This window comes from Frigoribacterium sp. PhB160 (genome assembly GCF_003751785.1).
GTDB lineage: Bacteria > Actinomycetota > Actinomycetes > Actinomycetales > Microbacteriaceae > Frigoribacterium.
Window position 1 is genome coordinate 167,309 of sequence record NZ_RKIE01000003.1, and the last position, 404,995, is coordinate 572,303.

General features: G+C 72.4%; 370 protein-coding genes, 7 tRNA genes, 1 pseudogene and 1 riboswitch (1 of these 379 only partly in view). Of the genes and pseudogenes, 182 read left to right on the plus strand and 196 right to left on the minus strand.

What is annotated here, in order from left to right:
• The 4 genes from EDF38_RS13795 to EDF38_RS13810 form a co-directional block, all read right to left on the minus strand.
• Positions 1–152, minus strand: partial view of a PfkB family carbohydrate kinase gene (locus tag EDF38_RS13795; protein WP_123356366.1) — the 5' portion only. Its footprint begins 802 nt before the window's first position; 152 of the gene's 954 nt are visible here — the first part of the coding sequence; the start codon lies at positions 150–152; its stop codon lies beyond the left edge, outside the window.
• On the minus strand, positions 152–1,651 hold the full coding sequence (locus tag EDF38_RS13800) for a cytosine permease (protein WP_123356368.1): 1,500 nt from the start codon (positions 1,649–1,651) through the stop codon (positions 152–154). Before EDF38_RS13800 ends, EDF38_RS13795 begins: the two co-directional genes overlap by 1 nt.
• Positions 1,652–1,797: 146 nt before the next feature.
• Positions 1,798–2,829, minus strand: a complete 1,032-nt coding sequence (locus EDF38_RS13805; RefSeq protein ID WP_123356370.1) for an ADP-ribosylglycohydrolase family protein — start codon at positions 2,827–2,829, stop codon at positions 1,798–1,800.
• On the minus strand, positions 2,826–3,536 hold the full coding sequence (locus EDF38_RS13810) for a GntR family transcriptional regulator (RefSeq protein WP_123356372.1): 711 nt from the start codon (positions 3,534–3,536) through the stop codon (positions 2,826–2,828). The genes EDF38_RS13805 and EDF38_RS13810 overlap by 4 nt, the downstream gene beginning before the upstream one ends.
• Before the next feature lie 433 nt (positions 3,537–3,969).
• Here EDF38_RS13810 and EDF38_RS13815 point away from each other — a divergent pair, with 433 nt between their 5' ends.
• Positions 3,970–4,278 (plus strand): hypothetical protein, encoded by a 309-nt coding sequence (locus EDF38_RS13815; RefSeq protein ID WP_123356374.1) that lies wholly within the window; start codon positions 3,970–3,972, stop codon positions 4,276–4,278.
• Between the two features lie 398 nt (positions 4,279–4,676).
• Entirely contained in the window at positions 4,677–5,216 is a 540-nt protein-coding gene (locus tag EDF38_RS13820; RefSeq protein WP_123356376.1) for a hypothetical protein, read from the plus strand.
• 220 nt (positions 5,217–5,436) lie between these two features.
• Here the strand turns inward: EDF38_RS13820 and EDF38_RS13825 are convergent, their stop codons facing one another.
• Positions 5,437–6,576, minus strand: coding sequence for an aromatic acid exporter family protein (locus tag EDF38_RS13825; RefSeq protein ID WP_233572471.1), 1,140 nt, complete (start codon positions 6,574–6,576; stop codon positions 5,437–5,439).
• A gap of 119 nt (positions 6,577–6,695) precedes the next feature.
• On the opposite strand from EDF38_RS13825, the gene EDF38_RS13830 reads away from it, so the two are divergent.
• A complete protein-coding gene (locus EDF38_RS13830) occupies positions 6,696–7,421 on the plus strand; it encodes a GAF and ANTAR domain-containing protein (protein WP_123356378.1) in 726 nt (241 codons plus the stop codon).
• Positions 7,414–8,127 carry a GAF and ANTAR domain-containing protein gene (locus EDF38_RS13835; RefSeq protein ID WP_123356380.1) on the plus strand — a complete coding sequence of 238 codons (714 nt, stop codon included), beginning with the start codon at positions 7,414–7,416 and terminating at the stop codon, positions 8,125–8,127. Before EDF38_RS13830 ends, EDF38_RS13835 begins: the two co-directional genes overlap by 8 nt.
• A 48-nt stretch (positions 8,128–8,175) precedes the next feature.
• On the opposite strand, the gene EDF38_RS13840 is transcribed toward EDF38_RS13835, so the two are convergent.
• Positions 8,176–9,084: a PhzF family phenazine biosynthesis protein gene (locus EDF38_RS13840; RefSeq protein ID WP_123356382.1), complete on the minus strand. Its 909-nt coding sequence runs from the start codon at positions 9,082–9,084 to the stop codon at positions 8,176–8,178.
• Between the two features lie 69 nt (positions 9,085–9,153).
• On the opposite strand from EDF38_RS13840, the gene EDF38_RS13845 reads away from it, so the two are divergent.
• Together EDF38_RS13845 and EDF38_RS13850 are read left to right on the plus strand one after the other, a co-directional pair.
• Positions 9,154–9,333: a hypothetical protein gene (locus tag EDF38_RS13845; RefSeq protein ID WP_123356384.1), complete on the plus strand. Its 180-nt coding sequence runs from the start codon at positions 9,154–9,156 to the stop codon at positions 9,331–9,333.
• Between the two features lie 23 nt (positions 9,334–9,356).
• Positions 9,357–9,857 (plus strand): AAA family ATPase, encoded by a 501-nt coding sequence (locus EDF38_RS13850; RefSeq protein WP_304984682.1) that lies wholly within the window; start codon positions 9,357–9,359, stop codon positions 9,855–9,857.
• A 49-nt stretch (positions 9,858–9,906) separates the two neighbouring features.
• Here EDF38_RS13850 and EDF38_RS13855 read toward each other — a convergent pair whose 3' ends face one another.
• From EDF38_RS13855 to EDF38_RS13875, 5 genes are all read right to left on the minus strand, one after another.
• Complete coding sequence (locus tag EDF38_RS13855) at positions 9,907–10,938, minus strand: medium chain dehydrogenase/reductase family protein (RefSeq protein ID WP_123356388.1); 1,032 nt, start codon at positions 10,936–10,938, stop codon at positions 9,907–9,909.
• 76 nt (positions 10,939–11,014) lie between these two features.
• Complete coding sequence (locus EDF38_RS13860; RefSeq protein ID WP_123356390.1) at positions 11,015–11,572, minus strand: TetR/AcrR family transcriptional regulator; 558 nt, start codon at positions 11,570–11,572, stop codon at positions 11,015–11,017.
• Positions 11,573–11,655: 83 nt separating this feature from the next.
• Entirely contained in the window at positions 11,656–12,063 is a 408-nt protein-coding gene (locus tag EDF38_RS13865) for a hypothetical protein (protein ID WP_123356392.1), read from the minus strand.
• Complete coding sequence (locus EDF38_RS13870) at positions 12,060–12,704, minus strand: Asp23/Gls24 family envelope stress response protein (RefSeq protein WP_123356394.1); 645 nt, start codon at positions 12,702–12,704, stop codon at positions 12,060–12,062. Before EDF38_RS13870 ends, EDF38_RS13865 begins: the two co-directional genes overlap by 4 nt.
• On the minus strand, positions 12,701–13,258 hold the full coding sequence (locus EDF38_RS13875; RefSeq protein ID WP_123356396.1) for an RNA polymerase sigma factor: 558 nt from the start codon (positions 13,256–13,258) through the stop codon (positions 12,701–12,703). The genes EDF38_RS13870 and EDF38_RS13875 overlap by 4 nt, the downstream gene beginning before the upstream one ends.
• 241 nt (positions 13,259–13,499) lie before the next feature.
• On the opposite strand from EDF38_RS13875, the gene EDF38_RS13880 reads away from it, so the two are divergent.
• Positions 13,500–13,955, plus strand: coding sequence for an Asp23/Gls24 family envelope stress response protein (locus EDF38_RS13880; RefSeq protein WP_123356398.1), 456 nt, complete (start codon positions 13,500–13,502; stop codon positions 13,953–13,955).
• A 319-nt stretch (positions 13,956–14,274) separates the two neighbouring features.
• On the opposite strand, the gene EDF38_RS13885 is transcribed toward EDF38_RS13880, so the two are convergent.
• Positions 14,275–15,255 (minus strand): NAD(P)H-quinone oxidoreductase, encoded by a 981-nt coding sequence (locus EDF38_RS13885; RefSeq protein ID WP_123356400.1) that lies wholly within the window; start codon positions 15,253–15,255, stop codon positions 14,275–14,277.
• Positions 15,256–15,319: 64 nt separating this feature from the next.
• Between EDF38_RS13885 and dcd the strand changes: the two genes are divergently transcribed.
• On the plus strand, positions 15,320–15,907 hold the full coding sequence (gene dcd, locus EDF38_RS13890) for a dCTP deaminase (protein ID WP_123356402.1): 588 nt from the start codon (positions 15,320–15,322) through the stop codon (positions 15,905–15,907).
• Positions 15,908–16,210: 303 nt separating this feature from the next.
• Here the strand turns inward: dcd and EDF38_RS13895 are convergent, their stop codons facing one another.
• Positions 16,211–17,182: a helix-turn-helix domain-containing protein gene (locus EDF38_RS13895; protein ID WP_158613386.1), complete on the minus strand. Its 972-nt coding sequence runs from the start codon at positions 17,180–17,182 to the stop codon at positions 16,211–16,213.
• A gap of 250 nt (positions 17,183–17,432) precedes the next feature.
• On the opposite strand from EDF38_RS13895, the gene EDF38_RS13900 reads away from it, so the two are divergent.
• On the plus strand, positions 17,433–18,464 hold the full coding sequence (locus EDF38_RS13900; protein WP_123356406.1) for an aldo/keto reductase: 1,032 nt from the start codon (positions 17,433–17,435) through the stop codon (positions 18,462–18,464).
• A 218-nt stretch (positions 18,465–18,682) separates the two neighbouring features.
• Here EDF38_RS13900 and EDF38_RS13905 read toward each other — a convergent pair whose 3' ends face one another.
• From EDF38_RS13905 to EDF38_RS13930, 6 genes are all read right to left on the minus strand, one after another.
• Entirely contained in the window at positions 18,683–19,534 is an 852-nt protein-coding gene (locus tag EDF38_RS13905; RefSeq protein ID WP_123356408.1) for a tryptophan-rich sensory protein, read from the minus strand.
• Between the two features lie 141 nt (positions 19,535–19,675).
• Positions 19,676–21,901 carry a heavy metal translocating P-type ATPase gene (locus tag EDF38_RS13910; RefSeq protein WP_123356410.1) on the minus strand — a complete coding sequence of 742 codons (2,226 nt, stop codon included), beginning with the start codon at positions 21,899–21,901 and terminating at the stop codon, positions 19,676–19,678.
• Between the two features lie 67 nt (positions 21,902–21,968).
• Positions 21,969–22,427, minus strand: coding sequence for a DUF3817 domain-containing protein (locus EDF38_RS13915; RefSeq protein WP_123356412.1), 459 nt, complete (start codon positions 22,425–22,427; stop codon positions 21,969–21,971).
• A gap of 181 nt (positions 22,428–22,608) precedes the next feature.
• The gene (locus EDF38_RS13920) at positions 22,609–23,520 is read right to left on the minus strand and encodes an oxidoreductase (RefSeq protein ID WP_233572472.1); all 912 of its coding nucleotides are present in this window, start codon (positions 23,518–23,520) and stop codon (positions 22,609–22,611) included.
• Positions 23,517–24,095 carry a molybdopterin-dependent oxidoreductase gene (locus EDF38_RS13925; protein ID WP_123356414.1) on the minus strand — a complete coding sequence of 193 codons (579 nt, stop codon included), beginning with the start codon at positions 24,093–24,095 and terminating at the stop codon, positions 23,517–23,519. Before EDF38_RS13925 ends, EDF38_RS13920 begins: the two co-directional genes overlap by 4 nt.
• An 81-nt stretch (positions 24,096–24,176) precedes the next feature.
• A complete protein-coding gene (locus EDF38_RS13930; RefSeq protein WP_123356416.1) occupies positions 24,177–24,671 on the minus strand; it encodes a hypothetical protein in 495 nt (164 codons plus the stop codon).
• A 208-nt stretch (positions 24,672–24,879) separates the two neighbouring features.
• Here EDF38_RS13930 and EDF38_RS13935 point away from each other — a divergent pair, with 208 nt between their 5' ends.
• The 4 genes from EDF38_RS13935 (at position 24,880) to EDF38_RS13955 (ending at position 28,712) form a co-directional block, all read left to right on the plus strand.
• Positions 24,880–25,500, plus strand: coding sequence for a superoxide dismutase (locus tag EDF38_RS13935; RefSeq protein ID WP_123356418.1), 621 nt, complete (start codon positions 24,880–24,882; stop codon positions 25,498–25,500).
• 241 nt (positions 25,501–25,741) lie between these two features.
• Positions 25,742–27,013 carry a sensor histidine kinase gene (locus EDF38_RS15970; RefSeq protein ID WP_158613387.1) on the plus strand — a complete coding sequence of 424 codons (1,272 nt, stop codon included), beginning with the start codon at positions 25,742–25,744 and terminating at the stop codon, positions 27,011–27,013.
• Positions 27,010–27,684 carry a response regulator transcription factor gene (locus tag EDF38_RS13945; RefSeq protein WP_123356420.1) on the plus strand — a complete coding sequence of 225 codons (675 nt, stop codon included), beginning with the start codon at positions 27,010–27,012 and terminating at the stop codon, positions 27,682–27,684. Before EDF38_RS15970 ends, EDF38_RS13945 begins: the two co-directional genes overlap by 4 nt.
• A gap of 173 nt (positions 27,685–27,857) precedes the next feature.
• Positions 27,858–28,712 carry a hypothetical protein gene (locus tag EDF38_RS13955; protein ID WP_148061504.1) on the plus strand — a complete coding sequence of 285 codons (855 nt, stop codon included), beginning with the start codon at positions 27,858–27,860 and terminating at the stop codon, positions 28,710–28,712.
• Positions 28,713–28,770: 58 nt separating this feature from the next.
• On the opposite strand, the gene EDF38_RS13960 is transcribed toward EDF38_RS13955, so the two are convergent.
• The gene (locus tag EDF38_RS13960) at positions 28,771–29,424 is read right to left on the minus strand and encodes a ScbR family autoregulator-binding transcription factor (protein ID WP_123356424.1); all 654 of its coding nucleotides are present in this window, start codon (positions 29,422–29,424) and stop codon (positions 28,771–28,773) included.
• 95 nt (positions 29,425–29,519) lie between these two features.
• The gene (locus EDF38_RS13965) at positions 29,520–30,515 is read right to left on the minus strand and encodes an EamA family transporter (RefSeq protein WP_123356426.1); all 996 of its coding nucleotides are present in this window, start codon (positions 30,513–30,515) and stop codon (positions 29,520–29,522) included.
• Positions 30,516–30,586: 71 nt separating this feature from the next.
• Between EDF38_RS13965 and EDF38_RS13970 the strand changes: the two genes are divergently transcribed.
• Positions 30,587–31,516 carry a LysR family transcriptional regulator gene (locus EDF38_RS13970; RefSeq protein ID WP_123356428.1) on the plus strand — a complete coding sequence of 310 codons (930 nt, stop codon included), beginning with the start codon at positions 30,587–30,589 and terminating at the stop codon, positions 31,514–31,516.
• Between the two features lie 69 nt (positions 31,517–31,585).
• Here EDF38_RS13970 and EDF38_RS13975 read toward each other — a convergent pair whose 3' ends face one another.
• Together EDF38_RS13975 and EDF38_RS13980 are read right to left on the minus strand one after the other, a co-directional pair.
• Positions 31,586–32,953 (minus strand): M23 family metallopeptidase, encoded by a 1,368-nt coding sequence (locus EDF38_RS13975; RefSeq protein WP_123356429.1) that lies wholly within the window; start codon positions 32,951–32,953, stop codon positions 31,586–31,588.
• Positions 32,954–33,209: 256 nt separating this feature from the next.
• On the minus strand, positions 33,210–33,593 hold the full coding sequence (locus tag EDF38_RS13980; protein WP_123356431.1) for a MerR family transcriptional regulator: 384 nt from the start codon (positions 33,591–33,593) through the stop codon (positions 33,210–33,212).
• Between the two features lie 139 nt (positions 33,594–33,732).
• On the opposite strand from EDF38_RS13980, the gene EDF38_RS13985 reads away from it, so the two are divergent.
• Entirely contained in the window at positions 33,733–35,301 is a 1,569-nt protein-coding gene (locus EDF38_RS13985) for a SulP family inorganic anion transporter (protein WP_233572473.1), read from the plus strand.
• Positions 35,302–35,563: 262 nt separating this feature from the next.
• Here EDF38_RS13985 and EDF38_RS13990 read toward each other — a convergent pair whose 3' ends face one another.
• The 4 genes from EDF38_RS13990 to EDF38_RS14005 all read right to left on the minus strand — a co-directional run bounded on the left by EDF38_RS13990 (position 35,564) and on the right by EDF38_RS14005 (position 39,520).
• Positions 35,564–36,592 carry a C40 family peptidase gene (locus EDF38_RS13990; protein ID WP_148061505.1) on the minus strand — a complete coding sequence of 343 codons (1,029 nt, stop codon included), beginning with the start codon at positions 36,590–36,592 and terminating at the stop codon, positions 35,564–35,566.
• A gap of 303 nt (positions 36,593–36,895) precedes the next feature.
• Positions 36,896–37,480 carry a DUF1992 domain-containing protein gene (locus tag EDF38_RS13995; protein WP_123356435.1) on the minus strand — a complete coding sequence of 195 codons (585 nt, stop codon included), beginning with the start codon at positions 37,478–37,480 and terminating at the stop codon, positions 36,896–36,898.
• Between the two features lie 112 nt (positions 37,481–37,592).
• Positions 37,593–38,708, minus strand: coding sequence for a Gfo/Idh/MocA family protein (locus EDF38_RS14000; RefSeq protein WP_123356437.1), 1,116 nt, complete (start codon positions 38,706–38,708; stop codon positions 37,593–37,595).
• Positions 38,705–39,520, minus strand: a complete 816-nt coding sequence (locus tag EDF38_RS14005) for a sugar phosphate isomerase/epimerase (RefSeq protein ID WP_123356439.1) — start codon at positions 39,518–39,520, stop codon at positions 38,705–38,707. The genes EDF38_RS14000 and EDF38_RS14005 overlap by 4 nt, the downstream gene beginning before the upstream one ends.
• Positions 39,521–39,705: 185 nt before the next feature.
• On the opposite strand from EDF38_RS14005, the gene EDF38_RS14010 reads away from it, so the two are divergent.
• The gene (locus tag EDF38_RS14010; protein ID WP_123356441.1) at positions 39,706–40,224 is read left to right on the plus strand and encodes an SRPBCC family protein; all 519 of its coding nucleotides are present in this window, start codon (positions 39,706–39,708) and stop codon (positions 40,222–40,224) included.
• 113 nt (positions 40,225–40,337) lie between these two features.
• On the opposite strand, the gene EDF38_RS14015 is transcribed toward EDF38_RS14010, so the two are convergent.
• The 3 genes from EDF38_RS14015 to EDF38_RS14025 all read right to left on the minus strand — a co-directional run bounded on the left by EDF38_RS14015 (position 40,338) and on the right by EDF38_RS14025 (position 44,114).
• On the minus strand, positions 40,338–42,863 hold the full coding sequence (locus tag EDF38_RS14015) for a glycoside hydrolase family 3 protein (protein ID WP_123356443.1): 2,526 nt from the start codon (positions 42,861–42,863) through the stop codon (positions 40,338–40,340).
• Positions 42,864–43,038: 175 nt separating this feature from the next.
• Entirely contained in the window at positions 43,039–43,650 is a 612-nt protein-coding gene (locus EDF38_RS14020; RefSeq protein ID WP_123356445.1) for a TetR/AcrR family transcriptional regulator, read from the minus strand.
• Entirely contained in the window at positions 43,647–44,114 is a 468-nt protein-coding gene (locus EDF38_RS14025; protein ID WP_123356447.1) for a helix-turn-helix domain-containing protein, read from the minus strand. Before EDF38_RS14025 ends, EDF38_RS14020 begins: the two co-directional genes overlap by 4 nt.
• Positions 44,115–44,206: 92 nt before the next feature.
• Here EDF38_RS14025 and EDF38_RS14030 point away from each other — a divergent pair, with 92 nt between their 5' ends.
• Both EDF38_RS14030 and EDF38_RS14035 read left to right on the plus strand, forming a co-directional pair.
• Entirely contained in the window at positions 44,207–44,857 is a 651-nt protein-coding gene (locus EDF38_RS14030) for an NAD(P)-dependent oxidoreductase (protein ID WP_123356448.1), read from the plus strand.
• A 120-nt stretch (positions 44,858–44,977) separates the two neighbouring features.
• Complete coding sequence (locus tag EDF38_RS14035; protein WP_123356450.1) at positions 44,978–45,433, plus strand: SRPBCC family protein; 456 nt, start codon at positions 44,978–44,980, stop codon at positions 45,431–45,433.
• A gap of 156 nt (positions 45,434–45,589) precedes the next feature.
• On the opposite strand, the gene EDF38_RS14040 is transcribed toward EDF38_RS14035, so the two are convergent.
• The 4 genes from EDF38_RS14040 to EDF38_RS14055 form a co-directional block, all read right to left on the minus strand.
• Positions 45,590–46,252, minus strand: a complete 663-nt coding sequence (locus tag EDF38_RS14040; protein WP_123356452.1) for an SDR family oxidoreductase — start codon at positions 46,250–46,252, stop codon at positions 45,590–45,592.
• A 208-nt stretch (positions 46,253–46,460) separates the two neighbouring features.
• A complete protein-coding gene (locus tag EDF38_RS14045) occupies positions 46,461–46,907 on the minus strand; it encodes a hypothetical protein (protein ID WP_148061506.1) in 447 nt (148 codons plus the stop codon).
• A 9-nt stretch (positions 46,908–46,916) separates the two neighbouring features.
• A complete protein-coding gene (locus EDF38_RS14050) occupies positions 46,917–47,426 on the minus strand; it encodes a hypothetical protein (protein WP_123356456.1) in 510 nt (169 codons plus the stop codon).
• Positions 47,408–48,715 (minus strand): MFS transporter, encoded by a 1,308-nt coding sequence (locus EDF38_RS14055; protein WP_123356458.1) that lies wholly within the window; start codon positions 48,713–48,715, stop codon positions 47,408–47,410. The genes EDF38_RS14050 and EDF38_RS14055 overlap by 19 nt, the downstream gene beginning before the upstream one ends.
• 23 nt (positions 48,716–48,738) lie before the next feature.
• Between EDF38_RS14055 and EDF38_RS14060 the strand changes: the two genes are divergently transcribed.
• Positions 48,739–49,317, plus strand: a complete 579-nt coding sequence (locus EDF38_RS14060) for a TetR/AcrR family transcriptional regulator (RefSeq protein ID WP_123356460.1) — start codon at positions 48,739–48,741, stop codon at positions 49,315–49,317.
• 198 nt (positions 49,318–49,515) lie between these two features.
• Here the strand turns inward: EDF38_RS14060 and EDF38_RS14065 are convergent, their stop codons facing one another.
• The 4 genes from EDF38_RS14065 to EDF38_RS14080 all read right to left on the minus strand — a co-directional run bounded on the left by EDF38_RS14065 (position 49,516) and on the right by EDF38_RS14080 (position 53,653).
• Positions 49,516–51,444 (minus strand): PTS mannitol transporter subunit IICBA, encoded by a 1,929-nt coding sequence (locus tag EDF38_RS14065; RefSeq protein ID WP_123356462.1) that lies wholly within the window; start codon positions 51,442–51,444, stop codon positions 49,516–49,518.
• Positions 51,445–51,511: 67 nt separating this feature from the next.
• Positions 51,512–52,306 (minus strand): sorbitol-6-phosphate dehydrogenase subunit, encoded by a 795-nt coding sequence (locus EDF38_RS14070; protein WP_123356464.1) that lies wholly within the window; start codon positions 52,304–52,306, stop codon positions 51,512–51,514.
• 58 nt (positions 52,307–52,364) lie between these two features.
• Entirely contained in the window at positions 52,365–52,922 is a 558-nt protein-coding gene (hxlB, locus tag EDF38_RS14075) for a 6-phospho-3-hexuloisomerase (protein WP_123356465.1), read from the minus strand.
• Complete coding sequence (locus tag EDF38_RS14080; protein ID WP_123356468.1) at positions 52,919–53,653, minus strand: ribulose-phosphate 3-epimerase; 735 nt, start codon at positions 53,651–53,653, stop codon at positions 52,919–52,921. Before EDF38_RS14080 ends, hxlB begins: the two co-directional genes overlap by 4 nt.
• A 140-nt stretch (positions 53,654–53,793) precedes the next feature.
• Here EDF38_RS14080 and EDF38_RS14085 point away from each other — a divergent pair, with 140 nt between their 5' ends.
• Complete coding sequence (locus EDF38_RS14085) at positions 53,794–55,080, plus strand: ROK family protein (protein WP_123356470.1); 1,287 nt, start codon at positions 53,794–53,796, stop codon at positions 55,078–55,080.
• A 66-nt stretch (positions 55,081–55,146) separates the two neighbouring features.
• On the opposite strand, the gene EDF38_RS14090 is transcribed toward EDF38_RS14085, so the two are convergent.
• Complete coding sequence (locus EDF38_RS14090; RefSeq protein WP_123356472.1) at positions 55,147–56,022, minus strand: Rieske (2Fe-2S) protein; 876 nt, start codon at positions 56,020–56,022, stop codon at positions 55,147–55,149.
• Positions 56,023–56,155: 133 nt separating this feature from the next.
• On the opposite strand from EDF38_RS14090, the gene EDF38_RS14095 reads away from it, so the two are divergent.
• Genes EDF38_RS14095 through EDF38_RS14110 form a run of 4 tightly spaced genes read left to right on the plus strand, consistent with a single transcriptional unit; the run spans position 56,156 to position 60,190 of the window.
• The gene (locus EDF38_RS14095) at positions 56,156–57,517 is read left to right on the plus strand and encodes a nuclease-related domain-containing protein (protein ID WP_123356474.1); all 1,362 of its coding nucleotides are present in this window, start codon (positions 56,156–56,158) and stop codon (positions 57,515–57,517) included.
• Positions 57,518–57,570: 53 nt separating this feature from the next.
• Positions 57,571–58,590: a helix-turn-helix transcriptional regulator gene (locus EDF38_RS14100; protein ID WP_123356476.1), complete on the plus strand. Its 1,020-nt coding sequence runs from the start codon at positions 57,571–57,573 to the stop codon at positions 58,588–58,590.
• The gene (locus tag EDF38_RS14105) at positions 58,587–58,994 is read left to right on the plus strand and encodes a cupin domain-containing protein (protein ID WP_123356478.1); all 408 of its coding nucleotides are present in this window, start codon (positions 58,587–58,589) and stop codon (positions 58,992–58,994) included. Before EDF38_RS14100 ends, EDF38_RS14105 begins: the two co-directional genes overlap by 4 nt.
• Entirely contained in the window at positions 58,991–60,190 is a 1,200-nt protein-coding gene (locus EDF38_RS14110; RefSeq protein WP_233572474.1) for an MFS transporter, read from the plus strand. The genes EDF38_RS14105 and EDF38_RS14110 overlap by 4 nt, the downstream gene beginning before the upstream one ends.
• Positions 60,191–60,194: 4 nt before the next feature.
• On the opposite strand, the gene EDF38_RS14115 is transcribed toward EDF38_RS14110, so the two are convergent.
• The 14 genes from EDF38_RS14115 to EDF38_RS14175 all read right to left on the minus strand — a co-directional run bounded on the left by EDF38_RS14115 (position 60,195) and on the right by EDF38_RS14175 (position 73,389).
• Positions 60,195–60,899: a histidine phosphatase family protein gene (locus EDF38_RS14115; RefSeq protein ID WP_123356482.1), complete on the minus strand. Its 705-nt coding sequence runs from the start codon at positions 60,897–60,899 to the stop codon at positions 60,195–60,197.
• Positions 60,896–61,162, minus strand: a complete 267-nt coding sequence (locus EDF38_RS14120; protein WP_123356484.1) for an HPr family phosphocarrier protein — start codon at positions 61,160–61,162, stop codon at positions 60,896–60,898. Before EDF38_RS14120 ends, EDF38_RS14115 begins: the two co-directional genes overlap by 4 nt.
• Positions 61,163–61,253: 91 nt before the next feature.
• Positions 61,254–62,084 carry a PRD domain-containing protein gene (locus tag EDF38_RS14125; protein ID WP_123356486.1) on the minus strand — a complete coding sequence of 277 codons (831 nt, stop codon included), beginning with the start codon at positions 62,082–62,084 and terminating at the stop codon, positions 61,254–61,256.
• Positions 62,085–62,122: 38 nt separating this feature from the next.
• A complete protein-coding gene (locus EDF38_RS14130; protein ID WP_123356488.1) occupies positions 62,123–63,574 on the minus strand; it encodes a family 1 glycosylhydrolase in 1,452 nt (483 codons plus the stop codon).
• Entirely contained in the window at positions 63,561–65,537 is a 1,977-nt protein-coding gene (locus tag EDF38_RS14135; RefSeq protein WP_123356490.1) for a beta-glucoside-specific PTS transporter subunit IIABC, read from the minus strand. Before EDF38_RS14135 ends, EDF38_RS14130 begins: the two co-directional genes overlap by 14 nt.
• Positions 65,538–65,748: 211 nt before the next feature.
• On the minus strand, positions 65,749–66,051 hold the full coding sequence (locus EDF38_RS14140; RefSeq protein WP_123356492.1) for a hypothetical protein: 303 nt from the start codon (positions 66,049–66,051) through the stop codon (positions 65,749–65,751).
• Positions 66,052–66,278: 227 nt separating this feature from the next.
• Positions 66,279–66,449: a hypothetical protein gene (locus EDF38_RS15975; RefSeq protein ID WP_158613388.1), complete on the minus strand. Its 171-nt coding sequence runs from the start codon at positions 66,447–66,449 to the stop codon at positions 66,279–66,281.
• A gap of 33 nt (positions 66,450–66,482) precedes the next feature.
• Positions 66,483–67,883, minus strand: coding sequence for a replicative DNA helicase (gene dnaB, locus EDF38_RS14145; protein WP_123356494.1), 1,401 nt, complete (start codon positions 67,881–67,883; stop codon positions 66,483–66,485).
• Between the two features lie 605 nt (positions 67,884–68,488).
• A complete protein-coding gene (rplI, locus tag EDF38_RS14150) occupies positions 68,489–68,941 on the minus strand; it encodes a 50S ribosomal protein L9 (protein ID WP_123356496.1) in 453 nt (150 codons plus the stop codon).
• Positions 68,942–68,967: 26 nt separating this feature from the next.
• Positions 68,968–69,228, minus strand: a complete 261-nt coding sequence (gene rpsR / locus EDF38_RS14155; RefSeq protein ID WP_043595327.1) for a 30S ribosomal protein S18 — start codon at positions 69,226–69,228, stop codon at positions 68,968–68,970.
• A gap of 53 nt (positions 69,229–69,281) precedes the next feature.
• On the minus strand, positions 69,282–69,845 hold the full coding sequence (locus EDF38_RS14160; protein WP_123356498.1) for a single-stranded DNA-binding protein: 564 nt from the start codon (positions 69,843–69,845) through the stop codon (positions 69,282–69,284).
• Between the two features lie 3 nt (positions 69,846–69,848).
• On the minus strand, positions 69,849–70,271 hold the full coding sequence (rpsF, locus tag EDF38_RS14165; RefSeq protein WP_123356500.1) for a 30S ribosomal protein S6: 423 nt from the start codon (positions 70,269–70,271) through the stop codon (positions 69,849–69,851).
• A 117-nt stretch (positions 70,272–70,388) separates the two neighbouring features.
• Positions 70,389–71,813: a sugar ABC transporter substrate-binding protein gene (locus tag EDF38_RS14170; RefSeq protein WP_123356501.1), complete on the minus strand. Its 1,425-nt coding sequence runs from the start codon at positions 71,811–71,813 to the stop codon at positions 70,389–70,391.
• Positions 71,814–71,955: 142 nt separating this feature from the next.
• Entirely contained in the window at positions 71,956–73,389 is a 1,434-nt protein-coding gene (locus tag EDF38_RS14175) for a CCA tRNA nucleotidyltransferase (RefSeq protein ID WP_123356503.1), read from the minus strand.
• A 174-nt stretch (positions 73,390–73,563) separates the two neighbouring features.
• Between EDF38_RS14175 and EDF38_RS14180 the strand changes: the two genes are divergently transcribed.
• The 6 genes from EDF38_RS14180 to EDF38_RS14205 all read left to right on the plus strand — a co-directional run bounded on the left by EDF38_RS14180 (position 73,564) and on the right by EDF38_RS14205 (position 81,655).
• Entirely contained in the window at positions 73,564–75,990 is a 2,427-nt protein-coding gene (locus EDF38_RS14180) for a DUF6049 family protein (protein WP_123356505.1), read from the plus strand.
• The gene (gene murJ, locus EDF38_RS14185) at positions 75,987–77,660 is read left to right on the plus strand and encodes a murein biosynthesis integral membrane protein MurJ (RefSeq protein WP_123356507.1); all 1,674 of its coding nucleotides are present in this window, start codon (positions 75,987–75,989) and stop codon (positions 77,658–77,660) included. The genes EDF38_RS14180 and murJ overlap by 4 nt, the downstream gene beginning before the upstream one ends.
• Positions 77,661–77,811: 151 nt before the next feature.
• The gene (trxB, locus tag EDF38_RS14190; RefSeq protein WP_123357029.1) at positions 77,812–78,819 is read left to right on the plus strand and encodes a thioredoxin-disulfide reductase; all 1,008 of its coding nucleotides are present in this window, start codon (positions 77,812–77,814) and stop codon (positions 78,817–78,819) included.
• Between the two features lie 44 nt (positions 78,820–78,863).
• Positions 78,864–79,190 (plus strand): thioredoxin, encoded by a 327-nt coding sequence (trxA, locus tag EDF38_RS14195; RefSeq protein WP_123356509.1) that lies wholly within the window; start codon positions 78,864–78,866, stop codon positions 79,188–79,190.
• A gap of 115 nt (positions 79,191–79,305) precedes the next feature.
• Complete coding sequence (locus tag EDF38_RS14200) at positions 79,306–80,613, plus strand: PLP-dependent aminotransferase family protein (protein WP_123357031.1); 1,308 nt, start codon at positions 79,306–79,308, stop codon at positions 80,611–80,613.
• Positions 80,614–80,695: 82 nt separating this feature from the next.
• The gene (locus EDF38_RS14205; protein WP_123356511.1) at positions 80,696–81,655 is read left to right on the plus strand and encodes a D-alanine--D-alanine ligase; all 960 of its coding nucleotides are present in this window, start codon (positions 80,696–80,698) and stop codon (positions 81,653–81,655) included.
• A gap of 609 nt (positions 81,656–82,264) precedes the next feature.
• On the opposite strand, the gene EDF38_RS14210 is transcribed toward EDF38_RS14205, so the two are convergent.
• From EDF38_RS14210 to rpmH, 8 genes are all read right to left on the minus strand, one after another.
• Entirely contained in the window at positions 82,265–83,248 is a 984-nt protein-coding gene (locus tag EDF38_RS14210) for a ParB/RepB/Spo0J family partition protein (RefSeq protein WP_123356513.1), read from the minus strand.
• The gene (locus tag EDF38_RS14215) at positions 83,248–84,150 is read right to left on the minus strand and encodes a ParA family protein (protein ID WP_123356515.1); all 903 of its coding nucleotides are present in this window, start codon (positions 84,148–84,150) and stop codon (positions 83,248–83,250) included. Before EDF38_RS14215 ends, EDF38_RS14210 begins: the two co-directional genes overlap by 1 nt.
• 471 nt (positions 84,151–84,621) lie before the next feature.
• Entirely contained in the window at positions 84,622–85,266 is a 645-nt protein-coding gene (gene rsmG / locus EDF38_RS14220; protein WP_123356517.1) for a 16S rRNA (guanine(527)-N(7))-methyltransferase RsmG, read from the minus strand.
• 17 nt (positions 85,267–85,283) lie between these two features.
• Positions 85,284–85,883, minus strand: coding sequence for a R3H domain-containing nucleic acid-binding protein (locus EDF38_RS14225; RefSeq protein WP_123356519.1), 600 nt, complete (start codon positions 85,881–85,883; stop codon positions 85,284–85,286).
• Between the two features lie 83 nt (positions 85,884–85,966).
• Positions 85,967–86,929: a membrane protein insertase YidC gene (gene yidC, locus EDF38_RS14230; RefSeq protein WP_123356521.1), complete on the minus strand. Its 963-nt coding sequence runs from the start codon at positions 86,927–86,929 to the stop codon at positions 85,967–85,969.
• Positions 86,930–86,939: 10 nt separating this feature from the next.
• Positions 86,940–87,302 (minus strand): membrane protein insertion efficiency factor YidD, encoded by a 363-nt coding sequence (gene yidD / locus EDF38_RS14235; RefSeq protein WP_123356523.1) that lies wholly within the window; start codon positions 87,300–87,302, stop codon positions 86,940–86,942.
• Positions 87,299–87,634, minus strand: coding sequence for a ribonuclease P protein component (gene rnpA / locus EDF38_RS14240; protein ID WP_123356525.1), 336 nt, complete (start codon positions 87,632–87,634; stop codon positions 87,299–87,301). The genes yidD and rnpA overlap by 4 nt, the downstream gene beginning before the upstream one ends.
• An 8-nt stretch (positions 87,635–87,642) precedes the next feature.
• A complete protein-coding gene (gene rpmH / locus EDF38_RS14245) occupies positions 87,643–87,780 on the minus strand; it encodes a 50S ribosomal protein L34 (RefSeq protein ID WP_123356527.1) in 138 nt (45 codons plus the stop codon).
• Between the two features lie 382 nt (positions 87,781–88,162).
• On the opposite strand from rpmH, the gene dnaA reads away from it, so the two are divergent.
• The 10 genes from dnaA (at position 88,163) to EDF38_RS14295 (ending at position 99,588) form a co-directional block, all read left to right on the plus strand.
• On the plus strand, positions 88,163–89,578 hold the full coding sequence (gene dnaA / locus EDF38_RS14250; protein ID WP_123356528.1) for a chromosomal replication initiator protein DnaA: 1,416 nt from the start codon (positions 88,163–88,165) through the stop codon (positions 89,576–89,578).
• 490 nt (positions 89,579–90,068) lie between these two features.
• Positions 90,069–91,217 carry a DNA polymerase III subunit beta gene (gene dnaN / locus EDF38_RS14255; protein WP_123356530.1) on the plus strand — a complete coding sequence of 383 codons (1,149 nt, stop codon included), beginning with the start codon at positions 90,069–90,071 and terminating at the stop codon, positions 91,215–91,217.
• 55 nt (positions 91,218–91,272) lie between these two features.
• Positions 91,273–92,157 (plus strand): phosphogluconate dehydrogenase (NAD(+)-dependent, decarboxylating), encoded by an 885-nt coding sequence (gene gnd, locus EDF38_RS14260; RefSeq protein ID WP_123356532.1) that lies wholly within the window; start codon positions 91,273–91,275, stop codon positions 92,155–92,157.
• 17 nt (positions 92,158–92,174) lie between these two features.
• Positions 92,175–93,422 (plus strand): DNA replication/repair protein RecF, encoded by a 1,248-nt coding sequence (recF, locus tag EDF38_RS14265; RefSeq protein ID WP_123356535.1) that lies wholly within the window; start codon positions 92,175–92,177, stop codon positions 93,420–93,422.
• Positions 93,419–94,030 carry a DUF721 domain-containing protein gene (locus EDF38_RS14270; RefSeq protein WP_123356536.1) on the plus strand — a complete coding sequence of 204 codons (612 nt, stop codon included), beginning with the start codon at positions 93,419–93,421 and terminating at the stop codon, positions 94,028–94,030. Before recF ends, EDF38_RS14270 begins: the two co-directional genes overlap by 4 nt.
• 166 nt (positions 94,031–94,196) lie before the next feature.
• Entirely contained in the window at positions 94,197–96,179 is a 1,983-nt protein-coding gene (gyrB, locus tag EDF38_RS14275; RefSeq protein WP_123356538.1) for a DNA topoisomerase (ATP-hydrolyzing) subunit B, read from the plus strand.
• 77 nt (positions 96,180–96,256) lie between these two features.
• On the plus strand, positions 96,257–98,923 hold the full coding sequence (gene gyrA, locus EDF38_RS14280; protein WP_123356540.1) for a DNA gyrase subunit A: 2,667 nt from the start codon (positions 96,257–96,259) through the stop codon (positions 98,921–98,923).
• Entirely contained in the window at positions 98,916–99,323 is a 408-nt protein-coding gene (locus EDF38_RS14285) for a DUF3566 domain-containing protein (RefSeq protein ID WP_123356542.1), read from the plus strand. Before gyrA ends, EDF38_RS14285 begins: the two co-directional genes overlap by 8 nt.
• A gap of 82 nt (positions 99,324–99,405) precedes the next feature.
• A tRNA-Ile gene (locus EDF38_RS14290) sits at positions 99,406–99,479 on the plus strand.
• Positions 99,480–99,515: 36 nt separating this feature from the next.
• Positions 99,516–99,588: transfer RNA gene (locus EDF38_RS14295), tRNA-Ala, on the plus strand.
• Between the two features lie 344 nt (positions 99,589–99,932).
• Here EDF38_RS14295 and EDF38_RS14300 read toward each other — a convergent pair.
• Positions 99,933–100,466 carry a hypothetical protein gene (locus EDF38_RS14300; protein WP_123356544.1) on the minus strand — a complete coding sequence of 178 codons (534 nt, stop codon included), beginning with the start codon at positions 100,464–100,466 and terminating at the stop codon, positions 99,933–99,935.
• A 137-nt stretch (positions 100,467–100,603) separates the two neighbouring features.
• On the opposite strand from EDF38_RS14300, the gene EDF38_RS14305 reads away from it, so the two are divergent.
• Entirely contained in the window at positions 100,604–101,143 is a 540-nt protein-coding gene (locus EDF38_RS14305) for a peptidylprolyl isomerase (protein WP_123356546.1), read from the plus strand.
• The gene (locus tag EDF38_RS14310; protein ID WP_123356548.1) at positions 101,144–101,989 is read left to right on the plus strand and encodes a rhomboid family intramembrane serine protease; all 846 of its coding nucleotides are present in this window, start codon (positions 101,144–101,146) and stop codon (positions 101,987–101,989) included.
• A gap of 181 nt (positions 101,990–102,170) precedes the next feature.
• On the opposite strand, the gene EDF38_RS14315 is transcribed toward EDF38_RS14310, so the two are convergent.
• Complete coding sequence (locus EDF38_RS14315) at positions 102,171–102,434, minus strand: cell division protein CrgA (RefSeq protein WP_123356550.1); 264 nt, start codon at positions 102,432–102,434, stop codon at positions 102,171–102,173.
• Between the two features lie 94 nt (positions 102,435–102,528).
• On the opposite strand from EDF38_RS14315, the gene EDF38_RS14320 reads away from it, so the two are divergent.
• Together EDF38_RS14320 and EDF38_RS14325 are read left to right on the plus strand one after the other, a co-directional pair.
• Positions 102,529–103,296: a class E sortase gene (locus EDF38_RS14320; protein WP_123356552.1), complete on the plus strand. Its 768-nt coding sequence runs from the start codon at positions 102,529–102,531 to the stop codon at positions 103,294–103,296.
• Positions 103,297–103,456: 160 nt separating this feature from the next.
• Positions 103,457–104,095 carry an aminodeoxychorismate/anthranilate synthase component II gene (locus EDF38_RS14325; RefSeq protein WP_123356554.1) on the plus strand — a complete coding sequence of 213 codons (639 nt, stop codon included), beginning with the start codon at positions 103,457–103,459 and terminating at the stop codon, positions 104,093–104,095.
• A 24-nt stretch (positions 104,096–104,119) separates the two neighbouring features.
• Here EDF38_RS14325 and pknB read toward each other — a convergent pair whose 3' ends face one another.
• The 7 genes from pknB to EDF38_RS14360 all read right to left on the minus strand — a co-directional run bounded on the left by pknB (position 104,120) and on the right by EDF38_RS14360 (position 113,266).
• Positions 104,120–105,820 (minus strand): Stk1 family PASTA domain-containing Ser/Thr kinase, encoded by a 1,701-nt coding sequence (pknB, locus tag EDF38_RS14330; protein WP_199734753.1) that lies wholly within the window; start codon positions 105,818–105,820, stop codon positions 104,120–104,122.
• Between the two features lie 197 nt (positions 105,821–106,017).
• A complete protein-coding gene (locus tag EDF38_RS14335; protein WP_123356556.1) occupies positions 106,018–107,844 on the minus strand; it encodes a serine/threonine-protein kinase in 1,827 nt (608 codons plus the stop codon).
• Positions 107,841–109,316 (minus strand): penicillin-binding protein 2, encoded by a 1,476-nt coding sequence (locus tag EDF38_RS14340; protein WP_123356558.1) that lies wholly within the window; start codon positions 109,314–109,316, stop codon positions 107,841–107,843. The genes EDF38_RS14335 and EDF38_RS14340 overlap by 4 nt, the downstream gene beginning before the upstream one ends.
• Positions 109,316–110,797, minus strand: coding sequence for an FtsW/RodA/SpoVE family cell cycle protein (locus EDF38_RS14345; protein ID WP_123356560.1), 1,482 nt, complete (start codon positions 110,795–110,797; stop codon positions 109,316–109,318). Before EDF38_RS14345 ends, EDF38_RS14340 begins: the two co-directional genes overlap by 1 nt.
• On the minus strand, positions 110,784–112,025 hold the full coding sequence (locus EDF38_RS14350; protein WP_123356562.1) for a PP2C family serine/threonine-protein phosphatase: 1,242 nt from the start codon (positions 112,023–112,025) through the stop codon (positions 110,784–110,786). The genes EDF38_RS14345 and EDF38_RS14350 overlap by 14 nt, the downstream gene beginning before the upstream one ends.
• A gap of 6 nt (positions 112,026–112,031) precedes the next feature.
• On the minus strand, positions 112,032–112,568 hold the full coding sequence (locus tag EDF38_RS14355) for an FHA domain-containing protein (protein WP_123356564.1): 537 nt from the start codon (positions 112,566–112,568) through the stop codon (positions 112,032–112,034).
• On the minus strand, positions 112,565–113,266 hold the full coding sequence (locus EDF38_RS14360) for a DUF3662 and FHA domain-containing protein (protein WP_123356566.1): 702 nt from the start codon (positions 113,264–113,266) through the stop codon (positions 112,565–112,567). The genes EDF38_RS14355 and EDF38_RS14360 overlap by 4 nt, the downstream gene beginning before the upstream one ends.
• Positions 113,267–113,396: 130 nt before the next feature.
• On the opposite strand from EDF38_RS14360, the gene EDF38_RS14365 reads away from it, so the two are divergent.
• Positions 113,397–113,480 (plus strand) — tRNA-Leu (locus EDF38_RS14365).
• A gap of 87 nt (positions 113,481–113,567) precedes the next feature.
• Here the strand turns inward: EDF38_RS14365 and EDF38_RS14370 are convergent.
• On the minus strand, positions 113,568–114,251 hold the full coding sequence (locus EDF38_RS14370) for an SOS response-associated peptidase (protein ID WP_123356568.1): 684 nt from the start codon (positions 114,249–114,251) through the stop codon (positions 113,568–113,570).
• Between the two features lie 89 nt (positions 114,252–114,340).
• On the opposite strand from EDF38_RS14370, the gene EDF38_RS14375 reads away from it, so the two are divergent.
• Entirely contained in the window at positions 114,341–114,859 is a 519-nt protein-coding gene (locus EDF38_RS14375) for a universal stress protein (protein ID WP_123356570.1), read from the plus strand.
• A gap of 60 nt (positions 114,860–114,919) precedes the next feature.
• On the opposite strand, the gene EDF38_RS14380 is transcribed toward EDF38_RS14375, so the two are convergent.
• Positions 114,920–115,834: a cation diffusion facilitator family transporter gene (locus EDF38_RS14380; protein ID WP_123356572.1), complete on the minus strand. Its 915-nt coding sequence runs from the start codon at positions 115,832–115,834 to the stop codon at positions 114,920–114,922.
• Positions 115,835–116,072: 238 nt separating this feature from the next.
• On the opposite strand from EDF38_RS14380, the gene EDF38_RS14385 reads away from it, so the two are divergent.
• Positions 116,073–116,951, plus strand: coding sequence for an SDR family oxidoreductase (locus tag EDF38_RS14385; protein ID WP_123356573.1), 879 nt, complete (start codon positions 116,073–116,075; stop codon positions 116,949–116,951).
• A 49-nt stretch (positions 116,952–117,000) separates the two neighbouring features.
• Here the strand turns inward: EDF38_RS14385 and EDF38_RS14390 are convergent, their stop codons facing one another.
• The 5 genes from EDF38_RS14390 to EDF38_RS14415 form a co-directional block, all read right to left on the minus strand.
• Positions 117,001–118,287 carry a CynX/NimT family MFS transporter gene (locus EDF38_RS14390; RefSeq protein WP_233572477.1) on the minus strand — a complete coding sequence of 429 codons (1,287 nt, stop codon included), beginning with the start codon at positions 118,285–118,287 and terminating at the stop codon, positions 117,001–117,003.
• Positions 118,284–118,973, minus strand: a complete 690-nt coding sequence (locus EDF38_RS14395) for an HAD hydrolase-like protein (protein WP_123356574.1) — start codon at positions 118,971–118,973, stop codon at positions 118,284–118,286. Before EDF38_RS14395 ends, EDF38_RS14390 begins: the two co-directional genes overlap by 4 nt.
• 10 nt (positions 118,974–118,983) lie before the next feature.
• Complete coding sequence (locus EDF38_RS14400; protein WP_123356576.1) at positions 118,984–119,187, minus strand: hypothetical protein; 204 nt, start codon at positions 119,185–119,187, stop codon at positions 118,984–118,986.
• 166 nt (positions 119,188–119,353) lie between these two features.
• Entirely contained in the window at positions 119,354–120,049 is a 696-nt protein-coding gene (nucS, locus tag EDF38_RS14405) for an endonuclease NucS (RefSeq protein WP_123356578.1), read from the minus strand.
• Between the two features lie 182 nt (positions 120,050–120,231).
• Complete coding sequence (locus tag EDF38_RS14415) at positions 120,232–121,503, minus strand: MFS transporter (protein ID WP_123356582.1); 1,272 nt, start codon at positions 121,501–121,503, stop codon at positions 120,232–120,234.
• Positions 121,504–121,702: 199 nt separating this feature from the next.
• Between EDF38_RS14415 and EDF38_RS14420 the strand changes: the two genes are divergently transcribed.
• Together EDF38_RS14420 and EDF38_RS14425 are read left to right on the plus strand one after the other, a co-directional pair.
• On the plus strand, positions 121,703–122,770 hold the full coding sequence (locus EDF38_RS14420) for a LacI family DNA-binding transcriptional regulator (protein ID WP_123356585.1): 1,068 nt from the start codon (positions 121,703–121,705) through the stop codon (positions 122,768–122,770).
• 37 nt (positions 122,771–122,807) lie between these two features.
• Positions 122,808–123,413 (plus strand): hypothetical protein, encoded by a 606-nt coding sequence (locus EDF38_RS14425; protein WP_123356587.1) that lies wholly within the window; start codon positions 122,808–122,810, stop codon positions 123,411–123,413.
• Between the two features lie 18 nt (positions 123,414–123,431).
• Here the strand turns inward: EDF38_RS14425 and EDF38_RS14430 are convergent, their stop codons facing one another.
• Both EDF38_RS14430 and EDF38_RS14435 read right to left on the minus strand, forming a co-directional pair.
• Entirely contained in the window at positions 123,432–124,718 is a 1,287-nt protein-coding gene (locus tag EDF38_RS14430) for an MATE family efflux transporter (RefSeq protein WP_123357037.1), read from the minus strand.
• Between the two features lie 59 nt (positions 124,719–124,777).
• Positions 124,778–126,043: a uracil-xanthine permease family protein gene (locus tag EDF38_RS14435; RefSeq protein WP_123356589.1), complete on the minus strand. Its 1,266-nt coding sequence runs from the start codon at positions 126,041–126,043 to the stop codon at positions 124,778–124,780.
• A gap of 104 nt (positions 126,044–126,147) precedes the next feature.
• Between EDF38_RS14435 and EDF38_RS14440 the strand changes: the two genes are divergently transcribed.
• Positions 126,148–128,112: a M13 family metallopeptidase gene (locus tag EDF38_RS14440; protein ID WP_123356591.1), complete on the plus strand. Its 1,965-nt coding sequence runs from the start codon at positions 126,148–126,150 to the stop codon at positions 128,110–128,112.
• 10 nt (positions 128,113–128,122) lie between these two features.
• A complete protein-coding gene (locus EDF38_RS14445; RefSeq protein WP_123356594.1) occupies positions 128,123–129,022 on the plus strand; it encodes a serine hydrolase in 900 nt (299 codons plus the stop codon).
• Positions 129,023–129,053: 31 nt separating this feature from the next.
• On the opposite strand, the gene EDF38_RS14450 is transcribed toward EDF38_RS14445, so the two are convergent.
• Positions 129,054–129,461, minus strand: coding sequence for an NUDIX domain-containing protein (locus tag EDF38_RS14450; RefSeq protein ID WP_123356596.1), 408 nt, complete (start codon positions 129,459–129,461; stop codon positions 129,054–129,056).
• A gap of 119 nt (positions 129,462–129,580) precedes the next feature.
• On the opposite strand from EDF38_RS14450, the gene EDF38_RS14455 reads away from it, so the two are divergent.
• Entirely contained in the window at positions 129,581–131,164 is a 1,584-nt protein-coding gene (locus EDF38_RS14455; RefSeq protein WP_123356598.1) for an AMP-binding protein, read from the plus strand.
• On the plus strand, positions 131,161–132,393 hold the full coding sequence (locus EDF38_RS14460) for a GAF domain-containing SpoIIE family protein phosphatase (RefSeq protein ID WP_123356600.1): 1,233 nt from the start codon (positions 131,161–131,163) through the stop codon (positions 132,391–132,393). Before EDF38_RS14455 ends, EDF38_RS14460 begins: the two co-directional genes overlap by 4 nt.
• 33 nt (positions 132,394–132,426) lie before the next feature.
• Here EDF38_RS14460 and opgC read toward each other — a convergent pair whose 3' ends face one another.
• From opgC to EDF38_RS14490, 6 genes are all read right to left on the minus strand, one after another.
• Complete coding sequence (gene opgC / locus EDF38_RS14465; protein WP_233572479.1) at positions 132,427–134,985, minus strand: OpgC domain-containing protein; 2,559 nt, start codon at positions 134,983–134,985, stop codon at positions 132,427–132,429.
• On the minus strand, positions 134,970–135,392 hold the full coding sequence (locus EDF38_RS14470; RefSeq protein ID WP_123356602.1) for an ATP-binding protein: 423 nt from the start codon (positions 135,390–135,392) through the stop codon (positions 134,970–134,972). The genes opgC and EDF38_RS14470 overlap by 16 nt, the downstream gene beginning before the upstream one ends.
• Positions 135,385–135,717 carry an STAS domain-containing protein gene (locus EDF38_RS14475; protein ID WP_123356604.1) on the minus strand — a complete coding sequence of 111 codons (333 nt, stop codon included), beginning with the start codon at positions 135,715–135,717 and terminating at the stop codon, positions 135,385–135,387. The genes EDF38_RS14470 and EDF38_RS14475 overlap by 8 nt, the downstream gene beginning before the upstream one ends.
• Positions 135,714–137,921 (minus strand): glycosyltransferase family 2 protein, encoded by a 2,208-nt coding sequence (locus EDF38_RS14480; RefSeq protein WP_199734754.1) that lies wholly within the window; start codon positions 137,919–137,921, stop codon positions 135,714–135,716. Before EDF38_RS14480 ends, EDF38_RS14475 begins: the two co-directional genes overlap by 4 nt.
• A 194-nt stretch (positions 137,922–138,115) precedes the next feature.
• Positions 138,116–139,477, minus strand: coding sequence for a glycoside hydrolase family 6 protein (locus tag EDF38_RS14485; RefSeq protein WP_123356606.1), 1,362 nt, complete (start codon positions 139,475–139,477; stop codon positions 138,116–138,118).
• Positions 139,478–139,673: 196 nt separating this feature from the next.
• The gene (locus EDF38_RS14490; protein ID WP_123356608.1) at positions 139,674–140,954 is read right to left on the minus strand and encodes a glutamyl-tRNA reductase; all 1,281 of its coding nucleotides are present in this window, start codon (positions 140,952–140,954) and stop codon (positions 139,674–139,676) included.
• A 152-nt stretch (positions 140,955–141,106) separates the two neighbouring features.
• On the opposite strand from EDF38_RS14490, the gene EDF38_RS14495 reads away from it, so the two are divergent.
• From EDF38_RS14495 to hemL, 12 genes are all read left to right on the plus strand, one after another.
• A complete protein-coding gene (locus EDF38_RS14495) occupies positions 141,107–142,120 on the plus strand; it encodes an NADP-dependent oxidoreductase (RefSeq protein WP_123356610.1) in 1,014 nt (337 codons plus the stop codon).
• 52 nt (positions 142,121–142,172) lie between these two features.
• Entirely contained in the window at positions 142,173–143,237 is a 1,065-nt protein-coding gene (gene hemE, locus EDF38_RS14500; RefSeq protein WP_123356612.1) for a uroporphyrinogen decarboxylase, read from the plus strand.
• A gap of 13 nt (positions 143,238–143,250) precedes the next feature.
• Positions 143,251–144,651 carry an NAD(P)/FAD-dependent oxidoreductase gene (locus EDF38_RS14505; RefSeq protein ID WP_304984675.1) on the plus strand — a complete coding sequence of 467 codons (1,401 nt, stop codon included), beginning with the start codon at positions 143,251–143,253 and terminating at the stop codon, positions 144,649–144,651.
• A gap of 148 nt (positions 144,652–144,799) precedes the next feature.
• A complete protein-coding gene (locus EDF38_RS14510; protein ID WP_123356614.1) occupies positions 144,800–145,054 on the plus strand; it encodes a hypothetical protein in 255 nt (84 codons plus the stop codon).
• On the plus strand, positions 145,051–145,500 hold the full coding sequence (locus EDF38_RS14515) for a phage holin family protein (protein ID WP_123356616.1): 450 nt from the start codon (positions 145,051–145,053) through the stop codon (positions 145,498–145,500). Before EDF38_RS14510 ends, EDF38_RS14515 begins: the two co-directional genes overlap by 4 nt.
• 44 nt (positions 145,501–145,544) lie before the next feature.
• A complete protein-coding gene (locus tag EDF38_RS14520) occupies positions 145,545–145,772 on the plus strand; it encodes a DUF3618 domain-containing protein (RefSeq protein WP_123356618.1) in 228 nt (75 codons plus the stop codon).
• Between the two features lie 109 nt (positions 145,773–145,881).
• Positions 145,882–146,676, plus strand: a complete 795-nt coding sequence (gene hemQ / locus EDF38_RS14525) for a hydrogen peroxide-dependent heme synthase (RefSeq protein ID WP_123356620.1) — start codon at positions 145,882–145,884, stop codon at positions 146,674–146,676.
• Positions 146,673–147,896 carry a ferrochelatase gene (locus EDF38_RS14530; RefSeq protein WP_123356622.1) on the plus strand — a complete coding sequence of 408 codons (1,224 nt, stop codon included), beginning with the start codon at positions 146,673–146,675 and terminating at the stop codon, positions 147,894–147,896. The genes hemQ and EDF38_RS14530 overlap by 4 nt, the downstream gene beginning before the upstream one ends.
• Positions 147,897–147,900: 4 nt before the next feature.
• Entirely contained in the window at positions 147,901–148,884 is a 984-nt protein-coding gene (gene hemC, locus EDF38_RS14535; RefSeq protein ID WP_123356624.1) for a hydroxymethylbilane synthase, read from the plus strand.
• A complete protein-coding gene (locus EDF38_RS14540) occupies positions 148,881–149,687 on the plus strand; it encodes a uroporphyrinogen-III synthase (protein ID WP_123356626.1) in 807 nt (268 codons plus the stop codon). The genes hemC and EDF38_RS14540 overlap by 4 nt, the downstream gene beginning before the upstream one ends.
• Positions 149,688–149,779: 92 nt before the next feature.
• On the plus strand, positions 149,780–150,769 hold the full coding sequence (hemB, locus tag EDF38_RS14545) for a porphobilinogen synthase (protein WP_123356628.1): 990 nt from the start codon (positions 149,780–149,782) through the stop codon (positions 150,767–150,769).
• Entirely contained in the window at positions 150,769–152,106 is a 1,338-nt protein-coding gene (hemL, locus tag EDF38_RS14550) for a glutamate-1-semialdehyde 2,1-aminomutase (RefSeq protein ID WP_123356630.1), read from the plus strand. The genes hemB and hemL overlap by 1 nt, the downstream gene beginning before the upstream one ends.
• 122 nt (positions 152,107–152,228) lie before the next feature.
• Here hemL and EDF38_RS14555 read toward each other — a convergent pair whose 3' ends face one another.
• The 6 genes from EDF38_RS14555 to EDF38_RS14580 form a co-directional block, all read right to left on the minus strand.
• Complete coding sequence (locus tag EDF38_RS14555; protein ID WP_123356632.1) at positions 152,229–153,050, minus strand: ABC transporter ATP-binding protein; 822 nt, start codon at positions 153,048–153,050, stop codon at positions 152,229–152,231.
• 11 nt (positions 153,051–153,061) lie between these two features.
• On the minus strand, positions 153,062–153,751 hold the full coding sequence (locus EDF38_RS14560; RefSeq protein ID WP_123356634.1) for a GntR family transcriptional regulator: 690 nt from the start codon (positions 153,749–153,751) through the stop codon (positions 153,062–153,064).
• A gap of 153 nt (positions 153,752–153,904) precedes the next feature.
• Positions 153,905–154,945, minus strand: a complete 1,041-nt coding sequence (locus EDF38_RS14565; protein ID WP_123357045.1) for an MDR family oxidoreductase — start codon at positions 154,943–154,945, stop codon at positions 153,905–153,907.
• 10 nt (positions 154,946–154,955) lie between these two features.
• A complete protein-coding gene (locus EDF38_RS14570; protein WP_123356636.1) occupies positions 154,956–156,365 on the minus strand; it encodes an SPFH domain-containing protein in 1,410 nt (469 codons plus the stop codon).
• A gap of 66 nt (positions 156,366–156,431) precedes the next feature.
• Positions 156,432–156,959: a hypothetical protein gene (locus EDF38_RS14575; protein ID WP_123356638.1), complete on the minus strand. Its 528-nt coding sequence runs from the start codon at positions 156,957–156,959 to the stop codon at positions 156,432–156,434.
• A 129-nt stretch (positions 156,960–157,088) separates the two neighbouring features.
• Positions 157,089–158,114, minus strand: coding sequence for a 6-phosphofructokinase (locus EDF38_RS14580; protein ID WP_123356640.1), 1,026 nt, complete (start codon positions 158,112–158,114; stop codon positions 157,089–157,091).
• A 127-nt stretch (positions 158,115–158,241) separates the two neighbouring features.
• Between EDF38_RS14580 and EDF38_RS14585 the strand changes: the two genes are divergently transcribed.
• Positions 158,242–158,907, plus strand: a complete 666-nt coding sequence (locus EDF38_RS14585; RefSeq protein ID WP_123356642.1) for a DUF4190 domain-containing protein — start codon at positions 158,242–158,244, stop codon at positions 158,905–158,907.
• Between the two features lie 114 nt (positions 158,908–159,021).
• Here EDF38_RS14585 and EDF38_RS14590 read toward each other — a convergent pair whose 3' ends face one another.
• Both EDF38_RS14590 and EDF38_RS14595 read right to left on the minus strand, forming a co-directional pair.
• Positions 159,022–159,516, minus strand: coding sequence for a pyridoxamine 5'-phosphate oxidase family protein (locus tag EDF38_RS14590; RefSeq protein WP_123356644.1), 495 nt, complete (start codon positions 159,514–159,516; stop codon positions 159,022–159,024).
• Complete coding sequence (locus EDF38_RS14595) at positions 159,513–160,406, minus strand: rhodanese-related sulfurtransferase (protein WP_123356646.1); 894 nt, start codon at positions 160,404–160,406, stop codon at positions 159,513–159,515. Before EDF38_RS14595 ends, EDF38_RS14590 begins: the two co-directional genes overlap by 4 nt.
• Positions 160,407–160,491: 85 nt before the next feature.
• Here EDF38_RS14595 and EDF38_RS16120 point away from each other — a divergent pair, with 85 nt between their 5' ends.
• Positions 160,492–161,202, plus strand: a complete 711-nt coding sequence (locus tag EDF38_RS16120; protein WP_199734755.1) for a GntR family transcriptional regulator — start codon at positions 160,492–160,494, stop codon at positions 161,200–161,202.
• A gap of 35 nt (positions 161,203–161,237) precedes the next feature.
• On the opposite strand, the gene EDF38_RS14605 is transcribed toward EDF38_RS16120, so the two are convergent.
• Complete coding sequence (locus EDF38_RS14605) at positions 161,238–161,888, minus strand: GntR family transcriptional regulator (RefSeq protein ID WP_123356648.1); 651 nt, start codon at positions 161,886–161,888, stop codon at positions 161,238–161,240.
• Between the two features lie 98 nt (positions 161,889–161,986).
• Between EDF38_RS14605 and EDF38_RS14610 the strand changes: the two genes are divergently transcribed.
• Positions 161,987–162,967, plus strand: a complete 981-nt coding sequence (locus tag EDF38_RS14610; protein ID WP_233572480.1) for a DNA-3-methyladenine glycosylase — start codon at positions 161,987–161,989, stop codon at positions 162,965–162,967.
• A gap of 55 nt (positions 162,968–163,022) precedes the next feature.
• Here the strand turns inward: EDF38_RS14610 and EDF38_RS14615 are convergent, their stop codons facing one another.
• Positions 163,023–163,505, minus strand: a complete 483-nt coding sequence (locus EDF38_RS14615) for a MarR family winged helix-turn-helix transcriptional regulator (protein WP_158613389.1) — start codon at positions 163,503–163,505, stop codon at positions 163,023–163,025.
• A 41-nt stretch (positions 163,506–163,546) separates the two neighbouring features.
• Here EDF38_RS14615 and EDF38_RS14620 point away from each other — a divergent pair, with 41 nt between their 5' ends.
• The gene (locus EDF38_RS14620) at positions 163,547–167,245 is read left to right on the plus strand and encodes a proline dehydrogenase family protein (protein WP_123356651.1); all 3,699 of its coding nucleotides are present in this window, start codon (positions 163,547–163,549) and stop codon (positions 167,243–167,245) included.
• Between the two features lie 21 nt (positions 167,246–167,266).
• Here EDF38_RS14620 and EDF38_RS14625 read toward each other — a convergent pair whose 3' ends face one another.
• Positions 167,267–167,704 (minus strand): Lrp/AsnC family transcriptional regulator, encoded by a 438-nt coding sequence (locus EDF38_RS14625; protein WP_056057962.1) that lies wholly within the window; start codon positions 167,702–167,704, stop codon positions 167,267–167,269.
• Positions 167,705–167,814: 110 nt separating this feature from the next.
• Here EDF38_RS14625 and ddaH point away from each other — a divergent pair, with 110 nt between their 5' ends.
• Positions 167,815–168,675 carry a dimethylargininase gene (ddaH, locus tag EDF38_RS14630; protein ID WP_370275643.1) on the plus strand — a complete coding sequence of 287 codons (861 nt, stop codon included), beginning with the start codon at positions 167,815–167,817 and terminating at the stop codon, positions 168,673–168,675.
• Positions 168,676–168,682: 7 nt separating this feature from the next.
• On the opposite strand, the gene EDF38_RS14635 is transcribed toward ddaH, so the two are convergent.
• The 4 genes from EDF38_RS14635 to EDF38_RS14650 form a co-directional block, all read right to left on the minus strand.
• Entirely contained in the window at positions 168,683–170,206 is a 1,524-nt protein-coding gene (locus EDF38_RS14635; RefSeq protein WP_123356653.1) for a glycosyltransferase family 39 protein, read from the minus strand.
• 70 nt (positions 170,207–170,276) lie between these two features.
• Positions 170,277–170,349, minus strand: a tRNA-Phe gene (locus tag EDF38_RS14640).
• A gap of 85 nt (positions 170,350–170,434) precedes the next feature.
• A tRNA-Asp gene (locus tag EDF38_RS14645) sits at positions 170,435–170,508 on the minus strand.
• Positions 170,509–170,557: 49 nt separating this feature from the next.
• Positions 170,558–170,630, minus strand: a tRNA-Glu gene (locus tag EDF38_RS14650).
• 253 nt (positions 170,631–170,883) lie between these two features.
• On the opposite strand from EDF38_RS14650, the gene EDF38_RS14655 reads away from it, so the two are divergent.
• Positions 170,884–172,182 (plus strand): M23 family metallopeptidase, encoded by a 1,299-nt coding sequence (locus tag EDF38_RS14655; protein WP_123356655.1) that lies wholly within the window; start codon positions 170,884–170,886, stop codon positions 172,180–172,182.
• Between the two features lie 72 nt (positions 172,183–172,254).
• Here EDF38_RS14655 and ppa read toward each other — a convergent pair whose 3' ends face one another.
• Positions 172,255–172,746 carry an inorganic diphosphatase gene (ppa, locus tag EDF38_RS14660; protein ID WP_123356657.1) on the minus strand — a complete coding sequence of 164 codons (492 nt, stop codon included), beginning with the start codon at positions 172,744–172,746 and terminating at the stop codon, positions 172,255–172,257.
• Between the two features lie 69 nt (positions 172,747–172,815).
• Between ppa and tilS the strand changes: the two genes are divergently transcribed.
• The 13 genes from tilS to EDF38_RS14725 all read left to right on the plus strand — a co-directional run bounded on the left by tilS (position 172,816) and on the right by EDF38_RS14725 (position 186,311).
• Complete coding sequence (gene tilS / locus EDF38_RS14665) at positions 172,816–173,808, plus strand: tRNA lysidine(34) synthetase TilS (RefSeq protein WP_123356659.1); 993 nt, start codon at positions 172,816–172,818, stop codon at positions 173,806–173,808.
• A 47-nt stretch (positions 173,809–173,855) separates the two neighbouring features.
• Positions 173,856–174,407, plus strand: a complete 552-nt coding sequence (gene hpt, locus EDF38_RS14670; RefSeq protein WP_123356661.1) for a hypoxanthine phosphoribosyltransferase — start codon at positions 173,856–173,858, stop codon at positions 174,405–174,407.
• A gap of 134 nt (positions 174,408–174,541) precedes the next feature.
• Entirely contained in the window at positions 174,542–176,533 is a 1,992-nt protein-coding gene (gene ftsH, locus EDF38_RS14675) for an ATP-dependent zinc metalloprotease FtsH (RefSeq protein ID WP_123356663.1), read from the plus strand.
• A 906-nt stretch (positions 176,534–177,439) separates the two neighbouring features.
• Positions 177,440–178,327 (plus strand): dihydropteroate synthase, encoded by an 888-nt coding sequence (gene folP / locus EDF38_RS14680; protein WP_123357051.1) that lies wholly within the window; start codon positions 177,440–177,442, stop codon positions 178,325–178,327.
• The gene (folB, locus tag EDF38_RS14685; RefSeq protein ID WP_123357053.1) at positions 178,324–178,728 is read left to right on the plus strand and encodes a dihydroneopterin aldolase; all 405 of its coding nucleotides are present in this window, start codon (positions 178,324–178,326) and stop codon (positions 178,726–178,728) included. Before folP ends, folB begins: the two co-directional genes overlap by 4 nt.
• Complete coding sequence (gene folK / locus EDF38_RS14690) at positions 178,725–179,372, plus strand: 2-amino-4-hydroxy-6-hydroxymethyldihydropteridine diphosphokinase (RefSeq protein WP_123356665.1); 648 nt, start codon at positions 178,725–178,727, stop codon at positions 179,370–179,372. The genes folB and folK overlap by 4 nt, the downstream gene beginning before the upstream one ends.
• A complete protein-coding gene (locus tag EDF38_RS14695; RefSeq protein WP_123356667.1) occupies positions 179,369–179,842 on the plus strand; it encodes a DUF3180 domain-containing protein in 474 nt (157 codons plus the stop codon). Before folK ends, EDF38_RS14695 begins: the two co-directional genes overlap by 4 nt.
• 44 nt (positions 179,843–179,886) lie before the next feature.
• Positions 179,887–180,366 (plus strand): PH domain-containing protein, encoded by a 480-nt coding sequence (locus EDF38_RS14700; protein ID WP_123356669.1) that lies wholly within the window; start codon positions 179,887–179,889, stop codon positions 180,364–180,366.
• The gene (locus EDF38_RS14705; RefSeq protein WP_123356671.1) at positions 180,363–182,231 is read left to right on the plus strand and encodes a PH domain-containing protein; all 1,869 of its coding nucleotides are present in this window, start codon (positions 180,363–180,365) and stop codon (positions 182,229–182,231) included. Before EDF38_RS14700 ends, EDF38_RS14705 begins: the two co-directional genes overlap by 4 nt.
• Entirely contained in the window at positions 182,228–182,989 is a 762-nt protein-coding gene (locus tag EDF38_RS14710) for a Rossmann-like and DUF2520 domain-containing protein (protein ID WP_123356673.1), read from the plus strand. The genes EDF38_RS14705 and EDF38_RS14710 overlap by 4 nt, the downstream gene beginning before the upstream one ends.
• A 67-nt stretch (positions 182,990–183,056) precedes the next feature.
• A complete protein-coding gene (gene lysS, locus EDF38_RS14715; RefSeq protein ID WP_123356675.1) occupies positions 183,057–184,634 on the plus strand; it encodes a lysine--tRNA ligase in 1,578 nt (525 codons plus the stop codon).
• A gap of 108 nt (positions 184,635–184,742) precedes the next feature.
• Positions 184,743–184,946: a hypothetical protein gene (locus EDF38_RS14720; RefSeq protein WP_123356677.1), complete on the plus strand. Its 204-nt coding sequence runs from the start codon at positions 184,743–184,745 to the stop codon at positions 184,944–184,946.
• A 336-nt stretch (positions 184,947–185,282) separates the two neighbouring features.
• Positions 185,283–186,311, plus strand: coding sequence for a sigma-70 family RNA polymerase sigma factor (locus EDF38_RS14725; RefSeq protein WP_123356679.1), 1,029 nt, complete (start codon positions 185,283–185,285; stop codon positions 186,309–186,311).
• A gap of 137 nt (positions 186,312–186,448) precedes the next feature.
• Here the strand turns inward: EDF38_RS14725 and EDF38_RS14730 are convergent, their stop codons facing one another.
• Positions 186,449–187,768, minus strand: a complete 1,320-nt coding sequence (locus tag EDF38_RS14730; protein WP_199734756.1) for an NAD(+)/NADH kinase — start codon at positions 187,766–187,768, stop codon at positions 186,449–186,451.
• Positions 187,769–187,949: 181 nt separating this feature from the next.
• On the opposite strand from EDF38_RS14730, the gene EDF38_RS14735 reads away from it, so the two are divergent.
• The 4 genes from EDF38_RS14735 (at position 187,950) to EDF38_RS14750 (ending at position 192,250) form a co-directional block, all read left to right on the plus strand.
• On the plus strand, positions 187,950–190,433 hold the full coding sequence (locus EDF38_RS14735; RefSeq protein ID WP_123356681.1) for an ATP-dependent Clp protease ATP-binding subunit: 2,484 nt from the start codon (positions 187,950–187,952) through the stop codon (positions 190,431–190,433).
• 114 nt (positions 190,434–190,547) lie between these two features.
• Positions 190,548–191,081 carry an amino-acid N-acetyltransferase gene (locus tag EDF38_RS14740; protein WP_123356683.1) on the plus strand — a complete coding sequence of 178 codons (534 nt, stop codon included), beginning with the start codon at positions 190,548–190,550 and terminating at the stop codon, positions 191,079–191,081.
• A gap of 62 nt (positions 191,082–191,143) precedes the next feature.
• Positions 191,144–191,812 carry a hypothetical protein gene (locus EDF38_RS14745; RefSeq protein ID WP_123356685.1) on the plus strand — a complete coding sequence of 223 codons (669 nt, stop codon included), beginning with the start codon at positions 191,144–191,146 and terminating at the stop codon, positions 191,810–191,812.
• A gap of 3 nt (positions 191,813–191,815) precedes the next feature.
• A complete protein-coding gene (locus EDF38_RS14750; protein WP_123356687.1) occupies positions 191,816–192,250 on the plus strand; it encodes a dehydrogenase in 435 nt (144 codons plus the stop codon).
• A 138-nt stretch (positions 192,251–192,388) separates the two neighbouring features.
• On the opposite strand, the gene radA is transcribed toward EDF38_RS14750, so the two are convergent.
• Positions 192,389–193,753, minus strand: coding sequence for a DNA repair protein RadA (gene radA, locus EDF38_RS14755; RefSeq protein ID WP_123356689.1), 1,365 nt, complete (start codon positions 193,751–193,753; stop codon positions 192,389–192,391).
• 55 nt (positions 193,754–193,808) lie between these two features.
• Complete coding sequence (locus EDF38_RS14760) at positions 193,809–194,684, minus strand: SGNH/GDSL hydrolase family protein (protein ID WP_148061507.1); 876 nt, start codon at positions 194,682–194,684, stop codon at positions 193,809–193,811.
• A 142-nt stretch (positions 194,685–194,826) separates the two neighbouring features.
• Between EDF38_RS14760 and EDF38_RS14765 the strand changes: the two genes are divergently transcribed.
• Positions 194,827–194,916: transfer RNA gene (locus EDF38_RS14765), tRNA-Ser, on the plus strand.
• Positions 194,917–195,186: 270 nt separating this feature from the next.
• On the opposite strand, the gene EDF38_RS14770 is transcribed toward EDF38_RS14765, so the two are convergent.
• The 3 genes from EDF38_RS14770 to EDF38_RS14780 all read right to left on the minus strand — a co-directional run bounded on the left by EDF38_RS14770 (position 195,187) and on the right by EDF38_RS14780 (position 199,450).
• A complete protein-coding gene (locus EDF38_RS14770) occupies positions 195,187–197,091 on the minus strand; it encodes a hypothetical protein (RefSeq protein WP_123356693.1) in 1,905 nt (634 codons plus the stop codon).
• On the minus strand, positions 197,088–197,957 hold the full coding sequence (locus tag EDF38_RS14775; protein ID WP_148061508.1) for a hypothetical protein: 870 nt from the start codon (positions 197,955–197,957) through the stop codon (positions 197,088–197,090). Before EDF38_RS14775 ends, EDF38_RS14770 begins: the two co-directional genes overlap by 4 nt.
• 578 nt (positions 197,958–198,535) lie before the next feature.
• Positions 198,536–199,450 (minus strand): hypothetical protein, encoded by a 915-nt coding sequence (locus EDF38_RS14780; RefSeq protein WP_148061509.1) that lies wholly within the window; start codon positions 199,448–199,450, stop codon positions 198,536–198,538.
• A gap of 157 nt (positions 199,451–199,607) precedes the next feature.
• Between EDF38_RS14780 and EDF38_RS16125 the strand changes: the two genes are divergently transcribed.
• Positions 199,608–199,883 carry a helix-turn-helix transcriptional regulator gene (locus EDF38_RS16125; RefSeq protein WP_123356699.1) on the plus strand — a complete coding sequence of 92 codons (276 nt, stop codon included), beginning with the start codon at positions 199,608–199,610 and terminating at the stop codon, positions 199,881–199,883.
• A 13-nt stretch (positions 199,884–199,896) separates the two neighbouring features.
• Here EDF38_RS16125 and EDF38_RS14790 read toward each other — a convergent pair whose 3' ends face one another.
• From EDF38_RS14790 to EDF38_RS14800, 3 genes are all read right to left on the minus strand, one after another.
• Positions 199,897–200,445 carry a hypothetical protein gene (locus tag EDF38_RS14790; RefSeq protein WP_148061510.1) on the minus strand — a complete coding sequence of 183 codons (549 nt, stop codon included), beginning with the start codon at positions 200,443–200,445 and terminating at the stop codon, positions 199,897–199,899.
• Between the two features lie 11 nt (positions 200,446–200,456).
• Positions 200,457–200,921 (minus strand): hypothetical protein, encoded by a 465-nt coding sequence (locus EDF38_RS15745; RefSeq protein ID WP_148061511.1) that lies wholly within the window; start codon positions 200,919–200,921, stop codon positions 200,457–200,459.
• Positions 200,922–201,183: 262 nt separating this feature from the next.
• Positions 201,184–202,740, minus strand: a complete 1,557-nt coding sequence (locus EDF38_RS14800) for a hypothetical protein (RefSeq protein ID WP_123356705.1) — start codon at positions 202,738–202,740, stop codon at positions 201,184–201,186.
• Positions 202,741–203,970: 1,230 nt separating this feature from the next.
• Here EDF38_RS14800 and EDF38_RS14805 point away from each other — a divergent pair.
• Together EDF38_RS14805 and EDF38_RS14810 are read left to right on the plus strand one after the other, a co-directional pair.
• Positions 203,971–205,158 carry an AAA family ATPase gene (locus EDF38_RS14805; RefSeq protein ID WP_123356707.1) on the plus strand — a complete coding sequence of 396 codons (1,188 nt, stop codon included), beginning with the start codon at positions 203,971–203,973 and terminating at the stop codon, positions 205,156–205,158.
• A 166-nt stretch (positions 205,159–205,324) separates the two neighbouring features.
• Positions 205,325–207,679, plus strand: coding sequence for a S8 family peptidase (locus EDF38_RS14810; RefSeq protein ID WP_158613391.1), 2,355 nt, complete (start codon positions 205,325–205,327; stop codon positions 207,677–207,679).
• Positions 207,680–207,933: 254 nt separating this feature from the next.
• Here EDF38_RS14810 and EDF38_RS14815 read toward each other — a convergent pair whose 3' ends face one another.
• Positions 207,934–209,334: an SIR2 family protein gene (locus tag EDF38_RS14815; RefSeq protein WP_233572481.1), complete on the minus strand. Its 1,401-nt coding sequence runs from the start codon at positions 209,332–209,334 to the stop codon at positions 207,934–207,936.
• An 80-nt stretch (positions 209,335–209,414) separates the two neighbouring features.
• The gene (locus tag EDF38_RS14820; protein WP_123356713.1) at positions 209,415–210,509 is read right to left on the minus strand and encodes a CHAT domain-containing protein; all 1,095 of its coding nucleotides are present in this window, start codon (positions 210,507–210,509) and stop codon (positions 209,415–209,417) included.
• Between the two features lie 505 nt (positions 210,510–211,014).
• Between EDF38_RS14820 and EDF38_RS16400 the strand changes: the two genes are divergently transcribed.
• Entirely contained in the window at positions 211,015–211,143 is a 129-nt protein-coding gene (locus EDF38_RS16400; protein WP_158613392.1) for a helix-turn-helix transcriptional regulator, read from the plus strand.
• Between the two features lie 459 nt (positions 211,144–211,602).
• Here EDF38_RS16400 and EDF38_RS15750 read toward each other — a convergent pair whose 3' ends face one another.
• Both EDF38_RS15750 and EDF38_RS14835 read right to left on the minus strand, forming a co-directional pair.
• A complete protein-coding gene (locus EDF38_RS15750) occupies positions 211,603–212,121 on the minus strand; it encodes a hypothetical protein (protein WP_148061512.1) in 519 nt (172 codons plus the stop codon).
• 255 nt (positions 212,122–212,376) lie between these two features.
• Positions 212,377–213,111: a DUF3800 domain-containing protein gene (locus EDF38_RS14835; protein WP_158613393.1), complete on the minus strand. Its 735-nt coding sequence runs from the start codon at positions 213,109–213,111 to the stop codon at positions 212,377–212,379.
• 363 nt (positions 213,112–213,474) lie between these two features.
• A riboswitch (TPP riboswitch) is annotated at positions 213,475–213,572 on the plus strand.
• Between EDF38_RS14835 and thiM the strand changes: the two genes are divergently transcribed.
• The 9 genes from thiM (at position 213,563) to yicI (ending at position 225,601) form a co-directional block, all read left to right on the plus strand.
• Positions 213,563–214,420 carry a hydroxyethylthiazole kinase gene (thiM, locus tag EDF38_RS14840; protein WP_123357055.1) on the plus strand — a complete coding sequence of 286 codons (858 nt, stop codon included), beginning with the start codon at positions 213,563–213,565 and terminating at the stop codon, positions 214,418–214,420. (Overlaps the previous riboswitch by 10 nt.)
• A complete protein-coding gene (gene thiE / locus EDF38_RS14845) occupies positions 214,417–215,097 on the plus strand; it encodes a thiamine phosphate synthase (RefSeq protein ID WP_123356721.1) in 681 nt (226 codons plus the stop codon). Before thiM ends, thiE begins: the two co-directional genes overlap by 4 nt.
• Positions 215,094–216,653 (plus strand): bifunctional hydroxymethylpyrimidine kinase/phosphomethylpyrimidine kinase, encoded by a 1,560-nt coding sequence (locus EDF38_RS14850; RefSeq protein ID WP_233572482.1) that lies wholly within the window; start codon positions 215,094–215,096, stop codon positions 216,651–216,653. Before thiE ends, EDF38_RS14850 begins: the two co-directional genes overlap by 4 nt.
• Positions 216,654–216,777: 124 nt before the next feature.
• Positions 216,778–217,791: a LacI family DNA-binding transcriptional regulator gene (locus EDF38_RS14855; protein WP_148061513.1), complete on the plus strand. Its 1,014-nt coding sequence runs from the start codon at positions 216,778–216,780 to the stop codon at positions 217,789–217,791.
• A gap of 203 nt (positions 217,792–217,994) precedes the next feature.
• Positions 217,995–219,278 (plus strand): ABC transporter substrate-binding protein, encoded by a 1,284-nt coding sequence (locus EDF38_RS14860; RefSeq protein WP_158613394.1) that lies wholly within the window; start codon positions 217,995–217,997, stop codon positions 219,276–219,278.
• Between the two features lie 56 nt (positions 219,279–219,334).
• A complete protein-coding gene (locus EDF38_RS14865; protein ID WP_123356728.1) occupies positions 219,335–220,363 on the plus strand; it encodes a carbohydrate ABC transporter permease in 1,029 nt (342 codons plus the stop codon).
• A gap of 5 nt (positions 220,364–220,368) precedes the next feature.
• Positions 220,369–221,250, plus strand: a complete 882-nt coding sequence (locus EDF38_RS14870) for a carbohydrate ABC transporter permease (RefSeq protein WP_123357059.1) — start codon at positions 220,369–220,371, stop codon at positions 221,248–221,250.
• A 74-nt stretch (positions 221,251–221,324) separates the two neighbouring features.
• Entirely contained in the window at positions 221,325–223,385 is a 2,061-nt protein-coding gene (locus EDF38_RS14875) for a beta-galactosidase (protein ID WP_233572484.1), read from the plus strand.
• Positions 223,382–225,601 (plus strand): alpha-xylosidase, encoded by a 2,220-nt coding sequence (yicI, locus tag EDF38_RS14880; RefSeq protein WP_123356729.1) that lies wholly within the window; start codon positions 223,382–223,384, stop codon positions 225,599–225,601. The genes EDF38_RS14875 and yicI overlap by 4 nt, the downstream gene beginning before the upstream one ends.
• Positions 225,602–225,741: 140 nt before the next feature.
• Here yicI and EDF38_RS14885 read toward each other — a convergent pair whose 3' ends face one another.
• The 7 genes from EDF38_RS14885 to arsB form a co-directional block, all read right to left on the minus strand.
• Entirely contained in the window at positions 225,742–227,025 is a 1,284-nt protein-coding gene (locus EDF38_RS14885; RefSeq protein ID WP_123356731.1) for a helix-turn-helix domain-containing protein, read from the minus strand.
• A gap of 162 nt (positions 227,026–227,187) precedes the next feature.
• Positions 227,188–228,525: a HEPN domain-containing protein gene (locus EDF38_RS14890; RefSeq protein ID WP_123356733.1), complete on the minus strand. Its 1,338-nt coding sequence runs from the start codon at positions 228,523–228,525 to the stop codon at positions 227,188–227,190.
• Between the two features lie 496 nt (positions 228,526–229,021).
• Complete coding sequence (locus EDF38_RS14895) at positions 229,022–229,537, minus strand: GNAT family N-acetyltransferase (protein ID WP_123357063.1); 516 nt, start codon at positions 229,535–229,537, stop codon at positions 229,022–229,024.
• Positions 229,534–230,877: an FAD-dependent oxidoreductase gene (locus EDF38_RS14900; protein ID WP_123356735.1), complete on the minus strand. Its 1,344-nt coding sequence runs from the start codon at positions 230,875–230,877 to the stop codon at positions 229,534–229,536. Before EDF38_RS14900 ends, EDF38_RS14895 begins: the two co-directional genes overlap by 4 nt.
• A 41-nt stretch (positions 230,878–230,918) precedes the next feature.
• Positions 230,919–231,545: an arsenate reductase ArsC gene (locus EDF38_RS14905; protein ID WP_123356737.1), complete on the minus strand. Its 627-nt coding sequence runs from the start codon at positions 231,543–231,545 to the stop codon at positions 230,919–230,921.
• Between the two features lie 23 nt (positions 231,546–231,568).
• Positions 231,569–231,979 (minus strand): arsenate reductase ArsC, encoded by a 411-nt coding sequence (locus EDF38_RS14910; protein WP_055811500.1) that lies wholly within the window; start codon positions 231,977–231,979, stop codon positions 231,569–231,571.
• A gap of 22 nt (positions 231,980–232,001) precedes the next feature.
• Positions 232,002–233,087: an ACR3 family arsenite efflux transporter gene (gene arsB / locus EDF38_RS14915; protein ID WP_123356739.1), complete on the minus strand. Its 1,086-nt coding sequence runs from the start codon at positions 233,085–233,087 to the stop codon at positions 232,002–232,004.
• 85 nt (positions 233,088–233,172) lie between these two features.
• On the opposite strand from arsB, the gene EDF38_RS14920 reads away from it, so the two are divergent.
• Together EDF38_RS14920 and EDF38_RS15755 are read left to right on the plus strand one after the other, a co-directional pair.
• Complete coding sequence (locus tag EDF38_RS14920) at positions 233,173–233,523, plus strand: metalloregulator ArsR/SmtB family transcription factor (RefSeq protein WP_123356741.1); 351 nt, start codon at positions 233,173–233,175, stop codon at positions 233,521–233,523.
• A 134-nt stretch (positions 233,524–233,657) separates the two neighbouring features.
• Positions 233,658–233,981 (plus strand): hypothetical protein, encoded by a 324-nt coding sequence (locus EDF38_RS15755; protein ID WP_148061515.1) that lies wholly within the window; start codon positions 233,658–233,660, stop codon positions 233,979–233,981.
• A 100-nt stretch (positions 233,982–234,081) separates the two neighbouring features.
• Here EDF38_RS15755 and EDF38_RS14925 read toward each other — a convergent pair whose 3' ends face one another.
• From EDF38_RS14925 to EDF38_RS14940, 4 genes are all read right to left on the minus strand, one after another.
• Positions 234,082–234,798 carry a DCL family protein gene (locus EDF38_RS14925; protein ID WP_158613395.1) on the minus strand — a complete coding sequence of 239 codons (717 nt, stop codon included), beginning with the start codon at positions 234,796–234,798 and terminating at the stop codon, positions 234,082–234,084.
• A gap of 139 nt (positions 234,799–234,937) precedes the next feature.
• Positions 234,938–235,648, minus strand: a complete 711-nt coding sequence (locus EDF38_RS14930; RefSeq protein WP_123356745.1) for a zf-HC2 domain-containing protein — start codon at positions 235,646–235,648, stop codon at positions 234,938–234,940.
• Entirely contained in the window at positions 235,645–236,151 is a 507-nt protein-coding gene (locus EDF38_RS14935) for a sigma-70 family RNA polymerase sigma factor (RefSeq protein WP_123357065.1), read from the minus strand. The genes EDF38_RS14930 and EDF38_RS14935 overlap by 4 nt, the downstream gene beginning before the upstream one ends.
• A gap of 298 nt (positions 236,152–236,449) precedes the next feature.
• On the minus strand, positions 236,450–236,956 hold the full coding sequence (locus EDF38_RS14940) for a hypothetical protein (protein WP_158613396.1): 507 nt from the start codon (positions 236,954–236,956) through the stop codon (positions 236,450–236,452).
• A 267-nt stretch (positions 236,957–237,223) separates the two neighbouring features.
• Between EDF38_RS14940 and EDF38_RS14945 the strand changes: the two genes are divergently transcribed.
• Positions 237,224–237,448, plus strand: coding sequence for a hypothetical protein (locus EDF38_RS14945; protein ID WP_123356749.1), 225 nt, complete (start codon positions 237,224–237,226; stop codon positions 237,446–237,448).
• Between the two features lie 436 nt (positions 237,449–237,884).
• On the opposite strand, the gene EDF38_RS14950 is transcribed toward EDF38_RS14945, so the two are convergent.
• Complete coding sequence (locus EDF38_RS14950) at positions 237,885–238,952, minus strand: sodium:calcium antiporter (protein WP_123356751.1); 1,068 nt, start codon at positions 238,950–238,952, stop codon at positions 237,885–237,887.
• 7 nt (positions 238,953–238,959) lie between these two features.
• Here EDF38_RS14950 and EDF38_RS16265 point away from each other — a divergent pair, with 7 nt between their 5' ends.
• The 4 genes and pseudogenes from EDF38_RS16265 to EDF38_RS16320 all read left to right on the plus strand — a co-directional run bounded on the left by EDF38_RS16265 (position 238,960) and on the right by EDF38_RS16320 (position 241,959).
• Positions 238,960–239,304 (plus strand): cation transporter, encoded by a 345-nt coding sequence (locus EDF38_RS16265; protein ID WP_233572485.1) that lies wholly within the window; start codon positions 238,960–238,962, stop codon positions 239,302–239,304.
• 251 nt (positions 239,305–239,555) lie between these two features.
• Positions 239,556–240,137 carry a DUF305 domain-containing protein gene (locus tag EDF38_RS14960; protein WP_123356753.1) on the plus strand — a complete coding sequence of 194 codons (582 nt, stop codon included), beginning with the start codon at positions 239,556–239,558 and terminating at the stop codon, positions 240,135–240,137.
• A gap of 188 nt (positions 240,138–240,325) precedes the next feature.
• Positions 240,326–240,883, plus strand: a pseudogene (locus EDF38_RS16315) (family 78 glycoside hydrolase catalytic domain); the annotation flags it as partial.
• Between the two features lie 134 nt (positions 240,884–241,017).
• Positions 241,018–241,959, plus strand: coding sequence for an alpha-L-rhamnosidase C-terminal domain-containing protein (locus EDF38_RS16320; protein WP_255409880.1), 942 nt, complete (start codon positions 241,018–241,020; stop codon positions 241,957–241,959).
• 188 nt (positions 241,960–242,147) lie between these two features.
• Here EDF38_RS16320 and EDF38_RS14970 read toward each other — a convergent pair whose 3' ends face one another.
• Entirely contained in the window at positions 242,148–243,260 is a 1,113-nt protein-coding gene (locus EDF38_RS14970) for a Fic family protein (RefSeq protein ID WP_233572486.1), read from the minus strand.
• Between the two features lie 227 nt (positions 243,261–243,487).
• Between EDF38_RS14970 and EDF38_RS14975 the strand changes: the two genes are divergently transcribed.
• Positions 243,488–244,132, plus strand: coding sequence for a nuclease-related domain-containing protein (locus tag EDF38_RS14975; protein WP_123356757.1), 645 nt, complete (start codon positions 243,488–243,490; stop codon positions 244,130–244,132).
• A gap of 124 nt (positions 244,133–244,256) precedes the next feature.
• Here EDF38_RS14975 and EDF38_RS14980 read toward each other — a convergent pair whose 3' ends face one another.
• Positions 244,257–245,951 (minus strand): ribonuclease J, encoded by a 1,695-nt coding sequence (locus tag EDF38_RS14980; protein ID WP_123356759.1) that lies wholly within the window; start codon positions 245,949–245,951, stop codon positions 244,257–244,259.
• A gap of 308 nt (positions 245,952–246,259) precedes the next feature.
• Complete coding sequence (locus tag EDF38_RS14985; protein ID WP_158613397.1) at positions 246,260–247,048, minus strand: GntR family transcriptional regulator; 789 nt, start codon at positions 247,046–247,048, stop codon at positions 246,260–246,262.
• Positions 247,049–247,226: 178 nt separating this feature from the next.
• Between EDF38_RS14985 and EDF38_RS14995 the strand changes: the two genes are divergently transcribed.
• The 8 genes from EDF38_RS14995 to EDF38_RS15030 all read left to right on the plus strand — a co-directional run bounded on the left by EDF38_RS14995 (position 247,227) and on the right by EDF38_RS15030 (position 262,905).
• Complete coding sequence (locus EDF38_RS14995) at positions 247,227–248,144, plus strand: ABC transporter permease (protein ID WP_158613398.1); 918 nt, start codon at positions 247,227–247,229, stop codon at positions 248,142–248,144.
• Entirely contained in the window at positions 248,141–249,019 is an 879-nt protein-coding gene (locus tag EDF38_RS15000) for an ABC transporter permease (protein ID WP_123356763.1), read from the plus strand. Before EDF38_RS14995 ends, EDF38_RS15000 begins: the two co-directional genes overlap by 4 nt.
• Positions 249,016–250,635: an ABC transporter ATP-binding protein gene (locus tag EDF38_RS15005; protein WP_123356765.1), complete on the plus strand. Its 1,620-nt coding sequence runs from the start codon at positions 249,016–249,018 to the stop codon at positions 250,633–250,635. Before EDF38_RS15000 ends, EDF38_RS15005 begins: the two co-directional genes overlap by 4 nt.
• 62 nt (positions 250,636–250,697) lie before the next feature.
• Complete coding sequence (locus EDF38_RS15010; RefSeq protein WP_123356767.1) at positions 250,698–252,239, plus strand: ABC transporter substrate-binding protein; 1,542 nt, start codon at positions 250,698–250,700, stop codon at positions 252,237–252,239.
• The gene (locus EDF38_RS15015; protein WP_233572487.1) at positions 252,236–253,465 is read left to right on the plus strand and encodes an amidohydrolase family protein; all 1,230 of its coding nucleotides are present in this window, start codon (positions 252,236–252,238) and stop codon (positions 253,463–253,465) included. The genes EDF38_RS15010 and EDF38_RS15015 overlap by 4 nt, the downstream gene beginning before the upstream one ends.
• Positions 253,462–254,442, plus strand: a complete 981-nt coding sequence (locus EDF38_RS15020) for an ornithine cyclodeaminase family protein (RefSeq protein WP_123356769.1) — start codon at positions 253,462–253,464, stop codon at positions 254,440–254,442. Before EDF38_RS15015 ends, EDF38_RS15020 begins: the two co-directional genes overlap by 4 nt.
• A 372-nt stretch (positions 254,443–254,814) precedes the next feature.
• Entirely contained in the window at positions 254,815–260,472 is a 5,658-nt protein-coding gene (locus EDF38_RS15025; RefSeq protein ID WP_158613399.1) for an S-layer family protein, read from the plus strand.
• A 222-nt stretch (positions 260,473–260,694) separates the two neighbouring features.
• The gene (locus EDF38_RS15030) at positions 260,695–262,905 is read left to right on the plus strand and encodes an NADP-dependent isocitrate dehydrogenase (RefSeq protein ID WP_123356773.1); all 2,211 of its coding nucleotides are present in this window, start codon (positions 260,695–260,697) and stop codon (positions 262,903–262,905) included.
• Positions 262,906–263,048: 143 nt separating this feature from the next.
• On the opposite strand, the gene EDF38_RS15035 is transcribed toward EDF38_RS15030, so the two are convergent.
• From EDF38_RS15035 to EDF38_RS15045, 3 genes are read right to left on the minus strand one after another with little or no spacing between them, the layout of a single operon-like run.
• Complete coding sequence (locus EDF38_RS15035) at positions 263,049–264,035, minus strand: alpha/beta hydrolase fold domain-containing protein (protein WP_233572488.1); 987 nt, start codon at positions 264,033–264,035, stop codon at positions 263,049–263,051.
• Between the two features lie 10 nt (positions 264,036–264,045).
• Positions 264,046–265,014 (minus strand): 3-hydroxyacyl-CoA dehydrogenase, encoded by a 969-nt coding sequence (locus EDF38_RS15040; protein WP_123356775.1) that lies wholly within the window; start codon positions 265,012–265,014, stop codon positions 264,046–264,048.
• Positions 265,011–266,702 (minus strand): NAD(P)/FAD-dependent oxidoreductase, encoded by a 1,692-nt coding sequence (locus tag EDF38_RS15045; RefSeq protein WP_123356777.1) that lies wholly within the window; start codon positions 266,700–266,702, stop codon positions 265,011–265,013. Before EDF38_RS15045 ends, EDF38_RS15040 begins: the two co-directional genes overlap by 4 nt.
• A 77-nt stretch (positions 266,703–266,779) precedes the next feature.
• Between EDF38_RS15045 and EDF38_RS15050 the strand changes: the two genes are divergently transcribed.
• Positions 266,780–267,508 (plus strand): TetR/AcrR family transcriptional regulator, encoded by a 729-nt coding sequence (locus EDF38_RS15050; RefSeq protein WP_123356779.1) that lies wholly within the window; start codon positions 266,780–266,782, stop codon positions 267,506–267,508.
• A gap of 283 nt (positions 267,509–267,791) precedes the next feature.
• On the opposite strand, the gene phoA is transcribed toward EDF38_RS15050, so the two are convergent.
• Together phoA and cls are read right to left on the minus strand one after the other, a co-directional pair.
• Positions 267,792–269,747, minus strand: coding sequence for an alkaline phosphatase (gene phoA, locus EDF38_RS15055; protein WP_123356780.1), 1,956 nt, complete (start codon positions 269,745–269,747; stop codon positions 267,792–267,794).
• A gap of 202 nt (positions 269,748–269,949) precedes the next feature.
• Positions 269,950–271,422, minus strand: a complete 1,473-nt coding sequence (gene cls / locus EDF38_RS15060; RefSeq protein ID WP_123356782.1) for a cardiolipin synthase — start codon at positions 271,420–271,422, stop codon at positions 269,950–269,952.
• 396 nt (positions 271,423–271,818) lie between these two features.
• On the opposite strand from cls, the gene EDF38_RS15065 reads away from it, so the two are divergent.
• Positions 271,819–272,310: an FBP domain-containing protein gene (locus tag EDF38_RS15065; RefSeq protein WP_123357072.1), complete on the plus strand. Its 492-nt coding sequence runs from the start codon at positions 271,819–271,821 to the stop codon at positions 272,308–272,310.
• A 97-nt stretch (positions 272,311–272,407) separates the two neighbouring features.
• On the opposite strand, the gene EDF38_RS15990 is transcribed toward EDF38_RS15065, so the two are convergent.
• On the minus strand, positions 272,408–272,935 hold the full coding sequence (locus EDF38_RS15990) for a hypothetical protein (RefSeq protein ID WP_158613400.1): 528 nt from the start codon (positions 272,933–272,935) through the stop codon (positions 272,408–272,410).
• A gap of 199 nt (positions 272,936–273,134) precedes the next feature.
• Between EDF38_RS15990 and EDF38_RS15080 the strand changes: the two genes are divergently transcribed.
• Positions 273,135–273,974 carry a hypothetical protein gene (locus EDF38_RS15080; RefSeq protein ID WP_123356786.1) on the plus strand — a complete coding sequence of 280 codons (840 nt, stop codon included), beginning with the start codon at positions 273,135–273,137 and terminating at the stop codon, positions 273,972–273,974.
• A 30-nt stretch (positions 273,975–274,004) separates the two neighbouring features.
• Here EDF38_RS15080 and EDF38_RS15085 read toward each other — a convergent pair whose 3' ends face one another.
• Both EDF38_RS15085 and EDF38_RS15090 read right to left on the minus strand, forming a co-directional pair.
• The gene (locus EDF38_RS15085) at positions 274,005–274,607 is read right to left on the minus strand and encodes a GIY-YIG nuclease family protein (RefSeq protein ID WP_123356788.1); all 603 of its coding nucleotides are present in this window, start codon (positions 274,605–274,607) and stop codon (positions 274,005–274,007) included.
• A gap of 51 nt (positions 274,608–274,658) precedes the next feature.
• The gene (locus EDF38_RS15090; RefSeq protein ID WP_123356789.1) at positions 274,659–275,282 is read right to left on the minus strand and encodes a TetR/AcrR family transcriptional regulator; all 624 of its coding nucleotides are present in this window, start codon (positions 275,280–275,282) and stop codon (positions 274,659–274,661) included.
• A gap of 125 nt (positions 275,283–275,407) precedes the next feature.
• Between EDF38_RS15090 and EDF38_RS15095 the strand changes: the two genes are divergently transcribed.
• Entirely contained in the window at positions 275,408–276,868 is a 1,461-nt protein-coding gene (locus EDF38_RS15095) for an MFS transporter (RefSeq protein ID WP_199734757.1), read from the plus strand.
• Between the two features lie 416 nt (positions 276,869–277,284).
• Here the strand turns inward: EDF38_RS15095 and EDF38_RS15100 are convergent, their stop codons facing one another.
• Both EDF38_RS15100 and EDF38_RS15105 read right to left on the minus strand, forming a co-directional pair.
• The gene (locus tag EDF38_RS15100) at positions 277,285–278,598 is read right to left on the minus strand and encodes an NAD(P)/FAD-dependent oxidoreductase (RefSeq protein WP_123356793.1); all 1,314 of its coding nucleotides are present in this window, start codon (positions 278,596–278,598) and stop codon (positions 277,285–277,287) included.
• Between the two features lie 111 nt (positions 278,599–278,709).
• Complete coding sequence (locus EDF38_RS15105; RefSeq protein ID WP_123356795.1) at positions 278,710–279,024, minus strand: hypothetical protein; 315 nt, start codon at positions 279,022–279,024, stop codon at positions 278,710–278,712.
• Positions 279,025–279,247: 223 nt separating this feature from the next.
• Here EDF38_RS15105 and EDF38_RS15110 point away from each other — a divergent pair, with 223 nt between their 5' ends.
• Positions 279,248–279,526 (plus strand): hypothetical protein, encoded by a 279-nt coding sequence (locus EDF38_RS15110; protein ID WP_123356797.1) that lies wholly within the window; start codon positions 279,248–279,250, stop codon positions 279,524–279,526.
• Positions 279,527–279,601: 75 nt separating this feature from the next.
• Positions 279,602–280,309, plus strand: coding sequence for a hypothetical protein (locus EDF38_RS15115; RefSeq protein WP_123353819.1), 708 nt, complete (start codon positions 279,602–279,604; stop codon positions 280,307–280,309).
• A gap of 208 nt (positions 280,310–280,517) precedes the next feature.
• Here EDF38_RS15115 and EDF38_RS15120 read toward each other — a convergent pair whose 3' ends face one another.
• Positions 280,518–280,778: a hypothetical protein gene (locus EDF38_RS15120; RefSeq protein WP_123356799.1), complete on the minus strand. Its 261-nt coding sequence runs from the start codon at positions 280,776–280,778 to the stop codon at positions 280,518–280,520.
• A 175-nt stretch (positions 280,779–280,953) separates the two neighbouring features.
• Here EDF38_RS15120 and EDF38_RS15125 point away from each other — a divergent pair, with 175 nt between their 5' ends.
• Entirely contained in the window at positions 280,954–281,703 is a 750-nt protein-coding gene (locus tag EDF38_RS15125; RefSeq protein ID WP_123356801.1) for an ABC transporter permease, read from the plus strand.
• A gap of 22 nt (positions 281,704–281,725) precedes the next feature.
• Here EDF38_RS15125 and EDF38_RS15130 read toward each other — a convergent pair whose 3' ends face one another.
• Complete coding sequence (locus EDF38_RS15130) at positions 281,726–282,451, minus strand: LysE/ArgO family amino acid transporter (protein WP_233572489.1); 726 nt, start codon at positions 282,449–282,451, stop codon at positions 281,726–281,728.
• A gap of 68 nt (positions 282,452–282,519) precedes the next feature.
• On the opposite strand from EDF38_RS15130, the gene EDF38_RS15135 reads away from it, so the two are divergent.
• Both EDF38_RS15135 and EDF38_RS15140 read left to right on the plus strand, forming a co-directional pair.
• On the plus strand, positions 282,520–283,527 hold the full coding sequence (locus EDF38_RS15135; RefSeq protein ID WP_123357076.1) for a LysR family transcriptional regulator ArgP: 1,008 nt from the start codon (positions 282,520–282,522) through the stop codon (positions 283,525–283,527).
• On the plus strand, positions 283,524–284,981 hold the full coding sequence (locus tag EDF38_RS15140) for a carboxylesterase family protein (RefSeq protein WP_233572490.1): 1,458 nt from the start codon (positions 283,524–283,526) through the stop codon (positions 284,979–284,981). The genes EDF38_RS15135 and EDF38_RS15140 overlap by 4 nt, the downstream gene beginning before the upstream one ends.
• Positions 284,982–285,021: 40 nt before the next feature.
• Here the strand turns inward: EDF38_RS15140 and EDF38_RS15145 are convergent, their stop codons facing one another.
• The 3 genes from EDF38_RS15145 to EDF38_RS15155 all read right to left on the minus strand — a co-directional run bounded on the left by EDF38_RS15145 (position 285,022) and on the right by EDF38_RS15155 (position 287,671).
• Entirely contained in the window at positions 285,022–286,284 is a 1,263-nt protein-coding gene (locus tag EDF38_RS15145) for a hypothetical protein (protein WP_123356803.1), read from the minus strand.
• Positions 286,274–286,819, minus strand: coding sequence for an RNA polymerase sigma factor (locus EDF38_RS15150; RefSeq protein WP_123356805.1), 546 nt, complete (start codon positions 286,817–286,819; stop codon positions 286,274–286,276). Before EDF38_RS15150 ends, EDF38_RS15145 begins: the two co-directional genes overlap by 11 nt.
• A gap of 183 nt (positions 286,820–287,002) precedes the next feature.
• On the minus strand, positions 287,003–287,671 hold the full coding sequence (locus EDF38_RS15155) for a hypothetical protein (protein ID WP_123356807.1): 669 nt from the start codon (positions 287,669–287,671) through the stop codon (positions 287,003–287,005).
• A gap of 57 nt (positions 287,672–287,728) precedes the next feature.
• Between EDF38_RS15155 and EDF38_RS15160 the strand changes: the two genes are divergently transcribed.
• Both EDF38_RS15160 and EDF38_RS15165 read left to right on the plus strand, forming a co-directional pair.
• Entirely contained in the window at positions 287,729–287,974 is a 246-nt protein-coding gene (locus tag EDF38_RS15160; protein ID WP_123356809.1) for a DUF1653 domain-containing protein, read from the plus strand.
• Positions 287,975–288,622: 648 nt separating this feature from the next.
• Positions 288,623–289,537 (plus strand): phospholipase, encoded by a 915-nt coding sequence (locus tag EDF38_RS15165; RefSeq protein ID WP_233572491.1) that lies wholly within the window; start codon positions 288,623–288,625, stop codon positions 289,535–289,537.
• On the opposite strand, the gene EDF38_RS15170 is transcribed toward EDF38_RS15165, so the two are convergent.
• The 4 genes from EDF38_RS15170 to EDF38_RS15185 all read right to left on the minus strand — a co-directional run bounded on the left by EDF38_RS15170 (position 289,524) and on the right by EDF38_RS15185 (position 292,362).
• Complete coding sequence (locus EDF38_RS15170; protein WP_123356811.1) at positions 289,524–290,333, minus strand: Fpg/Nei family DNA glycosylase; 810 nt, start codon at positions 290,331–290,333, stop codon at positions 289,524–289,526. The two genes, EDF38_RS15165 and EDF38_RS15170, sit on opposite strands and share 14 nt — an antisense overlap.
• 17 nt (positions 290,334–290,350) lie before the next feature.
• Positions 290,351–291,625, minus strand: a complete 1,275-nt coding sequence (locus EDF38_RS15175; RefSeq protein ID WP_123356813.1) for a DUF2254 domain-containing protein — start codon at positions 291,623–291,625, stop codon at positions 290,351–290,353.
• A gap of 70 nt (positions 291,626–291,695) precedes the next feature.
• Complete coding sequence (locus EDF38_RS15180; RefSeq protein WP_148061516.1) at positions 291,696–291,962, minus strand: hypothetical protein; 267 nt, start codon at positions 291,960–291,962, stop codon at positions 291,696–291,698.
• A gap of 103 nt (positions 291,963–292,065) precedes the next feature.
• On the minus strand, positions 292,066–292,362 hold the full coding sequence (locus EDF38_RS15185; RefSeq protein WP_123356818.1) for a hypothetical protein: 297 nt from the start codon (positions 292,360–292,362) through the stop codon (positions 292,066–292,068).
• 96 nt (positions 292,363–292,458) lie between these two features.
• On the opposite strand from EDF38_RS15185, the gene EDF38_RS15190 reads away from it, so the two are divergent.
• On the plus strand, positions 292,459–293,256 hold the full coding sequence (locus EDF38_RS15190) for a transglutaminase family protein (protein WP_123356820.1): 798 nt from the start codon (positions 292,459–292,461) through the stop codon (positions 293,254–293,256).
• Positions 293,257–293,380: 124 nt separating this feature from the next.
• Here the strand turns inward: EDF38_RS15190 and EDF38_RS15195 are convergent, their stop codons facing one another.
• Positions 293,381–294,817, minus strand: coding sequence for a glucose-6-phosphate dehydrogenase (locus EDF38_RS15195; RefSeq protein ID WP_123356822.1), 1,437 nt, complete (start codon positions 294,815–294,817; stop codon positions 293,381–293,383).
• A 310-nt stretch (positions 294,818–295,127) separates the two neighbouring features.
• Here EDF38_RS15195 and EDF38_RS15200 point away from each other — a divergent pair, with 310 nt between their 5' ends.
• Entirely contained in the window at positions 295,128–296,168 is a 1,041-nt protein-coding gene (locus EDF38_RS15200) for a hypothetical protein (RefSeq protein WP_123356825.1), read from the plus strand.
• Positions 296,169–296,178: 10 nt separating this feature from the next.
• Here the strand turns inward: EDF38_RS15200 and EDF38_RS15205 are convergent, their stop codons facing one another.
• Genes EDF38_RS15205 through EDF38_RS15215 form a run of 3 tightly spaced genes read right to left on the minus strand, consistent with a single transcriptional unit; the run spans position 296,179 to position 297,781 of the window.
• A complete protein-coding gene (locus EDF38_RS15205; RefSeq protein ID WP_123357083.1) occupies positions 296,179–296,913 on the minus strand; it encodes an SDR family oxidoreductase in 735 nt (244 codons plus the stop codon).
• Between the two features lie 32 nt (positions 296,914–296,945).
• Positions 296,946–297,305, minus strand: a complete 360-nt coding sequence (locus EDF38_RS15210) for a DUF3140 domain-containing protein (protein WP_123356826.1) — start codon at positions 297,303–297,305, stop codon at positions 296,946–296,948.
• Between the two features lie 35 nt (positions 297,306–297,340).
• Positions 297,341–297,781 (minus strand): hypothetical protein, encoded by a 441-nt coding sequence (locus EDF38_RS15215; protein WP_123356828.1) that lies wholly within the window; start codon positions 297,779–297,781, stop codon positions 297,341–297,343.
• A 145-nt stretch (positions 297,782–297,926) separates the two neighbouring features.
• On the opposite strand from EDF38_RS15215, the gene EDF38_RS15220 reads away from it, so the two are divergent.
• From EDF38_RS15220 to EDF38_RS15240, 5 genes are all read left to right on the plus strand, one after another.
• On the plus strand, positions 297,927–298,820 hold the full coding sequence (locus EDF38_RS15220; protein ID WP_123356830.1) for a hypothetical protein: 894 nt from the start codon (positions 297,927–297,929) through the stop codon (positions 298,818–298,820).
• A 501-nt stretch (positions 298,821–299,321) separates the two neighbouring features.
• Positions 299,322–301,541, plus strand: a complete 2,220-nt coding sequence (locus EDF38_RS15225; RefSeq protein ID WP_233572492.1) for a glycosyltransferase — start codon at positions 299,322–299,324, stop codon at positions 301,539–301,541.
• Complete coding sequence (locus tag EDF38_RS15230; protein ID WP_123356832.1) at positions 301,538–302,269, plus strand: HlyD family efflux transporter periplasmic adaptor subunit; 732 nt, start codon at positions 301,538–301,540, stop codon at positions 302,267–302,269. The genes EDF38_RS15225 and EDF38_RS15230 overlap by 4 nt, the downstream gene beginning before the upstream one ends.
• Before the next feature lie 35 nt (positions 302,270–302,304).
• A complete protein-coding gene (locus EDF38_RS15235; protein WP_123356834.1) occupies positions 302,305–304,377 on the plus strand; it encodes a glycosyl hydrolase in 2,073 nt (690 codons plus the stop codon).
• Positions 304,378–304,479: 102 nt separating this feature from the next.
• Positions 304,480–304,665: a hypothetical protein gene (locus tag EDF38_RS15240; RefSeq protein WP_123356836.1), complete on the plus strand. Its 186-nt coding sequence runs from the start codon at positions 304,480–304,482 to the stop codon at positions 304,663–304,665.
• 61 nt (positions 304,666–304,726) lie between these two features.
• Here EDF38_RS15240 and EDF38_RS15245 read toward each other — a convergent pair whose 3' ends face one another.
• Positions 304,727–306,793, minus strand: coding sequence for a PQQ-binding-like beta-propeller repeat protein (locus EDF38_RS15245; RefSeq protein WP_123356839.1), 2,067 nt, complete (start codon positions 306,791–306,793; stop codon positions 304,727–304,729).
• Positions 306,794–306,908: 115 nt separating this feature from the next.
• Here EDF38_RS15245 and EDF38_RS15250 point away from each other — a divergent pair, with 115 nt between their 5' ends.
• Positions 306,909–308,411, plus strand: a complete 1,503-nt coding sequence (locus EDF38_RS15250; RefSeq protein ID WP_123356841.1) for an APC family permease — start codon at positions 306,909–306,911, stop codon at positions 308,409–308,411.
• 151 nt (positions 308,412–308,562) lie between these two features.
• Here the strand turns inward: EDF38_RS15250 and EDF38_RS15255 are convergent, their stop codons facing one another.
• The 3 genes from EDF38_RS15255 to EDF38_RS15265 all read right to left on the minus strand — a co-directional run bounded on the left by EDF38_RS15255 (position 308,563) and on the right by EDF38_RS15265 (position 315,082).
• Positions 308,563–309,222 (minus strand): peroxiredoxin-like family protein, encoded by a 660-nt coding sequence (locus EDF38_RS15255; RefSeq protein ID WP_123356842.1) that lies wholly within the window; start codon positions 309,220–309,222, stop codon positions 308,563–308,565.
• A 165-nt stretch (positions 309,223–309,387) separates the two neighbouring features.
• The gene (locus EDF38_RS15260) at positions 309,388–310,164 is read right to left on the minus strand and encodes an Fpg/Nei family DNA glycosylase (RefSeq protein WP_123356844.1); all 777 of its coding nucleotides are present in this window, start codon (positions 310,162–310,164) and stop codon (positions 309,388–309,390) included.
• Positions 310,165–310,174: 10 nt separating this feature from the next.
• Positions 310,175–315,082, minus strand: coding sequence for a DEAD/DEAH box helicase (locus EDF38_RS15265; RefSeq protein WP_123357085.1), 4,908 nt, complete (start codon positions 315,080–315,082; stop codon positions 310,175–310,177).
• An 88-nt stretch (positions 315,083–315,170) separates the two neighbouring features.
• Between EDF38_RS15265 and EDF38_RS15270 the strand changes: the two genes are divergently transcribed.
• The 3 genes from EDF38_RS15270 (at position 315,171) to EDF38_RS15280 (ending at position 317,158) form a co-directional block, all read left to right on the plus strand.
• On the plus strand, positions 315,171–315,815 hold the full coding sequence (locus EDF38_RS15270; protein WP_123357087.1) for an FMN-dependent NADH-azoreductase: 645 nt from the start codon (positions 315,171–315,173) through the stop codon (positions 315,813–315,815).
• Positions 315,816–315,852: 37 nt separating this feature from the next.
• A complete protein-coding gene (locus EDF38_RS15275; protein WP_123356847.1) occupies positions 315,853–316,047 on the plus strand; it encodes a hypothetical protein in 195 nt (64 codons plus the stop codon).
• A 130-nt stretch (positions 316,048–316,177) separates the two neighbouring features.
• A complete protein-coding gene (locus EDF38_RS15280; protein ID WP_123356849.1) occupies positions 316,178–317,158 on the plus strand; it encodes an aldo/keto reductase in 981 nt (326 codons plus the stop codon).
• An 85-nt stretch (positions 317,159–317,243) separates the two neighbouring features.
• Here EDF38_RS15280 and EDF38_RS15285 read toward each other — a convergent pair whose 3' ends face one another.
• On the minus strand, positions 317,244–318,101 hold the full coding sequence (locus tag EDF38_RS15285; protein ID WP_123356851.1) for an SDR family NAD(P)-dependent oxidoreductase: 858 nt from the start codon (positions 318,099–318,101) through the stop codon (positions 317,244–317,246).
• 122 nt (positions 318,102–318,223) lie between these two features.
• Entirely contained in the window at positions 318,224–318,721 is a 498-nt protein-coding gene (locus EDF38_RS15290; protein ID WP_123356852.1) for a DUF1810 domain-containing protein, read from the minus strand.
• Positions 318,722–318,824: 103 nt separating this feature from the next.
• Between EDF38_RS15290 and EDF38_RS15295 the strand changes: the two genes are divergently transcribed.
• Complete coding sequence (locus tag EDF38_RS15295; protein ID WP_158613401.1) at positions 318,825–319,946, plus strand: GNAT family N-acetyltransferase; 1,122 nt, start codon at positions 318,825–318,827, stop codon at positions 319,944–319,946.
• A gap of 75 nt (positions 319,947–320,021) precedes the next feature.
• Here the strand turns inward: EDF38_RS15295 and EDF38_RS15300 are convergent, their stop codons facing one another.
• Positions 320,022–320,711: an SIMPL domain-containing protein gene (locus tag EDF38_RS15300; RefSeq protein WP_158613402.1), complete on the minus strand. Its 690-nt coding sequence runs from the start codon at positions 320,709–320,711 to the stop codon at positions 320,022–320,024.
• Positions 320,712–320,767: 56 nt separating this feature from the next.
• A complete protein-coding gene (locus tag EDF38_RS15305; RefSeq protein ID WP_123356858.1) occupies positions 320,768–321,454 on the minus strand; it encodes an alpha/beta hydrolase in 687 nt (228 codons plus the stop codon).
• Between the two features lie 102 nt (positions 321,455–321,556).
• Between EDF38_RS15305 and EDF38_RS15310 the strand changes: the two genes are divergently transcribed.
• Together EDF38_RS15310 and EDF38_RS15315 are read left to right on the plus strand one after the other, a co-directional pair.
• Positions 321,557–322,099 (plus strand): NUDIX hydrolase family protein, encoded by a 543-nt coding sequence (locus EDF38_RS15310; protein ID WP_123356860.1) that lies wholly within the window; start codon positions 321,557–321,559, stop codon positions 322,097–322,099.
• 187 nt (positions 322,100–322,286) lie between these two features.
• On the plus strand, positions 322,287–323,210 hold the full coding sequence (locus EDF38_RS15315) for a hypothetical protein (RefSeq protein ID WP_123356862.1): 924 nt from the start codon (positions 322,287–322,289) through the stop codon (positions 323,208–323,210).
• A 217-nt stretch (positions 323,211–323,427) separates the two neighbouring features.
• Here the strand turns inward: EDF38_RS15315 and EDF38_RS15320 are convergent, their stop codons facing one another.
• From EDF38_RS15320 to EDF38_RS15330, 3 genes are all read right to left on the minus strand, one after another.
• Positions 323,428–325,266: a DEAD/DEAH box helicase gene (locus EDF38_RS15320; protein WP_123356864.1), complete on the minus strand. Its 1,839-nt coding sequence runs from the start codon at positions 325,264–325,266 to the stop codon at positions 323,428–323,430.
• Positions 325,267–325,647: 381 nt separating this feature from the next.
• Complete coding sequence (locus tag EDF38_RS15325) at positions 325,648–326,226, minus strand: DUF1684 domain-containing protein (RefSeq protein WP_233572504.1); 579 nt, start codon at positions 326,224–326,226, stop codon at positions 325,648–325,650.
• Positions 326,227–326,416: 190 nt separating this feature from the next.
• Positions 326,417–326,908, minus strand: coding sequence for a hypothetical protein (locus tag EDF38_RS15330; RefSeq protein ID WP_123356868.1), 492 nt, complete (start codon positions 326,906–326,908; stop codon positions 326,417–326,419).
• Between the two features lie 162 nt (positions 326,909–327,070).
• Here EDF38_RS15330 and EDF38_RS15335 point away from each other — a divergent pair, with 162 nt between their 5' ends.
• Together EDF38_RS15335 and EDF38_RS15340 are read left to right on the plus strand one after the other, a co-directional pair.
• A complete protein-coding gene (locus tag EDF38_RS15335) occupies positions 327,071–327,625 on the plus strand; it encodes a hypothetical protein (protein ID WP_123356871.1) in 555 nt (184 codons plus the stop codon).
• Positions 327,626–327,814: 189 nt separating this feature from the next.
• The gene (locus EDF38_RS15340) at positions 327,815–328,120 is read left to right on the plus strand and encodes a DUF427 domain-containing protein (RefSeq protein ID WP_123356873.1); all 306 of its coding nucleotides are present in this window, start codon (positions 327,815–327,817) and stop codon (positions 328,118–328,120) included.
• Positions 328,121–328,211: 91 nt separating this feature from the next.
• On the opposite strand, the gene EDF38_RS15345 is transcribed toward EDF38_RS15340, so the two are convergent.
• The 8 genes from EDF38_RS15345 to EDF38_RS15380 all read right to left on the minus strand — a co-directional run bounded on the left by EDF38_RS15345 (position 328,212) and on the right by EDF38_RS15380 (position 335,337).
• Positions 328,212–328,850 (minus strand): CGNR zinc finger domain-containing protein, encoded by a 639-nt coding sequence (locus tag EDF38_RS15345; RefSeq protein WP_123356875.1) that lies wholly within the window; start codon positions 328,848–328,850, stop codon positions 328,212–328,214.
• 101 nt (positions 328,851–328,951) lie between these two features.
• A complete protein-coding gene (locus EDF38_RS15350; protein WP_123356877.1) occupies positions 328,952–329,407 on the minus strand; it encodes a SprT-like domain-containing protein in 456 nt (151 codons plus the stop codon).
• A gap of 158 nt (positions 329,408–329,565) precedes the next feature.
• Positions 329,566–330,576, minus strand: a complete 1,011-nt coding sequence (locus EDF38_RS15355; protein ID WP_123356879.1) for a M48 family metallopeptidase — start codon at positions 330,574–330,576, stop codon at positions 329,566–329,568.
• A 198-nt stretch (positions 330,577–330,774) separates the two neighbouring features.
• The gene (locus tag EDF38_RS15360) at positions 330,775–331,977 is read right to left on the minus strand and encodes a sorbosone dehydrogenase family protein (RefSeq protein WP_199734758.1); all 1,203 of its coding nucleotides are present in this window, start codon (positions 331,975–331,977) and stop codon (positions 330,775–330,777) included.
• 118 nt (positions 331,978–332,095) lie between these two features.
• Positions 332,096–332,479 (minus strand): flagellar assembly protein FliW, encoded by a 384-nt coding sequence (locus EDF38_RS15365; RefSeq protein ID WP_123356882.1) that lies wholly within the window; start codon positions 332,477–332,479, stop codon positions 332,096–332,098.
• Entirely contained in the window at positions 332,476–333,351 is an 876-nt protein-coding gene (gene flgL, locus EDF38_RS15370) for a flagellar hook-associated protein FlgL (protein WP_233572493.1), read from the minus strand. Before flgL ends, EDF38_RS15365 begins: the two co-directional genes overlap by 4 nt.
• Before the next feature lie 17 nt (positions 333,352–333,368).
• Positions 333,369–334,805, minus strand: a complete 1,437-nt coding sequence (gene flgK / locus EDF38_RS15375) for a flagellar hook-associated protein FlgK (RefSeq protein ID WP_123356884.1) — start codon at positions 334,803–334,805, stop codon at positions 333,369–333,371.
• 1 nt (position 334,806) lies between these two features.
• Positions 334,807–335,337, minus strand: a complete 531-nt coding sequence (locus tag EDF38_RS15380; protein ID WP_123356886.1) for a flagellar protein FlgN — start codon at positions 335,335–335,337, stop codon at positions 334,807–334,809.
• Between the two features lie 475 nt (positions 335,338–335,812).
• On the opposite strand from EDF38_RS15380, the gene EDF38_RS15385 reads away from it, so the two are divergent.
• The 5 genes from EDF38_RS15385 to EDF38_RS15995 all read left to right on the plus strand — a co-directional run bounded on the left by EDF38_RS15385 (position 335,813) and on the right by EDF38_RS15995 (position 340,083).
• Complete coding sequence (locus EDF38_RS15385) at positions 335,813–336,634, plus strand: sigma-70 family RNA polymerase sigma factor (RefSeq protein WP_123356888.1); 822 nt, start codon at positions 335,813–335,815, stop codon at positions 336,632–336,634.
• 115 nt (positions 336,635–336,749) lie between these two features.
• Positions 336,750–337,574 carry a flagellin gene (locus EDF38_RS15390; protein WP_123356890.1) on the plus strand — a complete coding sequence of 275 codons (825 nt, stop codon included), beginning with the start codon at positions 336,750–336,752 and terminating at the stop codon, positions 337,572–337,574.
• 170 nt (positions 337,575–337,744) lie between these two features.
• On the plus strand, positions 337,745–339,136 hold the full coding sequence (gene fliD, locus EDF38_RS15395) for a flagellar filament capping protein FliD (RefSeq protein ID WP_123356892.1): 1,392 nt from the start codon (positions 337,745–337,747) through the stop codon (positions 339,134–339,136).
• Positions 339,137–339,140: 4 nt separating this feature from the next.
• Positions 339,141–339,734 (plus strand): flagellar export chaperone FliS, encoded by a 594-nt coding sequence (gene fliS, locus EDF38_RS15400; protein WP_123356894.1) that lies wholly within the window; start codon positions 339,141–339,143, stop codon positions 339,732–339,734.
• Positions 339,724–340,083, plus strand: coding sequence for a hypothetical protein (locus EDF38_RS15995; RefSeq protein WP_158613403.1), 360 nt, complete (start codon positions 339,724–339,726; stop codon positions 340,081–340,083). The genes fliS and EDF38_RS15995 overlap by 11 nt, the downstream gene beginning before the upstream one ends.
• Positions 340,084–340,368: 285 nt before the next feature.
• On the opposite strand, the gene EDF38_RS15405 is transcribed toward EDF38_RS15995, so the two are convergent.
• A complete protein-coding gene (locus tag EDF38_RS15405) occupies positions 340,369–341,898 on the minus strand; it encodes a CitMHS family transporter (RefSeq protein ID WP_123356896.1) in 1,530 nt (509 codons plus the stop codon).
• Positions 341,899–342,209: 311 nt separating this feature from the next.
• On the opposite strand from EDF38_RS15405, the gene EDF38_RS15410 reads away from it, so the two are divergent.
• Positions 342,210–344,114: a sensor histidine kinase gene (locus tag EDF38_RS15410; RefSeq protein ID WP_233572494.1), complete on the plus strand. Its 1,905-nt coding sequence runs from the start codon at positions 342,210–342,212 to the stop codon at positions 344,112–344,114.
• On the plus strand, positions 344,111–344,830 hold the full coding sequence (locus tag EDF38_RS15415; RefSeq protein ID WP_123356898.1) for a response regulator: 720 nt from the start codon (positions 344,111–344,113) through the stop codon (positions 344,828–344,830). Before EDF38_RS15410 ends, EDF38_RS15415 begins: the two co-directional genes overlap by 4 nt.
• A 25-nt stretch (positions 344,831–344,855) precedes the next feature.
• On the opposite strand, the gene EDF38_RS15420 is transcribed toward EDF38_RS15415, so the two are convergent.
• Positions 344,856–345,131 (minus strand): hypothetical protein, encoded by a 276-nt coding sequence (locus EDF38_RS15420; RefSeq protein ID WP_123356900.1) that lies wholly within the window; start codon positions 345,129–345,131, stop codon positions 344,856–344,858.
• A 158-nt stretch (positions 345,132–345,289) separates the two neighbouring features.
• Between EDF38_RS15420 and EDF38_RS15425 the strand changes: the two genes are divergently transcribed.
• Both EDF38_RS15425 and EDF38_RS15430 read left to right on the plus strand, forming a co-directional pair.
• Positions 345,290–345,538 carry a hypothetical protein gene (locus EDF38_RS15425; RefSeq protein WP_148061517.1) on the plus strand — a complete coding sequence of 83 codons (249 nt, stop codon included), beginning with the start codon at positions 345,290–345,292 and terminating at the stop codon, positions 345,536–345,538.
• A gap of 19 nt (positions 345,539–345,557) precedes the next feature.
• Positions 345,558–346,796 (plus strand): ATP-binding protein, encoded by a 1,239-nt coding sequence (locus EDF38_RS15430; protein ID WP_123356903.1) that lies wholly within the window; start codon positions 345,558–345,560, stop codon positions 346,794–346,796.
• A gap of 34 nt (positions 346,797–346,830) precedes the next feature.
• Here the strand turns inward: EDF38_RS15430 and EDF38_RS15435 are convergent, their stop codons facing one another.
• The 3 genes from EDF38_RS15435 to EDF38_RS15445 all read right to left on the minus strand — a co-directional run bounded on the left by EDF38_RS15435 (position 346,831) and on the right by EDF38_RS15445 (position 351,133).
• A complete protein-coding gene (locus EDF38_RS15435; RefSeq protein ID WP_123356905.1) occupies positions 346,831–347,532 on the minus strand; it encodes a response regulator transcription factor in 702 nt (233 codons plus the stop codon).
• Positions 347,529–348,902 (minus strand): histidine kinase, encoded by a 1,374-nt coding sequence (locus EDF38_RS15440; protein ID WP_233572495.1) that lies wholly within the window; start codon positions 348,900–348,902, stop codon positions 347,529–347,531. The genes EDF38_RS15435 and EDF38_RS15440 overlap by 4 nt, the downstream gene beginning before the upstream one ends.
• Positions 348,903–349,003: 101 nt before the next feature.
• On the minus strand, positions 349,004–351,133 hold the full coding sequence (locus EDF38_RS15445) for a serine hydrolase (RefSeq protein ID WP_123356909.1): 2,130 nt from the start codon (positions 351,131–351,133) through the stop codon (positions 349,004–349,006).
• Positions 351,134–351,368: 235 nt separating this feature from the next.
• Between EDF38_RS15445 and EDF38_RS15450 the strand changes: the two genes are divergently transcribed.
• Positions 351,369–352,754, plus strand: a complete 1,386-nt coding sequence (locus EDF38_RS15450; protein ID WP_123356911.1) for a PP2C family protein-serine/threonine phosphatase — start codon at positions 351,369–351,371, stop codon at positions 352,752–352,754.
• Positions 352,755–353,029: 275 nt separating this feature from the next.
• Here EDF38_RS15450 and EDF38_RS15455 read toward each other — a convergent pair whose 3' ends face one another.
• Positions 353,030–355,660, minus strand: coding sequence for an excinuclease ABC subunit UvrA (locus EDF38_RS15455; RefSeq protein WP_158613404.1), 2,631 nt, complete (start codon positions 355,658–355,660; stop codon positions 353,030–353,032).
• 188 nt (positions 355,661–355,848) lie between these two features.
• Between EDF38_RS15455 and EDF38_RS15460 the strand changes: the two genes are divergently transcribed.
• Both EDF38_RS15460 and EDF38_RS15465 read left to right on the plus strand, forming a co-directional pair.
• A complete protein-coding gene (locus EDF38_RS15460; protein WP_148061518.1) occupies positions 355,849–356,148 on the plus strand; it encodes a hypothetical protein in 300 nt (99 codons plus the stop codon).
• Between the two features lie 191 nt (positions 356,149–356,339).
• Positions 356,340–356,516, plus strand: coding sequence for a hypothetical protein (locus EDF38_RS15465; RefSeq protein WP_158613405.1), 177 nt, complete (start codon positions 356,340–356,342; stop codon positions 356,514–356,516).
• 693 nt (positions 356,517–357,209) lie between these two features.
• Here the strand turns inward: EDF38_RS15465 and EDF38_RS15470 are convergent.
• The 3 genes from EDF38_RS15470 to EDF38_RS15480 all read right to left on the minus strand — a co-directional run bounded on the left by EDF38_RS15470 (position 357,210) and on the right by EDF38_RS15480 (position 361,054).
• Positions 357,210–358,907, minus strand: a complete 1,698-nt coding sequence (locus tag EDF38_RS15470) for a hypothetical protein (RefSeq protein ID WP_148061519.1) — start codon at positions 358,905–358,907, stop codon at positions 357,210–357,212.
• 118 nt (positions 358,908–359,025) lie between these two features.
• Positions 359,026–359,787, minus strand: a complete 762-nt coding sequence (locus tag EDF38_RS15475) for a DUF4238 domain-containing protein (RefSeq protein ID WP_123356919.1) — start codon at positions 359,785–359,787, stop codon at positions 359,026–359,028.
• A gap of 547 nt (positions 359,788–360,334) precedes the next feature.
• Complete coding sequence (locus EDF38_RS15480) at positions 360,335–361,054, minus strand: RusA family crossover junction endodeoxyribonuclease (RefSeq protein WP_148061520.1); 720 nt, start codon at positions 361,052–361,054, stop codon at positions 360,335–360,337.
• A gap of 63 nt (positions 361,055–361,117) precedes the next feature.
• Here EDF38_RS15480 and EDF38_RS15760 point away from each other — a divergent pair, with 63 nt between their 5' ends.
• A complete protein-coding gene (locus EDF38_RS15760; RefSeq protein ID WP_148061521.1) occupies positions 361,118–361,639 on the plus strand; it encodes a hypothetical protein in 522 nt (173 codons plus the stop codon).
• Positions 361,640–362,670: 1,031 nt separating this feature from the next.
• Here the strand turns inward: EDF38_RS15760 and EDF38_RS15765 are convergent.
• From EDF38_RS15765 to EDF38_RS15485, 3 genes are all read right to left on the minus strand, one after another.
• Entirely contained in the window at positions 362,671–362,937 is a 267-nt protein-coding gene (locus EDF38_RS15765) for a hypothetical protein (protein ID WP_148061522.1), read from the minus strand.
• A 441-nt stretch (positions 362,938–363,378) separates the two neighbouring features.
• Positions 363,379–363,966, minus strand: a complete 588-nt coding sequence (locus EDF38_RS15770) for a hypothetical protein (RefSeq protein WP_148061523.1) — start codon at positions 363,964–363,966, stop codon at positions 363,379–363,381.
• Between the two features lie 114 nt (positions 363,967–364,080).
• Positions 364,081–364,608, minus strand: coding sequence for a hypothetical protein (locus EDF38_RS15485; protein ID WP_123356923.1), 528 nt, complete (start codon positions 364,606–364,608; stop codon positions 364,081–364,083).
• A 443-nt stretch (positions 364,609–365,051) separates the two neighbouring features.
• Between EDF38_RS15485 and EDF38_RS15490 the strand changes: the two genes are divergently transcribed.
• The 3 genes from EDF38_RS15490 to EDF38_RS16005 all read left to right on the plus strand — a co-directional run bounded on the left by EDF38_RS15490 (position 365,052) and on the right by EDF38_RS16005 (position 368,261).
• Positions 365,052–366,704, plus strand: coding sequence for a hypothetical protein (locus tag EDF38_RS15490; RefSeq protein ID WP_123356924.1), 1,653 nt, complete (start codon positions 365,052–365,054; stop codon positions 366,702–366,704).
• 727 nt (positions 366,705–367,431) lie between these two features.
• Positions 367,432–367,584, plus strand: a complete 153-nt coding sequence (locus EDF38_RS16000) for a hypothetical protein (protein ID WP_158613406.1) — start codon at positions 367,432–367,434, stop codon at positions 367,582–367,584.
• A gap of 506 nt (positions 367,585–368,090) precedes the next feature.
• On the plus strand, positions 368,091–368,261 hold the full coding sequence (locus tag EDF38_RS16005; protein ID WP_158613407.1) for a hypothetical protein: 171 nt from the start codon (positions 368,091–368,093) through the stop codon (positions 368,259–368,261).
• Between the two features lie 97 nt (positions 368,262–368,358).
• Here EDF38_RS16005 and EDF38_RS15495 read toward each other — a convergent pair whose 3' ends face one another.
• Entirely contained in the window at positions 368,359–368,859 is a 501-nt protein-coding gene (locus tag EDF38_RS15495) for a GNAT family N-acetyltransferase (protein WP_123356926.1), read from the minus strand.
• Positions 368,860–369,034: 175 nt separating this feature from the next.
• On the opposite strand from EDF38_RS15495, the gene EDF38_RS15500 reads away from it, so the two are divergent.
• Complete coding sequence (locus tag EDF38_RS15500) at positions 369,035–369,574, plus strand: putative immunity protein (RefSeq protein WP_123356928.1); 540 nt, start codon at positions 369,035–369,037, stop codon at positions 369,572–369,574.
• On the opposite strand, the gene EDF38_RS15505 is transcribed toward EDF38_RS15500, so the two are convergent.
• Together EDF38_RS15505 and EDF38_RS15510 are read right to left on the minus strand one after the other, a co-directional pair.
• Positions 369,575–370,099, minus strand: a complete 525-nt coding sequence (locus EDF38_RS15505; RefSeq protein WP_123356930.1) for a hypothetical protein — start codon at positions 370,097–370,099, stop codon at positions 369,575–369,577.
• A 52-nt stretch (positions 370,100–370,151) separates the two neighbouring features.
• Complete coding sequence (locus EDF38_RS15510; protein ID WP_123356932.1) at positions 370,152–371,882, minus strand: endo-1,4-beta-xylanase; 1,731 nt, start codon at positions 371,880–371,882, stop codon at positions 370,152–370,154.
• Positions 371,883–372,043: 161 nt separating this feature from the next.
• Between EDF38_RS15510 and EDF38_RS15515 the strand changes: the two genes are divergently transcribed.
• Together EDF38_RS15515 and EDF38_RS15520 are read left to right on the plus strand one after the other, a co-directional pair.
• Positions 372,044–372,676, plus strand: coding sequence for a hypothetical protein (locus tag EDF38_RS15515; RefSeq protein WP_123356934.1), 633 nt, complete (start codon positions 372,044–372,046; stop codon positions 372,674–372,676).
• Between the two features lie 125 nt (positions 372,677–372,801).
• A complete protein-coding gene (locus EDF38_RS15520; protein ID WP_123356936.1) occupies positions 372,802–373,689 on the plus strand; it encodes an NAD(P)-dependent oxidoreductase in 888 nt (295 codons plus the stop codon).
• A 38-nt stretch (positions 373,690–373,727) separates the two neighbouring features.
• On the opposite strand, the gene EDF38_RS15525 is transcribed toward EDF38_RS15520, so the two are convergent.
• Complete coding sequence (locus tag EDF38_RS15525; protein ID WP_233572496.1) at positions 373,728–374,441, minus strand: TetR/AcrR family transcriptional regulator; 714 nt, start codon at positions 374,439–374,441, stop codon at positions 373,728–373,730.
• 93 nt (positions 374,442–374,534) lie between these two features.
• Here EDF38_RS15525 and EDF38_RS15530 point away from each other — a divergent pair, with 93 nt between their 5' ends.
• Entirely contained in the window at positions 374,535–376,067 is a 1,533-nt protein-coding gene (locus EDF38_RS15530) for an MFS transporter (protein WP_123356938.1), read from the plus strand.
• 107 nt (positions 376,068–376,174) lie between these two features.
• Here EDF38_RS15530 and EDF38_RS15535 read toward each other — a convergent pair whose 3' ends face one another.
• A complete protein-coding gene (locus EDF38_RS15535) occupies positions 376,175–378,694 on the minus strand; it encodes a beta-glucosidase (RefSeq protein ID WP_123356940.1) in 2,520 nt (839 codons plus the stop codon).
• A gap of 187 nt (positions 378,695–378,881) precedes the next feature.
• Here EDF38_RS15535 and EDF38_RS15540 point away from each other — a divergent pair, with 187 nt between their 5' ends.
• The gene (locus EDF38_RS15540) at positions 378,882–379,472 is read left to right on the plus strand and encodes a TetR/AcrR family transcriptional regulator (RefSeq protein WP_123356942.1); all 591 of its coding nucleotides are present in this window, start codon (positions 378,882–378,884) and stop codon (positions 379,470–379,472) included.
• Here EDF38_RS15540 and EDF38_RS15545 read toward each other — a convergent pair.
• The 6 genes from EDF38_RS15545 to EDF38_RS15570 all read right to left on the minus strand — a co-directional run bounded on the left by EDF38_RS15545 (position 379,456) and on the right by EDF38_RS15570 (position 387,688).
• On the minus strand, positions 379,456–380,733 hold the full coding sequence (locus EDF38_RS15545; protein ID WP_123356944.1) for an MFS transporter: 1,278 nt from the start codon (positions 380,731–380,733) through the stop codon (positions 379,456–379,458). The genes EDF38_RS15540 and EDF38_RS15545 overlap by 17 nt on opposite strands.
• Before the next feature lie 152 nt (positions 380,734–380,885).
• The gene (locus tag EDF38_RS15550) at positions 380,886–381,851 is read right to left on the minus strand and encodes a carbohydrate ABC transporter permease (protein ID WP_370275641.1); all 966 of its coding nucleotides are present in this window, start codon (positions 381,849–381,851) and stop codon (positions 380,886–380,888) included.
• Positions 381,848–382,810 carry a carbohydrate ABC transporter permease gene (locus EDF38_RS15555; protein ID WP_123356946.1) on the minus strand — a complete coding sequence of 321 codons (963 nt, stop codon included), beginning with the start codon at positions 382,808–382,810 and terminating at the stop codon, positions 381,848–381,850. The genes EDF38_RS15550 and EDF38_RS15555 overlap by 4 nt, the downstream gene beginning before the upstream one ends.
• Positions 382,811–382,896: 86 nt before the next feature.
• Positions 382,897–384,252, minus strand: coding sequence for an ABC transporter substrate-binding protein (locus EDF38_RS15560; protein ID WP_123356948.1), 1,356 nt, complete (start codon positions 384,250–384,252; stop codon positions 382,897–382,899).
• Positions 384,253–384,305: 53 nt separating this feature from the next.
• On the minus strand, positions 384,306–386,456 hold the full coding sequence (locus tag EDF38_RS15565; protein WP_123356950.1) for a beta-galactosidase: 2,151 nt from the start codon (positions 386,454–386,456) through the stop codon (positions 384,306–384,308).
• Between the two features lie 215 nt (positions 386,457–386,671).
• Positions 386,672–387,688, minus strand: coding sequence for a LacI family DNA-binding transcriptional regulator (locus EDF38_RS15570; protein WP_158613408.1), 1,017 nt, complete (start codon positions 387,686–387,688; stop codon positions 386,672–386,674).
• Positions 387,689–387,740: 52 nt separating this feature from the next.
• Here EDF38_RS15570 and EDF38_RS15575 point away from each other — a divergent pair, with 52 nt between their 5' ends.
• Entirely contained in the window at positions 387,741–388,838 is a 1,098-nt protein-coding gene (locus EDF38_RS15575) for a hypothetical protein (RefSeq protein ID WP_123356954.1), read from the plus strand.
• 19 nt (positions 388,839–388,857) lie between these two features.
• On the opposite strand, the gene EDF38_RS15580 is transcribed toward EDF38_RS15575, so the two are convergent.
• Positions 388,858–389,241, minus strand: coding sequence for a cupin domain-containing protein (locus EDF38_RS15580; RefSeq protein WP_123356956.1), 384 nt, complete (start codon positions 389,239–389,241; stop codon positions 388,858–388,860).
• A 69-nt stretch (positions 389,242–389,310) separates the two neighbouring features.
• Between EDF38_RS15580 and EDF38_RS15585 the strand changes: the two genes are divergently transcribed.
• From EDF38_RS15585 to EDF38_RS15655, 15 genes are all read left to right on the plus strand, one after another.
• Complete coding sequence (locus tag EDF38_RS15585; RefSeq protein WP_123356958.1) at positions 389,311–390,813, plus strand: hypothetical protein; 1,503 nt, start codon at positions 389,311–389,313, stop codon at positions 390,811–390,813.
• Between the two features lie 72 nt (positions 390,814–390,885).
• Complete coding sequence (locus tag EDF38_RS15590) at positions 390,886–392,232, plus strand: LCP family protein (RefSeq protein WP_123357099.1); 1,347 nt, start codon at positions 390,886–390,888, stop codon at positions 392,230–392,232.
• Between the two features lie 374 nt (positions 392,233–392,606).
• On the plus strand, positions 392,607–392,843 hold the full coding sequence (locus tag EDF38_RS15595; RefSeq protein WP_123356960.1) for a hypothetical protein: 237 nt from the start codon (positions 392,607–392,609) through the stop codon (positions 392,841–392,843).
• 260 nt (positions 392,844–393,103) lie between these two features.
• Positions 393,104–393,448 (plus strand): flagellar basal body rod protein FlgB, encoded by a 345-nt coding sequence (gene flgB / locus EDF38_RS15600; RefSeq protein ID WP_123356962.1) that lies wholly within the window; start codon positions 393,104–393,106, stop codon positions 393,446–393,448.
• Positions 393,448–393,843, plus strand: a complete 396-nt coding sequence (locus EDF38_RS15605) for a flagellar basal body rod protein FlgC (RefSeq protein WP_123356964.1) — start codon at positions 393,448–393,450, stop codon at positions 393,841–393,843. Before flgB ends, EDF38_RS15605 begins: the two co-directional genes overlap by 1 nt.
• Entirely contained in the window at positions 393,843–394,190 is a 348-nt protein-coding gene (gene fliE, locus EDF38_RS15610) for a flagellar hook-basal body complex protein FliE (protein WP_123356966.1), read from the plus strand. Before EDF38_RS15605 ends, fliE begins: the two co-directional genes overlap by 1 nt.
• Positions 394,190–395,869: a flagellar basal-body MS-ring/collar protein FliF gene (fliF, locus tag EDF38_RS15615; RefSeq protein WP_123356968.1), complete on the plus strand. Its 1,680-nt coding sequence runs from the start codon at positions 394,190–394,192 to the stop codon at positions 395,867–395,869. The genes fliE and fliF overlap by 1 nt, the downstream gene beginning before the upstream one ends.
• A gap of 68 nt (positions 395,870–395,937) precedes the next feature.
• Positions 395,938–396,963 carry a flagellar motor switch protein FliG gene (gene fliG / locus EDF38_RS15620; protein WP_255409881.1) on the plus strand — a complete coding sequence of 342 codons (1,026 nt, stop codon included), beginning with the start codon at positions 395,938–395,940 and terminating at the stop codon, positions 396,961–396,963.
• A 144-nt stretch (positions 396,964–397,107) separates the two neighbouring features.
• On the plus strand, positions 397,108–397,980 hold the full coding sequence (locus EDF38_RS15625; RefSeq protein ID WP_148061525.1) for a FliH/SctL family protein: 873 nt from the start codon (positions 397,108–397,110) through the stop codon (positions 397,978–397,980).
• On the plus strand, positions 397,977–399,338 hold the full coding sequence (locus tag EDF38_RS15630; RefSeq protein ID WP_123356972.1) for a FliI/YscN family ATPase: 1,362 nt from the start codon (positions 397,977–397,979) through the stop codon (positions 399,336–399,338). The genes EDF38_RS15625 and EDF38_RS15630 overlap by 4 nt, the downstream gene beginning before the upstream one ends.
• Positions 399,338–399,871, plus strand: coding sequence for a flagellar export protein FliJ (locus EDF38_RS15635; protein WP_199734759.1), 534 nt, complete (start codon positions 399,338–399,340; stop codon positions 399,869–399,871). Before EDF38_RS15630 ends, EDF38_RS15635 begins: the two co-directional genes overlap by 1 nt.
• Entirely contained in the window at positions 399,868–400,638 is a 771-nt protein-coding gene (locus tag EDF38_RS16355) for a C40 family peptidase (protein ID WP_123356974.1), read from the plus strand. The genes EDF38_RS15635 and EDF38_RS16355 overlap by 4 nt, the downstream gene beginning before the upstream one ends.
• Positions 400,635–402,992, plus strand: coding sequence for a flagellar hook-length control protein FliK (locus EDF38_RS16325; RefSeq protein ID WP_123356977.1), 2,358 nt, complete (start codon positions 400,635–400,637; stop codon positions 402,990–402,992). The genes EDF38_RS16355 and EDF38_RS16325 overlap by 4 nt, the downstream gene beginning before the upstream one ends.
• Before the next feature lie 55 nt (positions 402,993–403,047).
• Positions 403,048–403,491, plus strand: a complete 444-nt coding sequence (locus EDF38_RS15650; RefSeq protein WP_123356979.1) for a flagellar hook assembly protein FlgD — start codon at positions 403,048–403,050, stop codon at positions 403,489–403,491.
• Between the two features lie 176 nt (positions 403,492–403,667).
• Positions 403,668–404,840 (plus strand): flagellar hook protein FlgE, encoded by a 1,173-nt coding sequence (locus EDF38_RS15655; protein ID WP_123356981.1) that lies wholly within the window; start codon positions 403,668–403,670, stop codon positions 404,838–404,840.
• Positions 404,841–404,995 lie beyond the last annotated feature (155 nt).

Sequence of the window (404,995 nt, forward strand, 5' to 3'; positions counted from 1 at the left end):
CCGTCGCGACGCGCGGCCACGAGGGTGTTCAGGCCTCCCCCGGCGGTCACCGCCGAGCCCGAGGCGACCACGTCGCCGCCGAGCTCGGGCAGCTGGTCGATCTCGAGCACGAGGTCGACGACGACGTTGCCGACCGAGACGAGCCTGCCCATCAGCGCACCTCGCGGGCGGCCGGCCGCGACGCGCCCACGGGGCCGTGCAGCGCGCCGCGCGGGCCGCCGAGCAGGAGGTACGCGCCGACCGCGACGACGAAGGTCACGACCCAGCCGAGGCCGTTGGCGCCGACCCACGTGTCGGAGAGCGGGCCGACGAACACCGGTGCGGCGTCGCCGACCTGCACCGCGGTGAACAGCGTGCCGACGACGATCGCGACGCCCCAGGCGCCGAGGGCGGGCAGCGAGACGCCGCCGGTGTACCAGTAGCGACCGCCGCGACGGAGGTCGAGGAGGGCATCGGAGTCGTACCAGGTGCGCCGGGCCATGTCGGCGATGAAGACGCCGAGCCACGCCGTGATCGGCACCGCGAGGATCGAGATGAACGTGATGAACGGCGCGTAGAAGCCGTCGGCGACGAGCATGAAGTAGATCGCGCCGACGAACGTGATGACGACGTCGACCGCGACCGCCCAGACGCGGGGCACCTTGACCCCGAGCGTCAGTGTCGTGAGGCTCGCAGAGTAGACCGAGAGGTGGTTCGAGAGCAGCAGCCCGCCGAACGCGGCGACGAGGTAGGGCACGGCCATCCACGACGGCAGCAGGTCGCGGATCGCCGCGACGGGGTCGCCTGCCTGCGCCAGCGTCGGGTCGCCCGCCGAGAGGAGGGCGCCGAGGCCGATCAGCAGCACGAGCGGCACGCCCGCGCCGACCGCGCTCGCGAGCACGAGCTTGCCGGCCTTGACGCTGGTCTTCGAGTAGCGGGCGATGTCGGCGCCCGCCGTGGCCCAGCCGATGCCGGTGCCGGCCGCGATCGTCCCGATGCCGATGACCATGGCGCTGACCGGGCCGGCGGGGGCCGACGAGACGGTGTCCCAGTCGACCCGCGCGACGAGGAAGACCGCGACGAACACGTTGAGCGCGCCGAAGATCCAGGTAGCCCATCGCTGGATGACGACGATGGCCGCGTGGCCGAGACCCGAGACGAGCACCGTGCAGACGATGAAGACGAGGATCGCGGCGAGCGTGACGAGCGGCTGCTCCTTCGCGCGGCCGTCGGCGCCGAAGAGGATCGCGAAGAGCGAGAGCAGCACGAAGGCGGCCGTCGTCGTGTTGACGGTCTCCCAGCCGAGGCGGGACAGCAGCGAGATCGCGGTCGGCCCGATGTTGCCGCGCACCCCGAAGACCGCGCGCGACAGGGTGAGCCCCGGCGCGCCTCCCCGTCGTCCGGCGATCGAGATGACGCCGACGAGGGCGAACGAGCCCGCGGCGCCGACCACGGCGACGACGAGCGCCTGCCAGATCGTGAGGCCCTGGAAGGCGACGAGGGTCGCACCGAGCGGCAGCCCCAGGATCGAGATGTTCGCGGCGAACCAGACCCAGAAGAGGGCTCCGGCCTGGCCGGTCCGCTCGTCGTCGGGCACGGGCTCGATGCCCCGCTGCTCGATGGTGGTCAGCGTGCCCTGGGTGCGGGCGATGTCGTCGGTGGGTGCGGTCATGTCCTCTTGCGTCCTCGGAAGTGGGTGTGCGGTCGAGCGGGGTCGGGTGGGTGCAGCGGGGTCGGGTGGGTGCAGCGGGGTCAGGTGGGTCGAGGTGGTCGGGGCGCGGCGGGTCGTGGGCGGTGCGCCGCCGCGGGTGGGGCGAGCTAGCGGAGGCGCAGGTCGAGCAGCGAGTCGACCAGCGGCTCGAGGGCCAGCCCGTTTACCGCCGTGACCGTGCGGACGGCCTCGTCGGGCCACGCGGAGGACCCGTGGACGGCGCCGAGCACCGCGCCCGCCATCGCCGCGATGGTGTCGGTGTCGCCGCCCAGGCTGGCCGCGGTGCCGAGGATCTCCCACGGCTCGGCGTCCAGGGCGACGAGGGCGAGCGCGGCGACGACCGACTCCTGCGAGGCCACCGAGGTGCCGACGAGCTGCGACACGGCGTCGATGCGCTCGGCGGCGGGCACGCCGCGGAGGTGCCGACGGGCCCAGTCGGACTTCGCGGCGATGTCGGCGCCGGCGACCCAGTGGCCGCGCGTCGCGCCGATCGCGGCGGCCTCGATCGCGACGTCGACGGCCTGCTCGCGGTCGGCGCCGTCGACGCCGGCGCTGACGGCCGCGGCGATCGCGCTGGCCCCGGCGATGCCGAGGCCCGTGTCGTGGGTGACGCGCGAGGCGTCGCGCACGGCGTCGACGAGGTCGTCGAGCGGGCGGAGCGGCGTGCTGATGCCGACCGGGGCGATGCGCATCGCCGCGCCGTTCGTCGTGCCCGTCGAGCCGGCCTGGTCGGCGGGCACGCCCTGCATGATGCGCTCGACGGCGGTCTTCGTGCTGGGCCCGAGCAGGTCGAGGGATCCCTTGGCCCGCATCCCACGCTCCCACTCGATGAGGGCCTCGGCGAAGCGGACCGGGTCGAGGCGGCCCTCGCCAGCGATCAGCAGCTCGGCGACGAGCATCGCTTGCTCGGTGTCGTCGGTCACGTGCCCGGCGGTCATGCCCGCGGCGATGCGCTGGGACGGCCCGGCGTCGACGAAGTCGGTGACCACGCCGTGGTCGGCGCGGATCTGGGCCAGCGACATCGACTGCGTCGGCATGCCGAGGGCGTCGCCGAGCGCGAGGCCGCGGAAGGCGGCGAGGGCGCGGTCGCGGAGCGCGGGGTCGTGGCGCGCGGCGGGGACGATCAGGTGGTCGGTCATGAGTGGCTCCCGAACTTCATGTGGAGCCGGAACCTGTCCGGCGCGAGGAGGCTGTCGACGCACTCGACGAAGTCGCCGGTGCGGGTGCGGGTGACGCGACGGCTATGGAGGAACGGCGTGCCGACCGGCCGACCGAGCAGGGCAGCGTCGCGGTCGTCGAGGGGCACGACGTCGACCCACTGCTCGGCGTGGGCGGGCACGAGGCCCGACTCGGCGATGGTCGAGGTGAGGGAGCCCCCGACGAGGCCCTGCTCGACGGCGCGGTCGAGCGCGCCGAGGCGGGGCAGGCGGCTGCGTTCGAGCGAGACGGGCGGGCCGTCGGCGACCCGGCGCAGGCGGTCGACGGCGACGAAGGCCGGACCGTCGGCGCCGACCTCGGCCGCGAGGGCCGCGTCGTCGAGCCGCTCGAGCCGGAGCAGCACCGTCTCGACGTCGCTGCCGGTGGCGGCGATCGATCGCGCCCAGCCCGCCCGGGGGTCGAGCGCCGCGCCGTCGAAGGTGACGAGGGAGCCGACGCCGCCGTGGGTGGCGATGTACTCCTCGTCGGCGAGGTCGGACAGCGCGGCACGCACGGTGCCGCGGCTCACCGAGAACCGCTCGGCGAGGTCGTGCTCGCCGGGCAGGCGCGACCCGGCGACGAACCGCCCGGTGGCGATGTCGTGGCGGAGGGCGTCCGCGATGAGGCGTCGCTTCGACGAGACAGGCATGCCGTGACCATACATGTACAAGACCTGTCCAGCAAGATCGGCGGGCGGCCGCGCGACGGCGGAGCGGGTGACGGCCGTCTGGGGCTTCGACCGTCAGCGGCGTCGGAGGCGCACCGGTCGTGCGGAAAGCGCCAGCGCCCTCGGCGCCGTTGTCCGTTTAACGCGCATCCCCGCCCCCGGCTCGACCCGCCCCCCGGCCACCCGGCATCGTGGAGCCCACGCGAACAGCGCGACCGCCCGCCAGCCCCCTGGCGGACGACCGCCTGCAGATGTGCCGATCCACGGCGGCACAGGCTCGATTAACGGCGAGCCGCCCGACACACCCCGGTACGCGGCGACGCAGGGTCGCCAGAGACGAGCAGACGATGAGTCTCCTCCGCACCTCCCGCACGGCCGGGACCCGCCGCGCCCTCGGCACGACGGGAGCCTCCGCATGAGCGAGCTCAGCCACCTCAGCCGCGAGCGCCTGGCCGCCGCCGTCGCCCTCCGCGTCGGCGCGCTGCCCGCCGCCCCCGCCTCCAGCACCTACCTCCGCGAGCCGGGCGTCCCCCGCGTGCGCATCGAGCCGTACCCGAAGCGTCGGCGTGCCGAGCGCCCGCTGACGCCGGTCATCCCGGGGTCCGCCGTGGCCTCGGTCGCGGGGGAGCCGTCGTACGCCGACTTCTTCCTGCCGACCTCCGCCGGCGTCGCCCGGCCGCGCACCGCGGCGACCTCCCTCGCGGGCCGGTCGCGCGCCTCCTGACGGCCGTCGGCACCGCCGCGCACCGGCCCCCGGGCGACCAGGAGGCGCGGCCCGGTCGCCCCTCCCCGGTCGCCCCGCCGGCCCCCCGCGTCGTCGCCGCTCCCGCTCGGCCGCGCCCCCGATCCGGGAATGTCGGTGGTCGCCCCTAGCGTCGAGCCCGATGCTCTCGCCCCCCGTGGGGCGCGGAGCAACACCGGTGTCGGCGTCGTGAAACGGCCGACACGCGGGGCGGGGCAGGCAGGCAGCCTGGTCCGCCCCACCCTCGTGCCCGCGCGCGTCCTGCCGGTGTCCGCCGTACCGGTGCCCGCCGTGCCGGTGTCCGCCGTGCCGGTGTCCGGCGACGCCGCTCGAGTCCGTCGCCCGTGACACGGTGGGGGTAGACCCGTCACGATGGGGCCGTGCCCCACGAGACCGATCCCCCGCCGAGCCGCGCGCCCGCTCGCACGAGCCGATCCGTCGGCCCCGACGCCGGGGCCGTGGCGCGCCTCCTCGGCGAGGCCCTGCTGACCGGCGCCGTGCTGGGGCTCGCCTCGTGGACCGTCCCGCTGCTCGTGGCGGCCGTCGCGTCCGGCGCCGCGTCGCCGCCGAGCGCCGAGGACGCCTCGGCCGTCGGCGCCCCGCTCTCCGTCAGCGTCCTCGTCGCGCTCGTCACCGCGGTCGTCGGCGCGGTGGTCGCGCTGGCGGCGGCGTCGGTCGGGCTCGCGGTGGTCCGCGTGGTCGACCCCCGTCGGGACCGGCCGCGGGCCCGGCTCGTGGCCGGCGCGGTCGCGAGCGGCGTCGTCACCGGGGCGCTCGCCCTGGCGGTCCTCACGCCGACGACCCTGGTGCCGGGCTGGTTCGCCGTCGTGGCCGCGCTCGCCGGCACCGTCGCGGGCGCCGTGCTGCTGGCCCGCTACGAGCGTCGCCGGGACGCCCGCGCCGGCGCCCGGCCCGGCTGACACCCCCGGACCCGCACCGCACCCCCCGTCCCGACGGTGCACCGCAGGTTCGACGGTGCACCGCAGGTCCGACACGACCCGACACGGCGCGACCCGGGTCACACCCCCGGACCCGCACCGCACCCCCTGTCCCGACGGTGCACCGCGGGTTCGACGGTGCGACGCGAGCGCGGCGACGACGACGACGCCGCCGACGACGCCGCACGAGCCCGCGGGCGGGTCAGCTCGGCGAGTCGCCCGCCGACCCGACCGAGTCCTCGTCGTCGGCCGCGTCCGCGGGCCGTCCGTCGGCGCGCAGGTGCATGATGATCCGCCGCAGGTGGATGGACGACAGCACGCCCGGCCCGAGGGTGCTGTGCGCCGCCTCCGACCGCTCGTCGACGACGAGCACGAGCTGCCGCACGGCCCGCGCCGCCGCGCCCAGCGCCCGGTGCGCGCGCGGCAGGGTCGGGTCGGTCTCGTCGAGGGCGTCGCCGACGCGGTCGCACGCGTCGGCGAGCGGGGAGGCGAGGGCGGGGTCGAAAGTCATGGCTCCCGGACGCGACCAGATCGAGTCGGCCAGCGCCTCCGACAGGTCCCTGACGTGGAAGACGACGCGGTCGAGCGTCTCGACGCGTCGGTGGTCGGCCCCCGTGTCGCGCCGGTTGAACAGCGCCCGCGGGTTGCCCTTGCGGCTCTCGTCGCCCTCGGCGAGCGCGTCGCGCACCGACTCGACGGTGTGGGTGAGGGCGTCGGCGTCGCGGGCCCAGGCCTCGTGCTCGGGCGGCCAGGTCTCGCGCAGGGCCGTGCCCATGTCGTGCAGGTGGGCGGCGACCTGGTGCTGCAGCTCGTCGATGCGGCGACCGGCCGCGACGCTCGAGATGCGCGGGGCGACGAGCAGGTTGACGACGAGGCCGACCACGACGCCGACGGCCATCTGCACCAGGTAGCCGAGCGAGTAGTCGTCGGCGTCCTGCCCGCCGATGATCAGCACGAAGAGGGCCGCCATGGGCACGTACTCGCGGCCGGCGCCGAACCAGCCGGTGCCCGAGACGACGATGCCGACGCCGACGATGATCGGGATCGTCCACCAGCTCGGCCCCGTCGTGACGATGACGAGGGTCGCGAGGCCGATGCCCGCGGCGAGCCCGAGCAGCGTCTGCAGGCCGGTGCGCACCGAGCTCATCAGCGTCGGGTACATGCTCACGAGCGCGCCGAGCGGCGCGTAGTAGGGGTACTGGTCGGCGACGCCCGGCACGTACGGCGCGAGGCGCCAGGCGATGCCGACCGCGAGCGCGGTCTTCAGGGCGAGCAGGAGGCGCGGCGCACCGAACGCGAGCCGCAGGCGGCCGGCGACGTGGGAGGACAGGGCGGTGGGCACGCGGCCCACCCTACGGACGGGACGCCCGCGCGGCCGGGGACATCGGCCGAGTCGTCGGCCGGTGACACCGGTGGACGGACGCCGCGCGCGCCGACCCGGCGGGTGCGTACCCTGTCCCCATGACCGGCGACGCGACCCCGCACGACTTCGAGGCGACCCTGCGGTCGCTCGCGGGCGCCGGGCGGGAAGACCTGGCCCAGCCGTTCCTCCGCCTCTTCCCGGTCACGGGCGCCTCGGTCGCGACTCTCGGCCCCGTGCTCGGCAGCGAGACGATCTCGGCCAGCGACGACGTCTCGGCACGCCTCGACGAGCTGCAGTTCGACCTCGGCGAGGGGCCCTGCTGGGAGGCGATGCGCACCGGCGCCGCCGTGGTCGACACCGACGTGCCGGGCAACGCCGACGCCCGGTGGCCGACGCTCGCGCCCGCCGTCGGCGCCCTCGGCGTCTGCGCCGTCTACGCGTTCCCCATCCGCGTGGGGCCGCTGCAGCTGGGCGCCGTCGACCTCTGGTCCGACCGTCCCGCCGATCTCTCCGACGTGCACCGGCGGCGAGCGGGCGAGCTCGCGCGCTCCGTCAGCAGGATCGTCCTCCGCACCGCCTTGGAGGACGTCGCCGACGACGAGGACATGCGCCCGGTGGGCGCTCGCTCGCGACGGCTCGTGCACCAGGCCACCGGCAAGGTGCTCGTGCAGGCCGGCGTCACCCCCGACGACGCGCACCTGCTGATCCAGGGGCTCGCCTTCTCGTCGGGACGGCGCGTCATCGACGTGTCGGAGGACATCGTCTCGGGACGGCTCTCGTTCGCCGCCACCGACGGAGGGATCGAGGAGAACGACCATGAGTGACAGCACCCGAGAGGGCCAGCTGGTCGAGGTCTTCACGAGCCTGGCCGACACGCTGGTCGCCGACTACGACGTCGTCGACCTGCTGCAGACGCTCGTCGACGCCTGCGCCGACCTGTTCGACGTGACCGCGGCCGGCATCATCCTCCCCGACCGCGACAGCGCGTTCGAGGTCGTGGTCTCGACGAGCGAGGCCAGCCACCTCATCGAGGTCATGCAGCTCGACGCCGAGCAGGGGCCGTGCATGGAGTGCTTCCGCACGGGCGCGGTCGTGGCGGTGCCGGACATCGAGGCCGACGCCGACCGGTGGGACGACTTCGGCCGCGTCGCCGTCGAGCAGGGGTTCCGGGCGGTCGTCGCGCTCCCGCTCCGCCTGCGCGACCGGGTGATCGGCACCCTCAACCTCTTCCGCGACGTCGTCGGCGACCTGAACCCGCGCGACGTGCGGGCAGCACAGGCCCTGGCCGACGTGGCGACGATCGGGGTGATCCACGAGCGCACCTACCGCGAGACGACCGTCGTGCAGCAGCAGCTGCAGCACGCCCTCGACTCGCGCGTCGTCATCGAGCAGGCGAAGGGCGTGCTCTCCGAGGTGAAGCGCATCAGCACCGACGACGCGTTCGCGGTCATGCGGCGCTGGTCGCGCGACCACAACCGGTCGCTCTCGCAGGTCGCCCGGGAAGTCGTCGCCCGCGAGCTGCACCTGTAGCGACGGCGCCGCGGCGCGTCCGACGGGCGTCGACGATCCGCCGGGGCGTCACGGCAGCAGCGGCACGGCCGTCCCGCTCACCGTGACGCCGCCCGCCGCCGGCACCGACACCCCGATCACGCTCGGACGTCCGACGTGCGAGCCCTGCCGCACCACCAGCCGGGCGGGCGCCGAGACCACGCCCGCGGCCCGCAGCCAGGCCCCGATCGCGGCGGCCGCCGAGCCGGTGGCCGGGTCCTCGGTGACCGACCCCACGGGGAAGAGGTTGCGCGCCTCGACGACGAGGTCGACCCCGTCGAGCCGCTCCCCCGAGGCCTGGACGACGGCGACGGTGCCCGCCCAGCCGCGCTCGTCCATGAGCGTCCGCATCGCCGCCGGCTCGAAGCGGAACCCGTCGAACGTCGCCCGCTCGCGCACCGCGACCATCGGGTGCCAGTTGCCGGCGAACGCCTCCTGCAGCGGCCACGCCGGGTCGAGGTCGTCGACCGTCAGCCCCAGGAGGCCGAGGAGGCGCGCCGCCGCCCCCGCGTCGAGCTCCCGCACCGCAGGCTCCACGCTCGTGAACATCGCCTCGACGCGTCCCGCGGCGTCGAGCACGGTCTCGACGACGATCGTGCCGGCCGCGGTCTCGACCACGAACGGGCCCGCGCCGTCGCGTTCCGCCAGCGAGACCGCCGTCGCGATGGTGGCGTGCCCGCAGAACGGGATCTCGGCGCCCGGCGAGAAGTAGCGCACGGCGACGTGTCGAGGGTCGCCCCCGACGGCCGGGTCGACGACGAACGCCGTCTCGGGGTGCCCGAGCTCGGCCGCCAGCCGCAGCATCGCGTCGTCGGCCAGGGCCGAGGCGTCGAGCACCACGCCGGCCGGGTTGCCTCCGCCGGGGGAGGCGGCGAACGCGGCGAGCTCCAGCACCGCGGGGGTCGCGGCGGCGGGCGTGGTCGGCGGGGTGCTGGTCATCCCCCGATCCTCCCGCGGGCGTGCGGCGCCGTCCAGCAGGACCGGAGCAGGTCGGCGTAGCTTCCGGCCATGACGAACGAGAAGCAGACGGGCCCCGCCATGGCCGGCGCCGACGAGGCCACGGCCGACGAGAAGGCCAGCGGGCTGGCCGAGCAGGTCCGCCACGACCACGGGGGCGAGGACGACGAGGCCGCCGCCGACGACCTCCGTGAGCGGACCGCTCAGACCGACGAGGCCGACCGGAGCTGACGATCGACACGGCGGCGTGCCTCCTGCTCACCGGCACGGTGGGCTCGGGCAAGACCGCGACCGCCCAGGCCGTCGGCGACGAGCTTCGCCGCCGGGGCGAGCCGAACGCGGTGATCGACCTCGACCAGCTGAGGCGCCGCTGGCCCGCCCCGGACGACGACCCGTTCGACTCCGCCCTCGAGCTCGCGAACCTGGCGGCGGTCGCGGGCGTCTACCGCCGGGCAGGCGCTGCGACGCTCGTCCTCGCCGGGGTCGTGGAGGGCCCGGAGGCCCGACGCCGGTACGCCGAGGTCGTCGGCGAGCCGCTCGTCGTCGTCCGCCTGCGCGTCGACCTCGACCTGGTGCGTCGCCGCCTGGCGCAACGGCACGGGCCCGGAGAGGCCCTCGACTGGCACCTCGCGCGGAGCGGTGAGCTCGACGCGATCCTCGATCGGGAGGACGCTGCCGACCTCGCCGTCGACGTCGGCGACGACCCCGTCGAGACCGTCGCCCGCCGGGTGCTGGTCTCGGCCGGCTGGGTCTGAGCCGTCTGCACCCGAGGCACGGCCGGACGACCCTCGTGGCCGCACCGCCTCACGGCAGCAGGATCACCTTCCCGTCGAGCGTACGCGACTCGGCCAGCTCGAGGGCCTCGACGACGCTCGTGAGCGGGAACCGCGCGGCGATGTTCGCGGTGACGACCCCGCCGCGCACCAGCTCGAGCACGCGCCCGAGGTCCTGCTCGAGTCGGCTGCGGAAGCGCCGCGGCCGGGCCGAGTGCCCGCTCCACAGGTCGTAGAACGTCGCCCGTCGGCGGTTCGGCAGGGCGGCCTTCGCGACGATCCAGCCGAGGTGCCTCAGGAAGGGCGGCCACGCGCTGCCCGTCCCGCGCAGGGCCGAGATGGCCGCGTACGAGACCAGCGTCCCGCCCGGCGCGAGCAGCGACCAGGCCGTCCGGGCGACCTCGCCGCCGATGTTGTCGAAGACCGCGTCGACCCCGGCCGGCACCAGTGCGCGGACCGTCGCGGCGAGCGCCGGGTCGGCGTAGTCGACCGGGTCGGCCCCGGCCCGCCGCAGGGCGTCGTGGTGACGGGGCGACGCGGCCGCGACGACGTGCACGCCGTGGTGCCGGGCGAGCTGCACGACCAGGCCGCCGACGCCGCCGTTCGCCCCGAAGACGAGGATCGTCTGCCCCGGCCGCACCCGCGCCGACCGGTGCAGCATCTGCCACGCGGTGACGCCGTTGACCGTGACGGCCTCGGCGTCCTCGGCCGCGACCCCGTCCGGCACGACGACGGTGTCCCGGGCCGGGACGACGGCGTGGCCGGTCCAGGCGCCGGTCTTGGTCATGCTGGCGACGCGGTTCCCGATCAGCGTGGCGTCGCCTCCTGGTCCCACCGCCGTGACCGTGCCGACGAGGTCGTAGCCGGGCGTGAACGGGAACGCCGGCTGCATCGGGTAGCGGCCGCGGCGCATCGACTGCTCGGCGAACGAGATGCCGGTGGCCTCGACCGCGACGAGCAGCTCGCCGCGGCCCGGCGAGGCGACGGCGACCTGCTCGAGCAGCAGTCCGGACGGCTCGACGACGCCGGGCAGGACGACGCGGGTGGTGGTGGTGACGATCATGATGATCTCGATCCATTGGTTAGTGTTCAGTCAGTCACAACTGCGGGCAAGGAAAAAACGGTGGAGGCACGGGCGGTCAGTGCCGGATGCCCGCGGTCACCGAGGCGGCCCACGAGGCCGGCACGGCACCGAGGTCGGTCTGCACGACGAGGTGGCACAGCTGCCCGTAGGCGATGAAGCGCTGCACCTCGGCCGGGGCCGCGCCCGACACGCGCTCGACCGCGCGGACGACCGAGCCGAGGCCCGCCCGGACCGCGTCGCGGATCTCGGCCACGCTGCTGGCGCTCTGGGCCTGCGCCTGCATCATGATGAGGTCGCGGTCCGCCACGAGGGCGACGTAGGCCGTGGTCATCGCCTCGAGCCGCTGCGACACGTCGGTCGAGGGGCAGGCCTCCCCCGCGGCGACCAGGGCGTCGGCGACGCGCGCGTAGGTGTCGTCGACCGCGGCGACGAAGACGCCGAGCTTGCCGGGGAAGAGCCGGAACACGTAGGCGGGCGAGACGCCCGCGGCCGCGGCCACGTCGGCCACGGGCGTCGCGTGGTAGCCCTTCTCGGCGAACACGTGCACCGCGGCCGTCGTGATGCGGGCGCGCTGCGCCTCGGCGGTGGAGCGGAGCGAGGTCCTGGGAAACATGTGACTGATCAAACACTCACCCCGCGACGAAGTCAAGGATCGGGCCCGATCGTGACGACGGAGGAGGCGTGGCGGGCGGCTGCCTACGCCTCCACCCCCACGATCCGCAGGTCGAGCGACGCCGCGGGCAGCGGCTCCGACGCGAGACGGTCGAGGAGGCGCGTGGCCACCTCGCGCGCCACGAGCGGCCCCGAGGCGGCCTCCGCCACGACGAGGTCGAGCGTGACCCGGGTCTCGTCGCGCGTCACGGCCAGCCCGACGACCGGCACCGGCCGGCCCGAGGCGGTCGCCGCGGCCGACGAGCCCGCGTCGGCTCCCCCGCCGGCCCCGCCGCCGACGACGGCGCTGAGCCCGTCGAGGGCCTCGCGCACGAGGCGGCCGAAGCCGGGTCGGGCGCGCACGTGACGCACGCCGGGCAGCTCGGAGACGAGCGCCCCGAGCTCCGCGGCGAGCAGGCTCAGCCGGGCGTCGTCGAGGGGTGCGTCGCTCATCGGGGGGCCTCCGCCTCGCCGTCGTCGTCGAGCAGGTGGACGTCGCGCACGGTCACGTCGACCGCCTCGACGACGAGCTCGGTCTGCTGGGCGACCAGCGCCGCGACCGCGGCCTTGACCGTCTCGGCGAGCTCGGGCACCGGCGCCCCGTAGAGGGTGCTGACCTGCACGTCGACGCTCACGACCGAGCCGGGCACGGTGACGTCGCCGACGATGCCGCACGACACGACGACCACGCCGGGAACGGAGTCGCCCGCCTCGCGGATCAGCGAGCGGACGGCGCCCTCGGTGATGTGCAGCGACGAGCGCCGGTCGGCCGACAGCAGCGGGATCTCCCGCCCCGAGCGCGACTCGAGGCGCACGCGGCTCATGATGCCGTCGAACCAGGAGGGGTCGGGGGTCGGCTCGGCCGCGGCGTCGTCGGCGAGGAGGTCGGCCGTGATGCGGCGGAGGCGGGCGAGGGCGGCCAGCTGGGCCCGCGCCTCCGGGTCGTCCTCGATGAGGGGGTCGTAGGGCCGGCGGCCGTCGTCGAGGTACTCGGAGAGCCGCGCGGTCGTGACCGAGCCCTCGTCGTCGGTGCCGCCCCGGGCACCCGTCGGTTCGTCCGTCGCCGGAGCGGAGCGCGTCGGGTCGTCGCTCATCGCCAGGCCTCCATCTCTCGGGTCAGGGTCTCGCGAGCCCGGGCCAGGAGGCCTCGGACGACGGTCGGGGTCGTGCCCGTCCGCTCGGCGATGTCAGCGTACGACTCGCCGCCGACCTCGCGCAGGGTCCACACCTGTCGCTGACCGGCGGGCAGCCGGGCCAGCGCGGCCCGGAGGGCGCCCATGGCGTCCTGCGACGCGGCCACGCGCTCGGGGTCGTCGTGCGCGCCCGACTCGGACGGCACCTCGAGGTCGTCGACGTCGGACGTCGGGCGCCTCGAGCGGATGAGGTCGAAGGCCTTGCGGGAGACGATCTTCATCATCCAGCCGCGCACCGCCTCGGGCACCTGCAGCGACGGCAGCTCGCGCCAGATGACGACCGAGGCCTCCTGCACGACGTCGGCCGCGTCGGCGCGCGAGCTCGTGAGGCGGGTCGCGTAGGCGGTCATCAGGCCGAGGTGGCGGCGCAGCAGCACCTCGAAGGCCCGCTCGTCGCCCTCGGCCGCACGGGTGGCGAGGGTGGCGTCGGCCGCGCCCGACAAGTCGACCGGCATGGGCTCTCCCTCACTCCGTCGGCCCGGGGGCCGTCCTCGATGACAGGCCACGACGGCCTCGGGTGAAAATATCAGGTCGACGACCGTGACGTCGGAGGCGCGGGGTGCGTCCCATCAGAGGACCTCGTCGAGCCGCTCCCCGCGGACACGGCGAGGGCCCCCCGCCGAGCCCCAGCCCGGACGGGTAGACCGATACTCGCGCCGCCCTCCGGGGCGACGCCCCGACGAGAAGGAGCAGCCCATGGCCGCCACCGACCAGCCCACCCCCGCCACCGTCGCGAGCACGACCGTGTCGAGCCCGACCGCGCCGAGCACCGGCACCGACCTCGCCGCCGGCGCCGTCGGCGGCAAGACCGTCGTCGCCGACTCGGTCGTGTCGAAGGTCGCGGGCATCGCCGCCCGTGAGGTCCCCGGCGTGTTCGCCCTCGGCGGCGGCGCCGCCCGGGCCTTCGGCGCGGTGCGCGACGTGATCGGCTCGACGGACCTCGGCCAGGGCGTCCGCGTCGAGGTCGGCGAGACCGAGGTCGCCGCCGACGTCACGATCGTCGTCGACTACCCGGTCGCCATGACGCAGGTCGCCGACCAGGTGCGGACCGCCGTCGCCGGCGCCGTCGAGCAGCTCGTCGGCCTGCAGGTCTCCGAGGTGAACGTGTCGATCGTCGACGTGCACATCCCCGGCGACGACGACGAGGACTGACCCCGCCCGGCGCCGGCTGGCGCCTGCCGGCACCGCCCGGGTACGCCTGCCCGGGAAGGTTCCCAGGCACCCGGAGTTGTGTGTGAGACTGCCTCGGCCGCGCGACACCCAGCGCGACGGGGGCCCGTGGCCTCGATGACGACGCCTCCCGCCGTGACGGGCGGCGCTCGGACCGAGCCCGAAACGGGCCGATCCCGCCCGTCTCGGCTGCTCCGACCCGCGTCGCGGTCGCCTCGCCGTCTCGGTTGCCTCGCCTCCGCGGCTGCCGCGCCTTCGCAGCTGCTTCGCCCTAGGGTCGGCCGCCTCGCCTCAGTTCGCCTCAGCGGACGGCGAGCACGATCTTCCCCGAGTGCTTCCCCGACTCCATGCGCTCGTGCGCCGTGGCCGCGAACTCGAGCGGGTACACGCTGTCGAGCACCGGTCGCACCGTGCCGGCGGCGACGAGCGGCCAGACCTCCTCGCGCACGGCGGCCATGATCGCGCGGCGCTCCTCCAGCGGACGGGCCCGCAGCGTCGTGCCCCAGATGCGGCCGCGCTTGCCCATGAGGGCGCCCACGTCGATCGTCGACTCGGTTCCCTGCTGCGTCGCGATCACCATGATGCGGCCGCCCACGGCGAGCGCCTCGACGTCGCGGGCGAGGTAGTCGCCGCCGACGAGCTCGAGCACGACGTCGACGCCGCGTCCGTCGGTCAGGTCGCGCACGACCTCGACGAAGTCTTCACGCTTGTAGTCGATGCCCCGGTCGGCGCCGAGCTGCTCGCAGAACTCGACCTTGTCGGGCGTCCCCGCGGTCGCGTAGACGGTCGCCCCGAACGCCTTGCCGAGCTGGATGGCGATCGAGCCGACCCCGCTCGTGCCGCCGTGCACGAGCAGGGTCTCTCCGGCCTGCAGGCCCGCCGACATGAACACGTTCGACCACACGGTCGCGAGCGCCTCGGGCAGGCCGGCCGCCTCGACGAGGTCGAGTCCCTTGACGTAGGGCAGCAGCAGGCCCTCGTCGACGGCGACGCGGTCGGCGTAGCCGCCGCCGCTCAGCAGCGCCACGACGTAGTCGCCGAGGGTCGTGTCGACGACCTCGCTGCCGAGGGCCACGACGGTGCCGCTCACCTCGAGGCCGGGCCAGTCGGGGGCGCCGGCGGGCGAGGGGTAGCGGCCCTCGCGCTGGGCGACGTCGGCGCGGTTGACGCCGGCCGCGGCGACGTCGATCACGACCTCGCGGGGACCCGGGACGGGCTCGGGCACCTCGCTGACGATCAGGGCACGGGGCCCTCCGGGCACGGGGACGGTGACGGCACGCATGCCTCCATCCTCCACCCGGCGTCGGCCGGGCGGCCCGGCGCCGCCGCGTGGCTAGGCTGACCGGGTGCTGCTCTCCGACCACGACATCAAGCTCGAGCTCGACGCCGGACGCATCGGCCTCGACCCGTACGAGCCCGCGCTGATCCAGCCGTCGAGCATCGACGTGCGGCTCGACCGCCTCTTCCGGCTGTTCGACAACCACAAGTACCCCTTCATCGACCCTGCGGCGGACCAGCCCGAGCTCACCCGCCTGGTCGAGACCCCGGCCGACGAGCCGTTCATCCTGCACCCGGGCGAGTTCGTGCTCGGCAGCACCTACGAGCTCGTCTCCCTGCCGGGCGACGTCGCGGCACGCCTCGAGGGCAAGAGCTCGCTCGGCCGCCTGGGGCTCCTGACCCACTCGACCGCCGGCTTCATCGACCCGGGCTTCAGCGGTCACGTCACGCTCGAGCTGTCGAACGTCGCGACCCTGCCGATCAAGCTCTGGCCGGGCATGAAGATCGGGCAGCTCTGCTTCTTCCGCCTCAGCTCGCCCGCCGACCACCCGTACGGCTCGAGCGAGTACGGCTCGCGCTACCAAGGGCAGCGCGGCCCGACCGCGAGCCGGTCGTCGACGAACTTCGTGCACACGGACGTGTCGGACCGCGACTGAGCGACGACCACCCGCCAGGAGGCGCGCCGGGGGCTCGTCTCGCGCGCCCTCGCCCGGGGACGAGAAAGGGGTGCGGGGGAGACCCGACATCACCCCCGCACCCCTGGACTCGCGTTCCTGAACCGGGACAACGCGAGGCAGGCCCATCCTGCGACGGATCACGCGCCTCCGCATGTCGTGGTGGACAACAAACGAAGCGCCTGGTCCGCGGGCGAAGCGTTTCGGAGAAGTCCCCCCGCGCGGGGGAGCGCCCCGGGCCGCCGTGTGCGTTCACGGGCCCCGGCGGACGTGGTCGAGCCGCGGTCAGGCCTCGAGGGTCTCCCGCGGCGAGCGCCCGAAGCGGGCCGCGTAGGCGGCCGTGAACCGGCCGGCGTTCGCGAAGCCCCAGCTGAGCGCGACCCCCGCCACCGTGTGGCCCTGGGTCGGGTCGGCGACCAGCAGGTCGGCGTGGGCCCCGCGGAGGCGCGCGGCGCGCAGCGCGGTCATCGGCGTCGTCTCGAGGTGGCGGCGGAAGGCGAGCTGGAGCCCGCGCGGGGTGAGGCGGGCGGCCGTGGCGATCTCGACGACGCCGATGTCGTCGTGGGCGTGCTCCTCGATGTAGGCGAGCGCCCGGCGGACCGTCGACGGCAGGGGCCGCGTGTCGCCCAGCCCGGTCAGCCCGACGACGGTCGTCTCGAAGGTCTCGACGAAGGCGGCCACGAGCGAGCGGAAGGCCGCTCCCCTGATCAGCGGGCTCGCCATCGCGGCGTCGTTGCGGACGACGTCCTCGAAGACGTGGCCGACCGCGCCCTGCCAGTGCGAGGCGTGGGCCTCCGACACGGGCCGGAACGACAGCACGTCGAGCCCGGTCGGCGCCGCCAGCGACAGGCCGACGATCTCGCGCTCGACGGCCTCGCGGTCGAGCATGACCTGCGAGAGGTGGATGTCGTGCCAGTCGCTCTGCTTCTCGCCGTCGGTCGGGAAGACGAACCGGTCGCCGACGGCGGCGCGGATCTCGTCGCGGTCGCTCGCCAGCCCGAAGCGACCCTGCCGGACGACCGTGACGCAGAAGTACGGCAGGGGCTGGCTGGTCGCCCGCAGGTCGCCCGTGTAGACGACGTCGCCGAAGGCGAAGCGCTCGTCCCCGACGACGGTGCGCCGGAAGCGGAAGGGGTCCGCGCCTCCCACGTCCATGTCGGTCACGCGGTAGGTGCGGCGGATGAGCTCGTGGGCCACGTCGGGGTCGTCGGTGTCGATGCCGCGCACTCGCGGGTCGTCGATCGGAGCTGCCGACACGATGTCGTCCCTCGTCGAGGTGGGCACGCCGGCCGCGGGTGAGGAACGCCGGGTACGTCGGCCTGATCCGCCGACGAGGGCGAGCCTAGCGCGGGCCCCCGGTCTGTGGACACGGTGCGTACCCCGGTGGCTCGGGAGGCATCGGCGGGCCGCCCCGGCACCGTCGGCGAGACCCGGCGGGACTGTCCCCCGGAGCGACCTCGGGCGCCTCCCCCGGCCGGGTCCGCCCGGGCGGCGTAGCGTCGACGACATGGACTACAGGACCCTCGGGAACAGCGGTGCCTCCGTGTCGGAGCTGACACTGGGCACCATGACGTTCGGCGCCGAAGCCGACGAGACCACCTCTCACCAGATCCTCGACGCGTTCGTCGCGGCCGGCGGCACGCTCGTCGACACCGCCGACGTGTACAGCGCGGGGGTCTCCGAACAGATCATCGGGCGCTGGCTCGCGGCGCACCCGACGGAGGCGCGGCAGGTCGTGCTCGCGACGAAGGGCCGCTTCCCCATGGGGGAGGGACCGAACGACGTCGGGCTCTCTCGCCGGCACCTCGCCCGTGCCCTCGACGACTCGCTCGGGCGGCTCGGCGTGGAGCACGTCGACCTGTACCAGATGCACGCCTGGGACGCCTTCACGCCGATCGACGAGACGCTGCGGTTCCTCGACGACGCCGTCACCGCGGGCAAGATCGGCTACTACGGCTTCTCGAACTACCTCGGCTGGCAGGTCGCCAAGGCCGTCGGCCGGGCCTCGGCGCTCGGCTACGCGCCGCCCGTCACGCTGCAGCCGCAGTACAACCTGCTCGTGCGCGACATCGAGCACGAGGTCGTGCCGGCCTCGCTCGACGCCGGCATCGGCCTGCTGCCCTGGTCGCCGCTCGCCGGCGGCTGGCTGAGCGGCAAGTACCGACGCGACGAGTCGCCGACCGGCGCGACCCGCCTCGGTGAGGACCCGGCGCGGGGCATGGAGGCGTGGGAGGCGCGCAACGCCGACGAGCGCACCTGGACCGTCATCGACGCCGTCACCGCCGTCGCCGACGCGCACGGCGTCTCGGCGTCGCAGGTCTCGCTCGCGTGGCTGCTGTCGCGGCCGGCGGTCACCTCCGTGATCCTCGGAGCGCGGACCGTCGAGCAGCTCGACGACAACCTCGGCGCGTCGGGCCTCGTGCTCGGCGACGACGAGCTCGCCCGCCTCACCGACGCGAGCGCTCCCCGCGTCGACGACTACCCGTACGGCACCGCGGGCGTCGCGCAGCGCGACCGCCGCCTCGACGGCGGTCGCTGAGCGGCGCGGCGCGGCGGCCTGCGTCGCGTCCCGTCCTGCGCGTTGCGTCACGCTTTTTTTTCTTGACGCGATGCGCCGTGCGTGATGCGTGACGCGTGACGCGTGACCGGACCATCCTGCCGAGGGCGGGTACGCGACGACCCGCCCTCGACCTGACCGCGAGCGGCTGACGCCCGGACGAGCGCTGGCTCGCGCCAGCTCGGGGCTGCGCTCGCGCGCTACGCGGAGCGGTGCAGGTCGCGGGTCGCGCCGACCCGGCCCGAGCGGGCCCGCAGCGCGATCGTCGCCACGAGCACGACGACCGCCGCGACCACCGCGGTGACGCCGGCGGTCGTGTCGAGCAGCGTCCCCGTGAAGCGTCCGACCGCGACCCAGGCCAGGCCCCAGACGAGCGAGAGCATCGGCGCGAGGCGTCCTCGCCCGGCCGCCGCGACGGCGACGCCCGACAGCCCGGCGACGCCGAGGACGATCGCCGACCACAGCCCCGTCGACAGGTCGAACCCGTCGAAGCCCGAGTCGACCAGAGCGGCCGCGATGTTCGCCGCCGTGGCGACCGACACCCAGCCGAGGTAGAGGCCCATGGTGCCGTCGGTGACGACGGCGTCGACCCAGCCGCTCGTCGGCGTCCGGAAGAGGATGACGAAGATCCGCGCGAGCACGAGCAGCAGGGCGACGATGACGACGACGCTGAGCCAGACGTCGCCGAGCTGCACCGCCGCGAAGAGCCAGCCCGCGTTGAGCAGCATCGACGCCGCGACCCAGTAGCCGAGGCGGCGGTGCCGGTCGACGGCCCGCTGACGCGGCAGCGCCTGGAAGACCGCGTAGGCGATCAGGCCGAGGTAGATGACCGACCAGATCGAGAACGCCGTGGTGGCGGGGGCGATCGTCGTGGCGTCGGCGCTCAGCGCTCCGCCCGAGGCGTTCGACACCGACGTGCCGCCGAACGCGCCGCTGCCCACGGCGGCGAGGACGACGGCCAGCACCGCCGACACGACGACGACGATCTGGCGGACGACGTCGGACGAGGCGGCGGGGCGGACGGCGGCGGAGGCGGGGGCGGAGGTGCTCATGCGGGCGACGGTAGTCCGCGGATATCTCTTAGTTGCTGAATGATCAGCGGACTGTCAGGAGGCGCGGCCCGGCCCCCACGGACCGCCGCCGGTGCCCCGCCCCGCCGCTGCCGCTGCCCGCACCCCGCGCCCGCGCCCCGCTCAGGCCGCGGGCCGCCAGCGGCGCAGCAGCTGCGCGTTCAGCGCGACGACCACGGTCGACAGGCTCATGAGCACGGCGCCGGCCGCCGGCGAGAGCACGAACCCGACCGGTGCGAGCACCCCCGCGGCCAGCGGCACGGACAGCACGTTGTAGCCCGCGCCCCACACGAGGTTCTGGATCATCTTGCGGTAGCCGACCCGCGACAGCGAGATCACCGAGAGCACCGACCGCGGGTCGTTCGAGGCGAGGACGACGCCCGCCGACTCCACCGCGACGTCCGTGCCCGCCCCGATCGCGATGCCCACGTCGGCCCGGGCGAGCGCGGGAGCGTCGTTGACGCCGTCGCCGACCATGGCGACGCGCTGGCCTCGCTGCTGCAGCTCGGCGACGCGGGCGTCCTTCTCGCCGGGCCGCACCTCGGCGAAGACCTCGTCGATGCCGAGCTCGCGTCCGACCGCCTCGGCCACCTGCCGCGCGTCGCCGGTCACCATCGCCACCCGCACGCCCGCGTCGTGCAGGCGCCGCACGGCCTCCGCCGACTCCGGCCGCACCTCGTCGCGCAGCGCGAACGCCGCCTCGACCGATCCGTCGCGCACGAGGTAGAGCACCGCGGCGCCCTCGGAGCGCCACGGCTCGGTCGCGCGCTCGACCTCGGTCGGCACCGTCAGGGCGCGGTCGCGGAGCAGGCCCGGACCCCCCACCGCGACCTCGACCCCGGCGACGGAGGCCTGGACGCCGCTGCCGGTGAGGGAGCGGAACTGCTCGACCTGCGCCTCCCCGGCGTCGTCGTGACCGGCCGCGGCCCGGACGATCGCGCGACCGAGCGGGTGCTCGCTGTCGCGCTCGACCGCCGCGGCGAGGCGCAGCGCCTCGGCGTCCGACCCCAGGGACGACGAGGAGGCGCGGGCCACGTCCGTCACCGCGGGCTCGCCCTTCGTCAGGGTGCCGGTCTTGTCGAAGAGCACGGTGTCGACCGTCCGCATGCGCTCGAGGGCCAGGCGGTCCTTGACGAGGATGCCCGCGCGGGCGGCGCGCTCGGTGGAGATCGCGATGACGAGCGGGATCGCGAGGCCCAGGGCGTGCGGGCAGGCGATGACGAGCACCGTGACCGTGCGGGTGATCGCCTGGTCGAGGTCGCCGAGGAGGAGCCAGACGACGAAGGTGACGACTCCGGCGCCCGAGGCGAACCAGAAGAGGAGGGCCGCGGCGCGGTCGGCGAGGGCCTGCGCCCGCGAGGACGAGGCCTGCGCCTCGGCGACGAGCCGCTGGATGCCGGCGAGCGCCGTGTCGTCGCCGACGGCCGTGACGCGGACGCGGAGGGACCCGTCGGTCGCGACCGTGCCCGCGACGACGCGGTCGCCGGGGCCACGCGCGACGGTGCGCGACTCCCCCGTGATCATCGACTCGTCCATCTCGGCCTCGCCCGACGCGATCTCGCCGTCGGCGGGCACGCGGGCGCCGCTGCGGACCAGGACGACGTCGCCGGCGACGAGGTCGGCGACGGAGACCTGTTCGGTGGCGGCGGCGTCGTCGGTGCCGGTGGAGCCGTCGCCGGTCGGGTTGTCGCCGGCCGGGCCGTCGCCGGCCGGGCGGACGCGGTCGGCCGTGTCGGGGAGGAGGGCCGCGAGCGCGTCGAGGGCCCCGGAGGCGGCGCCGAGGGCGCGCATCTCGATCCAGTGGCCGAGCAGCATGATGACGACGAGGAGCGCGAGCTCCCACCAGAAGTCGAGGTCGAGGCCGCCGATGCCGAGCGTGGTCGCCCAGCTCGCGACGAACGCGACGGTGATCGCCATCGCGATGAGCAGCATCATGCCGGGCTGCCTGGCGCGGGCCTCGGCCACTCCCCCGCTGAGGAACGGCCAGCCGCCCCAGGCGAAGAGGAACGTGCCGAGCACCGGCGAGATCCACTCGGCACCGGGGAACGACGGCACGTCGTAGCCGAGCAGGCCCGCGAACATCGAGCTGAACGCGACGACGGGGATCGCGACCACGAGGCTCACCCAGAACTTGTCGCGGAACTGCGCGGCGTGGTCGCCGTGGCCTCCGTGACCGTGGTGGCCCGCGTGCGCGTCGTAGCCGGCATGCCCGGCGTGCGCGTCGTGGCCCGCGTGCGCGTCGCCCGCGGCCGACGCGGCCTGCCCGTGCCGCGCCGTCGCGAGCGACGAGTGGTCGGCCCCGGGGCGCTCGTCGGGGCCGGGGGCAGGGTGCTCGTGCGGGTCGGTCATGGTGGATACCCTAGGGGGGTATCGACGGCGCGGTCCAGGTCGAGCCGGATCGCGCCTCCTGGGCGGTTCAGCCGCCGACGGGCGGACCGATGATCAGCAGCACGACGAAGACGACCACGACGGCCGCGACCAGGAGCATCACCGCGAGGGCGAGGTGGCCGAGGATCCAGCGCAGCAGCCGGTCGGTGAGGCGCTGGTCGCGGGGGTCGTCGGTCGCGGTCAGGCGCCAGCGGCCCTCGAGCCCGCCGCGGCGGTCGATGGCCCGTTCCACCGGCAGCGACGCGAAGGGCACGACGGCGCTCGCGAGGGCGACGACGGTCGTGCCGGCTCCCCAGCGCTGGTTGACCGCGACGACGACGCCCGCGACGAGGTACGCGAGGAAGACGAAGCCGTGGATCGGCCCCGCGATGCTCACCGGCCAGTCGCCGACGCGCACCCCGTACTTGAGGATCATGCCGACGATCAGCAGCGACCAGGTCACGATCTCGGCGAGGGCGAACGAGCGGAAGAAGGCACGAGGCGACACGGGTGCTCCTGGAGGGACGCGGACGGGGTCGGTCCCATCGTCGCAGGGCCGTGCTGGGCGGCGGCTCCCGACGTGCACGGCGTGCAGCCGGAGCGGGCGGCGCGGCGTGCAGCCGGAGCGGGCGGCGCGGCGTGCAGCCGGAGCGGGCGGCGCGGCATGCAGCCGCGGCGCGCAGCGCGGCTCAGACCCCGCCGAACCGCTCCGTGCGCACCCGGGTCGGGTCGTGGCCCGCGTCGACGAGCCAGCCGGCGATCGCCTCGACGAACGAGTTCGTGCCGCACACGTAGACGAGCGGGTGCTGCTCGGCCGGCACGACGAGCGCGTCGAGGCGAGCCCGCGTGAGCCGCCCCGCGGGCTCGACCGCGTCGGCCGGGGCCTCGCGCGTGTAGGCCCAGCGGACCGAGACGGCGTCGCCCGGCTGCGCGTCGGCGGCGTCGAGCTCGTCGACGAACCAGCGGTCGGCCGGCGTCCGGACCGAGCACAGGAGTCGCATCTCCGGCCCCGCGGGCAGCAGCCCTCGTGCCCGCACCATCGCCACGAGCGGGGCGATGCCGGACCCGCCGCCGATCAGCTGCACGGGCGACTCCGTCGGCCGCGGCGCCCCGGCCGGCTCGGGCAGGACGGCGTGGACGGCCGAGTCGGGGTCGAACTCCGTCGGCGGCCAGACGAACCAGCCGCCGATCGGGCCGCGCACCTCGATCGGGTCGCCGGGCTCGGCGTGGTCGACGAGGTACGGCGAGACCTCGCCGTCGTCGAGTCGCTCGACCGTGATCTCGAACCGGGGCGGAGCGGCGGGCCCCGGCACGGCCGCGGGCCCGGCCGCGGCGGCGGGCCCCGCGCCCGAGCGTGACGTCCCCCGCACGTCCGACAGCGAGTACGAGCGGGTCGCCTGGTACCCGTCGTCGGCGGTCAGGCGCAGGTCGACGTGCTGACCGGCCCGCGCCGTGCGCAGCCCGGGCACCTCGACGACGAGCGAGCGGCCCCGGGCACCCTGCGGCGAGGCCGACACGACGGTGCCGGGCAGCCAGTCGAACGAGCCCCCGCCCGCGTCGGCCCCCGGCTCGGCTCCGGTACCGGCACCGGCACCGCTCACGCGTACCGCTCTTCGCGCCAGGGGTCGCCGTGGCCGTGGTAGCCCATGCTCTCCCAGAAGCCGCGGCGGTCGACCGCCATCGTCTGGATGCCCTGCAGCCACTTCGCGCTCTTCCAGAAGTAGAGGCCGGGCACGAACAGCCGCGCCGGGCCGCCGTGCTCCGAGCCGAGGGGCGCGCCCTCGTAGGTGTCGACGACCCACGCCTTGCCGCCGAGCAGCTCGCTGAGCGGCAGGTTCGTCGTGTAGCCGCCGTAGCTCGTCGCCATGGCGAACTCGTGGTCGGTCTCGAGGCCGTCGAAGAGGGTGTCGAGCGAGACCCCCGACCAGTGCGTGCCGAGTTTCGACCAGCTCGTGACGCAGTGGATGTCGGTCTCGACCTGCTCGTGCGGCAGCGCCTGGAAGTCGGCCCAGCTCAGCGAACGCTGCCCCTGCTCGGTGCCGACCTGCAGCTCCCACCGCTTGATGTTCGGGGTCGGGCCGGCCGACAGCACCGGGAAGCCCGACTCGAGGTGCTGACCCGGCGGGAGGCGCGGGTCGACCTCGCGACGTCGGCCGAAGCCCGTGAAACCTGCCATGGTGCGCCTGCCTTCTCGTCGGGGGTGGTCACGCTGGGTCGAGTCTGGCCGTCGCACGTGCCCGGCGGCCAGCGCGGACGCTCACTCGAGGGTCGCCGTGCCGACCTCGTCGCCGTCCGCGGAGACGATCGACACCGCGACGGGCCGGTCGGCCACGTCCTCCGGCAGGTCGACGACGGTCGTCGAGGGCACGTAGTCCATCGTGCACGGCCCGGGGTCGGCCGCGCCGAGCGTCACCACGAGGCCGTCGGTGCCGTCGGCCACGAGCGAGCCGACGGGCACCGGACAGGTCGAGCTGCCCCAGGTCGTGACGGCGACCGTGCGGCCCTCGTGGGTCCAGGCCACCGACGGCGCCCCGTCGCCCTCGACCAGGTCGCCCGAGGCGGGCGTCGGCGTCGAGCTCGGCACCGTCGTCCGCCGCGCGGCGGGGTCTCCCCCGGCGCCGGCCGACGCGTCGCCCGGCGAGGCGCAGGCCCCGAGCACGACGGCGAGGCCGAGCGCGCCGGCGGCGAGCAGCAGCACGGCGGGGGCGCGGCGGGGACGGAGGCGGGACGTGTCGGCGAGGGGACCAGGCATGGGTCCATGGTGCCGCAGGCCTCCGACGAGAGCGACCCGCGCCTCCTCGTGGGCCCTGGCCGGGGTCGGGCCGAGCCCCGGCGGAGACGAGCCGGGCCCCGGCAGGCGTCGGCGACCCCGACGGACGCCGCCGGCCTGGGAGCGAGCCGGACCGCGGCTGGACAAGGGTCATAGGCTCGGGGGGCACGACTCCCTCGAAAGGACCGACATGGCTGAGTACACCCTCCCGGATCTCCCGTACGACTACAGCGCCCTCGCGCCGCACATCAGCGCGCAGATCATGGAGCTGCACCACTCGAAGCACCACAACACCTACGTCACCGGCGCGAACACCGCGAACGCGGCCCTCGCCGAGGCCCGCGAGAGCGGGAACCTGGCGAACGTGAACAAGTTCGAGAAGGACCTCGCGTTCAACCTCGGCGGCCACGTGAACCACTCGATCTTCTGGACCAACCTCACCCCCGAGACCGGCGAGCCCACCGGCGACCTGCTCGAGGCGATCGGCCGCGACTTCGGCGACCTCGAGAAGTTCAAGGCGCACTTCACCGCCACGGCGCTCGGCGTCCAGGGCTCCGGCTGGTCGGTGCTCGCGTACGACGTCATCGGTCAGCGCCTCAGCGTCTTCCAGCTCTTCGACCAGCAGGGCAACGTGCCGTTCGGCCTCGTCCCGCTGCTGATGCTCGACGTCTGGGAGCACGCCTACTACCTCGACTACCAGAACGTGCGCGCCGACTACGTCAAGGCGTTCTGGAACATCGTCGACTGGGACAACGTCGGCCAGCGCCTCGCCGCCGCGACGACCAAGACCCAGGGCCTGCTGACCTTCTAGCAGCCGCCCCCCGACGCACCGCGTCCCGGGTCCCGCACCGCGTCTCGTCGCTGTGGGCGGCCGGGGCGCGGTGCGTCGTCGCGTGCGGGCCGCGATGCGTCCGTCGCCCCCGGGGTCGTGCCGACGGCTCTCCCCAGCCCCCGACCGACGGTCCCTCCCGCCTCGGCGGCGCCTGCGACCACGGGATGAAAACCCCGGCCGGAGGCGCGGGTCGGCGACGCCCTCACCTAACCTGTCGACCATGATCGACGCACGACGGTGGGGCCGGCACGCCGTCGCGCCCGCCGTCGCGGTCGTCTACTTCGCGTTCTGGGTCGCGACCGCCTGGGGGCTCGGCGGCGTCGCCGACAACAGCGTCGTCTTCGGGCTCTTCGCCCTGGCGATCGGCCTCTCGTTCTGGATGCCCGCGACCTCGCTCGCGCTCGTGCTCGTCGTGCCCGTGCTGCAGCTGGCCGGCCTGGCCGAGGCCCCGTCGCAGCACACGTGGGCGGCGTACGTCGCGATCGCGCTGGTCATGGCCTTCGTCGCCGTGAAGCCGTCGCCGTGGCTGCGCCTCGCCGCGCTCGTCGTGGCCGCCGTCGCGGCGGGCCTCGCGGCGTGGCTGCTCGCCGTGCCGACCCTGACCCGGCCGCAGAGCTGGAGCACCTGGGTCGGGGCGGGCACGACCGGGCTCCGCATCGAGTTCTCGCTGCTGATGGCGGCCCTGTTCGGCGTGTTCGCGGGAGCGTGGGCGATCGGCGTGGCCTTCGCGAGCCTCCGGCGGGTGCTCATCATCCGCGAGGCGCTCGAGGCCACCGAGACCCGGTTCGAGGCGACCGACCTCGAGCTGCGCCTCGCGCAGGACCGGGCGCGCATCTCGCGCGACGTCCACGACGCGCTCGCGCACTCCCTCGCGGTCGTCGTCTCGCAGGCCCAGGGCGCGATGGCCCTCCGCGCGACGCGGCCGGAGGTCGCCGACGAGTCGCTCCGCACCATCGCCGAGGTCGGACGCACCGCCCTGGTCGACGTGCGGCGCCTGGTGGAGCGCATCACGCAGGACGACGACGTGACCGCCCCTCGCGAGACCCTCGACGACGTCGACAGCCTCGTGACGGCCATGCGCGAGGTCGGCATGGAGGTCGACGTCGTCGTGGAGGGCGCCCCGGGCGACCTCGCCCCCTCGCAGGAGCTCGCCGTCTACCGCATCGTGCAGGAGAGCCTCACGAACGCCCTCAAGCACGCCGGCAGCACGAGCCGCGTCTCGGTCGTGCTCGACTGGCGCGGGCGCGGCCTGTCGCTGCTCGTGACCTCGCGGGGCCGCGGCGCGCCGCTCGTCGCCGCGCGCACCGGGGCCGACCGCGGCGCAGGGGTGCGCGGCATGACCGAGCGCGCACGCCTGGCGGGAGGCTGGCTGACCGCCGAGCCCTCGCTCGACGGGTCGGAGTTCGCCGTCACCGCCTTCGTCCCGACCCGCGGCGTGCCCGACCACCGGCCCGCCCCCGCCGCCCTGCACCACGAGAGAGAGACCTCATGATCCGAGTCGCCGTCGTCGACGACCAGCCCCTGTTCGCCTCGGGGCTGCAGATGCTCATCGAGGCGCAGCCCGACCTCACGTGCGTCGGCACCGCCGTCGACGGTCGCGAGGCGCTCGCCCTCGTCGAGCGCGAGCAGCCCGACGTCGTGCTGATGGACCTGCGCATGCCGGTGATGAACGGGCTCGAGGCGACCGCGCGCATCCTCGAGGGGGTCTCCTCCGACGACCTGCCACGCGTCGTCGCGCTGACGACGATCCAGCGCGACGAGGCCGTGTTCGGGGCGCTCAAGGCCGGCGCCTACGCCTTCCTCACGAAGGACGCGACGCCCGACGACGTCATCACGACGATCCGGGCCGCCTACGCCGGCGACCCGGTGCCCACGGCCGCCGCCGCCCTCGACGTGGTGCACGAGTTCGCCGTGCCGCCGACGGCGCCGCCGCGGGTCGACCCGCTCGAGCCGCTGTCGCCCCGCGAGCGCGAGATGTTCACGCTCGTCGCGCGCGGCCTCAGCAACACCGAGATCGCGACCGAGGCCTACCTCAGCGAGGCGACCGTGAAGAGCCACGTGCGCGCCGTGCTGCAGAAGCTCGGCATGCGCAACCGCGTGCAGATCGTCGTCTTCGCCTACGAGAACGGACTCGTCGACGGCACCGGCCGGAGGCGCGGGTGACGTCGCCCGAGCCCGTCACGCCCCGGCCCGGTGCCCGTCCGCCACGGGCGCCGCGTCCCCCTCGGGCGGCGCGTCCTCCCCGTGCGCCGCGTCCGCCGCGTGCGCCCGGTTCGCGGGAGCGCCTCGCGAAGCGCCTGACCCTCGGGGCCGTCGTCGCCGTGGTCGGGGCGGTCGTGGCCGTCGGCATCCCGGCCAACGCGGCCTGGACCCTGCCGACCCTGCCCGACCGCGACCGCGAGGCGTGGACGATGCCGCTCGACCAGTACGTCTCGGTCGGCCAGATCGAGCTCGCCTACGCGCAGGAGCTGATGCTCGAGCCCTGCATGGCCGAGACCACGGGCGCCGACGCGACGGTGCCGTGGCGCGACGTCGACGCCGCCGCCTACGCCGCCGAGCGTCAGCCGATCCGCGCGTTCGACCTCGCCGACGCGCGGGAGCGCGGCTACCACGTGCCCGAGACGACCGACCCGGGCGAGGCCGCGTGGCGGGAGTTCCAGCTGCGGCAGACCTCGGCCGCCGAGACGACCGCCCGTGACGCGTGCCTCGACGAGCTCTACTCGCAGCACCCCGAGCTGCTCTCGGGCGCGCTCGGGTCGTTCACGGGGTCGGTGAGCGACGTGGCGATCAGGCTGAGCAACGCGGCGTTCCTCGCCGCGCGGGAGGACGACGCGGTGCTCGCGACCGTGCCCGCCTGGACCGAGTGCATGGCCGGGGCCGCCGCCGTGACCGGGTTCCCGCTGGCGGCCACGCCGGCGGGCATGCCGACGCCCGAGATGGCGGCGGCCTTCGCCTCGTCCGACCCGACGACGCGGGTCTCCGACGAGGAGATCGCCCTCGCCGGGTCCGACGCCCTCTGCCGCGAGTCGTCCGGCTACCTCGACGCGCTCTACGACGCCGAGTGGCGGCGGCAGCTCACCGTGCCCCACGACTACGGGGAGCGTCTCGCCCAGGTCGACACCGGTGCCGTGGCCGCCGCGAAGGAGACCGTGGCCCGGGCCCTGACGCGCCTCACGCCCGAGCGCCCCTGACGGCCGCCGTCCCCGGGCGGCAGGCGAGCGGCCTCGAACCGCGCCTCCGGCGCCGGGGTCAGGGGGCGGCGCGACGACCCGTCTCGAGCAGGAGCGCGGGCAACGACTCGACGAGCAGCTCGCGACCCGGCGCGACGAACGACGGCAGCACGTAGCGGAGCAAGTCGGCGAGGCGCTCGACCACGTCCGCCCGGCCGGTGATCGCGCCCGAGAGGGTCTGCACGCCGACGTAGGCGCCGACGAAGAAGGTCGAGGCGCGGTCGACGTCGAGGTCGGCGCGGAAGTCTCCCTCGCCGACGGCGGTGCGGACCAGCCCGCCGATCTCGTCCAGCCACTCGACGTAGGGCTCGGCGACGACGAGCTCGGGGTCGCCGCCCTCGGTGGTGAGCCGGAGGCCGGCCGAGACCATGACGTCGGTCGTGAGCTGGACCGCGAGCGACGCGCTGAGCACCGTGAGGGCCTCGGCCGCCGACGACGCGGCCGTGGTGACCGACTCGCCGAGCTCCCGCGACGACCGGTGCTGCTCGGCGATGACCGCGTTGGCGAGGGCGGCCTTCGAGCGGAAGTGGAAGTAGAGCGCACCCTTGGTCACGCCCGCGATCTCGGCGACGCCGTCGAGCGACGTGCCGGCGTACCCGCGCGCGACGAACGCGCCCGCCGCGGCCTGCAGGATGGCCGCTCGGGTCGCCACGGCTCGCTGTTGCTGGGCCATCTGAGCACCCTCCGGTGGGGCTCTCGACGCGCCGTCCGGATCGGTCGGGAGTCCGGCGCAGACCGGACCGCTCTCGGACGACGGGAGAGCTGCGCTCAGGCTAGCGGGGTCTCCCTGGTCCGCGTCGGGTCGTCGGCCCGGGGCCCTTCCGTCGGCACCGGCCCGTCGACCAGCACCGGCGCCGCGACCGGCTCGCCCCCGACCGGCGGAGGCGCGGTGCGGCTCCCCCGCGGAGCCCGGCTCGCGACGAGCACGCCCGCCACCACGACGACCCCCGCGCCGAGCTCGACCAGGTCGGGCACCTCGTCGAACGCCGCCCACGACGCGAGCACGCCGACGACCGGCACGAGCATTGAGAACGGCGCGACCGTGCTCGAGGGGTAGGTCGCCAGCAGGCGCGTCCACAGCCCGTAACCGAGCACCGTGGCGACGAGCACGACGTAGAGCAGACCGACCACGCTCGGCAGCGCCTCGGCCGTCGCGACGGTCGCGAGGCTCTCGCCGATCCGCCCTGGACCCTCGATCGCGAGCGACAACGCGAGCATCGGCACCGGCGGCACGACCGACATCCACAGCGTGAGGTGCAACGGGTCCGGCGCGGCCGCTCGGCGCACCGCGACGTTGCCGAGGCCCCAGCCGAGCGCCGCGCAGAGCGTCAGAACGACGGGCAGCAGCGCCGCGACCTGCGACCGGTGGGCGGCGATGACGGCGAGCGCCAGCACGGCGACGCCGATGCCGATCGCCTGGCGACGCGTGATGCGCTCGCGCAGCCAGACGGCGGCGATGACGACGGTGAACGGGGCGCTGGCCTGCAGCACGAGCGACGCGAGACCCGACGGCATGCCGGCCGCCATCCCGAGGTACAGGAAGCCGAACTGCAGGATGCCCAGCCCGAGACCCACCATCAGGAGGCGCGCGACCGGGATCGCCGGACGCGGCACGAACAGCAGGGTCGGCACCGCCAGCAACGCGAAGCGCAGCGCCACGAGGAAGATCGGCGGGAAGTGGTCGAGCGCCAGTGCCGTCATCGGGAAGTTGACGCCCCAGCACACGACGACGACGAGGGCGAGGAGGCGGTCGCGAGGAGTCACCCCCTCAGACTGCCGGAGGCGCGGATGCAGGACCAGCGCGACTCTCGCCACCGTCCTTGTAGCCTCCCTTCATGGACGTCCGCCACCTCGACCTGCTGCGCGAGCTCGCCGAGCGCGGCAGCGTGACCGCCGTCGCCGCTGCCACGCACCGGTCGCCGAGCGCGGTGTCGCAGCAGCTGCGGACCATGCAGCGGCAGCTCGGCCTCGAGCTCGTGCGGCGGGTGGGACGCGGGGTGCAGCTGACGGAGGCGGGGACGGCCCTGGCCCGCGCCTCCTCGGCGGTGTCGACGGCGGTCGCCGAGGCGGAGGCGACCGTCGACGCCTGGCGGGCGGGGTCGGTCGGGGTGGTGAGCCTGGCGATCTTCCCGTCGGCCGCGGAGCTGCTGCTGCCCGGGCTCGTCCACCGCATGCGCGCCCACGAGCGCATCGAGCTGCAGGTCGCCGACCGCGACGTCTCCGAGGACGAGTTCGCGCGGCTCACCGCCGACGTCGACGTCGTCGTCGGGCACCGCTCCGACGGCGCCGCCCGGCCCGACCACCGGGGGCTGCGCGTCGTCCCGTTGCTGCGGGAACCTCTCGAGGTCGCGATGCCGCTCGACCACCGGCTGGCCGGGCGCAGCCGGGTCACGATGGCCGACGTCATCGGGGAGCCGTGGATCGGCGTGCCCGACGGGTACCCGATCGACCGGGTGCTGACCGCGATGGCGCTGCAGTCGGGCGTCGCTCCGCGGTTCGTGCACCGCACCGTCCACCTGCCGCTGATCGAGAACCTCGTGGCGGCGGGGCTCGGCGTCGCCCTCGTGCCGCGGCACACGTCGGCGCGGCGGGCCGCCGGGCGCTTCCACCTTGCGACGCTCGAGGACGTGCGGGCCGGCCGGTGGGTCGAGGCGCTCCTGCGACCGGAGCGGGCAGCACGCCCGGCCGTGCAGCGGGTGCTCGACGAGATCCGGGCCGAGGCGGCGGCGGCCGAGGCCGCGTCCGAGGAGGCGCGGCGCGGCTGACGCCGACCGGGCAGGTCCGCCGGGCGGCCCGGCCGGCGACCACGGGAACCTCTGCCGCGTGACCGGGCCTCAGCGCACGCCCTTGCCCGCCAGGAACACGACCGGGTCGGTCGCGACCCCGCCGAGCCGCACCTCGAGGTGCAGGTGGCAGCCGGTCGAGCCGCCGGCCGTGCCGACGCTCGCGATGTGCGCGCCCGCACCGACCGCCTGGCCGGTCGACACGTGGATGCCCGAGCGCTCCATGTGGGCGTAGGCGCTCGTGACGCCGCCGCCGTGGTCGACGACGACGAGGTTGCCGTAGCCGCTCGACGGCCCGGCGTAGGTGACCCTGCCGGCCGACACGGCGTAGATCGGGGTGCCGCAGCTCGCGCCGAAGTCGGCGCCGGCGTGCAGCTTGTACTCGCCCGTGATCGGGTGCACCCGGTAGCCGTAGGCCTGGTACGAGCTGAACGACCGGATCGCCGCGACCCAGCCGGTGCCCGGGTCGGGCTGCGTCGTGCCCGGGCCGGGGGCGCCGGGGCCCACGCCCGGGCCGGGCGCGATCGGACCCGTGCCCGGCCGCGCGCCGGCGGGCGGCGGGGTGGCCGCAGCGGCCGCCGCGGCGGCGGCGCGGTCGGCCTCGGCCTTCGCGTACGCCTGCTCGAGGGTGAGGCGGTCGTCGTGCAGGAGGGCGACCTGCGCCGCGAGGGTCGCCTTCTCGGCCTCGGCCTGCTCGACGCCCTCCCGGGCCGCCGTGCTCGTCGCCGCCGCCGCGTCGAGGGCCGCCCGCGCCTCGTCGACGAGCCGGTCGCGCTCGGCGAGGGCGACGGCGGCCTGGTCGGCGAGCGACGTCGCCAGCCGGTCGGCGGTGGTCGCCCGGTCGCGCAGGGCGGCGAGGTTCTCGCCGAGCTTCGTCGACATGCTGAGGCCCCGCAGGACCTGCTCGGCGTCGCCGCCGGAGGCCATCAGCTCGGAGGTGAGCCCGCCCCCGCCGCCGGGACGGGCCAGCAGCGCGGCCGCGTGGCCCACGACGAGCCGGGCGTCGTCGGCGTCGGCACGGGCCGCCTGGGCCTCGGCCTGCAGCGCCTCGTGCGCCGCGGAGGCCTCGTCGACGGCGGCCTGCGCGTCGCCGAGCACCTGTCCGGCGGCCTCGGCCGCCCCCTCGGCGGCGGCCGCTCGGGCGGACGCTGCCTCGACCGCGACGGCGATCTCGGCCAGCGCGTCCTGCTTCGCCTCCTCCGACCCGCGCGCCTCGAGCACCTGCTGCCACGTCGGGGCGGCGGCGGAGGCGCTCAGCGGTGCCCCGAGCACGGCGGTGAGGGCGATGCCGAGGGCCGTGGCGCTGCCGGCCAGCGAGCGCCGGGCGCGACCGGGGACTGAGCGGGGAGTCGGGCGGGAGGGACGCGGCGAGCGCCCCTGCGGGCGCACGGGGACGGACGGATCGACGGAGTGGTGCATGGTTCTCGGTCTCTGCAGGAGGGAGTCGGACGGTGGCCGGTGATCAGGCGGCCGGGGCCCGCGTCTCGGGTGACTGCGGTGGGACGAGCGTACCGGGGGGTCGCGGCGGGACGGCACCCCCGCGGTGCGGAGGAGGACGGGCAGGGACCGGGCCGGGCTGGGGAGGGACCGGCGCCTCCTCGTCTCCGCCGTCGGGGCGCCGACGCGACCTGGGGCGCCCCGCGACGCCGGTCGGCGGGCGCGGCGGCGACGCGGGTCAGCGGCTGCGCAGGAGCTCGAGGAACTCGTCGGCCATGGCGAGCTGCCGCTCGAGCCGGGCCCGCCGCTCGACGGTCTGCTCGATGAACGCCGCGAGCCGCTCTCGGGTGGCGTCGGGAGCCGCCTCCGAGCCCCCGCCCGCGACCGACCCGTCGCCGGTGTCGAGCGCGTCGACGACCCGCAGCAGCTCGGCCATCTCGTCGAGGCTGAACCCCAGCGGCTTCATGCGCCGGATCACCATGAGGCGCACGAAGTCGTCGTGCGTGTAGAGGCGGAAGCCGCCCTCGGTGCGCCCGGTCGGCTTGAGCAGCCCGACCTCGTCGTAGTGGCGGATGGTGCGCAGCGACATCTCGGTGCGCTCCGCGAGCTCGCCGATGTGCATCGTCGGCACGTCCGAGGTCGTCACGAGGCGTCGCCGGTCATCGATCGTGGCCCATCTCTACCCTCACGTGAGGGTAGGGTCGAGTGCGTCGGCAGAGTCGCCGGACTCCCTCATTCTCCCTCACCACCCCCGGAGCACCGTGACCCTCTCCTCCTCGACCGCTCCGCCGCGCGCCGACGACACCGTCCGCGGCGTGCTGCGCTCGCCCCGCCTGCTCACCCGCGAGGCCCTCGCCGGCATCGTGACGACCCTCGCGCTCGTGCCCGAGGTCATCTCGTTCTCGGTCATCGCGGGCGTCGACCCCATGGTCAGCCTCGTCTCGTCGGTCGTGCTGGCCGTCGTCATGTCGCTGCTCGGCGGGCGGCCCGCGATGGTGACGGCGGCGGCCGGGTCCGTCGCCCTCGTCGTCGCGCCGCTCGTCCGGGCCCACGGCGTCGAGTACGTGCTGCCGGCGGTGCTGCTCGCGGGCGTCATCCAGATCGCCTTCGGGACGGCGGGGCTGGCCCGCCTCATGCGCTTCATCCCCCGCTCGGTGATGATCGGCTTCGTCAACGCGCTCGGCATCCTCATCTTCGTGGCGCAGGTGCCGCACGTGATCGACGTGCCGTGGGTCGTGTACCCGCTCTTCGCGCTGACGATCGCGATCGTGCTGTTCCTGCCGCGCCTCACGAAGGCCGTGCCCGCCCCGCTGGTCGCCATCGTCGTCGTGACGGTGATCGTCGTCGCGTCGGGCCTCGACCAGGTGCGCACCGTCGGCGACGAGGGGCCGATGGGCGGCGGCCTGCCCGGGCTGACCCCGTGGCTCGTGCCGTTCTCGATCGACACGCTGATGATCGTGCTGCCGACCGCGCTGAGCATCGCCTTCGTCGGCCTCATGGAGACCCTCCTCACCGCGAAGCTCGTCGACGACATCACCGAGACCCCCTCGCACAAGGGCAAGGAGTCGTGGGCCCTCGGCGTCGCCAACATCGCCGCGGGCGCCTACGGCGGCATCGCGGGCTGCGCGATGATCGGGCAGACCGTCGTCAACGTCAAGATCGGCCGGGCCCGCACTCGGGTGTCGACGATCGCGGCGGGACTCTTCCTCCTGCTGCTCGTGACCGGGCTCAGCACGGTGATGGCACGCATCCCGATGGTCGCCCTCGCCGCGGTGATGATGATCGTCGCGATCAGCACCGTCGACTGGCACAGCGTCCGTCCGTCGACGCTCCGTCGCATGCCCCTGCCGGAGACACTGGTCATGGTGGTCACGGTCGTCGTCGTGGTCGCGACGGGCAACCTGGCGGTCGGGGTCGCCGTCGGCGTCGTGCTGGCGATGGTGCTCTTCGCCCGTCGCGTCGCGCACGTCCTCGTCGTGCATCGCACGATCGAGAGCGCCGGAGGCGCGGATCGCCTCCCCGGCACCGCCCCGGCCCCCGACGCCGGTCGCGTCCGCTACGACGTGGTCGGGCCGCTCTTCTTCGGCAGCAGCAACGACCTCGTCGAGCACTTCGCCTACGCCGACGACGCGGCGCGGGCGGCGGAGACCGGGGAGGCGACCGTCGTGGTCGACCTGACCCGCGCCTCCGTGTGGGACGCGTCGAGCGTGGCGGCCCTCGACTCGGTCGGGACGAAGTTCGCGGCGCACGGTCTCGGGGTCGAGTTCGTGGGGCTCGACGAGCGGAGCGGGGCGTTCCACGGCAGGCTCACCGGCCAGTTCGGGGAGTGACGCGACCCGCGTGCGCGCGGCGGCCGATGCGCGCGGCGGCCGGGCTCCGGGCGGGGCTCGGGCGGCCGAGGCCGGTGTCGCGTCACGTCCTGGTCGACGCGTCGCGGCAGAACGTGACGTGACGCCCAGGACGAGACGCGAGACGGCGCACGGCTTCGGGCCGCCACCGGCAGGCGCGGCGTACGGCGCACAGCGCGCGGCACCGGCGTGCAGCACCGGCGTGCAGCACCGGCGCCCGGCACCGGCGCCGGCGCCCGGCGCGCTACGCGCCGATGCGGACGAAGTGGTGCGGGCTGTCCCAGATGGGGCGCACCGAGACGAAGCCGCCGGGCTTCGGTGCGTCGAGGATCATGCCGTTGCCGGCGTAGATGCCGTCGTGCGCGAGGTTGTCGAAGACGACGAGGTCGCCGGGCACGGCGTCGGCCGCGGAGACCCGGGTGCCCTCCGAGTCCTGCGTGGGCACGTAGTGCGTCAGCTTGATCCCGAACTGCGCGTAGACGAACGTGATGAGGCCCGAGCAGTCGAACTTCGTGGGGTCCTCGCCCCCGTGCACGTAGGGCGTGCCGATGTACTGCGTCGCCACGGCCAGCACGAGGTCGCGGTCGAGGGTGTCGTAGAGGGGGTCGGCGAGGTAGCTCGCCGTGGTGCGACCGTCCCACTCGGAGTCGGCGGCGGCCGCCGTGTTGAGCACCTTCTGCGTCTGCAGGTCGACGATCGACGTCGCCGAGTACTCGTCGCGACTGACCGAGTCGGCGACGACGGACGGGTCGACCGCGAACTGCTGGCTGCCGACGCGGGCGTCGGGGTGCTGGCCGGAGGCGGCCGCGACCGCCTCGTCGCCCGCCGACGCGAACAGGGGCAGCGTGCCGCTGGCGGCGAAGCCGATGAGCGCCGCCACGACCGACACCTTCTTGACGACGCCGCCGAGGCGACGCGCGACCCCCAGGCGTGCGGCGGGCGTGCGGTCGGCCGCGGGCGTGCGGCCCGCGACGGCCGGGCGAGCAGCACGTGCGAGGCGAGCAGCCGCGACGGGACGACCCGCAGGCCGGGCTGCAGCGGCCGCCGCGGCACGAGCCGCGCGACGCGTGGGCAGCCCCGAGGAGGCGCGCCCCACCAGCACCCCGGAGGTCGCCACCGCGGCGCGGCCCTGGGCCATGCGGTGGGTCAGCGTGTTCTCGGCGGCGGCCTGCGTGGACGCCGCCACGAGCGCCTCGCAGGGCACGAACGACGAACGGCTGCCGTGCGGCAGCACGGCGGCGGTGGCCCGGCGGCGACCGCGGGGCCGGAGCATCGGAGCCTCGACCGAGACGGACGCCGGCGCCGACGGCGGCACCGAGACCGACGCCGCAGGAGAGGCGGAAGAGGCCGACGAGGAGCCCTGCGAGACGCCCGTGGACCAGCCGCCGGGAGCCGACTCACCCTGTGCCGAGCGGCGGGGAGAGGCGGGGTTCGTCACGCGGTTGTTCCTCACGGTCGATCGGACGGGGACGTTCGACCCTATCGCTCGAGCCGCTCCGGCACGACCCCACGTCCGGGCTCGCAGCCCGTTCATGGCTCCGGTCCACGTCCGGGCAGGGACGACGTGCCCGCCGGGTCAGCCCTGCTCGAGCCGCCGACGCCGCACCTCGCGCCTCAGCGCCCGGCGCTCACGCCAGGTCGGCGGAGGCGGCGGCACGGCCGCGCGGGCCGCGGCGCGGCGGGCGTCGCGGCGCTCGTGCCACCGCCGCACCTCGTCGTCGACCTCGCGCACCGGCGTGACGACGGGCGGGCCCCCGGTGAGCTGCCGGCGGGCCTCGACGATGCGTCGGTTGTAGTCGTCGACGTGGGCCCGCACGGCCGTCTCGGTGCCGAGGGCGTCGAGCGTGTCGTCGAACTCGGCGTGCTCGGTGCGGAGCGCCAGGGCGGGGGGCGCGAGCCCGGTGAGCCCCTCGCGCTCGATGAGCCCGCGGATCCACCAGTCGGGGTCGACGGTGTCGCCCGCGAGCCCGGGCAGCGGCTTGCCCGCGAGCGGAAGGTCGTCGAAGTCGCCCCGGGCCACGGCGACGTCGATCGCCGTGCGCGCCCAGGCGCGCATCTCGGCGGCGGTGCGGGTGTCACGGGGAGCGTCGTCCGCGGGCTTCGACCTCTCGGTGCGGTAGCGCGCCGCGTCGACCCGCGGGTCGCGTCTCTCGCTGGCCATGCCGAGAGGGTACGCCGCGCCCCCGACACCCGACCCAGCCCGCCCGGCCCCCGCCGACGAGGAGGCGCGGTGCAGATGATCCCTGCACCGCGCCTCCCCGGACTTGCAGGGCCTACAGCGTCGCGGCCGCCGGGTCGAAGTCCTCGGGCAGCGCCTCGGGCTTCGTGATCGACGACGCGACGTCGACGACGGTGCCGCTCTCGGCCGCTCCGCGGATGGCGAGCAGCACGTCGAGCACGTGGGCCGCGACCGCGCCGCTGGCCCGCTCGGGCACGCCCGCGCGGATCGAGCGGGCGAGGTCGACGACGCCCGTGCCGCGGCCCCAGAACGAGCCCTTGGCGGTGAGCGTCTCGGGCTCCTCCTTGCCGAAGGTCCACAGCGTGCTGTCGCCGTCGAACAGGTTCGGGTCGGGCAGCACGATGGTGCCCTCGGTGCCGCTGATCTCGACGAAGCCGTTGCGGGGCAGCGCGTTCTGGAAGCTCAGCGTCGTCTGGGCCGACTGGCCGGCCTCGAAGCTGATCAGCGCGGCGTGGTGCGTCGGCACCTCGACCGGGAACACGGTGCCGGCGCGGGGGCCGCTGCCGATCTCGCGGGTCTGGTGCGAGGTCGACGACACCGCGGCGACCTTCGACGCCGAGCCGAACGCGTGCACGAGGGTCGTGACGTAGTACGGGCCGATGTCGAACAGCGGGCCGGCGCCGTACGCGAAGAGGAACTCGGGGTCGGGGTGCCACGAGTTCGGGCCGGGCACGTGGAAGAGCGTCGTCGCGGTGAGCGGCGTGCCGATCTTGCCCGCGGCGATCGCGCGGAGCGCCGACTGGATGCCGCCGCCCAGCACGGTGTCGGGGGCGCAGGCGACGCGCACGCCCGCGGCGTCGGCCGCGGCGAGGAGGTCGGCGCCCTGGTCGTGCTCGAGCGCGAGGGGCTTCTCGCTCCAGACGTTCTTGCCGGCGGCGATGATCTGGCGGCCGACCTCGGCGTGCACGGCGGGCAGCGTGAGGTTGACGACGATCTCGATGTCGTCGCGCTCGAGCAGCTGCTCGAGGGTGCCGTGGGCGGCGACGCCGTACTTGGTGGCCTGGCCCTCGGCCCGCTCGGGGATGAGGTCGGCGATGAAGCGCAGCTCGACGTCCTTCACCTGCGACAGGGTGTCGAGGTACTGGCCGCTGATGTTGCCGGCGCCGACGAGGCCGACCCCGACGACGCCCGACCCGATGCCGCCGCTCACGCGCGGGCCTCGGTGTCGTTCTCGGCGAGCCAGGCGTACGACTCGGCGATGCCCTCGAAGACGTCGCCGGCGTAGGCGTCGAACTCGACGACGCGCAGCGCGGCGGGTGCCGCGGCGAGGATCGCCGCCACGTCGACGTCGCCCTGGCCAGCGGGGGTCTGCTGCTCGAAGGCGGCCTTCAGCGCGTCGGGCACCACGAGGGCGCTCTCGCTGCTCGGCAGGGCGGTGGCGATGTCGCCGCTGACCTTGCCGTCCTTGATGTGCAGCGCGACGACGCGGTCGCCGAGCGAGCGCAGCAACGCGGGGGCGTCAGCGCCGCCGACGGTGGCCCAGAAGGTGTCGACCTCGAGCACGGTCGCGGCCGAGAGCTGCTCGACGAAGAGGTCGTAGACGCTGCGGCCGTCGACCTTGTTCACGAACTCCCACTGGTGGTTGTGGTACCCGAAGCGGAGGCCGTAGCCGGCCGCCTGCTCGGTCAGCACGTTCACGCGCTCGGCGATGGCGGCGACGTCGTCCGCGGTCTGCCAGCGGTCGCTCGGGATGAACGGGTCGATGACCGTCTCGAGGCCGATGGTCTTGGCGGCCTCGAAGAAGCGCTCGGCGTCGTCGGCGTCGATGACGGCGGCGTGGCCCGTCGGGGCGGTGACCCCGGCGGCCGTCAGCGCGGCGGCGGTGGCGTCGGGGGCGTCGGCGAACCCGTAGGGCTCGACCTTCGTGAAGCCGATCTCGGCCAGGCGGGCGACGGTGCCCGAGAGGTCGTCGGCCACGGCGTCGCGGACGCTGTAGAGCTGTACGGAGGGGGGCGTGCTCATGAGGTACTCCTTCGTTCCTGAGGTCTGCAGGCGCGTCTCGATGCGGCGGCCTGGTCCATTCTGCTACTTCTGTCGACGCCCGTGCAAAAGTCGACCGACGATCGGCGTCACGAGCTGCTCGGAAATCGGGAGAACGACCTGTCCTGAGGACCCGTCGCCTCGGCCGACGCCTCCGAATGGGGGACATGACGACGACAGTCAGCGCGACCCGCGAGGGCGTGACCACGGCCCCGGTCGAGCGGGCCTTCCGGATCGGCACGCCCCTCACCCCCGTGGGGTTCTACCCGAGGTCGGGTCCCCTCCCGGCGGTCGTCGCGGTGCACGACCAGACCGGTGCGTGGGACGCCCCCGGGCAGACCCGCCGGCTCGAGCTCTCCGGCGGGGGCGCCGTGGTCGAGACCCTGGTGCGCGTCGAGCCGCCCGGTCCAATCGACCACACGGGCACCTTCGTCTACGAGCTCACCGACTTCCGCGGCCCGCTGCGCCTCCTCGTCCGCGGCGGCATCGCCGAGTGGTGGTACAGCGCCGGCGGGGCGAGCGACGGCTCCACGCAGGGCCGCGGCACCCGCATCTCGTGGCGGTACACCTTCCACGCGAGGGCCGGCGCCGGGGTCGCGGTGCACGCCATCGTGGTCGTCTTCTGGGGCCCGTACATGAACCGCGTGCTGCGCGGCATCGTGGCCGAGCTCGACCGCCGCGCCTGACCCGGGCCACGACGGGCGGGTCGTCCGGCGACGCCCGGGCCCCGCGGCGTCGCGACGCGACCGCACGAGGAGGCGCGGGGCGCTGATGCGCACCCAACGCCTCCCCGGGGCGGTCAGTCCCCGGCGCCCGCGGCCCGGCGGCGGCGCAGCAGCACCAGCCCCGTGCCGAGGAGCAGGAGCAGCACGCCAGTGCCGACGATCGGCCAGGCGGTCTCGCTGCCGGTGTAGGCCAGCGGGTCGCCCGAGGCGGCCGCCGCGGCGGTCACGACGCGGAGGTCGTCCCAGCCGTACAGCGAGCCGTCGGCCGCCTGCACCACGACGCGGTGGGCGCCGAGCGCGGCGTCGGCCGGCACCGTGACGCGGATCGTGCCCGCGGTCGAGGCCTCGGCCGTGGTCAGCGCGACCGGGTCGGAGTGCAGCCAGACCGAGAAGGTCGAGCCGGCCGCGGCGTCGCCGAGGTCGACCGTGATCGTCTCGGAGCGCTGGGCGCTCGAGGGCACCGTGACCGGCCCGCGGGTCGCGTCGGTGAGCAGCGCGTCGTCGATCGGCGTGACGCCGGCGGTCGGCGTCGTGCCCGGCTCGGTCGGCACCGGGGTCGGCTCGGTCGAGGGACCGGGCGACGGCTCGGGCGACGGGCCGGGGGTCGGCTCGGTCCCGGTCTCGTCGTACGCCAGGCCGAAGCCGTAGGCGAACAGCGGGGTCGCCGTGTCGTTCGGCACGTCGGGCAGCTGCGCGGCGACCTCGTCCATCGACGACGGCAGCTCGAAGGGCAGGCGCCCCTCGGGGGCCGACTCGCCGGTCACGACGTCGAGCAGCGCCTCGTCCGAGACGCCGTACGCGCCGATGACCGCGTCGCTCTGCTCCACGACGTTCCCGAGCACGAGCGGACGCGACAGCTGCGGCACGGCGATGGTCACCGCGCCCGCGGCGTGGGCCGCGGCGAGCGCCGAGAAGTCGGCCTCCTCGCCCGTGAAACCGAGGTCGGTGAGGTCGTCGCCGCCTCGGGGGTCGGTCAGGCGCACGATGGCGACGTCCGCCTCCTCGGGGGTGTCGACCGGCGTCATGCCCGCGGCGACCGCGGCGTCGGCCGCGACCCCGTACAGGTAGACGGTGGGCGACTCGCCCTCGACCGGCGTCAGCGGCAGCACCGCGTCGTCGTTCGAGAGCAGGGTCAGCGAGCGGGCCTGGTCGGCGAGCGCGACGGCGCGGGAGGCGTCGCTGCCGACGATCTCGGCGGCGGCGGCCGGGTCGACGTACGGGTCCTCGAAGAGACCGAGCTCGAACTTCTGCTCGAGCACGCGCTGGGCGGCCTCGACGACGCGGCCCTCGGTGAGGAAGCCCTCCTCGACGGCCTGCACGATGTACTGCGGCTGGTCGCTGCCGCCGATGATGTCGACGCCGGCGTTGATCGCGCTGGCGTAGCGCTCGGGCAGCGTGAGGTCCTCGACGCCCCAGGGCATGCCCGCGCCCCACGGGCCGACGAACGAGGCCGGGGGCTGGTTGTCGAGGCACTCCTGCGGGCAGTCGTTGGCGATGCCCCAGTCGGAGGTGATGACGCCGTCGAAGCCGTACTGGCCGCGCAGCAGGTCCTGCAGGAGGAACTCGTTGTGCCCCGCGCCGACCTGCTCGATGACGCCGTCGCCGAGGTCGAGGTCCTGCAGGATCGAGTACGTCGGCATGATGCCCGCGGCGTCGACGTCGAACGCGCCCTCGTAGGGCACGACGTGCTCGTCGAAGTTCCCGCCGGGGAAGGCCGCGTAGCGCCCGTAGTAGTAGTGGCTGTCGTAGCCGTTCACCTGGGCGCCGTAGCCGACCCAGTGCTTGACGACGGTCGCGACGCCCTCGTCGGTGATGCCGTCGGTGCCGCCCTGCAGGCCCTCGACGTAGGCGCGCACCTGCTCTTTGACGGTCTCGCCGACCGAGCCGAAGGTGCCGTTCTGGCGGGTCCAGCGCGGCTCGGTGCTGAGGTCGGCCTGGGGCGAGAGCGCCTCGGTGATGCCGACGGCGCGGTACTCGTCCGAGATGATGCGGCCCATCTCGAGGGTCGCCTCGGGGTCGCCGACGGCGCCCATGCCGATCGCGTCGGGGAAGGGCGTGAAGTCGGCGTTCGACACCGTCTGCCCCTCGGTGACGCTGAACCCGTTGCGCGGGTCGGTGCTGATCTTGAGCGGGATGCCGAAGGGCTCCGCCTCGGCGGCCTCCTGCAACTGATTGTGCTGGTCGGCCAGCACGTCGGCGCCGACGCTGAGGCGCGAGATGTACGTGCTGATGTGGCCGTCCTGCAGCAGCGGGTCGAACGCCGCGCGGTCGTACGCACCGCGGCCCGTGAGGCTCGCGTGCATGAGCAGGCCCGCGCGCTGCTCGAGGTCGAGCCGCGACACGAGGTCGGCGGCGCGCTCGTCGGCGGTGAGCCGCCAGTCCTCGTAGGGCGTGAGGTCGCCGCTGCGGTCGAGGTCGCGGAACTGCAGCCCGTCGACGCTGATGATCTCGGTCGACCTCGACTCGAGCTCGGGCTGGTCGGCGGCGACGGCGGCCGGTGCCGGTGTCGCCGCGAGGGCGAACGAGGCGACGAGCGCCCCTCCCGCCGTCACGCCGAGCGCCCGGCCCCTGCGGCCGGTCGCGTGCGTCAGTGATCGCATCTCTACTCCTTCGTAGGTGTCCCGCCCCCATCGGAGGGACACAGCAGAGCTAAAGGCAGCGTTCGGTGAAAGTCAAGGGGACTTCAGGAACTGCGCGACCGCCCGGGCGCGACCGGGCCTCCCCCGGCGACCAGGAGGCGCGGGTCGGCTCCCCCGCCCCGCTCGCGCCACGCGATCAGAGCGACCGCCGCACCGCCTCGACCACGAGGGCGAAGTCGGCGCTCATCGCCGACCGCGCCCCCGTCAGCTGCTGGAACTGCAGCCCGTCCATGACGGCCATGAGCACGCGCGCGACGCCGGCGACCTCGTCGTCGGACCACGCGCCTCCCTCGGTGCGGAGCGTGCGGAGGTGCCCGGCGAGGCTCTCGCCGATCGAGTCGTACCGCTCGGCCATGCGCTCGCGCAGCGGGTGGTCGAGGGCCACGCTCTCGCCGAGCAGCACCGAGAAGAGGCGCGACCAGGCGGGGTCGCCGGCGTTCTGCGCCACGAGGTGCTCGAGCGCGTCGAGGTGGTCGGCCCCGGGGCGCTCGTCGGCGGCGATGATCGACCGGCCGCGGTCGCGCGCGTCGGTGAGCACCGCCTCCAGCACGTCCTCCTTCGAGGCGAAGTGGTAGAGCAGGCCGGCGTGGGTGACGCCGGCGCGGCCGGCGATCGCGGCCATCGTCGCGCCGCGGAAGCCGGTCTCGGTGAACAGGGCGCGCGCCGCGTCGAGGATGTCGAGGCGCCGCTGCACGCCGCGGCTGTTGGGCACGGGGGCCGGGGCCGGGGCGGGGGCGGGGGCGCTCATGCGGCGTCGGGGGTCGGCTCGTGCTGCTCGTCGTAGCCGCGCTGCGCGTCGGCGACCCCGCCGAAGTGCTCGACGGCCCAGCGCTCGAGGGCGCGGAGCGGCTCCTGCAGGGTGCGGCCGGCGGGCGTCAGGTCGTACTCGACGCGCGGCGGCACCTCGGCGTAGACCGTGCGGGTGACGAGCCCGTCGCGCTCGAGGCCCCGGAGCGTCTGGGTCAGCATCTTCTGCGAGACGCCGTCGACCGCGCGGCGGATCTCGGAGAACCGCCGCGGCCCGCCGCCGAGGGTGCCGACGACCAGCACCGTCCAGCGGTCGCCGATGCGGTCGAGCAGGCGACGGCTCGGGCAGCCGGCGGCGTAGGGGTCGAGGTCGTCGAGGGTCCAGGTCCGGTCGGCGGGCGCGGCCTGGCCGGTCGCTGCGGCCGGGCCGGCCGGGGGCGCCTGGTCGGTCGCTGCGGCGTTCATGGTTACCACGAGGTGCCTACTTCCCATCGGTGACTGTCGCGCTTAGCGTAGCCGTGCAGCACCGTCCCCACCATCATCAGAAGGAGAACGCCATGAGCACCATCACCGTCGTCGGAGGGACCGGCTACGCCGGCAGCGCCATCGTCCGGGAGGCCGCCCGCCGCGGTCACGACGTGGTCTCGTTCAGCCGCACCCTGCCCGCCGACGACGCGCGGGTCGAGGGCGTCCGCTACGAGACGGGCTCGATGCTCGAGGCCGAGGCGCGCCTCCGTGCGGTCTCCGGGTCGGACGTCGTCGTGTCGTCGCTGTCGCCCCGCGGCGAGCTCGACGGCAAGATCCTCGAGGCCGACCTCGCGCTGGCGGCCCTCGCGGCCGAGCACGGCGTGCGCCTCGGCGTCGTCGGCGGCTTCAGCTCGCTCCGCCTCGAGGAGGGCGCGCCCCGCATCGCCGAGACCGACGCGATCCCGGCCGAGTACGCCGGCGAGGCCCGTCAGATGAACGCCGTGCTCGGCGAGCTGCTGGCGCAGCCCGAGCCGCTCGACTGGTTCTTCGTCTCGCCCGCCGAGCAGTTCGGCGCCTACGCCCCCGGGGAGGCGCGGGGCGAGTACCGCACCGGGGCCGACGTCGCCTTCTACGACGCCGACGGCACCTCGGCGGTCAGCGGCGCCGATTTCGCCCTCGCGATCGTCGACGAGGTCGAGACGCCGACCCACCGCCGCGCCCAGTTCAGCGTCGCGTACTGACCCGAGCGGTGCCGGCCGGCGCCGTCCCCCTCCTCCACCGCACCTGGGAGCCGCCCGGCGTCCCCGGCCTACCGTCGACCTCACCGCACACCTGAGAACGACAGCAAAGAGGAGCACCCCATGGCACAGGCCATCGAAGCCATCGACGTCGACGTCCCCGTCTCGACCGCGTACAACCAGTGGACCCAGTTCGAGTCCTTCCCGAAGTTCCTCGACGAGGTCGAGAGCATCACGCAGACCACCCCCACCCTGACGGTGTGGAAGGTCAAGGTCGGTCCGGTCGAGAAGACGTTCGAGGCCGAGATCACCGAGCAGCACCCCGACGAGCGCGTCGCCTGGACCAGCACCGGCGGCGAGGTCGACCACGCGGGCGTCGTGACGTTCCACAAGCTCTCCGACACGACGACGCGCGTCACCGTGCAGATCGACTGGACCCCCGAGGGCTTCCTCGAGAAGGTCGGCGGATCGCTCGGCGCCGACAACCACGCCATCAAGAAGGACCTGAAGAACTTCAAGGAGTTCATCGAGTCGCAGGGCACCGAGACCGGTGCCTGGCGCGGAGACGTGCAGGCGTAGCCAGCCGCACCTCGCAGCACCCGACGCCCCGGCGTCGGACCGCGACCCCACGAGGAGGCGCGGTGCCGGTCGTCCCGGCACCGCGCCTCCTCGTCCGCGTCCGGCCGCGCACCGCGGGGCCCGGGCCCGCGCGTCGGCCCCGAGTCCGCGTCCGGCTCAGGCGAGCGGCTCGGCGTAGACGCGGAAGTCGCCGCGCTCGTCGTGCATCGTCCAGATGAGGTCGGCCAGGGCCTCGGGCGAGTGCGACTCCTCGCCGTCGCCGATGCCGAACGGGATGATGAGCTGGCCCACGTGGATGTCCTCGGGGGCGAGCGCGTCGTGCAGCAGCTGGCCGTAGGCGCTGAGCCCCGCGAACGCGACCGAGGTGCCCGTCACGGTCGGCCCGGGGCGCACCGCGCTGCCGCCGTTGATGAGCAGGATCGAGCCGTGCCCGACCGAGCGCATGCCCGGGATCACCTGGTGCGCCGCGGTCACGGCGCCGTAGACCGAGAACTCGATCGGGCCGACGAGGTCGGCGGCGACGGTCTCGAGCACGGGTCGCATGTACTCCTTGGCGGGCAGCGGGCTGTACTGCAGCACCTCGACGCGGCCGAGGCGCTCGTCGGCGCGCTCGAGCGCGGTCGTCAGCGAGGCGGCGTCACGGACGTCGGCGGCGAAGCCCTCGGCCGTGACCCCGTCGGCGCGGAGCTCGTCCGCGAGCGCGTCGAGCCTCTCCTGGCTGCGGGAGATGAGCGCGACGGAGAACCCCTCGCGGCCGAAGCGGCGGGCGACGGCGGCGCCGAGGCCGGAGCCGGCTCCGATGATGGCGATGGTGGTCATGGGTGTCCTCCTCGGTCGGGGCCCGCTCGCGATGAACCGTGTTCCGATCGATGAACCGCGAAGCTTCGCGGTTCATCGATCGGAACGCGGCTCGAGGCGGGAACGGCGCCCGGGCAGTGAGGGTCAGACGGTATGCCCGGGCCCCGGGGCGCGATCCAGCCGGTGCGCGCGGCGGACGCGTGCGGGCGTGCAGCGGACACGTGCGGGCTCACCAGCCGAGGTGCTCGACCCCGTCGAACGGCGTGAGCGTCGACCACCCCGGGCCGGCCGGTCCGAGGTAGAGGCGCACGGGACGGTCGACGTCGAGGGGGTCGCCGTCGGCGTAGGGAGAGCTCGGGCCGCAGGTGTCCGGGGTCGAGATCACCCGGATCGTCTCGCCCGGCGTCGCGTCGCCCTGCTCGACCGTCTCGACGACGACCTCGTAGGCGTGGGCGTCGACGCCGAGCAGCACCTCGGTGCCGTCCCGCGTCACCGACTCCGACGTGATGACGATGTCGGCGGCGTCGCTCATCTCCTGCGCGCCGGTGAAGTCGACCCAGTCGGCGCACGAGGCGGCGGTGCTCGGCGAGCTGCACGAGCTCACGGCGACGACGAGCGCCGAGGCGACCACCGCGCCGAGCACGGTGCGCCTCGTCCTCCGGTCACCTGCGTCCATCCCCGCAGCCTAGGAGCCGGAGGCCCGGCCGCGCCCGCGCGCCCGCAGCACGTCGACCACCACCGCGCCGACGAGCGCGGCCCCGCCGACGACGGCCAGCACCGTGCTCGAGCGCGCGAAGTCCGAGCCGAGCGGCCAGGGCCGTCCGCCCACCCGGCGCGCCGCGAGGTCGTGGACGAGCTGCACCATCGAGCCGAGGCACGCCGTCTCGTCGCCCTCGCCGTGCAACGCCCACTCGGGGGCGACGACGCCGCCGCCGAGCACCGACACGTCGCCGTCGTGGGCGTCGAACCACACGTCGACCGCGGCGCGACGCGGCCAGCGCAGCACCAGCACCCGGGTCTGCCAGCCGGCCCGGCTGACGAGGCCGTCCTCCGACTCGTCGCCCACCCAGGAGTGGACCAGCCGCACGGCCCCGTCCTCCTCGGCCGCCGCCGCGTCGAGGCCGCGTCGCAGCCGGTCGACGAAGGGCGGGCGCGTGGGCTCGGGGATCGGGACGGTCACGGCGCCGGTGTGCATGCAGCCAGTCTGCGCCCGGCCGCCCGCCCTCCGCCCTGCGCCGCCCGCCCCCACGGCACCGCTGCCCCGGCGAGCGCGACCCCCGCGGCCACGACGAGCGCCGCGAGGTACCCCGCCGGCCCGACGATCGCGCCGACGACCACGACCCCCGCGGCCTGGCCGAGCACGAGCACGACGAAGAGCAGCGACGTCCCGGAGGGGGCCCGCTCGGGGTCGATCGCGGTCGTGCCCGCGATGAGTGCCCCGGTCGCCGCGGTGTAGCCCCAGCCGAAGAGGGCGCAGGCGGCGAGCGCCGCGACGGTGCTGCCCGGTGCCGTCGCCAGCACCCCCGTGCCGAGGGCGACCCCGGTCGTGGTGAGCAGCCAGGCCGTCCGTGGCCCCCGTCGGCCGAGCAGCGGAGCCGTCGCGATCACCGCCGCGCCGCCGAGCCCCAGCGCGATCCACGCCCCGACCGACACCGTGTCGCCCGCGCCGGCGTCGACGAGCAGCGCGCGCCCGTAGTTCCAGACGCCCGCCGACCCCGCCCCGAGCAGGAACGCCGCGATCACGAGGCCGGCGTGCCGCCCGAGCCACGACCGCGAGGCCCCCGCCGGAGGCGCGGCGCCCGCACCCGGGACCGCCGGCACCCCGGCCCGGTCGCCTCGTGCCCCGGCCTGCACGTCGGCCGCGCGCTCGGCGACCGCAGCGGGTGCGGGGGACGGCACCGCGCCTCCGGCGCTCGCTCCCGGGTCGAGCACGAGCACGGCCGTCGCGGCGGCGATCGTCACGACGGCGACGACGGCCCAGGCGAGTCGCCAGTCGGGCAGCAGCACGAGGGCGAGCACGCCGGCGCCGACGAGGCCCGGGCCCGTCCCGGCGTTGACGATCGCCTGGCTTCGGGCGACGGCGGGCTCGGCGACCGTGCGGCGGACGATGCTGACCAGCGCGGGCGAGGCGAGCCCGGCCCCGGTCGACCCGACGACGGCCGCGACGGCGAAGACGGCCACCGAGGCGGACGATGCCATGCCGGCCGCTCCCCCGGCGGCGGTGAGGCCGGCCGCGACGACGAGGGTGCGCGGGCGGCCCGCCGCGAGGAAGAAGCCCGCGACCGCGCCGGCGACGTAGGCGAGCGAGGCGCCCGAGCTGACCACGCCGGCGGTCGCGGCGTCGAGGTCGAGGTCGCGCTGCACGTCGGGCAGGAACAGCCCGAACGCGAGCCGCACGAGCCCGTACGTGGCGGCGACGAGCGACGTGGCGGAGGCGAGCAGGGCCGTCGTGCGGCCCGGCCAGAACGAAAACGTGCGTTTCATGTTCGTCAGCCTAGGCTCGTGTCATGGCCATCCGCGCGTCCTCCGAGCAGAAGCTCCTCGACGCGGCCGACGAGCTGTTCTTCACGCGGGGCATCGCGGCCACCCCGGTCGACGCCGTGCTCGAGCGCGCCGGCGTCTCGTCCGCGACCCTCTACCGCGCCTACGACAGCAAGGAGGCGCTGGTCGCCGCCGCCCTCGACCGTCGCCACGCCGCCTGGCTGGGCGTGTGGGACGACGCGGTCGCGGCCGCGCGCACCCCTCGCGCGCGGCTCCTCGCCGTGTTCGACGCGCTCGACGCCTTCCGGGAGAGAGCGGACGGGGCGCGGTGGTGCGCCTTCCTCGGGTCGGCGGCGGAGTACGTCGAGCCCCCCGCGGAGCTGCGGCGGGCCGTCGACGTCGACACCGAGTCGCTGCGGTCGCGGCTGCGCGAGGCCGCGGTGCCGGTCGTCGGCGCGGGTCGCGCCGGGACGCTCGCCGACGAGCTGCTGCTCGTCGTCACCGGCTACCTCGCGATGCGCCTGCGCGACCCGGGGCACCGGTCGGCGACGGCCCGGGCGGTCGCGGCGGCGCTCGTCGACGCGGCGGCGGGGCCGACGACGTAGTCGTCCGGGGCCCGGCGCGCCGTGTCGCGTCACGTTCCGCGCACCACGTCGCGGAAGAACGTGACGCGACGCGCAGACCGTGACGCGACGCCGGCACCCCCGCGACACCCGCACCACGCGGCACGACGCGACGACCGCGGGAGGCGCGGTGCCGGCCTCCCGCGCACCGCGCCTCCCCCGAGCACCTCCGTCGTCTCGCTAGGCGTCGACCGTGGTCGCGGTGAGGATCGCGACGATCTCGTCGGGGGTCGTGGCGCGGCGCATGCGCTCCACTTGGTCTTCGTCGGAGCAGACCTGGGCGATCCGGCTGATGATGTCGAGGTGCGAGCCGTCCTTGCCGGCGATGCCGATCAGCACGTACGCGACCTCGTCGCCGAAGGCGACCCCGTCGGGCACCTGCACGACCGAGATGCCCGACCTGAGGATCTCGTCGGCCGAGCCGTCGTCCCCGTGGGGGATGGCGACGTGGTTGCCGACGTAGACCGTCACCAGCGACTCGCGGCGGTGCATGGCGTCGACGTAGGCGGACGTCGCGTAGCCCTGCCGGACGAGGATCTCCCCGGCCGCCGTGATGGCCGCCTCCTTGTCGACGAACGAGCGTCCGAGCTCGACGTTCTCGCGCGAGAGGACGTCGGGGTCGACGGCGACGGGTGCCACCGGTGCCACCGGTGCCGCCGGCGCCGCCGAGGCCGCCGCTGCTCCGTTCGCCGTCCTGAGCACGTCGACGATCGCGTCGAACTGGGTGGCCTCGACGAAGTTCGTGATCGCCATGAAGCGCACCGTGCCGTCGTCGTGCCGCTGCTTCGTGCGGTCCATGAGGTTCGTGTGGGTGACGATGAGGTCGACCCCCTTCGGGATCTCCTCGATCTTCGAGTTCGTCACGGTCACGTCGAGCATGGCTTTCCTGACCTTCGTGGCGAGGATGGACGCCCCCATGGCGCTCGACCCCATGCCGGCGTCGCAGGCGACGACGACGGTCCGGATCGGCTGGCCGGCGGTGCCGGCCGAGGCCAGGCCCGCGTTGATGCGGTCACGCTCGAGGGCGTCGCCCTCGGCTATCTCGTCGTCGTCGCCGCGGCGCTTGCCCGTCTTCAGCAGCAGGGCCGCCAGGAGGAAGGCGACCGCCATCCCGGCGAAGAAGCCGATCAGGTTGCCCGCCAACGCCCCCTTCGGCGTCAGGGCCAGCATGGCGAAGATGCTCCCGGGAGAGGGCGTGGCCACCGTCCCGCCGTCGAACAGCACGAACATCGACAGCGACGTGGCGATGCCGCCCATGGTCGCGAGGACGAGCTTCGGGTTCATGAGGACGAACGGGAAGTACACCTCGCCGATGCCGCCGACGCCGGCGATGAGCGCCGCCATCGGGGCCGTGCGCTTGGCGAGCCCCCGGCCGAACACGGTGATGGCGAGCAGGGTGCCCACCGACGGTCCCGGGTTCGCGTCGACCAGGAAGAGGATCGAGCGTCCCTGCTCCGCCACCTGCTGGATGCCGAGCGGCGCCATGATGCCGTGGTTGATGGCGTTGTTGAGGAACAGCACCTGACCCGGGGCCACCGGGATGGCCAGGAGCGGCAGCAGGTCGTTCGCCAGGATGAAGTTCACGCCCGCCGACAGGACCGCGAGCACGACGGCGAAGGCAGGGCCGATGGCGAGGTATCCGGCGACGACGATGACGAGCCCGAGGATGCCCATCGAGAAGTTGCTCACGAGCATCTCGAAGCCGGCCTTGACGCGGCTGGCGAAGAAGCGGTCGACCTGCTTGAGCAGGAAGGCCGCCAGCGGGCCCATGACCATGGCTCCGGCCAGCATCGTCACATCGGAGCCGACGATGACGCCCATGGTGGCGAGCGCTCCGATGGCCCCGCCGCGGGCGCCGTGCACGATGTGTCCGCCCGTGTAGCCGATCAGCAGGGGCAGGGCGTACGTGATGATGGGCGACACGAGGTTCGCGAGGTCGGCGTTCGGGAAGTATCCCGTCGGGATGAACAGGGCGGTCAGCAGCCCCCACGCGACGAAGACGCCGAGGTTGGGCATCACCATCCCGCTCAGGAAATTGCCGAATCGTTGGACGCGCTGCAGGATGCGGCGGTCTCGTCGGGGATGAACGTGCGTCGTTGCGATGTCCATGAGCTGCCCTCCAAGGCGGGTGGTCTGTCGGAGTGGTGCAGGGCCCGTCGACGGCGACGGGCGGGGGTCAGCGGGACTTGCCGCCCGTGACGTTCAGCGTCGTGCCGGTGATGTAGCTGGCGTGGTCGGAGACCAGGTACGAGACGAGGTCGGCGATCTCGCCCAGCTCGCCGACGCGGCGCAGCGGGATCGAGGAGGCGTAGTCGTCGTCGATGAGGTCGGGGTCGAGACCGCGCGTGTAGGCCAGGGCGGCGTAGTTCGCGTCGCTGTTCATGGCGGTGCGCTTGTTGATGCCGGGCGCGACGCCGACGACGCGGATCCCGTGCTGGCCGAGCTCCTTGGCCCACGACCGGGTGAAGCCGTTCAGCGCGGCCTTGGTGGCGGCGTAGAGGCTCTGCCCTGCCGAGCCCTCGGCCCCGGCCTCCGACGAGATGTTGACGATGACGCCCGACTGCCGTTCGACGAAGTGGCGCGTCACGGCCTGGGCGCAGAGGAAGGGGCCCTTCTGGTTGACCCCGGTGATGAAGTCGAAGTCGGCCTCGGTCGCCTCGTACTCCGGCTTCTCGCCGTAGAAGTCGACCAGGAGGCGGGGGCGGTTGACGCCGGCGTTGTTGACCAGGGCGTCCACGTGGCCGTAGGTCTCGACGACGTCGGCGACGAGCGCCTCCACGCTGGCCTTGTCCGTCGTGTCGCAGGTGACGAACCGGTCGCTCCAGCCGGGCACGTCGTCGTTCGTCCGGAGGTCGGCGACGACCACGATCGCGCCGTTGGCGCGGAGGGTGGCCGAGATGCTCGCGCCGACGCCCGAGGCGCCGCCCGTGACGATGACGACCCTGCGGTCGAGGTCGATCCAGTTCTTCATGCTGTGGTCCTTCGGTGCTGGTAGCCGGAGCGGGTGGGGGTGGGGATCGGTGCGGCGATCACTCGAGGTTGGCGTGGTGCTGCCACAGGCTCGCGAGGTCGATGCCCTGCGAGTCGATGAGGGCGAGCGCGACCGAGTCGCCGAGGAGCAGCAGGCACTGCTCGAACAGGCTCGTCATCGGCTGCACCGAGCTGACCTCGGAACCCGACGAGAACTTCGTCTGGACGGGGATGCGGACGAAGACGTCGGCGTGCGCGGCCATCGAGCTCGACGGGTTCGCGCCGATGTGCGCGACCCGCGCGCCGATCGACTTGGCCTTCGCGGCGATGGCCAGGGGGATGGCGCTCTCGCCGCTCCCGGAGCCGACGACGAGCAGGTCGGCGGGCGTGATGGCCGGCTCGGTGACCTGGCCCACGACGACGGTGTCGACGCCGAGATGCCCCAGGCGCTTGGCCACGGACTCGAGGGCGAGGAGGACGCGTCCGACGCCGACGAAGAAGACGCGGTCGGCCTCGGCGATGCTGCGGCTGAGCGCGGCGACCTCGTCGTCGGACACGGCGTCGAGCGTCGCGGAGACCTCGGAGACGACGAGCGACTGTGCCTCGGAGAACTTCATCGGGCCACCGCCCCGACGACCTCGGTGGCGCTGACGGACGTCGCCGGCTCGGCCGCGGACGCCACGACCTCGTCGAGGCGCCGCTTGTTCTCGGCCAGGGTCGCCCCCGGGATGAAGAGGCCGGTGCTTCCGAGGACCAGGTTCGAGGCGCCGGCCCGGACGAGGTCGGGGATGGTGTCGAGCGACACCCGGCCGTCGACCTGGAGGTCGACCTGGGGCGCCTCGGAGTCGATCAGAGCACGCAGGCGATGCACCTTCTCGGCGGCGTACGGCACCTGGGTCTCGCTGCTCGAGGTGGCGTAGCCGGGGTTGATCAACATGGCGCAGACCATGTCGACCTGGGGCAGCACGTACTCGAGCACCGACAGCGACGTCGCCGGGTTGAGGGCGATGCCCGCGCGGGCTCCGGCGCGGCGGATGAGCGTGACGAGCCGGTCGACGTGGAGGGTGGGTTCGTGGTGGAACGTCACGCTCTCGAAGCCCATGTCGAGCACGGCGCTGACGAAGTACTCGTTGTTGGTCGACATGACGTGCGCGTCCATCGGCAACGACGTGACCTGGCGGAGCCGGGCGGCCGTGTCGAGCCCCATCGGCATGCTCGGGCTGAAGCTCCCGTCGATGATGTCGACGTGCAACGTGTCGATGCCGACGGCCTCGAGCTCCTCGACGGTCGCCTGGAGGTTGACCAGGTCGCCCGTCATGATCGACGCCGAGTAGGTGACTGGTCGCATGGCGGCCTGCCTTCCGTGTTCGTGGGGGTGCGGGAGGGACGGCCTGGTCGCCTGGGCGGCGACGCTGGACGGCCCGTGTGTCACAGTAGGAAAGAGAATTGAGCCGTTCAACGACGGATTAATGACGGATCGGGGCATTAATGACGGAACACGTCGGCGCGGGGCAGGCGTTGCCGCGGCTGGTCGCCCCGGCGAGGCCGAAGAACATCTCCGTGCTCACCGAGGACGTCCTGAGCGCCGTCGCACAGGCAGTCGCCGACCTGGGGGCTCCCAGCAAGGCCGACCTGGTGAGACACACGGGGCTGCCACGGTCCACGGTCAGCTCGCACGTCGACTGGCTGCTCAACCGGAACGTGCTGGTCCGCGTCGAGGGCGAGAAACGCATCGCCCGAGGACGGCCGGCGGAGGCCGTGGCCCTGAACGGCCATGCAGGCTGGGTCCTCGCCGTCGAGATGGGCGCGCTCAAGACGACGGCGGCCGTCGTCGACCTCGCCGGCGAGGTCCTCGCTCGTCGGCAGATCGAGCTGCCGGTCTCGCAGGACCCCGACTCGTACCTCGGCTCATTGACCGACCTGCTCCACGAGCTGACCGAGGAGGCCGCCGTCACGGCCGGACGCGCCGTGCCTCCGGCCAACTGGGTCGCGGCCATGGCCCTCCCCGCTCGCATCGACACGGAGACGCGCACCCCCCTGCGTCCCACGATCATGCCGACGTGGGACGGCTACCCGGTCGGGGCCGCCGTGGAGGAGCGGCTCGGCTGCCCCGCGCTGCTCGAGAACGACTGCAGCGTGCGGGCCCTGGGCGAGGCCGGCTTCCTCGGCCCGGAATACCTGCCGCTGATCTCGGTCCAGATCGGCACCGGCGTGGGCGCGGGGATCGTCGACAGCTCGGGCCTCATCATCCGCGGCGCGAACGGGGCGGCGGGCGACGTGGGCCACATCCCCTACTCCCGGGGAGGCGACGCCCTGTGCAGCTGCGGCTCCCGGGGCTGCGTCGAGGCCGTCGCGTCCGTCCCCGCGATGCTCGCCAAGATCGAGGCGGCCGGAGTCACCTGCAGCGACCCGACGCTGCGCGGCTCCGACCTGCTCCTGCGCCTCCTGCTCGAGGGAGACCCGGCGGTGACGCAGGCCATCGACGAGAGCGCCGAGGCCATCGGCGAGGTCGTCGCCTCGCTCTGCAACGTCATCAACCCCCGACGCGTGGTCATCACGAGCGCGCTGGCGAGCGTCGGCCACGAGCTCCTCGCCGGGGTCAGGAGCGCGGTCTACTCGCGCGCCCGCCCCCTGGCCACGAAGGACCTCGTCATCGACTACAGCCGCCTCGGCGCCGACGTGGGCATCGCGGGCGGCTATCTCATGGGTCGAGAGCACCTGCTGCAGCCGAGCTCGATCAAGGCCCTGCGCGTGGCCGATCCCGTCACCGGCTGAGGCCGGACGACCGCGGGAGGCGCGGTGCCGGCCTCCCGCGCACCGCGCCTCCCCCAGGTCCCGTCGTCAGCCCGCGTGCGGCAGCCGCGCCTCCAGCACGCCGTCGACGACGCGGGTCTCGAAGACGGGCTGCGGCGAGGTCGCCGGACCGTGCACCACCTCGCCCGTGCGGAGCGAGAAGACGCTGTCGTGCCAGGGGCAGGTGATGCAGGCCTCGCCTCCCTCGGTCGTGACCTCGCCCTGCGACAGGGGCGCCGAGAGGTGGCTGCAGACGTCGGAGAGCACGTCGACCCCGTCGCCGCGACGGAAGGCCGTGACCCGCTCGCCGTCGACCTCGTACTGCGTCAGCCGGCCCTCGGGCACGTCGTCGATCGGGGCGACCGGGTGCCAGCCGGGGCCGACGAGGTGCGGCAGCTCCTCCGCGTGGTTGGCGCCGACGGCCTGGCGGTAGGCGAGGTGGCCGCCGATGAAGCCGCCGAGACCGACGGCGCCGAGGCCCGCCCAGCCGAGCAGCTTCGCGCTGGTCTGCCTGCCGCGCAGCCGCTGCACGTACGACGCCCCGTAGAGGCCCGTCGCGACGAGGTTCGCGGCGGAGTGCACGAGGCCGACCCGCTTCTGCTGCTCGTGCGTGGCCGCCCAGTCGGCGAACCCGGCGAGCGCCGACGGCGTCACCGCGAGCAGCCCGACGGCGACGAGCCGGCGGGCGGCCACCTCCTGGCCGGGCATGGCGTCGAGGACGGCGGCGCTGATCCACGAGCCGGTGGGCACGAGCACGAGCACGGGGTGGAGCGGGTGCCCGGCGGGCACGCCGTGCAGCAGGTCGCGGAGCGCCCGCGGCTGCAGGGCGGCGTCGACGACGGCCTGCACCGTCGCGACGAGCGGGTCGAGCACCGTGGCGTTCTCGACGGCGGACAGGGCCTTGACGATCGGCAGTTCTCGCATGGGACGACTCCTTCGACGTGGGCGTGCGTGACCTGACCCAACTCCCGTCGGGCGGGCGCGGTCCGACCCCCGACCTCGCCCGCCCCCGGCGAGGGACGCCCGCCCGCGCCCTCGCGCGTGCTCTGCTGGTCGCATGACCCTCGACCAGCTCGTCCCGTGGATCGTCGCCGCCGCCCTCCTGGTCGTCGTGATCGTGCTCGCCCTCGTGTCCCGCCGTCGCCTGGGCGCCGCCCGGGCCGCCGCGCGGGCCGAGTCCGACGAGCAGTCGCGCCGGGCCCGCGAGCAGCAGGCCGCGCTCGAGGCCAGCCACGACCAGGCCCTCGCCCGCACCGGCGCCGAGGCCGCCCGCGAGAAGGAGGCCCTGGCCGCCGAGCGCGCCGCCGCCCTCGAGGAGGCGAAGCAGGCGCGCGCCCTCGTCGCCCACGGCCTCAAGTGGGAGGCGACGTCGCGCGAGCTCATCGCCGACGCGTGTCGTGAGGCCGGGGCGGACGTCGTCCTCCTCACCAACGTGGTGTTCGTGCCCGTGGTGAGCGGCGCCTCCGGACGGTTCGTCGCCCAGGTCGACCACGTGATCGTGGGCGAGACCGGCGCGCTCGTGGTCGAGAACAAGAACTGGCGCGGCATCGTCTTCGACGGCACGCTGCCGAGCACGGTCTTCCCGGCGTTCGGCGGCGTCGTGGACGAGGCCGAGCTGACGCCGCCGTTCGCGCTGCAGCTGGTCGACGACTCGCCGACCGTGCTGACGGTGCGGACGCACCAGGGCCGGAAGGCGCCCGCCGCGCAGGTCCGTCGCCAGGCGCAGCACCTCTCCGACAGGGTGCACGCCGAGCTCGGCGCCCGCTGCTGGTTCGACACGGCCGTGCTCTACTCGCACCCCCGTGCGACGGTCTACGCGACCGACCGCGACACCGCCGAGGGAGGCGCGTCCACCCCGATCGTCGCCACCCGCGCCCAGCTCGTGGCCCTGGTCCGCGAGCTGGCCGGACGCTCGACGAAGCGCCTCTCGCAGGCCCGCGTCGAGGACGTCACCGCGCTGCTCGCCTCGTACGGAGCCGACGTGCTGCGCTTCGGCTCCTTCGCCCAGGAGTCGCGCCCCGGCTCGTCCGTGCCGGTCGCCGCCGCCGAGCTGGTCGCCTCCGCCGAGCCCGTCGCGGCGGGCGAGCCCGAGCCCGAGCCCGACTCCGAGCCCCGGCGTGGGGACGACGAGCCCGCGGAGCCCGAGTCGGCCCCGACGGCCGCGGCCGCCCCCGGGTCAGCGTCGACCCCCGGGTCAGCGCCGGCCCCCGGTTCGGCACCGGCCCCGACGTCGACGCCCGGACCCGCGGAGGCACCCCCCGCCTCCCCCGCCCAGCCCGCGGAGGCGCGTCCCGCCCTCCCCAGGCCCCTGCCCGACCTGCGCACCGCGGCGACCCCCGGCCGCCCCCTCCTCCGCCCGGCCTCCGCCCCCGCCCCGGCCGCGCCCCCCGCCACCCCGGACGCCCCCGCCGCCCCCTGAGGTGTCCCACCAGGGCCACCCACCAGGGCACCCCTGCGTCGTAGCGTGAGGGCATGGCCATCCGAGACGACGTCCGCGAGTTCCTCATGTCGCGCCGTGCCCGCGTCACCCCCGAGGCCGTCGGCCTGCCCGGCGGCGGCAACCGGCGCGTGACGGGGCTGCGCCGCAGCGAGGTCGCCGCGGTCGCCGGCATGAGCGTCGAGTACTACTCGCGCATCGAGCGCGGCGCCATCGGCGGCGCCTCGGCCGCGGTGCTCGACGCGATCGCGCGGGCCCTGATGCTGACCGAGCCGGAACGCGACCACCTGATCGACCTGGCCCGCGCCTCCGACGGGTCCCCGGTCACCGGGCCGGGTCGCGCCCGCCGCGCGTCGAGGCCGGTCGAGCAGCGCCCGGCCCTGCGCTGGGCGATCGAGGCGATCACCGAGGGCGTCGCCGTCGTCCGCAACGCCCGCCAGGAGATCCTCGCCGCGAACGCCCTCGGCCGCGCCTTCTACGCTCCGGTGTTCGAGGGCGCCGAGCGCGCGGGGACGTCGCCGAACTTCGCGCGGTTCCAGTTCCTCGACCCGGCGTCGCACGACTTCTACCCCGACTGGCAGCGCTTCGCCGAGATGTGCGTGGCGAACATGCGGGCCGAGGCCGGGCGCGACCCGTTCGACCGCGGCATGCACGACCTGGTCGGCGAGCTGTCGACGCGGTCGGACACGTTCCGCAGCCTGTGGGGCGCCCACGACGTCCGCCGCCACGGCGCCGGCACGAAGCGGTTCTGCCACCCGCTCGTCGGCGAGCTGACGCTGGCGTACGAAGACCTCGGCGTCACGGCCGAGCCCGGCGTCACCGTGCTCGTCTACACCGCCGAGCCCGGCTCGCCGAGCGCCGACCGGCTGCGGCTGCTGGCGTCGTGGGCCGCGACCGACGAGGCCGAGGCACCGGCGATCGCGGGCAGCACCACCGCCCCGGGCACCACGACCACCGTGGGCACCGCCCGCACCCCGGTCCTCCGCGACCGGACCGAGTACCACCACGAACCCGATCACGATCACGAGCGCGACCACGGACAGGAGCAGTCATGAACATCGAGCCCATCGCCCCCAGCGTGAAGAACCCGCCCGAGATGTTCGTCGGCGACGTCTGGTTCGACCCGATCGTCGCGCCGCACGACGCCGACCAGCGCACGACCGTCGGGCTGGTGCGCTTCGCCCCCGGCGCCCGCACGGCCTGGCACTCGCACGCCCGCGGGCAGTACCTGCGCGTGACGCAGGGCACGGGCCGCTTCGGCACGCGCGACGGGCAGGTGCTCGAGGCGCACGCCGGGCAGACGGTCTACACGCCTCCCGGCCAGGAGCACTGGCACGCCGCCGGCCCCGACTCGTACATGGAGCACCTCGCGATCCTCGAGTCCGCCGACGACCCCGCGACGACGACCACCTGGCTCGAGCACGTCAGCGACGACGACCTGCAGGCGCCGCCCGCATGACGGAGGCGACAGCGCAGGAGGCGCGTCCCGCCTCCCCGGGGATGTCCCGCGGTCTCACCCTCCTCTTCGCCGTCGCCGGCGGAGCCGCGGTCGGCAACCTCTATTGGGCGCAGCCCCTGCTCGGCGTCATCGCCGACGACTTCGGCATGTCGACGAGCTCGGCCGGGCTCGCGGTCACGCTGACGCAGGTCGGGTACGCGCTGGGGGTGTTCTTCCTCGTGCCGCTCGGGGACGTGGTGGACCGCAAGAAGGCGATCCCCGTGCTGATGGGCGGGGCCGCCGTGGCGCTGCTCGCGACGGCCGCGGCACCGTCGTTCTCGGTGCTGCTGGCGACCCTGGCGCTGATCGGCGTGACGACGGTCGCAGGTCAGCTGATCACGCCCCTGGCCGGCGACCTGTCGACGGACGAGCAGCGCGGCCGGGTGCTCGGCACGGTCGCGTCGGGCCTCGTGCTCGGGCTGCTCGTGTCGCGGGCGATCAGCGGCATCGTGGCCGACCTGCTCGGCTGGCGCGCGGTCTACGTGGCGGCGGCGGTGATCATGGTGGTGCTGACGCTCGTCATGGCGCGGCGACTGCCGACCCTGCCCGCCCGGGGATCGGTGCCCTACGGGGCGCTGCTGCTGTCGGTGCTGAGGACCGTGCGCAGCCGCACGGTCGTCACGGTCATGCTGATCGGCTCGCTGACGATGTGCGTCTTCACGATGTTCTGGACCGGTCTCACGTACCTGCTCTCGGCCGACCCGTTCGGGTTCTCGGCGACGCAGATCGGGCTCGTCAGCCTGATCGGGGTGGTCGGGGCGGTCGCCGGGATGCAGGTCGGCAAGCTGTTCGACCGCGGCCTCGGGGTGCCGGCGATCGGGGTCGCGCTGTCGGTGATCCTCGTCGGTCTCGTGGTGTCGGGGCTGGGCTCGCGGCTCGCGCTGGTGATCTTCGCCTCGGTGGCCCTGTTCTCGGTCGGGGCGCAGGCGGTGCAGGTGCTGGCTCAGACGCGGATGCTGTCGATCGACCCCGCGGCCCGCAGCCGCCACAACACCGTGTTCATCGTCGGCAACTTCATCGGCGGCGCCGTCGGCTCCGCCCTCGCCGGCACCCTGTGGCAGGCGGGCGGCTGGCCGTTCGTCATGGTCGTCGCGGCGTGCCTGCCGGGCGCGGCCCTGACGGTCTGGGCCGTGCAGCGGCGGCGGGCGCTGGCCTAGCCGCCTACGCCCCCGCGCACGACGCGTCGACGCCCAAGAACTGCGTCTCGCCGTCCGGCCCCAGCCACACGCTCGCGATCCCGCAGTTCGGGAACCCCGGCGGCAGCAGCGTCCCCGGCACGAGCAGCGGCAGCAGCGTCTGGATGTACGCGCCGTGGGTCACGACCAGAACGTCGCCCGAGGCCCGGGCCCCGGCGTCCGGGCCGGCCCCGTCGGGGACGGTGGTGATCGACGCGACGGCGCCGCGCATCCGGGTCCAGAGCTGGTCGGCGTCCTCGGCCATGTCGAGGTCGTCGGTCTCGGCGATGGCGTCGACGAGCTGCTCGAACCCCGCGGCGGCGACGGTGCCCCACGCGCCCTCGGCGCCGTAGGCGACGCCGTGCCGGGCGAAGAGCGGCTCCCACAGCGCCGGGTTGGGCTGTCCCTCCCAGCCGCCGAACGACCACTCGCGCAGGTCGGTGAGCGGCGTCGCCGTCAGCTCGGGGTGCCCGGCGAGCGCGCCCGCGGCGGTCTCGCGCGTGCGCAGCAGGTCGCTCGTGAACGCCGCCGTCAGCGGCACCCCGCGCATCCGCTCGCCGAGGGCCGCGATCTGCCGACGCCCGCGCGGCGTCAGCGGCGAGTCGCACCAGCCCTGCAGCTGCTTGCGGACGTTGAAGAGGGTCTCGCCGTGACGGACCAGGTGGAGGCGCAGGCCGGCTCCCGAGGTCACGCCGCGTCGAGGTCCGACTCGAGCATCGCGGCCAGCTCGTCGGCGACGCGCTCCTCGTCGGTGCCGGTCACGTCGAGCACGAGCTCGGCGCCGCTGCCGGCGCCGAGGCTCATCACGGCGAGGAGGCTGCGGGCGTCGACGGTCTTGTCGGCGAGGGTGATCGTGACGGCGTGGCCGGTGGCGGCCGCGGCCTTGACGAAGAGGGCGGCGGGGCGGGCGTGGAGGCCGACGGACGAGCCGACGGAGACGGTGCGCTGGGTCATGGGGTGGTGCCTTTCGTGCGGTGGTGGTGGTCGGTGGGGGTGAACGGCCGGGGCGACACCGGCGAGGCAGGTGTCGCGCCGGCAGCCCGGGTCATGCGGGCGCGGCCCGGGCGATGTGCAGCGCGAGGTACGCGATCTCCTCGTTGGGCAGCTCGACGTCGTGCTCGGCGCGGAGGAAGGCCCGCACGCGCTCGGCCGACGCGACGGCCCGCGGGTAGCGCGTGCTGAGGCTGGTGAAGAGGAAGTCGTCCTCGCTCGTGACGAAGCGGCCGGAGAAGAAGCGCTCGGCGAAGTACTGCAGGTGCGCGACGAAGCGGGCGGCGTGGAGGTCGCCGCCGTGCAGGCGGGCGCCGGTCGAGTGCTCGACGATCGTGGTCAGCTGGCCGATCAGCTGGACGACGCGCACCGAGTCGACGCCCTCGTGCCCGACGTCGGCGTTGACGAGGTGGAACGCGACGTTCGCCGCCTCCTCGTCGGGCAGCTGCACGCCCAGGCGCTCGTGCGTCAGGGCGACGGCCCGTACGCCCACCGCGTACTGCGTCGGGTAGACGGTGCGCACCTCCCACACCAGCTTGTTGACGATGACGAGGCCCTGCCGGTGCCGCTCGACGGCGAAGTGCAGGTGGTCGGCGAGCGCGAGGTAGACGTGCGGGTCGAGCTGCAGCCCGCTCTCCTCGCCGGCCGCGACGATCGCGCGCGTGAGGTCGACGAACTCCCCCGGGATGCGCGCCATCAGCTCGACGAGGTCGCGCCGGTCGGCCGCGGGCAGCTCGACGAACGTCTGGTCGACGGCGTCGGCGCGCACCGGGTCGCCGGGCCGGGCGCCGTAGCCGATGCCCTTGCCCAGCACGACCCGCTCGACGTCGTGCTCGTCGACGACGAGCACGACGCTCGAGTTGAGCACCTTCTTGATCTTCTGCATGGGGTCTCCGTCGACCGGGCAGCCCGCGGGGCGAGCGCCTAGGACAGGTCGGCGCCGTTCGTGGCGATGACCTTCTGGTACCAGGTGAACGAGTCCTTGCGGCGACGCTCGAGCGTGCCGCCGCCCATGTCGTCCTGGTCGACGTGGATGAAACCGTACCGCTTCGACATCTGCGAGCTGGAGGCGCTGATGAAGTCGATGGGAGCCCAGCTCGTGTAGCCCAGCAGCTCCACCCCCTCGTCGACGGCCCGGATCATCTCGCGGAAGTGCGCCCGGAAGTAGTCGATGCGGTAGTCGTCGTGGATGCGGCCGTCCTCGGTGACCTCGTCGCGCATCCCCAGTCCGTTCTCGACGATGAAGAGGGGCTTGCCGTAGCGGTCGTAGAGGTCGATCAGCGAGACGCGCAGGCCGACGGGGTCGATCTGCCAGCCCCACTCGCTCGACTCGAGGTACGGGTTCTTGACGCCGAGCACGGTGTTGCCGGGCACGCGCTCGACGTCGGGCTGCACCGACTCGGTCATCGTCATGTAGTAGCTGAACGAGATGTAGTCGACGGTGTGGTCGCGCAGCACCTCGACGTCGTCCTCGGCGAACGGCACGGTGACGCCCTTGCGCTCGAGCAGCGCCGTGGCCAGGCGCGGGTAGGCGCCGCCGGCCTGCACGTCGGTGCAGAGCCAGAGCAGGCGCTCCTTCTCCTGGGTGGCGACGACGTCGTCGGGGTGGCAGGTGCGCGGGTAGGTGGTCAGCATCGTCAGCATGCAGCCCATCTGCGACTCGGGCCACAGCTCGTGCAGGGTGCGCGTGACGCGGGCCGACGCGACGAACTGGTGGTGCAGGGCCGTGTAGCAGGCCTGCTCGAGGCTGCCCTCGACGGTCTCGTCGATGATGCCGCCCGAGGTGAACGGGTGGCGGAGGATGCCGTCGATCTCGTTGAAGCTGAGCCAGCGCGAGACGAGGTGGCCGAAGCGCTCGAAGCAGGTGCGCGAGAAGCGCTCGAACAGCTCGATCGTGCTGCGGTCGACCCAGCAGTTGTTCTTGAGCGCGAGGGCGAGCGGCGGGTCGTAGTGCGACAGCGTCACGAGCGGCTCGATGCCGAGGCGGCGCATCTCCTCGAAGAGGGCGAGGTAGTAGGCGACGCCCTCCTCGTTGGGCTCGAGCTCCTCGCCGGTCGGGTAGAGGCGGGTCCAGGCGATCGAGACGCGCAGCACGCCGAAGCCGAGCTCGGCGAAGAGCGCGAGGTCCTCCGGGTAGCGGTGGTAGAAGTCGATGCCGCGGCGCTTCGGGTAGTACGTGTCGTCGGGGTCGCTGATGGCGGCCTCGATCGAGGCGAGCGTGTTGGTGTGGTGCAGCGCGTACTCGCGGGGGTCGACGTTCGGCTTGTACGTGTTGACGTCGGTGACGGCGGGGCCGCGGCCTCCGACGTTCCACGCGCCCTCGGCCTGGTTGGCGGCGATCGCGCCGCCCCAGAGGAATGTGTCAGGCAATGCCATCGGTGAGTTCCTTCTCTGTCGTGGTGATCAACGGTCGCCCGGCGGAGGCGTGCCCCGCGGCGTCGACGACCACGTCGTAGCGGTCGGTGTTGGTGACGACGACCGGGGTGGTCGTGTCGTAGCCCGCGGCCTCGAGGGAGGCGAGGTCGACGTCGAGCAGGGCCTGGCCGACCTCGACGCGGTCGCCCTGGGCGACGTGGGCCGTGAAGCCGCGGCCCTCGAGCTTCACGGTGTCGAGGCCGACGTGCACGAGCACCTCGACGCCGTCGTCGGCGGTGATGCCGACCGCGTGGCGGGAGTCGAGCAGGGTCGTGACGACCCCGGCGAGCGGGGCGACGACGGCGCCGCTGCTCGGGCGGACGGCGACGCCCTCGCCGAGCACGCCCGACGAGAAGACGGCGTCGTCGACGTCGGCCAGGGGCACGAGCTCGCCGTCGACGGGGCTGACGATCTGCAGGCGGCGACGGGTGTCGGCGGCGCTGGACGCGCCTCCGGCGGGGGTCAGCGGGTCGGGGGCGACCGCGTCGTCGGCCTCGCGGCCGAGCTTCTCGCCCGCGGTCGCGTCGGCGTCGCCGGTGCGCTGCAGCGTCGCGGAGGCGGAGTCGCGCCAGATGATGATCGACACGACGAACGAGACGGCGACCGCGACGGCGCCGCCGATCGCGGCGTGGAAGATGTTCCACGGGTTCGCGGCGTCGACGAACATCGTGAAGCTGGCGAGGCCGGGGCCGACGACGGCGAAGGTGCTGACGAGCCAGAGGCCGAGGTAGGCGCCGCCGGCGAGGGCTCCGGCGATGACGGCGACGAGGGCGCGGCGGTTCTGCAGCGTGATGCCGTAGAGGGCGGGCTCGGTGATGCCGAAGAGTGCCGAGATGCCCGCCGAGATCGCGGTGGCGCGGAGGCGCGGGTCGCGGGTGCGGATCGCGATCGCGAAGCAGGCGCCCGCCTCCCCGAAGTTGTGGGCGAGCGAGGCGACGAGGTAGAAGCTCTCGCGGCCCGTGGCCGACATGGTGGCGATGGTCGGCGGGACGAAGGCCTTGTGCATGCCCACCGAGATGATGAAGGGCAGCAGGGCGGCGAGCAGGGCGACGGCGACCCAGCCGAGGGTGTCGTAGAGGCCGACCATGGCGCCGGTGAGCAGCGAGCCGGCGCGGAACCCGAGGGGGCCAAGCACGAGCATCGTGATCGGGCCGACGACGAGGTAGCAGACGAAGGGCACGAAGAAGACGCGGATCGGGCCGGGAGAGATGCGGGTGACGAACTTCTCGACGGGCCAGAGCAGCAGCACGGCGAGGATCGCGGGGAAGACCTGCGCGCTGTACGCGATGGCGGGCACGTCGAGGCCGAGGAGCGACACTCCCCCGTCCTGCGCGACGAGCGTCGAGAAGTTGACGAAGAGCATGAACGCGACGACGCCGATGGCGAGGGGCACGTTGACGCCGAGCTTCTTGGCGGCCGTGTAGGCGACGAGCACGGGCAGGAAGGCGAAGACCGCGTCGGGGATCGTCGAGAGCACGAGGTAGGTCTCGCTGGTGGCGGGCAGCCAGCCGACGGCGGCGAGGGCGACGAGCAGCGACTTGAGGATGCCCGCGCCGGCGATGGCCGGCACGATCGGCGTGAACACGCTGATGACGAAGTCCATGGCGGTGGCGCCGGCGCGGCGCCACGTGAGGGCCTGACGAGGAGGCGCGGTGGGCGTGGACGTGCCGCCTCCGCCACCGCCCCGGGCGCGCTCCACCGCGCGGTGCACGTCGGCGACCTTGCTGCCCACGACCACCTGCGTCTGGCTGCCCGAGTGGAGGGCGCCCATGACGACCGGCACGGCCTTGAGGGCGTCGAGGTCGGCCTTCGCGTCGTCGTGGAGGGTGAAGCGCAGGCGGGTGCTGCAGTGGTGCAGGTCGGCGATGTTCTGGGCGCCGCCGACGCCGGCGATGATGGCTTCGGCTTCGTCGTCTCGACTCATCAGGGTGGGTCCTTCCTCGGACTCGGGGACGTCGCTCCGTCGCGGGCGACCGCCGTTAAACGAGAAAAGGACCCGAGCGCTCGTCGTCGACGAAACGTCCGGATCCTGCCTGCACGACCAGTCACATGTCCTCGTCCATGAGAACACGTGTCGCGCAGATCGGCAACTCGGGTGGTGCTGTGGTGGTGGCGCGGTGGGCCTCTCGGTCTGGTCAGTCGCCCCAGGGGCCGAGGTCGCCGCCGCCGATGCCGTAGAGAGCGATGCCGATGACGGCGGCGATGGCCAGGATGCCGACGGCCAGCGGCGCCCAGTCCATGAGGAGCTCGGAGCGGGAGCGCGGGGGCTTGGCCGAGGAAGCTGTGGTGGTGCTTGCGCGCCGCGGCTTCTGGGCGGGTGCGGCAGGCGCGGCGGCGCCGGTGGTCTCGTCGCGCTCGGCTTCTTCGAGGGCCTTCCGCAGGTCCGCGCGGAAGCGCCGGTCCACCTCGGAACCGCCGGCGTCGACGGGATCGGTCATGCTGCTCCTCCTGCGGTCCCGCGCACAACGCGGTGGTCGGACGACGAGCCGAGCCACGCGGCCCCATCGCTCGATCAGGCTAGGCCATCCCCGTCGCCGACCCGTCGGACTGACCCGAGGTCGGGTGGAGGTCTGAGCCCGCGTCTCGGCGGACGACCGCCAGGTGAGAGTGAACGTTGTCCCCAGTGGGTCCAGCAGACCTCTCAGTGCGAAGGGCTCATTGCAGCTCAGCCGTTGCTTTCGTCGTACGCCTCATACGGAAGTGCGCGGAGATACCAGAAGAGCTTCATCAGGATGAAAACGGCGAACCCACCGGTGAGTGTTCCGATCCAGAAGAACCACAGACCTGTGAAGAGCGCCACGAAGGTCCCCAACCCCGTCGCCATGCCGCTGGACATCGCTCCGTAGTAGGCGATCTCCCGGGGACAGGCTCAGCTCCCCATCGGCATGTCGACGAAGCGGGAGAACATGCCGTGGAACGCCACGGTGATCGTGTCTGTCGGGCCGTTGCGGTGCTTGGCGACGATGAAGTCGGCCTCGCCCTGGCGCGGGTTGTCCTTCTCGTAGGCCGACTCGCGGTGCAGCAGGATGACCATGTCGGCGTCCTGCTCGAGCGAGCCCGACTCACGCAGGTCGCTGATCGCGGGCTTCTTGTCGGCACGCTGCTCAGGGCCACGGTTCAGCTGCGACAGCGCGATGACCGGCACCTGCAGCTCCTTCGCCATGAGCTTCAGCGCACGCGAGAACTCCGAGACCTCCTGCTGACGGCTCTCGACGCGCTTACCCGACGTCATCAGCTGCAGGTAGTCGATGACCACGAGCTTGAGGTTGTGCTGCTGCTTCAGCCGGCGGCACTTCGCCCGGATCTCGACGAGCGTCATGTTGGGGGAGTCGTCGATGAACAACGGAGCGTCGTTGATGCGCCCGCGCACCTGCGCGATGTTCGTCCAGTCACGCGCATCCACCGTTCCCTTGCGCATGTTCTGCAGCGGCACGCTCGACTCGGCCGACATCAGGCGCATCGCGATCTCGCTGCGCCCCATCTCGAGCGAGAAGAACACCGACGCCTGGCCGTGCTTGATCGACGCGGCGCGCGCCAGGTCGAGCGCGAGCGTCGACTTTCCGAGCGCGGGTCGCGCCGCGACGATGATCAGCTGACCGGGGTGGAACCCGTTCGTCAGCGCGTCGAGCTGTGCGAAGCCGGTCGGCACGCCGGTCATCTGACCGTCACGGCCCTTGGCCGCCTCGATCTCGTCGATCGCGACCGTCACCGCCTCGTTCAGCGGGACGTAGTCCTCCGTCTGCACGCCGCCGGCCACGTTGTAGACCTCGGCCTGCGCGTTGTTGACGAGGTCGACGACCTCGCCCTCGCTCGCGTAGCCCATCTGCACGATGCGGGTGCCCGCCTCCACGAGACGGCGCAGCACCGCCTTCTCGGCGACGATCGACGCGTAGTACCCCGCGTTGGCCGCGGTGGGGACGACGCCGGTGAGGGTGTGGAGGTACTCCGCGCCTCCGGCCCTCGACAGGTCGCCCGACTTCATCAGCTCGTCGCTGACCGTGATGACGTCGGTGGGCTCACCGTGCGAGTACAGGCCGAGGATCGCGTCGTAGATGACCTCGTGCTTCGGCACGTAGAAGTCCATGCCGCGCACCGTCTCGATGACGTCGGCGACGGCGTCCTTGCTCAGCAGCATGCCGCCGATGGTGCTCTGCTCGGCGAGCAGGTCGTGCGGGGGGACGCGGTCCATGCCCATGCCGCCGCCGCTGCGCCGGTCGCCGTCACGGTCGTTCGACGTGTCGCTGGCGAGACCGAGGTGGGCGATCGACATGCAGGCCTCCGGGACGGTGGTGGGGAGCGGGTGGGGTGCCGACGAGCAGCACGCGCGACGTCCAGGACCGTTCTACGTCGGACCCCCGACATCCCCGTGTCGACCCGCCGTGACCCACCCCTGACGAGCGCTGGTACACCTTATGGACACCTAGTTGTCCACAGCAAACAACCCTGTGGATAACTCTGGGGAGAACCGGTGAGCAACGCCGGGGTCTGTTGGGGAGAACTGTGGATCAACCTGTGGAGAAAAAGTTACTTCACCGGTTTTCGATGCATCTGACCTGGCCTTTTGTTTTCCCCATCCTGTGTGGGAAAACTTGTCTAAACCCGCGGTTGAGACTCCCGATTTGACATCCGGCTGTGGACGGAGAACTTGACACAGCGACATCCCAACCGGTACGTATCGGCTCACGCTCAGGTCGGTGTTCAGCCGCCCGTAACCGCCTGTCCGGCGTACGCGGGGCCGTCGTCGCACGGCTGAGAACCCCGTTCCGTTCGAAGAACCACCCCACCCCACCCCCGAGACACGAAGAACCCCGCCCCACCCACGCACCCCCGAAGAACGGGGGCGGCAGGCAGGACGGGGTCCCGAGCCGGTGAGGACTACTTCGCGGAGACCACCGTGAGGGTGATCGTGGCGATGACGTCCTCGCGCAGGCGCAGCGTGGCCTCGTGCTCGCCGGTCACCTTGATGGCGGCGGGGATCTCGACCTTGCGCTTGTCGATCGTCGCGACGCCCTGGGCGTTCACGGCGTCGGCCACGTCGCCGGGACGGACGGAGCCGAACAGGCGGCCGTCGGCACCGGTCTTGACGGTGAGGCGGATCTTCTGGGCCTCGAGGCGCTGCTTGAGGTCGTGGGCCTCTTCGATCGTCTTGAGCTCGCGGGTCTCGCGGGCCGTGCGGATCTGCGCGACCTGCTTCTCGCCACCGCGGCTCCACGCCACGGCGAAGCCCTGGGGGACGAGGTAGTTGCGCGCGTAGCCGTTCTTGACGTCGACGACGTCACCGGCCGAGCCGAGGCCGGAGACCTCGTGCGTGAGGATTACTTTCGACATGGTGCTTCTCCTTCAGTCGGCGCTGATCAGCGGCCGGAGCCGGCGTAGGGGAGGAGCGCCATCTCGCGGGCGTTCTTCACGGCACGGGCGATGAGGCGCTGCTCCTGGACGGAGACGCCGGTGATGCGGCGGGCGCGGATCTTTCCACGCTCCGAGATGAACTTGCGGAGGGTGGCGACGTCCTTGTAGTCGATGACGCCGACGCGGATCGACTTCGCGGGAGCGGCGTTCTTGCCGCCCTTGCCGCGGAGGGGCTTGCGGCGGTCGCCGCTGCTCTTTCCAGCCATGGGATTTCTACTTTCGAGTCAGATGAAGAAGTGAGGGACGACGAGCTCGAGGCCTAGAAAGGCGTCTCGTCGTTGTAGGTGCCGCCGCCGCCGGGGGTGTTCCAGACGTCGCCGCCCTGGGCGTTGCCGCCCTGGGCCGGCGCGGGCTGACCCCACGGCTCGGACTGCTGACCGCCGCCGACCTGGCCCTGCTGGCCGCCGCCGCGGTTGCCCCCGAAAGAGCCACCGCCGCCGCCACCACCTTCGCGGGACGAGGAGGCGCGGGTCACCTGAGCGGTCGCGTAGCGCAGCGAGGGGCCGATCTCATCGACGTCGAGCTCGAAGCTGGTGCGCTTCTCGCCCTCCTTCGTCTCGTACGAGCGCTGCTTGAGCCGCCCCTGCACGATGACCCGGCTGCCCTTGGTGAGGCTGCTGGCCACGTGCTCGGCGAACTCGCGCCACACGCTGGCACGGAGGAAGAGCGCCTCGCCGTCCTTCCACTCGTTGGACGCGCGGTCCAACGTGCGGGGGGTCGACGCGATGGTGAAGTTCGCGACCGCGAGCCCGTTCTGCGTGTAACGCAGCTCGGGGTCGCCGGTCAGGTTGCCCACCACGGTGATGACGGTCTCGCCGGCCATCGGCTACTCGGCAGCCTTGGGCGCAGCGGGAGCCGCAGCGGGCGCGGCCGGGGCCGCAGCAGGAGCCGCGGCGGCGTTGGCGGCCTTGCGGGCGGCCTTCTCGTCGGAGAGCTTCTTCGCGGCGGCGACCATCGCGATGGCCTCCTCGGCGCGGAGGACCTTCGTGCGCAGCACGGCCTCGGAGAGACCCAGCTGGCGGTCGAGCTCGACCGTGGCCGAGGCGTTCGCCGTGAGGTTGACGACGGCGTAGATGCCCTCGGTCTTCTTGTTGATCTCGTAGGCGAGGCGACGACGGCCCCAGATGTCGACGTTGTCGACGGTGCCGCCATCGGTGCGGATGACGTTGAGGAACTTGTCCAAGCTCGGGGCGACTGTGCGCTCATCGATCTCGGGGTCCAGGATGACCATCAGTTCGTACTGGTGCATGACTAACCCACCTCCTTCGGACTTGACGGCCACAGACGGTCTGTGACAGGAGGGTGTTCATGTCGTGCGCCCGCCGAGAAGCAGACGCAACCTTCCCAGCGTACCGGGTCGCGCCTCCTACTTCAATGCCGGGTCGTCGGTGGCCTGGCCGGTCGGGCCGCCGCGCGCCTCGGCCACCGCGGCCTCGCCCGCCGCGTCGGCGGCCGCGAGCGCGTCGTCGACCGACAGCGCCCCGGCGAACATCTGGTCGAGCAGGGGAGTGATGGCGTCCTGCGCCTCGCCGTAGATCGCGGTCGGCGCCGGCACCGTGTCGCCCGACGCGATGACGTCGAAGAAGGGCGAGACGTCGACCCCGCGCTTCGCCCAGTACGAGTAGTAGGGCTGCTGCGCGCTGGTCACGGCGGGCACGGCGGCGCCGTCGCGGCCGATGTACTCGGCGCCGTCCGACGAGCCGAGCCACGCCATCACCTTGGCGGTGTCGTCGAGGTGGCCGGTGTGCGCGTTGCCCGCGGCGACCACGCCGTTCGTCACGCTGACCCGGCCGGCGGGCCCGGCGGGCATCATCGCGACGCCCCAGTCGAACCCGGCCGCCGCGTCGACCTTCGACAGGCTGTAGAGCCCCGACTGGAAGAGCGCCATGCGGCCCGACGTGAAGGCGTCGAGGCTGAGGTCGGGGTCGGCGCTGGTCTCCGCGGCCGGGGGAGCGACGCGGTGCACGGCGACGAGGTCGACCAGGTACTGGAAGGCGTCGCGCGCCTCCGGCGTGTCGAGGGTGAAGGAGGCGCCCGTCGCGTCTTCGAGGCCGCCCCCGGCCGACCCCAGGTAGTCGAGCCAGATCGCCTGCAGGTCCTGCCCGGCGTTGTAGCCGTACTGCGTGACCTGGCCGTCGAAGGCCGGGTCGGCGGCGGTGCGGCCCTGGTCGTCGAGGGTCAGCTGCTCGAGCGCCGGCAGGAGCGTGTCGCCCTCGCCGCCGCCCGGCGCCCAGGTGAGGTCGTCGAGCGCCGCGGGGTCGATGCCGGCCGCCTGCAGCATCGTCGCGTTGTAGTAGAGCGCGATGCCGCCGTCGCTGAGCTGGGGCACGCCCCACAGCTCGCCGTCGCTCGTGAACTGGTCGACGACCGCGGGCGACCAGGCGCGGCGGGCGGTGTCGCCGAGCACCTCGTCGACGTCGACGAGGTCGCCGCCGTCGACGTACTGCCGGTAGTTCGCGCTGTTGAGCCAGTAGACGTCGGGGGCGTCGTCCGCCGCGACGTCCTCCTCCAGGTCGTCGAAGTAGTCGACGTAGGGGACGACCTCGACCTCGACGTGGATGTCGGGGTTGTCGCGCTCGAACGCCGCGAACGACTTCTCGTAACCGGCTGCGACGGTGTCGTCCCAGAGCCTCACGGTGACGGTAGTCTCCCCGTGCTCGGACGGGGTCAGGCGGCTGCCCGCGACCGGGGCCGTCGAGGCGCCGAAGGCGGTGATGCCGACGGCGGAGGCCACGACGATGAGGGCGCAGACGGTCGTCGCGCCCACGGCTGCGGAGGGTCGGGTGAACACGGAGGCAGGCTACCCGGAGGGAGCGCGGGCGACGGCCTCGTGACCGACGGTCGTGCGCCCAGCGGCCTGGCGCCTCCTACGCTCGTGCCTCCCGAGTCTCGGCCGTGAAACCGGTCGAGCAGGTGTCGGCTCAGGCGCCCGGTCAGCCCTCGGCCCGGTCGGCCCACCAGGCGAGCAGCCGCTGCTCGGCGACCTCGGCGCCCAGCGGCCCCTCCTCGGTGCGCAGCTCGAGCAGGAAGCGGTACGCCTCGCCCACCTCGCGCCCCGGCGCGATGCCGAGCACGCGCTGGATGTCGTCGCCGTTCAGGTCGGGCCGCAGCGAGTCGATCTCCTCCCGCTCGCGCAGCTCGGCGATGCGGGTCTCGAGGTCGTCGTAGGCGAAGCCGAGCCGGTCGGCCTTGCGGCGGTTGCGGGTCGTGACGTCGGCACGGGTCAGCATGTGCAGCCGCTCGAGCTGGTCGCCGGCGTCGCGGACGTAGCGCCGCACGGCCGAGTCCGTCCAGGCGCCGTCGGTGTAGCCGAAGAACCGCAGGTGCAGCTCGATCAGCCGCGACACGGCCGAGATCGTGTCGTTGTCGAGCCGCAGCGCCTTGAGCCGCTTCTTCGCGAGCTTCGACCCGACGACGTCGTGGTGGTGGAAGGTGACGACGCCGCCCGGCTCGAGCCGCCGCGTGGCCGGCTTGCCGCAGTCGTGCAGCAGCGCCGCGAGCCGCAGGGTCAGGTCGGGCGCCTCGCCCGGGTGCCGCTCTCTCTCGTAGCCGATGGCCTGGTCGAGCACGGTGAGGCTGTGCTCGTAGACGTCCTTGTGGTGGTGGTGCTCGTCGACCTCGAGGCGCATGGCCGCGAGCTCGGGCAGCACGTGGTCGGCGAGGCCCGTGTCGACCATGAGGCGGATGCCCTCGCGCGGGGCGTCGGTGCGCAGCAGCTTGCCGAGCTCGTCGGCGACGCGCTCGACCGACACGATCGACAACGTGGAGGCGCGGGTCGCCATCGCGTCGCGCACCTCGGCCGCGACCTCGAAGCCGAGCTGGGCCGTGAACCGTGCCGCCCGCATCATGCGCAGCGGGTCGTCACGGAACGAGTCGACCGCCGTGCCGGGCGTGGCGAGCCGCCGGGCGAGGAGGTCGTCGACGCCGCCGGACGGGTCGACGAGCACCTTCTGCGGCAGGCGGAGCGCCATCGCGTTGACCGTGAAGTCGCGGCGGACCAGGTCGCCCTCGAGGGTGTCGCCGAACTCGACGACGGGCTTGCGGGTCTCGCCGTCGTAGACGTCGCTGCGGTAGGTCGTGATCTCGACCACCTCGCCGTCGACGCGGGCGGCGATCGTGCCGAACTGGCGGCCGACGTCCCAGTGCGCCTCGGCGATCGGCACGACGATCGCGAGGATCTGGTCGGGGTCGGCGTCGGTCGTGAAGTCGAAGTCGTTGACCGGGCGGCCGAGGAAGGCGTCGCGGACGGGGCCGCCGACGAGCGCGAGCTCGTGGCCGGCCGCGGCGAACGCCTCGGCGAGGGCCGCGACGCGGGGCGTGGCGGCCAGCTCGTCCAGGCGCTGGACGGCGGAGGCGACGGTCTGCATGACGGACCACTTTGCCACAGTGCGTTCCCCGAGAGCCCGGCCCGCGCCTCCTCCCCAGGGCTGAGAGAGGAGGCGCGGGCCGGGGACAGAGGAGCGTCCCGCCCCGCCTCCGAGACGAGGTTGCCTAGACTCGGCATGCCCCGACGACCCCGTGGTCGAGGGGGCACCACGCCTATGAGACTCCTCCACGCCCTGATCGCCGTCCTCACGGCGGTGTTCGTCGTGGTCGTCGGGCTCCCCCTCGCCGGGCCCGTCGCGCCCGCGTCGGCGGCGTCGGGCGGGTCGGCCTCCTCCACCGCCGCGGGCGACGTGACGCTCGCCGTCTCCCCCGCCGACGACGGCGTCCTCGTCCCCGGCCGCGACCTCGTGCTCGACCTCACCGTGACCAACACGACCGAGACCGACGTGGCGGAGGGCGTGGGGCGCGTCTACCTCGACCGCGCCGCGTTCACGACGCGGGCGAAGCTCGCGAGCTGGCTCTCGCCCGACGCGACGAGCGTCAGCGACTACCTCGGCTCGTACCTGGCCCGCGTCGACGTGCCCGCGGTGGCGGCGGGGTCGACCCAGGTCGTCACCCTCACCGTCCCCGCCGCGCAGGTGGCCCTCGACGGCTACGCCTGGGGCGCCCGGGCCCTCGGCGCGCGCGTGGTCGACGCCGACGGCGCCGAGGTCGCGCAAGACCGCACGAGCGTCGTCTGGCACCCCGGCGACAGCGTGCCGCCGACCCGGCTGGCCGTGGCGGTGCCGATCACGACGCCCGAGACCGAGACGGGCGTGCTCGACGCCGGCGCCCTCGCCGCCTACACGTCGTCGGACGGCACCCTCACCCGCCAGCTGCGCGCGGTGCAGGGCACGCAGGCCGCCGTGGGCGTCGACCCGATGATCATCGCGTCGATCCGCCTGCTCGGCACGGCCGCGCCGGCGTCCGCCCTCGACTGGCTCTCGCAGCTGCAGGCCTCCGGGCTCGAGACGTTCCCCCTCGCGTACGCCGACGCCGACGTCGCGGCCCTCAGCCAGGCCGGAGCCGGCACGATCCCCGCACCCACCTCGTTCGACCCGCTCGTCGACGAGTCGCTCTTCGCCGAGCCCGACGAGACCGAGCCGACGCCGAGCGACGACGCGACGCCGACCGACGAGGCCACGCCCTCGGGCGGGGCCACGACGTCCGGCTCCGACGCGCAGGCACCCGGCTCGGACGGCACCGGAGGCGCGGACCCCGTCGACCCCTCCGCCACCGACCCGGCCGGGCAGGCCCCCGGTCCCGGCTCCGAGCCCGGCGACGACCCCGCCGCGCCGCCCCTCCCCACCACGGAGTCGCTGCTCGACTGGCCGTACGACGTGACCGGCGTCGCCTGGCCGACCCGCGCCTCCGTCGTCTCGTCCGACCTCGACGCGTTCACGGCCGGCGGGTACACGACGACCGTCCTGTCGAGCTCGAACGTCGACGGCTCGACCGACGCCACCGAGAACGCGGCCGTCGACCTCGGCGACGCCGCCGGGGTCGTCAGCGACGACACCCTCTCGACCCTGGTGCGCCGGGCCGCAGGCGCCCAGGACGACGCCGCGTGGGCCGCGGCCATGGCCGAGCTGTCGGCGAGCGTGGCGACCGCGACGCGCGAGCGGCCGAGCGACGCCCGCACCCTGCTGACGACGCTCGACCGCGGCTGGTCGGCCGAGGGCGGCTACCTGCACGAGACGCTCGTCGCCCTCGCGGCCCTGCCCTGGGCGACGACCGCGAGCCTCGCCGACGCCGTCGACAGCACCCCCACCGCGGCGACGGTCGTCGACCAGCCCGAGGACGACGAGCGGGTCGCGCAGGTGCGCAGCCTCGTCGAGGCCGACCGCCGCGTGCTCGACCTGGCCTCGGCGCTCGAGCAGCCGCAGGTCGTCACGGCGGCGGCCCGCCTGCGCACCCTCGCGCTCGCCTCCCACGCCTGGCGCGACAACGCCGAGGGCTTCGCCAGCGAGGTGGCGGCCGCGACCGCCGAGTCGACCGCGACGGCCGGCCTCGTGTCGGTGGTGCGCGGCAGCGACCAGCTCATCCTCGGCGACCGGTCGTCGCTGCCGCTCTACGTGCAGAACGCGACCGACTCGACGGCGACCGTCTACCTGACCGTGCAGCCGTCGAACCCGATCCTCGCCGTCGAGGAGAACCGCATCGAGGTGACGGTGCAGGGCCAGTCGCAGTCGCGCGTCCGCGTGCCGGTGCAGTCGGTCGCCAACGGCACGGTGCTCGTCTCGATGACCCTGACCAGCCCGACCGGCGTCGCCATCGGCAGCCCGAGCAGCGTCTCCATCAACGTGCAGGCCGGCTGGGAGACCGCGATCACGTGGGTCTTCGCCGTCGGCTTCGTGCTGCTGTTCGGCGGCGGCATCTACCGCACCTTCCGCAAGCGCCGCCGTGCGCCAGACGGCGGCGACGGTGACGACGATCCCCGAGACCACACCCCCGGCGACGGCGACGGGCCCACCAGCACGACGACCGATCGCAGCAGCAGCAGCCCGGAGGCTCCCATCCACCCGAGACACCCGTCGACCTCGACGACCCCCTCCACCTCGACGCCCTCGACCTCGACGCCCGGCCCGGGCGAGACCGCGTGAGCGCCTCCCCCGCCGGGCTCGGCCGGGCGAGCGTCCTGCTCGCCTCGGGCTCGATGGTCTCCCGCGTCCTCGGCTTCGTGAAGACCGCGGTGCTCGCGGCCGCCATTGGGCAGAGCGCCAGCCGGGCCGCCGACTCGTTCGCCCTCGCGAACCAGCTGCCGAACAACATCTACGCGCTGATCGCGGGCGGCCTGCTCAGCGCCGTGCTCGTGCCCCAGATCGTCCGTGCGGCCACGAACGACGACGACGGCGGCCAGCGCTTCATCAACAAGATCGTCACGCTCGGCACGATCGTCTTCGCGGCGGTCGGGCTGATCGGCACCCTGCTCGCGCCGATGCTCGTGCGCCTCTACGCGCAGCAGGCGAACAGCACCGGGCAGGGTGGTTACACCTCTGACTCCATCGCCCTGGCGACGGCCTTCGCCTACTGGTGCCTGCCGCAGATCTTCTTCTACGCCATGTACTCCCTGCTCAGCGAGGTGCTCAACGCACGGCAGGTCTTCGGCCCGTTCACGTGGGCGCCGGTCATCAACAACGTCGTCGCCATCGCCGGGCTCGTCGTCTTCATGGTGCTGTTCGGCGGCTCGGCGTCGAACTCGGTCGTCGACGTCTGGACGCCGGGGCGCATCACCGTCCTCGCCGGCACGGCGTCGCTCGGCGTGCTCGCCCAGGCCGGCTTCCTGCTCTTCTTCTGGCGTCGGGCCGGCCTCCGTTTCCGCCCCGACTTCCGCTGGCGCGGCGTCGGCCTCGGCGCCACGGGCAAGGCGGCCGGCTGGCTCTTCGGCATGGTGCTCGTCACCCAGCTCGCCGGCCTCGTGCAGAGCCGCGTGGCCTCCGAGGGCAGCGGCGCGGGCGCCTCGAACGCCGTGCTGGCCAACAGCTGGCTGCTCTTCATGCTGCCGCACGGCATCGTCGCGGTCTCGATCGCGACGGCGTACTTCACGCGCATGAGCGGGCACGCCTCGCGCGGCGACCTGCGCGCCGTCCGCACCGACCTGTCGCAGTCGCTCCGCACGATCGGCATGTTCATGGTCTTCGCGGCCGTCGCCATGATCGTCGTCGCGCTGCCCTTCGCGAGCTTCTTCGAGAGCACCTTCCGGGGCGCCACCCAGATGTCGCAGGTCATCGTCGGCTTCATGCCGGGGCTCGTGCTCTTCAGCGTGCTGTTCGTCGTGCAGCGCGTCTTCTACGCCCTGCACGACCAGCGCACGCCGTTCCTCATGCAGCTCATCCAGTCGAGCGTCTTCGTCGTCGGGACGCTGCTCTGCTCGGCGGTCGTCCCCGACGACCGCATCGCCGCCGCCATCGCCTGGACCACCTCGATCGCGGGCTCGGCCCAGACCGTCGTCGCCCTGGTGCTCGTCAAGCGTCGCCTCGGCGGCATCGACGGCCGCTGGGTGCTGCGCCGCTACGTGCAGTACTCGGTCGTCGCGGCCGTCGCCGGCGTGGTCGGCCTCGTCGTCGTGTTCGGCCTCGGCAGCTTCGACCCGAACGGCTTCGCGCACTCCAGCCGCATCGCCGGCCTCTTCTCCGTCCTCGTCGCGGTGGCGTTCATGGCCGTCGTCTACTTCGGCCTGCTGCGCCTCGTGCGCCTGCCCGAGCTCGTCGAGCTGCTCGACCCCGTGCTGCGCCGCGCGCGCCCGCTGGTGAGCCGGCTGCTGCGTCGCTGAGCCGCTCCGCGCCTCCTCGACGTCCCTCTGGGAGGCGCGGAATAGCCCGCCGCTAGGATCTGTTCGATCAGGCGGTGCGGGAGACCGCAGGGCCCGACGAGGGCCCGCCCGGTCCCCTGCCCGTCCACACACGTCCCTGAGGAAGGTGCTCATGCGCCAGATCATCATCATCGGCTCCGGCCCCGCCGGCTACACCGCGGGCATCTACGCGGCCCGCGCCGGTCTCGAGCCGCTCATCGTCGCCAGCTCCGTCGAGGCGGGCGGTGAGCTCATGAAGACCACCGAGGTCGAGAACTTCCCCGGGTTCCCCGACGGCATCCAGGGCCCCGAGCTGATGTTCAAGCTGCAGGAGCAGGCCGAGAAGTTCGGCGCCGAGGTGCTGCTCGACGACGTCACCAGCGTCGACCTGACCGGCGACGTCAAGACCGTCACGCTCGGCAGCGGCGCCGTCGAGGAGGCGCTGACGGTGATCTTCGCGACGGGCAGCGCCTACCGCAAGCTCGGCCTGGCCGACGAGGAGCGCCTCAGCGGCCGCGGCGTCAGCTGGTGCGCCACGTGCGACGGCTTCTTCTTCAAGCAGAAGGAGATCGCGGTCGTCGGCGGCGGCGACTCGGCCATGGAGGAGGCGACCTTCCTCACGCGCTTCGCGAGCAAGGTCTACGTCATCCACCGCTCCGAGAGCCTCCGCGCCTCGAAGATCATGCAGGAGCGAGCGTTCTCGAACGACAAGATCGAGTTCCTCTACAACAAGCAGGTCTCGGCCATCCTCGGCGGCGAGAAGGCGACGGGCGTGCAGCTCACCGACACGGCCGACGGCAGCGTCAGCGAGCTCGAGCTCGACGGCCTCTTCATCGCGATCGGCAACGACCCGCGCGTGCACCTCGTCCACGGCCAGCTCGACCTCACCACGGACGGCACGATCGCGGTCGAGGGCCGCAGCTCCAAGACCAACCTCCGCGGCGTGTTCGCGGCGGGCGACGTCATCGACCCGACCTACCGCCAGGCGGCCACCGCGGCCGGATCCGGCGTGGTCGCGGCGCTCGACGCCGAGCACTTCCTCGCCAGCCTCGACCAGACGTTTCTAGCCGAGCACACCCCCGGCGCCGCCGAGGGCATCGACACCGCCGAGTCGGTCGCCCCCGAGACCGTCTCCGCGTAGCGGTCCCCCGAGCCACACCAGCCACCACGACGAAAGGAACCACCATGAGCAGCGCCAAGGCAGTCACCGACGCCTCCTTCGAGGCCGACGTCCTCACCTCCGACAAGACGATCCTCGTCGACTTCTGGGCCGAGTGGTGCGGTCCGTGCCGCGCGGTCTCGCCGATCCTCGACCAGATCGCCGCCGAGCACAGCGACAAGATCGAGATCGTCAAGCTCAACGTCGACGACAACCCCCAGACCGCCATGCAGTACCAGATCACGTCGATCCCGGCGATGAAGGTCTACAAGGGCGGCCAGGTCGTCAAGACCGTCATCGGCGCCAAGCCGAAGCAGGCCCTCGAGGCCGACCTGGCGGAGTTCCTGGCGTAGTCGACACCGACGCACCGAGAGCCCGCCCAGCGCACCTGCTGGGCGGGCTCTTCCCGTCTCACCGCGCCTCCGGGCATATCCTGAACCGCATCACCCTCGACCGACAGGCATGCAGATGACGAACAAGGGCACCAACCTCGACCCGTGGTACGACTCCTACGCCGACCGCACCGCCGGCCTGAGCGCCTCCGAGGTCCGAGCCCTGTTCGCCGTCGCCAGCCGCCCCGAGGTGGCGTCCCTGGCAGGCGGCATGCCCTTCGTGTCCGCCCTGCCGCGTGAGCTCGTCACGGGCGCGATCGACCGCGTCATGTCGGCCGGCGGCGGCGCCATGGCGCTGCAGTACGGCTCGGGCCAGGGCACGCCCGCGATCCGCGAGCACATCATGCAGATCATGGCGATGGAGGGCATCCGCGGCAGCGCCGACGACGTCGTCGTCACCACGGGCTCGCAGCAGGCCCTCGACCTCGTCACGCGGCTCTTCGTCAACCCCGGCGACGTCGTGCTCGCCGAGTCGCCGAGCTACGTCGGCGCCCTCGGCGTCTTCAAGGCCTACCAGGCCGACGTCGCGCACGTGGCGATGGACGACGAAGGCCTCGTCCCGGAGGCGCTGCGACAGACGATCGCCCGCCTCGCCTCCGAGGGCCGCACGATCAAGTTCCTGTACACGATCCCCAACTTCCACAACCCCGCGGGCGTCACGCTCACCTGGGCACGCCGCCTCGAGATCCTCGAGATCTGCCGCTCGGCGGGCATCCTCGTGCTCGAGGACAACCCCTACGGCCTGCTGTACTTCGACCAGCCGGCCCCCCAGGCGATGCGGTCGGTCGACGACGAGGGCGTCATCTACCTCGGCTCGTTCTCCAAGACGCTCGCTCCCGGCTTCCGCGTGGGCTGGGCCCTCGCCCCCCACGCCATCCGCGAGAAGCTCATCCTCGCCAACGAGTCGGCGACGCTGTCACCCAACTCGTTCGGGCAGTTCGTCATCACCGAGTACCTCGACCAGGCCGACTGGCGTGGGCAGATCGACACCTTCCGCGGGCTCTACCGCGAACGTCGCGACGCCATGCTCGGGGCCCTCGGCGAGTACCTGCCCTCGCTGTCGTGGACCGTGCCCGACGGCGGCTTCTTCGTGTGGGTCACGCTGCCCGACGAGCTCGACTCGAAGGCCATGCTGCCCCGGGCCGTCAAGGAGCTCGTCGCCTACACGCCCGGCACCGCGTTCTTCTCGGACGGCGGCGGTCGCCAGAACATCCGGCTCTCGTTCTGCTACCCGACGCCCGAGTTCATCCGCACCGGAGTGGCCCGCCTGGCCTCGGTCGTCAACGGCGAGCTCGACCTGCTGCGCACCTTCTCGTCCGCGCGTCTCGGAGCACCCACCATCCTCCGCGAGGGCGTCACCATGCCCCCGCCGAACATGTCCTGACCAGCAAATACCGGCTCGTCTGCCCGATCGGACGAGCCTCGGCCGACCACGCACCTCCCGACCGGAAAGCGATCCCGATCCCATGAACGCCAGCGCCCTCACGTCGGTCACCGTCCTCGCCGGAGGCATCTCGCACGAGCGCGACGTCTCCCTCCGATCGGGGAGGCGCGTGGCCGACAGCCTGCACGCCAACGGCATCGCCGTGCAGCTCCGCGACCCCGACGCGACGTTGCTCGCACACCTCGCCGCCGAACGCCCCGACGTCGTGTGGCCCGTGCTGCACGGAGCGAGCGGCGAGGACGGCGCGCTCCGGGGACTGCTCGAGGCGCTGGACATCCCGTTCGTCGGCAGCACGTCCGCCGCGGCTCGCCTCGCGTGGGACAAGCCGACCGCCAAGGAGCTCGTGAGCCGGGCCGGCGTCCACACGCCCCGCGGCATCACCCTCTCGCACGACGCGTTCCGCGAACTTGGCGCCGTCGGCGTGCTCCAGGCGATCACGGAGGAACACCCGGTCCCGGTCGTGGTCAAGCCCGCTCGGGGCGGCTCGGCGCAGGGCGTGACAGTCGTGGATGACGCCTCGCAGCTCCCCCGCGCGATGGTGGACGCATACACGTACTGCGACGACGTCATCGTCGAGCAGAAGATCACCGGGACGGAGATCGCCGTCGGCGTCATCGACACGGGCGACGGCCCCACCGCCCTGCCCGCCGTCGAGATCGTGCCTCGCGGTGGTGTCTACGGTTTCGAGGCACGGTACAACGCAGGCGAGACGACGTTCTTCACGCCGGCCCGCCTCGAGGCCGACGCCAGCTCTGCTGCGGCAGTCGCCGCCGTCGCCGCGCACGAGGCCCTCGGCCTGCGGCACCTGTCCCGCGTCGATCTCATCGTCGACGCGGCGGGGACCCCGTGGTTCCTCGAGGTGAACGTCCTGCCCGGGCTGACCGAGACCTCGCTGGTGCCCATGGCCCTGGAGTCGGCCGGCTACGAGCTCGGCCTGTTCTACGCGGCTCTGGCAGAGAAGGCCGTTCGCGACCACGTGTGAACGAACGCTGTTTCACGTGAAACGGCGATACTTCGCGGAGGAGGTCGATCGGGATGCCCGTCCAGCAACATGCGCGAAACAAGATCTTCCTGCCCAGGGCCAGCTGCTCGAAGGACCCTCGCAGGACAGCCTCACGTCGACATCCCTATGCCTGGTCCGAACGGCGAGGTAGCAGGCCCGTGGTGACGCTGCCTCTGTGAACGCCTCTCGGCATCCGCCGTCAGTCGATGAGCAACGTGCATCGACCACCGACGGTTCAGCATGCGTCCAATCAGCCGCGTACTGATTGCAACTCTTCCGACACGGATCGTTCCGCACTTAGCCCCAGCGAAGCGACTCGGCTGCAGGCGTGTAACCGCCTTGTGATCAGGAGGCGGGGGCTCAACAGTGCTCGGTGATCCTCAGCGAACGATGTCATCACCGAAGTTCGGGTGCTTCCGAGCCCACAGGAAGCGATCTGAGCGGTCTGTCGCGGCACTCCCCAGTGCTGAGACTGCTGAACGGGCTCTCCTAGGCCCTGAAACGACCCCATTCGGATCGTCGACGGCGCGAAACGCCCCTTCGAGATGACCCAAGGGGCGTTTCACGTGAAACACGGTGCAGTCGAGTTCAGCTGTCTGCAGACTCTTCCTGCCCGAGGGCAGACAGGATGCGGTTGAGATCCTCCATGGAGGCGAAGTCGATGGAGATGGACCCCTTCCGCGCACCGAGGCGGACCTTGACTCGCGTCTCGAGTCGATCCCCGAGGTGTTCGGCAACTTCGTCCAGGTGAGCCTGGTGACGACCCACCGATGCTCGGGTCGACTTCGGCGCCGATGGGGTCGACCCCGCTGCGATGGCCTCCGCTGCCCGCACAGAGAGGTCCTCGTTGACGATCTTCTCGGCCAGGCGTTCCATCAGCACCGAGTCACCGGTGGAGAGGATGGCCCGAGCGTGGCCAGCCGACAACACACCCGACGCCACACGGCGCTGCACCGACGCCGGCAGGCGGAGCAGGCGCATGGTGTTCGAGATCTGCGGACGGCTTCGACCGATCCTGCCGGCGAGCTCGTCCTGCGTGATGCCGAAGTCGGCGAGAAGTTGCTGATAGGCCGACGCTTCTTCGAGCGGGTTGAGCTCAGCTCGGTGCAGGTTCTCGAGCAACGCGTCGCGCAGCATCGACTCGTCGGCCGTGTCCTTGACGATGGCGGGGATGGTCGCCAGGCCCAGTTCCTTCGTGGCGCGGAGGCGACGCTCGCCCATGACCAGTTCGTACTGGACGTCCGTGACGCCCTTCGCGCCTCCGGCACGCTTCTTCGCGCTCGAGACCGGGATCGGCCGCACGACGATCGGCTGCAGCACGCCGACCTCGCGGATGCTGGAGACGAGCTCGGCGAGCTCTTCCTCGCGGAACTCGGTCCGAGGCTGCTGCGCATTCGGGACGATGTCGAGCGGGTTCAGGTTGGCGAGGCGCGCACCGGGCACGGCGACCAGCTCTTCGGCAGTCTGCTGTGCCGTCGGGAAGAAGACGTCGACGGGCCGGCCCTGCGTCTCGTCCGCGACGGGGATGAGGGCGCCGATGCCTCGGCCGAGCCCTGTTCTCTTGGTTGCCACTACTGGGGTGCTCCTCGACGTGCTAGTTCGGCCGCCGCCTCGAGGTACGAGATGGAGCCGGGTGAATTGGTGTCGTAGCTGATGACGGTCTGCCCGTAACCAGGGGCTTCGCTGATGCGGACCGACCGGGGGATGAGGGTCTGCAGGGCCTCTTTCGGGAAATGCTCACGCACGTCGGCGACGACCTGCTGCGCGAGGTTCGTGCGACCGTCGTACATCGTCAGCAAGATGCTCGAGACCTGAAGGGACGGGTTGAGGTGCTTCTCGATCAACTGGATGTTGCGCAGCAGCTGACTGAGACCCTCCAGCGCGTAGTACTCGCACTGGATGGGGATCAGCACCTCGCTCGCGGCGACGAAGGCGTTGATGGTGAGCAGGCCCAGCGAGGGCGGGCAGTCGATGAACACGTAGTCGTACCGCTCGCCGGCGGCCTCGGTCGCCTCGAGGTACGTCTGGAGCGCACGACTCAGGCGCTGCTCGCGGGCGACCAGCGAGACCAGTTCGATCTCGGCGCCGGCCAGGTGGATGGTGGCCGGGATGCAGTACAGGTGGTCGAACTCCGGGCTCTTCTGGACGACGTCCGCGACATCGCCGTCGCCGACGATCACGTCGTAGACGCTCGGGGTCTCCGCTCGGTGCTCTACGCCGAGAGCAGTCGAGGCGTTGCCCTGGGGGTCGAGATCGATCACGAGCACACGAGCGCCGCTCCGGGCTAGCGCTGCCGACAGGTTGACGGTGGTCGTGGTCTTGCCGACACCGCCCTTCTGGTTCGACACGGTGAGGATGCGCGTCTTGGCGGGTGGGGGCAACGGGTCGCGCGACAAGGCCGCCTTGCGCCGGTTGAGGTCGGCGAGTTCCCGGGCGAGGGGAGTGCTGCCGTCGTACTCCGTGGACGAACTCACCGATGGACTCTCCGAATCGCTCTGTTTCACGTGAAACGGCCCACCTGCATCCACACCGTCTGAGCGAACACGTCAGCTCAGGGCGGGGCGATCAACCGGGTCCAACTCTAGCCCGAGCGACCGACAAAGCCGAGAGGACCGCCGTGCTGCGACGAGGTCATCTCGACCGACGTCGCGCAGGGGGACGACCCGTGTCGAGGATGAGAACAGACGCGTCGAGCCGACACTTTGCACAGGCTCACTCACATGTTGGTAAGTAGGTGTCCCGGATATCCGGGAAGACCGGTCAATGAAGGACACCAACAAAGTATTTGCTGATCAAGACCGATTGTGAGGCCAACTTGCCCTCAATCAGACGACGAATTCACCACGGCAGACGACACGCGTCCCCCGGCGCCCCGAGATGATCCGCGCACCGTACCTCGGGCTCAGATCGCCTCCTGTGGAGCCGCCCCCGCGCCTCCGGCGGGGTCAGTCGAGGGTCGCCCGGAACACCCGGGTGATCTCGCTCTCGTCGACGAGGCCGACGCCGAGCTCGAGCACCTCGACGTCGACGAGATGGGCCTTGGCGATCGCCTTCTTCGCCGCGACCAGTTCTTGGTCGACGCGGGCGCCCTTCATCAGCAGCAGCTGCCCGCCGGTCTTGACGAGCGGGGCCGTGAGCGGGATGAGCTTCGAGAGCGCGGACACCGCGCGGGCCGTCACCTGGTCGAGCCACCCGTCGAGCTCGACCTCCTCGGCACGAGCGCGCACGACCTCGACGTTCGTCAGGCCGAGTCGATCGGCCTCGGCGCGGAGCCAGTCGGTCCGTCGTTCCATCGGCTCGATGAGCACGAGAGTGGCGTCAGGTCGAGCCGCCGCCAGGACGAGACCCGGCAGGCCCGCTCCCGACCCGACGTCGCCGACGCGACCGGCCGTGAGCAGGGGAGCCACGAGGCCGCAGTTGACGACGTGCCGAGTCCACAGGCGCGGCAGCTCCAGGGGCCCGATCAGCCCGAGCTCCTCGCCGTGCTGCGCGAGGTCGGCGGTGAACTGCCGCACGACCTCGAGGCGGTCGCCGAAGATGCGGGCGGCGACCTCAGGTTCGATCTCGAGCTCGGTGAGCGCGTCGGTCATCGTGTGCCGGCCCCGCGTCAGGCGCGGGTGATGACGGTGTGGCGGTCGCGGCCTTCGCCCTCGGACTCCGAGGTGAAGCCGCGGGCGGCCACGATGTCGTGCACGAGCTTGCGCTCGTACGACGACATGGGCGGCAGGGCCGCGGCCTCGGCGCCCTCCTCGATCTTCTCGACGGCACGGTCGACCATGGCGCCTAGCTCGGCCTCGCGGGTCGAGCGCGACCCGCCGATGTCGAGGATCAGGCGCGAGAACTCGCCGGTCTTGGTCTGCACGGCGATGCGCGTGAGCTCTTGCAGGGCGTTGACCGTCTCCGGCTTCGAGAGCACGCGCAGGGCGCCCTCGCCGCCGGTCGAGTCGACCGAGATGTACGAGCGGCCCGCCTGCACCTCGATGTCGATGTCGCCGTCGAAGTCGCAGATGTCGAGCAGCTCTTCGATGTAGTCGGCGGCGATGTCGCCCTCGTCGAGGACGCCCGCCTCGTCGTCGGCACCGGCGGCGTCGCCGTCGACGGGGGGAGTCGAGGAGGCGCGGGGCGCGTCGGTCTCGACCCGCGCCTCCTGCAAAGCGTCCGTGGTGCCCTCGGGCAGGTCGCTGCTCGTGCTGTCGCTGTCGTTCATCTCGATCGTCTCTCCGGGTTCAGGACTTCGTCGGCGTGCTCAGGAGACCGCGCTCCGTCGGCCGGGACCGACGGAGCGACGGATCACTTCTTGGCGCCGTTCTGCTTCTTGGCGCGGTTCTTGCCGACGGGCTGCACGCGCTGCGTGGCCTTGGGGACGGCCGGGGCCGACTCGATCTCGGTCACCGTGATGTCGCCGAGGCCGAGACCCTTGCGCTGGGCCTTCTTGGCCATGCGCTCCTCGCGGGCCAGGGCGGCCTCGCTGCCGGGCGTCGGCATGTTGCGGATGACGATGAACTGCTGGGCCATGGTCCAGATGTTCGAGGTCAGCCAGTAGAACATGACGCCCAGGGGGAACGAGAGACCCGAGAAGACGAACACGAGGGGGAGGAAGTAGAGGAGCATGCGCTGCTGCTTGAACATGGGGCTCGCCTTGGTCTCGGGCGACATGTTCTTCGAGACGATCTGCAGCTGCGTGATGAACTGCGACGCGGTCATGACGACCACCATCGCGCCGGCGAGGAGGCGGACCTCCCACGTCGTGGCGCCGAGGAAGGTCTCCTTCAGCGGGGCGCCCCAGAGGGTCGACTCGCCGAACGACGCGGAGAGCTGCTGGCCGAGCAGGCCGATGCCGACCTTCTCCTGCTGGGCGTTGTGCAGCACGGTGTAGAGGCTGAAGAAGATCGGCATCTGGATGAGCAGCGGCAGGCACGAGCTCAGCGGGTTGGTGCCCGTGTCCTTGTAGAGCGCCATCGTCTCGCGGGACATGGCCTCGCGGCTGAACTGGTCGCGCTTGCCCTTGTACTTGTCCTGGATCTTCTTCAGGCGCGGCGCGATCTCCATCATGCGGCGCTGGCTCTTGATCTGGCGCACGAAGATCGGGATGAGGGCCGCTCGCACGACGAGCACGAGGCCGACGATGGAGAGCACCCAGGTGCTGCCCCAGCCGGTGCCCATGCCGAACGACGTGAGGACGTTGTGGAAGCCGACGAGGATGGCCTCGACGAGCCATCTCAGTGGCCAGAGGATCGTGCCGATGAAGTCCATGGTGTGCGGGTCAGCCCTTCCGGTGGGTCTGTGCGAGGAGACGGGGGGCGGCGCCGAGGACGGGGCCGGGCCCGTCGGCCAGGGGGATCACGAACCCGAAGGCGGTGAGGGAGTGCTTCTGACGACGAGGCCGAGGGACGTCGTCGACGCCGCCGGCGGACCAGGGGTTGCACCGGCCGATGCGCCAGGTGCCGAGGGCCACCCCGCGGACGACGCCGTGCTGCTGGATGGCCTCGAGCGCGTAGCGGGAGCAGGAGGGGTGGTACCGGCAGACGTCGCCGTAGAGGGGGGAGACGACGGCCCGGTACGCACGGAGCACGACGACGCAGGCGTTGCGAGGCAGCAACGCCACGACCTGCAGTGCCCTGATCACGATTCCACGACCTTGTCGACGACCCCCGAGATGTCCCTGAGCAGGGTAGACCACGGAACGTCGAGGCTGCCTGGCAAGGCGCGGATCACCACGTCGGTGCCGGGCGGCGTCGTCGGCAGCAGCTCGTGGCACACGCCCTTGAGGCGTCGGCGCACGGTGTTGCGGGCGACCGCGTTGCCGACCGTCTTGGCCACGATGAAGCCGAACCGCACCTGGTCGTCGTCACGACGACGCACGTAGACGACCGAGTGCGCCGTGCCCGACTTGCGGCCACGGCGCACTGTGTTTCGGTAGTCGTCTGCGCGGACGATGCGGTTGGCCCGGGCCAACACGGAGGGTTCTACGCCGAGAGCTCGGTGCGGCCCTTGCCACGACGGTGCGCGAGGATCGCACGGCCGGCGCGGGTGCGCATGCGGGCGCGGAAGCCGTGCTTCTTGGCGCGGCGACGGTTGTTCGGCTGGAACGTTCTCTTGCTCATGGTGTTCTCCGTAGGGGGAAGCGGACACTGGCCTGCTGCCGACGTCCGGGAAGTCTTGTACAGCCCAATCGGCTGAAATCAACTGATTAAAAGTACGCGGCATCCGTCCCGTGGTCAAACGGCGGACGGGCTCGGGTTTATCCACATTGTTGAGAACTCGGGTTGCGAGAGACATACTCGTGCGAACTACAGTGGGTACCTCACGCTCCAGATCCCCGTAAGTACACGGATTCCACGGCTCTCCCGGCCACGACGCCCACCGTCGACCGGTGGAGAAAGCTGTGCATAAGTCGGTGCAGAGATCCCCTCTGTCCGGTCGGCGCGGAGGCGTGCGCACGAGAACCGGGGCACTCGACAGAGCCCCACAGGAAGAGGAAGCCCCGTGGCGAACACCGTCGATCCGGTCCAGGACCTCTGGCGGTCCGTCCTGGCCAGCCTCACGACCGACGACCGGATCACGCCCCAGCTGCACGGGTTCATCAGCCTGGTCGAGCCGAAGGGCGTGCTCGGCGGCACCCTCTACCTCGAGGTCCCGAACGACCTCACCCGCGGCATGCTCGAGCAGCGCATCCGCACCCCCCTGCTCGAGTCGATCGCGGCCCTCGGCGACGCCTCGGTGGCGAGCTTCGCCATCACGGTCAATCCCGACATCACGCCCGACACCCTCACGCAGCAGCCGGAGGAGTCCGAGCCCGCCCACTACATCGAGGCCCCCTTCGTGCCGGCCCCGGTCGAGTCGCCCGCGACGGGCAAGCGCAACGACTCGCGCCTGAACCCGAAGTACAGCTTCGACAACTTCGTCATCGGCGCCTCCAACCGCTTCGCGCACGCCGCGGCCGTCGCCGTGGCCGAGGCGCCGGCCAAGGCCTACAACCCCCTCTTCATCTACGGGTCGTCCGGCCTCGGCAAGACCCACCTCCTCCACGCCATCGGCCACTACGCCGAGACGATGTACCCGGGCATCCGGGTGCGGTACGTCAGCAGCGAGGAGTTCACGAACGACTTCATCAACTCGATCGCCAACAACCGCTCGAACCTCTTCCAGCAGCGGTACCGCGAGATCGACATCCTCCTCATCGACGACATCCAGTTCCTCCAGGGCAAGGACTCGACGCAGGAGGCCTTCTTCCACACCTTCAACACGCTGCACGACCACGACAAGCAGCTGGTGATCACGAGCGACCTGCCGCCGAAGCACCTCACCGGCTTCGAGGACCGCATGCGCTCCCGCTTCGAGTGGGGCCTCATCACGGACGTCCAGGCGCCCGACCTCGAGACGCGCATCGCGATCCTCCGCAAGAAGGCGCAGAGCGAGAAGCTGCAGGTGCGCGACGAGGTGCTCGAGTTCATCGCGACGAAGGTGTCGAGCAACATCCGCGAGCTCGAGGGCACGCTCATCCGCGTCACGGCGTTCGCGAGCCTCAACCGCACCGCGGTCGACATGGCCCTCGTGCAGACCGTGCTCAAGGACCTCATCACCCTCGACGAGGACAACGTCATCGCGCCGGTCGACATCATCAACTCGACCGCCGACTACTTCAAGCTCACGGTCGACGACCTCTACGGCTCGTCCCGGTCGCAGGCCATCGCGACGGCCCGTCAGATCGCCATGTACCTCTGCCGTGAGCTGACCAGCCTCTCCCTCCCGAAGATCGGGCAGCTGTTCGGCAACCGCGACCACACGACGGTCATGTACGCGAACAAGAAGATCAGCGAGCTCATGAAGGAGCGGCGCTCGATCTACAACCAGGTGACCGAGCTGACCAGCCGCATCAAGCAGGACACCCGCTACAAGTAGGCGAGTCGCGGGCGCTGCACCGCCCCTCCCGACCGCTCCGCCCCGACGGGCGTCGACCTCGTGTCGACGCCCGTTCGTCGTCCCCGGAGCCCCGTGGAGGCGCGCTGCCTGCCCTCAGGACCGCCATCGATCCCACAGTGTGGATAACCTGTGGAAAGTCGTGGATAACTACCTGGTCGACTGTGGGCGGATGACACGACCCTGTGGGAACGGCCTCGGCCGAGGATCGGGCCGTGCGACTTCTCCGACCGTCGCTCCACATCCCGTCCACAGGTCGAGAACGTGTCATTCGCCGGAGCGACGGGGTTTTAAACAGGTTATCCACACTGTGCACAACGGTTAAGACTGTTAATCCTGGATTACAAGAAATTGATGAAGAGACAACCTTGTGGACAGCCGGCCGCCCTCCCGGTGCCCGGGACGGGCCGCCTGTCCGCTGTGGCAGTATTGGCGGGCCGTCCACGAGCAGGTAGTCGATAGGGGTCCCCGCGTGAAGTTCCAGGTCAACCGTGACGTCTTCAGCGATGCTGTCTCGTTCGCGGTGAAGCTGCTCCCGCAGCGCACCACGCTCCCGATCCTCAGCGGCGTCCTCATCGAGGCCACGACCGACGGCCTCACGCTCTCGTCCTTCGACTACGAGGTCTCGGCCCAGACGAGCATCGCGGCGGAGGTCGACGAACCCGGCACGATCCTCGTCTCGGGCCGCCTCCTCGCCGACATCGCGAGCCGCCTCCCGAACGCCCCCGTCACCTTCGCAACCGACGAGAACCGCATCGCGGTCAGCTGCGGCTCGGCGAACTTCTCGCTGCTGAGCATGCCGGTCGAGGAGTACCCCACGCTGCCGACGGTGGGCGAGCGCTCGGGCGTCGTGCCCGGCGACCGCTTCGCCCTGGCGATCTCGCAGGTCGCCGTCGCCGCGTCGCGCGACGACGTCACCCCGGTCATCACCGGCGTGCAGCTCGAGGTGACCGAGAACGCGCTGTCGCTCGTGGCCACCGACCGCTACCGCGTCGCCGTCCGCGGCATCGACTTCGACCCCGGCACCGCCGCGAGCAGCGAGACCACGACGGCGCTCGTCCCGGCCCGCACCCTGCAGGAGGTCGGCAAGACCTTCGGCAACGCGACGACCGTGGCCGTCTCGATCACCGGCACCGACGACCGCGAGCTCATCGCGTTCCAGGCCGGCGACAAGACCGTCACCTCGCTGCTGATCAAGGGCAACTTCCCCCCGGTCAAGCGGCTCTTCCCCGAGACCGTCGAGAACTACGCCGTGATCAACACGGCCGAGCTCGTCGAGTCCGTCCGCCGCGTCTCGCTCGTGCTCGAGCGCGAGGCGGCCCTCAGGTTCACGTTCACGATCGACGGCCTCACCCTCGAGGCCATCGGCAGTGAGCAGGCGCAGGCGTCAGAGTCGATCGATGCGTTGTTGACGGGAGAGGACACGGTGGTCTCCTTGAAGCCGCAGTTCCTCCTCGACGGTCTCGGAGCGGTCCACTCCGAGTTCGTGCGGATCTCCTTCACCAAGACGGAGAACCCGAACAAGCCCGGTCCCGTGCTGATCACCAGTCAGTCGTCGAGGGACCAGGCAGGGGCTGACAGCTACAAGTACCTGCTGCAGCCCAACCTCCTCCTGCGCTAGTCGCGCGCCACAGAACCGGGGCGCTCACCGCGCCTCCCACGAACGAAGGATTCACATGCACATCGGCCTCGTCGGTCTCGGCAAAATGGGCAACAACATGCGCGCTCGCCTGCGCAACGCGGGCATCGAGGTCACCGGCTACGACGCCAACCCCGCCGTGTCCGACGTCGCCGACCTCGGCGCCCTCGCCCAGGCGCTGCCGTCCCCCCGCCTCGTCTGGGTCATGGTCCCCCACGGCCAGATCACCGACGCGGTCATCAAAGACCTCAGCGAGGTCCTCGAGCCGGGCGACCTCGTCATCGACGGCGGCAACTCGAAGTGGCTCGACGACGAGGTGCACGCGACGCTCCTCGACTCGAAGGGCATCCGCTACATGGACGCCGGCGTCTCGGGCGGCGTCTGGGGCCTCGACAACGGCTACGGCCTGATGGTCGGCGGCGACGCGGCCGACGTCGAGCGCGCCATGCCCGTCTTCGACGCGTTGCGTCCGGAGGGCCCCCGCGAGGAGGGCTTCAGCCACGCCGGCGGCGTCGGCGCGGGACACTACGCGAAGATGGTCCACAACGGCATCGAGTACGCGATCATGCAGGCGTACGGCGAGGGCTACGAGCTCCTCGAGGCCAAGGGCCTCGTCGAGGACGTCCCCGCGGTGTTCAAGGCCTGGCAGCGCGGCACGGTCGTCCGCTCCTGGCTGCTCGAGCTCATGGTGCTGGCGCTCGACGCCGACCCCAAGCTCGAGGCGCTCTCGGGCTACGTCGAGGACAGCGGCGAGGGTCGCTGGACGCTGGAGGAGGGCATCGCCCACGCCGTGCCGATGCCGGCGCTCAGCGCGTCGATCTTCGCGCGCTTCGTGTCGCGCCAGGGCGAGGGCTCGCCGACCATGAAGGCCGTCGCCGCCCTGCGCAACCAGTTCGGCGGCCACGCCGTCAAGAAGGCCTAGCCGCCTTCCCGGCCCGCGTGCGAGTACTGCATCTCAGCCTGACCGACTTCCGGAACTACGCATCCGCCGAAGTCGCTCTCGCGCGCGGGCCCAACCTCTTCGTCGGGCGGAACGGCCAGGGCAAGACCAACCTCGTCGAGTCGCTCGGCTACCTCGCGACCCTCGGGTCGCACCGGGTCTCGTCCGACGCGGCGATGATCCGCCAGGGCACCGACTCGGCGATCGTGCGGGCCCGGCTCCAGGCCGGCGACCGCGAGCTGCTCGCCGAGGTGCAGATCAACCGGTCGTCGGCCAACCGGGCGCAGGTCAACCGCGGGGCGATCAAGCCCCGCGAGCTGCCGCGGTACTTCACCAGCGTGCTCTTCGCGCCCGAAGACCTCGCCCTCGTCCGTGGCGAGCCGTCGGGCCGCCGCCGCTTCCTCGACGAGCTGCTCGTCACCCGCGCGCCGCGGTTCGCCGGGGTGCAGGCCGACTACGACCGGGTGCTGAAGCAGCGGAACACGCTCCTCAAGTCGGCCCGCGCCTCCGGGGTGAAGCCCGGCCAGCTCGGCACCCTCGACATCTGGGACGAACGACTCGTCGCCCTCGGCAGCGAGATCGTCGTCGCCCGCGACCGTCTCGTCGCCGACCTCGCGCCCGAGGCCGCCCGGGCCTACGCCGCCGTCGCCGGCGAGGACCACGCCGCCCGGCTCTCGACGGTGCTGAGCATCCGCGGCTCCGTCCCCGACGACGAGACCACCGCCGCGGAGGCGCCGAGCGAGTCGATCCCGGCGGCCGACGTCCCCGAGGTCTTCCGCCAGGCGCTGGCCCGGGTCCGCCCGTCCGAGCTCGACCGCGGGCTCACCCTCGTCGGCCCGCACCGCGACGACCTCTTCCTCTCGCTCAACGGCCTGCCGGCCCGCGGCTACGCCAGCCACGGGGAGTCGTGGTCGTTCGCCCTCGCCCTCAAGCTCGCGTCGGCCGCGGTCGTGCGCGCCGACTCGGTGACCGGCGATCCCGTGATCGTGCTCGACGACGTCTTCGCCGAGCTCGACGGGTCGCGCCGCGACCGACTGGCCGACGCCGTGGCCGACTACGAGCAGGTACTGATCACGGCGGCCGTCGAGGGCGACGTCCCCGACCGCCTCAAGGCGCACACCGTCCGCATCGCGGCCGGCACGATCGTCGAGCAGCCGGAGCCGCCGGTCGAGACCCCCGCACCGGCCTCGATCCCCGACGCCACGGCTGGTGACACCCCCGACGACGGTGTCGGAGGTACGGCATGAGCGGCGGCGACGAGGCGACCGGACCCGCGGCCGCGGGCGGTGCCGGGGCGGAGCCCGCGCCTCCCCGGGGCGAGGCAGGACTTCCTGCTCCTCGCGGCGAGGCAGAACCTCCTGCTCCTCGCGGCGAGAACGAAGCCCAGCGCGTCTACCTGCGGTTCCGCCGCGTCTTCGGCGACCCGAACCAGCGCTCGCGCGACGGCCGCCGACGCAAGGCGATCAAGCTCGGGTCGCCGAGCCAGCCCTTCGGCACCGGCCGCGAGCCGCGCGGCATCGCCGACGTGCTCGCGAGCGTGACCAGCGAGATGGGCTGGAACTCGCCCCTGGCGCAGTCCGAGCTGATGACCGCGTGGCCCGACATGGTCGGCGACGAGCTGTCGTCGCACTCGCACCCGGTCTCGATCGACGACGGCACGCTGACCGTGCAGTGCGACTCGACGGCCTGGGCGACGCAGCTGCGGCTGATGCGCGGGACGGTCACGACGACCATCGTCCAGAGGTACCCGGAGGCGGGCATCCAGTCGGTGCGATTCTTGGCACCCAACGCCCCGTCCTGGAAACGCGGTCCCAGATCGGTCCCAGGGCGCGGTCCTCGCGATACCTACGGCTAGGGAGGGTGAATCGTCCATCGGCCTCGGGAAAATCCCTCTGAGGGCGGATCTTCCCCTATCGGGGAGGGGGCTGCGGTAGACTCTGGAGGTCGTCCTGGGCGTCGCTGTCGAGCGTCGCGACCGGGTGCGGCACCCCTCGTCCCCGCCGGCAGGAGCCCCCACGCACATGTCACTGAATCCCACCGACGCCGAACAGCCCGACGACTCCTACGGCGCCAGTGCGATCCAGGTGCTCGAGGGCCTCGAGGCCGTCCGCAAGCGACCGGGCATGTACATCGGCTCCACCGGCCCCCGCGGCCTGCACCACCTCGTCTACGAGATCGTCGACAACTCGGTCGACGAGGCCCTCGCCGGCCACTGCGACCACATCGAGATCACGCTGCGCGAAGACGGAGGGGTGCGCGTCGTCGACAACGGCCGCGGCATCCCCGTCGACATCCACCCCGTCGAGGGCAAGTCGACCGTCGAGGTCGTGCTCACCGTGCTGCACGCCGGCGGCAAGTTCGGCGGCGGCGGCTACGCCGTCTCGGGCGGCCTGCACGGCGTGGGCAGCTCGGTCGTCAACGCGCTCTCGAGCGAGCTCGACGTCGAGGTCCGCCGCCAGGGCAACGTCTACCGCCAGAGCTTCACCGACGGCGTGCCCGTCTCGCCCCTCGCCAAGGGCGAGGAGGACGGCACGACCGGCACGACGATCACCTTCTGGCCGAACTCCGAGATCTTCGAGACCGTCGAGTTCGACTACGAGACGCTCCGCACCCGGTTCCAGCAGATGGCGTTCCTCAACAAGGGCCTCCGCATCGAGCTCAGCGACGAGCGCGTGCAGGAGGAGGGCGTCGAGGCGCGCCACGACGTCTTCCTCTACGAGAAGGGCCTGGTCGACTACGTCCAGTACCTCAACACCGTGAAGAAGGTCGAGACCGTCCACGACGACATCATCGCCTTCGAGCAGGAGGACACCGAGAAGAAGATCTCGCTCGAGGTCGCCATGCAGTGGAACACCTCTTACCAAGAGAGCGTCCACACCTACGCGAACACGATCAACACGCACGAGGGCGGCACGCACGAGGAGGGGTTCCGCGCGGCGCTGACCACGCTGGTCAACCGCTACGCGAAGGACCCCAAGAACAAGCTGCTCAAGGAGAAGGACGACAACCTCACCGGCGACGACGTCCGCGAGGGCCTGACGGCCGTCATCTCGATCAAGCTCGGCGAGCCGCAGTTCGAGGGCCAGACGAAGACCAAGCTCGGCAACACCGAGGCGAAGTCGTTCGTGCAGAAGGTCGCCTTCGACCAGATCACCGACTGGTTCGACCGCAACCCGCGTCAGGCCGCCGAGATCGTCCGCAAGGGCATCCTCGCGTCGCAGGCCCGCATGGCCGCCCGCAAGGCGCGCGAGCAGACCCGCCGCAAGGGCGTGCTCGAGTCGAACGGCATGCCCGGCAAGCTGAAGGACTGCCAGAGCAAAGATCCGTCGCTCTCCGAGATCTTCATCGTCGAGGGCGACTCGGCCGGCGGCTCGGCCGTCCAGGGCCGCAACCCCGAGACGCAGGCGATCCTCCCCCTCCGCGGCAAGATCCTCAACGTCGAGAAGGCGCGCCTCGACCGGGCCCTCGGCAACAACGAGGTGCAGGCCATGATCAAGGCGTTCGGCGCCGACATCGGCGAGGACTTCGACCCCGACAAGGCCCGGTACCACAAGATCGTGCTCATGGCCGACGCCGACGTCGACGGCCAGCACATCACGACGCTGCTGCTGACGCTGCTCTTCCGCTACATGCGCCCGCTCATCGACCTCGGCTACGTCTACCTGGCCCAGCCCCCGCTGTTCAAGCTCAAGTGGACGAACGCGCCCCACGAGTACGTGTACAGCGACGCCGAGCGCGACGCGAACCTCCTGCAGGGTCGCGCGGCCGGCAAGCGCATCCCGAAAGACAACGGCATCCAGCGCTACAAGGGCCTCGGCGAGATGGACTACAAGGAGCTGTGGGAGACGACCATGGACCCTGACACCCGCACCCTCCTGCAGGTCACGTTGGAGGACGCGGCGGCCGCCGACACCATCTTCGACACCCTGATGGGCGAGAACGTCGAGTCGCGCCGTGCCTTCATCCAGCAGAACGCGAAAGACGTCCGCTTCCTCGACATCTGACCCGCGCCTCCGGCCCGGTCGGAGCACGCCCGCGCCCCGCGGAGACGACCGGGGCAGACCACGACAGACGGAGAATCATGGCCGACGAGCCGACCACAGCCCCCGAGGGCGACGACGCCGAGGGCACCCCCACCTTCGCCCCGGCGATCAAGCGCGACAGCATCGAGCAGGTCGACCTGCAGCTCGAGATGCAGCGCTCGTACCTCGACTACGCCATGAGCGTCATCGTCGGCCGGGCGCTGCCCGAGGTGCGTGACGGCCTCAAGCCGGTGCACCGTCGCGTGATCTACGCGATGTACGACGGCGGCTACCGCCCCGACCGCGCCTTCTCGAAGTGCTCGCGCGTCGTCGGCGACGTCATGGGGCAGTTCCACCCGCACGGCGACACGGCCATCTACGATGCGCTCGTCCGCCTGGTCCAGCCGTGGAGCCTCCGCTACCCGCTCGCGCTCGGCCAGGGCAACTTCGGCTCGCCCGGCAACGACGGCGCCGCCGCCCCCCGGTACACCGAGACGAAGATGGCCCCGCTCGCGCTCGAGATGGTGCGCGACATCGACGAAGACACGGTCGACTTCCAGGACAACTACGACGGCCGCACGCGCGAGCCGGCGATCCTGCCGAGCCGCTTCCCGAACCTGCTCGTCAACGGCTCCGTCGGCATCGCGGTCGGCATGGCGACGAACATCCCGCCGCACAACCTGCGCGAGGTCGCGTCGGGCGCCCAGTGGTACCTCGAGAACCCCGAGGCGACCCGCGAAGAGCTGCTGGAGGCGCTGATCCAGCGCATCAAGGGCCCGGACTTCCCCACGGGCGCACAGATCCTCGGCGTCAAGGGCATCCAGGACGCGTACCGCACCGGTCGCGGCTCGATCACCATGCGCGCGGTCGTCAACGTCGAGGAGATCCAGGGACGCACCTGCCTCGTCGTCACCGAGCTGCCCTACCAGGTCAACCCCGACAACCTCGCGATCAAGATCGCCGAGCTCGTCAAGGACGGCCGCATCGGCGGCATCGCCGACATCCGCGACGAGACCTCGGGCCGCACCGGCCAGCGCCTCGTCGTGGTGCTGAAGCGCGACGCCGTCGCGAAGGTCGTGCTGAACAACCTCTACAAGCACACGAGCCTGCAAGAGAACTTCGGCGCGAACATGCTCGCGATCGTCGACGGCGTGCCCCGCACCCTCGCGCTCGACGGCTTCATCTCCGCCTGGGTCGACCACCAGATCGACGTGATCGTGCGTCGCACCCGGTTCCGCCTCAAGAAGGCCGAGGCCGACGCCCACATCCTGCGCGGCTACCTGAGGGCGCTGGACGCCCTCGACGACGTCATCGCGCTCATCCGCCGGTCGCCCACCGTCGAGGAGGCGCGGGCCGGCCTCATGGAGCTGCTGGAGGTCGACGAGATCCAGGCCTCCGCCATCCTCAACCTCCAGCTGCGTCGCCTCGCCGCCCTCGAGCGCCAGAAGATCCAGGACGACGCCGACCAGCTCGAGCGCGAGATCGCCGACTACCAGGACATCCTCGCCAAGCCGGAGCGCCAGCGCACCATCGTCAGCGACGAGCTGCGCGACATCACCGACAAGTTCGGCGACGACCGCCGCACCGAGATCATGTTCGGCTTCGACGGCGACATGAGCGTGGAGGACCTGATCCCCGAGGAGGAGATGGTCGTCACCATCACCCGCGGCGGCTACGTCAAGCGCACCCGCAGCGACAACTACCGCAGCCAGCACCGCGGCGGCAAGGGCGTGCGCGGTGCCCAGCTGCGCGCCGACGACGTCGTCGACCACTTCTTCGTGACGACGACGCACCACTGGCTGCTCTTCCTCACGAACAAGGGCCGGGTCTACCGCGCCAAGACCTACGAGCTGCAGGAGGCCGGCCGCGACGCGAAGGGCCAGCACGTCGCCAACCTGCTCGCGATGCAGCCCGACGAGCAGATCTCGCAGGTGCTCGACATCCGCGACTACGAGGTCGCCCAGTACCTCGTGCTCGCCACCCGCGACGGCCTGATCAAGAAGACCGCGCTCACCGAGTACGACACGAACCGCACCGGCGGCATCATCGCGATCAACCTGCGCGACGACGACGAGCTCGTCTCGGCGCTGCTCGTCGACGAGAGCGACGACCTGCTGCTCGTGTCCCGCCACGGCATGTCGCTGCGCTTCACCGCGACCAACGACTCGCTGCGGCCGATGGGTCGCTCGACGTCCGGCGTGAAGGGCATGACCTTCCGCGAGGGCGACACCCTGCTCTCCGCCTCGGTCGCCGACGACTCGGGCTACGTCTTCGTCGTCACCGAGGGCGGCTTCGCCAAGCGCACCGCCGCCGACCAGTACCGCATCCAGAACCGTGGCGGCCTCGGCATCAAGGTCGCCAAGCTGGCGGAGGCGCGGGGAGACCTCGCCGGTGCCCTCATCGTCGGCGAGGACGACGAGGTGCTCGTGGTGCTCTCCAGCGGCAAGGTGGTACGGTCTGCCGTGGCCGAGGTGCCGGCCAAGGGTCGCGACACCATGGGTGTCGTGTTCGCCCGGTTCGCCGCGGAGGACCGCATCATCGCGGTCGCCCGCAACTCGGAGCGCAACCTCGTGGCCCAGACCGACGAGGCGGCGATCGACGCCGTGGGCGACAACGAGGCCGTTCCCGTGGTCAGCCCGGGAGACGTGATCGACGCCGTCGACGCACCGGAGGGCCGCGAGGCGTCCGACGAAGAGAGCACCGGAGAGGGACAGATCGATGAGTAGCGTCGCGGAGAGACTCCAGCGCAAGGCCAAGCGGCCCGCCGGCACGAAGCAGGTCCGGCTCAAGCTGGTCTACATCGACTTCTGGTCGGTCGTGAAGCTGTCGTTCCTGATCGCCGTCGCGCTCGGCATCATCACGGTGGTCGCCACGTTCCTCATCTGGCTGATCCTCAACCAGACGGGCATCTTCAACGACCTCGACAGCCTGCTGCGCGACATCCTGGGCGACCAGAACTTCACGCTGCAGAACTCGTTCAACATCGGGCAGATCATGCTCTTCTCGATCGTCGTGGCGATCCTGAACATCGTGGTCGGCACCGTCATCGGCGCGATCGTGGCCGTGCTGTACAACCTCAGCGTCCGGGTCACCGGCGGACTGCTGGTCGGCTTCACCAACAACTGACGTCGTCGGGGGCGAGGCCGGTCGGCCCCGCCCCCTCGATTCGTCATCCCCGTCGTGGTGCTGTAGGCTTTACGACGGCCAGGGGGCTATAGCTCAGGCGGTTAGAGCGCTTCGCTGATAACGAAGAGGTCACAGGTTCAAGTCCTGTTAGCCCCACTCCCGTGAGAACACCGACGGGTCTCCCCGCACCACGGGGCCTTAGCTCAGTTGGTAGAGCGCCTGCTTTGCAAGCAGGATGTCAGGAGTTCGATTCTCCTAGGCTCCACGAAAAATGGGCTCATCCCTGCTCGTTTCCCGGAGGGGAACTCGCGGGGATTTTTCGTTCGTGCTGGTTCGGCTGCGCCGCCGCTCCTGCGGCGCAGCGTGCCGGCGGAGCCGGCCCCATGGGCAGCCGAGCGCGGAGCGGTCGACGTCGCTTCGCTCGTCGACTGGGCGGAACGTCGCTTCGCTCGTTCCACGGGGAACATTGCTTCGCTCGTTCGATGGGCAACATTGCTTCGCTCGTTGCCCCGACAACGTCGCTTCGCTCGTTGCGGGGGGGGGAGACACGGAGGGCCCGCTTCCGGGTGGAGGCGGGCCCTGGCGGGGTGGTGCTGGTGTTCGGGGGTGTCAGGCCTTGGTGTCGGCGTCGTCGTCGGCGACCCAGAGCTCGTCGTCGGCACGGAGGGTCTGCACGGCGGCGAAGACCAGTCCGCCGAGGGCGACCACGCCGAGGCCGATGAGGAGCACGCCGCCGACGCCGGGGCCGCTCTTCTTCTGGGGCACGTACTTCGACGCGACCTTCGAGCCCTTCTTCTTGGCGTTCTTCACGGCCTTCTTGACCTTGGGGTCGTTCACGAGGTCGAGACCGTTGAGGTACGACGTGACCGCGGGGTAGAGGTCGTGCTTGAAGCGGTCCTGCGCCTTGGTCGCGACGTGGGTGCCGGCCGACAGGCCCTGCGAGACCGCGGGGCGGACGTTGTCGTCGATGGCGTGCTTCACGCGGGGCACGACGTTCTTGTTCGCGTACTTGACGCCGTGGTCGCGAGCGTCGCCGACGACCTGGCCGGCGTGGCTGAAGACCTCGCGCTGCTGGGACCACACGTCGACCGCGTGCTTCTTGAACTTCTTCAGTTCTTTCTTCTGCTTGCGTGACAGGGCCACAGTGTTCCTCCAACGATCAATGGGCAGCGAGACGTGCGGTGCTGGTGTCCCATCCTGGCACGGGGCATCCTGGCAGGTAACACCGTGAACGCTGACCGGTCGCTGACGGATCAGGGCGCTGTGGAAGAATGTCGCCCATGTCACTCCACACTGCTGTCGCCACCATGAAGACGAACAAGGGCACCATCAAGATCGACCTGTTCGGCAACCACGCCCCGAAGACCGTCGCCAACTTCACCGGTCTCGCGACCGGCACGATCGAGTGGACCCACCCCTCCACGGGCAAGGTCAGCACCGACAAGCTGTACGACGGCGTCGTGTTCCACCGCATCATCAAGGACTTCATGCTCCAGGGCGGCGACCCGCTCGGCCAGGGCATCGGCGGCCCCGGCTACCAGTTCGACGACGAGATCCACCCCGAGCTCGACTTCTCGAAGCCCTACGTTCTGGCCATGGCCAACGCGGGCATCCAGGGCGGCCGCGGCACCAACGGCTCGCAGTTCTTCATCACGACCGTGCCCACCCCGTGGCTGCAGGGCAAGCACACCATCTTCGGCGTCGTCTCCGACGACGAGTCCAAGAAGGTCGTCGACGCCATCGAGGCCGTCTCGACCGACGCGCGCGACAAGCCCCTCGACGACGTCGTCATCGAGAGCGTCACCATCGACGAGGTCTAGGTGAGCCAGGTCCCGCCCGAGTCCTCCGACCACTGCTACCGCCACCCCGACCGGCAGAGCTTCGTCCTCTGCCAGCGGTGTGGGCGCACCATCTGCGGTCAGTGCCAGACGCCCGCAGCCGTGGGCGTGCACTGCCCGGAGTGCGTTCGCGAGGCCCAGGCCTCGGCGCCCCGGGTGACGTCGGCCACGGTGACGCGCCTGCGCGGTGCGGCTCGAGGCGGGGCCCCCGTCGTCACGTGGTCGCTGATCGCGATCAACGTCCTCGTCTACGTCGTGCAGTTCGTGAGCGGAGGCGCCGTCACCTCGGCCCTCTCGTTCTACGCCCCGATCGCGCTCGACCAGCCGTGGCGGATCGTCACGTCGATGTTCACGCACGGCAGCGTGCTGCACATCCTCTTCAACATGTACGCGCTCTTCATCTTCGGGGCGCAGCTCGAGAGGACCCTCGGGCGGGGCCGCTACCTCGCGCTGTACGCCATCAGCGGGCTCGGCGGTGCCGCCGCCGTGTCGCTCCTCGCCCCCGGCACGCCGGTCGTGGGGGCCTCGGGCGCGATCTTCGGCCTGATGGCGGCGTTCTTCGTCATCTCCCGCAGCCTGGGCGGCTCGAACGGCATCCAGCTGCTGGTGCTCCTCGCCATCAACTTCGTGATCGGGCTCGTGTCGCCGGCCATCTCGTGGCAGGCGCACATCGGCGGCCTGCTGGTCGGCGCCGCCGTGGCCTGGGTCTTCACGAAGACCCGGCACCGTTCCAGGACGAAGGTGCAGATCGCCGCGCTGTCCGGCATCGGGCTCGTCCTGCTGGCGATCGTGTTGGTGCGCTCTGCCCAGTTCCTCGGCGTGCTCTAGCGAGCTCGAGCCGGCGCGGGCACGAAGGAGGCGGTACCCACCCGGGTACCGCCTCCTTCGTTCGTCGCTCCTCGCGCCGCCCACCTCGGGGCCCGAGCTTCTCCACAGAAGTTATCCACAGGCTTATTAACACTGGGGACAATTACACGGATGTAACTCCGAACGTGCGTTCGAGCCGGGGTCAGCGCCAGCGGGTCGTCATGAGGAAGCCGATGAACATAATGCCGAAGCCGATGAGGATGTTCCACGAGCCGAGCGACTGCACGGGCAGGGTGCTCTGGCTCACGTAGAAGACGACGATCCAGGCAAGGCCGACGAGCATGAAGCCGAACATGACCGGCTTGAACCACACCGGGTTGGGCGCGTCGGCGGAGGTGCGAGCCTCTCCGGAGCGGGCCTCGCGGACGCGGGCGGGCTTCGAGGTGCGGTTCGAGTCTTTGGCCATGGCGCACATCCTACCGTCAGGGTCCCCGCGGGCCCCTGGACAGCCCGGACCCCGGGCGGCGGAGCGCGCCGGGGGCGCTGACTAGGATCGACCCATGACCGACGACCAGCGCCGACCTCGTGGTCGACGGACGGCCGCCGTCCGGAGGCCTCGCCGCCGCGTCTCGGTCGTGGGCGTGCTCGGCGAGCTGCTCATCACCGCCGGCGTGCTCGTGCTCCTCTTCATCGGCTGGCAGCAGTGGTTCAACGACCTCGTCGTCGCCGGTGAGCACCGTGACCAGGCGTCCCAGCTCAGCGACCAGTTCCGCCAGCAGGCGGCCGAGCAGCCCTCCGCGCCCGCGGACGGCGAGCCGCCCGTGACTCCGGCCCCGGCCGAGGCCGAGACGTTCGCGAACTTCTACGTGCCGCGCTTCGGCGCCGACTACGCCGTGCCGATCGCCGGGGGCACGAGCACCGTGCGGACCCTGAACGCCATCGGCATCGGCCACTACGACGACACCCAGATGCCCGGCGAGGTGGGCAACTTCGGGGTCGCCGCCCATCGCACGACCTACGGCGCCCCGTTCGCGCAGATCGCGGACCTCCAGGAGGGCGACCGGATGTACGTGCAGACGAAGGACGGGTGGTACACCTACGTGTTCCGCAACCTCCAGTACGTGCAGCCGACCCAGGTCTCGGTGCTGCAGCCGGTGCCCGACGCGCCCGACGTGAGCGCCGCCTCCGGGGAGCGTCTCATCACCCTGACCAGCTGCAACCCGAAGTACACGGCCCAGGAGCGCATCGTCGCCTACGGCGTGTACGACTCGTGGCAGCCGCTCGACCAGGTGCCGGCCGAGCTGGCCGCCGCCGGCGTGGGGAGCTGACCGTGTACGGAGCCCTCTGGCGTATCCTTCCAGGGCCGTGGTGGGTCAGGCTGGTCATCGTGCTGGTGCTGCTCGCCGCGGCGCTCTACGCGCTCGTGGAGTGGGTCTTCCCGCTCGTGAACGAGATCATCCCCGCCCCCGACGTCACCGTGGAGGACTCGTGACCCGCATCCTCGTGGTCGACAACTACGACAGCTTCGTCTACACCCTGAACGGCTACCTGCAGCAGCTCGGCGCCGAGACCGAGGTCGTGCGCAACGACTCGTTCGCGGCGGCCGACGCCCGGTCGCGCATCGACGAGTACGACGCCGTGCTGCTGTCGCCCGGGCCGGGCACGCCCGCGGCGGCCGGCGTCTCGATCGACGTCGTCCACGCCGCCCTGGCGGTCGACAAGCCGCTGCTGGGCGTCTGCCTCGGCCACCAGGCGATCGCGGAGGCGCTGGGCGCCACCGTCACCCACGCCGACGAGCTCATGCACGGCAAGACCTCGCGGGTGACGCACGACGACAGCGGGTTCTACGACGGCGTGCCGCAGCCGTTCACCGCGACGCGGTACCACTCGCTCGCGGTCGTCGACGACACCGTGCCCGCCGACCTCGAGGTGACGTCGCGGACGGAGGGCGGGGTGATCATGGGCCTCCGCCACCGGGCGGCGCCCGTGTACGGCGTGCAGTTCCACCCCGAGTCCGTGCTCACCGAGGGCGGTTACCGCATGATCGGCAACTGGCTCGCCGTGGCCGGCCTGCCCGAGGCGGCCGTCACCGCCCGCGGACTCGACCCGCTCGTCGACCTCGGCTGACGACGCCGGGACCCGGCGTCGGCGTCACTCGGCGCTGCAGACCCCGAGCTGGATCGACGACCCCTGGGGCTGGTCGCCCGGCGGGAGGGACTGCGTGGAGACGGTCTGACCCGAGCAGCCGTCGTCGGTGTACGTGCCCACGGTGAGGCCGAGCTGGTCTTGCAGCAGGTCGACGGCCGTGGTCACCGACTGGCGCGTGACGTCGGGCACCTGCACGAGGCCGTTCGAGACGACGAGGTCGATCGTGGTGCCCTCGCGCAGCTCGCTGCCCTCGGCCTCGGAGGCCTCGAGCACGCCGCCCTCGGCCACGTCGACCGAGTAGTCGGTGGTCTGCTTGCCCTGGTCGAGGCCCGCCGCCGTGACCGCCTGCCAGGCCGCTGCGACGTCGAGGCCCGCCACGGCGGGCATCGTCGACATCACCGGCCCCGACGAGACCGTCAGGGTGATCTGCATGCCGGCCGGCACGTCGGTCGTGCCCCCGGCCGGGTCGGCCGAGATGACCTGCCCCTCGGGCACGGTGTCGTCGGGCACCTCGGACCGGACGGCCACGAGGCCGAGGTCTTCGAGGTCGGCCGCGGCGTCGTCGTAGCTCATGCCCACCACGGCGGGCACGGTGGCGCCCTGCGACGTCGTGATCTCGGGCGGCCGGATGTTGGCGACCCAGAAGACGACGGCCACGATGACGATGGCGACGAGGACGATGCCCGCCCAGATCCACGCGACCGGCGGCCGCGTCTGGGTGCGCTGCGGACGGTCGTTGTCGTCGGAGGAGAGCTCTTTGAGGGCCGCCTCGCTGCCCGCGCTCGCGCGCGGGTCGACGCCGAAGAGGGTCGTGCCGGCGTCGTGCACCGGGGGACGACGAGCGGGCGCCCGGCCCTGGCCGGCCGCCTCGACGTCGTCACGGAAGTCGGCGGCGGTCTGGAACCGCTCGAAGCGGTCTTTCGCGAGGGCCCGCAGGACGACGGCGTCGAGCGCGGGCGAGATGCCGGGCTCGATCGTGCTCGGCGGCACCGGTGCCTCGCTGACGTGCTGGTACGCGACCGCGACCGGCGAGTCGCCGCGGAACGGCGGGCGCCCGGTGAGCAGCTCGAAGAGCAGCACGCCGGTCGAGTAGAGGTCGGAGCGGGAGTCGACGGTCTCGCCGCGGGCCTGCTCGGGGCTGAAGTACTGGGCCGTGCCGAGGATCGCCGTGGTCTGGGCGACCGTCGCCGACGAGTCGGAGATCGCGCGCGCGATGCCGAAGTCCATGACCTTGACCTGGCCGGTGTGGGTGACCATGACGTTGCCGGGCTTGATGTCGCGGTGGACGACGCCGGCACGGTGCGAGTACTCGAGCGCGGTCAGGATGCCCTGCGTGATGCGGACGGCCTCGGCGGGGTCGAGGGGCCCCTCGCGGACCATGTCTTTCAGGAGGCGGCCCTCGACGTGCTCCATGACGATGAAGGGCACCTGCACCTCGTGCCCCCGCGCGTCGCGCACCGTCTCTTCTCCGGCGTCGAAGACCCGGACGATGGTCGGGTGGGCCATGCGAGCGGCCGCCTGGGCCTCTTGGCGGAAGCGGGTGCGGAAGGCGGGATCGGTGGCGAGGGCCGGCTTCATCAGCTTGATCGCGATGCGGCGGCCGAGCCGGGCATCGGTGCCGACGTGCACGTCGGCCATGCCGCCCCGACCGATCAGCTCGCCGATCTGGTACCGGTTGGCGAGGAGGTGAACGCCCTCTCTCACACCTTCAGCCACGCCCTGCACTCCCGTCGAGACCGCTGTCGGTTCCCACGGTCGGAGCAAGTGTACTGGCCACGCTGCCCCCAGATCGGGTGCCGACGTACGCCCGAGGGATGATTGTCAGCGCTTCGTGACCCCGGACGCGACGGAGGCCGCGACCCTCGCGGGTCGCGGCCTCCGTGCGTGTCTCAGCGGCGGGCTCAGGGCCGCCCGTTGCCGCCGTTCCCGTTCCCGTTGCCGCCCTCGCCACCGCCGTTGCCGGGGCTCGACGGGGAGGGGCTCTCGGCCGCGGGCTGGGTGACCGCGATGGTCACGCCGGCCGAGGCGGTGCTGGCGAGCTGGCCGCAGTTGGCGACGTAGGTGACGGTCATGTTGCCGGGCGTCGTGGACTTCACGTCGACCTGCGTCACGTTGGTGCCCAGACCGCCGCCGGCGGCCCCGCTCACGTCGGTGCCGCCCGTGATGTTGTACGAGTAGCCGGTCAGCGAGTAGCCGGTCGGGCAGTTCTGGTAGGCCTGCCACGAGACCGTCACCGTCGACTCGCCGTCGCCCACGACCGTCGTCTCGGACGCCGAGGGCGCGGTCGGCTGGGTGGGCGTCGGCGCCGCGCGGAAGATCGCCAGCGTGATGGTGTCGCCCTCGGACAGGTTGCCCGTCGGGTTGAGGCTCGCGACCGTGCCGTCGGCGGCCGCGTCGGGTGCCGGGGTGGAGCTGTCGACCGACTCGACCACGAGGCCGAGGTCTTCGAGCTGCGCGCGGGCGTCGGCCTCGGCGAGGCCGATGTAGTCGCTGGCGTTGACGGGGATCGTGGTGGGCGTGTCGACCGGGGTCTCGCTCGGCGTCGTCTGCGTCTGCGAGGGCGTCTGGCTGGGGGCTGACGCCGAGGGCGTGTCGACCGGGTCGGGCTGGTCGGACGAGACCGCGAACGCGATGAGCGCGGCGACGCCGACGAGCACGACGACGCCCAGCACGATGAGGGGCCAGAACCACGGGCTGCGCGGCTTCTTCTCGTCGGGGAGCTCGTCGTGCAGCGCGTCGGGGTCGGCCGAGCCCGGGACGTAGCCACCGGTCGCGGGCTGGGCGGAGGACCCGGTCGGGTCGTAGAGCCGCGTCGTCGCGTCCTGCGCGGCGAACGCGCGGGTCGCGGCGTCGGCCGACAGGGCGCCGGCCGCGGCGATGGCCGGGACGGCGACCGTGGCGGCGGCGACGTCGCCCCGGCGGAGGGCCCGGGCGGCCTGCGCCAGGGCCGAGGCGGAGGCGGGACGGTCGGCGGGCTTCTTCGCGATGCACGAGAGCACGAGGCGACGGACGGGCTCGGAGACCGTCGAGGGGAGGTCCGGCGGCTGCTCGTTGATCTGCGCCATGGCGATGGCGACCTGCGACTCGCCCGTGAACGGACGACGGCCGGCGAGGGCCTCGTACGCCACGATGCCGAGCGAGTAGATGTCGGTGCTCGGCGACGCCGGGTGCCCGCTCGCCTGCTCGGGCGAGAGGTACTGCACCGTGCCCATGACCTGGCCGGTCGCGGTGAGTGGGACCTGGTCGGCGATGCGCGCGATGCCGAAGTCGGTGATCTTCACGCGGCCGTCGGGGGTGACGAGCAGGTTGCCCGGCTTGATGTCGCGGTGCACGAGGCCCGCGGCGTGGGCCGCCTGCAGGGCCGACGCGGTCTGCGCGACGATGTCGAGCACCTTGTCGGTCGGGAGCACGCGGTCGCGCTCGAGGACGGTCGACATGGCCTCGCCGGGGACGAGCTCCATGACGAGGTACGCGCTGCCCTCCTCCTCGCCGTAGTCGAAGACGTTGGCGATGCCCTCGTGGTTCACGAGGGCCGCGTGCCGTGCCTCTGCCCGGAAGCGCTCGAGGAACCCGGGGTCGCCGAGGTACTCGTCCTTGAGGATCTTGATCGCGACCGTGCGGCCGATGACGAGGTCGGTGGCCTCCCAGACCTCGCCCATGCCGCCGATGGCGACGCGGGTCGAGAGCTGGTAACGCCCACCGAAGGTGATTCCGCCCGAAGGTCTCATTTGTTCAGCACCGCCTCTAGTACTTTCTTCGCGATTGGTGACGCGACACTGTTGCCGAACGCGGACTGGCCCTGGCCGCCGCCGTTCTCGACGACGACCGCGACGGCCACCTCGGGATCTGCGGCGGGAGCGAACCCGGTGAACCACAGGGTGTAGGGGTCTCCGGTGCCGTTCTCGGCCGTGCCGGTCTTGCCCGCCACGTCGACGCCGTCAATTCTTGCATTGCTCGCCGCGCCGTCGGCCACGTCCTGCACCATCATGTCCGTCATGGTCGACGCCGTGTCGGCGCTGATGGGCTTGCCGTACTCGCTGGGCGAGAAGTCGCCCACCGGCGAGAGGTCGGGGTTGACGACGCTGTCGATCAGCGTGGGGTTCATCTCGGTGCCGCCGTTCGCGATGGCGGCCGAGACCATCGCCATCTGCAGCGGCGTCACGCGGTCGGAGCCCTGGCCGAACGACTGCAGCATGAGCGTCGCGTCGTCGATCGGCGAGCCGTTCGACGTCTCGGTGGGGAACCGGCTCGGGGTGACCGCCTGCGGGATCGCCAGCGACTCGTCGCCGAAGCCGAACGCCTCCGCCTGGTCGCTGAGGGCGTCGGCGCCGAGCGCGCGCCCCAGCTGGGCCATGGGGATGTTGCACGACAGGCGGAGCGCCGTCGCGATCGTGGCGTTCTCGCCGCCTCCGCAGCTGCCGCCCTCGGCGTTGTTGATGCTGGAGGTCGACTGCGGGAGCTGCAGCGTGGCCGGGTTCGGGAACTCGCTGTCGGGCGTGTAGTCGCCGCTCTCGAGCGCTGCGGCCACGGTGATCAGCTTGAACGTCGAGCCCGGCGCGTACAGGTCGCCCTCGATCGCCCGGTTCTGCAGCGGGTCGCCCGGGTCGGCGACGAGCGCGTCGTACGCCGACTTGACGGCGTCGCGGTCGTGGCTCGCGAGCTGGTTGGGGTCGTAGCTCTCCTTCGACACCATCGCGAGGATCTTGCCGGTCTTCGGGTCCATCGCGACGACCGAGCCGGCGTTGTCGCCGAGGGCGTCGTAGGCGGTCTGCTGCACGGCGGGGTCGATCGTCAGGTTGACGGTCGCCCCCTCGGGGTCCTGGCCGGTGAGCACCGAGTTGATCTGGTCGAAGAACTGCGCGTTGGCGTTGCCGGTGAGGTACTCGTTCATGCTGTCCTCGATGCCGCGCGCGCCCTGGCCGAGCGTGTAGTAGCCCGTCACCGGGGCGTAGACCTGCGGGTCGGGGTAGGTGCGCTGGAACTCGTAGACGTCGTCGACGGGCACCGACTGCGCCACGGCCTGGCCGCCGACCAGGATCGGCCCGCGCTGGGCGCTGTAGCTGGCGAGCAGGGTGCGGTAGTTGCGCCCGTCGGCCCGGAGGCTGTCGGCCTGGAAGGCCGTGATGTAGGTCGTCGAGAGGAAGAGCGCGACGAACATGGCCAGCACCACGAAGCTCACGCGCCTGAGTTCTTTGTTCATCAGCCGATCACCGTCCTCGGTTGGTCGCGGATCGAGTCGGACAGCCGCAGCAGGAGGGCCACGATGATCCAGTTCGCCACGAGCGACGAGCCGCCCGCCGCCAGGAACGGCGCGGTGAGCCCGGTCAGGGGGATGACCCGCGTCACGCCGCCGAGGACGACGAAGACCTGCAGGGCGATGACGAACGAGACGCCGACGCCGAGCATGCGGCCGAAGTCGTCCTGGCCGACGAAGCCGATGCGGAAGCCGCGCGACACGAGCAGGAGGTAGAGCGCGAGGATCGCGAAGATGCCGGCCAGGCCGAGCTCCTCCCCGAGCGACGCGAAGATGTAGTCGCTCTCGGCGAGGGGCGTCGTCTGGGGGCGTCCCTGCCCGAGGCCGGTGCCCACGAGGCCGCCGTTCGCGAAGCCGAACAGGCCCGTCACGAGCTGGTACGACCCGCCCACCGCGGAGTACTCGGTGGCGTCGAAGGGGTTCAGCCACGCGGCGAACCGCCCCTGCACGTAGCCGAGGAAGGTGCTCGCCACGATCGCCCCGCCGAGGAAGAGCGTCAGGCCGAGGACGATCCAGCTGGCCCGGCCCGTGCCCACGTAGATCATCACGAGGAAGAGGCCGAAGTACAGCAGCGACGTGCCGAGGTCGCGCTGGAAGATGAGCACGCCCATCGCCACGACCCAGACGAGGAGGATCGGGCCGAGGTCGCGCGGCCGCGGGAACCGCATGCCGAGGATCTTCGGGCCCATGATCGACAGGTTGTCGCGCGCCGTGACGAGGTAGCCCGCGAAGAAGATCGCGAGGGTGATCTTGCCGATCTCGCCCGGCTGGAAGGAGAACGGGCCGATGTCGATCCAGACGCGGGCGTTCAGGCCGTCGCGGCCGAGACCCGGCACGAGCGGCAGCAGCAGCAGCACGATCGACGTCGCCATCGCGATGTAGCGGTAGCGGGAGAGCACGCGGTAGTTGCGGATGACGAGCAGCGCGATCAGCGCGATCGCCATGGCCATCGCCGTCCACGCGATCTGCTTGATGCCGAGGGCGCCCCAGCCCGACCTGCCCTCGGCGAGGTCGAGGCGGTAGATCATGGCGATGCCGACGCCGTTGAGCGCGAGGGCGATCGGCATGATGAACGGGTCGGCCTCGCGGGCGACGACCCGCAGCACGAGGTGGAAGACCAGGGCGAGGCCCAGGATGCTCGACCCGGCGATCAGGACGCTCGGGTCGATCTCGCCCAGCGCCCCGAGCTGCACCAGCACGACGGCCGCGGCGCAGATGCCCGCCGCGATGACCAGCATCAGCAGCTCGAGGTTGCGGAGCTTCGCCGGCTGGCGGAGGCGGATCGTGATCGCCTGCGTGAAGTTCTGGGGTGGGGCGGAGGCGGGGGAGGCGGACGTCGGGGACTGCCCCGCGCCTCCGGACCGCGGCGACTGGCGGTCGATCAGCTCGGTCGAGGCGTCGTCGCCCGTGCGGTCACTCGGCGGCATCGGTCAGCCTCTCGACGATGGCTCGCGCGTCGCGGAGCGAGTCGGCGTTGATCGTGTCGGAGACGGTCTGCTGCGTGTAGTTCGGCAGGTCGGCCACCTGGAGGTCGGTCTGTTCGAAGACCTCGCTGAGCGTGATCGGCCCGAGGCTCTGCTGGACGCCGCGGTAGATGACGACCGTGCCGCCGTCCTCGCCGACGTAGTAATGGTCTTGGGTCCACTGGTAGGCGAGCACGAGGCCCGCGACGAGGGCGCCGACGGCCACGACGAGGGCGACGAGCCAGGTCACGCGTCGGCGTCGCCGGCGGCGGCGGTCTTCCGCGATGAGCTCGGCGAGGTACTCGTCGGACTCGGGCTCGAAGTGGCTGTCCTCCGGCGTGCTCGCGACCTTGAGGGGGTGCAGCAGGATCGTCGGCAGGCGGAGGGGCTTGCGCCCGGCCTCGGCCTCGAAGGTGAGCGGCACGGAGGCCGAGCCGACCGTGACCGGGGGCTCGACGGCCGAGTCGCCCGTCTCGTCGACGTCGACGACCACGACGGTCACGTTGTCGGGGGCGCCGTGGTCGAGGGTCTCCTTCACCAGCCGGCGCGCGGTCTCGTCGGCGTCGAGGCCGGCGCCGAGGGCCTTCTTGATCCGGTCTTCGGCGAGGTAGCTGCTGAGGCCGTCCGAGCAGATCAGCCACCGGTCGCCCGGCTGCGTGCCGAGGGTCGCCGTGTCGATCTCGGGGGCGGCGTCGACGTCGCCGAGCACGCGCATGAGCACGCTGCGCCGGGGGTGCACCGCCGCCTCCTCGGGCGTGATGCGGCCGCTGTCGACCAGGCGCTGGACGAACGTGTGGTCGGAGGTGATCTGGCTGAGCTCCTCCTCGCGCCACAGGTAGATGCGCGAGTCGCCGATGTGGGCGATGGCCATGCTGTCGCCCACGCGGAGCATGGCGCTCACCGTGGTGCCCATGCCGGTGAGCTCCTGGTGCTCGAACACCGTCTCGGCGAGCAGCTGGTTCGCCGCGATCAGCGACGACTGCAGGGCGAACTCGGCGTCGCCGGGGGAGGTGTACTGCCGGTCGGTCTCGCGGATGCGACGGATCGCGATCGCCGACGCGACGTCGCCGCCCGCGTGCCCGCCCATGCCGTCGGCGACCACGAACAACCGGGTGCCGGCATAGCCGGAGTCTTGGTTGTTCGAGCGGATCTTGCCCACGTCGGACAGAGCAGCACTCTTGGGCTGGGTCATGGGGGCCTACCGCCGGAGCTCGAAGCTCGTCTGGCCGATCGTCACGACGGAGCCCGCGGGCACCGGGGTCGGGACCGTCACGCGCTCGCCGTCGAGGAACGTGCCGTTGGTGGAGTCGAGGTCTTGCACGACCCAGCGACCGTTCCAGAGCATGAGGCGGGCGTGGTGGGTCGAGGTGTAGTCGTCGCGGATGACGAGGTTGCTCTCCTGCGAGCGACCGATCGTCAGCGGGCCGCCGCCCAGGGGCATCTCGAGGCCGGCCTTCGCGCCCTTGGTGATCACGAGGCGGCCTGCGGGACCGTCGGCGACGGGGGCGGCCGACGCCGCGCCTCCGGACGAGGAGGGGGCCGCGGGGGCTCGCGGGGCGGCGGGCGCGGGAGGCGCGGCGGCCGCCGCCTGCACCGGCTGCTGATCGCTCGGCAGCTTGCGCGTGCGGTTGCCGAACAGGTCGGAGCGCAGGGCGAACACGATGGCGAAGACGAACAGCCAGAGCACCGCCAGGAAGCCGAGGCGGAGCGCCAGGAGGGTGAGTTCACTGGTCACCGATCGACCCCTCTCTCGAAGGGGTCGGGCGTCGACGACTGGGGCAGCACCCGGAACACGATACGCGTACGGCCGATCTCGATCGTCGAGTCGGGCTGCAGCGGCGCCTTCATGACCGGGTTGCCGTTGAGCTTCGAGCCGTTAGTCGAGCCGAGGTCTCGGACCTGGCCGTGCTGGCCGTCCCACAGGATCTCGACGTGCTGACGGCTCGTGCCGGTGTCGGAGATGGTGATGTCGGCGTCGCTGCCGCGCCCGATCACCGTGCGCTGACCGACCAGGGCGTGACGTCGGCCGTCGATCTCGACGAAGGGGCGCCACTTGACCTCGCCGCGCACGTTGCGCGACTCGACCTGCATGATGCCGACGCTGAGCGAGTCGTCTTCTCGGAGGCGGACGCCGAGCGGCCCGGCGAAGCTGTAGCCCTGCGCGGTCGCGTGGCGCTGGGTCAGCTGCGTGAGCTCGTCGATCAGCGTCGACCCGATGGCCGACATCGTGGAGTAGTCGGCGGGGGAGAGCCGGACCAGCAGCTCGTTCGGGACGAGGATTCGGTCGCGGGAGACCACGGCTGCCCTCGTGTCGAGCTCGCGACGCAGGGCGTTCGTGATCTCGAGGGGTTGCACGCCCGAACGGAACGTCTTGGCGAAGGCGCCGTTGACGGCGCGCTCCAGCCCACGTTCGAAGTTGTCGAGCAGTCCCATCGGTCTCCAGGTAGGGGGTCACGGGTCGCCCGATACTAGCGGGGTCGGGTGGAGCTCCGCCCTCCGCGGGCCGCCCGGGGGCCGGGCGCGCCGCCTCGGGGGCTCGCGTCATGCTAGTGTTCTCGAGTTCGCGCGAGTGGCGGAATTGGCAGACGCGCTGGCTTCAGGTGCCAGTGCTCGAAAGGGCGTGGGGGTTCAAGTCCCCCCTCGCGCACGCGAACGAAAAAGGCTCTCCCTCGGGGGGGCCTTTTTTTCGTTCGAGTGCTCGTCGACTGCGCCGCCGCTGCTGCGGCGCAGGCCGTCAGGGGAGTGGCTCGATGAGGCGCGGGCCGTTGTTGCGGACGTTGTTCGCGTCGCGGCTGACCTCGTGGTGCACCAGGTCGTGCGCCACCTCGTACGAGTCGCGGTCGAGCAGCTGCAGCAGCTCGTCGGTGCCGAGGTGGTCGCCGAGCCAGTCGTCGTACGAGTCGGGTGCCAGGCAGGCGGGCATTCGGTCGTGCACCTCGCCCGGCGAGACGTGCGAGTCGCGGGTGATGACCGACATCGACAGCACCCACCGGTCGGGGTCGTCGTCGGCCTTCGCCGGATCGGGCCACGCGCTCATCACGCCCGCCATCGCGAGCCCCGTGCCGGGCTGGTGGATGAAGTGCGGCTGCTTGCCGGTCTCGGTGACGACCCACTCGTAGTAGCCGAGCGCCGGCACGATGCAGCGCGCCTGCGCGAACGGCCGACGGAACATGCCGCTCGTCGCGACCGTCTCGATGCGCGCGTTGATCGGCTGGGGCCTCTTCTTCAGGTCGGGGTACCAGGACGGCGTCAGCCCCCAGCGGGCCAGGGGCATCTCGCGCGACCCGTGGCGCTCGCGGACGACCGGCACCGCGGTCGTCGGGGCGACGTTGAAGTCGTCGGGCAGGTCGCCGAGCCCGTCGAGCAGGCTCGGCAGCAGGTCGGAGGTGGCTCGGGCGATGACGTAGCGGCCGCACATGCCGCCAGTCTGCTCCGGGCCGCCGACATCGGGCAGGCGGGCGGGACTGGGGGTCGACCCGCGCCTCCTGCGGTGCGACACTGTGCGGCATGGACGGCAGCGTGGGCAGCATCCGAGGGTTCGTCGTCGTGGGCGTCGTGCCGACGACCGCCGTGGCCGTGGTCGAGCGCGCCGCCGAGTTCGCGGCGCGGTTCGGCACGGGCCTCGCCTGCGTGACCGTCGAGCCCGACCGCATGGCGTTCGCCGAGGGCATCGACGGCACCGTGCTCTCGTACCCCCTCGATCCCGACAGCTACGCCGCCGAGATCGAGTTCGACCCCGCCCTGGAGGCGCGGCTCGCCCCGATCGCCCGCGCCCACGGCGTCGAGCTGGCCCCGTTCGCCCTCGTGGGGGAGCCCGCGAGCGTGCTGGGCGTCCTCGCCGAGCGCGTCGACGCGCCGATGATCGTCGTCGGCAGCCGGGAAGCGGGGCTCCGCGGCAGCGTGCGGGAGTTCTTCGCCGGCAGCGTGGCGCTGCACCTCAGCCACCGGCAGCACCGGCCGGTCGTCGTCGTGCCGCTCGCTCCCGTCGCTCGCGCCGAGGCGCTGCCGTGGGAGGACGAGCTCTAGCCGAGCCCTCCGAGCTCCTCGCGCGAGGCGGGCGGGTCCGCCCGAGCCGCACGGCCCGCGTCAGACGTGCGTCGACCGCTCGTGCTCGGCGTGGTCGACCGGCTCGAGCTGGAACGTCGCGTGCTCGACCTCGAAGTGCGCCGCGAGGCACTTGTCGAGGGCGTCGAGCGTCTCGTCGACCTTCATGTCGCAGAACACCTCGCGCTCGACCACGACGTGCGCGGAGAAGACCGTCGCCCCGCTCGTGATCTGCCAGGCGTGCACGTCGTGGGCCGAGACGACGCCCGGGGTCCCCGCGATGTGCGAGCGGACGTCGTCGAGGTCGATGTCGCCCGGCGCCGAGCCGAAGAGCACCCGCAGCGCCTCGCGCAGCAGCGACCAGGCACGCGGCACGATCATCGCCGCGATGATGATCGACCCGACCGAGTCGGCCTGCACGAACCCGGTCGTCAGCACGACCACCGACGCGACGACGACCGCGGCCGAGCCGAGCAGGTCGCCGAGCACCTCGAGGTAGGCGCCGCGCATGTTGATCGAGTGGGTGGCTCCGCCGCGCAGCACGAGCAGGGCGACGACGTTCGTCGCGCCGCCCACGAGGCCGACGACGAGCATCGGCACGCCCAGCACCTCGTGCTGACCCGGGTCGAGCAGTCGGCCGACCGCGGCGACGGCGACCGACACCGAGACCGCGACGAGCACGAGGCCGTTGACGAGCGCCGCGAAGACCTCGGCGCGACGGTAGCCGTAGGTCTGGCGCCCGCTCGCGGGGCGGGCGGCGACGATCGTCGCCACGAGCGCGATGACGAGGCCGGCGAGGTCGGAGAACATGTGCCCGCTGTCGGCGAGCAGGGCCAGCGAGCCCGAGAGGACGGCGCCGAGCAGCTGCGCCACGAGGCCGACCGCGATGACGACGATGGCCAGGCGCAGCCGACGGCCGTCGGCCGCCATGTGGCCGTGCGAGTGGTCGTGCGCCATGGGGATGGTGCCTCCTCGTCCGTGCCGCGGGGCAGGACCGTGTCGGGGGCCTCGTCGGGTGCCGAGGGCGACGTCGAATCTACCGTCGAGGGCCGTGCCCCGACAGGCCGCGGGCCCAGTCGATGACGAGTCTCATCATCGTGCTCACGGGGCCGGTCACGACCGGGTCGGGCGGGGGCGGGGCACGTCGGCCCCGGGGCGGAGGGCGCAGGAGGCGCGGGGCGGGCAGGCTGGGCCGATGACCGTCACCAGCGCCTCCTCGTCCCCCTCCGCCCCCGGCCTCGTCGCCGTCACGGGCTCGACCGGCGCCGTCGGCGGCCGCGTGGCCCGCACGCTCGCGGCCGCGGGCGTGCCGCTGCGGCTCGTCGTCCGCGACGCGGCCCGGGCCCCGCGGCTGGAGGGCGCCGAGCCTGAGGTCGTCGTCGCGTCCTACGGCGACCACGCCGCCTCGGTCGAGGCGCTGCGTGGGGTCGACGTGCTCTTCATGGTCTCGGCGGCGGAGGCGCCCGACCGCCGGGCCCAGCACCTCGACTTCGTCGACGCCGCCGCGGAGGCGGGCGTGCGGCACGTGGTCTACACGTCGTTCCAGGGCGCGGCGCCCGACTCCGTCTTCACCCTCGCCCGCGACCACTGGGCCACCGAGCAGCGCCTCGCGGAGTCGGGCATGGCGACGACGATCCTCCGCGACAGCTTCTACCTCGACGTGCTGCCCGAGTTCGCCGGCGAGGACGGGGTGCTGCGCGGCCCGGCCGGCGAGGGCCGGGTGGCCGCCGTCGCCCGCGCGGACGTCGCCGACGTGGCGTCGGTCGTGATGCAGCGCCCCGACGAGCACGCCGGCGCCCGCTACGAGCTGACCGGCAGCGAGGCGCTGACGCTCTCCGAGGTCGCCGCCCGGCTCGGCGTCGTGCTCGGCCGGCCGATCACGTACCACCCCGAGACCCTCGACGAGGCCTACGAGTCGCGACAGCGCTGGCAGCCCGAGCCGTGGCAGGCCGACGCGTGGGTGAGCACCTACACGTCGATCGCGTCCGGCGAGGTGTCGGCGGTGACGACGGCGGTGCGCGACCTGACGGGGCACGCGCCGCTCACGATCGAGACGCTGTTCGGGCGCGGCTGACGCACGGCTCCACGCTGACGCGCGGCTCCACGCCGACGCGCGAGCGCCGCTAGCGCACCCCCCGTGACGACAGCACGCCGCTGACGCCGAGCACCAGCACCGACGCGAAGACGCCGACCATCGGCACCTGCCACCCGCCGGTCACGTCGTGCAGCCCGCCGATCGCGAGCGGTCCGAGCGCGGCGATGCCGTAGCCGCCGCCCTGCACCAGGGCCGACAGCCGCCGCGCGTCGTCGTCGGTCGACGCCATGCGCACGATGACGATGAAGATGATCGTGATGCCGCCGCCCTGCGCCGCCCCGCCGAAGACCGACCAGAGCAGCCACAGCTCCGGGGCGAAGAGCAGGCCCAGCGGCATGGCCGTCCAGAACAGGGCGACGAGCGCGATGACCCACGACGGCCGGACCTTGAGCGCGAGCAGCGGCACGCCGAGCGCCCCTACCACCGCGAGGATCTGGAACACCGACGAGCTCGCCCCGGCCGCGCTGCGCGTGAGGCCGACCTCGTCGCGCAGCAGCGTGGGCATCCACGCCGTCAGCCCGTAGTACGAGAAGGCCTGGCCGCTGAAGGCGAGGGTGAGGCCCCAGGTCGTCCAGCGGCGCAGCAGCGGTCGGCGGCGGTCGGCGGCGTCCTTCGCGGCGCTCGCCTCGTCGACGACCGAGATGCCCCCGGTGAGGACGTCCGAGGCGCCGGAGGCGCGCGCCGCCTCGTCGGGACCGCTCGCCCCGCCCTTCCTGGCCGCCCCGGTGAGGGCCAGTCGCGGCCCGACCGCCACGCACCAGACGACCCCGGCGACGATCGCGATGAGGCCCCACGTGACGAGGGCGAGCGGCCAGCCGACGACGGCGGCGATCGGCGCGGTCGCGAGCGACGTGATCATCGACCCGACGTTGAGGGCCGACGTGTAGATGCCCGTGACGAAGCCCGCCCGCTCGGGGCTGAAGTCGCGGCGGATGACCACCGGGAGCACGACGTTGCCGATCGTGATGGCCACGCCGATGACGATCGTGCCGATGAAGAGCCACGACTCCGAGCCGAGGGCGCGCAGCACCGTGCCGAGCACGACGCCGACGAGGCCGATCGTCACGGCGAGCTCGGGCCCGGCGCGGACGATCAGGGCCGAGGCGGCCGGGCTGGCGAGGGCGAAGCAGAGCACCGGGATGCTCGTCAGCAGCCCGGCGACGACCGCCCCGAGGCCGAGGTCGGCGCTCATCTGGTCGAGCACGGGCGCCGTGGCGACGATCGGGCCGCGGAGGTTGAGCGCGATCAGGACGATCGCGAGGGTCAGCAGCCAGACGGGGGCGGAGCGGACGACCGACCCGCCGGCGCGGCTCACTCCGCGCCGCGCAGGGCGCGGTCGCCGATCGAGACGCCGAGCAGCTCGGCGAGCTCGTGCACGTCGGCCGCGACGGCCACGGCCCCGACGTGCTCGGCGGCGTCGCCGTAGCCCCAGCCCGCGGCGATGGTCGGCACGCCGTGCACGGCCGCGCCCTCGACGTCGTGGTGCCGGTCGCCGACGAGGACGGGACGGGAGAGGTCGGCACCGCGCGCGCGGAGGCGACGCAGCGCCTCCTCGACGACGTCGGCCTTGGTGTTGCGCACCTCGTCGTCGGACGCTCCCGTGATGACGTCGAGGTGCTTCTCGAGGCCGTGGGCGACGAGGATCGCCGTGGCCGGGGTCTCGGGCTTCGAGGTCGCCGTCGAGGTCGGGATGCCGGCGGCGTGCACCGCGGCCATCAGCTCGGGCATGCCCTCGTAGATGGGGCTGTCGAGCGCGCCGTGCTCGAGGTAGTGCGCCCGGTAGAGCCGCATGGCCTCGACGAGGCGGTCGCCGGAGAGGCCGAGGCGCACCTCGAAGCTCTGCGGCAGGGGCGGACCGACCCAGGCGAGCATCTCGTCGGCCGGCGGCACGGGCAGTCCGAGCGCGGCGATGGTGTGCGCGAGGCTCGCCGTGATGGCGGGGGCCGAGTCGGCGATCGTGCCGTCGAGGTCGTAGAGGACGGCGGTGTAGGGGAGAGTCATCGTCCCCAGCTTAGGAGCGGGCGGCCCCGGTGCCGTCGGCGGCGCCGCGCTGGTGGCCGAGGTGGCGGGGCCCGCGCTCGCCGAGGCCGTCGCGCCCGTGCTCGGTGCGGTGTCCGTCGGGGCCTCCCCAGGCGGGGAACGAGCCGGAGACGGACTCGAAGATCGGGGTGGCGTCGCGGCGCGCGACGATCGAGTCGAAGATGGGCGAGTGCACGGGTCTCCCGAGGTCGGACGTGGCGTCGCCCGACCGGGGCGGGGGCGGGCGACGGGGCCGGTGTCGGCCGGGAGTCATCCTACGGTGATATGTACATTTCGCCAAAGGGTGCGGCGAGGGTGTCCGGGCGCACCCGGCACCCCCCGCCCGCGCCTCCGGCCGGTGCTCAGAACAGGCGCGAGTGCGAGTCGTCCATGCCGCGCATGGCGTCGTAGTCGAGCAGCAGCGTGCGGATGCCGCGGTCGTGCGCGAGCGTGCGGGCCTGCGGCTTGATCTCCTGCGCGGCGAAGACGCCGGTCACCGGGGCGAGGTGCGGGTCGCGGTTCATGAGCTCGAGGTAGCGCGTCAGCTGCTCGACGCCGTCGATGTCGCCGCGGCGCTTCAGCTCGACGGCCACCGCGCCGCCCGACGCGTCGCGGGCGAGGATGTCGACGGGCCCGATCGCCGTCATGTACTCGCGGCGGACGAGGGTGTGGCCCTCGCCGAGCAGGTCGATCTGCTCGGCCAGCAGCTTCTGCAGGTCGGCCTCGACGCCGTCCTTCGTGAGCCCCGGGTCAACGCCCATCTCGTGCTGCGAGTCGTGCAGCACCTCGTGGATCGACACGACGAGGATGTCGGCGGTCTTCGCCTGCGTGACCTTCCAGAGCTGCGTGACCCCCGCCTCCGCCTGGTCGGCGTCGGGCTCGAGGGTGCTGATGGTGCACGGCGGGCTCATCCAGTTGAGCGGCTTGTAGCTGCCGCCGTCGGAGTGCACCAGCAGGCTGCCGTCCCTCTTGACCATGAGCAGGCGGGTCGCGAGGGGCAGGTGGGCGGAGAGGCGGCCGGCGTAGTCGACCGAGCAGCGGGCTATGACGAGGCGCACCCGACGATCCTACGGGCCGGGGGCGAGGAGGCGCGGGTCGCGTCCCTGATGATCGCTCGCGTCACCCTCGACACGATGTGGAATGCGAGATGCGTCCAGGTCAGCCCCCGGGGAGATGCCCCGAGGCGACCCGAGAGGACCTCCGGCCGTGAGTCCGAGTCGTCGCGGGAGGGCGTGGCCGACTACTCGGTCGCCTGCGGCGCGGACGAGCCGCGGGCCTGACGCCCTGGCTCCCGCGCGGCGCCGGAGGCGAGGCCGGCGACCACGATGAGGACGAGCACGACGTAGAGGCCGTTCAGCAGCCCCACGTGCTCGCCGAGGAACCCGATGATCGGCGGCATCGCGAGGAACGCGACGTAGCCGATGGTCGCGACGGCGCTCACTCGGGCGGCCGCGTTCCGTGAGTCGTCGGCCGCGGCCGACAGGCCGACCGGGAAGCCGAGGGCCGACCCGAAGCCCCAGAAGACCACGCCGACGACGGCGAGCCACGGGGCCGGGGCGACGATCACGAGCAGCAGCCCGACGATGGCCGCCGCGGCCGAGAGGCGCAGCATCGGCACCCGCCCGAACCGGTCGAGCAGGGGCGAGCCGGCCACGCGGGCCACCGTCATGGCCGTCACGAAGACGAAGAAGACGACGGCGCCGCCCGAGTTGCTGAGGCCGTGCCCGTCGACCATGGCGAGGGCGAGCCAGTCGTTGGCGGAGCCCTCGGCGGTCGCCATGCCGAGCACGATGAGGCCGATGAGCAGGGTGCCGGGCGTGCTCCACACCGCGAGGCGCGAGCGCCAGCCGCCGGGGGCCGCGGCGTCGTCGAGCTGGTCGGCGGCCCCGTGGCCGAGGTCCTCCGACTGCATCCAGCGCGTGACGACGACCGTGACCGCCGCGATCACGACGGCGAGGACGGAGACGTGCAGCGACACCGCGACGCCCGCGCGCTCGGCGCCGGCGCTGATGAGCGCGCCGACCATCGTGCCGAGGCTGAAGGCCGCGTGGAAGAGGGGCATGACCGTGCGCCCGAGCACCCGCTCGGCGGCGGCGCCGGAGACGTTCATCGCGACGTCGCACGTGCCGTTGCCGAACCCGAAGACCGCGAGGCCGAGGACGATGCCGGCGAACCCGACGCCGAGGTCGGCGCTGAGGCCGGCCACGACGAGGCCGACGGCGGCCACGACCAGGCTGACGAGCACCGTGCGGCGGGCGCCGAGGCGCGCGATGACGTGGCTCGAGAGGGTGATGCCGACGATCGAGCCGACGCTGAGGCCGGTGACGAGCAGGCCCATCTCGAGCGTCGAGGCGCCGAGGATGTCGCGGATCGCCGGCACGCGGCCGAGCCAGGTCGCCATGCCGAGGCCGGAGAGGCCGAAGACCACGAAGAGGGCGTTCCGCCACATCACCACCTGGCGACGGGTGAGCCCGCCGTCGTAGGTGCGGGCGGTCGTGGCTGCTGCGGTCATGTCTGAGGGGCCTTCGGACGTCGGTGCACGGGCTGGTCGGCGTCGGTCCGACCGTCGCGGGCGGCGGGGCGCCCGGTCGGTGATCGAATCGATTCGATCACCACGCTAACCGACGTCGCGGAGCCCCGCAAGGAGGCGCGTGCCGGGCCGCCGAGGACCCTCCCGACCCGCTCCGCCCCGTCGGCTAGGCTGCGGCACCATGATCCGTCAGGAGGGCGCCGTCGCCGCGAGGCCGACCCTCGCCGCGGTCGCGCGAGCGGCGGGGGTGAGCGCGAGCACCGCCTCCCTCGCGTTCAGCGGAGCGGGGCCGGTCTCGGACGAGACCCGCGCCCGCGTGCTCGCCGTCGCGGCCGAGCTCGGCTACGGCGGGCCCGACCCGCGGGCCCGCTCGCTGCGCCGCGGTCGCTCGGGCATCGTCGGCGCCGTGCTCGAGGACACCCTGAGCAACGCCTTCCGCGACCCGGTCAACATCGCGATGCTCGACGGCATCGCCGACGTGACCGGGCCGGCCGACAACTCCCTCCTGCTGCTGACGGAGACCGAGGGCGAGACCTCGCGCCTGCTCGACGCGCCCCTCGACGCCGTCGTGCTGTTCGGCTGCAGCACGAGGCTCGACGAGTCGGTCGCGGTGGTCCGCCGCCGGGGCATCCCGATCGTCTCGATCGAGGCGCAGCCGCTCGAGGGCGTGCTCGACATCGGCGAGGACAACGTCGGCGCGTCCCGGCTGCTGGCCCAGCACCTCCACGACCTGGGGCACCGCCGCGTCGCCGTCGTCGCCCTGGAGCTCGGCCCGACCCGGTGGCTCGGGCCCATCACCGACGAGCGCGTGGCCGCGGGCACGGCCTTCACCAGCCTCGAGCGGCTGCGCGGGGCCCGGCTCGTCTACCCGGGCGTCGGGGGCGTCGTGACGACGGGCAGCGCGACCTCCGAGGGGGCCCGCGCCGGCCGCCTGCTGCTCGACGTGCCCGCCGCCGAGCGGCCCACCGCGATCATCGCGCAGAGCGACCTGCTCGCCTCGGGCGTCATCGCCGCCGCCGACGAGCTCGGGCTCTCGGTGCCGGGCGACCTCAGCGTGGTCGGCTACGACGGCGTGCGCCTCGACGACCCGCGTGCCGCGAACCTCACGACCGTCGTGCAGCCCGCCGTCGAGAAGGGGCGGGCCGCGGGACGCGCGGTGCTCGCGCTGCTCGCGGGGGAGCCGGTCGAGTCGACGACGTTCACGAGCGTCTTCCGGGCCGGGGCGACGACGGGGCCGCCGCGGGTCTGACCGTGCTGGTCTCGCCGGGCCGCCCTATCATCGCGGTGTGTGGATAACAGTCCTGTCTGTCTCCGTCGCGTTCGTCGCGGCCCTCGTCATCCCGATCGCCGTCACCTCCGCGGTGCGGCGCGGTGACCGTCGCCGCGGCAAGAGCTGGCCCGTGGCCGACGCGGAGACCGGCGTGCTGTTCACCGTGCGACCGCGCCGCTGGCAGCGCGTGGTCATCCGCACCGTCGGCGTCGTCCTCATCGTGGTGGGCGGCCTGTTCAGCCTGGTGAGCCTGGTCGCCCTCGCCGACCCCGACGACGCCCTGCCCGTCGGGGCCGTCGTCTCGGCGATCGCGATCCTCCTCGGCGGCGTGGCGTTCGTGCTGCTCGCCAGCGCCATGACCCGGACGCGCATCGAGGCGCTGCCCGACCGGGTGCGCGTGCGGAGCGGCTTCCGGGCCGAGCGCGAGGTGCTGCTCGACGACGTCGCGGCGTACGTGCCGCTGAAGAACAGCTACGGCGGCGTCATCGCGAAGGACGTCGACGGCACGCGGCTCTTCGCCACGAACGGGCTCGCGCAGGGCTACGACCACCTCGTCGACCACCTCGAGCGACGGACGCCGGCGACCTGGGCGAAGTCGGGGCTCGCGAGCACGCCGCGGTAGCGCCGCGGGGCGGACGGGTCAGCGCGCGCCGACGACCAGCCACGCGTCGGAGCGGGCGCGCCACGCGAGGGTGATCGCCCGGGCACCGACGTATCCGAGGCCGAAGGCCAGCCACAGGGCGACGGCGCCGGACGCGCCGGGGGCGACCCGCGCCTCCAGCGGGATCAGGATCGCGAGGTAGGCGAGCACGCTCACGACGGAGGCCAGCCCGAGGTAGCGGGCGTCGCCGGCGCCGAGCAGCACGCCGTCGAGCACGAAGACGAAGCCGGCCAGCGGGATGCCGACGGCCATCGCGACGACGACGGGCGGCAGCAGTTCCCGCACCCCGGGGTCGCTGCTGAAGACGGGCGCCAGCACCGGGGCGAGGGCGGCGAGCAGGGCGCCGAGCAGCACTCCTCCGCCGACGCCGAAGAGCATCAGGCGACGCGTGACCGCCCGCACCCGGTCGCGGTCGCCCTGGCCGAGCGCGTGCCCGACCATCGCCTGCCCGGCGATCGCGAGGGCGTCGAGGGCGAAGGCCAGCGTGCTGAAGAGGGTCAGCGCGATCTGGATGACGGCGAGGCCGGCCACCCCCGAGGCGGCGGCAGCCGCGACGGTCGCGACGAGCGCTGCGCGGAGGCCCGCGTTGCGGAGCAGCAGCCAGGCGCCCGAGCGCGCCGTGCGGCCCACGCCGGCGAGGCCCGGTCGCAGGTCGGTGCCCACCTCGCGGGCGGCCCGGACGGCGATGACGACGTAGACCGCGGCCATGCCCCACTGCGCGACGACCGTGCCGGCCGCGGAGCCCGCGATGCCCCAGCCGAAGCCGTAGAGGAAGAGCGCGTTGAGCCCGGCGTTCGCCGCGAAGCCGACCGTGGCGACGACGAGCGGGGTGCGCGTGTCCTGCAGGCCGCGGAGCAGCCCGGTCGCGGCGACGACGAGCAGCATGCCCGGCAGCCCGATGAGCGACACCGAGAGGTAGGTGGCGGCGGCCCGCGCCACGTCGCCGTCGACGCCGAAGAGGCCGACGAGCGGCCGCGCGGCGACCGCGCCGACGACCGCCAGCACCACGCCCACGAGGACGGCGAACCAGAGGCCGTCGATGCCGGCCCGGATCGCCCCCCGCCGGTCGCCCGCTCCCAGCCGTCGGGCCACCGTCGGCGTCGTCGCGTAGGCGAGGAAGATCAGCAGCCCGAGCGCGGTCTGCAGGATCACGCTCGCGACGCCGAGCCCGGCCAGCGGGACCGAGCCGAGGTGACCGACCAGGGCGGTGTCGGTCAGCAGGAACAGCGGCTCGGCGACGAGCGCCCCGAGGGCCGGCACCGCCAGCCGCAGGATCTCGCGGTCGAGGGGCGACCGGAGGCGCGGGGCCAGCCGGAGGCGCGGGCTCAGTCGGTGCCCCGCAGCCTGCCGATCGCGCTCATCAGGTGGAACACCACGATGGCCGCGACGGTGCCGAGGATGATGCCGCCGAAGCTCGCCCCGCCGAGCGCGAGCGTGAAGTCGGCGATGCCCATGATCAGCGCGATGCCCGCCGTCAGCTGGTTCTTCGGCCGGCTGAAGTCGACCTCGTTCTCGACCCAGATGCGGATGCCGATCACGCCGATGAGGCCGTACAGCGCCGTCGTCACGCCGCCGAGCACCCCCGGCGGGATGGTGAAGATGACGGCGCCGATCTTCGGCGAGAGGCCGAGCAGGATCGCGACGACGCCGGCGATCCAGTACGCGGCGGTCGAGAAGACCCGCGTGGCGCTCATGACGCCGATGTTCTCGCCGTAGGTGGTCGTGGCCGAGCCGCCGCCGAGCCCCGCGATGACGGTGCTGAGCCCGTCGGCGAAGAGCGCCCGGCCGGTGAGCGGGTCGAGGTTGCGCTTGGTCAGCTGCCCGACGCCCTTGACGTGGCCGACGTTCTCGGCGATCAGCGCGAGCACGACGGGCAGGAAGCCGAGGTAGATCGGCAGCTGCGCGATGTCGAACGCCGGCGCGGTGAAGGTCGGGAGGCCGACCCAGGGCTGGTCGGCCACGCCGCTGAAGTCGACGGCGCCCGCGACGACCGCCGCGACGTAGCCGACGACGACGCCGACGAAGATCGAGAGCCGGCCGAGCAGGCCACGGAAGAGCACGGCGCTGAGCACCACCGCCGCGAGCGTGACGAGGGCGATGCCGGGCGACTTCGCGAAGTTGTCGCGGGCGGCCGGTGCCAGGTTGAAGCCGATCAGGGCGACGATCGCGCCGCTGACGACGGGAGGCAGCAGCGCGTCGATCCAGCGCGTGCCGGCGAGGTTCACGACGAGGCCGACCACCGCGAGCAGGGCCCCGACCACGACGATGCCGCTGAGGGCGAGGGGCATGCCGCCGACCTCCTGCGCCGCGGCGATCGGCGCGAGGAACGCGAACGACGAGCCGAGATAGCTCGGCAGGCGGTTCTTCGTGATCAGCAGGAAGAGCAGGGTGCCGATGCCGGAGAAGAGCAGCGTGGTGCTCGGCGGGAAGCCGGTGATGATCGGCACGAGGAAGGTCGCGCCGAACATGGCGACGACGTGCTGGCCGCCGAGGCCGATCGTGCGGGGCCAGGTGAGGCGCTCCTCCGGGGCGACGATCTCGGTGGGGTCGACGGTCTTGCCGTCGCCGTGCAGTGTCCAGGGGAGGGCCATGCGCAGAACTGTATCGGGGCTCCGGTTTCCTCCGTATTTCCTGAGTGCTGCTCGCGGCGGTGCCGCCCGGCCCGACGTCGGCGGCCTCACCTAGGCTGACGGGCATGACGACCGACGCCCTGCCCTCCGGCATCACCACCGACGAACTCGACCCCGCGGTGCGCCCGCAGGACGACCTCTTCCGGCACGTCAACGGCTCCTGGATCGCCCGCACCGAGATCCCTGAAGACAAGGCGCGCTACGGCTCGTTCCTCGTCCTCGCCGAAGAGGCCGAGGCGGCGGTGCGCGACATCATCCACGAGTCGCAGGACGCCGACCCGGGCACCGAGGCCCGCAAGGTCGGCGACCTCTTCACGAGCTTCCTCGACGAAGAACGGGTGGAGGCGCTGGGCGCGACCCCGATCCGGTCGCTCCTCGACTCCGTGGGCGCCGTCTCCTCCGTCGACGAGCTCCTCGCGCTCGTCGGCAGCTTCGAGAAGCAGGGCCTCGCCAGCGTCGTGCAGCTCTTCGTCGACAACGACCCGGGCGACCCCGGCCGCTACGTCCTCTTCGTCGAGCAGGGCGGCCTGGGCCTGCCCGACGAGTCGTACTATCGCGACGAGAAGTTCGCGTCGGTGCGCACCGCCTACGTCGCGTTCGTCGAGCGGATGCTCTCGCTCGCCGGCCTCGACGACGCCGCCGGCCGCGCGTCGCGCGTGGTCGGCCTCGAGACCGCGATCGCGACCCACCACTGGGACAACGTCGCGACCCGCGACAGCGACGCCACGTACAACCTCCTGCCGTGGTCCGAGGCCGCGGCGCTCGCCGAGGGCGTCGACCTCGGCGCCTGGCGCGACGCCGTCGGCGCGCCGGCCGGCGTGTTCGACGAGGTGGTCGTCCGCGAGCCCTCCTTCCTCACCGGCCTGGCCGGGCTGCTCACCGACGAGCGCCTGCCCGAGTGGCAGGACTGGCTGCGCTGGCAGGTCGTCCGCTCGTCGGCCGCGTACCTCTCGTCGGCCTTCGTCCAGGCGAACTTCGACTTCTACGGCCGCACCCTGACCGGCACGCCCGTGCAGCGCGCCCGCTGGAAGCGCGGGGTCTCGCTCGTCGAGGGCGCCCTCGGCGAGGCCGTCGGCCGCATCTACGTCGAGCGCCATTTCGCCCCCGAGGCCAAGACGGCGATGGACGTGCTCGTGGCGAACCTCGTCGAGGCATACCGCCAGAGCATCACCGGCCTCGAGTGGATGACCGACGAGACCCGCGCCCGCGCCCTCGACAAGCTCGACAAGTTCACGCCGAAGATCGGCTACCCCGAGACGTGGCGCGACTACTCGGCGCTCGAGGTCGACCCGACCGACCTGCTCGGCAACGTGCGCGCGGCCGCGGCCGTCGGCTTCGACCGCGAGCTGGGCAAGATCGGCGGGCCGATCGACCGCGGCGAGTGGTTCATGACGCCGCAGACGATCAACGCGTACTACAACCCCGGGTTCAACGAGATCGTCTTCCCCGCCGCCATCCTGCAGTTCCCGTTCTTCGACGAGAAACGCGACGCCGCGGCGAACTACGGCGCGATCGGGGCCGTGATCGGCCACGAGATCGGGCACGGCTTCGACGACCAGGGGTCGAAGTACGACGGCGACGGCCGACTGACCGACTGGTGGACCCCCGCCGACCGCGAGGCCTTCGAGAAGCTGACCTCGTCGCTCATCGCCCAGTACGACGCCCTCGCCCCGGCGCAGGTGCCCGACCACCACGTCAACGGCGCGCTCACCATCGGCGAGAACATCGGCGACCTCGGCGGCCTCTCGATCGCCTACGAGGCCTACCTGATCTCGCTCGACGGCGCCGAGGCGCCCGTGATCGACGGGCTGACCGGCGTGCAGCGCTTCTTCCTCAGCTGGGCCCAGGCCTGGCAGCTGAAGATCCGCGACGAGGAGGCCGTCCGCCTCCTCTCGATCGACCCGCACTCGCCGAACGAGTTCCGGTGCAACCAGATCGTCCGCAACATCGACGAGTTCTACGAGGCGTTCGACGTCTCGGAGTCCGACGCGCTCTGGCTGCCCGCCGACCAGCGCGTCACCATCTGGTAGAGGTCGCCGGGTGGCAGGCGCGACGGCGGGCGGGGTCGACGACGGCCCACGCCACGGGGGCGGACGCCACGACGAGTCGTTCGGCGCCGCGTTCGAGGCCCTCGGCGAGCTGGCCCTCGAGGGTGCCGCCGTGTCGGCGACCGTCGTCGACCTCGACGTCGGCAGCGACCTGCTGCTCGTCGACGAGTCGGTCGCCCTGCCGATCGCCCAGCTCGGGGTCGTGCTGCTGCTGATCGAGGTCAGCGCCCAGATCGAGTCGGGGCAGCTGCGACCGCTCGACGAGATCGAGCGCCTGGCGGGGCCGGGCGACCGCTCGGCCGTGGGCGGCGGCGGGCTGTGGTCGTACCTGCAGCGCCGCTCGCTCGCCGTGACCGACGCCGCCGCGCTCGTCGGCGCCCTGCGCGACCCCGCCGCGGTCAACGCCCTGATCGGGCTCGTCGGACTCGACGCCGTGCGGGCGCGGGCCGACGCCCTCGGGCTCCGCCGCACCGCCCTGCTCGACGTGGCCCGCGCCGAGCGCGGACCCGACGACGCCCCTGCCCTCGCGGTCGGCTCGACCCGCGAGCTCGCCGCGCTCGCGGCCCGCCTCGCGCACGGCGAGGTGGTCGACGCCGCGGTCAGCAGCCGGGTCCTCGGCTGGGCGTCCCTGGGCGTCGACCTCTCGCTCGTGGCGGCGCCCTTCGGGCTCGACCCGGTCTCGCACCGACGCCTCGACCACGACCTTCAGCTCGTGCACCTGGCGGGCATCGACGGCGGGGTGCGGTCGGAGGTCGGGGTGCTGCGCGGCCCGGCCCGCGGCGTGGCCTACGCCGTGACCGTGACGTTCGACGACCTGACTCTGGGCCACCGCCTCCGCGTGTCCGGGGCGCTGCGCACGGTGGGGACGACGCTGCTCGAGCACGTGCACTGACGGCCCCGAGGGCGGGGGCGGGGGTGGCGAGCTAGTCGACCAGGCCGAGCGCGACGACGCGGCGCAGGGTCTCGACCCCGGCCGGCGGGCAGCGGCCCGCGTCGGCGCTCGTCACCCAGTGCAGGGCGCCGACCTCGGCCGACGCGGCGACCGGCGGGCTCTCGGCCGTCGGCTCGGCCGCGTAGAGCGTCATGTGCACCTCCCGCCCGTCGGGCTCGCCGTGGGCCTGGCTGACCACGGTCGAGAGCTCGCGGACGCTCGCGCGGTCGAGCTCGAGGGCGACCTCCTCGCGGGTCTCGCGGACGAGGGCGTCGACGCCGCCCTCGCCGGGCTCGCGCTTGCCGCCGGGCAGGTAGAGCACGTCGCGGCCGCGGGCCGTGACCATGAGGAGGCGGCGGTCGCGCACCAGCACGAGGGCACTGACGACGATCGGGTCCATCCCGCCATCCTCCTGCGTCCGAGCCTGCGCCTCCCCCGAACGGGCGACGCGTGTCGCCTGGCCCCCGGTCTAGTGTCGGAGGCGGACGGGCTCAGGGGGAGCCTGGTCAGGAGGGCCTGATGACCGACCGGACGCCGCACCTCGACGTGCCCGACATCTCGCTGACCGAGCTCGTGCTCGGCGGCCTCGACGCCGCCGACAGGGAGCGCACGGCGATCGTCGACGGGCTCTCGGGCGCGCGACTGACCTACGGGCAGCTGGCCGACGGGGTCGACCGCGTCGCCGCGGGCCTCGCCGAGCGGGGCGTGCGGCCGGGCGACGTCGTCGCGCTGCACAGCCCGAACACCCCCGGCTTCGCCCTCGCCTTCTTCGGCGCCCTGCGGGCCGGCGCCGTCGTCACGCCCGTCAACGTGCTCAGCACGGCGCACGAGGTCGAGGGCCAGCTCCGCGACGCGGGTGCCGTGCTGCTCGTCACGGCGGGCGCGCTCCTGCCGCAGTCCGGGCCCGCGGCCGCGGCGCTGGGGCTGCCCGACGAGCGGGTCGTCGTGCTGGACGGCGCCGACGGCCACACCGACCTCGACCGCCTGCTCGCCTCGACGGGCGCCGTGCCCGACGTGACCGTCGACCCCGGCTCGGTCGCCGTGCTGCCGTACTCGTCCGGCACCACGGGACTGCCCAAGGGCGTGCGGCTGAGCCACCGCAACCTCGTCGCGAACGCCGTGCAGAGCGCCGCCGCGCTCGACGTGCACGCCGACGACGTCGTGCCGGCCGTGCTGCCGTTCTTCCACATCTACGGCCTCACCGTGCTGCTCGACGTGACGCTGCTGCGCCGGGCCACGCTGGTGACCCTGGCGCGGTTCGACCTCGGGGACTACCTGCGCCTCATCGAGGGGCACCGCGCCTCCTACCTGTTCATCGCGCCGCCCGTCGCGCTCGCCCTGGCGAAGCACCCGGCGATCGACGAGCACGACCTGTCGAGCGTGCGGGCGGTGCTGAGCGGGGCCGCCCCCCTCGACGCCGACCTGCTGGCCGCGGTCGGCGAGCGGCTCGGCGCGCGGGCCCGCCAGGGGTACGGCATGACCGAGGCGGGCCCCGTGACCCACGTCGGGCCGTTCGACCGCGACGACCTCTCGCTCGGGTCGGTCGGCGTCCCCGTGCCGGGCACCGAGATGCGCGTCGTGTCGATCGAGACCGGCGCCGACGTGCCCGTGCCCGCCGAGGGCATGGGCGAGCCCGGCGAGCTCTGGGTGCGCGGGCCGCAGGTCATGCTCGGCTACCTCGACCGCGACGACGAGACGCGGGCCACGGTCGACGCCGACGGGTGGCTGCACACCGGCGACGTCGTGACGGTCGACCACCTCGGCGCGACCTTCGTCGTCGACCGGCTCAAGGAGCTCATCAAGTACAAGGGCTACCAGGTCGCGCCCGCCGAGCTCGAGGGGCTGCTGCTCGGGCACCCGGGCATCCGGGACGCCGCGGTGGTGCCCGGGGCCGACGCCGAGGGGCAGGAGATCCCTGCCGCCTTCGTCGTGCTCGCGGCCGGGTCCGAGCTCGACGAGCACGCGGTCACGAGCTGGGTGGCCGAGCGCGTGGCGCCGCACAAGAAGGTGCGGGCCGTCACCTTCGTCGACTCGGTGCCGCGCTCGGCGTCGGGCAAGATCCTGCGGCGCCAGCTGCGCGACAGCGTCGGAGGCGCGCGATGACCGCCGAGACGGCCCCCGCCGCCGAGACCCCCGGCCCCGACGCCGCGGCCGCCGACCAGCGTGCCGACGACGTGCGTCGTCGCGACGCCCTCGACCGCCTGGGCCTGCTCGGCACCGGCGCCGAGGAGCGCTTCGACCGGATCACGCGCCTCGCCAGCCGGGAGTTCGGGGTCGACCTCGCGCTCATCAACCTCGTGGGCGAGGACGCGCTGCACGCGAAGTCGCAGCCCGTCGGGGTCGACTTCGGCACGACGCCCTTCGGCACCGCCTTCTGCGAGCACACCGTGCGGCAGCCCGGCATGCTCGAGATCACCGACGCCGCGGCCGACGCCCGGTGGTCGCAGCTGCCAGCCGTCACCGAGCACGGCATGCGCTTCTACGCCGGCGTCCCGCTGCGGGTCGAGACCGGCGAGGCCGTCGCGACGCTCTGCCTCTACGGCCAGGAGCCCCGCACGCTCGACGACGACGAGCGCGGCCTGCTCGGACGCCTCGGGCAGTGGGCCCAGGCCGAGCTCCGCACCGACGACACGGCGGCCGACGAGCAGGACGCGGCGGACGCGTCGGCGCCCGACGCCGAGACCGACACCGTCCCGGGCCCGCGCGGCCAGGCCCGCGTCTCGACCCTCGCGATCCCGTTCGGGACCGTCAGCGGCGACGCGAGCGCCTGGGCCGAGATCGACGGCACCCTCGTCGTGAGCCTCGTCGACGTGATGGGCAAGGGCGAGGCGGCCGGGGCCATCGCCCGGGCCGTCGTCGCCGACCTGCAGTCGCACGGGGCGGTCGACCCGGCCGAGGCCCTGCGCCGGGCCGAGCAGGCGGTCGGCGCCCGGCTGCGCGACAGCGACTCGTTCACCACCGTCTTCCACGCCGTGCTCGACCTCGGCACGGGCGAGCTCCGCTACGTCGACGCCGGCCACGGCCTGACCATGCACCTGGGCGCCGACGGCCGCGGCACCCGGCTCTACTCGCGCAACCTGCCGCTCGGGCTCGTCTCCGACGGCGACGAGTGGGAGGTCGGCCGGCTCGCGGTCGGCCACGGCGACGTGCTCGTGTCGGTCTCGGACGGCGCCCTCGACGCCTACGACTCGACGCTCGACAGCCTCCGCCGCCTCGGCGAGGAGCTGCTCGGCTCGCGCGACCCCGGCGCGTTCTTCGACGCGCTCGCCGAGCGCGTCGCCGCCCAGCTGGTCGACGACGACGTCACCGCGGTCGTCATCGCCGTCAGCTGACGTCGCCGACGCGGCCCGCGGCCCGCGGCCCGCCTACCGCGGGATGACCTTGAACAGCACCTTCCACCGCACGAGGCACCAGATGACCGCGATGACCGCGGTGTGGATGAGCGTGCCCTGCCACCAGCTCGCCCGGTCGAGGCCGGGGATGTTGGCGACGGCGAGCACGAAGAACACGTGCACGATGAAGACGTAGAGGCTCGCCTGCCCGAGCGGCACCCACAGCCAGCTGGTCGCGGCGGCGATCGGCTTCCAGAACGCGGTCAGCAGCGCGTAGGTGATGACGACGACGAACGCCACGTCGACGAGCCGCCCCCACTGCAGGTCGATGCGCTGGTACCCGCCGAGGTAGAGCGAGTCGTACAGGTCGGCCGGGAACGGCGCCGGCGTGAAGCCGTACGCGTGCCCGGCCCACAGGTAGCCGAGGAACGCCGCGTACCCGACGACGAACGCCGTCACGAGCACCAGGCCGAGGCGACCGGTCAGCGCCCTCGTCACCTGCGTGCGGTACCAGCCGAGCACGAGCCCGTGCGTGAAGAGCACCTGCCAGATGAAGAGCGGGAACACCGCGTCGAACTGCGGGGCGATCGACAGGGCCTCGGGGAAGGCGTAGTGCAGGCCGTAGAGCGCCCAGCTGACGAGCAGCACGACCCACCAGGCGCCGCGCTTGACGAGCCACATGAGGGCGGGGACCGCGAGGCTCAGCACGACGAAGAGGCCCATGATGTTGAACGGCCACGGCCCCATCTGCAAGGTGAGGAACTGCTTCACCGCGTACCAGGGCGGCGGGTAGTCGAGCAGTCGGTCGGCGTTCGGGTAGAGGTCGTAGACGCGGCCCTGGGCGCCGCCCCCGCCGCCGCCGGTGCCGCGGTCGGTGAAGGTCGTGATCGCGCTCGTGTCGATGAACGGCACGAAGCCGAGCACGAAGACGAGCAGCACGACGGCGAGGGCGACGACGTACTGCTTGCGGGCCCGGACGAACGAGGCCACCGCGGCGCCCCACTCGGTGCCGCGGCGGAGCGCGAGCGGGTAGACCATGCCGAGCACGATGCCGCTGAGCATCACGAACATCTCGGCGCCCGTGATGCCGCCCACCGCCTTGAGCGCGACGAACGACCACGGGCTCGTCACCTCGATGTGGGTGACGACGACCATGATGATGATGAAGCCGCGGAACAGGTCGATGCGCAGGTCGCGGCCGGGCTTGCCGTCGTCGGGGTACCGCCACGAGGGCAGGAGGCGCCGGGCCAGCCCCGCGAGGAGGAAGGCGATCGCCAGCCCGCCCGCCATCGCGACGATCCAGCCCATCGCCTCGCCGTTGCCGACGTCCTGACGCACCTGCACGCTGGCGACGGTGCCGTCCTCCGGGGTCACGCGGTCGGTCACCGGCCCCCAGCGGATCAGGCCGGACGCCTCGAGATCGGTGCGGAACGCGGTCGCGAGGGTCGCGTCGGCGGTCGCGCGCCAGTCGACGACGGCGCCTCCCGCCTCCGCCTCCTCGCGCTCGGACTCGAGCCAGGTCACCGCGTCGATCGTCGGGTGGGCCGGCAGCGCCGTGAGCACCTGCTGCCACCAGCCGCGCTTGACGGCCTCCTCGCCGTCGCCGCCGAGGTCGGGGTCGTAGAGGGCGCCCGTGTCGAGCACCAGCGGCAGGTCGCGGGCGACCGAGAAGCGGTCGACGAACGACTGCGCCTGCGGCTGGACGTAGCCCCACGTCTCGTCGAGGCGGGACTCGAGCTCGCCCGCGACGGGGGCGGAGTTCTCGGTGAGCGGCACGTCGGTGCCGGCCGCCGCCTCCTGCGCTCCCTTGCCGAAGTAGTAGAGGGAGAGGCCGACGCGGTCGACGGCGCCGTCGCCCGGCCAGTAGGGCCCGTACGGGTCGTCGCTTTCGGTCAGCGCCCCGTCGTCGTCGGTGTCGAGCGCCTGCAGCGTGTCGGCGGCGAGGTCGTCGATGCGACCGCCGGCCCGGTCGAAGGGGTAGCCCGCGCCGTAGGAGGGCGCCCAGACCATCTCGGCGTCGTCGGTGCCGGCGTGCACGGCGCCCGCGACGGTGCGGAACGCCTCGCCGAAGCGGATCGGCTGCTGGCCCCACGAAGTCCACGAGCCGTTCATCTCGGCCGCGAACCGGATCAGGTGCCGGGTCGCGTAGTCGTCGTGCACCTCCTGCGCGAAGGTCGCGAGGGTCGTCGCGTCGTCGGCGGTGAGGTCGGCGAGCGGCCCGCTCGGCTCGAGGCTCACGACGAGCACGGCCCCCTGCTCGGCCGCGGCGCTCGCGGCCGTGGTCCATTGCTGGCGCGCCGGCTCGTCGAGCGGGTAGGCGATGCGCACGGCGTAGAGCGACGGCGTCTCGCCGAGGCGCTCCTGGTAGCCGCCGGGCCCGTCGGAGGCCCAGTCGAGCTCGGGCCCGAACAGCACGTCGCCGCCCGTCGCCGCGGGGCCCGTCGGGGCGGGCGAGGACGACGCGGAGGCGCGGGCCGGCGACGCGGGATCGCCGGCGGCCATCGCGGGCGCGGCCGACACCGCGAGCACCGCCAGGGTCGCCGCCGCCGTCGCCGTCCAGCGGCGCAGGCGGCGGCTCAGGCCCGCCCGCACTCCAGCTCCCACACGTTCTTGCCGTCGACGAGGAGGTGCTCGAGGCGGTCGAGGGAGACGAGGGCGAGCGCGAGACCGCGGCCGTCCTCCTCGTCGAGGCTCGCCATCGTGACGGTGCTGAGGTCGACCTGCGCCGGCAGGCCGTTGTCCTCGAAGCGCGCGCGCAGCGAGCGGTCGTCGGCCTCGAGCACGAGGCTGAACCGGCGCCCGGGCGCGCCGTCGAGGCGACGCGAGTGCTCCACCACGTTGCCGGCGATCTCGATGACGGCGGTCTCGAACGCGAACCGTCGCTGCATCGGCACCTCGCCGACGGCCGGCCACCACTCCTCGAGCAGGTCGTGCACGAGCTCCAGGCTCTCGAGCTCGACGTCGGCGTCGACGAGCTCGCGCCGGGCGGTCTCAGCCACGCAGGGCCTCGTCGACCGTCGCGCGGGGGCGCAGCACACGGTCGAGGTTGGTGATGCCGAGCACCATCGTGACCTGCTCGGTCGGGGCCGCGATGCGGAGGTCGCCGCCGGCCTGGCGGGCCGTCTTGAGGCAGGCGACCAGGGCGCCGAGGCCCGACGAGTCGACGAACGTCGTCCCGGCGAGGTCGATGACGATCGTGCCGCCGTCGCGCTCGATGACCTCGGTCACGGTGTCGCGGAACGCTCGTGCCGACACCATGGTCAGGCGGCCCTGGGGGCCGACGACGGTGCCGCCCTCCTCCTTGCGGACGTCGAACTCGATCATGCGGTCTCCCTTCCCTGCCCCGGCGTGCCGGGGCCCTGCGATGCGGTGCCGTCGTCCTGCTCTGGGGGCCCGGAGTACGACACGGCACGGATGACGATGCTGAAGACGGCGAGGTCGAAGAGCACCCACGCCACGTTGACGAGCGGGGCGATTCCCTCGGCCTGGCCCGCCGCGTACCGGACGCCGACGACCGCGAGCGAGACGACGAGCGCGGCCATGACGAACAGCTGCGGCCGGACGAGGTCCCACCGGCGGACGTGCGCCTCGGTGCGGGTCTTCGGCGTCACGGCGAAGCCGAGCGAGCGGCCGCGGTAGACGTTCTGGAAGGCGGTCGTGACCGAGCGGATCCAGATCGGGAAGAGCGCGAGCGAGTACTGCTGCCCGCGCCAGGTCGGCCGGCCCGCCGCCACGACGAGGAAGAGCAGCTGGTTCAGCAGCAGGAACGGCACGAGCCGGGCGAAGAAGTCGACGCTGAACGCCGTGACCGGCAGCACGCCGAAGCAGAGGTAGAGCACGGGCGCCGCGACGTAGACCACCGCGGCGAAGCCGGAGAGGTAGCTCCACATCGTGGAGAAGTACATGAGGCGCTGGCCCCAGCTGAGGCCGCGCTGCAGCAGCGGGTTCTCGCGGAAGAGCACCTGCATCGTGCCCTGCGCCCAGCGCAGCCGCTGCGTCAGCATCGTCGGGAGGTCCTCCGGCGCGAGGCCCTTCGCGAGCACCTCGTCGTGGTAGACCGAGCGCCAGCCGAGGCCGTGCAGGCGCATCGAGGTCGCCATGTCCTCGGTGACCGAGATGGTCGCCAGGGGCATGATCGCCTGCGCCTCGTCCTCCCGCCCGACGTCGAAGGCGGCGACGAGCATGCTGACCGACTCGATCGCGCCGAGGGGCGACCAGTCGGCGTGCCCGAGCGCCTCGACCGCGGCGTCGACGGCCGCGTCGTCGGAGGCGAGCGCCTCGGGCTCGCCCGCCATGGCGGCGAGCTCGGCGAGGTCGGCGCGCAGCGAGGCGATGTCCTCGTCGCTGAGGGCACGGCGGACGGCGTCGACCCGGCGCTGGAAGGCCCAGGTGACGTCGGCGAGGGCGTCGCCCGCGGCGACGGCCGCGCGCAGCTCGTCGAGGGCCGCCGAGACCTCCTCGAGGGCGCGCACGGCCCGGGGCTCGTCGCGGTGGGCGGCGAGGGCGCGGTCGAGGATGCGGCGCGACGAGCGCACCGCGCGGTGCACGGCGACGGTGACGTCGCTCACGTAGCGCGACACCCCGAGCTGCATGAGGGCCTCGCGGCGGAGGATCGCGTTCGACCCGCAGAAGAAGGCGGCGTTCCAGCCGTCCTTCGACTGCTGGATCGGACCGTAGAAGAGGGGCGCCTGGCTGCCGAGAGGGTCGCTGTCGGACGTGTTGACGAACCACTGCGGCGTCTGCACCAGCGCGACGTCGTCGTCCCGGAACCAGCCGAGCGTCCGCTCGAGGATCTCGGGCTCGGGCACCTGGTCGGCGTCGAGGATGAGCAGGAACTCGCCCTCGGTGACCATCAGCGCGTTGTTGAGGTTGCCCGCCTTCGCGTGCCGCGGCACGTCGGCGGTCCAGGCGCTCGACCGCGTGACGACCCCGATGCCCTCGGCCTCGGCGAGGGCGCGGAGGGCGGGCCGGGCGCCGTCGTCGAGGATCCAGGTCTGGTGGGAGCCCCGGATGCGCTGGGCGGCCCGGGCGGTGCGCATCACGAGGTCGAGGGGCTCGTCGTACGTCGTGACGAGCACGTCGACGGTGGCGTCGGGGTCGGGGGGAGGCGCGGTGCCGCGTTCGCGCAGCCGCCAGGCGCCCAGGCCGAACAGCAGCGAGTCGACGAGGCTGAACGTCTCGGCGAGCACGAGCGGCACGGCGATCCACCACGAGTCCCAGTTCACCGAGGCGAGCCAGCGCCAGACGACGTAGTTGACGCCGAGCACCGCGGTGAGGAACACGACGACGCGGATGAGGAGCTGACGACCGCGGTTCGTCGACGGCGCCGCGGCGCGGTGGCCGGGCACCCGCCGCCGGGGCGGCGTCGCCGGACGGGCGGTGCGCTGCGGGGGCGCGACCGGGCGCGACGTGCGGCGCGGGGCCTCGGTCGGCGCCTCGCGGGCGGGCGGCGCCCACGTCGAGCGGCGGGGCGGGGCCGCGGTGCGGGAGGCACGACGGGGCGCGTGCGCGGTGCTGCGCGTGCTCATCGCGGGTCCCCCTCCGGTGCGGGCTGCGGCGGCCGACCGGCCGGCCCGACGCCGTCGTTCCACGCTAATGCGACCGCCGCTCATGAGCGCGCGGTCTCGGGTCGCATCTCTGGGGGACACGAACGTCCCCCGACGGGTCGGCTCGCGCCTCCTCACCGGGGCCTCCGGCCGCTCTGGTGCCGAGCGGGCACGGGTCAGCGACCCCGGATCAGCCCGAGCGCCAGGGCCTCGGAGAAGGTGCCGGCCGACGGGCCGCCGTTGCAGGTGCCGTCGCTCTCGCCCGGGCGCTTGATCCAGAGCAGGGCGTCGAGGCCCGTGCCGTCGGAGACCGCTCGGGGCGTCGTGCCGAGCGCCACGCCCGACGGGTTGCACCAGTCGCCCTGCCAGCCGCGTCCGTTGCGCGAGGTGTCGATGACGTAGCGGGCCTTCCCGCCGAGCGCGGCGCGGACCTTCTCGGCGTAGGCGCGCTCCTCGGCGGTGGTGCGGTAGTTCGAGACGTTCGTCGAGAAGCCCCTCGCGCGGTCGACGCCGGCGGCCTTCAGGCGCTTCGCCATGACGGTCGGGTCGACCCACTGCGAGGTGCCGGCGTCGAGGTACGCCGCGACCCCGGCGTCGGCGAGGGCGTCGACGGCGTGCTTCAGCAGGCCCGTGCGGTCGCCCTGGCCCGGGCAGTCCCCGAGCAGCGCCAGGGCGTCGGGCTCGACGACCACCACGGCGCCGGTGCCCTTCAGGGTCGTGGCGACGAGCGACGACCACTGGCGGTAGCGCGGGTCGGTGAAGCCGCCCGCCGAGTGCAGGCCGCAGTCGCGCTGGGGGATCGCGTAGAGGACGAAGACGGGCACGCGGCCCTGTCGCCGCGCGGTGGCCACGTCGGCGCCCAGCTGGCGCACGAGCGTGGCGTCGTCCATCCAGTCGCCGAGCCAGATCGCGCTCGGCTGCCCCGCGATGGCGTCGAGCTCGGCGGCCACGCCGGTGCGGCCGGCGGCCCGGGCGGCGGACTGGGCCTCGACGGCGGCGCTCCAGCTGGGCCGCGACTGCCCGGCGGCGAGGGGGTTCGGCGACACGGGGCTCCGAGAGGGGGTGGGGGACGGCGTGGGGGCGGGCTTCGGGGCGGCCGTGGCGACGGGCTTCGCGACGGTCACCGACCGGCAGCCGAGCTGGCGGTCGCTGCCCGGGCCGACGTTCGCGGCGACGAGGCAGACGGAGCGCGTGCCGGCGGCGACGCCGGTCACGGTCGCGACGACGCCGTGCATCGGGCCGTCGGCCGGACGCGCCCGTCCGACGTCGGGACGCGACGCGTTCGCGGTCACGCTCGCGCGCTTCGTCCCGTCGACGACGACCCGCACCGTCACGGCGCCCCGGAGGTCGGGGTCGACGGCCCAGCCCCGCACGCTGACCGACCCGGGGGAGGCGCTGATCGCCTCGTCGAGACGGCCGGCGGGCGAGCGGTCGGCCGCGGTGGCCGCCCCGCCGCCGAGCACGACGGACGACGCGACGGCGGCGGCGACGAGCACGCCGACGAGCAGGCGCGCGGGGCGGGTCTTGCGGGACGGCACGGCCGTGTTCCTTCCGGACGGGAGCAGGGGAGCGCCCTCGCCGGCAGGGGCCGGGACGGGAGCGCCCGGTCAGCGTAGGCAGGCCCCCGCCGTCGCCGCCCCGCCCAGAACGGGGGCGTCGGCCAGCCCAGAACAGGGGGAGGCCGGGCTCGTCGAGACCGTGCCCGAAGGGTGCTCCGACGCCGCGGAGGTCGGCTCAGCCGGCGGAGGCGCGGGGCTCGTCGCCGAGGGAACGCAGCCCCGCGACGGCCTGGCCGCCCGTGCCGCTGATGCCGAAGAGCGCCTCGAGGCCGGCACGGAACTCGTCGCCGCGACCCTCGCGGGCCAGCTCGCGGGCCCGCACCGAGGGGGTGTGCAGGAGCACGCCGGCGAGGTGCCGGAGCGCCTGCTCGGTGCCCTCGGCCGAGTCGCCGCGGCCGCGCGCCCGCTCGATCTCCGCGTCGAGCACGTCGTAGACGTGCTTGCGGAGCGCGACGACGGCCGGCGCGAGCGACTGCTCGGCGGCGACGGCCTGGAACTCGGCGGCGGCCGAGGTCACCATGGCCCGCGCGTCGTCGGCCGCCTGCAGCTGCGTGAGCGGGGCGTGCAGGCTGATGGTCTCGAGGTCGAGCAGCTCGACGCCGGGCACCGACGCGACGGCGGGGTCGACGTTGCGGGGCAGGCCGAGGTCGATGACGAGGCGGCGGGCCTCGTCGACGACCGACGGCACGACGACCGGCTCGGCCGTCGTGGTGCAGGTGATGACGACGTCCGACCAGGCGATCGCCTCGGCGAGGTCGTCGTAGGGGCGCAGGTCGTGCTTGAGCCCGAACCAGGAGGCGCGCCCCGAGCCCGAGAACACGGCCAGGTCGCCGGCGCCCCGGTCGCGCAGCGCGACGACCGTCGTGGCGGCGTACTGGCCGGTGCCCACGATGAGCACGCGGGCCTCGGCCCAGTCGGTGACCCGCGACGACGCGAGCTCGAGGGCGAGGCGCACGAGCGACCGGCCCGCGCCTCCGACGTTCGTGCGGTTCTTGACGCCGCGCGAGGTGTGCGAGGCCTTCTGGAACAGGCGCTCGAGGTCGGACGACGTCGTGCCGACCTCGCGGGCTCGCTCGAGGGCTCGGCGGACCTGCCCGGAGATCTCGTCCTCGCCGACGACGACCGACTCGAGGCCGGAGCTCACGGCGAAGAGGTGCTCGACGACCTCGTCGCCGGTGATGACGCGGACGCTGTCGCGCATCTCGTCGGGGGAGACGCCGCTGGCCTCGCTCATCGTGCTGATGGTGGCCTCGACGGCCACGGCGCTCGCCGCGGTGAGGGGCTCGTCGACGTCGAGGTAGGCCTCGAAGCGGTTGCAGGTCGCGAGGACCACGGCACCGCTTACGAAGTCGCTGCCGTCGACCAGGGTGCTCGCCGCCGAGGGTGCGCCGATGCTCAACTTCTCGAGGAGGTCGAATCGGGCGTTCCGGTGGGACGCCGTGAGGCAGATGAGCACTGAGTGATCCTAACGCTGATCAGCCGTTTCGGCTGGGTGTTGGCTCGATGTCGAGACGACGCTCGGGCACGGGGGTCCATGATCGTTGTCTGATGCAACACGGCCGCCGCACCCGGCGACGCGACCGGTGCCCGTCCGTCCGAGGAGGACCCATGACCACGACCACCAGCACCCAGTGGCAGCTGCACGCCCGACCCGTCGGCGAGCCGACCCCCGACGACGTCCGTCGCGTCGAGGTGACGCTGCCCGAGCTCGGGGAGGGCGAGGTGCGCGTGCAGAACGAGTACCTCTCGGTCGACCCCTACATGCGCGGCCGCATGAACGACGTGAAGTCGTACGTGCCCCCGTTCGCGCTCGACGAGACGATGACCGGCGGCGCGGTCGGCCGCGTCGTCGAGTCGCGCAGCGACGACCTCGCCGTCGGCACCGTGGTGCTGCACGACCAGGGCTGGCGCGACGTCGCCCAGGGCCCCGCCGCTGGCTTCCGCCCGGTGCAGCCGACCGAGGGCGTGTCGCTCTCCGCCTACCTCGGCGTGCTCGGCCTCACCGGCCTGACCGCCTACGTCGGCCTCACCGAGATCGCGGGCATCCGCGAGGGCGACGTCGTCTTCGTCTCCGGCGCGGCCGGGGCCGTGGGCTCGATGGTCGGCCAGATCGCCCGCCTCAAGGGCGCGTCGCGCGTGGTCGGCAGCGCGGGCAGCGCGGAGAAGGTCGAGCTGCTCACCTCGAGGTACGGCTTCGACGCGGCCTTCAACTACCGTGACGGCGACGTCGCCGAGCTGCTGGCCGAGGCCGCTCCCGACGGCGTCGACCTCTACTTCGACAACGTCGGCGGCGACCACCTCTCGGCCGCCCTCGGCGCCTTCCGCGACGGCGGCCGAGCCGCGCTCTGCGGCTCGATCGCGAACTACAACGCGACCGGCGCCCCCGTGGGCATCACGAACATGACCAACGTCGTCACGCGCGGCCTGACCCTCACGGGCTTCACGCTCGGCAACTACCGTCATGTCGCCCCGGCCTTCCAGGCCGAGATGGGCCCGTGGCTCGCGGCGGGCGACGTCGTCCACGACGAGACCGTCGTCGAGGGCATCGACTCGGCGTTCGACGCCTTCACGGGCCTGATGCGCGGCGACAACGTCGGGAAGATGGTCGTCGAGATCGGCTGAGCCGCGCCTCCGGCGGGGGGTGCACGGACCGCGTCCAGCGGTCGATGGGAGGATGAAGCACGTGAACCTGCCTCAACAGCACCCCCTGGCCACCGGCCTGACGACGCGCTCGCCCCTGGTGCGCGCCCTGCGCGGAGACCGGCCCGAGCGCCTCCCCGTCTGGTTCATGCGGCAGGCCGGGCGCTCGCTGCCCGAGTACCGCGAGCTGCGGGTCGGCACGAAGATGCTCGACGCGTGCCTCGACCCCGCTCTCTCGAGCGAGATCACGTTGCAGCCCGTGCGTCGGCACCACGTCGACGCCGGCATCTTCTTCAGCGACATCGTCGTGCCGATCAAGATCGCGGGCGTCGCCGTCGACATCGTGCCCGGCCGCGGGCCCGTGCTCGAGCAGCCGATCCGCACGGCCGCCGACGTCGCCGCGCTGCGGCCGCTCGACCCCGCCGCCCTGTCGCCGATCGCGGACGGCGTCGCCCGCACCGTCGCCGAGCTCGGCGAGACCCCGCTGATCGGCTTCGCCGGAGCCCCCTTCACCCTCGCGGCCTACCTCGTCGAGGGCGGTCCGTCGAAGGACCACATCCGCGCCCGGGCCCTCATGCACAGCGACCCCGGGACGTGGGAGGCGCTCCTCACCTGGGCCGCGGACGTCACCGGCCAGTTCCTCCGCGCGCAGGTGCTCGCCGGCGCCAGCGCCGCGCAGCTCTTCGACTCGTGGGTCGGCAGCCTCTCGCTCGCCGACTACCAGGCGCACGTCGCGCCGTTCTCGGCCCGGGCCCTGTCGCACGTGGCGGGCCTCGGCGTGCCGACGATCCACTTCGGCGTGGGCAGCGGCGAGGTGCTGAGCGCCATGCACGGCGTCGGCGTCGACGCGGTCGGCGTCGACTGGCGCATCCCGCTCGACGAGGCGTCGCGTCGCCTCGGCGGCGGCGTGCCCGTGCAGGGCAACATCGACCCGGCGATGCTGCAGGCGCCCTGGCCCGTGCTCGAGGAGCACGTCCGCGACGTGGCGCGGCGCGGCCGCTCGGCCCCCGGCCACGTCCTCAACCTCGGCCACGGGGTCAGCCCCGAGACCGACCCCGACGTGCTGACGCGCATCGTCGAGCTGGCCCACAGCCTGTAGGAGGCGCGCCCCCGTGACCGAGGCGACCAGCGCCGCCGAGGCGACCGCTCCCGCAGGCGCACGCCGCGCCTCCCCGGCTCCCGTCGGCCGGCCCGACGTCGTCGTGGTCGGCGGGGGCGTCGCGGGGCTCGTGGCCGCCCGCGACCTGGCCCTGGCCGGTCGCCGCGTGGTGCTGCTCGAGCGCTCGCACCGGCTCGGCGGCGAGGTGGCCCGGCACACCGTGGCCGGCCTCGACCTCGACGCGGGGGCCGAGAGCTTCGCGACGAAGGGCGGCGTGGTCGCGGCGTTCCTCGACGAGCTCGGGCTGGGCGCCGACGTCGTGCTGCCCGACCCGCGGGGCGCCTGGGTGCAGCACGGGGCGGGCGAGGCGTTCCCCCTGCCGCGCACCGGCCTGCTCGGCATCCCCGGCGACCCGACGGCCGACGACGTCGTCGCGGTCATCGGCCGGGCCGCAGCCGAGGAGGCCCTGCGCCTCGACTCCGCGGACCCGGCCGTGGGCGCCGACCACGACACGGTCGGGCCGTTCGTCCGGGCCCGCATGGGCGCCGCCGTGCTCGACCGGCTCGTCGCGCCGATCGTCGGCGGCGTGCACTCGGTCCACCCCGACGCGCTCGCGGTCGACCGCGTCGCGCCCGGCCTGCGCGCCGCCCTGGCCCGCGAGGGGTCGCTGGCCGCGGCCGTGCGGAGCGTCCGCGCCCTGGCGCCCGCCGGCTCGGCCGTCGCCGGGCTGCGCGGCGGCATGGCGCGGCTGGTCGACGCGCTCGTCGACGACCTCGGGCGGCTCGGCGTCGACGTGCGGCTCGGCACCGACGTCGCCGCGCTCGACGCCCGCTCGGTCTCGCTGGCCACGGGCGAGGTGCTGACGCCGCCGCACGTCGTGCTCGCGGTCGGCGAAGGCGCTGCACGGGCCCTCGAGGGCCGGCCGCGACCCGCCGACGGCGGCCTCATCACCCTCGCGACGATCGTGCTGCGCGACGACCGCCTCGACGCCGCCCCGCGCGGCACGGGCGTGCTCGTCGCGCCGGGCGCCGTCGGCGTGCGGGCCAAGGCGCTCACGCACGGCACCGCCAAATGGCCGTGGCTGGCCGAGGCCGCCCACGGTCGCCACGTGCTCCGGCTCAGCTACGACTCGCCCGTCGTCGACGCGGCCACGAGCGACGACGAGCTGCGCGCGCAGGCGCTCGCCGACGCGTCGGCGCTGCTCGGCGTCGAGCTGCGCGCCGGGTCGGTGGAGGGCACCGCGCGGGTGGTCTGGGACGCGCCCGTCCCCGAGGAGGCGCACCGCGCCTCCCCGTCGCCCCTCGACGGCGTCGTCCGCGTCGGCGGCGCCGTGGCCGGGCGGGGGCTCGCAGCCGTGGTCGTCCGCTCGCGCCGCACCGTCGCGGAGCTCGTCTCCGCCGCGACGACGGGCTGAGCCGGGCCGACGCGCCCGGACGCGCCCGGCCTGTCCGCTGGCGGCGGGTCGCCGCGCCCGGGCGGGCACCGGCGCTCGCGCCCGGGCTAGATTGGACCGACGCGCCGGGCACCGGTCCGCGCGCGGACGACCACCAGGATGGAGCGACATGCGAGGCAAACTGATCTTCGTCGCCGGAGCAGCACTCGGCTTCGTGCTCGGCGCACGAGCCGGCCACGAGCGTTACGAGCAGATCTCGGGCAGGGCCTCGAAGCTCTGGCACAGCCGCGCGGTGCAGCGCCAGGTCGTCAAGGCGGAGGACTTCGCCGGCGCGAAGGCCGCCGACGGCGTCGACGCGATCGTCGTGGGCGTCAAGACCCTGCTCGTGAAGCTCGTCGGGGGCGGGCGGAAGAAGAAGCGATGACCGACTCCACCCGGAGCGACCGCGTCCGCCACGGCAAGGGCTCGCGGTCGCTCTTCGCGCTCGTGCAGGACCTGCCGACGCTCATCACCGACCTCGTCAAGGGCGAGCTCGCCCTCCTCAAGCACGAGGTCGTCGGCACGCTCAAGGCGTTCGGCGTCGGCGCGGGCTTCCTCGTCGGGGCCCTGATCTTCGTGTTCGCCATGCTCGGCGTGCTGCTGACCGGCATCGTGCTGCTGCTCGCCATCTGGCTGCCGGGCTGGCTCTCGGCCCTGATCGTCGCGTTCGTGCTGCTGCTCGTCGCGGCGCTGCTCGCCTTCCTCGGCTACAAGAGCATCAAGAAGGGGCTGCCGGCCGTGCCGGAGAAGACCCTCGCCAGCCTCAAGCGCGACCTCAAGGCCGTCAAGGGCGTGGGCACCATCCCGAACGCCAGCCTCGACGACCGCTGACGCGCCTCCTCGCCCTTCCTCGCACCACCCGATCGGAGAACACCGTGAGCGACACCGACGACATCCAGGCCCGCATCGACCGCACCCGCGCCGAGCTCGCGGCGACGCTCAACGAGCTCGAAGACAAGCTGAACGTGCCGAAGCAGCTCGGCATGGCGGGCCACCGCGCCAAGGCGTCGTTCGAGCGCGACCGGGCCCCGTGGCTGGCCGGCGTGGGCGTCGCGGCGCTCGCCGTGGGCGGCATCGTCGTCGCCGCCGTCAAGAAGCGCTGACCGCCTCGCCGGCCCTCCCCGGGCCCGGCCTCGGGCGTACCCCGGCGGGGACGTTCGAGGTCGAGGCTCCTGGTTGGGCTCCCAGCCGACGCAGGGAGAGAATGGAGCAATGAGTTCCCCGTCCGACGTGCCGGTCCCCGACCTGCCGACGTCCGATCACCCGGCCGCCCCCGCGGGCGAGCCGTCGCACCACCGTCCCGACGCCGCCCCGACGCCCCAGGGCGAGGGCGACCAGGGCGCCGAGACCCTCGGCTACACGCTCTGGGCCGTGCTCCGCCGCGACCCGCAGAACCCCTACGCGCCCGACGAGGCCGACGTGCCGCAGCTCGACGAGCTGGTGGCCTCCCTCGCCGAGGAGGGCGTCGTCGTCCGCGGCTTCTACGACGTGAGCGCGCTGCGCGCCGACGCCGACGTCATGATCTGGCTGCACGGCGAGGTGCCCGAGGCGATCCAGTCGGCGTACCGCCGCCTGCTCCGCACCGACGTGCTCGGCGGCCTGCTCCCGACGTGGAACGCGATGGGCATGCACCGCCAGGCCGAGTTCTCTCGCAGCCACAGCCCCGCCTTCATGCGCGGCAAGGAGCCCGAGGCGTGGCTCACCGTCTACCCCTTCGTCCGCAGCTACGAGTGGTACCTGCTGCCCGAGCCGGAGCGCCGCCAGATGCTGGCCGACCACGGCAAGCAGGGCGCGGCGCACCGTGCCGTGCTCACGAACACGGTCGCGAGCTTCTCGCTCGGCGACTACGAGTGGATCCTCGCGCTGGAGGCCCCCGAGCTCGTCCAGCTCGTCGACCTCATGCGCGACCTCCGCTACACCGAGGCCCGCCGCCACGTCCGAGAAGAGATCCCGTTCTACACAGGGCGACGGATCACCACCACCGAGATCATCGAGGTCCTGTCGTGACCGACACCACCGGCATCACCAACGGCGAGCTCGTCCGCGCCGCGACCCCCGCGGCCGCCCAGGGCCCCGAGCACGTCAGCGAGCCGACCGCGTACGACGCGATCCTGCTCGCCGGCTTCGGCGGGCCCGAGGGCCAGGACGACGTCATCCCCTTCCTCCGCAACGTGACGCGCGGCCGCGGCATCCCGGAGGAGCGCCTCGAAGAGGTCGCGACCCACTACCGCCACTTCGGCGGCGTGAGCCCGATCAACCAGCACAACCGCGAGCTCAAGGCCGCCCTCGAGGGCGAGCTGTCGCGACGCGGCATCGACCTGCCCGTCATCTGGGGCAACCGCAACTGGGACCCCTACATGGCCGACGCCGTGCGCGAGGCCGACGAGCGCGGCTTCACGAAGCTCATCGCCGTCGCCACCAGCGCGTACTCGTCGTACAGCTCGTGCCGGCAGTACCGGGAGGACTTCGCCATGGCGCTCGAGGCGACCGGGCTCGAGGGCAAGCTGCAGATCGACAAGGTGCGGCAGTTCTTCGACCACCCCGGCTTCGTGCAGCCGTTCATCGACGGCGTGCGGAAGGGCCTGGAGGAGGCGCGGGCCGCCAACGCCGCCCTCGACCTGACCACCGAGGTGCAGGTGCTCTTCGCCACCCACTCGATCCCGTCGTCCGACGCCGCGCGCAGCGGGCCGGAGGCACGCGGGTTCGACGACGAGGGCGCCTACGCCGCCCAGCACAAGGCCGTCGCGGAGGTCGTCATGGCCGCCGCCGAGGCGGGTCTCGGCCTCGAGGCGCCCGCCGAGGGCGGCACGACCGTGCCGTGGCAGCTCGTCTACCAGTCGCGCAGCGGCCCGCCCTCGATGCCGTGGCTCGAGCCCGACATCAACGACGCGATCGACGCCCTCGCCGGCGGACCGACCCGTGCCGTCGTCATCGTGCCCCTCGGCTTCGTCAGCGACCACATGGAGGTCATGTGGGACCTCGACGAAGAGGCGCTCGAGACCAGCGAGAAGAACGGCTTCTGGGCGACCCGCACCCCCACCCCCGGCATCGACCCGAACTACGTGACGGGTCTCGTCGACCTCGTGCTCGAGCGGGTCGAGGGCACCCCGGCGGAGGACCGCCCGCACCTCACCGACCTCGGGCCCTGGTACGACGTGTGCCGTCCGGGCTGCTGCGAGAACGTCCGGCTCGGCTTCAAGCCCGCCGTCTCGGGACTGGTCCCGTAGCGGCGTGGCGACACTGCGAGTAGGGACGAGGGCGAGCGCGCTGGCGGTCGCCCAGTCGACGACGGTCGCCGAGCGCCTGGCGGCCGCGACGGGGCACGACGTCGAGCTCGTCCGCGTGCACACAGAGGGCGACCGCACCCAGGCGACGGGCGAGTCGCTCTCGCTCGGCGGCACCGGCGTGTTCGCCAGCGCCCTCCGCGAGTCGCTGCTCGCCGACGGGTGCGACGTCCTCGTGCACTCCCTGAAGGACCTGCCCACCGCCTCCCACCCGGGTCTCGTCATCGGCGCGATCCCCGGTCGGGCGGACGCCCGCGACGCCCTCTGCGCGCGCGACGGGCTCACGCTCGAGACCCTGCCCGAGGGGGCGAGGGTCGGCACCGGCTCGCCGCGGCGCGTGGCGCAGCTGCTCACGCGACGGCCCGACCTCGAGGTCGTGCCCATCCGCGGCAACGTCGACACGCGCCTCCGCCGGGTCGACGACGACCTGCACGCCGTCGTCCTGTCGGCGGCGGGCCTCGAGCGCCTGGGCCGCTCGTCGGCCGTCACCGAGCTGCTCGGGCTCGGCCCGTGGCCCAGCGCCCCGGGCCAGGGGGCCCTGGCCGTCGAGGTGCGCGAGGGCGACGCCGACGACGACCTCGCCCGCGGCCTGCGCGCGCTCGAGCACCTCGAGACCCGCCTCGTCGTCACCGCCGAGCGCGAGGTGCTCTCGGCCCTCGAGGCCGGCTGCTCGGCGCCGATCGGCGCCACGGCCGTCGTCGACGCGGGCCTGCTGCTGCTCAGCGCGACGGTCTACCGGCCCGACGGCACCGCCCACGTCAGCGCGTCGCACGCCGTCTCGCTGGAGGACGGCCCCCTGGCAGTCCAGCTGACCGACGTGCACGAGGTGGCCGGCCGCGTCGTCGCCGAGCTGCTCGAGCTCGGCGCCGCCGACCTCGCCCCGCTCGGCGACGGCCCCGGCGGCGGCGACCCGATCGGCAGCGCCTCGTGACCGCCGTGAAGCCCCTCAAGGGCACGCGCGTGCTCGTGCCGCGCGGCGGCACCTGGGGCGACAACGTCTCCGCCTCGCTGCGGTCGTTCGGGGCCTCGCCCGTCATCGCCCCGATGATCAACTTCGCCCCGGCCGAGACGCCCGAGCTGCTCGCCGCGGCGCTGGCCCGCCTGCAGGCCGGCGTCTACGAGTGGCTGGTCGTCACGAGCGCCACCACCGTCGACGTGCTCGTCGGCAACGGCATCCGCCCGCCGGCCGAGACGCGCGTCGCGGCCGTCGGCGAGACCACCGCGGCGGCCCTGACGCTCGCGGGCTACCGCGTCGACTTCGTGCCCGAGGGCGACAACTCGGCCCGGGGCCTCGTCAAGGAGTGGCCGCGCGAGTCCGTCGCGGGTCGCGTGCTCGTCCCGCAGTCCGACCTGGCCGAGCCGACGCTCGTGGCAGGCCTCTCCGAGCGCGGCTTCGACGCCGAGTTCGTCTCGGCCTACCGCACGGTCGGCGTGCCCGTCTCGTCCGAGGTCGTCGACGGCGTCGCGTCGGGCGACATCGGCGTCGTGCTCGTCACCTCGGGCAGCGTCGCCCGCCAGATCGCGGCCCAGCTCGCGCCCCTGCCCGAGGGCACGGTCGTCGCGTGCATCGGACCGCGCACCGCCTTCGACGCCCGTGCCGCCGGCCTGCCGGTGCACCTGATCGCCGAGACCCGATCGGCCGCCTCGCTCGTCGAGGCCGTCGTCGACCACGCCGTGGCGCTCCGCGCCGAGGCCGACCCCGGGGCCGACGGCCTCGACGAGGTCGACCGGTAGGTCGCCGACGCGACGGCCCGCCCGTCGCGCCGCCCTCCACCCGACCGCCCGCCGCTCGTCCGCCCGGCGGTCACGATCCACCCGAGAAGGCCATGTCACAGTTCCCCCGCGTCCGTCCCCGCCGCCTCCGCGCCACCCCGGCCATGCGCCGGCTCGTCGCCGAGACGCGGCTCCACCCCGCCGACCTCGTGCTGCCGATGTTCGTCCGCGAGGGCATCGACGAGCCGAGCCCCATCGCGTCGATGCCGGGCGTCGTGCACCACAGCCTCTCGAGCCTGCCGCGGGCGGTCGAGGAGGCCGCGGCCGCGGGCGTCGGCGGGGTCATGCTCTTCGGGGTGCCGCTCGAGAAGGACGCGATCGGCTCGGGCGCGACCGACCCCGAGGGCATCCTCAACGTCGCGACGCGCGTCGCGGTCGACGCGGCGGGCGGCGCCCTCGTGGTGCAGACCGACCTCTGCCTCGACGAGTTCACCGACCACGGCCACTGCGGCGTGCTCGCCGCCGACGGCTCGGTCGACAACGACGCGACCCTCGCCCGCTACGACGAGATGGCGGTCGTGCAGGCCGAGGCCGGCTCCGAGCTGATCGGCATGAGCGGCATGATGGACGGCCAGATCGGCTCGGCCCGCGAGGCCCTCGACGACGCCGGCCACGGCGGGACCGCGCTGCTCGCCTACGCCGCCAAGTACGCCTCGGCGTTCTACGGCCCGTTCCGCGAGGCCGTGCAGTCCACGCTCGTCGGCGACCGCCGCACCTACCAGCAGGACGCCGCGAACGGGCGCGAGGGCATCCGCGAGGTCGAGCTCGACCTCGCCGAGGGCGCCGACGTCGTCATGGTGAAGCCGGCGATGAGCTACCTCGACGTGCTCGCCGAGACCGCGGCGATGAGCCCGGTTCCGGTCTGGGCCTACCAGATCAGCGGCGAGTACGCGATGATCCAGGCCGCCGCCGCGAACGGCTGGATCGACGCCGACGCCGCCTCGTACGAGAGCGTGCTGTCGATCAAGCGTGCGGGGGCCGACACGATCCTGACGTACTGGGCGACGGAACTGGCCACGCGCCTCCGGAAGGGACTCATCTGATGAGCGAGAGCAACGAGCAGTACTTCACGCGGGCCAAGCGCTCGATCCCGGGCGGGGTCAACTCGCCCGTGCGCGCGTACGGCAGCGTCGGCGGCACGCCGCGCTTCCTCGTCGGGGCGCACGGCGCGCACGTGACCGACGCCGAGGGACGCGACTACGTCGACCTCGTCGCGTCGTGGGGCCCGGCGATCCTCGGGCACACGCACCCCGAGGTGCTGCGTGCCGTGCAGGAGGCCGCCGCGCGTGGTCTCTCGTTCGGCGCCTCGACGCCCGCCGAGACCGAGCTCGCCGAGCTGGTGCGCGAGCGCGTCTCCGTGGGCGACGCACGGCCGATCGGCAAGATCCGCATGGTGTCGACCGGCACCGAGGCGACGATGACGGCCATCCGGCTGGCCCGCGGCTACACCGGCCGCGACCTGCTGGTGAAGTTCGCCGGGCACTACCACGGGCACTCCGACTCGCTGCTGGCCGAGGCCGGCTCCGGCGTCGCGACGCTGTCGATGCCGGGGTCGGCGGGCATCACCGCCGAGACCGCGGCGCAGACCCTCGTGCTGCCCTACAACGACCTCGACGCCGTGCGCGCGGTCTTCGACGAGCACGGGCCGCGCATCGCGGCGGTGATCGTGGAGGCAGCCGCCGCGAACATGGGCGTGCTCGCCCCCCAGCGCGGCTTCAACCGCAGCCTGTCGGAGATCACCCGTCGCGCCGGGTCGCTGCTCATCATCGACGAGGTGCTCACCGGCTTCCGCGTCGGACCCGCCGGCTGGTGGGGCCTCGAGGCCTCCCGCGTCGTGCCCGACGGGGCCGGCTGGGAGCCCGACCTCATCACCTTCGGCAAGGTCATCGGCGGCGGCATGCCGCTCGCGGCGCTCGGCGGCCGGGCCGAGGTCATGGACTTCCTCGCACCGCTCGGGCCCGTCTACCAGGCGGGCACGCTGAGCGGCAACCCGGTCGCGGTCGCGGCGGGCATCGCGACCCTCCGCCTCGCCACCCCCGAGGTGTACGCGAAGCTCGACTCGCTCGCCGACCAGCTGTCGACGGAGGTGTCGTCGGCCCTCTCGGCCGAGGGCGTCGCCCACACGGTGCAGCGGGCCGGCTCGCTCTTCTCGTTCGCCTTCGCCGAGACGGCGCCGACGAACTACGACGACGTGCGTGCGCAGCAGACCTGGCGCTACCCGCCGTTCTTCCACTCGATGCTCGACTCGGGGGTGAACCTGCCGCCGTCGGTGTACGAGGCGTGGTTCGTCACGGCGGCGCACGACGACGCGGCGGTGTCGCGCATCGTCGACGCGCTGCCCGCGGCGGCGAGGGCCGCGGCGGCGGCGACCGCCGCGTAGCAGGCGCGGAGCGGGCGCGGCGCGGGCCCCCGGCGGCCCGGGGCTCGGAGCCGGCCCACCGCACCGCGGTGCGCGGCCCTCGCGGTGCCGGCGCGACGGGTGCAGGCGCCCGCCCGGCGGCCTCAGCCGCGGCGCGTCCGCGCCAGCCAGCGCCCGTCGAGCCGCTCGATCGTCAGCGGGTGGTCGAACGCGCCCGACACGAGCTCGCTCGTCAGCACCTCGTCCGCCGTGCCCGTCGCGAAGACCCGGCCGTCACGCAGCAGCATCGCGTGCGTCGTGCTCGCCGGCAGGTCCTCCAGATGGTGGGTGACGGTGACCGACGCGACCTCGGGGTGCTCCCGGCGCAGCAGGTCGACCGTGTCGAGCAGGTGCTCGCGGGCGGCGACGTCGAGCCCCGTCGCGGGCTCGTCGAGCAGCAGGAGGGCCGGCTCGCCGACCAGCGCCCGGGCGATGAGGGCCCGGCCGCGCTCGCCCTGCGAGAGCAGGCTCCAGCGGCTGTCGCGCCGCGCCTCCAGCCCCACGGAGGCGCGGAGCAGGTCGGCCCGCTCCTCCTGCTCCCGGCTCGGTCGCCACCGCAGCTCGGGGTCGCTCGAGCCCGTCAGCCCGGTCAGCACGACCTCGTGCACCGTGTTGTCGCGGACCATGCGGTGCCGCGGGTCGACGTGGCCGATGTGTCGGCGGAGCTCGCGCAGCTCGACCCGGCCGAGTCGGCGCCCGAGCACCTCGACGGTGCCGCCGGACGGGTGGCCGAGGGCCCCGCAGAGCGTGAGCAGCGTCGTCTTGCCCGCCCCGTTCGGGCCGATCAGGGCCCAGTGCTCACCGGCACGGACGGTGAGCGAGACGTCGCGCAGCAGGTCGCGGCCCGAGCGGGTGACGCGGGCGTCGACCACGTCGAGCACCGGGGCGGTGTCCCCCGGTGCTGCGACGTCGTCGGAGGAGGTCACGTCGTCGGTGCTCAGGAGCGGTAGACGCCGGCCTCGCGGACGGCCGCGTAGAGCCCCTCGAAGCGCGCGGGCTGCATGCGGACGGCCTCGGCGGCGGCCGCGGCGTCGTCGGCCTTGACGGCGTCGCGCAGTGTGGTCGTGAACGAGGCTGCGACGTCGAAGTCGAAGATGCCGTTCGCGGACGGGCGGCGGAGCAGCAGCAGCAGGCGCGGTCCCGTGTTCGACCACAGGCGGTCGAGCGCGGTGCTGTCGGCGGCCTGGAGCAGGATCTCGTTGAGGCGGATCAGCCCCGGGATCTCCTCCTCCTTCTTCGACTTGAACGCCTTCGCGCGGGCGTCGAGCAGCTTGACGACCTCGGCGCGCTGGCCCTTGTCGAGCTTCGGCACGGCGCGCTCGACGAGCAGCGACCAGACGGCGTAGCCGACGTCGACCGTGTCGACGAACTCGTCGTACGACGGGTCGACGATGCGCGTGTAGCGGTTGGCCTCGATGTCGACGAGGGCCTGGTCGGCGAGCTTGGCGATGGCCTCGCGGACGGGGGTGCGCGAGACGCCGAGCCAGGCGACGAGCTGGTCGTCGTTGAGGCGCTCCCCGAACTCGAGGGTGCCGTCGATGATGGCGTTGAACATCTTGTCGTAGACGACGTCGCGCAGGAGGCGACGCGGTGCCGGCGGCTGGTCGGTCAGCGTGGGGATGGGCATCGAGGGTGCTCCTTCGTCGGGTGAGGGGGGAGGCGGCGCGGCGCGGTCGCAAGCATGTGCCACCTCCAATGCGCTGAGGATGTATCGGGTATCCGGTACTTCAGACGACCCTAGTACGCCGGGGCCGAGTGTGCGGCGATGCGCCGCCGCGCGTCAGCCGCCGACCCGGACGACGGTGCGTCCGCGTACCTGGCCGGCCACGATGCGGGGCCCCTCGGCGATCACGTCGTCGAGGTCGACCTCGACCGTCATCGAGTCGAGCAGGCCGAGGTCGAGGTCGGTCGCCAGGCGGCCCCACGCCTCGCGGCGGAGCGCGAGGGGCGCGTCGACCGAGTTGACGCCGGCCAGGGTGACCGCGCGCAGGATGAACGGGATCACCGTCGTCGGCAGGTCGGCCCCCTGGGCGAGCCCGCAGGCCGCGACCGTGCCGCCCCATGACGTCTGGGCCAGCACCGACGCGAGGGTGGTGCTGCCGACGGAGTCGACGCCGCCGGCCCAGCGCGGTCGCTGGACGGGCTTGCCCGCCTCGGCGAGCTCGGCCCGGTCGACGACGGTCGTCGCACCGAGCGAGAGGAGGTAGTCGCCCTGCTCGTCGACGCGACCCGAGGAGGCGGTGACCGAGTACCCGAGGCCGCTCAGCAGCGCGATCGCCACCGACCCGACCCCGCCGGCGGCCCCCGTCACGACGATCTCGCCGTCGTCGGGTCGGACGTCGCGCTCGAGGCGGAGGACGCTCAGCATCGCCGTGAACCCGGCGGTGCCGACGGCCGCCGCCTGCCGGGGCGAGATGCCCGCGGGCACGGCGACGAGCGACCCCGCGTCGACGACGGCCCGCTCGGCGAACCCGCCGTGGCGGGTCTCGCCGAGGCCGGCGCCGTTCAGCACGACGAGGTCGCCCGGCGCGAAGCGGGACGACGCCGACGTCGCCACCGTGCCCACGAGGTCGATGCCCGGCACGAGGGGGCTGACCCGGGCGACGCCTCGGTCGCCCGCGAGGGCCATGCCGTCCTTGTAGTTCAGGCTCGACCAGGCGACGTCGACCACGACCTCGCCACCGCCCTCGCCACCGTCGTCGCCACCACCGTCGTCGCCTCGGCCGCCCTCGGCGCCGACGTCGGCGGGGCCCCGCAAGAAGGCCTCGTCGACCTCCTCCACGCTCGCAGGACGGTCTCTCTCGACGACGACGGCACGCATGGCTGCGAGGCTACGCCGCGTCGCCGCGGGGCGGCTCGCCCGCGGCTGCCCCGGCCCGTCCGCCGAGGAACCCGCCCAGGGCACCGACCAGGTCGAGGCCCGTCGTCGCCTTGACGACGTCCTGCAGCTGCGTCATGTTGTTCGCCACCGACTTCGTGAGCTCGTTCGCCCCGTCGGTCGAGACGACCGTGAGGGCGTCGATGTTGCCCATCGGCGCCGCCATCTCGCGCGCGATGTCGGGCAGGCGCGAGATGACCTGCGAGGCGAGCGCGGCCTGGCCGAACTTGCCCTGCGCCTCGGCCAGGGCGTCGACGGCCTCGGCCTCGGCGAGGCCCTTGGCCTTGATCGCGGCGGCCTCGGCCCGGCCGGCGGCCTCGACCGCGGCGGCCTCGTTCTCGGCCGCCGCCCGGGCGGCGTCCGCGAGCTGCGTGCGGCGGAACGCCTCGGCCTCGACCGCGGCGTTCGCGGCGTCGCGCTCGGCCTCTGCGTTCTGCACCGACGCGTAGGCGGCGGCCTCGGCGGGCTGGCGCACCTCGATGTTCAGGCGCTCCTGGTTGACCTTCGCCTGTTCGGCGACCGCGATGCTCTCCTGCTCGGCGACGAGCTTGTCCTGCATGGCACGGGCGAGCTCGCCGGCCGCGGCGGCCTCGGCCTGGGCCCGGTCGGTCTCGGCCTTGATCTGCGCCTGGCGCACGTCGAGCTGCAGCTGGCGCTCGGCGGTCTGCTGCGTGTTGCCGATGCGGGCGAGCGCCGCGATCCGCTCGGCCTCCGCCTCGGCGACGTCGGCGTTCTGCTTCGCGACGGCGGCCTCGGCCCGCCCACGGTCGGCGAGGTACGTGCTGCCGGGCGTCTCGATCTCGCGGATGTTCATCGTCTCGATCTGGAGGCCCAGCTCGGCGAGCTCGCCCTTCGTCTCGTTGACGGCGTCGGCCGCGAGCCGGGAGAAGTTCTTGACGAGGTCGTCGACCGGCTGCCCGCCGATCAGGCCGCGGATCGACCCCTCGAGCGACTGCTGCACGATGACGGGCAGCTGCTGCTGCTGCAGCAGGTAGCGCTGGGCGGCCCGGCGGACGCCGTCCTCGGTTCCCGTGACCTTGAAGTTGACCGTGGCCTTGACCGCGGTGCGGATGTAGTTGGCGTCGATCGCCTGCACCTCGACCGGGGTCTGGTACTGCTCGAGGCTGAGCGTGAAGCCCTCCTGGAAGATCGGCCAGACGAACGTGCGCCCGCCGATGATCACCTTCTGCGGGCTCGAGATGCCCCCGCCCTCCGACCGTTCGGCCCCGCGGCCGACCACGATCAGCGCCTCGTTGGGCGGCACGCGGCGCACGCGGCTGGCGACGAACGAGACCAGGGCCAGGACGATGACGACCGCGACGACCACGGCCACGACGCTGATGTTCTCGGAGATGAAGTCCACAGGGCTTCCTTTCGGTGGGGGTCAGGGGTGGGGCCGTGCCCGCGGGCGCCGACCCCGAGGCGGGGATCAGGAGGCGCGGGGCACGGGGCCGGGACCGCCGCCGGCACCCGGCACGGCCGGGTCGCCGCCGAGCGGCACCACCTCGACGCGCGGACCCGACTCGGCGACGACCCGCACCCGCACGCCGCGTTCGATGCGCCCGGGGCTGACGGCGAGGCGCCGTTCGAGCTCGCGGGCGTCGTCGAGGCGCACCTCGCCGCCGGTCGGGGTGGTCGTCTCGGTGGTGGTGCCGACGAAGCCGACGGGCGACCAGTGGCCGCCGCTGTCGCGACGCGTGACGTGGCGGACGGCGGCCTGCACGACGACGAGGGCCACGGCGGCCATGACCGCGGCGACGACCCAGGTCAGGGCGGGCGCGAGGCCCGCCTGCTGCGTGACGACGCCCGACAGCCCGAAGATCGACAGCGCCGAGCCGACGGCGACGCCCGACACCAGGCCGTCGCCGACGTCGAAGGCGTCGAGCAGGTCGCCGACGACGATGCTGAGCAGCAGCAGGACGAGTCCCACTGCCCCCACGACGATGAACGTGATCATCCGTCGAGCCTGCCAGGAGGACCGGGCGGGCGCATCGGCTGCGCGACGGACCGGGGAGACCGGCTCCGCGCCTCCGACGGGGGAAGGACGGTTGGCGAGGCCGCGGTGGAAGGGCGGACGCGCCCCGGCTCAGCCGAACAGGATGGACGCCTCGTCGTACCGGTGCTGCGGCACGACCTTGAGGCTGTCGAGCGCCTCCTCGAACGACACGTGCACGATCTCCGTGCCGCGCAGCGCCACCATGCGGCCCCACCGGCCCTCGACCACCGAGTCGCTCGCGGCCATGCCGAGCCGGGTGGCGAGCACGCGGTCGTACGAGGTGGGCGTGCCGCCGCGCTGGATGTGGCCGAGGGTCGTGGCGCGGGTCTCGATGCCCGTGCGCTCCTCGATGATCGGGGCGAGCCGCTCGCCGATGCCGCCGAGCCGCGGGCGGCCGAACGCGTCGAGCCCGCGCTCGGAGTGCGCGTCGCTGCCGTGGTCGGGCACGAAGCCCTCGGCCACGACGACCAGCGGGGCGCGGCCGCGGTCGTAGGCCGACTTCACCCACGCGACGATCTGGTCCATGCTCGTCGCCTGCTCGGGGATGAGGATGGCGTGCGCGCCGGCGGCCATGCCCGAGTGCAGGGCGATCCAGCCGACGTGGCGGCCCATCACCTCGGCCACCATGCACCGGCTGTGCGAGTCGCCGGTGGTGCGCAGGCGGTCCATCGCGTCGGTCGCGATCTGCACCGCGGTGTCGAAGCCGAACGTGTAGTCGGTGGCGCCGAGGTCGTTGTCGACCGTCTTCGGCACGCCGACGATCTTGAGGCCCGCGTCGGTGAGGCGCTTGGCGGCGGCCAGGGTGCCCTCGCCGCCGATCGCCATGATCGCGTCGATGCCGAACCGCTCGAGGTTCTCGCTGATGCGCTCGACCCCGCCGTCGCCCTCGAAGGGGTTCGTGCGGCTCGTGCCGAGGATCGTGCCGCCCTGCTTGGCGATGCCCTGGATCTCCTTGCGGGTCAGGGGCATGACGTCGCCGTCGACGACGCCACGCCAGCCGTCGCGGAAGCCCACGAACTCCTGGCCGTGGATGGTCGTGCCCTTGAGCACGGCGCCGCGGATGACCGCGTTCAGGCCGGGGCAGTCGCCGCCGCTGGTGAGGATTCCGATTCGCATCGCACTGCTCCGTCGCATGTCGGGCCCGAGGGCCGGCCGAGATCGCCTCCATCATGGCGCACCGGGGTCGACGCCCGGTGCGGTCGACGCCGGGGAGGTCGCCGGGAGCCGGTACTACCCTCGACCCATGACCGATCAGCCCGCGTCGCGACCGCCGTCCCCGTGGGCGCGCTTCCGCCGGCCCGAGCCGGGCGAGCAGCGGCAGCGGCCCGAGGCGTCGCCGCCGCCGACGGCCGGGGTCGTGGGCGACGGCTGGACCGCGAGCGCAGGAGGCGCGTGGCCGGCAGCCGCCACCGCCGCGCCTCCGTACGCCGCGCCTCCCCAGGCGCACGACCCCGTCTCCGCGCCGTCGGGTGCCGCGACGGCCGGCACCGCGGCGACGGGCACGGCGTCCGTCTGGGCTCCTCAGCCCTCGGGCGACTGGTCGGCCCCGACCTCGTCGCCCTCGTTCGGCTCGTACTTCGGTCAGGACGACGACGACTCGTGGGCGGACCCGCGCCCCGTCGACGACGACCCGGGTCGCGGCCTGGCGATCGCCTCGGTCGTGTTCGGCGTCTTCTTCGCGCCGCTCGGCCTCGTCTTCGGGCTCGTGTCGGCCCGGCGCTCGCGGGCGGCCGGCCGGCCGGCCGGGCTCGCGCTCGTCGGCATGGTCGTGGCCAGCGTCATGATCGTGCTCGGCCTCGTGTACGGCATCGCCGTGCTCGACTGGGTCTCGCGCCTGTCGACGGCCTGCGCGCAGCTCGGCCCCGGCGACTACGTCGACGCCTCCGGCCGCGGCGTCACCTGCCGCTGACCCGCGGCGTCCCGCCCCGCCCCGCCTTGCGCGGGCGGCGGGCGGCGAGCGGCGAGCGGCGAGCGGCCAGCGACCGCACCAGGCTCTGAACCCCGGCCCGCCGCCGGCCGCGACCTACAGCTGCACCGTGCCCGTGTCGGCCACGTGCTCGGGGTGGCCGCCGGTCAGGGCGGCCTTCGCGTACTTGAGGTAGGTGACGGCCTTCGGCTCGTTGCTGACCCAGTACTCGGCCGACTCGACGTCGACCTCGATGAGCGCGACGGTCGGGTCGTCCCGGCCCTGGTCGAACCACGCCTCGGCGCCGGTCGACCACATCTGGTCGACGAGCTCGCGGTCGTGGGTGACCGCCGCCTTTCCCGAGAGCGAGAGGTAGCCCTTGCCCGACTCGACGGCGACGTTGACCTGCGCGTGGGCCTTGATGTCGTCGACCTTGGGCGACGGGTCCTGCGTGAAGAAGTAGACCTTGCCGTCGAAGTCGCGGTCGACGATCGCGAGGGGGCGGCTGACCAGGTGCTGGCCGTGGCTCTGGGTGGTGAGGATGCCGATGCGGCTCTTCTCGAGCACCTCGGCGACCTTGCTGATGTCGTTCGTGTCGTTCGTGTCCGTCATGTGCCGGACGCTACGCCGGAGGCGCGGTGCGCGTCACACGTGATCGCCCCGGCCTCCGAGCACCCCGGGCACGCCACCAGCTGCGCCCGGCACTGCACGTCGACGCAGTTCTGCATGCGCGAGGTGGGGGCCGAGCAGGCGACGCACGTGCCGATCACGGCCGCGTGGTCGGAGAAGGCGACCGAGCCGCGTCGGTCGAAGACGTAGAGGGAGCCCTCCCAGAGGCCGTCGTCGCCGTAGGCCTCGCCGTACCGCGCCACGCCCCCGTCGAGCTGGTAGACCCGCGAGAAGCCACGGGCCGTCATCAGCGACGAGAGCACCTCGCAGCGCACCCCGCCCGTGCAGTACGTCACGACCGGTGCGTCCTTGAGGTGGTCGTACCGCCCGCTGTCGAGCTCCGCGACGAAGTCGCGCGTCGTCGCCACGTCGGGCACCACCGCCCCCCGGAACCGGCCGATGCGCGACTCGAACTCGTTGCGTCCGTCGAGGAACGTCACGTCCTCCCGCTCGACGAGCTCGTGCAGCGCCCGGGGCGAGAGGCGCTCGCCGCCCCCGACGACCCCGCCCTCGTCGACCACCAGCTCGTCCGGCGCCCCGAAGGTGACGATCTCGTCGCGCACCTTGACCGAGAGCCGCGGGAAGTCGTCGCCGGTGCCGGCGCTCCACTTCACGTCGAGGTCGCGGAACGGCGCGTAGCCGTGCGTCGCCCGCAGCCAGCGCTTGAGGTCGTCGAGCTCGCCGCCGAGCGTGCCGTTGAGGCCGTGCCGGGACAGGAGGAGGCGCCCCCTCAGCCCTAGCGATCCGCACAGCTCCTGCTGCCACAGCCTCACGGCCTCGGGATCGGCCAGCGGCGTGAAGACGTAGAAGAGCAGGATCTTGGGGACGGCCACCGAACGAGTGTAATTGCTCCATCCCTCGCCTTGCCGTGCATGTATGCCCTAATGTGACACATCAGTGCTCTCAGAGGAGGTCCCCGTGCCGGTCCCCACGACGTCGACAATGCGCATCCCGCGCCGGCTCCACCGAGACGAGGTCTACGAACGGCTGCTCGAGGCCATCTCCGACGGGACGCTCGCGCCGGGCGAGCGCATCCGCGACCGCGACCTCGAGGTCTGGCTCGGCGTCTCGCGCACGCCCATCCGCATGGCGCTCGCCCGGCTCGAGGACCTCTCGCTCGTCGAGACGACCAGCCAGCGCGCGACGCGCGTCAGCCCCGCCCGCCCGGCGTTCGTCGCGGGGCTCGCCCGCACGGCGGTGCTCGTCTGGGGCCGGGTCGCCCCCGAGGTCGTCCGGGCCGACGCCGCTCGTCGCAGGCGGGTCGTCGACGCCGTGCGCCGGGCCGAGCGTGCCTGGGCCGTCGGCGCCGTGACGCCCTCCCCCGACGCCGGCCCTCCCCCGCAGGAGGCGCGGCTCGGCTCCCCGACGCCCGCCCCCGCCGTCGAGGCCTTCGTGTCGCTCGGCGAGTCGATCGTGTCGTGCTCCCCGAGCGCGGTGGTGCCGGGGGTGGCCCGTCATCTCGGCCTGCTCGTGCAGCACCACTCGGCGACGACGACGGGCGGCCTCGACGTGGCCGCCGCCGGCGCCGTCGTGGGACCCGTGGCCGACGCCGTGGCGCGCGTCGACGCCGAGGCGCTCGTCGACGCGGTCGAGCGCCTGGCGACGGCGTTCGCGCCCTGCGGCCGCTAGCCCCTCGCCAGCCGGTCGGCGCCGGCCCGACGGCGTCAGCTCGTCGGCGTCGCCGGCACCGGCGCGAGGCTGTCGCGCGCGAGCAGGGTCGTCACCGCGCGTCCGGCGTCGACCCATCGGCGGTCACGCAGGGCCTCGTCGGCCTCGGTCACGACGTCGTGCAGGTCCGCGACGGGCAGGGCGACGTCGAGATGGCGCAGGAGGAAGGCCGCCCGGTTCTCGAGCGGCTCGGACGCCTTGCGCGTCAGCGGGTTGGCCGACAGCTCGACGAACGGCGCCGTGGCGTCGAGCAGGTCGTGGCAGCTCGGCGCGGGCGCGGTCACGGCGGCCCGGAGCGCGTCGGCCAGCACCGAGGCCTCGGCGACGGGTGCGGTCTCCGCCGAGCGGACGGCTTCACCGTGCAGCAGTCCCAGCAGCTCGAGGGTGTCGAGCAGGTCGGCGTGGGAGACGGCGGCGACCCGGGTGAACCGGTTGGCCTGGATGTGGACGAGGCCCTGCGTCGCCAGGCGGGCCAGCGCCTCCTTCACGGGGGTCTTCGAGACGCCGAGCCAGGTGGCGACGTCGTCCTCGAGGAGGCGCTCGCCGGGACGGAGCGTGCCGTCGGTGATCGCCCCGAGGACGGAGTCGAAGGTGAGGTCGCGGAGGAGTCGGCGGGGTCCGCGCGCGGGACGGTCAGGAACGGGCATGCTCTCTCCAATGTGAGGAACAACAAATATCACAGAGTCGGCCGTGCTCGGGACGGAGGGCACGTCAGGACGTCGGAGGCGCGGGTTACCATCTCGACATGTCCGACCTGCCGTCCGCCGCGCCCCGCCCGACGACGGGCGACGTCGACGGGCCTCGCGACGCGACGCCCGACGCCGAGACGACCTACCGGCCGTCGCTGCCGGTCGACGTCCTGGCGACGGTGCGGCCGCTCTCCCGCGGCGCGGGCGACCCGAGCTTCCGAGTCGTGGCCGGCCGCGTCTGGCGCGGCGTCCGCACGCCGCGGGGCGCCGCGACCCTCTGCCTCACCCCGGGTCGCGCCGAGGTGCACGCCGCGGCCTGGGGCCCCGGTGCCGAGTGGGTGGTGGCGTCGGTGCCCGAGATGCTCGGCGCGGGCGACGACTGGTCGGGTCTCGACGTCTCGGCGAACGCGTTCCTCGCCGCGGCCCGGCACCGCTCGCCGGGGCTGCGCCTGACGCGCAACGACCTCGTCGTGCAGATGCTCGTGCCGGCCGTGCTCGAGCAGAAGGTCACGAGCCGCGAGGCGTGGCGCGCCTGGCGCGAGCTCGTGCGGCGCCACGGCGGGCCCGCGCCCGGTCCCGCGCCCGAGGGCCTCGTCGTGCCGCCCGACGCCGCGACCTGGCGACGGGTGCCGAGCTGGGAGTGGCACCGGGCCGGCGTCGGGCCCCAGCGCTCGGCGACGGTCATGCGCGTCTGCGCCGTCGCCGACGCCCTCGAGCGCACCCTCTCGCTCGGCCGCGGCGGGGCCGAGGTCGAGCGGCGCCTCCGGTCGGTCGCCGGGGTGGGCGTCTGGACGGCCGCCGAGACGATGCAGCGGTCGCACGGCGACCCCGACAGCCCGAGCGTCGGCGACTACCACCTGCCGGCGCTCGTCGGGTGGGCCCTCGTCGGGCAGCCCGTCGACGACGACGGCATGCTCGAGCTGCTCGAGCCCTGGCGCGGCCACCGCGAGCGGGTCATGCGGCTCATCACGGCGAGCGGGTTCTCGAAGCCGAAGTTCGGCCCCCGGATGACCATCCAGGACCACCGCTCCCACTGACGCCGCCCGTCCGCCCGCAGCGGGACGCCGGCCCGGGTCCCGGCCCCGGCCGGCCTCAGGCCCGGGCGACCGCGGGGGCGTCAGGGGAGGCGTCGTCGCCGATGCCCTCGAGCACCCGTCGCGAGAAGCCGAGCACGACCGCGTCGTCGCCGGCCAGGGCGTCGACGAAGTAGCGGCGGATCGCGGCGGTGTGCCCCCGGGTGGCCGAGAGCATGGTGCGGCGGCCCTCGGGGGTCAGCTCGACCCACGTGCCGCGGGCGTCGGAGGCGCAGTCCGAGCGGCGGACGAGCCCGCGGCGCTCCATGCGCGTGACCTGGTGGCTGACGCGGCTCTTCTCCCAGCCGATCTGCTCGGCGATGTCGCGCACCCGCAGGCGGCGGTCGGCGCTGCGGCCGAGCCCCACGAGGATCTCGTACTCGGGGGCGGAGATGCCGGCCCCGTCGTGGAGGCGCAGCTCGAGCACGCGGTCGAGCCGCCGACGCATCGCGTAGAACTCGTCCCAGACGACCCAGTCGTCGTCGGAGAGGTGCTCGGCCATTCGCCCAGTGTAGGGACGGTGGTGCGGCATATCCTCGTCGCATGCCCGAAGTGCGTCCCGCCGACCTCACCCAGCAGGCCGTCCAGACCGCACGCCGCTGGCTCGCCGAGGCGGCCGCCGCGCCCGTCGACCGCGACGCCCGCCGCCTGGCCGCCGTGCTGCGCGACCCCGAGGGCCTCGACTTCACCGTCGGCTTCGTCGACCGCGTCATGCGCCCCGAAGACCCCTCGGTCGCGGCGGCGAACCTCGACCGCCTGAGCCGGTCGACGCCCGCCTCCCTGCCGTGGCACATCCGCGCCGCCGTGGCCGCCGGCGGCGGCTTCGGCCCCCTCGCCCCGCGCTCGGTGATCCCCGTGGCGCGTCGCGCCTTCCGCGGGCTCGTGCAGCACCTCCTGCTCGACGCGACGCCAGACAAGCTCGGCCCGGCGCTGGCCGCGCTGACGAGCGCCGAGGGCGTCCGACCCGTCCTCGCGCCGCTCGGCGAGGCCGTGCTCGGCGACGCGGGCGCCGACCGGCGCCTCGCCGAGGTGCGGTCCCTGCTCGAGCGCGACGACGTCGAGCACGTCTCGATCCCGGTGGCGTCCGTGGTCGGGCCGCGCTCGCCGTGGGGCACCGACGAGACGAGCGCAGCCGCCGTCGAGCGACTCACCCCCCTCTACGAGCTCGCCCTCGCCTCGAGCCCGCCGAAGGTGATCGACCTCGACCTCGGGGCGTACCGCGACCTCGACCTCACCATCGACGTCTTCACGCGCCTCCTCGACCAGCCCCAGCTCCTCGACCTCGAGGCGGGCATCGTCGTGCAGGCCCACCTGCCCGACGCGTTGGCGTCGGTGCAGCTGCTCACCGACTGGGCCCGGGGCCGGGTCGCGCGCGGCGGCTCGCCCATCCGGGTGCGCCTCGTGACCGGCGCCGACCGAGCCCTCGAGCTCGTCGAGTCGAGGCTCACCGGCTGGCCGCTCGCCACCTACCGCACCGTCGTCGAGACCGGCGCCAACGTCAAGCGCGTGCTCGACTGGGCCCTGCGCCCGGTCAACGCCGAGGTCGTGCACATCGCCGTGGCGACCCACGACCTCTTCGACGTCGCGCACGCCTGGGCCCTCGCCCGGCAGCGCGAGGTCACGCACCTCGTGAGCTTCGAGATGCCCCTCGGCGTCGCCACGGCCGCGGCGGAGGCGGTCCGTCGCGAGATCGGCGCGATCGACCTCTACGCCCCGGTCGTCCGGCCCGGCGAGTTCGACACGGCCGTCGGCTACCTGGTCCGACGGCTCGACGAGCTGACGGGCCCCGGCGACCACGACGCCGCCGACGGTGCCGACGACGGCGCCCACCGCGCCGCCGACGACCCGCGCGACGGCGCCGCCGACGACAGCGCGGCCGACTCCACGGCGCCCGACGAGCAGCGCTACCTCGACGCGTGCGCACTGCTCGAGGCCCAGGGCGGCGCCGACGTCAACGCCCCCGGGCCCGCCCGGCGCCAGGACCGCACGAAGCCCGCGCGACGCCCGGCCGCGCTCGGTGCCCCGGGCCAGGCCGCGGCCGCAGACCCCGCCGGAGGCGCGCGGCCCGTCACCGAGCCCGCCACCGACCCGGCCCTCGAGCGCAACCGCACCTGGGCCCGGCGGCTGCTCGTCGCGTCGCGCACCTCGCACGCGGGCGTCGAGACGGTCGGCGCGTCTCGGGTGCTCGACGCGGCGCAGCTCGAGGCCGTCGTCGCGGCGACCGCGCAGGCCGGCGCGAGCTGGGGCCACGAGCCCGCGGCGGCCCGCGCCGAGCTGCTCGACCGCGTCGCCGACGCCCTCGCCGCGCACCGCGCCGACCTGATCGAGGTCATGACGAGCGAGGTCGGCACCACGGTCGGGGAGGGCGACCGCGAGGTCGGCGAGGCGATCGACCTCGCGCGCCTGCACGCCCGGCTCGCCCGCGAGCTCGACGACGTGACCGGGGCGCGCTGGGCGCCTCCTCGCCTCACGGTCGTCGTGCCGCCGTGGGCCTCGCCCGTCGCCGTGCCGTCGGGCGGCGTGACGGCCGCGCTCGCCGCCGGCAGCGGCGTCGTGCTGAAGCCCGCGCCCCAGGCACGCCGCAGCGCCGCCGTGCTCGCCGAGACCCTGTGGGGGGCGGGCGTCCCGCGAGAGCTGCTCGCGCTCGTCGAGCTCGACGAGGACGAGCTGGGCCGCGACCTCGTCGCCCACCCGGCCGTCGACCGCGTCGTGCTCACCGGCACGTTCGAGACGGCCGAGACGTTCCGTGCCTGGCGTCCCGACCTGCCCCTCGCCGCCTCGACCGCCGGGGGCGGCGGCAGCGTCGTCGTGACGCCCGCCGCCGACCTCGACCTCGCCGTGGCCGACGTCGTCGAGGGGGCCTTCGGGCGGGCCGGCCAGAGCTGCACGTCGGGCGGCCTCGTGATCCTCGTGGGCTCGGCGGCGCGCAGCGACCGCTTCCGCCGCCAGCTCGTCGACGCCGTCGCCAGCCTCGTCGTGGGCTGGCCCGACGAGCCGACGACCCAGGTCGGGCCGCTCGTCGACCCCGCCGAGGGGCGCGTGCTCGAGGCGCTGACCGTGCTCGCGCCCGGCGAGAGCTGGCTCGTCGAGCCGCGACAGCTCGACGACGAGGGGGTGCTCTGGTCGCCCGGCGTCCGCGACGGCGTGCTCCCCGGCAGCGCCGCGCACCTCGACCAGGCGCTCGCGCCCGTGCTGGGCGTCATGCACGCCGAGACCCTCGACGAGGCCGTGCGCCTGCAGAACCAGCTCGAGCGAGGCCTCGTCGCCGGTCTCCACTCGCTCGACGTCGACGAGGTCGCGCGCTGGCTCGACGGGGTCGAGGCCGGCACGCTCGCCGTCGACCGGCCCGTCACGGGCGCCGTCGTCGGTCGTCGTCCGGTCGCGGGCTGGGGGCGCGCCACCGTCGGACCGGTCGTCTCGGTGGGCGGGCCCAACGCCGTGATCGCCCACGGCACCTGGTGGGCGGTCGCCCGCGAGCCGCACCCGTCGCTGCGCCTGACCGGAGTCGGCGACCGCGTGGTGGCCGTCATCGAGGCCGCGCGCTCGGGTCTCTCGTTCGAGCAGTTCGACCGCGTCCGGGCCGGCGCCGCCAGCGACGAGCTGGCCTGGCAGGCCGAGTTCGGGGTCTCCCGGGACGCGGCGGGGCTCGAGGTCGAGCGCGACGTGCTCCGCTACCGGCCGGTGCCCGTCGTGCTGCGCCTGTCGGAGGGGGCCGACCCGGCCGACCTCGTCCGCCTCGTCGCGGCGGCCGCTCGCGTGCGCGCGCCGATCAGCATCAGCGCCGCCGAGCCCGTGACGTCGTCGCTCGTGCAGCTCTTGCGCTCGCCGTCGTCGCCCGTCCGCCTCGGCGAGGTCACGGTCGAGGGCGACCAGGCCTTCCGCGACCGCGCCGCCGCGGGGCTGCTGCAGTCGGGGCAGGGCAGGGCCGCCGCCCCCGACGACCTCGAGCTGCTCGCTCTGGCGACCGGTGCGGGCGGCGCCTCGACGACGGCCGACCCGGAGGCGCGGGCCGAGTCCGCCGCCCCGGTCGCCCACCGAGGCCTCCGCATCCGCCTCGTCGGCGGCGACGCGCGAGCGCTGGCCGCGGCTCTCGGCGGCGACCCCGACGTGACCGTCTGGTCGGGCGACGTGACCGAGGCCGGGCGCGTCGAGCTGCTGCCGTTCCTGCGGGAGCAGTCGGTGTCGCTCACAGCGCACCGCTTCGGGGCGATCGATCCCGAGTTCCGCGACCTCCGTCTCTAGTCGGGCGGCCGACCGGCGACGTCAGGCCGGCTGTCGGCTGATCAGCTTCGACAGCACGATGGCGCTGCGGGTGTGGTCGACGTTCGGGGCGTTGCGGACCCGCTCGAGCGCCTCCTCGAGGGAGGGGATGTCGCGGCTGCGCATGTGCACGATGGCGTCGGCGCTGCCGGTCACGGTGCCGGCGTCGACGACCTCGGGCACGGTGCTGAGGATGCGCTGCAGCTCGGCCGGCGAGACCGTCCCGCGGCAGAAGAGCTCGACGAAGGCCTCGGTGCCGAGGCCGTCGACGGCGGGGTCGACCTGCACGGTGAAGCCCTTGATCACGCCGTCGGCGACGAGGCGGTCGACGCGGCGCTTGACGGCGGACGCGCTGAGGCCGACCGACGACCCGATGTCGCCGTAGCCGGCCCGGGCGTTCTGGCGCAGCAGGTCGATGATGCCGTAGTCGAGGTTGTCCACATCGGGCATCCTACGCGCAAATGTTGCGCACAGCCTGTGCTAGACGCTGAATCGTTGCGTACGGAGCGGCCACCGTGCGCGAGAGGGGTGTGACACTGGCAGGCGTGAGCATCGAGACCCCCACGAGCCAGCCGTCCGCCCCCGCCACCGCCCGTCGGGCCACCGAGCGCACCGTGCTCATGTGCCGACCCGACCACTTCACCGTGAGCTACAGGATCAACCCCTGGATGGACCCGCGGGTGCCGACCGACACCTCGCTCGCCGTGCAGCAGTGGACGACTCTCTACGATACCTACGTTCGGCTCGGCTTCACCGTCGAGCTGATCGACCCCCTCGAGGGCCTGCCCGACATGGTCTACTCGGCCAACGGCGGCTTCACGCTCGACGGCAAGGCCTACGGCGCGAGCTTCACCTATCCCCAGCGCCAGCCCGAGGGGCCGGCCTACATGGACTGGTTCCGCGACGCGGGCTTCGAGGTCGTCGTGCCGGAGGAGGTCAACGAGGGCGAGGGCGACTTCCTCCTCGTGGGAGACGTGATCCTCGCCGGCACCGGCTTCCGCAGCGCGTCCGACTCGCACGCCGAGATCGCCCGGGTCTTCGGTCGCGAGGTCGTCGGGCTGACGCTGGTCGACCCGAGCTTCTACCACCTCGACACGGCGATCGCGGTGCTCGACCCCGAGCCCGTCGACGGGAAGCACAACATCGCCTACCTCGAGAGCGCCTTCGACGAGGCGTCGCTCGCCGTGCTGCGCGAGCGCTTCCCCGACGCGGTCCTCGTGGGCGAGGAGGACGCGAGCATCCTCGGCCTCAACTCGTACTCCGACGGCTACAACGTCGTCATCGCCGCGAAGGCGACGGGTTTCGAGCGTCAGCTGCGCGAGCGGGGCTACAACCCGATCGGCGTCGACCTCTCCGAGCTGCTGCTCGCCGGCGGCGGCGTCAAGTGCTGCACGCTGGAGCTGCGCCGCTGACGAGCGGTCAGCCCCGCCCGCCCGGTCGCAGGAAGAGGTAGACCACCGAGCGACCTGTGCGGTGCTCCTGTGCGACCTCGAAGCCGAGGGCCCCGAGCTGCCGCTGGTCGGCCGCCGTGAGCACGTCGGCCTGGCGGCGCACGATCCAGAGCCGGTCGACGTCCTCGAGGCGGTCGACGAGCTCGTCGGCCTCGGCCTCGACGTCGAGCTGCAGGGTGACGTCGGTGTACCGGCCGTCGGGCACGCCCGACCGGACGAACGCGACGTCGTCGAGGCCGGCGAACCGCTGTGGGTAGGCGTAGAGCGCCTGGCGGGGCCTCGTCGAGACCGTGCCCGACGCCTCCAGCAGGAACGCGTCGCCCGGGCGCGCCTGGTGCTCGACGTAGCTCGAGAGCTGAGCGAGGTCCGAGCCGCCGCCCTTGCCGGTGGGCTGGCGCTGCAGCACCCAGGTCGGCGCCGAGGCGGCCACGAGCACCCCGACGAGCACGAGGCTGATCCACCGTCGACGGAACCCGGTGACGGCGACGGCGAGCAGCAGGCACATGCCCGGCGCCGTCCAGGCGACGAGCCGGGCCTGGAAGAGCGGCGCGCCGGCCACGCCGACGAGCAGCAGCAGCCCGGTCGGCAGCACGACCCACAGGGCGCCGAGCAGCACCACGCTGCCGGGCGTGCGCGAGCGGTCGCGGAGGCGCGTGCCGAGCAGGATCAGCAGGGCCGCCGCGACCACGGCGAAGGGTGCCGACGTCGCGAACCAGGGCTCGACGAGCACCGAGTACCAGGTGACGTCCGCGCCCGTCGAGGGGTCGTCGGCCCCGAGCAGCCGTGCACGCTCGCCGATCACGGTGCCGATGGCGGGAGCCGTCACGAGCAGGGCGCCGCCCGTCGAGATCGACCAGCCGAGGAGGCGGTGGCGGGCTCCCCGACGCCGACGCTGGGCCGGTGCCAGCAACAGGAACACCCCGTGCACGACCACCACGGAGACCATCGGCACGAACACCGCGACCGACGCCGCGAGACCGGCGCCGTAGCCGGCCCACCACCAGCGGCTCTGCCGTCGGGAGGCGACGAGCACGAGCACCGTGAGCCAGACGGCCAGGGCCGCGTGCACCGCGTAGGGCCGGGCCTCGATCGCCTCGAGGGTCAGGCGCGGCAGGACGGCGTAGACGACCGCCGCGATCACCGCGGTGGTGCGGTTGGTGAGCATGCGGGTCAGGACGAGGAGGCCCGCCGCGCCCGCACCCACCGCCAGGGCGCTCGGCAGCCGGGTCGCGAACTCGCCCTCGCCCGCCAGCGAGGTCCACGCGTGCATCGCCAGGTAGTAGGCCGAGTGCACGGCGTCGCGCTGGTGCAGGAAGGCGAGCAGCTCGTCCCACGGCAGCCGCGCGGCCTGGAGCGTCGTGCCCTCGTCGCTCCAGTACGACGGCACCCACGAGGCGACGACCCCCACGACCAGGGCGAGCAGGCCGGCGAGCAGCGGGTCGAGCCAGCTGCTGCGGGGGTGCGCGACCGCGGGGTCGTGGCCGATGCTCACGCGGTCGGGGTGGTGGTCTCGGGCAGGGCGGCCTTAAATGAGGCAGGCCCCGCCGAGACGGGGCCTTGCGTGGCTGGACACGGCATCGATCCGTGGACCTTTCGATTTTCAGTCGAACGCTCTACCAACTGAGCTACCCAGCCGTGGAAGCCGGAGCCTCCGGAAGGGACGGGCCCTCCAGGCGAGACGATCGTCTCGACAGATTCGCGATGACGACACTCACCTCAGCGACCCTGACCGGACTTGAACCGGCGACCTCCGCCGTGACAGGGCGGCGCGCTAACCAACTGCGCTACAGGGCCAAACAATTGCTTCTGATACTACCCGGACTCGAGACCATTTCTGGAATCGTGACCCCAACGGGATTCGAACCCGTGCTGCCGCCGTGAAAGGGCGGTGTCCTAGGCCACTAAACGATGGGGCCCCGGTGATCCAGGAATCACAGAGCAACCGAGGCAAGAGCATACGGATGCGCGAGGCATAATGCAAAACGAGGTCGTCCCACGGTCGGTGACGCGCCTCCGCGGTCCGTCGTCGGCGGCGCGCGAGGGGCTCGCCACTCCGCCGCCGCTGCCGGGCCCCGGCCGCGGGGGCGGCTAGGTTCGGGTCGTCCTCGACCGGCGACCCGGGACCCGTCCCGCCCCGCACCGCTCACGACCTCGACTGATCGGGAACCGATGATCCACCCCCAGACCGCCCCGCGACCGCGCCGCGCGCTCGGCGTCGTCGCGACGGCCCGCAGCCGGGCGGCGCGCGTCGTCACCGGCGTCGCGGCCCTCGCGCTGGTCGTGAGCGTCGGCGTTCTCGCCGCCCCCGCACCGGCCCTCGCCGCCGACTACCCCTCGTGGGACGACGTCATGGCGGCGCAGACCGACGCCAACGCCAAGACCAACGAGATCACCAACGTCAAGCAGCTGCTGGCCGGCCTCGCCACCGACCTCGACGCGAAGAACGCCGACGCGGTCGCCAAGGGCACGGCCTTCGAGAAGGCGCAGACCGAGTACGACCAGGCCGAGTTCAAGCTCGGCCAGCTGCAGCAGCAGGCGGATGCCGCCAGCGCGGTGGCCGCCGCCAGCGAGGAGCGCGCTGGCCAGCTCGCCGCCCAGCTCGGGCGCTCGTCGGGCGGCAACGACATCAGCAGCAGCCTGATCTCCGACCCGGGCGACGCCGGGCAGCTGCTCTACAAGATCGGCGCGATGTCGAAGCTGACGGAGCAGGCCGACGGCATCTACTCGCAGGCCACGCAGGACCGGAACACCGCCCAGTCGCTCAGCGACCAGGCAGACGTCGCCGCCAAGGCCCTCAAGGTGCTCGCCGACAAGGCCGAGGCTGCCCTGGCCGCCGCGAACGAGGCCGCCCAGGCCGCCGCCGACGCCGTCGCCGAGCAGGAGGCCAACCAGAGCACGCTGGAGGCGCAGCTCGCGACCCTCGAGACCAACGTGCGCCACACCGCGGACGAGTTCGAGAAGGGCGAGGCCGAGCGCCGCGCCGCTGAGGCCGCCGCGGCCGCCGAGGCGGCGCGCTACGGCAGCCCGACGAACGGCACCCCGGCCGGCGTCGTCTCGAGCGCGGGCTGGACCCGCCCGGCCGGCGGCAACATCTCGTCGGGCTTCGGCATGCGGGTGAACCCCGTCACGCACGCCTACATCCTGCACGCGGGCACCGACCTGGCCGCGGGGTGCGGCACGCCGATCTTCGCCGCGGCGAGCGGCACCGTCTCGTACGCGGGCTGGTACGGCGGCTACGGCAACTTCGTGCTGCTCGACAACGGCGGCGGCGTCACGACCGGGTACGGCCACCAGCCGAACGGCGGCATCGCCGTCAGCGTCGGCCAGCACGTCGAGGTCGGCCAGCTGATCGGGCACGTCGGGTCGACCGGCAACTCGACCGGGTGCCACCTGCACTTCGAGACGCGCATCGGCGGCACGCCCGCCAACCCGGTCGCCTTCATGGCGCAGCGCGGCATCACGCTGTAGCGACCGCCCCGCACGACGGAGGGCCCGACACCATCCGGTGCCGGGCCCTCCGTCGTGCGTGGTGCGGAGGGGTCAGTGGCCTTCCTCGGCGAGCTTGACGATGCCGGCCTCGACGATGGCCTCGGCCTCGGCGGCGTCGCCCCAGCCCTCGGTCTTGACCCACTTGCCGGGCTCGAGGTCTTTGTAGTGCTCGAAGAAGTGCTCGATCTCCTTGCGGAGGTACTCGGGCACGTCGGTGACGTCCTGGATGTGCTCCCAGCGCGGGTCCTTCGCCGGGACGGCGATGACCTTGGCGTCGCTGCCGCCGTCGTCGGTCATGTTGAAGACGCCGACCGGGCGCACCTTGACGCCGACGCCGGGGAAGAGCGGGTAGTCGAGCAGCACGAGCACGTCGACGGGGTCGCCGTCGAGGCCCAGGGTGTTCTCGAAGAAGCCGTAGTCGGTCGGGTACACGAAGCCGGTGAAGAGCACGCGGTCGAGGTAGACGCGACCCGTCTCGTGGTCGACCTCGTACTTGTTGCGGCTTCCCTTGGGGATCTCGATCACGGCGTCGTACGCGGCCATGGGTGCTCCTGGTTCAGTCTGGGGGCGGTGCCGACCGGACCGGTCGGCGGCTGGCGATAACGTTACAAGATGCCCGACAGACCGCGTCTGACGCCCGCCGTCGCCGATGTGCGACGCGCGGTCCGCGCCTCCCTCGGCGACCTCCGTGCCGACGACCTCGTGCTCGTCGCGCTCAGCGGCGGCGCCGACTCCCTCGCCCTGGCCGCGGCCACGGCCTTCGAGGCGCCGCGTGCCGGGCTGCGCGCCGGCGCGGTCGTCGTCGACCACGGCCTCCAGCCCGGCTCGGCCGAGGTCGCGGCCGCCGCCGCCGCGCAGGCGACGGCGCTCGGTCTCGCCCCGGTCGAGGTGCGCCGCGTCGCCGTCGGCACCGAGGGGGGCCCCGAGGCCGCCGCGCGGGAGGCGCGCTACCGGTCGCTCGGGGAGGTCGCCTCCTCGACCGGCGCCGTCGCCGTGCTGCTCGGCCACACCCTCGACGACCAGGCCGAGACCGTGCTGCTGGGGCTCGCCCGCGGCAGTGGCCCGACGAGCCTGCAGGGGATGGACGCGGTGGCGGGGCCGTGGCGACGGCCGCTGCTGGCGGTGCGGCGGGAGGCGACCCGCGTCTCCTGCGCCGATCTCGGGCTCGAGCCCTGGGACGACCCGCACAACGACGACCCCTCCTACGCCCGGGTGCGCGTGCGCACGACGGTGCTGCCGGTGCTCGAGCGCGAGCTCGGCCCGGGCGTCGCGGAGGCGCTCGTCCGCACCGCGGCGCAGCTGCGCGAGGACGCGGAGGCGCTCGACCACTTCGCCGAGGAGGTCGCGGAGGAGGTCGCCGACCACGCCGAGGCGGGCATCTCGCTCGACGTCCGCTCGCTGGCCGCCAACCCGGCCGCGCTCCGCCAGCGCCTGATCCGGCTGGCCGTGTCGAGCGAGTTCGCCCTCACCCTCAGCCGGGCCCAGACCCTCGAGGTCGCCCGGCTCGTGACCGACTGGCACGGCCAGGGAGCGGTGTCGTTGCCGGGCGTTACAGTTGTCCGCACGGGAGGCGCGCTGCACTTCGCCGCGACCGCCGCTTCCTGACGACCCCCACCCCCCGCACCCCTCACCGCCCAGGAGGCACGTCCGCCATGGAACTCAGCGACATCGAGAGCGACCTCACGAGCGTCCTCTACACGGAGGAGCAGATCCACGCGAAGATCGCGGAGGTCGCCCGGGTGGTCGAGGCCGACTACGCGGGTCGCGACCCGCTGCTGGTGGGCGTGCTCAAGGGCGCCGTCATGGTCATGGCCGACTTCGCGCGCGAGCTCAAGCTGAACGCCCCGATGGACTGGATGGCCGTGTCGTCGTACGGCTCGGGCACGAAGTCGTCGGGCGTGGTGCGCATCCTGAAAGACCTCGACACCGACCTGCACGGCCGCGACGTCATCATCGTCGAGGACATCATCGACTCGGGCCTGACCCTGTCGTGGCTGCTCGACAACCTCCGCACGCGCGGCGCGGCCTCGGTCGAGATCTTCGCCCTGCTGCGCAAGCCCGAGGCGGCGAAGGTGCACGTCGAGGTCAAGTACGTCGGCTTCGAGATCCCCAACGACTTCGTCGTCGGCTACGGCCTCGACTACGACGAGAAGTACCGCAACCTGCGCGGCGTCGGGGTGCTGGCTCCGCACGTCTACAGCTAGTCCGCGCCTCTCACCCCAGTAGGGGGCCGCGCAGCCCGCTCAGAGCGAACACCCATGGGCCACATGGGGGGCTCGTTGTAGCCTTTCGCTCACGTTCTTCCTGCAGAAAGGTGACGGGCCGCGCCCGTACTGACATGGACTTCAAGAAACTCTTCCGCGGACCGATCATCTACATCGTGATCGCGGTGATCGGCATCGGGATCGGCTGGAGCGTCATCAGCGGCGCCGGCTCGACCGAGGTGTCGACCCAGAAGGGCCTGGAGTCGCTGAACGGCGACAAGGTCGCCTCCGCCACGATCTTCAGCAACGAGCAGCGCGTCGACCTCGTGCTCAAGGACGGCGGCGCGCAGGAGCGCTTCTACTACTCGACCCCCCGCGGCTCCGAGGTCGTCACGGCCATCAACGACGCCGACCTCGACAACTTCGACGACACCGTCACGCAGACCAACTGGTTCGTGTCGCTGCTCGGCATCCTGCTGCCCTTCCTCATCATCGGCGGCATCTTCTGGTTCCTGCTCTCGTCGATGCAGGGCGGCGGCAGCAAGGTCATGCAGTTCGGCAAGTCGAAGGCCAAGCTCGCGTCGAAGGAGACGCCGCAGGTCATGTTCACCGACGTGGCCGGCGCCGACGAGGCCATCGAAGAGCTCGAAGAGATCAAGGAGTTCCTCAAGGAGCCCGCGAAGTTCCAGGCGGTCGGGGCGCGCATCCCCAAGGGCGTCCTGCTCTACGGCCCTCCCGGCACCGGCAAGACCCTGCTCGCCCGCGCCGTCGCCGGCGAGGCCGGCGTGCCGTTCTTCTCCATCTCGGGCTCCGACTTCGTCGAGATGTTCGTCGGCGTCGGCGCGAGCCGCGTGCGCGACCTCTTCGAGCAGGCCAAGCAGAACTCGCCCGCCATCATCTTCGTCGACGAGATCGACGCCGTCGGCCGCCACCGCGGCGCCGGCGTCGGCGGCGGCAACGACGAGCGCGAGCAGACCCTCAACCAGCTGCTGGTCGAGATGGACGGCTTCGACGTCAAGACCAACGTCATCCTCATCGCGGCGACCAACCGGCCCGACGTGCTCGACCCCGCCCTGCTGCGCCCGGGCCGCTTCGACCGCCAGATCGGCGTCGACGCCCCCGGCCTCGACGGCCGCAAGCAGATCCTCGAGGTGCACGGCAAGGGCAAGCCCCTCGCCGCCTCGGTCAACCTCGAGGTGCTGGCCCGCAAGACGCCGGGCTTCACGGGTGCCGACCTGGCGAACGTGCTCAACGAGGCCGCGCTGCTCACGGCCCGCTCGAACGCGCAGCTCATCGACAACCGCGCCCTCGACGAGGCGGTCGACCGCGTCATGGCCGGCCCGCAGCGCCGCAGCCGCATCATGAACGACCACGAGAAGCTCATCACGGCGTACCACGAGGGCGGCCACGCCCTGGCGGCGGCGGCGATGCGCCACACCGACCCGGTCACGAAGATCACGATCCTGCCGCGCGGCCGCGCCCTCGGCTACACGATGGTGCTGCCGCTCGAGGACAAGTACTCGGTCACCCGCAACGAGCTGCTCGACCAGCTGACCTACGCCATGGGCGGCCGCGTCGCGGAGGAGCTCGTGTTCCACGACCCGACCACCGGCGCCTCGAACGACATCGAGAAGGCCACGGGCACGGCCCGCAAGATGGTCACCGAGTTCGGCATGAGCAACAAGGTCGGCTCGGTCAAGCTCGGCCAGGGCTCGGGCGAGCAGTTCATGGGCCGCGACATGGGCCAGCGCGACTACTCCGAGACGATCGCCGAGACCGTCGACGCCGAGGTGCGCGTGCTGCTCGAGCAGGCCCACGACGAGGCCTGGGCGGTCATCAACGACAACCGCGACATCCTCGACCACCTCGCGGCCGAGCTCCTCGAGAAGGAGACGCTCGACCACGACGAGCTCGCGGTCATCTTCAAGGACGTCAAGAAGCTGCCCGAGCGCCCGCAGTGGCTCTCGAGCGACAAGCGTCCCGTGTCGGACCGCCCGGCGATCCCGATGCCGACGAAGGCGCCGGTCGACGCCGAGGCCGTCGACGGCGGCGTGGGCTCCGAGCCCGAGCCGCTCACGACGCGCAAGCGTCCGCCGCGCACGACGCCGGGCATCGCCACGGCGTAGCGCCCGAGGGGGCAGGGGCATCCGCCCCTGCCCCCTCGCTACGCTGGGCACCCGTCCCGTGGCCCTGATCGGAGGAACCCCGTCGTGACCGACATGCCGTCGAGCGGGCAGCCCCGCGACGCGTCCGCCCCTCTCGGCGACGCGTCCTCCGTCGACGCAGCCTCGACCGACGGGGCCTCGAACGACGCAGCTTCGAACGGCGCGGCCTCGGGCGACGCCGTCGCCGCCTGGAAGCGGCCTCGCGGCCGCCGCCGGTACACCGAGCCGGTCGTCGTCGACGCTCCTCCCGCCAGCGCCCCCGCGGGGGAGACCGAGCGACGCCTCGCCATCGCCCGCGACGAGCGGGCCGCGGTCCTGCCCCCGGCGCAGCTGCCGCCGGTGACGCACACGCCGGCCACGCGCAGCCCGGCGACCCGCACCCCGGCAGCGCCGACGCCGGCCACGAACGTGCCGGCCGCGCGCCCGGCGACGGGGGCGGGCGCGGGGGAGCCGACCCGCGCCTCCTCGCGTCGGCTGGTCGTGGGCGGACGCTTCGACGGGCCGTTGCCGGAGGGCGACCGCACCGAGGGGCGCCTCGGGTCGCACGCGGCACCGGGGCTCGTCGACGGGCCGACGCGGCCGTCCGCCACGCCGCCGCGCGTGCTCCGCGAGCGGCAGCGCGTCGGGTCGCACGCGGCCCCGCCCGAGGCCCGCGCCGAGCTGGCCGAGCTCGAGGCCGAGCAGGCGGCCCGCGCGGCCGCCGGTGCCGCCGCTTCCGCGCCCGCCGCCCTGGCGCCTGCCGCCCTGGAGCCCGCCGCCCTGGAGCCCGCCGTCGTCGCCGGCGTCACGGGGGACGCCGGCCCGGCGCTCGCCTCCCGCGCCCGCCGGGCCGCGCCTCCGGTCGTCGTCGCCGGGCGGACGCTCGTCATGGGCATCCTCAACGTGACGCCCGACTCGTTCAGCGACGGCGGCCGCTTCACCGAGGTCGACCGCGCCCTGGCCCACGCCCGCGAGCTGCTCGCCGTGGGTGCCGACGTGATCGACGTCGGCGGGGAGTCGACGCGACCGGGCTCCGTGCGGGTCGACCCCGTCGAGGAGCGGCGCCGGGTGCTGCCCGTCGTCCGCCAGCTCGCCTCGGAGGGGGTGCGCGTCAGCGTCGACACCATGAACGCGGCCACGGCCGCCGCCGCCGTCGAGGCCGGCGCCGAGATCGTCAACGACGTCTCGGGCGGCCTGGCCGACCGGCAGATGGCCCGGGTCGTCGCCGAGACCGGTGCCACCTTCGTCGCCATGCACTGGCGCGGGCACCTCGGGCCGGGCCGCCTCGGCGCGGCCCACGTCGGCACGGGGCACCTCGGGCTCGAGCGCCTGCTCGACGTCGGCCGCGGCGCCGGCCCCGACGACGAGGCCCTCGGCGACATGGCCGGGCTCGTGCGCGACGAGCTCGAGGCCCGCGTGGCCGACCTCGTCGCCCAGGGCGTCGACCCCGCGAGGGTCGTGGTCGACCCGGGCGTCGGCTTCTCGAAGGACGCCGCGCAGAACTGGCAGGTGCTCGCGGGCCTGCCCGAGCTCGCGCGCCTGGGCTTCCCCGTGCTGGTGGGGGCGTCGCGCAAGCGGTTCCTCGGCGAGCTGCTGCCCGACGGCGCCCCGGCCGAGCAGCGCGACCCGGCGACCGCGGTCGTCAGCGTGCTGGCGGCGCAGGCGGGGGCCTGGGCGGTGCGCGTGCACGACGTCGCGGCGACCCGCACGGCGCTCGACGTGTGGCGGGCGTGGGAGCGGGGAAGCGCCTCCGGACGTCCGGCGAGGCACGCGTGAGCGGCGGCCCCGGCGAGGCGCCCGCCCTCGCGGCGCGCGGCCTCGACGTGCTGCGGCTGACCGGCGTGCGGGCGACCGGCCACCACGGCGTCTTCGACCACGAGCGGCGCGACGGACAGGAGTTCGTCGTCGACGCGGTCGTGCACCTCGACGTCCGTGCCGCGGCCGCGGGCGACGACCTCGACCGCACCGTCCACTACGGGGTGCTCGCGGAGGAGATCGTGGCCGCGATCGAGAGCGACCCCGTCGACCTGATCGAGACGCTCGCCGAGCGCATCGCGGGCGTCGTGCTCGCCCACCCGGCGGCCGCGATCGCCGAGGTGACGGTGCACAAGCCCGGAGCGCCCATCACCGTCCCGTTCGGCGACGTGTCGATCACGATCGTGCGGGAGCGGGCGTGAGCGGCGGCACCCGCCGGGCCGTCGTCGCGCTCGGCTCGAACCTCGGCGACCGCGCCGAGCTGCTGCGCGCGGCCGTGGCCGAGATCGACGCGACGGCGGGGGTCTCGGTGGTCGCCGCCTCCGCGCCGGTCTCGTCGGTGGCCGTCACGCTCGAGGGCCCCGACGAGTCGAAGCCCGAGTACCTCAACGCCGTGCTGATCGCCGACGTCGACCTCGAGCCCCTCGAGCTGCTCGACGCCCTCGCCGCGATCGAGCAGCAGCACGGCCGCGTGCGCGACGAGCGCTGGGGCGACCGCACGCTCGACCTCGACATCGTCGCGCTCGGCGACGTCGAGCTCGCCACCGAGCGCCTCACGCTGCCGCACCCGCGTGCAGCCGAGCGCGCGTTCGTGCTCGAGCCCTGGCTGCAGGTCGACCCGGAGGCGCGGCTCGGCCGAGCAGGACGCGTCGCCGACCTCCTCGAGCTCCTGCCCGACCGCACCCGGGTCGTGCCGGGCGCGGGTCGGCTCGACCGGCCCCCGACCGCGCGGCCCGAGCCCGACGTCGAGCCGACGCCGCCCGACCCGACCCCGACCGCCTCGACCTCGACCCCGACCACCTCGACCCCGACCACCTCGACCCCGACCCTCGGAGGACCCGCGTGAGGCACACCCGCCCCGGCACCCTGATCGGCCTCGCCGCCGTCGCGCTGGCCGTCGGCTTCGTCCTCGACGCGGCGCTCGTCGCCTCCGGCAGCCCCGCGGTCGTGCCGCCCGCCGCGCTCGGCCTCGTGCTGATCGCCCTCGGCGCCGTCATCGTCACCCTCGCCCTGCCCGTGCGCCGGGTGGCCAAGGGCACGAGCACCGAGCGCGTCGACCCGTACTACGCGACGCGCGTGCTGCTGCTCGCGAAGGCCAGCAGCCTCTCGGGCGCGCTCTTCGGCGGGGCCGCCGGCGGGGTGCTGCTCTTCGTCCTGACCCGCGGCGTGGGCCTCGCGCTAGGCTCCGTCGTGCCCACGGTCATCGCCGTCGTGGGGGGCCTCGCCCTCCTCGTGGCGGGGATCGTCGCCGAACGCATGTGCACGGTGCCGCCCGGGGACGACGACGAGGGCGGACCCGGGGCGCAGGCAGCCTGACGCCGCCCGACCACCGCCGACAGCACGCTCCCGGAGGACCCGCCATGGACCGACTCGACGTCGACGACGCGACCTGGACGGGCATCTCGCCCCGCTACGTCTGGCCCGAGGTGGTCGGCTGGCTGGTCACGGGCCTGCTCGTCGCCGCGGCCACGATCCCGCTCTGGTTCCTCGACGCGTGGCAGTGGCGGCTGATCACGGTCGCCCTGGTCGTCGCGACGCTCGTCACCTGCGCGTTCGTGCCGCGCCGGGTGCGGTCGATCCGGTACCAGCTGCGCGAGGACGACCTGCTGCTGCGCAAGGGCATCCTCTTCCTCCGCTTCGTGGCCGTGCCCTACGGCCGCATGCAGCTCATCGACATCAACCGCGGCCCGGTCGTCCGGGCGCTCGGGCTCAGCGACCTCAAGTTCGTGACCGCGGCCGCCGCGTCGGCCGTGACGATCCCTGGCGTGCCGGAGGCCGAGGCCGAGGCCCTGCGCGACCGCCTGGTCGAGCTGGCCGAGTCGAGGCGGGCGGGGCTGTGACGGCGGCCGGTCCCGGCGGCGGCGACGCGCCTCCTCGTGTCCCCGGACCGACGGCGGCGCCGGCGGAGGTCGCCGCGCTGACCGACGGCGAGTGGCACCGGCTGCACCCCGCGACGCCCCTGCTCAAGGGCGGCATCGCCCTGGTGATCCTGCTCGGCATCGTCGTCAACAACGCCCGCGAGTTCGTCGTCGGGGCCTTCGTGCCGGGCGAGCGCGGCGACGGCGAGGGCGACCCGTTCGGGTACGTGCTCGGCCACGGCCTGCTCCTCTGGATCCTGCTCGGCATCGTCGGCTTCGTCGCCCTGCTCGTCGCGGTGTTCTGGCTGTCGTGGCGGATGAACACGTTCCGCGTGACCGACGACACGGTCGAGGTGCGGAGCGGGGTCGTCTTCCGCACCAACCGCCGGGCGCGGCTCGACCGGGTGCAGGGCATCAACATCCAGCGGCCGGTCGTCGCGCGGGTGTTCGGCGCCGCCAAGCTCGAGATCAGCCAGGCGGGCGACGACGCGAACGTCACGCTCGCCTACCTGCGGAGCGCCTCGGCCGACGACCTGCGCCGCGAGATCCTGCGGCGGGCGTCGGGGGCGCAGCGGCGCGACGACGAGGGCCCCGGCGCGACCCACGCCCCCTCGCTGGCCAAGGGCGGCTTCGTCGGGGTCGTCGAGCAGCGCGCGCAGGAGTTCCTCCGCGACGGCGACGGACCCGAGGAGGCGCCCCCCGCGTCGGTCGTCAAGGTGGACGTCCGCCGCCTGGTCGGCTCGGTCGTGCTCAGCGGCTTCACCCTCTTCATCGTCGCGGCCGTCGTCGCGGTGATCGTCAGCGTGCGGCTGACGGGCGAGTTCTTCCTGCTGTTCGCCCTGCTGCCCGCGGCGCTGAGCACCGGGCCGTACTACGTGAGCCGCGTGACGAAGTCGCTGCGGTACAGCATCGCGGGGACGCGCGACGGCATCCGCATCGGCTACGGGCTGTTCTCGACGACGAACGAGACGCTGCCCCCGGGCCGCATCCACTCGGTGCGGGTCAGCCAGCCGCTGCTCTGGCGGCCGTTCGGCTGGTGGCAGATCTCCATCAACAAGGCGTCGCGGTCGAAGGCGGGCGACGCGGCGGCCCAGCAGAGCGGGGCGATCCTGCTGCCGGTCGGCGACGAGGGCGACGTGCGGCGGGTGCTCGAGCTCGTGCTGCCGGAGCTCGTCGGCGTCGGCGCCGCGGAGGCGGAGCTGGCGGCGGGTGCCGCGGGTGCGGGCGCCGGGGGCGCGGGTGCCGCGGGCGCGGCGGGTGGTGTCGACGAGTCGGCGCCCACGCCCGAACGCGCGCCGGAGCCGCTCGTGCTCGCGAAGGAGGTCGGCGAGGCCGCCGACGACCACGCCTCCCACACCCTCCGCCTCGTCGAGGACGGCCTCACCTCGCGGGGCGCCGACGGCGGCTTCACGACCTCGCCCCGTCGGGCCGCGGTGCTGCGCTGGTTCTCCTGGCGGCGCAACGGGTTCCGGGCCGCGCCCGGAGCGGTGCTGCTGCGCAAGGGGGCGATCTGGCGCGAGCTCGTCATCGTGCCCCTGCCGCGAGTGCAGAGCGTCGGACTGCACCAGGGCCCGCTGCTGCGCCGGATGCGCCTCGCCGCCGTCCACCTGCACACCGTCGCGGGTCCGATCACGGCCCATGTCGGGGCGCTCGACGAGCACGACGCGATGACGTTCTTCCGCGACACGGCGCGCGACGCGGTCGCGGCCGCGCAGGCCGACCGCACGCACCGCTGGCTGTCGGCCGCCGTCGGCGACCCGGCCCGCGCCTCCGCGTCCCCCGCCCCGGCCGCCGACGCCGACCCGCACGACCCCACCCACCCGCACCCCGACGGAGGCCGCCCATGAGCCCGCAGCAGAGCGGCCGCCTCGGCATCGGGATCGTCGGGGCCGGACACGTCGGCCCCGTGCTGGGCGCCGCGCTCGCCGCGGCCGGCCACGCCGTCGTCGGCATCTCGGCCGTCTCCGAGCGCAGCCGCGACCGGGCCGAGGCGATGCTGCCCGGTGCCCCCGTGCTGACGGTGCAGGAGGTGGTCGAGCGCAGCGAGCTCGTGCTGCTCGCCGTGCCCGACGACCAGCTCGAGGGGCTCGTGCAGGGCCTCGCCACGACCGGCGCCTGGCAGGCCGGGCAGCTCGTCGTCCACACGTCGCCGGTGCACGGGCTCGAGGTGCTGCGCCCGGCGCTCGGGGCGGGGGCCATCCCGCTCGCGATCCACCCGGCGCTCACCTTCACCGGGACGACGATCGACCTGGTCCGGCTGCGCGAGGCGTGGTGTGCGGTCACCGCTCCCGTGCCCGTACAGCCGATCGGCCAGGCGCTCGTCGTCGAGATGGGCGCCGAGCCGGTGCTCGTCGCCGAGGCCGACCGGCCCCGCTACGCCGAGGCGGTCGCGACGGCCACCGAGTTCTCGGCCGCGATCGTCACGCAGTCGGTCGCGATGCTCGCCGAGCTGGGCGTCCCCGAGCCGGGCCGGGTCATCGCGCCGCTCGTCCGGTCGGCCATGGACCGCGCCCTGGGCGTGGCCGAGGCGTCGGTGGGCCCCGGTACCATCGACGTGGCCGGGTCCGTCCACCCGCCGACCGCGTTCGGCGGCTCCGGCGCCTGAGGGCACCGCGCCTCCTCGTCTCCACCTCCCCCCGTTCGTCGCCACCTCGCAGGAGCACCTCACCGCCATGACCGACGCCCCCGAGACTCCCGACACCGCTCCCGCGACCGGCACGGCCGGCGCCGCTCCCGCGACCGGCACCGCTCCCGCCGACGACGCAGCCGCCCAGGCCGCCGCCGCGGCGGAGGCGTCCGAGCAGAAGCAGGTGCGGCTCGAGAAGCGCGAGCGGCTGCTCTCCTCGGGGCGCGAGGCCTACCCCGTGGGCGTGCCGGTCACCGACACGATCCCCGCGGTGCGCGCGCGCCACGCCGAGCTCGAGGCCGGCGCCGAGACCGGCGAGGTCGTCGGCCTCGCCGGCCGCGTCGTCCACGCCCGCAACACGGGCAAGCTCTGCTTCGCGGCGCTGCAGGCCGGCGACGGCTCGCGCATCCAGGCGATGGTGTCGCTCGCCGAGGTGGGCGACGAGTCGCTCGCCGAGTGGAAGGAGCTCGTCGACCTCGGCGACCACGTCTTCGTCAAGGGCCAGGTCATCTCGTCACGGCGCGGCGAGCTGTCGATCATGGTGAGCGAGTGGTCGATCGCCGCGAAGGCGCTGCTGCCGCTGCCGAACCTGCACTCCGAGCTCAGCGAAGAGACGCGCGTGCGTCAGCGCTACCTCGACCTGATCGTCCGCGAGCAGGCCCGCACCACGGTGCGTGCCCGCGCCGCCGCGGTCTCGTCGCTGCGTCGCACCTTCGACTCGTACGAGTACCTCGAGGTCGAGACCCCGATGCTGCAGACGATGCACGGCGGCGCCGCGGCCCGGCCGTTCCGCACGCACAGCAACGCCTTCGACACCGAGCTGTTCCTCCGCATCGCGCCCGAGCTCTTCCTCAAGCGGGCCGTCGTCGGCGGCATCGACCGCGTCTTCGAGATCAACCGCAACTTCCGCAACGAGGGCGCCGACTCGACGCACTCGCCCGAGTTCGCGATGGTCGAGGCGTACCAGGCCTACGGCGACTACGAGCAGATGGCCCGCCTCACCCAAGAGCTCGTGCAGGACGCGGCCATGGCGGTCTCCGGCTCGCACCTCGTCACCCTCAGCGACGGCACCGAGTACGACCTCGGCGGCGAGTGGGAGCGCGTGCCGATGTACGAGTCGCTCAGCGCCGCCTCCGGCACCGAGGTCACGCCCGAGACGAGCGTCGCCGACCTGCAGGCCCTCGCCGCCACGGTCGACCTCGTCGTGCCCCACGAGACCCACGGCAAGCTCGTCGAAGAACTGTGGGAGCACTTCGTCAAGCCCTCGCTCGACCGCCCGACCTTCGTCGTCGACTTCCCCGTCGACACGAGCCCGCTCGTCCGCCAGCACCGCTCGAAGCCCGGCGTGGTCGAGAAGTGGGACCTCTACGTGCGCGGCTTCGAGCTCGCCACGGCGTACTCCGAGCTCGTCGACCCCGTGATCCAGCGCGAGCGCTTCGTCGAGCAGGCCGCCCTGTCGGCCCGCGGCGACGCCGAGGCGATGCGGCTCGACGACGACTTCCTCCAGGCGCTCGAGCACGGCATGCCGCCGAGCGGCGGCATGGGCATGGGCATCGACCGCCTGCTGATGGCGATCACCGGCCTCGGCATCCGCGAGACCATCCTGTTCCCGCTGGTCAAGTAGCCCGCACGCCCGGCCCCGGCCGCGCCACCACGCCTCGAGCGCCGGAGGCGCGGGGCGGCTCCCGAGGCTCGGTGCCCGTTCACGGGTCCGACCGCTTACGCTTGCCGGGTGCCTGAGACATTCTGGGGAGCTGCCGTCTTCGCCGTGACGCCGACCATCGTCGTCGGCCTGATCTTCTGGTTCGCCGTGCGAGCCCTGCTCCGCGCCGACCGCACCGAGCGCGCCGTCTACTCGCAGATCGAGGCGGAGGAGCGCGCGAAGGCCGAGGCCGAGGAGCGCGCCGCGTCCGGCGAGAGCCGCACCACGGCCTGACCAGCCGACCCCCTGCGTGACGGAGGCGCGGTGCCGGACGGGCACCGCGCCTCCGGCGTTCCCGCCTCTCGAGGGTTCTCGCCGACGTTCCCTCACGTGCGTGTACCCCGGGTCGTCGGCGCTCGGCGTACACCCGCGCGTCGCCTGCCGTCAAAGTTGACAGCCTCACGTCCCCCGAATCCGTCGAAACCCTGGACGCGTGCTCCGAACAAGCTTGCGAACGGCCTGAGTGGCTTCTGTACGACTATGCGGCTGCGCCAGAGTGGTCACACGCCGAAGAGCTTCACGAACTATTCGACATGACAAGAACGTCTGTATTCGAGCAGGGAGAGAACGATGACTGCTGTCACCACCACCCGCACCACCAGCGAGACCACGAGCGCCGCTGACGACACCGAGGTCGAGGTCCTGTCGCAGGTCCGCGGCGCCTCCACCGACCAGGTCGGCGACTACCTCCGCCACATCGGCCGCATGCCCCTCCTCGACGCCGCGGAGGAGACCGAGATCGCCCGTCGCATTGAGGTCGGCCTCTTCGCCGGCGAGAAGATGAAAGAGCTCCAGGCGGCCGACGCGGTCAAGAAGAACCGCACCAAGGCCCACGCCGAGATGCTCCGCGACCTGCGCTGGCTGCAGCACGACGGCGAGCGTGCGAAGGACCGCATGATCACCGCGAACCTCCGCCTCGTCGTCAGCATCGCCAAGCGCTACACGCAGCGCGGCCTCCCCTTCATGGACGTCATCCAGGAGGGCAACCTCGGCCTCGTCCGCGCCGTCGAGAAGTTCGACTACACGCAGGGCTACAAGTTCTCGACCTACGCCACGTGGTGGATCCGCCAGGCCATCGCCCGCGGCCTCGCCGACAAGGCGCGCGCCATCCGCATCCCGGTGCACACGGTCGAGCGCATCAACCGCATCTCGCGTGCCGAGCGCGACCTCACCGTCGACCTGGGCCGTGCGCCCACCGTCGAGGAGGTCGCCGAAGAGGTCGCCATGGAGGTCGCCGACCTCGTCGAGCTCAAGTCGCGCTCGCACGAGCCCGTCTCGATCCACACCGTCGTCGGCGACGCGGAGGACAGCGAGCTCGGCGACTTCATCGAGGACGAGGAGACCCCCTCGCCCACGGCCGCCACCGAGAACGCGCTGCTCAACCGCGACATGCACGCCCTCGTGGCGACGCTGCCCGAGGACGAGGCCCGCGTGATCCGCATGCGCTTCGGCCTCGACGACGACCAGCCGATGACCCTCGACGAGATCAGCAAGCGCGTCCACAGCTCGCGCCAGGCCGTCTCGCGCGTCGAGAGCCGCGCCCGCCTGCGCATGTTCGCCAAGGCCGTCTCGCAGGACCTGCAGCTCTACCTGCAGTAGGCCGCAGCTGCCGAAGGGCCGCTTCCCCGTGGGGGAGCGGCCCTTCGTCATGCCCGGGCCGAGGTGGGCGACGAGTGTCCACGAACCGTCGCCAGCCCGGTCCGGGCGCGACCATCCACCCGCAGGCCTCGGCCGGGTCAGGACGGGACGTGAGCGTGGGAGGCGCGGTCGATGTCGTCGGGGTCGCTCGCGTCCTCGAGATCGGGCGCCGCGCCTCCGCGGGTCGCCGTGTCGTCGAGGGCGGCACCCTCGTCGAGGGCACCCGTCGCGTCGCCGTCGGCCGTCGACTCGTCGACGACCTGGTCGTCGAGCTCGACGTCGTCGCCGCGCGCGTCGAGCCCGACGACGGGGTCGCCCTCGGGCACCGCGAGCGGGCCCGGGCCGAGGCCGAGCGACGGACGCTTGTGCGCGGTGCGCGCCTTGAAGCGGGCGCGGACGTCGCTCGGGACGAGCTCGAGCAGCTGGTCCTCGCGCAGGGGCAGGTCGAGCAGGCTGAGCTTGAGGCGGCCCTTCGTCTGGTGGCGTCCGGCGTCGAAGCGGATGACCTGGCCGGCCTCGCGGCGCAGCCGCATCGAGACGACGCAGCCCGCGCTGACGTCGGCGACCACGCGGCCGTCGACCTCGAGCCCGGCCGACTGCGTGCCCGCACCGATCTGGAAGCGCAGCGCCTCGCCCGGCCCGAGCACGACCGAGCGGTCGATGCCCGACATGGGCGCGACGGGGGTGATCAGCGTCGCGGCGACGGCGGGGGAGAGCACGGGCCCGCCCGCCGCGTAGTTGTAGGCGGTCGAGCCGGCGCTGGTCGCCGCGATGATCGCGTCGGCCTTGTAGTAGCCGTAGGGGGTCTCGTCGACGACGAGGTCGGCCGTCACGACGCCCTCGCCGGGGCGGCGCGCGATCGAGACGTCGTTGAAGGCGAGGTAGCGGCTCTCGGAGCCGGACGTGGTGTGGACGACCTCGATCGCGTGGTGCGGCTCGAGCGAGAACCGCTTCTCGCTCATGCGCTCGAGGGCGTCGGTCAGCTCGGCGGGCTCGACCTCGACGAGGAAGCCCACGTTGCCGTAGTTGACGCCGAGCACCGGCACGGGCCGACCGGCCACGAGCCGCATGGCCCCGAGCATCGTGCCGTCGCCGCCGAGGGCCACGACGACGTCGACGCGGTCGCGGAAGGTGGCCTCGTCGACGAGCTCGACCCCGCTGTCGCGGCCGCCGTCGCCGGCGGACACCCGGTCGGCGTCGGAGGCCCGGGCGACGAGGGAGACCTGCTTGCGCGCCGCCGCGTCGGCGTCGCCTGTGCCTGCGCCGGCGCCTGCGCCCGACGCGCCGCCCACGCCGGCCGCCCCGCCGTGCGGGACGCTGCCGGGCACGCCCGCGGCCTTCCACGCGCAGAGGATGTCGATCGACTCGCGGACGGACTTGGTGGGGTGGGGGACGAGCCCGACGGTGAAGGTGCCCATGACCAGACCGTATGCGCCCCCTCTGACACCCGCCCGAGGACGTCGTCACGCCGCCAGCGAACAGGGGATGTGGCCCCCAGGGCCCGTGGTTACTCTCTCTGTAGAACCGGTCCCACCCCCTGCGGGCACCGGCCGCACAACGGTGACGACACTCCCACCCCGTCACCGAGGGAGCTAGAAGATGTTCGAGAGATTCACCGACCGTGCCCGTCGCGTCGTCGTCCTCGCCCAAGAAGAGGCGAAGATGCTCAACCACAACTACATCGGTACCGAGCACATCCTGCTCGGGCTCATCCACGAGGGCGAGGGCGTCGCCGCCAAGGCCCTCGAGTCGCTGGGCATCTCGCTCGACGCCGTGCGCGAGCAGGTCCAGGACATCATCGGCCAGGGTCAGCAGCAGCCGACCGGCCACATCCCCTTCACGCCCCGCGCGAAGAAGGTCCTCGAGCTGAGCCTCCGCGAGGCCCTGCAGCTCGGCCACAACTACATCGGCACCGAGCACATCCTCCTCGGCCTGATCCGCGAGGGCGAGGGCGTCGCCGCCCAGGTGCTCGTCAAGCTCGGGGCCGACCTCAACCGCGTCCGCCAGCAGGTCATCCAGCTCCTGTCCGGCTACCAGGGCAAGGAGGCGGTGGCCGTGGGAGGCGAGCAGCAGCAGGGCGCCCAGGGCGGCAGCCAGGTCCTCGACCAGTTCGGCCGCAACCTGACGCAGGCCGCACGCGACAACAAGCTCGACCCGGTCATCGGCCGCGAGAAGGAGATGGAGCGGGTCATGCAGATCCTCTCCCGCCGCTCGAAGAACAACCCCGTCCTGATCGGCGAGCCCGGCGTCGGCAAGACCGCCGTCGTCGAGGGCCTCGCGCAGGCCATCGTCAAGGGCGAGGTGCCCGAGACGCTCAAGGACAAGCAGCTCTACTCGCTCGACCTCGGCTCGCTCATCGCCGGCAGCCGCTACCGCGGCGACTTCGAGGAGCGCCTGAAGAAGGTCACGAAGGAGATCCGCACCCGCGGCGACATCATCGTCTTCATCGACGAGATCCACACCCTCGTGGGTGCGGGCGCCGCCGAGGGCGCGATCGACGCCGCCTCGATCCTCAAGCCGCTGCTTGCCCGCGGCGAGCTGCAGACGATCGGCGCCACGACGCTCGACGAGTACCGCAAGCACTTCGAGAAGGACGCCGCCCTCGAGCGACGCTTCCAGTCGGTGCAGGTCAACGAGCCGTCGCTGCCCCACACGATCAACATCCTCAAGGGGCTCCGCGACAAGTACGAGGCGTTCCACAAGGTCTCGATCACCGACGGCGCCATCGTGTCGGCGGCGAACCTCGCCGACCGCTACGTCAGCGACCGCTTCCTGCCCGACAAGGCGATCGACCTGATCGACGAGGCCGGGGCGCGCCTCCGCCTGTCGATCCTCTCGGCGCCGCCCGAGCTCCGCGAGTTCGACGACCGCATCGCCGGCGTGCGCGCGCAGAAGGAAGCCGCCATCGAGGACCAGGACTTCGAGAAGGCCGCCTCGCTCCGCGACGAGGAGAAGAAGCTGCTCGGTGAGCGCCTGCGCCTCGAGAAGCAGTGGCGCTCGGGCGAGGCCGGTGCCGGCGGCACGGTCGACGAGGGCATCATCGCCGAGGTGCTGGCCCAGGCGACCGGCATCCCCGTCTTCAAGCTCACCGAGGAAGAGACCTCGCGTCTCGTCTTCATGGAGCAGGCGCTGCACCAGCGCGTCATCGGTCAGGAGGAGGCCATCGCGGCGCTTTCCAAGACCATCCGACGCACGCGTGCGGGCCTCAAGGACCCGAACCGCCCCTCCGGCTCGTTCATCTTCGCGGGCCCCACGGGCGTCGGCAAGACCGAGCTGGCCAAGGCGCTCGCCGAATTCCTCTTCGACGACGAGGGTGCCCTGATCAGCCTCGACATGTCGGAGTTCGGCGAGAAGCACACCGTCTCGCGGCTGTTCGGTGCCCCTCCCGGGTTCGTCGGCTTCGAGGAGGGCGGCCAGCTCACCGAGAAGGTGCGTCGCAAGCCGTTCTCCGTCGTGCTCTTCGACGAGATCGAGAAGGCCCACCCCGACATCTTCAACTCGCTGCTGCAGGTGCTCGAAGAGGGTCGTCTCACCGACGGCCAGGGTCGTGTCGTCGACTTCAAGAACACGGTCATCATCATGACGACCAACCTGGGGTCGAAGGGCATCGCCGGCGGTCCCGTCGGCTTCCAGATCGAGGGCGACACCGCGACCGGCTACGACCGCATGCGCGCCAAGGTCAACGAAGAGCTCAAGAAGCACTTCAAGCCCGAGTTCCTCAACCGCGTGGACGACACCATCGTCTTCCCGCAGCTGTCGGGCCCCGAGCTGCTGCAGATCGTCGACCTGTTCGTGAAGCGCCTCAGCGACCGCCTGCTCGACCGCGACATGACGGCCAAGCTGACGGTGCCCGCGAAGGAGCAGCTCATCAAGGTCGGGTTCGACCCCGCCCTCGGTGCGCGCCCGCTGCGTCGTGCGATCCAGCACGAGGTGGAGGACCGCCTGTCCGAGCGCATCCTCACGGGTGACCTGACGGCGGGCGACCACGTGCTGGTCGACTACGTCGACGGCGAGTTCGTCTTCACCACGACCCGCCAGCCGGGCCGCGAAGAGGTGCTCGTGCTCGAGAAGAGCGACGACTAGGCACCACCCGCGGGCTCGTCCCGCACCACGCCCGAGGGCGGTCCGGCTCCGGCCGGGCCGCCCTCCGGCGTTCCCCCCGCCAGGAGGCGCGGGGCCGGTGGGTAGGCTTGCCCGATGACCACAGGCGACCAGCACGGCATCACGGTGCGCGACGCCGTCGTCAGCGACGTGCCGCACATCCAGCGGCTCTGCGAGCCCTTCGTGAAGCGTCGCATCCTGCTCGGCAAGGACCTCGTGACGCTGTACGGCGACGTGCAGGAGTTCCAGGTCGCGGTCGGCCCCGACGGGGTGCCGATCGGCTGCGGGGCGCTGCACGTCATGTGGGACGACCTCGCCGAGATCCGCACGCTCGCGCTCGACCCGGCGTGGATCCGCAAGGGGGTGGGGCACCGCCTCCTCGACTCGCTGGAAGGCGCCGCCCGCCGCCTCGAGATCGGTCGCCTCTTCTGCCTCACGTTCGAGGTCGACTTCTTCGAGAAGCACGACTACCTCAACGTCGGTGACGAGGGGCTGGTGCCGCCGGAGGTCTACGCCGAGCTCGTACGGTCGACCGACGAGGGCGTCGCGGAGTTCCTCGACCTGGCCCGCGTGAAGCCGAACACGCTCGGCAACTCGCGCATGCTCAAGGCCCTGCCGTCGCTCGGCTGATTCTCAGCGCACACGCCGCCGCCCTCACCGGCCGGGCCGCCGCCCGCGCCTAGCCTGTGCGCATGTCGACGTTCACGAATCCGACCGGGCCGCAGCCGCCGTCGGTGTACTGGCGTCGACGCGCGGTGCTCCTGCTCGGGCTCGTCGTCGTGGTGATCGTCATCGTGCTGATCGTCGTGCGACCGGGGTCGGGGGCGGAGCCCGGCGCGGCGACGACCACCACCCCCGCCGCCGAGGCACCCGCGCCCGAGCCGTCCGCGACCGGGACGGCACCCGCCGCCGACGCGACCGAGCAGGCCACCGACGCCCCGGCAGCCGGGGACGCCGCCGCGTGCGACGCGAGCGACGTCGAGCTGGTGCCGATCGCCGACAAGCAGTCGTACGCCTCCACCGAGCTGCCGCAGATCTCGATGTCGATCACGAACACGGGCTCGACGGACTGCGTGCTGAACCTCGGGTCGTCGCAGCAGACGTTGACGGTGTCGAGCGGCGAGGAGCAGTACTGGTCGTCGAAGGACTGCCAGGTCAACGGCACCGACCAGGACGTCACCCTCACCGCCGGCCAGACGCTCACGACCCCGGCGATCGCCTGGGACCGCACGCGCTCGTCGGCCGACACCTGCGACAGCACCACCCGCACCCCCGTGACGGGAGGAGGCGCGACCTACCGCCTCTCCGTCAGCGTCGGCGACATCACGTCGACCGAGACCGCCCCCATGATCCTGAACTGAGCGATGACCGACCCTGCTTCCCCCCGTTCCGAGGCGCTCGAGCTGGCCCTGGCCAGCCAGGACGTCGCCGCCGTCGCGTTCGCGCTGCGCCACGACGTGGTCGTGGTGCCGAAGCTGGTCGTGCCGCCGGCCGACGCCTCAGCCGACGCCTCAGTCGACGCCGACTCGTCCGAGCCGGTGTTCGGCGCGGCCGAGCAGGTGCGCGTCTTCGGGCGCGAGAACACCGACAAGCGCATCCTGCTGCTGTTCTCCTCGAAGGAGGCGTACGCCGCGATGGTGCCGGACGACCCCGACCTCGAGGTCATGCTCTACGACAGCGACGCGCTGCGGGCCTTCATGGAGGTGCACCTCGACGTGCTCGAGCAGGTCTTCTTCGACATCGCCGGGCCGCACACGATGGCGGCCGCGCCCGAGGACCTGCTCAAGGCCCTGCGCTAGCCGCTGGCGCGGCCGGGCCGCCGCCGGGCTTTCGTCCCGAGACACCGTCGACGGGACGGGACACGCTCGGGCCCGGGCGTGCATCGTCCCCCGGGCCGTGTTTCCTGGCCGCCTGCGCGGGTCAGGCCGGCAGCCTGGCTAGAACGCGCCGTCGAGCTCGCGTTCGCGCGGCGTGGACGCCGCGCTGAAGGCGAGCCGCAAGGCCTCGCGCAGGTTGCCGCTCTCGGAGTCGACGAGCTGCGTGAAGCCGAGCCGACGGGCCTCGGAGGCGCGCTGCTTCGGCGACGAGACGGGTCGGATCTCGCCGGCGAGGCTGATCTCGCCGACGGCCGCGAGCGTGTGCGGGAAGCTCTTGTCGCGGCTGGCGCTCGCCAGGGCCAGCGCGATGGCGAGGTCGGCGCCGGGCTCGGTGATCTTGATGCCGCCGACGGTCGAGACGTAGACGTCGGCGTCGCCGAGGCGGATGCCCGCGCGGCGCTCGAGCACGGCGAGCAGCATGGCGACGCGCGACGAGTCGACACCGTTGACGACGCGTCGGGGCTGCGGCGTGCTGCTCGCGACGATGAGGGCCTGAACCTCGACGGGCAGGGCGCGACGCCCCTCCATGGCGACGGTGATGCAGGTGCCGCTGACGGGCGGGCCGCCGCGCGACATGAAGAGGCCGCTGGGGTCGGCGACCTCGGCGATGCCGTCGCCGGTCATCTCGAAGCAGCCGACCTCGTCGGTCGGGCCGAAGCGGTTCTTGTGGGCACGGATGAAGCGGAGCGCGGTCTGCCGGTCGCCCTCGAACTGGCACACGACGTCGACCAGGTGCTCGAGGAGGCGCGGGCCGGCGATCGTGCCGTCCTTCGTCACGTGCCCCACGAGCAGCACCGGCAGGTTGCGGTCTTTGCTGACGCGGATGAGCGTCGACGCGACCTCGCGCACCTGCGAGGTGCCGCCGGCGATGCCGTCGATCGACGACGACGAGACGGTCTGCACGGAGTCGACGATGACGAGCTGCGGGTCGACCTGGTCGATCTGCCCGAGGATGACCGAGAGGTCGACCTCGGCCGCGAGGAAGAGGTTGTCGTGCATGGCCCCGGTGCGCTGGGCGCGCAGCCGCACCTGCGAGGCGCTCTCTTCGGCCGTGACGTAGAGCACGCGGGCACCGGTGGCCGCGGCGCGCGAGGCGACCTCGAGCAGGAGGGTCGACTTGCCGACGCCGGGCTCGCCGCTGAGCAAGATGGCCGCGCCCGGGACGATGCCCCCGCCGAGCACCCGGTCGAACTCGTCGATGCCGCTCGGCCAGTAGGCGACGCTGTTCGCCTCGACCTGGGTGATGGGGCGGGCGACGCGGTCGGTGCCGACGGTGACGGCGGCGGTGCCGCGGGCGCTGACGAGGGCCGAGGTGACGTCGACGACGGTGCCCCACCGTTGGCACTCGCCGCACCGGCCGGCCCACTTGAGGCTGGTCCAGCCGCACTCGGTGCAGCGGAAGGAGGGGGAGGTGGAGCGGGCCATGGGTCCAGGGTAGGTGGACCCACCGACAGAGGGGGCGCCTCCGGACGGGGTGGGGTCAGTCGGCGGCGAGGGGTCCGGTGCCGCGGCGGGAGGCTCGTCCGGCGGCACGTTCGGCGGCCCGGGCCGTGGTGCCCGCGGCGGCCGAGTCGTGCACGGTGGCGTCGGCGTCGGAGACCGCGCGGTCGGCGGCGATGCGGGCGACGCGGGCCGCGATGGCGGGCTCGAAGGCCGAGGCCCAGACGCGGTAGCCGCGGTCGTTGGGGTGGAAGAGGTCGCCGGCCGAGTTGCGGTACGTGCGGAGGAAGCCCTGCGCGCGCGTGGTGGCGTAGAGGGGGGCGACGGTGAGGCCGTGCTCCTCGGCGACGCGGCGGAGGACGGCGTTGGCGTGGGCGACCTTCTTCTCGCGGTCGGGGATCCACATGCAGGGCAGGTCGGCGACGATCGCGTGGCTCGGCAGGGCGGCGTAGACGTGGCGGATGTTGCGCTCGAACGCCTCGGGGTCGTAGTCGATGATGTCGTTCGCACCGATCGCGCAGGTGACGATGTCGGGCTCGTACTTCTCGAGCTTCGGCAGCTGGTCGCGGCGGCAGAGCCAGGTGGTGGCGCCGCTGACGCTGAGGTTGACGACGCGCAGCGACGAGTGGGTGGCGGCGCGGAGGCGGGTGGAGAGGCGGCCGACGTAGCTGCGTCCGGGGCTCGAGGCGCCGATGCCCTGCGCGGCGGAGTCGCCGAGCGCGACGTAGAGCAGGGCGCCCTTGTGGTCGAACCGGGCGCGCCACCAGGCGGAGTGCACGGGCAGCAGGTCGTTCAGCTTCGCGGCCTCGGCGCGCTGGTGGCGGGCGAGGCGGCGGTACGTGGCGAAGAGCGCGGAGCCGACGGCGAGGGTGCCGGCGACCCCCGAGAGAGCGGCGAGCGACGGGCGGAGAGGCATGAGCGGAGAGTACGCCCGGGCGGCCACGCGTCCGCTGCGGGTCGGCTGCGCTCCCGCTGGGCGACACGGGGAGGCGCGGGTCGGCCCCGCTGCCTCGCTCCCGATTTCGACAACCCCCCGCGGATGTACTAATCTCTCTCTCGGTACCGTGTCCGAGCGGCCGAAGGATCATGTCTCGAAAACATGTGTGGGGGAGACTCCACCGTGGGTTCAAATCCCACCGGTACCGCCAAAGGGTTGTTTGCGCTTCGTTCGAAATTCGTTTGCGGAACTCAGCCCGAGAAGAAAGCCCCCGAGTAGTTCGGGGGCTTTCTTCCGTTTCGGGCCTAGAAGCGCTTGCCGAAGAGGGTTTCGAGGCTGTTGAGCGGCTCTTTTCGAACCATCGAGGGCCCCGTCGGCTTAAACGACGAAGCGGCGCGCCCTTGTGGGCGCGCCGAATTACATCGTGAGCGTTGGGGTAGAGCTGAAAGCTCGGGTGTTGTGTCTTGGAACGAGCCTGGGCCTACGTTCGCGGAGGTGGGTCGTCGGCGGGTCCGCTCGTCGGGAACGGGGAGAGTTCGGGCCGGACGTAGTCGGCGCGGTAGTTGCTCATGCCTTCGGCGTCACGACGGCGGGTGCGCCGGGCAGGCGTCGGCGTCAGGCCTTTCGCGACGCGGCGGTCGCGGTCCTTCGGCGCTCGGTGCTTGGCCGCCAGGAAGGTGACGATCTTCCGGATGTTCGCGGCCGTCGCGAGCATGGCCAGAAGGAACTGCTGAGCGGCAAGACCTCGCAGGCGCCGCGCGCTGGAGTCGGCGATGCGCTCGGGGCCTGTCTTGATGAATGCGTTGAAGCTCTCGATGCTGTTGCGGTCGCGGCGGTAGGTCTTGGACCATTCCTTGCTGCCGTAGGGCAGCATCTGGTTCATCTTCTCGCCGTCCTCTGGGCGCACGGTGATTGAGGTCTGGCAGCAGACCTTGTCTTTCTGCTTTGGGACGTTGCCCTGCAGCACCTGCCGGCGTTCCTTGTCCGGGGATGCACGCTTGTCGAGCTGGCGGAGAGGGCACTCGACCGTCGCACTCGGGCCGAGGGCTGGGCAGCGCATCTTCACGTTGCCGTTGGCGTCGGGACCCTCCTTCTTGTGGAGTCGGTATGCGTCACGCTCGTCGATCTGCTGGGACCACTCGACGTTGTCGATCTCCTTGTTGTTGCGCCGCACCGTCGCGTCGAGGAGTCGCTTCGGGGTGCCGGGGCAGAACTGACCGCCCTCGACGAGCTTGGCTCCACCGACCTGGCCCCGGACACCGGTCTGATTCGCGCGGTTGTAATCGAAGACGAGGCCGACGCCGAGCTCTCTCATCGGACGGTGGAAGTCCTCCATGGTGAGACCCGCCGAGTATCCGAGGTCGGACGAGAGGCGCGCGATGTCATAGCCGCGTTCCTGGATGTTCTTCACGAGCTCGACGGTGTGGAAGCCGATGCCTTTGTTCGGCGTAGTCAGGCTTGCTCCACGGATCAGCTGTGGTGCTTCGGTGGGGTCACCTGATGGGTCCTCGTTGACGTCGATGATGAGGTTCGCCGTGTAAGCGAGCAGCCACCGGCTCCGTGCTTGCTTGACGCTGGCTTTGCCGTCCTCCTTGGTGTGCTTGCTGAAGACCCGTTCTTTCTCGCCCTTGTCGATGGGGTAGAGGTCAGCCTCGAGCTCCATTGCGTACTTCGGCTGTTCTTGGTCTGTGCCTGCGATGAACATGGGCTGCTCGACGCCGTTCTCCCGCGGCCAACGATTCTTCTGGCTCGGCGCACGCAGCACCGTCTGGTCGACGGAGAGCGCAAGACGCTGACGCCGCACGGCTCGAGGCAGGTTCTGGGCGGTGGCCTCCAGCAGCGTGTTCGTGAAGGTCATGCTGCGCTCGTGTGCCCGGCGTTCGATGTTCTTGTCCCGGAGCGCGTCCAGGCTGCTCCGCTCCTCGTGAGTGAGGAGCCGGCGCGGTGCCGGCCAGGCATCCCAGAGGTCGATGATGCGGTGCATGGCCCGCCATGCCAGGAAGTACCAGTCGTTGGGCTTGTCGTTGTCGTACAGGTGAGCGATGCCGAGCTCGCGACGGGCTTCATCGTCGAGACGGTGTTCAAAGACGCGGCCCATCTCGCGCACGAAGATCATGGACTGCTCCGACAGGAGCATCATCACCACGGTCAGGATGGCCAGGTCATCGATCTTTGCCTTGGCGCCGCCCGGAGCTTTCTTCTGGCGGTCCTCCGCGCGCCAGGTCGCGAGGAGCTCGATGACGCCGGATGAACGGAGGAAGGTCATCCACTCTCGGGCGTCGGCGCCGCGGAATTTGGTGGTCTTGGTCGATCCGCTGATGATTCGGTCGGCTGTGTAGATGCCGTTGAAGAACTCCTCGTCGTGGAAGGAAGATTCGCCAGTCACTGAGTCGCTCCCGTTGAGCGGAGAAGCGCGTGAAGCTCAGCCTCAGGCATGACCTTGGCCTGTGGCGCGTATCGAAGGAGCGACGAGACGTTCTTGAATCCGGCCGCGTAGACGATGCTCGCTAGGGGCAGAACGTTGATCTGGTCCACGATCCAGGTGATGCGAAGGCGGCGAATAGCAGGGCCCTCGTATCGGGCGCCGTAGTGCATCAGCGCGATCTCCCGGGAGGACTCCTTGCGGTGAGGAATGACCGCATAGTCATCGTCGTCAAGGCCCTCGAAAGCGAGGTCCGCGTAAGAATCCCACCCGATACGGATGGGGATGCTTCGCGGCGCCTTCCCGGTCACGCGGACGACCCAGCCAGCCGGAGTGCGCGTCAAGTCTCGGCCACGGACCGCGGCGATCTCGGTCGCTCCGAGGCCTGCGCCACCGGCAAGCGCGAGAAGCCCGTATGAATCACGGCGGGCTCGGTCGGTGGACCTCGACGCGGCCCAGCTCTCGAAGGCGGGAAGCTCTGCAGGTGAGAAGGGTCGTATCTCCCGGCTCTGCTTTCTAAGGCGGTGAGGAGACGGTTCGTAGCCGAGCGCTTCAGCGAGGTTCAGGAGTCTGGCTTCGGCCAGCTGCTGCGTCTTGGCGCTGGGGTAGGTGCGTGCGAAGCGGTAGATCATGGACGGGTAGAAGAGGTCATCGCGGCGCAGGTCCGCACCGGCCTCGTGGAACGCCCACACGACGTACCGGCTCGCGAAGGTCAGGAGGATCCTCGTGTAGAGCATGTCGTGAGGTTTAGCGTCGAGGACGCACGCGAGCGTGAAGTCCCGAACGGGCAGCCACTTGGTCGGGGCGATGCGGCGCGGGTGGTATCGCAAGATCGCCTCCTGAAGCTCCAGCGTGGCGTGGTCATTAGATTGACCAAAGTGTGCTACTGCACGCTCGAGTTGGGAAGGGGGGAAAGTCGCAGGCTGTGTCTCGTCAGGGGTGGTCACGAGAGATGGACATGAGACAAGACGGGGTCATCAAGCAGTCATATGCGCTCTTAGCGCACATCTAAACTATCGGGGTGCCCGATCCACGTTTTGAGCCGCGGTCGTACCTGCGTGAGCCAAGCCGTTTCGGTCGCGACCCTGAAGCTCAATGGGTCTCGACGGTGTCGTTCTCGTCAGGCCAGCTCGACCAGTGGGGTGCTTCGCGCATCCAGCACCGCCTCGCCTGCAGCATCAGAGCCGCAATAGCGACGCGGTTTCGCTCGGTCGGGAACTACGCGGCTGCGTCTGGGCAAAGCCCTGAACGGTTGGGGCGTCTCCTCAGGGGTGAGGTCGTGATGCGTCTTGAAGATGTGGCCAGCGCCCGTCGCCACCTAGGCGTCTGAGCTGGCCTGAGCGACGTGGGGTGTGCTGGCTGTGTCTCGGCCAGAGCGCTGCCTCGGCTCATGCTGGAGCGGCAGTCGTCACCGGAGCAATTCCCGCCGCGGGTCGTCGTCCGACCTCGCGACATAGGGCAGGAGTCGGTCGAGCGCTTCGGCCGACTGCAAGCCGGCGACCTCGAGCAGGAGGTCTAGGGGTGTCCCGCGTCGCAGGTGTTCGACGATCCAAGTCGCGCGCATGCGTCGTGATTGGAGTTCGACCGACGGACGCGGAATTCGACTGACGAAGTCGGTGACGAGATTGATGTTCCCGCCTCGCTGCCCACTGCGGAATGCCCATCGGGATGCGGCCCTGGACGCCGTTCGGCGCGTCAGGAGGGGCGCCCACTGGCTGAGTACCGGGACGTCTCTCGCGTCGTCACCCGACACGTGCACCACGACGCCCCGATCATCTGTCGTGACGTCCGCAAGTTCGAGATCGATGATCTCCCGCCCCGTCAGTCCCGCCCCGAGGCCCAGAGCGAGGAGCGCACCGGCGCTGGTCGTCCGTTCCTCGTCGTGCTGGCTACTGGCCCACGACAACAACGAAGCCACCTCGCTCGGGGTATACGGACGTGACGCCTCAGCCTTGCCTAGGGCTCGGAATGTGCCGGCAGCCTCGTCGCCCAAGAGTGCCTCCGACGTGCGTCTCAGGCGAGCGCGCAGGGTGTTTTTTCCGGCCCTGCTGTACTGCCCGAGGTGATGTTGCACGAAGCGGTTGATGAACCTCGGGTCGAAGACGTTGTCATCTTCGAGGGGGACGCTTGCTGTCGCCCAGGCGAACAAGGCGAGACGGGAGACGGCCGGGTAGAGCTCCTTCTCGGAGTACGGCGTTCTGGGGGCGGTGTCTCGAACGACGCGCTGCACGTAGGGGCGGATGGCGTCCCACTGATCAGCGGGCATCTTCGGCGTGTAGTCGTAGTGAGCCGCGGCCGGCGCCTCGGGCTGTCTCTCTGCCATGCGCCTCACCACCTCGAGTTGCCGCTCGCGGCGTTCGTCAGCCCCATCGCTCACCGGCACTCATCTCCAAGCTCGAATGTGGTCATTACAATGACCAATTTGGGACACGTTCGACGGGGCGGCCGTGCGCTCGAGCCGGCACGCCTAGCCTTGCGGCATGGGTAGAACAGCGCGCGCGAAACCAGCCGCGCTAGCTCCGTCCCCGTGGCCGGACGTCCACTCGGACGACCCGATCGGGGAAGTGGCTCGCAGATTCGCCCAGAACCTTCGTCAGGCCGTCGGCAGTCGCAGCATCCGGTCGGTGGCCGAAGCTTCAGGCGTCACCCATACGACTCTTTTGAGCGTCCTGGCGGGCCAGGTGTGGCCGGACCTCGAAACGATCGCGAAGCTCGAGCGGGGGCTCGGCGTCGGTCTATGGCCACGGGGCCATTGACGGCCGTCTTCGGTCAACTTCCCGGGTTCTTCTTCCCCTTCGCAGAACTCGTCTCCGACGGGGGTGAAGCCGTCTCAGGAGCGTCCACCATGGTCACCTCGCTTGCTTTTGGTATCCGCGAGAAGCGCTGTCGGTCGAGAGCGGGCAGATCGGCGAGCCACGTGGCTCCACGTGCGGCGAGTCGTGCTCGAAGCGATGTGCCTGTGATGCCTCCTTCTAGGTCCGTGATCGGTGTGGCCTCGAGCTGGAATTCGCCGAGCTTCAAGCACAAGCTGATGTAGGCCAGGTAGGTCTTCCTCACATGCGCCGTCAGGGACACCGGGGCGTCATTGGTGCTTTCCTCATGAAAGGCCTCGTCGGGCGAAATCCAGGTGACCGAGGCCTCGTGCTCGCCGGCCTTCGCGCTCAGGCCGTGGATGGCGCCTTCTGGGTGAGCGCGCCAGATGACCCTCGGGTTGACGGTGTCGGTCAGCGAGTCGCTCAGGTCGAGGACACGGCCTTGCGCCGTGACGATGCCAAACGCCTTGCTCTTGGGAGGAATCGCCTCATTTTCTGCGCTCATGGTCATAACTATTACCACTTCGACCGGCTTCGTGCCAGGATCGCGACGACATGAAACGAGGTGGTGGCATGCACGCGATAGGCCTGAGGGACGGCCAGGTCGAGATCACGGGCCTGAGCTCGAGCCCCGCGAGCGTCGCCGTGTGGCGAGCGGACCCCGGCCGCGAGATCTCCGGGTGGCACTTGGACACGGTCGACCTGAGCATGAAAGACGGCAGGCCCTTCGGGTACGTCACCTTCGTAGAACCAGGGGCCGGCCGTGAAGCTCAGGTAGCCGTTCGTTGGGATCATGTGCACGACCAGCTCCAGTGCTTCGCAACGGACCGGAACATCGGCAAAGAGCGAGGCGAACTCGAGCGGGACGTTCGTCATCGAGTTGGCGCGCTGATGGCTGCCTACGCCCAGCTGGGCCTGTCGATCGCAACTAGTTACGTTGCCGCCGAGGCATTGCGGACCGCGGCCAATCTGGCGCCCCATCGCTAGCTGCTCTCAGCCCCCGGGTACGGGGAGAGCGTGGTATCGGAGTCCGGACCGCAGCGCCCCCGCTCGTCGGAGAGCCGAATTGCGGTCAGACTCTTTGAAGCCAACACAAAGGGGCGCGACTGCCCATGGCGTCGTCAAGTACGCCTCGGTGAAGAAGCGAGCCGGGGGCTTGGCCCAGCAGAGCGACTGGGGCGCCGAGTCGACGAGCGTGGCCCGGCGCGGCATGAGAGAGGGCGGTGCCACGGTTTGGGGCCGTTCAGCGGCGGATCTTGTCCGTCGAACTTGACGGAAGGTGTTCGCCTATGTGGCCGATGTAGATGCATCCGTCGTTAGAGACCTGGTCGTAATAGTGGATTCGAAGCTTTTGCTGCGCTGACCAGCTGTGCGGCTTGAAGTGAGACCACATATGCACGTGCCCAGTAAGGTCGACCTCCTTCGGCACGGGAAGGAGGCGATGATCGCCGAATCGCGCGCGGGTGTCGCTTGTTTCGTCTCGGGCGTGCTTGTTCGGTGGGACGTGGAACCGGTCAGCAGGACCGGATTCGCAGAACGCGTGCACGCTGCTGTCCCACACCCCATCGAGGCGCGACGCCCGGTAGGCAGCCATAGTGCCCAACGCGTCCCAGGCCGCGCGGAGCCCGGCTTGGTCGAGGTCGAGCGCTTTCACCGCTTTTACCGTCCGTAGGTTCCCGGTGATGACGAGTTGGTGGGTGGCGAGTCTGGGATCGGTGAGGAGGGCGTCCCAGTCGGCGGGGCTTGAGCCGAGCGGGTTCGCCGGTCCGTTGTCGTCCACCCAGCTGTACGCGTTCGCTGGGTCATGCTCGATCACCTTGCTGCGTAGGAATGCGGCCTCCCGGTTCTTTGCCGCGAACTGCACGTCAAGGCGATCCCGTTCTCGGGTGACCGCAGCAGCATCGGATCGTTCGCCCTCCAACGTGTCCTCCAGCAACTCGACCTTGCCGCGGAGTTCGTCGTTGTCCGAGAGCAAGCGCTGAACCGATTCTGCGTCCGGCACGGTTCGTGTCGCGGCATCAAGTAGTTCGAGCAACGTCGACTCGAGGAGATCCGGCAGGCCGAGGAAGTCTTGCAGCTCCATCAGCTGGCGGAGAGCCTCTGCTCGCGCGGAATTTGCGGTCGCTACCTCGGTGCGGAGCGCGACGATGACATCCGCCGAGAGGTCTTCCGCCGCTACTGGCGCTACCGCGGGAACGGATAGGCCAATCGTATCGACCATGGTGGGCTTCAACGCCGGTCGCGCAGCCTGTCGGGCTGCGACGCGTTCGCTTAGCGGCACGGCATTTGGTTCGACCGCGGAACGGAGCCGCTGCGCGGCGGTGCGGTCGAAGGCCCTGTTCCACTCTCGAACCGTCGGGGGCAGTGGCTTCTGGTACTGACGAACGAACCGCTCGACGGTCCGTTCGATGTCAGCATCCAGTCCGGCGAGGGTCCGCGTCGTCAGCCAGCGCGCCGCGGCTTCAGTGGCGGGGTCGTCTAGATCCACGTCCGGTGGGTAAGTCCGTAGCGTCCCAGCCCCCACGGCACGCCGACCGTGCAGAGCGCGAAACTGCTCAGCGGAGATTGGGTCGAGCGAGACCACATGTGCGATGCCCGCGCATCGTCGAGTCCACCGGCGCACACCCTGCATCCACTGTTCGAATTCGATCCCGTCGATGGGTGCGGCGACAAGGACCGGGAGACGACGAGTCCGGTCATCAATCAGTTCCTGAAGCTCCTTGAGCCCGGCGTTCGATACGTGCCGCACACCGGTGCGGACGGGACCAACATCTGAGAGATCAACGACGTCGAGGATCATGTCCGCGACCTTCGGTTTCGCTGCCCGTCGCCGGTCAGAGGAAGCCGTCCGGACGCTGACCCATCCTCCACTCGGGCCGTCCACAGCGACGATGGTCACAACAAACGTTGTTCCCCGATTTGTGTTCCACGCGCGGACCCGGACCCCGTCCTCGCGTCCTGCGCGACGGTGCAAGACTTCGACTCGGCGTGTTGGGGGTGAGCCGACTGCTTCGCCTTCGACACCCGGGTCAATTTCGACCCCGAGCTTGTCTCTACTCCACGCGGCCACCTCGTCGAGCACGCGGCGCAACCAGTTGCTACTGCCCTGGGTGGTCCAGTACGCCTGATAGTCGTGATCCGCAGGTGCGGCAGTCTCCGTTTGGCTAACGTCCGTGCGCTCATCCGTGGTCGTCACTGATCCACCCTTCGCTTAGTGAGAGAAGCTTACCTAGGGAAGGTGTCGTCATGCGCTGGCTCCCTTTCGGTTCTCGGCATCGATCCCAGCACGGTCCGCTGATGGTCACGGCCATACCGGCCCTATGCGGGCACGTCGGCCATGTCCGGCATCGACGTCCTACCTCGCCACCGGTTGTGCACTACTCGCTAACCGTTTCCGCCCCCGGGGTACAAAGCTGGTTCAGGCCGTTGACTCGGCATCGTCGGACCAGGTGGACGGATGCTTCACCTTCCGGATCAGCGGCAGGGGGATGCATCACGGGAACTTTTCGTCTCTCCCAGCGGCTCATGACGTCAAACGCGTCGCTGACATCGCGGTCGCCGCAAGGTGCTGCCTCCAAGTCCACAAGTGGACGCCCGCTGTGCCCACTTCTGGGGCGACAGGCGGGGCGGGGCATCCACCTCGACCTCCACATTTACGCTCGGGCGGCTCTAGCCGCCCCGCTCACCCGGTGGCGGCCAGGTTCTGCCGGCGCCTCCACTTCTCGGGGTCGTTCGCCTGCTCGCAGAGGGGGTTGGAGGAGGGCCGAATAGCGACCGCCGTGGTCGATCCAAGGCTGCTCGTCAGGCCTGGTGAGTTCGCAACTAACGCGCTATGTCGTTCCGGGCGAGCCCTTGGTTCCACATCGCATTGCGCACCTGCTTGATCGTGTCCGAGTGGACGCGAGAGGCTCATTCTCGACGTTTGGGCAAGCCCAAATGAGACCCAAGTGGGTGTGTGGCTGTCTCTCGTTGTGCGCAACGTGTCCCTCAGCTCGTCAGAAATGTCTGATCGGGGTCTTACTATGTCCGTATGGAGCACTTCTCGATCGTCAAGGCCATCGGCCGCGCCGCGCTGGCGGCGGATAACCGGGAGGTCGTTGCTCATCAGCTGGTTCGCCTCGAGGCCGCGCTTCGCAGTTCTGGTGACGGCGACGCTGATGCCCTTCAGAAGATGATTTCTGCCGCTTCCCGCCCTCGCCGAGCTGCGCCAAGCCGCGTTGCTCGAAGCGCAGTCTCCGCGTTGGAACGTATGGCGGTGGGTGTGCCGGTGCCGGTTGATCCAGAGAGCGCGGCCCCGCTTGCGATGGTTGTGTTCCCTGAGCAGAACACCGCGAGTCGACCTATCTTCAACGACGTCGTGACGGAGATGGTGCAGTCACTGACCAAGGAATGGGATCATCAGGAGCAATTACTGCAGGCTGGCCTGCATCCGTCATTGACCGCGTTGGCCTACGGCCCGCCCGGGACAGGAAAGACATCGCTCGCGCTTTGGCTCGCCAAGGAGCTAAATTTGCCGGCAGTTGTTGCCCGTCTTGACGGTCTTATCAGCTCTCTGCTCGGGACAACAGCGCGCAACCTCGGCTCGTTGTTTGAGTTCGCAAACAGGTACGAGTGCGTCCTCATTCTCGACGAGTTCGACGCCATAGCGAAGCTTCGAGACGACCCCAACGAAGTTGGGGAGATCAAACGAGTTGTGAACGCGCTCCTACAGAACATGGATGGACGCGCCGCGATCGGCATCACTCTGGGATTGACCAACCACGAAGCGCTCCTTGATCCAGCAGTTTGGCGTCGGTTCGAGGTGCAGGTGCCGATCCCCGTACCTGCCGTTCCCGAACGAATTGCCATTGTCGCCGCAGCTTTGGGCGACACCCCCGGCATCGAGGCGGAAGCGAAGCTCATCGTCTGGATGACCGATGGCTTTTCAGGGGCGGAGGTGACCACGGTGTGCAAGAAATGGCGGAAGCGCCAAATTGTGGACGGTCTAGCCCGCACCGACGCAGTGCAATTGATCATGCAGGTCACGGCTTCCACTGCAGCGCGTTTTGGTGCAGCGGATCGTCCTGAGTGGCCGAACCGTGAAGCTCTCATCGCCGATCTAGTCCTGAGTGACACTCTTCACTTCTCCCAGGGTGAACTGGCACATTTGTTCGGCATCAGCACCAAGACCGTAAGCCGCCTAGTGAATAAAATTCAGAGCGAGGATGGCAATGCCTAACCAGCCAGTCCAGATCGTCACAAACCCGCAGCGGCTGACGCAACGGCGCGACAAACCGTCCCCAAATTCCGCCGGTACCGATTTTTTCGCAGGCAATGACGCTGGATTTGCTCGCCATCAGGTGCGGTTGACGACGCAACTCGCCAGCATCATTAGCGCACTAGAAGTGCCTACGTACATGAATGATTACAATGGCTTGGGTTTTGTAATCGTCAAGATGAGTTCCCAAGCCATCGCTAAAACACACCGGCCGCAGATACGCCTGTTCAAGAAGAATGCAGTTCCTCATGTGGCCACGCGGGGCATTGGAGAACCAATCTTCGCCTGTACCCCGGAGACGCTTCGTGGAGTCCTTGAGCGGCTCCGTCAAGCTGAACTCAGCGTCGGTACCAAAACGCTAAAAACTGGAGAGATCGTCGCGAACCCGACGAGAGCCCGGTGCGAAGCGTCTGCAATCGCGAGCATTGAGCTGTGGTCTGTCGCAGACAAGCGTGCCTTCGATGCTGAGGATGGGGTTGCGTGGCTGAGTCGGTCCGGGTCGGGTGGCAGATACCACGTGGAGCTCTTCCCATTTGGTGGGGTGTCAGCACCGGCATCTCTGACACGTGCTGGCCAGAGCGCAGCGCGAGCGCTCGAGAACGACCTCACCAACGTCTCCGTTGACATAAATGCGCAAGCGGCTCGCGGGGTGGGCGGCCCGCTTGCTCTGTCTGTGGCTGTGCTTGAACCAGGCGTCCCCGGGCGTACTGAACTCGGAATCACACTCGAGGAAGTCGGAACCGCGCTTCGAAGCCGCGGGAACCCAGCCCCCAACGTCGACGTCGACGAACATGCGCGTGTTCTCAACGCTCTCGAACGCAACCCGCTCGTACGCTCCATCACGCTCCCGCCGCTCCCCTCAGCCACGCAGGGAGAGGCTGCAGCCACCGGCGCCCTGGCCTTGCCCGTCCTCCCGGGCCCCGACGAACAGACCCTGCCGATCATCGGTGTACTGGATGGGGGCGTTGGGTCCGTGCTCGACCCTTGGGTTGTCGACCGCTGGACGGTGATAAGTCCATCGGACACGGACGCGGAGCATGGCACGTTCATCAGTGGCCTCCTGATCGCGGCAGGACCGCTTAACCCGTCGCTTTTGGATTCAGCACGTCCGGCCTGCCGGATACTGGACCTTAAGGTGTTACCAGCGGACCCTGGAGGCACTGGTGTCAACTTTGGCCGCTACTACCCCGGTGGAGCCGCGGAGTTTCTCGACGAAATTGAAGACGCTGTCCGAGATGCCAGGAAACGGTATGACGTCCGAATATTTAACTTAAGCGTAAATTTTGACGGGCCCGGCGACGACGCGCGTTACGGCTTCGCGGCGCAGCGTTTGGACGAGATAGCGCGACAGCACGACGTCATATTTGTGATATCCGGCGGCAACCTTGTGCCAAGTGATCAACGTGCCGAGTGGGGTACGAATCCTGACCGAAACCTTGCTGCGCTGGTTCGGGAGACAAGGACGACGGTCTCGGAACCCGCTGAGAGTTTGTTTAACCTGTCAGTAAGTGCGTTGAACCCACCTGGTATTGGTGGACAGGTGCCCTATGCCCTCACTAGGTACAGTCGAAGAGGGCCGGGGTTGCGCGGAGCTACAAAACCAGATCTTGCGCATATCGGCGGTAGCGGCACGTACGACAGCGTCGCTGGTTACGGCCTGGTCTCAGTCGATGAGGCCGGAGCGGAAGTCACGGACTGCGGGACCAGCTTCGCGGCGCCCCTTGTCGCGCGCGAGCTCGCTGACCTCGACGTCGCCATTCAGGGGGATGTGCCCCGTGAGGTGCTCCTGGCTCTCCTGATCCACGAGGCGAGAATGCCGAAGCAACTTCAGAAGGGGTCAATCGGTGCAGTCGCAACCCAGCTTGCAGGTTTCGGCGTGCCCAGCCAGACGCACCACACTCTGGAGCGTCCCGACTCGGAAATCGTAATGGTCTTTAACAGCACTGTGCTGCCACGCGAGGAGCACAGTTTGGACTTCTCCTGGCCGGCTGCCCTAACCACAAACGGTAAGTGCCGCGGGTATGCCCGGCTGACTTTGGTTGCGCGGCCGGTTCTTGCCTACGAGCACGGGGACGAACGTATTCGCGTCAACATCGACGCTAAGCTCATGCAGCAAAATGAGGATGGCGGGTTCAACAATGTGCTGAAGCCTGTCCACAACCCCAACGCCATGGCCAACCCAAAGACCGAACGCGAACGGCTGCGAGAGAATCACAAGTGGCAGGTCGTGAAGAGGTTCGAGACGGCCAACATGCGTGGACGTGGCAGCAGCTCGACGTGGCGGTTCTTTGTTGAGTACCTGACCCGCGCGGAAGAGCCGCTCCCGATTAAGGGCGTCGAGTTCGCCGCGGTCCTCACGATTTCCGACCCCAAGGGCGTCGCACCGGTTTTTCAGCAGATGCGACAACAACTAAACGCACGAGGGGTGCAGACCACTGACATTCGGGTCGGAATTCGCAACCGAGTCAGCACGCGAATCTGACGTGCGGGACCCGGAGAGATGCGTCGGAACCACTGTCGGCTCTGGCGGCCCCGTGGCCCGAACCTTACTTCTTCTTGGACTGATCCTTCTCGGGGGAAGGCGCCGTCTTCTTGGCCTGAGCGCTCGCGCTGCTCCGCGTCACATACTTGCCGGTCGTCGGGTTTACTCGGACGCCGCTGACGCGGTATGCCCCGTTCCCTAGGCTCTGAAGTGAGTAGCCGTTTGCCATGTCTGTCTCCTGCCTAATTTGGAGTCTACGTCCTGGACACGGATCCGGTAGATGCAACGAGCCGTTCGCCCCAGTCGACCGCGATGTCAAGTGTCGTGTCCATCCACATTGCCGTCGACTGGAAGTAGGTCTCGGCGCTTCCAGGCAAGCCAACGCTTAGGACGGCTGACGCGATTCCCGGAAGGCCGTCGAGTTCCACGCGAATTGGGGTGGCAAAGACGGTACCCCAGCGACTCGTCGTTCCCTCTTGCAGGTCCTGAAACACCGTCGCTTCGGCGCCGAGCGCACGGCCCGCGATCCACTGGCTGTCGTGACCGCTAGGCACGTGGCGCACATCGTCGATGGAGCGGAAGCAGCGATCTTGAGCTGCGTAACGAGCAACGTTGCCTTGCCCGTCTGCGATCCATAGCGTTGCGTTCAGGCGGTCGACGTTAAACGCCGTGCAGAGCGAGGTGGCGTCCGAAAGCAGCTGATCTGAGTACGCCTGCTGCAGGTCCTGAAACGAGTCGACATGCGCCTGCCACAGAGTGGCAGCTCGCTCCTGCGGTGCGCGGTAGCCGGGTGCATGTAGATGCCGCAACTCTCGAATGATCTGCGCGGCATCCGAGTGGTCTTCGAGGATCACGGGAGTAAGACCCGCTGCGCTCCACTGATCAGCCAACGCCTCCTTGATCTGGTCGAACTCCGGCCTTGTGACGTGAAACGATTCCCTGGCCAGAAGTACCAACGCGTTCGATGCGTCGGGAGCGGCCAGGGCCACGTGTAGCCAACGCCGAACGTCGGGGTCGCGGTAGGACGTTCCTGCGATCACGATGGCCCCTTTCTTGGCGCACGCGATAAGCAGGCGTTGCTGCCACGAATCCGGGTCTCCTAGCAGCTCGTTAAAGTCGGAAAGGGTAAGCACGACATCTTGGCTCTCGCGCACTGATGCAACGCCGTGGAGGTGATGCACCGGAATCGTTCCAGCAGGCCGTTGGTCGTCGATTCGGGGCTCAGCAGTGACCGCATCGCCAGCTTCGTCGATTGCATCCTCGATAAGCGTGTCGAAATTCAGGGTGATAACCGTGGACTCTCCCAAATCTCCGGCCAATGCGTGGCTTGCTGCCGCAATGTGCAGAGGTGACGGGGACAAGTCGTTGAGATTCGAATAGAGCGCTGCTCGAACGTATTGGTCCCAACGCTTCCCGAGCCGCCGGCGTGCCGCTTCCGCTACGAGCAAAGGGTCTTGTCGATTAACCAACAACCACGCGGCGTCCTGATCGGGAACTGACCCAGAGGCACGAAGGAGCCGGACTGCTAGCTCCTCCCACCCGGGCAAGCCTGACGCTGCTGATGCGCCAGCGCCGAGCAATAGCGTGACGTGTTGGTCACTTCCTGAGTCACGGAAGGAGCCCATCGTTGCAGCGGTCAAGTCGGGCGCGCTCACAGCATCATGCTGTCACACGAGCCACGCTCGCGGTTTCCGACGGTGGCGAGCCTCACGCTTTGTCATTGAGCGCCCACGCCTTAAGCGTCCGGGGGTAGCTCGGGCAGTACGAGGCGGGTCTCGTAAGGGTTGTAGCCCTCAGCGGCATGCAGCTGTGGAAGATCATGATCAGGCAGCCCCATCATCTCTAGAGCTGTCTTTGCGAGATCGTGCGAGGAGCCGATGGACTGTCCGTCCGCGATGGACGCGTAGAAGCGTGCCGCGTAGTTGATGGCGTCAGAATCCCCTATTGAGTCGGAATGACCAATAGCGAAGGCCGCGATGCTTTCTGTCAGACGGTAAGCCTGTGCAGCGGTCCTGCACGCATTGAGGACGACGAGAAGCGGAGTTTCGTCGACAGCTTGTAGAGCACGCCCCAGTAGCCGGCCGGACATCGTATGACCGTCATTGTGGGCGTCGACATCTTCTTCGAAGACAATGACGTCCTCGTTGCCGTGGCCGGAGAAGTGGACGACGTGAGGGGTGCCCTGCGTGAGACCGTTCAGAAGGTCTGCGCCCGTCGCAGCAGGCCTGACGTCGAGTCGAACCTGGTCGCGACCAGACGCGAACCGAACTGCATCCTGAATTTGCTTCTGCTCGCGTCCGACGCGCAGGTCATCTCGGCCTGACGAGGTGAGGATAAGGATGCGGAGGCGCTCTTTCTTCGGCTGTCGAAGGTCGGCTATTGCCCTCTCGTGCACGTCGAAGCGCATCGCCATCTCGTCGCGCAGACGGCCCGTCTCGGCTCTGACTGTCGTCACTTGCTGAGCTCGTTGCCTTTCTAGGGCAGTGTCGGTCTGCTGACGCTTTCGTTCCGACGCCCTTAGTTCCGAGGCTTCGGCGGCTGACATCTGCCTTTGAAGAGCTACTTCTTCGGCTAGGCACTTGCTCGCCTTGGTCTGCCAAGCGGCGGCGTCCTTGCCGGCGGTGTTGGCGTCCTGCTCGTACCTGTCTGCGTCCCGCGATCGGGACTTGCGCGTCGACTCGCTGCTTGTCTTGGATGCAGCAGTCCGAGCCTTTGTCGCATCCGCCCGCTTGGCGTTCTCTTTCGTTCGTGCCGCCGAGGCCTTCTTCTCCGCATCGGCCTTCTGCGCGCGCTTCCGTTCGAGTTGAGATCGAATCGTCGAGCTGCTCATGGTGCGAGGCTAAGGGAACGCCCCGACTCTTGGGCGCAGAAGAGTTCGAAAAGTCCCGCGGTGCGGTGACCTACGGTTCTTCTCCCGCCGTACGCGCATGGGGTGTTCATGCTTGAGGATCACCCACGAGGCGGAAGCGAGGCTCCCCGCCTCGGTCAAGCCACCAACAAATTGGCAACAGTGAGGCCTGGGGCTCCAGAACGTTTGCCGGGTTGCGGGCGCCGCCGCGGCAAGGGGAAGCCCGACACGCCCCGAGGGCGGCGGGGGCTGGCAGGGGAAATCGCTCTGACGTTCGGGGGAAACCCAGCTTTGGTCTAGGGTCCGAGGCCCCAGTCTGCAACGATCGAGGGGATCTGCAAACAGCCCGCCAAAGGGTTGTTTGCGGATTCAACAGAATCTGTTTGCGAGTCCCAAGCCAAGAAAAAACCCCCGAGAAATCGGGGGTTTTTTCGTGCGCAGCTCAGTCTTGAGCCGGTTAGCGGTTGGTAGCCGAAGTATCAGGTCAGTGGCAGAGGCTGCGGGCGTTACTCACACGACTCTGCTGAGTGTCTTGGCGGGCCAGGTCTGGCCAGACCTCGAAACGATCGCGAAGCTCGAGCGTGGCCTCGGAGTCGCCCTCTGGCCGCGCGACTAGCGATCGCCCCTGAGTGTCCCTTCGTGGTCACGACGGCTCCCCGTCTTCCGTTGACGCTAGGTTTGCTGGTAGCGACGAAAGATCCTCTGGAACGTCCACCATGGCCACTTCGCTGGCCCGCGGAATTCGCGCGAAGCGTCCCTGGTCGGGACTGGGCAGGTCGGCAAGCCAGGCGGCTCCCCGCTCCACGAGTCGGGTTCGAAGCGACGCTGCAGTGATGCCGTCTCCACGATCCGTGACCGGAGTTGCCTCGAGTTGAAACTCGCCGAGCCGCAGGCACGCGAGTACGTAGGCAACGTAGGTCTCCCTCGCATGGGTCACGAGCTCGTTCGGAGCGTTCTCGCTGCTTGTCTCGCGCAGCGCCTCCGCTGGTGACGCCCAGCTGACGGACGCTTCGTGCTCCCCAGTGGTAGCCGAGAGTCCAAAGAGGGGACCCTTCGCGTGGGCGCTCCAACTGACTTACATACTTGCGCCGTCATTCAGCAAATCGCTGAGATCCAGCACCCGCCCCTGGACCGTGATGATGCCGAAAGCTCTTCGGTGCCCGAGGCCCGCCGCGTCATTCGTGCTCATGGTCATTAGTATTACCACGCCCTGGGGCTTGATGCCAGGTTTGTACCCAATGAAGGCGGTGGCGGAGTGAACGAGAGCGAGCTTGTCGAGGGGCAGCATCAGATTGTTGGGTTGGCAGCGAGCCCGAAGGCGGTGGCTGTGTGGGGGGCAGACGACTCTCGGGTTGCTTCCGGCTGGCGACTGAGCGCTGTGGACCTCGGCATGAAAGACGGCAGGCCCTTCGGAGCCCTTGGCTTTGACGCGCTCGACAGCTCCCGCCACGTACGGGTCGCCGTCCGATGGGATCACGTGTACGACCAGTTGCAGTGTTTTGTCACAGACCGGGCGTTTATCGGCCCGCAGCGAGAAGCACTCGAGCGCGATGCCCGTCACCGTGTCGGAGCGCTGATGGCTGCTTATGCTCAAGTCGGACTGTCGATCGCTGCAGGAGTCGTCGCGGAGGGCGCCATCAAGGCTGCCGCAAATCTCATTCCAACTGGTCCGAATCGGCCCTCATGACTGCCGTGCCGCAGTGCGAGTATGAGCCGAGGAATGTTCAGAGTGCGTGATAAGTTGGACAGTACGAACGGTCAAGAGGCCACGGGGACAACGCCAGGTTTGCTGTCAAACCCTTCTGGACATCCAGTTGAGGCGCCCCGGGCTCCTTGGCCGTTCGTCGTGTCAGAGCCCCGGGGAGGGCCACCAGGGGTAGTCCTGAAGTGTTGCCTTTCGAGTCATGGCCTTAAAGCCGTAGCCGGTGCTCGCCCCCGCAGATGACCGGCGAATTTGCGGACGAACATGCAGCAAGTGGTGGGGCTCGTAGCCGCCAAAGCGGTCGACGTTCATAGCGGCGCTCAGCATGCCGGCATACTGATCTGCCGCCTGCATGCCGGAGTTCGTTGACATCGCCAAAAACTTCGGCGTGCCCTCAAGCAAGGACCAGCGTGCCCATCCCTCGCCTCGGTCCTTCTTGATCCGGAAGTAGTCCAACGTCTTGTCATGATCGAACCCCCGGACGTGACCAAACGAGACTCGTACGTCTCTCATGCCCCCTGGCCAGTACTGCGCCGTGAGGAGCAATCTTTCCATCATCAATCCAGCGGTGTAGTTGTAGAAGGTCGATTGATCGCCCCGCATCCCAGCAGTCTCGGGAATGGCCGCCTTCTCGAAAATGACGTAGTTGATCGTCACTCCTGGCACCTTCGCGAGTTCTCGCGTGACGAACTGGCGGCGGTCAAACGTCTTGACGTGCTCTTTCCAGTGCAATGGCTTGCCCTTACCGACCCCGAACCGCCCTTTCACCTCGATGACCGCTCGGGACAAGGCCGAATAGTGCTCTTCGGCAACAACGACCCCGGCCATGCTGAAGAAGCGCGAGGCTTTCGGGCCCGTCCCGCGATCTCCCGTTTCGTCCACGAATGCAAGCACCTTCTTGCGCTGAGTTGTGGGCGCCGTGCGCGGCACAAATCTGTGAGTCATAGGTCTCCCCCCGAGTCGGTCCGAGAACCGACCTCCGGGGCAGCTCTAAGCGGGGCAATTTTACTTGAAGTCCTGTCACTTCCTTACCCACCTGATCCCGTGTCGGTTGGCACGAAGGCAGCGCGGGCGAATCAGGACCTCGGGGTCATTGCGGGAGAGGGGTCGCGCTGGTGGCGCTGCGAAGGGCACCGCGGAGGGTGATGGGTGTTCTCGGTGACAGTGGTCCAGAAGTGGCCAGGGGCGGGTTGCCTCGCCGGGTGGAACGGCCTGGTTCCGTGCCGCGCCTGTTGGTACGGTGATGCGCGTGACACGGGGTGCCGCGCCCATGCGCGGCTGAGAACACACCCGTCGAACCTGATCTAGCTCGTACTAGCGAAGGGATGTCGTGATGCGAACGCGCGCGCCAGAAGACCGTCCACCCATCAGCCCAGAGGCTGAACACCACGTCGAGGCGAGTGCCCAACTACTCGATCTCCTCCGCGCTTCAACCCCGCTCGTGCAGTGCCTGACCAACTCGGTGGTCATCGGTTTCACGGCTAACGTGCTGCTGGCCGTCGGCGCCTCACCGGCCATGGTCGACCTGCCCGACGAGGCTGGCCCCTTCGCGCGGGTCGCGTCGGGGGTGCTCGTCAATCTGGGCACGCCCCAAGCGGCCCAGCGTGAGGCGATGAGGGAGGCGGTGGTCGCGGCCACCGAAGCCGGCACCCCCTGGGTGCTCGACCCGGTCGCCATCGGGAGCCTGCCCGTGCGCACCGCACTGGCTGAGATGCTGCTCGGCCACCGCCCCACCGTCATCCGCGGCAACGCCTCGGAGGTGCTGGCCCTGGCCGGGCTCGGCGCCGGCGGGCGTGGGACGGACTCGTCGGAGACCCCCGACGCGGCCCTCACGGCCGCCACCGGTCTGGCCGGGACAGCGGGTTCTGTGGTCGCCGTTTCCGGTCCCGTCGACGTCATCACGGACGGCAGCACTGTCATCCGCGTGCACACCGGCACCGAGCTGCTGACCCGGGTGACAGGGGGTGGCTGCGCCCTCGGGGCCGTCATGGCCGCCTTCGCCTCGCTGTCCGACGACCGGCTCGCCACGACGGTAGCCGCGACCTCGGTCTACACGGTGGCCGCCGAGCTGGCCGCGGCCGATACGTCCGGGCCTGGATCGTTCGCGGTCGCCCTGCTCGACCGGCTCTCGTCGCTCACTGCCGAACAGCTGCGCGACCGGTCGTCCCTGACGACGGAGTCGGCGTCATGAGCACAGTCGGCGCAGCCGGACCGGTCCAGGGCGTCCATTTCGTCACCGACCCTGAGCTGACGCTTCGTCACGGCCTGCTCGCCACCGTCGACGCAGCCGTCCGAGCGGGGGTCGCCGTCGTGCAACTGCGCGACAAGCACGCCTCGGCCCGAGACCTGCTCGTCACGCTCACCGCGGTCGCCGACGTGGTGCGCGGACGGTGCACCCTCCTGCTCGACGACCGCGTCGACGTCGCCCTCGCCGCCCGACAGGCCGGGGCCTCGGTCGACGGGGTCCACATCGGCCAGAACGACCTGCCCGCGCTCGCCGCGCGCAGGATGCTCGGCCCCGACGCCGTGATCGGGCTGACCGCGAACTCCTCAGCCCACCTCACCGCCCTGGCCCCGCTGCCCACCCGGACGGTCGACTACCTGGGCGTCGGGGTCATCCGCCCGACCACCACGAAGCGCGATCACCCCGAACCTCTCGGCGTGACGGGGTTCACGGCCATCGCTGCCGCGACCGACCTGCCGTGCATCGCGATCGGCGGCGTGGGTCTCGACGACATGGCCGGGCTGGCCGGCGCCGGCGGCGCAGGTGTCGCCGTCGTGTCGGCGATCTGCTCGGCGGACGATCCAGGACGTGCGGCTCGCGATCTCGTGACCGGCTGGGCCGAGGCGACGAAGGTGACCGCGTGACCAGGGCGGGCGGCGCGCGGGACGCGACCCGCGCCTCCTCGGGGTCCGGTGCCGGGAGCCCCGCGGTGCCGCGCGTGCTGAGCATCGCCGGCACGGACCCCACCGGCGGGGCCGGCATCCAGGCCGACCTCAAGTCCATCGCCGCCGGCGGCGGGTACGGCATGGCGGTCGTGACGGTCCTCGTCGCTCAGAACACGCGCGGGGTGCGGTCGGTTCACGCTCCGCCGGCCTCGTTCGTCCGCGAGCAGCTCGATGCGGTGAGCGACGACGTCGCCGTCGACGCGATCAAGATCGGCATGCTCGGCGACGCCTCGACAATCGACACCGTGTCGCGCTGGCTCGACGAGACCTGGCCGACAGGAAGTGCGGTTCGACCGCCGGTGGTGCTCGACCCGGTGATGATCGCTACGAGCGGCGACCGCCTGCTCGCCCCCGAAGCCGAGCACGCGCTGCACGATCTCGTCGGTCAGGTCGACCTGGTCACCCCGAACCTGCCCGAACTCGCCGTGCTGGCCGGGCAGCCCGTCGCGACCACCTGGGCGGACGCACTCGACCAAGGCCGACGAGTCTCGGCATCGACCGGCACCATCGTGCTCGTCAAGGGTGGACACCTGGACGGCGACCTGTCGCCCGACGCACTCGTCGATGCCGCGGGACGACTCGGCGGTCGTGACATGGTCGAGGTGCCGGGCCGTCGGGTCGCCACCTCGAACACGCACGGCACCGGGTGCTCCTTGTCGAGCGCCCTGGCGACCCACTTCGCACGTTCAGGAGACTGGGTGTCGGCTCTCGAGACATCGAAGCGGTGGCTGCTGGGCGCGCTCGACCGATCCGACGAACTCGCCGTCGGCCACGGGGCGGGCCCGATCAACCACTTCGCCGAGCTCTGGGACGCGGCAGGGGTGACCTCGGGCGCGACGACACCTGGTCCGGCCACCACGGAGGCCTGGTGGAACGGCATCCGAGACGTCCGTGTCGCCGTCGACGAGCTCGACTTCGTGCGCGACATGAGGGACGGCACGCTCGATCGGGCTGTATTCGAGCACTACCTCGAGCAGGACTCGATCTACCTCGAGCGCTACGCCCGCGCGCTGTCGCGGGCAAGTCAGCTCGCGCCGACCACCGACGAGCAGGCGTTCTGGGCGCAGAGCGCCGCCGCATGCCTCGACGTCGAGCTCGAGCTGCACCGCGAGCGGCTGGGCGGTGCGGTGAGCACGGCCACCCCGCCGCACCCGGCCACCGTCGCCTACACCGACCACCTGCTCGCCGTGGCCAGCGGTGCCTCCTACGGTGTGCTGGTCGCTGCGGTGCTGCCCTGCTTCTGGTTGTACAGCGACCTGGGCGAGCGGCTGCTCGCGGCCCGACACGCGACCCACCCTTACGGCGAATGGCTCGACACCTACGCCGACCCGGCTTTCGCCGAGTCGACGCGACGGGCCCGCGAGATCGCCGATCGTGCTGCGGTCGAGGCCGGCTCGACGGAGCGGCAGGCCATGTGGGACGCGTTCCGCACGTCGTCATGGCACGAGGTCGCGTTCTTCGACATGCGGCTGTGAACCGACTTCCGGGCCGCTCGTTGCCGGGCGACTGCACGGTGCTGATCGTCGATCGACGTTCCTGCGGACCGACGCGGACGCCGAACGCTACGTCTTCCACCCAGTCGTGGCTTAGTGTTTCGCCGTGACAGGCCCCGACTCGACCATGCGCCCGGCAACCGTCTACGACGTGGCCCGGGCCGCCGGCGTCTCGCACATGACCGTCTCGCGCTACCTGCGTGGGACCGTCAAAACGAGGCCCGAGACAGCGGCCCGGATCGACCAGGCCGTCGCAGACCTTGGGTACCGTGTCAACCGGACCGCGCGGGCGCTCGCCTCGCCCGTTCCCCGGAGGCTCGCCGCTCTCGTCTTCGACCTGCACGAGAGCGGACCGTCCCAGATCGTCCAGGGAGCCGCACAGCACGCCCGGGAAGCGGGCTGGTCGTTCGACCTCGTCCCGATCGTTGACGAGCGAGACGTGACGGTCACGCAGGCGCTCGCGTCGCTCGACCCCCATGGCCTGGCCGGCGTCCTGGTCATCGGTCCGACAGTCGCCATCCGTCGCGCGCTCGAGGGCGAGGACGTCAAGCTACCCGTGTTCTGGGTGGACGAGGACCTCGACCCCGTCGACGCCCCGCCCCTCAGCCTGAACGGACAAGGCGCGGCCCTGGCCGCGGCTCATCTCGTCGAGCTCGGCCACCGACGGGTGGTGCACGTGGGCGGCCCGGCGGGCTGGCGCGCGTCGGAGAACCGAGAGCGCGCCAACGAGGTGGTCCTTCGACGAGCGGGTCTGGACGCATCGGTCGTCGCCAGAGGCGACTGGACCGCTCGCTCGGGTTGGGCAGCGGCAGACGCTGTGCTCGACAGCGGCGCAACGGGCGTCACCGTCGCGAACGACCAGATGGCTCTCGGTCTGATGGCGGGCCTCGCCGCATCGGGCGCAAGGGTGCCCGACGACGTCAGCATCGTGGGGTTCGACGACATTCCCGATGCCGCGTACCTGATGCCCGCCTTGACGACGGTGAGGCTCGACTACGTCGATCAGGGGAAGCGACGGCTCCAGGGACTCCTTGACCAGATCACCGGGGGCGACGAAAAGTTCACCCCCCACGGCGGGACCATCGAGCTCGTCGTCCGGGACAGCACGCGCCGACTCTGATCCGCATGGCCTAAGCACGCCTCGTCATCTGGCCGATTTGTCGCACTGAGCAACATTTCACGCCGGGGCATTTACATCGCCGAGCCCGTCGCCTAGTGTTGCCGCACGGTTGGTGTTAGCGGTAACACGCTCCCGCCGCAGGCATGACTGGGCCCCCGACACCGACGTTCGTGGTGCCCGGAACATTACGAGGAGGTAATGCCGTGAACGTTCGACGCATCGGAGCCCTGGGAGTCGGTCTGACCGTCGCCGCCGGTCTTTTGACCGGTTGTTCCGCCGGATCAGGGGGCGATGACGGGCCCGTCACACTCACCTACTGGGGCTGGGCCCCCAACATGGACGAGGTGATCGGCGAATGGAACGCCGCCAATCCCGACATCCAAGTCAAGTACACCGAGGCCGCCGGAGCCAGCGACCTGCCGCCCAAGCTGCTCTCGGCCGAACGTGCCGGCAATGGCCCCGACATGGCGCAGGCCGAGTACCAGAAGATCCCCTCGCTCGTCGTATCCGGTGTCGTTCAGGACATCACCGAGCAGACTGAGTCGTTCCGCGACGAGTTCAGTGACGGCGCCTGGGCGCAGACGACTCTCGACGGTGCGACCTACGCGGTCCCGCAGGATGCCGGCCCGATGATGATGTTCTATCGGAAGGACCTGCTCGCCCAGTACGGCGTCGAGGTGCCCACCACCTGGGACGAGTACCAGCGGGCTGCGGAGACGATCCACGCCGCAGATCCCAGCGTCTACCTCGGCACCCTGCCTCAGGACGGTGCCACTTTCACCGGTTACGTGCAGCAGGCCGGCGGCCAGTGGTGGACCTCGAAGGGCTCGACCTGGACGGTAGATGCCGACGGTGCCGAGTCGACCGAGGTCGGCGACTACTGGACGGGGCTGGCTGACAGCGACGTGCTATACGAACAGCCCTACCTCACCCCCGAGTGGAACAAGCTGCTGACCGACGGCAAGATGCTGTCCTGGAACGCCGGCGTCTGGGCTCCCGGCGTCATCGAGAACGTCGCCGCGGACACCGCCGGCAACTGGGCCGCCGCTCCGCTGCCCAGTTTCTCGGCCGATCAGGGCACCGGCTCGATGGGCGGCTCGGCCGTCCTCGTCACCAAGTCCTCCGAGCACGCCGCCGAGGCGACGAAGTTCCTCGAATGGCTGAACGGCAGCGAAGAGGGCTCCGGCCTGCTGGCTTCGGTCTCGAACCTCTACCCGGCCTCGACCGCCGGGCAGGAGCAGCTGGCATCGGCCCCGGTGCCGGCCCTGCTCGGTGACCAGAGCGACTTCTACTCGATGGCCGCTGAGGCGTCGGCCACGGCCGCGCCCGCGATCTGGGGCCCCAACGTCCAGACCTCGTTCGATGCGTTCTCCGACGCCCTGGCCGCGCAGCTCCGTGACGGCGGCAGCTACGCCGACGCGTTGACCTCGGTGCAGAAGACCACGGTCGACGACCTCGAGAAGAACGGCTTCGACGTCTCGAAGTGACCCCGAGGCAGGGTGCCGCCCCGCGGCGCCCTGCCTCCACGACCGAAGGGACGCCCATGTCCAGCACCACCTCGGCTCGCGCGACAGGCGCAGCCTCATCACCCTCCGACGGACCAGGAGGCGCGACACGTGTCACCCACGCCGGTTCGGCCCCGAAGCTTCCCGCCCGTCGCCAGGGCGCTAGGCACCTGACCCCGGTCGCGGCCCCCTGGCTCTTCCTCGCACCCGCCATCGCGCTGTTCGTCACGTTCCTGCTCATCCCGATCGGCTACGCCGCGTACCTCAGCGTCACGAGCCTGAAGGTGACCGGGGGCGGCGCATTCGGCACCCGGGAGTCGGTCTTCGTCGGTCTCGAGAACTACTCGTCGGCGCTCACTGATCCCGAGCTCGGAGCAGCCCTAGGCCGTCTGGCCGTATTCGGCCTCATCTCAGTGCCATTCACGCTGCTCACTGCCCTCGCCTTCGCGCTCCTGCTCGATGTGCCTGGCGTCCGGGCGAGTCGTTTCTCACGAACCGTGATCTTCTTGCCGTACGCGGTGCCCGGCGTGATCGCCACGCTCTTGTGGGGGTTCCTCTACCTGCCGAGTACCAGCCCCGTCAGCTTCGTCACCCGTGCCCTCGGGCTCGGCGACGTGCAGTTCCTCACCGGCGACAACCTGTTCGGCTCGCTCGCGAACATCTCGATCTGGGGCGGCGTCGGCTTCAACATGATCGTCATGTACACCGCCCTGCGGTCGATCCCCGCCGACATCTACGAGGCCGCGGCCATCGACGGAGCGACCCAGTGGCAGATCGCCTGGCGCATCAAGATCCCCCTGATGACCCCCGCCCTCGTGCTCACGACGCTGTTCTCCCTGATCGGCGCGTTACAGGCCTACGGCGAACCGCAGACCCTCAAGAGCCTGACCAGCGGCATCTCGACGACGTTCTTCCCCTTGATGAAGGTCTACCAGGACGCGTTCGGCAACGACGACGTCTCAAGTGCCGCCGCCACCAGCGTCGTGCTCGCTGTCGGCACCCTCGTCATCTCGCTCGTGCTCCTCCGACTGTTGCAGCGTCGCGCCTTCGGCGACGAAGAAAGGTGACCGCGATGACCTCGGTCCGACTCCCCACCGCGACCCGGCGCCCCGGCGCCCCCCGCCGCAAGCCGATGGCCACCGGCCCGACGATCATCCTCCTGATCGGGGCCTTGTACTGCCTGGTGCCGATCGTCTGGGTGGTGACTGCCGCCTCCAAGTCGAGAGAAGAGCTCTTCAGCACCTTCTCGTACCTGCCGGGCACGGGCTTCGCGGACAATCTGACCAACCTGTCGTCCTACGGCGGCGGCGTCTTCTGGCAGTGGGCCCTGAACAGCCTGCTCTACTCGGGCGGCGGGGCAATGGCCTCGACCCTCGTCTCGGCCGCCGCCGGCTACGCCTTGGCCATGTACCGGTTCAAAGGGCGCGAGATCGTCTTCATGACGATCCTCGCCGGCGTCATGCTGCCCCAGATCACCCTGGCCATCCCGCAGTACCTCTTGATCTCGAAGATCGGCCTGGCCAACTCGTACTGGGCCGTTCTGCTGCCGGTGCTGATCAACCCGTTCGGCATCTACCTGGCCCGGATCTACGCCCAGTCGTCGGTCCCGCTCGAGACCGTCGAGGCCGCCCGCATCGACGGCGCGAGCGAATTCCGCATCTTCCGCCAGGTGGCACTGCCCATCCTGGTGCCCGGTCTCGTGACTGTCTTCATGCTGCAGTTCATCGGCATCTGGAACAACTTCCTGCTGCCGTTCATCATGCTCAGCGACGAGACGAAGTTCCCGCTCACCACAGGGCTCTACCTGCTGCTCAATCAGGGCACCGGCCAACCCGCCCTCTACACGCTCGCGATCATGGGCGCCCTGCTGTCGATCATCCCGCTCGTCGCGATGATGCTCTTCCTGCAGCGCTACTGGAAGCTCGACCTGATCTCAGGCTCGCTCAAGGGCTGATACCCGACGACCTGCCGGCACCGAGCCGCCTGCCCCACCGACCATCGCACCGCTGAACCACCAGAAGGACCACCGTGATCACCCAATCCCTCGCCGGCGACCGCCGCGACACCCCCGTCAGCATCCGCCCCGACCGCCGCATGATCTTCGGAGGTGACTACAACCCCGAGCAATGGCCCGAGAGCGTGTGGCCCGACGACGTCCGGTTGATGACGGAGGCGGGGGTCACGACGGTCACACTCGGCGTGTTCTCGTGGGCGGCGATCGAACCTGCCGACGGGGTGTTCGAGTTCGGCTGGCTCGACCGCATCATGAGCCTGATGCACGAGGCCGGCATCGGCGTGACGCTCGCGACGCCCACCGCCGCGCCGCCCATGTGGCTGATCGAGCAGCACCCCGAGATCATGACGGTCGACGAGTCGGGCATGCCGACCGGACGGGGTGGACGCCTCGGCTGGTCGCCGTCGAGCGTGGTGTTCCGCGAGCACGCGCTGCGCATGGTGCGGGCGCTGGCCGAGCACGTCGCCGACCACCCGGCTCTGGTCCTCTGGCACGTCAGCAACGAGATCTCGAACGAGAACGGGCACACCTTCGACGACGAGACCGCGGTGGCCTTCCGGCGCTGGCTCGAGGCACGGCACAGCACGATCGAGCGCCTGAACGACGCCTGGGGCACGGCGTTCTGGGGGCACACCTACCCCGACTTCGAGCACGTTCGGCCACCGCGGTCGGCCCGTACGCACCACAACCCGGCGCTGCTGCTCGACTTCGAACGCTTCACGTCGGAGGCGTTGCTCGGCCACTACCTCGCCGAGCGCGAAGTGCTTCGCGAGGTCACACCCGACGTGCCCGTCACCACGAACTTCATGGTGATGCGAAGCGGTGGGGTCGCCGACTACGAGCGGTGGGCCCGCGAGGTCGACGTCGTCTCGAACGACCATTACACGATGGGCGCCGACCCCCGCCGTCACGAAGAGCTCTCCTTCAGCGCCGCTCGCACCCGAGGCATGGCTGGCGGTGGTCCGTGGCTCTTGATGGAGCACTCGACCAGCAGCGTGAACTGGCAGAAGCTGAACCTGGCCAAGGGGCCCGACGAGATGCTGCGCAACAGCCTCGCCCACGTCGCCCACGGTGCCGACGGGGTGTCGTTCTTCCAATGGCGGCAGTCGCGCTCGGGCGCCGAGCAGTGGCACTCGGGCATGGTCCCGCATGCTGGCCCCGAGTCGCAGGTGTTCCGCGACGTCTGCCGACTCGGCGCCGTGCTCGGTCGGCTCGACCGGGTGGTTGGCAGCTCGGTCGCCCAGGGTGACGTGGCAATCGTCTGGGACCAGCAGTCGGTCTGGGCTCTCTCGACCAGCCGCACCCCGCACGACGACCTGCCCTTCCACGACCTCCCGATCGCCGTACACGCCGCCGCGAGCAGGGCGCACCTCGGTGTCGACGTTGTTCCGGTCGACGACGACTGGTCGAACTACCCGGTGGTCGTGCTGCCGAACCTGTGGCTCGCCGCCCAGGGCATGACCGAGCGCGTCGACGCCTACGTTCGCGCCGGTGGCCACCTGGTCGTGACCTGCCGCTCGGGCATCGTGGACTCCGATGACCAGGTGCTGCTCGGGGGCTACCCGGGGGCGTACCGCGAGACCCTCGGCGTGCGCGTCGATGAGTTCTTCCCTGTCCCGGGCGACACGCTCGTGACCGCGACGGTCGGCGACGGGGCGACGTGGGGCGCACGGCACTGGACCGAGCGAGTCGAGGCGACCCGCGCCTCCGTCCTCTCGCGGTGGGTGGACGGCCCGCGGGCCGGAGAACCCGCCGTCACCCTGAACGAGGTCGGCGACGGCGAGGCCGTGTACGTGTCGACGATGCCGGATGCCGCAGGTTGGGACGCCCTGCTGGCGGCTCTCGCCGGGCGGTGGGGGCTGAAGCCGACTGTCACCGCGCCTCCTGCGCTCGAGGCGGTGACGCGGCGCGCACAGGACGGCACCGACGTCGTCTTCCTGCTCAACCACGGGGACGAGGAGGCGCGGATCGGCCTGGCCGGGCACGACCACGTCACCGACGCACCGTTCGGGGGCGTCGTGCCCGCGGGTGGAGTCGCCGTCGTCGCGACGACCGCCGAGGAGGCCCGCGCATGAGGTTTACCGACGGTTTCTGGCAGATGCGGCCGGGCGTCGAGGCGCTCTACGCCCAGGAAGCCCTCGACGTGTGGGAGCACGACGGCGGCCTGGTCGCCTACGCGCCGACCAAGAGGATCGAGTCCCGCGGCGACACCCTGAACCGCCCGATGCTCACCGTGTCGCTGACCTCGCCCGCCGAGGGCGTCATCCGGGTGCGCATCGAGCACCATCAGGGCACTCGCGGCCGCGGCGGTTTTGACCTGCCGGGTGACGTCGGCTCGCGCATCGGGGTGGCGGACGTGGCCGACGGGGTCGGCACGCTGACGTCGGGCCCGCTGACGGCCACCGTCCGTGAGGGGGCGCCCTGGTCGCTCGACTTCACGTCGCACGGGGAACGCCTGACCGGGTCGGGTCATCGATCGGTCGGATACGTGACGGACGCCGACGGTCGCTCGTTCGTGCACGAACAACTCGACCTCGGCGTGGGCGAGACGATCTATGGTCTCGGCGAACGCTTCGGCCCCTTGGTCAAGAACGGCCAGTCCGTCGACATCTGGAACGCTGACGGAGGCACGTCGAGCGAGCAGGCCTACAAGAACGTGCCGTTCCACCTGTCTAGCAAGGGCTACGGCGTGCTCGTCGACGACCCCGGGGCGGTCTCGTACGAGATCGGGTCCGAGGTCGTAGAGCGCGTGCAGTTCTCCGTCGAGGGCGAGTCGCTCGAGTACCTCGTGATCGCCGGGCCGACCAAGAAGGACGTCCTCGAGCGGTACACGGCGCTGGCCGGACGACCCGCCCTAGTCCCGGCCTGGAGCTACGGGCTGTGGCTGACCACGAGTTTCACGACCTCGTACGATGAGGCGACGGTGACGTCATTCATCGACGGCTTCGCCGAGCGCGACCTGCCGCTGTCGGCGTTCCACTTCGACTGCTTCTGGATGCGCGAGTTCAACTGGACCGACTTCGTCTGGGACCCGCGGGCGTTCCCTGACCCCGACGGGATGCTGGCCCGCTTGCACGAGCGTGGTCTGCACGTCTGCGTCTGGATCAACCCGTACATCGCGCAGCGGTCGGTCTTGTTCGCGGAGGCGGCGGCGGCCGGGTACCTGGTGAAGAAGGCGAACGGCGACGTATGGCAGTGGGACATGTGGCAGGCCGGCATGGCGCTGGTCGACTTCACGAACCCGGAGGCGGTGGCCTGGTACCAGGGCTACCTGCGGCAGCTCACGGCGCAGGGCGTCGACTCGTTCAAGACCGACTTCGGCGAGCGCATCCCGACCGACGTCGTCTGGCACGACGGCAGCCACCCCGAGGCGATGCACAACCTCTACGCGCAGCTCTACAACCGGGCGGTGCACGAGGTGCTGGTCGACGAGCGCGGCGAGCGCGACGCCGTCGTCTTCGCCCGCTCGGCGACCGTCGGCGGCCAGACGATGCCCGTGCACTGGGGCGGCGACAACTCGTCGAGCCACGTGTCGATGGCCGAGACGCTGCGCGGCGGCCTGTCGCTGTCGATGGGCGGCTTCGGCTTCTGGGCGCACGACATGGGCGGCTTCGAGGGGCTGCCCGACGCCGGCGTCTTTAAGCGCTGGCTCGCCTTCGGCCTGCTCTCGTCGCACTCGCGGCTGCACGGCTCGAGCTCGTACCGGGTGCCGTGGCTGTTCGACGACGAGGCCGTCGACGTCACGCGGTCGTTCACCAAGCTCAAGCTCTCACTCATGCCCTACCTCTTCCAGGCCGGTGTCGAGGCGCACGAGAAGGGGGTGCCCGTCATGAGGCCGATGACTCTCGAGTTCGATCGGGACCGGGCCGTCTCTCACATCGACACGCAGTACATGCTGGGCTCCGACCTCCTGGTCGCGCCCGTCTTCTCGGCCGACGGCACGGTCGACGTCTACCTGCCGCACGGCCGCTGGACGAACTGGTTCACCGGCGAGGTCGTCGGGGGCGGTTCGTGGCGCACCGAACGGCACGGCTTCGACACCCTGCCGCTGTACGTTCGCGAGGGTGCCGTCATCCCGGTCGGAGCCCGCGAGGATCGACCTGACTACGACTATCTCGACGGGCTGACGCTGCACGTCTTCCCTGGATTTAGCGGGAGGAGACAAGTCGCCATCACGGATATCGAAACGGGATGCCAGACGATCATCCAAGTAGGTGAACGCGAAGGAATGCTCGAGGCTGCGGTTCTCGACACCGGACGCGTCGTGTCAGTTGTCAGGGAAGGCGTTTAGCGCAGTGTGGTAGTCAGCCATAGGTGTGTCGACTTCAAGTTGCTGTCTCGCAAGCATTTGGGGTCGACTCGGCTTCCCTCGAGAGACCCGCTCGGGCGCTTTAAGGGGCCCTGCCTAAAGGCATGCGGGTCTCGGTGCATTTAGAAAGCTTTTCCATCGAAGGCCGCATCCTGTGCGGATGCAACGATCTGTTCGGTGACGCCGGGCCACCCGAATCGTTCGAGTAGGTGCACGCTCGGCGCGACGGCTAGCTCACGCGCGCTAAAGGCAGCTGCGGGTCCCTCGGGGAGGACGACGGTTCTTTGCCAGTCGTTTGTGCTGAGGCGGTAGTCGCCGTGAAAGGGGGTGCGGCGACGGTCGCCTGTAGTTAGATGCCACCCCTTCGCGCCGAGGAGGCGCAGATGCACAGACAAGGGGCCGGAGTAGCCAATCGCTTCTCGGTATCGAAGGGCGAAGCTCAACGCTTCCGTGAACTGAGCGACGGGAAGCCAAACCGGGAAGAAGCGATTCTCGTCCTCGATATCGCCAAGACTGTTCCAGTCGTCCTCGAGATCGTGCGGCAGGCGATGCCACGATGCATACTGTCCACTTTCGAAAGCCGCCCACACCTCAGTGTGAATGAAACGGTTCTGCTCACTGACCCACCGGTCGCCGTGCTCGGGGTTCTGAACGAACGGGAAGGGCCAACCACGAACGCTGACCGTAGCGGACCGCACCGCTGGGAGGAGATCCGAGAACCCGACGCGCTCAGATTCGAAATCTGCCGGACGGATTGTGTACTCGAACCGAGCTGATGGCACGATGTCCTCAATCGCTGCCTGCGCGATGAATGCAGTGCGCTCGTCGTTGTACTGCTCGTCGTCGCTGGGCCGATCTGGGAGCGGCAATCCCGCGCCGCGGGCGGTCCTCAGGAACCGACCCAGCTGCTTCTGAGTTGCGAGGTCGAGTACCTCGCGGAGCTCATTGTGTGTATGTGTAGCTGTGCTCTCTGGCTTCCGGAACGACCGTGTATAGAGATGACCGAGTCGGATCACACCCTTTGGCGCATCCCTGGCGGCCAGGATTGGGATGTCGTCGAACTCAGCAATCTCGAGAACAACGACGTCTCGTCCACTCGGAAGCTGACGCCTACTCCGTGACAGACGAACCGGCGGATCCGCGTACCGATTAATTTTGTCGACGACAGTGTCGAAGTCCATCCACTCCGCAACGAGATTCGCGTCCAGACCGCAACGCTCCGGGTCGTTCTCATCAACCCCGATGATGACGTATCCGCCGTCGCGTTGATTTGCCATAGCGATCGCAGCGCGGGCGACTTTGACCACGAAGTCAAGGTCGGAAGAAGAACCGGGGCCCTTGAACTCCACGTTGCGCACCTCGTGGCCCGCCGCGATGAAGGCAGCAATCTCTAAGTTGGAGAGCACGCCGCCACCCTAGAGGTCGCTAGTCACGGTGGCAACACCTTTGGCCCGGCTGCAACCCGGCCGTGATCACGAGGAAGAAGGGGACCGTGAGGGATAGCTTTAACGCTGAACGTGCGAAGCTAGCTGCTCTAAAACTGGGCATTCGCGTCTCACCTGCGTGGATCAGTACGGTCTTTGCAGTCTGGTTGCTGTGCGACGTTGCGCCTCTGCGTTGAGCCCGAGGAGAGCCATGAGATACGCAGCGACCGTCGCGTCGGTCGCTTGCTCGAGTTCGAGAAGGCGGTCACCGAGGCCGACGGCTTCGTGGGCCAGTCCGTTGCGGGTCTTTGTTATATCGCTCAGCCACTGGTCGCTGTCAGACATGATCGCACCGACAGTGCTCGCATCCACCTGTTCGAGGATGCTGCGCATCCTCTGCCGGAAGGAGGGGCTGGTTGGGTTGTTGCGCAGCTTCCGACGAACCCAAATGCGTTCCTCGTCACTAGTCATCGCGTCGAGAGCGCGCCTCAGCCGGCTCTCAAAGACCGTCGCGTCGATGTCGCGTTCGGGTGGCGTAATGTCCAGCGATCGGTGTGTTGCTTCGGCGGCAATGGCGGTCAGCAACGCTCGGGACTCGGTGTAGCCGGGACGGTCGTAGTAGTTGCCAAAGTAAGCGGACGTCCCTCCGCGCGCGGTTCGTTGCAAGGGAACCCATTTCGAGACGAGTTCTTCAAAGGGCCTGTCGTCGCAAGTGAACCGCCAATCGGAGGGCGCGGGTGCGAGAGGGATCGCTTGGTGGATGTGCCGGACATAGGTTGGGATGTCGTTGCTCGCCTGCGGCCGCGAGTCAGCAGACGCTGGCGCCCGAGCAGGAATGACGGACATGGAGACAACACCGCATGCGGTGCCGGCGGCCAGGGTGAGCAAGTCCATGAACGCTTTTACGTGTTCGTCGAGAGTTTCGATGGTGCAGGGTGACGGGGCGTCGATGCGCAGGCGGGTGCTGGTCAGTCCGACCACCGATGCGTCGCCTCGTTGTAGGTCGAAGTCGAACCCACCGTGTCTCTTGACAGCGGTGTACGTCCAGTCCTGGACGACGACGCTCCGATCCGGAACGGCAGCAAACGCTGCCGACCCTCGTCGGATTTCAGCAGATTGGCGAATGCTCTCGGTGCCGAGCCAGGTGACTAAGTTCTCGAGCTGTACCCAAGCTCCCTGCCATACGGCGGGTTCATCCGGGTCGATGTGAGTCCCTATGAACGCCCGATTGGCGCCGATTAAGTGGACGTCAGGTCCATTGCTGAAGCCGAAGCCGTAGGTGGTGGACTTACGAGTCCACGCCTCCTGAAGCGTGATGTCTTGATTGTTCGCGCGTCCGTGGATCAGGGGCATGGGGCGCTCATCGGCGGAGACCGCCCACCCGCCTGTCTCAAGTGGTGTGCGAATGCTGAGGTCGAAGCCGCCAACTAGATCAAGAGTGATGTCGCCTTGGTCCGAGATGGTGAGGTTACCGGGCTGCATTCTCCCTGTCGGCCGGGAGCCACCACCTACCTCGAAGGATCTGCATGTCCCAATCGTGACGTATCCGACGAGGGGCGGAATTACCGCTGGTTCGTCATGGTGACCGGTTCGACTCCGTCGCTCCACCTCGGAACGGACCTTTGACAAGAGCAACACATGCGAGGGGGATAATTTGCCCCCTCACGAGGGAACATCAGAGTTGAGGAGCTCAAACAGCTGCGACAAATAGGGGCAGGCGGAGATGTGCAAACAGCCCGCCAAAGAAAACCCCTGCTGAGGCAGGGGTTTTCTCATTCCCTCATCGGCTCGTGGTGCGCTTGTGGTGCATCCTGCAAGAAGGACCGCTTGACCGACGCGTCGCGCGGTGGCAGCTGGGTGTCTCGCCTCGGCTTGAGATGCTCTCGGTTCTGAGCTCAGACGCTCTTGTCTCGTGCCGGTCGAGTGGGGTCCTGAGTGCTTAGTCGAGTGAGTGGCACCACGTTGGCCGGCTAGAGACCTAGTAGGGGTCGACGCGGCGACGTCGCTCGATGAGAACGGTGTCACGCCATACCCCGGCATACGGGCCCGTGTCGGAACGCGCGATCCGTTCCCGCGTCCCGACCCGGCGGAACCCCGCCCGGGCGTGGAGGGCCAAACTCGCCCCGTTCTCGGGGAAGATCGACGACTGAACGGTCCAGATGCCCGTGGCATCGGCTGAGGCGAGGAACGAACTCAGCAGTTCACGCCCGATGCCTCGGCCCTGGGCCGAGGCGGCGATGTAGACGGAGTGTTCGACGACGCCGGCATAGGCCGGCCTGGTCGACGTCGCGGACGCCGCCACCCAGCCGAGGACCGAGCCCGTGGTGTCGTCGACGGCGACGAATCGGTGCGCGGCGAGCTTGCCGGCATCGAACGCCTCCCAGGTCGGGGTGTGGGTTTCGAAGGTGGCGTTACCGGTGTTGATGCCTTCTTGGTAGATCTGCTCGACGTCGGGCCAGTCGTCCGGGGTCATGGCCCGGACGGTGACGCTCATGAGCAGCACCCACCTGCTGCCGGCCCGTCGTCGGCGCACCCCGAGGCGTCCGGGAGGTTCGTCGAGCAGACACCCGTGTCGGGGAGTTCGAGCTGCACGATCCGGGCCGCTTCATGGTTGCCGGCGAGTTCGTCCGCGATGGAGCGGACCTGCTCGTAGCCGGTGAGGAGCAGGAACGTCGGGGCACGGCCGTAGGACTTCATGCCGGCGATGTAGAAGTTCGGCTCCGGGTGCCCGAGCTCCGCGACCCCGTGCGGGTAGACCGTGCCGCAGGAGTGCAGGTTCGGGTCGATCAGCGGGGCGAGCTGCCGGGGCGCTTCGACGATCTCGTCCAGGGACACCCGGACCTCACGGAGCATGTCGAGGTCGGGGCGGAAGCCGGTCGCGTTCACCACCACGTCCGCAGCGACCGTCAGGGGCTCGCCGCGCCGACGGCCGACGAGTTGCACGCCGTCGTCGGTCTTGATCACGTCGTCGACCTCGAACCGGTCGACGAGGTCGATCGCGCCCGCGCGGACGAGGTCGCGGACGGCGCTGCCGAGGTCCCCGCGGCCTTCGAGCTGGTCGGCTGCGGACCCGTAGACCAGGGCGGGGTTGCTGCTGCGGATCGCCCACGTGATCGTCGTCCCGGGCGCTTCCTTGGCGAGGGTGGCGAGCTTGATGAGGGTGTTCGCGGCCGAGTGGCCGGCGCCGACGACGACCGTGTGCCGGCCGGCGAACCGTTCCCGGTCCTGGCCGAGGACGTCGGGCAGGGCGTGGCTGATACTGCCCGCGACGGCGTCGCCGTGGGAGAGGCCGACCCCGGAGGAGGTGAGGGTGTTGGGGGTCGTGTAGGTGCCGGAGGTGTCGATGACGGCGCGGGCGAGTTCGTCGCGCACCTCGCCGTCGTGGTCGAGGCGCAGAAGGAACGGCGTCTCGGCCCGCCCGGTGGAGCGGGTGCGGTCCATGCCCTGCCGGGACACTGCCGTGACCCGGTGCCCGTACCGGATGCGGCCCGACAGCTCAGGGGTCGCGGCGAGGGGTTCGAGGTAGTCGCGAACGAAGTCGGCACCGTAGGGGAGCTTCTTCGCTGCCGGGGCCTCCCAGTCGGTGGTGTCGAGGAGGCGCGCTGCGGCCGGGTCGACGAGGTGCTCCCACGGGGTGAACAGGCGCGTGTGCCCCCACGCACGGACCGCCGTCGCGGCACTCGGGCCAGCTTCGTAGATCACGACGTCGACGCCGCGTTCGAGGAGCTGCGCGGCAGCCGCGAGGCCCACAGGGCCGGCGCCGATGACGGCGACGGGGAGCCCGGCAAGGGCCGGGGCGGCGGTGCGGGGCGGGACAGAGAGGGTGAGACTCATGCGGGGAGGCCCTTCGATTCGATGCCGAGTTCGGTCAGGAGCTATTCGACGAGCTTCCGGACGTCGTCGCGGATGAGGCGCACCTTCTCGAGGGGGAACCCGGCGGGGTCGGTGAGGTGCCAGTCGCGGTAGGTCTTGCTGGGGTAGATCGGGCACGCGTCGCCGCAGCCCATCGTGATGACGACGTCCGCTGCCTGCACGACGTCGTCGGTCAGCGGCTTCGGGAACGCCTCGTCAAGGTCCAGGCCCAGCTCCCGCATCGCTTCCGCGACGACGGGGTGGAGATCTCGGGCGGGCAGGGACTCGGCTGAGCGGACGTGGACGGCACCGCCGGGGAGGACGTTGGTGAACACGGCCGCCATCTGGGAGCGGCCGGCGTTCTGCTCGCAGACGAACAGCACCTCCGGCACCGTCCGCTCGATCGCCCCGGTGGCCTGCCCGAGGGCGGTCAGCCGGTCGACGGCGAACCGGGTCGCGTTGGTGGTCAGGTGCGCACGGACCTGCGCTGTGCGAAGGAGCGCCGTGTAGGACTCGAGCACGTACCGCTCGATCGTCTCGGGCCCGAAGATGCCCTTGAACCGAGTGGCGAGGTCGCCCGCGGCACGCTTGAGTGCGTCCTCGGAGAAGGCAAGGCCCGGCAGGCCGCGCCTCGTGGTCAGGTCCGTCATCGTCGTCTCCTCGCAGCTCAGGGTCAGGCGGTCGCGGGTGCGATCTCGGCCAGCAGGGCCTGGATGCGGCCCTTGATGTCGTCGCGGATGGGGCGGACGTCCTCGATGCCGCGGCCGGCGGGGTCGGTCAGCTCCCAGTCCTCGTAGCGCTTGCCGGGGAAGATCGGGCACGCGTCGCCGCAGCCCATGGTGATCACGACGTCGCTGTCCCGGACGGCCTCCGTGGTGAGGACCTTGGGCTGGTTCCCGGCGATGTCGATGCCCTCTTCGGCCATGGCCTGGATCGCGATCGGGTTGATCTGGTCTTTCGGTTCGCTGCCGGCGGAGAGGACGTCGACGCGGTCGCCAGCGAGGGCCTGCATGTAGCCGGCGGCCATCTGGGAACGGCCGGCGTTGTGGACGCAGACGAACAGGACGGTGGGCTTGGTGCTCATGACGGGTTCCTTCGGGTAAGGGTCAGACCCGTTCAGCGACGCGCGCTGCCGGGGCGGGGGACGGGAACAGGCGTGGCCGCAGCCACAGGGACAGGTACACCAGCGCCACGAGCGCCGGGACCTCGATCAGGGGGCCGACGATGCCGGCGAGGGCCTGGCCTGAAGTCGCCCCGAACGTGCCGACCGCGACCGCGATCGCCAGCTCGAAGTTGTTCCCCGCGGCCGTGAACGCCAGCGTCGCCGTCCGCTCGTAAGCGAGGCCGATCGCCCGCCCGGTGAAGAACGCGACGAGGAACGTGACGGCGAAGTACAGCAGCAGGGGCAGGGCGATGCGGACGACATCGAGGGGCCGGTCAACGACCTGCTGGCCTTGCAGGGCGAACAGCATCACGATCGTGAACAGCAGCCCGTAGAGGGCGAAGGGGCCGATCTTCGGCAGGAACCGTGTCTCGTACCAGGTGCGCCCCTTGGTCGCTTCCCCGATGCGGCGAGATAGGTACCCGGCGAGGAGGGGGATGCCGAGGAACACCAGGACGCTGAGGGTGATCGACCACATGCTGAACGACGCGCTCGTTGTGGGGAGTCCGAGCCAGGCGGGGAGGACCTGGAGGTAGAACCAGCCGAGGCCGGCGAACGCGACGACCTGGAACACCGAGTTCAGGGCCACGAGGAACGCAGCAGCTCCTCGGTCGCCACAGGCGAGGTCGTTCCAGATCAGCACCATGGCGATGCACCGGGCGAGCCCCACGATGATCAGCCCCGTGCGGTACTCCGGTAGATCGGGCAGGAACACCCACGCGAGGGCGAACATCAGCGCCGGTCCGACGACCCAGTTCATCGCTAGCGACGACACCAGGAGGCGCCGGTCACCGGAAACGGCGCGTGCGTCGGAGTACCGCACCTTCGCCAGCACCGGGTACATCATCACCAGCAACCCGACCGCGATCGGGACGCTCACCTGCCCCACCTGGAACGAGTGCAGCAGCTCACCGAACGCCGGGACGAACACCGCCAGCAGCAGCCCCGCAGCCATGGCGGCGAGAATCCACACGGGGAGGAAGCGGTCAGCGGTCCCGAGCCGGGCAGGTGCGGTGGTGGTGGTCGTCATGCAGCTCCGTAGATCGATGAGTGTCGATGCGTTGAGCCTGCCCCAACCCATCGACGACTGTCAATCTGTGTGGAAGAGTGTTCACATGCCCGTTGCCGAACTCCTGCCCCTCACGGACGTGACCGCGTGCTGCGCACCGCTGGCCCGGGAGGCGATGGACGCCGAGAACGCCGAGAAGCTGGCCCGCAGCCTGAAAGCCATTGCGGACCCGGCCCGGCTCCGGCTTATCTCGATGGTCGCCGCGCACGAGGGCGCCGAGGCGTGCGTCTGCGACCTCACCGAACCTCTCGGGCTCAGCCAGCCGACCGTGTCGCACCACTTGAAGGTCCTCGTCGATGCCGGCATTCTTACCCGCGACAAGCGCGGCATCTGGGCGTACTACGCCCTCGTCCCCGGGGCTCTCGACTCCCTCGGAAAGCTCCTCGTCACCGCATAGGTCTTTACCCCCTACGCGTCCGGTAGTCGATGGCCTATCGGACGCCTCTCCGCATGGGCAGCGAACCGTCAAGCCCTGGCTGTCGCAAGGCTGACGGTGGTCCTGGCCTTCGCTTCGCGATCACTGAGACGTGGTTGCCCGACGAGCGAACTGATGCCCGGCACACCGCTGATTCGATTGCCTACATCGAAGGAGAGCGACAGTCGTTGGAAAACGACGCTATGGCTCGAACCCCTGAGAACGTGGTCGTCTACGGGCGATTCGAAAGGAGTTCCCCGTCTGTCGCCTCCTGGACGTTCTCAGGGATAGACGGAATGGACGCCGCCAGATCAGTCGAGGAAGCCGTGCAGCTACTTGACGAAAACGGCTACGAGATCGTCAGCGTCACAGAGAGCGGAAGTCCGAGCGACGCTGGTGCCTGGTCGAACATGTATATTTTCGGTCGCTGGCTGAAGTGATAACTCATGCGCTGACGGGCACGACGCCCCCCCGCTGCACACTCGTGCGGTGAGGGGTGGGGGCGTCGCGTCCGGTGGATGCCCCGCTAGTGAGACGCAGTTACGGGGTCCAGCCATCATCAGGAGTGCGCATCCGCTGCGCGCTTTCACTCGCCGTCGCGATACCCAGGTTTGCGTGCTTGGCGTGGAAATCTAGCCACCGCTTTTCCATGGCGGGGTCGAGGAGCGAGCTGCCTATCTGGACGGCTGTTCCGCCGCGTCGAATGTTGATCTTGTCCCAGCCTCCTTCCGACTCGGCGAACCGGTAGGTCAGCTGGTTCCATGTGGGGTCGAGGTAGACAACACTTGCACTTTCCCGATCAGCAATACCCGCACCGCTGATGTCGCTAGGAACAGGGCCTTCCGATTTGAAGCGGTCTGCTCGGTAGGCCATCCGTTTGCTGTCCACGGTGGCCCTCATGGCCTCTTTGGCGTCGGACTTCGGCGTGCTGCTATTGATGGCCGTTCTGTAGCTGAAGTCGGCCTTGCTTCCGTCGACGCGCGAAATCCAGATGCCGATGGCGTCACTAGACACATTGAACATGTCACCGTCGCTGGTCTTGCCGATGTAGAAGTGATCAATTCCTGCGCCAGTTTTCTCAACGCCCTCAGGGTGCCGGTCAACAAGCTCGCGGAGCATCTGGTCGTGAATCGGGTCGGTCACCGTGCCATACGTGGCATAACCGCTCTTCCGCAGAATATTGCGAAACGCTGCCTCCGCACCTGACTTGGAAGACCAGGAGAACGAATCAAGGATGACGGGAATTGAAACGCCCACGTCAGATTCGTCCCTTCCGGTCGGGAGACGTCTTGCAAGTTGAGCGAATGTCCATGCTCGGAATGTAGGCCGGACGATGATCGCGAGAGTTCATCGGCCGGTTGACGATCGTCCCACGGGCGTCTGGTTCGGGAGGTGCTCAGGTGTCTAGCCGAGCTAACGCGACCGTGGATCCCTGCAAGCGGATTTCTACACTCGCGATCTTCAGGCTGGGAATAGCCGTCGACGCAGACAGATCTGCGGCACGCGAGCCGGCTGCGTCCCACGTCGCGACGGTAAGCGTGGTGTTGTCCGTTTGTGTGACCACGAGCTCGTATCCGGAGTTGTCTGGCGCATCCGCGCCGTAGTCGCAGTTCCAATCGAGCCTCGTGCCCCAAGATTTCTCCTCGATCTGCAGACCGGCAGTAAGGGTGGTGGAGTCAGTTCCGGGGTCCATTGGCTGGAACGTCATCTGGGCCGTTGCTGGGCCGACGTCGTTCCTTGCGCCTACGGCGACCCCCCCGAAGACGGCGGCAGCAACAGCAGCGGCAACTGCGAGAGCCATGACTCCTCGGCGGCGGCGTTGACTCTTGCGGAAGCGGTGGGCCATCAGCGACAACGTTCCTGATGGCGCCTGAGTTTCGTCCATACCCAGAGGTGACTGGATGGCAAGGGCCTCTTCCGGCGAGATTCGGCTCAGGATGCCTGGGAGACCCGCAAGTTCCGTCACCGCTTCACGGCAGTTGGCGCAGGTACTGAGGTGCTGCTCGTATTCGCGACGTTCATCGGTAGGGAGCGCTCCGAGGACGTAGGACGCGTCCCAGTCTTGGTAACGGTCCTCGTTAGTTTGGAGATCGCGATGCTCAGTCATCGTGTGACGCCCCTTTCTTGGAGGGCTAGCCTCAGCCCGCGTAACCCGTAATGGAGCCGCGATTTCGCGGTTCCTTCTGGGATGCCGAGCCGTCTCGAAATTTCAGGAATGCTCTGACCAGCGAAGTACGCATAGACGACGATTTGACGGTGGTGGTCGGAGAGCGACGCCAGCGCGTCCGCAACCATGATGCTGTCCAGGACCGCATCAGTGCGATCGAGAGCAGCGCCTTCTACCTCGCCAGGGGCTGCCACTTCTCGTCGACTCCGGGCAGATCGTGCGTCGTCGATGACGAGGCGCCGAGCGACGGTGAACAGCCACGCTTGAGCAGCATCCTCGTCGAGCTCCAGCACCTTAGGACGCTGCCATGCTCTCAGCATCGTCTCTTGAACGATGTCCTCGGTCAGTGCCGCGTTCCGAGTGAGGCTGTGTGTGTAACGGCGAAGCGCCCCGCCGTGGCACTCGAACAATGTCGACAAGAGCTCATCACTGGCTCGGGTCATGACCTTCACCGCCTCGCGCCAGTGAAGTCCGGCTGGTGCCTGATCCAGGACAGCCTCTTGTCGTGCCTGTATCGAGCGCACCGAGAAACGCCGATGCGCACCAATGATCGAACCTCATGCCATCGACCAGGCCAGGACATGGGTTCACCGTCTGAGCGGAAGCAGTCGACGTATTCGCACCCACTGTCTCTGCTTTCATGTCGATGAGCACTGCCTTGTGGCTCCTTTGCTCGGGTGGGGTCGTGGAGCTGCGAGGGCCTGCAACCCGGAGAGTTCCGTCCGGCAGGCACGCGCGCGATCAGGAGGCTGGGGTTGCTGCGCCCTCAGTGGCTGCTTCCATGTTGATCGTGCCGTCCGGCTGGAGGACGTACCAGGCATCCTTCACGCCCTGTCCGTTGACCTGTCCCGGCTCGGTGTCCTTCGCGAACCGGTACACCGGCCAGCCGTCGACGGTCAGCTGGGTTGTCCCGTCCGTGCGGGTGAGGGAACCGATCTTGCCCGTGATGCCGTCTGGAGAGGACGTGTCGGAGGCTTCAACTGCCGGCCAGGTCATGGCGCATTCGTCGTAGCAGTTGCTGGTGCCCGAGTCCTGCTTGTCCATCTTGAACGTGTAAATCGTGTACCCGGCGTCGTCGGTGATGATTTCGCCCAAGGGAGACGTCGCGGTGCCGAGGACTGCCGCTGCCGCGGTGGTCTCGGCGGGGGCCGGCTCGGTGGAGTCGGTCGTCGTGGATGATTCGGCAGATGTGGCGCACCCGGAGAGAGCGGCCGCGGCCAAAACGGCCATCGTGAGGGTGATGGTCATTCGCTTGTGCATGATTCCTCCTGCTGGTACGCCGGCCCAGGTAGCCCGCTCACTACGAACACGATGCAGCTCATCCAGGAGTTCATCCGGGGCCGAAAAAGTTTGGCGGTCGCAGGCAGCCGTCCTCACTCTTGGCGAAACGGGTGGCAGACGCGAGTGACAACCCTGCGCCGAGGGCACCGCTGTCACACATCATCACTCTGGGCCACTGCTCGCAGCTGCGGCGTACACGTCCTGCTGGACGACGTGACTCTCCATGTTCACGGCGTGATCTGGTCTCGAAACATCCCCCGGGACCGGATTACGGCGATCTCAGACGTCGGCCAGGTCGAGTACAAGGACGCCCGCGGCTACGGCATGACGGTCCAGATCATGTGGCTGATGCGTGCAGTCGACGATGACGAGCGCTTCGTTCTCGGTCGTCTGCAACGTCCCTGGTGCGAGGCGATCGCGAAGCTGCGCGACTGGGCTGACGTCAAGGGTGCTCCCTGAAGCTGTTCCGATGAGCCATCGCTTACCGAACCGGCGGGCTAGTCCGCTACTTCCAGCGTCGACGCCAACGCTCGGCGCGCGTCGCGAAAGCGAGCATTGCGAGACCCAAGCCATATCCGAGCGCTATCCAGCCCCAGCCCGGGAGAGCAATGATCCTTCCTGAGGACCATTACGCGACGCCATCGGGGCCACTCGTCGCCCACCGGTACGAGCTGTAGGCGATGAATGAAGCGCCGGCAACGTAGAAGGCGATGACCGCCCGACCTGCAGGTCTACGTGTGGGCTTGGGCATGATTCCGAACCTAGAGCGAACGTGCCTTGCCGGTCTGCCCGGTAGCCGATGGTTCGGCGAGACGTTGGCTGAAGCATGGGCGCCTTGCCCAACTTCCACGGCTCAGGCGGCTTGACGGTCGCCAGTGTCGCCGGGCTGGTCCTGTCAGCCGAGTGTGATGGCGACGAGGCCACCGATGCCGACCACGTAGAGCACGAGCACGACGAACGAGTCCACGCCCATGCCCGCGATGCGTCGTCGCGGCCGGAAGAGCAGGCCGACGGCGTAGACGAGCGTGAGGAGCGCGGCGAGGGCGGTCAGGTAGACGTCGCTGGTGTTCGACTGTGGCAGGATCGCCTGCCCGGAGATGACCGTGGCGACCAAGAAGAGCACGGGCAGGAAGGCGTTGCCGCCGAAGATGTCGCTCATGGCCAGGTTGTCGTCGCCCTGCTTGACGGCCTGCAACCCGGTCGAGATCTCGGGCAGGCTCGTCGCCAGGGCCAGGACCGTCGCGCCGAACAGCACACCCGACAACCCGATCTGCGACGCGGCCGCATCGCCCGCGCGTTCCAGCACGACGCCGGCGACGAGCGTGGCCAGGGCCGACAGGCCGAAGACGACCGCGGCCTTCTTCGTGCTCATGGTCGTCGGCGACGGGTTCGAGCGCGTCCGGTGTCCGCTCGGTCGCGGCGTCGACGTGTCAGGTGCCGCTCCGGCCTCGTGCCACGGCAGGCCCTTGCCGGCACGCTGGACGAGGAACAGGCCCACGAGCCAGATGACGGCGATGAGGACGACGTCCGGCGTCAGGCGCGCCACTGTGAGCGAGGACGGCAGCTGGGTTCCGGCGATGACGACGGCGAGGACCGCCACCACGACCAGTGCCTCAAGCAGCAGCCCTAGGGAGGCCGCGCGATAGGTGAGGGGTTGGACCCCCTTGCCGCGTTTCCCGAGGGCGTCGAGCACGACGAGGACGACCGTCTGAAGGGCGATGCCGCCGAGGATGTTGCCCGCGGCCACCTCGAGCGAGCCCGAGACGGCGGCGCTGACCGTGATGGCGATCTCGGGCAGGTTGGTCGCCACCGCGAGGACGATGAGTCCGCCGAGCGCGCTGCCGAGGTGGAGTCGGGAGTCGAGGACGTCGGTCGTTTTCGACAGCTGGATGCCGGCGACCCAGATGACGGCGGCGCCGGCGACGAAGATGGCGGCCAACAGCCAGAGGGGAAGGGTGTCCATGCGTGCTATGCAACTCCTCGGGGTGCGCCTCTTGACGCGGGGCGATCGTCGAGACGGATGCCGGCGGCCCCCCGGGCGGTCCAGGCGCCTTGCACTCGTCGCTGACGGGGTCCACGCCCGCCTGGACGGCCTCACGTCCCTGTCTGTCGTGCTGGGCGCCATCGGGGTCCTCGCCGGCTTCCCGCTCGCGGACCCCATCATCGGCCTGCTCATCGCAGCCTCGATCATGGTCCTGCTCTGGGGGACGGTGAAATCCATCGGCCGACGGCTGATGGACGGCATCTACCCCGACCTCCACAAGCGAGCCGAGCACGCCCTGGAACACGCCGAGGGGCGTGCGGGGCGTCCGTGATCTTCGTCTCCGGTGGATCGGGCACCGTCTCACCGGCTCCGCAACCATCAAGGTCGACGCCGAAGACCTCCTGACGGCGTCCGAGACCGCCGACCAAGCCGAGGCGCATCTGCGCGCTGCGCTCGGCAACCCCGACGCTTTCACCCTTACACCGGTACCACTGGTGCCGGCTCAGAGGGTCTGATCAGCCGTACGCGGCACGATACCTCCGGGGGGTATCTCTTTTCGATTCTGATCCTGAAAGAACGACCATGAACCGCACCGCCACCATCTTCATCAGCGCAACTGCGACCATTGCTGCCCTCGCCCTCGCGGGGTGCGCCGAGGCGTCGTCGTCCGCAGGCGACACGTCGCCCGCGTCGTCGTCCCAGGCTGCTGCCTTCAACGATCAAGACGTCGTGTTCACCCAGATGATGCTCCCGCACCACACCCAGGCCGTCGAGATGAGCGACATGCTCCTCGCGAAAGACGGTATCGACGGGGACGTGACTGCCCTTGCCGAGACGATCAAGGCCGAGCAGGCCCCGGAGATCGATCAGCTCACGACATGGCTCAAGGCGCGGGGGCAGGACACTGAGGCGTCCATGGATCACTCCATGGACGGCATGATGAGCGACTCCGACATGGACGCCCTCGAGGATGCTGACGGAACCGACGCGGCGCGGCTGTTCCTGGAACAGATGACGGCACACCACGAGGGGGCTGTCGAGATGGCGCAGACCGAGATCGATGGTGGGCAGAACCCGGCCGCGGTCCAGCTGGCGACAGCGATCGTCGCCTCACAGACCGATCAGATCGCGACGATGAAAGACCTTCTCGCCTCAACCGACTAGATCCACCACGCCCGGTTGAGTGAGGCCACTACGTGCGTGCCCACTTGGCCCCACGGCCGAAGTCGAGCACCTGAAGGCTTGGCACAGCCTCAGGGCGTGGCTGCTCGGCCTCCGATGAGAGCAGTGTCGCGCCACACCCCGGCGCCACGCCCTCCGGGAGGATCGTCGCCGACTTCGGCCGCAACATCGTGGGCTGGACCCGCTGCCGGACGACCGGTGTCCGCGGGGAGACCGTCACCCTCCGGCACGCGGAGGTCATCGAACGTGGAGAGCTGAGCACACGCCCGCTCCGCTCCGCCGAGGCGACCGACCGCTTCGTCCTGTCGGGCGAGGAGGACCTCGTCGAACCGACGTTCACCTTCCACGGGTTCCGCTACGTCGAGGTGACGGGGTGGCCCGGGGGGATCGACGAGCTGATCGGCGGAGGCCTGACCGCGCTGAGCGTCAGCTCTGACCTGCGGCGGACCGGCACGTTCTCCTGCTCGGAACCGCTGCTGGACCGGCTGCACGAGAACGTCGTCGCGAGCACGGTCGGGAACTTCCTCGACCTCCCCACGGACTGCCCTCAGCGGGACGAGCGGCTCGGATGGACGGGGGACATCGCCGTGTTCGCGCCGACGAGCACCTTCCTCTTCGACGCCTCCGACTTCCTCCGCGACTGGCTGCGCGACGTGACGCTGGAGCAGGAGCACCAGGGCGGAGTCGTCCCCTACGTCGTCCCGGATGTGCTCGAGTACGTCGGCGCCCCCGGCGACCTCCTGCCGGTGGATTCCACGGCCGTCTGGAGCGACGCGATCGTCTGTGGGCCGTGGGCCGTGGGCCGTGGGCGGTGTGGACGGCCTCAGGCGATGCCGCGGTCCTGCGCGGGAATTTCCCGGCGATGCTGTCCCACCTGCGTCACGTCGAGGGGCTCCTCTCTCCTGGAGGCCTGTGGGATCGCGGCTTCCAGTTCGGAGACTGGCTCGACCCGGACGCCCCCCCGGATGACCCCGCCGCGGCGAAGGCCGATCGGACCCTCGTCGCGACGGCGTGCCTCCACCGGTCCGCCAAGCTGACCGCCGAGACCGCGCGCATCCTCGGACGCTCGAGCGAGATGGCCGAGATCGAGCGACTCCGGGACGCCACGAGGGAGGCCTTCCGCACCGCCTTCGTGGACGACGAGGCGCAGCGGCCCCGGAACCACTGCGAGACGGCCTACGCCCTCGCCCTCGCCTTCGATCTCCTCGACCCCGATGAGATCGGCTGGGCGGGATCGCGGCTCGCGGAGCTCGTGGAGGCGAACGGTCATCGCATCGCGACCGGCTTCGCCGGGACTCCCTGCATCCTCGAAGCCCCGAGTCGGAGCGGGCAGCTCGCGACAGCCGGCCGACTCCTCCTGCAGACCGAGTGCCCGTCGTGGCTGTACCCCGTCACGATGGGGGCGACGACGGTGTGGGAGCGCTGGGACTCGATGCTCCCCGACGGCAGCATCAACCCCGGCGAGATGACCTCGTTCAACCACTACGCGCTGGGAGCCGTAGCCGACTGGATGCACCGCGATCTCGCCGGCCTCGCACCGGCGGAGCCCGGATACCGTCGTGTCACCATCGCCCCCCAACCGGTCACCGGCGTGGAGTGGGCGAAGGCAGAGCTCGACAGCCCTCACGGGCGCATCGCGGTCGGCTGGAGCCGAGAGGGAGATCGGCTCCTTCTCGACGTGGCTCTTCCTCCGGGAGTGACCGCCGACGTCTCGGTGGGCGATCTCGACGTCCACGTGGCGGCGGGCGTCCATCGCCTCAGCGCGAGCCTCGACCGCACGCTGCCGAGGACGCGAACCCTCTGACACGGCGGGCGCGAGCGGACGCGCCAGGAGCTGCCGCAGCACTTCGGGCTCGCGGCTTCCCGCCGCCTCGCGGCCGGGGTCCTCGGTCCTCGTCCGAGGCGTCGCCCAGATCGGAACGGACGTCACGGCGCTCATCCGCGCCGCATGCGACCGCATCGACGAGCCCGCGCAATAGCACGAGCTTGAGATCAGGCAGCGCGAAGGGCTGTGATCCGTTCCCGGATGCGGGTGTCGAGGTCGCCGAACTCGTCGAGGACGTCCATCGCGGCGTAGGCGCGGCCGCGGACTCGTTCGGTGACCGCCTGGACCACGCCGTGTTCCTCCAGCGACTGGACGCCGCGGTAGACGCTGCGCTCGGGGAGGCCGGTCGCCTCGGCGAGCTGCTCCACGGTGAAGACCGGGAGGGCGAGGAGAGCGGGGAGGATCAGGTCGGCGGCGCTGCCTGCTCGGGGCGCGGCCTGCTCACGCCAGGCGTCTTCGTACCGGGCGAAGGTGCGGGCGGTGCCCCGCGCCTCCCGGGCTGCGGTCTCGACGCAGAGGGCGAGGTCGGTGATGATCGGCACGACGTCTCCGGACCGATAGGCCGTGAGCAGGGCGAAGTAGTGCGGCGTGTCCGCCGCCAGGGCGCTGGCCACCGGGAGCACGGTGTGTGGTGTCACCCCGCGACGGCGGAGGATCGCGCCGATGAGGGCACGGCCGATGCGGCCGTTGCCGTCGGTGAAGGGGTGGATGCTCTCGAACTGCGCGTGGGCGATCGCGGCCTGCGTGATCGGCTCGACGTCGTCGCGGTTCGCGAACGCGATGAGGTCGTCGAGGAGAGCCGGGACGTCCTCCGGAGGCGGGGGGACGTAGAGCGCGTTGCGGGGGGCGTACTGGGAGCCGCCGATCCAGTTCTGCACGTCTCGCACGGTGCCGGCGTAGCGACTCTCAGTGGGGTCGTCCCGCGTCAGTGCCTCGTGCGCGGCGAGGATCTCGTCGAGCGTGATCGCCTCGCTCGAGGCGGCGATGAGCCTCGTGATGGCGGCGCCGGCGGCGACCATCGACATGGCCGACTCGTTCTCCTTCAGGCCGCCGATCGCGCGGGCGAACGCGACGGGCGTCGCCTCGACGTGCTCGATGCGGCTCGAGGCGACCGACTCCATGCGGATGAGGAACCCGGCGAGCGGGCTGAGCACGCCGCCTGCCACTCGCTCGAGGTCGCCGGCCTCCCACCGTGCTCGGGCCAGGTCACGGTCGGGCCCGGGCGGGGGAGTGAGCATGGCGATCGTGGGCGGCAGGGACACCTCGACCTCGGCGAGCATGCGGTCTTCTCGGGTACCTCGTCGGCCGGAGCTCGCCCACGGAACCGTCGTCGTGGTGTGGGCTGGCCAGATGGGCATCGGGCCTCCCTCAGTGTCATTGACTCGCCAGATAATGACACTTATGACGCGCATGTGTCAATTGCGCTGACGTTGTTGCCACTTCCTGGCCGTCATCTCGCCTCGTTGTGGGGCTCGATGACGTTTCGCCCGTCTGGCTGGATGGAGGCATGGGGAACGAGAACAACGCGCCCGGCACGTCCGCGCAGCGCGAGTACGACCGTCGGCGCGCCAAGGACGAGGCCGCGATCCGCGACAGATGGGGACGACTCGGCGGCATCGCCGTCGCTCTGTCGGACGAGCGGCAGAGCACCACGGCGTGGAAGTCGGGCGCGAAAGGCGAGCTCGTCGTCGGGCGGAAGCTCGACGGCATCGCCTCCCCGAGCATCGCCGTGCTGCACGACCGCCGCATCCCGGGCAGCCGGGCGAACATCGACCACCTCGTCGTCACCACGGCCGGGGTGTGGGTCGTCGACGCGAAGCGCTACGTCGAGAAGCGGCCCGAGCTGCGCATCGAGGGTGGTCTGCTCCGGCCCCGTGTCGAGAAGCTGATCGTCGGCGGCGACAGGACGCGCCTCGTCGATGCGGTCCTGAACCAGGCTGGCCTCGTCACCGCTGTCGTCGGGCCGGTGCCGGTCAGAGCGGCTCTCTGCTTCGTGGACGCCGACTGGCCGATGTTCGGCGGCTCGTTCACCACGAGGGGAGTCGAGGTGCTGTGGCCCGGAAAGCTCGTGAAGCGTCTGGCTTCGGAGGACGGCCCTGTCGACGTACCTGCCGTCGCGGCGGCGATCGCCGGCCACTTCCCGCCCGCCTGAGCCGACGCCGGACGCCCGACGCCCGACGCCCGCTAGCGACGACGGCGCCCACGAACGACGAAGACCCCCGGTCTCCCGGGGGTCTTCGTCGTGTCAGCGACCGCCGCAGCGGCCGCGGCCAGCGCTAGTCGGCGTCGACGACCACCGTCGTGATGACGGGGGTGCGGCGGTGGCGACGGAGGAACCAGCGGCTGAGGCCCTCCTCGATCGCCTGCTCGGCGGCCAGGCCGTCGAGGCGGCCGCGCGCGGCGGCCTGCTCGAGGGCGGTCGCCGCGACGTCCTCGGCCTGGGTCTGCCAGCCGGCGGCCTCGACGAAGCCGCGGGGGATGAACTCGACCGGGTCGACGAGCTTCTGCGTGTTCTCGTCGAAGATGCCGAGCACCGTGATGTGGCCCTCCTCGGCGAGCGAGAGGCGGTCCTTCAGGGCGTCCTCGGTCGCGACGCCGATCGTGGCGCCGTCGACGAACACGTAGGGCGCGGGGATGCGCCCGACGATCTGCGCGCGGCCGCGGTCGAGGTCGACGACGACGCCGTCCTCGGCGACGAGCACGCGGTCGGCGGGCACGCCGGTCGCGATCGCCAGGTCGGCGTTCGCGGTGAGGTGGCGCCACTCGCCGTGCACGGGCAGCACGTTCTTCGGCTTCACGATGTTGTAGCAGTAGGTCAGCTCGCCGGCGCTGGCGTGACCGGAGACGTGCACCTTCGCGTTGCCCTTGTGCACGACCGTCGCGCCCCAGCGGATCAGGCCGTTGATGACGCCGTAGATCGCGTTCTCGTTGCCGGGGATCAGCGAGCTCGCGAGCAGGATCGTGTCGCCCTCGCCCACCTTGATGATGTGCTCGCGGTTCGCCATGCGCGACAGCGCCGCCATCGGCTCGCCCTGCGAACCGGTGCAGATCAGCACGATCTTGTTGTCGTTCATCTTGCTGAGCTGCTTGAGGTCGACGACCAGGCCCTTGGGGATGTTCAGGTAGCCGAGGTCGGACGCGATGCCCATGTTGCGCACCATCGAGCGACCGACGAAGGCGACCTTGCGGCCGTGCTTGTGGGCGGTGTCGAGCACCTGCTGGATGCGGTGCACGTGGCTCGCGAAGCTCGACACGACGATGCGCTTCGGCGCCTCGCGGAAGACGCGGTCGATCGCCGCGCCGAGGTCTTTCTCGGCCGTGGTGAAGCCGGGCACCTCGGCGTTGGTCGAGTCGGTGAGGAACAGGTCGACGCCCTCGTCGCCCAGGCGGGCGAAGTGGTTGAGGTCGGTGATGCGCTTGTCCATCGGGAACTGGTCCATCTTGAAGTCGCCGGTGTGCAGCACCAGGCCCGCGGTGGTCCGCAGCGCGACGGCGAGGCCGTCGGGGATGGAGTGGTTCACGGCGACGAACTCGAGGTCGAACGGCCCCGCCTGGTGGTGGTCGCCCGCGGCGACCTCGTGCGTCACCGGCGTGATCTTGTGCTCCTGCAGCTTCGCCGTGATGAAGGCGAGCGTGAGCTTCGAGCCGACGAGGGGGATGTCGGGACGTTCCTTGAGGAGGTAGGGGACGCCTCCGATGTGGTCCTCGTGGCCGTGCGTCAGCACGATGGCCTCGACGTCGGCGAGACGGTCGCGCAGCGCGGTGAAGTCGGGCAGGATCACGTCGATGCCGGGCTGCGTCTCCTCCGGGAAGAGGACGCCGCAGTCGACGACGACGAGCTTGCCCTTGTGCTCGAAGAGCGTCATGTTGCGGCCGACGTCGCCGAGTCCGCCGAGCGGCGTGATGCGCATGGCGCCGCGCTTCAGGGGCTGCGGCTTCTTGAGGTCGAGGGCGTGCTTGATGATGGCCATGTGTGTCTTTCGTCAGGGTGTGCGGGACGTGCCGCTCGCGCTCGTCGTGAGCCCGGACCGGCGGGTGAGACCCGGCGCGTTCTGCCGGCTGTCTCGGATGTCGTGGAGCGCATGTCGTCCCGGTCGACCGGACTCGTGGTGGTCGAGTGACGGGGAAGAACTGTGCGTGGTCAGGGCGACGAGAGTCGTCTCGCGCGCCTCGCTCTGCTCAGAGCATGTCACGACGGCCGCCGAACCGCGAACGCAGGAGGCGCGGAGCGGCCTGGGCAGGGAGGCGCGGGGGCCTGCCCAGGCCGTCCCGCGCCTCCTCAGGCGGTCGCCTCGGTCGCCTCGGTCGGCCCGGCGTCGGTCGGCTCGGAGTCGGTCGGGTCGGCTGAGCCGACGGGCGCGGCGGGTGCCGGGCGGCGACGGCGACCGCGGGGCGCGGGGGCCTCGGCGGGGAGCAGGCCGGTCAGCAGGGGCATCGACTCGAGGCGGCCGCGCTCGACGTGGGCGGCGGTGAGCAGCTCGGCGACGTCGACCTGGCCGGCGACGATCGCGTCGACGATCTCGCGGTGCTCCACCCACATCGCCGTCGTGTCGCGCTGCGGCGTGAGGCGGAACAGCCAGCGCACGCGACCGCTCATCAGCTTCGTCACTCGCCGCAGGAGGGCGTGGTCGGCGAGGGCGATGATCTCCTCGTGCAGGTCGGAGTTGCGGGTCGACGGCGGGGCGGCGTCGGCGGACGTCGCATCCACGGGGTGCGCGGCCCCCTGCGCCGACCGCAGCGCCGCGAGCATCGGCTCGACGTCGGCCCCGGCGGCGGCCCGACGCGCGGCGAAGGCGGAGGCCATCGGCTCGAGCTGGCGGCGCAGGTCGAAGACCTCGGCAGCGTCGGTGACCGTCAGCACGTGGACGACCGCCCCGCGCCTCGGCTGGGTCGTGATGAACCCCTCCGACTCGAGGATCGGCAGGGCCTCGCGCACGGGGATGCGCGACACCTGCAGGCGCTCGGCGATCTCGCGCTCGTTGAGCTTCGACCCCATCGCCAGCTCGCCCGTGATGATCTGCTCACGCAGGGCGTGGGCGATGCGGGCGGGGGTCGGCTCGGGGCTCATGGGGACCATCCTGACAGGTCGTCCGATGTCGCCGTTGGAATGCCAAGCGACCACCCTGCGGTCTGAAGCGGCCCCAAAGTGCCCGTTTGGTATGCGAAAGTGACGCGCACGTAAGAAGTGTGTGACGACCGTGTTACGTCGGCCCTCGGAGCGCGGGGCCGCACTTAGCGTGGCCGACGTGATCCCCTTCCTCGCCCGCCGACTGGCCCTCGCCGTCGCCACGGTCCTCACCGTGGTGACCATCGCCTTCGTGCTCGGCCGCGCCACCGGAGAGCCCGGGGCGCTGCTGCTGCCCGACAACGCGACGCAGTCCGACATCGACGCCCTCAACGGCGCGCTCGGATTCGACCGACCCCTGGTCGTCCAGTACCTCGACACGCTCGTCGGCCTCGTCACGGGCGACTTCGGCGACTCGTACCGACTGCGCGAGTCGGCCCTCGGCCTCGTGCTCGAGCGGGTGCCCGCCACGGTGGAGCTCGCCTTCTGGGCCTTCGTCATCGGGCTCGCCCTCGCGGTCGCCGCCGCGCTGACGATCCAGCTCACCGGCAGCCGGGCGCTGCGGGCGGTCGTCGGCTGGGCGGGCGCGATCCGCCAGTCGGTTCCCGACTTCTTCTTCGCGCTCCTCCTCGTGCTCGTGTTCTCGGTGCTGCTGGGGGCGCTGCCGTCGCTCGGTCGTACGGGCTACGCCAGCCTGGTGCTGCCGGTGGCCACCCTGGCGACCGGGCAGTTCGTCATGTACCTGCGCCTCCTCGACTCCGCCCTCAGCGAGCAGGCCGGGCAGGACCACGTCCGCACCGCGATCGCCCAGGGGCAGAGCCGGATGCGCGTGCTCGTCACGAGGATGCTCCCGAACGCGGCGCTGCCCGTGCTCGGCATGGCCGGCCTCAACCTCGGTGGCCTGCTCGGCGGCACGGTCGTCGTGGAGGTCGTCTTCGCCTGGCCGGGCCTCGGCAAGCTGCTGACGGACGCCGTCAGCCAGCGCGACTTCCCGATCGTGCAGGCAGGGCTCGTCTTCGTGGCCCTCGCCTTCGTCGTCGTCAACACCGCGGTCGACGTGCTCGTCCACCGCGTCGACACCCGGACGGCCGCCGCGTGACCGCCGCGCCGCTCGTCGCCGTCGCGACGCCGGTCGTCCGCCGCTGGCGCCCCCGGCCCGGAGCCGTCGTCGGCGTGCTGATGCTCGTCGTCGTCGTGGGGCTGACCGCGATCGTGCCGCTGCTGCCCGGCCGCGACCCGATGGCGCAAGACCTGCGCGCCGCGCTGCTGCCGCCCTTCACCGACCCGGCCCACCCGCTCGGCACCGACGCCCTCGGCCGCGACCTGCTCGCCCGCATCGCGCTCGCCTCCGCCGTCACGCTCGGCATGACCCTGCTCATCGTCGTGATGAACGCGGTCATCGGCACGACGATCGGGGTGCTGGCCGGCTGGGCCGGCGGCAAGCTCGACGCCGTCGTCACCTGGCTCAGCAACGTCACGCTCGCCATGCCGGTCGTGCTGCTGCTCATCGCCGTCTGCGCCGTGCTGCGGCCGAGCGCGGGGCTGACGATCGTCGTGCTCGGCTGCACCTGGTGGGTCGGCTACGCCCGGGTCACCCGCACCGTCGCCGCGTCGCTCCGCCGCCAGGACTTCGTCGTCTCGCCGCTGACCCAGGGCGCCGACACCGTCTGGGTCCTCGTGCGGCACATCGTGCCGAACGTGTGGCCGCACACCCTCATCATCGCCGCCACCGACATCGCCACGATCGTGCTCATCACCTCGTCGCTCGAGTACCTCGGGCTCGGCGTGCAGCCGCCCGTGCCGAGCTGGGGCTCGATGATCTTCGACGGCCAGCGGCACCTCGCGGGCGACCCGTGGCTCGCGCTGCTGCCGGGGCTCGTGATGTTCCTCGCCGTCGGCGGGGCCCAGTTCGTCAGCCAGCAGTTCACCGCCGAGACGCGCGGCGGCCTGCTGCGCACGGGAGGAATGCGATGACCACCGTCCTGCAGGTCGACGACCTCCGCGTCGAGACCGTCGGCGACGCCCCGCGCACCCTGGTCGACGGGGTCTCGCTCCGCGTCGACCGGGGCGAGTCGCTCGGCGTCGTGGGCGAGTCGGGCTCGGGCAAGAGCCTCACCGTCCTCGCCGCGCTCGGGCTGCTGCCCGTCGGCACCCGCGTCGCCGGCGGCCGCATCGTGGTCGACGACCACGTGCTGGTCGACGTCGAGGCCGGTCGCTGGGCGAGCGACCGCGAGCTGCGGGCCCTCCGAGGCCGCACCGCCGCCATGGTCTTCCAGGACCCGATGTCGTCGCTCGACCCCCTGCGAGCCGTCGGCGCCCAGGTCGCCGCCGCCGTGCGGGTGCACGACCGGGGGCTCGGCCGTCGCGCGGCCCGGGAGCGCGCGGTCGAGCTGCTCACCTCGGTCGGGGTCCGCGACGCCGCCGAGCGCGCGGGCACCCGCCCGCACCAGTGGTCGGGCGGCATGAGGCAGCGCGCGATGATCGCCATGGCGATCGCCCACGACCCCCTCCTGCTCATCGCCGACGAGCCCACCACCGCCCTCGACGTCACGGTGCAGGCCCAGGTCATGGACCTGCTCGCCGAGGTGCGCGAGCGCACCGGCTCGGCCCTCGTGCTCATCACCCACGACCTCGGGCTCGTCGCCGAGAACAGCGACCGGCTCGCCGTGATGCACCACGGCCGCGTCGTCGAGACGGGCGAGACGCGCGCGGTGCTCGCGGCCCCGGCCGAGGAGTACACCCAGCGCCTCATGGCCGCCGTGCCCGCCGAGCAGGAGCGCACGGCGCCGGCAGTCCGCGTCGGCGAGCCCGACGCGCTCGCGGCCGACGACATCGTCGTCGAGTACCGCGTCGCCGGCCGCCGCGAGCCGGTGCGCGCCGTCGACGGGGTCACGCTGCGGATCGCCGCCGGCGAGACCGTCGCCGTCGTGGGGGAGTCGGGCTGCGGCAAGTCGTCGCTCGCCAAGGCCGTGCTCGGCATCCAGCCCGCGACCTCGGGCCGCGTCGCGCTCGGCGGCACCCCGGTGCGCGCGGCGCTCGCCGAGCGGTCGGCGCTGCAGCGCGAACGGGCCCAGATCGTCTTCCAGGACCCGTGGTCCGCGCTCGACCCGAGGCTGACCGTGCACGAGATCGTGGCCGAGCCGCTGCGCATCCGTCGCGCCTACGACACGGCGACCGTCGCCCGCCTGCTCGACGACGTCGGCCTCGACGAGAGCTTCGCCCGGCGCCTGCCCGCCCAGCTCTCCGGCGGTCAGCGCCAGCGGGTCGGCATCGCCCGCGCGCTCGCCCTGCGGCCGCGGCTGCTCGTGCTCGACGAGCCCGTCTCCGCGCTCGACGTGTCGATCCAGGCCCAGGTGCTCGAGCTGCTCGACGCCCTCCAGCGCGAGCACGGGCTCGGCTACCTCTTCATCTCGCACGACCTCGGGGTCGTGCGCAGCATCGCCGACCGGGTCGTCGTCATGCAGCACGGCCGCGTCGTCGAGGAGGCGCCCACCGCCCAGATCTTCGCCGACCCGCAGCACCCGTTCACGCGGCAGCTGCTCGACGCCGTGCCCCGGCTCACGGGGCCCCGCCGCGGCGCGGGCCGCTGACCGCCCCCGACCTCGCACCCTCCGACCCTCCCGCCGCGCCACCCACCGAAACGAGGACCCCCATGCCCCGACCCGCCACCCGCCGTCGCCGGACGCTCGCCGCCGGCACGCTCGTCGCCACCGGCACCCTGCTGCTCACCAGCTGCGCCGGCGACTTCGACGACGCCTCCGCCGAGGGCGAGACGCCGACGTCGATCGTCGCCGCCATCCCGACCGACCCGACCTCGATGGACCCGATCCGCTCGGGCGCGCTCGTCGTGCTGTCGGTGTTCTTCCACACCTTCGACCAGCTGACGACGATCACGGCCGACGGCGAGCTCGCCCCGAAGCTCGCCACCGAGTGGACGTCGAACGACGACCTCACCGAGTGGGAGTTCACCCTCCGCGAGGGCGTCGAGGCCAGCAACGGCGAGGCGATCACGGCGGAGGACGTCGCGTTCTCGTACCAGGCGATCCTCGACGACGAGACGAGCGAGAACTTCGCCTACCTCAGCTCGGTCGCCTCGGTCGAGGCCGTCGACGACCTCACCGTGCGGTTCACGCTCACGTCGCCGTTCTCGGCCTTCCCGCGGACGACGTCGCTGATCTCGGTCGTCCCGGCCGACACCTACCAGGAGGAGGGCGCGGACGCCTTCGCCCAGGCGCCCGTCGGCTCGGGGGCCTACGTCTTCGACAGCGTCCGCACGGGCGTCTCGTACGACCTCGTCCGCAACGACGACTGGTGGGGGGAGGCGCCCGCGATCGAGCGCATCTCGATCCAGCCGGTGTCGTCCGACGAGTCGCGCGTCAACGGCGTGCTGTCGGGCAGCCTCGACGTCGCCCCGATCGGGCCGACCCAGGTGTCGGCGGTCGAGGGCCAGGACTCGGCGCAGGTCTTCTCGGCGCTGTCGAACGGCGTCGTCTTCCTCGGCGTGAACAGCACGAGCGGGGTGCTGACCGACGTCCGCGTGCGGCAGGCGATCGGGCTCGCGATCGACGACGAGGCCATCACCGAGGGGCTGCTCTCCGGCCTCGCCGAGCCGGCCAAGGCGACCCTCGCGCCCGCCGTCGAGGGCTACAGCGACGACGTCGAGGACGCCGGCTACGACCCCGACCGCGCCCGGGAGCTGCTCGCCGAGGCGGGCTACGCGGGCGAGACCATCCCCTTCGACTACGCCACCGACGGTCGCATCCCGCTGTCGTCCGAGGTCGCCCAGACCGTGCAGGCGTCGCTCGCCGACGTCGGCATCACGACCGAGCTGCGCGGGGCCGACCAGCAGGCGCACACCCTCAAGGTGCGGGGCCGCGAGATGCAGGGCATCTACCTGAACACGTGGGCCCCCTCGACCGTCGACGGCGACCTGCCGCTCACCGACCTCTACGAGCCCGCCGGCAACAACAACTACGCCCAGGACCCGAAGACCGCCGAGCTCGCCACCGCCCAGCGCGCCGTCACGGGCGAGGCCCGGCAGGAGGTCTTCGCCGAGCTGCTCGACTACAGCAACGAGCAGGGCTACTACGTGCCGCTCTACGTGCCGATGAACAACTACGCGGCCGACCCCGACCTCGACTGGACGCCGCGTGCCGACGGACTGTTCGACTTCACGCAGACGAGCTTCCGGTGAGCGGGGCCGGTCCCGGCAGCGCCCTGCTCTCCGACGTGCGGCCGTGGGGCGGACCGCCCGCCGACGTGCGCGTCGTCGACGGCGTGATCGCCGAGCTGCTGCCCGTCGGCACCGTCCCGGGGGCGGGAGAGGACGTCGTCGACGGGCGGGGGCGCCTCCTGCTGCCCTCGTTCGCCGACGTGCACGTGCACCTCGACTCGACGGGGCTCGGGCTGCCCTTCCGGCCCCACACGGGCACGCCGGGCGTCTGGGGCATGATGCTCAACGACCGCGCGAACTGGCGAGGCGCGGAGGCGCCGATCGCCGACCGCACGACCGAGGCGCTCGGTCGCATGGTCGCCCGGGGCACCACGAGCGCCCGCAGCTACGCGCAGGTCGACGTCGACGCGGGGCTCGAGCGGCTGCAGGCCGTGCTGGCCGCGAAGGAGGCGCACCGCGACCGGGCCACCGTCGAGGTCATCGCCTTCCCGCAGGCGGGGCTGCTGCGCGAGGCGGGCTCCGTCGAGCTGCTCGACGAGGCGATGTCGCAGGGGGCCGACGTCGTGGGCGGCATCGACCCGTGCCTGCTCGACCGCGACCCGGCACGTCACCTCGACCTGGTCTTCGGGCTCGCCGAGAAGCACGACGCCCCGATCGACGTGCACCTGCACGAGCCCGACCAGCTGGCGAAGTTCTCGGCCGAGCTGATCGTCGAGCGCACGCGGGCCCACGGGATGACCGGTCGCGTCACGATCTCGCACGGCTACGGGCTCTCGGCGCTGCCGCGCGAGGAGCTGCTGCCGCTCGTCGAGCAGTTCGCCGAGCTCGACATCGCCTGGGCGACCATCGCCCCGCCGAGCCCGCTGCCGACGCTGCTGCTCGCCGAGCACGGCGTGCGCGTCGGGCTCGGCGAAGACGGCCAGCGCGACTACTGGTCGCCGTACGGCAACGCCGACATGCTCGACCGCACCTGGCAGCTGGCCTTCACGAACGGCTTCCGCCGCGACGAGCACGTCGAGCACTGCGTCGCCGTGGCGACCGTCGGCGGCCGGTCGGTGCTCGGCACGGCCCCCGCCCTCCGCGACCACCTCGACCGGCCCGGGGCCTCGGTCGGCGACCCGGCCGACCTGCTGCTCGTCGAGGGCGAGACCGTGACCGCCGCGGTCATGGACCGCTCGCCCGACCGCACCGTGCTCTTCCGCGGTCGCGTGGTCGCCGACGGGCTCGAGCTGACGGGCGCCGCATGATCGTGCTCACCGCCTCCGACCTCGAGGGCCTCGTCGACCGCGCCGCCACCGAACGGGCCGTCGAGCGGGTCTTCGCCGACGTCGCCCGCGGCGTCGCCGACCAGCCCGCCCCCACCTCGATGAGCACCCCGGCGGGCACCGGACGCTACGTGCTCATGGCCGCGCTGTCGGAGACGACCGGCACCGCCGCGGTCAAGCTGCTCGCCGACGTGCCCGACAACGCGGGCCGCGGCCTGCCGACGCAGCGGTCGCTCATCACGGTGCTCGACCGCGCGACCGGGGCGCCGGTCGCCCTGCTGCACGGGGGAGTGCCCACCCGGGTGCGCACCGCGGCGGCCAGCGCCGTCGCGACCCGGGCGCTCGCCCGCGACGACAGCCGCGTGCTCGGCCTCGTCGGCGCGGGCGCGCTGGCGCGGGAGCACGTGGAGGCGCTCCGTCACGTCCGCGACTGGAGCCGCCTGGTCGTCTGGTCGCGCTCCGGCTCCCGGGCCCGGGCCCTCGTCGACGACCTCGAGTGGGACGGCGCCGTCGAGGTCGTCGACGCCTGCGACGACGTGCTCGACCGGGCGGACGTCGTCTGCACGCTGACGCCGTCGGTCGAGCCGATCGTGCACGGCGACCGGCTGCGGCCGGGGCAGCACCTCAACGTCGTCGGGGCCCGGCCGCGACCCGACGAGCGCGAGGTCGACGCGGTCGCCATGGCGAGATCGTCGGTCTGGGTCGACGACCTGGCCACGGCGCGCTCGAAGTCGGGCGACCTCATGCTCGCCGTGGCCGAGGGGGCGCTCACGCTCGACGACGTGGTCGGCACGGTCGGCCAGGTCGTCGCGGGCCTGCGCCCCGGGCGGACGAACGCGCACGAGATCACCCTGTTCGACTCGGTCGGCATCGGCGCGCAAGACCTCGCGATCGCCGACCTGCTCGTGCGGGCCGCGCGCGAGCGGGGCGTGGGCCTCGAGCTCGACCTCGCCGGGTAGACGGGGGTCGCCGCACCGCGGATCGGCCCGCAGATGGCGACGAGTCCCGGCGCGGTGCGCGAGACGCGGTCCGGTGCCCGGAGAGCCCCACGGGGTACAGGGCGACGCGACCGCCTCGGGAGGCGCGGGGCGGCAGACCGGCGCCGCCCCGCGCCTCCTGCGGTCCGGTCCGCACCCGGGGTACACGCGCTGTCCGCCGAACGTGTGACCCGTGTGGGGGCTGCCTGTTCTGGGGTCTGTGGGGGGTGCCGTACTGGTCGGTACGGTCAGCCGACCCTCCGGGAGACGTGTGCCCGATCACGTGCGCCGAGGGGTCGATCACGACCCGACCCGCGCCGACCCTGCCGTCGCGCACCTCCCCGAAGAGGCCTCATGCCGTTCTCCCTGCCTGCCCACCGCGCCGACCCCGCTCGCGCCCGCCTCGTCGCGCGACGCGTGCTCGCCGGGGGCGTCGCCACGCTGCTCGCCGTCGGCGTCGTCACGACAGCGGCGCCGAGCGCGCCGGTGACCGCGTCGGTCGCCGCGCTCTCGTGCGACCAGAACACGCTGTACGCGGTCGGCAGCGACAAGACGCTGCGGGCGATCGACCTGTCGGCGACGAGCGACCCGACCACGGTCGCGACCTTCCCGAACGCCAACAACGGACTCGGCATCAGCGCGGGCGGCAAGAAGGCGTACGCCCTCGTCAACAGCACGACCGCCGACACCGTCCTCGACACGTACGACACCGACGCCGCCGTGCCGATGAGCTCGACGACCGGGATCGAGCCCGGCGGGCGCACGATCCTCCGCGGCGGCGTCGACCCGTCGAACGGCCTCTACTACTACGCGAACGGCGACCTGAGCCCGAAGGTCGGCGGGGTCGACACGACCACCGTGCCGCCGACCGGACTCGGCCAGGTCGCCACGGTCGACATCCCCGGCGCGGTCGCGAGCTCGCGCAACGACGCGCGCGGCAACGGCGACCTCGCCTTCAGCCGCAGCGGCACGATGTTCCTGCTCTACGACCAGATGGTGCAGCGCGTCGGCGGCGAGCTCCCCTCCGCGAAGAAGGCGACGCCCGAGACGCTGCCTTCGACGAACGTCGCGACCCTCGCCGCGTCGACCCGCGCCAACGGCGTCGCGTTCTCGCAGGACGGCTACCTCTTCCTCTCGTCGACCGCGAACGGCAACAGCACGATCACCAAGGTGGACCCGACCTCGGGCGCCGTCGTCGGCACTCCTCGCACGGTCAGCGGCGTCGCGATCACCGACCTCGCCACCTGCAACTACCCCAACACGACCTCGGCCACCACGACGATGGGCGAGCGCAAGGACGCCGACGACGGCTTCACCATCTCGCTCACCGGCGACAACGCGCCCGACCGCGCACCCGTCACCGCCAGCACCGGCCAGGGCGTCGACACCGCGACCGCCGGCCCGATCCTCGCCGTCGGCGGGGCGACGTACACCGTCGAGCAGAAGCCCGGCTCGACCACGAGCGCCGCCGACTACGCGACCACCTGGCAGTGCGCGGACGGCACGTCGAAGCCCGTCTCCGACGGGTTCGGCTCGAAGGCCAGCTACACCCAGCCCCGCTCGACGAGCGAGTCGTCGTCCGAGATCAGCTGCACGTTCACGAACGTGCTCGCGGGCACCGCGACCGACGACACCGGCGTCGACGCCGTCTCGGGCGAGCCGACCGTGCTCGGCCAGCTGACCGCGAACGACGAGGGCACCGGCCTGACGATCACCTCGGTGACGCAGGGCAGCCAGGGCGGCCGGGTCGTCCTCGACCGTGACGGCACCGTCACCTACACGCCCTCGACGGCGTTCTCGGGCACCGAGACCTTCACGTACACGGTCACCGACGCGGGCGGCAACACCTCGACCGCGACCGTCACCACCACCGTCACGCCGCGCGCGGCCGACGACGCCGACATCCGCGTGCCGGCCGTCCCCGCCGACGCGACGGGCGCCGCCGCCACCACGACGATCCCCGCCGCCGCGCTGCTCGGCAACGACGCGGGCGCGGGCCTGCACCTCACCGACGTGACCGTCACGTCGGGCGGGGGCAGCGCCTCCGTCGACGCCGACGGGAACGTGGCCTACTCGCCCGTGCCCGGCGCCTCGGGCCCCGTGACGCTGTCGTACACGGTCGCCGACTCCTCCGGCGCGACCTCGACGGCCACCGCCGCCGTGATCGTCGAGCCGAAGGCCGTCGACGACGCGAAGACCGTCGCGGGCGGCCAGTCGACCACCTTCACCGACCTGCGCGGCAACGACCGCGGCACGGACCTCGAGGTCGTCGACGCGGCCGTGCTCACCGGCGGCGGCTCGGTCGCCGTCGCGAAGGGCGACGTCACGTACACGCCCGAGCCGGGCTTCTCCGGCGTCGCGACGATCAGCTACACGATCCACGACGCCTCGGGCACGCCCAGCACGGCGACCGTCACGATCACCGTGAAGCCCGCCCCCGTCGGCGACGTCAAGACCGCCACCTCGGGCGTCGCGACGACCTTCACCGACCTGCGCTCCAACGACCAGGGCGTCGACCTGACCATCACGGCCGTGACCCAGGGCAGCGCGGGAGGCGCGGTGTCGATCACCGACGACGGCGACGTCTCGTACACCCCCGCCACCACCTTCTCGGGCACCGAGACCTTCGAGTACACGACGACCGACGCCGCCGGGAACACCGAGCAGGCCGTCGTCACGGTGACCGTCGCGCCCCGGGCCACCGACGACGCGCGCACCACGCCCGTCGGCGGCACCGCCACGTGGAAGGACCTCACGACGAACGACGCGGGCAGCGACCTCGTCGTGACGAGCGTCACGGGCGGCCGACCCGGCAGCACCGTCACGCTCGCCGCCGACGGCTCGGTCACGTACACGGCACCCCCCGGTTACTCGGGCACCGACGCCGTCACCTACGTCGTCACCGACGGCGCCGGCCAGGTCTCGGCGCCGGCGACCGTCACGGTCACCATCGCCCCGACCGCGGGCGACGACGCGCGCGCCACGACCACCGACGCGCCCGTCACGCTGAGCGACCTCCGCGCGAACGACGCGGGCAGCCTGCTGACGATCACGGCCGTGGGCGATCCCGACAAGGGCGGCAGCGCCTCCCTCGGGTCCGACGGCACCGTCACGTACACGCCGCTGAAGGGCTTCTCGGGCACGGAGACGTTCACCTACACCGTCACCGACTCGGCCTCGCAGAGCCGCACGGCGACCGTCACGATGACCGTCGCGCCCGTCGCGACCGACGACGCGTACCGCACCGCGGTCGACGTGCCGCTGACGCTGACCGACCTGCGGGCGAACGACCGCGGCACCGCGCTGCGCGTCACGGCGGTCTCCGCCTGCACCGCCGGCGGCACGGCCGTCGTCACCGGACGCGACGTGGTCTTCACGCCGAAGGGCGGCTGGTCGGGCGTCGACACCTTCACCTACACGGCGACCGACGTCGAGGGCCAGCAGGTCACCGCGACCGTCACGGTCACCGTCGTGCCGACCGCCGTCGACGACGCGGGCACGGCGCAGGCCGGCACCCCCGTCACCCTCACCGCGTTGCGGGCGAACGACGCCGGCGACGCCCTCCGCGTCACGGCGGTGCGGGGGACCAGCGCCGGAGGCGCGGTGTCCGTCACCCCGGACGGCGACGTCGCCTACACGGCCGCGTCCGGCTTCTCGGGGCGCGAGACCTTCGACTACGAGGTGACCGACTCCGCGCGGCAGACCGCCACGGCGACCGTCGTCATGACCGTCTCGCCGACCGCCGTCGCCGACCGCCGCCTCGCGACGGCCGACACGACCGTGGCCCTCACCGGGCTGCGCGACAACGACCTCGGCAGTGGCCTGCGCATCACCTCGGTCACCCGGGGCGACCAGGGCGGCACGGCCACGATCGGCGCGGACGGCGACCTGCGGTACACGCCGGCCACCGGCTTCTCGGGCGTCGAGCTGCTCGACTACACCGTGACCGACTCGTCGGGCGGCACGAGCACGACGACCGTCACGATCGTCGTCGCGCCGACGGGCTCGCCCGACACGCGCCGCACCGTGGTCGGCCAGTGGACCGTCTTCAGCCTGCTGGGCGACCTGCACGGCCGCGGCTTCCGCCTCGTGTCGGTGAGCGACCCGAAGCACGGCGTCGCGACCTTCACCGCCAACGGGACGGTCAGCTACGTGCCGCTCGACGGCTTCTCGGGCGTCGACACCTTCGGCTACCGGGTCGTCGACCAGGCCGACCAGCCGGTCGAGGACACCATCACGATCACCGTCACGCCGACCGCCACGGTGGACTCGTTCCGCACCGCGGGCGACACGGCGATCACGCTGTCGCAGGCCCAGATCGTGGGCAACGACCGCGGCAGCGACCTCACGGTCGCGACCGTCGGCGACCCGAGCTCCGGCTCGATCGCCCGCGGCGCGGACGGCAGCGTCGTCTTCACGCCGGCGAAGGGCTTCGCCGGCACGGTGACCTTCCCCTACACGGCGGTCGACAGCTCGGCCCTCGAGGCGGAGTCGGTCGTGACGATCGTCGTCGACGCGGTCGTGACGCCTCCGGTGACGGACCCGCCGGTGACGACGCCTCCGGTGACGGACCCGCCGGTGACGACGCCTCCGGTGACGGACCCGCCGGTGACGACGCCTCCGGTCACGGACCCGCCGGTGACGACGCCTCCCGTCACGGACCCCCCGGTCACGACGCCGCCCGTCACCGACCCGCCGGTCACGACGCCGCCGGTCACGACGCCTGACGACGGCCCCGCCCCCGTGGCGGTGCCCGACAGCGGCACGCTGACCGCGGGTGCCGGCCACGACCTCGTGGTCCGTCCCGGGAAGGGCGTCCTGTCGAACGACAGCGGCACCGGGCTCACCGTCGCGCTCGACGGAGCACCGCGCCACGGCACCGTCGAGCTGGCCGCGGACGGCTCGTTCACGTACACGCCCGACGCGGGCTTCTCGGGGACCGACACCTTCACGTACACGCTGACCGACGCCTCCGGACGCACCACCACCGGCGTCGTGACGATCGTCGTCACCCCCACCGCGGTCGACGACGCCGCGCACGTCCGGGCCGGCGGCACGCTGACGCTCGGCGGCTCGGGCTCCCACGCGGCGCACGGCCTGCTCGACAACGACTGGGGCAGCTCGCTGCTCGTGGTCGGCCACGCCGAGGCGGCGCACGGCACGCTGAGCATCGGCTCGGACGGCTCGGTCACCTACGTGCCGGCGCCCGGCTTCTCGGGGGTCGACGTGGTCACCTACGACGTCGTCGACGCCGAGGGCCGCACGAGCAGCGCGACGCTGACCGTCACGGTCGACGTCTCGGCGGTCGACGACGCCGGCAGCACGATCGCCGGACGGCCCTTGACGGTGCCCGCCGACCGCGGGCTGCTGGCGAACGACTCCGGCTCGTCGTTGACTGCCGCCCTCGCGACGCCCCCGTCGCACGGCACGGTGACGGTCGCGGCCGACGGCTCGTACGTCTACACGCCGACCGCCGGGTTCTCGGGCGTCGACACGTTCACGTACACGGCGACCGACGCCGACGGCGCGTCGACCACGGCGACGGCGACCATCACGGTGGTCTCCGCGGCCGCGGCGGAGGACGACCACCAGGTCGCCCTGCCCGGCCGCCCGGTCACGGTCGACCCGATCGCCAACGACACCCCGACGGGCGGGTCGCAGCTCGACCCGACGACCGTCGTCGTGATCGACCCGGCGACCGGCGAGGGCGTGCCCTCGGTGACGGTGCCCGGCTACGGCACCTGGACCGCGGGCGACGACGGGAAGGTCACCTTCACCCCGGTGCCCGGCCTCGTCGGGGACGCGTCGATCGACTACCAGGTGACCGACACCGCCGGCCAGACGATCACCGGCACGATCACGGTGTCGTACCCGACGCTGCTCGCCTTCACGGGCTCCGACTCGGCCACGGCCGCCGTCGGCGCCGGGGTGCTGCTGCTGCTCGCCGGGCTCGCGCTCGTCCTGCTGCGTCGCCGCCGCCCGGCCGGCCCCCTGCGCCGCCCCCGGCACTAGTCGCCGCGGCCGTTCCCTCGAGGGCGGGTGCCCGTGCTCGAGGGCGGGTGGTTCGCTGCCCGCCCTCGGTGACGGAGACCCGCCCTCGGCAGTACCTGGGCCGGGACGGAGCCGTGCCCAGGGCGGTGTCGGCGGCGGCATGTATCTTCATGTCGAGAGATCCCCCGCGAGTAGCGTGGGGTCCGCACGCACGCAGAGCGACACGAGGGAGCACCAGCAGGCATGTCACGGATCATCTACACGCTCACGGACGAGGCGCCGATGCTGGCGACCTACTCGTTCCTGCCCATCGTCCAGGCCTACGCCCGCACCGCCGGCGTCGAGGTCGAGACCCGCGACATCTCGCTCGCGGCCCGCATCATCAGCCAGTTCCCCGAGCGGCTCACCGACGAGCAGCGACAGGGCGACGCGCTCGCCGAGCTGGGGGCCCTGGCGAAGACGCCCGAGGCCAACATCATCAAGCTGCCGAACATCTCGGCCTCGATGCCGCAGCTGAAGGCCGCCGTGGCCGAGCTGCGCTCGCAGGGCTACGACCTGCCCGACTACCCCGACTCGCCCGCGACCGACGACGAGCGCGACGTCAAGGCGCGCTACGACCGCGTCAAGGGCAGCGCCGTCAACCCCGTGCTGCGCGAGGGCAACAGCGACCGCCGCGCGCCGCTCTCGGTCAAGAACTACGCCCGCAAGCACCCGCACCGCATGGGCGCGTGGACGGCCGAGTCGAGGACGAACGTCGCGACCATGGGCGTCGACGACTTCCGCTCGAACGAGAAGACCGTCGTGATCCCCGCCGACGACACCCTCCGCATCGAGCACGTCGGCGCCGACGGCTCGACGACGGTGCTGCGCGAGTCGATCCCCGTGCTCGCCGGCGAGGTCGTCGACGGCACGGTGCTGCACGTCGCGGCGCTGCACGAGTTCCTCGCCGCGCAGATCGCCCGGGCCGAGGCCGAGGGCGTGCTGTTCTCGGTGCACCTCAAGGCCACGATGATGAAGATCAGCGACCCGATCCTCTTCGGGCACGTGATCCGCGCCTTCTTCCCCCGCGTCTTCGAGCAGTACGGCGACGACCTGCGAGCCGCCGGGCTCGACCCCGCCAACGGCCTCAACGGCATCCTGCAGGGCCTCGCCGCGCTGCCGAACGGCGACGAGATCAAGGCCGCCTTCGACCAGGGCATCGCCGACGGCCCCGACCTCGCGATGGTCGACTCCGACAAGGGCGTCACCAACCTGCACGTGCCCTCCGACGTCATCGTCGACGCCTCGATGCCCGCCATGATCCGCACCTCGGGCCACATGTGGGGCCCCGACGGCGACGAGCACGACACGCTCGCCGTGATCCCCGACTCGAGCTACGCCGGCATCTACCAGGCCGTGCTCGACGACTGCCGCGCGAACGGCGCCTTCGACCCCGCGACGATGGGCTCGGTGCCCAACGTCGGTCTCATGGCACAGGCCGCGGAGGAGTACGGCTCGCACGACAAGACCTTCGAGATCCCCGCCGACGGCACGGTGCGCGTCCTGAACCAGGCCGGCGACGTGCTCATCGAGCACGAGGTCGCGACCGGCGACATCTGGCGCGCATGCCAGACGAAGGACGTCCCGATCCGCGACTGGGTCAAGCTCGCCGTGACGCGCGCGCGCGCCAGCAGCACGCCGGCCGTCTTCTGGCTCGACGAGAGCCGCGCCCACGACGCGACGCTCATCGAGCTCGTGCGCGGCTACCTCGCCGAGCACGACACCGACGGCCTGCAGATCGAGATCCTCTCGCCGGTCGACGCCATGGCGTTCTCGCTCGAGCGCATCCGCCGGGGAGAAGACACCATCTCGGTCACCGGCAACGTGCTGCGCGACTACCTCACCGACCTCTTCCCGATCATGGAGCTCGGCACCTCGGCCAAGATGCTCTCGGTCGTGCCGCTCATCAACGGCGGCGGGCTGTTCGAGACCGGCGCCGGCGGCTCCGCCCCGAAGCACGTGACGCAGCTCGTCAAGGCCGACTACCTGCGGTGGGACAGCCTCGGCGAGTTCCTCGCGCTGGCCGTCAGCTTCGAGCACCTCGCGACCGCCACCGGCAACGCCAGCGCCCAGGTGCTGGCCGACACGCTCGACGCCGCGACCGGCCGCTTCCTCGACGAGAACCGCTCGCCCGGACGCGCCATCGGCACGATCGACAACCGCGGCAGCCACTTCTACCTGGCGCAGTACTGGGCCGACGAACTGGCCGGCCAGACAGTCGACACCGAGCTCGCCGCCGCGTTCGGCCCGCTCGCCGCGTCGCTGCACGCCGACGAGGAGGCCATCGTCGCCGAGCTCATCGCCCCCCAGGGCAGCCCCGTCGACATCGGCGGGTACTACCACCCGGACGCCGCGAAGACCGAGGCCGTCATGCGGCCGTCGGCCACGCTGAACGCGGCGCTCGCGACGCTGTAGGCAGGCGGGGCGGCGGCCGTCGCCCTCGGAACCCCGTTCCGTTCACAGAACCCCGTTCCTTCGTGGTTCTTCGAGCGGAACGGGGTTCTTTCGCGTCGCGGGGCAGCTCGCGTCCGCCCCGAACAGAGCGCCGGAGGCGCGGCTCAGCCCCGCAGGGAGCCCCGCGTCGCCCGCGTCACCGCGCGCACGATCGCGGCCCGGGCATCGCGCCCGGCCCGGGTCGGCAGCAGCGGGTACGCATGCACCTCGCCGACGCCCTCGTGCCACTCGACCGCGACGCCGGCCTCCGTCGCCGCCGCGCGGAGCAGGTGCGCATCGGGGTTGAGCACGTCGCGGGTGCCGGTGAAGACGGTCAGCGGCCCGAGGCCCGCGAACTCGCCGAAGAGCGGGCTCACGACGGGGTCGCGGAGGTCGAGGGCGCCGCGCCAGTGCTCCGCGAGGACACGTCCGCCCGGGGTGCCGAGCCACGGGTCGGTGGGCTGCACGTCGGGGATCCGCGGGTTCTCCCAGGTCAGGTCGAGCGCGGGCGCGATGAGCACGGTCCCCGCCACGTCGGTCCCCGCGTCGCGGAGCGACTGGGCGGCGGAGAGCACGATCTGTCCGCCGGCGCTGTCGCCCGCGAGCACCACCGGGCCCTGCGCGGTGGCGACCAGGTCGGTGAGGCCGACCCGCGCCTCCTCGGCGGTCCCGAACGGCACGAGCCGGTAGATCGGCAGGACGACGGTGGTGCGGGCCTCGGCCGCGAGCTGCGCGGCGAGGTGCCAGTGCTGCACGACGATCTCGCCCACCCAGCCGCCGCCGTGCGCGTAGACGACCGTGCCGGCCGAGTCGCCGTCGCGGCGGGTCAGCGTGTAGACCGGCCAGCCGCCGCGCTGCTCGACGTCGACCCGTACGTCGGAGCGCAGCGCGCTCGGCGGCCCGAACGGAGCGGGCCGGAGCGAGCTGCGCCGGATGCGCCGACGCGCCCCGGCCGCGGTGACGAACGTGCTGTTCGCCCTCGTGACCCGCAGGAAGACCGGCACCAGCCACCGCGGCGCGACCACCCGCGCCGCGAACGGCACGCGGACGGGACGAGCAGCGGCAGCGGCGGAGGCGGAGGCGGGCACGGCGGAACGCGGTCGGCGGGTCACGGGCGCGACCCTACTCGGCGTACGTGTAGAAGCCCGCGCCGCTCTCGCGCCCGGTCTTGCCGTGGTCGAGGTAGTCGCGCTGGATGATCTCCGCGAACGCCTCGCCCTCGGGCCCGCCCGCGACCGAGACGGCGTGCACCGTGCGGAGGCCGATCACGTCCATGATCTGGAACGGCCCGAACGGCGCCCCCGTGCCGATGCGCCAGGTCGTGTCGACGGTCTCGGGCTCGGCGACGCCCTTGACGAGCAGCGCCGACGCCGCGTTGAGCAGCGGCACGAGGAGGGAGTTGAGCACGTAGCCGGGCTGCTCCTTCTTGAGCTCGATCGGCACCATGCCCATGCCGCGGGCGAACTCGACGACGCGCTCGTAGACCTCGGGCGAGGTCTCGGTGGTGCCCATCACCTCGGCGGTGTTGTTGATCCAGATGAGGTTCGCGAAGTGCAGCGCGAGGAATCGGTCGGGCCGCCCGGTCGCGTCGGCGAGGGCGCTCGGCAGCAGGGTCGACGAGTTCGTCGCGAGCACGGTGCGCTCCGGCAGCAGGGGTGCGAGCCGCGAGTAGAGGTCGCGCTTGAGGCCGAGGTGCTCGGGCACGGCCTCGATCACGAGGTCGGCGTCGGCGACGGCCTCGGCGAGGTCGGAGGAGTACGAGAGGCGACCCAGCGCCTCCTGCGTCGCCTCTTCCGTCGCGCCGCGGAGGCCCTGCGGCGTGAGGTAGGTCGCGGCGAGCCCGGTGAACCGCGCGCGACCGGCCTCGAGGGCCTCGTCGCTCACGTCGTACGCGGTCACGGTGCTGCCGCTGTACGCCGCCTGGAACGCGATCTGCGCGCCGAGCACGCCCGTGCCGAGCACGGTCACGCGGCGGAGGTCGGAGCCGTGAGCGCCGGAGGCGCGGGTCGCGTCGTCCGCGGAGGTCGCGGACGCGGCGGTGCCGGTCGCGGCGGGGCCGCTCGGCGCGGCGGGGCTGGTGGTGTCGGTCATGAGGAGGTCCTTCCGGAGGGGGTCGTGGGGGTCGAGGAGGAGGAGGTCGTGGCGGGCGCGGCTGCGGGGGTCGAGGCGGACGAGGCGCCGCCGGCCGGGCGGTGGCCGCCGAACACGAGCCCGTCGCCGCGGACGCGCCCGAGCCGGAACAGCACGAGGTCGCGCAGGTAGTTCTGGTGCAGCCGCCACGGCGCGTGCGCGCCCTGGCGCGGCAGCAGGTGCAGGCCGCGGGCGACGTAGCCCGAGCGGAGGTCGATCAGCGGGCTGAGCTCGCCGAGGCGGCCCGGCCGTGTCGGTGCGGCGGGCGTGACGCGGGTCTCGCCCCGCGCCTCCATGCCGTGCAGCACCCGCTCGACGAAGCGGACGACGAGGTCGATCTTGAGCGTCCACGAGGCGTTCGTGTAGCCGACGGCGAAGGCCATGTTCGGCACGCCGTCGAGCATCGCGCCCTTGTAGGCGACGTGGTCGGCGGGGTCGACCGGGCTTCCGTCGAGCGTGAGTCGCATGCCGCCGAAGAGCTGCATCGTGAGGCCGGTCGCGGTGACGATGACGTCGGCGGGAAGCTCCTCGCCCGACGTCAGCCGCACGCCGCCGGGCGTGATCGTGTCGATCGTGTCGGTGACGACGCGGGCCGTCCCGTCACGGAGCGCCCGGAACAGGTCGCCGTCGGGCACGACGCAGAGGCGCTCGTCCCACGGGTCGTAGCGCGGGGTGAAGTGGCGGTCGACGTCGAAGCCCTCGGGCAGGCGGGCGGCGACCCGCGAGCGGAGGAAGCGCTTCGTGCGCTCGGGCGCTCGCCGGCTGAACTGGTAGGTGAGCAGGCCGCCGGCGATGCCCCGCCAGCGCGAGACCCGGGCGGAGGCTCGCAGCCCGATCCGCCTCGACCTCGGCAGCAGGCGCCGGTCGATCGAGGGCAGCGAGGTGACCCAGGTCGGGGAGCGCTGCAGCATCGTGACGCGGGCTCCCTCGCGGGCGAGCGCCGGGACGAGGGTCATCGCCGTCGCGCCGCTGCCGATCACGACGACGTCGCGCCCGGCGGTGTCGAGGTCGTCGGGCCACTGTTGCGGGTGCACGAAACGACCGGTGAAGTCGTCCTCGCCGGGGAAGGTCGGCCGGTGCCCCTGGTCGTACCGGTAGTAGCCCGAGGCGAGGAAGAGGAACACCGTCGTGAGCTCGGTCGTGCGGGGCTCGCCGGTCGCGCGGGGCTCGCCGGTGCCGGTGCCGGTGCCGGTGCCGGGGGCGTTCTGCTCGCCGGTCTCGACCGTGAGGCGCCAGCGGTCGTCGTCCGACGACCAGTCGGCCGCGACGACGCGGTGCCCGTACCGCACGAGGCGGTCGACGCCGGTCTCGGCGGCGGTGTCGCGGATGTACTGCAGGATCGTCGCGCCGGGGGCGATCGCTCGGCGGTCGGTCCAGGGGCGGAACGGGTAGCCGAGGGTCGCCATGTCGCTGTCGGAGCGGACGCCCGGGTAGCGGAAGAGGTCCCACGTGCCGCCGCTCACGGCCCGCGACTCGAGGATCGCGATGCGCCGGTCGGGGAAGGCGGCCCGGAGGCGCGCCGCGGCTCCGATGCCCGAGAGGCCCGCGCCGACGATGACGATGTCGAGGTCCGTCGCGGTGGCGTCCGCGACGTCGCCGGGGTCGCCGCTGCTGTCCGAGCTGCTCTGGTCGGGGGCCGTCGTGGTCATGCTCCGACTCTATCGACACTGTGTCGAGAGCATCAACAGCATGTCGAGAACACTCAGGAGAGCGGTACCATCGGGGGATGCCTGCCGATCTCGACGCCGCCTCCGCGCCTCCTGCGGGTCCTGGCTCTGCTGCTGCTTCTGCTGCGGGTGCGGCGGCTGGTCCGGGTGCGAGCGCCGGGGCGCCGCGCGGGCGACGGGCGGCGCGCGTGTCGGGCGACGAGCGGGAGTCGGCGATCCTCACCACCGCCGACCGGCTGCTCGGCGAGAAGGACTTCTCGGCCCTCACGATCGACGACCTGGCCCGCGGCGCCGGCATCTCGAGGCCCACGTTCTACTTCTACTTCGCCTCGAAGCGAAGCGTGCTGCTGGCGCTCCTCGACCGGGTGGCGCGCGAGGCGTCGCGGCGGTCGGCAGAGGTCTTCACCGGGCTCGAGGACGATCCGGCCGCGACCTGGCGACGCGTGATCGCGGCGTTCTTCGACACGTTCGCGCAGCATCCGGGCGTCGTGTCGGCCGTCGTCGGCGCCCGCGGCACCGACCCGGAGCTGGTCGAGCAGTGGTCGCGGCTGCTGCAGGGCTGGATCGACGAGACCGCCGCCGCGATCGAGCGCGAACGGACGCGCGGCGCCGCCGTCGCCGGCCCCGACCCGCGCGTGCTCGCGACGAGCCTCAACCTGCTCAACGAGCGCGTGATCATGGCCGCGCTGACCGAGCCGAGCCTGCCCGCGGCGGCGGTCGACCCCGTCGACACCCTGCTGCACGTCTGGCTGAGCAGCATCTACGGCGTCGCCGGCCCCGCCCGCTGACCCCGCGCGGTGCCCGCGTCGTCCGCGCTGCACCGTCGGACCGGCGTTGCACCGTCGGGACGAGGGGTGCGACGCCGGGTCGGGGGTGCGACGTGCACGGGGCGGCGCCCACCTCGGTGGTGCGCGTCGCGCTCTGGGCGTCGCGTCACGTTCTGGCGCGACGTGACGTCGAGAACGCGACGCGACCCGGGGGTGCGGCTCGGGCCACGGTGCCCGGCGGGGGGAGGACGGCAGGAGGCGCGGCGCCCGTGGGCACCGCGCCTCCTGATCCGCAGCCGGTCGGCTAGTGCTGCGCGCCCGAGTGGTCGAACGTGCCGGCCGCGCGGCGGCGGCGGGCGACGAGCACGGCTCCCGCAGCGACGAGCATCGCGGCGAGCAGCAGGGCGGGGAGGGCCTCCGACCCGGTGAAGGCGAGGGGGCCGCCGCCGGCCGTGCCGGCACCGGGCACGACGCCCGCGCCGTCGCTGCCGTCGCTGCCGTCGCCGTCGCCGCTGCCGGGCACCGGGCTGGCCGAGGCCGTCGGGGCGGGGGCGACCGCTCCGTCGGCGACCGTCACCGCGGCGTCCAGCACGACGCCCGACTGCACGCCGGTCAGCGTGACCGTCGCGGAGCCGAGCTCGTCGGGCGCCGTGACCGAGAAGGTCGCGACGCCGTCGATCACGTCGACGGTGCCGAGGTCGACCGGGTCGCCCGCGGCCGGCGTGAGCACGCCCGAGACCTGGCGGTCGCCGGCGACGCCGCTGGCCGTCACGTCGAACGTCGCACCCGGCGCGACCTCGGCGGGCGCCGAGACGGTCGCGTCGGCGCTGAGGCCGTCGAGGTCACGGTCGAGCTGCAGCGCGTTCACGATCGTGAAGAAGTTGTCGGTCTGGTCGATCAGGCCGACGACGTTCGCGGCGCCGGGGCCGTAGCCGGCGACGCGCAGCTGCGTGCCGGTGTGCTGCTGCGACCCGCCCTCGGCGGCCGTGCCGTAGGCGATCTTCATGGTGGAGCCGTCGACCGTGGTCAGCGCCGTGCTGAGCGTCGCCGGCGGGGTGCTGTCGACGATCTGGCTGGTGTGCGCGTGGTCGGCGGTGACGATGACCATCGTGTTCCCGTCGGCCTCGGCGAACTCGAGCGCGGCCTGCACGGCCTCGTCGAGGTCGAGCACCTCGCCGATCTGTCCGCACGCGTCGGCGCTGTGGTCGCGCTTGTCGATGGAGGCGCCCTCCACCTGCAGGAAGAAGCCGGCGTCGCCGTCGAGCAGGTCGATCGACTTCTCGGTCAGCGAGCGGAGGCTGAGGTCGGTCGAGAGGCGGGCGGGGTTCGGCTGGCAGGTCTGCGGGGCGAGGTCCGCGCCTCCCACGGTGGCGGTCGTCGCGGCGTAGCGCGTCGGGAAGTTGCCGTCGGTGAAGGTGCCGAGCACGGGAGCCGTCTGGTCGGCGGCGGTCACGGCGTCGAGCCCGGCGGCGTCGCGGACCACCTGGTAGCCGCGGTCGGCGGCCTGGTCGAAGAGGGCCGAGCCCTCGTACTGGCCGGCGCGGGCGGTCTGCGTGAACGAGGCCGCGCCTCCGCCGAGGGTCAGGTCGGCGCGCGTGCCGATGATCTGCTCGCTGATCGAGCCGAGCCCGCCCTGGTCGAGCGCGTCGTCGCCGCACTGCTCGACGGTGTCGGGGCCGTAGCAGCTGCGCGCCGCGACGTGGGCGGCCTGCACCGCGGGGGTCGCGTCCTGGAGCTCGGCGGTCGAGACGTTGCCCGTCTTGAGGCCGTTCGCCTTCGCGATCTCGAGCAGCGTGTCCTGGGGGGTGCCCTCGACGTCGACCGAGATGGCGTTGTCGTAGGTCTTCGTGCCGGTGGCCCAGGCCGAGCCGGTCGCCGCGGAGTCGGGCACGTAGTCGGGCTTGCCGGCGTTCGGGCCGCTCTTGTTCAGCGAGTACGTCGTGTACTGGCCCGTCAGCGGGAGCGAGTCGATGCCGGGCAGCGTCCCGCCCGCGCCGTAGGCGTAGTTGCGGGCCGAGGTGATCTCGGAGTCGCCCATGCCGTCGCCGATCAGCAGGATCACGTTCTTCGCCGGGCCGGCCTGCACCGAGTCGAGGAGGGCCTGGGTGCTGTCGTCGATGCTGCGGGCGGCGCCGCCGTTCTGCGCGACGTCGGCAGGGGTCGCGGCCAGGGCCGCGGTGGGGACGAGGACGAGGGAGGCGGCGATCGCCACCGCCCCCGTGGCGAGGGCCGCGCGGGGGCGGCGGGTGCGAGTGGTCACGTGTGTTCCTGCTCCAGTGATCGACGGTGCGGGGAGGGTCCACCCCTGATCGGGGACCTCGCCAGTCGAACGGCCGGAGGTGGCCGCGGGGGGTCGCGGAGGTGTCGTCGCGGTGACCGGGCGGCGACGAGTTGCAGGGCGCGCAGCGACTCGAGCGGGGCCGGGCGCGGATGCGGGTGCGGGACCGGGGCCGGGTGCGGGCCTACTGCACCGCGGCCGTGAGGCGGGCGACGTTGTCGAGCACCTGGAGCCCGGCCGGGCGGGACAGCCACGCGTCGAGCTTGACCTCGCGCGACCTCGACCGGTAGTCGTCCTCGACCTCGCGCATGCGCGTGACGAAGTGCGAGCTGCGCACGAGCAGCGACACCTCGAAGTTGAGGCTGAACGAGCGCATGTCCATGTTGCTCGAGCCGACGACCGCGACGTCGTCGTCGACCGTGAAGTGCTTCGAGTGCAGCACGGTGGGCTTCTCGTAGAGGAAGATGCGCACCCCGGCGCGCAGCAGCGTCTCGTAGTACGAGCGCTGGGCGTGGTAGACGAGGAACTGGTCGGCGACCTCGCACGCGAACAGCTGCACGTCGACGCCGCGCTCGGCGGCCGTCGTGATCGCGTAGAGCATCGAGTCGTCGGGCACGAAGTAGGGGCTCGCGATGATGAGGCGCTCCTGGGCGCCGTAGACCAGCGCGTTGAACAGGCGCAGGTTGTTCTCGCCGTCGAACCCCGGCCCGCTCGGCACGACCTGGCAGTCGATCGCGTCGGGGCCGGTCGCGCGGCGGACCTTCTCCGGGTCGCGGTCGATCACCGGCAGGTCGTCGGTCTCGCTGTACCAGTCGGTGAGGAACAGGGCGTTGAGGCCGATCGCGGCCGGCCCGTCGAGCCGCACCATGAGGTCTTTCCACTGCAGCCCGCGACGGATGTTGCCGCGCTTGTTGTAGCTCGGGTCGGTCATGTTCTGCGAGCCGGTGAAGGCGACGTCGCCGTCGACGACGACGATCTTGCGGTGGTTGCGCAGGTCGGGCCGGCGCCACATGCCCTTCGTGGGGTGGAACGGCAGCATCTCCTCGAAGGCGATGCCCGAGGCGCGCAGCCAGTCTCTCGTGACGCGGCCCTGCGGGTTGCGGATCGTCGCCCAGTGGTCGTAGAGCACCCGCACGGTCACGCCGCGCTGGTGGGCGCGCGCCAGGGCGTCGAAGAACGGGAAGGTCGTCTCGTCGCGCGTGAGGATGTAGAACTCGACGTGGACGTACTGCTCGGCCTCGTCGACGGCGGCCGTCATGGCCTCGATCGAGCTGCGGTAGTCCGGCAGCAGCCGTGCGGTGTTGCCCGGGCTGAGGGGCATCGCCCCCAGGGTGCGGTTCAGCTGGACGACGGTGCCGAACCAGGGCGGGTCGGTCTCGACCGTGGCGGACTTCGTGTCGAGGTCGGCCGTGCTGTCGAGGATGCGCTGGTTGATCTCGCGCTGCTTCTCACGACGGTCGCGCGGCAGCTTCGTCGAGCCGATCAGCCCGAACAGCAGGCTGCCGGGGATCGGCGCCACGAAGATCGTCATCAGCCACGCCATCGCCGAGCTCGGACGCCGGTTGCGCGGCACGGCGACGACCGCCACCACCCGGATCACGATGTCGACCACGAGCACGACCGTCGGGAGTGCCTTGAGCACGGAGCGCCATCTCATCTGCTGATCCTCCCAGGCGGCGCCGACCCGCGCCTCCCCGGTTCGCTGTGGATGTGCACGAGCGCGCTCGGCGGACAGCGGGGGAGGAGGCGCCGGACTCGAGTCCCTGTCTTGCGCGGTCGCCCGAGGGTGCCTAGCCTCGACGCGTGATCATCTCCCGCAGCGCGACGCCCTCGGGGCGATCGGGGGTCGTCGGCGGTTCGTCCGCCGGCTCCAGGTAGACGTCGACCTCGTCCGATCGACCTCCCTGACCACGACCACCCCTGCTGCTGCCCGATCGTCGCGCCGACGCACGTGCGCCCGACCGACCGCTCGCCCGTCCACGACGGGGGCGGTCGCGTCACCGCGTCCGCCGTCGCCGCGCCCCGTCGGCAGCCCCCACAGAACGGCATCGCCATGATCACCCTGACCGACGAGACCCTCCGCGCCTCCTTCACGAACGCCACGCGACGCGAGGTCGCCGACCTGACCCTGCCCGCCGGCTTCGACGACCTCGACTGGGCGTCGCTCGACCTCCTCGGCTGGCGCGACCCCAAGTACGCCCGTCGCGCCTACGTCGTCGTGCCGGTCGGCGACGAGGTCGTCGGCGTCGTGCTGCAGCAGGGCACCGCGGCACCGCGGTCACGCGCCCAGTGCACCTGGTGCCAGGACGTCACGTTGCCCAACGACGTCGCGTTCTTCTCGGCCCGCCGGTCGGGGGCCGCCGGTCGTGCGGGCGACACGGTCGGGACGCTCGTCTGCAGCGACTTCCAGTGCTCGGCCAACGTCCGCGTGGCGCCGCCCGTCGCCTACCTCGGCTTCGACGTCGAGGCGGCGAAGGCCTCCCGCGTCGAGGCCCTGCGCGAGCGGGCGGCGGGGTTCGTCGGGGCGGTGCAGAACGGCGTCTGAGCGACGGCCGGGGCGGCGGCGCGGGCGCGGGCGGCCGCCGGGGCGGTGGAGGCGGCGGGCCGAGACCGCAGCGGTCGGGCCGCAGCGGCCGGGTCGCCTAGCTGCTCGAGCTCGAGCCGGACCCCGTCGAGCCCGAGTCGTCGCCCTGGCCGGGCAGGCCGCCCTGCCCGCCGGGGAACCGCCCGTCGCTCGTCCCGGTGCCCGGCCCGCGCAGGCCGCCCATGACCGACCCCGCGGCGAACCCGCCGACGCCGCCCACGACGAGCCCGACGACGAGGGCGGCCACGCCGACGATGACCGGCAGCAGCCACAGCCGCCGACGGAACACCGAGACCCGGGGAGGCGCGCTGCCGGTCGCCGGCGCCCCGCCCGCCCCCGGGGCGCCCCCCTGCCAGGCGCCCGCCTGCCAGGCGCCCTGCCCGTCGCCCGAGGGTGCGGGTCCTCCGGCGCCGGGGCCGGCGGCCGGCCCGGGTGCGGGTGCGGGTGCGGGCGCGGGTGCGCTCCAGCCTGCGGCCGGGGCGTGCGTCGTCGTGGTGGCGGCAGTGCCGGTGGTGCCGGTGGTGCCCGGGCCGATGCCGGTGGCGTCGGTGCTCGGCGGCTGGGGGTCTCGGTGCTGGTCGGTCATGGCTGGTCCTCGGGGTCGGGGCGGGCTGGTGTCGTGAGGACGTTAGGTCGTCGGCCTTGCCCGCACCTCGCGGGAGCTTCTCGATCCGCTGAGCGCCGATGTCCGCTGGCGGCACGGCTCCAGGTGACGCGCCTCCCCGCGGAGTACCGTCGGCCTCCGGCACCGGGCCCCGTCGCCCGGTCGACGAGAGGCTGACGACATGAGCGGTTCGGACGACAAGCGCGACTCCCTGCGATCGGCGGCGAAGCGCGCCCTCGACGCGATCGACCGGAGCGGGGTCGTCTCCGACACCGACCGGGAGGCGCTGCGAGACCTCGCGGGACGCGCCGGCCAGGTCGTCCGCGACGCCGCAGCCCCGCCGCGCTCGGGCTCGGCGGGAGCCGACGTGCCCACGGCGACCGTGAGGCCGACCCCGAAGAAGGCGCCGGTGCCGAAGGCTCCCGCGCCGGAGTCGGCCTCGGCCGAGCAGCCCGAGGCCGCGAAGCGCCCGTCGTCCGGCGCGACCGCCTCGACCGGGACGGCGCCCTCGGGGCGCACCCCGGCAGGAGCCGGGTCGTCGACGGGAGCCGCGCCCGGTGCGGCGACGCGACCGTCTGCGGAGCGGGCGCCGGTCTTGGCCGAGCCGGTCCGCGCCTCCTCGTCGGGGTCGGGGTCGGGGTCGGGGTCAGGGTCGACGTCGTCGCGGGCCGACCGCGTGCGCGAGACCGTCGACCGGGTGCGCGACGCCGCCCACACCGGTCGGGACGCGGCCGAGCGGGCGCAGCAGTTCGTGCGGGACGCCACGGGCGAGGCCCGCGACCTCGCCGCGGCCGCCGAGCGCATGGTGCACGACGTCACGCGCGCGAGTCGCGACGTGGCCGAGACCGGGGCGGACGCCCTGCGCGACGTGGCCGACACCGGGGCCGAGGCCCTGCGTGAGACGACGGGTCGCCTCGAACGGCTCGTCAAGCGTCAGGAGCGCCTCGTGCTCGCGGTCGGCGGCAGCGTCACGGTCGCCCTCCTCGCCGTTGCCGTCGCGGTCGGGCGCCGACGCGGCTGATCCGCCTCAGCCGACCTGAGCCCGCTGCCCTCAGCCGCGGAGCGCCAGCGCCTCGCTGCGCCACCGTGCCCAGGTCGCCCAGGGGTCGGGTTGCCCGGCCGCCACCGCCCGCACGTGCTCGAGCAGCTCGGCGTCGGCGGTGAACCACTCGCTGCGGCCCTGCCGCTGGGCGGCGAACTGCTCGTGCCGGGCGTGCTCGACGTGGCGGTCGCCTCGCTCGAACGCCAGCAGCTGCTCGTGCCGGATCGCCGCGAGCCGCTGCCGGGGGTTGGCCGAGGTGCCGATCTTGATGCGCTCGGCGAAGCGCAGGTAGTACACGACGTCGACCCGGGGAGGCGCGAGGTCGCCCTCGGGGACCTCGCCGTGCCGCCACTCGCACACCGCGCAGAGCCAGCCCGACGGCCACCGCACGCCGAGCCTCGAGCCGCACGCCAGGCACGGCGAGGGCAGCACGTCCTCCGTGCCGACGCCGTGCTCGCCCGCCGCCCAGTCGGCGGCGAGCCCGAGGTGCTCCGTGCAGAGGGGGACCGGCGTGCCCTCCGCCACCGGCTCGGCGCAGGGCGAGGGCCTGCCGCCGGCGTCGAGTCCGCCCGCACAGGCTCGTCGCGCGTCGACGTCGGTCTCGTGGTCCATGCCTGGACGGTAGGGGCGGCCACCGACATCGGCGACGCGACCCGCGCCTCCTCAGCCGAGCAGTCGGGCCACCGCCGCGCGCACGATCTCGCGCTGCGCGTCGAGGTCGGTCGTCGCCCCGGGCGCCGCCGCGCCGGCGCCGGCACCGGCGGCCCCGGCACCCGCGCCCCCGGCCCGCGCCCCGCCGGGCAGCTGCGACCACGCCGTCGCGATCGACAGCACGAGCACGAACACGTCGTCGACCGGCCACGGAGCCGACCCGACCCCGAGCCGGGCGAGCTGCCCGGTGGAGGCGTCGCGCACCTCCGCGAGGACCGCGAACGAGTCCTCCCAGTCGTGGGCGTCCTCGAGCCGGGCCCAGCTCAGCAGACGCTGGTTCTCGGGGTTCTCGGCGAGGTGGTCGAAGATCGCGACGGCGAAGTCGGCGGCGCTGGCGACCGGAGAGCCGGCGCGCCCGGCGCGCTCGGCCGCCTCGCCGAGCGCCGCGAAGGAGTGGTTGAGCACCGTGGTGAAGAGCGACTCCTTGTCGCCGAAGTTGGCGTAGAGGCGCTCCTTGCTGCAGCCCGCCGCGGCGGCGATGCGGTCGACCCGGGCACCCGCGAGGCCCCGGGCGGAGAACTCGTCGGTCGCCGCCCCGAGGATGCGTCGACGGGTCTCGTCGGGGTCGTAGGCCATGCGAGGAATCTACCTGCTCGCTTTCCAACCAACCAGTAGGTAGGATGTTCCGGTCCCCGTGTCGCACCCCGCGCCTCCGCGCGTCCCGACGCGACTCGGCAGGACCCGCTCGACCCAGGAGAACCGTGACCACCTCATCGACCGCATCCGTCCCGACCGCCGAGGCGGCGCCTCCCTCGTCCCGCCGCTGGTGGGTGCTCGTCATCGTCGGGCTCGCCCAGCTCGTCGTCGTGCTCGACGGCACCATCGTCAACATCGCCCTGCCGCAGGCCCAGGCCGAGCTCGGCCTGAGCGACGAGAACCGCCAGTGGGTCGTGACCGCCTACGCCCTCGCCTTCGGCGCCCTGCTGCTGCTCGGCGGCCGCATCGCCGACTTCTGGGGCCGCAAGCGCACCTTCATCGTCGGCATGATCGGCTTCGGCGCGGCCTCCGCGTTCGGCGGCGTCGTCGAGACGGGCGAGCTGCTCGTCACGGCCCGCGCCCTGCAGGGCGTCTTCGCGGCGCTGCTGGCCCCGGCGGCCCTCGCCGTCCTCACCACCACCTTCAGCCGCGGCCGCGAGCGGAACACCGCGTTCGCCGTCTTCGGCGCCATCTCGGGAGCGGGCGCCGCGGTCGGCCTGGTGCTCGGCGGCGTGCTCACCGAGTTCGTCAGCTGGCGCTGGTGCCTGCTCGTCAACGTGCCGATCGTGCTCGTCGCGATCGTCGCCGCCGCGCTCGTCGTGCGCGAGAGCAAGGCCGAGGGCGACAACCGCCTCGACGTCGTCGGCACGGTCGTCGTCGCGCTCGGCCTCGCGTCGCTCGTCTACGGATTCACGCAGGCCGAGGACGGCTGGGGCTCCGCTGTCGTCATCGGCTTCATCGCCCTCGGCGCGGGCCTGCTCGCGCTCTTCGTGCTCGTGCAGAAGCGCAGCGACCACCCGCTGTTGCCCCTCGGCGTGCTGACGAACCGGGTGAGGGGCGGGGCGTTCCTCGTGCAGATGATCGTCGGCAGCGTCATGATCGGCGCGCTGCTGTACCTGACCTTCCACCTGCAGATCGTGCTCGGCTTCGGCCCGCTCGAGGCCGGCCTCGCCACCCTGCCGATGACCGTCGTCATCATGGTGATGGCGCCGATCCTCACGAAGCTGCTGCCCGTGATCGGCCCGCGCGTGCTGATGATCGTCGGCCCGGTCGTCGCGGCGATCGGCCTGTTCTGGCTGTCGATGGTCACCGTCGACGGCGCCTACGCCACGCACGTGCTGCCCGCGCTCATCGTCATGGGCGTCGGCCTCGCCGGCGTCTTCGTGCCGATGCAGAACCTCGCGCTCGCCGGGGTCGCGCCGCACGAGGCCGGGGCGGCCAGCGCCACCTCGAACGCCATGATGCAGATCGGCGGATCGATCGGCCTCGCGGTCTACACGAACCTGTACGCGTCGGCCGCGGCCGGCAGCTCGGCGGAGGGCTTCGGCGCGCTCGTCGACGGCTACTCGGCGGCGTTCGTCGCGGCCGGAGTCGCGACGCTGATCGCGGCGGTCATCTCGTTCGCGATGATCCGCGGCACGAAGGAGGAGCTGCTGCCCTCCGGCCCGGTCGTGCACATGGGCTGACGCCCCCGGCGCACTGCCCGCCGCGGAACCCCGTTCCGTTCAGAGAACCACGTTCCTTCGTGGTTCTGTGGACGGAACGGGGTTCTTCGCGTGCGGGCGTGCGGGCGTGGTGCGGGGTGCGGGCCGGGTGCGGGGCGCCGGGTGCCGCCGCGCGGCCGGCCGGGGCCCGGGGAGGCGCGGTGGGCGCCCGGCGCACCCCGCGCCTCCCGCGGTCCCCGCCTCACGATGAACCACGTTCCGATCCATGAACCACGAAGCTTCGCGGTTCATCGCTCGGAACGCGGTTCGCGGCGAGCGACCCGGCTCAGCCACCGCGAAGAACCCCGTTCCGTTCGAAGAACCCCGTTGCTTCGTGGTTCTCCGAACGGAACGGGGCTCCGAGCGTGCCGCAGCCGCAGCCGCAGCCGCAGCCGCGGCTACTCCGACTTCTCGCTCTGCCACTCCTCGGGGGCGCGGTCGCCGTTCGGGCGGACCGGTCGCACGTCGCCGACGATCGGGATCGCGCGCTTGCGCAGGGCCCACAGGTACCGCACGAAGAAGTGGGTGAGCGTCGACAGGCGGTTGCCGTTGCCGAGCAGGCTCGTGATGTGGACGAACACCCAGAGCAGCCACGCGACCGGCCCGATCATCGTGACGCCGCTCGGCAGCTGGACCACGGCGGCGTTGGTGCCGACCGTCGCCATCGTGCCCTTGTCGTGGTACTTGAAGCGCTCGAGGCGCTTGCCCGCGAGCATCCGCTGGATCTGCTCGCCGATGTGCTCGCCGCCCTGGATCGCCGGCTGGGCCAGCTGCGCGAGGGCGTCGTCGGTGGCCGCGATGTCGCCCGCGGCGAAGATGCGGTCGAGGCCCTTGACCGTGAGGTCGTCGTTGACCTGGATCCGCCCGCCGTGCGTCTGCGGCACGCCCCAGCTCGCGACCTCGGAGTGGGCGGCGACGCCGGTCGCCCAGATGACGAGCTCTGCCGGGATGAACTGGCCGTCGGCGGCGACGACGCCGTCGGGCCGCACCTCCTCGACGCCGGTGTCGAGCCGCAGGTCGACGCCGCGCTTGCGCAGCACCTTGGCCGCGTAGCGCCGGAGGCGCGGGGCGAACGGCTTGAGGAGCTCGCCGCTTCGGTGCACCAGCGTGATGGTGATGCTCGAGGCGTCGATCTCGGGGTAGGCGTCCTTGAGGGCCTGGTCGCGGAGCTCCGCGAGCGAGCCCGCCATCTCGACGCCGGTCGCCCCGCCGCCGACGATGACGACCCGCACCTCGCCGCTGCCCTGCGAGGCGGCCGCGTTCTCGAGCTGGGTGAAGAGCTCGTCGCGGATGCGCAGCGCCTGCGAGCGGGAGTACATCGAGTAGGCGTACTCGTAGGCGCCCTTCGTGCCGAAGTAGCTGGTGTTGACGCCGTTGGCGAGCACGAGGGCGTCGTAGGCGATCTCTTCTCCGTCGCGGAGCGTGATGATGCGCTCGTCGGCGCGGACGGTGGTGAGCAGCCCGTGGCGGAACTCCGCGTTCGACTGCTTCGAGCGCAGGCTGCGGAGGAAGTAGGTCACGTCGCCGGCGTTGAGGCCGCCCGTGGCCACCTGGTACATGAGCGGCTGGAACATGTTGTAGACGTGGCGGTCGATCAGCGTGATGCGGACGTCGGCGTGACGGAGCGCCCGCATGGTCGCGATGCCGGCGAAGCCTCCTCCGACGATGACGACGTGGGGACGGCGGTCTCCGGCGCGGGGGTCTTCGGCCATGGTGGTGCTCCTGCGGTCTGGGGTGCGGCGGTGGTCGCCGTCGACCCCGGGGGCGGGCGCGATCGTGTCGCACCCGGGGTCAAGGCTACCCACTGTGCAGGCTCTGGGCAGCTACTCAGGATCGTCGGCGGAGGGCGCCTCGCCGAGCAGCGCGCCGTGCGACTGCGCGAGCTCGTGTCTCATGTACGCGACGGCCTCGCGGTTGTCGGGCTCGGGCAGGTCGCTGACGACGGTCTCGGCCATGAGCGGCGTGCCGAGGTCGAGGAGGAAGGTCGCCACGACGGCGGCGCCGCGGTCGTCCACCGCCGCGAGCTGCACGGTGTCGCCGCCGCCGAACTGGGCGATGACGGCGGCGTACTCGAGCAGCACCTCGGCTGCCTCGTCGCCGACCAGGAGGCTCCGCGAGCTGAACGTCACGAGCTTCATCGCTGATTTGTACCGCGCCTGCGCCCTGCCGACCAGGGGCCCGCCCGGACATCACCCTGGTGAGAAGCCGGGTGGCGGCCGTGAGCCCGGACAGGGCCGTCACGTCCGCGTACCGTGAGGGCTGTCGGAGGCCCAGCCTCCCGGTCCGGTCCTGTTCCCGCCGATGCCGCTGCCGTTGCCGCAGCAGAGGGGCGATCCGAGAACAGAGAGCACAGGAGATGCCATGAAGGGCTACGTGCTGTACCGCCCCCGTCCCGAGTCGTCGTCGGACATGATCCGCCACGACCGCGAGGCCGGCGACAAGCTCACGCTCGTCGCGTCGCTCGAGGAGCTCGTGCCGGCCGACGCCGAGCTGAGCGGCCTCGTCGTCGACGACGGCGAACCGTGGGAGGCGCGGCGTGCGCCCCAGGAGCAGCCCGAGATCCCGACGGGGCCGGGCCTCGCCCCCGTCACCCCGATCTTCGGACTGCCCCGGTCGCGGGCGAAGGTCACGAAGTCATAACGGCACCAACCCTTTTCCGTGAGGGCGGCGAACCCCTTGCATCCCCACCGGGAAATCACAGAAAAGGACCTGATCATGAACGCTTTCACGCGCAAGAACATCGTCAAGGCCGGCCTGGGCGTCGTCGCCTCGGGCGCCCTCGTCTTCTCCCTCGCCGCCTGCTCCATGGACGACGCCGGATCCACTGACACCAGCTCCGCGTCGTCGTCGGCGTCCGAGCCCGCCGCGGAGGCCACCCCCCTGGCCTCGATCGCCGACCTCAGCAACGGCGTCGACACCGAGGTCACCGTCGACCAGAGCTTCGTCGACGCCCTCACGAGCCTCGGCCTGACCCCCGGCGTCGTCGGCTCCGCCACCTTCGACGGCGGCACCGGCACCTTCGCCTTCCCGATCACGGGCGGCAACGTCGACTACTACGACCCCGCCAGCGACGTGCGTCCGTACGTGCAGGGCGAGATCGACCACGACGGCTCGGGCCTCAGCCTGACCGCCGGCGACACCGTCGTCGAGCTCAGCGACTTCCGCATCGACCCGGGCGAGTCCAAGCTCTACGGCACCGTGACCGCCAACGGCGAGGTCGCCGCGGAGGACGCGTACCTGTTCAACCTCTACGGCGGCTCGCTGAAGCCCCTCCAGACCGACGGCGACAACGCCATCCTCGAGGGCACCACGGTGCACATCAGCCCCGACGCCGCCGCGCTGCTGAACACCACGTTCGGCACGACCGCGGTCCAGGACGAGATGCTCGTCGGCGTCGCCAAGATCACCGTCGCCACCAAGTAGCACCCCGACAGGCGACGGCCCACGCCGACGCCCACCACGTCGGCGTTCCCGGTGGAGCCCCGCTGCGCATCGCGCAGCGGGGCTTTTCCGCACCCCGGGGCTTTTCCGCGCCCCGGGCGCCAGGGCCCCGGGGCGCACGGCGCGGGACGGCAGGAGGCGCGGTGTCCGACCTGCGGACACCGCGCCTCCTGCGGGGATCGCCCCGGCGTCAGCCGCCGAGGACGACCGCGCCCGTGTGGGTGCGGATCGTCGTGGTGCGCGTCGCGAAGCGGTCGAGCTGGGCGCGCACGTAGCGGCCGAGCGAGGTGCGCTGCACGGAGGGCGTCACGTACGCCCCGATCGTGGTCATGTCGCGTGCCGTCGAGGAGACGTACGAGCCGACGGTCGCGTCGCGACGGGCCGTGCTCGTGAACTGGCCGCCGAGCGGGAAGGGCTGCGCGGGGGCGGTGCGGGTGCTGCTGGTGCTCATGGGGGCTCCTGTCGGTCGTTCGCCGACGGGCCGGGCCGTCGGGGGAGACCAGGTCTGTCGTCACCGTCGGCGTGGTCCCCACCCTAGCCCTTCTTTTGAGTAGTTCAAAACAACGCGGATCATCGGCGTGTCCCGAGCCCCGACGGGGAGCGCGGCGGGGCGGTAGCGTCGGCCCGTGACCTTGCTCCTGCCCGCGCTCGTCACCGTCGTCGTGCTGACCGCCCTCGCCGCCGTCGTCGTGCGGGGCCTGGGGCTCGAGCAGCCCTGGCTGCAGCCGTGGGCGATGCTGCGGGCGGTCGTGCAGCTGGGGCTGCTCAGCCTCGTGCTCGTCGGGGTGATCGAGCGGCCGGCCTGGGTCGCGGCGTTCCTCGCCGCGATGGTGCTGGCCGCGGCGTGGACGGTGCGGTCGCGGCTGGGGCTGACGGCGCGCCTCCTGCCGCTGCTGGTCGGCGTCGTCGCCGCGTCGGCCGCGGTGCCGGTGGCGGTCGCGCTCGGGCTGGGCGCGGTCGAGCCGAGCCCACGCTACGTGCTGGCGGTCGGCGGCATCGTCGTCGGGAACGTCATGGCGGTGACGACGCTGATGGGACGCCTCCTGGGGGCGAGCCTGGTCGCCGACCGCGACGAGATCGAGGGGTGGCTCGCGCTGGGCGCTGCTCCTCGGGTCGCGGCGCGGCGGGCGGTGCGCTCGGCGGCGTCGTCAGCGATCGTGCCGTCGACCGACCAGACCCGCACCACCGGGATCGTGACGCTGCCGGGTGCGTTCGTCGGCGCGGTGTTCGCGGGGGCGTCGCCGGTCGAGGCGGCGGCGTTCCAGCTCGTCGTGCTGGCCTGCATCATGGCGGGCGGTGCGCTGGCCGTCTCGCTCGTCTCATGGCGGTTCGGGGCGCCGCGCACGCTGCCGACCGAGGCGGCGCCGCTGCGCTGAGGGCTCGCCCGGCACCGGCTGGTCAGCCGCCGACGAGCAGCTTCAGGCCGAGCGCGGCCATCACCACGGCGATGACGCCGTCGAGCACGCGCCACGCGCCCGGCCTCGCGAACAGCGGACGCAGGAGGCGCGACCCCAGGCCCAGCGCCGAGAACCAGACGACGCTGCCGGTCACCGCTCCCGCGGCCCACCACCAGCGGAGGTCGCCGGGCTGCTGGTTGGCCACCGACCCGAGGAAGACGAGCGTGTCGAGGTACACGTGCGGGTTGAGCCACGTGAACGCGACCGCCGTGAGGACGGCCGCCCGCGTGGTCGTGGTCGTGGTCCCGGTCGCCTCTCGAGCACGAACACCCGCCCTCGGCAGATCTGCGTGCGCCGACTCGGCCGCGACGGCTGCGTCCGCCGCGACGCCGGCGGCGACGTCGGCGGTCAGCGCTTCGCCCGAGGGCCGCAGCGCCCGCCGCGCCGCGAACACGGCGTACACGAGCAGGAACCCCGCGCCCACGACCCGCACCGCCGTCACGACCTGCGGCGCCGCCTCGACGACGGCGCCGACCCCCGCGACGCCCGCGGCGATGAGCACGGCGTCGCTCAGCGCGCAGACCAGCACGACCGGCACGGTCAGGCGGGTGCGCCCGAGCAGCCCGATGCGCAGCACGTAGGCGTTCTGGGCGCCGATCGCGACGATGAGGGCGAGGCCGGTGCCGAAGCCGAGCAGGGCGGTCGACAGGATGGTGGAGAGGGGCACGGCTCGACGCTACGGCCGCGAGGGCGATCGTCGTAGCTAATGCGATGCATGAGTCATAAGCTCACGTGATGATCGGATCGACGCCCGACCAGCTCGCTACGCTGCGGGCGCTGGTGGAGGAGGGCTCCTTCGAGGCCGCGGCCCAGCGCCTCCACGTGACGCAGCCGGCGGTGTCGCAGCGGGTCAAGCAGCTCGAGCGGCTGGTCGGGCAGGTGCTCGTGCGGCGCACCCTGCCGGTGAGCACGACGGCCGCCGGCGACGTCGTGCTGCGCTACGCGCGTCAGGTGCAGCTGCTCGAGGCCGAGGCGGCGGCCGAGCTGGGGCACGGCACCGCCGGGGGCGCCGGAGGCGCGGGCGGCCCCGCCAGCACCCGTCCCGTCCCGACGTCGGTCGCCCTGGCCGTCAACGCCGACTCGCTCGGCACCTGGTTCCTCGGGGCGCTGGCGTCGTTGCCGTCCACGGTCGCCGCCGTCTTCGACCTGCACCGCGAGGACCAGGAGCACACGACGTCGCTCCTCCGCTCGGGCACCGTGCTCGCCGCGGTCACGTCGACGCGCGAGCCCGTCCAGGGCTGCTCGTCGGAGCCGCTCGGCCTGATGCGCTATCGGGCGGTCGCGAGCCCGGGCTTCGTCGAGCGCTGGCTCGACGGCGACGGCGACGGCCGTCTCGCCGACAGCGGACTCGCCACCGCCCCGATGATCGACTTCGACCGCGCGGACGACCTGCAGCAGCGGTTCCTCCGTGAGGAGCTCGGCCACGACCCCCGCCCGCCCCGCACGTTCGTGCCCGCTACGGCCGACTTCGCGCGGGCCGTCGAGCTCGGGCTCGGCTGGGGCATGCTCCCCGAGCAGCAGTGCGCCGACCTCCTCGTCGACGGCCGGCTCGTCGACCTCGCGCCCGGCCGGGCGATCGACGTCGCGCTCTGGTGGCAGCGCTGGACCCTGCCGTCGCCGCTGCTCGACGCCGTGACCGACGCGGTGCGGGCCACGGCGGCGCGGGAGCTGCGTCCGGTCACCCGACCCGCGCCTCCGGCGGTGGGCCCGAGCCGGGGAGGCGCGGCTAGCGTGGACCGGTGAGCACCGTTCCCGAGACCCGCACCCCGCCGCAGCAGCCCGAGCAGCCCGTCACGACGACGCCGCGCGCCTCCTGGGGCGCCGACGCGTTCGGGGCCGACGGGCGTCCTCGGCGGACGCGGACCTTCTCGACCGGGGTGGGCGAGATCGTCGGTTTCGTCGACGACGACGTCGTGCGCGTGCTCGGCGTGCCCTACGCGGTGGCCGAGCGTCACCGGGCTCCGCAGCCCGCGCCTCCCGCGGTCGACGACGACGGGCAGCCCGTCGCCTTCGAGGCCTTCACCCGGTCGCCGGCCTCGCCGCAGCTCCCGTCGCCGGTGCTGGAGGCCCTCATCCAGGGCGCGAGCGACGGGATGATCGCGTCCGAGCACTGCCAGTTCCTGTCGATCACCCTGCCCGCCGACGTCGGGCCGGACGAGCGCCTGCCCGTCATGGTCTGGATCCACGGCGGCTCGTACGTGACGGGCGCCGGAGACCTGCACGTCTACGACCCGGTCACGCTCGTCACCGAGCAGCGCGTCGTCGTCGTCACCGTGACCTACCGGCTCGGCATGTTCGGCTACCTGGGCGACGGCGACGTCGTGCCCGCGAACCTCGGGCTGCTCGACCAGGTGCAGGCCGTGCGCTGGGTGCACGACCAGATCGAGGCCTTCGGGGGAGCGGCCGACTCCGTCACCCTCTTCGGGCAGTCGGCGGGCGGCGACGCGATCGCCCACCTCATGATCAGCGAGGGCGCGCGCGGGACGTTCCGCCGGGCGATCGTCCAGAGCGCTCCCCTCGGGCTGATGCGCGGGCGGTCGCGGATGACGTCGGCCATGGTCGCCGCCGTCGGGGCGGCCGGGGCGGACGACCCCGTCGACGACCTCCTCGCGCGGCAGGCGACGGCCGAGCGGGCAGCGGTCCGGTACGGGCTGCGGGGCGGCATGGCCTTCGGCGCCCAGTACGGTCGCGCGCCCCTGCCGGCGGAGGACGAGCGCGAGGCGGCGTGGTCGGCGGTGGCCCCCGAGGTCGACGTGCTCATCGGCACGACGACGGAGGAGACCGGGCTGTACGTGCCGTTCGTCGGGGCTCTGCGCCGGCTCACCGGCCTGCCGCTCGTCGGCCGCGCGCTGCGCCGCGCGCTCGTTCGGGTCACGACGGACGCGGTCTACACCCGTGACGCCCGGCGGTTCGTGGCCCGGCACCGGGCCGCGGGCGGTCGCGCCACCCGCTACGAGATCACGTGGCGACCGCCGGGCAGCGACTACGGGGCGTCGCACATCACCGACGTGCCCCTGCTGCTCGGCGGACGCGAGGCGTGGGGTGGGTCGGCACTGCTCGGCGATGCCGGGTGGGACGAGGTCGACCGCCGCGGCCGCCGCCTGCGCCAGGTGTGGGGCGACTTCGCCCGCACGGGCACCCTGGCGGGCGACGCGGCCGCGGGGCTCGGCGACACGCTGCGCCTGTTCCGCGACTGAGCGCGGCTGGGCCGGGCCGCGCACGACCCGGCCCGGCCGCCTACCCCCGCTGAGCGGCGAGCACCGCCTCCGCGACCGCGACGAGACGGTCACGGTCGGCCGGGTCGGGTGCCGCGTTCGGGTCGTAGGTGCCGGCGACGGCGACCCAGGTGTCGTCGACCAGCAGGTCGAGGGTGCAGGCCGCGCCCTCGAACGACAGGCACGCGTACGAGGCAGCGTCCGCGCCCGCGACGGCGACGGCCTCGCCCGGCGGAGTCCGCGTGCCGAAGGCCCAGCCGCTGCCGGGGGCGAACGTCGTGGTGGTCCATGTCAGGGGCATGGAGTCGTCCGTCGTGTCGGGCCCGATGCTCCAGCTGCAGTCCACCGCGGTCGACTGGGTGCGCAGGATGCCCGTCCGCTGCGATCTGTCGGTCTCCGTCGGACCCGTCAGGAGAGGGTTGTCCGCGGCGGCGGCCACGTCGGCGCGGGCGAGGTCGGCGCAGGTCGTGTCGCTCCACGAGGTCTCGGGCGCCACCCAGGGGGCGGGCGGCGTCGTGTCGCCGATCGCGGCCACGACGCTCGCGACGACGGCGCCGTGCGCGGCGGGATCGCCCGCGGGGGCACCGGCGTCGGTGCTGCGTGCGCTCGTCTCGATCCACCACTCGCCCGCGACCGTCGACGTGTTGCACGTCGGCGAGAACTCAGGTTCGCAGTTCGCCGCCGAGACGTCGCCGACGCCGAGGCTGGGCAGGCCCGACTGCGACAGGCCGGAGATCCACTCCCGGCCGCGGTCGCCGGCCGGGGACACCACGACGCCGAGGGAGTAGTCGGCGTATTCGTTGCCGTCGGGGTACCAGTGGCACTCCAGCACCCCGGCCTGGAGGCTCGAGGCGGCCTCCGACGGGAAGTAGCTGCCGGGGTCGTACTCCTTCGCCCGGGGGACGAACGAGCCGAGGTCGATGCGCGTCGCGAGCTCGGCGCACGAGAGCGGCAGGGCCGGCTCCGGCACCGTGGTCGTCTCCGGCTCGACCGGCCGCGGCGTCGACGGGGTCGCCGTCGCGCTCGGCGTGGTCGTCGTCTCCGGCTCACCGGTCGGGACGGCGGCGGGCGCGGCCTCGAACGGCGACGGGAGGAGCAGCGCCGCGGCCCCGCCGGCCCCGCCGATGCCGAGCAGGGCGACGAGCCCGAGCGTCAGCCCGAGGTGCCGACGGGCCCAGGGCCGCGGGTGGGCGGGCGGCGTCTCGGCCGCGCGCTGCAGCACGCCCTGCTTCATCGAGACGAGCATGCGGTTCAGGTCGTCACCGGTGGGGGGCTCAGCGTCCATCGTGCGTCACCGCCTTCCTGAGTCGGGCGCGGCTGCGCGACACCCGTTGGGTGAGCGAGCCGACGCTGATGCCGAGTGCCTTCGCGGCCTCGGCGTAGGAGCGCCCCTCGACGAGGCAGAGCTCGACGACCTGCTGGTCGAGCGGCCCCAGGGCGCGGATCTCGTCGCGCACCCAGCGCAGTCGCTCGCGGGCCTCGGCGGCGTCCTCCGCCCCGAGGTCGACGAGCTCGAGGGGCAGCTCGTCGGCGCTCGACCGCCGACGGGCGCGACGGAGGTTCATGGCGTGGTTGCGGCAGGCGACGAGCAGCCAGGGCAACAGCGAGTCGTCGTGCAGCCGGATCTCGCCCGATCGCCGCCACATCGTGACGAGGGTGTCCTGCACGACTTCCTCCACGTCCATCCGGCTGTCGACCAGCGCCCACGCGTACCGGGTCACGGTCGGCGCGTAGCGGTCGAAGATCTCCGACAGCGCCGCACGGTCGCCCGTCGCGGTCCGCCGCACGAGATCGGAGTCGCTCTCCGTCGTCAGGTCCATGTCCACCCCCTCTACCTGAGGAATGTCGGGTCCGGCGCGATCCTGACAGGCAGGCTCGAACTTCTCTCAGGACGTCCGTCGACACGAGGAGGCGCGGTGCGCCTGGGCGCCGCAGCCCCCGCCCCCGAGACCCCCGCCCCCGTGCCCCTCATCCGTCGCTCCCGCCCCCCGGCTCGGCTCGACTCAGTGGACGAGCACGACGGCCAGCGTCGCGGGCGCGCTGTCGTCCGACCACATGCCGGTGAGCACCGCGGCCGACTCGTCGTGCGCGTCGCCCGCCGCCGAGACCAGGTCGCGGGGCGTCACGCCCTCGGGGCGTCGGGCGACGACGACCGTCACCCCGCCGGCGCGGACGACGGTGGAGCCGTCGACGGTCGTCGCCTCGCCGACCTCGACGGGCGGCACGGCCGTGCCGGGCTCGCCGCTGCCGACGACCGTGGTCGACGACTCGTGGGTGACCTCGCTGCCGTCGGCGGCGCGCACGACGATGTCGGCGTGGCCGCCGCCCGTGAGGGCCGTGGCGACCAGCGTGGCGAGGTAGACCGGGTCGGCGACGGCGTCGTAGACGAAGCGCTCGCCGAGCACCGAGTGCCGCATCGTGCCGACGAGCGACGCCTCGGCGCCGGCGAGCGGGGCGTCGCGGTAGGTGACGGGCACCTGCAGCACGGGCCCGTCGCCGGCGCGCAGCAGCAGGGTCTCGAGCCCGACCTCGCCGGCCGGGTCGTCGAGCCGGTAGGCGGCCACCTTCACGACCGAGGCCGGGTCGCCCTCGAACCAGGGCTGGGAGGCGGCCCACGGCACGACCAGGTCGAGCTTGGACGGGACGAGGGTCGCTTCGTGGAGGAGTGCCATGCCGACCAGGGTAGGGGCAGCCGCCGACACCGTCGGGCGGCGACGTACCCTGGGCGGATGATCGAGACGGACGGTTCGCAGGGCGGCCAGGCCGCGCCTCCGGAGCCGGGCACCTACCGGCACTTCAAGGGCGGGCGCTACGAGGTCGTCGGCACCGGGCGGCACACCGAGACCGACGAGCTGCTCGTCTTCTACCGCACCCTCTACGACGACCGGTCGCACTGGGTGCGGCCGCTCGACGACTTCGTCGGGCGGGTCGTGCGCGACGGCTACGACGGACCGCGCTTCGTCCGCGAGGGCTGACGGCGGCGCGAACGCGGCGGAGCGCCCGCCGGCGGAGCGCCCGCGGCGGGAGATCCGGGAGGACGGGGCTCGTCGCCCGCGCCCTCCCGGAGACCGGCCCACCGGGGTCGCGACCGCGTCGGGGACGGTCACCGGTGCCGTGGGCCCGTCGGCGGGCAGAGGGGCAGGGGCACGCCGACGGTGACGTCGGCGACGGGTTCAGGGGCACCGGCGATCCACCCAGCGGGGTCTCGACCGGTCGCCGCGAGCCTAGCTGCCGGGCACCCCGTGGCGACAGTGCCCAGGATGATCTCGTGTCATCCGGACGGATGAGTTTGCCAGGAGTCTGTGTGGTTCCGGTCAGGCCCGTCGTGCATGCTCGTCACTTCGCCCGAGCGCCCGCCCGACACCGGGGTGCCCGCGGCGGACGAGCCGGGGCCCCGAGGCCTCGTGGGACCCCACACCGACCCCCGTCACGCCGACGCGTCCTCGCGCCGCCTGCCCGCCGTCAGCGGATGCCAGGCGTGCGTGCCCCCGCACTCCGGGAGGGACCGTCGGACGCCGCCCGCGGCGATCGCGCTTCCGCGCGTGACATGTGCCTGTCCGAGTCGACCTCGACCAGATCGAGACCGAGACCAGGAGGCGCGGGTCGGCCAGCGATAGGACGTCATGACCCCGAACACCCCCCGCACCGACAGCACCGCCCCCGACGGCGCCGGCCCCGACGCCGCGACGACGGGCTCGACCCCCGCCGTCACCCGCCGCTCGCTGGCCGCGACCCGTCGCCGCGCCGCCCGGCGCAAGCTCGTCGCGATCGGCTCGGTCGCCGCGATCGCCCTCGTCGTCGGCACGGGCTTCGCGCTCTCGACCGGCGGCGACTCGAGCGAGGCCGTCGCGGCCTCGCGGGTCGAGGCCACGCAGCAGCAGGCCGCCGATCGCGCTGACGCGCTGTCCGAGGCGCAGGCTGAGGCGACCATCGACATGGCCTCGCAGGTCGTCGACTCGACGAGCGGCAAGGTCGACGCGAGCGCCCTGCAGGCCTCGCTCGCCAGCCTCGACGACTACCAGGCGCTCGACGCCGACACCGTCGCGGCCCGGGTCGCCGACACCGTCGCGACGGCGCAGACCGTCCAGGCCGCCGCCGCCGAGGCCGACAAGGCCGCTGCCGCCGCAGCCGCCGCGCAGGCCGCCGCCGAGGCACAGGCCGCCGCCGAGGCCCAGGCCGCCGCCGAGGCGAAGGCCGCGGCCGACGCCGCCGCCGCGCAGGCCGCCGCGAACACCCCGGCCGCCGCCAAGGCCGCCGCGCAGTCGATGATGTCGTCGAAGTACGGCTGGGGCAGCGACCAGTACAGCTGCCTCGTCAGCCTCTGGACGAAGGAGTCGGGCTGGAACTACGAGGCCTACAACCCCAGCGGCGCGACCGGCATCCCGCAGGCACTGCCCGGCAGCAAGATGGCCTCGGCCGGCAGCGACTGGGCGACCAACGCGACGACGCAGGTCGCCTGGGGCCTCGACTACATCGACCGCGCCTACGGCACCCCCTGCAGCGCGTGGGGCCACAGCCAGTCGGTCAACTGGTACTGATCGCCGGCTGGCAGCGGGGGCACCACCAGGCCCGGCGGGACCGACCGTCGGGCCCCGGCGGGTCGTCGCGGGCCTCGACCCGGGTGCCGCAGCGCAGGCACGGACGCCCGGCGCGACCGACGACCCAGTGGGTCTCGCCGCGCCGGGTGCGCCCCGTCGTGACCTGGTAGGCGCCCGGCACCGTCGCCGAGAAGCGCAGCGCCCTGGCCGCCACGTCGACGAGGGCCTCGACGTCGACGGCCCCGACCGGCGTGGCCGGGTGGAGCCCGCGCAGGTAACCGACCTCGTTGGCCCACAGGTTGCCGAGGCCGGACATCGGTCGCTGGTCGAGCAGCGCCGCACGTACCGTCACGTCGGGCCGGGAGCGGAGGCGACGCACCGCCTCCCCAGGGTCCCAGTCCGACCGCAGCGGATCGGGCCCGAGGTGGCCGATCAGCTCGCGCTCGTCGCGGGTCGGCACGAGGTCGACGACGGGCAGGTCGACGCCCCAGAGCGTGTGGCCGTCGTCGAGCCGTGCCCGCACGCGCACCTGCCGCCAGAGGCGCGTCGGCAGCGAGCGGTCGGGACGCGTCACGGTCCACGAGCCCTGCATGCGCAGGTGCGTGTGCAGCGTGGTGGCGTCGTCGAAGCGGGTCAGCAGGTGCTTGCCGTGGGTGTCGAGCTCCACGACGCGACGGCCGGCCAGCGGCTCGCCCGCCCGTCCGCCCGACCGCAGCTCGCCGTCGACCACGATCCTGCCCATCAGCCGGGGCCGGAGGCGCGCCGCCAGCAGGTGGACGCTGTCGCCCTCCGGCATCCCCTCCCCGTGCCGCGTCAGACGCGGGCGCGGGCCTCCGTCAGGGCTGCGCGGTGCTCGTCGAGCGCCCCCTCCCGTCGCTCGGGGGCGACGTCGTCGAGGCGGTCGAGGAGGCGCAGGGCCGCGTCGAGGACCGCCGGCTGTTCGGCCGCGTAGGTCCGCACCGCGTGGAGGACGGAGTCGACGAGCTGCTCGACCGTGGGCCAGGACAGCAGCACGACGGGGTGCCCGGCGTCGTCGACGAGCGCCGTGGTCGGCTCGCCTCGACGCCAGAGCGGGACGAGCACCCCGGCGGACATGTCGAGGGCGCTCACCCCGGTGTACGGGTCGTTGGTGCCGGACGCCAGGCCGCGCACGGCGATCTCGACCAGCTGCTGCAACGCGAACTCGACGTCGTGCTGGGGCGTCCGCGCCCTGCCGACGACGACCGCCCGGCGGATGCTCGCCACGGCGGCGGAGGGCACGGGCGTCGAGGTCGTCGCGACCACGTCGCCCGCGATGACGTAGCGGCCGGGCATCGCGACCACGTCGACCACGGTGTCGGCGTCGACGGCCGCGCGACGGAGCGCCTCGAAGGTCAGCGACTGGACGTAGCCGTCGACGGGGGTCCGGACGACGGAGCCGGACGGCGCGGGAGCCGTGGGCGTGCGCGCCGCGGCGGTCGTCGAGAGGGCGGGGCGCGCCTCCTTCGTGGTCCCCTCCGGGACGTCGTCGGGGTAGGCGACCGCCGCGACGACGCGTAGGTCGTCCATGACGCGGCCCTGCAGCGACGTGATCTGCACCGAGGTCGCGATGTGGTGGATGAAGAAGACGAGCACCCCGACGTCGAGCACGCCGATCAGCACGGCCACGTGGACGGCGATGACGGGCACGAACGCGCTGGCGTCGTCGACCTCGGTGTGGACCGTGCGCATGACGACGATCGCGTAGAGGAACGTCGAGGTGAAGACCGCGAGCACCAGCTGGTTGGCGCGGTCGGCCATGAAGTTGCGGACGAGGCGCGGCCCGTAGGTCGACGACGTGGTCGCGAGCACCGAGATGGTGATCGAGAACGAGGTGCCCGCCACGGTGAGCATCGACGAGCCGATGATCGACAGGATCGACCGGCCGCCCGAGGCGCTGAGAGCGCCGAGGAACGCGACGTCGTCGGTCGCCCCGGCCGGCAGCGCACGGTCGAGGGCGACGAGCGCCTCGGCGAGGACGACGGCGACGACGCCGAGCAGGGCGGGCAGGAACCAGAACGACTCGCGGAGCCGCACCAGCCTGCCGGGGGCGTACGGTCGCGTGGTCACGGGCTCGAACGTATCCCGGACCGCCGACGTCGGGCCGTTCCGCTCGTCGCGGCGACCCCGCCCGCCGGGCTCAGTTCTGGGGAGGGATGGTCGCGAACTCGTCGCTGTACTTCGGGTCGGGCTCGGACGGGGTCGACGAGGTCGAGGGGTCGACCGGCACGTCGACGGTCGGCTCCGGGGTCGCGGGCTCGGGGGTGCTCGAGGGAGTCACCGCCGTGGGGGAGACGGTGACGACGGGATCGTCCTCGGGTGAGCCGCAGCCGGTCAGCAGTCCTGCCGCCGCCACGATCGTCGCGGCGCTCGCCGCGGCCTTCGTCACCCTCGCCCTGATCCCCATGTGCCCGAGCCTACGCACGCCCGGCACCGGTGTCGCCGTCGCCCTCGACGACCTGCGGGACGGGTCCTGCCGACGGCGCCGCGCCTCCCACGGTCGACGGCCCTCAGACCACGGCGACCAGCGTCCACGCCCCGCCGTCGCGACGCAGCACGCGTCCCGACCGCACGTCGGCGAGGTCGCCCACGGTCGCCTCGACCACGGCGCCGATCGCGACCGCCACGTCGTCGTCGGGCGACGTGTAGCGCACGACGAGCTGCGGCTCGCCGCGCAGCACCATCACGTCTCGGGCCTCGACCGTCGTCAGCTCGGCCGCCGAGTCGGCGGCGCGCGGCAGCAGCTGATCGGGCGGCACCCCCGGCCGGAGGGTGCCGACGGACAGGGCGACGCGGTACGAGGGCATGCCCCGATCCAAGTCCCTGCCACCGACATCCGCGGTGGACGCGACGTGTCCACGCCGCGAAACATGCCCGACGCACGACGCTGGCATGATCCGGGCATGAGGCGCAGCGCGTTCACCCATCTCGAGTTCGACGTCGACGGCCCGGCCGAGTTCGTCCTGTCGGTCGCCGCGGCGCGGCTCTACGACCCGATCGACGAGGAGGCGCTGGTCGTCACCCAGGACGGCTCGCCCCTCGCGGTGCGCGAGGTCGACGACCGCCACGGCACCCGCCTGCACCTCTGCGAGGTCGAGGCCGGACGGGTCGTCGTCGACTACCGGGTCGTCGTGGAGGGTCGCTTGGACCCTCCCGAGCAGGAGGAGATCGACCTCGTCCGCTACCGCCGCCCGAGCCGCTACTGCGAGTCGGACACGCTCTTCCCGACCGCGCGCGCCGAGTTCCGCGGCCTGGCGGGCCGCGAGCTGCTCGCCGCGGTCAGCTCGTGGGTGGGCTCCCGCCTCGCCTACGTGCCGGGGGCCAGCGCCCCCACCGACGGCGCGGTGCAGACCCTGCTCGACCGGCAGGGCGTCTGCCGCGACTACGCGCACCTCGTCATCGCGCTGCTCCGCGCCCTCGACGTGCCGGCCCGGCTGGTGTCGGTCTACGCCCCGGGGCTCTCGCCGATGGACTTCCACGCGGTCGCCGAGGCCTGGGTCGACGGGGCCTGGCACGTGGTCGACGCGACGGCGCTGGCACCGCGGCAGACGCTGCTCCGCATCGCGACGGGACGGGACGCCTCCGACACGGCGTTCCTGTCGAGCTACGGCGGCGCCGTGCGCATCGCGGCGATGGAGGTCGGCGCGGTCGCCGACGTGCTGCCGACGGACGACGTGACCGCCTTCGTCAGCCTCGGCTGACCCGGCGGGCCGACCCGCGCCTCCGGGACTCCGGTCCTGCCGCCGCCCGAGGCGCACGTGCTGCGCGCCTCGAGGGAGAGGGGGGCAGCGAGCGGGAGCGGGGCAGCGAGCGCTCAGCGGCGGGTCAGCACGACTCCTCGGCGACGGCCGCGCGGGCGGCGGGCTCGTCCTGCTCCGAGCCGGCGGGCCACGACGACGGCCCGGCCGAGCCGGCGGGGTACTCGTCGAGCGGCACGTCGCCCGCCGTCCACGCCTGGACGACCGGGGTGATGATGCGCCAGCACTCCTCGGCCGAGTCGCCGCGCACCGAGAGGGTCGGGTCGTCGTCGAGGATGCCCTCGAGCACCTCGCCGTACGCCGTCAGGTCGGACGCCCCGAAGTCGGTGTGCAGCGCGGCCCGCGACAGGTCGTAGGCGTCGCCCGGGCCGTTGACGTTGAGCTCGAGCGACATCTCGTCGGGGCTGATCGAGATGCGGAGGCGGTCGGGGGTGCCGCCGCCGGTGAACTCGCGGGGCACGTGGGTCGGCGGGCGGAAGGTGATCGCGATCTCGCGGCGCCGCGAGGCGAGCGCCTTGCCCGAGCGCAGCAGGATCGGCACGCCGGCCCATCGCCAGTTCGCGACCTCGACGACGACCTCGGCGAGCGTCTCGGTCTCGAGCGACGGGTCGACGCCCTTCTCGTCGGCGTAGGCGGGCAGGTCGCGGCCGTCGACGGTGCCGGCGGCGTAGCGGGCCCGGCGGGTGTGGTGCGCGGGGTCGTCGCCCCAGACGCGGGTCGCGCGCAGCACGAGCTCCTTCTCGTCGCGGAGGTCGGGCGCCGTCAGCGTGGCCGGGGCGTTCATCGTGAGCACGGCCATGACCTGCAGCAGGTGGCTCTGGATCATGTCGGCCATCGCGCCGGCGTGGTCGTAGTAGCGGGCGCGGTTCTCGAGGCCGAGCTCCTCGTCGTAGACGATCTCGATGCTCTCGACGTGCTGGTTGTTGAGCATCGGCTCGATCAGGCGGTTCGCGAACCGGAGGCCGAGCAGGTTCAGCACCGTCGACCGCCCGAGGAAGTGGTCGACCCGGTGCACCTGGTCCTCGGGCACCAGCTCGAGCACCTGCCGGTTGAGGGCCTCGGCCGACTCGAGGTCGGTGCCGAACGGCTTCTCGAGGGCGAGCGAGGTGCCCTCGGGCAGGTCGACGTCCCCCAGCGCCTGGCACGCCCTCGCCGTGATGGCCGGCGGCAGGGCGAAGTAGATCGAGGGAGGCGCGGAGCAGGCCTCGACCAGCGTGGTCAGGCCCGCGGCCTCGGTGACGTCGGCCGTGATGTAGCGCGTCGACTCCAGCAGGGCGTCCACGGCCGGCCCGCCGGCGTCGACCGAGGCGAACGAGTCGCGGACGCGCTGGGTCCACTCGGCGTCGGTGTACTCCTCGACGCCGGCGCCGATCAGCTCGACGCGGCGCCCGGGCTCGTGGGCGAGCAGCCCGCCGAGGCCCGGCATGAGCAGCCGCGCGGCGAGGTCGCCGCTCGCGCCGAGGATGAGCAGGGTGGCGGGCTGGGGCGCACTCGTCGACGTCATGCCCTGCACGGTAGACCGCACGCGCGGCGTGCGGCCCCCTCGCGCGCCCCGGCGACGGCGTCAGCGGGGCCCGGCGCCATCGTCGACGCGACGGGCGGGACCGCCCTCGGGACGGGGAGGCGCGGTGTCGGACCACGGAGGACGCTCGGCCACGAGACGCCCCGCCTCGACCGCACCCTCGGCTTCCGCAGCGCGGGCCGGTGGTCGCACGGGTGGGCCGAGGCGACGTGGCTGGTCGGCGGCCCCCAAGTCTGACGGGGTGGCCGCCGGGGGACGGCCACGAGGGGGAGACACGATCCTGCAGAAAGCCGTGCCGCCGTCGCTCAGCGAGGCGTACGAGCAGCCCCACTTCGACCGGGTCGCCGTCTACGTCACGCTCGCCGCCGCCGTGCACTGGGCCGAGACGCCGGCCGACATCTTCCGGGCACACGCGCTCGGCTGCCCGGGCACCATCTTCCGGGCACACGCGCTCGGCTGCCCGGGCACCGAGTTCTCGCCCGACCTGCCGTACGTCGACGTGATGCGCTTCGAGAGCACGGGCGCCCTGCTGCTCGAGCAGGCCGTCGGCGGGCCCGACCGCGAGACGCAGCGGCGCACCGGAGGCCCGTTCCTCGAGCACCCGCCGTTCACGGGAAGCGGCTTCACCGGCGACCCCGAGCACGTCGTGCCCGTGTCGTGGCTGCCCCACCGTCGCGTGCCGGCCGGAGCCGAGCTGTACCGGAAGGCCGCCGACGGGTCGAGCACCTACCGCGGGCGGTTCGTGTCGGCCGCCCACGGCTGGGAGTTCGTCGACGCCGTCGAGCGGGGCCGCGTCCGCCAGCCGCGCACGGTCGACCGCCGCGTGGGCGGGCTGGCCCGCGTCGGCGGCGTCGTCGACGTCGCCGACCTCGTGGACGACGGCGCGACCGTCGTCCTCGCCCGCCAGGGCGGGCGTCCGGAGGGGGACGGCTGGACGCCGACGACGCCGGGCATGTGGGCGCGCAGCGTCCCGGCGTCCGACGTCGACGAGTACTCCGAGATCGACGTGCGCGTGCAGCACGAGGGGGCGGACTTCCGCGTCGTCGGCGAGTTCACCGACGACGGTGGCGGCACGCGGCTCATCGGGATCTACATGGGGCACGACGCGGAGTTCGCCGAGGCCCGGGGCTTCATCCGCACCGAGGCGGGGGTCTACGAGCGTGAGCTGCCGCCGGAGCTGCTGGCCGGGGCGACGACGCGCCAGACGCAGCTGCGCGGCTGGCCGGGCACGACCCCCGCGGCGGCCGTGTCGTCCGCCGATCGACGGCCGCGCGGCCGTGACGAGCGAGGCTCGTCCGGTGGCTCGTGGTGGTCGAGGCTCCGCCGGTCGTGAGGCCGGCGCCTCAGCGACGCCTCGTCGGCCGCACCGAGACGACCTCGGCCGTGGCCCCGTGCGGCAGGTCGACGACCAGCCGCACCGCGTCGGCGACGGACTGCGCCTCGAGGTAGAGCGACGGGTCGTACGTGCCGCCCTCCTTCTCGACGAGTTCGTGCTGCATGTCGGTGTCGACGCGGCCGGGGTGCACCGAGCTGACGCGGACGCCGTGCGGGCGCTCCTCCTCGCGCAGGGCGTCGGTCACGGCCCGCAGCGCGAACTTGCTCGCCGCGTACGTGCTCGCGCCCGCCCCGGCCGTGAAGCCCGAGCCGCTGTTGATCGCGATGACCGTGCCCTCGGCGGCCCTCAGCGCCGGCAGCAGCTGCCGCGTCACCTCGGCGACGGCGAACACGTTGACCTCGAACACCCGGCGCCACTCGTCGAGCGTGGTCGTCTCGATCGTGTCGCCGCCGATCACGCCGGCCGCGTGCACGAGGACGTCGAGCCGGTCGAGCTCGGGCACGACGATGCCGGGCGTACGGGTGCCGGGCGTGCCGGTGCCGGGCCCGCTGGTGCCGGGCGTGCCGACGACGCCGGCCCCGAGGTCGGCGGCCCACACCGAGGCCGACGGGAGCTGGGCGGCGATCGCGGCCAGCGCCTCCTCGTCTCGTCCGTGGAGGACGACGTGGTGGTCGCGGGCGAGGTCGCGGGCCACGGCCAGGCCGATGCCGCGGGTGGATCCGGTCACGAGGGCGGTCTTCATCGCCCCAGTCTGCCGGGGCGGCCCGGTGCCGGTCACGCCAGGGGGTCGTGGCCCCAGTTCATGAGCGACCAGCGCCACGGGGTGTCGGTGACGTCGCCCGAGGGCCGCTGCGCCGCGTGCCGGGCCACGTAGCCGTGCACCTTCGACATGTGCGCCCAGTCGCCGTCGGTGAGGTCGGCCTTCTTCGCGCGGAGGATCCGGACGATGTGGCGACCGCTGTCGTGGCCGACCGACTCGCCGGTGCCCTTCGAGTGCTGCCCGACGTCCTTCGACTCGTCGGTGCCGAGCCACTCCTCGAGCCGGGAGGCGGTCATGTTCACGACGTCGTGGAAGTCGTCCCAGGTCTGTTGCCTGTCGTCGTCGCTGCTGTTCTTCTTCGTGCTGTCGGCCATGCGGGCGATGATGCCCCCGCCCGCTCGGAGCCGCCTCAGCGGACGACGGGGATCGGCCCGGTGAGCTGGGGGACGTCGCGGTCGCTGAGCAGCCAGTGCTCGCGCGTGGAGGTGACGAGGAAGGCGAGCGGCCCGGGGCGGCAGACGACGAGCGCGCCGCCCGCCTGGTGGAGCACGCCGTCGAGCGCGCCGCCGAGGTCGCGGTCGTCCTCGGCGCCGGAGGCGGAGAGCACCGAGCAGCGGCCCTCGGCGCCCATCGCCTGCAGCAGGCGGCGGATGCCCTCGGGGTCGCTGCGGTCGGGGCCGAGCGGGTGGGCCGCGCCCATGTCGACCCAGTCGACCGACTCGGTCAGGGCCGCCAGCGCGTCGTGCGAGGCGCCCGGGTCGTCGGTGGCGACCGACTGCACGACGTCGCGTCGGTGCGGGGCCGCGAAGGCCTCGAGTGCTGCGATCACGGGTTCGGGGAGCGACGCCACGAAGCCTCCTCAGGGTCGGAGGGTCCATCGTCCCACGAACGGGCCACGGCCCGCGGGCCACGGTCGCGGGCGCGGTCGCCGGGGGTGCGGGCCGCGCCGCGCCCGACGTGCGTGGCGTGCGCCCGCGGGCTGGGAGGATGGCCGGGTGAACGCACCCACCGCGCAGCCGGCCCTCGGGCTCCTCCTCGACGTCGACGGCCCGATCGCCAGCCCGGTCACCCGCAGCATCGCGATCCCGGCGATCACTCGCGACCTCGTGGCGCTCGCCGCGGCGGGCGTGCCGGTCGTCTTCAACACGGGCCGCTCCGACGCGTTCATCCGCGACGAGGTCGTCGGCCCGCTGATCGCCGCGGGGCTGCCGGCCGGCGCGCGCGTGCACGGCGTCTGCGAGAAGGGCGCGTCGTGGTTCTCGATCGGGCCCGAGCACAGCCCGGGCGGCATGAGCGAGGTGCAGGTCGACGAGACGCTCGCCATGCCCGCCGACTTCGCCGCCGAGATGGAGCAGCTCGTCGCCGACGAGTGGTCCGACCTCGTCTTCTTCGACCGCACCAAGCGCGCGATGGTGTCGATCGAGCAGCTGACCACGGTCGCCTCGGCGGCCTACCTCGCGCGCCAGCGCGCCCTCGACGAGCAGGCGATGGAGGCGCTGGTCCGCCGGGGTCTCGGGGTGCGACGCCTCGACGACGTGCGACCGGACGCGGCGGGCGAGGTGCAGTGGCGCGTCGACCCCACGATCATCTCGACCGACGTCGAGTCGGTGCACCTCGGCAAGGACCGAGGCGCCGAGCGCGCCCTCGAGCTGCTCGACGCCGACGGCGCCCGGCCCCTCGCCTGGCGCACCGTCGGCGACTCGCGCAGCGACTACGCCATGGCCGACTGGCTGCACGCGCAAGGGCACGAGGTCGCGCACGTCGACGTGCGCCCGGCCGACGGGGTGCCGAGCACCCCGTACCCGGTGCTGACGAGCGCGACCGGGGCGATCCACGACGAGGCCGGGGCGGAGTTCCTGGCGGGCTGGGCGGCGCAGCTCCTCGGCTGAGCGGCACCGCGCCTCCCCGTGGTCCGTCGCCCGGACCCCTGCGCCGGGCGCGCTCGGTGACCCCGGGGGGCGGCCGCTGGCCGTTCCGCGCACCGGCGGGTGCCCGCCGGGTGACCGGCCGCGGTGAGCGCGGGTGGCTGTCCGGGTGACGGGTCCCCGCCGATGCCCGTCAGTATCGGGAAGTGGCGCCCGGGAGGGCCCACGGCCCCCCGAACGGGGGGCACGTACCCCCCGAACGAGGCTGTACTGTCTCTCTCAGTCGCCTCCTGGGTCCCCCGAAAGGCCCACAAGCGACGAGCCCCGCACCGCCGGATCACCCGTCCGGCGGACACCCGGCGAGGCTGTCACCCGAGGGCGTACCCGATCGCCCATCCCGCATCGCTCCTGCCCGGGGCGGTGAACCCGAAGTCGCCGCCGCTGCCGACGCCCCACCGGACGTCTGCCTCGTGCTCACCCATCGACGACCGGTTCTCCGCTGCCCCGAACTGGAGAAGCACCCGCATGTCCCGAACCATGCGTGCCGTCAGCCCTGCCCAGGGCCCGGCCGACGTCAGCGACGGCACGGCCGTCCCCGCCCCCGCCACGACCGACCGACCCGTCGACGCCACCCACGTCGACGAGGGGCACCTGGCAGCCCCGGTCGTCGAGCGGGAGGCGGGGACGCGGCGGCGCGACCTCCGCCGCGACGCGCCCGTCCGTGCGACCCCCGTCAAGGCCCCCGTGCGGCTCGCCGCGCGTGCCGAGGGGTCGCGGACGCACAGCCCGGTCATGGTGCTGCTCGTGCTCGTGGCGACGCTCGGCATCCTGTTCTACGCGCAGTTCCTGCTGAACCCCGCCAACCGCGGCGACATCCTGCCCTACGCGATGATCATCGTCGCCGAGGCGATCCTCGTCGTGCAGGCGCTCTTCGCCATGTGGACGATCCTCTCGGGCGGCCAGGACCCCCGTGACTTCGACTTCCACGCCACGCAGGACTCCCTCTTCGACCTTCCCGAGGTCGAGCGCCGCGGCCTGCACGACCAGCCGCACCTCTGGCCGATGGTCGTCGCCGGCCGCGAGGTCGTCGTCGACGTGTTCATCACCGTCTACGGCGAGGAGCTGTCGAAGATCGCCACCACGGTCGAGGCCGCCGTCGCCGTCCGCGGCGCGCACCGCACCTGGGTCCTCGACGACGGCCGCAGCGACGAGGTGCGCGAGCTCGCCGGCCGCCTCGGCGCCCGCTACATCCGGCGCCTCAGCAGCAACGGGGCCAAGGCCGGCAACGTCAACCACGCGCTGTCGATCGCGAAGGGCGACTACTTCGCCATCTTCGACGCCGACTTCGTGCCCTCGCCCGACTTCCTCGTCGAGACCGTGCCGTTCTTCGTCGACGAGAAGGTCGCCTTCGTCCAGACGCCGCAGACCTACGGCAACCTGACGAGCCTCGTCAGCCGCGGCGCGGGCTACATGCAGACCGTCTTCTACCGGTTCATCCAGCCGGGCCGCAACCGCTTCAACGCCGCGTTCTGCGTCGGCACGAACGTCATCTTCCGCCGCGCGGCGATCGACGAGGTGGGCGGCATCGACACCGACTCGAAGTCGGAGGACGTCTGGACGAGCCTGCACCTGCACGAGGCCGGCTGGAAGTCGATCTACATCCCCATGACCCTCGCGGTCGGCGACGCCCCCGAGACCATCGAGGCCTACAGCAAGCAGCAGCTGCGCTGGGCGACCGGCGGGTTCGAGATCCTCATCCGCCACAACCCGCTGAGCCCGCGCCGCAGCCTCACGATGGACCAGCGCCTGCAGTACTTCGTCACCGCGACGAACTACCTCACCGGCATCGCCCCGCTGCTGCTGCTCATGGTGCCGCCGATGGAGATCTTCTTCGACCTGCGCCCGATGAACCTCAGCATCTCGGTCGGCCAGTGGTTCCTCTTCTACGCCGGCTTCTACCTGATGCAGATCGTGCTGGCGTTCTACACGCTCGGCTCGTTCCGCTGGGAGGTGCTGATGCTCGCGTCGGTGTCGTTCCCGATCTACGTCAAGGCCCTCTGGAACGTGATGAGCGGCAAGGACGAGGCGTGGAGCGTGACCGGACGCGCCGGCAAGGTCTCGTCGCCGTTCAACTTCATCATCCCGCAGGTGCTGTTCTGGGTCTTCCTCAGCCTCACCTCGGTGGTCGCGATCGTCCGCGACGTCGACAACGGCGTGCTCACCCTCGCCACGGTGTGGAACCTCCTGAACACGGTGATCCTCAGCGCGTTCATGGTGGCCGCCACCCGGGAGGCGCGCTCCATCAAGCGGTTCGCCCGCCTCGCGAAGCGGGGCGTCGCGCCCGTCGCCGTGCCGGCCGCGCCGAGCACCGTGCAGGTCGGCCCCGCCCCCACGCGCACCCTCGTCTCCCGACCCGCGCCGCGCACCCCCGCGGAGCTGCTCGCGCTCGAGGCGGCCGGGCTCGCCACGCCCCCGCGCGGCACGCCCCTGGTCGGCGCCGCGGAGCTCGACCACGCCGCGCTCGCCCACCTCGCCGACATGACCCCGAGCGACGACCCGCGCCAGCAGGCCCGCGACGACGCCCGCCGGGCGCTCCTCGGCGCCGAGCGGGCCCGGGCGACCGGCCGCCGCGCCGCGCGCGGTGCCGTCCCCGACGCCGCCGCGGCCCGCGAGGCGACCGACCACGACCTGACGACCACGACCGCGGCCCCCGCCGCGACCACGAAGGAGAAGGTCTCCTCATGACCTGGATGAACCGACTCAAGCTGGCCACGGGCATCCTCGTGGTGTTCGTGATCGTGGCGGCCTCGACGATGATCTTCACGCAGCGCCAGCAGCAGGCCTACAGCATGAGCGCCGAGATCGCGGCGCAGGAGTACTCGGTCGGCACCGACTACAGCGGCACCATCACGAAGTCGTTCGTCGAGAACGGCCAGTCCGTGAAGGAGGGCGACACCCTCTTCGAGCTGCAGAGCCTGTCGCTGCTGCAGGACATCCAGATGGGCCTCGTCACGTACGAGACGTCGACCTACTCGGTCGACGACGCCGGCGTGCTCACGCTCAAGGCGGCCGTCGACGGCACCGTCGCGGACGTCGTCCTCAAGGAGGGCGGCTTCGTCCAGGCCGGCGGCACGCTGGCCACGATCGACAAGAGCGGCACCCTGTTCGTCAAGGCCGACTTCGTCCTCACGCCGCGCGACTACGAGCGCATCGTCGAGGGCGCCGAGGTCGACCTCACCCTGCCCAACCAGACCTCGGTCGCGGGCCGCGTCAGCGAGGTCGCCGTCGAGACGAAGGACGGCAGCGCCGAGACGACCCTGCAGGTCGCGAGCGACGACCTCGTCGAGGGCTCGTACGCCGGGCTCGTCACGCCGGGGACGCCCGTGACGGCGAAGCTGCACCTGCGCAACGACGGCGTGCTCGCCGGCCCGGCCGACTCGATGCAGGGCTTCCTGCGCCAGATCGGCCTCTGATCATCGGCGCCCGCGCCGTCGTCGCGCTCGCCGTCGTGGTCGCCGGAGCCCTCGTGCTGACCGCCTGCACGAGCGCGCCCGACGCCTCGCCCGACGGCTCCGACGGGCCCGCCCGCGCGGTCGGCGACGTGCTGCCGGCCTCGGTCGTCGACCCGCTCGTCGCGGCCCTGCCGCAGGAGTCCGTCGCCGCCGTCCCGACGATGCGCCTCGCCGACGGCCTCCTGCCGCCGACGAACCGCTGGTTCTCCGGACTCGTCTTCGGCGACGCCCCGATGCCGGTCTTCCCGTTCCCGATCTCGTTCCAGCTGACCGAGGGCGGCCTCGCCGCCGGGCAGCCGGCCCCCGTCGCGTCGGCGACCGCGATCGTCGGGCCCGCGCTGCCCGACATCACCCTCGACCTCGGGGCGACGAGCGCCGTCGTCAGCGCCTACGACGACGTCTCGGTGACGGTCGAGCACCGCGACGGCGACGCCGTGCTCGGCCACACCGTCGTCGCGCAGGGCTCGCCCACCGTCTCGTACACGGCGGCCTCGGCGCAGGTCGACACCCTCGGCCAGGCCGTGGACCCGCTCGACGACGGACGCGGCACGATCACGGTCGGCGACAGCACGTGGGGCGTCGTCGTCACGGGCGGCAGCCTCGACGGGTCCTCGGTGGACCTCGACGAGGGCGGCTCGGTCGTGCTCGTGGCGGTGCCGGCCGGGGCGGACGACGACCAGGTCGCCGCGGTGCTCGACGCGGCCGCCTCGCCGCTGACCGGGGTCGCGACCTCGTACCGCGCCTCCGGGTCGGGCGACGCCGCCGTGCAGACGACGGAGCTCTCGTACGAGACCGCGAGCGGCGGCGACACCCTCGTCGTCGCGGTGCCGCACCAGGGCGACGCGGCCGTCACCGCGGGAGGCGCGGACACCGGACTCCGCTACCCGACCGTCTACGGCACGGTCGGCCTCTCGACCGGCACGGGGCTGACCTTCGACGCCCCGACGACGACCGCCTCGCCCGCCCTCGACCTCGACGGCGTCACCGACGACCAGCGCGCCACGATCGCGGAGCAGCTCGCCGTCGACGTCGCGCAGACGCCCACCTTCGCCGCCGACACCTACTACGGCGGCAAGGCGCTCTACCGCGCGACGATGCTCTGGCAGCTCGCCACGCAGCTGGGCGACGAGGCGTCGGCCGAGACGATGAAGACCAAGATCGTCGACGAGCTCGACCTCTGGACCGACCCCGCCGGCTGCGAGACCCGCGACCAGGAGTGCTTCGTCTACGACCCCGCCGTCAAGGGCGTCGTCGGCAAGGCGACGTCGTTCGGCTCGGACGAGTTCAACGACCACTACTTCCACTACGGGTACTTCCTCTACGCCGCCGGCGTCATGGCCGCGGCCGACCCCTCGCTCGCGGAGGGCTGGCAGCCTGTCATGGACCTGCTCGCGGCCGACATCGCCTCGGGGTCGCAGAACGGGTCGTTCCCCGACCGGCGGGCGTTCGACCCCTACTGGTCGCACAGCTGGGCGAGCGGGTACTCGCCGTTCGCCGACGGCAACAACCAGGAGTCGTCGTCAGAGGCCGTCACCGCCTACGCCGGCCTCTCGCTCTGGGCCGGCGCCTCGGGCGACGACGCGCTCGGCGCCGAGGCCACGTGGATGCTCAGCGCCGAGTCGCAGGCGGCGCTCGCCTACTACGTGACGCCCGACCTCGACGACGACGTCTACGCGGGCGTCGGCGGCGCGGCCGGCTTCGACCACGAGGTCGTGTCGCTCAACTGGGGCGGCAAGCGCGACTACGCGACGTGGTTCTCGGCGGAGCCGTCGGCCATCGCGGGCATCCAGCTCATCCCGCTGAGCCCGACGTCGATGGGCTACCTGACGTCCGAGGGCGCCGGAGGCGCGGAGAAGGTGGCCGCGCTCGTCGCCGAGGCCGCCCCCGACGGCTTCGACGGGGCGCTCGGCGACTACGTGCTGATGTACTCCGCCCTCGAGGGCGCCGCGGCGGCGGACTCGGCCTGGGACACGCTGCTCACCCTGCCTGAGGACGCCGTCGACGACGGCAACTCGCGGGCGTACGCGCTCGCCTGGGTCGCGGCCGCCGGCGCCGCCGCGCGCGGGTAGCGCGAAGGCGCGGGGAGGCGTGGAGCGGCCTCCGGTTAGGCTGGCCGGGCTCGCGAGACCCGACCGACCCCGACCCGAGGATGCATCATCGAAGCCGTCATCGTGCCGATCCTGGTGGCCGCCGCCGCCGTCCTCGTCGTGATCCAGCTCGTCTACCGACGCCGGGTCATGCGCCGCCGCGAGGCCGCCGGGCAGGCGGCCGTCGGTCCTGGCACGTACGTCGTCTTCGCCGTCATGCTGGCGTTCTTCCTCTTCGCGGTGTTCTTGTTCCCGAAGCTGGTCGGCTGAGGCGGGGCGCGCCTCCGGCGGGCGGGTCCGCGGGAGGGCGACGCGCCTCCGGCGGGGGTCGTCAGTCGGCCACGCGGACGCCGTCGGTGCGACCGCGCACCACGCCGTCGTCGCCGACCTGCACGAGGGTCGGTCCCCAGAACGGCGAGCTCGAGAGGTCGGAGCCGATGGAGCTCCGCCAGAGTGCCCGGCCGTCGTCGAGGTCGAAGGCCTGGATCGTCGGGCCCGCGCCGCTGCTGTAGTAGAACGACACCGAGTAGCCGGTCGTCCGGGACGAGGCGATCACGTACGACGTGACGGGGAGCTCGGTCTCGAAGCGGGTGCGTCCCGTGGCGGGGTCGAGCGCGGCCACGCTGCCGGTCGCGTCGTCGGGCAGGCTCTCGAACGAGTTCGTCGCCCGGGCCGCGAACACGACGTCGGCCCCGGTCGCCGACGAGACCTGGAACTGCCGCGTCGCCGTGGGCGAGCCGCCGCCGCTGCTGCCGTCGTCGGACCCGGGCCAGGGCAGCTGACGGGTCCAGCGGTCGTCGCCGGTCAGCGGGTCGACGCAGGTGAGCGCGCCGGTCGACGTGTCGCCGCCGCCGGTGCTCGTCGCGTCGGCGCCGCCTGAGCCCCCGTCGCTGCTGGCCGCGTCGTCCTCGGCCGCGTCGCCTTGCCCAGTGCCGTCGACGACGACGCAGCCCGAGCCGAGGGTCGGGTAGGTCGACTCCGGCACGTCGCGCTGCCAACGGAGGCCGCCCGCGTCGTCGAGCGCCATGAGCTGCGACGTCGGTCGCCCGTCGACGAGGTGGCTGCCGCTGACGAGGGCGCCGCCCGTGAAGGCCTGCGTGAAGTCGATGCTCGTCATGTCGCCCGGCAGGGGAGCGACCTCGCCGGTGCGCGCGTCGATCACCGACCAGTCGGGGCGGGTGCCGAAGGTCTCGGCGACGCCGTCCTCGACGTCGTCGAAGAGCTGCACGACGAGCAGGTCGCCGACCAGCCACGACTGGCCGCCGTTGGCGCCGCGTCCGGTCCAGGCGGGGGTCCGTAGGTCGTCGGCGCGGTAGAGCGACAGGGTCGTCACGTCGGCGGGCCGGGACGAGAACGACCCGTCGGGGCCGTAGCGACCCGCGTCGACGATCGAGACCGCGGCGGCCGTCGGGCTCTGGCCGACCGACTCGAGCAGCTCGCCGTCGTCGGCGAGCGTCGCGGCGTCGAGCTGCTCGGCGATCGCGCCCGTCGCCAGGTCGATGCGCGCCAGCCCGCCCGACGACCGGCCGTACTCGCCCGGCAGCGACACGAGCGCTTCTCCGGCGGGGCCGCCGGTGGTGTCGTCGCCCTCCGCGCCCTCGCCCGTGTCCCCTGAGGAGTCCGCGCCGCCGAAGCCCGTCAGCAGCGCCCCGAGCGACGTGTCGCTCGCCGTCGCGACCTGCGTCGACGTCGCGTCGACGCCGAGGCTCGTCGCCACGTCGGTCAGCCACCGCACCTCGCCGGTGCGCGCGTCGAGCCGGAGGAGCCGCCCCGCGCCTCCCTCGCAGCCGGAGTCGACGCCGTAGCTGCGCGACGTCGTCGTCACGAGCACGTCGTCGCCGAGCCGGGCGACGGGGTCGAAGCCGAGGCAGGCGGAGTCGGGCTCGACCGCGAACGCCGCGGCGAGGTCGAGCTCCCAGAGCGTCTCGGTCGGTTCGGTGCGGAGGTCGTCCACCGTCGCCGACGGCCGCACGAGCACCGGGTAGTCGGGGCGGGCGGCGAGGCCCACCGACGCGACGAGCGCCGTGGCGACGACGAGGGCGGTCGCGGCGACCGCGATCCGCCGACCCGGAGGTGCGGCCCGCCACGTGCGCCCCGCCCGCCCCGCGAGACGGCCGAGCGGGCCCTCGCGCCACGACGGACGCGGGAGTGCGGCCGCGTCGAGGTCGCCGCGGGCGTCGAGGTCGAGGTCGGCGTCCGCGCCCCTGCCCGCGTCGTCAGGGCGCGTCGCGCCGGGACGGTCGGGGGCACCGGCCGAGCCGGGGGCCGACCCGGACCCGCGGCCTGCGAGGCGATCGCCTCGGGAGGTGCCGGGCTCGGGGGAGCCGGCCCGCGCCTCCCACGGTCTCTCGACGCCGGTCGGTCGGGCCGGGCGCCAGGGATCGTCGTCGGTCGCCATCCCGCCATCGTAGGAGGCGCGGGGCCCGCCACGCCGAGGACGTCACCGACGCGACGCGCGGGTACGATGGCGCGTCGTCCTGGTCGGGACGGCGACCGTCGAGCGAGGAGACGACATGACGACACCCGTGCGGGCCAAGGGGCCCCGCAGCCTCTTCCGGACCAAGTCGGTCGAGGCGTCGATCCAGGACTCGCTCGAGTCGGAGAGCAAGCTCAAGCGCTCGCTCGGCGTGACCGACCTGACGCTGATGGGCATCGCCGTCGCGGTCGGCGCCGGCATCTTCTCGGTCGGCGCGAACGCCGCCGCGAACTTCGCCGGTCCCGGCGTCATCATCTCGTTCGTGCTCGCCGCGATCACCTGCGGCCTCGCGATCATGTGCTACGCCGAGTTCGCCTCGACGATCCCCGTCGCGGGCAGCGCGTACACCTTCACCTACGCGACGATGGGCGAGTTCCTCGCGTGGATCATCGGGTGGGACCTCATCCTCGAGACCCTGACCGGCGCGGCCGTCCTCGCGAAGTACTGGGGCATCTACCTCAGCACGGTCTTCGAGCAGTTCGGGGTGCCGCTGCCCGACACGATCGCGATCGGGCCGGTCGACCTCAGCTGGGGGCCGTTCCTCATCGTCGCGGTGTTCACGGTGCTGCTCGTGCTCGGCACGCAGCTCAGCTCCCGCGTCGGCGGGGTCTTCACCGTCATCAAGGTCGGCATCGTGTTGTTCGTGATCGTCGTCGGCTTCTTCTTCGTCAAGGCCTCGAACTACACGCCGTTCATCCCGGAGTCGCAGCCGCGCACGGGCGAGGGCGCCGCCGACGTGTGGACGCAGTCGCTGTTCTCGTTCCTCAGCGGAGCCGCACCGGCGCAGTACGGCGTGTTCGGTCTGCTGGCCGGGGCCTCGCTCGTCTTCTTCGCCTTCATCGGGTTCGACATCGTCGCGACCAGCGCCGAGGAGGTCAAGGACCCGCAGAAGACGATGCCGCGCGGCATCTTCCTCGGGCTGGGCATCGTCACGCTGCTCTACGTGCTCGTCGCCGTCGTGCTGACCGGCATGGTCTCGTACCGCGACCTCGCCTCGAGCGAGACGCCGAACCTCGCGACCGCGTTCGAGCTCGTCGGCGTCGACTGGGCCGCCAAGGTCATCGCGGTCGGGGCCCTGATCGGCCTCACCACGGTGATCATGGTGCTGCTGCTCGGGCTCGCGCGCATCGTCTTCTCGATGAGCCGCGACGGGCTGCTGCCCCGCGGGCTGTCGAAGACCTCGGCGAAGCGCGGCACGCCCGTGCGGGTGCAGGTGCTCGCCGGGATCGTCGTCGCGCTGATCGCCGGGCTGACCGACGTGGGCGTGCTCGAGGAGATGATCAACATCGGCACGCTGTCGGCGTTCGTGCTCGTGAGCATCGGCGTCATCGTGCTGCGTCGCACCCGGTCGGACCTGCCGCGCGCGTTCCGCGTGCCGCTGGTGCCGTTCCTGCCGATCCTGTCGGCGGTGCTCTGCGTGTGGCTGATGCTCAACCTGACGACGCTGACCTGGGTGCGGTTCGCCGTGTGGCTCGTGATCGGCGTGGTCGTGTACTTCGCGTACGGGCGGCGTCACTCGCGGGTCGGGCGCGGGGAGTAGCGGCCGCCTGCGGCTGCTGCCCGGCTGCTGCGGCTGCTGCCGTCGGGAACCCCGTTCCGTTCGAAGAACCACGAAGCTTCGTGGTTCTTCGAACGGAATGGGGTTCTTCGCGTTCGTGGCCGCGGCCGGCCGGCCAGCCGGGTAGGCCGGGTCAGGCGAGCTGGTCGAGGGCGGCGACGACGTCGGCGACCTCGGTGCGGGTCGTGTAGTCGACGTGCACGTCGGCGAAGACCACGCGGCCGTCGCCGTCGACGACGAGCACCGTCGGGAACGGGATGTCGCCCGTCTCATCGGCGTTGCTGTCGGCCACGTCGAAGCCGAGCTGCGTGTGGGCGGACCGGGCGTCGGCGGTCGGCTCGGTCACGATGCCGAGCGCGCTGCTGAGCACGTTGCCCGGGTCGGACAGCACCGGGAACTCCAGCGAGCCGTTCGACGTCGCGAGGTCGGAGCCCTCGGGGGTCTGCGGGCTGATCGCCACGAGCGCGACGCCGCGGTCGCGCAGGGTCGGCAGCAGCTCCTGCTGGTACGTCTTCAGCGTCAGGTTGCAGTACGGGCACCAGGCCCCGCGGTAGAACACGAGCACGGCGGCGCCCTCGCCGACGACCTCGGCCAGCGAGACCTCGTCGCCGGCCACGGTCAGCAGGGTCGCGTCGACGAGCTGGTCGCCGACGGCGACCGCGTCGTCCGGCACCCCGGCCTCGGTCAGCGCCTTCTGCTCCCCGTCGAAGACGGCCGACAGCTCGGGGCCGATCTGGGCGGTGAAGCCCTCGTTGAACGTGGTGACCTGGTCGGCGATCGTGGGTGTGGACATGCGAGCTCCCGGGGACGGGCCGACGTCGGGTGCCGACCGTGTGCGCCGATGCTAGGACGCGCCTCCTCGGATTTCCCTCGACGTCGTCACACGGCGTCACGCGAGCCGGCCCCGCCACCAGGAGGCGCGGCCCGCGAGATCAAGGCCCGTCGCCTCGGCGACCGCTCACGTCTGGCAGTGGGGGCACCAGTACGTGTCGCGCAGCTCGAGCTCGGACTCGCCGAGCTCCCCGCGGACGATCGTCGTGCCGCAGCGGAGGCAGGGCTTGCCCGCACGGCCGTAGACCCAGTCGGTCGTGCCCCGGAGGTTGCCGGTCGTCGTCCGCTCGATGCGGTCTTTGTTGGCGACGATGAGGCGGTGGGCGAGGTCGATCATCTTGGGCCGGTTCTCGACGTCGCCGACGGGCCTCGTCGGCAGCACCCCGCGCAGGAAGCAGACCTCGGCCCGGTACACGTTTCCGAGCCCGGCCAGCACCCTCTGGTCGAGGAGCGCCAGGCCGATCTCGCGCCCCGGGTCGGCCTCGAGGTTGAGGAGAGCGGACGACGCGTCCCAGTCGGGGCCGAGGAGGTCGGGGCCGAGGTAGGCCGTCACGCTGTCGTCGTCGTCGCGGGGCACGAGCTCGACGATGCCGAGGTCGAAGCCGACGGTCACCCAGTCGGCCGTCTCGAGGACCACGCGCGCCTGGTAGGCGGGCCGCTTCCACTTCGTGCCGTGGCGGTAGACGTGCCACGACCCTTCCATCTTGAGGTGGGTGTGCAGCGTGAGGTCGCCGACGTGGTGCAGCAGGTGCTTGCCGCGCGCGATGACGTCGTCGACGACCTGACCGCTGAGGTCGACGGTCGCGAAGGCCGGCACGCGGAAGTCGGTCGACGTCAGCGTCTGGCCGTGCAGCACGGCGTCGAGGTTCTTCGCGGCGCGGTAGACGGTGTCTCCCTCAGGCACGGGTCACCGCCTACGACCGCAGCCGGACGCCGCTCGGCGTCGGGGCGAACCCGGCGTCGCGGAGGGCGTCGCCCAGGGGGGTGCCGAGCACGAACTCGCCGTCGACCCGCTCGACCGCGAGCTTGCCGAGCCGCTGCCGGACGACGGAGGCGAGGGACTGCGCCGCCAGGGCCAGCTCGCGCTCGTCGGGCTCGCCGAAGGTCAGCACGGTCTTGCCGCCGCGCTCGACGTAGACGGTGAGGCGGCCGTCGACGAGCACGACGAGCGAGCCCGCCTTCCGGCCCGGGCGGTGGCCGGTCTTCTTCTTCGAGGCCGGCGCCGGGACAGAAGTCGAGACGGAGGCCGCCCCGGAGCCCGTCGTCGGCGTCGAGCCCGTCGACGTCGTGCTCGTCGCCGCCGGGTCGTCGGCACCGGCACCGGCACCGGCACCGACGCCGACGGCGACCGGCCCGTCCGCCGCCTCGGCGGGTTGACCCGGCCACGGCAGCGCCGCGCCGTACGGGTTGGCCGGGTCGGTCGCGGCGAGCGTCACGACGGGGATCTCGCGCCCGCGACCCGCCGCGGCGAGGGCGTCGTCGTCGCGTCGGTCGGACTCCTCCCGGACGAACGACCTGAGCCGGTCGACCGTCGGCCCGGTCGCGAACTGCGCCGCGCCGAGGCCCTCGACGAAGTAGCCGCGACGCGCGCGACCCGTCTCCTCGAAGCCGCTGAGCACCTTGTAGACGGTCGAGAAGCCGCCGCGCACGCCCTCGTTGGCCACGGCCCCTCGGGTCACGACCCCGTGACGCTCGAGGAGGATCTCGGCCATCGCCGCGGCCCGCACCGTCGCGTCGGGCTCGGAGAGGGGCAGCAGCGACCAGCGTCCGCCGACCGTCGGCGGTCCGGACTGACGCGGCATCGCGATGCGGCCCCGGCTGCGGTACGACGACCGCGACCGGGTGGGTGCCTTGGCTCGCGGCGCCTTGCCGCCCACGCGCGTACGGAGGGGGGCGAACGTGTCGTTCGTGATCTGCCCGGCCCAGACGAGGTCCCAGATGGCCGTCACGAGCGCGTCGTCGTCGGTGCTGCCGACGGCGTCGGAGAGCTGCCGGAAGAAGTAGGCACCGCCGCCGGCGAGGGCGGCCAGCACCTCGCGCTGCAGCTCGTCGGTGTCGGTGCCGAGCGGCTCGGGCAGCGTGACCTGCGCGCCGTCGGCGAGGTGCAGGCTGACCCAGCCGTCGTTGCCCGCGAGGCTGCCCGCGCCCGACCAGATGACGTCGCCCGTCGCCGTGAGCTCGTCGAGCATGCCGGGGACGTAGTCGGTGACCCGGGCGGGCAGGATGAGCGACTCCCACGCCGAGGCCGGCAGCGCCACACCGCTCAGCTGGTCGACGACCTGCACGACGCCGTCGAGGCCACGCAGCCCCGAGCCCTTGGCCCCGGTCGCGACGTGCTGCCAGGTCGGCAGGAACCGCCCGAGCGTGTCGGGGGCGACCGGCTCGACCTCGTGCCGCAGCGCGGCGAGCGACCGGCTGCGGAGGCGCCGCAGCACCTCGGCGTCGCACCACTCGCTGCCGACCTGCTTCGGTCGGAACTCGCCCTCGACGACGCGCCGCTGCACCCCGAGCTTGCGCAGCGTGTCGAGCACGACCGCCGTGCCGAGCCCGAGCCGGTCGGCGACCATCTGCGGGGTGAACGGGGCGTGGGTGCGCGCGAAGCGCCCGACGAGGTCGCCGAGCGGGTCGTCGACCGGCTCGACGAACGCCGTGGGCACCCCGATCGGCAGGGCGACCCCCAGGGCGTCCCGGAGGCGCGACGCGTCCTCGATGCCGGCCCACCGCTCGACGCCCGAGTGGGTGAAGCGGAGGACGCGGTTCGACCTCGCCAGGTCGCCCAGCGCGCCCGCGAGCCGGGCCCGACCGTCGTCGACGGTGCTGCTCGTCGCCGTCTCGGTCGCGAGCCAGCTGCGCTCGACGATCTCGCCGGTCGTCAGGGGGCCGAGCAGGCGCAGCAGGTCGACGACGCCCTCGATGTCGCGGGCCCGGCGGTCGGGGGCGAGGCGCTGCAGCTCGAGCTCGTGCTGGTCGATGACGTCGGGGTCGAGCAGCTCGCGGAGCTCGGCGCGGCCGAGCAGCTCCTGCAGCAGCGACGAGTCGAGCGACAGGGCGGCCGCTCGACGCTCGGCGAGGGGCGAGTCGCCCTCGTACATGAACGCGGCCACGTAGCCGAAGAGCAGCGAGCGGGCGAACGGCGAGGGAACCTCGGTCTCGACCTCGACGACGCGCACGGCGCGTGTCTCGAGCTCGCGGGTCAGGCTCATGAGGGCGGGCAGGTCGTAGACGTCCTGGAGCACCTCGCGCACGGCCTCGAGCACGATCGGGAACTGCGGGTACTTGCGGGCGACGTCGAGCAGCTGCGACGCACGCTGGCGCTGCTGCCAGAGCGGCGACCGCCGACCCGGGTTGTAGCGCGGCAGGAGCAGGGCCCGGGCCGCGCACTCGCGGAAGCGCGACGAGAAGAGGGCGGAGCCGCCGACCTCCTCCGTGACGATCTCGTCGAGGTCGTCGCTCTCGAACTGGAACAGCTCGGCCCCGGGGGGCTCGGCGTCGGTGTCGGGGATGCGCACGACGATGCCGTCGTCGGCCGCCATCGCGCCGCCGTCGACGCCGAGCTGGTCGCGGATGCGGGCGGAGATCGCGAGCGCCCACGGGGCGTGGACCTGCATGCCGTAGGGGGAGTGCAGCACGAGCCGCCAGTCGCCGAGCTCGTCGCGGAAGCGCTCGACGACGAGGGTGGTGTCGGAGGGCACGTGCCCGGTCGCCGCACGCTGCTCGGAGACGAACGCGAGCAGGTTGCGGGCCGCGCGCTCGTCGAGGCCGCCCGCCGTGACGCGGCTCGTCGCCTCGTCGACGGACGAGCTGGCCAGCTCTCGGATGTAGCCGCCGATCGCGCGGCCCAGCTCGGCGGGGCGGCCGATGCCGTCGCCCTTCCAGAACGGGACGCGCCCCGGCTGGCCGTAGGCGGGGGAGACCAGCACGCGGTCGTGCGTGATGTCCTCGATGCGCCAGCTCGTGGCGCCCAGCGCGAAGACGTCGCCGACCCGCGACTCGTAGACCATCTCTTCGTCGAGCTCGCCGACGCGCGCGGCCTTCTCGCCGACCATGAAGACGCCGAAGAGGCCGCGGTCGGGGATGGTGCCGCCGCTCGTGACGGCGAGCCGCTGGGCACCGGGCCGGCCGGTCAGCGTGCCGTGCACGCGGTCCCACACGATGCGCGGGCGCAGCTCGGCGAACTCGTCGGACGGGTACTTGCCGCTGAGCAGGTCGAGGGTGGCGTCGAAGGCCGAACGCGGCAGGGTCGCGAAGGGCGCGCTGCGGCGGACGGTGTCGAACCACTCGTCGACGTCGATCTCGTCGAGCGCGACGGCGGCCACGGTCTGCTGCGCCAGCACGTCGAGCGGGTTGGTCGGCACGCGCAGCTCTTCGATGAGGCCCGCGACCATGCGCTCGGCGGCGACCGCGGAGTGGATGAGGTCGGCCCGGTGCTTCGGGAACATCACGCCTCGGCTGATCTCGCCGACCTGGTGCCCGGCGCGGCCGACGCGCTGCAGCCCGCTGGCGACCGACGGCGGCGACTCGACCTGCACGACGAGGTCGACGGCGCCCATGTCGATGCCGAGCTCGAGCGAGCTCGTCGCGACGACGCAGCGCAGCCGACCGCTCTTGAGGTCGTCCTCGATGATCGCGCGCTGGTCCTTCGAGACCGAGCCGTGGTGGGCCCGGGCCAGCAGCGGCTCGCTGCCCTGGGTCTGCCCGCTGCCGCCGATGAGCTGGGCGGGCGAGCCGCCCCCGACCATCGGGTTGCGCTTCGGGGCGGCCGGGGCCGCCGGGGCGAAGGGGTCGGCCACGGCGGCGTCGGCGACGGCCTCGGGGACGGCGCCGGCGGCGACGAGCTCGCCCCGTGCCTCCTCAGCGGCCTGCAGGGCGGCGGCCCGCGTCTCGGCGTCGGCGCCGGTGCGCTCGAGCCAGATGTCGTTGAGGCGCGCGGTGAGGCGCTCGGCCAGGCGCCGGGAGTTCGAGAAGACGATCGTCGAGCGGTGGTCGAGGATCAGGTCGACGATGCCCTCTTCGACATGGGGCCAGATCGAGCCCTGCGGCGCCGACCCGGCGGCCGAGCCCTCGAGGGGCGCGGCGGTGCCGAGCTCGGTCATGTCGTCGACGGGCACGACCACGCGGAGGTCGAACGTCTTCTCGGATCGCGGGTTGACGATCGTGACGGGCTTGCGGCCGGAGAGGAACCGCGCGACCTCTTCGGGCGGGCGGACCGTCGCCGACAGCCCGATGCGCTGCGCCGGGGCGTCGAGGAGGGCGTCGAGGCGCTCGAGCGAGAGCGCGAGGTGCGCGCCGCGCTTCGTCGCGGCGACGGCGTGCACCTCGTCGATGATGACCGTGCGGACGCCCTTGAGGTTCTCGCGGGCCGCCGACGTGAGCATGAGGTAGAGCGACTCGGGCGTCGTGATGAGGATGTCGGGCGGCGTGCGCTGCAGGAGGCGCCGGTCGCCGGACGAGGTGTCGCCCGACCGCACCCCGACGCTGAGCTCGGGTGCCTCGAGGCCCAGGCGCCGGGCGGTCTGCGTGATGCCGACGAGCGGCGAGCGGAGGTTGCGCTCGACGTCGACCCCGAGCGCCTTCAGCGGCGAGATGTAGAGGACGCGGGTGCGGTGCTCCTTCGCCTCGGGCGGAGGCGTGCTCGCGAGCGAGTCGATCGACCACAGGAAGGAGGCCAACGTCTTGCCCGAGCCCGTCGGGGCGATGACGAGCGCGTCGTCGCCGTCGCTGATGGCCCGCCAGGCCCCCTCCTGCGCGAGGGTGGGCGCGGGGAACGCCCCGCGGAACCACTCACGGGTGGCGGGGGAGAAGCGCTCCAGGACGTCGGTCATCGTGCGCCCCATCCTGCCCCGCACCACCGACATCCGGCCCCGGGCCCGGTGCGTCGCCGACGTCGGGGGCCGCCGCTACGGTGGGCTCATGCCCACCCTCCTGCACCTCGACTCCTCGGCCGACCTCCGCGCCTCGCGCTCGCGGGCCGTCACCGCGGCCTTCGCCGACGCCTGGCGCGCGCTCGGCGACGACCACGTCGTCGTCCGTCGCGACCTGCACGTCGACCAGCTGCCCCACCTCAGCGACGCCTCGCTGCACTGGCCGCCGCGCCTCCGGCCCGAGGGGGCCTCGCCCGACCCCGCCCACGAGGCCCTGCAGCACGAGCTCATCGCCGAGCTCGTCGCCGCCGACGTCCTCCTCGTCGGGGCGCCGCTCTACAACTACACGGTGCCGTCGACCCTCAAGGCCTGGATCGACAACGTCCACCTGCCCGCCGTGACGGCTCCGTTCGACGGCGACGACCAGCAGCCGATGCTCGGCAGGCCCGCCGTCGTCGTGACGAGCCGCGGCGGCTCGTACGACGCGGGCTCGCCCACCGAGGGCTGGGACCACGCGGTGCCGGTGCTCGACCAGATCCTCGGCAAGACCCTCGGCATGGCCGTCGAGGTCATCGAGACGAACCTGACGCTGAGCGACCTCCTCCCCATGCCGCCCGAGGCCCGCGAGCGTGCCGACCGCGAGCTCGCCGCCGCCCTCGAGACGGCCGCCGAGTCCGCTCGACGGCTCGGCTGACCCGCCGGCGAGCGACACGACGATGCCCAGGAGATCCGTGGCGAGGCGAGCCCAGGCGGCCTCGGCCCGCGTGCTCGGCTACGTCGCGGCGCTCGCCGCGGTCGTCGGCGTCGTGGCGCTCGCGAAGGGCAGCCCCGGGGTCGGGGGCCTGCTGTTGCTCGCCGCGTTCGTGCTCGTCGCCGTCGCGTACGCGCTCGTCCGCTCGGTGAACGCGGCCGCGCGACGGCGCTGAGCCGACCTCCGTCACGACACGAGGAGGCGCGGCTCGGCGCTGCCCGCCCCGGCCGTCCCCGAGGTGCATCCGTCCGGGCCCCGTCCCCCGGGCCGAGCCGATGTCGGCGGCCCCGCCTAGGCTCGGCCCCATGCAGAGCAGAACCCTCGGCCGCACCGGCCGCGACGTGTCCGTCATCGGCCTCGGCACCTGGCAGCTGGGAGGCGACTGGGGCGACGTGAGCGAGAGCGACGCGCTCGACGTGCTCGGCGCCTCCGTCGAGTCCGGCGTGACCTTCTTCGACACCGCCGACGTCTACGGCGACGGCCGCAGCGAGCAGGTCATCGGCCGCTTCCGTGCCGCCAACCCCGACGTGCCGCTGACCGTCGCGACGAAGATGGGCCGTCGCCTCGACCAGGTGCCCTCGAACTACGTCCGCGAGAACTTCGTCGCCTGGGTCGACCGGTCGCGGCGCAACCTCGGCGTCGACACGCTCGACCTCGTCCAGCTGCACTGCCCGCCGACGGCCGTGTACTCCGACGACGCCGTCTACGACGCCCTCGACGAGCTCGTCGCCCGCGAGGCGATCGCCGCCTACGGCGTCAGCGTCGAAGAGACCCGGCAGGCCCTGACCGCCATCGCCCGGCCCGGCGTCGCGACGGTGCAGATCATCCTCAACGCGTTCCGCCTCAAGCCCCTCGACGAGGTGCTGCCCGCCGCCCAGCGCGCCGGGGTCGGCATCATCGCGCGGGTGCCGCTCGCCAGCGGGCTCCTCTCGGGCAAGTACACGACCGAGACGACGTTCGCCGAGAACGACCACCGCTCGTTCAACCGCCACGGCGAGGCGTTCGACCAGGGCGAGACCTTCAGCGGCGTCGACTTCGAGACCGGCGTGACGGCGGCGCGTGAGTTCGCGGAGTCGGTTCCCGAGGGCGTCACCGTGCCCCAGGCGGCGCTCGCCTGGATCGTCGACCAGCCCGGCGTCAGCAGCGTCATCCCCGGCGCGCGCAACGTCGATCAGGCCCGGGCCAACGCCGCGGCGGGTGACGTGCAACTCGACGAGGGGCTCGACTCCGAGGTCGTCCGCATCTACGAGAAGTACTTCCGCGACGAGATCCACGCGCGCTGGTGAGTCCTGCGTCCACGTCGGGTCACGGACGCGCCAGCGCGCTGTGATCTGACGGCGGGGGTCGTCGCCCGGGGCGGACGGGCGCCGCTCAGGCGTGCCGCGACCCCTCGCCCGCCAGCACCGCGCGGTACCCCTCGCGGAAGGTCGGGTACCGGAACTCGAAGCCCGTCCCGCGCAGCAGCGCGTTCGACAGGCGCTTGTCGCCGCCGCCCTGGCGCCCCGTCGGTGCAGCATCGGCGCTCGCCTCCGGTGGCGCGTCGACGCCCAGCTCCCCGGCGAGAAAGACCAGCACGTCGTCGAGCCGCACCGGCTCGTCGTCCGTGCCGAGGTAGAGGGGGGCCGGCTCGTCGAGTCCGGCCAGGTGCACGATGGCGGCGGCCGCGTCGTCGCGGTGGATTCGGTTCGTGTGCGGCGAGGTCCCCGGCGAGAGGGTCGCGCTGCCCGCCCGCACCTGCTCGATCAGGCGCTCGCGGCCGGGCCCGTAGATGCCCGACAGGCGCAGCAGGGTGGCGAGCGGGGCGCGCGACCGGAGCCGCGCCTCCGCGTCGACCAGGACGTCGGCCGTCGGCGTCCCGCCGCGGGCCGGCGTCTCCTCGGTGACGACGCTGCCGCCGTCGACGTCGTAGACCGCGGTCGACGACACGACGAGGAGGCGCGGGTCGGCCGCCGACCGCTCGATCCCGTCGAGCACGTGGTCCAGCCCGTCGACGTAGGTGGCCCGGTACTCGGCCGGGTCACGACTGCCCGCGGCGAGGGCGACCACGACGAGGGTCGCGTCGTCGTCGATGACGGGCACCTCGTGACGGAGGTCGACCGCGCGCCCCTCGATCTCCGCGGGCAACGCCTCGGGGTGCCGGCGCAGGCCGACCACGCGGTGCCCGAGCCTCGCGAAGCGGAGGCCGGTCTCGGTGCCGAGGTCGCCGCAGCCGGCGATGACGATGCTCATGCAGCGACCCTACGGGCGAGGCGCTGAGAGCGCCTCGCGCCGGTCGAGCGTCCACGGATCGTCGCCCGGGGACGGGCGACGCGACGAACCGTGGACACTCGGCACCGCGAGGGGAGGGAGGGCTAGAGGCGCTCGAGGGTCGCGGGGTCGAGCTCGCCGCCGAAGTACTTCTCGAGCGCGGCCGAGAAGCGCCGCTCGGACGGGTCGGCCTGCGCGAAGAGCGTGAGCGACGACCGCAGCTTCACGGCGTCGATGACGCCCAGCACCTCCTCGGCGTCGTCGCCGGGCAGCTCGAGCAGGGCGTCGACCGCGTCGAGCAGCCGCGGCCCGAGCAGCGGGTGCGCGAGGTAGGCCCGCGCCTCGCCGATCGTGCCGATCGCGTACCGTCGTGCGGTCTCGCTCGTGCCGAGCCCGGCGACCTGGGGGAAGACGAACCACATCCAGTGCGTGCGCTTCTTCCCGTTGCGCAGCTCGCGGAGGGCGCGGTCGGCGGTGCCGCCCTCCTCCTGGGCCGTGACGAAGCGCTCGAGGTCGTGGCGCGAGGCGAGGTCGTCGGGCGACAGGGGGGCATGGGGGCCGGTGGCGTCAGGCGTCCCGGGTGCATCGGTCGAGTCGGTCATGTCCCCGGTCTACCGCGCCCGGGCCGAACGCGTTAGTCTGGTCGGCTGCCCGCCTCCCGGCAGCGCGAGACCGCCGCGCGCACCCGCGGCCCGAGGGCCTCCCATGACCCCGCACGACACCGCCGTCCCCGACGGCCCCGTCCACCCCGTGACCGGCGTCCGCGTCGAGCAGCTCGTCGTCCCCGCGTCGGTCGACGCGCACGACGCGGCCGACTTCCTCGAGTCGGTCGAGGTCGAGAACGCGATCCGACGCGACGCCGTCGGCTCCGACGAGCTCTCGTGGGAGGCCGCCGAGCTCCTCCCCGGGCTGCTCGACACGACCTGGGCCGACCGCCGCCGCTTCGTGGTGCGCGAGAACGGGGTCGCGGTCGGGTTCGCCGACTACGAGACCCGGCGCGAGGGCGACGCCGCCGGCACCGCGTGGGTCGACCTCGGCGTGCTGCCGGACGCTCGCCGCCGCGGCTACGGCACGCTCCTCGCCGAGCACCTCGAGTCGCTCGCCGCCACGGAGGGCCGGTCGCAGCTCATCGCCTACGTGCGCTCGCTCGGCGACGGCGAGCCCCGCCTCGCGCCGCCGACCGGGTTCGGCTCGGTGCCTGCGGGCAACGGCGAGGTGCGGTTCCTCCAGCGCCGCGGCTGGGAGCTCGGCCAGGTCATGCGCTGCAGTCGTCTCGCCCTGCCCCCGGACGAGGAGGCGCTCGCCGCCGTCCGCGACCGGGCCCGGGCCGCGGCGGGCGACGAGTACCGGCTGCACACCTGGGTCGGACGCTCGCCCGCCCGATGGCTCGCCGACCTCGCCGACCTCGAGACGCGCATGAGCACGGACGCCCCGTCGGGCGGCGTCGACGAGCCCGAGGACGTCTGGACCGCCGAGCGCGTCGCCGACGAGGAGGAACGCTCCCTCGCCGGCCCCCGCACCCGCTTCACCGCCGTCGTCGAGCACGTCGCCTCCGGCCGGCTCGCCGGGTTCAGCCAGGTCGAGGCGCCCGCCTCGCGCGAGCGTCCCGCGTTCCAGCAGGACACGCTCGTGCTGCGCGAGCACCGCGGCCACCGGCTCGGCTGGCTGCTCAAGGTCGCGACGACCGACCTGCTGCTCGCCGAGCGCCCGGGGCATCCCGCGGTCATCACCTACAACGCGGAAGAGAACCGACCCATGCTCGACGTCAACGAGGCCGTCGGCTTCGTGCCGCTCGAGCACGAGGGCGTCTGGAGCAAGAAGGCCTAGCCCCGGGAGGGGAGCCGAGGGGCAGGGAGGCGCGGCGACCAGGGGAGCCGGCCCGCGCCTCCCCGGGGCCCGTCGTCAGGCGGTGAAGTCGGCGCTGATCTCGGCCGTGACCTCGATGTCGGCGGGGGAGAGGTCGAAGACGGCGTCGCCGCCGCCCGTCGCCATCGTCGCCGCGCGGGCGAAGCCGAAGCCGCCCGAGCCGGTCCCGCCGGGGCGGAGGCCGGGCTCCCACACGGCCTGCAGCGTCGGCGTCGCGAGCCCGAGCGCCTCGGCGTAGTCGCCGGCCCGGGCGACCGCGTCGGCGACCGCCGCGACGCGGGCCGCCCGCTCGGCCTCGGGGCGGCGGTCGTGGCTGAGCGACCACTCGATCCAGTCCACGGCGACGCCGTCGCGCTGGGCGACCTCGGTCACCCACGCCGCGAGCACGTCGAAGTCCTGGAACCGCACGTCGACGGTCGACCGCGACCGGAACCGCACGACCGGCTCCCGCCGCGCACCCTCGGCGGACCCCGAGGAGGCGCCCCCGCCCTCCCCCGCGACCGGTTCCGTCACCAGCCCCACCGACACGCCCTGCGCGCTCCACCAGGTCGCGGCGCCCTGTCGGCGGTGCCCGGTCGCCTCCTCGGCGACGCGCGCGTGGAGGGCGACGCTGTCGCGGACCACCCGCTCGCGGTCGTCGCCGTCGAAGCCGAGGGTCAGGTGGACGACCCCTCGCTCGGCTCGGTGGCGGTGGGTCACGGAACCGGACACGGAGATGGTCGCCACGGTGCGCCTCCTGCTCTCTGTCGGCCGAGCCGGGCGACCGAGCGGTCGCCGCGGGGCTACGGCGTGGTGGTGGCGTCGTCGACGAGCTCGTCGACGGCGAAGGGGCTGGTGACGCGCGAGATGAACGCATTCAGGTCGTCGAGCTCTTCTTGGCTGACGCCGTGGGCGAGGCCGGGGTAGACCGTCTGCTCGGCGTCGGCGTGCTGCTCGAGCCACGCGGTGGTGCGCTCGACGGCGGCCGTCGGGATCACCGAGTCGATGTCGCCGCGGCCGTAGAAGACCGAGGGCCGGAGCTCGGCGAGGGCCTCGTCGCGAGCGGTCGTCGCCTCAGAGGCGTCGGGGACGACGAAGCCGGCGAGCACCGCCGCCCAGGCGAAGCGCTGCGGCGCGTGGCGGAGCAGCTGCAGCGACAGCGACCCGCCCTGGGAGAAGCCGAGCAGCGCGATGCTCGGGTGGGCGTCGCCGAGGGAGTCGACCCAGGCCAGGACGCCCTCCGCGGCCTCGTCGACGGGGCCGGGCTCGGGCGAGCCGGGGGTGTCGAGCGGATACCACGACCAGCCGTCGCCGTGCGGGAGGGGGGCGCGGAGCGAGGCCAGCACGAGGTCTTGCGGGAGGTACGGGGCCAGTCCGATGAGGTCGCCCTCGTGCGAGCCGACGCCGTGCAGGAGCACGAGCAGGGGGCGGCCCGCCCGGTCGGCCTCGTCGGCGGACCAGCGGATGAGCGCGGGATCGATGGTGACCATGGGGCGAGCCTAGCCAGGGCCGCCGACGCGGGGCGCGCCTCCTCGTGTTCGCCGCTGGCGATTCCTCGCCCGACTGTCACAGGCGACTAGTAGACATGGGCCATGAGCTCCGTGCAGACACCCGACCCCAATCCCGGCTGGCTCTCCGAGGAGGAGCTGCACCAGATCAGGCAGCGCCTGCCGATCCTGTACGTCGAGGCGGTGCCGGTGCGCACGGACGGCATGGGCATCGTGACCGAGGTCGGCGTGCTGCTGCGGGCGTCGCCCGAGGGGTCGATGTCGCGCATGCTCGTGTCGGGGCGCGTCATGTACGGCGAGAGCCTGCGGACGGCGCTGTTCCGCCACCTCGAGAAAGACCTCGGGCCGATGGCGTTCCCGCAGCTGCCGCCGTCGCCGGTGCCGTTCCAGGTCGCCGAGTACTTCCCCCTGCCGGGGTCGTCCGTCTACACCGACTCGCGGCAGCACGCCGTCTCGCTCGCCTACGTCGTGCCCGTCACCGGCACCTGCGACCCCCGGCAGGACGCGCTCGAGCTCACGTGGCTGACGCCGCACCAGGCGGCCAGCGCCGAGGTCGCGGACGAGATGGAGGGCGGGCGCGGGGCGCTGCTGCGCAGCGCGCTCGCGTCGGTCGGCGCGCTGCAGTAGCGCGCGGCGCGCCGCGCCGCGCCGCGCGGGTGCGCGCCGCGCCAGCCTCCGGTGTTGCACCGTCTGACCGGCACTGCACCGTCGGGACAGAGGGTGCGACGCCGGGTCGGCGGTGCAGCACGATGGTTCTCCACAGGCGGGGAGGCGCGGGTCGCGTCCCCCGGCCCGTGTCCGTCATGCTCGTCCGATGCGTGACGTGTCGGCCTTCATCATCCGCCGGAGTGAGGTGGTGGCCGACGGCGGCGACAGCTCGGCCCTGGAACGTGATGCCCGAGCGGGGTGCCTGCGCCGGCTGGCCGCGGGCGCATACGTCCGTTCGGACGACTGGGGCATCCTCGACCCTGAGGAGCAGCACGCCGCCCGTGTGCACGCCGTCGTGCCGCGGCTGGGTCTCGAGACGTTCGTCTCGCACGAGTCGGCGCTCGCGCTGCAGGGGTTCCCGCTGCTGGGCGACTGGCCGACGAGGGTCCATGTGATCGCGCGGGGGCGTCCGCGTGCCAAGGTCTCCGCCGGGCTGCACCGCCACGCCGTGCCGCTGAGCGATGACGAGTGGCGCATGGTCCAGGGCCTGCCCGTCGTGCTGCCCGCCCGCGCCGCCGTCGACGTGGTCAGGGACCGTGATCTGCGGGGAGGGGCCGTCGTCCTCGACCACGGTCTGGCGAGCGGGGCGTTCGTCCGTGCGGACCTCGACGCCGTGCTCGCCGACCGCTGTCGGGTGCCGGGCAGCCGGAGGGCCGCCGCCTCGGTGGCCTTCGCCGACGGGCGCTCCGGTTCGCCGGGGGAGTCCCTCAGCCGCGCCGTCATCCACGCGGCCGGTCTGCGGGCGCCCGTGCTGCAGGCACGGTTCCCTGCGTCGGGACCGCTCGTCGGGATCGTCGACTTCTGGTGGCCCTGCTGTGGGGTCATCGGCGAGTTCGACGGAGAGTCCAAGTACCTCGACGAGGCCCTGCGGGGCGGGCGCACGGCGAAGCAGGTCGTGATCGACGAGAAGTGGCGAGAGGACGCGCTGCGCGCGCAGCCCGATGTCCGCGGCTTCGTGCGGTGGGACTGGTCGGACGCGCTGCGTGGCGAGCCGCTCCTGCAGAAGCTCGCGCGCGCCGGCGTCTGCTGAGCGCGGGTCGCCCCGTCGGGTCGGGGGTGCGGGTCGCCCCGTCGGGTCGGGGGTGCGAGTTGCACCGTCGGATCGGCGTTGCACCGTCGGGACTGGCGGTGTGGTGCAGGTCTGGGGGTGCGGCGCCGCGCGGGCGCGGCGCGCAGCGCAGCGCGACGCCCCCAGGCGGCGGCGGTGAGCCGCGCCCGGGGGCGTCGCGTGGGGGTGGTGCGGGGGCCTAGCGGCCGCTGCGCTGGCCGCCGCCGCTGCGCGGCTTGCCGCCGACGAGGCCGCCGACCTTGAGGCCGCCGGGACGACCGCCGTCCGAGGAGGCGCGACGCGCGCCGCCGCCGGAGCGCCCGCCCGACGACCGCTCGCCCTGCGACGCCGCGAAGTCGGCCTGGTCGTTGCGCACGGCGTTCGTGCGGCTCTGGCCGCCGTCGCTCTGCGCGCGGCGACCCGGCTGACGGGTGCCGCGAGCCTCGTCGCGCGCACCGTCACGCGCACCGTCGCGACCGCCCTCGCGGACCGGCGTCACGGCACCACGGCCGGACTCGGTCGAGTAGAACGTCGACGCGCCGCCACGGGGGGCCGCGTCACGTCGCTGCGACCCGTCACGGGCGCCGCGACCGCGACCCTCGCCGCCGCCGGCGCGACCGGACTCGGGGGCGCGGCCCGCGCCTCCGGAGCGGCCGCCCGCCGCGGGACGACCCGAGCGGTCGGCGCGGGCGATGGGGGCACCGGTGGAGTCCTGGCGGGCGGCACGCTTGCGCTGCGCGTTGGCGCCCTGCGAGCGACCGCCGCCGCCCTGCTGCTGCTGCTGCTCGGACTTGGGGGCGGGCTTGACGTACGCCGCAACCTCTCCGACGAGCGCCGCGACCTCGGGTGAGGAGGGCGTGACGGCCGTGGTGGTCGGACGGATGTCGGCCTTCTTCATCAGCTGGGCGACGTCGCGCTTCTGGCTGGGGATGACGAGGGTGACGACGTCGCCCTCGGCTCCGGCGCGGGCGGTGCGGCCCGAACGGTGGAGGTACGCCTTGTGCTCGGTCGGCGGGTCGACGTGGATCACGAGCTCGATGTCGTCGACGTGCACGCCGCGGGCCGCGACGTCGGTGGCGACGAGGACGCGGGCGGTGCCGTCCTGGAACGCGGCGAGGTTGCGGTCGCGCTGCGGCTGCGACAGGTTGCCGTGCAGGTCGACCGAGGGGATGCCCGACTCGGTCAGCTTCTTCGCGAGCTTCTTGGCGTGGTGCTTCGTGCGCATGAAGAGGATGCGGCGGCCCTTGCCCGAGGCCAGCTTCTGCACCAGGGCGTTCTTGCTGTCGAGGTCGGGGGTCTCGAAGACGTGGTGCGTCATCGCGGCGACGGGCGAGTTGGCCTCGTCGACCGAGTGCAGCACCTCGTTGTGGAGGAACTGCTTGACGAGCTTGTCCACGCCGTTGTCGAGGGTCGCGCTGAAGAGCAGGCGCTGGCCGTCGTTCGGGGTGGCCTTCATGATGCGGGTGACGCCGGGCAGGAAGCCGAGGTCGGCCATGTGGTCGGCCTCGTCGAGCACGGTGATCTCGATCGCGTCGAGCTTGATGAAGCCCTGCTTCATGAGGTCTTCCAGGCGGCCGGGGCAGGCGATGACGATGTCGACGCCCGACTTCAGGGCCTGCACCTGGCGGTTCTGCGAGACGCCGCCGAAGATCGTGGTCGTGTTCATGCCGTAGGCCGCGGCCATGGGGGCCAGCACGGCGTCGATCTGCGTGGCGAGCTCGCGGGTCGGGGCGAGGACGAGGCCGAGCGGGCGGCCCGGGCGGCGCTTGCCGCCGGCGAGCTTGCCGCCGAGGCGCGCGGCCATCGGGATCGAGAAGGCGAGGGTCTTGCCGGAGCCGGTCTTGCCGCGGCCGAGGACGTCGCGCCCGCCGAGGGTGTCGGGCAGGGTGTCGACCTGGATCGGGAAGGCGTTCTCCTTGCCGTCCTTCGCGAGGGCGGCGACGATCGGGGCGGGGACGCCGAGCGAGGCGAACGAGACGGCGGGCGCCTCGGTCGAGTCGGTGGCGGAGCCGGTCGTGGGCTCGGTGGTGAGTGACATGCGTGCCTTTCAGGGGCAGGTGTCGAGCCGGGCCGAGGCTGCGGGCCGCGCGGGCCGGTCGCGCTGACGAGGGTCAGGGCGCTCCGGGGAACGGCGGTGCAGAGCCGGTGAGCGGCTGTCGTAGCCGGGCTCGAGGTGTGGCGACGGTGCAGGTGTGCACGATCGTTTCGCCGCAGAGTGAGCTTCGCGCGCCTGCTGGATGCCTGGGTGTGTGCCAGGTCGGGAGGCGAGGAGGGGCGTGCTACGACGCAGGGAGCCGGTCGAGCCGACTCGCAAGTGGTGCCAGTCTAGCGGCCGAGCGCCCAGAACGCGAGGAGGCGCGGATCAGCCCCCGAGGAGACCCGCCCCGGCGGCCCGCCCGGCCGCCTGCCCGGCCCGCCCTCAGTGCGATCCGTCGTACCGCTCGCCGACGGGGATCTCGACCTTCACCCGGTTGCCCGGCTGGGCGAGCGGGCAGGCCCAGGCGGGGTCGTAGGCGCAGCTCGGGTTGTAGGCGAAGTTGAAGTCGAGCACGAGCGATCCGGGAGCCTCGCCGGGGCCGAGGTCGGCGCCCTTGACCGTGTCGAGCAGGTAGCGGCCCCCGCCGTAGGTGCCGCCGGGCTGCCCGGCCAGGGCGTCGCCGACGGGCACGAAGATCCCGCCGCCGTACGACCGCAGCCGCCAGACGTCGAGGCTGCCGACGCCGGGCACCTCGACGAGCCCGACCCGGTCGAACGGCACGTCGCCGTCGGTGCCGGTCGCCACGACCATGCGGTGCGGCTCGGCCGCCGTGATGGGCACCTCGAACCGCCAGGCCGGGTCGTAGGGGGCCGTCGGCAGGCCGGCGAAGCCGGGGCGGTCCTCGGGCAGCAGCGGGGTGACGCCGCTCGTCGAGAACAGTTCGTCGCGGGTGCGCCGCCAGAGGTCGTGCGCGGCGACGACGTCGTCGGCCTCGCGCACCTGCCGGTAGAGGCCGTGGATCGTGCGACGCCAGTGCGCGAGCTCGAGCCCCGAGTCGAGCGGGGAGACGGGCTCGCCACCTCCCGAGGTGGGACGCGAGGTGGGACGCGAGGCGGGACGCGCGGCGGGGTCGGACGACGGGGCGGGGGTCGGGGTGCTCACGCGGTGCACGGTAGTCGCGGGCCGGTGGGGGAGGCCGGGGGCCGCAGCCTCAGCCCGCGTGGCGCGGGTGCGCCTCGGGCGTGCGCCAGCTCGGCGCGAGGGCGCGCATCCGCAGTCCGCGCCACTGCCAGACGAGCCAGAGCCCGGGCCAGAGCAGCGGTCCGAGCAGCCCGGCGTGGAAGACGAGGCGGTCGCGGAGCAGGGTCCCGCGGTCGCCGGTGGGCGAGACGGCCATCCGGTGGTCGATGCGCATCCGGGCGAACTGGCCGCTGGTGCCGCGACCCGTGTCGCGCTGGATCCACGCCCCGTCCCGCTCGTGCCAGTCGAGGTCGACGTGCGTGTGCCCGAGGGGGAGCAGGCCGAGGATGCGTGCGGAGACGGGGTGCGCCTCCTCGTCCCAGCGGTCGGGGAAGCCCGAGGGCTCCTCGGAGCGGTAGCGCACGAGCGGCGTCGTCACGGCGACCATGACGGCGGGGTCGCGCAGCGCGTCGGCCGCGGCGTCGACGGGGCAGGCGAGGCGGATCTTGAGCTGGACGTGCATGGGTCGAGTCTGCTCTCTCGGGGTGGGTGAGCGCCGCGCCCTCGGCCGTCGGCGGCCCGGGGCGAGAGCCGGCCGGAGGCGCGGGTCGGCCCCCGCAGGCCCCCTCGCGTAACGCGGTGCAACACCGGTGCGCCCGCCGGCCCGGGCTCGTAGCCTCGACCCGTGACCGACCAGCTGAGCGCCGTGCTGCCCGACCTCGCGACCCGCTGCCCGGCGGCGGACCCGGCGCCACTCGAGCAGGCGACGTACCAGGTGCGGTTCGACCACGGCGTGGCCGGGGCCCGGCGCATCGTGCCGGGAGCCCACGTCGTCGTCGTGGCCGACGCCCTGGACGGGCACGGCACGCTGTGCAGCGCCGACGTGCTGGCCCGCGTCGCCGCGATCGCCGACGACGGGGCGGACGTGGTGCTCGCCGTCTCGGGCTCCGACTCGGAGGCGATCGCTCGGCTCGTGCTCGAGCGCCAGGCCGCCCGGGGCGACCGCGCGTTCGTCGCCGTCGTCGCGGCCGGCGCGGTCGACCTGGTCGACGGCGGCGAGCACTTCCGCCCCGCCGTCGAGGACCAGCTCGTCGCCGGCTCCGTCGTCGACGCCCTCGCCGCGGCCGGGGTCGACTCCTCGTCGCCCGAGGCCGCGCTGGTGTGCGCGGCGACCGTCTCGCTGCGGGGGGCGGTCTCTCACCTGACCCGCGCCTCCTCGTCGGCGGTGCAGCTGCGCTGAGGGTCGGTGGGCGGGCGTGCTCTCCGCCGCGTCACGTCCTGGACATGACGTCGCGCTTCGTCACGACGTCACGTGCAGAACGTGACGCGACGCGGGCCGACCGTGCACCCGCACCGGGAATCAGACCCGCGGGCGTAGCGTTCCCCCCGTCGGACGGCTGACCGACACCCGTTCCCCGAGGAGAACCCCATGAAGGCTGTGCTGAACGACGGAACCGTCATCGCCGAGGCGGCGAAGGACGACCTCATCTCGATCGAGGGCAACTGGTACTTCCCGCCCGCGAGCGTCAAGAGCGAGCTCCTCACCGAGAGCCCCACCGCCTACCACTGCCCGTGGAAGGGCGACACGCAGTACTTCAGCGTGAAGCAGGGCGAGACGCTCCTGCAGGACCGAGCCTGGAGCTACCCCACCCCGATCCCCACCTCCTTCGACCGCGTCGGCAAGGACTACTCGGGCTACGTCGCGTTCTGGAAGGACGTGCAGGTCGTCGAGTAGTCGACCCGGGCCTGGCGCCTGACGGGCCGGGCAGGCCCCCTGCGTGACCGCTGCGCCCTCCGATCCGGGGGGCGCAGCCGCACGTCCGGGCTCAGCCCGCGAGCCGGGCCCGGTGCGCCCGCACCTTCGCCCGGTTGCCGCACCGCTGCATCGAGCACCACCGCCGCGATCGTCCGCGGGACTCGTCGCGGTAGACGAGGCCGCACAGCGGGTTCGCACAGCGCCGGAGGCGCGACTCGTCCCCGCCCCCGAACCCGACCTCGTCGAACAGCCGCACCGCGTCGCGGGCGACGGTCGCCAGCGCCTGACCCAGCCGCAGCCGCCCCGCACCCGCCTGCCGACGACCGCCCGCGAGCGACGGCGGCACGTCGGGCAGCGCCGCGAAGAGGTTGACGGTGTCGACGTCGTCGGGGTCGGGCGAGGTCGCGTCGACCGCCGCGACGGCCAGCCGCGCGGTGGCGTCGCGGAGGGCGCGGGCGTCGGCGAGCTCTCGGTCGGAGGCCGCGCCTCCCACGCCCGGCCACCGCTCGGCGACCCAGTCGTCGAGGTCGGCGGGCAGCAGCAGCCCGTCGTGCGGCGTCGAGCCGTCGGCCGGCAGGGCGAAGCCCGACTCGGGGCCGAGGCGCGACCCGGCGCGGAAGCCGCCGAGGTACGCGAAGTCGAGCCCGAGCGAGCCCGAGTCGAAGAACCACGGGGTGCCCGTGTCGGAACGGAGCCACTGACCAGTCACCTGACCACCCTAGGCGGTTTCGCGGCGGGCTCTCGAGGCGGGTTCGTCAGGTCGGCTCGTCAGGCCGGTCAGCGCAGCAGGACGCACCGCGGAGGCGCGCCTCAGACCGCCCGCTTCGTCCAGCTGATGAGGTGGGCCGGGTCGTACCGCCGCGAGCAGCGTCCGCAGGCGAGCGGCCGCTTCGGCTCGCGGTAGCGGAAGTGCTCGTGGCCCGCGGCGCAGACGCCGACCCAGGGTGCGAGCTCGGACGCGATCGCGCCGTCGTGCAGCCGGTCGCCCACGTAGCCGAGCTCGGCGGCGGTCGCCTTCCAGCGCGGACCGTGGCCGGCGCGCGACCCCGCGACGGCGTGGGCCACCTCGTGCAGCAGCACCTGGTGGATCTCGTCGTCGTCGTACCGGCCGGCGAGATGCCGCGAGACCGAGATGCGCTTCTTGCCGTAGTCGCAGAGGCCGGCGCGGGTCTTGGCGTTGTCGAACGCGAAGGTCCACGCGGCGGGGTCGAGGTGCAGGGCGATGAGGGCGTCGGCCCAGCGACGCACCCGGTCGAGGTCGGCCACGACGGGTCAGCGGGCCCGGTGCTGCCGGCGGCCGAGGCCGGGCCGGCGGGGCCGGTCGTGCCCGCACCCGTGCCCCGGCTCGCGCCCGTGCTCGCGGCCGTGCGCGTGCCCGGGCTCGCCCTCGTGCGCGGCGTGGACGACCGGCGAGGAGGCGCCGGTCACCGCCGCGGGAACGGCCAGGTGGTCGGCTGGTCGTCGCGCGGCAGCCCGTCGACGACGCCCGTCACGCCGGTGGTGCCGGGGCGGGGGTCGTCCTCGTTGCGGTCCTCGTCGTCGTGCGCGGGGGCGTCGACGACGGTGGCGCGCTCGCGGTCGCGGTGGCCCGCGGCGTTGGCGGCGAGGCCGGAGATCTTGCTCCAGAGGCTGGCGTCGGCGCGGGGAGGCAGCGCGGGCTCGGGCTCCTCGACGGGGGCCGGGGGCTGACGCGGGCTCCAGGGGCTGCCGGCGTGGCCGGTGCCCCCGGTCGACGGGCCGGTGCCCGCCGGGTCGGCCGACGCGGTCGCGGGCACCGAGGTGATCGGGCCCGAGAGGTCGACGGGGTTCGTGTCGCCGGGGCGGGCGTCGCCGGCGCCGCCGACGGGGCTGCCGCCGCCGATGAGGGCGTCGACCCCGCGGGGGCGCGGGGCGGCGGGGGCCGGTGCCTCGGTCGGCGCGGGGGCGGCGACCGGCTCGACCGGTCCGGTGCCCGCGAGGTAGGCGCGGACGACGCCGTCGAGCGCCGAGCGGAGGTCGTCGATGCGGTCGCGCGGGGCGCCGGTCGCCTCGAAGGCGAGCAGCGCCTGCGAGAGGGTGTCGCGGGCCTCGTCGTGACGGCCCAGGTCGAAGAGCGTGTAGCCCTCGAGCTCGGCGGCGGCGGCCTCGAGCTCGCGCCACTCCTCCGTCGAGGCGGTGATGCGGCTCGTGTGCAGGTCGTTGAGCGCGCGCTCGAGCTTGCCCTGCTCACGGAAGACGTGGGCCCTCCGGATGCGCGCGGCCGTCGAGTCGGCCCGGTCGCCCGTGAAGTGGGCCAGCCGGAAGGCCTCCTCGGCGATGGCGAGCGCCTCGTCGAGGCGGCCGAGGGTGCGGAGCAGGTCGGCGCGCTCGCCGAGCGCAGAGGTGCTGCGGCTCTGGCCGAGGGCCGCGAGACGGGCCTCGGCGGACGGGACGTCGACGGCGGTGCGGAGGCTCACGGGGTCGAAGCCGTGCGCGGAGTGGCCCTGCCGGGGCGCCGGCGCGGAGGGCGCGCCACGGTCCGGCTGCGTGCTCGGGCGGCGGTCGCTTCCGGGTGCTGATCCTGAGGAGGGGGCGTGCGGGCTCATCGAGTACGAGGGTAACCGCCCGGCACCCGTTCGGGGCGAGCGCCGCGCGCGGGCGTCGCGCGCGACGCGCTACTCGACGGGCTCGAGGGGGACGCTGACGATGCGGTCGTCGCCGGCGGAGGGCGAGCCGCGGCCGTCGGTGTTGTTCGTGACGAGCCAGAGGGTGCCGTCGGGGCCGGGCAGCACGTCGCGGATGCGGCCGAGCGAGTCGTCGCCGGCGAAGCGCTCGGTCGGGGTCGCCTCCGACTCGGCGGGCACCTGGATCTCGAACAGCTTCTCGCCGCCGAGCCCCGCCATGAACAGGGTCGAGCCGACCGCCGTCAGGCCGCTCGGGCTCGCGTCGTCCGTCGACCACTGCAGCAGCGGGCTGATCGTGTCGCCCGAGCTCGAGCGGCCCTCGACGTCGGGCCAGCCGTAGTCGGCGCCGGGCGAGACCGAGTTGAGCTCGTCCCACCGGTCTTGCCCGAACTCGGCGGCCCACATGCCGCCCCAGGCGTCCCACGCGATTCCCTGCGGGTTGCGGTGGCCCATCGACCACACGGGCGACCCGGCGAGCGGGTTGTCGGTCGGCACGTCGCCGGTCGGCGACAGCCGCAGGATCTTGCCGGCGAGCGAGTCGGGGTCGCGCGCCTCGTCGCGGAGGTTCGCGTCGCCCGTCGTCACGTAGAGCATGCCGTCGGGCCCGAACGCGAGGCGGCCGCCGTCGTGGTTCGACGCCTTCGGGATGCCCGTGAGCACCTCCTCCTGCGGGCCGAGCCCGTACGAGCCGGGCTCGCCGGTGATCGGGGCGCGCACGACGCGGTTGTCGTCGGCGGTCGTCGCGTAGGCGTAGAGGTACGACGGCGAGCCGGCCAGCACGGCGAGCCCGAGCAGCCCGCCCTCGCCCTCGTGCACGACGCCCTCGATCGTCGCGACGTCGCGCAGTCCGCCCGAGGCGTCGAGCTCGACGACCCGGCCGCTGTCGCGCAGGCTGACGAACGACGAGCCGGTGTCGAGCCGCACGACCGACCACGGGGCCTCGAGCCCGGTGACGACGTCGGTCGGCTCGGCGCCGTCGGCGACCCGCACGGCGGCCGTGTCGGTGGTCGCCGCGACGGGGCCCGGGCCGGGCTCCGCGGTGACGGGGGCGCTCGAGCGGGTCGGGGACGAGTCGGGGGCCGAGGTGCCCGCGTCGTCGCCGGAGGTGCAGCCGACGAGCACGAGCGCGACGACGAGGGCCGTCGCCGCGGTGCCGACGCGCGTGCGTCGGGGGCGGTGCTGTCTCGGTGTCATGGTCCGCGCCTCCTGGTCGTCCCCCCATGAGACACGAGGAAGGCGACACATGGGGCGCATCGTTGCACGACCGTGACGACTGAGCATCTGTCGTCATCGGCCGGAGGCGCGGTGCGGCCTACGCGCTCGGCGTCAGCTCGGCGCGGAGCGGGTAGTCCTGCCCCTCGAGGATCAGCTGCGCGCCCGCGCCGGTGCGCAGGTTCACGACCACCGGCGCGAGCAGGTTGACCGTCATGCCGCTCTCGGCCGGGGTCGCGACGACGAGCAGCAGCGCCTCGGCGGGCGTCTCGAGCTCGAGCAGCGCCGTCTGCTCGTCGGTGAGCACCGGCGAGTAGTCGCCGAGGTGCACGCTCGCGTCGAGCACGAACAGGCGCTGGCCGCCCTCGGAGCGGAGGGCGAAGAGCCCGGTCGCGCCGTCGATCTCGTCGAGGACGAAGTCGACGACCGGCTCGAGGCCGAACGGCGGGGCGGTGAAGGTCACGGGGCGGGTCGTGGTGCTCATCGGATGAAGTCCATCAAGGAGGTCTGGAGGACCTTCGCCGTGACGGCGAGGGCGGCCTGGTACGAGTTGTTCTTGAGCTGGAGGTCGAGCACGGCCTGGCCGAGGTCGAGGTCCTCGATGCCCGAGCGCTGGGCCTCGAGGGTGACGGAGGTGTCCATGAGGGTGTCGTCTGCTCTCAGGAGCTGGGCGTGGCTGGCGCCGATCCCCGACTGGACGCCGCGGAGGTCGGTCACCCTGGCGTCCAGGGCGGTCAGGTGGGTGGCGACGTTCGTCGCGCCGGAGCGCAGGTCGCCGGTGATCGTGTCGATCAGGGAGAAGACCGAGGCGGGGCCCGTGCCGAACGCGGCGGCTCCGTCGGCGTCGACCCGCACCGTGGTCTCGGCGCCGACCCGGCGGGTGACCGCCGAGCCCGCCGTGCCCGTGTACGAGAAGTCGTCGCGGAAGGCGACGCCCGCGTCGGAGGTGCCGGCGAAGACGCTGCGGCCGTTGAAGCTGGCGTTGGCGACGGCGAGGAGGTCCTTCTTCAGGCCGTCGATCTCGGTCGCGATCGCGTCGCGGGCGCCCTGCGAGAGGGTGCCCTCGTTCGCGCCCTGCAGGGTGAGCTCGCGCACCTTGGCGAGCAGCGAGTCGGCCGAGCTGAGGGCCGTGTCGGCCGTCGACAGCCAGCCGTTGCCGTCGTCGACGTTGCGGCTGTGCTGCACGAGGGCCGACTGCAGGCTCTTGACCCGCAGCGCCTCGGCGGCCCCGGTCGGGTCGTCGCTCGGCTTCGAGATCTTCTGCAGGCTGGAGGCCCGGCCCTGCGCCTCGGCGACGCGGGAGGCGCCGGCCTGCAGGTTGTGCTGCGACTGCAGGGCGGTCATCTGGTTGGTCACGCGCGTGAGCATCACGGCTACCTCCCGACCCGGCCCATGCCGTTGATGAGGGTGTCGAGCATCTCGTCGATCGCGGTCATGACGCGGGCGGCTCCCTGGTAGGCGTGCTGGTAGCTGAGCAGGTTGACGTTCTCCTCGTCGAGGCTGACCCCGGCACCGGAGAGCTGGCGGTTCTTCGCCGACGACGCGGCGAGGTCGGTGAGCGTCGAGCGGTCGCCCTCGCTGCCCGCCGCGGCGCCGACGCCGGCGACGACGGCCGACCACGTGGCGTCGGGCGAGCCCGTGCCGACCCCGACCTGCGAGATGGCCTGCGCGACCGAGCCGTCGAGGGCGCCGCCGCCGGCCTTCCGCGAGGCGATGCTCGCGGCGTCGGTCGGCACGACGACGAGGCCGCGGGCCGCGGGCACCCCGGCGGTGAGGCGGAAGAACTCGCCGCCCGCCGTGCCGTCGGCCTTCACGCCCGTGGAGTGCACGGCGTTGACCTGGGTCGCGAGCTGCGTGGCGAGGGCGTCGTACGAGGCCGCCGCCTGGGCGAGGGTGCCGCCCGTGCCGGTCGCGTTCGCGGGGGCGAGCAGGGAGACCGCCCCGGCGAGCGTGCCGCCGTCGAGCGCGATCGACTCGTCGGGTCGGTGGGTCCAGCGGATCGAGACGGCGGCGTCGCCCCCGGCGGCCGCGGCCGCCATGGAGTGCTCGCCGACGACGGTGACGCTGCGGGCAGTGGTGCCGCTGACGAGGGCGTTGCCGCCGATGAGGACGTCGACCGTGCCGTCCGCGGCCTGGCGCACCGTGCCTCCGGCCAGCGAGGCGATCTGCTCGGTGAGGCGCGAGCGGGCGTCGACGAGCTCGTTGGCGCTGACGCCCTGCTGCTGCGCGGTGCGGATGCGGTCGTTGAGGTCGGCGACCTGCACGGCCGCCGAGTTGAGCTGCGTGGCGAGGCCGTCGACCTGCTGGCGGACGCCCGACCACTGGGCGTCGACCGCCGACCAGCCGCTCGCGATGCTGCCGGCGAGGGTCGTGGCCTGGCCGAGCAGGGTCGCCGCGGGGCCGGCCTGGCTCGGGTTGTTGCCGACGTCGCTCCAGGCGTTCCAGAACTTGCCGAGCTGGCTCGCGATGCCCGTCTTGCTGGGCTCGCCGAGCGACGCCTCGAGGGTGGAGAGGGCGGTGGCGCGCACCGACTGGTAGCCCGCGGCGGCGGCCGTGCCGCGCACCTGGCCGTCGACGAGCTGGTCGCCGAGGCGGGCGATCGCGTCGACCGTGACGCCCTGGCCGGCGACGACGCCCGAGCTGAAGATGCCGACGCGGGTCGGCGCCTCGATCGACGACGTCGTCACGCGCTGGCGGGTGTAGCCCTCGGTGTTGACGTTGGCGATGTTCTGGCCGACGACGTCGAGGCCGGTGCGGGCGGCGACGAGGCCGCTGTAGGCGGTGTTCAGGCTGCCGAAGGTGCTGACCATGTCAGAGCCGCCCGTCGAAGAGGTGCCCGCCGGAGGCGCGGCCGACGCCGGCAGCGCCGCCGTGCGACCCCGAGGCGCCCGCGCCCACGGCGCCGCTCGCGTCGTAGATGCTGCCCGCGGCCGCGTCGGCCGCCGTGGCGAGGGTCTCCTGGGTGGCCCGGGCCGCGGCGCGGAGGAAGCGCTCGTTCTCGTCGCGGAGCTGCGAGATGCGGGCGGTGAGCTCGGTCATCGAGCGCAGGTGGCCGGTGAAGATCTCTCCCCAGGGGCCTGCGGGAGCCGAGGCGATGATGTCGCGGAGGGGCGCCTCCTCGTCGGTGCCCCACTCCTGGGCCACGCTCGAGACCTCGACGCTGCGGGCCAGGCCGGCCTCGCGCAGGCGGTCGAGCACCTGCTCGACCTCGCGGCTGGCGTGGTCGACCCAGCGGGTGCGGCCGGCGGTGAGCAGCAGCTGCTCCTCCTCCAGCTTGAAGGTGAGCAGCTCGAGCAGCTCGCGTTCGCGCCAGAGCAGCGCGGACAGCTCGTTCGCGCCCATGGTGGTCTCCTCGGTGGGGTGTCGTCGTCGGGTGTCGGGGGAGCGGTGATGTCCCCTGCACGGAGGACTATCGGCGGAGGCGCGGGCTGCGTTAGCGAGCAGGGCGCCCTCGATGCAGCGACCCGCCCTGCGCGACGCGGTCCGCGCCTCCTACCGGGTCGGCGCCGGTGGGCGCCAGTGCCTCGCCACCCCAGGTCGGGGGAGGGGGTACGGGAGGGGTCCCCCGGAGACGTGACACCCGTTCCCCCGCACTGGGGACACGGGGGCACTTATCCAGCCAACCGGTTCTCAGTAGCGTTGTGGATGCACGGCGGAGGAACGACACGCCGGGTCGAGAGCACAGCTCACCCGACTCGCTCGTCCCACTCGGACCGACGCACCGCTCGTCGGAAGAGCCCTGATCAGAGGGCTGTTCGTCGCGCCGGAAAACATCTGCCGCCCGCTCGCCGGGCCTCGTCATGCTGGGAGCATCGACATGAACCGCACCGAACGCAACGCCCTCGTGGTCGAGAACCTGCCGCTCGTCGGCTACCTCGTCTCCGAGGTCTGCGCCCGGGCCACGCACCTCTCGCGTGACGACCTGGCCAGCGTCGGCGCGGTCGCGCTCGTCCAGGCCGCCGACGCCTTCGACCCGACGCTCGGCATCCCCTTCGGCGCGTACGCCCGCACCCGCGTCGTCGGCGCGTTCGCCGACGACATGCGCTCGGGCGACTGGGCCAGCCGCGGCACGCGCAAGCGCATCAAGGAGACCCTCGCCACCCAGGAGGCGCTGACCGCCTCCCTGGGGCGCGTCCCGTCGGTCGACGAGCTGGCCGGTGCCCTCGGGGTCGACCGCCAGACCGCGACGAACGCCCTCACCGACGCCGCCCGCACCGTCTCGGCCCTCGACGACACCGTCGCCGACCACCTCGCCGCCGACGTGCCGCTGCCCGGGGAGGAGCTGCTCGCCGCCGAGCGCAGCCGCTACGTCCGCGCCGCCGTCGAGGCCCTGCCCGAGCGCATGCGCCTCATCGTCGAGGGCGTCTACTTCGGCGACCGCAGCGTCACCGAGATCGCCGACGAGCTCGGCATCACCCACAGCGCCGTGTCGCAGCAGCGCACGGAGGCCGTGCGCCTGCTCCGCGACGCCCTCGCGGCCCACTACGCCGACGACGAGCACGCCGACTTCGTGCCGGTCTCGAAGACCGCGCCGGCCCGCCGCAGCGCCTACCTGTCGCGCGTCGCGACCAACGCCGCCGTCGGCATCGCCCGCGCCATGCGCGAGCCGCAGGCCGACGGCTTCGTCCAGGCCGTCTAGGCCCCCCAGAAAACTTCCGGCGGTCGACTAACGACCGCCGGGACCCGGCCGACAGTAGCCGGTGTCAGCCCACGGACGGGCTGACGAACACCACCCAGTCACGGAGGAGAACACCATGGGTATGCAGATCAACACCAACCTCGCGGCCAACAACACCTACCGCAACCTCAACGCCACGCAGAACGACCTGTCGAAGAGCCTCGAGAAGCTCTCCAGCGGTCTTCGCATCAACCGTGCCGCTGACGACGCGGCGGGCCTCGCGATCTCCGAGGGCCTGCGCTCGCAGGTCGGCGGACTCACGGTGGCCGCACGCAACGCCCAGGACGGCATCTCGGTCGTCCAGACCGCGGAAGGCGGACTGACGGAGGTCCACTCGATCCTCCAGCGTGTGCGCGACCTCGCCGTTCAGTCGGGCAACGACTCGAACAACGCGGACGCCCGCACCGCCATCCAGACCGAGGTCACGGCGCTCGGCGACGAGCTGACCCGCATCGCCTCGTCGACGAACTTCAACGGCATCGACCTGCTCAAGGGCGGCGACGCACTGACCTTCCAGGTCGGAGCTGGTTCGGTCGGCACCACCGACCAGATCTCGGTGGCGCGGACGGACATCACCGCCGTCGCAGACGCCGTCAAGGCCCTGACGTTCGCCGACTCGGCTGCTGCCCTGACCTCGATCGCCGCGGTCGACACCCAGATCAAGAACGTGTCCTCGGCCCGTTCCGAGCTGGGTGCGGTCCAGAACCGCTTCGAGCACTCCATCGCGTCGACCAACGTCGCGAAGGAGAACCTCACGGCGGCCCAGTCGCGCATCCGCGACGTCGACATGGCGGAGGAGATGGTCAAGTACACGCGATCGAACGTCCTCAGCCAGGCCGGCACCGCGATGCTCGCGCAGGCGAACCAGAGCACCTCGAGCGTCCTGTCGCTCCTCCGCTAGTCCGCTAGCTGAGGTCGGGCCGCTGCTCCCAGCAGCGGTCCGACAGCTCTCGAGCAACACGGTTCCCGACCGGCGGTCGGGGCGCGGCAGCTGATCCTCCGCGCCCCGGCCCCCGGTCACCCGACTTCCTGCATGCCCCTGATCCCCTTGCCCGACTGAAGGAGCACCCGATGGCGTCACTCGGCATCGACGGCCTCGTCAGCGGGCTCGACACCACGACGCTGATCAACACGCTGATGGCGTCCGAGGCCGTCCCGCAGACGATCCTCAAGAACAAGGCCACCGTCGGCCAGACCCTCGTCACCGCCCTCCAGGGCCTCAACACGAAGGTGGCCGACCTCGCGACGCTCGCGAAGAAGGCCTCCGCGGTCGACTCGCTCGCCGTCTCGACGGCCACGAGCAGCAGCACCTCCGTCACGGCCGCGACCACGGCCGGCGCGATCCCCGGCCAGCTCGACTTCACGGTCCGCTCGACGGCCCAGGCGAAGAGCGGCGTCACCGCCGCGATGACCGCCTGGCCCGACAGCCCCGCGACCCTCACCTTCGTGGGGGCCGGCGGGAAGACGACCGAGGTGACCGCCGCCTCCTCGTCGCTCGACGACGTCGTGAAGGCCGTCAACGCCTCCGCGGACGCCGGGGTGCGGGCGACCAAGGTCGCCTCCGGCAAGGACGCCTCGGGCGCCACGCTCTACCGCCTGCAGCTGACCTCCGCGACGAGCGGGGCCGAGGGCGGCTTCGAGGTCCATCGCGGCACGGCGGCGGCCGTCGCCGACGGGTCGGCCGTGAACCTGCTCACGCAGCCGGGCGCCGCCGTCGTCAAGGAGGCGCGCGACGCCTCCGTGACCCTCTGGGCCGGCACCGCGGCCGAGCAGGTCGTCACCAGCGCGAGCAACACCTTCAGCGACCTGCTGCCCGGCGTCTCGGTCACCCTCGCGGCGACCGCGAAGGCCGACGAGGCCGTCACCGTCACCGTCGCTCGCGACACCGCGGCGGCGTCGAAGGTCGCCTCCGACCTCGTCACCGGCCTGAACGGCGTGCTGACGCTGATCGCGCAGCGCTCGGCCAGCACGACCAGCACGAGCGCCACCGGGACGACCTCGGTCACGGGCGGGGCCTTCACCGGCAACTCGACCACCCGCGAGGTCTCGCAGCGGCTGTCGTCGGCGATGAGCGCCCCGATCGGAGGAACGTCGCCGTCGAGCATCGGCATCTCGATCACCAAGACGGGCACCTTCGAGTTCGACGACGCCAAGTTCCAGACGGCGCTGGCGGCCGACCCCGCGAAGGTGCAGTCGATGCTGACCGAGCTCGCCGGACGCGTCTCGACCGCCGCGAGCAGCGCCTCCGACAAGTTCGACGGCACCCTCACGAAGGTCATCACCGGCCAGCAGTCGCTGGTCAAGGACCTCAACGACCAGGTCTCGGTCTGGGACGACCGGCTCTCGTCGCGTCGCGCCCAGCTCCAGAAGACGTACTCCGCCCTCGAGACGGCCCTCAGCTCGCTGCAGTCGCAGCAGAGCTGGTTGACGAGCCAGCTCTCGAGCCTCTCGACGAGCAGCTGACCCCATGGACGCCACCTCCTTCGCGGCCTTCGCCGCCACCTCCCGCCCCGCGGCCGTCGCGCAGAAGCAGCGCGCCGCCTACAACGAGCAGGCCGTGCTCTCGGCGACGCCCGTGCAGCTCGTCACGATGCTCTACGACCGCCTCATGCTCGACCTCGCCCGCGCCGAGCAGGCGCAGGTGATCAGCGACTGGACCACCGCCGGCGAGCAGCTGCTGCACGCGCAGGCGATCATCGCCGAGCTGTCGTCGTCGCTCAAGGTCGACGTCTGGGACGGCGGCGAGGGGCTCTTCGCGCTGTATACGTACACGTCGACCGCGCTCATCAACGCCAACGTGCAGCGCGACGTCGCGCTGACCCGCGAGGTCGCCGGGCTGCTCGCCCCGCTGCGCGACGCCTGGCACGAGGCCGCCGCGTCGCTCCAGGCCGGAGGCGCGGCCGGCTCCGGCCTCCCCGCCCCGGCCGTCCCGGGTGCGGCCGTGCCCGGTGCCGGCGCACAGGTGCCGGCGGGGGCCGCGGCGTTCGGGGGCGCGACCTCCGGGTACGGGGCGACCAACGCCTCCTCGTCGTCGTTCGGGGGAGCGCTCGGTGTCGCCTAGGACCGACCGCACGCACGCCGCCTGGGTCGCCGCGCTCGAGGAGCTCGAGCAGCTGGCGGCGGAGCCGGTCGGGGTCGAGGGGGCCGGGGCTGGTGCTGGTGCTGCTGGCGCTGGGGCTGGTGCTGCTGGTGCCGGGTCGGCGCGGCCGCTGTGGCAGCCGCCGCGCGACCTGGGGCCGCTGCCCGCCGACCTCGCGGAGCGGGCCGCCGCCGTCGTCGACGTGCAGCGCGGCGCGCTCGCCCGGCTCGAGGCGGCGAAGGCCGCGGTGCTGCGGCACCTCGGCGTCGTGCGCACGGTCGAGGCGTCGCACCAGCCCGAGCGGCCGGTGTACCTCGACGCGACCGGCTGAGCCGGGCCCTGCCGGGCCCGGCCGGTGCTCGCGTCGCCGCGAACTGCGTTCCGATCGATGAACCGCGAAGCTTCGCGGTTCATGGTTCGGAACGCAGGTCATCGCGGGGCGACGCCGTGCTCGAGAAGCAAGGCCAGCACCGGCCACCGGGCCGTGACGCCCCGCACGGCGAAGAACCCCGTTCCGGTCAAAGAACCTCGAAGGAACGGGGTTCTTCGACCGGAACGGGGTTCCGAGCAGCCGGCCGCGGCCGCGGCCGCGTCCGCGGCCCCGCCTACGCCGCACCTACCCCCACGGGATCACCCCGACGACGATCGCCACCGCCAGCATCACGAGGCTGACCACCGCGGCCCGCCACAGCACCTTCTTGTGGTGGTCGCCGAGGTTGACGTTGGCGAGGCTGACGAGCAGCAGGATCGCCGGCACCAGCGGGCTCTGCAGGTGCACCGGCTGCCCGATGACCGAGGCGCGGGCCATCTCGACGGGCTCGATGCCGAAGGCCGAGGCGCTCTCGGCGAGCACGGGCAGGATGCCGAAGTAGAACGCGTCGTTGCTCATGAAGAAGGTGAGCGGCAGGCTCAGCACGCCGGTGATGGCGGCCAGGTACGGCCCCATCGCGTCGGGGATCACGGCGACGAGCCACTGCGCCATCGCGTCGACCATGCCGGTGCCGTTCAGCACGCCGATCAGCACGGCGGCGGCGAACACCATCGACACGACGCCGACGATGCTCGGGGCATGGGCGACGATCTCGGCCTGCTGCTGCTTCACCTTGGGGAAGTTCACGAGCAGCGCCACCGCCGACCCCACCATGAACACGTACGCGAGCGGGAACAGGTCGAGCACGAGCAGCACCATCACGGCGACCGTGAGCACGAGGTTGAACCAGATCATCCGCGGCCGCAGCGTCTCGCGCATCGGGTCGAGCATGGTGTCGGCCATCGTCCCCGACCCGCCGAGCGCACCGTTGGCGTCGCCCGCTCCGCCGATCCCCGACGAGGAGGCGCGGGTCGGGTTGTCCACCGCCGTCACCCCCGGTGCGTCCGCCCTCGATCCGTCGGCCCGGCCTCCGCGCAGCCCGAGCGCCACGGTGGGGCTGGTGAACATCGAGACGCCGCGGCCCTCGGCCACGCCGGAGCCGGCGTTGGCCATCGCCTTCGACAGCGGCACGGCGACGGCCGCGGTGTCGAGCGAGACGCTGCCGCCGAGACGACGGCGCTCGCGGAGTCCCATGAGCCAGGCGAACGCGAACGCGACGACGAGGCCGGCGACGAGCGACGGCACGAGCGGCACGAAGATCGACGACGGCGACACGTTGAGCGCGGCGGCGGCGCGGACGGTCGGGCCGCCCCACGGGACGATGTTGAGCGTGCCGTTGATGAGCCCGGCGACGCAGGTGAGCACGACCGGGCTCATGCCGAGGCGCAGGTAGATCGGCAGCATCGCCGCGGTGGTGACGATGAAGGTCGTCGAGCCGTCGCCGTCGAGGGAGACGGCCCCGGCGAGGAGGGCCGTCCCGAGCACGATCTTCGCGGGGTCGTTGCCGGTCACGCGCAGGATGAACCGCACCAGCGGGTCGAACAGCCCGACGTCGATCATGAGGCCGAAGTACATGATCGCGAACATGAGCAGCGCGGCCGTGGGGGCGAGGTCGCCGACCGCCTCGATGACCATGTCGCCGATGCCGAGCCCGGCGCCGGCGAAGAGCCCGAAGATCGTCGGCACCATGATCAGCGCGAGCATCGGCGAGAGCCGCTTGGTCATGATCAGCACCATGAAGGTGAGGATCATCAAGTAGCCGAGCAGGATCAGCATCGGGACTCCTTCGTCCGGTGTGCGTGGTGGTGCGGGCGCGGCGGTGCGCGTCCGGGAACGCTAACGGCAGGCCGGAGGCGCGTCCTGCTTGAGCGCGTTCGCGACGTTCTGCGCGTTCTGCTCACGCGCCTCCTCGTCGCTGGCCCGCTGCCCCACGCCCCCGCCGCCCGCACCGCCCCAGCGCCCGACCCCGGTGCCGGATTCGCGCGGGATAGGGCGCGGGCGGCCCCGACCGCCGCGGCCTCACGGCCCGGCAGGCCGCAGACCTCTCGTTCTCGGCACCCCCGAGCCCCGCGGCTACGCTGACGCGCGTGACCGACGACAGCTCACCGCGACGGGCCCGCCGCCCGAGCGCCCCGCACCGCCTGCGAGCCCGACGCCGCCCGCGCCGCCCTCGCCGCTTCGCGACCGAGGTGCTCCTGCTGCAGCTCGCCGTCGTCACCGCCGTGGTCCTGCTGACGAGCGCCGTGTTCGCGGGCATCGCCGTGCAGCGGCTCGGGCACGAGGCCGAGGCGACGGCGCTCGCCGTGGCGCAGAGCGTGGCGGCCGACGCCGACGTGCGCTCCGAGGTCGCGCGGCTCAGCGTCGACGGGACCGAGATCGACGAGGAGGCGCTGGCCGACGGCCCCCTGCAGCTCACCTCCGCCTCGGTGCAGCAGCGCACCGGGGCGCTCTTCGTCGTCGTGACCGACGACCGCGGCATCCGCCTCGCGCACCCCGACGCCGAGCGGATCGGCGAGCGGGTGAGCACGAGCCCCGACGCGGCGCTGCGCGGCGAGGAGACCGTCGCGTGGGAGCGCGGCACCCTCGGCGACTCCGCCCGCGCGAAGGTGCCGGTCTACGCGCCCGACGTGGCCGTCGGCGACCGGGCCGGCGTCGTCGGCGAGGTCAGCGTCGGCTTCGCCCCGGCCCGCGTCTACGACACGCTGCTGCGCGACAGCGTGCCCGTCGTCGGCGTCGCGCTGCTCGCCCTCGCGCTCGGCACCGGCGCCTCGATGCTCGTGCGGAGGCGGCTCGACCGCCTCACCCTCGGCCTGCAGCCCGACGACCTCGCGACGCTCGTGCAGAACCAGCAGGCCGTGCTCGGCGGGGTGGGCGAGGGGGTGCTCGCGGTCGGGAGCGACGGCCGCGTGAGCGTGTGCAACGAGCAGGCGGCCGAGCTGCTGGGCGTGGGCGAGGCCGTGGGGCGCCTCCCGCACGACCTGGGCCTGCCCCCCGAGCTCGTCGAGCTGCTGACCCGCGACCGCGCCGCCGCGGGCACCCGGGCCGCCCCGACCTCGACCGCCACCCCGACCTCGACCTCGACCGCCGCCCCGACGCCGCCCGCGACCCCGGCCCCGAGCTCGACCGTCACCCTCGTGCACGGCCGCCACGTGCTGCTCGTCGACGTGCGCCCGGTCAGCCGCGAGGGCGTCGACCTCGGCCGGGTCGCCGTCGTGCGCGACCGCACCGCCGTCGAGGCCCTCACGCGGCGGCTCGACGCGGTCGGGGCGATGACGACGGCGCTCCGGGCGCAGCGGCACGAGTTCGCGAACCGCCTGCACGCCGTGTCGGGGCTGCTCGAGATCGGCCGCACCGAGCAGGCCCAGCGCTACCTCGCCGACGTGCTCGAGCACGGGCCGCTGCGCTACCCGGTGAAGCACGCCGACCGGCTGACCGAGCCCTACCTGCAGGCGTTCCTCGGCGCGAAGGGGGTGGAGGCGGCCGAGCGCGGCGTGCTGCTGCAGCTCGGCCCCGAGACGCTCGTGCAGGGCACGGTCGTCGAGCCGGGCGACGTGACGACGGTGCTCGGCAACCTCGTCGACAACGCGGTCGCCGCGGCGGTCGCGGGCGGCGTCACGCCCGCCTGGGTCGAGGTCGAGGTGCTCGACGACGGCACCGACCTGCACCTCTCGGTGATGGACTCCGGCGACGGCGTGGCCGACCCCGCGGGAGTCTTCGAGCGTCGCCCGGCCCTCGCCGACGACCCGGCCGGAGGCGCGGACCCCGACCGCGCCCACGGCCTCGGCTTCGGCCTGCCCCTGTCCCGCGACACGGCGCGGCGTCACGGCGGCGACGTCTGGCTCGGCTCGCCCGGCGGCGACGGCCACGGGGCCGTGTTCTGCGCGCGCCTGGCCGGAGCCGTGGCGCCCGCCGAGGCCCCGGCCGCGCCCGCCGCCCCGGCCGCGCCCGCACCTGCCCTGTCCGCACCCGCCCGCCCCGGAGGCCCCGCATGACGACCCCGCAGCCCGCGACCCCGCACGTCGCCCCGCCGCCCGCGACCCCGCAGGCCGCCGCCCCACTCGCCGTGCTCGTCGTCGACGACGACTTCTACGTGGCCGACGTGCACCGGGCCCGGGTCGAGGCGCAGCCCGGTCTCACGGCCCTGCCCTCGGTCGGGACGGCCGCCGAGGCGCGCCGCGTCGTCGCCCGCGGCGGGGTCGACCTCGTACTGCTCGACCTCTACCTGCCCGACGGCAGCGGGCTCGACCTGCTGCGCGAGCTCGACGTCGACGCGTTCGTCCTCAGCGCGGCGTCCGACCCGGCGACCGTGCGGTCGGCGCTCCGCCGGGGCGCGCTCGGCTACCTGATCAAGCCGTTCGCGGCCGACCTGCTCGACGAGCGCCTCCGGGCCTACCTGCGGTTCCGGCACGTGCTCGACGACCGGGCCGGGGTCGACCAGGAGGCGCTGGAGCGCGCCCAGCGCATCCTCCACTCGGGAGACGCCCGCGCCTCCTCGTCCCGCTCGCGCTCGGCGACGGAACAGGCCGTGCTGGAGGCGGTGGTCGCCTCGCCCGAGGAGCTCTCGGCCGCCGACGTGGCCGACCGCGTCGGCGTGAGCCGGGCCACCGCGCAGCGCTACCTGGCGACGCTCGCGGGCGACGGCCACCTCACGATGCAGCTGCGCTACGGCACGACGGGTCGCCCTGAGCACCGCTACCTGCGGGCCTGACCCGAGCGCGGCCCGCGGGCCTCGGCTACCGGTCGACCGCCGGAGGCGCGGGTCGAGGACGCCGGATCGTCGCCACCGTCCCCGTCACGAAGACCGCCGCGACGACGACGGACGCGACGATCAGCAGCGCGTCGACGACGGTCCACCCCTCGCCCGACTCGACGACGTTCAGCACCACCGCGGCGATGAACAGCAGCTGGCTGACCGCGAGGATCCCCCACCCGACGGCCGAGCCGCGAAAGGTCGGCCACTGCAGTCGCAGGCGACCCTGGTCACCGGTGTCGTTCGCCTTGTCGGTCATGAGGCCCCCTCGCCGTCGTCGACCCCTCCACGGTACGTCGGGCCCGGCGACCCCTCAAGGGGCATCCACCGACCTGTCAGCTGCCGCGTCGAGGTCCCCGTCACGATCGGGTGGTCCGCCGCCCCCCGGACTGGAGGGCGGTGAGGCAGAGTGGGCGCATGACCCGTGACCCCGAGCTGCCCGCCGCCGCGCCCGTCGACGCTCACGCGTACGTGGAGGAGCCGCAGCGCTGGCTGCCCTGGCGCGACGTCGTCACGAACGTCGTGATGGTGCTGGTCGGCGGCGTGCTCGTGTGGCTCGCGGTCGACGTCGCGGGCCTGTCCCTGCTGGTGGCGCTCGTCGGGTCCGGGGTCGTGGTCGTGGCGGGGCGGGCCGTCGCCGATAAATTTATCAAGGAGTCCGGGTGAATCTGATAAATTTATCGCCATGCGGTCGCCCCTCTCGAACCCGTTCCAGCCCGGTTCCGACATCGTCCCCGATGTCTGGGCGGGCCGATCAGAACAGATGAGCGACTGGCGCGAGGTGCTCCGGCCTCGCCGCCGGGCCGGCCTGTACGAGACCGGGCGCACGATCCTGGGCGAGCCGGGCACCGGGAAGTCGAGCCTGGTGCGTCGCATCGCGCGCGAGGCCGCCGAGGCCGGTGACTGGGTGACCCCGCAGCTGCGGATACCGTCGGGTGCCGACCCGTTGAAGCTCGTCGCCTCGGCGGTGCTCCTGCTGGCCGATCGGGCCGGGCTCCGCGCCTCCGGGCAGCAACGGGTGCTCGCTCTCCTGGCGCGGGTGGAGCAGATCGCCGTCTCCGGTTTCTCCCTGACCCTGCGGGGCTCGGACGGCGCCGAGGGTCCTGAGCCCTTCACCGCGCTCTTCGACCTCCTCGTCGAGCTGGGCCAGGCCGCGATCGCGCAGGACGTGGTGGTCGTGATCCACGTCGACGAGGTGCAGAACATCACGGACGACGCCGCGCTCTCGCAGCTCCTCATCGCCCTCGGCGACGCCCTCTCGCACGAGGTCGACGTCGAGCTGCCGGGCGGGGGCACCGTGCCGCGGTACCTGCCGATCGCCGTCTACCTCACGGGGCTGCCCGACTTCGAGGACATGGCCGGGGCCCGGAAGGGCGCGACCTTCGCACGGCGGTTCCGCACGGTCACGCTGACCGCCCTCGAGGAGGGGGACCTCCTCGCGGCCCTGCAGCCGTTCGCCATCCAGGGGTGGGAGACCGCCGACGGGCACGGTGGCCTCGACGCCGTGCGCATGACGCCGGAGGCGGCCCGGGCGATCGTGGCCCTCTGCTGCGGCGAGCCCTTCCTCTTCCAGCTCGTCGGCCAGCGCGCCTGGAACGCCGGTACCGCACCGGTCATCACCGAGGAGGAGGTGCTGGCAGGCTGGCGCGTGGCGGAGCGGGAGGCGTCGGCGCACGTCGAGCGCATCCTGGGTCGGCTCCCCTCGCGCGAACACGACGTGCTGGCGGCGATGGCCGCCCTGCCGTCCGCGGACCGACAGCTCACCCGCATCGCCCAGGAGATGGGCATGACGGCGACCCAGCTCGGGCCCTCCTCGCAGCGGCTCGACACGGTGCGGGGCATCATCAGCCGGGGCAGGCCCTACACCTTCCGAAACCGAGCGGTCGAGGCCTACCTGACGACGGACTGGCCTCGCGTCGACTGACCCGGGCGGACCCGCTGGTCACGAGTCGGGCGGGTCAGCTCAGCAGCCCCGACCGGTAGCCCCAGACCACGGTCTGCAGGCGGTCGCGAGTGTCGAGCTTCGTCATGACCCGGGTCAGGTGCGACTTCACGGTGCTCGTCTCGATCACGAGGCGCTCGCCGATCTCGTCGTTCGACAGGCCCTCGCCGAGCAGGCGGACGATCTCCTGCTCGCGGGGCGTCAGCACGTCGACCGGCACCCCGCCCGCCGTCGCCGCCTTGCGCCGGGTGAACTCGGCGATGACGCGTCGGGTCGTCGCCCCGTCGATGGCCGCGCGCCCCGAGGCGAGCGCGCGCACCGCGGCGACGAACTCGTCGGGCTCGGCGTCCTTGAGCACGAAGCCGCTCGCCCCGGCCTCGAGCGCCCCGAACACGTACTCGTCGAGGTCGAACGTCGTCGCGACGAGCACGGCAGGGCCCCGACGAGCATCGCCGTCGGACCCGCCGCCCGCCTCGTCACCGGCCCCGCGCGCCGTCAGCCCCGCGCTCGTGATCGCCCGCGTCGCCTCGATGCCGTCGCCGCCGGGCATCCGCACGTCCATGACGACGACGTCGGGCCGCGTGCGCCGCACGACCTCCACGCCCTCGCGCCCGCCGGCGGCCTCGCCGACGACCTCGATGCCGCCCGCCGTCTCGAGCACGATGCGGAACCCGGCCCGCACGATCGACTGGTCGTCGACGAGCACCACGCGGATCACGCGGCGCCCCCCTCGGTCGGCAGCTCGAGCAGCACGCGCCAGGTGCCCGACCCGGTCGGCCCGGCCTCGAGCAGCCCGCCGACGAGCGCCGCGCGCTCGCGCATGCCGACCAGCCCGTACCCGGCGGGCGCCGAGCTGACCGGCACCGGCGGCACGTCGTTCTCGACGGTGACGGCGAAGCGGCCGGGCCGCGACGCCGTGGTCAGCAGCACGGGGGCGTCGGGAGCGTGGCGGCGGGCGTTCGCCAGCGCCTCCTGCACGGTGCGGTAGGCGGTCACGTCGGCGAGCGGGGCCAGCACGGGCAGCTCGCCCTCGGATCGCTCGTCGACGACGGCGCCCGTGGCGCGGACCGCCGCCACCAGCTCGCCCACGTCGCGGAGCCCCGGCACCGGGGCCGTCCCGGTGGCGTCGTCGCCGGTCTCGCGCAGGATGCCGACGATCGACCGCAGCGAGTCGAGCGTCTCGCGGCCCTGCGAGCGGACGCTGCGCAGCGACTCCTTCGCGCGCTCGGGGTCGACGTCGACGAGGCGCTCGGCGGCGCCCGCCTGCACGACGAGCCCGGTGAGGTGGTGCGCCGCGATGTCGTGCAGCTCGCGGGCCATGCGGGTGCGCTCCGCCGCGACGGCCGACCGGGTCAGCGTCGCCTGGTGCTCGACCGACTCGGTCGCGCGCAGCCGGGTCTCGCTGTCGTGCCGACGCCGCAGCGCCACCCACGACCCGACGGAGGCGCTGATGCCGTTCACGAGGACCGCCGTCGCCACCAGCGCCAGCGCCTCGACCGCCGAGCCGAGCGGCTGCGGGCCCGCGTCGGCGCCGAGCAGCTGCTTCACGACCGCCGTCGCGCCGAGCACGGCGCCGACGGTCTCGACGCCGACCGCGAGCAGCAGGACCCCGACGGCGGACCGCGTCGAGAGCAGCGTGCCGACGGTGTACGCGGCGACGACCGGGGCGGCCGTCCAGATCGCCAGGCCGCTGGGCAGCACGGCGAGCAGGCAGGCCTGCACCACGCTGATCGCCAGCAGCGTTGCGACCGGCCAGCGCCGCCGCAGGGCGAGCGGCAGGCACTGCACCACTGCGAGCACGAGCACGACCGTGGTCTGCGCGTCGGGGATGGAGCGGAACGCCCCGTAGAACTCGCCCATGCCGACCAGTGCGCCGAGCAGCGCGACGGTGACCACCGTCCAGACCGCGGCGAGCACGACGTCGCGGCCGGACGGCGTGCGGACGCCGACGCCGGCCAGCAGCCGACGGGCCGCCGCGAAGCCCGGCCCCGTCCCCTCGTGCCGCGACGACGCAGCCGGCGCAGCCGACGCGGCCGACGCGGCCCGCGCCGACGCGGCAGGGCGGAGGGGCGCGGAGGAGTCGGTCACGTCCCGAGCATGCCAGGTCCCCCCGACGTCGTCGCGACCGTCGGTCTCGCCCTGGGGACGCCGGGCCGGGCGACCGCGCCCGGGGAGGAGGGGCCCGCGCATCAGAAGCTCACGCTCGGGGAGAGCAGGCGCCACGCCACCGCGAACGCGGCCAGCACGACGAGCGCCACGACGACGAGCACGCGTCCGGTCACGGACGCCCAGCCGCGGTGCTCCCGCACGGCCTGTACGGCGGCGACGGCGGCGGGCACGATCGCGACCACGCCGACGAGCTGGACGGCCTGCAGCACGCGCAGCGACACCGCCGACACGTCCTGGAACGCCATGGCCTGCCCGGCCACGACGCCCCACCCGGCGAGGGCGAGCAGCGTCGCCGCCTGACCGATCCGTGAGAGGAGCAGCGCCCGACGGCGAGGTCCGGTCTCGCCGCGACGGGCGGCGACGAGGTCGCGGCGACCCGTGCGGCGGCCGAGGCCGACGAGGGCGGCGGTCGGCCACGCGACCACCGAGACGAGCAGCACGACGACGGCCGCGATCACCGACGGCAGGGCGACCGAGGCGACCTGCCAGGGCTGCGCCCGCAGCATCGTGAAGGAGGCGCCCCACGAGACCGCCGAGACGGTCGCGTCCGGCCCCTCGCCGTCGACCCGCGAGGCGAGCAGGGCGTCGCCGCCCACCTCGCGCCACAGGTGGTCGTCGACCAGCTCGTAGACGCCGGTGGTGACGCCGAGCGGCTTCGGGGTGACGGCGATGGTGCCGTCCGTGCGCGGGACGATGGTCGTCTGCCCGCTCAGCGCGAGGAGCGCGCCGGGGTTCGTGACCGGCGAGCGGGAGGAGGTGTAGACGCCGGCCATCGCGGCGGCCGCGGCGGCGCCGTCGGGGCGATCCGCGCCTCCTGACGAGTCGTCGGACGTGGCGTCGGCACCGGCGTCGTCCCGCAGGTACCGGTCGGCGAAGCCCTGCAGCACCGCGGTGCGCAGCTCGAGGGTGTCGGTCGCGGCGCGTCCCGAGCCGTTGAACGACACGAAGATGCCCGCGTCGGCGTCGGGGAACATCCGCATCGCGCTGTGGAAGACCTGCGTGTCGCCGTCGTGGCCGAAGGCCGCGAGGTCGGGGGTGCTGTCGTCGAAGAAGCCGAGGTCCATGCGCTGGCCGACGGCGAGGGTGCCGAGCTGGTCGGCGCCGAGCGCGGGCCGGTGCATCTCGGCGAGGGTCGCCGGCTCGAGCAGCGCCTGGTCGTCGGGCAGGTCGCCGAGGTGGGCGAGCATGAAGCGCGCCATGTCGGTCGCCGTCGCCGACATCGCGCCGGCCGGGGCCGCGTTGACGACCTCGGTCGGCACGGACGGCTTCGAGTCGTCGGGGTAGCCGGTCGCGAGGCGCGCGTCGAGGTCGTCGGGCAGCGGCTGCGCGAACGACGACGAGGTCATGCCGGCGCGGTCGAAGACCTCCTCTTGCAGGAGCTCGGCGAACGGCTCGCCGCTCACCCGCTCGGCGACGTAGCCCGCGAGCGTGGCGCCGTAGTTCGAGTAGGCGGGCGTCGTGCCGGGCGCGTAGACCTGCGCGGGCGGGGCGGTCGTCACGGCCTCGCGCAGCGTCCGCTCGCTGCCGGGGGTGCCGATGAGGCCGGCGATGACCTCCTCGAACCCGGCGGTGTGGGTGAGCAGGTGGCGGAGCGTGATCGCGCCCTTCGGGGTGTCGAGGTCGAAGTCGAGGTACTGCTGCACGTCGGCGTCGAGGTCGAGCTCGCCCGCCTCGACGAGCTGCATGATCGCCGTCGCCGAGACGACCTTCGACACCGAGCCGATGCGGAAGAGCGTGTCGTCGGGGTCGACCGCCCGTGCCGGAGAGTCCTCGGTGCCGGTGCCGGTGTCGGCGAGCCCGTAGCCGCGGGCGGTGAGCAGCTGGCCGTCGGCGACGACCGAGACCGTCGCGCCGGGGATGCCCGTCGTCGGCAGCGCCGAACCGACGGCGCCGTCGAGCCAGGCGTCGACGTCGTCCTTGGTCAGGTCGCGTCCGCCGGGCTGGCGGTGGGGGCCGGCCGGAGGCGCGGGCTCGGCAGCCGCGCCGGTCGCGTCCGGCGCGGTGCCGGTCGCGCTCGCGGCGGCACCGGTCGAGCAGGCGGCGAGCGGCACGGCGAGGGCGACGACGGCCGCGGCGGCGGCGAGGCGGGGAAGGAGGCGGCGGGCGCGGGGCCGCGTCGCCGGGGGGATGGTCGGAGGTGTCGATGTCATGCCTCCACGCTCGCCGCTCGGCCGCGGCGCCACAGGGGGCGGAGGTCGGGACCTGCCTTGCGACTCAGGTCGCAGGCGGGGCGACCGGTCGTCGGGGCCGATGCCGCGCCTCCGGAGGTTCCACGACACCTGATGTGGGGATGGTTGTCTGATCGAGATGCTTGTTCAATGAGCTAGTTGGACGAGAGCCGCACCAGGCACACCCTCGTGCCCTCGCTCTCGATCAGGAGAACCCGTGACTTCCTCCCTCATCACCTCGGCGCCCCGCGTCGAGCCCGGCGACGACGGCGACCGCTCCGCCGCGCCCGGTCGTGCCGGCGGCGGCGCCCGAGCCGTGTTCCGTCGCTACTCGCTCTCGCCGCTCGTCAAGCAGGCGCCGTCGCTGCTGCTCGTCGTGCTCGCGATCGGCCTCTCGCTCACCGTGCCCGAGCTCGTCGTCACGAGCTACTCGGGCCTCGTCATCAGCCTCGTCGTCACGCTCATCGCGACCGTCTGGGCCGCCGTCGTCACCGCGCGCTCGGGCACCCTGGCGGCGTGGGCGATGCTCGTGCCGACCCTCGACTTCGTCGCCCTCGGGATCCTCCGTTGGTCGACCGGATCGTCGGCCTCGATCTTCACCGCGCTGCTCGTCATGCCGCTCGTCTGGTTCGCCGCGGAGGAGGGCCGTCGCCACGTCGTCTACGCGATGCTCGGCACCGCGCTCGTCATCCTCACGCCGTTCGTCGCGGGACTCGGCGCCGGCGACCGCATCACCGAGCTCACGCGTCTCTCCGTCGTGATCATCGTCTACGGGTGCCTCGCCGCCGTCATCAACGAGCTCAGCCGCCAGGCCGGCGCGCAGCTGCGGCTGTCACAGGCCCGCGAAGAGAAGGTGCAGGCCGAGATCAACGACGCCGCCGACGTGCAGCGCTCGCTGCTGCCCGGCACCGCGTTCGCGACGCCCGGCTGGTCGATGGCGGGGGCCTGCCTGCCCTCGGCGACGGTCGGCGGCGACTTCTTCGACTGGTACCCGACCGACGACGGCTTCGCGCTGACGGTCGGCGACGTGATGGGCAAGGGCGTCGGCGCCGGCCTCATCGCGGCGGCGGTCCGTGCGGCGGTGCGCAGCTCGCGTCGGGACCGCGACCCCGGGACGGCGATCGTCCGCGCTTCCGAGGGTCTGTCGTCCGACCTCGACGAGCGGGCCGTCGTCTTCACGACCCTCTTCCACGCCCGGGTGCGCGGCGACCAGCTGCTCTGGGCCGACGCCGGCCACGGCCTCACCCTCGTGATCCGCGAGGACGGCCCGAGCGAGCGCCTCGCCGCGACGAACCTGCCGCTCGGCCTCGGCATCGACGACGAGTGGCAGACCCACGCGACGACCCTCGAGCCCGGCGACCTCGTCGTCAGCTTCAGCGACGGCGTGCTCGACCTCTTCGGCGGCGGGCTCGACACGTTCGACCGCATCACCGCGCTCGCCCAGGCCGACATGCGCCCGACGGCCGTCGTCGACGCGCTGGCGACGCTCGCCCGCGAGCAGGGCCACGACGACGACGTCACGGTGCTGGCCGTGCGCCGCGTGCCCGAGGACGGCGGCCTGCCCGCCGCCCTGCCGACGGCGTCGGGCACCTGGTCGGCCTGAGCGTCACGGTCCGCAGGCCCGCGCGAGACGCCGGGTTCTCTCGCCGTCGAACGACTCTCCTGCTGTTCCCGGGCTGAGCGGCGTATGTTCGGCGCCAACCGGGCGGTGAAGGCCGTCCGAGCCGACGGCACGGATTCGGGTCCTGGTCGTCGGGGGTGGGGCCGCCGCGTAGGGGTACGCGATGCCGGCCCCACCACTGCGTCCGGGCCCCGCGGTCACGACGCGACCGGCGTCGGCGACCGGGCCCGCGCCTCCGGCCGGCCCCAGCCCTCGGCTCAGTCCTTCGCGCCCCCGCCGAGCGCCGCGCGCAGGAACGGCGCCGTCCGGCTCGTCCCGTGCGCCGCGACCTGCTCGGGCGTGCCCTGCGCCATGACCTGCCCGCCCGCGTCGCCGGCGTCGGGCCCGAGGTCGACGACCCAGTCGGCCTGGGCGACGACGCGCATGTCGTGCTCGACGATGACGACGGTGTTGCCCGTGTCGACGAGGTGCTGCAGGTGGCCGATGAGCCGGTCGGCGTCGGCGGGGTGCAGCCCCGAGGTCGGCTCGTCGAGCAGGTAGAGCGTGTCGCCGCGCTGGCCGCGGCGCAGCTCGGTGGCGAGCTTGACGCGCTGGGCCTCGCCGCCCGAGAGGTCGGTCGCCGACTGGCCGAGCGAGATGTAGCCGAGGCCGACGTCGAGCAGGGCGTCGAGGTGGCGGGCGACCTCGTCGTCGTCGGCGAAGAACTCGCGGGCGCGCGTCACGGTCATGGCGAGCACGTCGGCGACGGTCGCGCCGTCGAGCTCGATCTCGAGGGTGTCGGCGGCGTAGCGGGTGCCTCCGCAGGCGCTGCAGGTCGCGTGGACGGTCGGCAGGAAGAGCAGCTCGACCTCCATCGTCCCCTCTCCCTTGCAGACGGGGCAGCGTCCGGCGGGCAGGTTGAACGAGAAGCGGCTGGCGCCGTAGCGGCGGCGCTTGGCCTCGGGCGTCGCGGCGAAGCGCGCGCGGATGCGGTCGAAGAGGCCGGTGTAGGTCGCGACGTTCGAGCGGGGGGTGCGACCGATGGGCTTCTGGCTGACCTGGACCACCCGCCGGAGGCGCGCCTCCGGACCCTCGGCGCGTCCCGTCGTCGGGGCGGTCGCCGAGCCCGTCGCGAGCAGCGGGTCGAGCGTCGTGTCGGCCGGCTCGTCGTCGGCCGCGTCGTCGTCGGCGACCTGGGTCGCGAGGCTCGTGCGCAGCAGGTCGGGCAGGGCGTGGGTGACGAGGGTCGACTTGCCCGAGCCGGAGACGCCGGTGACGGCGGTGAACGCGCCGAGCGGCAGGGTGACCGAGACGCCGCGGAGGTTGTTGCGGGTGACGTCGCGCAGCTCGAGCCGGTCGTCGCCGGGTCGGCGGACGAGCTCGCCGACGGGGGCGTCGGCGCGGTCGCCGAAGAGGTAGTCGCGGGTGACCGACTCCGGCACGTCGCGGAGGCCGTCGAGCGGGCCCGAGTAGACGACGGTGCCGCCCTCGGTGCCGGCGCCGGGGCCGATGTCGACGATCCAGTCGGCCTCGCGGATCACGTCGAGCGAGTGCTCGACGAAGAAGACGGTGTTGCCCGACCGCTGGAGGCTGCGCAGGATGCCGATCAGCGCCTCCGCGTCGGAGGGGTGCAGGCCGGCGGACGGCTCGTCGAGCACGAACACGACGCCGAAGAGGCGCGAGAGCACCTGGGTGGCGAGGCGCATGCGCTGCAGCTCGCCGGAGGAAAGCGTGGGGGTGGTGCGGTCGAGCGAGAGGTAGCCGAGGCCGAGGTCGCGGATGGGCGCGAGGCGGGCGATGACGTCGGCGGCGAGCTGCTGCGCCGCACGCCGCTTCTCGAGAGCCAGGGGAGGCGCGGTGTGCCATTCCGGCCGGAGCACCGCCTCCATGAGGCCGGCCACGTCGTCGAGCGGCATGCCCGCGATCTCGGTGATGTCGTGCCCCTCGACGGTGACGGCGAGGGCGTCGGGGCGGAGGCGCTTGCCGTGGCAGGTGTCGCAGGCGACGCTGACCATGAACTCGGAGGCCTTCTCGCGCATCCGGGCGCTCTTCGATCCGGCGAACGTGTCGAGCACGTAGCGCTTCACGCCGAGGAAGGTGCTCATGTACGACGGCTCCTGACCCGCGGCGACGGCCGCGCGTGTCTGGGCCGGGGTGAGGTCGCGGTAGATCGGCACCTGCGGCGACTCGTCGGTGTACAGCGCCCAGAGCTGCTGGTCGCGGGGCACGTCGCGCCACGGCACGTCGATGTCGTAGCCGAGCGAGACGAGGCTGTCGCGCAGCTGCTTGCCGTGCCAGGCGGAGGGCCACGCGGCGAGGGCGCGGTCGCGGATGGAGAGGCTGTCGTCGGGCACCATCAGTTCTTCGGGCACGTCGTAGACGCGGCCCAGGCCGTGGCAGGTGGGGCAGGCGCCCTGGACGGTGTTGGGCGAGAAGTCCTCGGCGAGCAGCATCGGGGCGCCCTCGGGGTACTCGCCGACGCGGGAGAAGAACATGCGGACGACGTTGGCGAGCGTGGTGGCGCTGCCGACGGTCGAGCGGGCGGTGCCGCCGGAGCGCTGCTGGGGGAGAGCGACCGCGGGCGGCAGGCCGTCGATGGCGTCGACGTCGGGGGCGCCGACCTGGTCGATGAGGCGGCGGGCGTAGGGAGCGACCGACTCGAAGAAGCGGCGCTGGGCCTCGGCGTAGAGGGTGCCGAAGGCGAGCGAGCTCTTGCCCGAGCCGCTGACGCCGGTGAACGCGACGAGGGCGTCGCGCGGGATGACGAGGTCGACGTCGCGCAGGTTGTGCTCGCGGGCGCCGCGCACCTCGATGCGGTCGAGGCGGGGCTGCTGGTCGCGGTCGGTGTCTCGCGCGCTGGCCTTCGTCGTGGTGCTTGTGCTGGTGGTGCTCGTCTTCTTCGCTGCCATGCCGGTCGTCTCCCTGTCTCAGCCCCCGTCACGGCGACCTCCCGAGCCTAGGCTCGCGCCGCTGCGCGTGGTCGGGCCGACGACGGTCAGGGAGTCGCGTCACCGGTCGTCGCGACGAGCGTCGTCCCGTGCGGAACCCGAGCGGCGCCACGGAGCAGAGTGGTGTCACGGTGACGGATCGGGGAGACATGACGACAGTCGAGGCCACCGTGGCCACGATCGAGGCCGAAGGGCTCGACCGGTTCCGGTACGTGATCGGTGACGGTCACGCCAACGAGATGGACGCGCTCGTCCTCACCGAACGAGACGGTGTCTGGACATCTTTCTTCACCAGTGAGCGGGCGGCCGTCATGACGACCAGCATCCGCACGTACGAGAACCTGTCGGACGCTCTGGACGACTTCTTGCACCTGATGAGGCAGCGGGCGGAGTTGGAGGTGCTCATGACCCGTGTGAGGGGCTCCAACAGCATCGCGCACGAGGAGTAACGGGAGTCGAAGGGCTGACGGACCCGCCTCGCGGCGGTGTCACCGTAACAATGCTGTGAGGTTCGACAGCGCACATCACCCCTGCGCGGTCTTTACTGTCTCGGTCATCGCGCGAAGAACGCATAGAGACAACGGGGCCCGCCATCAAAATGTCAACAGTCATGCATCGCCTGGCAACAGTGTTCCTGGCAATGGCATTCGTCGTCGTCGTTCTCGCCGATCGCTTGAACGAGATGGACACCGGCCCGGGGGTCAATTATGGCGCCGGTCTGATGTACCTGGTTGGTCTTGTTCTGGGCGTTGTGGGGCTTCTCATGGCTCTCGTGGCCTTGGTTGCCCACATCGCTCGGCGCCGACGCTCGAAGTAGGTTCGTTCGAGCCGGGGGCGTCTTGCGGCGGCTGCATCACCCCTCGTGGCGATCGCGGCGCGACCACGGCCATCAGGATGTTCTCACTGCCCGTCAGGCGGTCACCTATTGCGACCAGCTGCACCGCGTCAGCTCCCAGGGGAGCTATGACTGGAATGGTGGCAGCATCGAATCAAGTCCCCGTGCCTCGACCGTCCCCGGCCACGCCTCGGGCTCCGGCTAACTTGCGCTCGACCAGAGCTCGGACCCCCGCCTCATGCTTCACCGTCCAGGCGACGGCAGCTTTGAGAGTGTCGAACCTCCGCAGCTACAGCCGGCGGCCTCCCTCGTCGCGGCAGTGCGCGTAGACGTCGAACACGCAACGGCCCAATGAGCTGCGGGTTGTGACATATTCGAGGGCAGGCCCTGGCTTTTTGTGCACAAGCCAGAGTCTGTCTAACCCAGGGCATATCGTTCGCGCGTATGGAGAGGGCTCGCGTCGCTTGGCGAGGACGCGGCGCCTCGTATCGCCGGATCCCCGCACACCCACACCGGCGCGGTACGAGAATTCACCTACACGAGCTGCTCGAAGAAAACCATCGGCGAGCTGAACCTGCAGGCATCCAAGATCACGTCGTACTTACCGCCAAAGCACTAGCAACCTGAGGGCTGAGAACACCTAGACGGCCGTGAAGGGCGGCCTGGCGTGCCACTTCACTCCGCGTTTTCATCTTCTGAAGAGTTGGCACGCGGCACGGCTTCTGACCAAATGACCTTGCTCGAACCAGCCCGCAGCGTTTGCGGGCTAGTGCTTCGATCCAGCCAGACAGACTCCAGATGCTGACGCTCGATCATCTGCGTTTCATAGGTTGTTCCGCCGATCTCGACGCCAACGGGCCTTTCGATAATGAGTGGACGTTCCTTCTCATCCCACCCTGCAAAGAATTCATCGTCTGACACCGGGTAAGCAGAGAACGTCCCGGTCACACGCTGCCCGTCCAGGAGAGCCGCCATACGCAAAATACGTTGAGCTTTGTCAGCCGACAGGTCATCGAGCCTCGGGATAGTGACCCGGGAGAAGGTGTGGCGTTGCAGTACGGACAGGGCCCTGACGAGCTTCCCAAAGCTCTTCGCAGCAGCCGACATGTAATTGTCGTCGAATTCAAAAGGAGGCATGACGACCTGGCCTGCTTGCACGGCGAGCTGCAAGGAGTTCCCCGGCAGCCTTGCGATTAACTCGACAGCCGGTAAGGCAACCGACGGGGCAGCCCCCGTCGCGGTGTCAGTCTTGATCACAATCTCATCGTGGCGCCCTTCGGCACCGACAAAGTACTCGAATGCGGCGGCGGGACCGACCTCAACTCGCAACCAAAGCCCACTGCCTCGTACACCCCACGAGCGGGTTGCGGCAGTAACGGGGAGGGTGAGCAACGTAGACCCGTCGGGCGTGACCAACCGAACCTCTAGCGGCGGAAGCGTGTCGTCACCTAGAGGTGTGACAATCCAGGCGGTTGCAGCCGACGACTGCCCCAATGTTGTTCCCGGAGGGCCCTCTGTCTTGACCACGGTGCCGGTCGCTTCATGCAGGGGAGCGCCGTAGTACATCCACCGTTCCAGCGCTTCCCTCTCCTCTGGGGTTGCCGCGGTGAAGTTGTACGTGCCTCTAATGGGTCTTAGCTCGGCGGAGACCTCAGAGCGGGCGATCACGTGCGTAACGAGGTATTGGTTCTCGCTGACTTGCTCCAAGGTGGAGAGCATGAGACCTGGTCGTTCGACCTGAGTCATCGACTCCTCGGGCGAGAGATCACTGATGTTCCCAGCTCGAAGTTCAAGTTCGTAATGGTAGAAGGGGTCGACCTCATCTAGGGACGCACCTAGAGCCTGCATCCGCTCTTGAATCGAGGCGAGGAGAGGGTCCCCTTCACCCTGCGGTTGCTGGCCGCCCGACAAAGCGGTAGCCATAAGTTCGTGCATGCGGTCCTCACCGCCCCCGAAGAAGTAGGCCGCTAACTTCGGGCTGTCAGCGGCCCAAGCGTCCAGCAAGGCCCTGCCCACCCAGTTGATCTCGAAATCGGCGCCGACAGTCAGCTCCTCGAACCAGATCTCGTTTTGCGGCGTTGGTTCGAGGGGGAGCACCAGCGACCACGACTTGATGTCTCGCGTTGGGATCACTTCCTTCGTAAAGCGGTCCCACGACTCTTTAATCTGCTGTTTTGCCGATGCCGATAAATTTGTGGCGAATCGCTTCACCTGGAAAATCTCCCAGCCGCCGGCACTGGGGATCTGGACGTCGATTCCTCGGTCGCCTTGCGATGGGCGAATTTGGTTGCCGCGTCCGGCACGCAGCAGGAGGTAGGCCGCCGCGAAGTCTTCGACGCGTTCGCCCGGTTCCCTCTCCCAGTTGACCATCATGGTTCCCATTGTCGCGTGCGACGCCCGGCCGAGGGTTCAGCGCAAGCGATTTGTTCTGGAGTTTTGGGGACCAGGGGGCATGGCATGAGGTACGCCTAGATGCCGCGTGTGCGGTTGCTTACGCTTTTGAGACACTTCCAGAAGAATTCGTCAGCGCACTAGTCAATTCATCGATGGGCATAAGACTTCCTTTTCGCAGGGTTCCCGGGCGACCAAGAAGCCATCGCCGGCTCTTGCTCGCAATTAGCGGGTTGAGAGCCACAGGACCGTCTAACGGCTTTCCGATCAGAAGGAGTTGTGTGGGCGAGAGCGGGAACGCTACCGTGCAGAGGTCTGAACGCTTGGTTTCACGAAACAGAAGCACTGCACCGTCTCCGGTGACGAACTCACCCGGAAGAACCTGCCAAGCCCATGATTCGAGCCCGAGCGCGTTTAAGCGCACCACGTCTTTCATCGACTGGGACAGCAGGAGCCGGTCTGCGGCATTGAACTCGACATCCTCAGTCGTTCCGTTTGTTCTTATGAGGACGGCTGGCGTGCGGACGCCTGTTTGATCGGCATAGCGGCCACGGTCGAGGTACATATCGAGAAAGGCGATCATGGCGGCCAACGTCTCGGCGTCCAACTCCGGGTCTTGACCACGAAGCTTCGCAATGGCCTGCATCCCGTGGCTCTCGATCTTGGAGTATTCCTTCTCGAGATTTCGATTCAGCACGTTCGGTTCATACGCATAGCTGTGAACCGTGGCATTGTTCACCGATGACGGGTAGCCGTGGTTCCGGCCCATGTCGATGACGTCCACCCGGTTGCGCTCGTCAGCCCATGCTCGGATGTACGCCTTAGTCAGGGTATGCGCTCGACGGACTTCTTCTTCAGCCATAGTCGCACCCTATGGCGCACAGCTCTTTTTGCCACGGCCCACAGACGGTTGATTCCGGCCCGGTCCCTTTCGGATGTCCCGTTGGCGTGCCGAAACCCCACCCTGTCCAAACAGAGTTTCCAAGCAGCCCGGGTTTCTGGGACGGCCGGCTAGGCGGTGTCCGATAGACGAGGTGCTCAACCCCCGACGCACCATGCCAAAACGCTGGCCCGAAATCGCCAGATCGTCCCTTCGACCATTGTTCGACGATCCACCGACCGACCGCGATGTTTTACTGATCTGAAGAACGGACCGACCAGGTCCCACACCTTGTCCGGGAGCACATCGCGCAACACCGGCACTCGCTGCGCTCGAGGTCGCTGCGCTCCCGCGCTCCCGCGGTGCCGGCTGCGTCGGCGCTGCCTGGTACCCGGGGCTCCCGACACGCCATAGGCGGTTGATGCCACGGCGTGTGAAAGTCAGAAGAACAAGCCTCGTCAACTCCTTGAAGGTTGCGACGGGCTGACGTCGAAGGCTTGGCTCATTGCGATGGCGACGGAGGGTGCGCTTAAGGGGCGTTGTGACGCGGCGCCCAGACGATCGTCGCGCCGTCAGGGTCTTCGTCGATAATGTCGTCGCTCAGATTCTCTGCGCGTCGAACACCCACCATGTAGTGGCCGCGCGTGCCCGAGTACTCGAGCCGACGAACTGTGAGGCACTGGACCTGATCATCGTTGTTATAGATGATGCCCGACATCGCGTCGATGAGGCCCTTGACAAGGTTGTCGACGTCTTTTTTGACGCGTCCGCCGGCCATGGGGACCACGGCGACGATCGACAGACACACGGGTCCGCTGGGGATCATCGGCATGGATCTGCCACCGTGGCCTTTTGCCAGCTGTGTGGTGACGCCCTCACGGATAGCGACTTTCAGCTTGTTGGCTTGGGCGGACCAGGGGTCAACGTCCACGGGGAAGTGTCGCTCGCGAGGGCCGCAGGTCGGGCAGGCGAATTGAACGAGCCGCGTCGCTTTGCTCGAGGTGGTGGTGTGGACTAGAAAGCCTCGGCTGAGCAAGCGTGTCATACCCAAGGTTGACAGGGCTAGGAGGTCGTCCTGAGCGCGGAGCCAGGACACGACTGCCTTGCGTTGCTCCGTGCTGGGGTCCGCGGGCAGCGGATCGTTGGTGGCGTGCGAGTATGCGCGGAACACAGCCCCGAGTCGTTCCTGGGCAGGCGCTTCGTCAGGCAAGGTGTGGAGCTCGGCATTGATGCCTTCGTTGATCGACACGGTGCGTAGCCTTCTCTCGCGGCGGGGTCAGACTTGCCCTGCCCCCTAACTTTTGATGAGGGCGTGGCCACCATCAGTGACGAGGCGACCTATCCTCGACTTATGACAGAAAAGATAGCTGTATCAGTTGTCCTTAATCGCGACGTCCCGGTCAACGCTTCGCACGGAGTCTGGGTCGTGACGCTCTATGCAGAGAACGGCGAACTGGTCGGAGATCCCATTGTTCTGCCAACGCAGGAGCGCTCATTTCACCCGCACGAAGAAGCGGGGCAGGCGCTGCGCACGCGCGGCTATTTTGTCGGCAATTGGTTCAACGTCGAGGGGGACAGGTGGAATGGGGAGGTCGAGCCGTTCGGGCCGAAGACCACGGTCCATGTCCATTTCCTTCAAGGTCCCCTTCACCTGTCTGGAACCATTGAAGCGTACGGGCTTCCCGATTACGTCAAGCTCGATTCAGGTGACCGTTACCCGCTCTGGCAGCGAATCCCCAACATGGATTCGAAGGGAAGCGCTGACGCGCACTACAGCGAATTTCACGGTCTTGAGTTCCCGGCCGATGCTCCAGTGTGTAGTGACGCGCGGTAGGTGACGCAGACGTTTGTCGCTGCCTTCGTGGCCGAGATCATCGCATCGACGCCTCTCCGGGGGCTCACGGAGCTGCTGTCCACGCGGCTGCAGCATCGCAGCATCGCCTAACCGCGCTGTGTAAGCGAAGGCCCGCGCCTCAGGGGTGTCAACCCCAGAGGGCGCCTACCGTGTGGGTGTACGTCAGCTGGGGCCAGGGGCTCTAGCCCACATGGCTAGAGATTTCTCGTGCCACTGCACAAAGCCTCTTTGCTTGTAGAGACGGATAAGTGCCGGCGTTGCGGCTACCGTCTCGACGATGTGCCCGGCGGGAATGTGGCTCTTGAGGGTTACGGTCGCAGCGAGGAGGGCGCTAGTGCCTTGCATGCGAGGATCACCGGCAAGATACGAGACCTTCCACTGCGGTGCCCGCGGCGGTTTCGTGAGTTCTGTGCCTCTGCTTCCTTTTGAGTGGCTAAAGCCTGCTGCCCGCCGTGCTCGGCGTCGGTCCCGACCGGCCACGCCCAAGCTGATGAGGAACAGGGCGGAGGAGGCAACGATTAAGACCCCGAGGGCGGCAGCAGCCCCGGCGGCGGCGGTCAGGATCCACGGAGACGCACCGGCTTTGACTAGCAAGATCAGGGCTAAGAAGACCAGTGTGACGAAGCCGCCAACCAGCGCGGGACCCCGGAGAATGTTGCGGGCCCGGCTGGCAGGGCGTCTGTCTTCGAGCTGAAGGGCGACCCCAGGTCGCCACCAGAACTGACCCACGAGAATTCCCGCAAGGGTATTGATGAACATCCACGGGACGGCCATCCAGACCAGGTTCTTCTCTAGGCCCTTCGCTGTCGGTTTCCCGTGACGTACAAACGCGAAAGCGAGGAGCTCGGCGATTTGGCCAGCGTGTCTCAAGCGTGCTCGGGAGAGCGGCGCGACTAGAAGAGGTAGCCGCGGGAGTGGACTGGTCTGTGCATGCACATGATGCATTATCGGGTGCCAATCCCTCCGTGCAAGCGCAACGAGTGCCTTGTGCGCCCCGCTCTCGGAGTCACCTAATCAAGCGAAGTGGTGAACCTGCTCCAGTGGACGTTGTCCAGCGCCCCTTCGGGAGTCCCAGCGGGATTTCCATTGCTTTTGGTGGGCAACGTTCCGCGGGCGTCCTGGACAGATGCGCTGTAGCGCGCGATGCCGGCATGAGGGCCTTGGTCAGACATGGTGACGACGATCTCTCGGTTATTCCAGTAGACGCGGTACGTGCGCTCCTCCCACGCTTCGGTGACCTGTGGCATTTGCTGCAAAAGCGAAAGTGTCTCATCCATGCCCCGACCTTATTGGCTGCCACCAGAAATGTGGCCACTGGATGCGACCGAGCGCCGGCTGGCGAAAAACGTGTTTCGTAAGAGGAAGGTCTTGCGGGAACCTGCCGAAGGTGCCCGTCCGATAGGCGGTCGTTCGCCGGGACACCTTCTCGAGCTGCTTTTGGGTCGGCTTCGGTCAAGTGGCGCCTGGCCTGCGGAGTCGCGTATGCCTGTAGTCGAGCTCCATTTGACAGGCCGGCAGCTACTTAGCTGCTGGCCTCTTTGGTTTTCGATGGCCCGACACAGGCGGTAAGTCTTCGGAATTATCGCGCCTCGCCTCGCCTCGCCTCGCCTCGCCTCGCCTCGGCTCAGCGAGGCGACAGCTAGTGCCTACGCAGGCGTCCAGACAGCTGCAGGGCGAGAACAGCTGATCCGGTTCCGGCTTCTACCAGGGTGCCTAGATCACCGGGATCTGCGTCGAGGACGACTGGCGGACAACTTGCCTTCCAGCCAAGCGGCTCCACCGAGAACACTGCCAGCTGTGGCGCTCATGACAAGAGTCACCAACACGAGTTCGGCACTGTTCACGAATGGTCGCAGCCACGATTTTCGTTGCGGTTTGCGTGCCGCTACTTCTTGAGCAAACCAGGTCAAAGTCCGAGCCCCGCTGAGCCACGACGCGAGCTCATTTGCGGCTTCAACTCCGATGCGAGTTGCGGCGCGATCTGAGCGGGCCGCACGCATTCGGCCAACTTCGCCGTTGAGCCAGATCACCAGGACCTCCTCGGACTTGGTGGTGAGCAGCCTCAAATTGGCGGCCGCGAGGGCAAACTCCAGGGCATGGTTGGCCCAGAGCCGGCCGTAAATGGGGCGAGCTTGTCGGCGTGCCACGGCTTCAAGGCTGCGGATGACTTCCCGGACCATCTCGAGGCGCCGCTGCTGGTCAGCTGATCGGGCCTGCCGTCGTCGATCCCACGCCGTCGTCGTCACAGTGACGATGGCGACCGCCAAAGAGCCAGCGGCAAGAATGAACGGGCCCGTTACGTCCACCCCAGCACCGCCTTGTGGGGGAGTGGCAACGACCGGACGGGCGGCACGTGAAGTTGAGCCTGGAGGACTCGAGTCATTCTGAGCACATGGAGCATCTCCATTGCCCGCGCGTCATCACGGGTTGGCTCCTGGGTCGTCTAGGACCGCGTCGATGAGTGCGTCCTGCTCGGCGCCCGCGGGGGCCCCTTCGCTGCCGACGGCGACACCTGCGGCGAGCCCGTCACCCGTCAGGCGGATCAAGCGTGCACGGTCAGGGTCGCCGCACTCGGCTGCGATGAGCCCTTCCCATCGCGCAAGGGCGTCCCGGAACGGGGCCGCGGCGTCGGTGTCGGGCTCGTGGTCGAGACGGTGCGCCTGGGCGAGGGCACGGTAGAGTGCGATGGCTCCCTCCGGCTCCAGGGAGGGCTCGAGCCATGTCCGGGCAGCTCGCCCTTCGGCAGCGCCGGCCTGCACGGCTGCGTCAATCGTCGTGATGGTACTGACGGCGAGCTCGGCCATTAGCGCCGCGCGGGAGGGGAACGGGTCGATGACGTCGGTGTCAGCGAGCCCGGCGGCGGCGGTCGCGTCGTGCGGGTCGGGCACGCTCACCTCGCGGATGGTCAGCGTCTTCGCTGCTTCGAGAATCAGGTCTCTGTGGTCCATGACCGAACAGTAGCCGAAACATACCGTTCGGTCGCTTCCATGAGGCGTCCTAGCGGGAGGGGCCGGTCCGCGCCTCACGACTAATCTGCGCCCCCACAATCACGGCAGGCGATTACGACGGAACTTGGGCACCGGCGTGGCCGGCCCCGCATTGGGTCTCTTTGTGAGCTATCCGGAATATGTCCTCGACTCGGGCCTTGCTTTGGCTGCGGGGGTGAGCGGGGGGTGGCCCATGCGGGTGACACCTCAACGCCAATGAGGATTGTTCGAAATGGCCCCCATTCGAGTGTCACAATCTCTGGCGAGAGTGGCCGTACTGTGCGGTTTGGGGCTGCTGGCGTCAGTGATGACGCGGACTCGGGCCATGGTTTCACCCAGCACAGCCCGGTCCCTCTCGACGAGACGTGTTGGTTTCATACCGATCACACACTCGGGGGTTTCTCATGCGTCTTGCCACCCGTCCATCTCGTCCCGGAACGAGGTTTGCCGCAAGGGCAGCCCTCGTTGGGATCACCTGCGCTGCCCTCGTCGGCGGCGTCGCCCAAACCGCCCAGGCGGCCATCCCGACGGGGCCCACCACCGTCGGGCTCACCGGCCAACGCCCGTCAGCCACTTCCTTGCCCTTCGCCCTCAGCGATCAGGTGCAAGCCTCGGTTGATGTCGTCACCGGCAACCTGCTGCTGTCCACCACGGCACTGTCGCTTCCGGGGGTGAACTCCACGATCCCGATCGGGGCGAGCTACAACTCCCTCGGCTGGCAGACCGGTGCCACAACCACCAGCGCTGCGAACAACTGGGCCTACAGCCTCGCGGGGGCCGGCAGTCTTTCCCTCGTCGGATCGAACATCGTCTACACGGGAGCCGACGGGGTCACGTGGCAGTTCGTGCCCGTTTCCGGTTCGGCGACCGCGTACACGTCTCCAGCTGGGTTCAAGCAGGACCTGACCAAGACTGGAACCACCGGCTACACCCTCACGGACCGGACCTCCCGCCAGGTCGTGACCTTCGACGCTGACGGGAAGGCAACCGCGGTCGCTGACCGCAACGGCAACTCCACGAGCATCGGCTACGCCAGCGGTCAGCCCACCTCCGTGGTGTCGACCGCCGGCCCGACCGCCGCCCGCACCGCGGCACTGGCTTACAGCGGCACCACCTTGACCGTGACGCAGACCGCGAACGCGTCGACCTCGCGATCGGTGAAGTACGTCAAGGACTCCTCCTCGAACCTGACCTCCTTCGTTGATGCCCAGGGCAAGACCACGACCTTCGGGTACTCCGGGCGTGATCTGACGAAGATCACCTCCAACACCGGCGCTGTGACCAACATCAACTACGACGGCACCACCCACAAAGTCGCCCGGGTCGACCAGCTGAACACCACCGCCGGTTCTCCCGGTACCTCGACCACCCGGCTGTCCTACGCGTCGGCCACGCAGACTCTGGTCGCGGGTCCGAACACGGACAGCACGCTGGCGATCACGGCTGTGCCGCGGACGACGTATACAATCAACTCGACCCAGAAGGTCGTGAACAAGGCCGTCGATGCCGCCGGTCGTGAGCGGACGGCGACGTACACCGGCAATGCCGACGTCCTCTCGTCCACGACGGGTGTCGCTGGTGCTACCGGGGCGGGGACCACGACTGGTGCGTATGGCGCCAACGGCGGCAACTCCCGCACCTCGACCACAGGCCCCAACGGGGCTAAGTCGCAGACGACCTACGGATCGACGGCGGCGACGGCGTATCTGCCGGCCTCGACGACCGATGACGCCGGTAACCGGTCCCTGACCACTTTTAACGGTGCCGGGAACGCCCTCGCTAGCTCTGACGCTTCCGGCGCTACGGCGACCTTGACGTACAACACCGACGGCACCGTTGCGACCGCATCTGCCCCGGGTAACGGCAGCAACAAGACCGTCTACGGCTACACCGCCGCCACCAAGCAGCTCGCCAGCATCACCCCCGTCACCGGCACGAGCCTTCAAACCAAGGCCTTCACCTACGACGGCTACGGCCGGCTTGCGTCCCAGACCGATGGGCGCGGCAACACCACCGCCAAGGTGCGCTCCTCCCGGGGCCCAAAGACTGGGCTCTAGGGCTGGTCACTGACCACCAAGACGTCTTGTGGGCCGGAATCGTCTGAATCCCGCTGCGTCGAGATGGCCGATCAACGTAACTCGCACTAGATCGTGAGCGGCGCCGCCGCGGGTATTGAGGGTGCAGGGCTGAACTAGTCGTTTACCTGGCGGGGGTATTAGGAACGCAAGACGAAGAGGATCGACGCGGCCGCAAAGGACCTCATCCAGGCGCTCGAGAAGCACGCGCAGCTGTCTGCCCTGAAGCCAGTGCCGCTGAAGAAGGTGGCTCGGGCCCGTGGAGCTTCGCAATGCGCAGCTGATGGACCTCCAGGACCAACGGAACTAGGCACTTCCGCTAGTGACGGTGGGGGCTCGTACGCTCCGGCCGCGTGGGAGTACGAGGCTCGGGAGAGGCAGCAGCGAAGATTCTGCGCCGGCCGATCCCAACGCACCCGCTTGCGGTGCCGCCGGCACCGGGACAGTTCGGTGTGTGGCAAGTCCGCCGGGTGCGCTCTGCGCCCCTTGGCTACGTCCTCTCGCGCCCCGAGCTGGCCGGCATTGCCTACCACTGCTACGCCCACGGGCGAGACGATGCCAGCGGCCGGCCCTGGCTACGACGAGAGGGCAGCCTGAACAGCGCCGTCGTGTGGATGATCCAGCACGAGGCCGAGCAGTCGGCCCTCACGGGCCGGCTGCACCCCCGAGCCGGACGAGTGGCCGTCGTGACCGCGGGTAGCGCCCGGTCATGAGCTGGTTCGTCAGGCACCGCCCCAAGGGCGACACGAGTGCCGAGGCCGTCGCCGTCGAGACAGGCGCCTCGACGCCGGCCGACGCGATCGACCAGGTGCGCGCCACGCTCCCTGAGGATCGCATCGTGACCTCGGTCGCTCCCTACTGAGCCCGAGAGAGCCGTCAGGGGCCGCGCGTAGCTTTGGCTCCGGTCAGCTTCCCCCCGAGCTGGCTGAGAGCTGCCGGGCGGTCCCTAATCCGCTAGGCAGCAGCAGCCCCCGCATTCCGGTTCCCCCCAGCCGGGCGGGGGCTTCTTCGTGCGCGCAGACCGTTCTCGAGTCCGGTGCCGGCCCAGGGGAACGGCCCGCTACACGGTCCGGGGGAGTCGCTGCGCTCCCGGGGAGCCGCTGTGCGGCGCTCAATGCCCTTCGGGCACCGCATTTTGCCGTGAAGCCTTCGGCGGCTCGGTCGCTGCGCTCCCTCGTAGCCACCTCCGGGTCTCCCCTCAAGTGGCTGCGCCACCGGCTCCTCCGAGATTTTCGGCACGCGGTCGCGGGGCTCCCTTATTTCGCGCCGAAATTCTCTCCTCTGCCGCCCTTCGGGTTGCACTGCGCCCTCCGGTCGCTAAGGCGGAAAACCGCCTTCACGGCAAAAAACGAGAGGGAGAGGAAGCAAATGCAGAAGCAGCAGATCACCACCGTGACCACGCTCGTTCCGGTCACAGGTGTGGGCGAGTTGCAGCGCCAGCTCCGCAAGTTGGGCGAGGGCGACTCGGACCTTTCGACGTTCGCGCGGAAGGGGTGGGAACTCGCCCACACGGCGACCATCACCGGCCCGAGGTCGTGACGTTCGTCGACACCCTCACCCGCACCGACAGCGAGTGACACAGGACGGGAGGGACCTATTCGAACCAGGCCCCTCCCGCTCCACCCATCATCACCGATCAGAGCGGGGCGGCCATCTGGAGGCGGCGACCGAGGCGGTCCAGGCTGAGCCGCGCCTCCTCGTCGATGAGCGAGCGGTGGAACGGCGTCGTCGGCTCCTCCGCCGCGAAGCCGGCCGTCTCGTAGAAGGGGGCGTTCCACGGGACGTCGGCGTACGTGCGCAGCGTCATCCGCTTGTGGCCGCGCTGCCGGGCGTGGTCCTTCGCGGCGTCGAGCAGCCTCCGGCCCAGCCCGCGGCGCGCGTGGGCCGGCCCGACCGAGAGCTGCTCGAGGTGGCACACGCCGCCGGCCTCGAGCACGTGGGCGAAGCCGGCGACTTCACCGGGCGGCAGCTCGACCACGAGCACGAAGCCGGGCTCGGCGAGCCGGGTGCTGCCGGCCGGGGCCGGGGGCCACGCGTCGGGCTGCAGCAAGTCGGTCAGGAGCCGGTCCGCCTCGTTCTCGATCGCCTCGAGCGCACTCGCGTCGTCGGGCCGGGCGAGTCGGATGCGGGGGTCCATTCGACGAATCTACGAGCAGATCGGGCCGGCGACAGCCGTCGGCCTCGACGCGCCCGGCCCGCGGGGGCACACTGAGGCGGTGATCTACTACGTCGCCCCGCTGGTGCTCGGAGCATCGTTCGTCGGGCTCTGCCTCGTCCTCCGCGCCGAGCAACGCGGTCGTCGCGGCAAGTAGATGCCGTCTGCGCAGGCCCTCAGCGAGGCCGATCGCCGCGTCGTCGCCGCGTGGGCGGCGGACTGCGCGGAACGCGTCCTGCCCCTGTTCGAGGCCGAGGTCCCGGGCGACGACCGCGCCCGGGACGGCATCGAGCGCACCCGGTCCTTCGCTCGCGGCGAGCTCGACGCGGCCGGCGAGATCCGCCGGCGCTTCGCCGCCGGTCGAGCAGCCGCCGCGGCGACGTCACCGGCGGGGAAGGCGGCCGCCCGGGCAGCCGGCCAGGCCTCCGGCGTCGCCCACATGGGAGCACACGCCCTCGGTGCCGCCGCCTACGCCGCCCAGGCCGCCGAGCTGGCCGCCCCCGGGCAGGGCGGCGCCGCCGAGCTCGCCTGGCAGCTGGCGAGCATGAGCCAGCCCGTCGCGGACGCCCTCCGCCAGCTGCCGTCGCTGGGCGAGGACTCCTCCGGCCCCCTCGGCCCCGGCTTGCTCACCACCGGCCTGCTCGGCCCGCACATCCGCCGTCTCCAGTCAGCCCTCCAGCCCTCCGGAGGCGCCTGATCAGCCCTGACGCCGCGTCCAGACCCGCTCGGTGCGGCCCGCCGCGAGTGCTCCGAGCACCGTCGCCACGACGACGTACCCCGTGGCCGACCCGACCAGGTGGCTGACCATCAGGGCTCCGAGGCCGGCGCAGGCTCCGGCGACGACGCCTCCGACGGTCGCCATCGTGGCGGTGCGGACGGCGAGGGACGAGCCCTCGATCGACTCCCGCACGTACAGGCACGCCCCCGCGGCGAGAAGCCCGACGATCGGCCCGACCAGCAGGCCGACGAAGCCCGCGATGATCGCGAACACGATGGGGAGCCCCGCCTGCCCCGGGGCGAGGACGGCGGAGTCGGCCCCGGCCTGCAGTCCGACGAGCAAGCCGACGAAGCCCGTTACGGCGCCGACGAGCACGCCCTGTCCGGCGCCCCGTTTGAGGAAGGTGGCGACGATGGTCGGCCGCCGACCCGTCGGGGCCGGCTCCGATCCCGTCGGTGCCGCCGCCTCCTCGACGTGGTCGTCGGATGCGCTCGTCTCGTCCATCAGTCCCCCCGGCCTGTCGTCCGTCACGCTACTGGTCACGGGCGTCCGTCGGTCAGCCGGCCAGCGCCTCCCACACCGCGTCGTACGCCGGGGTCGGCTCGCCGTCGTCGAACAGGAGGTCGTGGCCCTGCTGCAGGCCGTCGTCGTCGACGAAGAAGTCGTAGCGGTCGTCCACTCCCCACGTCGTGTACGAGACGCACGTCTCCGAGCGGAGGCAGGCCCCGGCGACCGTGGCGAACTGCTCCGCCTGCGCGTCCTCGCCCTCGGCGTCGGTGACGTCGTTCTCGGAGATGCGGACGAGCAGGCCTGCGTCCTCGAAGGCGGCGAACGTCGTGGCGAGGTCGTCGGCCGAGATCGCGTCGGTGCCGAGGTCGTAGACGTGGGCCTGCAGGCCTACCCCGTCGATGTGCCCGCCCTGCGCGTTCGTGTCGAGGGCGAGCTGGCGCAGGGCGTCCTGACGCGGCCCCGGCACGTCGGCCCCGTTCTCGTTGATGAACTGCCTGACCTCCGGGTCGGCGTCGTGGACCGCCTGCGAGACGACCACCGGGTAGCCCTGGCCGAAGACGCGCCTCCACACGTTGTCTTGCAGGTCGGTGCCCTGGTCGACGTCGAACGGCTCGTTGACGACGTCGAGCGAGTCGAGCCGGCCCCGGAAGTGCGTCACGACGGTCGATACGTAGTCGAGTAGCGCCTCGGCACTGGCCTGACGGTCGGCGTCGGTGTCGGTGGGGAGCTCCCGCATCCAGCGGGGCATCGCCTCGGTGAAGGCGATGGTGTGGCCGTGGACCGCGATGCCCTTGCTCTCGGCGAGGTCGAGGAGGGCGTCGGCCTCCTCGAAGTGGTACTCGCCCTGCCGGGGGGAGAGCGCCTGCGCCTTCATCGCGTTCTCGGGGGTGAGGGCGCCGAACTCGCCGACGAACGCGTCTGCGTAGTCCTCGTCGGAGGCGAGCGGGCCGAGGGCGACGGCCGCGCCGACGAGGAAGTCCGGGCGCGTGCGGGCGGCGAGGGCCTGCAGGCCGTCGGGGGAGGGGCCGGCGTCGGCGGCCACGGGGCCGGCGGTTGCCAGGGCGGACCCCGGCGCCGAGGCCGTGAGCCCGTCGACCGTGAACGACCCGTCGGCGCTCGACAGCCCCAGCCACAGCTCGCCCGACTCGAAGACGTCGCCGAGGGGGAGGGTCGCCACGGTCGTGTCGTCGCTCGCGATCTCGAGCTGGTCGCCCTGGCGGTGAACGGACAGCTCGGCCTCGGGGTCGTCGAGCGTCACGTGCTCGTCCTCCGCGGGCCGGGGGTCGATGACGTCCTGCGGAGGAGACCCGTCGAAGACCGCGACGCCGAGGTCGTCGCCGCGGAGGGTGAGCCGGAGCCCCGCGGGCTCGAGCCGGAACTCGTCGGCGATCACGGGCGGGCTGTCGAGGACGGCCAGGGTGGCGTCGGCGGTCACGTCCGAGAAGGAGGCGCGGAGCGAGAAGTCCCCCACGCCCACCAGGTGCGTCCCCGCGAGGTCGACCGGCGGGTCGGGCTGGCCGCCGCCGCCGTCCTGCTCGACGATGCTGCGGCCGGTCGCCGTCACCCGCAGCTCGGCGCCGTCGGGGGTGACGCCCGGGACGTGCTGCCAGTCCTGCTGGAGGAGGTCGATGACGGTCTCGGGCTCGTCCGACCCGTTCGGCCTGTCGGGCTCGGTCGTCGACGTGCAGCCGGTGAGGGCGAGGAGGAGGGCGACCATCGCGCTCGTGACCGGGAGCGTCCTCGGCCGCGTGGCTCGCCGAGACGTCGTGCTGCTCATTCCGCACACGGTACAGAAGCGCGCCTCCGCGGGTCGGCTGTCGTCGGAGCTGAAGGTCGGTGGGCCGAGCACCCCTCGGTCGGCCGCGTCCGCTCGGGGGATGAGGCGCGTCGTCACGGCGGCCGATGCGGTGCGCGGGCGACCCGGCTCAGGATGAGACGGTGCATCCCGCCCGCGACACGACCTCCGACGCCTCTGTCGGCTCCGTCGCCGACGAGCGGCCGTCGTGGTCGCTGAGGGTCCTCGTGGGCACGGCCGCCGTCTGCGGCCTCGTCTTCGCGTTCTTGGCGCTCGCCGCCAGGGACCGGTCCTACCTCGTGTTCTCCCTCGACGATACGCGTCTGCTGCTGCTGTCTGGGGTCGTCGGCGGGGCCTCGTCCGGCCTCGCGGCCCTCGTCGCGGATGCGCGGCGGCGGTCCCGCTCCCCGCACACGGCCCTGAGCCGGGCCCGCAGCTACGCGCTCCGGGCGGTGCTGGCGCTCGCGTCGCTCGTGGCCGTGCCGTTCGCCTGGCTGGTCCTCGTCTTCTCCGGAGCGGTGCAGTACACCTCCCTCGGGGTGATCGACGGCCGCGAGTACGTCGCGCGGGAGGTGACGTTCGACGAGTCGAGCATCACCCTCTACGAGCGCCACGGCCTCGAGATCAAGCCGCTCCGGACGGGCGGTGCGTCGATGGCGGACGGCACTCCCTTCGCGGACGGCGACGTCGTCGTCTCGCGGGCAGGGGAGACGGTCGAGGTCGCCCTGCCGGCCGGCCAGATCACCTTCGTCCCCGGGCTGCTCGACGACCGGTAGGGGGTCGTCCGGCGCTGGACCCTCTCGAGCGAGGTCCGGCACTGCGGCCGAGCACCCGCCCGGCAGCCCGCCCGGCAGCCCGCCCGCGGCGTAGCGTCGCAGGTCGTCACGCGAGGGAGCACAACATGAAGGTCGTCATCACCGGGTCACGCGGCAAGGTCGGCCGCGCCGCCGTGCAGCGGTTCGTCGACGCGGGGCACGACGTGCTCGGGGTCGACCTCGTGCGGCCCGTCTTCGACGCGGGCGCGGTCGTGCCGGGCCGCTACATGATGGCCGACCTCACGGACGCGGGCTCGGCCTACGCCGTCGTCGCCGGCGCGGACGTCGTCGTCCACGTCGCGGCGATCCCGCAGCCGACCGCGAACCCGGCGCACGTCGTCTTCCAGACGAACCTCATGTCGACCTTCAACCTGGTGGAGGCGGCGGTCCGGTTCGGCGTGCCCCGCTTCGTCAACGTCTCCAGCGAGAGCATCGTCGGCAACTTCTTCCCCGAGCGGCCGTTCCTGCCCGACTACGTGCCGGTCGACGAGGAGCACCCGCTCCACCCGCAAGACCCCTACGCCCTCTCGAAGGCCTTCGGCGAGCAGTTGATGGACGCCGCCGTGCGGCGCTCCGACCTGCGCGCGATCTCGATCCGTCCGAGCACGGTGCACGACGACAGCAACTACGAGGAGAACCTCGGCCCGCAGGTGCGCGAGGCGTCGCCCGACAGTGCGAACTTCGGCAGCTACATCGACGCCGACGACCTCGCCGACGCCCTGTTGCTCGCCGCGGAGTCCGACCTGCCCGGCCACGAGGTCTTCTACATCGCCGCCGCCGACAACGCGGGCGGCCACGACTTCGCCGCGACCCTGCGCGAGCACCACGGCGACCAGGTCGAGCTGCGCGAGCTCGACCGCGTCGACTCGTCGGGCATCTCGACGGGGAAGGCCGAGCGCTTGCTGGGCTGGACGGCGAAGCGCTCGTGGCGCGACCACCTCGACGCCGACGGGCGCCGGCTGGCGCGCGACTGAGGTCGCGCCTCGTCGCTCAGCTCCGACGCGACCCGGCCTCACGCCTCCGCGCGCTCGCCCCCCGGCGCCTGCAGCCCCACGGCCGGCAGCACGACCCCGTCGATGAGGCCGAGCAAGAAGGCCCGGTCGACCGGCTGCTTCATGATCAGCGTGCGGTAGGCGACCATCGACGGCGAGATGAGCGCGAGCCCCTCGACGTCGACGTCGGCCGAGATCTCGCCGCGGTCGATCGCCCGCTGCAGCAGTCGACGGTTGATCTCGACGCGCGGCTCGACGATCGCGGTGTTGACCGCCGCCGCGAGCTCGGGGCTGTGGGCGAGCAGCGAGACGATGCCCGCCATGACCTTGAGCTTCTTCTCGTTGTCCTGGATCGAGTGCGGCCGGATCATCGCCACGAGGTCGCCGCGCAGCGTGCCCGTGTCGGGCAGCGAGGCGGTGCTCCCGGGCCCGGGCGCCGCCTTCATGCACGCGACGGCGTCGATCACGAGGTCGCTCTTCGACGCCCAGCGCCGGTAGAGCGTGGCCTTGCCGGCCTTCGCCCGCGTCGCCACCATCTCGATGGTCATCCGGTCGTAGCCGGTCTCGGCGAGCACGTCGATCGCTGCCTGGAGGATCTCGGGGTCACGGGAGTGGTCGCGCTTGCGGCCCAGCTTCACCGGCGCCAGCTCGGGCACGGCGTCGGGCGCCAGCTCGGGCGCAGCGTCGCGCCCCGAGTCGTGCATGACCGCCGCGGTCGGTTCGACATGCGTCATCGCCTGCCCCTTTCGTCGACCGCCCCATTCTAGGCCGCCCATTCCGAAACTGGGTAGTTCCGAAACTGGGAGGAACCGTATAGAGTCCCCCGCATGTCCTCGATCTCACCTGCCACGAGCGGCCGTCCCGCCGTGGCGTCCCGCCGCTGGTGGACCCTCACCACCGTCGCCCTGGCCCAGCTCATGGTCGTGCTCGACTCCACCGTCGTGAACATCGCCCTGCCGAGCGCCCAGGCCGACCTGGGCTTCTCCGACGGCGACCGGCAGTGGATCATCACCGCCTACTCCCTCGCCTTCGGCAGCCTCCTGCTCCTCGGCGGCCGCCTCTCCGACCTCATGGGCCGCAAGCGCACCTTCGTCATCGGCCTCGTCGGCTTCGCCCTCGCCTCCGCCCTCGGCGGCGCGGCGGGCAGCTTCGGCCTGCTCGTCGCCGCCCGGGCGCTGCAGGGCGCGTTCGGCGCGCTGCTCGCCCCGACGGCCCTCGCCGTCCTCACGACCACCTTCACCGTCCCGAAGGAGCGCGCCCGCGCGTTCGGCATCTTCGGCGCCATCGCCGGGGCCGGAGGCGCGATCGGGCTCCTGCTCGGAGGCGTCCTCACCGAGAACTTCGACTGGCGCTGGAACCTCTACATCAACGTCGTCATCGCGATCGTCGCCGTCGTGGGCGCCGTGCTCTTCCTCCACACCGCGCCGCGTCAGGGCCCCCGCCCGAAGCTCGACGTGCCCGGCACGATCCTCGTCTCGGCCGCCCTCTTCTCGCTCGTCTACGGGTTCTCGAACGCCGAGACCGAGGGCTGGGACTCGCCGCTCACGTGGGGCTTCCTCACCGCCGCGGCCGTCCTGCTCGCCGCGTTCGTCGTCTGGCAGCGCCGCGCGACGCACGCGCTCCTGCCGCTCGGCGTGATCCTCGACCGCAACCGCGGCGCGGCCTACCTGTCGGTGACGATCGCCGGCGCGGGCATGTTCGGCATCTTCCTCTTCGTCACGTACTACCTGCAGACCTCGCTCGGCTACACGCCGATCCAGACGGGCGTCTCGTTCCTGCCGATGATCGGCATGCTCGTGCTGGCCGCCCAGCTGTCGACGAACATCTTCGTGCCGCGCTTCGGGCCGAAGGTCATGGTGCCGTTCGGCATGGTGCTCGGCGCGTCGGGCATGCTCTACCTCACCCGCCTCGGGCTCGACAGCACCTACGCCCACGACGTCCTGCCCGCGCTCATGGTGCTCGGCTTCGGCATGGGCTCGATCATGCCCGCGTCGATCCAGACCGCCACCCTCGGCGTCGACCGCGGCCACGCCGGGGTCGCCTCGGCCATGGTCAACACCGGCCAGCAGGTCGGCGGGTCGATCGGCACGGCGCTGCTCAACACCCTCGCCGCCACGGCCACGACGGGCTACCTGGCGTCGCACCTGCCCGCCGACGCCCGCACGGCTGCCGAGGCGGCGGTGCACGGCTACGCCACGGCCTACCTCTACGGAGCGGGCTTCTTCGCGCTCGGCGCCGTCCTCGCCGTGACCCTCTTTCGCACCAAGGCCGACACCCGGGCCCGGGCCGAGGCCGCCGCGGGCGCCCAGCCGGTCGGCGACCCCGACTCGGCCGTGCCCGAGCCGGTCGTCGCGCACTAGCCGCCGGTCGGCGCCCGCAGCACCCGCGTCGTCACGGACGAAGCCCCCGTCGACGACCGCGAGAGCGGCGTCGGCGGGGGCTCCGTGCGCGGCGGGGCCGGCGGGCGCTAGCCCACGACCTCCGTCGTCGCCGTCAGCGGCAGCTCGGCGACCGAGGTGCCGACGTGCAGCGTGAACTCGCCGGGCTCGTGGGCCCAGGCGCCGTCGCGCCAGTCGGCGAAGGCCCGGGCGGGCACCGTGACCTCGACCGTGGCCGAGGCACCGGCGTCGAGCAGCACGGGCGCGAAGCCGACCAGCCACCGGGCCGGACGGTCCACGTGCGACTCGGGGCGCGACGCGTAGACCTGCACCACGTGCTTGCCCGCGCGGGCGCCCGTGTTGGCGACGTCGACGGAGACCGTCACCACGCCTCCGGCGCTCACCGTGTCGGAGACCCTGATGCCCGACTGCTGCCAGGTCGTGTAGCCGAGGCCGTGCCCGAAGGGCCAGGCGGGCTCGGTGCCGGCGCGCAGCCAGGCGCGGTAGCCGACGTGGATGCCCTCGTCGTAGGCGACGACGCCGTCGCGCGGCGTCACGTCGATCACGGGCACGTCGGCGGCCGCGGCCGGCCAGGTCGTGGGCAGGCGCCCGCCGGGCTCGGCCAGGCCGGTGAGCAGGTCGGTCAGGGCGTGGCCGTACTCCTGCCCGCCGAACCAGGTCAGCAGCACGGCGGCGGCGTCGTCGCGCCAGGGCAGCTCGACCGGCGAGCCGGCGTTGACCACGGCGACCGTGCGCGGGTTCGCGGCGAGCACGGCGCGGGCGAGGTCGTCCTGGCGACCGGGCAGCGCGAGCGTGGAGCGGTCGAAGCCCTCCGACTCGACCTTGCTGTTCGTGCCGACGACGAGCACGACGAGGTCGGCGTCGGCCGCCTCGGCCGCGGCGGCGTCGATGAGCGCCTGCGGGTCGGAGTCGTCGGCGTCGAGGCCGAACGTGAACATCATCGCGCCGTCGAACGACTCGCCGCTGGCCTTCGCCTTGCGGAAGCGCACGGTGAGGTCGACCGTCTGGCCGGCCTCGACGTCGAGCGGGTGCGACTCGCTCGGCGGCGCCAGCAGCGCCGCCCCGAGCTCGTCGCCCTCGGCCGCGACCGACGCCGTGAAGAGCTCGTCGCCGTCGACGACGAAGGTCGCCTCGCCGATCGACGCGAAGCCGAGGCGCACGCGGCCGCTGACCGACGGGGTCCAGGTCGTCGTCGCCACGAACTCGCCGAGGCTCGTCACGGGGGCGTCGCCGCCGATGTAGACGAAGGAGGTCGCGCGGCGCTCCTCGGTGTAGATCTCGGCACCCGCCTCGTCGAGGAACGACACGTGCACGCCGGGCTCGCCCGTCACCGGGTTCGTCAGTTCGGCGAGGGGCAGCTCGGCCACGCCCTCCTGCACGACGGCGCCGACCGACCAGGTCACCTCGGCGTCGGGGAACGCCTCGCGGATGCCCTCGATCGGGCTCACGACCGACTCGGGCACGACGGTGGCGCTGCCGCCGCCCTGCGTGCGCGCGCGGTCGGCGTTGTCGCCGACGACCGCGATCCTCCGCACCGAGCCGGGCGTGACGGGCAGGATGCCGTCGTTGGCGACGAGCACCGCCCCGGCGGCCTCGGCCTCGCGGGCGAAGGCGACGCCGTCCTCGACGAACGTGGGCCGGACGCCCTCGAAGCCCTCGAGCGCGCCGACGCGGGCGGCCAGCGTGAGGATGCGCAGCACCTTGCGGTCGATCGCCTCCTCCGAGACCTCGCCCGCCTGCACGGCCGTGACGAGCGCGTCGCCCCAGGCGCCGACAGGGCCGGGCATCGCGAGGTCTTGCGAGGCCTTCGCGCTGTCGACCGAGCGGACCCCGGTCCAGTCGCTGATGACGACGCCGTCGAAGCCCCACTCGCTGTTGAGCGGCGTCTCGAGCAGGTCGTTCTCGGAGGCGGTGGTGCCGTTGATCGAGTTGTAGGCCGACATGACCAGCCAGGCCCGCGCCTCCACGACGCTCTTCTCGAACGCGGCGAGGTAGAGCTCGCGCAGCGCGCGGTCGCTCACGACGACGTCCGCCGTGAAGCGCTCGGTCTCGAAGTCGTTCGCGACGTAGTGCTTCGGGGTCGCGCCGACGCCGTTCTCCTGCGCGCCGGCCACGTACGCGGCGGCGAGGTCGGCGGTGAGCAGCGGGTCCTCGCTGAAGCCCTCGAAGTGGCGGCCGCCGAGGGGCGAGCGGTGCAGGTTGATGGTCGGGCCGAGCACGACGTCGACGCCCTTGCGGCGGGCCTCGACGGCCGAGGCGTGGCCGTAGCGGCGCGCGATCGAGGTGTCCCACGCCGCGGAGAGGGCCGTGCCGCTCGGCAGGTTCAGCGACGGGCTGCGCTCGTCCCAGGTCTCGCCGCGGACGCCCGAGGGGCCGTCGGAGAAGAGCATGCGGCGCAGGCCGATCTCCTCGATCGGCCAGCTGGTCCAGAAGTCGCGGCCGGTGAGCAGCTGCACCTTCTGCTCGAGCGTCAGGCGCTGGAGGAGGTCGAGGAGGCGCGGGTCGTCCGGCGAGACCGCCGGCCTCCCGGTCGCGGTGCCGCCGTCCGCGGCGAGCTCGGTGTCGGTCGGGGTGGTGGTGTTGGCCACGGTGCCTCCAGGTCGGGGCGGGCCCTCGTCGGCGCCGCCTGGCTCGACGCTACCACCCGACACTGAACACGACTAGGTTTTCGCGGACGGGCCCCGGGTGGCCCGGGGCGGCCCGGCGCCGGGTCGCGGGGCGGCCGGGGCACGGCGCGGCGCGGCGGACCCGCCCACCGCCGATAGCCTGTGCGGCATGACACGACGGGGTTCGTACGCGAAGGGCGTGGCCAAGCGCGAGGAGATCCTGCGGGTGGCCCTCGAGGTCGTCGATCGGAACGGCATGCGCGGCACCTCGGTGCGCGAGCTCGCCGACGCGGTCGACCTCACCCAGGCCGGCCTGCTGCACCACTTCGGCAGCAAGGAGGAGCTCTTCCTCTCGATCCTCACCGTCCGCGACGAGGAGGCCGCGGCGCGCATGGACGGGCTCGACGTCATCGACCAGTTCCTCACGGTCATCGCGGACAACGCCCGGACGCCCGGCATGGTGCAGCTCTTCACGAGCATGGCCGCCGCCGCGACGAGCGACGCGTCGCACCCGGCCCACGCCTGGTTCGCCGAGCGCTACGTGCGCTTCCGCACGAGCCTCACCGACACCATGCGCCGGCGGCAGGCCAGCGGCGAGATGCCCGACGACGTCGACGTCGAGAAGCTGGCCGGCGTGATGATGGCCGTCAGCGACGGGATGCAGCTGCAGTGGATGCTCGACCCGACGACCGACATGGCCGCGCACGTGCGGCTCGTGTGGGAGCTCGCGCTGCGGAGCGCGGTCAGCGCACCTTCTTGATCGGCACGATGGCGACCGCGCCGATCACGGTGACGAGCCCCGCGCCCCAGAGCATCAGCACGTAGTTCTGGTTGTCGGCGCTGCCGACGCCGAGCAGCAGCAGCGCGAGCGCCGGGGCGAGCGACTGCGGCAGGGCGTTGGCGATGTTGATGACGCCGAGGTCCTTGCCGGGGCGGTCGGCGTTCGGCAGCACGTCGACGACGAGGGCCGTGTCGACGGCGGCGTAGATGCCGTAGGCGAAGCCCATGACGATCTCGGCGACGTAGAAGCCGGTGACCGTCTCGGCGTGGGCGAGCATGACCAGGCCGACGGCGAAGACGAGGGTCGAGCCGGCGACGAAGACCTTGCGGCGGCCGGTGCGGTCGCTGAGCCAGCCCGAGACGGCTGCGCTGACCAGCAGGGCGATCGTGTAGAGCAGCACGCCGAACGCGACGGCGGCGGTGGCCTCGGCGACGTCCTCGATGCCCAGGTGGTCCTGCATGTAGAGGAGGCGGTACGTCGTGAACATGAACGTGCCGAGCGTGATCAGGAACCGCGACCACCAGGCGAGGCCGAAGTCGGGGTTCTTGAACGGGTTCGTCCAGAACGAGCTGACCAGGTTGACGAACGTGAACTTCTTGAGCTCGTACTCGGGCAGGTCGTCGCGGGCGACGATCGCGTAGACGATGACGAGCACCACGGCGAGGACGCCCGGCAGGACGAACAGCACCGGCAGGTTGCCGACCAGGAAGACCGCGAGGTAGAGGCCGGCGAGGATCGCGACGTTCTGCGCGAGCGCGATGATGCTCGACGCCCGGCCGCGCTGGAACTCGGGCACGTTGTCGGCGAAGCTCGCGATCAGGGTGGCGAGCACGGCGTTGGCGGCGACCTGGGCGAGCAGCCAGGCGAGCGTCAGGCTGAGCTGGTCCGGCGAGAACGCGACGAGCGCGAGGGCGACGGTCAGCAGCACGACGCCGCCGACGAGGTACGGGCGGCGCCGGCCCCAGCGGGTGCGGGTGCGGTCGCTGAGCGCGCCGATCAGCGGGTTGGCGATCAGGGCGCCGAGTGCGCCGATCGGCAGCACCTGGCCGATGAGCGTCTCGGGGCTGTCGGGCGCCAGCTGCTGGGCCTTGAGCTGCATGCTCACGAACACCGGCGCCAGCAGGGCCACGAACAGGCCGAACTGCGCGAAGCCGAGCGCGGCCAGGTAGCCCTTGCCCACTCGCACGGTGCTGACGGGTTGGGTGAGCACGGTCTCACCAGCGGGACCGGTCGCGGTCATGACGCCTCCTCGAGTCAAAAACCTAGCTGCACTAGGCGTTGGTGACTGTACCCGACGAGGCCGAGATGTCAAGAGTTGCGCGTCATGTGTCGTCTCGGACGCGACGGAGGGCCTGCCTCCCGGCGAGCCCTCCGCGTGCGGTCCTCGACCGGCTACCCCTTGACGCCGCCGGCGCTGAGGCCCGACTGCCAGAACCGCTGCAGGAAGAGGAAGGCCGCGACGAGCGGCAGGATCGACACGAACGACCCGGTCAGCACGGTCGAGAAGAGCACCTGCGCCCCGCCGCCGCCCGTGGCCGCCTGCTGCCACTGGGCGAGGCCGACCGTCGCCGGGAAGAGGTTCGGGTCGTTGAGCATGATCAGCGGCAGGAAGTAGTTGTTCCAGGTCGAGACCAGGGCGAACAGCAGCACCGTGACCACGCCCGGCGCGAGCAGCCGCGACGAGATGGTGAGGAAGATGCGCAGCTCGCCGGCCCCGTCGATGCGGGCCGCCTCGAGCAGGCTGTCGTCGACCGCCTCCGACGCGTAGACGCGCATGAGGTAGACGCCGAACGGGCTGACCAGCGACGGCAGGATGATCGCCCACGGGGTGTCGACGAGGTTCGCCGCGCTGAACAGCAGGTAGGTCGGGATCGCCAGGGCGGTCAGCGGCACCATGACGGCGCCGAGGATCAGCCCGAACACGAACGACCGGCCCTTGAACACGTACTTCGCCAGCGAGTAGCCGCACATGGTCGCGAGGATCGCGGCCCCGACCGAGCTCGCCACGGCGTAGAGGATCGTGTTGCCCATCCAGTGCAGGAAGATGCCGTCCTGGAAGGTGAACAGCTGCGCGACGTTGTCGCCGAGCGCGAAGGTGCGCCCGAACGCCAGGCCGAACGTGCTGAAGATGTCGGCGTTCGTCTTCGTCGCCTGCACCGCCAGCCAGACGAGCGGCAGCAGGAAGTACGCCAGCGTGATCCAGAGGATCACGGTGAGGATCGGCGCCTTCTTCTTCGACCGCTCGACGCGACGTCGCGGGCGTCGCCGACCCGCGCCTCCGGCGCTCTGGAGACGGCGGGCGGGCCGGTCGGTCGCCGTGGCTCCGGCGGTGTCGACGGGGGCGGGTGCGATCGTCACGAGAGTCGCTCCTTGCGCGAGGTGGCGAGCTGCACCACGTAGCTGATGATCATGATGAGGAACCCGAGCAGGAACGCGATCGCCGCGGCGTAGTTGACGTCCTGGTTGCGGAAGGCGACGTTGTACGCGTAGAGGTTCGGGGTGAAGTCGGAGCCGATGGCGTTCGGCGCGATGCTGTAGAGCAGGTTCGGCTCGTTGAAGAGCTGGAACGACCCGATGACCGAGAAGATGACCGTCAGCAGGATGGCCGAGCGGATCGCGGGGATCTTGATGCTCCACGCCACCCGCCACGGCCCGGCGCCGTCGATCTCGGCGGCCTCGTACATCTCGGTCGGCACGCTGCGGAGCGCCGCGTACAGCACGATCATGTTGTAGCCGATGAACTCCCAGCTGACGATGTTCATGGTGCTGCCGAGCACGTTCTGCGGCGAGAGCAGGTCGGGCGGGGCGATGCCGACGCTCGTCAGCACCTGCGCGATGAGGCCCGACTCGCGGCCGTAGAGGTAGCCCCACATGAGCGTCGCGACGACGCCGGGCACCGCGTACGGCACGAAGACGGCGAGGCGGACGAACTTGCTGCCAGCGACCTTGCCGGTGTCGAGCGCGAGGGCGACGAAGAGGGCGATCACGAGCATGATCGGCACCTGCACGAAGAGGAACAGCGCCACCCGGCCGAGGCCCGCGTAGAAGCTCGGGTCGCTGAGGGCGCGCTGGTAGTTGGCGAGGCCGGAGAAGACCTGGCCGCCGACGAGCTGCGAGGTGAAGGTGCTGAGGTACCCGGCGTAGCCGAGCGGCACGAGGAACATGCCGGCGAACACGATGAGGAACGGGATCGCCAGCGCCCAGGCCGCGATGAGCTGGGGGCGGTGCAGCGAGCTGGTGCGCCGCGGCGTCGCGGGCTGACGGGAGGACGTGGAGACGCGGGGTGCGTCGCGACGGGGGGTGACGGAGGTGGACATGGGGCTCCTTGCCGGGCTGGGGGCGCCTCCCGAGGCCGTCGGCCCGCGCGGGGCGGGACCGGGGGCGACGGGAGGCGCCGTGAGCGCTACTTGACGGTGAAGCCCTGCTGCTTCGCGTAGGCGGTGACGTCGTCCTGCCATGCCGTGAGGGCGGCGGACATGTCGGAGTGGTCGGCGATCGCCTTGCCGAGGGTGTCGTTGAAGCTCGAGTAGACGTAGTCGTTGAACGGGAGCCACTGGAAGTCGGTGCTGACCGTGTCGGAGATGCCGGCGAAGAGCTCGTTGACCTTCTGGCCGCCGTAGAAGTCCGACGCGGTGTCGGTGAACTCGGGGCTCGTCAGGGTGTCGGTCGTCGTCGGGAACAGGAACTGCTCGTTCGCGAACTTCAGCGTCGACTCGGCGTCGGTGTTGAGGAACTTGCTGAACTCGGCCGCGACGATCGGGTTCTCGGTGCCCTCGATCACGGCGTCGCTCGAGCCGCCCCAGTTGCCCGAGACGTCGTCCCCGGCCTCCCACTGCGGGATCTTCGCGGCGGTCCACTTGCCGGCCGTGTCGGCGGCCGTGCCCTGCAGGAAGACGGGGCCCCAGGCGGCGGTCTGCCAGCTGGCGTACTTGCCCGACGAGAAGCCCTGGTACCAGGAGTCGGTGAAGTCGGCGTCGGTCGAGACGAGGTCCTTGTCGATCAGGTCCTGCCAGAAGGTGACGACCTTCTGCGTGTCGGCGGAGTCGAGGTCGATGCCGACCGTCTTGTCGCCGTCGTACGAGAACGGCTTGGCGCCGGCCTGCCAGAAGAGGCTCACGACCTGGCCCGGGTCGTTGCCGGGCAGGTTCGAGATGTACGAGTCGGTCTTGTCCTTGATGGTCTGCGCGTCGCTGGCGAAGTCGTCCCAGGTGGCGGGCGCCTCCGTGAGCCCGGCCTGCTGGTAGATGTCGGATCGGTAGAGGTTGCCGATGGGGCCCGAGTCCTGGGGCACCGACCAGACGCCGGTGTCGTCGGCGACCTGGTTCCAGACCCAGTCGACGGTCTCGTCCTTCAGGTCGGCGCCGCCGTAGGGCGTGAGGTCGACGAGGCTCTTCGTCTGACGGAACGACGGGATGTACTGGTACTCGATCTGCGCCACGTCGGGGGCGCCCTTGCCGGCCTTCAGCGCCGTGCGGAGCTTCGGGTACTGCACGGTGCCGGTGCCCGTGTTGACGACGTTGACGGTGATCTTCGGGTACTTGGCCTCGAAGAGGTCGACCTCCTTCTGGATGTCGGGCACCCAGGTCCAGAAGGTGATCGTCGTCGGGGTGTCCATGGCCTTGTCGATGTCGGCCTGCGAGACGGCTGCGGTGGTGCCGCCGCCGTCCGCCGAGCCGCCGGACGGGGCGCACGCGGTCAGCGCGAACGCCGACACGAGCGCCAGGGACACGAGCGCCTTTGCTGTGTTCTTTCTCTTCATGACAGTTCTTCCTCGAAGGGGTGGGGGTGTGGCGGAAGGGGAGGGAGCGGGGGCTAGGGGGTGACGCTGGTCGCGTCGTCGTCGTCCTGGTCGTCGTCGACGAGCTCGAACACGTGGGCCGAGCGCGGGGCGAGGGTGACGGCGGTGCCGGCCGCGACGACCTCGCGGGTCTCGAGGTCGCGGACGGCGGCGGGCGTCGTGACGGCGGCCTCGTGGGCCGACCAGTTCGAGACGAACGCCAGGTCGGGGGACTCGGGGCGGCTGCCCGTCGTGACGGTGACCGTGTCGGTCGCCGCCCAGGCGCGCACCGCCGTCGCCGGCACGAGCCAGCGGGCGATGCTGCGCGACAGCTCGGGGTTCGGCACCGTGGCGACGTAGGTGACGCGACCGGCGCCGGAGGCGCGGGTCGTCATCACGGCGTCGGCCCCGACCTCGGTGGCCGGGAACCGCAGCACGACCTCGGCCTCCTCGACGACGAGCACGTCCGCCCAGCGCGTGCCGGCCGAGCCGGGCTCGAGCTCGATCGTCGGGGCGTCGGCGTCGGCGTCGGCCGACTGCACGAGGAGCGGCTCGTCGAGGTTCGTGTACTCCTCGTACCAGACGCCCGCGGGGCCCGAGAGGACCGCCGGGGCGACGTCGCGACGGGCCCGGGCGAGCTCGTCGCCGTAGCCGGTGCGGACGCCGACCACGAGGTGGCCGCCCGCCTCGGCGTAGGCCGCGAGGGCCTCGAGGGTCGCGTCGTCGGCGACGTAGAGGCCGGGCACGACGAGCACGGGGTGCTCGGCGGCGACGGTCGCGGGGTCGGTGGCGAGGAACTGCGCCACGTGCTGGATCCGCACTTGCGCCCCGGCCTCGGCCAGGCCGCGGTAGTGGGCGTCGAAGAGGTGCAGGTACGAGTCGGGGTCGGGCCCGCCGTCGGGGAGGGCGAGGGGCGGGTAGCCCTCGAACGACCACTTCGTGTCGGTGGACCAGAGCATGAGCACGTCGCTGGCAGGGAGGAATCCGTCCACCGCGCCTCCTACCGCCTTGAGAGTGGCGCCGAGGGCGGCGACCTCGCGGTGGATGCGTCCGGGACGCTGGCTGTGCGGCAGCACGCCGCCCCAGTAGGTCTCGACGCCGAAGTGCAGCGTGTGCCAGTGCCAGTACTCGACCATGCGGGCGCCGCGGGCGACGAGCGCGAGGGCGGCCTGCTTGATCTGCCCGTCGAACGGCGGGTGGTTCTGCCACGGGCCGCCGATCGACTGCGCGTTCGTCTCGGTGACGAGGAACGGCGCCTGCGCCGACGAGAACGCCCGGTCGCCCCACTGGTGGAGGGCCCAGACGCCCGTGTGCCACCAGCCGGCCTCGCGCTGCACCTCGACGCCGCGGGTGAGGCCGTCCTGCATCTTGTAGTACGGGTTGCCGGCGGTGACGTCGAGGCTCTCGACGAGGCGGTCGTCGGCGACCTGGGGGCGGGCGTACGAGATGCAGGTCGTGACGAACTGCTCGTCTCGGGCGTACTCGCGCACCACGTCGGCCTGCCACGCGATCAGCTCGTCGGCCAGCTCGCCCTGGAAGCGGCGCCACTCGAGGTCGTACTGCGGCTGCACGTTGCCGTCGGGGCGCCAGAGCTGCGACCACTCGGTGAGGCGGTGCGACCAGTAGACGAGGCCCCACTCGTCGTTGAGCGACTCGACCGAGCCGTAGCGGCGCTCGAGCCACGCGACGAAGCGCGCGAAGACCTGGTCGTTGCGGGGCAGCTCGTTGCCGGGCTCGTTGTCGACCTGCCAGCCGACGACCGCGGGGTGGTCGGCGTAGCGGGCGGCGACCCTGCGCACGACGCGCTCGGCGTAGAAGCGGTAGGCGGGGTGGCTCTGGTCCATCTCCTGGCGGGCGCCCCAGCCGACGCGCTGACCGGTCGTGCGCTCGGCGGCGATCTCGGGGTGGAGCACCTGCAGCCACGGCGGCACGGCGTAGGTCGGCGTGCCGAGGATCACCGAGATGCCGCGGGCGTGGGCCCCGTCGAGCACGGGCTGCAGCCAGTCGAGGTCGAACTCGCCCTCGCGCGGCTCCCAGGTCGACCAGACCGACTCGCCGACGCGGATCACGGTGAAGCCCGCCTCGACCATGAGGTCGAGGTCGCGGTCGAGGGTGCCGGCCTGCTGGTACTCGGCGTAGTAGGCGGCGCCGAAGAGGACTCCGGAGTGGGCGGGTGCTGACGTCATCGTCGACCTGTTCTCTCGTGCCGGTCGTCGTCGACCGGCGGTGTCTGCCGCGATCTCCCGCGGCGGGCGGCGCGGATGTTGTCGATAACATCGGCGCTGGGAGAGAAGCTAGCCGAGCCCGGGGCGGCGCGCAAGAGCCACTTTCGGCGGGCGCGCTGCCCGCCTGCCCCCTCGCCCCGCCCTGCCCCGCCCGAGCGCTCTGGCACCGGCGCCCCTCAGTCGCCGACGGCCCCCGTGGAGGCGCGCCGCACGAGCCGAGGGGCCGGCAGCCGCAGCGTCTGGTCCGTCGCCCGCCCCTCGATGAGCGAGATGAGCGAGGTGACGACGTGCTCCCCCTCGAACCGGAAGTCGAGCTCGACCGTGCTGAGCGGCGGCACCATGAACTTGGCCTCGGGGGAGTCGTCGATGCCGACGACGCTGACGTCTCCCGGCACCGAGACCCCGGCGGCCGTGAAGGCGGCGATGAGGCCCATCGCCATGGCGTCGTTCGCGACGCCGACCGCCGTCAGCGCGCGGCCCTCGTCGGCGAGACGGTGCTCCGCGACCAGCCGCCGCCCGGCCGACCAGCCCGACTCGGCCGACCAGTCGCCCGGGACGACGTCGACGACCTGCCCGCCGCCCCCGGCGACGGCCGCGGTGAAGCCGTCGAGGCGCTCGCGGGCCGCGAGCCACTGCGCGGGCCCGGCGACGTAGGCCACGCGGCGGTGGCCGAGGTCGACGAGGTGCTGGCCTGCCTCGCGGCCGGCGTGCTCGTTGAGGGTCTCGTCGGTGTCCTCGAGCAGCAGGCCGAAGTCGCGCGCCACGGGCACCGTGATGTCGCGTCGGGCGATCGTCTCGCGGGCCACCGCGGTCTGGGCCATGAGCACGATCCCGGCGATCTGCTGGCTGAGGACGAGGTCGAGGGCGTCCCGGATGCTGTCCTCGTCGGTGCCGTCCATCGAGACGATGTCGGAGACGTAGCCGAGGTCGCGCGCCGCCTTCGTCGCCCCGGCGATCGTGAGGGCCGGGCCCGTCTGCTGCATGTTGTCGGCGAGCAGCGCGATGCGGTTCGTCCGTCCGAGCCGCAGGAACCGCGCCGCCGAGTTCGGCCGGTACTCGAGCTCGGCGAGGGCCGCCTCGACCTTCTGGCGGGTCGCGGGCCGGATGCCCTCGAAGCCGCTCAGCACCCGGCTCACCGTCTGGTGCGAGACGCCCGCGCGCTTCGCGACGTCGTAGATGGTGGCGTCGGGCATGGACCGAGCGTAGAGGTCGGGCGCGGGCCGCGGGTCGTGGAACACTCCTCCCATGACCCGTCCCTCCGCCGTCGACCTGCTCGCCGGCGCGCGCTTCCGCACCCTCTGCGTGGCCGTGGCCACCGAGCTCGACCCGGAGGCCGCCTCCCTCGTCTGGGACCTGAGGTCCCGGGTGGGCGAGGCCACCGCCCTGCCGGGCACCTTCCGCACGCCGTCGGGGCAGGTCGACCGGCTCGCCCAGCGGCTCGCGGCCGTCCCGACGGAGGCGCTGGCCGGCTGGGCGGACCCGCTGCGGTTCCTGCCCGCGCTCGCGACGGCCGTCGACTCGGCGATGCCCTGGCAGGCGCCGCACGTCGAGGACGCCGTCACCGCCGACGCCCGGGTGCGAGAGGCGCTGCTGCCGGTCGCCGAGGCCGTCCTCGCCTCGCCGGCCACCGCCTGGTGGGGGAGCGACGTCGACCTCGACGCCCAGTGGGTGACGACGCCGGTGCGCGACGGTCGCGTCGTGCCGAACAGCAGCCCGGGGCCGGTCGCGGAGACGCTCGCGCACTGGTCGGCGAACCACGACCGGGAGAACGCCCCGCCGCGGGGCCGTGCCTCCGCCTGGCGGTCGTCGAGCGGCAGCTGGTGGTCCGCGCCCCACAACCACGGCCCGGCGGTCGACGAATGGGCGTCGCCGCACTCGTCGACGCGGCGCGTGGGCGGCCTCGGATCGGTCGAGCTCGAGCTCGTCGAGGACGGCTTCGGCGACCACGAGGCGTTCCTCCGGCGGCTGACGCCGACCCGTCCGCCGCGCGTGCACGAGGTGCACACCGCCGCCGACTGGGCCGACCTCGTCGCCCGCTGGCCCCGGGACGCCACGTCGGCGCACCGCGGCGACTGGTTCCGGTCGACGGGCCGCGACGTGCCGTGGTCCGTGCCCGACTGGCCTCGCGTCGCCGAGGAGCTCGACGCCGTCCACGTGTCGGTGCAGGGATGGCTCGCGGCCTCAGGCGAGGCGGTCGACGTCCCCGGCGGCGCGACGGTGCTCGCGGGCTGGAACCCCGACGAGACGTACTGGCTCACCGACGACGTCACGGTCGCCGACGAGGCCGAGCACTGGTCGTCCGACGACGAGGTCGACGAGATCCTGACCTGGAGGCGCGTCTAGGCCGCCCTGCCCCCGCCCGTCACCGGAACCCGCCGACCTGCTGCTCCACCGGCACGGTGCCCTCGACGACGACGTCGCCGGTGTGGGCGGTCGTGACGGTCTCGATCAGCACGATCTCGACCTCCTCGTCGGCGACGGGGTTGTGCTGCACGCCGCGGGGGACGACGTGGAACTGGCCCGGGGTGAGCACGACCTCCTGGTCGTCCGGCAGCTGGATGCGGAGGCGCCCCGAGACGACGAGGAACATCTCGTCCTCGGCGTCGTGGGCGTGCCACACGAGCTCGCCGAGCAGCTTCGCGACCTTGACGTACTGGTCGTTCACCCGCCCGACGACCCGGGGCGTCCAGTGACGCTCGACCTGGGCGAGCTCGGACGCGACGTCGATGCCGGAGAGAGGTGTCATGCGCCCATCCTGCCCGCCCGGCCCCCGCGCTCGCGGCGGCCCGACCGGCCGGAGCCCTAGGTTGGCGGGATGACGCAGCCCCGTGACCCGCTCCGCCCCGCCGACGTCGTGGTGGTCGGCGACGTGACGATCGTCCCCGACGCCGCCCGACCCGTCGCCGCGGTGGTCGCCGGCGGCGCGACCGCGGACTCGGAGGCCGCCGTGCGCTGGGCCACGTGGCCCGACGCCCCGCTCGGCGACCACGCCCCGGGCGAGGCGCAGGTCGTGCCCGCCCCGACCGGCGCATGGGTCGTGTACCGCCCCGAGGTGCCGGACGACGCGCCTTCGGTCGCACCCCACCCCGTGGCCGTCCACGTCGGGCTCGACGCAGTGGTCACGGTCGTCGCGCTCGGCGACCGGCACGTGCTCGGCGCCGACCAGGACGGGCTGTGGCTCGGCGACGCCCGAGACGCCTTCGAGTGGTCCGGGCGGCTGCCGTTCGAGGGCGACGACGACCCCGGTGACGGCGACGTCGCCGAGGGCGGCTCGGACGGGGTCGAGCCCGACCCCGAGACGCTGCCGTGGGTGCCCGAGACCCCGTTCTGGCCCGAGGCCGGAACGGCGGACGACGAGGAGGCGCGGGCCGACACCCGGCACCGCGCACCCGACGACCCCGACCTGACATGGTCGGCGGACGACGACCCCGACGGCGACCCCGACGACGACTCCGTCGTCGCGACCGCCGGCTGGTTCCTCACCGCCGGCAGCGGCGACGACGCTCTCGCGCTCCGCCTCGGACCGGACGGCATCGAGTTCCCCGACGACCCCGACGACCCCGACGACCCGGTCGCCGACGCCGAGCCGCCGAGCCCGACGCCGTCGACCGTCCTCGCCCTCGTCCGCCCCGACGGCAGCCGGGCCGAGGTCCGGGTCGACCGCCTCGCCGACGGCGTCCGCCGCGAGGGCGACGAGCTCGTCGTGCGGTTCCACCCGACCGGGCCGCGGCAGGTCGCGAGCCGCTGGGGCGGGTGGGACGTCGTGTACGAGCCGCGCGAGGTGCGGGTCGACGTGTCGGCCGGGCTGCCGGAGGAGATCGTGACGGTCGGCGCGGCGACGGAGCCGGCGCCGGAGCACGACCCGGCCGCCTGGGAGCGGGAGGAGGAGGTGCGGGAGTCGGCCCGCGCCTCCTGGTCGGGCCGTCTCGACCTCGTCGGCGTCGACGGCTCGCGCTGGGCCCCCTGGGGCGGCGACGAGACGGCCCACGCGGCGGCCGTCGCGCGCCTGACCGCGGTCTTCGAGGGGCTCGGGGAGCCCGTCGTCCTCTGGACCCGCGAGCACCCGGGGCTCCGGCGCGCGCCGAGCGAGTACCGCGACGTGCGGGTCGAGGTCGTCGGGGAGTGGCCCGACGTCGAGCTCGTCGTCAGCCTCGAGCACCGGTCGATGCCGCACCTGCGGCTGCGGCGGCGCTACCGCGTGTCGGACGAGACGGGGCGTCCGCTCGAGTGGCAGTACGTCACGGTGCACCTCGACGAGGACGTCGCCACCGCCCTGCCCCCGCGCTCGCAGGCCGTCGACGGCGTGCTCGACATCTGAGCCTCGCTCGGGCGCTCGTGCGAGAATTCCCCGAGGCCCGCGACCGGGCCGCCGACGGGGGTGGAGCGCGTGGTGCGAGGCTGGCCGGGGCGACGCCCCGACGAGGAGGCGCCTCCCGCGTCCGCGGACGCACCCGGCCCCGCTGCCCGCCACGGTCGCCTGCCGCGGCACCCCGCGTGGCTGACGGCTCTCGAGGGCGGCGCGGTCGTCGTGGGCGTCGTGCTCGTGAGCTCGGTGTCGATCGCGGCCTGGGCGACCTGGGACGTGGCACGGCAGATCCAGGGCAACTCGGTCGACCTGACCGCCAACGACGGCGGCGACGCGACCCCGCTGCCCGCCGTCGACGAGCTCGAGGGCGGGTTCAACGTCCTGTTCGTCGGCGCCGACAACGAGGAGGGCCAGGACCAGGCCGCCTTCGGCCAGCGCGACGCGACCCTCAACGACTTCAACCTGCTGCTGCACGTCTCGGCCGACCACACCAACGCGACCGCCGTGAGCATCCCGCGCGACCTGATCGTCGCCCACCCGGAGTGCACCGACCCCGTGACCGGCGAGACGTCCGCCGCGCGGTCGGCGGCGCCGATGAACACGGCGATGGCGCGCGGCGGCCTCGCCTGCGTCGCCGACACGGTCGAGTCGCTGACCGGCCTCGACGTGCCCTACGCGGCCGTGCTGACGTTCGCGGGCGTGCGGGGCATCAGCGACGCGATCGGCGGGGTCGACGTCTGCCTCGCCGACCCGGTGCGCGACCCCGACTCGGGCCTCGACCTGGAGGCGGGGGTCCAGACCCTGAGCGGCGACGACGCCCTGAAGTTCCTGCGCACGCGGTACGGCGTGGGCGACGGCAGCGATCTGGCGCGCATCTCGGGGCAGCAGGCGTACCTCTCGTCGCTGCTGCGCAAGGTCAAGTCGGACGGCACCCTGACGAGCATCCCGACGCTGTACTCGCTGGCGAACGTCGCGGCGAAGACGATCACGCTGTCGTCGTCGCTGACGGACGTCGACCAGATGATCGCGATGGCGCGGGTGTTCCGCGACATGGACCTCGCCGCGGTCACGTTCGTGCAGTACCCGGGCACGACGGAGGATCCGTCCTACCCCGGCAAGGTCGTGCCGATCACGTCGCAGGCCGACGTGCTCATGGCGAAGCTCGCGGCCGACGAGCCCGTGGTGCTGGCCGGCGACTCGACCGGTCTCGGCACCACGCTCGACCCCGCCGCCACGGCGCCGCCGGCCACGCCGGGCGACCCGGCCGCGCCCGACGCGTCGGCCGACCCGTCTGCCGACCCGACGCTGCCGGGCACGCCCGCCGAGTCCGGCGCACCCGCGCCGAGCGACCCGGCCGCCGAGCCGCTCGAGGGCCTCTCCGGCCAGTCGGCCGCCCAGCAGACCTGCTCCGTCGGCTACGGCCGCGGCTGAGGCACGGTCCAGGCGCGACGGCCCCGCCGCACCACCCCGTCCCCGGCGACGGCCGCGAGAGGACCGCCCGCATCCCACCCGCCGGCACGCCGCGACGCCACGGCCGGGGCGACTACCGTCGCCCCCGTGAGCCGACCCGACGACGACGTCCCGCCGCCGTCGGCGCCCGCGCCCGACCCCGGCCCCGATCCCTGCCGACCGCTCCCTGCCCCGCGGCTGGACCCGCATCGGGCGGCGACGCCGGTGGACCATGGGGGCCGGCGTCAGCACCCTCAGCGTCTTCGTCGAGTCGCCGGCCGCTCCCGGCCAGCCCCTGCCCGCCTCGTGGTGAGCACCCGCCGGAGGCGCGCCTCACCCCCCGAGAGGACCCACCCGTGACCGAGACCCAGACCGCCGCCCTGATCTTCTCCCCGCTGTTCGTGGTCTTCGGGGTGTGCTTCGTCGTCTTCCGGCAGCACATCTCCGATGCTGCCCGTCGGCACCGCCGCGAACAGGGCGTCTACGTCGGCCCGCACACGCAGACGCCCGGCCTGATGATGATCGGGGGCGCCGTCATCGCGCTGGCAGGCCTCGGCTTCGGCATCGCCGCGCTCACCGGCGCCGTCGCCTGACCGGGCGCGCCCCGCGCCTCTGCCCGCGCCGCACCCCCGGACCCGCACCACACCCCCTGTCCCGACGGTGCAACGCCGGACCGACGGTGCAACGCGACCCGACGGCGCGGCGCGGCGCGGCGCCGCGCGGCGGCGCCCACCCCACTACGGGGGCACGCCCTTACGTGACCCCGTCGCGCGCCGATAGAGCGCCCTGAGCACGGAACGCTCGACACCCCGGCCACGGATCGGCCCCTCGACCACTCGCACCTGGAACAGGCATGCCCCTCGAATCCGTGACCCAAGCGGCGCTGCAGAGCGCGCTCGACGGCCTCTCGCTGCGCCAGAAGACGATCGCGAACAACATCGCGAACGTCAACACCCCCGGCTACCAGGCCAAGCGGGTGCAGTTCGAGGAGGCGCTCGGCCGCTCCGTCGAGCAGGGCAGCGGGGCCGTGAACGCCACCACGCAGCGCAGCCTCGAGCCCACGCGCCTCGACGGCAACAACGTCAACCTCGACACCGAGACGCTCTCGAACGTCGACACCGTGCTGCGGTACCAGTTCGCGACGCAGGCGATGAACTCCGAGCTGACGGCCGTCCGCGCCGCGTTCCGGACCAGCTGATGCCCGCCTTCGACGCGATCGGCATCGCGAGCACCGGCCTCACCGTGCACCGCAAGTGGCTCGACGCCGTCTCCGACAACATCGCCAACGTCAACACCGTCAAGAGCATGGACGACACCGCCTTCCAGGCGCGCTACGTCGAGGTGCAGGAGGGCGACGGCACGACCGGAGTCTTCGTCAAGGCCGACCGCTACGGCAGCGAGGCCGGCCGCGTCACCTACCTGCCCGACCACCCGCTCGCCGACGCCGAGGGCTACGTGCGCATGCCCGACATCGACCTCGGAGCCCAGATGGGCGACCTCATCATGGCGCAGCGCGGCTACCAGGCCAACGCCGCTGTCGTCGACCGTGCCAAGACGGCCTACGAGGCCGCACTCCAGATCGGACGTGGCTGATGCCCCTCTCAGGAATCCCGGCGATCGGCGCCGTCCAGCAGTCGGGCTACGCCGACGTCAGCTCGCTCACGAGGGCCGGAGGCGCGTCCGACGTCACCGGCACGACCACCGCGCCCAGCGCCTCCGGATCGACCTTCGGCGCCTCGATGGCCGGTGCCGTCGAGGGCCTGCAGCAGCTGCAGGGCGAGGCCAAGACGCTCGCCGTCAAGGCCGTCACCGGCGACCTCACCGACATCCACGACGCCACGATCGCGGCCACGCGTGCCCAGGTCACGCTCGAGCTCGTCAGCGCCGTCCGCAACAAGGGCGTCGACGCCTTCAACGAGATCATGAGGATGCAGGCCTGATGCCCAGCGCGCTGAAGAACTCCCTCGACCGCATGCGGTCGACCCTGGCCGGCTTCTCGATCGCCCAGAAGACCATCGCGGTGATCCTGCTCGCGGCCCTCGTGCTCGGCTCGGTCGCGCTCGTCAGCTGGCTGACCAAGCCGACCTACACGCCGCTGTTCAGCGGCATCGACCCGGTCGACGCCAGCGCCATCGTCGAGCAGCTCAAGGCCGACGGCGTCCCGTACCAGCTGACCGCGGGCGGCCAGACGATCCTCGTGCCCGAGGCGAACGTCTACCAGGAGCGCCTCACGGCCGCCGCGGCGGGCCTGCCCTCGACGGGCGGCGACGGCGGCTACTCGCTGCTCGACACGATGGGCGTCACCTCGTCCGAGTTCCAGCAGGACGTCACCTACAAGCGCGCCATCGAGGGCGAGCTCGCGAAGACGATCATGGCGATGGACGGCGTGAAGACCGCCAGCGTCCAGCTCGCGATCCCGGAGGAGAGCGTCTTCGTCTCCGAGCAGGCCGACCCGACCGCGTCCGTCTTCGTCGAGACGCAGGGCGGAGCGACCCTCACCGACAAGCAGGTGCAGGCCATCGTCAACCTGACCAGCGCCTCCGTCGAGGGCATGGCGACGACCGACGTCGCCGTGACCGACGCCGCGGGCACCGTGCTGTCGCAGGTCGGCACCGGAGCCGTGGGAGGCGCGACCGGCCAGGCGGGCGACTACGAGTCCAAGGTCCAGGCCTCGGTGCAGTCGATGCTCGACAAGGTCGTCGGCGCGGGCAACTCGTCCGTCGTGGTCGCGGCCGACCTCGACCAGAACTCCGGCACCCGCGTCACGGAGTCGTTCTCGGCCCCGACGAGCGGCCCGATCGCCCTCAACGAGTCGAGCACCACCGAGCAGTACGGCGCGGGCGGCGCCGGTGCCGACGGCACCGGGTCGACGGGCGTGCTCGGCCCCGACAACATCGCCGTGCCGAACGGCACCACGACGGCCGCCGACGGCTCGAGCACCACGACCGGCGGCGACGACGGCTACGTCAACGAGTCGGCGACGAAGAACAACGCGGTCGACAAGACGACCGAGACGATGAGCGTCCCGGCCGGCACGGTCAGCCGCCAGACGATCTCCGTCGCGATCGACGCCGGGGTCGGCGGCAACGTCAACCTGCAGAGCATCAACGACCTCGTCTCGAACGCCGCCGGCGTCGACACCGCCCGCGGCGACGCGGTCGAGGTCGCCCTGGTGAACTTCGACACGTCGGGCGCCGAGGCCGCGAAGGCCGCGCTCGCCGAGGCCGACAAGGCAGCCGCCGCCGAGCAGATGTGGAACACCATCCGCACCGTCGGCTCGATCGCCGCCGTGGCGATCGCCGCGATCATCGGCTTCATCGTGCTGGCGAAGCGCAGCCGCCGCCAGGCCCGTGAGGACGTCGACCTCGGCGAGCTCCGCGCCGGCAACGCCGCGCAGACCTGGGACGCGACGATGCCGCTCGACATCGGCGACTCGGCCTCCCGCCGCATGCTCGTCGACGACACGGCCACGCGCCTGCCGGTCGACGCGCCCGAGCCCTCGCCCGAGTTCGTCTCGGCCGAGCGCAAGCGAGCCGAGATCGACGCCATGGCGGAGCGCGACCCCGAGAAGACCGCCGAGCTCCTCCGCGGCCTGATGGACCAGAAGGCCGGAGCGTGAGCCTCGTCCCCGCCGCCGGCCCGGGCTCGGGCGCGGTGGCCCTGGGCGCCTCGGGTGCCGGGGGCGGCGTGGGCGTCGCGGGCGGCGCCTCCTCGTTGACCGGCGCCCAGAAGGTCGCCGTGATCCTCATGCAGATGGAGCAGCAGCGCGCGGCCACCGTCATGAAGCAGTTCAGCGAGGAGGAGGCGGAGGAGATCACCGCCGAGATCGTCCGCCTGCGCCGGGTCGACCCGTCCATCGCCGAGTCGGCCGTCGCCGAGTTCCACGACCTCACGACGAGCGGGCGCTACCAGCGTCGCGGCGGCCACGACGTCGCCGTCGGGCTGCTCGAGGCGTCGTTCGGCTCGGAGCGGGCCGCGGGCGTCATGGAGCGCCTCGCGTCGAACGCGATGGGCAAGAGCTTCGAGTTCCTCGACGAGGCCGACCCCGGGCAGGTCATCACCCTGCTCGAGGGCGAGCTGCCGCAGACGATCGCCCTCGTGCTCGCGCACCTGCGGTCGCAGCAGGCGTCGGCCGTGCTGGCCGGCCTCGACCCCGACGTCCGCACCGACGTCGCCCAGGCCATCGCCACGATGGGCACGGCGACCCCGGAGGCCGTCGGCATCGTCGCCACCACCCTCAAGGTGCGGGCCGGCGCCGTCGTCGCGCCGCGCGAGCAGGTCGAGGTCGTCGGCGGCATCCAGCCCCTCGTCGACATCATCAACCGCAGCGACAGCGCCACCGAGCGCGCCCTGCTCGACGGGCTCGACGCCCGCGACCCGGTGCTCGCCGAGGAGGTGCGCTCACGCATGCTCACCTTCGAGGACATCGTCAAGCTCGAGTCGCGCGACATCCAGCAGGTGCTGCGCGGCATCGACGCCGCCGTGCTCGCGACCGCCATGAAGGGCGCGCTCGCCGCCGTGACCGAGGTCATCCGCGGCAACGTGTCGGAGCGCAACCGCGAGCTGCTCGACGACGAGATCAAGGCCATGGGCCCGGTGCGCAAGTCGCAGGTCGAGGAGGCGCGGGCCGAGGTCGTCCGCGCCATCCGCGAGCTCGAGGCCCAGGGCGCCATCACGGTGCACCGCGCCGACGAGGACGCCCTCGTCGAGTAGCCCGGCGCCTGCCGTCGCCGCCCCCGTTCGGGGCAACTGCTTACGCGACCCGGCCCGCCGCCGAGAGTCGCACCTGAGCACGGATCGCTCACCCACCCCAGGCCACGGATCGGCCGCACGCCCTCTCGCCTGAACGGCCCCGTGATGCCCGATCCCGTGACGTCCCCCTCGCAGGGTGCCTTCTCGCGCGTCGTGTACCCGTCGCTCACCGGGACCCGTGCGGCCAGCACCGCCCCGACCGCGAGCAGCACCGCGAGCAGCGCTGCGACCGCGAGCGCCGCCGCGACCGCCACGCTCACGCACCCCGTCCCCTCCGCCGAGTCCGTCCGGGCCCGGGCCGAGGCGCAGGGCCACGCGGCCGGGTACGCCGTCGGGCTCCGCTCCGCCGAGGCCGAGCTGACCGCCCGCCGCGCCGCGCTCGAGGCCGAGTTCGCCGACGCCCAGGCCCGCCTGCACCAGCACGTCGCCGAGCGCGCCGTCGCCCTCGAGGCGGCCGCGCGCGCGCTCGACACCCGCACCCTGCCCCTCCTGGCCGACGCCGAGGAGGCGCTGGTCGCCACCGCCCTCGACCTCGCCTCCGCCGTGGTCGGCTACGAGATCGCGGCGTCCGAGCCCGTGGCGGGCGACGACCCGCGCGGGGGCCGCACCGCCCGCGCCGCCGTGACCCGCGCCCTCGAGGGGGTCGACCCCGCCCTCGTGCACCGCGTGCGCCTGGCGCCGTCCGACGTCGCGCACGTCGAGGAGGCGGCCCGCGCCGCCGGGCTCGTCGTCGTCGCCGACCCGCGCCTCCGTCCCGGCGACGCCGAGGCCGAGCTCGCGACCGGCCTCGTCGACGCCCGCCTGGCGACCGCCCTCGACCGGGCCCGCGAGGCACTGCTCGACGCCGCCGCCGTGCCCGACGCCGACGCCTCGACCGTCCTCGACGCGACCGGTACCCCGTACGCGGCCGGCGCCCCGCACGGCCCGGGCACCGCGGTGCCCGGCGCGACCATCGCCCTCGGCGAGGTGGCCTCGTGACGCTCACCGCGCCTCCCGCGGTCTCGCCGCGCCTCGGCAGCCGCCTCGCCGCCGCCCGCCGGGCCGCCCGTCCGCAGCGGGTCGGCCGCGTCGTCAGCGCCGTCGGCCTCGGCCTCACGATCGAGGGCCTCGACGCCGCCGTCGGCGACGTCGTCACGCTGGGCGACCGTCCCGGGGCCGACGCGCTCGCCGAGGTCGTCGCGACCGGTCCCGAGGGCGTCCGTTGCATGCCCCTCGGCCGGCTCGTCGGCGTCACGGCCGGGATGCCGGCCCGCTCGACGGGGCGCCCGCTGCTCGTGCCGACCGGCGAGGCGCTCTTCGGCCGCGTGCTCGACGGCCTCGGTCGCCCGATCGACGGCAAGGGCCCGCTGCGCGGCGCCGACGGCCGCCCGGTCGACCTCGTCACGCTCGACCACGAGACCCCCTCGGCCATGCACCGGGCCCGCATCGACACGCCCCTGCAGCTCGGCGTCCGCGTGCTCGACACGCTGACGACCGTCGGCCGCGGGCAGCGCGTCGGCCTCTTCGCCGGCTCGGGCGTCGGCAAGTCGTCGCTGCTGTCGATGATCGCCGGCGGCTCCGACGCGCAGGTCAGCGTCATCGCGCTGGTGGGGGAGCGCGGCCGCGAGGTGCGCGAGTTCCTCGAGGACGACCTCGGCCCCGAGGGCCTCGCGCGCTCGATCGTCGTCGTGTCGACGAGCGACGAGCCCGCCCTCATGCGCCTCCGGGCCGCGTTCGTCGCGACCCGCATCGCCGAGTCGTTCCGCGACCGCGGCGCCGACGTGGTGCTGATGATGGACTCGCTCACCCGCGTGGCCATGGCGCAGCGCGAGATCGGCCTGTCGGTCGGCGAGCCCCCGGCGACCCGCGGCTACCCGCCGTCGACCTTCTCGGTGCTCGCCGAGCTGCTCGAGCGCGCGGGCACCGACCGCGTCGGGTCCGTCACGGGCCTGTACACGGTGCTCGTCGACGGCGACGACCACAACGAGCCGATCGCCGACGCCGCCCGCAGCATCCTCGACGGGCACGTCGTGCTCGACCGCAAGCTGGCGGTGACCGGGCACTTCCCGTCCGTCGACGCCCTCGGCTCGGTCTCGCGCGTCGCCTCGAAGGTGACGTCGCGCGAGCAGCGCGCGGTCGCGACGGGCCTCCGCAAGGTCATGGCGGCCCGCAAGGCGGCACAGGACCTCCTCGACGTCGGCGCCTACCAGCGCGGCACGAACCCGCTCGTCGACGCCGCCGTCGACCACCAGGGCGCGATCGACGCGTTCCTGCAGCAGGGCATGGACGAGCGGGCGACCGCGCACGACTCGTGGCAGCGCCTCGTCCAGCTGACGACCCGACTCGGAGGTGCCTGATGGCCCGCACGTTCTCCCTGGTCGGGCTGCTCCGGCTCCGCCACGCCCAGCAGGACCAGGCCGCCGGCCGCCTCGCCGACGCCAACGAGCGCCTGCGCGACGCCGCCGACCGCCGCGTCGCGGCCCGCCGCACCCTCGAGGACGGCCCGGCCGAGGTCACCGACGCCGCGATGCTCAGCGCCGTCGCCGCGGCCCGCGCCTCGTCGCGCGGCATGCTCAGCGAGCTCGACGCCGTCGCCGGTCGCCGCCGCACCGAGGCCGCCGAGGCCCAGGAGGCGTTCAACGCCGCCCGCCGCGCCGCCATCGGCCTCGAGAAGCTCGAGGAGAAGCACGCCGTGATCGCCGCCGCCGAGGACCTCCGCGCCGAGCAGTCCGCCCTCGACGAGATCGCGAGCCGCACCGTGACGGCCGCGCTTCCCGCCGTCCCCTCCGCCCCCGCGGTCCGGTCCGCCGGCGCAGCCCCCGCGACGCGCTCGACCCCCGCGCCCTTCCCGTCCCCCTCGTCCCTGCCGACCCCTGGAGGCGCGTCATGAGCCCCGTGACCGACGTCCTGTCCCGCATCCAGGACATCCAGAGCCAGATGCAGGCCCTCCGCACCGGGGGAGCGTCCGCGCTCCTCGGCGGCGCGACGGGCGTGAGCTCGACGGGCTCGGCGGCCTCCGCCGGCGCGTTCGCCGACGCCCTCGCGACGAGCGGCACCGGCACGGCGACCGGCGCCGGCCTCGGCACGGGCGCGGCGAGCGCGGCCGCGGCCTCCGGCGGCCTGGCGACCACCGCCTCCACCGCTGCCGTCAAGGGCGCCGTGGCCTCGGGCAGCGGCGCCGTCGGATCCGACGTCGTCGAGGCGGCGAAGAAGTACCTCGGCGTGCCCTACGTCTTCGGCGGCGAGGACCGCACGGGCATGGACTGCTCGGGCCTCGTGCAGACCGTGTTCAAGGACCTCGGCGTGACGATGCCCCGCGTCGTGCCCGACCAGGCCGACATGGGCGCGGAGGTCGGCTCGCTGGCCGAGGCGAAGCCCGGCGACCTGCTCATCCCGAAGGGGGAGGGCCACGTCGTCATCTACCTCGGCGACGGCAAGGTGCTGCACGCGCCGCGTCCCGGCAAGGACGTGCAGATCGTGGGCAACTGGTACAAGGACTCCGACCTGGCGACGATCCGCCGCATCGTCCCCGCGACGGCCACGGCGACCGCCGGCATCGCGCCCACCACGAGCGTCGGGGCCGCGTCGTCGACGGCGTCGGTCGACCTGATGACCGCGCAGCTGCAGCGCCTGATGAGCTCGGGGGTCGCCTCGTGAGCGTCGATCGCACCCTGCCCTTCGTGATCGCCGCGCCGGCGTCGCCGTCGTCGCCCGCCCGCTCGACCGGCGCCCTCGGCGTTCCCGGCGCGGGAGCCGTCGGCTTCGGCGACGCCATGAGCGCCGCCCGCCACGACCACGCCCGCCCCGACCACGCGTCGTCGCGCCCCGAGTCGCCCGCCGCGCGTCAGGCAGCCAAGGAGGCGCGCCTCCACCGAGACGTCCTCCCCCGCCTCGCCGAGGCGGTCGCCCCCACCTCGCCCGCGGCCGCCCCCGTCGCCTCGACGAGCTCGTCCGTGGCCGCCGCCGGCGCCGCTCCCTCCGCGTCCGACCCGGCTGCCGTCGGCACCCCGGGCTCCGACGCCGGTGCCCCCGCCGCGCTGGACGCGGGTGCCGCGGCCCTCGTCGGCGGTGCGGGTGCTGCCGCCCTCGGCGGCGGTGCGGCTGCCCTCACCGACGGTCCCGCTGCCCTCACCGGCGGTGTCGCCGATCGCGGCGCGGGTGCCACCGTCCTCGCCAGCGCTGCCGCCGGACCGACGCCCGCCGCCGTGCCGCCCGTCCCCGCGACGGCCGAGCCCCTCGCCGCCCCTTCGCCCGTCTCGCCCCTCGCGGATCGCCTCACACCGTCCGACGCGCCCGGCTCTCCCGCCACCGTCGTCGCCGCCGCAGCAGCCCCGGCCGCCCCGGAGGAAGGACCGTCCTCGCTCGTCGAGGAACCCCCCGCCCCCGGCACCCCGCTCCCCGCCCCCTCGTCCGCCGCCCTCGCCGCAGGACCCGCCCTTCTCGTTCCCGTTGTCTCGCCTCCAGGCGAAACGAGCTCCCGCTCGGGCTCCGCCCGCCCTCACCCGGCATCCGCCGACTCGGTCTCCACCTCGGACTCGGCCCCCGTCGCTTCGCCCGGAGGCGGGACGACCGATCAGCCCGCACCCTCCACCGGCGCGGCCGCGGCGCTCGCCGCCACCGCCCCGTCCGCCGTCCTCGCCGCCGCTGCTGCTGGTGGAGCCGCGCCCTCGACGCCGATCTCCGCCGCCACCACGCTCGCCTCGGCGACGCTCCCGGCAGCCACCCCGGCCCTCGTCACCGCACCCGGCGGCGCAGCCACCCCCGTCACCGGGCCTGCCGCACCCGCCGCCACGACGTCCACGGCCTCAGCCCAGCCCGCTTCGCCTGCAGGCGAAGCACCCGTCCCCGGCGCACGCGGCACCGAGCCCGTCACCCTTCCCGCGCACATCTCGCCGCGAGGCGACACAAGCGCATCGCGCGCGCCTCACCCCGCGCAGACGCCCACCGCCCTCGGAGCGACGGGCCTCACCGTCGCGACCGACGACGCCACCGCCCTCCGTGACGGTGCCCTCACGTCCGGCCGCACCGCCTTCCTCGCGACGGCGACGGCGTCCGCGCCGACGACCCCCGCCACGCCCGCCCCGGCGCAGCCCGCCCCCGCCACCCCGTCCGGAGGCGCCCCCACCCCCGCGAGCACCGCCTCGGCCACCGCCCTCCCGGCCTCCGCACCGGCGGGCCCGGCCCCCACGACGGCCCCCGTCCCGACGGCCCCGGGCCCGGCGGCCCCCGTCGCCGCGGCGCCCCTGACGCCCGGCGCGCAGGCTGCGACCGCCGCGACCGCCGCCCCTGCCGCACCCGCCGCGACCGCCGCGACGAGCGCCGGAACCCCGACCGCCGGCACCCCGGGCGCCCTCGGCTCCACCACGACCGACCCCCTCTCCGACGCGGCCCCGGCCGCCGCCGCGTCCACGACCGCCCCATCCACGACCGCCGCCCCCACGGCCCTGCCCGGAGCGACCCCCGCGGTCCCGACCGCGACGCCCGCGGCGACCGCCGCCCCGGCACAGCCCGCCGCCCCGAACCAGCCCGCCCCGCTCACGCAGCAGCTGCACCGTCCGCTGTTCTCGCTCGCGGCGGCCGGCCCGGGCACGCACGTCGTCACCCTCAGCGTCAGCCCCGAGGCCCTCGGGCCGGTGACCGTCCGCGCCCACGTCGGAGCGCACGGCATGCACGTCGAGATGTTCGCCGCGTCCGACGCGGGCCGCGAGGCGGTGCGGGCGATCCTGCCCGACCTCCGCCGCGACATGGGCGGCGCCGGCGTGCCGACGAGCATCGACCTCTCCAGCCACGACCAGCCCGCCGACCCCCGCGGCGACCAGCGCGGCCTGCTCGGCGACGCCCGCGACGCGACCGGCAACGGCAGCAGCACCGGCGGCCGGGGCGCGGAGGAGGCCCTCCGAGGTCGCGGCCCGCGCCCCGGCGACGAGGCCGCCGACCTCGGGGCGGCGGGGCGGGCTTCCGGCCTACACCGCGCCTCCTCGTCCACCACCTCGATCGACGTGCTCGCCTGACCGGCCGGCCGCACCCGACCCCACCGACCCTCACCACAGAGACCAGGACCACCAGATGCCCTCGATCGACCAGATCTCCGGAACCGTCGACAAGGCCGCCCAGTTGGCGGCCATGGCGGCGAACAGCTCGGCGCGCGCGCCCAAGCAGACGATGGACAGCGAGATCTTCATGCAGCTGCTCGTCACGCAGCTGAAGAACCAGGACCCGTCGTCGCCGATGGACACGAACGCGATGATCTCGCAGACCACCCAGCTGGCGATGATGGAGCAGGTCACCAACCAGACCACCACCGCCAACGAGGGCTTCTCGCTGCAGATGCGCATCGCGGCCTCGAACATGGTCGGCAAGCAGGTCAGCTACGAGGGCCCCGACGGCAAGCCCGTCACCGGCACGGCGACCAGCGTCTCGTTCGCCGACTCCGTCCCGAAGGTCACGGTCGGCGGGAAGGAGGTCGCGTTGGATCTCATCTCCGGCATCACCGCCGCGACCACGCCGTAGGCGACCCGCACGGCCCGCACGGCCCGCACGGCCCGCACGGCCCGCCGGCCCGACCGGCACCACCAGCACCACCCACGAACTCAGCACGACCCCACAGCACCGCCCGGGAGCAGGACGCGACCGGTCAGACCCGCGCAGGACGCGCCTCCCAGGCACCGCACTGAAAGGCAGCTCTCATGCTCCGCTCCCTCTACTCCGGCATCTCCGGACTCCGCTCGCACCAGACCATGCTCGACGTCACCGGCAACAACATCGCCAACGTCAACACCGCCGGCTTCAAGGCCTCGACGACCCAGTTCCAGGACACGCTGTCGCAGATGACGCAGGGCGCCGGCGGCCCGCAGACCGGCATCGGCGGCACGAACCCCGCCCAGGTCGGCCTCGGCGTGCAGGTCGCGGGCATCTCGACGAACTTCGCGCAGGGCTCGGCGCAGGCCACCGGCAAGGCGACCGACCTGATGATCTCGGGCGACGGCTTCTTCGTCACGCGCCTCGGCAACGACACCGTGTACACGCGTGCGGGCTCGTTCGACTTCGACGCCGACGGCCGCCTCACCAGCGCCGACGGCAAGATCGTCCAGGGCTACTCGGCGACGAACGGCGTCGTCAACGACGGCGGCGCGGTCGGCGACATCAGCCTCCCCCTCAACGGCGCGGCCCCCGCGACGGCGACCACGGGCGCCAACGTCGGCGGCAACCTGCCCTCCGAGACCGCGGTCGGCGACTCGCTGACGCGCGACTCGAAGGTCTACGACGCGTTCGGCACCGAGCGCACCCTGACCCTGACCTTCACGCGCACCGACGGCGGCTGGAGCGTCCGCGGCACCGACGGCCAGGGCACCCCCGCCACGACGAACCTCACCTTCACGAACGGCACCCAGAACGGCGCCGGCTCGCTGACCGTCGGCGGCGTGACCGTCGACCTGTCGAAGGTCACCGGCTTCGCGGCGCTCAACACCGTCGCCGTCACCGAGCAGAACGGCCGCGAGGCCGGCACCCTGCAGGGCTTCTCGCTCTCGAAGGACGGCACCCTCGTCGGCCAGTTCAGCAACGGCGAGTCGCTCGCCGTCGGCCGCATCGCGCTCGCCACGTTCGCCAACCCCGGCGGCCTCGAGAAGACCGGCTCGTCGGGCTACCGCGCCACGGCCAACTCGGGCAACGCGGCCGTCGGCATCCCCGGCTCGCCCGGCGTCGGCTCGCTGTCGAGCGGCCTGCTCGAGATGAGCAACGTCGACCTCAGCCAGGAGTTCACGAACCTCATCGTCGCCCAGCGCGGCTTCCAGGCGAACGCCCGCATCATCACCACCTCCGACGAGGTGCTGCAGGAGCTCACCAACCTCAAGCGCTAGTCGCTCGAGGCCCCACCAGGAGGCGCGGGGCGGCCCCCCCCCCCCCGCCCCCCCCCCCCGCGGGCCCCCCCCCCCCCCGCCCGCCGCCCCCCCCCCCCCCGGGGGCGCCCCCCCCCGGGCCCCCCGGCCCCCCCCCCCCCCCGGGCAGCCCCCCC

Coding starts and splice junctions, on each gene's coding strand:
- EDF38_RS15560 (WP_123356948.1), bottom strand. CDS start 384,252: ATGAAGAGAAAGAACACAGCAAAGGCGCTCGTGTCCCTGGCGCTCGTG.
- EDF38_RS14350 (WP_123356562.1), bottom strand. CDS start 112,025: ATGACCCAGCCCAAGAGTGCTGCTCTGTCCGACGTGGGCAAGATCCGC.
- gyrA (WP_123356540.1), top strand. CDS start 96,257: ATGGCCGACGAGCCGACCACAGCCCCCGAGGGCGACGACGCCGAGGGC.
- EDF38_RS14930 (WP_123356745.1), bottom strand. CDS start 235,648: ATGACTGAGCATCGCGATCTCCAAACTAACGAGGACCGTTACCAAGAC.
- EDF38_RS15565 (WP_123356950.1), bottom strand. CDS start 386,456: ATGACGTCAGCACCCGCCCACTCCGGAGTCCTCTTCGGCGCCGCCTAC.
- EDF38_RS14130 (WP_123356488.1), bottom strand. CDS start 63,574: ATGGCATTGCCTGACACATTCCTCTGGGGCGGCGCGATCGCCGCCAAC.
- EDF38_RS14060 (WP_123356460.1), top strand. CDS start 48,739: ATGGCCATCCGCGCGTCCTCCGAGCAGAAGCTCCTCGACGCGGCCGAC.
- EDF38_RS15045 (WP_123356777.1), bottom strand. CDS start 266,702: ATGACCACGACGGCCCCCGACCAGAGCAGCTCGGACAGCAGCGGCGAC.
- fliD (WP_123356892.1), top strand. CDS start 337,745: ATGGCGTCACTCGGCATCGACGGCCTCGTCAGCGGGCTCGACACCACG.
- EDF38_RS14985 (WP_158613397.1), bottom strand. CDS start 247,048: ATGAGCCCCGAGCCGACCCCCGCCCGCATCGCCCACGCCCTGCGTGAG.
- EDF38_RS13835 (WP_123356380.1), top strand. CDS start 7,414: ATGAGTGACAGCACCCGAGAGGGCCAGCTGGTCGAGGTCTTCACGAGC.
- EDF38_RS14750 (WP_123356687.1), top strand. CDS start 191,816: ATGACCGACCCTGCTTCCCCCCGTTCCGAGGCGCTCGAGCTGGCCCTG.
- EDF38_RS15625 (WP_148061525.1), top strand. CDS start 397,108: ATGCCCGATCCCGTGACGTCCCCCTCGCAGGGTGCCTTCTCGCGCGTC.
- EDF38_RS14140 (WP_123356492.1), bottom strand. CDS start 66,051: ATGACCGATCCCGTCGACGCCGGCGGTTCCGAGGTGGACCGGCGCTTC.
- EDF38_RS14900 (WP_123356735.1), bottom strand. CDS start 230,877: ATGAGTCTCACCCTCTCTGTCCCGCCCCGCACCGCCGCCCCGGCCCTT.
- EDF38_RS14180 (WP_123356505.1), top strand. CDS start 73,564: ATGAGACTCCTCCACGCCCTGATCGCCGTCCTCACGGCGGTGTTCGTC.
- EDF38_RS14320 (WP_123356552.1), top strand. CDS start 102,529: ATGACCGACGACCAGCGCCGACCTCGTGGTCGACGGACGGCCGCCGTC.
- EDF38_RS14495 (WP_123356610.1), top strand. CDS start 141,107: ATGACCACGACCACCAGCACCCAGTGGCAGCTGCACGCCCGACCCGTC.
- EDF38_RS14740 (WP_123356683.1), top strand. CDS start 190,548: ATGACCACAGGCGACCAGCACGGCATCACGGTGCGCGACGCCGTCGTC.
- EDF38_RS13855 (WP_123356388.1), bottom strand. CDS start 10,938: ATGATCGTCACCACCACCACCCGCGTCGTCCTGCCCGGCGTCGTCGAG.
- EDF38_RS15975 (WP_158613388.1), bottom strand. CDS start 66,449: ATGTCCAGCGGCATGGCGACGGGGTTGGGGACCTTCGTGGCGCTCTTC.
- EDF38_RS14110 (WP_233572474.1), top strand. CDS start 58,991: ATGACGGAGGCGACAGCGCAGGAGGCGCGTCCCGCCTCCCCGGGGATG.
- EDF38_RS14510 (WP_123356614.1), top strand. CDS start 144,800: ATGCGAGGCAAACTGATCTTCGTCGCCGGAGCAGCACTCGGCTTCGTG.
- EDF38_RS15455 (WP_158613404.1), bottom strand. CDS start 355,660: ATGGCAGCGAAGAAGACGAGCACCACCAGCACAAGCACCACGACGAAG.
- EDF38_RS15445 (WP_123356909.1), bottom strand. CDS start 351,133: ATGACATCGACACCTCCGACCATCCCCCCGGCGACGCGGCCCCGCGCC.
- EDF38_RS15420 (WP_123356900.1), bottom strand. CDS start 345,131: ATGACCGACAAGGCGAACGACACCGGTGACCAGGGTCGCCTGCGACTG.
- gnd (WP_123356532.1), top strand. CDS start 91,273: ATGCACATCGGCCTCGTCGGTCTCGGCAAAATGGGCAACAACATGCGC.
- fliF (WP_123356968.1), top strand. CDS start 394,190: ATGCCCAGCGCGCTGAAGAACTCCCTCGACCGCATGCGGTCGACCCTG.
- EDF38_RS14385 (WP_123356573.1), top strand. CDS start 116,073: ATGACCGTCACCAGCGCCTCCTCGTCCCCCTCCGCCCCCGGCCTCGTC.
- gyrB (WP_123356538.1), top strand. CDS start 94,197: ATGTCACTGAATCCCACCGACGCCGAACAGCCCGACGACTCCTACGGC.
- EDF38_RS15765 (WP_148061522.1), bottom strand. CDS start 362,937: ATGGATGAGACACTTTCGCTTTTGCAGCAAATGCCACAGGTCACCGAA.
- EDF38_RS15010 (WP_123356767.1), top strand. CDS start 250,698: ATGCCCCGACCCGCCACCCGCCGTCGCCGGACGCTCGCCGCCGGCACG.
- EDF38_RS16125 (WP_123356699.1), top strand. CDS start 199,608: ATGGGTAGAACAGCGCGCGCGAAACCAGCCGCGCTAGCTCCGTCCCCG.
- EDF38_RS15020 (WP_123356769.1), top strand. CDS start 253,462: ATGATCGTGCTCACCGCCTCCGACCTCGAGGGCCTCGTCGACCGCGCC.
- EDF38_RS14370 (WP_123356568.1), bottom strand. CDS start 114,251: ATGTGCGGCCGCTACGTCATCGCCCGAGCCACCTCCGACCTGCTGCCG.
- thiE (WP_123356721.1), top strand. CDS start 214,417: ATGAGCACAGTCGGCGCAGCCGGACCGGTCCAGGGCGTCCATTTCGTC.
- EDF38_RS13900 (WP_123356406.1), top strand. CDS start 17,433: ATGGACTACAGGACCCTCGGGAACAGCGGTGCCTCCGTGTCGGAGCTG.
- EDF38_RS15540 (WP_123356942.1), top strand. CDS start 378,882: ATGACACGACGGGGTTCGTACGCGAAGGGCGTGGCCAAGCGCGAGGAG.
- EDF38_RS15545 (WP_123356944.1), bottom strand. CDS start 380,733: ATGACCGCGACCGGTCCCGCTGGTGAGACCGTGCTCACCCAACCCGTC.
- EDF38_RS15650 (WP_123356979.1), top strand. CDS start 403,048: ATGCCCTCGATCGACCAGATCTCCGGAACCGTCGACAAGGCCGCCCAG.
- EDF38_RS15295 (WP_158613401.1), top strand. CDS start 318,825: ATGACCCCGCACGACACCGCCGTCCCCGACGGCCCCGTCCACCCCGTG.
- EDF38_RS14820 (WP_123356713.1), bottom strand. CDS start 210,509: ATGAGCAGCTCGACGATTCGATCTCAACTCGAACGGAAGCGCGCGCAG.
- EDF38_RS15485 (WP_123356923.1), bottom strand. CDS start 364,608: ATGGACCACAGAGACCTGATTCTCGAAGCAGCGAAGACGCTGACCATC.
- EDF38_RS15005 (WP_123356765.1), top strand. CDS start 249,016: ATGACCACCGTCCTGCAGGTCGACGACCTCCGCGTCGAGACCGTCGGC.
- EDF38_RS14125 (WP_123356486.1), bottom strand. CDS start 62,084: ATGCAGAAGATCAAGAAGGTGCTCAACTCGAGCGTCGTGCTCGTCGTC.
- EDF38_RS15555 (WP_123356946.1), bottom strand. CDS start 382,810: ATGTCCACCTCCGTCACCCCCCGTCGCGACGCACCCCGCGTCTCCACG.
- EDF38_RS15285 (WP_123356851.1), bottom strand. CDS start 318,101: ATGAGCATCGTCATCGCCGGCTGCGGCGACCTCGGCACCGAGACCGGC.
- EDF38_RS14270 (WP_123356536.1), top strand. CDS start 93,419: ATGAGCGGCGGCGACGAGGCGACCGGACCCGCGGCCGCGGGCGGTGCC.
- EDF38_RS14455 (WP_123356598.1), top strand. CDS start 129,581: ATGACCGACCGGACGCCGCACCTCGACGTGCCCGACATCTCGCTGACC.
- EDF38_RS14005 (WP_123356439.1), bottom strand. CDS start 39,520: ATGAGCACGCCCCCCTCCGTACAGCTCTACAGCGTCCGCGACGCCGTG.
- EDF38_RS13845 (WP_123356384.1), top strand. CDS start 9,154: ATGACGAACGAGAAGCAGACGGGCCCCGCCATGGCCGGCGCCGACGAG.
- EDF38_RS15970 (WP_158613387.1), top strand. CDS start 25,742: ATGATCGACGCACGACGGTGGGGCCGGCACGCCGTCGCGCCCGCCGTC.
- EDF38_RS14565 (WP_123357045.1), bottom strand. CDS start 154,945: ATGCGTGCCGTCGTCGTCGAGAGAGACCGTCCTGCGAGCGTGGAGGAG.
- EDF38_RS14090 (WP_123356472.1), bottom strand. CDS start 56,022: ATGCGAGAACTGCCGATCGTCAAGGCCCTGTCCGCCGTCGAGAACGCC.
- rplI (WP_123356496.1), bottom strand. CDS start 68,941: ATGTCGAAAGTAATCCTCACGCACGAGGTCTCCGGCCTCGGCTCGGCC.
- EDF38_RS14065 (WP_123356462.1), bottom strand. CDS start 51,444: ATGGACATCGCAACGACGCACGTTCATCCCCGACGAGACCGCCGCATC.
- EDF38_RS14610 (WP_233572480.1), top strand. CDS start 161,987: ATGTCCGACCTGCCGTCCGCCGCGCCCCGCCCGACGACGGGCGACGTC.
- EDF38_RS13990 (WP_148061505.1), bottom strand. CDS start 36,592: ATGCTCCGGCCCCGCGGTCGCCGCCGGGCCACCGCCGCCGTGCTGCCG.
- EDF38_RS14395 (WP_123356574.1), bottom strand. CDS start 118,973: ATGACTCTCCCCTACACCGCCGTCCTCTACGACCTCGACGGCACGATC.
- EDF38_RS15430 (WP_123356903.1), top strand. CDS start 345,558: ATGCGGTCGCCCCTCTCGAACCCGTTCCAGCCCGGTTCCGACATCGTC.
- EDF38_RS15185 (WP_123356818.1), bottom strand. CDS start 292,362: ATGCCCTCGTACCGCGTCGCCCTGTCCGTCGGCACCCTCCGGCCGGGG.
- EDF38_RS14710 (WP_123356673.1), top strand. CDS start 182,228: ATGAGCCCGCAGCAGAGCGGCCGCCTCGGCATCGGGATCGTCGGGGCC.
- EDF38_RS14700 (WP_123356669.1), top strand. CDS start 179,887: ATGGACCGACTCGACGTCGACGACGCGACCTGGACGGGCATCTCGCCC.
- EDF38_RS14045 (WP_148061506.1), bottom strand. CDS start 46,907: ATGGACGCAGGTGACCGGAGGACGAGGCGCACCGTGCTCGGCGCGGTG.
- ppa (WP_123356657.1), bottom strand. CDS start 172,746: ATGGCCGCGTACGACGCCGTGATCGAGATCCCCAAGGGAAGCCGCAAC.
- EDF38_RS13910 (WP_123356410.1), bottom strand. CDS start 21,901: ATGACCGACCCGCACGAGCACCCTGCCCCCGGCCCCGACGAGCGCCCC.
- EDF38_RS14205 (WP_123356511.1), top strand. CDS start 80,696: ATGAACGCCAGCGCCCTCACGTCGGTCACCGTCCTCGCCGGAGGCATC.
- EDF38_RS15290 (WP_123356852.1), bottom strand. CDS start 318,721: ATGACCGACTCGACCGATGCACCCGGGACGCCTGACGCCACCGGCCCC.
- EDF38_RS15425 (WP_148061517.1), top strand. CDS start 345,290: ATGACCCGTGACCCCGAGCTGCCCGCCGCCGCGCCCGTCGACGCTCAC.
- EDF38_RS13870 (WP_123356394.1), bottom strand. CDS start 12,704: ATGAGCGACGACCCGACGCGCTCCGCTCCGGCGACGGACGAACCGACG.
- EDF38_RS15245 (WP_123356839.1), bottom strand. CDS start 306,793: ATGGCGACCGACGACGATCCCTGGCGCCCGGCCCGACCGACCGGCGTC.
- EDF38_RS15460 (WP_148061518.1), top strand. CDS start 355,849: ATGACGACAGTCGAGGCCACCGTGGCCACGATCGAGGCCGAAGGGCTC.
- EDF38_RS15150 (WP_123356805.1), bottom strand. CDS start 286,819: ATGGACCTGACGACGGAGAGCGACTCCGATCTCGTGCGGCGGACCGCG.
- EDF38_RS15380 (WP_123356886.1), bottom strand. CDS start 335,337: ATGGGCGCGAACGAGCTGTCCGCGCTGCTCTGGCGCGAACGCGAGCTG.
- EDF38_RS14760 (WP_148061507.1), bottom strand. CDS start 194,684: ATGCCTCTCCGCCCGTCGCTCGCCGCTCTCTCGGGGGTCGCCGGCACC.
- EDF38_RS14305 (WP_123356546.1), top strand. CDS start 100,604: ATGTCACTCCACACTGCTGTCGCCACCATGAAGACGAACAAGGGCACC.
- EDF38_RS15170 (WP_123356811.1), bottom strand. CDS start 290,333: ATGCCGGAGGGCGACAGCGTCCACCTGCTGGCGGCGCGCCTCCGGCCC.
- EDF38_RS14730 (WP_199734756.1), bottom strand. CDS start 187,768: ATGGGCACCTTCACCGTCGGGCTCGTCCCCCACCCCACCAAGTCCGTC.
- hpt (WP_123356661.1), top strand. CDS start 173,856: ATGGAACTCAGCGACATCGAGAGCGACCTCACGAGCGTCCTCTACACG.
- hxlB (WP_123356465.1), bottom strand. CDS start 52,922: ATGAAGTTCTCCGAGGCACAGTCGCTCGTCGTCTCCGAGGTCTCCGCG.
- EDF38_RS14905 (WP_123356737.1), bottom strand. CDS start 231,545: ATGACGGACCTGACCACGAGGCGCGGCCTGCCGGGCCTTGCCTTCTCC.
- EDF38_RS15500 (WP_123356928.1), top strand. CDS start 369,035: ATGCCGTCTGCGCAGGCCCTCAGCGAGGCCGATCGCCGCGTCGTCGCC.
- rpsR (WP_043595327.1), bottom strand. CDS start 69,228: ATGGCTGGAAAGAGCAGCGGCGACCGCCGCAAGCCCCTCCGCGGCAAG.
- EDF38_RS14865 (WP_123356728.1), top strand. CDS start 219,335: ATGTCCAGCACCACCTCGGCTCGCGCGACAGGCGCAGCCTCATCACCC.
- EDF38_RS14940 (WP_158613396.1), bottom strand. CDS start 236,956: ATGACCATCACCCTCACGATGGCCGTTTTGGCCGCGGCCGCTCTCTCC.
- EDF38_RS15265 (WP_123357085.1), bottom strand. CDS start 315,082: ATGACCGACGTCCTGGAGCGCTTCTCCCCCGCCACCCGTGAGTGGTTC.
- EDF38_RS15270 (WP_123357087.1), top strand. CDS start 315,171: ATGCCCACCCTCCTGCACCTCGACTCCTCGGCCGACCTCCGCGCCTCG.
- EDF38_RS14315 (WP_123356550.1), bottom strand. CDS start 102,434: ATGGCCAAAGACTCGAACCGCACCTCGAAGCCCGCCCGCGTCCGCGAG.
- EDF38_RS15110 (WP_123356797.1), top strand. CDS start 279,248: ATGAAGGGCTACGTGCTGTACCGCCCCCGTCCCGAGTCGTCGTCGGAC.
- EDF38_RS15320 (WP_123356864.1), bottom strand. CDS start 325,266: ATGTCACTCACCACCGAGCCCACGACCGGCTCCGCCACCGACTCGACC.
- EDF38_RS15340 (WP_123356873.1), top strand. CDS start 327,815: ATGAAGGCTGTGCTGAACGACGGAACCGTCATCGCCGAGGCGGCGAAG.
- EDF38_RS14095 (WP_123356474.1), top strand. CDS start 56,156: ATGACCCTCGACCAGCTCGTCCCGTGGATCGTCGCCGCCGCCCTCCTG.
- EDF38_RS15190 (WP_123356820.1), top strand. CDS start 292,459: ATGAGGCGCAGCGCGTTCACCCATCTCGAGTTCGACGTCGACGGCCCG.
- EDF38_RS15250 (WP_123356841.1), top strand. CDS start 306,909: ATGACGACACCCGTGCGGGCCAAGGGGCCCCGCAGCCTCTTCCGGACC.
- fliS (WP_123356894.1), top strand. CDS start 339,141: ATGGACGCCACCTCCTTCGCGGCCTTCGCCGCCACCTCCCGCCCCGCG.
- EDF38_RS14575 (WP_123356638.1), bottom strand. CDS start 156,959: ATGATCACGTTCATCGTCGTGGGGGCAGTGGGACTCGTCCTGCTGCTG.
- EDF38_RS14380 (WP_123356572.1), bottom strand. CDS start 115,834: ATGGCGCACGACCACTCGCACGGCCACATGGCGGCCGACGGCCGTCGG.
- EDF38_RS13875 (WP_123356396.1), bottom strand. CDS start 13,258: ATGCCGGTCGACTTGTCGGGCGCGGCCGACGCCACCCTCGCCACCCGT.
- EDF38_RS15105 (WP_123356795.1), bottom strand. CDS start 279,024: ATGAAGCTCGTGACGTTCAGCTCGCGGAGCCTCCTGGTCGGCGACGAG.
- EDF38_RS13960 (WP_123356424.1), bottom strand. CDS start 29,424: ATGGCCCAGCAACAGCGAGCCGTGGCGACCCGAGCGGCCATCCTGCAG.
- EDF38_RS14920 (WP_123356741.1), top strand. CDS start 233,173: ATGCCCGTTGCCGAACTCCTGCCCCTCACGGACGTGACCGCGTGCTGC.
- EDF38_RS15585 (WP_123356958.1), top strand. CDS start 389,311: ATGACGCAGCCCCGTGACCCGCTCCGCCCCGCCGACGTCGTGGTGGTC.
- EDF38_RS15575 (WP_123356954.1), top strand. CDS start 387,741: ATGACCCGTCCCTCCGCCGTCGACCTGCTCGCCGGCGCGCGCTTCCGC.
- EDF38_RS14080 (WP_123356468.1), bottom strand. CDS start 53,653: ATGCGACCAGTCACCTACTCGGCGTCGATCATGACGGGCGACCTGGTC.
- EDF38_RS14910 (WP_055811500.1), bottom strand. CDS start 231,979: ATGAGCACCAAGCCCACCGTCCTGTTCGTCTGCGTCCACAACGCCGGC.
- EDF38_RS15165 (WP_233572491.1), top strand. CDS start 288,623: ATGACCCCGAACACCCCCCGCACCGACAGCACCGCCCCCGACGGCGCC.
- EDF38_RS15490 (WP_123356924.1), top strand. CDS start 365,052: ATGCGTCTTGCCACCCGTCCATCTCGTCCCGGAACGAGGTTTGCCGCA.
- EDF38_RS15415 (WP_123356898.1), top strand. CDS start 344,111: ATGACGACCCCGCAGCCCGCGACCCCGCACGTCGCCCCGCCGCCCGCG.
- EDF38_RS13945 (WP_123356420.1), top strand. CDS start 27,010: ATGATCCGAGTCGCCGTCGTCGACGACCAGCCCCTGTTCGCCTCGGGG.
- flgK (WP_123356884.1), bottom strand. CDS start 334,805: ATGGTCAGCACCTTCGGCAGCCTGAACACCGCCTACAGCGGCCTCGTC.
- EDF38_RS14020 (WP_123356445.1), bottom strand. CDS start 43,650: ATGAGCGCCCCCGCCCCCGCCCCGGCCCCGGCCCCCGTGCCCAACAGC.
- EDF38_RS15365 (WP_123356882.1), bottom strand. CDS start 332,479: ATGAGCACCACGACCCGCCCCGTGACCTTCACCGCCCCGCCGTTCGGC.
- EDF38_RS14475 (WP_123356604.1), bottom strand. CDS start 135,717: ATGATCGAGTTCGACGTCCGCAAGGAGGAGGGCGGCACCGTCGTCGGC.
- EDF38_RS15135 (WP_123357076.1), top strand. CDS start 282,520: ATGATCGGATCGACGCCCGACCAGCTCGCTACGCTGCGGGCGCTGGTG.
- EDF38_RS14480 (WP_199734754.1), bottom strand. CDS start 137,921: ATGAGCACGCGCAGCACCGCGCACGCGCCCCGTCGTGCCTCCCGCACC.
- EDF38_RS13925 (WP_123356414.1), bottom strand. CDS start 24,095: ATGGCAGGTTTCACGGGCTTCGGCCGACGTCGCGAGGTCGACCCGCGC.
- rsmG (WP_123356517.1), bottom strand. CDS start 85,266: ATGACCGACGCGCTCACCGAGCTCGAGATCGAACCTGAGGTCGCCGCC.
- EDF38_RS14935 (WP_123357065.1), bottom strand. CDS start 236,151: ATGACCCGAGCCAGTGATGAGCTCTTGTCGACATTGTTCGAGTGCCAC.
- EDF38_RS14745 (WP_123356685.1), top strand. CDS start 191,144: ATGTCGACGTTCACGAATCCGACCGGGCCGCAGCCGCCGTCGGTGTAC.
- EDF38_RS16320 (WP_255409880.1), top strand. CDS start 241,018: ATGCTGTCCCACCTGCGTCACGTCGAGGGGCTCCTCTCTCCTGGAGGC.
- EDF38_RS15520 (WP_123356936.1), top strand. CDS start 372,802: ATGAAGGTCGTCATCACCGGGTCACGCGGCAAGGTCGGCCGCGCCGCC.
- EDF38_RS15385 (WP_123356888.1), top strand. CDS start 335,813: ATGAACCGCACCGAACGCAACGCCCTCGTGGTCGAGAACCTGCCGCTC.
- EDF38_RS15025 (WP_158613399.1), top strand. CDS start 254,815: ATGCCGTTCTCCCTGCCTGCCCACCGCGCCGACCCCGCTCGCGCCCGC.
- EDF38_RS15145 (WP_123356803.1), bottom strand. CDS start 286,284: ATGGACGCTGAGCCCCCCACCGGTGACGACCTGAACCGCATGCTCGTC.
- EDF38_RS14120 (WP_123356484.1), bottom strand. CDS start 61,162: ATGACCCAGCGCACCGTCTCCGTCGGCTCGTCCGTCGGCCTCCACGCC.
- EDF38_RS15580 (WP_123356956.1), bottom strand. CDS start 389,241: ATGACACCTCTCTCCGGCATCGACGTCGCGTCCGAGCTCGCCCAGGTC.
- EDF38_RS16355 (WP_123356974.1), top strand. CDS start 399,868: ATGAGCCCCGTGACCGACGTCCTGTCCCGCATCCAGGACATCCAGAGC.
- EDF38_RS15745 (WP_148061511.1), bottom strand. CDS start 200,921: ATGGGGCGCCAGATTGGCCGCGGTCCGCAATGCCTCGGCGGCAACGTA.
- folP (WP_123357051.1), top strand. CDS start 177,440: ATGGGCATCCTCAACGTGACGCCCGACTCGTTCAGCGACGGCGGCCGC.
- EDF38_RS14100 (WP_123356476.1), top strand. CDS start 57,571: ATGGCCATCCGAGACGACGTCCGCGAGTTCCTCATGTCGCGCCGTGCC.
- EDF38_RS14085 (WP_123356470.1), top strand. CDS start 53,794: ATGACGGAACACGTCGGCGCGGGGCAGGCGTTGCCGCGGCTGGTCGCC.
- EDF38_RS14805 (WP_123356707.1), top strand. CDS start 203,971: ATGGAGCACTTCTCGATCGTCAAGGCCATCGGCCGCGCCGCGCTGGCG.
- EDF38_RS14560 (WP_123356634.1), bottom strand. CDS start 153,751: ATGCCCATCCCCACGCTGACCGACCAGCCGCCGGCACCGCGTCGCCTC.
- EDF38_RS14620 (WP_123356651.1), top strand. CDS start 163,547: ATGCCCGAAGTGCGTCCCGCCGACCTCACCCAGCAGGCCGTCCAGACC.
- EDF38_RS15040 (WP_123356775.1), bottom strand. CDS start 265,014: ATGACCGACACCACCAGCCCCGCCGCGCCGAGCGGCCCCGCCGCGACC.
- EDF38_RS15255 (WP_123356842.1), bottom strand. CDS start 309,222: ATGTCCACACCCACGATCGCCGACCAGGTCACCACGTTCAACGAGGGC.
- EDF38_RS14345 (WP_123356560.1), bottom strand. CDS start 110,797: ATGCCGCCGAGTGACCGCACGGGCGACGACGCCTCGACCGAGCTGATC.
- EDF38_RS13935 (WP_123356418.1), top strand. CDS start 24,880: ATGGCTGAGTACACCCTCCCGGATCTCCCGTACGACTACAGCGCCCTC.
- EDF38_RS14030 (WP_123356448.1), top strand. CDS start 44,207: ATGAGCACCATCACCGTCGTCGGAGGGACCGGCTACGCCGGCAGCGCC.
- EDF38_RS13840 (WP_123356382.1), bottom strand. CDS start 9,084: ATGACCAGCACCCCGCCGACCACGCCCGCCGCCGCGACCCCCGCGGTG.
- EDF38_RS16265 (WP_233572485.1), top strand. CDS start 238,960: ATGCAACTCCTCGGGGTGCGCCTCTTGACGCGGGGCGATCGTCGAGAC.
- EDF38_RS14040 (WP_123356452.1), bottom strand. CDS start 46,252: ATGACCACCATCGCCATCATCGGAGCCGGCTCCGGCCTCGGCGCCGCC.
- tilS (WP_123356659.1), top strand. CDS start 172,816: ATGCCCGACAGACCGCGTCTGACGCCCGCCGTCGCCGATGTGCGACGC.
- EDF38_RS15230 (WP_123356832.1), top strand. CDS start 301,538: ATGACCTGGATGAACCGACTCAAGCTGGCCACGGGCATCCTCGTGGTG.
- EDF38_RS15065 (WP_123357072.1), top strand. CDS start 271,819: ATGATCACCCTGACCGACGAGACCCTCCGCGCCTCCTTCACGAACGCC.
- EDF38_RS14585 (WP_123356642.1), top strand. CDS start 158,242: ATGACCGATCAGCCCGCGTCGCGACCGCCGTCCCCGTGGGCGCGCTTC.
- EDF38_RS15655 (WP_123356981.1), top strand. CDS start 403,668: ATGCTCCGCTCCCTCTACTCCGGCATCTCCGGACTCCGCTCGCACCAG.
- arsB (WP_123356739.1), bottom strand. CDS start 233,087: ATGACGACCACCACCACCGCACCTGCCCGGCTCGGGACCGCTGACCGC.
- EDF38_RS15990 (WP_158613400.1), bottom strand. CDS start 272,935: ATGACCGACCAGCACCGAGACCCCCAGCCGCCGAGCACCGACGCCACC.
- hemE (WP_123356612.1), top strand. CDS start 142,173: ATGAAGCACGTGAACCTGCCTCAACAGCACCCCCTGGCCACCGGCCTG.
- EDF38_RS14590 (WP_123356644.1), bottom strand. CDS start 159,516: ATGACGGACACGAACGACACGAACGACATCAGCAAGGTCGCCGAGGTG.
- EDF38_RS15310 (WP_123356860.1), top strand. CDS start 321,557: ATGAGCTCCGTGCAGACACCCGACCCCAATCCCGGCTGGCTCTCCGAG.
- EDF38_RS14055 (WP_123356458.1), bottom strand. CDS start 48,715: ATGAAACGCACGTTTTCGTTCTGGCCGGGCCGCACGACGGCCCTGCTC.
- EDF38_RS14340 (WP_123356558.1), bottom strand. CDS start 109,316: ATGAACAAAGAACTCAGGCGCGTGAGCTTCGTGGTGCTGGCCATGTTC.
- dnaB (WP_123356494.1), bottom strand. CDS start 67,883: ATGTCGATCGCCCACCTCGGTCTCGCCAGCGACACGTCGAACGACCGT.
- EDF38_RS14725 (WP_123356679.1), top strand. CDS start 185,283: ATGACTGCTGTCACCACCACCCGCACCACCAGCGAGACCACGAGCGCC.
- radA (WP_123356689.1), bottom strand. CDS start 193,753: ATGGCCCGCTCCACCTCCCCCTCCTTCCGCTGCACCGAGTGCGGCTGG.
- EDF38_RS14975 (WP_123356757.1), top strand. CDS start 243,488: ATGGGGAACGAGAACAACGCGCCCGGCACGTCCGCGCAGCGCGAGTAC.
- hemL (WP_123356630.1), top strand. CDS start 150,769: ATGAGCGAGAGCAACGAGCAGTACTTCACGCGGGCCAAGCGCTCGATC.
- EDF38_RS13930 (WP_123356416.1), bottom strand. CDS start 24,671: ATGCCTGGTCCCCTCGCCGACACGTCCCGCCTCCGTCCCCGCCGCGCC.
- EDF38_RS14780 (WP_148061509.1), bottom strand. CDS start 199,450: ATGGCAGAGAGACAGCCCGAGGCGCCGGCCGCGGCTCACTACGACTAC.
- EDF38_RS14135 (WP_123356490.1), bottom strand. CDS start 65,537: ATGAGTCGAGACGACGAAGCCGAAGCCATCATCGCCGGCGTCGGCGGC.
- EDF38_RS14015 (WP_123356443.1), bottom strand. CDS start 42,863: ATGCGATCACTGACGCACGCGACCGGCCGCAGGGGCCGGGCGCTCGGC.
- EDF38_RS14980 (WP_123356759.1), bottom strand. CDS start 245,951: ATGGCCATCATCAAGCACGCCCTCGACCTCAAGAAGCCGCAGCCCCTG.
- EDF38_RS15100 (WP_123356793.1), bottom strand. CDS start 278,598: ATGGCCGAAGACCCCCGCGCCGGAGACCGCCGTCCCCACGTCGTCATC.
- trxA (WP_123356509.1), top strand. CDS start 78,864: ATGAGCAGCGCCAAGGCAGTCACCGACGCCTCCTTCGAGGCCGACGTC.
- EDF38_RS13865 (WP_123356392.1), bottom strand. CDS start 12,063: ATGAGCGACGCACCCCTCGACGACGCCCGGCTGAGCCTGCTCGCCGCG.
- EDF38_RS15180 (WP_148061516.1), bottom strand. CDS start 291,962: ATGGGGATCAGGGCGAGGGTGACGAAGGCCGCGGCGAGCGCCGCGACG.
- EDF38_RS14515 (WP_123356616.1), top strand. CDS start 145,051: ATGACCGACTCCACCCGGAGCGACCGCGTCCGCCACGGCAAGGGCTCG.
- thiM (WP_123357055.1), top strand. CDS start 213,563: ATGCGAACGCGCGCGCCAGAAGACCGTCCACCCATCAGCCCAGAGGCT.
- hemQ (WP_123356620.1), top strand. CDS start 145,882: ATGAGTTCCCCGTCCGACGTGCCGGTCCCCGACCTGCCGACGTCCGAT.
- EDF38_RS15090 (WP_123356789.1), bottom strand. CDS start 275,282: ATGGCCTACGACCCCGACGAGACCCGTCGACGCATCCTCGGGGCGGCG.
- hemB (WP_123356628.1), top strand. CDS start 149,780: ATGTCACAGTTCCCCCGCGTCCGTCCCCGCCGCCTCCGCGCCACCCCG.
- EDF38_RS15390 (WP_123356890.1), top strand. CDS start 336,750: ATGGGTATGCAGATCAACACCAACCTCGCGGCCAACAACACCTACCGC.
- EDF38_RS14200 (WP_123357031.1), top strand. CDS start 79,306: ATGACGAACAAGGGCACCAACCTCGACCCGTGGTACGACTCCTACGCC.
- EDF38_RS14435 (WP_123356589.1), bottom strand. CDS start 126,043: ATGGCCCTCCCCTGGACACTGCACGGCGACGGCAAGACCGTCGACCCC.
- EDF38_RS15505 (WP_123356930.1), bottom strand. CDS start 370,099: ATGGACGAGACGAGCGCATCCGACGACCACGTCGAGGAGGCGGCGGCA.
- EDF38_RS14440 (WP_123356591.1), top strand. CDS start 126,148: ATGACGACCGACGCCCTGCCCTCCGGCATCACCACCGACGAACTCGAC.
- EDF38_RS14360 (WP_123356566.1), bottom strand. CDS start 113,266: ATGGGACTGCTCGACAACTTCGAACGTGGGCTGGAGCGCGCCGTCAAC.
- EDF38_RS13970 (WP_123356428.1), top strand. CDS start 30,587: ATGGACGTCCGCCACCTCGACCTGCTGCGCGAGCTCGCCGAGCGCGGC.
- EDF38_RS13815 (WP_123356374.1), top strand. CDS start 3,970: ATGAGCGAGCTCAGCCACCTCAGCCGCGAGCGCCTGGCCGCCGCCGTC.
- EDF38_RS14460 (WP_123356600.1), top strand. CDS start 131,161: ATGACCGCCGAGACGGCCCCCGCCGCCGAGACCCCCGGCCCCGACGCC.
- EDF38_RS13805 (WP_123356370.1), bottom strand. CDS start 2,829: ATGACCGACCACCTGATCGTCCCCGCCGCGCGCCACGACCCCGCGCTC.
- EDF38_RS16005 (WP_158613407.1), top strand. CDS start 368,091: ATGCAGAAGCAGCAGATCACCACCGTGACCACGCTCGTTCCGGTCACA.
- rpmH (WP_123356527.1), bottom strand. CDS start 87,780: ATGAGCAAGAGAACGTTCCAGCCGAACAACCGTCGCCGCGCCAAGAAG.
- EDF38_RS13905 (WP_123356408.1), bottom strand. CDS start 19,534: ATGAGCACCTCCGCCCCCGCCTCCGCCGCCGTCCGCCCCGCCGCCTCG.
- EDF38_RS15635 (WP_199734759.1), top strand. CDS start 399,338: ATGGCCCGCACGTTCTCCCTGGTCGGGCTGCTCCGGCTCCGCCACGCC.
- EDF38_RS15330 (WP_123356868.1), bottom strand. CDS start 326,908: ATGCACGTCCAGCTCAAGATCCGCCTCGCCTGCCCCGTCGACGCCGCG.
- lysS (WP_123356675.1), top strand. CDS start 183,057: ATGACCGACGCCCCCGAGACTCCCGACACCGCTCCCGCGACCGGCACG.
- EDF38_RS14025 (WP_123356447.1), bottom strand. CDS start 44,114: ATGAACGCCGCAGCGACCGACCAGGCGCCCCCGGCCGGCCCGGCCGCA.
- EDF38_RS14225 (WP_123356519.1), bottom strand. CDS start 85,883: ATGAACGACAGCGACAGCACGAGCAGCGACCTGCCCGAGGGCACCACG.
- EDF38_RS13800 (WP_123356368.1), bottom strand. CDS start 1,651: ATGACCGCACCCACCGACGACATCGCCCGCACCCAGGGCACGCTGACC.
- EDF38_RS15525 (WP_233572496.1), bottom strand. CDS start 374,441: ATGACGCATGTCGAACCGACCGCGGCGGTCATGCACGACTCGGGGCGC.
- EDF38_RS16000 (WP_158613406.1), top strand. CDS start 367,432: ATGAGCTGGTTCGTCAGGCACCGCCCCAAGGGCGACACGAGTGCCGAG.
- EDF38_RS14335 (WP_123356556.1), bottom strand. CDS start 107,844: ATGAGACCTTCGGGCGGAATCACCTTCGGTGGGCGTTACCAGCTCTCG.
- EDF38_RS14035 (WP_123356450.1), top strand. CDS start 44,978: ATGGCACAGGCCATCGAAGCCATCGACGTCGACGTCCCCGTCTCGACC.
- EDF38_RS15470 (WP_148061519.1), bottom strand. CDS start 358,907: ATGATGGTCAACTGGGAGAGGGAACCGGGCGAACGCGTCGAAGACTTC.
- EDF38_RS14895 (WP_123357063.1), bottom strand. CDS start 229,537: ATGAGCGTCACCGTCCGGGCCATGACCCCGGACGACTGGCCCGACGTC.
- EDF38_RS14615 (WP_158613389.1), bottom strand. CDS start 163,505: ATGGCCGAGCACCTCTCCGACGACGACTGGGTCGTCTGGGACGAGTTC.
- EDF38_RS15085 (WP_123356788.1), bottom strand. CDS start 274,607: ATGGACCACGAGACCGACGTCGACGCGCGACGAGCCTGTGCGGGCGGA.
- EDF38_RS14790 (WP_148061510.1), bottom strand. CDS start 200,445: ATGAGCGCAGAAAATGAGGCGATTCCTCCCAAGAGCAAGGCGTTTGGC.
- EDF38_RS13980 (WP_123356431.1), bottom strand. CDS start 33,593: ATGCACATCGGCGAGCTCGCGGAGCGCACCGAGATGTCGCTGCGCACC.
- ftsH (WP_123356663.1), top strand. CDS start 174,542: ATGGACTTCAAGAAACTCTTCCGCGGACCGATCATCTACATCGTGATC.
- cls (WP_123356782.1), bottom strand. CDS start 271,422: ATGAGATGGCGCTCCGTGCTCAAGGCACTCCCGACGGTCGTGCTCGTG.
- EDF38_RS13830 (WP_123356378.1), top strand. CDS start 6,696: ATGACCGGCGACGCGACCCCGCACGACTTCGAGGCGACCCTGCGGTCG.
- EDF38_RS15225 (WP_233572492.1), top strand. CDS start 299,322: ATGTCCCGAACCATGCGTGCCGTCAGCCCTGCCCAGGGCCCGGCCGAC.
- EDF38_RS14175 (WP_123356503.1), bottom strand. CDS start 73,389: ATGCAGACCGTCGCCTCCGCCGTCCAGCGCCTGGACGAGCTGGCCGCC.
- trxB (WP_123357029.1), top strand. CDS start 77,812: ATGCGCCAGATCATCATCATCGGCTCCGGCCCCGCCGGCTACACCGCG.
- yidC (WP_123356521.1), bottom strand. CDS start 86,929: ATGGACTTCATCGGCACGATCCTCTGGCCACTGAGATGGCTCGTCGAG.
- fliE (WP_123356966.1), top strand. CDS start 393,843: ATGCCCCTCTCAGGAATCCCGGCGATCGGCGCCGTCCAGCAGTCGGGC.
- EDF38_RS15305 (WP_123356858.1), bottom strand. CDS start 321,454: ATGGTCACCATCGATCCCGCGCTCATCCGCTGGTCCGCCGACGAGGCC.
- EDF38_RS14010 (WP_123356441.1), top strand. CDS start 39,706: ATGACGACGACAGTCAGCGCGACCCGCGAGGGCGTGACCACGGCCCCG.
- EDF38_RS14970 (WP_233572486.1), bottom strand. CDS start 243,260: ATGCTCGCCGAGGTCGAGGTGTCCCTGCCGCCCACGATCGCCATGCTC.
- yicI (WP_123356729.1), top strand. CDS start 223,382: ATGAGGTTTACCGACGGTTTCTGGCAGATGCGGCCGGGCGTCGAGGCG.
- EDF38_RS14070 (WP_123356464.1), bottom strand. CDS start 52,306: ATGAAGAACTGGATCGACCTCGACCGCAGGGTCGTCATCGTCACGGGC.
- EDF38_RS14890 (WP_123356733.1), bottom strand. CDS start 228,525: ATGCAGCCCGGTAACCTCACCATCTCGGACCAAGGCGACATCACTCTT.
- EDF38_RS13810 (WP_123356372.1), bottom strand. CDS start 3,536: ATGCCTGTCTCGTCGAAGCGACGCCTCATCGCGGACGCCCTCCGCCAC.
- EDF38_RS15115 (WP_123353819.1), top strand. CDS start 279,602: ATGAACGCTTTCACGCGCAAGAACATCGTCAAGGCCGGCCTGGGCGTC.
- EDF38_RS14415 (WP_123356582.1), bottom strand. CDS start 121,503: ATGACCGCAGCAGCCACGACCGCCCGCACCTACGACGGCGGGCTCACC.
- EDF38_RS13860 (WP_123356390.1), bottom strand. CDS start 11,572: ATGTTTCCCAGGACCTCGCTCCGCTCCACCGCCGAGGCGCAGCGCGCC.
- EDF38_RS15495 (WP_123356926.1), bottom strand. CDS start 368,859: ATGGACCCCCGCATCCGACTCGCCCGGCCCGACGACGCGAGTGCGCTC.
- EDF38_RS15050 (WP_123356779.1), top strand. CDS start 266,780: ATGCCTGCCGATCTCGACGCCGCCTCCGCGCCTCCTGCGGGTCCTGGC.
- EDF38_RS14800 (WP_123356705.1), bottom strand. CDS start 202,740: ATGATCCTCGACGTCGTTGATCTCTCAGATGTTGGTCCCGTCCGCACC.
- EDF38_RS15195 (WP_123356822.1), bottom strand. CDS start 294,817: ATGACGTCGACGAGTGCGCCCCAGCCCGCCACCCTGCTCATCCTCGGC.
- rpsF (WP_123356500.1), bottom strand. CDS start 70,271: ATGCACCAGTACGAACTGATGGTCATCCTGGACCCCGAGATCGATGAG.
- EDF38_RS15120 (WP_123356799.1), bottom strand. CDS start 280,778: ATGAGCACCAGCAGCACCCGCACCGCCCCCGCGCAGCCCTTCCCGCTC.
- EDF38_RS15080 (WP_123356786.1), top strand. CDS start 273,135: ATGAGCGGTTCGGACGACAAGCGCGACTCCCTGCGATCGGCGGCGAAG.
- EDF38_RS13885 (WP_123356400.1), bottom strand. CDS start 15,255: ATGCGTGCCGTCACCGTCCCCGTGCCCGGAGGGCCCCGTGCCCTGATC.
- EDF38_RS14605 (WP_123356648.1), bottom strand. CDS start 161,888: ATGCCCGTTCCTGACCGTCCCGCGCGCGGACCCCGCCGACTCCTCCGC.
- EDF38_RS13975 (WP_123356429.1), bottom strand. CDS start 32,953: ATGCACCACTCCGTCGATCCGTCCGTCCCCGTGCGCCCGCAGGGGCGC.
- EDF38_RS14950 (WP_123356751.1), bottom strand. CDS start 238,952: ATGGACACCCTTCCCCTCTGGCTGTTGGCCGCCATCTTCGTCGCCGGC.
- EDF38_RS15405 (WP_123356896.1), bottom strand. CDS start 341,898: ATGCTGATCCTGCTCGGCTACTTGATGATCCTCACCTTCATGGTGCTG.
- EDF38_RS14285 (WP_123356542.1), top strand. CDS start 98,916: ATGAGTAGCGTCGCGGAGAGACTCCAGCGCAAGGCCAAGCGGCCCGCC.
- EDF38_RS15570 (WP_158613408.1), bottom strand. CDS start 387,688: ATGCCCGACGCCACCATCTACGACGTCGCGAAGCGCGCGGGCGTCTCG.
- EDF38_RS15280 (WP_123356849.1), top strand. CDS start 316,178: ATGCAGAGCAGAACCCTCGGCCGCACCGGCCGCGACGTGTCCGTCATC.
- EDF38_RS14160 (WP_123356498.1), bottom strand. CDS start 69,845: ATGGCCGGCGAGACCGTCATCACCGTGGTGGGCAACCTGACCGGCGAC.
- EDF38_RS14735 (WP_123356681.1), top strand. CDS start 187,950: ATGTTCGAGAGATTCACCGACCGTGCCCGTCGCGTCGTCGTCCTCGCC.
- EDF38_RS14375 (WP_123356570.1), top strand. CDS start 114,341: ATGGACGGCAGCGTGGGCAGCATCCGAGGGTTCGTCGTCGTGGGCGTC.
- EDF38_RS14450 (WP_123356596.1), bottom strand. CDS start 129,461: ATGGACCCGATCGTCGTCAGTGCCCTCGTGCTGGTGCGCGACCGCCGC.
- EDF38_RS14870 (WP_123357059.1), top strand. CDS start 220,369: ATGACCTCGGTCCGACTCCCCACCGCGACCCGGCGCCCCGGCGCCCCC.
- EDF38_RS14580 (WP_123356640.1), bottom strand. CDS start 158,114: ATGCGAATCGGAATCCTCACCAGCGGCGGCGACTGCCCCGGCCTGAAC.
- EDF38_RS15530 (WP_123356938.1), top strand. CDS start 374,535: ATGTCCTCGATCTCACCTGCCACGAGCGGCCGTCCCGCCGTGGCGTCC.
- EDF38_RS15475 (WP_123356919.1), bottom strand. CDS start 359,787: ATGGCTGAAGAAGAAGTCCGTCGAGCGCATACCCTGACTAAGGCGTAC.
- EDF38_RS15160 (WP_123356809.1), top strand. CDS start 287,729: ATGATCGAGACGGACGGTTCGCAGGGCGGCCAGGCCGCGCCTCCGGAG.
- EDF38_RS15605 (WP_123356964.1), top strand. CDS start 393,448: ATGCCCGCCTTCGACGCGATCGGCATCGCGAGCACCGGCCTCACCGTG.
- EDF38_RS14420 (WP_123356585.1), top strand. CDS start 121,703: ATGATCCGTCAGGAGGGCGCCGTCGCCGCGAGGCCGACCCTCGCCGCG.
- EDF38_RS15205 (WP_123357083.1), bottom strand. CDS start 296,913: ATGAAGACCGCCCTCGTGACCGGATCCACCCGCGGCATCGGCCTGGCC.
- EDF38_RS14050 (WP_123356456.1), bottom strand. CDS start 47,426: ATGCACACCGGCGCCGTGACCGTCCCGATCCCCGAGCCCACGCGCCCG.
- EDF38_RS14105 (WP_123356478.1), top strand. CDS start 58,587: ATGAACATCGAGCCCATCGCCCCCAGCGTGAAGAACCCGCCCGAGATG.
- EDF38_RS13880 (WP_123356398.1), top strand. CDS start 13,500: ATGGCCGCCACCGACCAGCCCACCCCCGCCACCGTCGCGAGCACGACC.
- EDF38_RS15510 (WP_123356932.1), bottom strand. CDS start 371,882: ATGAGCAGCACGACGTCTCGGCGAGCCACGCGGCCGAGGACGCTCCCG.
- EDF38_RS14960 (WP_123356753.1), top strand. CDS start 239,556: ATGAACCGCACCGCCACCATCTTCATCAGCGCAACTGCGACCATTGCT.
- EDF38_RS14655 (WP_123356655.1), top strand. CDS start 170,884: ATGATCCACCCCCAGACCGCCCCGCGACCGCGCCGCGCGCTCGGCGTC.
- EDF38_RS15030 (WP_123356773.1), top strand. CDS start 260,695: ATGTCACGGATCATCTACACGCTCACGGACGAGGCGCCGATGCTGGCG.
- EDF38_RS15360 (WP_199734758.1), bottom strand. CDS start 331,977: ATGACACCGAGACAGCACCGCCCCCGACGCACGCGCGTCGGCACCGCG.
- EDF38_RS13995 (WP_123356435.1), bottom strand. CDS start 37,480: ATGGCCAGCGAGAGACGCGACCCGCGGGTCGACGCGGCGCGCTACCGC.
- EDF38_RS15465 (WP_158613405.1), top strand. CDS start 356,340: ATGGCATTCGTCGTCGTCGTTCTCGCCGATCGCTTGAACGAGATGGAC.
- EDF38_RS15155 (WP_123356807.1), bottom strand. CDS start 287,671: ATGGCACTCCTCCACGAAGCGACCCTCGTCCCGTCCAAGCTCGACCTG.
- EDF38_RS15210 (WP_123356826.1), bottom strand. CDS start 297,305: ATGGCCGACAGCACGAAGAAGAACAGCAGCGACGACGACAGGCAACAG.
- EDF38_RS15315 (WP_123356862.1), top strand. CDS start 322,287: ATGCGTGACGTGTCGGCCTTCATCATCCGCCGGAGTGAGGTGGTGGCC.
- flgB (WP_123356962.1), top strand. CDS start 393,104: ATGCCCCTCGAATCCGTGACCCAAGCGGCGCTGCAGAGCGCGCTCGAC.